Consider the following 461,373-nt stretch of genomic DNA (forward strand, 5'->3'; position numbering starts at 1 on the left):
TGTATCACCCAGACTGACGAGCATGACCCATTTCTCCTTCCCTTCGCCTGAAGGAAGCGGAAAGAGGTCAGGGCACTCCCAAAAGCCCGCGTGTGATCCTTCTGCAAATTCACTCGCAAACTGCCAGTCTATTAAGTTTTCCGACTTATAAATGGTCGCACTTTGTCCTGTGGCAAGAATCATAATCCAGCGCTGCGTATCCATATGCCAGAACACCTTCGGATCCCGGTAATCGGTCTTCGATTCATCCGTAAGAACGGGATTGCCGCTGTATTTTGTCCAAGTCCGCCCTTTATCGCTGCTGAATGCAAGGCATTGCCGCTGACGGGCTCTGTCTGTGCCCGGATAGGTGTCATGGCTCGTATAAACGGCAACAAGCCCCGGTTCATCATCGAAAAAACCGGTTGAGTTTTTCCAGTCAACAACTGCGCTTCCAGAGAAGATAGCTCCGTGTTCATCAGGATACAGGGCCAGGGGCAGATGCTCCCATTGAATCAGATCCCTGCTCACGGCATGCCCCCAGTGCATGGGACCCCAAACTGTGCTGTAAGGATGATACTGATAAAACAAATGATATTCGCCTTCAAAATACACCATTCCGTTAGGATCATTCATCCACTTCTCCTTCGGTGAAAAGTGAAACTGCGGGCGGTATTTTTCTGATAGAATCGTCTTCACTTAAAAAACTCCCTTTTCATAGAATAAGAGGCTGCTGATGATTAAGCAGCCCCTGCAGTCCGGTTATTGCTGGTTGCGGTCATAGCCTGTCTGCTTAATTTCAAGCCACTCCTGCAGTCCCAGACGGTCAAGCTCGGCCAGATATTCCTTCCATTCTGACTCTGCTTTTCCATTTGTCATCCATTCTGCTCGTTTTCTATTGATATAAGCAAACAGATCGGCTTCAATAGATGATAGTTTATCAAGCTCTTCAAGCGAGAAGAAAACCTTCGGATACGTGTTTTCAGCTTTCATATGCGGGACCATGACCTCTTTCATTAAGTCCAGTCTCCATGCGGCATCATCCGGCTTCGTTGTCACAGAGCCATAGTATTCATCCAAAATGGCAAGCGGCCCGTTAATGCTGGTTTTCTGACGGACTTCAACCGGAGCAGCTCCCTCAAGAGGCAGATGCTTCAGCATATTCGCAGCTTCGTCATATTCAAAGATGTTTTGCTGCTTATCATCCCCGTATGTTCCCCAGTTGTTCTGGACAGACTGCAGCGGGTCGTAGAGCTGGTCGATCCACTTCGCAGTCAGTTCAAGGTTTTTATTTGAACTTGTGATGACCATTCTTCCTCTGTCAAAGCCCATCCCGTTTGTTCTCGCAACGTTCACATTTCCATCAGGTCCTGCCACCGGAGGCATAAGATCATATTTCTCGTTCATGCCTGTGATATTTGCTTTATCCCATGTAAAATACATGCCGTAGCGCTCATCTTTTCCTTTCGCTAGATACGTATTCCAGTCATGCTCAAACGCTTCAACATCGATCAGCCCTTCTTTATAGAGGTCACTGAAATACATAATGGCATCTTTATATCCTTCTTCTGCAGCTGTCAGTATCACTTTACCTTCGTTGCTTACAACCGTGTGATCCCAGTTGTCTCCAAGTCCGAATGCCCCGAACAAGAAGGCCGGATCCTCCCCGCCGTGATTGATGATAAAGGACATAGGAATTTCATCCGCTTTGCCGTTGCCGTTTGGATCCTGCGTTTTAAAGGCAATCAATACCTTTTTCAGCTCTTCTGTCGTCTTCGGCATCTCCAGTCCAAGCTTGTTCAGCCATTCTTTATTGATCCACGGGAAATCATCGACCGAGTGAATGTTTTCTTTCCCGGTGCCAAGCTCTTCAATCCAAGGAAATGCATAAATGTGGCCGTCAGGAGCGGTCATCATCGCTTTGTATTCAGGCGATGAATCAAGCACTTTCTTCAGATTCGGCATATGCTTTTCAATTAACTCTTCAACAGGAATAATGGCCCCGTCTTTGGCTAGCTTCAGCAGGTCATAATCGCCGTAGCCCGCATCCATGATCGCATCCGGCAAATCGCCGCTTGCCATGGCAAGGTTTCTTTTTTCTGCAAAAACATCGTTCGTATAGTTCTTCCACTGAATCTGAACACCCGTTTTTTCTTCCAGACGCTTATAAATCAGTTTTTCATTTGGATCCTTCGGCGCAAGGGGAGAGCTTTGCGTGATAAACTTCAGCTTCACCTCTTCCTTCAGCGGGAAAGAAATATCCTTTAATTCATAGTCCTCAGAGGATGCGACATTTTTGCTTGTGCACCCGGATAATAATAGAGCGGCAATTGCCGCTGCCCCTGCAGCTTTTTTAACGTGTTTCATGACCATTTCCCCCTGTGTTTTTTATTTTAACGAACCAACCATAACCCCTTTTTCAAAATACTTCTGGAAGAACGGATACATAATAATCAGCGGAAGGCTTGAAATGACAATCGCTGAATATTTGATCATCTCAGAAACCTTGGCAAGCTCGGCCATTGCCAGCTGATCGCTTATCATGCCGGGTTCAGCCTGGTTCTGAATTAAAATAGACCTTAAAACAAGCTGCAAAGGATGCATGTTCGGATCTTCCAGGTAGATCATTGCGTCAAAGTATGAGTTCCACTGTCCCACAAAGGCATACAGCGCAAGAACAAAGATGATCGGTTTTGAAAGCGGTATGACAATTTTGAAGAAAATCAGCAAATCTGACGCCCCGTCCACTTTTGCCGCTTCGTGCAGTTCGTGGGGAATTCCCTTAAAGTACGTTCTTGCAAGGATGATGTTCCACACATTCACAGCGGAAGGCAGCAAAATCGCCCAGACTGTATTCAGCATGCCGAGTTCCTTCACAACCAGATAGGTCGGAATCAAACCGCCGCTGAAAAACATCGTAATCAGGAAAAACGTCATAAACGCGTTCTTCCCGACAAACCCTCTTGTCGCAAGAGGAAACGCAGCAAATATGGAAACGACGACAGTTATTATGGCAAACCCCGCGGAGTAAAGCATCGCATTCACAAATCCCCGCACCATGGAATCATCCGACAGAATCCGTTTGTAGCCTTCAAGGCTCCAGTCAGAGACGTTAAAGGAAAGTCCTTGATTTAGAAGAACCGTCGGATCCATGAAGGAAGCGATAACGACATAAACCAGCGGCACAAGAACAACAAGCACTGCCAGGCAGAGAAAAACGGCATTCAGAGACAGGATGATCCGGTCAACGCGTGTATGTTTAATCATGAAAATCCTCCTCTCGAATCAATAGAGTCCTTCTCCCTCGTTCAGTTTTTTGACCACAAAATTCACAACCACAAGCAAAATGACGTTGATGACTGAGTTAAACAGGCCGACTGCAGTAGAATAGGCGTAATCTCCAGCCTGAAGGCCGATTTTGTACACGTAGGTCGGAAGGATTTCCGACGTTGGAAGATTCATGGCTGTCTGCATCAGAAATGCTTTTTCAAAGCCGATTGCCATGATGCCACCTGCACCTAAAATAAAGATAATAGCCATAAGCGGTTTTAAAGCTGGCAAATCAATATGAATCATCCGCTGCAGAATATTGGCCCCGTCAATCGTTGCGGCCTGATGCAGCTCCGGGTCCACATTCGCAAGTGCCGCCACATAGACGATGGACGACCAGCCCGCAGCCTGCCAGATGCCTGAAAGAATATAAATCGATCTGAAGTATTCCGGATCGGACATAAACATGACCGGCTTTCCTGTAAGAAACGTAATGAAGTGATTCACCGGGCCTGTCGGAGCTAAAAAGATGAACAGCATCCCTACAATGACAACGACCGAAATAAAATTTGGCGCATATAAGAACAGCTGAATATTTTTCTTAATAGCTGCTCTTCTGACCTGATTCAGCATCAGAGCAAGGACAATCGGAATCGGAAATCCAAGCAAAAGCCCGTACAGGCTGAGCTTAAGCGTGCTCATGAAGATGGTTTCAAAATTTGGGGAGGTCAAAAACTCCTGAAAATGCTTAAGCCCAACCCATTCGCTTCCCCAGATTCCCTTTATCGTGCTGAAATCTTTAAAGGCAATGATTGCTCCGTACATCGGAACATACTTAAATACAATTGTGAGAATAACAGCAGGCGCAATCAGCAAATACAGAAAGTAATTCTTTTTCACATACTCCCATTTGTATTTGGGTTTTGCCTCCGGCTTTACGATGATAACGCTCTCATCTTTTGCCTTCACTGCCTCCTGCATACAGCTCCCCCCTTTACAGAAAACACATATAAGCGCTTTCATTATGTTTCAGAGACCTTTATCTGTTCTCTGTACATTCACTTTATCAAATGCCCCATTCAAAAAAGTTTGATATCTTTGGAAGAAGAAGTTTAATATTTTTGGTTCATCATAGAAGAGGATACGCACAATCTTGTTCGAAAAACATAAGAAGCCGATCCTCAGCGGAATCGGCTCTGCATTTTGCAAGTTTAATTTGGGCTGCATAATGATAAAAAATGTTTCAGCTATCTACAACCAGCATATCTCCTCATTATTTCTTATCTATATCATCGAGACTTCCGTTTATTTTAGCGACAGCTTTATCGGCGGATTCTTTTACGTCCTTTCTTCCTATGCCGATGTCTTCGAATAATTCTTTCAAAGAATCGCTTATGACTGGATAAGCCGGTGAAACAGGACGGTTTTTTGAGTAGTTTAAAGCCTGATGAACAAATATATTTTTCGGATAAGATGAGAGTTCCGGAAATGACTTGGATACTGAAAATCGGGCAGGCATGTCACCCGTTATTTCCACATATTTTTTGGAACCTTCAAAGCCCGTCATGTATTGAATAAATTCCCAGGCTTCTTCCGGATGCTCTGAATTTGATGATATTCCAAGAGCCCAGCCTCCGTTTGGCGTCACCTGGCGGGTCCCTTTCGGCAATGGGGCCACTCCAAAATCCTCTCCAAGCTTAAAATCAGGAAAATTCCGTTCAATTTCTTCAAGCATCCATGACCCCATGACCGACATGCCAAGATGGCCTGTTACAAACGGATCGGGAGGCATTTCAACAGAAGCGACACCATGGCGGTGATAGAGATCCTGATAGAATTGCAGGGCTTTAATTGCGTTGTCTGAATTCAGATATCCGGATGCCGTTTTCCCGTCAGGACTGAGAACATCAGCGCCAAATTGCCACAGCAGCGCTGTTTTAAAGTAGGCTGGGGATTCTCCGCTGCTGAATCCCTGTGCAGGATCTATTCCATAAACCCCTTTTGAGGGATCATTGATTTCCTTCGCAAGCTCGACTGCTTCGTCCCATGACATTGGGTCAGCAGGATCCTGTGATGGAAGCGGCAGTCCCGCTTTCTTAAAGAGGTGAATGTTATAAAATAACGCCACACCGGATTCCGCGATAGGAGACAAGTAGATTTCATCTTTAAATTTCATTCCTTCAAGTGTTGAAAAGGGGATATCGTCAATCTGTCCCTCTGCTTTCATTTCTTTATCAATGGATAGCAGCGCACCCGAATTTGCATAAAGCCCAAGATTGGGACTGTCGATCGACATAATGTCAGGGGGACTTCCTGCGGCAATTTCCGTCCTCAGCCTTAATTCATAATCTCCATAAGGAATGGCGTTCATGTTAATCTTTATACCGGGATGAGCTGATTCAAAAACTGAAATCAGCTCTTTATAAGCTTCATTTTCAAGCTTTGTTCCATAATTCCGCCAGAATGTCAGTTCAATTGCTGCGGGTTTCCCCGATGACGATCCCTGATCGTTCCTTTCATCATTTGGAAACAGGGTGAAGGATGAAAAGGCATAATACCCGCCTGCAAGCAACAGCAGAAGGACGGGGATAATGACAACTGCACCTTTTTTCATCTGCTTTCTCCTCCTGCCATGTTGAAAGCATTTTTCCTGTATTCTGCCGGTGTCTGGCCGATGTGTTTTTTAAAGACGGTACTGAAGTAACTGGAATTAGAGTAGCCTGTTAAATATGCAATATCAATCACTTTCAGCTGTCTGTCTTTTAAGAATCCGCATGCATGCTTCATCCGTACCTCTGCCAGATAATCACTGAACGTATGTCCGACATGAAGCTTAAACAGTTCTGACAAATAAGCACTGTTGATATGAAATTGATCAGCAAGCGTGCCCAATGAAATTTCATTTGCAAAATTCAGGTCGATGTATCGGCGCACGTTTTCCACAACGGATAAGCCGTTTGGCGAAGAGCGGACCGTGTTTACCCTCTGAATAATACTGTGAGCAAAATCTGATAGCTGCTCAATAACTTTTTCATGGGAGGTCAATTCTCCGATGCTCTGCTGGCATGTCCACATCGTCTGGTTCATCTGTTCCCTTTCCAAATCATATTTCACAGCAAGCGATTCAAGCAGCAAAAGGAACCTGCCGGCTGCAAATGAAAAGGACATCATTGACTTGGTCTTTGCTTCATTTAAAAGATCGGCGATCATCATGCTGCTCTCCCGCATTCGGCCATTTTCAATCAGATTGACTGCTTTTTTCTCGAGATCAGGCGAGAACTCGTATAACTCTTTATGAAGTGTTCCGTCAATCACTTGTGATTTTTCATCCGGATCACTCTGGCTCCAGGCAAGCAGGGCAGAAATGTAGCCTGTTTTTAACTCTGATGCTGATACCTGCTTGCCTATTCCGATGACGGTTTCAGCTCCAAGATATTTTTTTGCATACGTTTGAACCTTTTTGATCATGCTGGATGTTTCAAAAGCGTTCCTGTCTGATGAACACTGAAGAAAATGGATCATGCTTGCATACCCGGCATCATAAAAAGCGCACGCCCCATCATACGTTCCGGCTATTTCTTTGCAGAGCATTCTGAAAGGAAGCCATAGCTCTTTTACTGAATATCTGGCTGACCTGAGTTCCACGGTGAAAAATTGAACGGAATTTTCTTTATTGGCAAGAATGTCCATCTCAAAATGATGCAGTCTTTCGGCAGCTGACTCAGTCCAGTCCTGTTTTACGAGCTGAAGGATGTATTGTTCCTTCATTTCTTCCAGCTGTGTGTGAACAAGCCTTGTCATTTTTTCTGCTTCAAGCTGCTTCTTTTTTTCAGCAGCTATTTCTTCCTTCACCCTTCTTAAAGCTCCTGCAAGCTCGTCTGGAGCAACAGGCTTGAGCAAATAATCCTTTACTCCTTCAACCAGGGACGACCTGACATAGTCAAAATCGGAATATCCCGATAACACAATCACTTTTACACCGGGAAACTCACGGTGACATCTTCCAGCGAATTCAATTCCGTCCATCACAGGCATCCGGACGTCCGTGATGACGACATCTGCCTTCATTTCTTTCACAAGCTGAAGTGCTTCTTTTCCATTTGATGCTTCTCCGGCAATCAGGAATCCTTCTTCTTCCCAGTTTGCTTTCATTTTCAGCCCTCTGCGCACTTGAATTTCATCGTCCGCCAATATAACCTTCATCATGTATATCCCCCTCATTTCCCTTTATACATAATGCAATGCTTGTCCCTGCTCCTTCTTCTGAATGAATCCTGATTGAAAACCGGCTCCCGCAGAACAGCTTCAGCCTTCCAATGACATTTCTCAGCCCAATGCTGCTTCCTCCACTGTCCAAAACGGTTTCGTATTCTTTCTCTTCGGCTAAGAGCTTTGATGCCATCTCCTTTGACATGCCTATACCATCGTCCTCTATCAATATCGTTAACTCATTATCTTTCCATTCGGTCCTAATCAGAATTTCCGCCTCAGTTTTTTGTATTAAACTATATTTAACCGCATTTTCTACAAGCGGCTGAATGATAAATTTGCAGATAGGAAAGGAAGCTGCTGCCGGATCTTCTTCTATGATAAAGCTGACTGCCCCATCATATCTGAGCTTTACAATTTCGATGAAGTCACGAATATAGGCAAGCTCTTCTCCTAATCTGACAATATCCGTTTTTGTATTTAATGAATATCTCATCATTCTTCCGAGAAATATGCTTACATCCAGTACTTCCTTCTGTTTATTCTGCAGGGCAAGACTCCCAATGACTTCTAGCGTATTGTTTAAAAAATGCGGATTAATCTGCAGAAGCAGAGCTTTATACTCAGCATCCTTTCTTCGGAGATTTGCCTCATATTCTGTTTTGATTAGTTCATTCAGCTTTTCCACGGTATGATCAAACACCTTAATGGCATATCCGACCTCATGATTATAGGATTTAATGGTCGGCATAAACGACCTGGCTCCTTCAAGATCTCCATTTTCTACAAATTTCATGGCATTGGTAAGCTTACCGAGAGGACGGACAATATTGGAAGAAAGGACATACGAAGCAAGGATTGTCAGCAGAAAGATCACTCCGCTGAAAAAGAATAATTTTTTCTGCAGCCTGTCAATTTCAGCGAAAAGCTCTGATGTTGTGATTTCACTGAAAAGCGTCCAATTGCCTATCTTTAATTTTTGAAAAAAAACAAGATAATCTTTACCCCTGTATGCCGTTTCAATCAGCCCATTTGACTGATTCATCCGTTCAATGTTTAAAAGACTGTCCTTTAAGACAGAAGCAGGGGTTTCCACCTTGCCGGACAACACGTTCTTTCCGTCTTCATCCAGAAGATAAACGCGTCCGTTATCCCCCAGTTTAATTTTCCCAAGCGCAGTTTCAAGAAGCGAAGCTGGAAAACTGACTTTAATGATTCCCGATAAATCAAGCATCTGCATATCAAAAAGAGGAATTAAATAGCTGTTAACCTCCATTTCTCTCATTGCCTGATGAAGCTGGTACGGGTCCTGGTGATGACTTATCCAGCGCTTTTCATCTTTTGAAAACGCCTTGTACCAATCCGTTTCAGAAAGGTTGGGGCTATCTCCCCATGTCCCTGTGCCATCGTTTAGAAAAACGGAAATGTCCATGCCATTTGTATTATTGATCATCATCGAAGAAAGCTGCATTTTCAGCTGGTTTTTGATCAGCATCCTCTCATCGGACGAAACAGCAGAATCACTTTCTGCATGCAGCCAGTCCTGAGTTGCCTGATTAACAAGTACCTGTTTCCCCAAATCTTCTGCCTGTGAGGTGACGGAGTTAATATAAATCGAGAACTGCTCCATCATTTCAACAGTTGAATCCTTTGTCTGATCTTCAATAACAGAAGTAAACCATGCCGGGATAAGAATGGACAAAACAAGAAACGGAACGGTCAGAAGAATCGTAAAAATGATAAACAGCCGGTTTCTAAGTGAATAAAACATGGAGACCCCCGATAACTTTTCAAAAATTTCTGTTTGTTTTACAGTATAATACAAACCTGCCTTTTCCGGGGGAATATTGTAGAGGAAGGACTTTTACCCGTTAGAATTCGCCCATGCCATGCAAAGGGAAAAAGCCCTCCTCACAAAGAGAAGGGCTTTCACAAGAGGTATTCTGCTATTCAAACAGGGGTATAGGAGTCAATTTACACGGGCTCTTCTCCTGCGAGACAGCATCGTTCCTGCTCCAATCATAATCATGACTGCTCCGGCAGCCGTATAATTATAAGCGGCTGTAGCTGTATCAGGCAGTTCATTTTTCTTAACAGTTACAACCGGAGTCGTACTTTCTTCTTTTACCGGAGTTCTTTCTTCTTTTTCTGTTTCGTTAACAGGCGTTTCTTCCTGAGGTTTTTCTGTCACAGGAAGTTCCTCAGCCGGCTCTTCTTCTTTAGGCGGTTCTTCTTCTGCCGGAGGCTCTTTAACTGGCGGTTCTTCTTCTGCCGGAGGCTCCTCTTCCTCTTTAGAAACGATGTTTTCGATCTTAAACGTTTTTACAGCTTCAAGCTGCTCCGTCGTTTTAACATACACTGTATAAGTGCCGTTTTCAGGTACATCGAATGTGTTTCCGTTAATTACATTTCCTGCTGCTGAAAATTTATCAGCTGTCTGCTCGCCTGGAAGCCACTTCATCTCTAGTACGTCCTGGTCTGCCGTTACTGTTACCTTGACAGGACCCTCTGTTTTTTCTGTTGTCGAGAAAACTATTTCTACAGTTGGAGCTGCAGGAACCAATGATGCCAGGGCTTGATCAGCAAGTGCTCCAAGAACCTGATGTCCTGCTGCATTAGGGTGGATGTCACCCGGAATGATAAAGGCAGCTTGATTACCGGAAAAAGCGCTGTATGTATCCACAAGCAATGACCCTGATGCTGCTGCGATCGGATTTAATACTTGCTGATTAACAGTTAGAGTAATTTGCTCCCCTGCTTGATGCAGCGAAAGTAAAAAGGGATCTTCACTTGCTCCAAAGGGATTGTACATGTTGTAAAAAACGACAGGTGCGGTTTGATTGTTCTGTCTGATTGTTTGCAGGATGTTTTGAAGGTTCTGAGATAGCTGTGCAGATGCTGCAGCAATCTTCTGCTGAAGTTCTGGTGTGAATTCGATAGGAGTTTGGTTTTCGATCAATTCCTGCAGGCCTATTGCCTGAAGGTAATCGTTGCTTCCAATATTCAATGTAATGACATCAGCCTGCTGCAGAGCGAGTAGGGTTTCCTGGTTAGAGAGTGCTCCAAGAAGCTGTGATGATGTCCAGCCCGGAAAGCTGATATTGGCGACTTCTGCATTGCCTTCGTTAATCAAGTAAGGAAATGCCTGGCTTGAAGGCTTTGTTTTATCTTCCTGAAGGTTGTAGCCAAAGGTGATTGAATCTCCTAAAGCTGCGACAAATAGCTTGTCCTTCCCGCTTTCCTGCGCAAAGCCGATAGATGCTGCAAAACTGCTCAGCAACAAGATGAAAACGAAAAGCAATGATCCTTTTTTCATTCTTTCTTTATCCCCCCATATTCACATTTTTAGCAAAGCCTCTTTCATTATAGAGTTAGATTTCAGAATATTCAATACTAATTGCGCATACTGCATTCAATTTCTTCCATTCTTTTTTCCCATAAAAAAAATTTTATACAAACAGAAAAGCAGCGCCCAAAGAACGCTGCCCCTCAATGTTTTATTTGCGAATCCAAACCGCACCGGCGGAGTTGTCTTTCGCTTCTCCTACTACCTGGAATTTCAGGCCGTAGTTTGGAACTTTGCGCCCAGCATCCGGAATGACATCATTGATGTAGGATCTTGAATCATCAAAGAATGTTACTCCCTTTAGTCCGTTGTAGCTGTATTCGCCGCGTGTCGGGCTGTCTACGTACCAGGATGGCGATTTGTCATATGAAAATGCTGCATCTGCAATCTGGTAGCGTGTGGATTGAGTAGTTGTCAGTTTGCCGTCAAGCTGGCCGTACAGAGGAAGCGGATGAGAATCTACCACTCCAAGGAACCCTTCACCTGGATGTTCACCGACCCAGTTGTCTGTGAAGCTGTCATCTGCATACCACACGACCATGCCTGTGTTGTATTTTGGTCCGCGTGAGAACGCAAGAGCTTTATCAGAACCTGCATAGTTTCTCCACTCAAGATAGTAGTGATGTTTAGCAAGATACGTCCCGTCAAATGCCTGGAAACCGTTTAATGTAAACTTCGCTGCTCCTTCTGCATCATCGCTGAAAAGCTGTTCGCCATCAGCCGTCAAGACCGCGTTGTCAAGGGCAAAACCTTCAGGCGCAAGTCCTCCGTCTGTCGAGTAATCAAAGACAAGCTTCACTTTTTTGCCTGCGAATTCGCTCAAGTCGTATGACTTGTCGATCCATTTGCCGGCAGTTGTTCCTTTAGTAGCGTCTCCGTCTGTTACATCTCCGCCGAGGATTTCAAGAACTTTGCTTCCGTCAGCTGTTTCTGCTTTTACAGTTAAAGCATCACATGCACAACCATATTCAATTTCATAGTTTGCTTTGAAAGTGAATGCTGCACTTGTTTTGCCTGTAAGATCAAATTGGGGTGTTTCCATTACTGTGTGTACGTTATCACCTTTCGTACTGTGATAGTACTTTTCCCCAAACTGCGGCTGAATTGTACTTTTCACTTCTTTTTCAGGAAGGTTTACTTTCACAATACCAGGATTGTTTGACTTCGTTACACTTTGGTCGATGAATGATGCCGTTCCTTCAGCCGTTACGTCCTTGTAATTAATTTCGTGAATGTTGGCCCAGTTTCCGCCCATCATAGTCTGGAAGAATTCTTTATTCTGGGGAGAAAAACTTGTCGGTTCTGTTCCGGCAATCTCACCGTTCCAGCTTCCGCCGCTCATGATAGACCATGAAGCAACCGGTTCACCCTGGCCTGAATACTGCGTATCATACTCATCTGGAAGGCCTAAATCGTGTCCGAATTCATGGGCAAAAACGCCGACTGCCCCGTCTTCAGGCTGGATTGTGTAATCAAATGCAGCCATATTTCCGCCCCAGTAATCCACATCAGCCTCGGTGCCAGGTACAGGGAATACACCGTCTAATGTCCAGCGGTGTGACCAGATTGCGTTGCTCTCAAGCTTTCCGCCGCCTGCTTCCTGTCCTGTTCCCGCATGGACAATCATCAAGTGGTCGACAAGACCGTCCGGCTCATTTTGATTGCCGTCACCGTCAAGGTCATACAAATCAAATTCATCATAGTCTGCGAGATTCATGCCTGATGAGGCTGCAGCTTTTAGAGATTCTTTTACAAGATCACGAGGTCCAAGCGGGGCAAGGTTATCGTGTCCCCCTGCCGGATTATCATCTCCGTAGTCAGCAGCTTTTCCCGGAACCGTCAGCCACTCAGAAACCGTACCGTCTACTGTGTAGCTGCCGCCGGATTGCTCTTCATAGAATTGCTTAAAGGTAGGAACTTTCTTTCCGTCCAGAAGCTGAAACGGCTTGTCCCCAAACAGCATGTTTTCATAATGCTCCTTGCTGAAATCATTTGAATACATGTAGCCTTCTTCTTTAATGATATTGTTGTGTTTAAAATCTTCAAATTCAACAAGCAAAATCAAGACTTTATCTTCTCTGACTGCACCGTTATAACCTGCTTGTTTTGCAGGTTTCACATTAACAAAGCCGTCTTTTTTGCCTTTTTTCAGCTTTTCATGCCCTTTAGCAAGCTGCTTTGTCAGCTGCTTTTTTTGTTTCGTTAAGAAGTCTTTTGATTTTTCATCCAGGTCATATTCTCCATGTGAATGACCGTCTTCTTCTGAATGCAGATCAGCAGCAGGCTTTTCACCTTGCTTTTTTTCAATATAGTTTTTCACAGCTGCGGCAGTCTCTTTGTCACTTGCCTTTTTCGGGATGATTCCCTGTTTCTTCAAAGCGTCAGCCAGACGCTCTTCATTAATAATATTCATATCAATCGGCGCAGACAAAGCCGTTTGTGTGTTTTCCTGCACGGGCTGCTTGGCGAAAGCTGCCGGTGCAAACAGGCCTGCCGTCAAGCTTGCAGCCAGAATCGACGTTCCAAGTTTCTTGCTCCAGTTATTCAAGTGCGGTCCCCTCCCAATTTGTAAGAACATGTAGAATTTTCTGTTTTTTTCTACACGTATAAAGATACCATACTATGAAAAACTTGGAATTGGCCTATTATCCTATAATCGGAAATATTTTACTAGTATAATAGATCATCCGCATGGAAAAAGAACTGAAACAATGGACCTACTATAACCTTAAGGCATGAGGGAAAAAGGAAGCATAATCCATCTGCCACCCCCAGAAAATCCGCCTTTTCCTTCAATAGTGTATTGAAATAGACGATGCTTGGAGGGAAACGATGGAGTCCTACGTAAAAGATTCTCTGCAAAAATGGAAAGAAGACATGCTGCAGCAAAAAAATGAAATTGATGCTGAGTACGAGAAAGTAAAAAGCGAGCTTCAGCTGTATTCCTATAAGTTCGGCATTACGAAACAAGTGATTCAATCCACGATCAATGACGAGATCATCAGTACAATCAAAACCACTTACCAGAAGCCATTTGAAGAAAAGTTCAATGAACTGAAACTGTACATAAAAGAATTGGATGAAAAGCGAAGAGTCTATCAGATGTTTGTAGAGAAGATTGAAAAGGTAAGTGAGACAGACGAAAATTAAGCAGAAATCCCTGAGGCGGATTTCTGCTTTTCATTTACGACAAAAGCCGGATTCCCGGCTTTAATGAAGATATTTTCCATGACCTGGAATGGCCAGCTTTTCAAAGTCCCTGCTCAAAAGGGCAAGGCCGTCACGCAGTTCTTCTCCTGAAACAGGCACGCCATGTCCTGTTATTGCTGTGGAAGGCTTTAAGGATTCCAATGTTTTGACAGATTCCCATGCCGCCTGCCAATCTGTCGTGAAGTATCTTGGCGGCCCTGAGATTTCCTGTTTTTGTGTAAACACTTTGTAGAGGGAGTCCTGCCTCACGGTTACAAATGCATCCCCTGCGATCAGCGTTCGGTCGGATTCCCTGAAAAATGAGACATGTCCTGGTGTATGGCCTGGAGTATGAATCCATTTCCAATCTGAAAGCCCAGGAATCATCCCGTCTGGTTCAAACGGCTTGATCCGGTCCTTAAGATTGATGGATTCGTTTGGAAACATTTTTGACAGTTTCGCGACCATTCCGCCTTCTGCACTTGGGTCCGGTTCTGGATAATCTTTCTGGCCTGTTAAAAAAGGTATTTCCAGTTCATGAGCATACACCGGCACCTGCCATTGTTCAACAAGTTCCACAATTCCACCTACATGGTCAAAATGCCCGTGTGTCAGCAGAATCGCTTTTGGAGCAGCATCAATTCCGCCATGTGCTTCAAACGCTTTTTTTATGGCGTCTGCAGAGTGGGGCATCCCTGCATCAACGGCATACCAGTCGTCCCCGCTTCTCATAAATACTACGTTTACCACCTGGTTTGTATAGCAGTAAATCCCGGGAAGCACATCCATTTCAAGTCCGCTCATGACAGATGTTACCGGGATGAACTTATGCTCAAAAGGGCTCTCCATGTTATCGTCCATCGCTGATACCTCCTGATTTTCATTCAAGAAGATAGTATCCTCACGACCCTGACAATCTATTCACAGACAAGAACCTGTCTTGAGAACATTTGTTTTCGGACAGTGCATCTGTCGATGATGGCAAAGCCTGCTTCGATAATCATGTGATCCATCGTTTCACTCGTGACAATGACTGCGCGATCTGCAATGCGTCTTGCGTGCCTGATGATATCAAGCTGCTCTTCAGGGGTAGCATGTGTATAAAGATTGTAAGGCATATCGATGATGGCCGCGTCATACTTTCCATTTACCTCTGCAATCGGAGATACTTTCACATCACACTCATAGCCGAAATGGGCAATATTTTCTCTGGAGCCATCCACGACAAGAGGGTTGATGTCACGGCCGGCAATATTAATTCCCATTGAAAGAGCTTCAACGAGCACTGTCCCTATTCCACAGCATGGATCGATTGCCTTTACTCCTGCCGGATGCGGGACCGCAATGTTAGCCGCTGCTCTGGCAACCCTTGTACTGAGAGCGGTTGAATATTCCCTGGGCTTTTTCACATGGTGCAGATATACAGGTTCGGCTTTAGTATAGTTTCCAAAATACCAGCGTCCTTCGTGTACTGTAATCCCAAAAACCTGATCAGGATTCCGGACATCTGCTTCTGCTTTAAACGGCCAGCCTACTCTGCGTTCAATCTTCCGCCGTTCGTCATAACTGATTTGTTCTGAGTCATCGAGGTCATTGATTTTAAGAAAAATAATCTTAAACGTATCCGGCCCAATATCAATCTCGCCAACCTGCTGAACGATATCTTCTACTTCATTTCCTTCAAATAAAATCTCTATGCGCTCTTTCATAAAAGGGCTTCTGCTTGGATCAATGCAGGTGCTGCTTTTCAGGCAGTGTCCTTCCGGCTGAACACCAAAAAAAGACCGCATTTCCAGCTTGCATAGTTCAAGCTCTTCTTGTGTGCTTGCAAACGTATAAATATAGGCCGGTTTCCGGCTTTGATTCTGCAATCATTTCCCATCCTTTAGCGTTAAAAATATGCATCTATAAAACCATAGCTGTATTCTAAAAGAAAAGCAATTCTTCCGGTGCGTAAAAATGACTTTCCAGGAGAATCCTACGGATAAAAGGAGAGTGATTGTTCAATGAAAGATAAACACGCTCAAACGTCCGAAGGATTAAATCAAATCGTTGAAATCATTAATGCAAAAGGCGATCAGGGAGAACTGACAGACATCGTGAATCAGGCTGAAGAACATCTTCTCTGCAGCGACGACCTTTTCGACCGGCAGCTTTTTGCAATCGTGGACGATACTGTCAGCGAAAAGGAAGAATAAAGAGACTGGGCAGAGAACCAAAAAATCCGAACTGTGAAAATAGTTCGGATTTTTTGTAATGGATTAGCTTTCTCGGATCTTTATAACCCTTCAGCTCTCACACATGCGCATGAAGGGTTATTTCTCAGATTCTAATGCCATTATCCAAAATCATTCAATTTCTTGCTTCATGTACCTTCAGAAGTTTTCCTTTAACAGTGGTCGTTTTCATGGCTTTTAAGACGGCGGGCCCTTTTCCGTTCAGTATATCTACGTATGAAACATTTTCCTGTATGGAAATGATCCCAATGTCATCCGCCGTGATGCCGGGAAGGTTTGAAATCGTCCCGACAAAATCAACGGCTCTGATTTTCTTTTTCTTTCCGCCGTTAAAATAAAGTTTCATGATGCCTTTATTCAACTGCGCACTTTTATCTTTTTTCATTACAGGCTTTGACGTTCGTTTTTCTTCAAACGCCGGCTTGGCAGCTGCCGTTTCTTCATGAGTTGGAGCATCTGTTCTGCGGATGGTGAATCCGATATAGTCCTCAATCTCCGCTGTCATTCTTTCTTCATTTGGCACGGCAAACGTTATGGCCTTTCCTTTTTTCCCTGCTCTTCCGGTCCTGCCTGTTCTGTGAACATAGCTTTCTTTTTCAAGGGGAAGATCGTAATTGATGACAAGGGATACGTTGTCAACGTCGATTCCCCTTGCAGCGACATCTGTTGCAATTAAGTAGCGGAAGGCCCCTTTTTTGAAATCATCCATGACAGAAAAACGATCTTCCTGAACGAGTCCGCCATGAATTTTTCCGCATGGATAGCCAGCACGGCTGAGCTTTCTCTCGAGTAAATCCACTCTCTCCTGCGTTCTGCAAAAAAGAATGCAGCTGTCAGGATTTTCGATCACCGTTACTGCTTTTGCAAGTGAAAACTTATCATCCTCTGAAACGGTGATCAGCGAATGGTCAATGTCAGACGTCGTTAATCCTGATGCCTTTATTTCAATTTGGAGCGGATCGTTCATATATTTGTCGCACAGCTTTTCAACATCATCAGGAAGCGTAGCTGAAAAGAGCATTGATATCCGCTCTTTCGGCAGTTCTTCCATAATGGCCGCCACTTGATCGATAAACCCCATATTCAGCATCTCATCAGCTTCATCTATAATTAAAAAGCGCAATTTCTCGAGAGGAAAAGTGCCTTTTTCAATGTGATCAAGAACTCTTCCGGGTGTTCCCGCAACGATGTGCGTCTTCTGCTTCAATTCTGTTTTTTGACGTTCAAATGGCTGTTTCCCATAAATAGCCGCTGCTTTAATTCGTTTGAATCTCCCAATATTTGTGAGATCTTCTTTTATCTGTGCCGCAAGTTCCCTTGTCGGAGTCAAAACCAGCGCCTGCGGCTTATTCTCCTCCCATTCAACAAGCTCGCACAGAGGAATGCCGAACGCTGCTGTTTTTCCGCTGCCTGTCTGGGATTTAACCACCAGATCTTTTTGCTGCAGGGCAGCAGGGATCACTTGTTTCTGTACTTCAGTCGGCTGGGTATAGCTTAATTTATCTAAAGCTTTAAGCAGATCAGAGCTTAACTTGTAATCTGAAAATCCGTTTTTCATTTGTCCTGAACCTCAATTTCATTTGTTTTATCACGTGTGCTTCGCGTAAATATTCATTATACCCTTTATTAGACGGAATTAGATTTATGACCGCAAAAAAAATACCGTAAATCTCCTGGGAGATTCACGGTATCTATCAATCTATCAGTTTAAAACTTTCACATTTACTTCGCGCTTGCCAAATGCAACTGCTGCATCTTGTGTAGGAATGAACACATCAATGCGGTCGCCTTTAATCGCTCCGCCAGTATCCTCTGCTGTTGCATAGCCGTAGCCCTCAACATATACTTTCGAGCCAAGCGGAATCACATTTGGATCAACTGCAATTACTTTCTTGTCAGGATTTGCTCTTAAATCAACGCCTGTAGCCGTTGTTCCTGAGCAGCCGTCACAAAAAGCGGTATAAGCTGTTGCTGTAACTGTCATTTCTTTTGCAACGCTCTCTTCTTTTACATCATTTTCAGAAACCGCGCTTGCAGAAGCCTCATTTACAGACGGATTTGTGTCCTTAGGCTTTTCGCTAGGTTTTGCAGGGGCAGGGGCAGGCTTGCCATTATCTGCATCACTGTAAACCACCAATTCCTGTCCAGGGTGGATCAGGTCGCTTTGAAGATCGTTTTTACCTTTAATATGTTCAACACTTGCTCCGAATTTTTCTCCGATGCTCCATAAAGTGTCTCCGGCAACGACTGTGTAAACTTCCTCATCTGATACTTTTAATGTATTGTCTGCCATGATTATGTCTGATGATAATCCGTTCCAGCTTTTAATATCTTCTACTGAAACGTTATGTTCTTTGGATAGGCTGTAAAGAGTGTCACCCTTCTCCACTACGACCTCTTCTGCCTGTGCGCTAAATCCTGCTGTCGTTGTTAGTGCAGCTGCTGCTGCTAATGAAAAGATTGTTTTTTTCATTATTTTTCCTCCTCCTTCAGCAATCGATGTTTCCCATCTTAGCATAAAAAAGAGGCTTGTAAAAAACAGCGAGATAATAAATCCATTACAAATGTAACAGCACGATAACAATTACCTTACCAAATAACTGAAAATTCCCACTATATTCCTTAGTTTCCTTCAAAAAATAAGGGAAATTAGTTCGTTTTTCACCATATTCAAATACTAAATTTCTTTTTATCAGGACATATGGTATGGCCCTATATAAGGGATACTTGCTAAAATTTCTTCTATTTTTTGAAACAAACCGCCAGGGAAATCCGTCTTATATGTAAGAAGAAAAAACAAAGGGGAAATGAAAATGGGGAAATTACTTAAAAAGCTGGATATGACAAAACAAGACCTTCTGTTTGGCATTGCAGGGTCATTGCTGATAGCTTCATTCGTGCAGTTTATCGCTTAAAAACGTCAAAAACCCCTTGAACAAAAGGGGTTTTTTCTTTTTATGAGACCACTGCCGCTTCCTCGGATCTTCCTCTGTTGCGTTTCACGGCATATGCTACCGCCGCAGCCCAGCCGATAATGATAAATCCATAAACAAATGGTGTAATCGATGCGTCCGTGTCCCACGTTGTCAGGAGCGTTCTTGCGTTAGTCAGCACGATAAATCCTCCTACAAGGACGCCAAGGAGGTGGCCGGGAAGCTTCCTTACAAGCCAGGCCGCAATCGGGGCTGCGAAGATTCCTCCGATCATTAATGCTCCAACCCACAGCCAGTTCACCTGCTCCCATCCAAGAGAAAGCAAAAATCCAAGTGTTGCAGATACGGCTATGGCAAATTCACTCGTATCGACCGTCCCTACCACCTTGCGTGCTGAAGCTCCCTTTTGTGAAAGCAGCACTGGTGTTGCAATCGGCCCCCATCCGCCCCCGCCGGTTGCATCAGCGAACCCTGCAATCAGCCCAAGGGGAATTGATTTTTTTCTTGTCAGTGCAAGGGATTGATTTTTTTCCCTTTCTTCAAAATGAAATAAGAAACGGACAAGGACATACAACCCTAAAGCAAGCAGGAAAACAGCGATAAACGGTTTTGCCAGATCTCCGGGCAAATTACTTAGAAAGCACGCTCCCGCAAATGCTCCGATTGAGCCTGGGATGATCAGTTTATAGACGGCCTGCTTATCCACGTTTCCAAACTTAATGTGCGAAGCGCCGGATGCTGCTGTAGTGACCACTTCTGCCAAATGCACAGATGCCGAGGCAACGGCAGGGGCAATCCCGAAAGTCAAAAGCAGTGTAGTAGATGTGACCCCGTATGCCATCCCCAGTGAACCATCAATTAACTGTGCCAAAAAACCAATAAATGCAAAAATAATAAGCTTTCTCAACGTTATCTCCCCTTTCTGAATACAAAAAGGTCCCTAACAATGTGTTAAGGACCTTTGGTTTTCCAATCAGTCTGATTTTTTTAAATTTTTAATTTGTATTTTTATTATACATAATTCCTATGAGTTTACAAGGAATTATATGAAAAATTTTTCAAACCGATTTTTTCATTTTTAGGAATCAGCCTTTCTGATAAACTAAAGCTACTTCATCCTGAGAATAGAGGAGTGAAAGAATCAGTTGATTTTTGGACCCCGCGTTTTGAAAACAGGCATATCCGTCACACTTGCGCTTTTTATCTGCTCCCTTGCAAATCTTGAGTATTCTGTATTTGCCGGGGTAGCCGCCATCTTTACCATCCAGCCTTCCATCTATAGGACATGGAAACAGGTTCGTGAACAAATTCAGGCCAATACACTCGGTGCGATGCTCGCCCTGTTTGCTCTTTACTTTTTCGGCAGCAGTCCGCTCGTTATTGGAGTCGTTGTCATCTCTGTCATCGTGATTTGCCTGAAACTGAAAATGGAAGCGTCCATTTCATTGACGCTTGTAACCGTTCTGGCCATCATGAGTGCACCGGGACAAGAGGATTTTCTATATGTGCTGAACCGGTTTGCCGTCATTATGATTGGAATTGCATCAGCGTTTATTGTCAATCTCCTGATTCTTCCGCCGAAATATAAAGAGAACTTTTTTTCAAAGGTGCAGACCGTTTTTGAAACGATGTCTCTTTTACTGAGAACTGCCGTATCGGATGAACTAACCGAATCGTATTATCAGGAAAAAAGGAAAGAGTTCAGAACTGACCTTCAGCAGCTTGAAGACTTATATGAACTTTTTGATGAAGAACGGGAAAAGATGGCAAAGATCAATCCGCTGAATGTAAGAGAAATTGTCGTGTTTAAACAGATGCTCAAAACCATTCAGCAGGCTGCCGATGTGCTGAAAGTTATTGAAGAGCATTACTTTCAGAGCAGAACCACAATGGCTGAGGATCAGTTGTTTGATGATCAAATTGAACAGCTGACGAAATGGCATGAGTATTTGCTGCTTAAATATGAAGGGAAAATCAAACTCAATGACCGGTTTGAAGATGACCGGGTGACAAGAGGAACAAGAGTTTTTCTCATTCAGATGATGGAAAGAGACTCTGAAAAAATTGAAAATCAGAGGCTGAATGTTGTAGCATCCGCTGTCTATGAATATGCCTTCCAATTGCAGCGGCTGGATCAGCTGGTTGGAAGTTATGTTAAGAAAGCAGAAGGTTTATAAAAAAAGTCCAGCCAAACGGCTGGACTTTTATGCTGAGCGCAGCCGCCCTTCTGCAGATGCATCTTGAGCAGGTCTTGCTTTTTTGATTTTCGGTACGGGAATGACATAGCCGCTCAATGGAATAAACTGCAGCAGCCTGATAAATACTACCCCAATGACCATTACAGCAAGGAATAGCAGCGGAATGTTTCCGACTGTCCAAACGCTGTTTGGCAGGTATTCAACCATAAGATATAACGTCATCGGATGAACGAGATAAATGCCCATTGAATACTGGCCAATGACCATCAGCGGCTTTTTAATGACTGTCAGTTTTGTAAGAAGCGGGTACATGCCAATCGTCGCAATGCAAAGCAGCGGCAGGTTAATCAGATTGGTAAGTCTTCTGTTGGAAACCTGTCCAGTAATACGGTACTCCACAACGGCTCCGGCAGAAACAACCAGTGCAAGAACAAGCATCTGCCATGGACGCTTAGTCGCAAAGCCTACAATTTCTTCCCAGAAATAAGCAAGGACTCCGCCAAACGCAAAGTAGAATAGCCAGATCGGCATAAAGGTCTTGCTTGCGAAAAATGCTCCAAGCGCACCTTCTACACCTGGATTAAAACCAAATAATTTGTAGCTGATCACTAATGAAATAAGAGCAAAAACAATCATAAGAATTTTAGATCTCACGATTTTTTGAAGAAGCGGAAAAACAAAATAAAACTGAACCACGATAGCTATAAAGTAAAGATGGTAAAACGATTCTCCCAATAACAGCCTCTGCAGTTCTGCGCCTAATCCCTGAAATTCCAGACCATCATAATGAAAAACCATATAACGGTAAGCGAAGCTCCAGATAAGGAACGGGAGCAAAATTTTTGAAAAGCGGGAAGTAATGAATTTCTTTGTATCAAAACCCCTTTTTCTCACTTGGTAAAAAAGGAGAAAGCCGCTGAGTACAGCGAAAATGGTTGTTCCAAATCTTCCAACCTGATTAATAAAATACGTAAACCAATGCCATGTTTGAGCATTTGCGTAATAATGAGTGGCCGTGACGTGAACGCCGACTACAGCCATACAGGCAAAAGCTCTTAAGAATGAAATTTCAAATAGGTAATTTCTGTTTTTTTGTTTATTGGCACCAGATGACTGAACAGACATAACCTGACCTCCTTGTACTTAAAGTATAAGTTTAGTGTAGATGGAATGAACAAACAAGTGTCGATTTATGTCAAAATAAGTACTTATGTATGAAATTGAAAAACGTGACATTTCCTGCATGAATTTTGTAAATCCTTGCAAAGCATATATGACGGGGACTGAGCTTATATCCCTGTAAAAGATGAATTCTGAAAAAATGAATAGCAGGACCCTCTTTTTTGGTAAAAGTTTCTTCCCTGCTTCCGCAAATTTTATTCCTGCTGAGAGAAAAGTCTTACGTGTGAATGAGGTTTTTTGATTGAAGCATCCTATAGACTATACATAACCGAAGGCGTGTTGCTGATGAACGAGATTTACGAGTGTTTGATTATTGGGGCAGGGATTGCCGGGCTTCAGGCAGCCATTCAGCTTGGACGCTACAAAAGAAATGTACTTGTCATTGATTCCGGTGAAGGACGTTCTTCCCTTTGCAGAAGCTACCGCAATATTCTGGGCTGGCCTGACGGAATCAGCGGAGAGGAACTGAGAGCGCTTGGAAAAACACAAGCTGAAGAAACAGGTGTGCACTTTTTAAGAGGCCGCGTAGTCGGGCTGAAAAAAGGTGGAAATGCTTTTGAGGCTAAAACGGCGTCAGGAGCCGTCTATTACGCAAAGAGAATTCTGCTTTCGACTGGCCTATCTGACAGAATGCCCGAGCTTCCCGGTCTAAAAGCATGCCTTGGCCTCAGTGTTTATGTGTGTCCAGATTGCGACGGCTATGAGGTCAGGGATAAAAAAACCATTGTGCTCGGTGCGGGAGCTGCCGGTGCACACATGGCGCTGACCCTTTCTTATTGGACCGATTCTATTGTGTATGTCAATCATGAACAGCAATCCATTCCTGAAGACCTGATTTTGAAGCTTACACACAAAGGAATTATGACCGTTGATAAGAAAGCTGATGAAGTTTTGACAGAAAACGAATCTGTGTTTAAAGGAATTCGTTTTGCAGACGGGACGCTGCTTGAGGGTGAACGCGGCTTTCTTGCTTTCGGAGGGAACACTGTCCACACCGGGCTTGCAGCAATGCTCGGGGCTGAACGGCTTGAAAATAAGCATGTCCTGACAAATCCCCGGACGAAGGAAACAAGTGTAAAATATGTATGGGCTGCAGGCGATGCAGGCGTGCATTCTGAGCAGGTGACCATTGCTATGGGAGAAGGATGTCAGGCTGCGGTCTGGATCCATAAAAGCCTGATGGACGGAGAATAGCAGCGGGCTGCTGTTCTCTTTTGTTTTGCCGGTGTCATTACGGGGTCTTGGAATCGCACCTTATCATTGAAAAAATAGTTTAAAAGACTTAGTATTTAAAGAGAGTGATTTTTTACTAATTTTACATAATTTAAGCAACTTTACAGAAACCTATTTAACTTAAGGAGTGGATGGACGTATGGGTGTGACGCTCAGTAAAGGTCAAAAAGTGGATCTAACAAAATCAAATCCCGGCCTTCAGAACGTAATTGTCGGACTTGGATGGGATGTAAGCAGGCACGGGGCTTCCTACGATCTTGATGCATCAGCATTCCTGGTCGGTCAATCCGGCAAGGTGGGCAGCGATCAGGATTTTGTTTTTTACAACAATCCCTCAGGCGGAAACGGTTCGATTCTGTACACGGGAGATAACAGGACAGGTGCAGGGCATCAGGATGATGAGCAGATTCAGATTAATTTAAGCGCTGTCCCTCAGCACATTCACCGCATTGCATTTACAATTACAATCCATGATGCACAAGCAAAGCAGCAGAATTTCGGACAGGTTGAAAATGCCTATGTCCGCATTTTCAATCCGCTAAACAATGATGAGCTGATCAGGTTTAATCTTGGCAGAGATTTTACTGTCGAAACCGCGATTGTTGCAGCTGAGCTCTACCGCCACAACGGCGAATGGAAATTTAATGCAATCGCAAGCGGATTTCAGGGCGGCCTTGCAGCCTTGTGCCGCAACTTCGGGGTAACGGTTGATGACGAACCGGCACCGGCAGCGGGAATTCATTCAAGCGGATTTCAGCCGCAGCAGCCAAGCTATTCCCAGCAGAATACGTATCAGCCGCCGCAGCCAGCCTATTCTCAGCAGTCCGCGCCATCGTACACTCAGTCTACTCCGGCCTATTCTCAGCAAAGCTACAGCCAGCCGCAGCAGACATATGGTCAAGGTTCGCAGACATACGGCGGGGAAACAATCAGCTGCACCCGCTGCAGTTCAACGAACGTACGCACAGGCGAAAAGGGCTTCGGTCTTGGAAAAGCTGCTGTAGGCGGTTTGATTCTTGGTCCTGTAGGACTGCTTGGAGGATTTATCGGAAAAAACAAGCTGAAGTTCACGTGCAACAGCTGCGGTAATTCCTGGTCTCCAAATCAGACGGATTACGCCGAGTGGGCTAATCAGCAAAAGAACAAGGCTATGGAGCTTTTCCAGAAATATAAGAGTCAGGACGTGCTTGAAGCCGTTGTTGCCGCCTGTGCACTCGTAGGCACGGCAGATGGCCGCCTTGATCAGACTGAACGCCAAAAAATGATTGAGTTTGTGAATCAAAGTGAAGAGCTCCGTGTTTTTGACACAAATAAAGTCATTCAGCAATTTAACGTATATGTTCAAAAAATGGAAAGAGATCCGATCATCGGGCGTGCTGAAGCCTTTAAAGCACTTGGAAGAGTGCGCACGAAACCGGAAATTGCGAGGCTTGTTGCCCGCTACTGCATCGCCATCGGCTATGCGGACGGGCACTTCGATCAGAATGAACAAAAAGCTGTTGCAGATATCTGCTATGAGCTTGGACTGAATCCGAACGAGTTTTTGGCTTGATTAAAAAAATGCCTGCGGGACTTTGTCTCACGGGCATTTTTTTCACGCTGAAAACTTCGTCATATAATCTCACAAACTAGAAGTCTTTCTGATTTTTCTATTGTAGAATAAAAGAAAAACAAAAATTTTTTTTATCCTTCCCTTACCATATATACTCCTCTTCTCGGTTTTACGACTGAAGGATACCGTTCAATTACCTTTACCATGAATGCGGATGGAGACGATACCCGTTTTCCGGTCTGCGCTTCCAGATCGTCTGCAATTTGTTTGGGTGTGGCCACTTTCCTGGCCCTGAGCAGATGAAAAGCAGCCGCAATCAATTCATTAGACTCTTTTTTCGTATATCTCACAGTTCTCCATTCCCTTCTGATAATTGTGCTATTTCATTTATTTTACTTTGAATGGCGCCTTAAATCTACAACGTTTTAAACCACTAAAGCGTCAAATGGATTATTTACTATACTCCTATATTTTCTAAGGGCAGCCCTTTATGGAAAAATTTAATAGGCCAATGCTATGAACAGATTTGACAGAATCAGGTATAATAGGTTCATCACAAACAGAAATGGGTGACAGATTCTGAAAGAATTTATTCTTCTCATGGCAGAAGCTGTGAATAATATACACGACCTCATCAATTCAATGGCCTATCAGACCTTTGGGTTAAATGTGACGGACAAAGACCTTCACTTCTGGATCATGGGCTTCATTGGAATGGCTGTGTTTCTCTTTGTCTATCTTCTTTCGAAATGGCTGTCAAAGCTTCCTTTTGGAATAACAGCTCTTTCCTTTCTATACACAATGACGTTTATGTTCGTTCTTGTTTTCGGCATTGAAATTCAGCAGGCTCTTACAAGGCGCGGGAACATGGAGTTTATTGATGCCATTGTCGGACTGTGGGGCTTTGTCGCACTATTTTTAGTTTATATAGCGCTTATCATCGTTGTTTTGGTGATTAGAAGTCTTTTCAGAAAAATAACCAATAAAGACGATATAGATGCATAATCGGAAGCCCTCAAATAGAGGGCTTTTTTTGTATGGAGATTTTTCCGATTGCTCACGGAGTGTTGCAAACTGAGTGAAAAAGCCGCATCTATGCCGGCTCTGCCTGAGCAGAGCACTACTTCCTTATCAGACCCTTCCGGAACCAGACATAGAATATGCGGATTACGATGATGATGGAAAGGTTAATGAAGAATGTCAGAAACCAATGATACTTCCTGTACTCCATTAAATCTGTATACTCTGCAAGAAGCCAGGCAATAAGCTGGATGCCAAATGCACTTCCAATGAAATAAGCTGCTTTCAGCGACAGCCTTTTTTGTTCCGGATAATTCAGGTTAAACCAAACGGCAATGGCAGGATAAAATAAGTAGTACAGGGTCAAGCTCATCTTTGTCGCATCCGGAAACTCCCTGAATGGAAAAACCATTCTGCCTGACAGGGTTTGGATGTACACATACAGCCAGCCCACAGACTGTGAAAACAGGAAGATCATTTGAGCTTCTCTTCGTTTTCCTTTTGGAACTTTCAGCAGTAGATACAGAATGGCAGCTCCCCAAAGAGCAGCAAGGACAATGATTTCACGCATGACTATCACCGCCCGAAACCATTCCCTTTCTGAACCATTTTACGTACTGGTGGTTTATCATCAGCACAAGCAAGACGGAGAAAAAAGTCCAGTGCCATTTCCATTCGTCATATTTGACTAAGTTTGTATAGGCCTCCAATATGACTTCTGCAACGGTGAATACCCCGGAAAAGACAATAGCGTAAACCCATTTTACAATCAGGCTTTTCCGTGATGGATAATGGATGCTGAAAAGAATGGCCAGCACGGGAAATAAGAAAAACTCAAACGTAAAGCTTGATTCGTTCACTTTGTTTTCGATGCTTAAAAGCTGCACCGGGTAATGGATCCAGCCCATTTCGACAACAAAAAGGCCTGCAATCCACGTAATGGAGCCCAGGGAAAGAAACGGAACCCATGCTTCCCTTGCCCTCTCTTTCGGTACAAACTTTCCTATTAATAGGATGCTGAGCACAATGGCTCCGGCAATAATCCATCTCTCATGTATCATAGCGGCCCTGTCCATTTCTGTTTTTGTTCATTCCTCTTTAACCATCTGTCATTAGAGGAGGATCCTGGTTTTCCTCTGTTTTATTACTATTGGTTCATCTTTTGACAATTATGTGAGAATAAAATAGGATGTTGGAATTTTTTATGATAAAGTGAGGGTACAAAGGGCTTTTACTTTTTGATACGGGAGAGAAGTTGATGAAGACTAAGGCTTTGTGCCAGTTTTTAAGAGAGCAGTCTGGATCTATGTCAGACAAATGGCTCAGTGCAAGAACCGTTGAACCAGTATCTGTTTATTCCATTAATGTACCTGATAAAGTCACAGCAGATCTTCGCGAACAGAATCAGCATTTCATTCATACCCTTATCAATCTCCTTGAGAACCCCGCAGCTGACCGTATGAGCAGCTGGGCTCAGGAAATCGCTGTAAAACGCGCCGCTTCAGAAACTCCTCTGTACCGTACCATTCAGCAATTCAGGCGCTTCAGGCTGATTTTTCTGGAAACGGCCGAAGCCTATATCTTAAGCCATGAAGACGAATTTTCCATCCATGACCTTCTATCTTTCAGCAAACAAGTTCACTCAGCGTTTGATCACGCCATTGAACTCTTTACCCGCTATTATCATCAAGTATCAGACGCAAGAATGGAAGCCCATAAAACCATGATTTACAAGCAGACAACGCCCGTTATTCCAATCTCGGATGAAATCGGGGTTTTGCCCATTGTCGGTGATCTTGATATGCACCGCGCGGCAATGATTACAGAAAGTGCCATTTCAAAAGCAGAACAGCTTAACCTGAGCCGCATTGTGATTGACCTCTCCGGCGTTTTGGTCATTGACACGATGGTTGCAGGGCAGCTTTTTAAAATGATGCAGATGCTGAAGTTGCTAGGAATTCAGGTAACCATTACGGGCATCCGTCCCGAAATCGCTCAAACTTCTATCCAGCTTGGAATTGATTTTGGAGATCTCGCTACATTTGGACAGCTTAAGCATGCACTGAAGTATTTATATAAGGAATGATCCCTTTCTAAACTGCAGCCCCATAACTCCTTCTGCGAAAGCAGATTCTTCACGCTGTTCCCTTCTCCCGAAAAGTGATAGATTAATAGGAAAGGAGGAGAACCGAATGATTCTTACTGGAATGATCCTTGATACTGAAACGACAGGCCTGTCCCCTGTTAATGATGAAATAATCGAGATTGGCTATGTCCTTTTCACTTATGATGATGAGCGGGACCTTTACTTAGATACACTGGAAGAAGGCACTTATCTAAGAGAACCGCTCTCTGCCTCTGCCAGAAAAAATTATCCATTCGCTTTCCGCATTCATTCCATTCCGTTTGAAGACGTGAAAGGCAAGTCATTTGATGATGACAAGGTAAAAGCGGCCATTAGAAAAGCAGATTTTATCATTGCCCACAATGCTTCGTTCGACAAAAGCTTTACGGTCAAAATGTACCCTGAGCTATTTTCAAAAAAGTGGTACTGCTCCGCCCGCAACATCCCTTGGAAAACATACGGATACTATAGCGCGAAGCTTATCAGCCTGCTGCACAGCCATAAGCTTGCATCTTCGCAGACTCACCGTGCCCTTGATGATGTCAGGCAGCTGAAGCAGCTGCTCATGAGTTCCAATTATGAGGGGAAATCCTATTTGAAGGTTGCCCTTTCCTCTGCATCGCCTGTGAACAAGACGGTCAAGTGCCCGCTCTCAGGCGTCAAGCAAAAACAGGCAGACGGGACGAGCCCTCAGACTTATATTCCTTCTCTTTCCGCAAAAGACATCCTTTCTCTGCTTAAAGAGGAAGGAAAAGACCGGTATCTTGTCTATACGGAAACTGGCCGCTATATCGGCTTTATCGGCGCAGCAAAAAGCAGACAAATAGAAGCCTCACTTCGTGAAGGTTTGGGGATGAAGGCAGAAGTATCAGAGCTCTCGGTGAATGAAAAAGGAGAGCATCACTGCTTGATTTCGGTTACCATTGAGCCTGTTAAGAAAAAAGAGGCTGCGCGGTAATTGGACGAAAGTCTTTTTACAGACAGGCCGAATGCCTGTAGATACAAAAAGATCGGTGCATCGGCACCGATCTTTTTTACTGCTCGTTCAGGATGTTTTCTTCAAGCACAGCCGACTTGTCACCATACACTCTTTCAATATGCTGCAGACCCCATGCAGACAGCGATTCTAGAATGCCTGTTACTGACCAGCCGTATTCTGTAAGCTCATATTCGACTTTTGGCGGCACCTGATTGTAGATGATCCGGTTTATGATCCCGTCCTCTTCAAGCTCCCTGAGCTGCTGTGTCAGCATCTTCTGGGTAATGCCGGACATCAGCTTTTTCAGCTCGCCTGTCCGCTTTTTTCCCCGCATTAAATGGCAGAGAATCACACATTTCCATTTACCGCCAATCACTTCAAGAGCAGCTTCTACGGGAATGTTGTACCGCTTTGCTTTCACCTGATCCTGCCTCCGCATTCATTTATTTTTTATCAGCCGGATAAACGACGCCGATTTGTTTTCTTGCTTCATCCATTACGTTCATTACGGAAATTGAATGTTTATAAGTGTTGATCGTCGATTCATAAAGGTCATTTTGAATCAAATCAATAAATTCCTTCATTTCATAATACATCGTTTCTTCTTTCTGCGGACGCGTAATGTCTTCGATTCTGCCGTCGCGGTAGTGGATCTCCACTTTCCCGATTGTGCTGATTCTGTCAATGACGATCGTCCCGTCCTCTCCCTGTATTTCTGAAGGAAGGGCGGAATCAGATATTTTCGAGTACATCATGACAGCGTCCATGTCCTTGTATTGAAGAAGGATGCTTCCTTCTCCGTCAACGCCGGATTCGAGCATCATCCCGCTTGCTTTAATCGTCTCCGGTTCACCGAACAGCACAAGGGAAGGATACAGCGCATAAATACCAATATCCATAAGAGAACCATTCGAGAATTCGGGTCTGAATGCATTCAGAACTGTTCCCGAGCGGTATGCGTCATACCTTGAAGAATACTGGCAGTAGCTTGCCGTGTATCTTCTTACCGTCCCGATTTTATGAAGGTTTTCCTGGATGGCTTTAAAGTTTGGCAGGAAGGTTGATTTCATGGCTTCCATGAGCAGGACACGGTTTTCTTTTGCTGCCTCAATCATCTTTGTCACTTCTGCCGTGTTGGAAGCGAGCGGCTTTTCACAGAGAACATGCTTTTTATGGTTCATAAATAAGATCGCCTGCTCTGCATGCAGCGAATTTGGACTTGCTATGTAAACGGCATCGATTTCATCGCTTTTTGCCATACTTTCTAAATCTGTGAATGTTGTTTTCACGTTATATTTTGCCGCAAATTCTTCCGCTTTTTCACTTGACCGTGAGTAAACGGCTGTCAGCGAAAAATCTTCAACCTGCATAGCGGCCTGAAGCAGGCGGTCTGTAATCCAGTTGGTTCCGATAATTCCAAAGCGTATCAACGTTAGTTCCTCCCAAAAATCGATTTCTGTAATACCTTACCATATGTATGGGCAAACGTCTCCGCTGACGCCTGCTTAAATTAATTCCACCTCTACAGATTCAATGCCCTCAACTCTTTTTATATCTTCATACACATCAGACGTATAGCGGTCATTTTTTATCAGCAGGATCAAGTCAACGGTTCTCAATTCGCGGTCAACAACATCCTTGATTTTGACATATTTGATTTTCATATCATAATCACGGAGAATTTTCAGCACGTCAGATATACTTACGTTCACTGGCACGGTCAGTTTTACTTTCAGTTCTTTAAGGCGCAGTGTGCGGGGGCCGAGCTTCTTCACCAGCGGAGCAATGATTTCAATTGAACCAATCATAAAAACAAGCGCAATCAAGGCTTCCTGATAAAAACCTGCACCAATGGCAATGCCAAGCCCAGCAGCTCCCCAGATCATCGCTGCAGTCGTCAGGCCGCTGATGACATCATTGCTTCTCCGGAGGATCGCACCTGCACCAAGAAAACCTACTCCTGATACAATTTGAGCGGCAAGTCTCAGCGGGTCCATCGGCCGGTTGTAATCACTTGAAAAGGTATAGGCTGCCTCTATTGAAATAACGGTCAACAGACACGAGCTTACTGCGATAATAATGGTCGTTTTAAGTCCGAGAGGCTTTTTCTTAATCTCACGCTCAAGCCCGATGATAATTCCGACAAGCAAAGATAAAAACAATTTAAGAATGGTATGCTGATGAACGATGATATCCTCCAACTCTTTTCCCCCTCTCTCTTTTTTATAGTGTACTCATTTAATGTTTGAAACATTATACCATTCGCAGGCATGTGAATATATGTGATTTTACAAATAAGGCCGCATATTCTCATGACAGACAGCAAAAAGACACCCTGCATCGCAGGGTGCCTTGCGTACCGCTTAATCTTCTTCAGCGATTGCTGGTTTTTTACGCTTGAATTTGCTCATGATTTCATAAACGATCGGTACGATGATGAGAGTAAGAAGCGTTGAACTTGTCAGTCCGCCGATAACCGTTACTCCAAGTCCTTTTGAAATAATGCCGCTTCCGCCTTCAATGCCGATGGCAAGAGGGATCAGCGCTCCGATCGTAGCGATGGCGGTCATCAGAATCGGGCGCAGACGTGTTGTTCCTGCTTCAAGCAGTGCTTCTCTTGTTGAAAGTCCCTCACGTTCTTTGTGAATAACGCGGTCAATCAGCACGATTGCATTCGTTACAACAATCCCTATCAGCATTAGAGCTCCGATCATGGAGTTGATGCTGATCGTTTCTCCTGCAATCCAAAGTCCAACTAGAGCTCCGATTACTGTAAACGGAAGAGAGAACAGGATCGCGAACGGCGCAAGTCCTCCCCCAAACGTAATGACAAGCACAAGATATACGATGGCAACAGCTGCAAGCATCGCCAGGCCAAGCTGAGTAAAGGATTCCTGAATATCTTCTGTTACCCCGCCTGTGTCGATATCAGCGCCTGTTGGCAAGGAGAGTTTATCCACTTCCTTCTGTACTTCACCCGATGCTTTTGCCACATCATCAGTTGTCAGTTCTCCGGAAACCTGAACGTAAATTCGTCCGTCGCGGCGTGTCACTGTATCAGAGGTTTTCCCCTCTTCAACTGAGACAACATCTCCAATTTTCACTTCTTGACCCAGTGGGGACATAATGGTTTTTTCCGTCATGTCGTCTACATCTTCGAATGTTTCTTTTTCTGTCTGCAGATAGACGTTGATGTCTTCCCCGTCTTTTTCAACCTGAGTAAGAACCGGACGGTCGCGCTGAGGCATTAGTTCCATGCCGATTTGACCGGCAGTCAGCCCAAACTTGCCGAGTTCCTCCTGGTTTGCGACAAGAGTGAACTCATCGTATGTTTCAGCAAGACTTGAACTTACGTTTTTAAAGCTGCCATTGTCCTTCATGATCTTTTCAATCTCTCCGACAGTCGGTTCAATGTCTTTCAGTTCGTTGCCATACACGAAGAACTGAACTTCATTGCTTCCGGCGCTTTGAGTGAAATCCTGTGCAGCCCACTCGCCTTGTTCTGCGTCTGCCTGAAGATCTTCAATGACTTTCTCTTTTTCTTTTTCGAAGTTTTCTGTGTCGTCTTCATATTCAATGAAGAATATCGCACTGTTCGTGTCACCCGGATTCATCGGGTTTTCGCTTCCAAGCGAGTATTGGACCAGCGAAACGTTTTTACGGTCAAGCAGCATGCTTTCTGCGTTTGTGACCACTTCTTCAACCTGTTCTTCTGTTTCGCCAGGTGCAGGTTTATACGTCGCATAAACAAGCTTCTGTTCTTCAGATGGCAGGAAGCTGACACCGATGACAGGCACCAGGAACAAACTTCCGACAAGCAGCAGGACGGCAAGAATGGATGTGATCCACTTATGATTCAATGTCCAGTTCAAAATACTTCTATAGACAGCCGTCATTTTGCCCGGCTTGTGTTCATCATGCTTTTTAGCAGTCTCTCCGTACAGTCCTTTCTTAAAGAAACTGTGTGCAAGCATCGGCACGATTGTGACTGCTACAACAAGAGAGGCAAGCAGTGCAAAGACAATCGTTAGTGCAAATGGAAGGAATAATTCTCCGATGACTCCATTTACAAGTGCAAGCGGAAGGAACACCGCGATTGTTACGATTGTTGAAGACATAATCGGAACAAACATTTCTTTCGTTGCTTCTCTTACAAGGGCCATGCCTTTTAGTTTTTCACCCTGCAGAGACATTCTGCGGTAGATATTCTCAATAACGACGATCGAGTCATCGACTACACGCCCGATGGCAACCGTCATCGCTCCAAGTGTCATAATGTTTAACGTTATGTCCATTTGTTTCAGTAAGAGAACGGCGATCAATAACGAAAGAGGAATTGATACAACCGAGATTAGCGTTGATTTTATATCCCTCAGGAACAAAAGGATAATAATGACGGCAAATATTGCTCCAAATGCCGCTTTGCTCAGCATCGTGCTTACGGATTCCTCGATCGGCTCTGCCTGGTCAAGAGTCGTCTGCACATCAAGGTTTTTATATTCCTTTTCATATGTTTTAAGTTCTTTTTTAACAGCATTTGCTACATCAACTGTGTTTGCGTCAGCAGATTTAACAACCTGAATACCGATTGCTTCTTTGCCGTTTGTGCGGGAAATCGATTCGGCCTTCCCGACTGATTGAATGTCTGCAATCTCTGAAAGTTTTACTGTCGGCAGCTCGGCAGCCTGAGGAGCCTGTGCTCCAGGTGCTGTCTGAGTCTGTCCTGCAGGAGGCGCTCCTTCAGCAGGTGCCTGTGCACCAGGGTTCTGTCCTGCACCAGGGTTCTGTCCTGCACCAGGTGCTGCCTGCTGCATGCCGGCATCTGCTCCTTTAGGCGTGACAGGAATTTCAAGGTTTTTAAGATCATCTATTGTTACGATATTTCCATCAACGACAACGGACTGCTCTTTCTCGCCAAACGTATAAAGCCCAAGCGGGAAGTTTACATCTGCGCCTTTAATGATATTCTGGACCGTTTCCTGATCCAAATTGTATTCTTCAAGTTTATCTTCTTTAAAGGTGAACTGAACTTCTTCTACCTGCTGGCCGGATACTTGAACAGAAGAAACGCCGTCAAGACCCTTCAAAGAAGGGACGATGTCATCCTCCACGAGTGTGGTTAACTCGCTGAGTGACTCCCCGTCCTCTGAAATGCTTAATGCAAGAATAGGAAATGCGTTAATGCTGAGTCTTGAAATATCCGATTCATTGACTCCTTCAGGAAAAGACAAGTCTGCTACAGTGCTTTTCACTTCTTCTTCAGCTTTATCCATATCCTTTTCAAACTCATATTCAATTTGAATGGATGAGGCGTTCTGGAAGGATGTGGAGCTTACTACGTTTACTCCGCCAAGATTCTGGACTGCCTGTTCAATCGGTTCTGTTACTTTTTCAGCAACTTCTTCAGGAGTAGCTCCAGGATAAACCGTTGTCACGGTTACAATGGGAGTTGTAATGTTCGGGATTGTCTCAAGCTTCATGTTTATGCCTGAGTAGAGTCCTGCCACTGTCACAATAATGGTCAGCAGCCATACAGCAAATTTGTTCTTCAGGACAAAATTAATGATGGAATTCATGTGATCCTCCGGAGATGATTTTTTTAAAGTTTATTGACTGACTGGTCATAATAATTAATAATATAAATGACCAGTCGTTTGCAGTCAATTATAATAAGCTTGTTCCAGTATGAATTTTATGTAAATGTGAACATTCAGTCATAAATCAGCTGTACTTCAGGAACATTATGGTGAGAACAGAAGACGGCCAATGCACGTGTAAGGAGAATCAGCGAATGAAGGAAAAAGAAAAACGGATCATTGAAGCGGCGATGAGCCTTTTTGCCAAAAAGGGTGTAACCTCAACTTCCATTCAGGATATCGTCAATGAATGCGGTATTTCAAAAGGGGCTTTCTACCTTTACTTTAAATCCAAGGACGCTCTTTTGCTTGAGACGTTCAAGTATCATTTTGAGCTCATCCATTCAAAAATGCAGTCTGTCCGAGAAGAAAATCTTGAACCCCGCGCACTCTTGATTAAGCAATTATCCTGCCAGTTCAGTGAAATTAATAAACATAAAGATTTCATCATTATGCAGATGCGTGAAAATGCCGTGCCGAACAATCCGTCTGTCGCAGCATTTATTCAGAAAATGAATGCTGAAGCAAGTCTCCTTGTTAAAAATGGACTGGCTTCTATTTACGGAGACTCCATAAATCCATTCATCTGGGATATGACGGCAATCCTGCAGGGGATGATCCATTCCTATTTGAAGTACATTATTTTCGATAAAGCGGAGCTAGATTTTGAAGCACTCTCTGTTTTTCTTGTAAACCGGATCGATGATATGGTTTCAGGACTGATCCGTTCAGACGAAAAGCCTATTCTTTCGGGAGATGAACTGACTCTTTTTTCCCCATGCTCGGGTATCAGCAAAGATGATCTGCTCCAGGCTATTTCCCACTACAAACTAAAAGTTTCAGGAGATTTGCTTGTGACACTGGAAGTTCTTGAGGCGGAAATACAGGAACCGGAACCGAGAACTGCCGTTATTCAGGGGATGCTTGCAAACTTCAGCCAGGATTCTGCTTTATCAGATTTAAAAGAGAGCATTTCTTATTATTTCCAAATAAAATAACAAAAAAACAAGAGAGGCCTCTATTTCCTGAGATCTCTCTTTTTTTATGGAGCTAATGGAATCAGCTTCTTTTTATAAAGTGCAGCAATGACATTCATTAAAGCTGCAGGAATTCTTTTAGGGAAATATGCTTTTCTGTAATATTTGTGAAAAGCGGTTTTCAGGTCATTCCACTGTGTACAGTCTTTCTTTTGGCGAAACCTGGCAACATCAATCATCATGATGCTGCCGTCTGACGTAATGAAAATGTTGCGGAGGTGAATATCGGAAGGATTTAATCCTCTCATTTTTGCAGATAAAAGGGCACTGTCCACTTCTGCAATGTGTTCGTCTGTAATGGAAATTCCGCTGCTGACACATTCAAACAGGGTGCTCCCTTCAATGTAGTCGATGACCAGAAAGTTTTCACCTGCTTCATACAAAGAAGGATAGTATTTTATTCCTTGAAGAGTCTTGTAAATTTCAGCTTCCTCCTGTGCGACATGAGTAAAATCAGGAAAGAACACTTTTAACGCTTTTTCTTCGCCGCTGAGCTTAAAGACGAATGCACTCCTGCCTGCTCCAATGAACGTCAGGGACGGATCGTGGTCCAAAAGCCTTGCTCTCGTTCCTCTGCCGCCGATTTTCACGCTGTCAGCGAGCTTGCTCCAGACTGTCATAGGAAAACCTCCAATCGTTTTAAACGTCTTTTACAAAGTGCGATCATTGCGGGATACAATTCTATTACGATCCAAGCTGCTCGATCTGATCCAGAATCTGCTTCATTTCATTAATATTCCTCATCATTTCTGAATCTTCCAGCATCTGAAGTTTGTATTCTCCGTTCTCCAGCTGCTGCAGAGCTGAATCAATGCCGCTTTCGAGTGATTCACTGTACGTTATGAGCTGACTATGAGCATCCTGAGCTGCACCAGGTGCCTCAATCTCTTTAAAGGTTTGAATTTCTTCTTTCATATCAAGCAGGCTTTGCTGCAAATCCTCTCTTGCCTGAGCGTTTCCGGCGGCTTTTTCAGCAAGCGCAGGCGCCTCTTCAGCAAATGCTGCTGCCTCGTTCATGTAATCTTTTGCCTCATTGGCGTACTCAAGCGTTGAATTAACCTCCTGGAGAAAAGAACATCCGCTTAGTAATACGACGGTTAACAGAGCCATAAGTTTCATCATCCATTTCATTTAAACCGCTCCCTTCTTTTATACACCAGGTATTCCATCCATCTGTAAATGCAAAAAAGACGCTGCGGCCGATAAATTGGCCGAGCGTCTTTTTTTAAAAGAGACTTCACCAATAAATCGGCAAAGGTCTCGCTAACAGCGGATGCTGCCAGCAAAGCCGGGGAAACGGTCCCGTAATGACGACTTTGCTGTTAAAGCTACTCCCCTTTAAGGAATAGATATGATGTTGCCTTTATTATATCGCGAATGACCAGACTCAGTCAATTCCAGCCTCTCTGAATTACACCGTTACTTTTTCGCCCATGACAAAATAAAAACCTGAAGATCTGATATCACTTGCCACGCTGTGAAGGCCTTCTTCTTCAAGTTTTGAACACAGCTTTTCAGCATTCTGAAGATCAAAAGCAAGCATCTCTTCTTTACCGAGACCGGAGATTCGGACATCATCCAGAAGATGAGTAAAGTCTTCATCTGCAAATACATTGATGCCCACTTCATAAGCAATGGCCCCGGTATCAGAGCCGTCAAGATTGATTTCTTCTGATTTTAAATACCAGAAATCGTAATAGATAATGTCAGACATAATCGCATTCCTCCATGAATTGTTGGTGAATGCATTGTACCAGAAAAAGGGCCGGTGTGTAAAAAAACGGGCGCCGATTCGTTCAGCGTCCGTTTCAGGATTATTCTTTTGCGTCTTTCTTGAGGATCCCTACCATAACCGCCGTGATGACGGATCCTGTTAAAATAGCTGCGATGTAAAGCAATGGATTTCCGTCTACAATCGGTATGACAAATGCTCCTCCGTGCGGGGCACGAAGTCCGATGCCGAAGATCATTGTCAGTGCTCCTGCAGCAGCCGAACCAATGACAGCTGCCGGAATGACTCTGGCAGGATCTGAGGCTGCAAACGGGATCGCTCCTTCTGTAATAAAAGTTGCTCCCATTACATAATTTGTTTTCCCGGCTTCTCTTTCAGCTTTTGTAAACTTCTTTTTAAAGAAAGTCGTAGAAAGGGCAAGACCAAGCGGGGGCACCATTCCACCTGCCATTATAGCAGCATGGGGAGCAAAGTTGCCGGCATCGATCATGGCGATTCCAAAGGTGAAGGCCGCTTTGTTGATCGGACCTCCCATATCAACTGCCATCATGCCGCCGAGTATCAGTCCAAGCAATACGAGGTTGCCTGTTCCCATGCCTTTCAACCAGACAGTCAGCCCGTCATTAATGGCCTTGACCGGCTCAACAACAACAAACATCATAATTAGTCCGGTCAAAAGGATGCCAAACAGCGGATACAGCAGGACCGGTTTTATTCCTTCAAGTGAAGCAGGCAAGCCGTTGAACGCCTTTTTTAATCCGACAACAAGATAACCTGCAAGAAATCCGGCAATGAGGCCTCCAAGGAACCCTGCCCCGCCAGTTGCCGCCATCAGGCCGCCGACCATACCAGGTGCAAATCCCGGCCTGTCGGCAATACTCATCGCGATGAATCCTGCAAGAACAGGAATCATGAGATAAAAGGCATTGCCTCCGCCAATCGTGCTGAGCGCCTCTGCAATCGGATGATAGGAAGGATCTTTCGGGTCAGCCGCATTGATGCCAAAAACGAACGAAAGGGCTATTAAAATCCCGCCTCCGACTACAAACGGCAGCATGTTGGAAACACCGCTCATCAAATGCTTGTAAAAACCGGATCTGCCGGACTTGCCTTCTGCAGATTTTTTTTGTGGTTCTCCGCTTGCTTTGAAAATTGGAGCATCCTGGTCAAGAGCTTTTTGAATGAGCTCCTGCGGCTTGCGGATACCCTGTGCGACAGGAACCTGTATTACATGCTTGCCTGCAAACCGGTCCATCTCCACCTGTTTGTCGGCAGCGACAATAATAGCGGCAGCTTCTGCGATTTCTTCCTCTGTCAGAGCATTTTTTATTCCGCCTGAACCGTTTGTTTCTACTTTGATAGGAACATTCATTTCTTTTGCTTTCGCTTTGAGAGCATCTGCTGCCATGTACGTGTGGGCAATTCCTGTCGGGCAGGCAGTTACGGCAAGAATCATTTTTCCTGAAGCAGCCGGTTCTGAAGCTTCCTCCTCTTCCATTTCCTTTTCTTTTTCATTGATTGCGCTCAAGATTTCATCTTCTGTCCCTGCATCCTCAAGCTTCTTTTTAAAAGCAGGATCCATCAGAAAGCCGGACAGTCTGGAAAGCGTTTGCAAATGCTCGTTATTTGCGCCCTCAGAAGCAGCAATCATAAAGAACAAATGGGCAGGCTGACCGTCGAGAGATTCATAGTCTGCTCCCTGCCTGGAACGGCCAAAGGCGATAGCCGGTTCTGCCACTGCATTCGTCTTGGCGTGAGGAATGGCAATTCCTTCGCCGATTCCTGTTGTACTTTGTTCCTCTCTGGCGAGAATTGCTTTTTTATACCCTTCTTTATCTTTAAGCTTTCCAGAGTTGTGAAGAATCTCAATTAATTCATCTATCACTGCCGATTTTGTGCCGGCGCGCAAATCCAGAATGATTGTATCCCGTGTCAATAAATCTGTAATTTTCATTGTTTCTTCCCCTTTCCCTCTTTATATCTCTCTGACTGTTATCTTTTCAATTAATTGCCGGACAAGTTCCCTTTCTGCCAGATCCTCTGAAAAGGCAGTAGCACTGCCGGCTGCAACTCCCTGACGGAATGCTTTTTTCACATCGCCGTGCATCGTATATCCTGCAAGGAATCCAGCTACCACAGAATCTCCGGCTCCTACAGAGTTTTTGATCTCTCCAGCTGGAACGTTTGCAATGAACGCCGATTCCTGATTGATAAATACAGCACCGTCTCCCGCCATGGAAACAATGACATTCTGAACACCCTCATCAAGAAGCATGCGACCGTATTTTACAGCCTCATCTGCACTGTGTATGTCAGTCCCGAACAATTCTCCAAGCTCATGATGATTCGGCTTGATCAGAAACGGTTTCATGCTGAACGTGTTCTTTAATGCATTTCCAAAGGCATCTATCACCGTTTTTGCACCGGCATCCCGGGCAATTCGGGCTGCCTCTCTGTAAAAATCTTCTCCAAGACTTTTTGGTATGCTTCCTGCAAGGACAAGAATATCGCCCTCCTGCAAGGCAGATATTTTCTTCAGCAGCTGCAGCTTTTGGGTTTCTGCGATTTCCGGCCCCTGCCCGTTTATTTCCGTTTCAGCACTGGATTTGAGTTTAATATTTATTCTTGAATATCCATCTGCACGGATAAAATCACTTGTGATTTTTTCTTCAGCCAGGAAGTTCTCGATAAAATCGCCGGTAAATCCTGCGGTAAAACCGATGGCCGTGCTGTCTGCACCCTGGCGCTTTAGCATCCTTGATACGTTGATGCCTTTTCCGCCCGGAAACATATTCTCGTTTTTCGTGCGGTTAATTTGATCTTCCTTAAAATCATCGACCCCTATCACGTAATCGATGGAGGGATTCAGCGTACATGTATATATCATGGTGTCACAACCTTTATCACTGTTTTTTCCATATATTCATAAGCTGCATCTTCTTCAAGTTCATTTGTGAGAATAACAGCCTCACTGAGGTCTGCAATTTTTGCAAAAGACCATTCATTGAACTTCGACTCATCTGCAAGTACATATGCCTCCTGAGACAGAGAAACAGCAAGCCTCTTCATTGCAGCTTCTTCCGGGTCTGGAGTCGTAAATCCCGCTTCGGGGTGAATGCCGTTCACACCCATGAAACACTTATCAAAACGGTACGAACTTAACCCTTTCTGAGCTTCACTGCCAATTAATGCCCTTGTCTTAGGCTTAACCATTCCTCCTGTCAGGAAAGTCGGAATGCCCTGTTCAAGGAGCGGTTCGAGATGGGAAACGCCATTTGTCACAACCGTTATCTCTTTATCCTTCAAGTAGGGAATCATCTGCATTGTCGTCGTTCCCGCGTCTATATAAATACTGTCGCCGTTCTTCACAATCGCCGCGGCTGCTTTGGCAATCCGCTCTTTTTCTTCCGAATGTCTAAGGGCTTTTTCGCTTACACTGAGTTCTTCGCCCTTTTGATGGAGAAGAGATGCTCCCCCATGAACACGCTTAAGCTTTTTTTCTTTCTGAAGCTGGCTTAAATCTCGTCTGATGGTTGATTCTGAAGAATCTGTTGCATCTACCAGCTCCTGTATAGTCGCTACTTGCTTTTCCTGCAAAACCGACAGGATCAAGCGGTGCCGTTCTTGTGTAATCATAGCGCCCCTCCATCTGTTTCAACTTTATGACCTAATAGTAACGTAAGCCCTTTCAAAAATCAATCAAAAACATTCAAAAACAACCAGAAATGTTCATTATATTTTTAAATGCGGTCAAAACCAATCAAAAAAACTGTCCGATCTCTCAGACAGTTCCATTTAATCCTATATTCTGAAGCTTCAGCTGCTGAACGGCAAACTCTCTGTACATCGCATGCGATTCGAGCAATTGTTCATGTGTTCCCGAACCGGTCACTTTTCCTTTGTCCAAAAAGATGATTTTATCAGCATCAATAACCGTTGACAGTCTGTGGGCAATAACAAGCGTTGTTCTGCCCATCATCAAATTGCCCAGTGCTTTTTGAACGATGATTTCTGAGTGGCTGTCAAGGCTTGATGTTGCTTCGTCAAGGAGCAGGAGCTTCGGATCGCGCAGCAGTGCTCTTGCAATTCCGATCCGCTGCCGCTGTCCGCCGGAGAGCTTGACGCCTCTCTCTCCGACCTGTGTATGATAACCTTCGGGAAATTCTTCAATAAACTGGTGGGCATACGCCATTTCAGCAGCCCGGATGATTTCCTCGTCTTTCGGCTCACGGGTTAATCCGTAGCAAATGTTTTCTTTGACCGTCCCTGATGTAATGGGACTTTCCTGCGGAACATACCCGATTTGCTCTCTCCATGACTGAAGGGAAAACTCTTCAATTCGATTTTCTCCAAGGATGATTGCTCCGCCGGTTGGCTTGTAGTAGCGTTCCATCAATGAAAATAACGTTGTTTTGCCGCTTCCGCTCGGACCTACAATAGCCGTCGTTTTTCCCGGTTCAATTTCCAGCGACACTTTGGTCAAGATCGCGTCATTCTTATAGGCAAAATCAACCTCCTGAAAGATGATCGGTTTTGCAATGCTCTTTACTTCTTTTCCCGCAGACAAGCTTTCTTCTTCTTCCCCAAGGATCTCAATCATGCGCTCTGAAGCTCCCATTGCTTTTTGAAGCTGAGTAAAAAACGCCGTAAACTGAGTCATCGGGATGACAATCTGAAACAAGTAGAGAATAAACGCGACGAGATCTCCGGATGAGATGGCGCCGGACTGCACTCTGAGTCCGCCGTATCCAAGGATAATGACTAACAGCGACATAATGACAAAAGAAATCAGCGGTCCGATCAGTGCATGAATTTTTGCTTCTGAGAGGCCGAAGGTAAACAGGCGGAAAGCTCCCTCTTTACCTGATTCATATTCTTTCGTTTCAGCGTTCGATGATTTCACGAGGCGCACATGGGACAGCACTTCACTTAACAGAGAAGTAAACCGTGCTGTTTCATCCTGAAGCCCTTTTGAAACCTTGTACATTTTTCTTCCAAGCGGAAGCAGAATCAAGATTGAGAGAGGAATCAGGGCAAGCATAATCAGCGTCATCTGCCAGTCAAGGTAAAGCAAAATGCCGAACGAGCCGATTATGGCGATGATGCCTGTAAAAAAATTGGTGATGTGATCTGTAATCAGCCCTTTTAAAATGGCTGTATCATTTGTCATCCGGCTGATCATTTCACCTGTCTTATGCTGATCGTAAAATGAAACCGGAAGATGAATATGCTTCTTCCATAAACGTTCTCTAAGCTTTGCAACCACATGCTGTCCGACATAATTCAAAAGATATATGGAAATGCCGCTCGTAATCGCCTGTGCGACAAAGGCTGATAACAAGAGCAAAATATGGAAGGCTCCAATGCTCTCAAAACTGAAATCGTCAATCAGATTTTTTGTAAAAAGCGGAATAACAAGACCGGCAAGCGTGGAAATAACACTTAGAATGCCTGCAGCAGCCATTCTCGCTTTCGACGGTTTTGTGTCGCGTATCAGTTCATAAAAAAGCCGCAGTCTGTCTCCGTATCCTTGTTCTTTCATTGTTTTTTCCCCCATCATGCATACTCATCATCTATTATACAGATATCTCCAGAAAAGAATAAATATAAGCCCTCTGCCTTCCTGCATGTATTCCATAAATAAGGAGATGATAGTACTCAAGTATAACTAACCAAGAAAGCAGCGTAGAAGATGGAAAATTTCACTGGATCCAATCAGCACAGGCGGTATAAAGCTCATTTGAGCATGTTTGGGACAACTCAATTCCACTTAAGAAACCCATACATTATTGCATGGTGGTCCGCGGCTTTTCCCGGATTCGGCCATCTCCTTCTGTCCAAATACTTCAGGGGGCTGCTCCTTTTCGTATGGGAAGTCTTTATTAATATGCAGTCTCATTTGAACATCGCGATGGTTTATTCGTTCTGCGGAGAAATTGATAAAGCGCGCGAAGCCCTTGATTACCGGTGGACCCTCTTATATATTCCCGTCTACATATTTGCCATCTGGGACAGCTACCGCACAACAGTCGATTCCAACCGGGTCTATCTGCTTGCCGAACGTGAAAACGCACCCTTTAACACCTTTACAATCGGAGCCATGGAAATCAACTATTTAGACAAGCGCAATCCCCGAATGGCTGTCGTCTGGTCCTTTCTCATGCCTGGGACCGGGCAGCTGTATATACACCGCCTTATTACCGGATTTTTCGCCCTGATCTGGACGGTTGTTTTCGTTTATTATTCCAAGTGTCTTCTCGCTGTTCATTTTCTGTTTTTGGGAGAAATTGAGCAGGCAACAAACATTCTGAATCCATCATGGCTGATGTTTGTTCCCTCCGTATACGGATTCGCTGTTTATGACTCATACATCAATACAGTCGAGAACAACAAGCTGTTTATAGATGAACAAAGAAATTTTTTGATGACTAATTATCAGAAATACCGGGTCAGCTTTCCTGACAGAGTTTGAGGGGTGATTTCCATTGCAAGTATTTGCTGCGTTTGATCACTGCACATATCTGGAGCTTGCGATTTCCAAAATCGAGCAAGAAGGTATACATAAAGACAGAATCCTTGCTGTGCCTTTAAAATCGAATGACGATTCCGTCAAATTGATGGATTCTATCCATCATTCGGATGGCATCAGTCTTTTTGATACAGGTGCAGCCCTTGCTACTGCATTTGCCGTCATTGGCGTCAGCATCGGGTTTAAGCTTGAATGGGGACCTGTTTACTGGGGACTGATCGGGGCAGGCAGCGGGCTGCTGTTGGGGTTTGCCATCAATTTGTTCTACTATACGGTCATAAAAAAAAGAAAACTTAAAATTGGCGGGAGCGCAAAAAAAACCGAAGTCGTCCTGGTTATTGAATGCCGTGAGGAAGTGTTTTCACGCGTGGAAAAAATATTGAAGGAACACTATGCACTGGGAATTGGCTATATAAAATAAAACAGGCAGCCGCAATAAATCCGGCTGCCTTTCTGTGTGTTCTAATTGGTTAATACGGCTTTTGCATCAGGCTTCAAGTTCAACTTGAGAAGAATCGCCGTTATATACATCCGTATCAAGTTCATTTGTCGCTTTTCCGGTAAGCACCCCGGCTGTCATGCTTCCGCTGACATTCAGCGCTGTACGGCCCATGTCAATCAACGGTTCAACTGAAATTAAAAGCCCTGCTAAAGCAATCGGCATATTCATGGTTGAAAGAACGAGAATGGCCGCAAATGTAGCCCCTCCCCCAACGCCTGCAACACCGAATGAACTGATGGCAACAACTGCAATCAGGGTGAAAATAAATGACGGGCTGAGCGGATCAATCCCCACTGTCGGCGCAATCATAACCGCCAGCATGGCCGGATAAATGCCGGCACATCCATTTTGCCCGATTGTAAGACCAAATGAACCTGCAAAGTTTGCAATACCTTCAGGCACACCAAGCTTTTTCGTCTGCGTGCTGATATTAAGCGGCAGAGTACCTGCACTTGTACGTGAAGTAAACGCAAATGTAAGGACAGGAAATACTTTTCTGACATACGTAACCGGGTTTAACCCTGCAAGTGTAAGCAGAAGCAAGTGGATAATAAACATAACGAGAAGTGCGACATATGAAGCGATAACAAATTTTCCAAGCTTCAAGATGGAATCAAGGTCACTTGAAGCAACTGTTTTCGTCATAATAGCAAGCACGCCATATGGAGTCAGACGCAGAATCAATGTAACGACGCGCATAATGACGGCATAAAAAGCATCCACAATTTTAGCAAACAGCTCTGCATGCTGAGGCTCTTTGCGTTTTACTCCAAGAAATGCAAGTCCAAGAATAGCTGCAAAGATCACAACTGCAATGGTTGAAGTCGGACGGGCACCTGTGAAATCAAGGAACGGATTGCCCGGAAGAAGTTCAAGAACCTTCTGCGGGAAGGTCTGATCCTGAATTTCCGTATATGTAGCGTCAAGGGCTTCCCCTCTGGCTGTTTCAGCTTCTCCCTGCTCAATTTGAACCGCTTCTAAATTAAATCCAAGTGACGTTCCAATGCCGATTGCGGCGGAAATGGCTGTTGTTCCAACGAGAATCCCCAAAATCAGGATGCTGATTTTTCCGATATTTCCCGAAAGCTTCAGTTTCGTAAACGCACTGAGAATTGAGATGAAGACAAGAGGCATCACGATCATTTGAAGCAGCTTGACATAACCGCTCCCCACGATGCTGTACCAGCCGATTGATTCAAGAAGAACCTCGTTTTCCGGCCCATAAATAAATTGAAGGGCAAAGCCCAGCACAATCCCGAGACCAAGAGCTGCAAACACCCTTTTAGAAAACGAAACGTGTTTCTTTTGCATATAAAAAAGCAAGAATATGAGTCCAAGAAGAACGGCAATATTCACAATTAACAAAAATGCTGACATAGCATTTCCCCCCTAACTTTTTCCTTAAGTATTAGAAAAATATAAAGCAATTAAACCAATCAGTCAAGTAGGAATTACCGGTGGCCAACACTCAAAGGTTATGTCCGCTTTTAAGGAATTATGCCTTAATGGTTCCGCTTCAGCCCGCAATCTCATAATTTATGAGAGCAGCTTTAAAAGGAGGCGCGTGTCTGACGTGATAAAAATTAAAAACGCCTATCAAAATGACAATATCTTAAATACGAGTGTATTAACCGCCGAGCAGAAAGAGATTCTAGATCTGATGGTAAAATATGAAGAGGTTTATTCATATGAGCATTTCAGCCAGTTTAAATTCGAAATGGATCTGCGGACCGAAATTGTAAAAGCATCCTCTGCCCTCTATCAGAGCGGGGTCAAGTTTACGACGTTTGAGTATTCCAAATGCAATCCGGCTTTTTGGGACCTGACGAGCCAGGGAGCCATAGTCATCAAACCCGGCGTTCCTCCTTCAGCCGCCTTGATGGACGTCTACAATAATGGGACCATGTATGCATTTGAATGTGCGACTGCCATGGTAGCCGTTTTTTACAGAGCCGTACTGGAAATGATTGAAGAGCCCTACTTCAACCGCCTGTTTGACGGGATGATTCTATACGACTGGCACTATGATGACGATCTTGGAGTTTTTACGAGAAGAGGAAATGACTATCTTCCAGGTGATTGCCTGTACTTTAAAAATCCTGATTTTGACCCTGAAAAGCCGCAGTGGCGCGGGGAAAATACAATCGACCTCGGCTATGATCTTTACTACGGACATGGCATCGGCATTAAAGATTCTGAGGGCATCATAACCTCCCTCAACAAATACAGAAAACAGGGAGCTACGAGATCAGCCTACCTTCTTTCCCAGGTAACGCGCCTCGATTATAGATACTTGTATCCGTATAAACGGAGTGACAGAGAAGAAACAGGCGCCTATCCGCTTGCAGATGGAACCATTACGGCAACGAGACTTGGGGACGTATACTATTTAAGAGCGTAATTTACCACCAAAAAAAAGCCGCCATTATTTCGGCAGCTTCAGCTGATCATTATGAAAATATTTGCGCTGCAAGTAGTACTGTTCACGCCCAAGATATTTATTTACCATCAGCTCCATTTCGCCAAGGTCAATTCTTGTCACGAGCGGATCGAGCTGATTCCACTTTACAACTCTAATAAAGTAATAGTCTTTAATGGGGGTGAACACAACAGGGGAATTCGGCCATTGATCAAACCAGAATTCAATTCTTCCCCTTTTCTTGTACGAATAATGAATAATCTTCATTTTCATCACCTGTTATAAGAATACATGTTCTGATTTGAAAAAGAAAGCTTTAATCGGCTGACCCGCTTCTTAGGATCGCTCTGACCGGACTTCCGTCACCGTCCGTAAGTTTCAGCGGCAAAGCAATCAGCTCATAGCTTCCTTCTTCAGCCGAAGTCAGGTCCAGCCCCTCTAGAATAAAGATGGACTGCTGAAAAAACGAGTGATGGGCAGGCAATTCTTTGCTTTTCATAAAATCGACCGATGGGACATCCACTCCGATCAGCTTAATGCCAAGACTTCCAAGGTACTCTGCAGCATCGGGGTGAAAATAAGTGAACTCTTCGGGAAACCTGTTTGAATCCTCCCAGGAATCAGTCCGGATGAGCAGACGTTCTGTTCCCGCAAGATCCATTTTCTTTAGAATATGAGCAGTAATGACCTCCTGGCCTCGAATGTGAATGACTTTTGCTGTGCCGCAGTAAATGGAGAGATCAAGTTCATGGATCCTCTTCCCTTCCGAGTCAAAATGATAGGGGGCATCTACATGAGTTCCTGTATGGGTGCTCATCTCCACCTTTCCGACATTAACGGACCCGCTCGCTTCTTTCGTCCACATAAGTTCAAAATCAAATGGAGTATCCCCCGGCCAGACAGGCGTGCTGTTTTGCAGCGGTCTTGAAATATCAATGATTTTCATGCAATCACCTCCCGAATATTTTCAAACTGCTCATATCGTTTTTCCCTCATTATCGTTTTTAGAAACTGCACAGTCTTCCAAATCTCTCCATAAGAAGTGTAAAAAGGTGCAGGGGCCAGCCTGATAATATTCGGAGACCTGTAGTCTGGAATCACTCCATCCTGTTTCAGCGCTTTGCAGATTCTTGCAGCCTCAGGATGCATGAGAGCAACATGTCCTCCGCGCCGTGCATCTTCTTTCGGGTTGACAATCTCAAAAGAAAAACCTGAAAGCTCTTCTTCGATTAAATCCATCATCACCCTGGTCATACTCAGCGATTTCCTGCGGATGGCAGCCATCGTTGCTTCCCTGAACATGTCAAGAGAAGCAGATAAGGGCGCCGAACTGAAAATATGCGGAGTTCCAATCTGATAGGCGCCTGCAGTGTCTGCCGGCGTAAAAGTATGCTCCATATCAAACTGCTGCTCTTTATTTGAGCCAAACCAGCCGCCAAGCCCCGGTCTCTTTTTGCCAAGATGCTTTTCATGGACAAACAGTCCTGCTGCGGCACCGGGTCCTCCATTGACATATTTATAGTTGCACCAGTAAGCAAAATCAGTCCCCCATTTGTGCATCTCATGTGGAATTGCCCCCACTGAATGGCAGCCGTCAAAGCCGATGATAATCCCCCGTTCGTGAGCGGCTTTCGTAAGCCTTTCAATATCAAGCAGCTGGCCGCTTCTGTACAGAACAGTCGGCAGAACAGCCATCGCCACATCTTCTGTCATGCAGGCAATAATATCGTCTTCATCAAGAGTCTGACCGTCTTTGCTTTTCACCTTGACTAACTGTGTATCAGGATCAAACCCTTTCAGAGACAGCTGACTTTGAAGAGCGTATATGTCAGAAGGAAAATTCAGTTCATCGGCAAGAATCTTTGTCCTTTTTCCTTCCGGCTTAAAAAAACTGGCTGCAAGCTGATGGAGGTTTACCGTAGTAGAACCTGTCACAATGACCTCATGCGGCTTTGCCCCCACTAAAAAAGCCGATTGCCCGCCAAGTGTTTCAGACAGGTAGTACCAAGGTTTATCGCCTTTCGTCCAGCCGTCAATTCCGTGCTCCTTCCAGGCCTCAAGCATTTCAAGCAACGCAGCTTCAGTCCGCTTTGAAGGGAGGCCAAGAGAATTGCCATCCATATAGATAACGCCTTCTTTTAAATAAAACTCCTGTCTGTAGCAGGCAAGTTCATCCTGCTTATCAAGTGCTGCCGCTTTATCTGGATCCATAGCGGGAAGCCTCCTTCATCCTGATTTCAGTTTGACTGATTAACTGATTTAAAAAAACGTCTGCCGGCACTTTTTCATGAATCATCCTTAAACCCTGGCCAGCCCAGACAGACATATTTTCAGTGTTTCCCGCTTCAGCAGCCTCGCTCCTAAGCCGCTTTGTCAGATTGTTTTGCAGAGGATAAGGGAGGACATCTGATTCATGCGGCTCCATTTTCCGGATAAAATCATTTGTAATTCCCCGCGCATATTTTCCTGAGAATGCTTTCGTCAGTACCGTCTGATCTTCTGTGCTTGAGACTATTTTGTCTTTATAAGCTTCCGCTGCACCGCTTTCAGTACATGGAATAAACGCGCTCCCCATCTGCACTCCTTCTGCACCGAGCATAAATGCCGCTGCCATTCCTCTTCCATCAGCTATGCCGCCGGCAGCAATCACCGGCACCCGAAGCGCATCTGCTGCCTGCGGAATAAGTGACATGGTTCCGACCCCTGCATCCTGAGAGTGATGGAAGGTTCCGCGGTGACCTCCTGCTTCGCTGCCCTGCATGACAATCAAATCTGCTCCAAGTTCTTCAAACATAAGCGCCTCGTCAACGGATGTCGCCGTACCCATTACTGTCCTGCCTGCTTTTTTCAATTCTGCTGCAGCTTCTTTTGAAGGCAGCCCGAAAGTAAATGAACAGACAGGCACCCCCTGCTGGAGAATGACTTCAAGCTGCTGTTCATAATTATGGCGGTTTTCTTCATTTGAATAAGAAAGGTACTCCACAGGAAGTCCCCATTGCTTAAATCGATCCGTCATCCTTTTTATCTCTGCCTCACTGGCATAGACCTCTTTTTCAGGCACAAAAAGATTGACGCTGAACGGTTTCCTCGTCAAACCCTTTATTTTCACAACATGCTCCTTAAGCTGTTCCGCCGTTAAATAACCTGCTCCGACAGACCCCATCGCCCCGAAGCCGCTGACAGCAGCCGCCAGTTGGGGTGAACTAATTCCTCCCGCCATCGGTGCCTGAATAACCGGATAGGTGACGCAAAGCTTGCGGCTTACAGCTGTTTCATTCCATCCCACGCATACTCCTCCTCATCCAGAAGTGAACTGCCTACCTTCTTCTACAAGCATGCAGCCGTTCCCTGCCGGATTCAGGAGGAATGATCCGGAGCAAAATCCGTTCTCCTTTTACCCGGTTGTGCTAAAATGGTAAAAAATAGACACTCAAAGATAGGAGCTGTTGAAGTTGGATGAGCTGTGTCCCCTTTGTAATCCTCAAATGATAGAAGATCAGAAAATTGTCCTGTCCAACGACCATTGTCTCTTTCTTCAGATGCCCCAAAACATCCTTATTGGATCAGGCCTGATCGTACCAAGAGAGCACCGCCCTACCATGTTTGATTTAACGCAGGATGAATGGAATGCTACATACAGTCTGCTTCAGGAAGTGAAGGAACTGCTCGATCAAGAGCACGAGCCTGATGGCTATACAATCGGCTGGAATACAAACGAGGCCGGAGGGCAGCATATTTTTCACACTCACCTTCATATCATCCCCCGCTTCAAAGACGAACCGTATGCCGGAAAAGGCATCAGATCCTGGCTGAAGGGCAAAGAGAATTTGCGGCCTTCCCTCTCGGACGAAGATTAAAATGGACCGAACTTGGGTAAAAAAAGAGAAAGACCGCTGACAAAGGAGTGTTACCGATGATCATTGTATACATAAGCATTGCGCTTGTTGTCCTTGCCCTTATCTATCTAGGTGTCTCATCCATCCGCACCTTCAAAAAATCACAGCCTGTGCTGCAGGACCTTCAGGAAACGGCAAACCGCCTCCAAAAACAAACCGAAAGCATTCAAAATGAAACAACCAGACTCTCCGCCACCCAGGAAAAAATCATGTCTGACGTAGAGTACAAAAAGAAAACCGTTCAGGAAACAATCGAAATTGCGAAAGAAACACCGGAAACTCTAAAGAGCTTTAAAGAGTTTATTCCTTCCAAAAAAGAAGAACGCGCCGCACACAGAGTTCGGGGCTGAGAGGAGCAGATCACTTTGGTGGTCTGTTTTTTTGTGTGGAGGAGGAGCTGGCGGGGATGTTATTAAATCACTTACTCAGTTTTAGTTCTATCAAACTCTGGGTTTTTCCTGTTGGTGGTTCTTATCAAGCTCTTAAGTACCATCAAGCACAAAATCTTCTCTGTTGGTGGTTCTTATCAGGCTGTTGAGTGACATCAAGCACGAGATTTTTTCTGTTGATGGTTCTTATCACGCTTATTAGTGCCTTCAAGCACGAGATTTTTCTTGTTGATGGTTCTTATCAGGCTCTTAAGTACCATCAAGCACAAGATCTTCTCTGTTGGTGGTTCTTATCAGGCTGTTGAGTGCCATCAAGCACAAGATCTTCTCTGTTGATGGTTCTTATCAAGCTCTTAAGTACCATCAAGCACGAGATTTTTTCTGTTGGTGGTTCCTATCACGCTGTTGAGCGCCATCAAGCACTAGATCTTCTCTGTTGATGGTTCTTATCACGCAGTTGAGTGCCATCAAGCACAAGATTTCTCCGGTTGATGATTCTTATCACGCTGTTGAGTGCCATCAAGCACAAGATTTCTCCTGTTGATGGTTCTTATCAGACTTATTAGTTCCATCAAACTCGAAATCTTTCCGGTTGATGGTTCTTGTCCTGCTGTTTTGTGCCAACTACCTCAGGCTCCTTCCCAGCTGATGGTTTTATTTTTCCACAACAAAAAGAGCACTGATTCTCATCAATGCTCATACCCACCATGTTTCGCCGATTTTCATTACGTTTAGCTTATCCGGGTCAAGTGCACGCTTCTCCCATTCTGCAAGCAGCCTCTCCAAAGCTTCAGGTCCTGTATCGTCGGCCAGCCTGAATGCACCGTAATGCATGGGAACAAACGGCCCCTTCGCGTTCAAATCAAGGTACGCTGTGACCGCATCCTCGGGATTAATGTGCGATACCTTCATAAACCACTCAGGCTCATAAGCTCCGATGGGCATCAGAACGGCATCAACAGACATTTTTTCACCGATTTCTTTAAAGCCGCGGAAGTATCCGGAGTCACCGGCAAAATAAATGGAGTGGCTCTTGCGTTCAATGACCCATCCTCCCCAGTGGGAAGTATTTGTATCCCACAAGGTTCTGCGCGTCCAGTGCTGAGCAGGAACGAATGTAAATCTGACTTCTTCTTTATCAAACACATCCCACCACGCAGCTTCTTTCACATTCTTATACCCTCTTCTTCTGAAGGAAGCACCAAGGCCTTCGGGCACGTAAAAAACCGGGTCTCCCTTAAGCTTTCTGATTGATGCAAAATCCAGGTGATCATAATGTCCGTGAGAGATCAGGACAGCATCGATTTCCGGAAGTACCCGGATTGGCATGCCCGGTTTCGTCAATCTCCTCTGCATGCCCATCCGCTCTGCCCAGACCGGGTCAGTAAGGATATTGATGCCGCCAGTCTGAATCAAGAACGTAGAATGGCCAATCCAGGTCACACTGTTTTTTGAACGGTTAGCCGACACTTCTTCCGACTGAGGATTATCCAGCCTTTCAATGGAGACCGACAAATCCTTCTTTTTCGCTTTTCGCTCTTTCATCCATTTTCTGAAATCGGAGAAGCTTTTCGTATTTTCCACTCCGTCTAAGTTACGATATCTTTTCCCCATCCGCCTGCACCTTTACATAAAATGTCCGGGTTCTCGGCCCGTCGAATTCACAGAAGTAGACTCCCTGCCAAGTTCCGAGCAGCAGGCGCCCTTCTGTAATAATCACATGCTGCGAGGAGCCGACTGTGCTCGCTTTCATATGAGCAGCGGTGTTCCCTTCCGCATGCCTGTCCTTTTCTTCAAACCACGGATAGACTTCGTCAAAGCGTCTGATCATGTCTGTTTTCACATCAGGATCCGCATTTTCATTGATTGTGATTCCTGCAGTTGTGTGCGGACAATAGATGACAGCAGTTCCTTCCTTGGTGCCGTATTCCTGGATCAAGTTCTCAACTTGTACAGTGATATCAATCATTTGATCTCTGCTTTTCGTTTCCAGTTTAAATGATTTAAGCACGTTCATCCTCCCTTTCTTTTTAAGGCTTCCTTTTCTAAAGGATAGCTTATTTCCAAAGGATGATACAAGAAAAGAACCCTGTACTCAGGGTTCCATCTCTGAAAGACTGCTCTTTCGGTCCAGAATCGTTTTTATGACAAGCTTTATTAGTTCACCGGGCTGATACGGTTTAATCAAACAGCCTGCTGCGCCAAGGTCTGCTGCTTTATCCTTTTCATTAAGAGCTGTTGATATAAAAACTGGGATTTCTGCAAGATGCGGGACCTGTTTTAATCGGTCCAGAACATCCCAACCGTTTAAATCATCATCAGAAAGCAAAATATCAAGAACGACAGCATCCGGCCTCAGTGAAACCGCCTCTGCCAGAGCCCGGTCGCCCCTCAGCATCACGGCTGTGCTTAGTCCCATTTCCTCAAATTCTGCTTTAAGCAGACTTGCGAAGTTTTCGTCATTTTCAATTATCAGGATATTGGCAGATGACAATCCATCAGTTTCAGGGGCAGGTGAATGACCTGAGTCATCATGCAATGGCAATGAAACCGTAAAGGTGCTTCCTTCCCCAATCTTTGAATGAACGGAAATCTCGCCGCTGTGTGCTTTTATGATTTCTTTCACGATCGAAAGCCCAAGGCCTGTTCCGCCAATTTTTCTGCGGTCGGAATTGTCTGCGCGGTAAAATTTCGTAAACAGTTTGTCCTTTGCATCTTCAGGAATTCCAAGCCCTTCATCTTTCATCTCCACTTTCAGCCAACCATTCTCTTCAAACAGAATAACCGAGATATTTCCGCCGTCCGGAGAATATTTTACGGCGTTTCCGGCAAGATTCTGAAAGGCCTGCTTTAACATATCTCTGTCTCCGAGAACCATGGCGTTTTTGGCGCTTGTATGAAAATAAAACCGGTGATCAGATGTCAGGATCTGCTGTTCTTCAACGACTTCCCCGAGAATGACGGAAAGATCGCCAAGCCTCTTTTCATAGGTCTGTTTCCCTGATTCCAGCCTCTGGACATCAAGAAAATTGTTAATCAGATTGGTCAGGCGCTTACCTTCCTGATAAATGGTCGATAAGTATTTTTTCCTTCTTTCCGGTTTCAGGTCTTTATACAGCAGCAATTCCGTAAAACCAAGGACGCTTGCAAGCGGGGTCCTGAGCTCATGGCTGACCGTGCTGACAAATTCAGACTTCATTTGATCCACTTCGTACTCCTTCGTAATATCTCGGTGGACCATTACCGTTCCAAGGCGCCGTCCATTCCTGTATAACGGTTCTGCATAAAGGTTTACTACAGTCCCATTATTCATTCTATAGGTAAAGCTGTCCTGCACAGGTTCACGCGAAAAAATGACCCTTTCCAAAAATCTCCCAAGCTCCACAGGATCTGACACGACAGAAGAGAAATGGCTGAACCATTTATCAAATGAGGCAAAAGCCAAATCCTCGCCTCTGCATAAAAGCATGCTGCTCATGGTTGTGTTAACTTGCAGACTTACTCCGTTCAAATCAACCAGCTGAATGCCCTCATGGATGGTATTCAGAATGTGTCTGACCATTTCCCTGTCCTGTTCAGCCTGCTCGTAAAGCTTCAGCTTGTCCAGTGAAAGAGCAATGTTTTTGGTCATTGATGTGTATTCAGCTATCTCTTTTTCACCGAACTCCTCATTAAACTTCGTGAAGATCATGATCGCTTCCGTACGTTCACCGGATGAGAGAACCGGCAGATAAAGATCATAGGAATACTGCGGTGATTCGTGGTATCCGGTTTCCTCAGGATCTGCAAGACGCTTATAGACTTTTGCCTGCTTTGTCTTTTTCACTCCATCTATGAGCCCTGAATTCATATTGCCAAGAATGGTTCTGACCGCCGTTTCTGACAGTGATACCGCTGCATAGTGTTCAGGCTGATCAGCCATGACGACAATGCCCTTATCTGCTTTTGAAATACGGCACATGGCAGTGATTATGCTTGTCAAAAGCTTTTGCTTATCAAGTGTATTTGCTATGCTGTTGCTTAGTTCATTCCGGAGTGTGAGCTGCGACTCTCTTTCCCACATTTTTTCAAGAGCTGAACGCAGTTCATCCTGCTGAACCTGAAGTTCGTCCTGCTGGGCAATCAGTTCTTCATTCTGGGCTGTTAAATCCTGTTCTTTTTCAGCAATGCTTTTGCTCATTTTTGAAAAAGCAACGTGCAAAAGCCCCAGCTCATCCTGCCGGTTTGAGCTGCTGTCAAAAATGACATCCTTGCCTGCTGCAATTTCACCCGCTGCAGCTGTAAGGATCTGAAGAGGCTCCTGCATTTTTCTCAAATACCTTCTGATCATCGCAATCAGCGTGCCAATCATGAAAACAAGCACGATAAGAAACAAAATCTGACTGGTAAACAGGCTGCCGGTAAACTGCTCCCTGTTTTCATTGATTTCCCGCTCAATTTTGGCACTGTAATCTTCAAGTCCTGTCTGAAAAACTCTTACTCTTTCAGATCCTCCTTCAACAGCTGTTCTGGTTACTTCGGATGTATTTCCCCGTTCATATGCTGCTACCGTTTTCGGAAGAAGATCCAGAAAATAGAGTTGATAAAAGGTGCTTGCCTGCTGAAGAAAGGCAAGATCATAGTCATTTTCAGCAAGTGCTTCCAGATCTTCGTATGCCTTCAGGACGGTCTCTTTTTGTTCCATTCCCCTGTTGTAATATAGTTTGTTTTTGCCGTTCTGACCATAGGCGAAGTAGGCCCTGAATTCGGAAATCGCCTTATTGTAGGAATCGTTCAGGAGAATCGTTGCATTTTCTTTTAAATCAAGCTGACGGTTGCGTTCTTTAAATTCTTCAGTTATGGCATTTTGCCAGAAGACATAAACGCCAATTACTATGGAAAACAGAATAATTGCCGCTGCCGCCATCAGTCCAAATTGCCTCGTAACACTTTTCTTTACCAATCTATTAATCACTGCTTAAAATCTCCTCCACTTTGTCCATAAGCATGAGTGGACTGAATGGTTTGGAAACAAATTCATCCGCTCCTGCCTTGAGGACGCTCTGCTGATCGGCAGCCTGGCTTTTGGCGCTCAGCATTATCACTTTCGCTCCGGACTGTTTTGGATGTTTCTTTATTTTCTTAATGAGCTCCATACCCGTGTATACCGGCATCATATAATCGAGGATGATCAGCTCATATTCATGCTGCTGAATAAGCCTGTATGCTTCTTCCCCGTCTGATGCTTCATCTATCTGGTGACCGAGGTCTTCAAGTGTGTCTGTTATAAGCATGCGAAGAACTTCCTCATCTTCTGCCAAAAGAATTCTGGCCATTGTCTGTGCCTCCTAATCCCGGTTCAGAATGCTTTTAATGTTCATCTAATTTATCGTCAGTTTTTTATCGAATGTTAAGTATGTCCGCTATTTTTCCAGGATGGTTTTCATCATAGGTACATACGCTTTCCAGAAAAATCCGTCCGTTCTCCCCTTTTTATCGGAAGAGGTTAGTTTTTTCCAGTCTGTTATTTTCGATGCCTGATAAAAGTCAGGTATATCATTCGCATCTGCGTAGTCCCCTGCAAAATAATAAGCATGATAGCCATGGTCTGAATGATGAAGCACTGCCGGCATGGAGAGGGGAACTCCTTTTTCCGAGAGCTTCGCCTCGGTTTGAGCATTCACATGAAGATGATAGGATGCCAGAACTTTTGCTCCTGCAGGCTCCATGATGTCAAACCAGTAGTTGTACTTCAGTTCAGCATCAAGCCCCAGTTCCTTTTTCCCCTGCTTTGTAAAAGAAAAGCTCAAAGGATGCTTTCCTCCAAAGTCTTCCTCCGGAACGATCATGAGCTCTTCTTTTTCACTGACGAGTATCAGCCCCTGCCCGCTGAAGCGATACGTTTTGCTGTGCTGCGTTTCATAGGATCTTTTAACCCATTCAGGCACCTCATCGCTTCCAAGGTCCAAAAAATACCGCCCCGTCCACCCGGTCCACTCCAATCCAAATAAGTCTTCAAGTTTCCTTCTCGCTTCTGGCTCAGTGGGCTCTGCAAACGTATTAAATTCCGCAAAAATGGTCTGGGCGTTTGTTTTGACCGACTGCTGGATTCTGTCTGCTTCCTCAAGGGTCATCCCTCCATAGATCAGCTCTCCGGACTTATTTGAACGCACCCCGTATGAGTCTGCAATGTAAAGATGCGAATAATGGCTGAGGTCACCTGGCAGTTCGCGGATCTTTTTTGAAGCAGGCAAATAGCCTGAATAATCATCCGCCAGGCTGTAGCTTGTTCCGTCTTCCTTTGTTTTTTTCATATGATTTAACAGCCAGGTAATTCCTTTATGCTCTCTGAGGGTATCATCCTCCGCTGTTTTGTTGAGAATCAGCATTGGAAGTTTTTCCGTATCCTTCAGGAAAATCCAGTGCCAGAGGGGTGCCGAGAGCAGGACAGCGGCAGCAAGACACGCACAAACAAGTACTCCGATTTTTTTATTCACTTGAAACTCCTTTTCTGACCATGTCTCCCCAGCCCTTTCTTCCGGTTATGACATCAATTATTCCTTCTATTCTCCAGAACACCGTCAGCGGCCTGTACCAGAAAGATTCTGTTATGGCGTAGACAAACAGCACGAAAAGCTGGCTGACATGGGGGTATTTTTCCATGCTCCATTCTTCCAGCAGAACAGCCGCAACAGAGAAGAGAGAACCGTAAATCACAGACAAGAGGAAGAACATTAGAGCAACGTCCACATAAACTTCGCCTCTGAACCAGGCAACAATCAAGAGGAGATAACCCGCCAGTTCCACAATCGGCCCTAAAAATTCAACGAAAAAATAATAGGGCATCGAAATCAGTCCAATTGATTTATACTTTGGGTTCAATAGAAGCTTCCTGTGTATCCAGATGCTTTCAAACAGGCCTCTGTGCCACCGCTTTCGCTGTCTTCTTAAAAATCTTGCCGATTCAGGCGCTTCTGTCCAACAAACGGGATCAGGGACATAGACAATTTTTTTATTAAGCTTTCTTTCCTTGATCATTCTGTGAAGCCTGACGACAAGCTCCATATCTTCTCCGACAGTATGGGAATATCCTCCGGCTTCAATGACCCACCGTTTTGAAAAAACGCCAAAAGCACCGGATACAATCAGCAGCAGATTTGTCCTGCTTAAGCCGATTCTTCCAGCCAGAAACGCCCGTAAATATTCGATGACCTGCATGACAACCAGAGGTTTGTCAGACAGGCCGACCGCAGTCAGCTCACCGTTTCGGATCGTACATCCATTTGCAATCCGGATGCTTCCTCCTGTCGCAATGACGTCATCCCCAGATTCAATTATCGGCTTTAACACCTTCAGAAATGCATTTCTTTCAATGACGGAGTCACCATCAAGGGAACAGAAGTAAGGGAAACGGGAAAAGTTAATCCCTGCATTCAGAGCGTCTGCTTTTCCGCCGTTCTCCTTATCAATTACATACAGATTAGGATAAAGATCTGATTGATATACTGCTTTGATTTCCTTTGTACTCAGCTGTTTTCTCACAACCCGGCTTATTTTCTTTAACTGAAAACGCACAATTAATTTCTCGAGTGTGTCATCTGTTGATCCGTCGTTAATGACAAGCATTTCATATTCAGGATATTCAATACTGATAAGAGACCGGATCGTTCCGTAGATTCCCGCTGACTCATTATAGGCAGGGACAAGAATGGAAACGGGCTTTGTATAAACGGAATGCAGAAGCTCCTCATATGGTTCGGTTTTATTCAGGTTGAACTGTTTTCTCACCGTTAAAAGCGAGACGATGAGCATTCCGCCATATACAGCAACGACAAAGCACATATAGCCGAGCAGAACCCAGGCTGACGTCTCAAGAATTGTATCGAACAGACTCATTTCTGCCGCCTCCTTTTGAAATCCACTCAAGGGCCATGTCTCTTGCAAAAAGATCATCCGAATGATGAATGACTTCCTCAAGCAGCTGTTTTCCGTTTTTAAATGTAAAGATGGTTTTGGCTGCTTCCAGCCTTACCATATATTCTTTGTCAGAAAGAAGATCCTTCGCTGCTTCTAAAAAGACTTCCGCTCTCAATGAGCCAATCACTTTCAGCGCCATCATTCTTTCAAGCCAGTCAGGCGAATAGATAAAAGGTTCAATGATGTCCGGTTTTACTGGAAGGACCATATCAGCAGCTGCTTTTAAAGACCTCAATTTTTCTTCCTCGTCACCTTTCATAAGCAGCTGTTCAATCAGGCTTTTCTGTTCAAACAGCTGCATATCCCCTATTAGAGTAATCAGATTGTACCTTAAGCCTTCAGGAAGGTCCCCGTATGTTTGATAAAAGGTGCGGAGATGATCAGGCCCGCAGTTCTGCAGGATGCTCACGATGGTAAAATCCGATAAATGCCTGCTGCTGTTTATCATTTGTTCAAGAAAGCCCTCGTCCCCGGACGAGGCAAGAATTCTTGAAATCACGGCTTCTTCCTCAGTCGTCAAATGACGTTTTACGGCAAGCTGCTTTACTTCTTCAACCAAATGATAGAGTCTTATATTTTCAATGATATAGAGTGCATTCATTCTTGAGCTCCAGCTAAAAGACTTCAATTCTTTTTTCAGCCATCCTGACAAATGTTTTTTTGCGAGTGCTGTCATTCTTATTTGCATGGTTTCATCCTGAAGAACATTGCTGTACTCAAGCAGCAGTTCACTCAGCGCATGCCTGCCCGGATACTGAAATTCGGCTGAATCATCTCTTAGATAATTGAAAAGGGCAAGTCTGCACGCTTCTTTAGATTCAATCAGGCGTTTTTGTTTTCTTTTTCTGATGGTTTTCGCTGCAGATAAATAGACAAGCAGAACTGTCAGCAGAAGAAACGACCAGACCAGAAGCAAAAAAAGCTGACGGGGCGTCAGTACATCCATTATTTCGTCATCCTTTTTGCAAGATGATAAAGACGAGTTTCAAGCTCTTCAAGTCTGAACGGTTTTGTCATATAATCATCCGCGCCAAGCTGCAGGGCTCTCGCTGCGTCTCTTCCGCTCTTGCGGGATGTCAGCATCATGACCGTAAATAGATGCTGGTTGGGCAGAGCTCTGATTTTCTGCAGCACTTCTGTTCCATCCATTTTGGGCATCATTCCATCCAGAACAATAAAGTGATTTTCCCTTTTACTTAAAGGATGCGCTTCAAGAAATTCCATGCCGTCTGGATACAACCCGATATTCAAACAGTACTGATCCAGCAGCGGACTCTTTCGGAACACATCTTCAAGAATGGTTCTTATAATCGGATCATCATCGACGACAGCAACATTCATCACTTTTTCAACTGGCTCTGTCACAGTTGACCGGTAAACCGCGATTGCGTTTCTTCCATTTTCTTTTGCCTGATAGAGCGCGGCATCCGCACATTCAATCGCATGTTCGACACTCATAGCCTGTTCAGACGGGACGGCCATTAATCCTGCCGAAAACGTGCAGGAATATGAGGTATGATCCGGACGCTTAAAAACGTGGGCTGAAAACGATTCCTTAATTCTCCCGATGACTTCCATTGCTTCTTTTTGACCGGCATTGGGAAGCAGGATAATAAATTCCTCCCCGCCGTACCGGATGACCGTATCACTGTTTCTCAAGTTGTCTCTCAGGCACTGGGAGAATTCTCTTAATACTTCGTCGCCTTCAAGGTGACCGTATGTATCATTGATTTTTTTAAAATAATCAAGATCAAGCATAGCAAGCGTGAAGAAGCTCCCCTCCCGCTTCATGCGCGCTGCAAGCCTTGTATAGGCTGGATTCAGAAATTTTCTGTTATACACCTTTGTCAGTTCATCAACGACAATCAATTCTTCCAGCTGCTTTTTCCGTTCGATCTGGCGTCTGATCCTGACCAAAAATTCTTCCATATCAAACGGCTTCAGGATGAAATCGTCAGCGCCGTATCTATAGCTGTCAAGTCTCGTTTCCCTTGATGCATCTGCGCTGATCATAATGGCAGGTACATACTTTTTCTGCATCAGTTCTTTCAGCTGCACAACAACCTCAAACCCATTTTCCTGTTTCATATGTCTGTCAATCACCACACAGTCAGGCGCGAGATCGTAATAGGCTTTCATGGCACGGTCTGAGTCTGTAAATATAGCCGCCGTAAATCCATGCAGCTCCAGTTCTTCCTTTAAATACATTAAGAGGGTAATGTCATCATCTATGAGCAGAATAAGTTCGTCTCCTGAAGAAATGCGTTTTTCCCTGTTTGGCACAGTCTCTTCCTCAATGTCCATTTCTGCTTCATAGCATGCTGATATCAGCGGAAAAAGAAGGTTTTGCAGTTCTGGCAGCCTCCATGTGTCTCTCTTCCGTTTTTCCGCCAGAAGCAGCTGTGCCGCTGCAGCCTTTCCCACCTGCTCCATTCCAATCGTCGGAGCTGTTCCTGCAAGCGAGTGCAGAAAACGTATGACCTCATCCTGTTCAACTGCGTGCTGGTATCCATACCATCTGTCAATCTGCTCTCTTATTTTTTTCAGCAGGCGCTGTTTGTACTTCTTCAATTAGACCTCTCCTGACACTTATAAGTTCAACTTCATCATTTTACTATTGCAAGAAACATTTGGAAACATCCAGAAGTCCCCGTTAAGAAAAGCGCAGGCACAACAGATCAGTAAGCACCCGAAAAGCCCTTATTCCTCGTTTTTCATCCTAAAAAAAACTGCCTAAAGGAATCATCCTTATAGGCAGTTTTTAACATTAAAAGATATATACACGTGTCTCAAACGGTTTTAATGTAAATGAAGTTGTGTGGTTGTGCTTATCTGTTTCATAGTTTTGAAGCACTAGGTTATCGCTTGAAAGCGGCAGACCGCTGTACTGATAAAATGCGTTTTTGTTGCTGATGTTCGAAATAATCAACGCTGTTTTACCTTCAAACGTACGGGTATAAGCGTAAATTTGTTTATCCTTTGGAAGGATTAAGTCATATGTTCCATAAACAAGGACATCATTTTCTTTTCGCAGATCAATCATCTTTTTGTAGAAATGGTAGACAGAGTTTTCATCTTTCAGCTGCTTTTCAACGTTTGTTTCCTTGTAGTTTTCATTGGCGCCGAACCAAGGAGTTCCTGTTGAGAAGCCGCCGTTTTTCTCATCATTCCATTGCATTGGCGTACGTGAATTGTCACGGCCTTTATGCCAGATGATTTCCATGATTTCTTCGTGTGAGCGTCCTTTTGCCGTTTCAATGCGGTAAAGGTTTTTCATGGCTACATCGTCGTAATCATCGATGGATGGAAGGTGAACATTTTTCATGCCGAGCTCCTGTCCCTGGTAAATGAACGGTGTACCCTGCATCATAAAGTACATAGCGCCAAGTGCTTTTGCGCTTTCTACAAGATACTCTTTGTCATCGCCCCATGTTGAAACAGAACGCGGCTGATCATGATTTTCAAGGAAAAGAGCATTCCAGCCGTTTCCATCAAGGCCCTTCTGCCATTTAGTAAGAGTTTCTTTCAGTTTGACAAGATCAACTGATCCTTCAAGTCCATTGTCCCAAAGGCCAAGGTGCTCAAACTGAAAGATCATGTTGAAGATTCCGTTTGTATCTCCGACCCAGTCCTCTGCCTGTTCAAGCTTAACGCCGTTCGCTTCGCCGACTGTCATAATGTCATAACGTGCAAACGTTTGCGCTTTGAGCTCGCTCAAATGCTCCATTATGCCCTCAACATTCATGTGGTAATCAAATGATGAGACAAAATCAAGACCGTTTGGATTTGGAAGATCCGGGAACCCTTCTTTTTTGTTGATGTGGGAAATCGCATCTACACGGAAGCCGTCGATTCCTTTATCAAGCCACCAGTTGATCATTTCATAAACAGCTTGTCTCATGTCCTGGTTTTTCCAGTTTAAATCCGGCTGCTTTGTTGCAAAAACGTGCATGTAGTACTGATCTGTTTTTTCATCATATTCCCAGGCAGAACCGCTGAAAATACTTTCCCAGTTGTTTGGCTCTTTGCCGTTTTTACCGTCACGCCAGATGTACCAGTCGCGCTTTTCATTGTCTTTTGACTCGCGTGATTCAATGAACCATGGATGCTCATCACTTGTATGATTAACAACAAGATCCAAAATCAGCTTCATGTCTCTTTTATGGACCTCTGCTAAAAGCTCATCAAAGTCTTCCATTGTTCCGAAATCAGCCATGATGTCCTGATAATCGCTGATATCATATCCGTTATCTGCATTTGGAGAAGAGAAAATCGGACAAATCCAGATGACATCGATTCCAAAGTCCTTCAAATAATCCAGTTTAGAAATAATTCCGCGGATATCACCGATACCGTCCCCATTCGAATCCATAAAGCTTCTTGGGTAGATCTGGTAGGCAACCGCTTCTTTCCACCACATTTTTTTCATATACAGCACTCCTTTATTTCAACCTTAACGTCCAGTAAGACGAACGGGTAAGTGTTTCAAGTAAAAAGTATTCGCTTACATTTATGCTAAGTTTTCATTTCTAAAAAGTATTATACTCTAATTGTGTTAAAGATTGAACAATTTCCTTTGAATTCCTCAAAAAACGCTGAGTGCAGAGGAGAAACTGCCTGTATAGCCACAACATTTTGCATAAAAAAGAAAAAAGCTATCCGCTCCGGATAGCTTTCTCCTCTAGTCACGCAATTTTAGAGCTGACTTCAGCTGTTTTCTTCTTCAGCCAGTTCTTGCCTTCGACCATGCGGGAGACCATTATGCTGCTGACGTTATCGCCTGTCGCATTCAGCATGGTTGCAGGAGGATCAATGATCGTTGAGATCGCCGCAATAATCGGCAGCGCTTCAGGCGGGAACCCGTAAAGCGTAAGAATAAGCATTTCGCCGATCATTCCCCCGCTCGGGATCGCTCCCATGACCGTTCCGACAAGGATGGCTACTAGTATCACGCTTGTGATCGTGCCGAATCCTGAAAAGCTCATGTCAAAAATACCGAATAAGAACACAATTTTCAGGACGCCGCCAAGAACGGAACCATCTTTATGAAGAGCGGCACCAAGTGGCACTGTCGTTTCCCTGATATCTGCACTGACACCCATCTTTTTCGTCGCCTCAAGGTTAACCGGGATGGATGCTGCACTGCTGCATGTTGCAAGTGAAGTAATCGTCGGAGACAGCATGTTTTTCCAGAAAACGTTCACTCCCTGTTTCTTGCCGGCGATAAATGCGTAAACCGTAAACGCAATGATAAAGTAAATAAAGGCTGCTGCATAATACATCACACCTGCTCTGAAATAGGTGCCGAGAAGCATTGGCCCGTATTCACCAACAAGAGTTGCAAAGTAGGCGCCAAGCCCGATCGGTGCATAGTACATAATGATGGAAACAAGTTTCATCAGCACTTCAGAACCGGACGCGAGAAAGCTTGCAAACGGCTTTCCTTTTTCCCCGATCATGGAAACAGACAGCCCGACCAGTACGGAGAAAACAATCATCGCAAGCATGTTGTTTCTTGAGAACAGTTCGACAAAATCAGGAACCGTAAACGTGCTGACGATCTGATCAGCAAGTGTTACATCCTCCATCGCCTCAGGCTTTTCAAGCTGAAGCGTCACACCCTGTGCTGGAGGAACGATTTTAACGACAGCCGTCATATATATGGCTGCAATCAATCCTGTAAACAGGAACACAGCCAGCATGCTGCCCATAATCTTTCCTAAACGCTTTGTTCCTCCCATATTCGCAATGGATGAAGCAATCGTGAAAAACACAAGCGGTACAACAACCGTAAACATGGCATTTAAAAACAAATCGCCGAACGGCTTTAAGAACACAGCTTTTTCTCCAAACATCAGTCCGATTATGCCGCCAATCACAACTGATGAAAGCAGAATAAGCGGAAAACGGTAAGCTTTCATTTAAAATCCCTCTTTCATATCAATAAGAACCAACTAATGCTATCAGAGGAATGGACTTTTTTCAAGAATGGTTTACTGGAATTTTCAAGCGGCACAAAAAACAGGCAATCACTCAGGATCGCCTGCTTCTTCTTCGATTTTCTTTTTGGCTTCAAGGGTTATTATGTGATGCCCTTCCATGTCCGTTACAGTAAATTCATAGCCGTCTTCAGTGATTTTATCTCCTTTTTGAACATCAATCATTTCCGTGAGCACCCATCCCCCGATTGTATCCACATCTTCGGAATCAATGTTTGTCTGAAGGAGATCGTTTACTTCCTCAATGAGCGCTTTTCCGTCAAAAATGTAGTGCGTCTCGCTTTTCTTCTGTACGTTTGGAAGTTCATCTATGTCGAATTCATCGCGGATCTCGCCTACAATTTCTTCGAGAATATCCTCAACTGTCACAAGTCCGGCTGTTCCGCCGTATTCGTCGACAAGAATGGCCATATGGATCCGGTCCTTTTGCATTCTCAGGAGCAGATCCTGAATAGGAATGGTTTCAATCACTTTGATCACCGGCCGGATGTAATTTTTAAGAAGCACGCCGTCTTTTGACATGTAAAGGGCATCAAGCACTTCCTTAATGTTCACAAGACCGATGATGTTGTCTTTATCTTCGTGTTCAAGCGGATACCTGGTGTATCTTTCGCTTCTCATAATTTCAAGGTTTTCCTCAAATGAATCTTCCAGTGCAACAGTAACCATTTCTGTTCTCGGGACCATGATTTCTTTTGCAATCCGGTTATCAAATTCAAATATTTTGTTCACATACTTATACTCGGACTGATTGATCTCCCCGCTTTTCAAGCTCTCTGACAAGATGATGCGGAGCTCTTCCTCCGTGTGGGCCATCTCGTGTTCAGATGCCGGATGGAGGCCAAACATTCTGACAATCGTCTGGGCAGATCCATTCAGCGTTTTGATAAAGGGATACATGATTTTATAAAAAAGAATAAGCGGCCTCGAAAGATTCATGGTCACCCATTCCGCTTTCTGAATGGCCAGGGTCTTTGGAGCAAGCTCCCCAATGACCACGTGAAGATACGTGATCGCCACAAAAGCGAGGACGAACGATAGAATTCCTGACAGCGACGGATTGACTCCCCATGAATCAAATAATGGATGAAGGAGGCGTTCTATGGTCGGCTCCCCGAGCCACCCCAGACCGAGAGCTGTGATCGTAATGCCAAGCTGGCAGGCTGAAAGATATTCATCAAGACTTCCCGTTACTTTTTTGGCAGCAATCGCTTTTTTATTTCCCTCTCCTACGAGCTGATCAATTCTTGAGCTTCTTACCTTTACAATGGCAAACTCTGCAGCGACAAAAAAACCTGTAGCTGCAATTAAAAGGGCGACTAGAATTAGATTTGTAGCAATCAAAGAGTTCCCTCATCCTTCAAAGGACAAGGGTCACCTCCTTTCATAAGGTGAAACCCGGATTCCGTTTTATTTGCTTCTATTCTTTGCTTTTTCGCGTTACTTTAGCATTTTATTTATTTCCAGGTTCTTTTCAGCCTGAAAACCTCCTGAATGTATCCCCAGACGGAAACAGGAGCCATGATCAGCTGATAGCTTAAAACGAAGAAAAAGAAACCTGAGATATTTTTTCTCACTTTTAAATCAAGTTCTCTGAACACTTTTTTCTGATAGGAATAGATGCTCAAATAGCTGATCAGCGTAAGAGGCAGAACAAAAAGGGTCATCGGCCCGACAATCCAGTAATGACCGAAAAAAGCGAGAATCAGGCCGGGAATCCAGAAAACGGTATACGTAAAATCAAGATACGGCATGATGAAATTAATGCCCGTCAGGAATTTCGCGAAAATGGCCGGCTGATGCCACGGCTTCATTTCCTTCAGCGCCTCAATCATCCCCCGCGCCCACCTCGACCGCTGCCTGGCAAAGTGCCGGAAGGAAACCGGAACTTCTGTAAACGCAACAGACAAAGGCTCAAAGTACACTCTGTACCCGTGATGGAGAAATCGCCAGGTAAGAACAATGTCCTCCCCTATCGCTTCCGGCCATCCGCCGGTTTCCCTTACAGCAGACGTTTTGTACAAACTGAATGCCCCCTGTGCAACGAGCGTTCCCTGATATAAACCCTGAAGCCTTTTGATCGCTGCAATGCCGAGAAAGTAGTCCCACTCCTGCATTTTCGTCAGAAGATTTTCCCTGCTGTTTCTGACGAGAATGGTTCCTGCAACAGCACAGACATCCACCGGGGAACTGATCATCCTTGAAACAATGCGCCTGACAGCACTTTTGTGCAGAAGCGTATCTGCATCCAGAGTAAGGACGAATTCTGTCATTGTTTCATTTATGCCTTTGTTGAGCGCATGATATTTCCCCGGATTTTCTTCATGGAGGAGACGCACAGGAATGCCATAGGCAGTCCCTGCTTCAAGGGCAACTGACGGAGTTGAGTCCTCGGATCCGTTATCTACTACAATCACTTCAAGACTGCCCTTGTAATCCTGATCGGCCAGATACCTGATGGTCGTCCCGATATTTTTTTCTTCATTCTTTGCTGCAATCAGAATAGTGACCGGAAATTCAGGACTGCTGATTTTATATGGGGGCTGCCTGTCAATCAGCAGGCTGGTGATCAAAAAGGCATTCAAAAATCCCGGTATGTAGGCAATGCCTCCAATAATGAAAATGGCAAGCGGCAGCGAGGTCAGCTCTGCAAGCTCCCTTAACCAAGGAAGAGAAAGGAAGACAGAGAAGAGCATCCATATAAAGGCCGCGGTCTGGCTGATCCAAAATTTCTTTTTCACGCTCACGTATCGCTTTAGCACCATGTCTCAACCTTTTCATTCAAGTTTTCTTTTATCTTCCGCAATCCCTGACTATGCATACATAAACGAAACAAGTAGAAAAATTGGGAGAAACTTGCACATACTACATAAAAGCATGTTTGAAATCAAGGAAGTGATGAGATGAAACTGTCTGATGAGGAAAAGACCGCGCTAAGCGAGGCAATTGACAAAATGAATGAGGGGCTTGATGTATTCATTCAATTCTACAACGATGCTGAAGAAGAAAAGCCGGTGATCGAATTCAAAGAAGATACGATTGCTGCTATTGAAAAAGCAATCGAAGCCTATGGAACAGAAACGGTTTCGGAGAAAATAAATGCCATTATCCGTGAGGTTCTATCGTTTTTACCAAACAAAAAATAAGGCGGGTGTGAACGTTGAGATCAAATAAACTGCTTGTAGACTGGCTGAGATGGCCCCTCTATGTCCGCATCATTTTAATCGTGATGCTGATTGTCCTTCTCTTTGGACAAGTGATATCGCTAATTGAACCAGAGGTGTTCCCGACCGTTTTTGACGGAATCTGGTGGGCGCTTGTCACTGTTTCCACTGTCGGATTTGGCGATTATGTGCCTGAAACAGTTGCCGGAAGGTCAGTGGGCATTGTCCTTATCCTTATTGGTGCCGGATTTGTCACGACCTACTTTGCCACATTGTCCGCAGCAGCTTTTCAAAAGCAGCATTCTTACCTAAAAGGAGAAACGGCCTACAAATATGGGAATCATGTCGTGATTGTCGGGTGGAATGAAAAATCCAACGAGCTGATCGAAACCTTCCAAAAGGTCAAGCCCTATAAAAACATCGTGCTCATTGATGATACTCTCGAAGAGTCACCTTTAATTGAAAATCTGCATTTCATCAAAGGCAATCCAACAATTGACCGGACACTGATCAAAGCAAACATCGAAAAAGCAGATGCTGCCATCATCACGGCCGATCAGTATAAAAGCGAAACAGACGCTGACATGCAGTCAATTCTAATCCTGCTTGCCCTAAAAGGCATGAACCCTGATCTTTACACCGTAGTTGAGCTTGTCACCGGCCTGCATCTAAACAATGCCAAAAGAGCAGGAGCCGATGAAATTATCAAGTCCTATCAGCTTTCAAGCCACCTGATGATGAACAGCTACCTGGCGAAATACGGGCTTTCGAGCGTCTATTCAGAACTGAATCCGGCAAACGGAAACTACTTTAAAATTATTCCGATTCCCCCTGAGTTAGTCGGAAAAACCTTTCACGATGCCAGCCACAGTCTGATTGAAAAAGAAAACTTGCTTATTGGCATCAAAAAAGGAGATCAGACGCAACTGAATCCGCCAATCTCCCAAATTCTTAATGAAGAGGATCTTCTAATTATGATTACTCATTAATCAAGCAGCAGATCCTCAAGTTCTTTTACCAAATCCCTGCCTGTATCAATGTATTTCTCCGGAAAATCGGCATCTTTGTCCTGCGGCTCCTGAAACTGGTCAAAAGATGCCTTTACATTTCCAATATGAACATTGTCATCAAGACCTATCTGGTATTTGTGCGAAAGCAAGTAAGGATTCGAGAGCGTGACAGTCGTATTCTGCGAATCCAGCTGGCCGTCAGCTGCCGTAAACGGAACACGCAAAAACTGATAGCCCACCTCATCATCAATCTTATAATCAAACGAACCGTGATCATAGTCCCAGCCCCCGCCGATGGCATAGCCAAGCGGCTTTAATTGTGTTTCAAGATGATACAGCTTGAACGATTTCCCTTCCAGTTTCGATGGAATTTCAATCATGAGATTCGACCTCCTTTTTAAGGTAGGTTCTCCTGATAACTGTTTTTTATGAAGAAAGGAAGGGGAATCGGAGGGAATGACATATTTCGGATGGTTTGCTTACCCTGCCCATCCCATTTTTCGCTCTTGCTGGGTACGATTCATCCCTTTGCTTACCCTGCCCATGCCGTTTTTCACTCTTGCTGGGTACGATTCATCTCTTTGCTTACCCTGCCCATGCCATTTTTCGCTCTTGCTGGGTACGATTCATCTCTTTGCTTACCCTGTCCATGCCGTTTTTCGCTCTTGCTGGGTATGATTCCACGCTTTGTTTACCCTGCCCATGCCGTTTTTCACTTTTGCTGGGTACGATTCATCCCTTTGCTTACCCAGCCCATGCCGTTTTTCACTCTTGCTGGGTATGATTCCACGCTTTGTTTACCCTGCCCATGCCGTTTTTCGCTCTTGCTGGGTACGATTCTTCCCTTTGCTTACCCACCGAAATCAATTTTAGGCTTCACAGGCCCTGCTTCTATTTCCCCACAAAAAAAGCAGCCCGGTTCAACTGTACCGGACTGCCATTTCCTACTTATTTCAAACGCTTTTCAAGCTCAGCTTTAACCTCTTCAAATCCTGGTTTGCCAAGCAAAGCAAACATGTTTACTTTGTAAGCTTCAACACCCGGCTGGTCGAATGGATTCACACCAAGGAGGTATCCGCTCATCGCACAGGCTTTTTCGAAGAAATACACAAGATATCCGAATGTGTACTCGTTCATTTCAGGAAGGTTCACGATCAGGTTTGGAACGCCTCCGTCGGTGTGAGCAAGCATCGTACCCTGGAATGCTTTTTTGTTGACGAAGTCAACTGTTTCGCCTGCAAGGTAGTTCAGGCCGTCAAGGTCGTTTTCTTCTGATTCGATGGTAATTTCGTGACGCGGTTTTTCAACGTTAAGGACGGTTTCAAACAGATCACGGCGTCCTTCCTGCACGTATTGGCCCATTGAATGCAGGTCTGTTGAGAAGTTTGCTGAAGCAGGGAAAATTCCTTTTTGGTCTTTTCCTTCACTTTCGCCAAACAGCTGTTTCCACCACTCTGAGAAATATTGAAGGCCCGGCTCATAGTTAATGAGCATTTCAATCGTTTTTCCGCGGTTATAAAGCGCGTTGCGAACGGCTGCATACTGGTAAGCAGCATTTTCTTCAAGCTCGGATGTTGAGAAATCGTTCATGGCAGCAGCTGCGCCTTTCATCATTTCTTCAATATCCGCTCCTGCAGCAGCAATTGGAAGCAAGCCGACAGCAGTAAGAACAGAGTAGCGTCCGCCAACATCATCAGGGATGATGAATGACTCATACCCTTCTTCTGAAGCAAGTGTCTTTAAAGCACCGCGGGCTTTATCAGTTGTCGCATAGATGCGTGTTTTCGCTTCTTCTTTTCCGTATTTTTCTTCAAGCAGCTTGCGGAAAATACGGAAGGCAAGAGCAGGCTCAGTTGTTGTGCCTGATTTTGAAATGACGTTGATTGAGAAGTCGCGTCCTTCAATCAGGTCCATCAGATCTTTCATATAAGTAGAGCTGATGTTGTTGCCGACAAAGATAATTTGCGGCGTTTTGCGCTGTTCTTTAGACAATGCATTGTAGAAAGAATGGTTCAGCATTTCAAGGGCAGCGCGTGCGCCAAGATATGATCCGCCGATTCCAACGACTAAAAGAACATCCGAATCAGATTTAATCTTTTCTGCACTTTTTTGAATGCGTGCAAATTCTTCTTTATCGTATGCCTCAGGAAGGTCAACCCAACCTAGGAAGTCGCTTCCCGCTCCTGTTTTCTCATGAATTGAGTGATGCGCAACTTTAACGAAATCGCGCAGGTATGTAAGCTCATGCTCACCAAAAAATGACAGCGCTTTTGAGTAATCAAAACGAACATGTGTCATTGCAGTTCCTCCATCGTTCCTAAAATTTTAATCCTCTTTCACTTTAACGAAACTGTGTTTGTAAATCAAGCGGACCAAAAAATGAAAACGCGATCATTTAAAAATAAATGAAAACACCCTGCAGATGCAGGGTGCCGGTGCCATTAAAGCGAAGCTCTCAAGATGGCAAGAACATCTTCTTTGTTCAGCTTTTTAAAGTTGCCGAACTCTCCGTTTGCCATTGCTTTATCTGCAATCAGATCAAGCTTCTCATCTGTAATGTCATAGTCAGCCAGGCGGCTTGGTGCACCAAGGCTGCTCCAGAACGCGCTGAGCTTGTCGATTCCTTCAAGCGCGACATCACGGTCTGATTTGCCTTCTGTATCCACTTCAAATACGCGGACAGCAAGCTGTTTGAAACGGTCAAGGTTCTCATCAAGCGTATGTCTCATCCAGTTAGGGAACAGGATGGCCAGGCCGCCGGCATGAGGGATATCATATACAGCTGAGACAGCATGCTCGATATTGTGAGTCGCCCAGTCTCCGCGGTAGCCCATCTGAAGGGATCCGTTCAGAGCAATTGTTCCTGAATAAAGGATCGTTTCGCGAAGCTCATAATTTTCAAGGTCCTTCATCAGTTTTGGCGCTGTTTCCATAACTGTTTTCAGAGTCGATTCACAGAACCGGTCCTGAAGCGGCGTGTTTTTTGTATGATGGAAATATTGCTCAAATACGTGCGACATCATGTCGACCATGCCGTACACGGTTTGATCCTGAGGAACTGTGTACGTGTTGACAGGATCAAGAATGGAGAATTTCGGGAATGTCAGCGGACTTCCCCAGCCGTATTTCTCCTGTGTTTCCCAGTTCGTAATAACCGAACCTGCGTTCATTTCTGAACCTGTCGCAGCAAGCGTCAGCACGGTTCCAAACGGGAGAGCTTCTGACGGAGTGTGCTTTTTGGTTACGATGTCCCATGCATCTCCGTCATATTTAGCTCCTGCAGCGACCGCTTTTGTGCAGTCAATGACACTTCCGCCGCCTACAGCAAGCAGGAAGTCAATGTTTTCACTTTTACAGATATTTACACCGCGGTGAACGGTTGAAAGTCTTGGATTGGGTTCTACACCGGAAAGTTCAAAGACGTTTGACCCGGTTTTCTCAAGCTCAGCAAGTACTTTATCGTAGAGGCCGTTTCGTTTAATGCTGCCCCCTCCGTAAACAAGGAGAACATTTTTGCCGTACTTGGGCACCTCTGTCTGAAGCTGCTGAAGCTGGTCTTTGCCAAAAATTAATTTCGTAGGATTATGGTATGTAAAGTTTTCCACAATCAATCGCCTCCTTACGTTTTATAAAATAAGTATGACCTGTTTCGAATGTTTTTTGCAAGAAATGCGCTTGTGGAACTTTTTTTTGTGCCGTGAATAATTTTCATGACATTTCCGCATTCTATTAGTGAATTCTTACATCCAAGGAGGTTATCAGCATGAGCGCATTACAGCGTATTGCACTTGTACTTACAATTATTGGAGCAATCAACTGGGGGCTAATCGGCTTCTTTCAATTTGATTTAGTGGCTGCTATTTTCGGCGGCCAGGGTGCTGCCCTTTCAAGAATTATTTATGGACTTGTCGGAATTGCAGGTTTAATCAACCTTGCCATTCTCTTCAAGCCGGCAGCTGAGCTCGGCCGTACGGAACCAAAACCTGAAGCACGTTAAAGAAAAAGCACCGGATTCGCTCCGGTGCTTTTTTTATGCAAAAAAAAGAATCCATCCATCCGGATGCATTCTTTTCACGAACTTATTTGTTCGTTTGTTTTGATTGCTCGATCCACTCTTCAAGCTTCTCTTTAAGTGTGTTGAAACCTTGTGGAGTTTCGTTAGAGTAAGCTGGAGTAGCTTTCACTGTAGCCTGGCGCTTTTTAGGCTTCTTTGGAGCTTCTGTTTGTGCAGGAGCTTCTTGAGTTGCACGGATAGAAAGGCTGATTTTGCCTGCTGCTTCGTCAACAGAAAGTACTTTTACTTGTACTTCGTCTCCTACTTTCAGCTGTTCGTTAATGTCTTTAACAAAACCGTGTGCGATCTCAGAAATGTGGACTAGTCCTTGTGTAGACTCATCTAATGCAACAAACGCACCGTAGCGCTGGATTCCTGTTACTTTGCCTGTGTAAACAGAACCTGTTTCGAATTTTGTACTCATGGTAACACTCCTATATAAGTTGATTTTTCTCGTTTAATATACGCAATTTAAAACTATATCATATCCCGTCTGTTTTTACAATAACAATTTAGTTACTGTCAAGTAATAAGCTGTTGGCTTTTATGATATTAACAAAATCATCGTTTTCTTGAGAACGGCAAAAACCCATAAAAAACCGGGCAGAATGCCGCCCGGTTTTTCATTAGTTATATACAACTTTAGATGTATAGTCCCTAGCATTAACCTTTACCGTCATCTCCATGGATGAACCATCCTTGAGAATCAGTTCAAATACGGCTGTACTGCCATCATCGCTGTAAGTTTCATGTAATTTAACCGTATTCGCAGAAAGAACGCGGTACTGTTCAGCTTTTTCTTTTAGACCTGCTCTGAATTCTTCTTCTGAAGGAGCTGATTCGTCCTTTGCAATAAGATCATAAGCCGTATCTGCATCTCCGGTAACAACTGTGTACAGATAGAGGCGGAGCACATCAGCCGGCTGCAGCTCGTTCAATGCCGCGCTGTCCCCGCCAGTATAAGCCTGATAGGCAGTTTGAACGCTGCTTGATACAGGTAGGAGCTGGATCTCTCTTCCCCTGAAGAAAGATACGTCAGGCTTCAGGCTTTGGGGCACGTTCACCTTATACTGCCAGTATTCCTCCTGTGATTTGAAGGTGAAATTCTGTGCTTTCAAAAACTCATAGTATGCCGATACAGCTGATGTCGTCTCGCGATTCGGATAGTCTTTCATGAGCTGCTCGAAGGCGGATTTCCATTCCTCTTTCAGTCTGAGCTGCTCATCAACAGCCATAGTATTATTGAGGCCTTTAAGCAAAACGGTGAGCCAGAACTCATAGCGCTCTTTTAATTTTTCCCGGTATTTAAAGTTTGGGTTCTGCAGAATGAAATCTTCAAGAGCAACAGTCCGCTCTGCCAGTTCATTGATTGGGACAGCGAGAGCTGCATCCATGGCAACCTGTGCCTGGTTTTCCGTTTCAAAATATTTCTTCATTTGCGGGCTTGGGTCAAGCTCGTTTTCAAGAAGTTCTAAATCCGGCTGGAAATTGATCATGCCTTCCCCTTCGTGATAAAAACGATAGCCGCTGTTTCTGATCTCTTCAATAACCGGCCCTGCTTCAGGATGATCAGAACCTTCCTGGTTCAATTGTTCAGCGTATGCAACGACATCCGTATATGGAAGATGTATTGAAACAGTCACCCACTTTTCAAAGAAATACTCCTCCATCATCCTCTGTTTTTCAAGAAGGCTGATGATTTCTGCATCCCTTACCTCTTCTCCTTCTTCTGCCTTTGCTCTTAAGGCAGCGAGCTGAGCCGCTGGAGAGGAGACGTTTTGTTCAACTGTCAGCTTGACTGTCTTAAAATAGTTGTCTAGTTCCTGTATGGACTGAAAGGAATTTCTGCTCTTAAATTCCCGGACTGCATCTTCTGCTTCCTGGATAAAAGGATAAAGTTCCGCGTCAGGCATCTGAATCTCTTCCTTGAAAGCAGCAAGTCTTTCCTTAAACAGGAGGTCCAGTTCACTTCGTTTAGCTTCAATCTCTTCAGCAGAAGGCGGCACCTGCACAGCAGGAGGCTGTTCACCTGTTCCGCCATTTCCCTCATTATTCTGCATAAGCAGCTGTGCACCAAGCAGCCCCGCAATCAGCACGACACCCGCAAAGCTTGCCGCATATAGCGTTTTTGCTTTGAAGAAAGGATTATTCTTCTGTTTTTCAAGCTTGATGCGGTCCATTATATGATCAGCCGATGTTTGCACTGGAAGCTTTTCATAGGATTGCTTTAAATTCGATAGACGTTTCTCAAAAAGCTGATCATCCATGTGTTTCACCTTCTTTCTTTTCGTGCTCCTCCACTAGTTTTTTCAGCATCGTTTTCCCCCTGAGGATGCGTGTTTTAACAGTAGAAAGCGTTATTGACATAATTTCAGCAATTTCTTCATATTTCATTTCGTGGAAAAAATACAGAACAATTGGAATCCGGTATTTTTCATCCAGTTTCTGAATGCACATGTGAAGGGCCCTGTCTTCTTCATTTTGAATAACACTCGATTCAACCTCAGGATAATCCATCGCAGGTTCATTTTGAATTTTGAATACTTTCTGCATGTTTGACATGCGTTTTCTGGCCGCATCTCTTGTCACATTGAGAGTAATTTTATAAAGCCATGTAGAAAATTTCGCCTTTGAAAATTGGTCCAAAAACCGGTATACCCGGATAAATACTTCCTGGGTAATGTCATCTATATCATCACGCCGGTTTCCAAGCTGATACGCAAACCGCTCAACTGTAGGCGTATATTTTTCAACCAGTTCCCGGAATGCACTCATATTTCCCTTCTTTGCCCGCCGCACTAATTCATCTTCGTTCATAATCTGCCCTCCTTCTTACACCTGTGAAACGGGAGATGCATGCAGTTTGTTTCACGCTGATGGACGCAAGATGCAAATTTTTTCAAAAAAACAGGTTTAACTCAAATTTAAGGGGGGAATACTATCAGCGTATAAGCTTTCTAGTATTCCCCCCTTTTGTTTTTAGGACAAGGCCTTTAAGGTTTTGTCCATTTTTTATTTTCTGCCCTTTTCCATAAATACAGCCATTCTTCTAAGCGCTTCCTGAAGCTGCTCAAGGGATGAGGCATACGAACAGCGTACAAATCCCTCACCGCTTTCACCGAATACGTTCCCTGGAACAACAGCTACTTTTTGCTCAATCAGCAGCTTTTCAGCAAACTCTTCTGAACTGAGCCCTGTTTCTTTTATTGAAGGGAAGGCGTAAAATGCCCCTCCAGGCAGATGGCAGGACAAACCGATTTCATTCAGCGTCTCTACAAAAAAGTTTCGCCTGCGGCGATAGCTTTTTTTCATTTGCTCAACATCCTGCATGCCGTTTTTCAGGGCTTCAATGGCCCCGTACTGAGCCATCGTCGGTGCGCACATCATAGCGTACTGATGAATTTTCAGCATGGCTCCTGAAAGCTCAGCCGGCGCAGCGATAAAGCCGAGCCTCCATCCTGTCATGGCGAACCCTTTTGAAAAGCCGGAAATCAAAAGGGTGCGTTCGCGCATTCCGCTCAAGCTCGGAAAACTCGTATAAGCTTCATCATATGTAAGTTCCGCATAAATCTCATCAGCCAGCACCACCAGGTCGTGCAATTCAGCCTGCTCTGCGATCAACTGGAGTTCATGCTTTGATAAGACAGCGCCTGTCGGATTGCTTGGCGAGCATAACAGCAGTGCTTTTGTCCGCTCCGTCAATGCTTCTTCAATTAACTGGGGCCGAAGTTTGAACTGATCATCTGCCCGCGTATGCAAAGGCACCGGCACTCCTCCCGCGAGTGATACAAGCGGCGCATAGGAAACAAAGCAAGGCTCAGGAATGAGCACCTCATCAAGCGGGTTCACAATGGCTCTTAATGCGATATCCAGCGCCTGGCTTGCCCCCACCGTTACAATGATTTCATCTTCATGCCGGTAAGACACATCAAATTTCTCGTGAAGATACCGGGAAATTTCCTGGCGCAATTCCAAAAGACCGGCATTGGCGGTGTATGATGTAAACCCCTGTTCCAGCGACAGGATGCATGCTTCTCTTACATTCCAGGATGTAACAAAATCCGGTTCCCCGACTCCAAGCGAAATAACACCTTCCATGCTTGCCGCAAGATCAAAGAACTTGCGGATGCCGGAAGGCTTCAGGGCTGAAACCGTATGTGATAAATACTTCGATTGCGTCATGGAGACACCACAATCCGTTTGTCTTCATCATCCTGTTCGTAAATCTTCCCGTCATGTTTATATTTTTTTAAGATGAAGTGCGTCGTTGTTGAAAGGACAGAGTCAAGAGTTGACAGCTTGTCCGAAACAAAGTGTGCAACCTCTGACATTGATCGTCCTTCTATTACGACGGACAGATCGTATGCCCCTGACATGAGATAAACCGATTTCACCTCATTGAATCTGTAGATTCTTTCTGCAATCGCATCAAATCCTGTCCCTCTTTTTGGCGCGACCTTTACGTCAATCATCGCCGTGACTCCCTCATGCCCATCTACTTTCCGCCAGTTGACAGTCGTTGAGTAGTCGATAATGACCTTCTGCTCTTCCAGGCGTTTAATTGTTTGGAGTGTTTCTTCTTCGCTCAGCTGAACCATTTTTGAGATGTCCTGCGGCGTTAGTCTGCTGTTTTCTTCAAGGAGCTCAAGAATTTCTGTTTCTTTTTGGGTAAGCTTCATTTTCTTTTCCTCCCTTTCCGATAAGAATGTTCTGATAATTATAGCATGAACATCTGAAAACAAACACGCATTCTTCCGTTTTTTTTCGGGAAAAACCGGGTAGATTTTACAAGAGTTATTTTCGGCCGGCAGGTTAAAATAGTAAAAACTTTCGCTGCCGGCACTTCATTGCCGCCAGCTTTTGAAAATCATGTCTTTTTCAAGGATTTAAGAATAAATGCTGGAGTGAATGATTATGGTGATAATGGATAACAAGCAGGAGTTTAAGATGCATGTTCAGGGGATAGGGGTTCACTATGAGGTATATGAAAATCCCGGCAAACCTGTGATGGTTTTAATACACGGCTTTCTTTCTTCCACGTTCAGCTACCGCCGGCTGATTCCATTTCTCAGGCATGAGTATCATCTCATTGCTGTTGATCTTCCGCCGTTTGGCCAGTCGGAAAAATCGATCGCTTTCGTTTACTCATACCGGAACATGGCTAAAGTTGTGATTGAGCTTTTGAAAAACCTGCAAGTGGAACAAGCTATCCTGGTTGGACATTCAATGGGAGGGCAAATTTCCCTGTACGCATCGAAAGAAATGCCTGAGATGATTAAAAAAGTCGTGCTTCTATGCAGCTCAGGCTATATGAAAAGGTCCCATCCTTCGCTTATATTCGGCTCTTATTTTCCTTACTTTTACCTCTGCATCAAGCACATCATGAGCAGACAGGGAGTCTGGAAAAACTTATGCAACGTCGTACATGACCGCTCGATGATTGATCAGGAAATGATGGATGGCTATATTCAGCCATTTTACGACGACCGCATCTTCATGGCGCTCTCACGGATGATCAGGGACAGAGAAGGTGATCTGCCTGCAGAAGATCTGCGGAAAATCGAAACACCTAGCCTTCTTATTTGGGGACAGGAAGACCGCGTTGTACCGGTCCATATCGGAGAGAGAATGAACAGGGATCTTCCAAATTCTCATTTCTTCTCATTAAAAAACACAGGTCATTTAGTTCCGGAAGAACGCCCTGATTTTGTATCAGAACGCATTTTTGAATTTTGCGTGTAAGTGAAGAAACATAAAAAAATGCAGCTTAGAACGGCGCATCATCGTTCACAAGCTGCATTGTTTTTGATCAGCAGAAGCTGTACAGCCATTTTTTCACACTCCATCAAAGGAATAATCTCTTCAAAAGAGAACTCATAAACAGCCTGTATTTTCCGGGAAAGCTGTGCAGGTGTTTCAGAGACGTGCACCGCCTGAAGGACATCAAATACTTCCGTTTCATATGCTTCCGCGCCGTACTTCAGCGGGTCCCATTTAGATAACAGCGCGAGCATTTGCTCGTTCGCTTCTCTCATTTCCACTGCGCATCACCCAAACCTTTTTCTTTTGCATAACGTTCCATACATATTTTATCATAAGGTTTTAAAGGAGCAACATCCGGAGAAATCAAACTGGAGAGTGATAATCATGAGCATGTTTGATCAGGAAATCAACAGATACAGGACTCACTCAGTAAAATGGGATTATTCCGAGGAGATTTTCGGTGTAAAAGATGTCCTCCCCATGTGGGTGGCAGATATGGATTTCCGTGCACCTGATGAAGTGATTTCCGCCCTGCAGGAAAGAGCATCGCACGGTATTTTCGGCTATACTTCAGCAGGTCCAGAAGCGAAAAAATCCGTACAGTCATGGATGAAAGCGAGGCACGGCTGGGATGTAACCCAGGAATCCATCGTATTCAGCTCAGGAGTGGTTACTGCCCTGAGTATGGCCATTCAGTCCCTCACAGACCCTGGAGACGCAGTGCTGATTCAGTCTCCTGTATATCACCCTTTTTTTGACATGACAGAAAAAAACGGCCGCACCCTTGTAAACAATCAATTGAAACTTGAAAACGGCACCTATCAAATTGATTTTGAAGATCTTGAAGAGAAAGCTGCACACCAAAATGTGAAGCTCATGCTGCTTTGCAACCCGCAGAACCCGGGAGGCAGAGTGTGGACAAAGGAAGAACTCGAGAGGATCGGAGAAATATGCGCAAAGCATCATGTCATTGTTGTTTCGGACGAAATCCATTCGGACTTGATGCTGTTCGGCCATAAGCATGTCCCTTTTGCTTCCCTTTCCAAAGAGCATGCCCGGAACTCTATTACATGCATGGCACCGAGCAAGACATTCAATCTTGCAGGGCTCCAGTCTTCAGCCATTATCATTCCGAATAAAGAAATCCGGACAAAATACGAGGAATTTCAAAAGCGCCAGGGGTTCTTTACACTTAATACCTTTGGCATAGCCGGCTTGACTTCAGCCTACACACATGGTGAACAATGGCTTGATGAGTTAAACAGCTACCTTGAAGAGAACGTGAACACAGTGATTTCATATATTGAAGAGCATTTGCCCATGCTTACCGTGATCCGGCCTGACTCGACATACTTAATCTGGATTGACTGCACGCAACTGCAGAAAACAGATACTGAACTAAAGGAATTGCTGCTTCAAAAAGGAAAGCTTGCGCTTGAGGATGGGACCAAATACGGCCCCGGCGGAGAGAGCTTTGTCCGCATGAATATCGGATGCCCCCGCTCTCTTGTCCATGAAGGACTGGAACGTTTGAGAAAGGCGTTTTCATAATCCTGAAAATCCGCGGTTCACAGCTTCGGATTTTTTTATTGCGTACAAACAAAAATTGTCATTTTAGGAGTTTTTTGAATGTTCAGATGGTATAATGGACTCAGAATATAGCAAAGGTGAGAATCCGTTGATCATTCCAATAGAGTCTGTAAAAGAACTGATACTTCATATAACCTTTCTTTTGTTTCCTGTTTTTCTCTATCAGACCGTTTGGCTCAGCAGGCCGTTCAAGTCCCCTCCAAGCAGGAACAAATTTCTTATTTCCCTTCTATGCATCCCTTCAGCCCTGCTCTGCCTGACTTATCCGCTTCACACAATTGAAGGTGTAAGCTTTGACCTGCATGCGATACCTGTTATTGTCAGCATCCTTTATGGCGGACCCTTCTCAGGTGCTGCGGTCATTGCCTCCGTTCTCGCCTACCGGTTTTATGCCGGAGGACACTGGCTTCTTCTCAGTCTCGTGACAATTCCTTTTTATACCCTTTTATCCTTCTACTTTCAGCGTTCCTGGTTTTCCTTTAATAAACGGCGAAAAATGTTGGTTATTCTTTTTATCGGCAATGCCAAAACAGCTATCACCTATTCTTCCCTGTATCTTTTTCATTCCTTTGGATGGGTGCCGGATGTTTTCTCGGGGGAAGGCCGGATGTATTTAATTATCGGCTGGATCTTTTTGAACTTCGCTTTGTTTCTAACACACTATGCCATTGAATACATTCGTGAAAATGCCATAATGAGATATCAGATTATCAGAAATGAAAAGCTGTCCATACTGAGCGAACTTGCTGCGAGTGTTGCCCACGAAGTCAGAAATCCGCTGACTGTTGTAAGGGGATTCATCCAGCTGATGGGGCAGGAAATACGGGACAATGAACAAAAAAACAAGGATTATCACGAATTAGTATTATCAGAGCTTGACCGGGCTCAGGATATTATTACCGATTATTTAAGTCTTGCAAAACAGCATTATATCGAAAAAGAGAATGTGTCCCTGACTTCACTGCTTTATGAAGTGGATCAGCTGATGCGCTCCTATGCCAATTATAAAACAGTTGCGATTGAAACCAGCATTGAGGACGGGCTGATGATTGTTGGAGACCGCTCAAGACTGAAACAGGTGTTTATTAATCTGCTTAAAAATGCAATTGAAGCCGTTCCTGATTTAGAGGGACAAGTGGAAATCAGAGCTTATTCATCCCATGAATTTGTGAGAATCAAACTGACGGATAATGGCTGCGGAATGAGTGCGGATCAGCTTCAGAGACTTGGTGAACCCTATTTCACTTTAAAAGAGAAAGGAACAGGTCTCGGACTTACGGTGACGTTTTCGATCATTCAGCATCATGGCGGGACGATCCGCTATCAGAGTACATTAGGCGGAGGAACATCTGTGACCGTCTCTCTCCCTATTGACGCTCTCAAATGAATAAAATCGAATGTTTCTCTTATTTGTTAATAAACTGTTTATAGGACATGGACGAAATGAACGTAAGGAGGGGGTACTCCTGAAAAACCGATTTATGCTGATTTTTCTGCTGACCCTGTGCCTGTTGACTGCAGCTTTTTCCATCCCAAAACAGATGGGCAATGGCGCAAGCGCCATTCCAAACGAAACCATGCAGCAGGAAGCTTCCCTTGCAATTGATACGGTTTTGACCATTCATTTCAACTCTTTTCAGAGGGCGCTCACGCTGAATGAGGAAGTCCTGAGCATTAAGCCTGTTAAAGACAGCGGGCAGAAATGCTATGAAACGACCATTCAGTTCTACACTTTTTTTGGACTGCCCCTGTCAAAAGTGAAGGCGGACTGCAATGAAATTGAGGAAGTAAATTAGCACGCACGACCAAAAACGGCCAGCTCGGCCGTTTTTTCATTTCCAGGAAATGTGCCGCATCCTGTTAATAAAAAATCCAATCCCGAAGCAGCGGAATTGGATTCTGACATTATTTGTTCTTATCAGCTGCTTTTAGGCTTCTTTCAAACTCCTCTGCTTTCAGTTCCTCTTTTCTGGATACCTTTTTAATCAGCATAAAGGCTGCAATGGCCAGAAGTAAAAAGATAAACATTGTGATGCCGGCGGGAAGGTACTCAGACTTGTCTTCCGGAAAATATAAAAACAGCCCCATAATGAAAGCGTTTAACAATTTAATCACTCCTTGTCCCTTTTACTATAGCAAGAATTCATTGCTTCCTCTACTTTAGATAAAAATTTTTCTCCCGGACTTTGCTATAATGGACGTAAGAACGTTAGAAAAGAAAAAATGGGGATTTGCACCATTTTGTATGGGAGGCATAAACTTGAAAGAAGAACTGAGTACCGGAGAAATCGTGACAGGCATCTATAAAACAGGCAAATATATTGGCGTCATTACAAACGTGCGCCCTGAGCATTACTTAGTGAAAGTAAAAGCCGTTCTGCGTCACCCCGCTCAAGGCGATCTGCATATGCCTAAAGAAGCGGACGTTCCTCTTTTTCATGAACGCAGAGCTCTTGCAGAAAACGAACAAACGAATATCCCGAAAAATATGGTGCGCAAATATGAAGAACCCCTGCCTGCATACAAGGATTCCCTTGTTGCCGCAGTAGCAGCAATCGAAAACGAACTAAAAGAAGATGCCCGTCCTTGGGCAGTCAAATCTCTTGAGAAAATACAGCTTCTTAAAGCGGATTATTTTAAAATCAAATGAGCCAAATCACTTGCTAGTGATTTGGCTCTAAGTTGCAAACTTGTTCATAACTTTTGAAAAATCGATCCTGTCTCCAATGGTTGGCGGAGCAGGTTTCTGCAAATAACGTTTGTCGTTTTCTACCAGGTTGTAAATATTATAGGTCGTAAGAGCATCATCCAGTGCGCAATGATGTCTTCCTGTTCCCTTCTTGCCGTATTCTTCAACAGCCTTCCAAAGTCCTGTCTGGTTTCTGTCACCAAAAAACTTTTTGTATTCCATGGATAAATCTCTGAACTTCGCATGAAACGGGAATTCAACATTGTTCTTAAGGCAGTTTTGGCGCAGTACCTTCATGTCCATATTTCCCCATGTAATGACTGTGGTGTTGGGATAATTTCCAAAATCTTTTAAAATGGCGATCAGGTCCAGAAACGAAATGCCTGAGTTGACTTGAGACTGGGATATGTTTAAAAAGGATTTGCAGCGGTTTGTTAAAAAGGGAAACTGTACGGGTCTTACATAAGAGGAAAATTGTCTGTGAGCAGTTTGATTGATGACGGAAACGATTCCTACTTCGATAATTTCAGGATAAAATCCGCGTGGGTTGGCTTTTCCTTCAGGCATAGTAAACTCAAAATCAACGAAAATTAATTGCTGAGGAGCTTCCATTTCTCCCCCCTCCTTTCTCCAAAAATTCATCATTTCCTTTTTATTACTATTATATCACCTTACTCGAAAATATAGCTTCATTTTTCGAAAAATAATGAATATGCCCCCATAATATTTCAAAAAACGAAAGGATTGATTTATAATATTAAGGGACACGAAATAAATAGTGGGTATTCTACCAGAGAAGGTGTTTTTATTTCTATTCAGAAACGCAATTTTCTCATCATGTGGACGGCTAATTTCTTTGTTGCAGCAAGCGCGACAATGATTATGCCATTTTTGTCTTTGTTTTTGAGTACATTCGGTGATTTTTCAGATGACTATGTTCGCAGATGGTCAGGATATGTGTTTGGTATTTCCTTTTTAATGGCCTTCCTTGTTTCTGCGCTGTGGGGAAGATTCGGCGATAAATACGGCTATAAAAAAATCCTGATCATGACCGGAGCAGGAATTGCCACAAGCATTTTTCTGATGGGCTTTGTTCAATCCGTGCATCAGCTGTTTGTTCTGCGCCTGCTGATGGGGGCAGTGACCGGATTTATTCCTACATCTCTTGCACTCATCTCCGCTCAAACGAAAAAGGAAGAAGCCGGCCGCACCCTAGGCACTCTGCAGATGGGAACCGTGTCAGGCGGACTGTTCGGACCGCTGATCGGAGGCCTTCTTGCTGATCAATTTGGCTTTACCTATACATTCTTCATTACATCCGCCGTCATTTACATATCTGTTTTGCTTGTAGCATTCGGCATCAAAGAAAAACCGCTCAGAACAAAAGAAGATGGAAAGAAATCCTACTCGCGCAAACAGGTTCTGCAGCATATCTTCAAATCTCCGCTGCTTTTGACCATTATGTTTCTGACGCTGCTGATCCAAATTGGAAACTTCAGCATTCAGCCCCTTCTTGCTCTTTATGTAAGCGAGCTTCACGGCCCTGTCAATCTTGCGTTTTTCTCAGGCCTTGCTTTCTCCGCAACAGGAGCAGGCAATTTGCTGGCTTCCCGAAAATGGGGCGCTCTCGGTGACCGCATCGGCCATGAAAAAGTATTGATCGGCCTGATGATTGCATCTGTTTTTTGCTTCATTCCCCAGGCCCTTGTAACTACACTATGGCAGCTGATGATTTTCCGCTTCCTTTTCGGCCTGGTGATGGGCGGCATCATCCCCTGCATCACAGCCTTTATCAGGCAGACCGCGCCCGTTTCAATGCAGGGAGAAGTGCTCGGCTACAACACAAGCTTCAAATTCCTCGGGAATGTCGCTGGTCCTGTATTAGGAGGAACCATTGCAGGCGGGTTCGGCATTTCAGCCGTTTTTTACGTAACAGCAGGACTCTTTTTATCCGGAGCGATCCTCTTATGGAAAAGTGTCCGCACAGAGCAAAAGCAGCTGGCAGAAGCCAGCTGACAGCACGCTGACCATGACAGCGTGTTTTTTTGCGCAGGAAATATATTCTAATATATGAAGGAAAATGGTAGTATGAAAAGAAAAGCGGAGCCGACCGTTTAGCCCTGACAAGCAGAAAGAGCCGTACTATTCATCATTCCAATAAACTTTAAAGGCGTGTGACATCATTGCGTTCAATTACAGGCTGGATTTGCCTTCTGGCAATGTCCCCTCTCCTCATTTTCTTATTTATGCTATCGGGGGAAGAAGTAAAACAAGTAAAAGCCGTTTCGACTGTTTTGGAAGAACAGATTCCTTTAACAGACATTCCCATGATTCAAAACAGCTACATTCTAGACCAAAATGGAAGCATCGCTTCAGAAATTGTCAACTCAAGGGAAAACAGAAGATTTGTTCCTTTGGAAGAGATGCCGGAAGCAGTAAAAACGATTTTCATTGTTTCAGAGGATCAGCGTTTTTATGACCATATCGGATTTGATCCGGCCGGCATGACCAGGGCAGTACTTGTGAATGCTAAAAACCAGTCGACCGACCAGGGCGGAAGCACCATTACACAGCAGCTTGCCAGGAATGTCTTTTTGACTCATGAAAAATCATATAACCGTAAACTGAGTGAACTCTTATACTCGTACCACCTTGAGCGGACCTTTTCAAAAGAAGATATCCTTGAAGGGTATTTGAATGCTGTTTATTTTCACAACGGGGTTTACGGCGTAGAGATGGCAAGTCAGTACTATTTCAGCAAGCCGATAGGAAAACTCACTCTTGCCCAGACAGCCTTTATCAGCGCGATCCCGAACAATCCTGCCCTGTATGACCCTATTACCCGTTTTGAGAATACGAAAAAGCGGCAGGAACGGCTCCTTAACGAGCTTCTTGAAGGAAAGTACATAACCGGGGAACAATACCGCGCTGCTGCTGCTGAAAAAATCCGGATAAACACCCAGACGAGAACAGACCGCTATCCGGATTACATCACGTATGTTCATGATGAATTGAAGCAGCTGATTGCTGAAGAAGAAGGGTACACCATCAAGCTTTCAAAAGCGGACAGTGCAGAAAAAGAGCGTTTGAACGAGCAGCTTAAAATCCGCGTGCAGGATGTGCTGAAGAGTGGAGTGCGCATCCATACTGCTCTCGATCCAACCCTTCAGACACGTGTTTCGGATGCTTTTAAAAATCATCTGACAGATCCCTCTGTACAGGGTGCAAGTGTTGTCATTGACCATAGGTCTCATGAAATTAAAGCGATGTACGGAGGAAAGGACTATAAAAAGTTCGACTTCAACCGCGCATATCAAGCATACCGCCAGCCCGGCTCGGCAATAAAGCCTCTGCTTGACTATGTGCCGTATCTCGAAACCACGGGGGCGGGACCGAATTCCATGATCAGCGCAGAACCATTTTGCGATAAAGAGTATTGTCCAAAGAATTACGATGAAAAAACGTACGGGAGGGTAACGCTGGAAACAGCCTTTAAGCGTTCCTATAATACACCGGCCGTAAGAATGATGAATGAAGTCGGGGTTGAAAAGGCCTTTTCATACTTAGAGCCTTTCAAATTCAGCCGGATTGTCAAAGAGGATTACAGACTTCCTGTATCAATCGGGGGTTTCACATACGGCTTCTCCCCACTCGAACTCACACAGGCCTATTCTGCTTTTGGAAATGACGGCGTTTTTTCTAAAAGCCGTGCTATTAAAAGTGTGACGGACCTTGAAGGGAACCCCTTATATAAGTGGAAGGACGAGCCGGTGCGAGTATGGCAAAGCGCAACAAATACGAAAATGCGAGCGCTTTTGACTTCAGTGACTGAAAGCGGTACTGGAACGAAGGCAAATCATCCCGCTGCCTATACAGGAGGCAAAACCGGCACAACAAATGATTACAATGATTTATGGTTTGCCGGATTAACAGACGCCTATACAGCCGCTGTCTGGATTGGAAAAGATAAAGCAGAAAGCATTGAGAGCCTTTCATCAGCAGCACCGCATCAGCTGATTTGGAGAGATATCACTAAGAACCGCTAGTTTTTTCGTTTTAAGATTGGGGAACAGAAAAAGAAACAGCCAAAAGCAGGTGAGTGACATGACACACAATAAAATTCTATTATTTGACGGTGTCTGCAATTTCTGTGACGGAACCGTTCAATTCGTTTTAAAACACGACAAGAAAGAAGTCTTCTCTTTTGCCTCCCTTCAATCGGAAGCCGGCCAGAGCCTGCTCAGGAAACACGGACTTCCCCTTGAAGATTACGACAGCTTTGTCTATCTCGATGAAGGGAAGGTTCATACAAAATCCACTGCCGCTCTGCGCGTTCTCAAGGAACTCGGCGGAATATACAGAGCGCTTTATCTTTTGATTGCCATTCCAAAACCGATAAGAGATGCCGTCTACATGATGATCGCAAAAAACAGATACAAATGGTTCGGAAAAAAAGACGCCTGCACATTGCCGTCTAAAGATGTCAGAAAAAGATTCCTGTGAAAACGTGCCCGAAGTAAACGAAAGCCCCTCAAAACCTGAGGGGCTTTGGCTTTAAATTGGCAGACTCGCTAAAAGGCTGTTATACAGCTTCATGCAAATATAAAGAATACCGAACAAAAAAACGGACCAGAACAATACGTGAAACAGAACAAGGCCAATCAGCGAAAAGGATGTCAGGAAAAAACTGAACTGATACACGGCAAAAATGAAGTAGCAGACCGTTGCAAGCAGGAAAACCGCAATAATCGCTGCGCCAAATTGAACAAGCAGCAGAGATACTCCGCCTCCTGCCAGGTAAAAGGCAGAACCGAGCCTGATTTTTTTCAGGCTCTCCCCCTCAGCATCCTTTGAGAAAAACAGAAGGGACAGCTCTGTCACGGTATCAGAGATCAGCTTAAGGGCAGAAAAAACCATAAAATAGATAAGGGCAAAGACCGTGAAAAGAGCAAGCTTAATGCCGCTCTCTGAAAAGAACTCCAGCATCCCGCCGTATACGCCAAGCCTCTTCAGCAGCCCTACAATTTCAGAAACAGTCGAAATCGAAAGCGATGTGCTGAAAAGAAGAATAGCGATCAGGGGGAAGTAGCTGGTGAAATACGTATTTTTCATTCCATAATCTCCTAATCCGTCAGAATACTCATTTAGTATGAACGAATGAGGTCCGGGTGACAAGAAGGAAATGGAAAAATGACAGCTGACGGCGTTTTGCTGTCTGATTGATGCCCTTATCTTAGTCAGCAGCAGAATACGGGGCTGACAGTTGAATTTCGGTTACTGGCAGTAAAATTATGAAGTTGGTTATAAAACCAGGATTGTTGGCTGTAATCTCAAAATAGTTGGTAGTAATACTTCTATTGTTGGTTGTAATACCACAATTCTTGGTTGTAAAGCTTCAGTTTTTGCCGGCTGTCCAATTATAGCTTGAAGTTAAACCGCAATTACTGATCCGAGCTAATGTATTGATTCATTTCAAACCAAATCAGAATAGAACACGCAAACGAAACCGCCTGATCCAGACGGTTTCGTTTACTTATTGACGATTCTGATATATTCTCTTGGTTTGAATTTTTCAAGCATCCGTTTTTCTTCGTTGGATAAATAGAACGGCTCCTGTTTTTCAGACCATTCAGAATCGCTCTCGGATTGGTATCCGGGATTGTAAAAAGGCTGTTCTGCTGATTCGTTTGCAGCCCATGCGGCGGCAAAAAGAACGGAAAACAATGCGGATGCCGTGATGATCTTCTTTTTTAGCATATGGATCACCTCAGCAATAGGTTTCTCATTCTCTCCCTGTGCTATACAAAAAAATCCCGTTATTTTTTGCCTGATTTTAGCTTTCTCTTCTTATTTAATAGAACATGAAAAGCTGGTTAATACTAGATGTGTGAGAAATGCACGATCGATATTTTTACGTTATAATTGCATTTAGGGTCTTATGACCGTGAAATTTTATTGTAAGGAGGTTCAAAAATGACGTTATTGCATGCGGCTATCATCTCACCATTTCTTCTGGCCATTCTGATACCCTTCCTTTATAAAAATTTCAGAAACATACATACAGGCTGGTTCGTCCTGATTCTGCCTGTTGTTTTATTTGGCTATTTTCTGAGCTTTATCGGTGAGACCGTGACATCCACTGTGAAATGGATTCCTTCTCTTGGAATTAATTTTACGGCGTATGTGGACGGACTTGGATTGCTTTTTGCTTTGCTGATTACAGGAATCGGAGCGCTCGTTGTCCTGTACTCCATTTATTATTTATCCAAAGAGAAAGAAAAATTAAATCATTTTTACGTATATTTGCTGATGTTTATGGGGGCCATGCTCGGTGTGGTTCTATCTGACAACGTCATCGTTCTTTATACGTTCTGGGAATTTACGAGCCTTTCTTCTTTCCTTTTGATCGGCTATTGGTACCACAGAGAAAAATCAAGGTATGGCGCGCTGAAGTCGATGCTGATTACTGTATTCGGCGGTCTTGCCATGCTTGGAGGCTTTGTGCTGCTTTATTTAATGTCCGGCACATTCAGTATTCGCGGAATGATTGATGCTGTTCCTCAAATGATGGACAATCCGCTTTTCATTCTGGCACTTGTACTTGTGCTTCTCGGGGCATTTACAAAATCGGCACAATTTCCATTTTACATCTGGCTTCCTGATGCGATGGAAGCGCCGACTCCGGTCAGCGCTTACCTGCACTCAGCCACGATGGTAAAAGCAGGTATTTATCTTGTCGCAAGGTTCAGTCCTGTTTTTGCGCTTACACCAGAATGGTTCTGGCTTGTTTCCCTGTTTGGAATCGTGACTCTTTTCTGGGGATCGCTGAACGCGGTCAAGCAGACTGATTTAAAGGCCATTCTTGCGTTTTCAACGGTCAGTCAGCTCGGATTAATTATGTCCCTGCTTGGAGTCGGTGCGGCAGCGCTGCATTATGATTCGCTTGATGATAATTACTTTACCATTGCAACGGTTGCGGCCATTTTCCACTTAATCAACCATGCCACGTTTAAAGGCAGTTTGTTCATGGTCGCAGGTATTGTTGACCATGAAACAGGCACGCGTGACATCCGGAAACTCGGCGGCTTAATGAGCTTTATGCCGATTACATTTACCATTGCGGTTATTGGTGCCTTCTCGATGGCCGGCCTGCCGCCGTTTAATGGTTTCTTAAGTAAAGAGATGTTCTTTACAGGCATGATTCATGTCACGAAGATGGATATTTTCAACGCTGATACGTGGGGACTTCTTTTCCCTGTTCTTGCCTGGATTGCAAGCGTCTTTACATTCCTGTACAGCATGGTGCTTGTTTTCAAGACGTTTACCGGCCCTGCCCAGCTTGAAAAACTTGAGCGAAAACCGCATGAAGCGCCAATCGGCATGCTGATCCCGCCGATTATTTTAGCTTCACTCGTTGTTATATTCGGTTTTTTCCCGAACCTGCTTTCCTACACGTTAATTGAGCCGGCAGTGGAATCTATTCTGACTTCGCTTCTCCCGGAAGGAAAACAGTTTAAAGTGCATATTTACTTCTGGCACGGTCCTACGCCCGAGCTGTTCATGACAATCGGCGTGATCTTGATTGGAACCCTTCTCTACTTAACTCTTGGAAAATGGAGAAAAGTGTATGATCTGTTCCCGAAGAAGCTTGCACTCAACAAATTGTATGACGCATCAATAAACGGCATGGAACGTTTTTCAAACAGTTTTACCCGCTTTTATATGACCGGATTTATCCGCGACTATCTTGCCTACATCTTTGTGTTCCTGATTGTGATTACGCTCGGAACGATGGCTGTTAAAGGCGGATTTGCGTTTACTCTTGACGGTACGGCTGAAATCGGGATCTATGAAGTTGTTCTAGCGCTTGCTATGGTGCTCGGAACCGTGACCATCCTATTTTCCAAATCAAGACTTACAGCGATTATTGCACTCGGTTCTGTCGGATACAGTTTAGCGTTATTCTTTGTGCTGTTCCGCGCACCGGATCTCGCACTGACCCAGCTTGTTATTGAAACCGTGTCTGTTGCACTCTTCCTGCTTTGTTTCTATTTCCTTCCGAAATTCAAAAAGCGGGAGAAAAAGCTCAGCTTCAGGCTGGTTAATTTCCTTATTTCACTGGGTGTGGGACTTACTGTCACACTGGTGGCTATCTCTGCAAACAGCAGCAGAGCAGGAGAAACGATTTCTTCCTACTTTATTGAAAACAGCTACAAGCTTGCCGGCGGAAAAAACATGGTCAACGTAATTCTTGTAGATTTCCGCGGATTTGATACGCTGTTTGAAATAGCTGTTCTCTGCATTGCTGCACTTGGAATCTATGGAATGGTAAAACTTCGCATGGCAAAGGGGGAGGAAGGATGAATTCAAAAATAAAGACAAATGATGTGATCCTTCAGACCATAACGAAAGTCGTGTTTTTCATCATTGTCATCTTTTCGATTTACCTCTTTTTCGCAGGTCACTATACGCCCGGAGGAGGTTTCGTCGGAGGACTCATGACGTCTTCCGCCATTGTCCTTCTTCTGCTTGCGTACGATGTAAAAACAGTAGTGGGCATACTCCCTGTAAACTATATTCACATGGCGGCGGCGGGACTTTTGATCGCTGTTCTCACAGGTGTCGGCTCTTTCTTTTTCGGCGTGCCGTTTTTGTCCCATACGTTCGGGCATGTTCACCTCCCGCTGCTCGGTGATACAGAGCTTGCCACTGCCGTTCTGTTTGACCTCGGGGTGTACCTCGTCGTTATCGGGGTGACTCTGACCATTATTCAGACGATTGGAGAGACGGAATAATGGAAATTTTAATGTCGATCGTCGTTGGTATTTTGTTTATGGCTGCAACGTATTTAATGCTTTCAAAAAGTCTGCTGCGGATTATTATCGGCACAGGGCTGTTAAGCCACGGCGCCCACCTTCTGATCCTGACGATGGGCGGGCTGAAAAAAGGAGCAGCTCCTTTGCTTGGCGAAGAGGCATCCTCCTATGTCGATCCGCTGCCGCAGGCATTGATTTTGACTGCAATTGTCATCAGTTTCGGTGTTACTTCCTTTTCCCTTGTTATGGCATACAGAGCCTATCAGGAGCTTGGAAGCGATAATATGGATCAGTTAAGGGGAAATGATCATAATGAATAATATCGTGATGCTGCCTCTTATTGTTCCTTTATTGGCAGGCATACTTTTAATTTTTTTCAACAAATATATCACTATACAAAAATGGCTGAGCGTGATTGCTTCCGTTTTGGCAGTAGTCATGTCTGCCATGCTTGTCCAGGAAGTCAGAACGAACGGTATCCTGACAGTTGAAATCGGCAGCTGGGCTCCGCCTTACGGAATTGTTTTTGTTGCGGACATGTTCGCAAGCCTCCTGGTTCTTGCGACAAGCATTATTGGACTCACTTCCATTCTGTTCGCCTTCCGCACAATTGGGCCTGAGAGAGAACGCTTCTATTTTTACTCAGCGGTGCAATTTCTTTTAACCGGAGTTACAGGCGCCTTTTTGACTGGCGACATTTTCAATCTGTTCGTTTTCTTTGAAGTGATGCTGATGAGTTCTTATGTTCTGATTGTGCTCGGAGGAACAAAGCCGCAGCTTAGAGAATCCATTAAATATATTCTGGTTAACATTGTTTCATCTGCTTTGTTTGTCATTACGGTGGCTTACCTTTATGCGGTAACAGGAACGCTTAACATGGCGGACCTCGGGCAGAAAATTGCAGAGAACGGGCAGACAGGGCTGCTGACAGTCATTGCGATTCTGTTTTTAGTCGTTTTCGGAATGAAAGGCGCGATCTTCCCTCTCTACTTCTGGATGCCTGGTTCCTACAAGGCACCGCCAGCCGCCGTTACCGCGCTGTTTGGAGCGCTTTTGACGAAGGTCGGGGTTTATGCGATTACAAGAGTTTATACACTCATATTCATTCACGATACAGGCTACACGCACCAAATCCTGGCCTGGCTTTCCGTCCTTACGATTCTGTTTGGGGTCATTGGAGCCATTGCCTATTGGGACGTAGATAAAATTGTCATTTACAATATTATCGTTGCCGTCGGCGTTATCTTGTTTGGTGTAGCCGTCTTCAATTCTCCTGGAATCGAAGGGGCCATCTATTATCTTATTCACGACATGATTATCAAAGGCGCACTCTTTATGCTTGCAGGTGTGATGATTGTCATTACCGGCACGAGCGATCTGAGGCAAATGGGCGGACTGCTGAAACATCACCCTCTCCTTGGATGGCTGTTCTTCATCGGGGCTATTTCCCTGGCAGGCATTCCTCCGCTGAGCGGATTTATCGGAAAGCTGAAAATTGTCCAGGGCGGATTTGAGGCCGGAGAATATGTCTTCGCTTTATTTGTTCTTTTGTCCAGTCTGCTTGTTCTCTACTCCATCATGAAGATTTTCATTCATGGATTCTGGGGCGAAGTAAAGCTTTCCAAGGAAGAAGAGAAAGGTTCCACAAAAGGACTGCTCTATCCAATTGCCATCCTGATCGCTCTGTCCGCTGCATTCGGACTCGGTACAGAAGCTGCTGCACCTTATATCACTCAAGCTGCAGAAACGCTGCTTGATCCGTCAATCTATATTCAAGCCGTGCTGAAGGAGTAGATGATATGGCCTTTCAAATTTTGCTGAATTTTTTCGTTGCGTTTCTCTGGATGTTTTTAAAAGGGCAATATGCAGCACAGGACTTTTTCAACGGCTATTTCTTCGGTCTGCTTATGATTTTTGCGCTGCGGCGCTTTTTTGCCCGCCGTTTCTACTTATGGAACGTCGGTGCCGTTTTAAAGCTGATCTACATTTTCAACCGTGAACTGATTATGTCCAACCTTGCTGTTTTAAAAGTGGTGCTTGCACCGAAAATAAATGCCCGTCCCGGCATTTTCAAGCTTGAAACAGAGCTGAAAAAGGACTGGGAAATTACCATTCTTGCAAATTTAATTACGCTGACTCCCGGAACACTCGTTGTAGAGATTTCAGAGGATAACCGCTTCCTTTATATCCATGCGATGGATCTTGGGGATGCGGAAGAAGCAAGAAACGATATTAAAAATACGTTTGAAAAAGCGATACAGGAGGTGAGCCGCTGATGCTTGATTTGGTGCTCAGAATATCCCTGCTCATCATTGCCGTTTCAACCATCCTGTATTTGTACAGGCTGATTAAAGGGCCGTCTGTGCCTGACAGGGTCATTGCCCTTGATGCAATCGGCATCAACTTGATCGGCATTACGGCCATCATCTCTGTCATGCTGCGTACAAATGCCTTCCTGGAAGTCATTCTGCTGCTCGGCATTTTGACCTTCATAGGCACTGTGGCTTTTGCCAAGTTCCTTGAGAAGGGAGAGATCATCGAAAATGACCGCAATCGTCATCGCTAAGTTCATTACAGGCTATTTTGTGCTTCAGGGTGCTCTTTTAAGCCTGGTAGCGGCATACGGTGTTGTGCGCCTGCCTGATGCCTATACACGCAATCATGCCGCATCAAAAAGCGCCACACTTGGAGTAATCAGCATATTGCTCGGCGTGTTTTTCTACTTCTGGCTGATTGAAGGCCATATGAATGCCCGGATCATTCTCGGGATTATCTTTGTCTTTATGACAGCTCCTGTTGCTGGCCACCTCATTATGCGGGCAGCCTACAATACGAAGGTGCCGCTTTGGGAAAAAAGCGTTCAGGATGATTTAGAAGCAGACAGAAAAAAAGAAGGGGTTAAAGGATGAGACGCTCTCATCCTTTTTCTACAGGACTGCACGATGGATTATGCTGAAGACCTGCGAAAACTCTTTCGGGAGCATGCCGACGCGGAAAAGGCTCACCTAATGTCAGCTTATATGCGCGGCCAGTTTCAATTCTTTGGAATCAGGTCTCCCGAGAGAAAAGAACTGACAAAACAATTTCTTAAAAAACACGGAAATCCAGCCTCTCTTGAAGGTGCCATTTTAAAGCTTTGGGCATTTGAAGAGAGAGAACTCCAATATGCAGCCGTGGATATGCTGGAGCGCAATAAAAAGCAGCTCTGCGGAAAAGATATGGTGTGGCTTAAAACGGCAATCACGACTGAATCATGGTGGGATACCGTGGACCTGATTGCCTCAAACATCATTGGTCCACTTGTAAAGAAAGAGCCTTCCTTACGTGAAAGATACTTAGATGAATGGGCCGAATCGGAAAACATCTGGCTGGTCAGAACCGCAATTCTGCATCAGCTGAAATATAAAGCAAATACAGACGAAGCCTGGCTCTACCGTGTGATTTCACAAAACTCATCTTCGAAAGAATTTTTTATTCAAAAAGCAATCGGATGGGCGCTCAGAGAATATTCAAAAACAGCTCCCGCATCCGTCAAAGCGTTTGCGGAGAACCATCCTCTTGCCCCGCTCAGCAGGCGCGAAGGACTGAAATATGTTCAGTAATATGATCATTATCCAGCAGCATAACACCCCCAAAAAAACAGAGCCCTTCTATAAAAGGCTCTGTTTTTTCATATATTCATCCCGCAGCATGGAGCACACTGCTGCATCACAGAATACGCCCTTTTCATAGGCGGCCTGTCTCAAAACTCCTTCAAACATGAAGCCGGCTTTTTCAAGGCAGGATTTGGATGCGAAATTGTAAGGATCATAAAATGCTTCAATGCGGTTTACATTCATTTCGTTGTATCCAAAGGCAATGACAGGTTTAAGCACTTCACTCATCACGCCTTTTCTCCAGTAGTCCGGATGCAGCTCAAAACCGATTTCAGCTTTATAATGTTCTTTATCCCAATTGTGATAGCCGCAGCTTCCTATAATTTTATCGGTTGCTGTTTCTGCAATGCCCCATCTATACCCCTCATTTTTACCGAATCTTTCAGCCCAGCGGCTGATGATTTCCAGCGCCTGATCTAGGTCTGTAAAGCTTTCCAAATCATAATACCTTGTGACTTCGTCCTTTGAAAAATACGAAAATACAGCTTCTGCATCCCGTTCTTCAAGTTTTCTTAATGTAAAACGGTCCGTGTGCAAAACCGGAAAGTCTGCCGGTGTTTTCATCTCTTCTTCCCCTTTGCCTGCCGCTTATGCTTTCTTTTTTAACACAGCCATCGTGCATCTTGAAATACAGATCAGGCTTTCTCTTTCATCGACTATTTTGATTTCCCAGACCATCGTTGTTTTCCCTCTGTGAACAGGAACAGCGTGAGCAGTCACTGTGCCGTCCTGCTTGCCTCTGATGTGGTTTGCATTAATCTCAAGTCCCACACACATTTCCGTTTCCTGATCGATCAAGTGATATGCTCCAATGCTCGCAACGGTTTCTGCAAGCGCGACAGAAGCCCCGCCATGCAGGATGCCAAATGGCTGTCTTGTCCGATCATCCACCGGCATTGTCGCCACAACTCCGTCATTTGTAATGCTTTTAATGTCGATTCCAAGCGAGTTAAGCAGTGTATTTTCAACGTTGTATTCCATCCTGATTCCTCCTCTATTTTTTCACCAGAAGCTGATCATCGCCAGGGCGCGGATTGCCTCTTCCGTCGCGGTTGTTTGTTATGGCATAGATTTCGCCGCCTGCTACCAGCACATCCCGCATCCTTCCGAAACCATCCATTTCATTTGCTGCTTTGCGGGAATTTATATTCACTCTTTTTACAGCATTTCCGGACAATGCAGCAACGTACAGACGGCCATCCTTATAGGCGATGCCGGATGGCGCCCATGTCTCGCTGCCGGTATGGAAAAACGGTGTTTCCATCCCCTCCTGCTGCTCGTCCCCTTCAATCACAGGCCACCCATAATTCCTGCCTGGCATAATACGGTTGATCTCATCGTGAGCAGACTGGCCGTGCTCCGTACTGTACATCTCCCCGTTATCACTCCATGCGAGCCCCTGCGGATTTCTGTGTCCATATGAGTACACATATGATTCCGGGAACGGATTGTCATCAGGCAGTGCGCCGTCAAGTTCGAGTCTCAAAATCTTCCCTGCAAGTGATTCCCTGTCCTGTGCAAGCTCCGGGGTTAAAGCATCTCCAGCTGTCGCGTACAGCTTGTCGTCAGGGCCGATCTTCAGCCGGCCGCCATTGTGAAAACGGGCACCGGGAATATCTTCGAGCAGCACACGCACCTCTTTCCATCCACCGTTCCGCTCCTCAATGACAACAATCCTGTTCTTAATGCTTCCGCCATCCTTATATGTATGGTAAGCATAGGCCTGTCTGCTTTTGTCAAAGTCCAGGGCAAGCTGCAGCCCGAGAAATCCGCCTTCCCCTTCCAGGTGAACTTTTTTGTCAAAGGAAACATCCTGAACGTCTTTTTTGCCGGATGTGCTGTCCCACTTGACAATCTTTCCTTTTCGTTCGCTCAGATAAAAAGTTCCGCTGTGTTCATTAATTGACCATGGAACATCCATCTCTTTCAAGACACTTTCAGCCCCCTGACCCTCTTGCTGAACAACAGCTTCTGATTCTGGACTTTCCTGACCCGACTGACATCCGGCAAGAAAAATCAGTGCACCAACTGCAACCCATTTCCTCAGAACGATCACCTCTGATTTCCATTTACATCTAGTTTAACTGAAAAGAAACAATCATTCACGCGTCACCCTTCTGCTATTTGCGAAGAGCTGCCAAAGCAAAGCAAAAATAAATCGCCATTAAACCAAGAATCGGTAAAACCGCCGTCACATCCATGCTGCCATCCCCCTAATAGAAAGCGCTTACTTACGCTCATAATCTTAATTAAGGTCAATCATAGCGGATGGATGTGATGGAAATATTGAGAAAAAGTATAAAGTTTGTAAACTTGCTACTGATAGGAGAAAACAACCTCGAGTTCAGCAGTTACCTCGATTTGTCTTGCAAAAATGGGTGTCTGCCCGGAAGATTGCGCTCCAAGACTTAATTCTTTGGAAAGAGGTGAAAACCCTCTTGATTCTTCTGTTATTTTTACCGGGGTGCGGTTTAAATTCAGCCGATACGACAGTGCGATGGCTTCTGCCTTTTCTAGTGCCTGCTTTGCCGCAAGATCAAGAGCCTGATTGATCCATTTCTGCTGATCAGAAAGAAAAAACTGCAGCGAGTCAGACCGGTTGGCTCCGTTTGCGAAGGCTGCATCATAAATGCTGCCGATTGTGTCTAAGTCCCGTGTTCTGACAGAGAGTGTGTTAACCGCTTCATAGCCCTTCAGGACCGGCTCAGAGCCTCCAGTGTAGTCGTATTGCGGGAACACGGTATAGGAAATCGTTTCAATTTGTTTTTCATCAATTCCCTCGTCCTGAAGTGTCCTGATAAGCTGATTGACCCGCCGCTTGTTTTCTTCTTGTGCGGCCGTTACATCCTTATCCATTGTGACAACGGCAAGCTGCAGCACGGCTGTATCAGGCGCAGCCTCCACCTTCCCCATCCCTCTTACAGACAGGGTGCTTCCGCCTTTTGCTTTTCGTTCATCCGCCTTTAAGGCATGACGGTATGCAGGATTGTAAGGCTGTCCGTACATTGGATACATACATTCATTCTCCCCTCAGCATGCTAGCGTTCTATTTAACTGTATGCAGAGAAAAAAACGTATAATCACAAAAGCGCAAGCGCCTTGAACAGATCCGATAGGCAGATAAGAATCCGACAAAAAAGTCCGGTTTTGACTTTTATGTCGGATTTGTTCTGACAGAGGATCTAGGCGCTGGAGCTGGACGATGATAACTCACTACTAATTTCACACTTTAAGCATTTAAATATCTATAAACCTGCAAAAAAGTGTGCAGATCTGCTCTGCACACTAATCAATAATGCCTTCGGATTTGGAAATCAGAACGGCTTCTGTTCTTGACCCGACATTTAATTTATTAAAGATGGAAGTAAGGCTATATTCGATCGAGCGCTTGCTCAAGTGCAGCTTATCGGCAATTTCCTGGTTGGTTAAACCGCGTTCAACCTCCTGGAGAATGGCTTTTTCTCTTTCATTCAGCGTCTCAGTCTCTGAATGAGCAGAACTGCTTTTATTTTTTTGCTGAAGAATGAGGGATTTCAAATAGGAATAAGGAACAACAATATCCCCTGAAAGAGCATGCCGGATGGAAGAAAGAATTTTTTCTTTCGTTTCTGTTTTGCTTATTGCTCCATGAATGCCAAGCCGGATGGCTTCTTCAAAATAATCCTCTACATCATAGCCTGTATATAAAATAATTTTGCAATCCTCTGAGTGCTTAATAATCTCTGTGGAAAGCTCCATGCCGTTTATGTCTCCCAGGTTCATATCCATAAGAATCACATCATACTCCTGAAAATTCAGGTGCTGAATCACATCTTTGGAGTAAGGGGGATTCAGGTACGAAACCTTCACTTGTGAATCGGTTTCAAGAATGGCCTTTGTTCCTTCACGCACTGCCGGATGATCGTCCACAACTAAAATATGCAACATTGTATCAACCTCTCTGTCCACTGCCTCTGCTTACTATTCTATAAAAAAGACCTGGCCTGTGCCAAGTCTGAAGGTGCAACTTAAATCTCTACGACAACTTTAAACCCGTTGCCCTTTGACGTCTCAATAGAGTGGGTCCCATTCAGCGCTTTAACCCGTTCAGCAATTCCAGAGAGCCCCATACTCTGATGATTGGTGTACAATTCGTTCTGGTCAAAGCCAATTCCATCGTCCTCATAATGCAGAACGATTTTATCCTTGATACAGACAAGCATAATCAGCACATGCATGGCATTCGAATGCTTGCCGGCATTGGTAAGAAGCTCCTGGACAATGCGGTACAAGTTCAGCTGGGTGTCAATATCAATCGATTTTGTGAAGTTGCCGGCATTGAGCCTGACATCAAACGGTGCCGTTTCATTGTACTGGGCAGCAAGCTTCTGAAGCGCCTTAACGAGGCCCAGATCATACAGCAGCTGCGGCCGAAGCTCCTGGCAGGTTTCACGGGTCGTTTTAATAATATTCGTCATCGAACTGTTCATATCCTGAAGCTGGTCCGTAAAAACAGCCGGGGCAGCCTGGAGCTCAGCCAGTGCCAGCTCACACTGGCGCTTCAGTGAAATCAAATCCTGAAGAACAGAATCGTGCAGATCCTTAGCGAGATTAGAGCGCTGTTTTTCCTCGATGGAAAAGAGCACCTTAGTCAGCCAGGCCGGATTGCTGCCTTCGCTTTTGATCTTCTGGAGATGGCTCATCAGTTCTTCAATCTTAAGGAAGTTTTCAAGGGAAATATTCGTATAGAAAGAAAGGGTCTTCAGCCATGAAATCTCATCCCTGTTGAGCTTTGGCGTATTGAGCATGGACAGGCAGACCATCACAAAACTGCGCTCGTCTGTCTCCCCCACATTAATCACAAAACCCCTGTCCACTTCAACGATCTTCCCGATCTCATGCGATGCTTTCCTTATCTCTTTTTCATACAGGAGATAATCAGACCCTTTCATCTGAATATCAACCGAAACAATAGCCCCATCTTTATTTACTTCCACATAGCTTGCCCTGCTGACAAGCAGGACATCTGTAATAACCTCTTTCAGCTCGCTGATGACCTGATCCAGCTTGCTCGCTTTACGGATGCTCTGCGTATATTTAAAGATACTGTCCTGATAGTTGTACTTCTCCGAAAAACGCTTAAACCGGAAGCGGAAATCGAGAATTTCTTTGATGTAGAAGACAACCAGCATTGTTATATAGATGAAGATTGAGAGTTTAACGGGGTAGAAAGTAGGATTATCCTCTTTAATTAACGTCGTAATTGCCACTAATACAATTGTCGGCAGAACGGCCAATAATGAATAATACCTTACCCTTCCCAAAATAAACTCAATATCATAAATTTTAGTAGCCATAAATTGATAAACTAACGAGAATGGTACTAATAATAAGAAAGAAGATAGGATGGTGGGAGGAAATATATACTTATTCAAGAAAATAAAAGGAAGTATATACAAAAATACAAAAGGTGAAAAAGCAATAATATTTGTTATTATTAATACTTTCACTAGATATTTTTGATCTGAATAACGTACTTTTCTTAAACCATAAAGTTTCAATACAAAAGTAAGGATTATTAGTACAAAGAACGTAATAAGGTTTAAACTTTTAGTTATGTGATAAGCAAAAAGCAGCGTGTCTAATATATATTCCATTAATATATTTACAAACACGGCAACGTAGCCTGCAATAATAAAATTCCTTGAAAATAGTTTTTTCCCAAGCTCTTGAAAATATTTATAAATAAAGTTCAAATATAAAACCGGTACCAGTAGAAAAAGGGAAAGATTTATATACCTGCTTAATAAATCTCCCCTTGATGAACCACTTGCACTAAAGTAAGCCATAGCAATAGTAAGCAAAAACAAATTCAATAAATAGGCAGATTTTAAATTTAAATCTTTATTACTTTTGAAAACAAAATAGCTGCAAAAAAGGCAAAGTACATATAAAGTCAGAGGAATGATCAGCATAAATAGACTTTGACTATTAATGATAGTATCTGATACCTTGAAAGAAATTATTTCACCATCACGATCAATAGTAATCTCATCCACTTGTTCCAGTACACCATAATTGGTGGCCGGGAAGTGATCCAGAGCGTCATAACCATTCACTTCAGTTACAATATCTCCCGGAATTAAATGTGATTGACTTGACCAAGTATTCGGTTCTACAGCTGTTACTACGAGCTGATTGTCAATATCGCGGACAGTAGCCCCTGTGTATGGAAATTTAACATTAATGTATGCAAAATAAATCGTGAGAATGAAGCTAAAGATTACAATTAGCAAGTATGCTCGGTTTAAGTTCAATTTCATCTTTTTCACCTATTTATTGAAATAGAGCTTTTTACCACCAGTACATGTTAGTAATTCTGTCTGTTCCTAAAAGCCCCTCAACTAATCCTAACACTTCATCTACATTTTTCACACCCAGTAAGCTTGCTTCTCCGTTTACTACTTTTTCAACGATTTCAGGGTTTTCTACTAAAAAATTGACGATTTCCTGCATGAATTAATCTCTCCTTTTATTTTCTGATTGATTTATGATCAAATGAGACTTAAGAAGCTCAATTTGATGCTGCGGCAAGGGCAGTTCGGCAAGTAAAGTTGAAGCTTTTTGAAGAGCAATTTGTTTGATGACATTGAGGTAGTGGACGACGCCAGATTGAAACAATTTCGATTTGAATGCTGCTGCATCCCCGTATTGCTCCTCATATGACTTGCCTTCTGCGATAAAACGGCTCAGTTCTTTTGAATGTTCATTAAACTCCCTGTTTATGTAGAGGAGAGCCAAAGATTTTTTCTGTGATGACAAATCATTTTTATGCAGATGAAATAAGTCACGGTAATCGTTCTCAATTTGGGCAGCCAGTCCTATTTGATAGGAATATTTTTCGACAATTGCCTGCTCTTCTCCAGTTGCGAGCATAGCTCCGCTTACAGATGCGAGAGCTACGAGGGAACCTGACTTTTTTTCGATCATGGAGGTGCATTCTTCTTCGGTTTCAATCCTATTCTCCAAATCGGCGTGCTGTCCTTCCATTGCCTGAAGGGCTAAACGGTGAAATACGCTGATGATCATTCCTTTATAAGGGCTGTGAAGTTCATCAGCCATTTTCAGACTGACCGTATAGAGGGCTGTAGCAGCGTTAAGGGCGACCGAAGAGTCAATCTTCATCCATGGCTCTTCAAAATTGTCTAGGTCTTCGAGATCATCCAGAATGTCGAATGAAAGAGCTAAAAGCTCAACTGCACCCGACAGGTGAACAACTTCGTCCTCTTTCCCTCCAAAAGCTGTATAGTGCAGGTTTGTCAATTGGGCAAAAGGGAAGGTCTTTTTCGCTTCTATGAACGAAAGAAGAAGGTGCAGCAATTTTTCGTTCTCAATATGAGATGTTACTGCAGTGTTTAAACGGTGAATCAGAGATTTATAGTCCAAATGTAATCACCCCTTCGAAATTATATTACAATATTCGCGACAAATTGAGTAGCTTAAAAACAATCTTTTTACATAAATATAAAACATTTAACAGTTAATCCCATTATATGGGTAAAAAAAAAGACCCGGCTGCATTCAGCCAAGTCTTATGACACGTTTATAAAGGAGTATTTATCATACTTATCAATGCTTTTATTGATCATTCTCAGCGACTGCTTCGTTTCTTGAATTTCTTTTTCAAGACGTTTCAATAATTGAGTAATCTCTTCAATGTTGTGCTTTTTCATCGTTTCCACACTCCTCTGTAAAAGATCAAATTCTGCATGGTGAACGAAACACGTGTTTTGATCTTTCCTTACTTTAAATTTTAAAGGATGTGAAAAGGAATTTCACCGAAAATAATGCGAAAGAATCAGTGCGTGATACCGCAACTTGCGCTGGTAGTCTTTTTTGTTCACTGTCCAATCTCATTTATAAAAAAAGGCAGAAAAAAGCCCCATGTGAATGGGGTGATTTATTTTACAGTATTAATTGACTGCAGATGATAGGACTCTGCTTCCTGAAGGGCCATTTTTGTCAGTTCTTCTCTCTTTTCGATTGGTCCGCTAAATTCCAAGGTGTAATCAAGAATTCCCTGTTCTGAGAGCAAACACTCCATTTTAACCTTACTGTCACCGATAACCACCGAAAACACCGCAACCGTTTTATCATCCAGCACATATACGGATGGCTGCACACGCATGAGAGAGTTGAACCTCCTTTAAAAATAGAATGAACATTACCTTATTTCGACATCAAATTGGTCATTCCTTTATTTTCCTGGAAGCAGCTCATATTTTTCTGCAAAAAAGTCGCTCAGTCCAAACAGCGAATCATTTTTCTGACTGCATCTGCTAATTTCTCCTGAGGCATCCCCGGTACATGACCAAGTTCCAGGGCAAGCTCTTCTGATGCAGGAATATGGATAAATCCTGCCGGAACCTTTTGATCAGCCGATTCAAAGTGATGGCACACGCGGTACATAAGGTAGTTGCATAGATATGTTCCTGCTGTATTGGAGATTCCTGCAGGTATACCGTCTCTTTCAAGTGCATTCACAAATTTTCTGATTGGGAGTGTGCTGAAGAACGCAGCAGGGCCCTCATTCTCTATCAATTCGTCCTGCTTTACAATTCCGTCGTTGTCTTTATCTCCATCCGCACAGTTGATGGCCACTCTTTCAGGCGTAATTTTATCTCTTCCGGCAGCTAAACCGAGCAGCATGACGGCATCCGGCTTTTCCTTTTCGATCTGCAGGAGGCATTGTTCCCACGTGTTTGAAAATGCTACAGGCAATACAGCACCTGCCACTTTCCAGCTGCCTATGATCTCGCCGTCAAGCTGCTTTGCAATTTCAGCTGTCGGGTTAAGCGGGTAATCCAAGAATGGTTCAAATCCTGTCAGCAATAGTTTTTTCAAATGGATCATCTCCTCACGGCCTTATTATATCAGAAGATTCTGTCACATCATTCATTCATAAAAAAAACCCCCGCCTGTCAGGCAGAGGTTTTCGGATTAAATTACGCTACTTCATGTCCCATTGACACCTGAAGAATGTCAAACCATTGCTCGCGCGTCAATTTGAGATCAAGAGCGCGGATTGCGGATTGAATTCTGTTCATTTTACCTGAGCCTACAATCGGCATAATCCCTGCAGGATGGCTGATCAGCCACGCATAAAGGACTTCATCGATTCCGTCTGCGCCAATTTCTCCGGCAATTCGTTCAAGGGTGCTGCGGAGGTTTTCAGCTCTTTCATTTTCTGCAGAAAAAATGCTGCCGCCTGCAAGAGGCGACCACGCCATTGGCGCCATTCTCTCTTCCTGGCAAAGATCAAGAGTTCCATCTTCGAAGTTCTCAAGCTGATAAGCAGAAAGCTCGATCTGATTTGTCACAAGCGGAAAATCGAGATGGGATTGAAGCATCTTAAGCTGAGAGCGCTTAAAATTAGACACGCCAAAATGACGGACTTTGCCCTCTTCTTTCAATTGTTTAAACGCTTCTGCCACTTCGGCAGGATTCATGTATGGATCAGGACGGTGGATCAGCAGTACATCTATGTAGTCTGTCCGGAAGTTTTCCAGGGATTTGTCCACTGATGCCAGGATATGCTCTTTACTTGTGTCGTATGATTTAATCCCATGATCCGGGCGGTTGTCAGAAACAAGTTTAATTCCGCACTTCGTGACAATCTCCATTTTTTCCCGCAGCTCCGGTTTAAGAGCAAGCGCGTCGCCAAAGAGCTTTTCACATGTGTAATTCCCGTAAATATCCGCATGGTCGAATGTTGTAATTCCCGCTTCAAGACAATCTTCGATCAGCTGAAGCACTTCCTCATTTGACATGTTCCAGTCAGAGAGTCTCCAAAGTCCATGAACAATTCTTGAAAATGATAAGTTTTCTGTCAGTTGTATACGCTGCATCATCATTCTCCTTTCTATCGTATTGTATCTCTCATTTACATAAATTCAAAGCGATTGGCTTTCAGCCGCTTTTCGCCGTTTCTTTGTCTGCATCAAGCAGATGGGCTGACCAGGCAATTGCCTCTCTGTAGCATTCATCAATTTCATCAAGGGACAGCGGCAAATCCTCCCATTTAAATGTTTCAATTTTAACAGCCGCGTCCAAAACAATCCGGATTTCATTCTGTTTTCCCCGAATGGCATCCCGTATGTCGTCTGATAAAGGAAGTTCATCAAGCACTTTATCAAGACTGCGGTGCAAGAGCGCGTCTACAAGTGAAAACATGCCCGTGAGCATATAAAGAGATGGTTCTGTTTTGCCCATTTTAACAGAAAGCTTTTCGCATAATTTTGCTCTCTGCAGAGAAAGACGGATCACTTCTTCCTGAATGGGATCTTGATTTCCTTTCAGGTTTTTGATGGATAAAATGTAAATCCATTTCTTTATTTCATTTAATCCGAGAAGAACGATCGCCTGCTTTATGGACTTTATTTTATTTCTTGGCCTGAATGCAGGAGAGTTAATGAGTTTGAGCAGTTTTGTATGACAAAGACAGATCCTGCTCAATTTGTTCTGTGATGGTGTCGATGTCAGGCTCTGTTTTTGACAGCTCATGAAGAATCTGCAAATAGGCCTGTATATAAATCGGAATATCATAGCTTGACAAAACAACAGGCTTGCTGAAGAAGTATCCTTGAAAATAGTCATATCCGTCGCGTACGGCCTGCTCATATTCATCATGTGTTTCCACTTTTTCAGCCAGAAAGGAAACGCCGAATGGCTTATATCTCTCTATAATTTCTTTCCTGGCTGCAGGACTTGTCTGCAGCAGGTCAACTTTAATGATGTCGATATACGCAAGCAGTCTGTTCAGCAGAAGGTTATTCTGCACAACATTAAAATCATCCAGGGCAATTGTATACCCCTGCTTTTTCAAGTCTCTGCAGATGCTGACAAGTTCTTCTGTCACGGGAACATCTTCCAGGATCTCCACTACAATCGAACTAGGATTGAAGTAACTTGGGAGCTTCATTTGAAGCAGGCTCTCTGTAAAGTTAATAAAACATTTTTTCCCCTGTGACAGTTCTTCAAGACCGATATTTATAAAGCTGTTTACAATCACATCTGTTGTTGCCTCGTCCCCGTCTATATTAGGGAATGTGTTACTTTTATCTCCATTGCGGTAAAGTAATTCGTAGGCAACATTTTGACCCTTTTTGTCAAAAATCGGCTGCCTGGCTACGAATACCTTCATATGTTCAACCCCTTTGCCCTTTTACCAATCAGTACAATTGACCTATATCGATTGTACACAAAAGCTGCAGTCAGGGCTGTCGAATTATGTAGATAGTTTTTTAAAGTGCCAAGTATTTTTCTGTGACGTAAAACAGCGTTTTCTCATCGCGCCTGCCGCATGCAATCGCAGCCACTTTTTTCAGTGCATCCTTAATGACTGAGCGGTCCTTAACAGCTTCCGATTCATCAAGGATTTCATGATAACATCTTAAAGCATCCGTCAGTTCCCCGCGTGATTGATGCATATCGCCAAGCAGATGAAGAAATTTAAATTTATAATCGGTAAAAGGCTCTGAATACGCTTCGTTGAATGATTTGTACAGGCTGAGAACGTGCTCCTCTTTTCCGGACTCCTGATAAGTAACAGCAAGTTCAAATAATGTATTTAAGATCCCTTTGCTGTCTTCCAGCTGATTGTACAGGTCATGAGCTGATTTTAGATACGAGACAGCACTTTCTGCATCTGATGTATATCTGCTTAAAATACCCAGGTTTGTATATGTTCCTGCCAGGTTCAGCTGATCGTCTGTTCCCTCAAAAAACAAAAGTGCCTTTGAATAGGCGCCTTTTGCATCTTCATACTGGCTCATCCTTCTGTAGCATAAGCCAAGAACCATGTAGACGATGCCTGTCTGATAATAGATGGCTGTTTTGCTGCTGACTGAAAGAGCCTGCTTAATAAAGCGGATGGCGGAGTAGTACTCCCCCTTTTTAGCATGGGCAAGGCCAAGGTTGTTCAGCAGGGATATTTTTTCTACTCCCGATGCCTTGAAGGCAATGGAATCATCATACGCTTCATTCAAATAGGTAAATGCTTTTGAAAAGCGGTCTTCATTAATAAGCATAGAGGAGAGTTCATTGCTCGTTCTCAGCCGTTCCTCGCAATACGGCAGATTACAGTACAGCTCATAGCTTTTTTCAAAAGCCGTGACGGCTCCATCCGTATCCTGCCTGACACTCTGCAGAATGCGCCCCTGACAGAAATAATAAAGAGCAAGATCCCGCTGATTAAGAGCTGACAGATTCTTTTCGATATCATTCAGATGCTCCTCAGCATCCGCAAAATCATCGTTTATAACAGCAAACTCCAAATTTGACAGCGCTTTTTTAATATCAAATGAAAGAAGTGCTTTATTTTCCTCTTCAAAGAAATCATGAATATCACACTGAAGCCGTTCACTGAACTTTAATAGCAGTTTATACGATGGCTGCACCATGCCTTTTTCAAGCTGGCTGATATAGCTTCTGTTCACAATGCCTGCTGCAAGCTCACTTTGGGTCAGTTTTTGTTTCTTTCTCAAATGCCTGAGTTTTAAGCCAACGGTATTCATTCATACCCTCCTGAAAAAAGTCGATTATGTCTTGACAAGAAATTGAATAGTTGTATATATTTGAATTGTCAGTTAATTATAACAAAATGTTAGTTTTTTTAAAATGTTAAATAAATAAATCATTGGAGGTCATAACATGAAAAAAGGGAAAAAATATTTATTGTATCTTGCACTTGGTGCAGCCATCCTTACAGCAGGCTTTTCTGCAGTAGATAATAAAGTCCATACGGCTGACGAAGAATGGCCGAGAATCATCAAGTCTGAAAAATACAGCTGAGCAGATTGTTTTATATTTATCTATTAAACCATATTTTTCAGAACGTGAACCAATCAATTTTGGAAAATTCTTTATAAGAGAAAGCTTTATAGAAACTGCAAAACCGCTGAAATAGGCCTTCAAGCGTCCTGTTTCAGCGGTTTTTTCTGTATAAAAAGAGCTTCACGGATCTAAAATCCGGAAGCTCTTTTTATAGTATTATTGAACTCTTGCAAATCCGAAGCCTGATGCATGGTCGTCACCAGTTGCCGCTCCGTATCCGCCTTTGATGTCATACAGTTTTGCACGTCGCTGAAGTTCCGCACGGACTTGTGCATTGCTTTGGCCTTTATTTGAAGACCAGATTTTCGCAGCAAGACCTGAAACGTGAGGAGTAGCCATAGAAGTTCCGCTGATTGTGTTGTAGCCGCTGTTAATCCAAGTAGATTCGATAGCAGCACCAGGAGCAGAGATCTCAACATCTCTTTCCTGAATCACAAAGTCTCCGTCAGTCGCTGAATTTCCACGGGATGAGAAGTTTGCAACACGGTATGTCCCGTTTTGCTGTACATTTTCAAGAGCTGCGACCGCCACTGCGTTTGTCAAAGCACCCGGGTAGCCGATTGTGTTATTTGCATAACCTGAGTTTCCTGCAGCAGCAATCACTAAAGCGCCTTTGCTGTATGCGTAATCAACTGCACTTGTGATAAGGCTGTCTTTTCCGCTTGAACCAAGTGACATTGAAATAACAACTTTTGATCCAGTTCTTGTTCCTTCATCAGCAGCATGTCTGATCGCCGCTGCAATATCATCAGAGTAGCCTGATCCGCTGTCAGTCAGCACTTTGTATGCCCAAAGCTCAGCCTGAGGTGCTACACCGTAAATGCCTTGTCCGTCTGAACCGCCGTTAGCAAGAGCTGAACCTGCCACGTGAGTTCCATGTCCATTGCGGTCTGTACAAGAGTTGTTCGTATACGTTGTGCCTACAGTGAAATCTTTGCACTGCTCGGCGTTTTGAGACAGGTCAATATGGCTTGTCTGTACTCCAGTGTCCAAAACAGCAATTTTAATGCCGTCACCGCCTGAAGTCTGAGTCAGCGAGCTGTTGTTGTAAATGGCCTTAATTCCCCACGGAGTCCGTGTGCTCGGCACTGCCATCGTTTTAATAGGCTTGCCTGCAGCCACTTTAAATGTTGCAACCTTTTCAACCTTCAGCCTGCTGTTTTTCTGAAGTTTCTCAAGCTGCTCCTGAGTGACCGTCGCAGTATAGCCGGCAGCACCGAAATCTCTGCGGACTTTATGATTCTTCTTTACTTTTTGTGCATCTGTTCCTTTAATGACAACACGGAATTGCTCCTGCTGCGCCTCCTGCTTAACTGGAGCCTCGGCAAAAGCGGCAGCTCCAAAAGATGAAAGACTTAAAGACAGACTAAGTGCAGCGGCTCCAAGCGTTTTTGAAAACTTCATCATATTTCCCCTCTCAAAATGTTAGTTTTTCATAACTTTGTACTTCGAAGTAAATTAAATATATAATACGTTAACAATTTTCACAATAATCTTAATTTACTAATAAGTACAAGTTTTAATATGTGAGAATAGTCTGTCTTTTATGTTGGAAGGAGTATTCTTTTCCTGATTTTCATAATAATGGAATTTTTTATCTGGAAGTTTAACTAATCTTTAGTTGGAAAAGGAGATTAAAGAGTTTAATCGACAAAATAAGACATTTTTTGTTGAATTTTTTTCCCTTCCAAAGATATAGTAGGGGTATGACGTATCATCAAGGAGTAATTTATGAAGAATGATCAATCTTTTGCAAAAGGATGTTTTTACGGGATTATTCTTTCCATTCCTATATGGCTGTTTGTTTTTTATGTTTTTTATAAAGTATTTTAAAAACCACTGGGGATCCCAGTGGTTTTCATTCTTTATCAAAAAGATTTCTTGTAAATAGAGTCTTCAACAAAAATGGATTCTTTGTCGATGGCATGTTCTGCAGCGACAATCAGGCCTATTTTTGTCTCCTTCTGATCACTTACAATGGTAAATGGCTGTTCTGCTTCATTTGCAAGCTTAATATATTTTGAAAGGTCTGAATAAGCAATGGTTCCATTTAAAAGCAGCTGATGCCCTTTTCCGAGCCTGATGGCGGCTGCGGCTTCGCTGTATACTTTTTTCTGTCTAACCTGGCCATTTGTAAGAGCTATTTCAATTCTTTCTCTCAGAGTGCCCAGAAATTTGTTTCTTTCTTCCGGTTTCGTCTCAGGGGTACCGTAGATCCCCTGCTTTAAGTAGAGGTCAATCTGTTCGTCTGACATGATGAAGGTCTCCTTTTATGCTGGGTTATACATTTTACTTTAGCAGAGTTGCGTGTAAACGTGAAATCATGCGACCCGTTTACCATGAATAGGCCAGAAGAATTTTCATCCATCCGAAGAAAGACAGCCACAGCGGTACACTCAAAACACCAGCCCAGATCATCCCTTTAAAAAAATCTGCTTCTTGCATGAGTAGTTCCCCCTTTAATTCAATCTGGTATTCATCTTTTCCTTACTCTTGCCTTTTTAAAACGCCCGCATAAAAGTAAACGCTTTCAGATTAATATTCTTCTTTTTTTCTTCGTTTCCTCTGGGTCAAATTCTTCATTTCATCACACACCCTGCCTGCAGCCTCTTTCCATTTTTCCAAAACACCCGCAGCATGAGGCCGGCATATAGTATCTGTATCAGTGATTCATTTATTTGGGTATATTTTACAATCACACACGCTACTTCAAACCGCTGGGAGGAATAGGATGTCTGCGATATCAGGGAAAGATTATTTGCAGCGTATGGCGGCATTAAAACCAAATGTATGGCTAAAAGGACAGCCGATTGAGAAGCCTCTATTTATGCACCCTGTATATAAAGGTGCCATGCAGACAAAGGCTTCTCTATATGATTTGCAGGTTCAGAAGGAAAACCTCGGCTTTATGACATTTCCTTCTCCGTTTACTGGAAAGCCGGCAGGGATGTCCTACCTGGAGCCGAAAACGGCTGAAGACTTAAAAAAAAGACGGCGGATGATTGAGACTTGGGCAAAAGCTACCTGCGGCATGATGGGAAGAAGTCCCGACTATATGAATACCGCCTTAATGTCGCTTTCCGCTGCTGCTTCCATTGCCGGCTCCCAGGATGAGGAGTTTGCTGAGAATTTAAGGAACATGTACCGCAGGGCGCTTGAGCAGGACTTATCTTTTACCCACAGCTTTATTAATCCGCAAGTGAACCGCTCTTTGTATTATACAGAAGAAACACGACAGCCGATTGCAGCTAAAATCGTCAAAAAAACGGCTGACGGCCTTGTCATAAAAGGGGCAAGACTGCTTGCAACTGAAGGCGGAATGACGGATGAGGTGCTGATATTCCCTTCAGGCGGAAACAATTTAAGCGATGATTATGCGTTTGCCTTCAGTATTCCTGCCAATACACCCGGACTGAAGTTTATTTGCCGCGAGCCATTTCACTTAGGAGAATCCGCCTTTAATTATCCTCTTTCATCCCGGTTTGATGAAATGGATACCCTGCTTGTGTTTGAGGACGTTCTAGTGCCGTGGGAACGGGTCTTTTTCTATCATAGACAGGACATTGCTTTTAAACTTTTCACTCAGAGCGGTTTTGCACCGCACGCTCTTCATCAAGTCGTCACAAGACAGATCGTGAAGCTGCAGTTTCTTATTGGTCTTGCCCAGGTGATGATCAATTCTCTTGAAGTAACTGCCTATGAACATATTCAGCTTAAAATGTCTGAAATGATTCTTGGTCTTGAAAGCATGGAGGCACTCCTTCTCCGTTCTGAATCTGAAGCAAAAGTGGACGCTTTCGGAACGATGACGCCAAGTTCTCATGCACTCTACGCTGCCGTTACTCTTTTCTCAAAGCTCTATCCGCACTATATCAGTCTCCTTCAGCAGATTGGCGCCGGCGGACTGATGGTGCTGCCTTCAGAAGAAGATTTTGCATCTCCTATCGGAAAGGATATTGAGCAGTACCTTCAGGGGGCAGCAGTTGATGCAAAAACGAAAACAAAGCTGTTCCGCCTCGCATGGGAGCTGACGATGAGTTCATTCGGAACGCGGCAAACCCATTATGAACGGTATTTCTTCGGAGATCCTATAAGGCTTGCTAAAAATATCTACAGCAGCTATTCGAGAGAACAGTATATGGACAGAGTAAAAGACTTTTTGGAAAAAGCGGAAGAACGCCCTCAGGACTAAGGACGTTCTTTCTTTTTTATGCCGACTCTTCCCGAGAAGAAGACAGCTCCTTTTCCCATATCGGACAGCCTGTCTGGCGTCAGTACATTCACAAGCTGTTTTTTTGCCGGGTCCTCTGCCCACAGCCCTTGTGTGACTAAAACGCCAGGCAGGACATTCTCTCCGGCAGCAACCGTCAGCTCGCACTCTCCCCTCCCGTTCCAGATAATGGCCGTATCTCCATCAGAAAGCCCCGCCTCTTCTGCATCCTTTTTATTTATATGGACAAGTGGCGTTTTCTCAAGCGAAACGTGTTTTTGATTATTGGAGAATGTGGAATTCAGAAAGTTATGATTGGGTCCCGGCACAAAAAGAAAGGGAAGCTCACTCTCTTTTACAAGCGGAGTATACACAGGAAGCGGCTGGTAGCCGGCTTTTTCCATTGCGCCTGAATAGAGCTCGATTTTCCCGCTTGGCGTATTCAGCTTCCCCGGAAATAAAGGTTTTACGCTGGCCTTTATCCATTTCTTCTCAGCCAGTTCATCAAATGTCACGTTGTCCAAATAGGGATTATGAGTATTATTCAGCGCCTGATTGATCATCTCTGCATCTGTATCTTTAAACGCCTGTTCAGTGAATCCCATCTTTTCAGCCAGAAGACGGAACACTTCGGCATTTGACTTTGACTCTCCGAATTTCTCAATTACCGGTTCCTGCAAATGAATATAGTGATGCCAGTAGGAAGTATAGAAATCCGTATTTTCAAAAGCGGATGAAGCCGGCAGCACAATGTCTGCATAAGCAGCGGTCTCTGTGAGAAAAAGATCGTGGACGACAAGGAAAAGGTGCTCCCGCATCAATCCCTTTTTCACTTTTCCCGATTCCGGCGCCACAACGGCAGGATTGCTTCCGTAGACAAACATCGAATGAATGGGCGGATCTGCGCTCAAAAGCTCTTCTCCGATAAGGTTCATATTAATGGTTCTTGTCTGTTTATTTCTAAGAAGATCCGGTCTTTGCAGGGCATTTGTGTTAAATGCCAGAAAGCCGGAATTGCCCTTTATGGCGCCCCCGCCCTTATGCATCCACTGGCCGGTCAGCGCCGGCAAACAGGCGATGGTCCGAATACACATCCCTCCATTATCGTGATGCTGGAGGCCGTTTCCGATGCGGATACAGGACGGGGAGGTTTCCCCGTACATTTTTGCAAGCTTAACGATATCCTCGGCAGGAACGCCTGTCAGTTCAGATACCGTGTGCGGATCGTATTGCTTCACATGCTCCCGAAGCTCCTTGAAGCCCGAAGTATGCTCTTTCAAAAAGCCTTCATCTGTCAGTTCCTTTTTAAAGAGAATATGCATTATCCCCAGTGCCAGCGCGCTGTCTGTTCCCGGCAAAATGGGAATAAACCAGTCTGCCATTCTTCCTGTCTGGTTTTTATGCACATCGATGACAACAATTTTTGCGCCCTGTTTCCTTGCTTTCTGAGCAATAGTCATCTGGTGCATGTTCGTGCTCACCGCATTGATCCCCCAGAAAATAAACAGCTTCGTATGAATCGTGTCTTCCGGGTCAATGCCGAAGCTTCCTCCCATGGTGTATTTATACCCTTCAGAACCCGCCGCCTGGCAGATCGTGCGGTCAAGCCTGCTCGCCCCCAGCCGGTTAAAAAAGCGCCGGTCCATCCCCTCAGCGCTTAAATTCCCCATATTGCCGTAGAAGCTGTATGGGAGGATGCTTTCAGGGCCATCCTTTTCGATCAGACTTTTCCATTTAGATGAAATGGTGTTCAATGCTTCTTCCCATGAAATGCGCTCAAATTGGTTTTCCCCTTTTTTTCCTGTTCGTTTAAGGGGATACTCCAGACGTTTTACATCATAAATTCGTTCAGCCATGTGCCGTACTTTATTGCAGATGCTGCCCTTGGTGACAGGGTGATTTGGATCACCGTCTATTTTCGTAATTTTGCCGTTCTTTTTGTGCACCAGGAGACCGCACTGATCAGGGCAGTCAAGGGAACACACACTTGGAAAAACGCCATCCTTTTTTTCGACATAGGGATGCATGCGTACACCTCTTTTTTGGAAAATGATTGCATTAAGAATAAAATAGATTTGGATATACATCAAGAAAAAAGAAGGCCGGGATTTTCCTCCGCGGCCTTCCTGATGTTTATTTTGAAGCAGTAGATTCTCTCATTTTCATCGTTGCCGGTACAAGCATTTTTAAAGGGGTATCCCTGTGATTTGTCATCTTATCCGTGAGAAGTGACAAGGCAGCTTTCGCCATTTCCTCAGCAGAAACATGAAGCGTTGTCAGGGACGGGGCAAAATAATGGGCTTCCGGCACATCATAAAAGCTGACAATCGACACCTCATCCGGTATCCTTTTTCCCTCTTCTCTCAGAGCCGTGATGGCGGCAAGCGACATGACGCTGCTCTGAACAATATACGCATCTGCCAGACTGCCGCTCTGAGATGCCTCTTTCATTATCCGGTAACCTTCTGTTCCGTGCGGATCTGTCAAATACAAATGCGCCTCAGAGAGCAGGCCTGCTTTCATAAGCTCATCCTTTAAGGTCTCTCCCCAGTTCGGCGCACCGATGTAGCCGATTTTTTCATGCCCCATCTCCTTCAGATGAGAAATAACCAGTTCAGTCATTTGATGCAGGTCAATGCTGACAACATCACCTTCAGCCCCTCCGTCCCAGTCAGTTAAAACAACTGACTGGCGGGACACTTTCTCAATAGCCTCACTGTCGCCATCTTGTACCCTGCCAATCACAAGAACTCCGTCTACATCTGCCATTCTCTTACTGTCAGATATATTTTCTCTGCGGATAATCTCACGAATATGTATGCCTTGCTTTAGACAATAAACTTCCGCATACTTTCGCAGCGCTGCAAAGAAAGGATTTTCAAGTTCATCAGATGAATCATCTAAAACAGCCAGGGCAATGGAGTACTCTTTTTCAGCAGGTTTTGAGGAAAGCTTGGGAACTCTATACTGAAGAGATTCAGCAGCCTGCATAATTTTCGTTCTGCTGATCTCAGATACATTTGATTCATACTCATGCAGCACGTCTTCTGCTTCCTGCCGGGAAACGCCGGCAAGCTTTGCGATCTCATTTAACCGATTCATGTAAGCACCTCTTCCACTGTTCATACGGATTAATACCCAATTCCATCAAATATGAAAACCCTCTTTCTGCATGAAAGAGGGTGCTTACTTATCCGTTAAATGCTTTTGTCTGATCGATTAAATCAAAATCAAAAAGATTTGTTGCATTTTTATCACTCGTAATCACATTGAAGTCTCCAGTATTCAAACCGCCCGCTCCGAAAAAGACTTTGTCCGTGTGCTTTGGCGATAAAGCAAAAACATCTCCCACGCTGACAGCCCCGCTGCTTCTTACCCCGTGAATTAAAATCGGCCCCACAAATGCCGGCATGACATCTCCACCTTTACTGTATATAACTCTTATCTGCCTATGCCAATGTATGCAGGGATAATTTGTATTGACACCCGGGGGCTAAATGAGCGATTCCGCTTTTCGTTATTCAGGAGGTCTCGTTTCATCCTCTTTAGGCACGGTGCTCGCCGTCTCCCGTTTGTACCGGTTTCTAAGCTTGATCAGCCTGATGACATTTAAGAGAACGGCTTTCAAAACAGCATAGGTCGGAACCGCAAGAATCATTCCCAGTATGCCGCCAAAGCTTCCTGCGCCAATCAGCAGAAGAATGATCGTAAGCGGATGTGTATTCAGTCTCTTTCCAATGATCAGCGGAGAAAGAACGTTGCCGTCGATTTGCTGAACCACTGTCACAACGACAGCAGCAAGCAGCGCTTTTGTCGGAGAATCAAGCAGCGCAATGATCACTGCAGGGGCAGCGCCAATAAACGGCCCGAGATATGGAATAATGTTGGCAATCGCTACAACGATTCCAAGAATGAGCGCATAGTCAAGTCCAATCAGCGTATAGCCGATAAAACATCCCGTTCCGACAAACAGAGAAACAAGCACCTGTCCTTGTATGTATGCAGCAAGCGTGTCATAGAGATCTTCAAAAATCTTCATTCCTTCGCGTCTGTATGCAGCCGGAAGGACTTTAACAGCAGTCACCGGAAACTTATGTCCGTCCTTCAGCATATAAAACAAAATAAACGGGACGGTAATCACAGTAAGTGTGATATTTGTGACAACCCCAAGCACCTTCGAAACGGATGAAGTAATACTCTCAGGGAGCGATGTTGTTAAATTGCCGAGCGATTTCTCTACTTTAGAAATGGTCTCTTCAATAGAGACATACTCCTGAGTCATGATCCACGTGAACCACCTGGATTCAGAAAGATTCATGATAAACTGCCGGAATTCAATCATATACCAGGGGAAATTTTTAAATAAATCCGTGATCTGCTGAGAGACAACCGGTCCTGCAGTCGACATGACCAGCATGATGAGCCCGATAAACATGAGGTACAGGATCAGAATCGCAAGGCCCCGGGGCACTTTGTTTTTCTCAAGCAGCCTGACAACCGGACTGAAAATAAAAAAGAGAAAGCCCGCAATCAAAATGGGGAAAAACAGCGTAGATGCAAAAATAATCAGCGGCTGAAACAAAAAGGAAACCTTTGTACTTACATAAATGATCAGCAGCAGCAATAATATTTCGATGGTCCAGAAATGAACCTTTGACCTGTTCAGTTTGCATCCTCCTTTTACTCATAAAAAGACCCTATTTGATTCAAACGTACTACGTGATGTACTGGGTGTCAAATTAAGATTTATGAAGATTATGCGTCAGAATTAGTTTAATTAAATAGGCTGTGTTTGTTTAGGAGCTGGAAGATTGGAAAGATTGACAGCAGCTGGGGAATGACGCCATAAATGAGCGTTCATCACAGTCAAAAATGTCGCCACTATCGCGAATGACGCCACAAATGAGCGTTCATCACAGGTAAAAGTGGCGCCACTACCATGAATGACGCCACAAATGAGGATTCATCAATGGCAAAAGTGGCGGCACTCTCACGAATGTCGCCACTTTTGAGTGTTCATCACATCCAAAAGGTATAACAATGCCACCCAAAAGCCCTTTAAACAGGAAAAATCCGAACTAATTGAATCTTAGTTCGGATTTTCAATGGCTGTATTAGCTCTCTTTTGCGATTAGTTCTTCTTCTTCTGCTTCTTCAAGCTTAAAAATTTCAATAACACGGATCAAGTGGCCATCCATTTCTTTTGTGAAGAATTCATAGCCATCAAGGATGATGCTTTCACCCTGTTTAATATCGATATTCTCAGTGAGCATCCACCCGCCGATTGTATCAACATCTGCATCATCAATTTCAAGGCCTAGAAGATTATTAACTTCATAAATGAGAACTTTGCCGTCAAGAAGGTAATGTCCCTCGCCTTTTTTCTGCACTTCAGGCACTTCATCCTGGTCAAATTCATCACGAATTTCACCAACGATTTCTTCAATGATGTCCTCAACTGTTACAAGGCCTGCCGTTCCGCCGTATTCATCGACAAGGATTGCCATATGAACACGTTCTTTCTGCATCTTTATAAGCAAATCATGAATCGGAATCGACTCAATGACCTGAATGACAGGACGGATATATTTCTCAATTGTGCTTTTCTTCCGTTCCTCTTCAGAAAGTGAAAAAATATCGGTAAAGATCTCCTTAAGGTTAATCATGCCAAGGACGTGATCTTTGTCTCCGTTAACGACCGGATAACGAGTGTACTTTTCCATACTCATCGTCTCCAGGTTTTCTTGGAACGATTTTTCTACTGAAGCAGCTACAATTTCTGTACGCGGCACCATAATTTCTTTTGCGACACGATCGTCAAATTCGAAAATTTTATTCATATACTTCAGTTCAGATTGATTAATTTCCCCGCTCTCATAACTTTCGGAAAGAATAATGCGCAGTTCTTCCTCAGTATGGGCAAGCTCATGCTCAGAAGCAGGCTTTAATCCAAAGAGTCCCGTAATGACACGCGCTGATCCGTTCAATACCCAGATAAACGGGAACATAATACGGTAAAACCAGATTAAAGGAGTTGCAAACAGCAATGTAACAGCTTCAGCTTTCTGAATAGCTACTGTTTTAGGAGCAAGTTCTCCGATTACAACGTGAAGAAACGTAACAGAAGCAAAAGCAATACCAAATGTCAGAACGTGCGAGAGTGACTCGTTAATGCTGAAATTATCAAAAACAGGTCTCAAAAGACGTTCTACCGTAGGTTCACCAAGCCACCCAAGTCCTAAAGCAGTAACCGTAATACCAAGCTGACAGGCTGAAAGGTACTCATCGAGATGTGTCGTTACCTTTTTGGCAGCAACTGCCCCTTTTTTGCCTTCTGCAATCAATTGATCCAATCGTGAACTGCGAATTTTAACAATCGCAAATTCTGATGCAACGAAAAAAGCTGTTAAAGCAATTAAAATCGCCACGAATATCAAGTTAACTATGTCCAAAACACCCTTATCCCCCCGGTGGAGAATAAGGAGTCACCTCCTAAAATAGTAAGTTCATGCATGTTCAGCCGAATTCTATAAATGTTAATGAAGCAAAACCATTAAAGACTGTATGAGTGCCATTCTCTGCGGAGATATACGGCTCGCGATCATCTCCTGGTTTTCACCGTTTAATTTATCAAATATCGGCTTTAATTCTTTTATTTCATGGTCCAGCTGCTTCATGTGAGAAGCAAGAATTTCAGCTTGTTTCAAAAGCTTATCTTCTTCATTTGTCTGGCTTCGTTTCAGCTCCAGTCTATCTTTAATATCCTGAAGGCACATATTGAAGAGCTTGCATTCTTCAATGAAGTGAATATCATCCAGCGCCTGTTCCGAATAGAGGCGATAATTAGACCCAGACGTACGGTCCGCATGGAGCAGTCCAATTTGAGTGTAGTAATCTATCGTTCTCTTAGAAACATTTGCAAGCTTTGCTACCTCGCCTATTCGATACAATGCCCCATCTTATCACCCCAATCTAAATAGTTACATCTATTATACTTTTAATCTAAGTGTACAGTCAAACGTTCTGGTTTACCCGAAAAGCGGAATCTCCCGTTTAGCTCCGGGAGTCAGATGAGGAAACGCCGGTAAAGGCGCTTTTTGCCTTTGCCGGCGGTTCCGTTCTGACAGAGGAGTTGGGCGATGGAGCTGGACACCGCGAAAAGCGGAATCGCCCGTTTAGCCCTGACAGGCAGAAAAGAAATCACCGGAAAAGTCCGGGTTTGACTTTTTCGGGGATTTTGTTCTGACGGAAGGACTGGAAGGCGGAGCTGGACACCGCGAAATGAGTAATCACCCGCAATCCCTTTAAAAATTCACTCATTTCCATTACACTTATTCTTTATAACCTCAAAAGACAGCGGTGAACTCATGAAAGATACTTTACTCGCATGGCTTGAGGAAAGCGGTCCTTTCGCTTTTCTTATCAGCCTTCTTGCCAATACAGCAATCAGCCTCCTGGCATTTGTTCCAAGTGTATTTGTTACGGCGGCAAACCTTTCTTTCTTCGGGCTGATCAATGGACTGATGCTTTCCTTCTCGGGTGAGGTCATTGGTGTCATGGTAAGCTTTTATGTCTACAGGAAAGGTTTCCGCTTCTTAAGTAAGAAAACGTCTGTTCACAGCAGCTCTGTATTAAAAAAGCTATCCGGCATAACAGAGAAAGACGCTTTTTTTGTCATTCTTTCCCTGCGGATTTTTCCTTTTGTTCCTTCAGGGGCAATCACACTCGCAGCTGCCTACAGCAGCGTCAGCGCAGGAACGTTTCTGGCAGCAAGTTTTCTCGGAAAAATACCGGCAATCCTGATAGAGGGCTTTGCTGTGCATCAGGTTTTGAATGCAGGATGGCGCGTTCAGCTCTTTCTTGTAACTTGCGCTCTGCTGATCCTCGCCGGAATATGGATGAAGAAAAGAATAAACGACTAGAGAAAAGCTGCGGATGACCCCTGCAGCTTTTGTTATTTATGGAAAATAAAAAAGGCCCTAGAAGGACCAAATCTTAATCAGGCATAATCGTAACGATTTGCTGGATGCGGATAAAGAACGTCGAATCTCCCGCCTGAAGCACGATATGATCAGGCTTTACATCTTTCAGCACGCCGCGGGTGCTGTCTCTGACCGTTTGGATGACAAGGGTTTTTCCGATCACGCTTTGAAGGGTCTGGAAAACATAAGGATCCACTATTGTAATCATTTGCGGTACTTGTGATTGGTTTTGCATCGTGTCACATCCTCTTCTGAAGTTCACTGACACTATATGAAGGCATTTACCTATTTAATACAAAAAGCTGCCCGCGAGTAAAAATCCGGACTAGCATGAAAATAGGCTGAATGGCCTTCTTCTTTTTTGAAAACAGCATCCATATATTTGTAAAGGTTTTCATAAAGAAGGAGGAGATGGAACTTGAAAAAGTGGATTTTGCTGTTTGCTGTTTTTCTGCTCATCTTGCCGGGAAGTACATATGCGGGCTCTTTTGGCGGCGATTATACAGGCACGCCTGGCCAATGGTATGTTGGCGATGCACCGTCATCACAAAACACTTCTAAATCACCGGTCGTTTTTGTGCACGGACTAAACAGCTCGTCAAACACGTGGTGGAACGGAAATGATATGTACAGCACTGCGCTCGCAAATGGCTATCAGACAGCCTTTGTTGATTTATATCCCACTAAGAACATGTGGGACAACGGCGCACTTCTTTCACAGAAGCTGAGCGAAATCTACCAGTATTTCGGGGGTAAAAAGCTCGTCCTTGTCACACACAGCAAAGGGGGAATTGATGCGCAATCAGCTCTGGTTCATTACGGCGCCCATCAATATGTGAGCAATTTAATCACTCTGTCCACCCCGCACTCAGGTTCACAGCTCGCAGATCTTGCCTACAGCAGCTGGGCGGGATGGCTCTCAGGCATACTCGGCAGCAAAAACGATGCTGTCTATTCGCTTCAGACAGGATATATGAGTCAGTTCAGAACACAGACAGATGCACATGCGAACTCAAGGGAAAATCCGATTTACACATTCGGAGGAACGAAATGGGGAAGCTTCGGATCTTCGCTTTACTGGGGAGGACTGTATTTAAGTTCCTATGGAAGCAATGATGGAGCTGTGACGGTACAGTCTTCACGCCTCGGATACGGCAGGGAGATTAAAACCGGCAGCTGGGACCACTATTCTGTAAATAAAGGAAGCTCCACGTTTCTTCTATTTGAACCGTATTTAAGAACGGCAGGAACAGCATCCTTCGCAACCAGCAATAGCGAAGATGTATCTGTTTCAAATGCCTCTTCTGCCTTCTACATTAGAGGCGGCGAGTTCTCTGGAGTCAAGCAGGAGTCATTCTATGCAGAAGACGGTGTAAGGAAAGTAACCGTTGACTGGCTGAGCAGCTCAAAACAAACAAAGCTCTCTCTTCACTCACCTGACGGGAAGAAGGTCATCACATCATTTAAAACAGCGGCAGCTGATGGAATTTTCAGTGGAGCGTATCATCATCAGGCTGTCCTGACGCTGCCTGAAAGCGGAAAATGGCAGCTCACTGCACAGAATCAAGATAAAGAAGCCTATTTATTGCACGTCTCTTACAGCTCAGATAATCATGACGCCATTTCCATGCAGCCGCTCTCAAAGCAAAACCAGAAAATTTCTTTTAAAATAAATTCGGCAAAGGCTCTAAAAGAAACGGAAGCAACTATTACCATTGATCAATATAAAAATAAAACGAAAATCCGTTCACAAAAACTAACGAAAACAAAACAGCAAACTTCAGCAGGAATTCATTTAGCGCAGGAAGGTCTCTATAACATTACAGTAGAAGCTCGAGGGAAAACACAAAAAGGAGAAATCATTGAACGGACTTTTATTAAATCGGTGTATGTTGACGCTGACGGGAAATGGTTTGTTCAGTAACCAGCTGAAATCCACCAGTTTCATTGGTGGATTTTTTTCTGCTGCAGAAGACAGCAGGATCAATACACATTAAACGGATTCTTTTAATGAAGAATTCGGCAGCCGGTCTATTTTTTCATCCAGCTTTTGAATGGTCTTCAAAGCTGTCATTTCATTTATTTTACGGTAGTGATGCCCACCGCCTGGCTCTTCATCCATTTCATCCGCTAATCTGACAACTTTCTGAAGGGTGCTTTGGTTCAATGAACCTTCAGGAAGATAGGAGTCTGTATGCAGCAGGATCGCAAGGGCAATCTCTTTTGCAGACTGGGGATTTTCTCCCAGGCGAATCAACAATTTATGGGCGCGCTCTGCCCCTTTAATGGCATGAATATCGTTTTCTTTATACTTTTCATAATCCCATTCTCCGTCGGTATACCATTCATAATGTCCAATATCATGGAGAAGGGCTGCTTTCGTCGCTAAATCAGGATTCACCCCGTATTTCACCGCTAATTTATATGCATGACAGGTTACTGCAATTGCATGCGCTAAGCCTGAACGCTGCAGATATTTTTGAGCAATCGGATGGGAATAAACCTCTGTCAATGTGACATTTCGCATGTAATCTCCTCCCTGAAAAATAATGAAAATAACGGAACCGTTAAAAATATTTCTATATACATTATCATATTACTCATGCAGCCGCAACAATCCTGTTACATTGCATAACATAATCTTCCTGTTCCTGATAGATTTAGGCAAACTCTTCGTGTAGAATTACACTAAAAGATGAGCTGAGGAGGATCTATGAAAAAACATGAACTGATTTCCGCACTATCAGGCAAAATTCTTTCCATCCGAACAGAAAGCGGCTATACACAAGAAGAAATGGCTGAAGTGCTCGGCCTATCTAAAAAAACACTTGTGCAAATTGAAAAAGGACGGCAGGAGGCATCCTGGGCGACAATCGTCGTTCTCTGCACCCTTTTCAGAGACAATGCCGCACTTCATTCCGCAATTGGCGGGGATCCTCTCGATGTTGTTCAGCTGGTTGCCCACCAGAAAATTCATTCCCGCAAAGAAAAGACGATGGGAGGAAAAGTATGGTGGAGAGATATTGCAAGCAGCAGCAAGTATAAACTGCAGCAAAATGTCATCAGTTTTCACTATAGAATCATTGACCATGATGATTACCGCTGGTTTTCTTCTTTTGATAAAGATGAATTGGACAAAAAATGGACCGAATTGACGGGAGATTCTCCCGTGAAAACAAGCCAATAAGTACAAGGCCAGCGTTTTATTAAGTATATGCGGCTGAAAACATTTTGGCATAGAAATAATCACTATTTTTGAAGAAAAAAAGAGGGTTGCCAAAAAGCAGCCCTCTTTCCATTTAACGGGCAGGCCCGCTGTCCAGCACCTGCTTCATTTCTTCATTATGCTTTTTCATGTACTGAAGTCTGGCATCGAGCAGCTCTTTTATTTTTGCCCCATCATTGCTTCTGACGGCAGCCTCCCATTGTTTTCGTGCTTGAGCTCTTTTCAGCTGGAATTGCTCTCTTTTCGCTTTGAACGAATTTATTTTTTCCTTCATTTGCGCTTCTGTCATTTCACCGTTCTTTACTTTCTCTTTCATCTCAGCGATTTCTTTTTGCCTTTGAGCTTTGAAGTGATGATGTCTTTTGTGTAATCCCTGCTTCCTCATCCTATCGATTAATTGCTTTCTTTCGATGAGCACAGCCTCCCACTCTTTCTTTGTTTCGGGTGAGTATTTATCCGCAAGCTTCAGCAGCTGCTGATCCCTTTTTTCTCTTTCCGCAATCCACTCTTCCTTTTCGTGATGACGGCTCTCTGCTTTCTCTGCCTGAACATTTGGCGCTGCTGACAAGAGCAGTCCGGCGGCCGAAAGGATTAACAGCCACTTTCTTTTTCCCATGGTTTATCACTCCTTTTTGCTGATTAGTCTTATCTTGTCCGGCAGAAGGAAAACCATTAGAAATAAATTGTGTGAAATCATGTGAAAATATGATGGCCTGCAAGAAGACGATATAAAAAAGCACTCAATGAATGAGTGCTGAAGCTTCTTATAGAAATTCTTTAATATCATAAATCCTGCCGTTTTCAGGCTCTTCTAAAAGAAGATTCAGGAGGACGCCTGCAACAAAATCCGCTGACCTGAGCTTTCCTGTTTCGTGATACTCCTGAAACCTTGCCACATCCGCAAAATCCTCAGGCTTTGTGCTTCGAATATTCCCCTGCATCTCTGTATCCATGATGCCCGGCGAGAAAGAAAGAACGGTAATAGGATGCTTCTCCTGCTTCTGTTCAAGACCGAATGATTTTGTAAACATGTCAAGGCCCGCTTTTGAGCTGGAATAGGCATTCCATCCGAACAATGAATAATTTGCTGCACCGGAAGATATGTTTACAACTGTTTTTTTCACGGGAAGATCTTTTGTTTTCGCTGCGAAAGCATGGCTTAGAACCATCGGAGCTGTTAAATTAAGCTGAATGTGGGCTTCAATTTCAGATGCTTCCGCTTTTCCTACAGGCTTCATTGGATGAACCGTTCCCGCATTGTTAATGAGCGTCAGCTGTTCGGCATCATTCCAATTGATTTTTTCAAATACTTCCGTGATCGCCGCTTCTGTTTGATGAGCATTTGACAGATCGCATGGAACGAATTGAAGAACAGCGTCTTTTTCAAATGCAAGCTGTCTCAGGGAATGGTTCTCTGAACGCGAAAGATAAATAATGTGATGGCCCGGTGCAAGAAGCTGTTTGACAATTGCTTCCCCGAGTCCTCTTGAAGCTCCTGTAATAATCGTAGTGTTCATTTTACCGCTCCTTTCTTTCTCCTTACATTCTATCAAAAAACTGCCGGGAACACCTCCCGGCAGCATGGGTCTCATTTCTTCAGTTCGTTTACAACTTCTTCTCCTACAGCTTCTTTTCCGCCAAGGATCGTGAAGTCATTTGCTTTCAATGCTTCAATTGCATTTTTGGTTGCAGATGGAACAGCTGTTTTCTTCACTAACAGCATAGAAGCTTCATGTTTTGAAGCAAGTACAGAGCCTGTAAGAGCATCTGCAAAAGTTGTGCCGGTTGCAATGAACACTTTGTTTGAAGGGTTCAGTTTCTTGGCAATTTCAGCTGCTGTCGCGTAGCGGTCTTTCCCTGCAACACGCTCAGCATTTTTCAGCTTCTTGAATACTTTTTCAGAAACTGCATTCTCTCCGCCGGCAACAATGACACTGTCGATTCCTTTTAATGCTTTAGTAGATGCTGCTGGAAGATTTTCAGCATCTGTCAAAAGAATTGGATACTTCATTTTCGCTGCGTAAGACGAAACAGCCAGTGCATCTGGGAAGTTTCTTCCGTTAACAACTACCGCTTTTTCTGGGTCTCCGCCAAGATTCGCTGCAATGTTGGCAGCTGTGTCAAAGCGGTTTTTACCGCCAATGCGCTGTACTTTTTCAACGTTTTCAATACCTTGCAGCTGGTTTTTAACGTAATTGCTGATTGCTTCTTTACCGCCGAGAATGATGACTTTTTCAGCTCCTAGACGCTTAATTTCAGCTTTTGCTGCAGCATTCAGTCCATCTTTTTGCGTTAATAGAATTGGTGCATCAAACTTTTTGGCAAGCGGTGCTCCAGCTAGTGCATCAGGGAAAGAATCTCCGCGTGCAATTACAACTGTTTTCGCTGTTTCCCAGCCCTTTTTCGAGATTTCAACAGCCGTTTTGTAACGGTCTTTGCCTTCAATGCGCGTTACCGGAGTTTCTTTTACTTCTTCTGCCTGAACAATTCTTCCTTCTACTTTAGGAGATACAGGATTGTTCTTAGCAAGGTAAGAAGTGAATACTTCATAATCCACTACAAACAGCTCAGTCATGCGGCCGTCATCTTTTGCTTTTTTGAACATTGTGTAGCCGTCTCCGCCGTCAGCTGTAAATGCATTTGTAGCCACGCGGTATGTCTTGGCCGGATCAATTGCTTCAAAACCATTATCTGTTTTTGCTTCTGCAAACCAGACTCTGTCTCCTACTGGCTTGTTTATGTCGTACTTGAAGTTCAGGCCTGAAACTTGAAGGAAGCGTCCTTCTCCTGTTTCTACTCCGCTGACGCTGTGCTCAAGTGCATCAAGCAGTTCCTGTCCTGTCAAATCAAGCGTTACAAGGTTATTTCCGAAAGGAAGAACCGTAAGAACTTCACCAAGGGTAATTTCACCTTCATTGATTGAATCACGGACACCGCCACCGTTTTGAAGGGCGATATGCGTCTTAATAGATTCATTGGCTTTAGCAGCCATGCCGTCAGCAATCAGGTTTCCAAGGTTTGTTTCTTTCGTGCGGACATCAGCGCGAAGTCCGTTAAGGGCAACTGATGTATTTCCAACCACTTCATTCTTAATTTCTTCAAGAGGTGCTTTGTATTCCTGCACTTTTGCCTCAGCTTGTGCATCTTTTTCATAGTTTGCAAGTGTTTCTAAATATCCGTTATGACCTGTCACTACACCTTCATTGTTGAAGGTTACATCAAGCATTCCAAGGAAGTTCAGGTATTCACCAGCCTGTACGATAACTGTCGGCTCTTCTTTTTCGATTAAAACAGGAGCTTCAAGCTTCGTGTGGGAGTGACCGCCGACAATTACGTCAATTCCGTCCACTTCCTCAGCAAGTTTAAGGTCTGGTGCATATCCCAAGTGAGAAAGAACAACAATTTTATTTACGCCTTTTTCTTTCAGTCTGCTGATTGTTTCATTGGATTTTTGAACAACGTCTTCAAATACAACATTTTCTCCAGGACTTGCAAGGAAAGCTGTATCCGGAGTTGTTAATCCGTAAATCCCTACTTTTTCTCCGCCGATTTCTTTGATGATGGCAGGATAGATGTTTCCGCCTTCACCAGGTGACGCCACTTCATCTTTGAAAAGAGGTCCAAGATCTGCATCATCTTTAACGTTGACGTTAGATGAAACCATTGGGAATTCCATTTCTTTAATAAAGTTTGCGAGCGTTTTTGAGTCTTTGTCAAATTCATGGTTTCCAAGTGTCATCGCATCAAAGTTCAGCTGATTCATAAAGTGAAGATCCGCTAAACCAAGGTATTGACGGAAATACAATGTACCTGAGAAAACATCTCCCGCATCAACAAGAAGGCTGTTGTCCTTTTCTCCGCGGAACTTGTTCACAGCTGTGAACAGCTGAGGATATTTCTCTACATGAGCATGTGTATCGTTCGTGTGCATGATGGAAAGATTGTATTCATCTTTCGTTTCTGCTTTTAAATCAAATTGTCCTACATATGCATCATGGTCGCTTGCACGGCCGTGCTCTTCCATATATGGAGAATTGAAGTTCACAATGTCAAATTCAGCTTTTGAAGCTAAGCGGTTTGACACGAGCATGTGATCAAGAACCTGTGCATTTCCTTGATAAGAGTACGTATAGCGCTCAGATAAAGGAAGTGTTTCTACAAGGTTTGTAAGCTCAGTACCCTTTAATGTATGAAGAGGAGCTGAGAATTCAAAGTCGTTCAAGTCACCTGTTACGATGACATTTGCTTTTTCGTTTTCAGCATGAATATCAGCTACAAACTCGTTGACAATTTTGGCAATTTCCATGCGCTGTGCTTCACTGCCAAGAACCGGTGGCTGCTTTTTGCCGAATAACGGCTCGTCTCCGCCTTTAGAGTTGAAGTGATTATTGATGACAACAACATCTTCGCCTTTAAAAGTAAATTCTGCAGCAAGCGGCTTGCGGCTGTCTGCAAACGCAGGATCCTGCGGGGCAATGCGGCCTGGGTTAAGAGTCAGAGAACCGTTTTCATATGCAGCTGCTTCTGTTGCCGTGCCTTTTGTTCCTTCTTTCAGTGTTACTCTCTCAGGGTTGTAAAGGAATCCTACACGGATGTTTCCGCCAGGAACTCCGCCGTCTTTTTTATCTTCAGGAGCGATTTCCGTCCATGCATAAGCAGGACCGCCGAAGCCTTTTACAGCATCGCTTAATGCTTTATAGTTTGCATCTGCTTTAACCGTGCCGTCATCTGCCGTTCCGCTTTCATCAAGTACTTCTACAAGCCCGATGATGTCCGGAGATTTCAGGTTTTCAACAATTGATTTAGAAAGCTTGTCACGCTTTTCAGCATCTGAAGCTGCAAAGTTTTCAATGTTGTAGCCTGCAACCGTCAACTTGTCTTCAGCCTTTTCAATTGTTGTTACTTCAGGTGTAAATTCACGCTCATTTAAAGCTGGAAGATTTGCTTCTTTTACTAGGATTTTAAAGTTGCTGAACCCGTAGCTGACAACGCCTGTTACCGTGCCGTCGAACTTATCTCCCGCTTTTGCAACATAATTGCGGTTATCAAGAAGCAGAAACATTCTTTCAGGGTTTTGGTTTTCTTTTGTAAGAAGAGGTGCTCCCTCTTTCGTATATGCTTTTCCTTCTGTTTTGCCTGTGACAACTGTAACTTCACCATATTTTTGAGGGCCTGTCACTGTTGGGCTTTCAAGAGAAACGCGCATGCCTTCAAGGCTTTCGTAAAAATCGATTCCGTCTTCTTGAGGATCAAATGTACCAAACTGGTCGTTATCGATGACTTCAGTAGGAGGGATGGCATCTTTGCCGATCACAACTGCAGCAGGGAGAGCCTGTCCGTTTGATTTCACTGTTACATTGCCGTTTTGGGCATTGATTTCTGTCATCGCAAGGTCAGTCTGGAGTTTCTCGGCGTAGCCGTCAAGCACCCATTCCTTCACTTGGCCGTCTACAGAAACCAGGTCGCCTTCTTTAACACCGTGGGACGGCTTGTAAACAAGAACTGCCTCTGATGTATTGGCATTGTCATCCGGAGATGCATCCTGCATGAAGAAGTTGCTTGCATCCTGAACGTGAGTGACAATTCCTTCAACTGCTTTTACATTTTGAGTGTCATAAGGAGATTTATGGCCTGCGCCCTGAATATCATGAATGCGGAGTCCTTCAACGCCTTCAAATGGCTTTGGCTCTTCAGGAGTTTCACCGTCAAATTCCATGGCTGTAGGGTTTTTGAGGCCTGGTTTTGAAAAATAGGCTTCAAGTGTGCCTGTGACAATCACTTTTTTTCCTGCATTTGCAGGGTTTGTCATTAATCCAAATTTGCTTCGGAAAGTTGATGGAAGCTGGACAGGAAGAATTTTCGATAGATCTGTTTCGCTTGCACTGTCAGCAATCGCAAAGTTTGTATCAGCAGAAAACGGTGCTTCAAAATCAACATTTGTACCGCTGACTGTATATCCTACAATGTATCCTTCGACTGTTCCGCTGCCGGAATTATTCGCGATGGCTTCTGCAACAGTCATATTGCCTTCTGCCTGCGCCGGTGCGCCAAACGGCACCATCAGCGAAACAAGCAAAGCAAAAATCGTCGTCAGAGCGATCAGCTGTTTTTTCATGATCTTCAAACTGGTTCCCCCTCAAAATGAATAAAATAATGAAATAAGCGTATGTAACCTCGGCCGGCTTATTTTAACCACAATAATGTAAGCGTTTACTTACATAGACATGTTTAATAAGCAACTAAATGTTAACCCATTGGAATTTTTGCCTTCACGCACACCTCCGGTCGAATCATGTAATTTAGCACCCTTATAATATATCACTTTTTTGTCAAATATTAAGGAATTTACAGATGATTTGCAAAAAAACTACAATTCATTTACACAATGTAAATAATTTTTACCTGTTTTTTTCAAATGAATGAACAAATTGACCTAAAAAAACGCGGACATCAGGGTCCGCGTTTCTCTTCTTAACTGGCTTTCTTGTATTCTGCCATTTTATAGTGATTTTCAAAATAATCATTTGTTTCATTTACGATTACTTTCCATAGTAAGATTAAGGCAATTAAGTTTGGAATCATCATAAGCGCATTCGCCATGTCAGCAAATGCCCATACAACAGTAAGCTGTGCGACAGCACCGTACCCGCAGGCAAAAATGTAGATCAGCCTGTAGCCAAGAATTCCCTTTGTGCCCACCAGGTACTCAAAGCATTTTTCACCGTAGACATACCAGCCAACGATCGTTGAGAATCCAAAGAATATAACGGAGAATGCCACGATATATTCACCGATTGCCCCAAGAGCAGATGCAAAAGCCGCTGATGTCAGCGCTCCCCCGTCAAGCGCAGCATTGTGTTCCACGCCTGAAATCAAACCGCCTGTAGGATCCCAGAAACCTGTAATGACAAGTACCAGACCAGTCATTGTACAAACAATGATTGTTACGATAAATGTACCGGTCATTGCCACAAGCGCCTGTTTAACCGGATGATCTGCTTTAGCATTTCCGGCAATCAATGCGGCAGTCCCAAGACCTGCTTCGTTTGAGAAAATTCCTCTTGAAACTCCGCTTCGAATCGCTTCAACCACTGCAACCCCGACAAATCCGCCGGCAGCGGCAACAGGATTAAACGCATAGTGGAAAATGGTTCCGAAAGCAGGAAGGATCTGATCGTAATTCACGGCAAGAATCATCAGTGCTCCTCCAATGTACAGAAAAGCCATGATTGGAACAAAGAAACTAGCAACTGTACTGATTCTTTGAATACCGCCGAAAATAATCAGGCTTGTCAGAACGGCAAGAACAATACCTGTTGTCAGCCCGCCAATTCCAAAGCTGTCATCCATGACCTGTGCAATCGTATTGGATTGCACGCTGTTTCCGATACCAAGTGCAGCGAATGCTCCGAAAAGGGCAAACGCAAGCGCAAGAAATTTCCACTTTTTCCCCAGACCTTTTTCTACATAATACATCGGTCCGCCGGAATATTCTCCGTTCTCATTTTTAACCCGGTATTTCATGGCCAGCAGGGCCTCTGAATATTTCGTTGCCATGCCAAGCAGTCCGACAATCCACATCCAGAAAATCGCACCAGGTCCTCCAAGCGTAATCGCTGTTGCAACCCCCGCTATGTTTCCGTTTCCGATTGTGGCAGCAAGTGCCGTCATGAGTGCTTTAAAGTTGCTCACGTCACCTTCAGCACTGTCATCTTCCTGGTGTTTTTTTGAAAAGCCCAGCTGAAACGCATAAATCAGTCTTCTAAACTGCAAACCTTTTAAAACAAATGTTAGAAATAAGCCTGTCCCAAATAATAGAATCAAACTTGGAGTTCCCCAAAGGATCCCGTTAATCTTTGAAAGTATATCCATCATGTGCTGTCACCCCTGTGCTGTGTCATTTTGTTAACGCTTTCACATCATATCACTATAATAAATTTTAAGATACTACTATGTAATTGTTGAATTCCATAAAACAAGTACATCCTTTTTGTTGATTTTTACAAAGGCTAGTTACATAATATCCATAAGGGTCCCCGTTGTCAAAATTAAAAAAGTACCAATTTTTTTCGCTTAAAATAAACCCTTCAGAAAGATAAGATAGAATAATATTTCATTGTAATATTTATAAACGTAAAAAGCAGGTGATTTTCAGATGAACCGTTCAATAGATCCTTTTCACCACCATTCAGACAGACTTGAAGATGTAGCAGACCGCATCAGTGAAGTTCTGCAGTGTCCTATTACTATAGAAGATGTGAACCACAGGCTTTTAGCCTACAGTACACATGATGACTGCACAGACCAGGCCCGGATTTCCACCATTATCGGCAGACGGGTTCCGGAGAAGGTCATCAACAGCCTCTGGAAGGACGGCACGATCCCTATGCTCCTCCAGACAGATGACCCAATCCGTGTTAAAAACATTGATGAAGTAGGACTCGGGAACCGGATTGCCATTTCCATCTGGAAAAACGAAGAAGTGCTTGGCTTTATTTGGGCCCTTGAAATTGATAAAAAGCTTACGGACGAAGAACTCGGACTCTTAAAAAAGGCAGCCCAGGTTGTAAAAGGGAAGCTGCTGAATTTCCATAACCGCACATCCAAAAAAGAAGAAAGAAACCAGGAATTTTTCTGGAAGCTGCTGACTGGGCATATTCAGCAAAAAGAGGAGATCCTTAATGGCTTTTATGAAATTGGCGTCACGCCTCCTTCCCAGCATTCTGTCGTTCTTTTCCGCTTCAGCGAGGAGATCAAAGAGCCGACTGAAAAACAGATCAACTATCTGCTGCAGACGACACAGCAAGTACACGTGCTGCTTTCTACTCTTGATCAGAACGAGCTGATTGTCTTGCTTTCGCCAAAAAGCGATCAGCCCCTCTATGACATCAAGCAGTTTGTCGACTGGACCATTCTTCAGCTGAAAGAACGGTTTAAAATTGACCGTGTGAAAGCAGCAATCGGAAGCATTTACCGCGAAATTGATCAAATTGAACTCAGCTACAAAGAGGCTCTTTCTGTCCAAAACATAAAAAAGCGGTTTACTGAAGAAACAGACGGCTTGAACAGTTTTTCAGAGCTTGGCATCTATCAGTATTTAGATCTGCTTCATGAAAAACAGCAAAAAGAAGGGTTTGTTCACTATTCACTGAGAAGGCTGAAGGAATATGATCAGGTTCATCACACGGATCTGGTTGAGACGCTTGAAACTTATTTAGATAAAGACAGCAATGTGAATGAAGCTGCAAAAGCCTTGAATGTTCATGTCAATACACTTGGCTACAGAATGAAGCGGATCTCTCAAATCGCAGAGCTTGATCTGCGGAATCCAAATCAGAAAATCACGATTTATCTCAGCCTGAAGCTCGATAAAATGAATTTGTGAAATTTCACAAATGATCCGAAATCCTTTCTCTTTTTTAAACAAACAAATGTGTGAGAAAACGCTTTATACTGATGTCAGGAAATCAACACATTTGAGAGAAAAGCCAGTTTAAGGCTTCTTCAAAAGGAGGAAGGATTTCAATGATTATTGGAGTTCCCGGAGAAATTAAAAACAACGAAAACCGAGTAGCGTTAACTCCTGGCGGGGTTACACAATTTGCAGCTGCTGGACATAAAGTGATTGTACAAAAGGACGCTGGAATTGGAAGCGGTTTCACTAATGAAGATTATGCTGCTGCCGGTGCAGTCATTGCAGAAGACGTGAAAGACGTCTGGGCTGCTGAAATGGTGATGAAAGTAAAAGAGCCTCTGCCATCTGAATACGGCTTCTTCCGCGAAGGACTAATTCTTTTCACATACTTGCATTTAGCTGCTGAGCCTGCTCTTGCAGAAGCGCTTAAAAACAAAGGGGTTACTGCTATTGCGTACGAAACGGTGTCTGCCGGACGCACATTGCCTCTGCTTACACCAATGAGTGAAGTGGCTGGCCGCATGGCTGCACAAATCGGTGCACAGTTCCTTGAAAAACCTAAAGGCGGAAAAGGCATTCTGCTTGCGGGCGTCCCTGGCGTAAGCCGCGGAAAAGTAACAATCATCGGCGGCGGTGTTGTAGGAACAAACGCTGCGAAAATGGCAATCGGCCTTGGAGCAGACGTAACAATCATCGACCTTAGCGCAGACAGACTGCGTGAACTTGACGACATCTTCGGTAACCAGATCAAAACCTTGATGTCAAACCCTGTGAACATCGCAAACGCAGTTGCAGAAGCTGATCTATTAATCTGCGCGGTGCTGATTCCGGGTGCAAAAGCTCCTACTCTAGTATCTGAAGCGATGGTTCAATCCATGAAACCAGGCTCAGTCATCGTTGACGTTGCCATCGACCAGGGCGGTATCGTAGAAACTGTTGACCACATTACAACTCATGACAATCCAACATACGTTAAACACGGTGTTGTGCACTATGCAGTTGCCAACATGCCAGGAGCTGTTCCAAGAACATCTACGCTCGCTCTTACAAACGTAACCGTGCCTTACGCCCTGCAAATTGCAAACAAAGGCGTCAACAAAGCGATTGCCGAAAACGCAGCTTTGAAAGCCGGCGTAAACGCAGCAAAAGGCGACATCACGTATGAAGCCGTAGCACGCGACCTTGGCTACACTTATGTACCAGTTGATGTAGCTCTTGATAAAGAGATTGCGGTTAATTGATAAAGATGAAACCGGCCTTTTAGGCCGGTTTTTTTGGGTTCTATGAATTCGGCCATGCATTAGTATCCTGTATTTTTGGTGTCTGTTTTTATAGGGATGCATTTTCTCTTTGATACCCGATATTTCCGCACCCCTTTTATATAGGGCAGCATTTTCGGGTTTTGATAACCCATATTTCTCGCATCCATTTTTATAGGGATTCATTCTCCCATTTTAGTACCCCATATTTCCGCATCCCATTTTTATAAGGATGCATCTTCTCTTTTTGATACCCCATATTTCCGCATCCCGTTTTTATAGGGCAGCATTTTCGGGTTTTGATACCCCATATTTCCAGCATCCATTTTTACAAGGATTCATTCTTCCATTTTAGTACCCATATTTCCGCATCCCATTTTTATAAGGATGCATTCTCTCTTTTTGATACCCCATGTTTCCGCATCCCGTTTTTATAGGGTAGCATTTTCGAGTTTTGATACCCTATATTTCCGCATCCCGTTTTTATAAGGATGCATTTTCTTTTTTGCATTAAAAAACGACCCGCTTCTAACACGAGTCGTCCACCGCTTATTTTTCTCCTGCAATATCACAGCCGTCATCGCCGCATACATCGCCTTCTCCGCCCGAAAGGTCCTGCAGCTTTGAAGCAGCCTGTTCTTCTGCCCACACCTTTGCAAGGGCGCCTGAGAAGGTTTCTGTTCGCTGAGCACCTGAAATCGCATACTTATTGTTGATGATAAAATACGGGACCCCGCTGATGCCGTACTGGCGCGCAGCCGCTTCATCTCCGCGGACTTCACCGCTAAAAGCTTCTTTATCGCCCAGGATTTCAAGAGCTTTCTCCCGCTCCATTCCTGATGCTTCGGCGAGATCTGCGAGCACTCCGTGGTCCGAAATGTCTTTTGAGTCCGTGAAGTAAGCTTGGAGCAGCTTCTCTGATATCATTTTCTCTTTGCCTTCTGAAGCAGCGTACTTTGCCAGGCGATGGGCATCGAACGTATTCGCCGGCTTCATATTCTCAAACCGGAAATTAAGGCCTGCGCTTTTCGCCTGACCGGCGACATTGGCGCTTGCCTCTTTTGCCTGTTCAACCGTCATGCCGTACTTGGCAGCAAGCTGTTCATGAATCGTCTGATCCGTTTTCAGGGGAGTATTCGGATCAAGTTCGAATGCTTTAAACTCGACATCCACGTGTTCTTTATGCGGAAAAGACTCAAGTGCCTCTTCCAGCCTTCTTTTCCCTATATAGCAGAATGGGCAGACGTAGTCAGACCAAATCTCAATTTTCATCACAGCACCTCATTTCAAAGATAGTTCTATCGTAGCATAATCATCATAAAAGAGCAGAACTGAAGCATTGACTTTAATCTCCCATTGGATATCTTACCCAAACTGCCCGAAAACATGGTATGGTGAAGAATGAAAGGGGTGCAAAAGATGAATAAAAAAATGCTCCTGCCTTATTTGGCGGCAATCCTGAATGCCTCCATTGTGGGTCTGACCTTCCTGTTTACAAAGCTTGCGCTCGAGGATGCCTCCCCGTCCGATACGCTGTCCTACCGTTTCACCCTTGGTTTTATTGTTCTTATCCTGATCAAGATTATTTTTAAAGTGAAGCTTCCGGCAATCAAAAGCAAAAAAGCCCTTGGCTATTTACTGCTTCTTGCCCTGTTTTACCCAACTATGTTTTTTAGTTTTCAGGCTTTTGGCCTTCTTTATACCACATCTGCTGAAGGCGGTATTCTGATGGCGTTTGCTCCAATTTTGACTGCTCTTCTTGCTGCTTTATTTTTAAAAGAACGAACAAACCTCGTACAGGTGCTGTTTATTTTCATGTCCATTGCCGGGGTTGTCTCCATTTTTTATATGAAAGGCGCGAGCATTCAAACGGGCAGCTATCTCGGCTATCTGCTGCTTTTTATAGCCTGTCTTTCCATTGCAGGCTATACGGTGCTGGCAAGGTTTCTTTCAGTCTCTTATTCTCCCCTGCAGCTGAGCTTTATTATGGTTACGTTCGGCTTTGTCTTTTTTAATGCCTATGCCATTATTCAGCATGCCGCAGCGGGTGATTTGATGACTTATACATCCCTATGGACAAATGTTCCGTTCTTGCTCTATACATGCTTTTTAGGGGTTTTTGCTACTCTTTTGACCTCTTTTCTGTCTAACTATATTCTTTCAAAGCTGCCTGCTTCTCAAATGAGTGTATTTGCAAATCTGTCTACTGTTATTTCCATTGCAGCCGGGGCAATTGTGCTGAACGAAACGATTTATCTTTACCATTGGATTGGCGCTTTTCTCATTATTGCAGGAGTAATCGGCACGAATGCCACTAAAAAAACAGGATCAAAAAGCCGCAGCCTTTAATCCTGTTTTTCCGGAAGGGTAACATGAACCACGGTTCCCTGCCCTTCCTCACTTTCAAACTGAATGTCTCCCTGATGCTCTTCCCTGATAATCTTATAGCAGACTGTCAGCCCGAGCCCTGTGCCCTTCTCCTTGGTTGTATAAAAAGGTTCCCCAAGCTTTTCGAGCCGTGCTCTGCTTAAACCGGTTCCATCGTCTGCTATTGAAATTTGAATCCGTCCGTCAGGAAGTCTTTTAACAGATGCGGCGACTGTGCCTCCGTCCGGCATGGATTCGATTGCATTTTTAATCAGATTAATAAACACTTGTTTTAAATGATTTTTGTAGCCTTGTATCCAGAAAGGTTCAGAAGCCGCAAGCTTAAAGCGGATATCCCTTGTTTCCGCACTGCCTGTCATGAGCGTCATGACATCTTCAATCACCGTTTTCATTTCAACAGAACTCATCGTCTGCATTTGCGGCTTTGCAATCAGCAGCAGCTCTCCGACTACTTCGTTGATTCTGTCGATCTCTTCTGACATGACCCTCAAGTGATCCCGCCTCGCACGAAGACTCTCATCCTCCTGAAGAATCTGGACGAACCCTTTAATAGAAGTCAGGGGATTGCGGATTTCATGGGCAATGCTTGCTGCAAGTTCTCCTACAACACTCATCTTTTCTGACTTTAAAATCAGTTCAGCTTCCCGCTTCTTTTGCGTAACATCGTTCCCTATGCAGAGTATGTACGTTTCGCCTTCCAGCCTGACCGGTATTTTCGTGACTTCGATCCATCTTGTGCCTCCGGTCGAATCAATGGCAAGCTCAGGCTCTGCCCATTTTTCGGTTTCCCATGACAGGATGCGAAGCTCCTCATCCCGGATTTTTTTTATTTGATCCGGCTGGTCATTTAAATCGGAATCTTCTTTTCCAATCAAATCACTTACTTCCCTGCCGTAAAGCTCAGACATCGCTTTATTTGCCAAAACAAACTTCAATTGCTGATTTTTCACATAAATATAGCTTGGATTCAAATCCATCACTTTTATTAGAAAGTCTTTCTGATCGTTCAGATTCCGGTTCATCCTCTGAATCCGCCTAGAATGCATGACAAAATACGCCATAAAAATGATCAGCGTCGAGAGAACTGAACCAAAACTTGATAAAAATAAGGGAAGAACATGATAGCCCGCAAGCACCCCATTTATGAAAACGAACAAGATCGACGTGCAGAAAAAGATGCTGAAGAAACGCACGTCTCTGTCAGCAAGCTGCATCGAAACTCTGATCAGCAGGAGAATGGTGAAAAAAACGGCCGCAATGTTCAGGTAATACGTCCAGTTCAATCCTCCGAACACAGGATAGTAGTGGTCAGGGAAAAAATCATCCTGAATCATTCTCATGCCTGAGATTCCATAAGACGTAAGATTAACAGTAAAAACAAGGGTGCTCCAAAGCATAAAAATACGGAACGTTTTTATGTTAACGATCCTGAACCAGTTTTTTTCAGAAACAAAGTTCTCGTCTTTTAAAAGCAGGTACATGTAATAAAAAACCACCGGCAGGATAAAAATGGAGCCAAAGCGCCCTATTTTAAATAACCATTCGGCTGTTCCGGCTGAAAACAAATCCGTTCCGTACAGGACCGCAACATCTATCTGCCAGATAAACAGCATCATTAAAAAGGATACAATCGCCTTTGAGAGAATGGTTTTTTCATTTATATAAATAATCATCCCAAGAAGCATCGGGATGAGGGACACGAGTCCAAGAATTGTGAAATACATACTGGCGTTCACTCCGGTTTAATTGTGTAAGCATCCTCATTATAGACGATAATCTGCCGGTGCGCGCATTCAATTTATTTTAAGAAAACAAAAAGCACCTGCAGCAGGTGCTTTTTCAGTCCCATGTAAACCTTTCCTCTTTCCATGGATCTCCGTACATGTGATACCCGTTCTTCTCCCAAAATCCAGGGTGATTGTGCTCTGTAAACTGAATAGCGCGCAGCCACTTGGCGCTTTTCCAAAAATACAGGTGAGGAAAAACGGCCCTGAACGGATAGCCGTGCTCAGGTGTAAGCGGTTCTCCGTTATGGGAGTGGGCAAGCAGACTCGTTTCTTTCAGGAAGTCTTCAATTGGAAGGTTTGTGGTCCATCCTTCTTCGGCATGGAGGATACAGTATTTCGCGTTCTCAAGCAGGCCACAGGCTTTAACAAGTTCACCCATCCGAATTCCTTTCCAGACATTATCAAGCTTTGACCAGCCCGTTACGCAGTGAATATCGTTTCCCTGTTCTGACTGAGGCAAGCTCATGAGCTCTTCATATGTAAACTGCTTTGGCTGTTTGACCAGTCCGAAAATCTGAAGATCCCATTTGCTGATGTCCTCGTAATACGGTACATTCCCCGCATGCAGGACTGGAAACGTTGTTGTAACATGCTGATTTGGCGGCACTCTGTCCGGGTCGCCTTTCGATCTTGCCTTGCCAAAATACACCGGGAGACCTCCTTTGTTAACCTTTTAAAAATGAAGTTGACATATTTATGCGTTTTCAGTTACTCTTTAATGGAACATACATAGCATCTATGGGGGATGAGAACATGAAAACAAAATTAAAAGCTTATGATCTGGCGCTTGTCGGGATGTTTGCAGCGCTGATGGCAATCGGCGCAAACCTTACTTCCTTTTTGACTGTGGGAACCGTGCCATTATCGATGCAGCCCTTTTTCTGTATTTTAGCAGGTTTGCTCCTCGGCAGCAGGCTTGGCGCATTATCTATGATTGTCTATGCGCTTATCGGCATTGCAGGTGCACCTGTATTTGCCCAGTTCAGCGGCGGCATCGGCGTGATTTTCGGCAGCACAGGCGGATTTATTCTCTCCTATATTGCGGCGGCATATGCAGCGGGGAAAATTGTTGAAGCAAGCAAAAAAACTGGATTGGGTGTATTCTTTTTATCATCGTTTGCAGGCATCGTACTTATTTATCTAATCGGAACAACCTATATGTATGCAGCTCTTAACTACTGGCTTAATGTGGATATGAGCTACGCAGGAGCATGGGCGGTCATGACATGGTTCATGGTCAAAGACGTCATTTTCACGGCAATCGGAGCGCTCATTGCACCAAGAATTTATCATGCTGTTCATAGAGGCGCAAGAGCAGGGAGACACCGTGCTGCGTGATATATGAAAAGTCATTGTAATAAGCCTGGAGAACTAATCTCCAGGTTTGATATTGTATAAATCTCTGCTCTCAATGGCTGCAATATGAACGAAAAAAGAACGCCAAGGCGTTCTTTTTCTTTCGTATTCTAGTGTCCGCGCCTTTTCATTTCTTATCTTCCTTATTCTCCTCCAAATACTGAGCCTCTTCAGCCTCCGACAGCACACCGGTCGCTTTTCCGATTGTCCCTCCCTGAAGATTCCACACTGCATTATGGTCCCGGTCCGCTTTTGAGTAATCTCCTTCCAGCCATCTGCTTAAAATGTCAAGATACAGATCGGCATGTCCGAACGCAGATCTGTTGCTTTCAATCTGCTTCATTAAATAGAGAATCCGTTCTTCGGTTATTTCAAAATGGATCCATTTATCTTTTGCCTCAACCTTCTGGTGGGACATTCCGTGCAGGTACTTCTGAATTTGATCTTCTGTTACCGTTTCGCTGCCGACCGGAAACGGATTGCTGCTCAAGTCCACTTTTGCAAGCTTGTCTGCATGTTTATCGATCTTGCTGTCTACCTGTTCAGCACTCTGCACAGGTGTTGGATTCATATCGGTAAAAACATAAGCCGCCGCTCCTCCGCACACAAGAACAATGAAAAGAACGCCCGCAAAAATCCGCTTCTGCTTCGTCCACTTCATGACAGCACCCCTCTCATTTTTTCTTGTCTAGTTCGATTTCTCTTCTTCTATCTCCTGCTTCAGATTCAATCCTTGCACAACTAGACAAAATTCGATAAAATCTTACAGTATCATAGATTTCATGTATAAAAGATTCCTGTTTTGGAAAATCCTAAATATGAAATCTCATGAAAGAGGTGAACGTCATGACCGTAATTCAAATGAAGCGCTACTTTTTAAGCGAGCTTGAGCGCGAAACATATGAAAACAAACTGGCTGCCGAAAAGCCTGAGCTCGAAGAAGTCATTCTTGAAATGGATGACGAAGAGCTTGTTCAGCGGATAAACAACTTACCTGTAAAATAGCCAAAAGCCTCCTGCAAGAGCAGGAGGCTTTTTCATGTTATAAAACCATTGCGGCAATCCAGCCGAAGATGATCAGCGGGATATTATAGTGAAGGAATGTAGGTACGACCGTATCCCAAATATGGTTATGCTCACCGTCAGCATTCAAACCTGATGTTGGTCCAAGCGTACTGTCAGATGCAGGAGAACCTGCATCCCCTAATGCACCGGCGGTTCCAACTAAGGCGATTGTCGCCATCGGGCTGAAACCAAGTTCGAGACATAGCGGGACAAAAATGGTAGCGATAATCGGAACAGTTGAGAACGAAGATCCGATCCCCATAGTTACAAGCAAACCGACGAGAAGCATCAGCAATGCAGCAAGTGCCTGGTTTCCGTTAATCAGATCAGCTGACGTTTTTACAAGAGATTCAATATGTCCCGTTTCCTGCATAACAGCTGCAAATCCTCCAGCAGAAAGCATGACAAATCCGATAAATGCCATCATTCTCATGCCCGTTGTCAGCAGTTCATCCGCTTCATTCCACTTCATCGAGCCTGTGGCATAAAGGACGATGATTCCGGCAAGCGCGCCGAAGATCATTCCCTCTACCTCAAGTTTTTGAGACAGGATCAATTGGACGGATAACGAAACGGCAATTGCAAGCACTGCAAATCCAACGCTTTTTTTCGTGTAAAAGGCCGTTTGCTGTCCGGCAACATTCTTCGTTTGATAGATCCGTTTTTTTCTGTATGTGAAAAAAGCAGCGGCTAAACCAATGACCATACCTGCAGATGGAATCAGCATAGCCTGAGGGATATCTTTCAGACTTACCTCAAGTCCGCCTGATGCCATATTCTTTTGAAGAATATCATGGAAAATGGCGCCGAATCCCACTGGAAGCAGCATATAAGGTGTAATCAGTCCAAAAGCAATGACTACTGCAATTAAGCGGCGGTCTACTTCAAGCTGATTAAGAACCTTAAGAAGCGGCGGAATTAAAACAGGGATAAACGCGATATGAACCGGAACCACGTTTTGTGAAAAGATTGAAATAGTCAGGATCACGAAAAGGATAAGTACTTTAGATAGAGATTTCTTTCTCTCTTCTCCTTCTTTGCCGACCAGCTTAATCGCCGCGTCTACCATTGCATCAGGCAATCCTGTTTTTGAAAGAGCTACGGCAAACGCACCGAGCAATGCGTAGCTCAGGGCAACTGTGGCATTGCTGCCAAGACCGCCCGTAAATGTTTCAATTGTTGCTTTCAAATCAAGACCGCCTGTCAATCCGCCGACAAGAGCTCCAGTCACAAGGGCAAAAACAACATTCACCCGCAGCAGGCTCAAAATCAGCATCACAACGACAGCCAAAATCACTGCATTCATCTATAAAACCTCCGAAATCTTTCGCTTTAGTTTGGTAATGTATTAGAGAAATAAATTCAATAGAGATAAAATAACACATTTTCTTTTTTCATGTCAATGTTAAAATTTTATTATATTAGCAGACTAAAGGATTTAGAGGTGTGGAGGGATTTTTGGAAAAAAAAGAGCCGGCAGTATATAACTGCCGGACACTTGAAATTTTATGCTTCAAACCGTTCAACTAAAGCTGCCAGGGTACGCGCCATAACACCTGTGGCGCCCGCAGGACCAAATTCATCCCCTTTGGATGATGTGGCTGTTCCTGCGATATCAAGGTGAACCCAAGGCGTGCCTTCTGCAAATTCACCAATGAATGTGCCTGCCATAATCGCGTGCCCTTCACGTCCTGGAGAATTGTTCAAGTCCGCCATTTTGCTTCCGCGCACTTTTTCAATGTCCTTCTTTGTAATCGGCAGTCTCCAGATTGGCTCGCCGCATTCATGCGAAGCCTCAAGAACCTGCTCAAACAGGGCCTCATCGTTTGTCATGGCTCCAGTGGTGTGAGTGCCAAGGGCGATGATCACTCCTCCTGTAAGAGTCGCCACGTCCACTAAATAGTCTGCTCCGTGGTGCTTGGCATACGTAATGCCATCAGCAAGTACCAGCCTGCCCTCTGCATCTGTATTCAGCACCTCGATTGTTTTTCCGCTTAGTGATACGATGACATCGTCAGGCTTAAACGCATTGCCGCTGATCATGTTGTCTGTTGATGGAATCACGGCCAGTACATTTTGCTCCGGCTTCAGCTTCCCGATGATTTCCATCGCTCCAAGAACGGCAGCCGCTCCGCCCATATCTGTTTTCATGCCGACAATGCCGTCCTTCGGCTTAATCGAGTAGCCTCCGGTATCAAATGTGATGCCCTTGCCGACCAGGCCAATGACATCTTTCCATTCTTCTTTTCCCTGATATTTCAGGACGATCATCTTCGGCGGTTCCTCAGAGCCTTTGTTTACGGCAAGCAGCGCTCCCATTCCAAGCTTCTCCATGTCTTCCTTTTCAAGCACTTCATACTGGAATCCGTATTTCCCCGCAAGATCTACTGAATACTTGGCAAGCTCTGTTGCTGTTAAGATGTTCCCTGGCATGTTGACCAGCGTTCTTGCAGCATTTGTTCCTTCTCCAAAAGCGGAGCCTACTGTCAGACTTGAGCGTATTTCATCTTCATCTGCCTGTGAAATGACTGTGACCTGATGAATGTTCCGCTCGGGTTCGTTTGAACGCTGTTTATAATCCTGAACTTTATATGTAGACAGCGGCAGCACCTCAGCAAGCGCATGTGCGGCCTCATTCCCGTCGACGTTTTCGTTTGTAAACGTATCAAGCCATACAGTGACAGACTGGATTTTAGCCTCCTGAACCGTTCTGAAAACCTTGGCGAAAGCTTCTCTTGATGCATCAAAATCATATTCTTTTTCCTTGCCGAGTCCGACAAAGTAGATTCGCTTTACTGCAAGTTTTCCAAGTGTATGTACTTTGGTAATGGCTTTCTTTTTCGCAGACAGATCTCCTTCTTTGCTGAGCTCTGAAAGCTGCCCGTCAAGCTTCCGGTCAAGTTCGTCAAGAACGCCCGAAAACGGACCGTTTTTATGGAAAAGACCGATTACGATTGTTTCTTCTTCCCAGGATGCATGTGATTTAATATGAAACATCCAAGCACACCTCCATCATATAGTATGTTTTCATTCCTGCTCTTTCAGGTAAAGAAAAAGAGCAGGCAGTTTTGGGAGCCGTCCCGCTTCTTCAAAAGGCACCGACTGCACGTCAGATGGAATGATCTCAAGCGAACGTTCCATAAACTCATTTATTTCCTCAAGGTCGACGCCCCAGTGAAAAGGACGGTAAGGCTGTATGTAGGAATGCCCTGCTTGCATCATCAGCCGTGCTCCTTTAATATTGCCATATTCGTAATGATAAATAGCGACCGTCATCTGAAGAAGCCCTTTTAAAAAAAGGTTATCTTTTTCAGTCAGCCAGATCCATTCAAGCAGATCATGGCACGTATAATAATCGCCTTCATTAAATGAGATAAAAAACTGATAATATTCCATCGGATAAAGAGTCATGAAGCAGGCACACTCCCCTCTGTCCCCATTGTATCAAAGCACAAAAAGTTTTTATACTATTTGAACAAATGACAAAGGATAAGGGCACGAATACATGGAACTATAAATTAGAGCGATACCAGCATACCATCACGAAAACCGAAAGGATGTAAGACTTCATGGAGACATTTCTTAACTTCCCTTTACTGGCTTCTCTTGCAGCCATCTTTTTTGCACAATTTGTAAAAGTGCCCATCACCTACATAGCCACCCGCAAGATTGACTGGTCGCTTATCACAAGCACAGGCGGAATGCCGAGCTCTCACTCTGCAGCAGTAACGGCCCTTGCAACAGGGGTAGCGCTTGACAACGGCCTTGCTTCCTCCCTTTTCGCTATTTCAGCCGTATTTGCAATCATTACGATGTTTGATGCAACTGGAGTACGAAGGCATGCCGGTGAACAGGCAACCGTCCTCAATAAGCTTGTCACCGACTTTAATACATTTGTAGGCGAAGCCAAAAACTGGCCAAAACAAGAAGAACAAAAAAAGCAGGAAAAATTAAAAGAGCTCCTCGGTCATCAGCCGATCGAGGTGTTCTTCGGGGGACTGACAGGCATTCTTCTGACTCTGTTCCTTCATTACCTGATTATCTTATAAAGGAGAGATCGTGTGCGCCTGATTTCAATCTGCCCAAGCAACACAGAACTTGCTGCCTATCTGGGGCTTGCAGATTCCCTTGTAGCCATAGACGACTTTTCAGACTGGCCAGAACGGGTAAATGAACTCCCAAAGCTTGGCCCTGACCTGTCCATAAATATGGACCTTGTTGAACAGCATCAGCCAGATCTGGTTCTTGCATCACTGAGTGTGCCGGGCATGGAAAAAAACATTGAAGAGCTAAAAAAGCGAAACATCCCGCATCTTGTTCTTAATCCGCAGTCATTTAAAGACATTGGCGATGATTTACTTGCAGTCGGAAGAGCAGCGGGAACGGAAAAAAGAGCGGAAGACATTGTTTCCCGGTATCATCAATTCCTGGATGAGTACCGGGAGATCTCAGAAAAAATAAAAGACCGCCCCTCCGTCTATTTTGAGTGGTGGCCGAATCCTATTTTCACACCGGGCAGAGTCAACTGGCTCACAGAAATGTGTGAGCTTGCAGGCGGTACAAACCTATTTAAAGACGTCGATTTAGCAAGCGTCCAAACGGACTGGAGCGATGTAGCGGAGAGAGACCCGGATCATATCTGCCTTGCCTGGGTCGGAGTCAAACAAAGCCGGATGAAAATCTCGCATGTTTTAAAGAGACAGCATGCAGAGAGCGTTGAAGCTGTAAGAGAGAATCGAATTCATCTGCTCGAAGAACAGCTTTATTGCCGGCCTTCCCCCCGCCTGCTGCAAGGGCTTGCGAAGCTTGCCGACATATTGCATCCTGGTGTTTACCCAAAACCGGCAGCACTGGATGATTTGCAATTGCGCATATAACTTTAAGTCCCTGGCCGCGGCCAGGGGTTTTTTAGTGTTGCTGAGTTTCAATCTGTGGAAGAACCTTTAATTGAAGATGGACTAGTGTGAAAGGTCATTACACAACCATATATGATCCTTTAGTGAGAAGAAAACTGTGCTAAGGTTCATTAGTTCGTTTGATATGACCCTTTAGCGCGAGGGAAACTTTGTGAAGGGTCATAAGAGCACAGGATTTAACCCTTCAGCATAAAAAAATCTCTGTGAAGAGTCGTAAGAGCACATGATTTAACCCTTCAGCATAAAAAAACTGTCTGAAGGGTCATAAGTCTCTAACTCTTTGTTTTAGGCTTCATGTATTTTTGACGGAACGCCTGCATGGATCTGTTTTCATTAAGCTCCGTCAGCTGTTTTTCAGTTAACCGTCCGTTTCCTTTTTGGACGATGTATATGTCTAATGTTTTTTTGCCCCAGAGCTCATAGACTTCATCTACCGTGTCGTAGTAGAGGTCAAGCTCATTTCCCTTGATGGCGCCGCCTTTGTCCGCTACGACTCCGAAGCCGTAGTCTGGTATAAAAAGAATGGTGCCAATCGGAAAGACGTTAAGGTCAGCTGCAATTGTAGAATATAAATCTCTTTTCACTTTTACGCCGGAATAAGTGATGCCGTATTCCGGATGTTCGGGATGTTTGCCTGTTGATTCGAAGCCTGCGGTGTATCCGGTAGCTGTGACTTCTTTTTTGGGATAGTGCACCATTTGATCTTCAAGCGATTCTGATGTTTCAACGGCTGCTGAAATGGCTAGTGCCGTTTCTTTGCTTTTTAATGACTTGAATGTAAGTCCTGATTTTTTATAGGGGTGATTTTCAGCCTTTAATCTACCTTCTGCTAATCCGGTCCAGCCCGTTATATCTTTCGCTTCTGCACCTGAAAAAGCCTTGAACGTCGTGCCAAGCGCAAGCAGCAGCATAATAGCCATCAGCAGGCGCCTTATCACTTTTTTCATTTAGTGTTTCACTCCTCTCACTCTCATAATCGTTTCCAATCAGGAAGCGAAATATTCAGAATGAAGAGGAATCCAATTTCTTCTAGTTCCTATATATCAGCGAATAAACATACTAAAAAGACCTGCACGCATCGCACAGATCAGGACTAAAACATTTGATATCCTCTTTTTCGGAGCATGTTAATGACGATTCCGGACACGATGGCTCCGGCAAGACCGCTGGCTAATATCAGGATATCTGCAAGGGCCAATGACGCAAAACGCTGTCCAAGCGAAGATATAGATGAACCGGGAGCTGTGAAGTAGGCCGTGAATTTAACTGAATCTACGATAAAGATGCAGACAATCGGATAAATAATAGCCATGATCCATGACATTCTGAGAAGCATGTTCAGCAAGAAACCGATTCCAAAAAACAAAACAAAAAATAAAAGCATTGAAATAATTAATACAGGCAAAAACAAGTTATCCCCTCCAGTACACCTCTTTTAGTGTACTGAACAAGGGATAACCCGTCAATCTTAAAATCTATGCTGATTTCTTCCCTGTTCCGTTGCAGCAGTCACACGTTTCGGAACCTCCAAGAAGCAGCTGGAAATATCCTTTACCCGAACAATAAGGACACTCTTTCTTTTCGATAACAGATCCATTGATCATCTATATTTCCCTCCCGGTAAAAATCTCTTTTTAGATATTGAAGATACTATATCAGGTTCTTTGTAAAGGATAAAGGAAGAAAATCTGACGAGATTCCCGATGTAAGCGAATACATCAACTTCTTTCTCTCGTTTTCTTAATTTTTCTTATTATTTTGAAAATTATAAAAATAAACGGTAAGCTGTGTATCCAAACTGATTTCCGGGATTCGCCCCGTCCACTTTGTTCAGCATTTTATCAAACGTTTCATCTGCGAATGATTTAAGGAGCAAAGAAGAATCAATATGCTCCCTTAATAGAGCGGGGTGCATAAAGGCTGCTTCATACAGTTCATTTTCCTGAACGGTGATGTCAGAAGAAATGGCCTTCAGTCTGAAAATAATCATGTTGTCGCTGATTTTATCATGGATGACACCAGACCTGATCCCAATCACGCCAAGAACGGCCGTTTCTATCCCTGTCTCTTCTAGGATTTCCCTTGAAACAGCTTCATCCACTGTTTCTCCCTCGTTTACAAAGCCGGCAGGAAAAGACCATTTGCCCTTTAAACCTCCATAACGCTTTTTTACGACAAGCCATTCACCATTCTCATTTTCAACAAGGCCTGAAACGGCAATCCAGACATTTCCCCGTTTGGTTGACATGTAAAAACTCCCCTTCCTTTTGAAAATTCTTTATGTAAAAATCAATTTTCGCGCATAAAAAAAGACAAAAGCATATAGCTCTTGTCTTTAGTTTAATCGATTTCTTAGAAAAACTTAAATTTTCCTTTTTTCACTACAAGACCTGCTCCGCCAACCATTAGAAGAGCACGATTATCAATCATTTTCTTCATGAATGAAGCTTTTGTACCCATTACTTTTTTGCCGAATACCATGCCTACTGCATCGTCTTCGCCAAGAGAAGCTACTGTACCTTTGATATCAGGCTTGAATTCTTCCATCTCGCCCTGGTCGCGGACTGCAACTGAAATGTTCTTAGCCGCTGTGATACCTTGCTGCATAGCAATTTGAGCTGTCGGAGGGTATGGACGGTTGATTTCTTCGTTGATCACAAGAGAGCAGTCCCCGATGATATAGACATCATCATGGCCTGGTGCTCTAAGGTAAGAGTCAACTTTTACGCGGCCGCGCATGTTTTCAAATCCAGCTTCTTCTACGATGCTGTTTCCGCGTACGCCTGCTGCCCAAACAACTGTGTCAGCTTTGATTTCTTCCATTACATCGTCTTTTGCAACGATAATGCCGTCTTCAACACATTCTTTAATCGCAGTGCCGATTTTAAATTCAACACCTTTGCGCTCAAGATGGTTTACAGCATACTCGACAAGCTCTGGATCAAATCCAGGAAGAGCTGTTGGAGCAGCCTCTACGCAGATGATGCGCACTTTCTTATGATCAACATCGTACTCGCGGCAAAGCTCAGGAACACGGTTTGCAAGCTCTCCAAGGAACTCGATGCCAGTGAAGCCTGCTCCGCCGACAACAATCGCAAGACGCTGGTCGCGTTTTACTTCTTCTGTGTTGTAAGTAGCAAATTGATATTCGATGTGCTCGCGCAATTGACGTGCAGCATTAATATTTGTGATGCCGAATGCATATTCTTTAAGACCTTTGATTCCAAATGTTTCAGGGTGTGAACCAAGAGAAATAACAAGATAGTCATACTCAAGCTCACCATTTGAAAGGACAATTTTCTTCTCATCTTTGTTGATTGATACAACTGTATCTTTCACAAATTTCACGCGGCTGTTATCGATGACATCTTTTACTTGGTATCTTGCTTTGTCATGATGCAGCGTACCAGCTGATGCCTCGTGAAGCCATGTTGTTTCATAATGATAATCGTTTTTGTTCACCAGTGTAAGATCTGCTTCATTCACACCGATCATTTTTTGAAGACGCGTAACTGCCATTAATCCGCCGTAACCTGCACCTAGTACTACTATTTTGGGCTTTCTCAACCGAATCACATCCACCTTTTTTGATTTTTTTGCTGTGAAGGATAGAATAATGTCTATATTCCTTATCTTCCTCCGCTTTACAGCTTTTTATTTTGTTTTCCGCAAAAAAGTTTGTGAAAATGTTCACTTAACTTTTCAGAAAGAAGCAAATAATTAAATATGATAGAAATAATGCCTATATTCCATAATAGCACCTGTACTGATTTTTTCAAGACCAAATTAAAGGATTAAAAACGTTAAGAATTTTACAAAAATAAAAACATTCTCTATAATAATCATAATCAATCTGTGAATGACTCTTTCGCTCATCCGGCTGCAGGCTAAAATGACGAACGAGTGACAATATGTTAACATTAAGAATCATTATCAATTACAAATGGGGGTTATCTTTGTGAAGGAAGACACAAAAGTATACGACATCACGATTATCGGAGGCGGACCGGTAGGATTGTTCACTGCATTCTACGGCGGCATGCGCCAGGCATCAGTTAAAATTATTGAGAGCTTACCGCAGCTTGGAGGACAGCTTTCTGCCCTTTATCCTGAAAAATACATATATGATGTAGCGGGATTCCCAAAAGTCCGCGCTCAGGAACTTGTCAACAATCTAAAAGAACAAATGGCTCAATTTGAACCAACGATTTGTCTTGAACAGGCAGTTGCCGATGTTGAAAAACAGGCAGACGGTGTTTTCAAACTGACAACCGATCAAGAAGTTCATTATTCTAAAACCATCATCATCACTGCCGGAAACGGTGCTTTCCAGCCGCGTAAAATCGAGCTTGAAGAAGCGGCTTCGTTTGAAAAATCAAACCTTCACTATTTCATCGATGACCTGAATCAGTTTGCAGGACAGCGCGTACTCGTATGCGGAGGCGGAGACTCAGCAGTTGACTGGTCACTGATGCTTGAACCGATTGCAGAAAAAGTGACCCTTGTCCACAGACGAGATAAATTCCGCGCCCACGAGCACAGTGTAGAAAATCTAAACAACTCGAAAGTTCAAATCCTGACTCCTTTCATTCCAACTGAACTGACAGGAACAGACAAGATTGAACAGGTTGTTTTAGAAGAAGTAAAAGGCGACCACAAAGAAGTCTTGGACGTTGATGCTGTCATCGTAAACTTCGGATTTGTTTCCTCTCTTGGACCAATTAAAAACTGGGGACTTGAAATCGAAAAGAACTCCATCCTCGTAAACAGCAAAATGGAGACAAATGTTGAAGGCATTTATGCTGCAGGAGATATCTGCACATACGAAGGAAAAGTCAAGCTGATTGCAAGCGGATTTGGAGAAGCTCCAACTGCCGTCAACAATGCAAAAGCCTATATGGATCCAAAAGCAAGAGTGCAGCCGCTTCACAGCACAAGCTTGTTTGAAAAATAAGTGAAACAATGAAGAATGCAGAGAAATTGTTTATGTCTCTGCATTCTTTTTTTATTTGCGTTAATTTTTTTGATTTCATCCAGAAAAAACGATCAATTCTGCTGCCTGGAAAGTTCGTTTTTCTGCTAATCCTTCTTTTCACTTCCAAGATTGCCCTTTTTACAACCAACTTTTCCCGCTTTACTGCCAACTCTTTCTGAATTACTGCCAACTCTTCCTTTTTAACAACCAACCACTTCATTTTTCTCTATATAAATCACTGCCAGTATTGGCTGTAGGGGTTATAAAAATACGGCTGCGGCTGCTGATAACGCTGGCCGTCAAACTGCATCATGCCCTGATCTGATCCGGGCATCTGGCCAAACGGACTTCCCTGGCCTCCCTGCATGCCTCCGCCCTGGCCCATTCCAGGCATTTGGCCGAACGGACTCTGCTGACCTCCCTGCATGCCTCCGCCCTGACCCATTCCAGGCATCTGACCAGGCGATCCACCTTGACCTCCCTGCATGCCTCCGCCCTGACCCATTCCAGGCATTTGGCCGAACGGACTCTGTTGGCCTCCTTGGCCTCCTCCGCCCTGACCCATTCCAGGCATCTGACCAGGCGATCCACCTTGACCGCCTTGTGAGCCACCGTTCTGACCCATTCCAGGCATCTCGCCAAATGGGCTCTGTCCGCCTCCGGAACCGCCATTTTGGCCTCCTGTTCCGCCGTTCTGGCCTCCTCCAGTTCCCCCTTGGCCGCCTGAACCGCCGTTTTGTCCGCCTCCGGATCCGCCATTTTGGCCTTCCGTTCCGCCGTTCTGACCGCCAGATCCTTCTTGACCGCCGTTCTGGCCGCCTTCTGAAGAGCCTTCCTGCTGCTCCTGCTCTTCCTGGGCGCCTCCATTTTGCCCTTCGCCTTCAGCCTTTGGAGGTTTCTCCATCACTTTAAACGATTTTATATCGCTGACGTTTACTCTGCTTGTCGTTAAAGCCGGAAAAGACAGGATATACGCATCTCCTGACTCTTTGTCTAAGTAAAATATAAAGGCCTCTTTTTCAGCATCATTTGAAAATGTGAACTTTCCCCATTTATACAGACCTTCATTTAATTCGTCTGTCGAATTCAGACGGTAAGAATAATAGCCGTGATACGGCGTATATGGATGATAATACATACTTTGCTCTGCCCCCTTATCGTTTTCACACCCATACTATATGCCGGGTTTTTGTCCAGTGTCAGAGAAAAGAAACAGGGGTTATTATGTAAAACAAGCAAAAAAAAGACATTCCCCTGTCGTTACAGGGAAATGTCCTTTTATCAGCACTCCTCAGGAGTACCAGTATTCGTTGCTGTTCTGAAAGAAGAACCGCAGCCGCATGAAGCAATGGCATTCGGATTGTCGATCGTAAAGCCGCCGCCCATCAGCGACTCTTTAAAATCGATAATCGTGCCTTTCAGGATTGCCGTGCTCTCCTTGTCTACGACAACTTTGATGCCGTGAAGCTCAAATTGCGTGTCATCTTCGCCCGGCTCCTGTTCAAAGCCCATTCCGTAAGAAAGCCCGCTGCATCCGCCGCCTTTAACGCCTACGCGCAGATAAGCCTGCTCCTCACCGTTTTCTTTCATCATGTCTTTTATTTGAAAAGCTGCTGCTTCCGTAATAGTTACTAAATCACTCATCTTTATTCCTCCTTTGCCGATTATCCAAAGGCTATGCTACCAGTATACCGAATCCGAAAGGAAGTCTCAAATGATTCAGCCTGTCAGCTGTTATAGTAATAAACTCCTGTGCAGATCACTTCAGCTGGCCCTGTCATAAAAACATTTCCTTCTTCAGACCAATTAATAAGCAAATCTCCGCCTGCTAAATGAACCGTCGTATCTTCTCCTCTTTTTGTGAAGCCATTTAAAACAGAAGAAACAACGGCGGCACATGCCCCTGTTCCGCAGGCCATCGTTACACCTGAACCGCGCTCCCACACTCTGAAATGAAGCTCGTTTTCAGATACGACTTCAACAAACTCGACATTCACACTTTCTGGGAATAAAGGATCTTTTTCAACAACCGGACCAAGGGTCAAAACAGGTGCCGTTTCAATGTCATCGACATAGAACACAAGATGGGGATTCCCCATTGAAACGGCAGTGCCCATGTACTGTTTCCCGCCAAATTCAAGAGGTGTGTTTACCGCTTTTCCCTCCGGATTGCCCTGCATCGGAATCTCGCTGCGGGTAAGCAGAGGTTCTCCCATGTCAATTGTCACTTTGCTGATAACTGATCCTTCGCCTTCAAGTTTCGCATAAACAAGGCCTGAGAGGGTTTCAATAGAAAACTCTCTTTCTTCTGTCAGTTTATTCTCGTACGCGTATTTCGCCACGCAGCGAAGTCCGTTTCCGCAGTTTTTTCCTTCAGAGCCGTCACTGTTGAAAATCCTCATCTTTACGGCTGCTTTATCTGAAGGGCAGATCAGGATCATGCCGTCAGATCCTATACCTGTATAAACATTCGATACCTTTACGGCAATCTCGGCTAAACTCGATTCTTCCAGCTTTTCCTCGAACATATTTACATATATATAGTTATTTCCAAGTGCGTGCATTTTGGTGAAGGTAAATTGGTTCATAAGAGTCTCCCGTTTTTTTTCTTTTTATAAGTATAAAATGCTGGAAACCGGAGCACAATAGAAATATCCCCCGTTTGTTATAGATAATAAAAGCTCCCTGCTTCATGCAGGGAGCTTTTATTCGTTACAGCCGTCTTAAAACATAAACATTCCTGCAATGGCAGCACTCAGCAGGTTTGCAAGAGTCCCTGCAGCAATCGCTTTGAATCCGAGTCTTGCGATATCCTGACGTCGGTTAGGCGCCATGCCCCCAAGCCCGCCGAGCAAAATCGCAATGGATGACAGGTTTGCAAAGCCGCAAAGGGCAAAGCTGACGATCGCAATGGTTTTATCGGACAGATTTTCAAGCTGAGGTGCAAAATTACTGTAGGCAACAAACTCGTTTAATACTAGCTTTTGCCCAATAAAACTTCCCGCTTTTACAGCTTCCTCCCATGGAACACCAATCACGAATGCAAGCGGTGCAAATACAAATCCGAGGATATATTCAAGCGTAAGATTTGAAGCTCCGAAAAGCCCGCCGATAAATCCGAGAATTCCGTTTAATAGAGCGATTAAAGCAATAAACGCAAGAAGCATCGCTCCAACATTCAATGCAAGCTGAAGTCCGGTAGATGCCCCCTTGGCTGCTGCATCAATGACATTCGCTGCATCTTCATCGCTTTCCATTTTCACATCGTCCATTGTCACCGGTTTTTCCGTTTCAGGAATCAGCATTTTAGCCATGATCAATCCGGCCGGCGCTGCCATAAAACTCGCAGCAAGCAAGTATTCAAGCGGAACTCCAAGAGCCGCATATCCAAATAATACAGAACCTGCAACAGATGCAAGGCCGCCTGTCATAACCGCAAACAGCTCTGATCTCGTCATTTTGGCTATGTATGGTTTTACAACTAGAGGCGCTTCTGTCTGGCCGACAAAAATGTTCGCCGCCGCTGAAAGAGATTCTGCTTTGCTCGTTCCGAGAAGCTTCGACAATCCGCCTCCCAAAATTCGAATGATCCACTGCATCACGCCTATATGGTACAGGACCGAGATAAGCGATGAAAAGAAGATAATAATTGTAAGGACGTTAAAGGCAAAAATAAAACCTGTCGGCTGAGAGGGATCTCCTAAAGATCCAAACAAAAAGCCAATACCTTCACTTGCGTATCCCACAAGATTCTGAACAGCTTCCGTCAGCGCTTTAAATGCCCGTGTTCCGGGCTCCCATTTCAAAACTAAAAATGCAAATAAAAGCTGAATGGCAAGGCCGCCGAGAATGGTGCGGATTTTTATTTTCTTTTTCCCTTCAGAAAGGAGAAAAGCAATCGCAAACAGGACGGCAACCCCCATTATTCCCCATAAAAAATTCGTCATTTCTTCACCTCAGGCAATAGTTTTTGATGAGTCTAAAATAACAGCCGATTGCAGCCGTGTCCATATATTTTTGACAAAACACGATATTTTCCGACAAATTCACTAGCTGCTACATTTTATAGTGCTACTGATCAAATATCATTATGCAAGAAAGGATATTTAAAAAAGAGTCATCAGTTGTACTACTCCGTTTGAAGGTTCCGAACTGAGGGATAAGTGCCACCAAAAAGGATATTCCTCCGCTTGATGGATCCGAACTCAGAGATAAGTGCCATCAAAAATGATATTCCTCCATTTGATGGTTCCGAACTCAGAGATAAGTGCCATCAAAAATGATATTCCTCCGTTTGATGGTTCTGAACTCAGAAATAAGTTCCATCAAAAAGGATATTCCTCCGCTTGATGGTTCCGAACCTGGAGATAAGTGCCATCAAAAATGAAAATCCTCTGTTTGATGGTTCCGAACCCTGCGATAAGTGCCACCAAAAAGGATATTCCTCCGTTTGATGGTTCCGAACTCAGAGATAAGTGCCACCAAAAAGGATATTCCTCCGCTTGATGGTTCCGAACTCAGAGATAAGTGTCACCAAAAAGGATATTCCTCCGTTTGATGGTTCCGAACCCTGCGATAAGTGCCTTCAAACATAAAAAAACACGCACCCGAGTACGTGTTCCTGCCTAACAAAAGGCATCTATTAAAACATAGGATTCTCTTCAAGGTAATCATAAACGTTCTTGACCAGCTCGTCTGGTGTCTCGCCGGCTACGATCTCTCCGTTGACAAGGGCATAGAGTGACGAATAGCATTTGCCGCAGTACCCCAAACATCCGTATTCAATAATATCCAGATTCGGATCCTTTTCGAGCTGTTCTAAAGCAGCCTGGGAGCCGTTCGCCAGATTGCTTATGCAAAATTCAATTATTGGTTTCAACCTTATCACCTCACACCTGTAATCAATGCTACCTCTTTTTATGCCCCATCGTCAATATTTAACGTTTTGTGATATACTTTTCAGTAAATAACAACACATATTTACAAAAGTGATTTACTATTGACGGTCTTTGCAGATTATTAGATGACTTTTTCATAACATATTGTGGTTTATCTGCAAATTCGTTATACTTTTATATGGCATATTGCAAAGGTTTTCTTATGAATCATCCATAAAATAGATTAGAATATACTCGCTTAATGAGGAGAAAAAGGGGAATCTGCAATGAAGAACTTAGTTATTCTTGGCGGCGGATACGGCGGAATGCGCATCCTGCACAGGCTGCTTCCTGGACAGCTGCCTGATGATGTGCAAATAACACTCATAGATAAAAATCCCTATCACTGCTTAAAAACGGAATATTACGCGCTTGCTGCGGGAACGATTTCAGACCACCACATCCGCGTCGATTTTCCTGAGCATGAGCGTCTGAACACAGCCTACGGGGAGATTACTTCTATTGACCTTCAGGAAAAAAAGGTTTATTTGGCCAATCAGGAACCGATTTCATACGATGATCTGATTATCGGCCTTGGCTGTGAGGACAAGTATCACAATGTTCCGGGAGCAAAGGAATACACACACAGCATCCAGACCATTGACCAGTCACGAGAAACGTATCAGCTGCTTAACAACCTGAGCGGCGGAGCATCTGTTGCAATCGTTGGCGCAGGCCTAAGCGGAGTTGAGCTTGCCAGTGAGCTCAGAGAAAGCCGCAAAGATCTGAAAATCACATTATATGACCGCGGCAAGAATATTCTCTCAAGCTTCCCTGAACGGTTGAGCAAATATGTACAAGGCTGGTTTGAAGACCATGGCGTGACAATCGTGAACAGCGCGAATGTGACAAAAGTAGAGCAAAACGTTCTCTACAATCATGATGAGCCGCTTACATATGATGCCATCGTATGGACAGCCGGCATTCAGCCAAACAAAGTAGTCAGAGACCTTCCGGTTGAAAAAGATCCGCAGGGAAGGGTCATCCTGACGAAGCAGCATTTTCTTCCTGATTATGAGGATGCTTTCGTTGTCGGCGACTGCGCGAGTCTCCCTCATGCTCCAAGTGCCCAGCTTGCTGAAGCACAGGCCGAGCAAATTGTTCAGGTACTGCTGAAAAAATGGAATGGGGAAGAACTTCCGCAAAACTTCCCTGCCTTCAAATTAAAAGGCGTGCTCGGATCACTTGGAAAAAAACATGGCTTTGGCCTTGTAAATGACCGTCCGCTGATTGGACGTGTCCCTAGACTTTTGAAATCCGGGATTCTTTGGATGTACAAGTATCATAACGGGTAAAGGACAGGATGCATCTCCTGACTGTGCTCACATAATAAAAACGCAGGGCTGTCTGCAGCCTTGCGTTTTCTTTGTCTTTTTTCACGATGCTGAAACGTAGCCGTGCTTTTCCATTTCCGCATAAATCACTTTTAATTTCGGACTGCCTTCTCCCACCACTTCTCCATTAATAACGACAAGCGGATAGAAGTATTCATCATTCGCAATCTTTTCTGCAAATTCCTTTTTCTCTTCATCTTCGTGCTCCTGGTAGATATCCACATATTCAATATGAAAGGGCTGCTGCGGGAATTTGCGTGTGAGAGCTGCTTCTAGCCATTCGCATGTATCTTTTGTTGAAGGGAGGTTCACACAGCTCGGACAGAGCACTTCAGCACCGTACACAAAAACCTTTAATCGTTTATCCATCGTTCTCCCCCTTTTCTTTCCTTTCATTGTAAGGGACAGTGTGCATTTTTGCCATGAAAAATACAGGGTTCTATCCATTTTTATTCCCTGCAGAGTGTGTTAAAATAGAACTGATTACAGAATTTGCACCAGTCAAAACAATAGATTTTCAGAAGCATTTTGAATATAATAGCAAGATAAGGAAGGAGTCGATTTAAAATGGCAACAGAAACTCATATGATCGAACAAGTTCAGGAAGTACTTGATAAATTGCGTCCGTTCCTTCTTCGCGACGGCGGGGACTGTGAACTGGTTGATGTGGAGGACGGCATTGTAAAGCTTCGTCTTCTTGGTGCATGCGGAAGCTGCCCAAGTTCAACGATCACACTTAAAGCCGGTATCGAACGCGCTCTTTTAGAGGAAGTTCCTGGCGTTGTTGAAGTAGAGCAGGTTTTTTAATGAAATAGAAAAAAGATGGTGAGCCACGCTCACCATCTTTTTTTATTTACAGGTATTGATCAAACCATTCCTTAATATGATTCAGGCGGTCAATTCTGAGCTTTGGATGCCCGCTTCTTGACAGTTCATGGTTGGCTTCAGGGAAACGGACCAGCTTAGTCTCTTTTTTCAGCTGCTTCAGAGCAATGTAAAGCTGTTCTGCCTGCTCAACAGGGCAGCGGTAGTCCTTTTCGCCGTGAAGGATAAGAAGCGGTGTTTCGACGTTCTTTACGTACTTCAAAGGCGAATGGTGCCACAGCTTCTCGAAGTCATCAATCAGATTCCCGCCAAGCTCCCATTCAGTAAAGTAGTACCCGATGTCGCTTACTCCGTAAAAGCTGATCCAGTTGGAAATTGAACGCTGTGTCACTGCTGCTTTAAACCGGTTTGTATGGCCGACAATCCAGTTTGTCATAAAGCCGCCATAGCTTCCTCCCGTTACACCAAGCCGCTCCTCATCAATAAAATCATATGTTTTCAGCGCATAGTCAACTGCACTCATCAAGTCGGTATAATCGCTTCCGCCATAATCTCCCCGGACCCCGTCAACGAAATGCTGGCCGTATCCGTGGCTTCCGCGCGGATTTGTGTAAAGAACCGCTTTTCCGCTCGCAGCAAGCATTTGGAACTCATGGAAATAGGTGTTGGCATACATGGCATGCGGACCGCCGTGGATTTCAAGGACAAGCGGGTACTTCTCGCCTTCCTGATAGCCTGCCGGTTTCATGATCCACCCGTGAATCTCAAGTCCGTCCTCCGCCTTATACGCAATTGCTTCCGGAACAGAGAGCTCCACTTCGTTTAAAAAAGCTTCATTAATGCTTGTCAGCTGCCTGTTTTCACCTGTGCTGAAATCGAAGAAGTGAAGGTCACTCGGGTGATCCGGACGGCTGATGCCAAGGACCGCCGTATGGCTTTGAACATGAACGGACAACCCATAGACGTGCTCGTTTTCAAAGCGGACAGGAACTGTCTGGCCTTCAAGCGAACCGTAGTAAACGCCTGTATTTCCCTGATCCGTCAGAATGAAATAAAAGCCCTGGCTGTCTTCCGTCCATATAAGTCCAGGATAGACACTTCCCGAAATAAAATCTGCCACCGCCGCATCACTGATATGGACATCCCAATCTGCAGAATAGCAGGAAAGCTCTCCAGTTTCACGATCAGACAGCCAGATTTTAGAGAAAGTAGCCCCAAGATATTCTTTTTCGTGTCCTAAAAAGGATACGTACTTGCCGTCAGGCGACCAGGATGGATGGCCGTAAAATCCATTGCTGTTTGTCAGTTTTGTCAGATCATGCCCGTCAAGGGACAGAATATAGACATCTGAAATCAGGTTTTGGTCAGGATCATCCGTCATATTGGATGTGAAAGCTACAGCCTTTCCATCAGGCGACCAGGCAGCGTCGCTGCAGTCATATTCTCTGAACCCAAGCAGGTTGAGTTTTCCGGTTTCTGCATCTGCAATTGCCAGCTGTCTTTTTTTGTTTCTGACAAAGCCCGAAGCATCCGACTTATATCTCATATCTTCCACAACGAGCGGTTGGGGCTGCTTGTCCTCTTCTTTCGCTTTTTCGAGTGTATCTTCAGGAGCAAGCGCAAGTGAAACGAGGATGCTCGCACTGTCCGGGCTCCATACAGGCTGTGAAACGGCAAGGTGCTCTTCTGTCAGTGCCTTTGCTTCTCCCCCTCCTGCTGACATGACGTAAAGCTGATTTTTCCCGCTTCTGCTGGACAAAAAGGCAAGCCTGCTGCCATCCGGAGACCATCTTGGCGATGTATTTCTGTGTTCGCCAAATGTCCATTGAACCTTCTCGCCTGTTTTTAAATCAATCAAAAACAGGTTCGATATGTAGTGATGTTTTTCTTCCTGAATGGATGTCTCAACGTATACAGCCTTCGTTCCGCAGGGAGACATTTGCGGATCGTTGACGGACTTCAGTTTGTATAAATCTTCTGCAGCAATGACCCTTTTTTCCATTTTACTAACACCATTCTTTCTCTTAAATTTGCTCTTATTCTATTTATTTCGACAAGCTAAATAGTTTTCCTTCTCTGCCTTTGATTTTAAACTAAAAAAAAGCATCCTCATCCTGAGAATGCTTTCAGCCGATCGAGTCATGAACTTGTCCCGCACCTTTTTCATAGTAAACATTTGATCCTTCAAGAACGGGTTCCAGCACGTCAACTTCACATTTAGGAAACTTCACTTTTAGCACTTCTGCAAGTGCCTTCCCTTTGCCTTTTGCAGCAAACGCAAGTACGGTCGGGCCTGCGCCGCTTAGGGCAGCGCCGTAAGCACTTGCTTCGAGAACAGCTTCCTGCACCCGGGAAAGTTCTTTAATGAGCGTTCCTCTGTATGGCTGATGAAACAAATCCTTCTGCATCATTTTTCCTGCAAGCGTCCAGTTGTTTGAAAGCACGGCGGCAACAAGGACGTTGCTTACTGCACTTGCTTCAACTGCCCCGCTGTACTCAAGGTATCCTGGAAGGACATCTCTCGCATCCTTTGTATAAAGTTTATAAGGGGGGACAACCGCAACCAGCTCAACATCCACCTGCTGGACGGACACGAGCTCTGTTTCTTGCTCCTGGTGAATGCCTACAACCAGACCTCCGTACAGCGAAGCACCTGCATTATCCGGATGTCCTTCTATAAGGCTTGCAAAATGAAGCTTTTCTTTCATCGTAAGCTCCAGTCTGCACAGCTCATTTGCAAGCTCTACGCCTGCAACGATGGCGGCGGCGCTGCTTCCGAGCCCCCTTGCCATTGGAATATCGCTCCATACTTCAACTCTGCAGGGTGGAAGCTTTGCATGACAGGTGGCGGCAACCTGCTCAGCCACCTGATAAATCAAATTCTCTTTGCCTTCCGGAATATCCGCCATTTCATCATTCAGGGGAACAAATATCCAGCTGTGGTCCATTGTGACGTTCAGTTCAAGATACCTGCTGACTGCAAGACCGACAGAATCAAAGCCGGGGCCGAGGTTCGCCGTGCTGCCCGGCACCCTTATTTTAAGCATGTCACCTTCATTCACCATGCACCGACTCCTTTTAGCTGCTCCATGACAGCACGCTCGTCATTCGGCAGAACAGCAGGCTTTATGGAAGAAACATCAATGGCCGTATTCGGATCCTTCAAGCCGTTTCCAGTCAGTACCGCTACTGCTTTGGACCCTTTTTGATACACGCCTTTCTTGGCGTTTTTAATCAGCCCTGCAATGGAAGCGCAGGATGCAGGCTCGGCAAAAATGCCTTCTGTTCTGGCAAGAAGCTGGTAGGCTTCCACAATTTCTGCATCTGTTACTTCATCAATGAAACCGCCGGACTGCTCAGCTGCCTGTACGGCTTTATCCCAGCTTGCAGGATTTCCAATCCGGATAGCCGTTGCAATCGTTTCAGGATCTTCAATAATCTGATTTCGAACGATCGCCGCAGCACCTTCCGCCTCAAAGCCGTGCATCTGGGGAAGCCCTGTCTGATGATGCTCGTGATATTCTTTGAATCCTTTCCAGTAGGCTGAAATGTTGCCTGCGTTGCCGACTGGAATCGCCAGCACGTCCGGAGCTGCACCCAATGCGTCACAAAGCTCGAATGCCGCTGTTTTCTGGCCTTCAAGTCTATATGGGTTGACAGAGTTTACAAGAGTAATAGGAAGCTTTTCTGACATGCTGCGGACCATTGTAAGGGCCTGATCAAAGTTTCCCTTGATGGCGATAATTTCAGCACCGTACATTACCGCCTGGGCAAGTTTGCCGAACGCAATTTTGCCGTCAGGGATAACGATGATGCAGCGCATCTTCGCGCGCGCCGCATAAGCTGCCGCAGCCGCTGATGTATTCCCCGTTGAAGCGCATATGACCGTATCGCTGCCCTCTTCTTTTGCTTTAGCAACAGCCATGACCATTCCGCGGTCCTTGAATGAACCGGTCGGGTTGGCTCCTTCTGTTTTTGCATAAAGTTCAAGACCAAGCTTTTCTGAAAGCACCGGCAGAAACACCAGAGGCGTATTACCCTCGTTCAACGTAAGCAAAGGAGTCTGGTCGTTCACAGGCAAATAATTGCGGTATTGATTCAAAAGGCCTTTCCACATCATGAATATCCGTTCCCTTCTACGCGGTATGAACTCTTAATGCCCTGCACAACTTCAAGGTCCAGCAGGTTTCCGAGAATTTCATCAAAATCTTTATTTGAAGCCTGGTGCGTGACAATGACAATTTCAGCAAGGCTGCTGTTTTTAAGCGGCAGCTGAAGAATTTTTTCAAAGCTGACCCCGCGTTCTGAAAACAGGGAGGTAATCGTCGAAAAAGCTCCGACCTGGTCTTTTACATGAATGCGCAGGAAATGCTGGGCATAAATTTCATCACTCTGCTTGAGCGCCTTTTCATATTGAGGAAGGACGGCACTGCGGCCGTTAACCCCAAGTCTCATGTTTTTCATCACACCGACAAGATCTGAAACAACGGCTGTTGCCGTCGGCAGGCTGCCCGCCCCCGGTCCGTAAAACATCGTTTCGCCGACTGCCTCACCGTACACATAAACAGCGTTGTACTCATTGTTTACAGATGCAAGCGGATGAAAGTCAGGAAGCAGGGTCGGCTGAACGCTGACCTCGACCTTGTCGCGCGTTCTGTTTGCAATCCCGATCAGCTTCATTGTGTAGCCGAGGCGCTTGCTGTAGCTGATGTCCTCATCCGTCACTTCGCTGATCCCTTTAACACTGACATCCTCTAAATCTACATGCATGGAAAAACCAAGCCGTGCCAGAATGGCCATTTTTCTCGCAGCATCAAGTCCTTCCACATCCGCAGTCGGATCTGATTCAGCATATCCAAGCTCCTGCGCTTCTTTCAGCACTTCTCCGTACGGACTTCCGTGCTTGCTCATTTTTGTTAAAATAAAGTTTGTTGTTCCGTTAACAATCCCCATCATTTTTGTAATCCGGTCTGATGCAAGTCCGTCTACCAAACTTCTTAAAATAGGAATGCCTCCCGCGACACTGGCTTCATAGAATAAGTCGCATCCATTTTCAGTTGCAGCATCCAGCAGCTCCGTGCCGTAAACCGCCATCAGATCTTTGTTGGCTGTGACTACGTGCTTTTTCGCCTGCAGAGCCTGAAGGATATATTCTTTCGTAAGCTCAACGCCGCCCATCACTTCTATTACAACATCAATCTCAGGGTCATGGATGACCTCATCTGCATTTTTCGTCAAAAGATCTTTCCCAAACTCAATTTGCCGTTTCTTATCTATGTCCTGAACAAGAACTTTTTTCACTTTAACAGGGCAGCCTACCTGATGCATCAGCTTATCCTGGTGATCTTCAATAATTTTCACAACGCCGCTTCCGACTGTTCCGAGTCCTAATAATCCAACGTGAATCGCATTCATGATTTCTTCCACTCCCTTGATGTCTTTCTTAGAAATACATTTGTTTATGTATGATAGACATTTTCTATTATTGTCATTATAAACAGTGTGCCATTGCTTATCAATAGAGAATTTTCAGTAATTTTATTGTAATCGCTTTCTTTCCTGCTGGACCGCTGTTTATATTTTTTGTAAAACTGGTTGGATTGTCCTCCATTAAAAAAAGCGTGCAGGAAATCTCCCGCACGCCGGTTTTATTCGCGGTCAAGCTGAATGTCGTTCTCGCTTTCGACAACTACATCCATGTGACCCTTCATTTCGAGTTTTTCTTTTTCCCTCATTGCTTCTTCCTCTGTAGGAAAAACAGGGCCGTCAAAAACCCGTTCCATCGTTTCTTTATCCGTATACTGCACTAAAAAACTGTTCAAGTCAGATCCCTCCCGTTTTGGAGGTTTTATACCCCATTTTCCAAACGGCTAATCTAACGGACAGGTGTGAGCGGCTTTTTTCCCTCAAGGACTTGTTTAATATTCTCTATGCAGCATGCCATCATGGCAAATCTCGTTTCCCGTGTAGCACTTCCTATATGGGGAAGCGCCACAGCGTTTTCCAATTGCAAAATGGGGTGATCTGCACGGATCGGTTCGTTTTCGAATACATCCAGCCCCGCTCCTGCAATCACACCGTTCCGAAGTGCCGCAATCAGGTCTTCCTCGACAACGGTGCCTCCGCGAGATGTGTTGACGAAAATGGCCTCCCGCTTCATTTTCTTGAAAGCGCCGGCATCAAACATCCCTTTTGTTTCGCTTGTTAATGGCGTCATGCAGACAACAAAATCAGACGTTTGCAGCAAGTCCTCAAATGACCTGTATTCGGCTCCGAGACTTTCTTCCGCCTCCGTATCTCTTGAACGGTTATGATAAAGAATGTTCATATCAAACCCTTTTGCCCTCTTGGCAACAGCCCGTCCTATATTCCCCATCCCGATAATGCCGATTGTTTTATGATGGACATCTGCCCCAGCAAGCAGCATCGGGCTCCAGCTTGTCCATTTTCCTTCTTTTATGTAAGCAGCCGCTTCCGTCACTCTTCTTGCAGCAGACATGAGCAGCAAAAAGGTTAAATCTGCTGTTGTTTCCGTCAGAACATCCGGCGTATTGGTTATGATGATGCCTTTTTCCTTCGCATATTCCACATCCACATTGTCATAGCCGACAGCAAGATTGGCGATTACTTTTACCCCTTCACACGCATCAAGCAGTTCCTTGTCGACCTGGTCAGAAAGCATGGTAAGCAGAGCATCAGAGGTTTTTGCTTTTTCAAGCAGCAGATCCCTCGGGCACACTTCATCTTCCTTATCCCACATCTCGACATCAGCGAACGTTCTAAGCGCTTTCAAAACTTCTTCCGGAAGCTTTCTCGCAACAAATACAGAAGGCATTTCCATCCTCTCACCCTTTACTCATTTTCTTTTATCTTATCATATCAGGCATGAGAGGGAGGAAATAAGCCTACAACCAGTGAATGGATGGCAAATAAATTTTTTTCGTTCTCATCGACAGAAGCTGTTCATAGGATTTCAGGAACCCTTCGTATCTTGAAGAGTTTTTCAGCATATCTGCAAGCTTCGCCTCATAATAAGGCTTATCGGTTTCAGCGGATAAGTAATAATCTTCAATGCATTCGAAATAGTGAATCGGAAGCAGCATCCTGCTGTAGATCAGCCTCCAGGAAAAAGCCGACAGCGGCGTTGTCCTGTCATAGTCCTCTAAAAACTGAAAACCTTCCTGGCGGAGCGACTCCGGCTCCTCAAAAAACTGGTTTCTCAAGTATTCCGCAATATCCCTGCTGCAATGATCAAACACCCAGTCTGTCGGAACCTTAACCAGACCTGAAGACCTCCACGTATGGGAATAAAAGCGATTGTGGCATACTGTCGCAGAATCGATCGGCTGAGGCTCATCATCAAGCTCTGTGTCGACCAAATACTGAATGGCATTCTCCGCAATCCCCATATAATATGGAAACGATTCAGCAAACATCTTCTCAAATGAATCAAGCGGCTGGGAATTCACCTTTCCCCTCCAGAAGCCTTCCAGCTGATCTGTCCGCTTTTCCCATAGATTTTTCCACTGCCCGATCCGGCTGATTTTAGACACCTGATACGGATAGCTTCTTGCCTTCTGATGAAAACGGGCAAGCTCTCTGCCCACCTGAAACACCCGCTCTCCCTGCACGTACGATGTTTTCAGAATGCCGTATTTCCGCTTTTCCCATTCTATATACAAATTCCCCTGTTTTGTCAGCAAAAAAACGGCCACGAACGGATCTCCCCGCTCAAGCAGGTACTGGCTCATATGGTAAAGCTCATAAAGCTCTTCATCTTCATAGTGGGAAACCGGCACAATTAAATACACATGCTGATGATGCGAAAACGCATCGTAGTGACCTACCCGGAATGTCTCTCCAATTCTAAGCCCGTACTGTTCCCGAATCAATTTTTCCACCAGATTCTCCCCCATGTATAAAAAGTCCTTATCCTATCGTAATCGCAACTTAGCCGATTTATGTATAATTTGGCCCTGCAGTTAAACACTTTTTAATGATTGTCATTTTCGTTACACACTAAGAGAGCCATTTGCGTAAAATGGTAAAAAAGATTGGGTGAAATGGATGAAAGATAAAGAACAGATGGACATTGTCGAAAAAACAGCACGCCAATGGTTAACAGACCGCGGAGTCACACTCAATGACATCGCAGAACTCGTATACTTCCTGCAAGTCAAATATCATCCTTCATTAACAATCGATCAATGTTTAGAAAATATAGATCGAGTCCTTGCAAAACGCGAAGTTCAAAATGCCATCCTTACCGGCATTCAATTAGATATCCTGGCTGAAAAGAAAATGCTTGAAGAACCCCTGCAAGCCATCATTGAAAGTGACGAAAGCCTTTACGGGGTTGATGAGATCATCGCTCTCTCCATCGTCAACATTTACGGGTCAATTGGATTCACCAACTACGGATACATTGATAAAGAAAAACCGGGCATCCTTAAATTCCTGAACGATAAATCATCCGGAATGGTCCATACCTACCTTGATGACATCGTTGGAGCCATCGCTGCCGCCGCCTCAAGCAGACTGGCGCATAGAGCTAAGAATACCGAGTGAGCACACAAAAAGCTGCATCCAGAAAATAGGATGCAGCTTTTTGGTTGTCTTTATATTTTTTCAAACCACTCAGAAAGAGAATCAACCGTATAGGTCGGCTTTTCATCGTAGTTCACAAGGTGCTCCCGCAGAGTTACGCCAGTATGGACAAGCAGGGTATCAAGACCTGTATTCATCCCCGCTTTAATATCTGTGTCATAGTTGTCCCCTACCATCAGCGTTTCTTCAGGTTTTGTGCCGAGCACTTTCAACGCCTGTTCCATAATAATGCTTTCAGGCTTGCCGATGAAGATTGGATCTACAGTTGTGCTGACAGCGATGACAGATGTGAGAGAACCGTTTCCCGGCAAAAGGCCGCGTTCTGTTGGAATGGCAATGTCCCCGTTTGTAGAGATAAACGTCGCACCATTGCGGACGGCAATGCAGCCGAGAGCCAGTTTCTCATAGGTGATGTCCCTGTCGATTCCGGATACGACGAAATCAGGGTTTTCATCTACAAGCTGCAGACCGCGTTCGATGAGAGCTTTTTGAATCCCTTCTTCCCCGATGACATAAACGGATGCATCCGGCTTTTTCTCCCAGATAAAATTGGCTGTTGCCTGGCTTGTTGTAAACACTTTATCTTCACTTGCAGGGATGTCAAACGTGTTAAGCTTTTCTGCTACTTGCTGGGGTGTTCTTGATGAATTGTTGGTCACAAATAGATAGGGGATCTTTTTCTCGATCAGCAATTTGACAAAGTCGCTTGCTTCTTCAATCCGCTCTTTGCCGCGGTACATCGTTCCGTCGAGGTCAATTAAGTAGCCGTTGTATGTTTTCAAAGTGAGTGCACTCCCTGTATTTGATATTTTACCCGTTCCCTTTCGCTCCAGCCACTTGCTTTCCGCGGGGAGCGCCGGGAGCCTCCTCACTTCGTTTGCGGGGTCTCCCGTGCCCTCTTTATCCCTTAGAAATGCGGAAGCGCCCGTTTTGCTCCGGCAGTCAGATAAGAAATCACCCGAAAAGTCCGGGTTTGACTTTTTGGGGGATTTTGTTCTGACAGAGGAGTTGGGCGCTGCAGCTGGACAAGGAGTCAAGTGCCTTCCGCTGCAGTCCACTGGAGCTTAAAAATTTTATCTAAATCAAGTTTTTTATGAAGAAAGCAAAATAAGACGCAATATTATCATTGCGCCTCTTCATTATAATCCGTTCATTTGTTAATGTCTAAAAGCAGAGACGGGCCCCAGTTCATTTTCGAGATAGGTTCTTACACGTGCCGGAAATGAAGCAAGTATGGCTGCTTGCTCCTGAAGGCAATGTGTTAAATCACCGTGGTTAATGCCCAGGTATTCCTGCACCAGCGGCTTGCGGAAGCCAATTACTGCTTTCAGTCCGTCTGCTTCATCACCGCCAATTACTTTTTCATCAAGCATGATGTCGATGATGTCTTCATAGCTCCCGGGGTCACGCATGATAAATCCGTCGATGATGGCATTGCCTGTATCTAAAACGGCTTCAATCAGCATGTGGGCAAGCCGTTCAAGCGCTTTCGATTCAAGGTCAGTGTCCCAGTTCTTCTGCTCAGAAAAAAGAGTCAGGTTCTTCTCATAATAAACAAGCGTTTCTTCTATTTTTTCACGATCGACAAAATACATCCCATTACACTCCCAGCACAGTTGAATGCTTTTATTTTACCACATTCAAAGCACTTTGTTTCAGGATTGGATGACGTCTGCTATTATTAAGAGACAATGATGCATGAGAGGGGAATTATGGATGTCTGAACGATTTTTTTTATATGATGATACGGTTGAAACAAAGACACGATTTGTAAGCTTTATGGGAGAGAACAGCCGGTTTGACCTGGCGATTGTCAGATCCGACCGCTATTACGGAAAGCACCTTGTTCTGAACCTGCTCAGCAGCCGCTTTGCCATTATCGGGGAAGATGATTTAAATGAGCCCGGTTATATTGAACATGCTTACGGCCTTGATGAAAATGAGGCAAATGAACTTAGAGAATTTTTGTATGAAATTGTCTGATTAAGAAGTGTCCTGCTACTGCACAATAAGTAAAAAAGCAGGTGATCTTGAATGGATGACAAAGAAAAACGGGAGTATACAGATTTTTCGAATGTGGAAAGCATGCGGAATTTCATCCTGCCGGAAATAACACCGGAAGGCCCTTACGGCGCTCCAAGAGGAAAGAATACGCCCGTAGAGAATAAAAGCTCGGAGTGGAAAGAAGGCCAGCGCTATTACAGTGCGTTTAATTATGAGTTCAAATCTCTTCATCAGAACCTGCCAAGACAGTACCCGGGAGCGCATCCGACACATGATGACCCGGAGAAAAATGAAGAGCCTCCATATACAGCCAAATAGAAAAATACAAGCCGCTGTTTTACGCAGCGGCTTATTTCTTTATTCGTTTTAAAACGAAATGCGCACAGCCGAAGTTACAGTACTCAAATATGTACTCGTCAAGCGTGCTGATTTTCGTGTCATAGGATGCTTTTTGGTTCTGATCATCAAAAAAGCCTTTCAGCCTGAGCTGATTATAGCCCCAATCCCCCACGATGTAATCGTACTTGTTCAGGATCTCAGAGTAGCGCGCTTTGAATGCTTCTTCATTAAAGCCGTTCCGCTCGTCCTTAATCAATTCAAAAGTATGATTTTGAACAGTTATCACAACTATCACCTCTCAACCGCATTATTTACTATCATAATCGATTTCCCCATCAATTGCTAAGAAAGTTTGGATATGTTTTGGCAAACCTAAGGTTACGGAGGTGTTTGCGATGAAGAAAATCGCGTTCACGGCGTCCATAATCGGGATGGCCATCATCACGGGATGCCAGAATACAGCTAGTGAAAACGACCTTTTTGAAGAAAGCGGTAATACGGTCAATGTCAACGACCGCAACGAATTGTACAACGAAGATGGGATGAAAAAAGGTGAAAAGAACACAACGTCAAACTTTGGGTATGTCCGCCACGAAAAAAGCGGCCTCGCCAGAGATATTGACTACAACAAAGTTCCCGGCATCGACCATGAACAGCTGGCAAATGTGATATCAGATCTTGTAATCCAGCTGCCTGGCATAGAGGATGCTGCTACCCTTGTAACAGATGAAGAAGTATTGATTGCCTATGAAGCGGAGAAAAACAGAGACCGTTTTGAAACCGCTGATATGGTCAAGAAAGCAGCGATCTCCGCCATTCCAAGATATTATCATGTCTATGTCTCAGACCAGCCGGGGATGATCAAGCAAATTGAAGGCTATTCGGGCCTTGACGCCAACAGCCGTGACATTGACGAAATCATCAACAGCACAATCAAAGAAATGCTCAAATCCCCTCAGGGACGCAAGCTCAACACAGGCGAAAACCCTAACGGAGAAGGCTACGGCGAAACAAACGAAGAACTGGATCAGGATATGAAGGATAAATATCAGGAAACTAGATATAAATAAAACGCAAAAACCCGCAGCTATGCGGGTTTTTCTTATGAAAAGCTATTAAGCCTGAGCCTGTCTCGCTTTTGTTGCAGCGTTGACCTGCTCATCTGCATGATAGGAAGACCTTACAAGCGGTCCTGCCTCACAGTGGCTGAAGCCTTTGCTCATAGCGATTTCGCGTAGTTCTGCGAATTCTTCCGGCGTGTAGTATTTGATGACTTTAAGATGTTTTTTGGACGGCTGGAGATACTGGCCGATTGTCATAATATCAACATTGTTAGCGCGAAGATCATCCATTGTTTCGATAATCTCTTCTTTTGTTTCTCCAAGCCCGATCATCAGACTTGATTTAGTCGGAATATCAGGCTGCATTTCTTTCGCACGGCGGAGAAATTCAAGGGAGCGGTCGTATTTGGCGCGGGCTCTGACTCTTGGTGTAAGGCGTTTAACCGTCTCAATATTATGGTTAAGAATGTCCGGTCTTGCGTCCATGAGAATTTTCAGGTTTTCTTCCACTCCGCCCATATCTGATGGAAGAACTTCAATTGAAGTAAACGGATTTTTGCGGCGGACAGCGCGAACCGTCTCAGCAAATACATTGGCACCGCCATCGCGGAGGTCATCGCGGGCAACCGCTGTAATAACCGCATGCTTCAGGTTCATCAGGGCAACTGAATCCGCAACGCGTTCCGGCTCTTTGAGATCAAGCTCGTTTGGGAGGCCCGTTTTGACAGCGCAGAATCGGCATGCACGGGTACAAACGTCCCCGAGGATCATGAACGTCGCCGTTCTACGCACAGCCCAGCATTCGTGAATGTTCGGGCATTTTGCCTCTTCACAAACGGTGTGAAGATTATTTTCGCGCATCATTTTTTTAAGGCCTGTGTAATTTTCATTGGTGTTCAGTTTTATTTTTAGCCAGTCAGGCTTTCTCAGGTATTCTTCTTTCTTAGCCATCTGAATCATCTCCAGTATGTATAGTCAGGTTTCTTTAGGCAAAATAATCAGGAAAAAAGGAAAATTCGCTTAAAACGTACACTTGTCACTTTAACATAACAGAGTGCGGTTCTACAAGGATGGAGATTGGATCAATTACTAACATTTTCTACATATGAATTCTTCCTGAAGCACCAAACTAAGGTTATGAAATTGGGTAAAGGAGACCGGTAATGTGAGAAAAATGTTGACCCTGTTTAGTGTATGTTTTCTTTGCTTTATTCAACCGCACTCTGTCCTTGGATCAGAGAAAAGCACAGAAGAAATCAATCAGGAGAGAATGATTCTGTTTAAAAATGCAGAGACCATTACTCAGATTCCCTGGTATGTGCTGGCATCTGTTGATCAATATGAGCGCAATGTGAGAAGAACACGCAATGATATTCCGAAAGCGAAGGGCGTAATTGGCATTTATATTCGTCCAGAATTATGGGCCGGCATCCAAAATCCAAATCAGTCTGACACAAACCCTGCAAGCATCGCGCTGTTTGGCGGGCTTGGCATCGACGGAAATGGAGACGGGAGAGCAGACCCCACGAATGATGAAGATGTTCTTTTATCCTTTGCCGATTATCTCCTTTCGTATGGAACTGATTTTGAAAACATTAAAATCGGGCTTTGGGATTATTACCAGCGCGATAAATCCATCGGTTTAATTACAGGACATATGAAGCTTTTCAAAAAATACGGCAGGCTGGATCTTGATCAGCATGCGTTCCCGGTTCCAATCAGATTTAACTACAGCTACAAAAACACATGGGGAGATGCCCGCGGATGGGGCGGCAGAAGGATCCATGAAGGAACCGACATTTTTGCTAATTACGGTGTTCCCGTTCGTTCCACCTGCTATGGCATCATTGAAATGAAAGGGTGGAACATGTTTGGCGGCTGGAGACTCGGCATTCGCGACAGCACCAACACGTATCACTATTTTGCTCATTTAAATGGGTTTGCAGACGGTCTTGAAGTGGGACAGATTGTTGAACCCGGGCAGCTCATCGGCTCTGTGGGAAGCTCAGGCTACGGCCCACCGGGCACATCCGGCAAGTTTCCCCCTCACCTGCACTACGGAATGTATAAGGACAATGGACGAACAGAATGGTCCTATGACCCTTTTCCGCAGCTTAAGGTTTGGGAACGTGCCGAGTACAGAAAGCGTAAATAAGAAACGGGCCAGCCCTTTTAAGGACTGGCCCGAACATTTTATGACTTTTTGGCCTTCACAACTGCATTTGCAATGCTTGCTGCAAGACCTCCCCAAATCACAACAATACCGACTACCATCATTGTAATAGCTCCACCACTCATCAGCGTGATACCTCCTTATCAGCCGGCAATTCAATTGTATCCTTCTTCCATGAAATAAAGGAGAACAGAATGCCGACGATTAATGCGCCCGCTGCAACGAGCCAGCCTGAGTAAAGCAGGAATTCTCCTGAGTAAGATCCTCCGCCGTAAGGCTCAGCTCTAAGTTTATCAATCATCATGTAGCCAAGGATGATTGGAGTGATGACACCCAGACAGATCTTCCACCAAGAACCTAATTGAATGTCGGAAATCTGATTTGCATGAGTTTGAAGATTTGTTGCCTGTTTAAGGATCCAGATGACAACAACTACTTCTACAAGTCCTGCAAGAGCCACACCAAAGCTGTTGATAAACTCATCTGCTACATCAAGGAAGTTGATGCCGCCTCTTGTTGCGAACAGAAGAGAGATAATAGCTGAAACTCCGCCTCCGAACAGCACGGCTTTCGTACGGGAAACATTGAATTTATCCTGTACACCCGCAACAAATGTCTCAACAATCGAAATGAGAGATGTAAGTCCGGCAAGCGTCAGGGATGCGAAGAATAAGAATCCGAAAAGCTGGTTAAATGCCGGGAATTCATTAATAATCTGCGGGAATACGATAAATGCAAGACCGATTCCTTTAGAAACGACTTCACTTACCGGAACGCCCTGCTGCATAGCCATAAAACCAAGTGCACTGAAAACCCCGATTCCTGCAAGAAGCTCAAATGCAGAGTTTCCGAAACCCGTAATGAACGCATTGTTTGTAATATCCGATTTTTTAGGCAGATAGCTTGAGTACGTAACCATAATGGCAAATGCAATCGATAAACTGAAGAAGATCTGCCCGTAAGCAGCAACCCACACCTTGCCGTTTGCAATCATGCTCCAGTCAGGTTTGAAAAATGCCTCAAGACCTAGTGCAGCACCTTCAAGTGTTAATGCCCGGATAACAATAATTAAGAATAAGACCACTAAAGTCGGAATGAAAATTTTGTTTGCAAGCTCAATCCCTTTTTTAACTCCGGCAAATAAAACACCAAGTGTAACCACCCATACAATCAGGAGCGGAATGAGAACTCCAGGTGCAAATCCGCCAAGTTCGCCAGGCGCTGCAGCTTGAAGGTAATCATTGAAGAGGAACGTTTGAGTGTCTTTTCCCCAGCTTAAATTTAATGAAAAACCGCTGTATGATATTGCCCATGCGATAATGACAGAATAATAAGTAGAAATGACAAATGCTATTCCAACCTGCCACCATCCGAGCCATTCAAACTTCTTGCTTAACCGTGCATACGTTAAAGGTGCAGAACCGCGGTACTTGTGACCTAGAGTAAATTCCATTACAAGCAGGGGAATACCTGCTGTCAGCAATGCGAAAAGGTACGGGATGAAAAACGATCCTCCGCCGTTTTCGTACGCCACTCCAGGAAAACGCCAGATGTTTCCAAGTCCGATTGCCGATCCGACAGCCGCTAAAATAAAGCCTGCCCTTGTTCCCCACTGTGGACGATTATCCATTTGTGTAAAGCCCCCTTTAGCCTTTTCTTCCGAATTTGGAAGAATTATAATTTTTAATATTTTCTGATATTTCAATATAACTATACATAGTATAATCGGACATTATGCCTAAGTCAAAATGATTTTTGAAATTTATTATAGTAAAATGATAAATCTGTCATATTTTCTCGCAAAAAAAAGACAGAGTCCGCGTGAACTCTGCTTTTTTCTTATTTGTTAAACAGCTGTTGCCTTTTTCTTGAAAATAAGGATAAAGACAATTAAAAGCACAATTACTGTCAAAAGTCCCAGAATCATACTTCCGGAAAGTCCAAGAACTAAATATCCAAGAGCTGCCATGATTCCTCCTGACACTGCATATGGAAGCTGCGTCACCACATGGTCGATGTGATGGCTTCCCGCTCCAGTAGAGGATAGAATCGTCGTATCTGAAATAGGAGAACAGTGATCTCCGAGTACAGCTCCTGCAAGGACAGCCGCCATTGCCGGAAGAAGCATCGAAATATCAGTTGCAGCCGTTATTTCGCCTGCTATTGGAAGCATGATGCCGAATGTTCCCCATGACGTTCCTGTAGCAAACGCCATAAAACCTGCAAGAACGAACAGAATGACAGGCAGGAAGGCTGTATTCATGTTTGACTGCTCTACTAGCCCTGCAAGGTATTCTCCTGTTTTCAGCTGGCCGATCAAATCAACGATCATCCAGGCAAGCGTCAGAATATAAATGGCCGGAAGCATTGATTTAATGCCCTCAAGGAAAGCTTTTGGCAAGTAGGCAGAAGAGATGCCTTTGCCTAAATATAAACCAAGTGTAACCACGAGACCGATAAGTCCTCCAATGACAAGCGACTTCGCCACATCCGTGTATTCAAACATTGTAAGAAGCGTCACTTTAACGCCATCTTCTGCTAGAACGCCTTCATACCCGGTCCAGAGCATGGCGCCTACTGTTCCAATAATCAGGGCAATAATCGGCCAGACAAGATTTCCGATCGAGCCTTTATCACTGACCGGCAGATCTTCCTTAATATCTCCGAGCGGCTCTTTTTCAGGATCAAACAATACGCCTTCTTTCATAGCCCGCTCTTCATGAAACTTCATGCTGCCGAGATTGATGTTGAAGTAGGCCGTTGCAAAAACTAGAGCCAGTGCAGCGAACACATAGTAATTCATAGGAACCATCGTCATAAAAGCAGACAACGGGGTATATTCAGAAACACTGTGGGTTGCAAGAATGGTCCCGATCATGGCAATGATATACGCTCCCCAGCTTGAAACCGGAGAAACAACACACACTGGCGCAGAGGTTGAATCAATAATATAGGCAAGCTTGGCTCTTGAAACTTTCTGCCGGTCTGTAATCGGACGGCTGACCTGACCTACAGCCAGTGCGTTGAAATAATCGTCGATAAAAATCATAATGCCCAGAAGTGCAGCGGTAAACTGAGCACCAGCCCGTGTTTTAACACGCTTTTGAGCCCATTCGCCAAACGCCCTGCTTCCGCCTGAAATGGAAATCAGCGCAGTCACAACGCCAAGGATAAGCAGGAAAAGAAGAATGAACACATTCCACGTATTGAGCTCTCCGTCTGCAATAAAGATGGCTTTAAAAGCTCCCCAGATTTTCGAAAGGGTTTCTCCAATGGAAAAGTTTGTGAGAATAAGTGCGGCGGAAAGGATTCCGACTCCTAGTGAAAGAAGGACTTTCCTTGTAAGTATGACCATCAGAATGGCGATGATCGGGGGAAGAATTGAATAAATAGTGCCTGACATGGTAAAACCTCCTGGAATTAGTAATGGGGCTACCGGCACGATGCAAGGATAAAAAAGTGCAAATAAAAAAGAGTACGATAGAAAATAACTATCATTACTCTTTTTAGGTAATGTTATGTTATCCTCCACGATCAGTAGCCCACCATTGCAGATATCCCTGCAATGACAGTGTTACCCTTATTCAAGGTAACCCCAGCTGTGCAGATGTTGACGCATGCTGCATAACTTCGGCAAAAAAGCCTTTTGTATAGTGATCTCAGTTGTCATCCTCACACTATCTACTCTTCTTTTTCGCGCCTCTACCTCATCATGAGACAAGGTGAAGTATTCAATTTGTATGCTGATTTAACGGACATATTTCTTTAGCCCCAAAAAGCAGCTCATTAACTAGTTGGATTATATCAATAATCTCCTAATCTATCAACAGCAACTTACCTTCCAGTTGATTCCACGGGAACTTCAAGCGCAGGAGGTGAGCTTCCTCCGCCCCCGTTGTAATAGCTTGGCACTTGCCCCTGAACAGCTTTAATCGCAATCGGGATGTTGTTTCTTACTGTAGCAGTTCGTGTGGAGAACGGAATGACCACCTCGACATTCACTTCAATTTCAACTGCTATTTCAATCAGCGCATTGTTAATTCCATACTGCTGAATCGTTTCCTTCACATCAGTCTGCACCTCACCGACAACGTAAAAACGGACGGGCACTTTCGGACCGAGGTTTCCAATCAGTGCATTATTCGTTGCCTGGCCAAGCGGAATCGAGTAGATGATTCCCTCGCCCTGTTTATCTTTCGTAAGATGCTCGCCCTCCGGCAGTTCAAGCGCGTCAATATTACCTTTGGAAGCTTCTCTTAAATTCGCCTGAATCTTGTCGGTTGTCTTGGCAAGCACGCTTCTGACAAATTTGGCGTTAAAATCGATTGTCGTCACATTCCCTTTTTCATCCGTATCAACGACAAACATTTCATCCACATCTACATCTTCTTTAATGTCCTTGTTAATCGCATTCTGGATAACAAGTGTCGCAATCCGTTTTGTTTCGGTTTCAGCCACCGTCATTAATGTCGGTTCAATTCCCTTATTAACAATCCACAGCCCCGCAGCTGTAGATAAGATAAAAAAGACGAGTGAAAGCAGGAATACATATCTGAAAGGAAGCGGCCCTTTTTTATGAGGACGGCTGCGGAATCTGGCCAAAAATAAATCCCCCCTTTACAAGCTATATTTATGCATGTAAGGAGGGATGTACGCTATTTTTTTGAAGTTATCTATTAAAACGATGCTGTTATAAAGTTCGTCTCAGAGCATTCTAAGCAGGGCATCTCTTCCGCTCATTCCTACGTGAATTCCGCGGTTTTCGGCTTCAAAGGTGATGGATTCAAGCGGAGCATCAAGAAGCTGTTCGATCGTCCGGACGCCGACTGCTCTGCCTGCAATAATTCCCCGCTCTTTCAATTTTTCATTCAGCAGCGCTACATCGAGTGCTCCGCACATAATGTACCCTTTGTCGCTTGTAACAGCCATGAAATTTGTTTTAGGCAAAGCAACCGTTATAGCTGTAAATTGATGACTTCCAATCATAATAGGTGTCATGGATACCATCGTTCTTTCACACTCCCTTCCTTCTGTAATTTATGAAGGCAGGAGGCATTGAGTGTGAAAACTAGGCATTCTTGTACGAATGTCCCTGTTTCAGCTTCCAGGCAAGGACATCACGCAGCATTTCAGGCATATAATAGGTTTTCTTTTCAGCATGGTAAATGGAAGGGTACAGCACGCCCAAAGTGAACATATCGACTGTCGCAACGTCATAGGTGCGGTCAGGATCAAGCGGCTCTCCTTGTATAAGAATGCCCGTAATGTGATTTAAACCATCTGATTTCTGCTCACTGCGAACCTCTATTCCGTCAAAAATCATCCGGCCCATTACTTTCCCCCTGAATCCAAGCCCCTTTAATCTTAACTGCTCGATTTTTTCTGTCCGTGACTCTGCAATCACTTCTTTCAGGACATCTCCCTTTAACTGCACTTTACAGGGGTTTATTGGATGCGGGCAAATCCTGTGAAGGTCTTTTCTCGTCACTGAGCCTGCTTGTAAAGGTTCCAGCAGCAGCCCGGCATTGACCATGCTCACATCGCCTTTGCACCACTCCTTGACGGCTGATGCCAGAAGGGCTGTAAAGTCAGAAGGGCCAAACCAGTTCAGTGTGAGATCCCTGTCAAGCACTGTCACTTCCTCTGACAGAATCTCATCGCTTTTCTTCCTCTCCGCATCGAGGAACTCTTTCACTTCCTCACATTCCGGCTCAGCCCCAACTGAAATTACATTTGCTGTTTTTGAAAAAAGATTGCCGCCGTCAACTGAAAATGCCACGTGGCCGATTAAGCTGCAGTTTTTCCCCGCACCTGTAAGAAGCACATCATTCACCAGCTTCCCTTTTTCCAGGACGTGGTGGGTGTGGGCACCTAAAATGACGTCAATTTCAGGGAATTCCGCAGCCAGGAGTTCATCGTCATTAATCCCTAAATGAGAAAGCAGAATGATGATATCCGTCTGGTCTTTCATCAATTCCAGTGTTTCGCGAAGACTTTGAAACGGATCCGTTACTTTCCATCCGAGAAGCTGATAAAACTTTTCATAGAAGACGCTGACACCAAGAACGGCAGCTCTAGTTCCGTTTGCAAAAGAGAAGATTTTATAAGGCTCCACCCAGCGGGGACGCTCCCCTGACTCTGTATAAAGATTTGAAAGAATGACCGGAAATGCTGCCCGGTCATATAAAGTATCCAGCGCATCATGCGGAAGCGTAATCCCCTCATTATTGCCGATGGTCACAGCGTCATACTCTAAGCCGTTCAAAAGCTCTACATTCGTCTTCCCATTCGTAGCTTCCGTGATTGGATGCACACGGTCAAGATGGTCTCCGACATCAACAAGCAGCATCTCTTCTCCATCTTCTGCATGCTCTTTTTTCATCCGCTTCAAGTAGTGAGCTACCTTAGGCCAGTTCTCAAAATAACTGTGCAAATCGTTTGTATGATATAAATGAATGGTCTCAGCCATTAATAGTCCCCTTTTCAAAAAGGTGTTCAGGTTTTAGAAAACACCTTCATAAATCAGTTTAAGTCCCGCAAGGATCAAGACAATCCTGAGCAGACTGATGAGCGCTTTTCCAGAAAGCTTTGAGGCAATCAGCGCACCTGCTTTTCCTCCTGCCCAGGCTCCTGGTATTAAAGCAAGAGCAAACAGCCAGTTTATATTTCCAAGAGCCGCATGCATAACCGAGCTTGTCAGACCAGAGAGAAAAATAATAAACATAGACGTTGCGACAGCTATATGTGCCGGGAAGAAAAAGAGGAGAATCATCGCAGGCACCATCAGAGCACCGCCGCCAATGCCAAAAAGACCGGACAAAAAACCAACGCCAAATGAAATGATGATGGCCGGTACGAGTTTATAAAAATAGACTCCCTCCGCACCTTGCTCACCTTGATATGTACGGACAATCTCTTTTTCTCCAGGCTGTCTCGCACTCGGTTTGAGTCTGTCCCTGAACATCAGCAAAACAGAAATGAAAATCATAAATAAACCAAAATACAGGGAAAAAGAATCCGTGTTTAAATATTGATTCACATATGCTCCAATGATTCCTCCAGGCCCGCTCCCGATAAAGAAGATCAGTCCGCTCCTGTAATCCACTTTTTTCTTTTTCATATAGGCGAGTGTAGAGGAAAGGCCTGTGAAAATGACAACAAGGAGCGAAGTCCCGACCGCTGTCTGAGGGGAAACTCCTTCAAAAATCGTAAAAAAACCTGATGAAAACAGCATGGCCGGAACGACAATAATGCCTCCCCCAAGGCCAACAAGGCTGCCGATTGTTCCTGCTATAAAGCCTATGAAAATAAGGAAAATCCATTCCATTTAAACAACCCGCCTCTTTCTATTCTCCGCTGAACAAGTCCAGCTGCCTCGGCGCAAGACCCTCATATTCAATCTTCATCAGCTTTTGCATTTGTTTCGCATTGTCAGCAGCATCTCCGCCGGAATTATTATTAAAGAGGAGAAAAATATCCTCTGTTACCTCTTTCAGTTCTTCAATAAATTCTGCCCATTGATTCAGCTCGTTCTCATTGTACCTGTATAAATATCTCACTTCGCGCCATTCTTCTCCTTTAGCAGGCTTCGTCCAGCCATGAACATTTCTTCCGTGCATCCGGATCAGCGTTTTACCTGAGTCTGTGGCCTTCACAACTGCCGGAACCGACCCGCTGCCTGCCTGAGGCTCATCGCATATACTGTGAATCCACTTTTCATTCCGCATAAAGGAGAGCGTTTTTTCGCGTGTTTCCGGAGTAAACCACGACTGATGCCTGAACTCAAGAGCAACCGGAACGTCTCCCATTTGCTCGCGGCACCATCTTAAATAGGTCACATTCTCCTTTTTGCAGTCAAACCACGGCGGAAACTGAAAAAGCACCATGGCAAGCTTTCCTGCCCGTATGTAGGGTTCAATGGACCTGAGAAAAGCCGCGAACATCTCTTCTTTCGAATCGAAGGGGATATCGCCGCGCTGATGGCCTGTCATACCCTGATAAGCCTTCACAATGAATTTGAATGACTCAGGAGTTTCACTCACCCATTTTTCTGCATTTCTTACAGGCTGAACCGCATAAAAGCTCGCATCCACTTCAACAGCCGGAAAATGGGCCGAGTACTCCTTCAGTTTCTCCCCTGCTGCAATTCCGTTAGGATACAGAGCATCATGGTCTCCCCAGCCTGTCAGTCCAATATAGATCAATCTGCGTCCAGCCTCCTTTTCGTACGTATCGGTTCTTTTATGATACTACATGGATGAAAAATTTTCATTCTGGATGGTTTGTGCAGTTGATTGGAAGAGGTGATTAAGGGATTGAATACTGTGAAATATGCGTGAGCTGTTTTTAGAACATTTTGCGGGAGGCTGCGCTTTGGCTAAGTGCGCTTATCTCGGCTTAAGAACACTTTCACAGATATTGCACTTTGGCTAAGTGCGCTTATCCCGGTTTTAGAACACTTTCACAGATACTGCGCTTTGGCTAAGTGCGCTTATCTCAGTTTTAGAACACTTCCACCTATGCTTTGATTCGCGTAAGTGCGCTTATCCCTGTACCTTCAGTTACATACAAAAAAGCCCGCCTCTAAAGGCGAGCTTTTTTCGTTTCTATTATCCGATTGATCCTTCCATCTCGAACTTAATCAGACGGTTCATTTCAACGGCATATTCCATTGGAAGTTCTTTTGTGAATGGCTCGATGAAGCCCATTACGATCATTTCAGTTGCTTCTTCTTCTGAAATTCCGCGGCTCATCAAGTAGAATAATTGTTCTTCTGATACTTTTGAAACCTTCGCTTCATGCTCAAGCGAGATGTTGTCGTTGAAGATTTCGTTGTAAGGGATCGTATCAGATGTTGACTGGTTATCCATGATCAGTGTATCGCACTCAATGTTAGAACGGGCGCCTTCAGCTTTGCGGCCGAAGTGGACGATTCCGCGGTACGTTACTTTACCGCCTTGTTTTGAGATTGATTTTGACACGATCGTAGATGATGTGTTTGGTGCAAGGTGAATCATTTTTGCACCGGCATCCTGATGCTGGCCTTTTCCTGCAAGAGCGATTGACAGTGTCATACCGCGTGCACCTTCGCCTTTTAGGATAACCGCAGGGTATTTCATAGTCAGTTTAGAACCGATGTTTCCGTCGATCCATTCCATCGTTGCGTTCTTTTCGCAGACTGCACGCTTTGTAACAAGGTTGAAGACGTTGTTTGCCCAGTTCTGAATCGTTGTATAACGGCAGTAGCCGCCGTCTTTTACGATGATTTCAACAACTGCACTGTGAAGTGAGTTTGTTGTGTAAACTGGAGCTGTACAGCCCTCAACGTAGTGAACGTGTGCACCCTCATCAACAACGATCAGAGTACGCTCAAACTGACCCATGTTTTCAGAGTTGATGCGGAAGTACGCTTGAAGCGGCGTATCCACTTTCACGCCTTTAGGAACGTAGATGAACGATCCGCCCGACCAGACAGCCGAGTTCAAAGCTGAGAACTTGTTGTCTGTTGGAGGAATGACTTTTCCAAAGTGTTCTCTGAAAATGTCTTCGTTTTCTTTAAGTGCTGTATCTGTATCTTTAAAGACGATGCCAAGATCTTCAAGGTCTTCTTTCATGTTGTGGTAAACAACCTCAGATTCGTACTGGGCTGATACACCTGCAAGGTATTTTTGCTCAGCTTCAGGGATTCCAAGTTTGTCAAACGTACGCTTGATTTCTTCAGGAACCTCATCCCATGAGCGCTCTGACTTCTCAGACGGCTTTACGTAATACGTAATTTCATCAAAGTTAAGAGCAGCCATGTCTCCGCCCCACTGCGGCATTGGCATGCTGTAGAAATGCTCAAGAGATTTCAGGCGGAAATCAAGCATCCATTGAGGCTCGCTTTTCATACGTGAAATTTCTTCAACGATTTCTTTTGTCAATCCGCGTTTTGAACGGAAAATCGAGACGTCTTTGTCTGCAAATCCATATTTATAATCGCCGATATCCGGCATTTTTTTAGCCATCCGTATTCAACTCCAATCATAGTTGATGGAAGGTTCTCCATCATTGTAAGCAGGAGAGGGACAGCTTAAAGCTGCCCTTTTTCCTGTTCAGCTGTTTTGAACTCCTTTTTCCATGGCCTTCCACGCAAGAGTTGCACATTTAATGCGGGCAGGGAATTTTGCAACACCCTGAAGGGCCTCGATGTCCTCAAGTTCAATGTCGTCATCGTACTCTTTTCCCTGCATCATATCAGAGAAGATTTTTGACAGTTTAAGCGCGGCTTCAACAGACTGGCCTTTAATGGCCTGGGTCATCATTGAAGCAGAGGACATGGAAATGGAACAGCCTTCCCCGTCGAATTTGGCATCTTTTATCTCGCCGTCTTCAATTTGAAGGGTAAGGCGGATACGGTCGCCGCATGTAGGGTTGTTCATATCGATTGTTAAGCTATCTTCGAGTACACCTTTGTTCCGCGGGTTTTTGTAATGATCCATGATGACCTGACGGTACAAGGTGTCCAGGTTGTTAAAAGACATTTGTAAAGTACTCCTTTGTTTTAACAATTCCTGCAACAAGCTTATCGATTTCTTCTTCTGTATTGTACAGGTAAAAACTTGCACGTGCAGTGGAAGAAACATTCAGCCATTTCATAAGGGGCTGTGCGCAATGATGGCCGGCACGCACGGCGATGCCTTCTGCATCAAGCACTGTAGCCACATCGTGAGGATGAACATCCTCTATATTGAACGTTACAAGTCCTGCGCGGTGCTCTGGACCGTAAATTGTAATCCCTTCAACTTCTGAAAGGCGCTCTAGGGCATAGCCTGCAAGCTTGTGCTCGTATGCTTCGATGTTATCAAGACCAATATCCTGAAGGAAATCAATCGCTGCACCTAGCCCGATTGCTCCGGCGATAATCGGTGTTCCGGCTTCGAACTTCCACGGAAGCTCTTTCCACGTTGATTCGTACAGGCCGACAAAATCAATCATCTCGCCGCCGAATTCGACCGGCTCCATTTTTTCAAGAAGCGCTTTTTTCCCGTAAAGAACGCCGATGCCGGTAGGACCGCACATTTTATGGGCAGAAAAAGCAAAGAAATCACAATCCAGATCCTGCACGTCAATTTTCATATGAGGAGCACTCTGTGCACCGTCAACGACCATGACTGCACCTTTGCCGTGTGCAATTTCTGCAAGTTCTTTGATAGGGTTAATCGTTCCAAGCACGTTTGAAACCTGCATCACAGATACAATTTTAGCGGCATCTGTAATGGTCGCTTTTGCATCCTCTAAAGAAATCGTTCCGTCTTCTTGAAGAGGGATGTATTTAAGGACAGCTCCCGTTTCTTTGGCAAGCTGCTGCCATGGAATCACATTCGCATGATGCTCCATGTGGGTGATGACAATTTCATCCCCGGCCTTAAGATTCGCACGCCCATAGCTCGCTGCAACTGTATTTAAAGCTGTCGTAGCTCCGCGCGTGAAAATAATTTCTTCCATTGATGAAGCGCCAATGAACTTCCGGACCTTTTCACGGGCTCCTTCATATCCATCTGTCGCTTTCGTTCCAAGCGTGTGAACGCCGCGGTGCACATTTGAATTGTACTCCCGGTAATAGCGGTCCAGCGCTTCAATGACGGGCAGCGGCTTCTGGGAAGTCGCTGCACTGTCAAGATATACAAGATCCTGTCCATTTACCTGCTGATCCAAAATCGGAAAAAGTGAACGGATATCTTGAATATTCATTACTTAACTTTCCTTTCAATAACCTCTACAAGCTGTTTCTTAACACCTTCAATTGGAAGGACGTTGACTACCGGTGCTAAGAATCCATGAATGACAAGGCGCTCTGCCTCAACCTTTGGAATTCCGCGGCTCATCAGGTAGTAAAGCTGAAGAGGATCTACACGGCCAACAGAAGCCGCGTGTCCTGCCGTAACATCATCTTCATCAATTAGAAGAATCGGGTTAGCGTCACCGCGCGCTTTTTCACTCAGCATAAGCACTCTTGATTCCTGCTCAGCATTTGATTTTGAAGCACCGTGCTCGATTTTTCCGATGCCGTTGAAGACAGATGAAGCACTGTCTTTCATTACACCGTGTTTTAAGATATATCCTTCAGAGTTTCTTCCGAAGTGAATCACTTTAGTCGTAAAGTTCTGAGTTTGCGATCCGCGGCCGACTACAACTGATTTTGTGTCGCCGTAAGATCCGTCACCCATAAGGTTTGTCGTATTCTCAGAAATTGTGTTTCCGTCGTTCATCAAGCCGAGAGCCCACTCGATACGGCCATCGCGACCTGCAGTTCCGCGGCGGTTTACATATGTTGTAACACCTTTATTCAAGTGATCAACAGCACCGTACGTTACTTTTGCGTTTGAGTTTGCGAAAACTTCTGTCACGATGTTGAAAATTGCTCCTTCAGTCTCCGTTACAGAAATATAGTTCTCAACATACGTTACTGAGCTGTTGTTATCTGCTACTACGATTACATGGTTGAAAAGAGTCGTAGCCGGATTCTCGTGAACATAAACAGCTTGAAGAGGTGCAGCAACTTCGACATTTTCAGGCACATATACGAACACTCCGCCGTTCATCAAAGCAGCGTTCAATGCTGTCAGGCGGTGCTCATCTACTTTAACGCCATCTGTCATGAAGTATTTTTGCACAAGCTCTGAATGCTCGCGTGCAGCTGTATGAATATCTGTAAAGATAACGCCCTGGTCTTTCAGCTCCTGTGACAGAGATGAATAGGCAGGTGTTGTATCAAGCTGGATGTACAGATTTTTGTTCTCTTCTTCAAGGTCGATAAGAGATTTTACTTCTTCATGCAGACTGTCAAGTGACGTAAGCTTTTCGCTTTTCACTGCATGAGTTTTAAACTCAGTGAAGTTCCATTTGTCAATCTTTGTTTTATCCGGCTTTGGCATAGAAAGGTCTTCAGCTTTTGCAAGAGCCTGTAAGCGCAGTTCTGTTAGCCATTCCGGTTCGCCAAGTTCTTTTGAAAAGCCGGCGACATAGTCATGGTTGAATGTTGTCTCTACTGTCATCTTAATCCCCCTAACGCTTACGCTTCTTGACCAACAGTTTCGTCTTCGATGCCAAGCTCTTGTTTAATCCAGTCATATCCTTCTGCTTCAAGGCGCTGAGAAAGCTCAGGACCGCCTGATTTTACAATTCGTCCCTGCATCATAACGTGCACATGATCAGGTGTGATGTAGTTAAGCAGGCGCTGATAGTGAGTGATGATCAGGCAGCCGAACTCTTCAGAACGCATTTGGTTGATACCTTTTGAAACGACTTTAAGAGCGTCGATATCAAGTCCTGAGTCAATTTCATCAAGAATGGCAATCTTAGGCTCGATCATCATTAATTGAAGAATTTCGTTGCGTTTTTTCTCACCGCCAGAAAAACCTTCGTTCAGGTAGCGCTGTGCCATATCAGGATCCATTTCAAGGAATTCCATGTTTGAATCCATTTTGCGGATGAATTTCATTAATGAAATTTCTTCGCCTTCTTCTTTGCGTGCATTAATAGAAGAACGAAGGAAGTCCGCATTTGTTACACCGCTGATTTCGCTTGGATACTGCATTGCAAGGAACAGACCTGCGCGTGCGCGCTCATCAACTTCCATCTCAAGCACGTCTTCACCGTCAAGAGTGATGCTGCCTTTTGTTACTTCGTACTTAGGGTGCCCCATAATTGCTGATGAAAGCGTAGATTTACCAGTACCATTCGGTCCCATGATTGCGTGGAACTCTCCGCCTTTTATTTCAAGGTTTACACCTTTCAAAATCTCTTTTCCGTCGATTTCCACATGTAAATCTTTAATCACTAATGTTGATCCTGCCATAACTGCTTATACCTCCAATAATCTATAAGATCTGAATTTAATCATTCTCAATTTATTCTCATTCTAATTTTATAACAAATGAAAAGTGAATACAACTTTTTCGGAGGCTGATCCAATTTGCCGCAACCTAAAAGGAACCAGCCTGCGGCTGATTCCTTTTATCCATAGTCTATCCATTCATTTTCCGGTCAAGTTCCGCAAACAGCTGTTTGCTTTTCTGATAGTCCTCTTCACGATTCTTTTCTACTTCCATACGCTTCTCATGGTTTCTGCTGTACACTGCGTACCCCATTTTGTGGGACTGCATAAGAGCCTTTTCCATTTCAGTCGTGTAATTCAAATCAAGCTTCTGCTGACTTGCGTAGATAATGAATCATCCTCTCAGGTTTTGTAAAAACGATACTACTATCGTAATACCCCTTGTAAAAAAGTTCAAACCTGCTGAGAAGGGATAAGAATGAGTGACATACATACAGAGCTCTTCACTGCTCGAAGCAGGCAGAATTTAAAAAGATGCTCTCGTTTCCTTCTGTTTGCTACTGTTTCAGCTGGTTGAGTTCTGTGATGCACTCCTCCTGAACAAGCGTAACAGACTGGCTCATGGCGGCTCCTCCGCCGAATGCAGCCGTCACCCCTACGGTTTCGAGAATTTCCTGTTCGCTCGCTCCCTGATCAAGGCAGCCCTTCGTATGATAAATGATACAGTATTCATCCTGGGAGTAAATACTGATTCCAAGGGCAATCAGCTGCTTTTCTTTTTGGGAGAGAGTCCCTTCTTTAAAGCATTCCTGTGTAAATTCATTATAAAGGTGAGCAAGTTCAGGCATTTTTTCTGTAAAAATGCCAAGGCCTTCTTTGTAGTCGTGCAAAGCTGCTTCGCTTGAGTTTCTCGGTTCAAAATGCTGCATACTGTTCAGCTCCATTCCTAAGATTCAACACCGTTAGTATGCAGAAAAGGGGTCCAGAGTATGCGGAAAAATAAAGGATGCAGCAGCAGCTTATTTGGTTTGGAGTGACTGTTTTCTTCTATATAATATTGATTGTTGTTTGAGGAGGAATTTTCTTTCTAATTTATTTTGCAGTGGTACCCGTTCCCTTTCGCTCCGGGAACTTGCTTTCCGCGGGGAGTGCCTGAAGCTTCCTCGCTGCGCTTGCGAGATCTTCAGTGCCCTCTTCATCCCGCAGGAGTCAAGTTCCCTCCGCTGCAGTGCACTGGAGTTTAGCGACGCCACAAACAGGAAGCATTCTCCGCTCGTCTTGACCCTTTAGCTCTCGTGAATCGTGACCCCGCCGAAAGTGTTCCAAACATGGGTTAGCAGCACTAACTCGGTGCGGGGACACGACGAAAGTGTTCTAATCATGAGTTAGCAGCACTAACTCGGTGCAGGGACACGACGAAAATGTTCTAATCATGAGTTAGCAGCACTAACTTGGTGCAGGGACACGACGAAAATGTTCTAATCATGAGTTAGCAGCACTAACTCGGTGCGGGGACACGACGAAAGTGTTCTAATCACCGCTTTTGATGGTTCTAAATTCTGCAATAAGTGCCATCAAATTATAATCTGCCTTAAGGGTCATATCTGTATGATCCTTTACCTCCCCCACCTAAGATGTGCCTTCACAAGAAAAAAACCCGAACTGATTCCAGTTCGGATTTTCCAAAGGCCGTGCAAATTATTTACCGTCTACAGGCACAACTGCACCTTCGTATTTTTCTTCGATGAACTTTTGAATTTCTTCTGAGTGAAGAACTTCTACAAGCGCTTTGATCTCTTCTTTGTTTTCGTCGCCTTTGCGGACAGTGATGATATTTACGTACGGTGAATCTGATCCTTCAAGGGCAATTGCATCTTTTTGAGGGTTTAGTCCTGCGCCGATTGCATAGTTCGTGTTGATCAGAACAGCATCGCCTTCGTCGTTGTTGTAAGCCTGAGGAAGGATGCTTGCTTCTACATCAGCTTTGAACTTCAGGTTCTTTTTGTTTTCATCGATGTCGTCGACAGTCGCAGTTGTTTTGTCGACTCCTTCTTTAATTGTGATCAGGCCTTCTTTTTCAAGGAGGGAAAGCATGCGTCCGTGATCAGCAACAGAGTTGCTCATAATGATTGTTCCGCCTTCAGGAATATCTTCAAGCGATTTATGTTTTTTAGAATATACACCGATCGGCTCGATGTGGATTCCGCCTGCATTCACAAAATCATAGTCCTTGTTTTCAGCCATTTGTGACTCAAGGTACGGGATATGCTGGAAGTAGTTTGCATCAATTTCTTCACTTGCAAGTGATTTGTTCGGCAGAATGTAATCCTGGAAAGGAACGATATCAAGCTCGATTCCCTTTTCTTCAAGTAAAGGCTGTGCTTCTTCTAAAATTTCAGCGTGAGGAACATTTGATGCTCCGATTTTCAGAGTCTTTGTTTCCTCTCCGCCACCGTCACCGCCGCCGCAGGCAGCAAGAGCGAAAGCAGATGTAGCAAAAACAGCACTTAATAGTAATTTTTTCATGGTGAATATCCTCCCTAACGTTTATCTAATTTTGATGTTATTAAATCTCCAATAAATTGGATTATGAAGACAATGACTAATATTAAAATAGTTGCAATCATCGTTACAGCATTATTGTTCCTCTGGAAGCCTTCCAAAAAGGCAAGATTTCCAAGGCCTCCTGCACCAACTACCCCAGCCATGGCTGTGTAGCCCACAAGAGCGATAGCCGTTACTGTAATGCCGGAGATTAAAGCAGGTGATGATTCAGGAATCAGGACCTTCCAGATAATCGTAGATGTTTTAGCACCCATTGATCTGGCCGCTTCAATGACTCCTTTATCAATTTCACGGAGTGCAATTTCAACCATTCGGGCATAAAACGGAGCAGCTCCGATGATTAATGCCGGCAGTGCCGCCTTTGCACCAAGGAACGTGTCAAGAATGGCCTTGGTAAAAGGAATCAGCAAAATGATCAGCAGGATAAACGGAATCGATCTAAAAATGTTTACAAATGCAGATATGATGACATTAACCGGCTTGTTTTCCCAAATACCGCCTCTGGATGTAAGGAAGAGCAGCAATCCGAGGATGATGCCCAGCACGAATGTCGCTGCCACGGAAAAGGCAGTCATGAACAAGGTTTCACTGGTTGCTTCCCAAACGTTTTCCCATCTCACGTTTTCAAACATTTGAAATCACCTCCGCCTCGACCTCTTGGCTGCGGATGTAGGCCATCGCTCTTTCAAGCTCAGCCTGTTCGCCGTCCATGTGGATAAACAGTGTACCGTAAGATCCGCTTTGAGTCTGCGAAATTTTCCCCTGAAGAATGTTCACCTGAATCGGATGGTTCCGGATCAGGTTCGTAATAAGGGGATTTTCAGTTGAGTCACCTACAAATGTCAGCTGAATAACCATGCCCTGCTTATATTTCTCAAGGATCAGCTCCATTGTTTCCTGCGTGTCGTCCGGCTCTGTAATTTGTTTCACAAAGCGCTTTGTGATGGCCTGCTGAGGCCTTCTGAATACGTCTAGCACTTCACCCTGCTCGACAATTTTTCCGCTTTCCATCACTGCCACACGGTGGCAGATTTTTCGGATAACATGCATTTCGTGGGTAATCAGAACAATCGTCAGTCCTAACCGTTCGTTAATGTCAACAAGCAGGTCAAGAATGGAATCGGTTGTCTGCGGGTCAAGTGCTGATGTTGCCTCGTCACATAGCAGGACTTTTGGATTGTTGGCAAGGGCTCTCGCAATTCCGACCCTCTGCTTTTGCCCTCCGCTCAGCTGGGAAGGATAGGAGTCTTCCCGGCCTTCGAGCCCGACAAGCTTGATCAGCTCTTCTACCCGTTTAGCCCGCTGCTCGCTTTTTATCCCGGCAATCTCAAGCGGAAACGCAATATTTTCACGGACAGTTCTTGACCAAAGCAAATTGAAATGCTGGAAAATCATGCTGATTTCCTGCCGCGCTTTTCTAAGATCGCTGCCGCTGATTTTATCGATGCCCTGGCCTGCCACCTGAATGGAGCCTTCCGTTGGTTTTTCAAGTCCGTTCAGCAGGCGGATAAGTGAACTTTTCCCGGCGCCGCTATAACCGATAATTCCGAAAATTTCACCTTTGTTTATGTCCAGATTGACGGAATCAACAGCCGTGACACGGCCATTCTTCGTCTGAAAGACTTTTCGCACGTCCTTTAGCGTAATCATGAATTCACCTTCTTCCAAAATTCCACTCACTAACATTTTGCTCTATATGGCATTGCTTCATGTTTTTTCTGAAAACAAAAATGCCTTTCTGCAGAAATGAGCAGAAAGGCATATGTGAAAAAACCTTTCTCTCATCTTTCAAAGCTGCAAGCTTTGAGTGAATTGGCACCTTTTCAACAATGTTGACGGTTGCCGGGCTTCATAGGGCACTTCCCTCCACCTCTCTGGATAAGAGACTAACATTTATTAAATTGACTGTATATTTAGTGAGTTTATAGTACGAGAGTGATTCTATCATGCAACAAAAGTACGTGTCAAGAACAAAAGCGCAAGCGCCTTGGTCAGATCCGATAGGCAGATAAGAATCCGGCGAAAAAGTCCGGGTTTGACTTTTTTGACGGATTTGTTCTGACAGAGGATTTAGGCGCTGGAGCTGGACGAGGATAACCTTGTCTTATCGTGCCGTCGATTCTGTCAGTGACCTTACGCCGACAGCCTTCTCAATTGCCTGCTCCAAGTCTTCGAGAAGGTCGTCTATATGTTCAATTCCAACAGAGAGCCTGATTAAATCCTCCGTTACGCCTGATTTTCTTAAGCCCTCAGCGTCAAGCTGCTGGTGTGTCGTGCTGGCAGGATGGATGATGAGGCTCTTTGCATCCCCTACATTCGCAACGTGTGACCACAGCTCTGCAGAGTTGATCACTTTAGCCCCTGCTTCGCGTCCGCCTTCAATGCCGAATACGACAACTGCGCCTGCTCCCTCAGGCAAGTATTTCTCAGCAAGAGCCTGGTCCGGATGCTTTGAATCTTCAGGATAAAGAACCCATTTCACTGCAGGATGTCCGTTCAGATAGTCTACAACCTTCCTCGTATTCGAGATATGCTCTTTCATTCTGACGTGCAGCGTTTCAAGACCGAGGTTAAATTGAAAAGCATTAAACGGGCTTAGAGCAGGCCCAAGATCCCTCAGCAGCTGCACCCTCGCTTTTACAATATAAGCTGCTTCCGGAAGGGCTTCCGCATAAACCAGGTTATGATAGCTTGGATCAGGTGTGGTGAAACCTGGGAATTTTCTGCTGTTCCAGTCGAATTTCCCTCCATCTACAATGATGCCGCCAAGCGTTGTGCCATTTCCAAGCAGCCACTTTGTCGCAGAATGAACAACGATATCAGCACCGTGTTCAAGGGGACGGCACAAATACGGCGTGGCGAATGTGTTATCTACAATCAGCGGAATGCCGGCCTCATGAGCAATTTTTGCAACAGCTTCGATATCAAGCACTTGAAGACTCGGGTTGCCGATTGTCTCGGCAAAAATGGCTTTCGTTTTTTCTGTGATCGCGCTTCTGAAATTTTCTGGGTTCTCCGGATTAACAAATGTGGTTTCAATGCCGTATTTTGGCAAAGTTGTCTGGAAAAGATTATAGGTCCCCCCGTAGAGACTGGACGCAGACACGATTTCATCGCCGGCACCGGCAATGTTCAGAATCGAAAGGGTGATGGCAGCCATACCGCTTGCTACTGCAAGACTTCCGACACCGCCTTCTAGTTCAGCAATGCGCTCCTCAAGGACGGAGGAAGTCGGATTATGTATACGAGTGTAAATGTACCCCTGTTCTTTTAATGCAAATAAGTTTGAAGCGTGCTCAGTGTCATTGAAAACGTATGCATTAGACTGGTAAATCGGAACAGATCTGGCACCTGTTCCAGGATCAGGCTTAAGCCCTCCATGAATGTTGACGGTCTCCAAACGGTACTTTTTTTGAGTCATGATCCATTTCTCCTCCCAAGTTTCAAAAAATAAAAAGCCCCTTCAAAGAAGAGGCGCGCATCCCGGTCTTCTTATCTTTCAGAGCATATGCACTCTGCTGGAATTGGCACCGTGATTCACTCTCTATAACCGGTTGCCGGGCTTCACAGGGCCAGGCCCCTCCACCGCTCTTGATAAGATATCTTATTATTTCTGTTGGAATTGTATCATTTTAGTTTGTCTCAAGTCAATTATTTGTTTGAATTTTTAGAATATTATTTGCAGAGTTGAATGAGTGACTCTATCCGAAGTATATTTCTGAATGATCCTTTTGCCTCCATAGCACCAAGTTTTACAAGCTGCAAAAGCCTGATCGGCGAATGAAAGCAATCTTGAAAATGCTTTTCTTCCCCTATAATCTGCACATGAAAGAATTCATCAACACTGGTTATATGGCAGTTGCCTTTTTGCAAAACCAGGGTTGATTTTTTGTTGATATTTTTAACAAAAAACTCAATTCTCAAGTTTTCATTTGGAAGCAGCGGCTGAATAAAGTGGGCGTTATTCATTTTTTCGGCAAAAAAGTCCAGATCCATCGTTTCTCCCCATTTCCGTGCAAGTGGTTAAGGGAGAAATTCTAGTTTTCCGTACTTTTCCCTTTAAGAAAGCTTCGACATATTCCTTCCCGCAGATAGACAAGATTCTATTTCCCAAGAAATATGTCAAATGCCGCCCTCATCAGGCGGCATGTTTTTTTAATATGTGATAGAGATGTTCGACAGAATGAAAGGCATACGTTTTGCTGATTACTCTTCCATTTTCAAAAATAAGCAGGCAAGGGACACTTTCAATTTCCCAGACTGACGCCTGTTTCGGAAGATAATTCAGGTTGGCCATATTTATTTCAAGGGCAGGCAGCATCGCCTCAACGACTGTCATCATTTTTTTAGCAAGCTGACATGTGCCGCAAAAAGGTGTATAGAGATAAAGAATGGCTTTTTCCTTGTCTGCGAGTCTGCTTACCTGCTCTTCATTGCATTCGATCATCGGCTTTTCAGCAGCTCCCTTTATAAAAATTTAGCATGTACATCAATGTTTGCACTCAGCAGCACAGCTGCGACGTGCTGATCCGGCGCGGTGGCAACTTCCCTGTACATTTTGTCGATAAACAAATGCGCAGCCTCGGGAAATTCGCGTTTAAACTGTTTTCTCAGGCGATCCCCGGAATCGTCAGAATCCACAAGCACATATACATCGCGGCTGAACAGTTCATCCACCATTTCATCAAGCCGTGTCAGACTGATCGTGCCGTTTGTACAAATGATTTCTACCGGTTCATTGACAACATTCAATACTTTACGCTTATCAGATGTTCCTTCAACTATTATGACTTTTTCAACCTCAATTGCAGACATCGCCATCACCTATTCAGTTAGAGTATATGTTATCTATAACCTATTCGAAATGCATGAGGTTGTTTCCTTCTGACCTTTAAAACAGGCCGTCACAACAGGAAAAGGCAGTGGAACATTCCACTGCCAAGTCATCAGCACCAGCCGTTTTCTTCGTCACAATCGACATACTTCTCATCTTGTTTAGATAGAACGTCTGCATACTGAAAAAAGGAATGATTTTCTTCTTCATATCCATTTTTCAACGACACCCGGCCGTCCGGTCCAAGTGACATCGAACCGATTTGCTCTTTTTCAAAAAACAGATTCATCTGTCCGCCTTCAAACCTGCCGGTAACGCGATCCGTAATATCCAGCCGCTTCTTTTCAAATGACATGCTGAAACACCCTCCTTTTTACTGTTTAGGGTGTCCAGAAGGCAGATTGATTATCAGTCTTCGTTTGTCATTTCTTCGTATTGCTCAGCAGTCATCAGGCTGTCAACATCACCTGCATTGCTTGGCTCGATGACAATCATCCAGGCTTTTTCATATGGAGACTCGTTGACAAATTCAGGGCTGTCATCAAGGTCTTCATTAATTTCAACAACCGTACCACTGATTGGAGCATACAGCTCAGATACTGTTTTTACAGACTCAACGCTGCCGAATGGCTCGTCTGCTTTAATTTCGTCGCCTACTTCAGGAAGTTCAACAAACACAATATCTCCAAGCTCTGATTGTGCAAAGTCCGTAATCCCGATGCGTACTTTATCGCCTTCAACTTTTACCCACTCGTGTTCTTCAGAGTAGCGAAGTTCTTTTGGTGTGTTCATGTTTTCTACCTCCAACTGATTATCGTGTTTTATTTGTAAAAAGACTAAAAGTGTAAGTCTTCTACTTCCCTAGCCAGGTTTCTTTAAATTGATCTTCTTTAAATCCGGCAGTTGTCTTGTTTCCGTCTGTTGTCAGCGGACGTTTAATAAGCATGCCGTCTGATGCCAAAAGCGTAAGAAGCTCATCTTCTGACATGGAGGATATTTTATCCTTCAGGCCAAGTTCACGGTATTTTTGACCGCTTGTGTTAAAGAATTTTTTGATTTCCAGACCGCTTGAATCAAGCATGGTTTTCAGCTCTTCTTTTGACGGCGAATTTTCGACAATATGTATTTCTTCTGCCTGCAAATGGTGATCTTCTAACCACTTTTTTGCTTTCCGGCATGTCCCGCATTTCGGATACCAGTAAAATTTAAGCGCCACTCTTTTCACCACCTGCAACCGTAATTGAACATCATTATTTTACCACATTCTTTTTGACAAGCATAATGACAAGCATCGTCATTCTGCCATCTATTATCTTAGCCTTTTTTCAGCAAAAAACATCAAAAAGGCCTTTTCTTTTGAAAAAGGCCTTTTTGAAAGGTGTTTATTACGCGCGGTATCCGTTCTCTTCGATCAGTGCAGCTGCGATTTCACGCTTTTTGGCAATCACATTGATTGGCGTGTGGCGAGTGAATTTTCTTAATGCAGAGATCATCATGCGGAGAGTGTCTCCCTGTTCAATCGCAACAAGAGATTCCTTTGCATGTGCTTCAATTTCGTTGAATGCTTCCTGGCAATACACTTGTGTGTAAAGAAGTTTTTGAGCACTCTTAGCTTCACCATACTTGTTAATTGCCTTTTCCGTGCGGAGGATGGCAGATTCCATAGCGTATACATTGCTCACGATATCAGCAATGTTCACTAAAACTTCCTGTTCCTTCTGCAGGGACTTGCCGTATTTCTGAGCAGCAAGTCCGGCAATCATTAGACCGATTTTCTTTGCATTTTTCAAAAGGTGCTTTTCCTGCTCAAGAACGCCGTCTCCCGGTTCTTCAGGCATAAGCATCATTAGCTCTTCCTGAAGAGCCTGTGCTTTTTGAAGTAGCGGCAGTTCACCCTTCATTGCTTTTCTTAAAAATGTGCCAGGAACGAGAAGACGGTTGATTTCATTCGTTCCTTCAAAAATACGGTTAATACGTGAGTCGCGGTATGCTCTTTCTACTTCGTACTCAGCCATGAAGCCGTATCCGCCGTGAATCTGAACGCCTTCATCAACGACATAGTCAAGTGTTTCAGAACCGAGGACTTTGTTCAGTGAACACTCGATTGCGTATTCTGCAATAGATGCCGCAACTTCTTTTCCGTCCTTGACTTCTTCAGGAGTCAGGCGGCTCATGCGGTCTTCAAATAATCCAACTGTACGGTAAACTGAGCTTTCCATTGCATATGTTTTTGAAGCCATGTTTGCCAGTTTTTCCTGGATGAGCGAGAAGCTGCTGATTGGCGTTTTGAACTGCTGGCGCTGATTGGCATATTCAACAGATACGTCGATAATGCGTTTTGATCCGCCGATCGTTCCGACAGCAAGCTTATAGCGTCCGATATTTAGAATGTTAAAGGCAATAACGTGGCCTTTTCCAAGATCTCCAAGAAGATTTTCTTTAGGAACAAGCGCATCTTCTAAAATAAGTGTTCTTGTAGATGAACCTTTGATTCCCATTTTCTTTTCTTCCGGACCGGTTGAAACCCCAGGATATTCTTTTTCTACGATAAACGCTGAGAAATGCTCTCCGTCAACCTTTGCATAGACAACGAACACGTCTGCAAAGCCGGAGTTTGTGATCCACTGTTTTTCGCCGTTCAATACATAATGCGTGCCTTCTGCATTAAGCTTTGCCGTCGTTCTGGCACCAAGGGCATCTGAGCCTGATCCTGGTTCAGTCAGTGCATAGGCTGCAATGCGCTGTCCTGATGCAAGGTCTGGAAGGTACTGCTGCTTTTGCTCTTCGCTTCCGAAAAGAACGATTGGCAGAGACCCGATACCGACATGCGCACCGTATGAAAGAGAGAAGCTTCCTGCACGGGCAAATTTTTCAGTAATCAGCGCAGAGCTGATTTTATCAAGGCCAAGGCCGCCGTATTCTTCAGGTACGTCAGCACCGAGAAGGCCAAGGTCGCCTGCCTGCTTCAATAGTTTGACAGACTTGTCAAACTGGTGATTTTCAATATCTTCAAGCTGAGGAAGTACATCATTTACGACGAAATCCTCTGTCGTTTTGGCAATCATTTTATGCTCATCTGTGAAATCCTCTGGCGTAAAAACACTTTCAAATGTTACATCATCAAGTAAAAAGCTTCCGCCCTTGATTAGATTTTCAGTTGTTTTTGACATTGCTTGTTCCCCCATTTTCCTGATTTTTTAAGCCTTACACTAATTCAAATACTCCCGCTGCACCCATTCCGCCGCCGATGCACATTGTGACAACTCCGAATTGCTCGCCGCGGCGCTTCATTTCGTGAATAAGGGAAAGGGTTAATTTTGCTCCTGTACAGCCAAGCGGATGACCGAGCGCAATTGCTCCTCCATTGACATTCACTTTCTCTTCATCGATTCCAAGAGCTCTCATGACTTGTATAGACTGTGAAGCAAATGCTTCATTCAGTTCAAAGAGTCCAATATCAGACAGGCTTAAACCTGCAGCTTTCAGTGCACGCGGAATCGCTTCGATCGGGCCGATTCCCATTACTTCAGGAGGTACTCCTCCTACTGCGAAGGATCTGAATTTCACGAGTGACTCCAGTCCAAGCGCATCCGCTTTTTCGCGGTCCATGACCATTACGGCAGCAGCACCGTCGCTCGTCTGCGAGGAATTTCCTGCTGTAACTGATCCTTTCACGTTGAATGCAGGTCTTAATGTTGATAGAATCTGCATAGTCGTTCCAGGACGGACACCCTCGTCTTTTGAGAACTGGAACGTTTTTTCGCGGAGCTTATGATCTGCTCCAACACTTCTATGTGTAACCTCTACAGGCACGATTTCATCGTCAAACTTGCCCTCTGCAATGGCTCTTGCCGCTTTTTCATGGCTTCTTACTGCAAAGGCATCCTGCTCCTCGCGGCTGACTCCGTATTTGACAGCTACCTGCTCTGCCGTGTGGCCCATTCCCATGTAATATTCAGGCGCACTTTCAGCAAGCAATGCATTCGGACGGACAACATGGCCCATCATCGGCACCATGCTCATTGATTCGGCTCCGCCTGCAATGGCTGTATCCGAGTGGCCAAGCATAATCTTCTCCGCTGCGTAAGCAATACTTTGAAGACCTGATGAACAATAGCGGTTGACAGTGATCGCCGGTACTGTATACGGCAAACCGGCAAGCGCGCCGATGTTACGTGCAAGGTTCAGCCCCTGCTCTGCTTCAGGCATCGCACATCCAATGATCAGATCATCAATATTTCCTTCATATCCGCCAGCACGCTTAAGTGTCTCTTTTACGACAAGCGCTCCAAGATCATCTGGTCTAACGGCTGCTAGTGACCCTTTTTTTGCTCTTCCGACAGGTGTTCTGGCACCTGCTACAATGACCGCTTCTCTCATGACAGTGAACCCTCCTAGTTACGTAATGGTTTTCCTTTTACAAGCATGTGCTGCATTCTTTGCTGAGATTTGCCTTCCTTCACGAGACTCAGGAACGCCTCTCTTTCAAGGTCAAGTAAGTACTGTTCATCTACTTCCGTGCCAAACGGCACTTTGCCTCCTGCAATGACATATGCGAGCTTTTGGGCAATTTTCAGATCATGCTCTGAAATATATCCTGACTGAAGCATGGATTGTGCTCCAAGAAGAAGGGCAGCATATCCCGTCTCGCCTACGACCGGTACCTTTTTGCGCACAGGTGCCTTATAGCCGTTATCAGACAGCTGAAGAACTTTCTGCTTTGCATCATAAATGAGGTGATCCCCATTGAAGCTTACAGAATCTTTTTCATTCATAAAGAAATTTTCTTTTGCTTCAGCAGCAGAAGAAGAAACCTTAGCTGTTGCAATCGTTTCAAATACTTTATTGGCTACGTTCTGCAGATCGAAATCGACGCCTTTTGGAACGCTGTTAAGAAGTTTAATGTAAAGCTCTTTATTGCCTCCGCCGCCCGGAATCAGGCCTACACCGGCTTCAACAAGTCCCATGTACGTTTCGCTTGAGGCCTGAATGCTTGCAGACGGCAGACAGATTTCTGCTCCTCCGCCAAGTGACATGCCAAATGGAGCAGCAACGACCGGCTTTGGACTGTATTTGATTTTCATCATGGCCTGCTGGAAGTGGCGGACAACCATGTCAACTTCAAAATAGTTGTCATCCTGAGCTTCCATCAGGATCATGGCAAGGTTCGCACCGACACAGAAGTTTTTGCCCTGATTGCCGATGACAAGTCCTTTAAAGTTCTTTTCGACTTCATCCACTGCAAAATTGATCATCTGGATAATATCAAGCCCGATCGCGTTATTCGGTGAATGGAACTCAAGTAGCGCTACTCCGTCCCCAAGATCCACTAAACTTGCTCCGCTGTTTTTCTTGATGACGCCTTTTTTCTCTTTTAAGTCTTTAAGATTGATGACTTTTTCGTTCGTCTCAATGCGTCTGTAATCCCCGTCATGGTAATAGTAAGAAACGCCGTCTTCTTTTTTATAGAAGGAAGTGAAGCCTCTCTCAAGCATGTCTTTGATCCAGGCTGGAACTGTTTTTCCTTCTGCCTCCATCTTTTCGACGGATTTTGAAAGGCCGATGCTGTCCCATGTTTCAAATGGGCCATACTGCCATCCGAATCCCCATTTCATTGCTTCATCTATTGCAAGGATGTCATCTGCTATATCGCCGAGAAGTTCAGCAGAATAGAGAAGAGTAGGGCTTGTAATATTCCAAAGAAGCGTTCCTGCTCTGTCGCCTGAATAGATAAGCGCTTTCATTTTTGCTGCTGAACCCTTGATCTGTTTTGCAGCCTCGATGCTCTGAGCTTTCAGCTTCTTCCGTTCTTGATACTCCAGGGTCTCTGGATTCAGCTCGAGAATCTCTTTTCCTTCTTTTTTGAAGAATCCCTGGCCAGATTTGCTTCCGAGCCAGCCGTTCTCAAGCATCTTTTTCATAAATTCAGGAATGTCGAATACATCTTTCTCTTCGCCTTCCACCTGGTCATAAACGTTCTTTGCAACATGTGCAAAAGTATCAAGTCCTACAACATCAAGCGTTCTGAAAGTTGCGCTTTTTGGACGGCCGATAAGAGGACCTGTCACAGAATCCACTTCACCTACACTGTATCCGCCCTTTTGCAGTTCCTTAACCGTAACAAGGAGGCCGTAGGTTCCAATTCTGTTGGCAATGAAATTTGGAGTGTCCTTTGCTTCGACTACTCCTTTTCCAAGAACATCTTCCCCGAATGTTTTCATGAACGAGAGAATCTCCGGCGATGTTGCTTTTGTCGGGATGATTTCGAGCAATTTCAGATAGCGCGGCGGGTTGAAAAAGTGAGTTCCGAGGAAATGCTTACGGAAGTCATCAGAACGCCCCTCTGACATCGCTTCAACTGATATGCCTGATGTATTTGAGCTGACAATGCTGCCTTGTTTTCTATATTGATCTACTTGAGTAAAGACTTTTTGCTTCACTTCAAGATTTTCAACGACTACTTCAATAATCCAATCCGCTTCAGCGAGTCTGTGCATGTCATCTTCGAAGTTACCCGCTTCGATTAAAGCCAGATTTCCTTTTGCAGTAAGCGGTGCCGGCTTTTGCTTAAGAAGCTTTTGCACAGCTCCGGATGAGATGCGGTTTCTCACAGCTGCATCCTGCAGAGTCAGTCCCTTTTTCTCTTCGCCGTCTGTCAGCGTGCGCGGTACGATATCAAGCAATAGAACAGGGATTCCGATATTTGCCAAGTGTGCAGCAATGCCTGAACCCATGACTCCGGATCCGAGAACTGCGGCTTTTCTAATACGCTGGTTCATGAATGCTCCCCCTTTAGTCGCTTTGAATGAATGCTCATTCATTTTTTGGTGAAAAAAAATCCGGGAAATCTTCCCTCTATCTATTAATATAAAAGATTTAGAAAATTTGTTCAACACATTTACGAAAAATTCACATATTAATTTTTAAAAAGAACCATTTGTCCAACTCATTTGCCAAAAATACGGGCAGCTCCGATTACATGAAAAATGAACCCCCGGGAAAAATAAAACCGGGGAGGTGATCACTCATGGCAAGACTGAAGAAAGATCCATCCAATGCAGGGATTAGCGCTGCAAGTGTAAAGGGAAGCTCCGGGCCGACAAACGAAATGGCCGGCGGAGGGAAACGCTCAAGCACAAACCAGCAATATAAGAAAAAGAATATGGGACAGGAATAGGTGCTGGGGTCAGTCACGCCGTGCTTTAAAGCACAGCGGGACTGACCCCTATTTTTTAAACAGGCTTTTCAGGATAAACGCAGCGTTTGCAGGCCTTTCTGCCAGCCTCCTCATGAAATAACCGTACCAGTCTTTGCCGTACGGGACATAGATCCTCATTTTGTAGCCCTCTTCTGCGAGTTCAGCCTGGCGCTCGGGGCGGATCCCGTACAGCATCTGAAACTCAAATCGGTCACTCGGAATGCTGTTTTCTTTTACAAATTGCTTTGTGAATTCAATGATGGCGTCATCATGGGTGGCAACAGCCGTATAATGGCCGTTTTGCATATGCATTTTTATAAGCTTTTTAAAGTTTTCATCTGTGTCTTTCTTGTTTGGAAAAGCGACATGCGGAGATTCCCTGTACGCTCCTTTTACTAATCGCAGGTTCGGATGATAAGCGCTCAGATCCTCCAGGTCTTTGGATGATCTGTATAAATAAGCCTGAATCACGGTGCCCAGATCATATTCCTTCTTGAGCTCTTTGAATAATTGGAGTGTCTTCCCGCACCTTGCATAGTCTTCCATATCGATTGTGACAAAGACTCCATGCTGTTTGGCGGCTTCCATAATCTTTTTCATGTTGGTGCAGACAATCTCATCAGAAAGATCAAGTCCCATTGACGTTAACTTCAGTGACAGTTGGGACTGAAGCTGTTCCCCCGCGATTGTTTCAATAGCCTTTATAGACTGCTCAGCCATTTCATTTGCCTCAATTTCGTTATCAACAAACTCCCCGAGATAATCAATTGTCACATCCAGATTTTTTTGATTGAGCTCTTTTATGACCTGTGCAGCCTGCCCAATCGTTTCTCCTGCCACAAAACGCGATGCGCCGAATCTCAGGCCGTAGCGCTTTGCGGCATTCGTCAGCCATTTGTTTTTTGATAAAAACAGGAAAAAATGACGGAATAAAAACTCCAACCGGCATACCCCTTCCGATATAAAATCTTACATAGGTGAACCTGTATAAAATCAGCAGCCTGAGGAACGATAAGGAAGAAAATGTCCAAGGAGGTTTTTCCATGCAACAACAGCAGAACACAGGCCAACAGCAAGGTATGATGCAGCAGCCGCCTGCCATGATCACAACAAAGGATCACCTTTACTTAACCGATATGCTTTCATGGAATTTGCTCGCCATGAAAAAAGCTCATTTTTTCGCTTCTCACTGCAGCGATCAGCAAATTAAAGCAGAGCTTGAAAAGACCGGAAAAATGCATGAAAAGCACTATACGGCCATTCTTAATCACTTAAATCCAAATCAGGAAGCAAGCTCAACACAGCTTCAATAGGAGGGGTGCAGCATGAACAACAGTCAAAATCAGAATAAGATCGGAAATCCTGAAACACAAGTTCCCAAAACCCCGCAGATGAACGACAGGGACTTCATTAACGAACTGCTTGCAACTGAAAAGTACATGACGGATTCCTACTCCACTGCGCTGAATGAAATGAGCAACGATGCTCTCTATCAGGATATTCAGGGGATCTTTAATGAAACACAAAATTGTCAGCGCGAGCTTTACAACATGATGTATAAGTACGGATGGTACAAACTCGAAGCTGCCGACACAACTAAAATTCAGCAGTCTCATCAGCAGTTTGCCGGCTATTTGCAGCAGCAGTCTCCTTATATTCAGTAAAAAAAGCAGCTGCCGGCTGCTTTTTCTTTTACTGATATGGCAAAACCTGAACTTAAACCTGTCTTTTTCCAGAAAGAGCTTCCCATTCTTCTCTTAAAATGCCAACTCTTACTGAATCGTAGTGTTTACCGTCCACTACCCTGCATTTTCTCATCCTTCCCTCAACGGTCATTCCGAGCTTTTCTCCAACCTTCATCATTCTGGCATTGCCTGACCAGGTTGTATATCCCGCTCTGACAATCGGCAGGGATTCAAACAGATGATCAATCCACATTCGAAAAGCTTCCGTACCGTAACCTCCGTTCCAATAAGCGGGGTCGTAGATGCCGATGCCCATTTCAAGCCACATGGACGGCTCATGTTCCCAGTAATAGCTGACGGTTCCAATTACCTTTTCATCTACGGTAATAGCCCAGTAGTCATCCAGTCCGACAATGCTTTCTTTCTGAGAGAGAAAATCAGCCAGAGTCAAGCTTTTATGTTCAAAATAAGGGGCGTCCCATTTTTTCCATTCAGGGTGTTCGTCACTGTATTTTATTTCCCAAAGGTGAATAAGATCTCTGCTTTCAATAGGGCGAATAATGGTTTTTTGCTGCTTCATTTCGTTTATCCTCCGTTTTGGGATGTGATTTCCATAAAATTCTTTTACTCTTTTAAACTATATCTTATAATGACAGAAACAGGGAAAATATGGAGGTTGTTAGGTTGATGAGAAGTATTCCTTCCGCTTTAATCATCTATTTTTCTTTAGTCGGCATTCTGTATGCATGCGGCTATGTATTCGACATTACCTGGCTTCAGTGGCAAAAAACGGTGTACGATCAGGCAGGAGGAGTGAAAACGGTTACAGGTTCAGTCATTCCTTTTTTTCTTTGTGTACCAGTTCTATATGTCTTTTCAAAAAAAGAATCGGGACAGCCTTAAAAATAAAAAATCCCAGAGTTCCTGGAGTATCTCTGAGATTACGTGCGTTTTTTATTCGTCTGGGACATGCGGTGCTGTTCATTCAGCTGTTTAATTTCAGAAATCAGTTCTTTCACCATTTCCTTCTCTTCCGGATATGTTTCGTTCCAATGCTTGACCAGCGGCGGCATTGATTTTGCAATGTGTGAATAGAGCACCCACATTTTCACTTTTTCCTTCAGCTCAGGAGTTGCTTCACCAAGGAGCAGCTCTGTATACTTTTCAAGTAATCCGTCAAGCGGAGCATTCAACTCGTTCTGCACAAAAAATCCCTCCATTATGTAAGGCAATGTTTCGGGCATGTGCTGCACCGGTCTCTCTTTTCAGATGTTAAATAATACAGGCAGCAGGTCTGTCTGATTCTCGCTCCATCTGAATGCTGTTCTCTAAATAACGATTGAAATGGATTTTTCAATCCTTCGCCGAACAGAGAGCCACCCGCCTTCCTTACCACATACTCATAATCTTCCTGTATTTGTTCTATCGTAACACACTCAGTCTTGTTTGCAAGGAGGGTTTCATACATCCAGACAATATAAAGGCCGACGTTTTCCCACAGAATCATTTTAGAGATTCTTGCTTCTTTAGAAACCGTCAGGACAAGCCTGCTCAAATGGTTTTTGAAAAGGCTGAGGAGAACCTCGTCCCTCCACTCATCCCTATTCTCTCCCGGCACAGAGCACTCAAGCTTCCGGAAATAAAAAGACGGCAGCCATAGCGGGTCTTCATCATCCGATTCCAGGCTCATATTTTCGGGATCTGTATTCAGACCTTTCTCAAAGACGGTCATTGAGTAAAGCGTAAGTGCTGCAAGAAAGGCATATCTTTTCACAAACAGGGACCCTGTCACATTTAATCTGTCAGAATGGATTTTATGCTTAACTGCATCTAAATAAGCAAGGAGAGCTGCAGGTTCAAATAAACCGGCTGATTCAACAGACAGATCCGATCCGCTTCTATCTGACCCGAGCCGAAACCTGGACAGGTCCTGAAGCTCCTCTTCACTCAGATAAACGGTCATGAAATGGCAGCCTCTTTTATGATGCATCGTCCTCTACCGTGTGGAATGCACAGCGGTGTGCCAAAAAGCGGATCCATTGTTACTTCGCAGTTCATCTGGAAAACATCCTTTACAAGATTGCAGTTAATCACATGCTCCGGACGGCCTTCTGCATAGATTTTCTTATCTTTGATCGCCACGATATGATGGGCGTAGCGGCAGGCAAGGTTGAGATCATGAAGCACCATGACAATCGTTCTTTTTTCTTTTTCATTCAGCTCAAACAGCAGATCAAGGATCTCAATCTGATGGGTCATATCAAGATAGGTCGTTGGCTCATCGAGCAGAATAATGTCTGTGTCCTGAGCAAGCGTCATCGCAATCCAGGCGCGCTGACGCTGGCCGCCTGAAAGAGAATCAACCGGACGTTCGGCAAATTCCAGCATTCCCGTAGATGCAAGTGCATCCATCACGGCTTTCTCATCCTTCTCTGTCCACTGTTTCAGCCAGTTCTGATAAGGATAGCGTCCCTGCTTCACAAGCTGAAGAACCGTCAGACCTTCAGGAGCAGCCGGACCCTGAGGCAAAATGGCAAGCTTTTTGGCCACTTCTTTTGTAGGAAGCTTTGCAATCGCCTCTCCCTCAAGAAGAACAGCCCCTTTTTCAGGTTTGAGCAGTCTCGCAATGGAACGGAGAAGAGTCGATTTTCCGCAGCCATTGCTGCCGATAAAGACGGAGATTTCTCCTTTTGGAATCGTGAGGTCAAGTTCATTGATGATCGTTGTATCCCCGTATGATAATGTGAGCGACTTCGTTTGAATAGCTGTCATAGTAGCCTCAGCTCCCTTTCGCATAAGAATGGGTTTAATTGTTTCTGCTTCTGTAAAGCAGATAAATAAAGTACGGAGCCCCGATTGCTGCGGTAAAAACGCCTGCAGGAATTTCAAGAGGGGCGAACAGTGTTCTTCCGATGAGATCTGCTGCCATTACAAGAACAGCACCTATCAGAGCTGATACAGGAAGGAGTGCTCCAAAGGAAGATCCGACAAGCCTTCTTGCAATATGCGGCGCGATCAGCCCCACAAAACCAATGCCTCCGGCAAATGCCACTGCGCTTCCTGTAAGTGCTGTTGCAATCAGCAGAAGAATGAACCGGTTTTTCTGCACTGAGCTGCCGACACCGGCTGCAAGCTCATCCCCAAGCTCCTGAATGTTGACGTTCCGGACAAAAATAAAGCTGATGATCACAAGCACTATGGTAACAGGCACCATCACTTTCACCTGTTCCCATGTTGCAGAGTACACCGTCCCGGTAATCCATATATTAGCCTGCGCTGCCCTGTATATCGGACCTTTGATCAGCAGCAGGGTTGTAAGTGACTGAGCAAGCATTGAAAGGCCAATTCCGACCAGAACCAGTCTAATCGAGGATGAACCGCCTCTCCAGGATAAAAGATAAACAAGCAAAGCAATAACGGTTGCCCCGATAAAAGCAGCGACAGGCATCCACTGAATTGGAACTGTCAGTGAATTGTTTTTATCACTGAAAAGCACCAGGAAAAGGACTATCGCGACAGATGCTCCGCCTGTAATCCCGATAATATCAGGGGATGCGAGCGGATTGCGGATAATGCCCTGCAGAATTCCCCCTGCTATGGCGAGAGATATGCCGACCATCAGCGCAATTAGAATCCGCGGCAGCCTGAACGAGTTTATGATGAGCTCATCCATTTCCGTGCCGTAGCCCGCTAGCGTCTTCAGCACCTGCAGCGGTCCAATCCGCATATCCCCCATACCCGTACTGAACAAAAACGTAAAAGACGTAACGGCAAGAAGGATTAAAAAAACAGCTAGTGCCTTCTTATCAATAAGAAACGAGATAAATCCTTTGCCGATTCTGAAAGATTGGTAGCTTTTCATTTTTGGAACCCCCTGCGTGCGATGTAGATGAAAAACGGCGTTCCGACAAGAGCCGTCATCACTCCAACCGGAACCTCTTCAGGCATCGCTGCAAATCTGGCTCCTATATCCGCTATCAGCAGCAGGACTGCACCAAGTACAGCGCAATACGGCAAGATCCAGCGGTGATCATTTCCAACCAAATAACGCGCTATATGAGGGATAACGATTCCGACAAATCCGACAGGTCCTGCAATGGCCACTGCACCACCTGCAAGCAGTATAATAACGGCAGCTGTGACCAGTTTAACCGTCCCTGTCTTCTGTCCGAGACCTTTCGCCACATCTTCCCCCATCATGAGAAGGTTGATTTTAGACGCAAGAAAAACACAGATGAAAAAAGCGGCGGCTGTATAAGGCAGCACACTGTAGAGCAGCTCGAGCTTCCTTCCCTGAACAGAACCCGCAAGCCAGAACAGCACCTGATCAAGGGCAGCCTCATTGCTGACAAGAAATCCTTGAGTTAAAGAAGAAAACAAGGCGGCCATTGCAGCACCCGCAAGTGTGAGCTTCATCGGAGTAAGACCTTCACGCCCGAAGGAGCCTGCAAAGTAGACTGTAAACGCTGCAGCTGCAGCTCCGGCAAACGAAATCCATGTGAATGCCTGGAGAGACGTCACGCCGAATACTGACACGGCAATGACTACAAAAAAGCCGGCTCCTGCATTGATCCCGAAAACGCCTGGAGATGCGAGCGGATTTTTTGTAAGGGCCTGCATAAGTGCCCCTGCAACAGCAAGACTTGCTCCAACAACCGCAGCAACCAAGGCTCTCGGAAGGCGCACATTCTGAATAATAATATGTTCATTTGATCCATCAAAGCCTGTAAAAGCAGCAATCGCGGTCTGCCAGGAAGTTTGTGTATAACCGAGCACAACACTGGCACATGCACTTGCAATAAGAAGGATGACTCCAAGAACAAGTCCTCCCGATTTCATTAAATTAGATTGTAATAACATATTTATACCTCTTGATGTTAAACCATCCCAGGATTATTTTTTTCTACCGTTATTGTAACAAAATCAAATGATTTTGAAAATCATTTTCAATTAAATGTTGACAACGGAAATCAGAAAAATTAATATTTAACTTGTAAATGAAAATCATTATCAAATACAATACGGGGGTACGAAACATATGCAAGCTACATATCAAAAAGCATGGCTGGCACTGATTGCAATCGTTTTATCTGCAGTAATGCTTACAGCATGCGGCAATGGCGAAAAAGAAGAGGCAGCCGATACCGGCAGCAAAGATAAAGAAGGCGAATCTTATACAGTTGAACACGCAATGGGCACGACAGAAGTAAAGGGCAAGCCTGAAAAAGTGGTCATCCTTACAAATGAAGGAACTGAAGCATTGCTTGCACTTGGAGTAACTCCAGTGGGAGCCGTTAAATCATGGATTGGCGACCCTTGGTACGATCATATTGCCGGTGACATGAAAGACGTTGAAGTAGTAGGAGACGAAAGTGCTCTTAATGTAGAAGCAATCGCAGCGCTTAAGCCTGATTTAATTATCGGAAACAAGCTGCGCCAGGAAGATCAGTATGAAAAACTAAGCAAAATCGCACCGACTGTTTTTTCAGAAACGCTGAAAGGACAATGGCAGGAAAACTTCAAATTCTACGCAAAAGCTCTTGACCGCGAGGAAGAAGGCAAAAAAGTTCTTGCCGACTACGATGCACGCATTGCTGAACTGAAAGAAAAAGGCGGAGAAAAGCTGAATCAGGACGTATCTGTCGTCCGTTTCATGGCTGGCGCTACCCGCATTTACAATAAAGACTCATTCTCAGGTGTCATTCTTGAGCAGCTTGGATTCACTAAGCCTGCGAACCTGGAAAAAGTATTCTCTGATAACCCTGAGGACCTGTTCGCACGTGAGGTAACAAAAGAATTAATTCCAGAAATGGACGGAGATCTACTCTTCTACTTCACTTATGACCCGGCTGAATCAAAAGCTGATGCAGATAAACAAGTAGAAGAATGGACAAATGACCCGCTTTGGAAAAACCTGAATGCTGTTAAGGAAGGAAAAGCTTACCAGGTGAGCGATGCAATCTGGAATACATCAGGCGGAGTAAAATCAGCGAATCTTGTTCTTGATGATATTGAAAAGCTGGTTCTTGAAAACTAATCATTGTCTCCCACTTATCTTTAAATAGACCCTTTTAAACGAAAAAACGTCCTCCCATTCGGTGGACGTTTTTTCGTTTCTTCTATTGAATGACAGATTCTCTCGTTTCAGTAATCAACTCATAATATTTCAGTGCAAGCATCTTTTCATCTTTAACTGAGCGGTTCCAGCAAAGGTCATTCCAGATTTCTGCAACAGCACTTTTCCTCGCGTCTCCGGACTCTGCATCCTTCTTGGCAATGACCGTAAGCAAAAGATCACACATGAGTGAGGACAGTTTTTTTGCATGCAGCTGCCAGGCGTCATCATCCTGATTTTTCAAATAAGAAAGGAGCTCCCCGAGTTCCTTCACTCCCTTCATGACTTCAGGACTGTTTGCAGAATGGGAAAGAATCCATCCGGTAAACGATTCATGAACGGAAAACTTTCTGATCAGCCGAAGAACCTCAAGCCCCAATATATTGGCTGTCCCCTCCCATACCGTCAGCACCTGCGAATCTCTCAGCAGCCTTGGTGTGACAAAATCCTCTATATACCCGTTTCCGCCGTGCATTTCTATGGCTTCATGCGAAAAGTGAATCGCTTCTTCAGCCGTTCTTGCCTTTAACAAGGCGATAAACAGCCTTGTCAGGGCTTTCTCCTCTTCTGTTGCAGTTTTTTCTCTTGCCGATTTTTCAAACAGCTCGATCATTTCAAAGCAGGCACTTGTCTGAACCTCCTGCTTGACGGCCATTTTGACAAGTGTTTCTTTAATCATCGGGGACTCTGTTAGCTTCTTGCCGAATGCTTCACGTTTATCGGCGTAGGACTTTGCTTCTACATAAGCTCTTCTCATAATGCCTGCGGATGCAATCGCGTTGCAGATTCTCGATAAATTAAGCGCTTCCATCATATAGTAAAACCCTTTAGAAGGATCTCCAATCAAGTAAGCTTGTGCGCCCGTCAGTTCAACTTCAGCAGAAGGGACAGCACGGACACCGAGCTTGTCCTTTAAACGCCTGACTGACAGGTGATTCAGCGTTCCGTCGTCTGTTCTCCAAGGTACAAGAAAGAGAGACAGCCCTTTCGTTCCCTGAGGGGCACCCTCCATTCTTGCCAATACAGCGGCAGCCCCGCAGGCACCGGCATTGCTTGCAAAATACTTTTCCCCATAAAGCCTGTAACCGTCATTTGTTTTCACTGCCTTAGTCTCATTAGCGCCTACATCTGAGCCTCCCTGCCGTTCTGTTAAAAAAGTCGCTCCTTCATACAGCTCTGTGTCGCCTGTTGAAATAAGATGTGGCAAAAACTTTGCTTTTACTTCATCATCTGCGTATTCATCGACAAGGTAAGCCGTCGCCATCGTCAGTGTGACCGGACAGTAAAAACCTGATTCCACTTGTGACAGCACATATCCGAGAGCATACGAGTAATGATAGGTTGCTTTTCTGCCAAGCTCAGGCACCGGCTTATGCAGGTACCCGACAATTCCGGTCCCGTACGTTTCTTCAATCGTCTTTTTATAGCCCTCATTCAGCCATATTTCAGACGCATCGTTTCCGTATTTATCATAGCGGATCAGCTTCGGCTGTCCCTCCCTGTCTGTGTGTGCGGCACGCCTGTCAAATTCCCCGTAGCAGCGTTTATAAAAAGAAGAAAGACGGGTAACTGTATATTCATACAGTTCATGATCCATATACTTTTTCAAGTTAAACAGCAGATTTGCTTCCAATGATTGTGCACCCCGTTTCAGTAAATACGTTCACTTCTTATTTTACTGAAAATTCAAATCTTTTACATATGTTTCTTCGTATTCTTTTAACAATCTTTGGAAAGCTATAGATAGAAAATTCGGGGCAGGAGGGAGTCAGACAAATGCTTCAGGCAGCACTTTGGGGAGCTTTTGCTGGTTCCTCTATTTTGCTGGGCGCATTGCTTGGCATTTATAAGGAAATCCCAAGGAGAATTCTTGGGTGGATAATGTCGTTTGGTACAGGTGTTTTAATAGGGGCAGCTTCCTTTGAACTTTTGAGGGAATCTGTAGATGATGGCGGCCTGATGACCGCATCAGCGGGATTTATCATTGGTTCGCTGACCTTTACCATCAGTGAACTGCTGATTACGAAAAAAGGGGGCAGCGACCGAAAACGCTCAGACAAAAATCCCGAGAATCATTCGGGAGTCTCGATTTTTATCGGCACGGTCATCGATGCCATACCCGAGTCCGTCATCATCGGAGTCAGCCTGCTTCAGGAAAATGCCGTCAGTTTCCTGATGGTCACAGCTGTTTTTATCAGCAATTTCCCGGAGGGACTTTCAAGCTCTGTGGGACTGCGCAAGGACGGGTATTCAAAAAAGAAAATCCTTCTCATGTGGCTCATCGTACTTGTGCTGTCCTCTTTAAGTTCGTTTCTTGGATATACGCTCCTTCAGCAGGCAGGCCCTGCCGTCATAGCAGGAATAGGCGCCTTTGCCGCAGGGGGAATTATCGCTATGGTTGCTTCGACCATGATGCCTGAAGCGTTTGAAGAGGGCGGCCCGGTAGTAGGCTTTATTGCTTCCATTGGTGTACTGGCTTCATTAATCTTATCTAACTTGTAAAAGGGCCCCGCTTTTGCGGAGCCCTTTTCTCATCCTGTTAAAATGTCTTCATTTGGATATTTGATTTTTTCTTTCTTTGGTTTCGCCAATGAGAACAGAAGTGTAAGAGGCCCAACTTTTCCAATAAACATAATGATGATGATTACTTCTTTCCCAAGATCCGACAGGCTGCCGGTGATCCCCATCGATAACCCAACCGTTCCAAAGGCGGAAACGACTTCAAAGAGGATTTCTATAAATGAGGCTTTTTCTGACAGGGTCATAATAAAGATTGCTGTCAGTACAAACATCAAGCTTACCATCGCAATAGCCAGCGCCTTAAGAATAAACCTCGGATGGATGCTTCTTCTCCCGATTGTCAAATCTTCTTTTCCGCGCAGGAAGGTAATGGTCGCAAAGACAATAATGATCGCTGTCGTCAATTTAATCCCGCCCGCAGTCGATGCACTGCCGCCCCCGATAAACATGAGAATGATCATCAGAAAAAGAGTCGCTTCATCAAGGCTCGCCATATCGAGTGTGTTAAAACCTGCTGTTCTCGGAGAAACCGCCTGGAAATAGGAGGCAAGCAGCTTGCTTCCTGAAGACAGATTCCCGAGTGTTTCCGGATTGCTGTACTCCACGAAGAAGATAAAAAACATGGCAAACACATTTAAAACGAGCGTGCCGATCAGCATGATTCTTGTATGAAGAGAAAATTTGCTGAACTTCCGTTTTTTCCATATATCCAGGAGTACGGTAAACCCAATCCCCCCGATGATAAACAGGGAGGAAATAACGATATTGACCAAAGGATCATTTACATAGCGGATAATATTATCCGGCCACAGGGCAAATCCGGCATTATTAAAAGCTGATATGGAGTGAAAAAAGCTGTAGAAAAGACCTTTGGACCAGCCAAATTCTGGAACCCAGCGGATTGATAAAAAGACCATGGCAACAAATTCAATCAAGATGGAAAACAAAAACAAGTGTTTAACAAGATTGACCACTCCGCCAAGAGATGTTTGGTTAAGCGCATGCTGCATCACAAGACGTTCTTTTATCCCAATCTTCCTGCCAAGGACCATATAAATCAGGATGGCAAAAGACATAATACCAAGTCCGCCAAGCTGAATAAGGAGAGCGATAATGGTCTGCCCGAATGTAGTAAATGTGCTTCCCGGATCAACCGTAGCAAGACCTGTAACCGTCATGGCAGATGCTGCAATAAATAGGGCGTCAAGCCATCTGACAGACTCATGCGTAGCGAATGGCAATTTCAGAAGAACCGTTCCAAGCACAATGCCGGCTGCAAAAACGACGACAAGCAGCTGAGAAGGATTTAATCGTGTTAACCTCTGCATTCTTTTTCTGCTGAACACCTACATCCCCTCCTCCTCAAACCTTGAAATGTCTTTATTGCGTCCGATGACAAGCAGAATATCACCGCTTTTAATGAATTCTTCTGCAGGCGGGGAAACAATGATTTCTTCCTCCCGCTGAATCCCTACAATGTTGCAGCCGTATCTTGATCTGATATCCAGATCAATAAGCGTTTTCCTGTGGATTTTGGAGGTCGCCACAAGCTCCGCCATACTGTAATCCTTTGAAAGTTCAATGTAATCAACCATTTTTTCAGAAAAGATATAATGCGCGATCCGCTTTGCCATATCGCGCTCGGGATGAATCACTTTGTCTGCTCCTATTTTGTCTAAAACTTTATGATGATAGTCATTTTGGGCTTTTGCCCAGACCTGCGGAATCTTCATTTCTTTCAAAAGCAGAGTAGTCAGGATGCTCCCTTCAATATCATCTCCGAAAGAAACAAAGGCATGATCCACATTCCGGACCCCCAGCTGCTTTAGTGTTGCTTCATCAATCGCATTTGCCTGCACAGCAAGAGTGGCATATTGAGAATAGTACTGCACCTTTTCATCATCTTTATCAACTGCCAGCACTTCAATTCCCATTTCATGAAATTCCTTTACAAGACTTCCTCCGAAACGTCCAAGCCCAAAAACCGCAAACTGCTTTCTCACCTGATTTTCCTTCTTTCAATCCATTAATTTTGCACACAAAAAAGACACAGAGGTTCCATGAACCACTGCGCCTGTTTTTTCAGACTGCAATATGTTTCATTTATCCTCTCTCAAGAACGCTTGCGAAGTTAGCTGTCGGATTCGGGCCATGAGAGTAGCCCTACCTGTAAAGGATTCACCCCGAGCTGCAGTCTGCAGCAAATTTGGGTCCCCCGCTCCTAATGGATTCAGCGATTTAAGAACATATGAATGTGAGTTATGAGAGTATCTTACTCCTGTTGGAATGGACAGTAAAGAGGCATATTCGGGCAAAAAGCTTTAATTTTACGTGTAAATCGTTTAGTTAAGCGCTTACATGTATGTTTTGCTGACTCTGGCTGTAAATTTTAGGGTTTCTCAGATATTGTACTAGCGGATTTCTGAACCGCAGCCGGATACCCACCATTTACAGAAAAAAAACCAGGCCGCTGCAGCAGACCTGGTTCACACACTTTATAATTTTGCACGCTGCAACCTCAAGGCATTCAGTACAACTGATACGGAACTGAAGGCCATGGCTGCTCCGGCAAGCCATGGTGCAAGCAGCCCTGCCGCTGCCACTGGAATGCCAAGCGTATTATACCCAAAAGCCCAAAAGAGGTTCTGCTTAATGTTGCGGATGGTCAGCTTGCTCATGTAGATGGCATCCGCAATGCTGTTTAAATCGCCTCTCATCAGCGTAATATCTGCCGCTTCCATGGCGATGTCCGTTCCTGTGCCGATTGCCATGCCTGTGTCTGCAGCAGCAAGGGCGGGAGCATCGTTAATGCCGTCCCCAACCATCGCCACTTTTTTCCCGGCCTTCTGAAGGTTTATCACTTCTTCTGCTTTTCCTTCAGGAAGCACTTCAGCAATGACATGCTCAATGCCCGCAGCTTTTGCGATTGCCTGCGCTGTCCGTTCGTTGTCGCCGGTCATCATGATGACGTCGAGTCCCATCTGCTTTAAGCGTTCAACCGCTGCTTTAGATGTCTCTTTAATCGTATCCGCTACAGCGATCAAGCCCGCCAGTTCTCCGTCAATTGCTGCAAGCATAGCCGTTTTCCCGTCAGCTTCCAGGCGTTCTTTTTCTGAAAGAGCTGCTTGCGCGTCAACTCCGTTTTTTTCCATTAGGCGGAAGGTGCCAATCAGCACTTCATGGCCTGCTGCCTCAGCTTTAATACCAAAGCCGGGTACAGCTTCAAACTGGCTTGCTTCTGCGAGCTCCACGCCTTTCTTCCTAGCTCCGGCGACAATGGCCTGAGCGAGAGGATGTTCAGACTGATTTTCTGCTGCAGCAATCAGCTTAAGAACAGTCCCTTCATCACGGTCACCATATAAAATCACATCAGTTAATTCCGGTTCCCCTTTTGTCACAGTACCGGTTTTATCTAAAACAATCGTATCAACAAGGTGCGCCGTCTCCAGGTGTTCTCCGCCTTTAAAAAGAATACCCGCTTCAGCAGCACGCCCGGAACCTGCCATGATGGAGGTAGGTGTAGCAAGGCCCAGTGCACATGGACATGCAATGACAAGCACCGCAATCATTTTTTCAAGAGCTCCTGCAAAGTTTCCCTGGTCAACCCACAAGATCCAGATCAGGAACGTAAGAACGGCAATCCCGACAACGATTGGAACGAATATGCCTGAAATTTGATCGGCGAGACGCTGAATCGGCGCTTTTGACGTTTGCGCCTGCTCAACCACTTTAATGATTTGTGCAAGCGCTGAATCCTTGCCGACTTTCGTTGCTTTCACCTTAACGAAGCCATTTTTATTAATTGTTGCTCCATAAACTTGATCACCGGGTGATTTATCGGCAGGAATGCTTTCACCTGTCAGCATGGATTCATCAAATGCTGAATTCCCCTCTATGATTTCACCATCAACCGGCACTTTTTCTCCCGGTTTAATTAACACGGTGTCTCCTGCTGCAACTTCTTCAAGAGGCACCTCAAGTTCGGTGCCGTTCCTGATCACCCTTGCTGTTTTTGCCTGAAGTCCCATCAGTTTTTTTATGGCTTCTGACGATCTTCCTTTTGCTTTAACCTCAAACAGCTTTCCGAGCAGAATCAAGGTAATCAGCACAGCACTCGTTTCAAAATACAGCTCCGGCATATGACCGGCATGCCCGATGGACACTATTGTCAAATAGAGACTGTAGAAATAGGCAGCTGATGTTCCAAGTGCAACAAGAACGTCCATGTTGGCACTCTTATTTTTAAGTGCTTTGTAGGCGCCAATGTAAAACTGGCCTCCAATTATAAATTGAACCGGAGTTGCGAGAATCAGCTGAAACCAGGGATTCATAAACAGTTCCGGCACATACATCCATGAGGTGAAGGAGAAATGACCGACCATTGACCAGAGCAGGGGAATTGAAAGGATGGCCGATAATATAAATTTTCTCTGCTGCTTCCCAATCTCTTTTTGCTTGCGGTCTGCTGTATCTTCATGGCCCTTCTCTGCTTTGATACTTGCTCCATACCCCAGTTTTTCAATCCGCTTGATCATATCCTGAGGTGTAATAACAGAAGGGCTGTATTCAACCGAACCTGTTTCAAGAGCTAAGTTAACGGTTGCTTTTGATACGCCTTCGAGCTTGTTCAGTCCTTTTTCAATTCTTGCCGAACAAGCTGCACACGTCATTCCGCTAATACTGAATTCAGCTTTTTCAAGACTGACTCCGTATCCCAGATCCTCTACCTTTTGATGAATGGCTGCGCTGTTCGTTTTTCCCTGATCGAATGTGACGGAAGCTTTCTCGAGAGCGAGGTTCACTGTTGCCTGCTCAACTCCCTCAATCTTATTCAGGCCTCTTTCAATTCTGTTTGAACAGGCTGCACACGTCATTCCGGTTATTTGAAAATTGGTTTCTTTGAGATTGCTCATTTAGAGTCCCTCCATATACCACATAGGGGTATATATTTCTAAAAAAGAAAACGTGCGGTTTAGCACGGTTTCTTTGGTTAAAATAAAGCGATTGCGCTTTTCTCATTGTCCAGCTCCATCGCCTAACTCCTCGGCCAGAACGGCTCCGCCAAAAAAAGCAAACCCGGCTTTTTCCGGCGGATCCTTTTCTGCCCTTCGGAGCTGACCAAGGCGATTCCGCTTTTCGTTTTATTCCACCTCATACCCCTGATCATCAATAGCTTCTTTGATGGCAGCCAGGTTCACTTTTTCCGGGTTGTACTCGACAGCTACTGTGCCTTCGTTAAGATTGACTTTTACTGATGTGACACCGTTCAGTTCACCCACGCCGCCTTCTACTGCTTTCACACAATGGTTGCATGACATTCCCTGTACATTCAATGTTGCGTTTTCCATATTGTATCTCCCCTTTTGTTTTATTTCATTAGACGTTTAACAGTTACAAGTACTTCATCGATGACTTCAAGATCACCATCCTGGATGCGTTCGACCAGACAGCTTTTCATGTGGCCTTCAAGAAGAATTTTGCTGACGGAATTCAGGGCAGATTGTACAGCAGCTATTTGAGTCAGAACATCATCACAATAGGTATCCTTATCAATCAGCCCTTTTACTCCCCGAATCTGGCCTTCTATTCTGTTCAGCCGTGTCACTAAATTCTTTTTAGTTGTTTCCGAATGATGGCTCTTTCGGTCTGTTCCTGGAACATGACAGCTTTCAGGTTCATTTACGTGATCAACCATGTCATGCACCTCCTTGATTTAAATTTACCATACCCCCCTACCCTATGTAAAGGAAAAAACCGCCTATTTTTTTTCGTCTGTCCACTTGTAGCCTGCACCCCATACCGTTTGAAGGTGTTCTTCAACCGGAAAGCCTGTTTTTCTAAGTTTGTCCCGGATATGTCTCACGTGAGAATCGACCGTTCTGCCGTCTGTATCTGCCTCATATCCCCATACTGCCGTAATCAGGTGGTCCCGGTCAAACACCCTGTTCCGGTTTTGCAGAAAAAGACCGGCCAGTCGAAATTCTTTTGGGGTAAAAGGAATTGTTTTCTCTCGGTAAACAGCTTCCTGCTTATTTTCATCCCACTTTAATCCCCTGAATTCAATTGCAGGGTTGTTTCGCGTTCTTCTTAGAATGGCTTCAATTCTTGCAAGCAATTCGGATTCATCAAACGGTTTCGTCAGATAGTCATCCGCACCGGCCCTGAGTCCTTTTACAATATCCGCCTTATGATCCCGGGCGGTGACCATAATAATCGGAATATCTGAAAACAGCCTGATCTCCCTGCAGATCTCAAAACCGCTTTTATCCGGCATCATGATATCTAAAATCACCAGAGCAGGGTTTTCACTTGCGATCAAGTCTGCCGCTTCATTGCCGTCGGTGCTTTTCACGCAGGAATAGCCTGCAGGCACAAGATAAAGCTCCAGCAGATTAAGCATCAGCTGTTCATCATCTATCAAAAGTATTTTTTTCATGCTTTTGACTCCTTTTGAAACTCAATGATAATAGAAGTTCCTTTTCCAAGACTGCTCTCTGCACGGACTGTGCCTCCCGCAGCCTCCACAATTTCTTTTACGATGGCCAAACCAAGACCTGTCCCTCCGCTGTGGCGCGACCTCGACTTGTCTACTCTGTAGAGCCTGTCAAAGACATGCGGCAGGTCTTTCTCAGGTATCCCGATCCCCTCATCAGAAAAGGCAATCTTCACGGAATGCTGCTCTTCCCGGACTTTGACTGTAATGGCTGAATTCTCCTCCGAATAGCGGATGGCATTGTCTAAAATATTCAAAGTAACTTGCTCAAACCTTGCCAGGTCAATAAAAAGATAGACCTCATCTTCCGGAAAGTCCTCTACAACCTCCATTTTTTTGTCTGCCAGAACGGCCTGAACCTGTTCAACTGTTTTTCGGAGGAATGACCGTATCTCCGTTTTCTCTTTCTCAATGTGAAAGGACAGCTGATCCATTCTTGCCAGTTCGAACAGATCCTCCACTAATCTTGACAGGCTGGATGTTTGCTCGCTTAATATTGTCAAATAGTTCGATCGCTCAGCAGGGTGAAGCTCCGGTCTTTTTGCCACATCAGCATATCCCTTAATATACGTGAGGGGGGTACGCAATTCATGAGCAATGCTTGCCAAAAATTCGTTTCTTTCCTGTTTCAGGTGCTCAAGATCACTTGCCAGCTTTTGAATGGAGGCACCAAGCTCGCCAAGCTCATCGTTTCTGTGCATTTGCAGCTTAACCGTAAAATCCCCTGCACTTAACCGCTCCGTTGCCTCTTTCATCTTGAGCAGGGGCTTTGTCACAATTCTTGATAAAAAGAAAACGGCTATAATCGTCAGCAGCACAGAAACAGTGCCGATAAAAAGGAAATGGTCGTTCAGCCTTGAGATCATGGATTGGATGGAATCTGTCCCTTTAAACATATAGACATATCCTTTTACCTTTTCCCCGTCGCGGACGGGGCTTGCCGTCCATATATAAGGACTGTTTTTCCAGTCTTCCCCCGATGCCGAAGGTTCCATTAATGCCTTTTCCATATCAGAATTGAGATCAGCAGATCCATAGAGAACGGTTTTATCCGCTGCTGTCAGCAAAACGTCCGTATCAGCCTCAGATTCCATGAGAACCACATGCTCCATTGTTGTTTCATCCCCGTGTTTCTCAAGGACATCACGATGGCTGTCCCCCCTGATTTGCAGGGCAGTCAGCTCTTCTTCTACACGTGTATTTACAAGATTTCTGTATAAAAAGAGAAAAAGACAGGTCTCTACTATTAAGATAATGATAAAAAACAATAATCCAATTTTAATGGCAAGCTTGTTCACGGTGAATCCCCTTATTATTCTTATTTCTTTTACCATACCAGAAAAATATGCATAATTTGTGCAAGCGGGCTAAAAAAGCATACACAAAAAGCGGCCCCAAAGGCCGCTTTCTGTATTAAACCATTTTCTCATCAATTTCAGGAATCTTATATTCTCCATGTTTCTTTTCCGTTTCAGCAACAATAACAGCACATGCTGCATCTCCAGTGATGTTAACGGCTGTACGCGCCATATCAAGAAGACGGTCAATACCGATGATCAAGGCGATACCCGCTACTGGAAGACCGACAGAGTTCAGTACCATGGCAAGCAGGATTAGTCCTACTCCCGGCACACCGGCAGTACCGATTGATGCAAGAACAGCTGTCAGAACGACCGTAATCATTTGAGTGATTGTAAGGTCGATACCGTAAACCTGCGCAATAAAGATTGTCGCTACACCTTGCATGATTGCTGTTCCATCCATGTTGATTGTTGCGCCAAGCGGTTGAACGAAGCTTGAGATCGGCTCAGGAACTTTCAGGCGTTTTTGGGCTGTTTCCATAGATACAGGAAGTGTTGCATTACTGCTTGACGTACTGAAGGCAACTGCCATTGCCGGCGAGAAGTTTTTGAAAAATGCCACCGGACTTTGTTTTGCAAGGAAGAAGATGGCCGATCCATATGTGACAACGGCATGAATCACAAGGGCAAGAATAACGACTCCCATGTAGAGACCCATTGCCTTCAGAGCATCGAGTCCCTGGCTGCCGACTGCTGCTGCGATTAAACCAAATGTGCCGTATGGAGCGAATTTCATTACAAGATTGACAAGGTACATCATTAAGTCATTGCCCTGCTCAACAAATCTCAGCAAAGCACTTGCCTTTTTACCAAGGAATGTAATACCAAGACCTACAAAGATTGAGAAAACGATAATCTGAAGCATATTGCCGTCAGCAAAAGCCTTAACAGGGTTTGTTGGAATCATGTTCAGCAGTGTTTCCGCTACAGAAGGGGCTTCCTTCGCTTCGTACTCTGCAGAAGATGTATCAAATTCCCCGAAGTTCCCCGGCTGAATCGTAAGGGCAAGAACCAGTCCGATGACAATGGCGAGTGCGGTTGTTCCAAGAAAGAATGTTACAGTTTTAACACCGATTCTCCCAAGCTTCTTCGGATCACCGAGCCCGGCTACCCCAAGAGTAATAGAGAAGAAGACAATCGGCACAACAAGCATGTTAATTAAGTTCAAGAAGATTTTTCCAAGCGGCGTAAACAGGAATGTATCCAGCTGCTTAAATAAATCCGGGGCGGTAATATTGAGGATTAATCCTACAATTGCACCCAGAATGAGACCAATGATGATTTTCGTTGCTAGTTTCATAGACAACCTCCGTAAAATAGAATAATAAAAAGCTAGTTATTTATTCCCAGTTTAACGGGATGGAGAAACATGATTGTGAGAGTTTTTTGAAAAATACAAAAAAACCACAGGAGGAACCCATGGTTTGCATTCGTCAATTTGAATAATTATGACTTTTCACAGTTGAGTCTCTCCAGCGCAAGCGAGGTTAGCTGTCGGATTCGGACGAAGAGCTGTCCTACCTCAAAACTACAAGGATTCACCCCCAGTGCATGCGCACTTACTCGGGTCCCCCGCTCCTGTTAAGGATTAAGCGTATATTTATTAAGTTATACTACTATTCTAAATAATAGTTTGTCTTTTGGCAAACATCAAAATTTGCCTTTAGTTGGATTTAAGCATAAAATTTAGCAGAAATCGCGATAAATTAAGGAGTTTTCCCATGAAAAGATGGATCAAAAATTTTTTTCTGATAGCCGTGGCAGTACTTGTACTTGCGTTTGCAGGCTTTTTCATATGGTCACAGCAGACATATAAAGCAACTGAAGACCTTTACAACTCGACCAATATTCAAAAGGAAAACACAGCAGACGGCTATTTGCTTTTTGAACCGGTGAATCAGAAGACAAATACGGGCATTATTTTTTATCCCGGAGCAAAGGTCGAGCCTGAAGCTTACGCCTATCTTGCCGAGCAGCTTGCTCAGCGGGGATATACAGCGGCGATTGTCAAAATGCCTTTTAACCTGGCGATTGCCGGCATCAATAAAGCCGGGAATGTAATTAAAGACAATCCGGAAATCACAAAATGGTATCTGGGAGGGCACTCACTTGGGGGAGCTTCAGCATCGATCTATGCCTATGACCACCAGGATACAATAAAAGGACTGTTCCTTATGGCTGCCTATCCCACAGATTCCAGTGATTTTTCCGGGACTGATTTTCCGATTTTGACAATTTACGGAGAGAAAGACGGTTTGGCCACTCTTGATGATATCCGGGAGAAAAAACACCTGCTTTCAGAGGATACATTTTTCTATCAAATTAAAGGCGGAAATCATGCGCAGTTCGGCATTTACGGCAATCAAAAAGGCGATAATGAAGCGGACATCAACGTTTATATTCAGCAGGACCTTATTGTTAATACAATCGACAGATGGATCATCATGAATCAATAAGTTTTAAACAAAAAAACTGCACCCCTTCAAATAGCTTAAGGGTGCAGTATCTTATAATTATTTTACTGCCTCAAGAAACTCCTCTGCATCCTGAACTATAAGAGCCACTGCGTCTTTCCAGAAATCCTCTTTTGTCAGATCAGCGCCAAGATGCTTCATGGCAAGATCTTCAACCTGCATCGAGCCTGTATCTTTAAGCAAGGCAATGTATTTCTGCTCAAAAGCAGCTCCTTCCTCAAGCGCTTTTGCATAGATTCCAAGCGAGAACAAGTAACCGAATGTATACGGGAAGTTATAGAATGGAACGCCCGTAATATGAAAGTGGAGCTTTGATGCCCAGAAGTGCGGGTGATACTCGCCTAATGAATCACAATAGGCTTCTTTCTGAGCGTCTTCCATCAGCTCGCTGATTCTCTCGGCACTCACCATTCCTTTTTTGCGCTCTTCATAAAACGCATTTTCGAAAATAAAACGGCCATGTATGTTCATCAGAAGCGCCACACTGCGCTGTACTTTATCTTCAAGCAGGGCAAGGCGCTCTTCTTCCGTTTTTGCTTTTTTCACTGAAGCATCCGCCACAATCATCTCGGCAAATGTCGAAGCCGTTTCCGCCACATTCATCGCATAGCTGCGGTTCAGCGGATGAACGCCTGCCATTGCATGCTGGTGAAACGCATGGCCAAGCTCATGGGCAAGAGTCGCAATGTTTGAAGGCGTGCCTGAGAACGTCATAAAGATGCGGGACTGGTCGCTCTCAGGAAAGCTTGTGCAAAATCCGCCCGGCGCCTTTCCCTGTCTGTCTTCCGCTTCGATCCAGCGGTCCTCAAAGGCTTTTTTCGTAAAAGAGGTAAGCTCCTCTCCGAAGTTTGAGAACTGATCTAGAATAAACTCAGCTCCCTCCTGGTAGGAAACCTTCGACTCTTTGCCGCCGATCGGCGCATCAAGATCATACCAGCTGAGTTTCTCCACCCCGAGAAGCTCTGCTTTTCTTTTTAAATACTTCACTAGAGACTGCTTGTTTTCAGAGATAACTTTCCACATGACATCAAGCGTCTCCCGCTTCATCCGGTTGATTTCAAGGGGCTCGCTGAGCACGTCGTTCCAGCCGCGCTTTTCGTAGACATTCAGCCTGAAGCCCGCAAGATGATTCAGCGTTTGTGCAAATAAATCAGCTTTGCTTCCCCATGCTTTTTCCCACTCTTCAAAAACAGCCTTGCGTACTTCACGGTCCCCGCTTGAGAATTTATTGGCCGCCTGGCCAACGGAAAGTTCTTTTACTTCTCCATTTTCTCTGAATGGAATTTTCACCGTTGAGACGAGAGTGTCATAAAACTGTCCCCACGCATGATATCCATCAACAGAAAGAGCATTGATCAGCGTTTCCTGCTCCATCGGCAGTTTATTCTTCGCTTTGTTTCTGCGTTCAGTTAGCACATAGCTGAGGTCAGCCAGACTTTCCGTCAGAATAAGCTCTTCCCAGATTCTATCCTCCACTTTTACAAGCTTTTGATCAAGGCTTGCGAGTGCATTCTGAAAGTGAGAGCTGAGCTGCGTTACTTTCCCTCTCAGAACAGCAGCGTTTTTGTCCTCTGTATCCTGGGCCTGCAGGCAGCCGACAAATGCACCCGCCTGTCTAATTCTTTTTGCAATCCCCTGAAATGAATCAAGGATTTCATTAAGGTAAACGTGATCCTCTTTTGAGCTTGGCACATCCAGCTGATCTGCCTCGGCCTTAAATAATGGAACGTCCTTTTCAAGCTCTTCTAAGTGGCGCTTAAAACTTTCAGACTTGCTGCCTCCTCCGAAAAACACATTCAAATCCCATGTTTCTGCATATGTAGCGGCTTTCATAATTCTACCCCCTATTAAGTATTTCGCTGCACTAAATAAACTGACAGGTCTATTATATAACATCCGTTTGAATTTTTGTATAATTCTTACTCTTTTTAAAATCAAAAAAAAAACAACCCGCAGGCTGTTCTTATTTACTTTACAGATTTATCTGATTTTACCTCATCGTCATCCATTAAGCCTTTTGTTGCATTCTTGAATTCTCTCAGTGTTTTGCCTGCAGCTTTGCCCAGCTCCGGAAGTTTTTTCGGTCCGAAAAGCAGGAGTGCCACAAACACAATCAACATGATTTCGCCGAATCCCAAGTTCATCATGTACCCTTCTTCCATGTCATATTTTCATAAAAATAGAAAGAAAACGTTATCTTTGTAAATTATAGTAGATTCCTGTGTACATTGCAAAGTGAAGTTTTGGTGACAATTATTTCAAGATATCATGCAAATATTGCTAAATGGGATATCTCGTTGACAAATTTATATCCCCCTGCTAAATTAATGCTATTAAAATAACATTAAAAATCCTCACGACATCTCAGTGAGGTAGAGGTTGCGCGATTGGAAGAGTAGCATGCATGAGGCCGGTGGGGCTGATGAACGCATGACGAAAGGCCTTCGCGCCGAAGTGTATAACAGCCACACTGTTATACGCTGGGACGGCATCGAACAGGTGCCGGACTGCCGCAGATTTTTCTGCGGAGTGCTATCTGGAGATGATGGTGAGTTTTTGCGTATTCTGGCGCACGGACTTTTCCGTGCGTCTTTTTGTTTGTTTCTATCAAGAATGACACAGACTGAAAATAAGGTATGTGTTCCATAGGAGGTTTCACATTTTGAAACAGAAAAAATGGGGTTTTTGGCTGTTAACAGCCTTTGTTGTAGGAAATATGGTCGGATCGGGTATTTTCATGCTTCCGAGTACACTTGCACAAACGGCAAGTCCTCTCGGTGTAACGAGCGCCTGGCTTGTCACTGGATTCGGCGTACTGATGATTGCTCTTGTTTTCGGCAATCTTTCTATCCGCAGACCGGATTTGACGGCCGGTCCTCAAAGCTATGCGAAAGCACTTTTTGATTCGCCTAAAAAAGGAAATGTCGCAGGCTTCAGTATGGTCTGGGGATACTGGGTCGCGAACTGGATCAGCAATGTCGCCATTATCACCAGCTTTGCCGGCTATTTATCTTCCTTTTTTCCGATTATGTCTGACAAATCGGTTCTTTTTACGATAGGTTCACAGGACGTTCAGCTTGGGAGAGCAGTAACGTTTGCTGTGTGTACCATCCTGCTTTGGGGTACTCATTCCATTCTTGTCACAAACATGACGGGTGCAGGGAAGCTTAATTTTGCTGCTACCGCTTCTAAAGTCATTGGATTTATGCTGTTTATCATTGCCGGATTATTTGCACTCGAATCTGCCTCTTTCGGCGAATTCTATTTCCCGGTTGAAACAGACAGCGGCAGTACACTCGGACTGACAAGTCAAATTCAGTTCGCCGCGATCTCAACTTTATGGGCGTTTGTCGGCATTGAATCGGCCGTTATTCTTTCAGGTCGTGCATCTTCACAAAAAGATGTGAAAAAAGCGACTATTACCGGCTTAATCATTGCTGTTTTCATCTATATGATTATCACACTTATAACCATGGCCGTTCTTCCGCATGAACAGCTGCAGACCTCCGACAAACCATTCGTCGATGTGCTCTCCGTTATTTTAGGAGATGCAGGAGCGAATGCGATGGCTCTGCTCGCCGTTGTGTCTCTGTTCGGTTCCACCATCGGCTGGATTCTGCTTTCTTCTGAAGTGCCGTATCAGGCCGCGAAATCAGGCATCTTCCCGGCATTCTTTGCAAAGACCAATAAAAAAGGCAGTCCCTTAAATGCCCTGCTGATAACAAATTTGATGTCGCAGATTTTCATTTTCTCAACGATTTCAGGAACCATCAGCGAAGCTTATACGTTCCTGACAACGTCAGCTACACTTGCTTATCTTTTCCCGTACCTAGTATCCTCCATCTTCTTCCTGAAGCTGATTGCTAAAGGAGAAACGTATGATCTGGTAAAGGGTTCGCGTGTAAAAGACGGGATCATCGCGTCCATAGCCTGTATTTATTCTGTCTGGGTTATCGTCACCGGAACAGCAGACCTTAAAACATTTGCTTTAGGTGTCGGCCTTTTCCTTGCAGGCTTTGTGATCTATCCATTCCTTGTAAAGTACATGAAAAAAGAAGAATCTGCCTCTGCTTAACCAAAAAGGGCTGCATCCATTATGCAGCCCTTTTAATTTGCTGCCGGAGCAAACATCTGGCTTGCACAATACTCAATGATTTCTCTCCTTCTTATGATTCCAATGAAGATTCCTTTGTCATCAGTCACTGGCACAAAATTCTGTTCCATGGCCCTTGTAATAATATGTTCCATCTCAGCCTGAATGGAAATGGGCTCGTTTTTGCGGTGATAAGGAATTTCCGTCAGCCGGATGTTTTCTGTGTTATGAAAATTCAGGTTTGGGGTATTTTTCAGCTTCCAGAGCAGATCTCCCTCTGTCAGCGTCGTGACATATTTCCCTTCTTGATCAAGCAGAGGGACCGCTGAATAGCGGTGGTATTCCATCTTTTCAAGCGCCTGACGCATCGTCGACTGGATAGGCAAATAGACAACTTCCTTTTTTGGAATCAGGAAAAAAGCAATATTCATTTCTTAAAAGTCCTCTCTATATTTTTCCATCTGACACAATATGAATATCAATGTTTTCTGTTTTTCTCATAATTGTATTTACGATAGACCCTTTTCGGATTTCCTCCCATCTTGTTCTTGCTGACTGCCCAAGGAGAATTTGGGTCACATGGTATTTCGTTGCTGTTTCTATGATGATGTCTGCAGGTTTCCGGTTTCTCTCATGCTCAAGCAAAAAGACGGCATTGAATTGAGAGGACAGCAGCTTCCACCTTTCCATTTTTTCTCTCATCTCCTGGGTAAATGATTCTTCCGGTAATTTTGCTGCATGGAGGATAAAAAGCTGTGCTCGGAGCCGGTTCGCCATCCTCCAGCCTCTTCTGATGAGTTTTTCTGCTGTGGGGCCGTAGCCCACGCAGACAAGTATTTTTTCATGTACGCCTATGGGACCATATGAAAGGTTTCCGCTGATCTGCTCCATTTTTTCATCTACATCGTCCGCCACTTCTCTAAGGGAGAGCTCCCTTAAAGCAGAAAGATTGGGAACAGTAAAGAAATGGGAGAGACTTTGCTCAATCTTGTCAGAGCCGTAAATTTTACCTTCTGACATTCTTTTTCTCAGCGTTTCAGGCGTCACATCAATCAGCTGGATTTCGCTTGCTCTTTGAACAAACAAATCAGGCACGCGTTCGCGCACCGCTACTCTCGTAATTTGCTGAACAATATCATGGACACTTTCCAGATGCTGAATATTGACGGCGGACATGACATGGATGCCTGCTTCCAGTATTTCTTCTACATCCATATACCTTTTAAGATTTTTAGAGCCTGGTATATTGGTGTGGGCAAGCTCGTCAATAATAACAACCGCCGGCTTTCTTTCAATAATGGCCTCCACATGCAGTTCTCTGAATATACTTCCTTTATACGTCATCTCTTTTAGCGGGATAACTTCAAGGTCTTTTACCAGATCCTCTGTTTCTCTTCTTCCATGACACTCTATCAGTCCAATAACTGCATCAATTCCTTCAAGCTTTAAATCATGGGCATCCTGAAGCATTTTATACGATTTTCCAACCCCTGGGGCAGCTCCGACATAAAGCTTCAGTTTGCCCCGGTTCATTTCTGCAATTTCATCAAGCAGCTCCTGTGGGGTTTTCCTCCTGAAATATGGATGGTTTTCGGTCATATTTTCACCGCCTCTAAAATAAGCGTGTCAGCTGTTTGCAAATATTCAGCCTCAGCGCAATCGGCAGCTGAGGCGAATCTATTATTATGGCTGTTTTCGCATAAATATTATATTACAGTGGCATCCGTTCCCTTTCGCTCCACTATTTTTAAAAATCTATGCTAAAACAACATAGACTTTTTATTGTTTCGTTATTGTTCTCAAATCCAGATTCAATTTAAGAACATTCAATCTTTCTTCCCCAAACAGTCCAAGTTCCCTTCCCTGCACATGTTTTTCAATCAGTTTTTCAAGTTCAGCTTTGTTAATTCCTGTTGCTTCTGAAACGCGATCGAGCTGCACGTAGGCTGCTTTTGGACTAATGTGCGGATCAAGACCTGAGCCTGAATTTGTCAGCAGGTCATTCGGTACATCGCTGATTTTCGTTTCAGGATTGTTTTTTTTCCACTCTATTATAGATTCCTTCGTGCGGTTCAGCATATCCTCATTGGATGGTGCATAGTTGTTGGAGCCTGATCCTGCACCGTTGTATTCAATGCTTGAGACTCTTCCGTGGAAATAGCCTTCTTCTGTAAAAGTCTGTCCGATCAGCTCAGAACCTATCACCTTATCATTCTCATCATAAATTAAACTTCCATCTGCCTTATGAGGAGCAGCCGCCTGGGCAATTCCTGTTACCGCAACCGGATATACCAGGCCGCAGAAGGCCATTAACACAAGGGTCATTCTGATAATCGGCCCTATCATTGATTGTTTTTCTTCCATTGTATAAACCTCTTTTCTTCTTATATAAATAGAGCAAGGCAGAGATCGATCATTTTAATGCCGATAAAAGGAACCAGCACTCCTCCGAAACCGTATACCAGCAGATTTTTTCTGAGCAGGGCATTTGAACTCATCGGTTTATAGCTGACACCTTTCATTGCGAGAGGAATCAGAATCGGGATAATAACTGCGTTAAAAATCAAGGCTGACAGGATCGCAGAGATTGGCGAATCAAGTCTCATGACATTCAGCATATTCATTTCCGGAATGGCGAGCATAAACACGGCTGGTATGATGGCAAAATATTTGGCAATATCGTTTGCGATACTGAAGGTTGTCAGTGCCCCGCGTGTCATCAGCAGCTGCTTTCCGATTGAGACAACTTCAATGATTTTCGTCGGGTTCGAATCCAGATCCACCATATTCGCAGCTTCCTTGGCAGCGGCCGTTCCGCTGTTCATGGCAAGACCTACATCTGCCTGTGCAAGTGCAGGGGCATCATTTGTACCGTCACCCGTCATGGCAACAAGCTTGCCCTGTGATTGTTCATATTTAATGACTTCGATTTTGTCCTCAGGCTTGCACTCTGCAATAAATTCGTCAACTCCTGCTTCTTTTGCGATTGTGGCAGCTGTGAGAGGATTATCTCCCGTACACATAACGGTCTTGATCCCCATGCTGCGAAGCATGTCAAACCGCTCTTTCATTCCGGGCTTCACCGTATCTTTCAAATAAATTAATCCGAAGATCTGATTATTCATGGCTACAGCAAGCGGCGTACCGCCGGCCTTGGAAATGTCATCCGTTTTTTTATCAAGATCAGCAGGGATGACTCCTCCATGTGACAGAACCCATTTCTTCACGGCATCAACCGCGCCTTTTCTTACAACCGTCCCATCAGGCAAATCCATGCCGCTCATGCGGGTTTCGGCTTTGAACTCAATGAACGTTCCTCCAGCTGCAAGATCCGTTCTATATGAAAGCTGCTTGTTCTTTAACAGCTCAAGAACCGATCTTCCCTCAGGTGTTTCATCATCCAGTGAACTGATGGCTGTCCATTGGGCAAGGTCCTGCATCGGGGCATTGCCGACAGGAATGAACTCACTTGCCATCCGGTTTCCGAATGTAATCGTACCTGTTTTGTCCAGAATGATGGTGTTTATATCACCTGCAGCTTCAACGGCTTTACCAGACATGGCAATGACGTTGAACTGGGTTACCCGGTCCATCCCGGCGATTCCAATCGCGGATAGCAATCCCCCGATTGTCGTGGGAATCAGGCAAACCAGCAGTGCAATCAGAACAGGTATTTCTAGTTGAAAACCGAGATAATCCGCATAAAAAGGAAGTGTTACAACGACAATCATGAAAATGAGTGTCAAGCTAGTTAAAACCGTATTCAGAGCAATTTCATTCGGTGTCTTCTGACGCTGTGCACCCTCAACAAGAGCAATCATTTTATCAAGGAAGGATTCTCCCGGATCACTTGTGATTCTCACTTTAATCTCGTCGCTGACCACCTTAGTTCCTCCTGTTACGGAGTTGAAGTCCCCTCCTGCTTCCTTAATAACAGGAGCAGATTCTCCTGTAATGGCTGATTCATCAACAGATGCAAGACCGGAGATAACCTCACCGTCCCCTGGAATAAACTCTCCCTGTGATACAATAACCACATCTCCTTTGCGGAGCGAAGCGGAGTCAATTTTTTCAATCTCTCCATTAGGTTTCAGGCGATTGGCCGTCATTTCTTTCTTGGAATTTTTCAGCGAGTTTGCCTGAGCCATTCCCCGTCCTTCTGCCAAAGCTTCAGCAAAGTTAGCAAATAACACGGTGAACAAAAGAATCAGTGAGACCGTTAAATTAAACGTCACGTTTACTTCTGCAGATCCAAAAGCAGAAGGTGCAAAAGTGAGCAGCAATGTCAGGAAGAAACCAATTTCTACAATAAACATGATTGGATTTTTCACCATGATTCGCGGATCAAGCTTAATAAAAGATGCCTTTATTGCGTTTCCAATCAGCCCTTTATCCACTTTCGTTCTGCATTCCGGCTTCTGATCTTCCGGCTCTGTCTGTCTTGCATCTTCCATCTGATCATACCTTTCAGCAGCCTTCACTGCGGTTGCTAATGATGTCTTACTCATTTCGGATCCTCCAATTAGGTTTATAAAGTTAAAAACTCTGCGACCGGTCCTAAAACCAGTACCGGGAAGAATGTCAATGCCCCTACAATAAATACCGCTCCGACAAATATGGTGCCAAACAAACTAGTATCTGTACGGAATGTTCCGATTGTTTCCGGCACAAGCTTTTTAGAAGCTAATGATGCTCCAACAGCAAGCATGGCAATGATGCCAAAGTATCTGCCGATAAACATGACTATTCCTGTTGAGATGTTCCAGAACGGAGTGGCATCTCCAAGACCTTCAAAGCCTGAGCCGTTATTGGCTGCAGAAGATGTGTATTCATAAAGAACTTGGGAAAGCCCATGGAATCCCGGATTTGAAATACCGTCAGATCCTAGCGGCGTATAAAGCGCAAGGGCTGTTGATCCCAGAATCAGAAACGGATGAATCAGCAAGGTAACAGCGATCAGTTTCATTTCTTTTCCTTCTATTTTCTTGCCAAGGAATTCTGGCGTGCGCCCTACCATCAGGCCAGATAAGAAAACGGCGATGACAGCGTACATGATGATATTCATAAAGCCAGCTCCAATCCCGCCGAAAACCGTATTCAAAAGCATATTCGACAAGGCCAGCATCCCTGTGATGGGAGAAAGCGTATCATGCATGGTATTAACCGCTCCTGTTTCAGAAGCTGTTGTCACGATTGCATAAAGAGCAGATTGTGCCGCACCAAAGCGGACCTCTTTGCCTTCCATGCTTCCTGATGCCTGCTCAAGGCCTGCTTCAGCCAATCTTGGGTTACCCTGATATTCAGATAAAAGAGCTGTTCCAAGAAAGACCACGAAAATCATGGCCATTGCAGCAAATAGGATTCTGCCCTGCTTTGCGTTTCCGACCATTTTTCCATACGTGAAAGGAAGGGCTGTCGGAATCAGCAGCATCAAAAGAATTTGCAGCAGGTTGCTAATCCCGTTAGGATTTTCAAAAGGATGGGCTGAGTTGACACCGAAGAATCCTCCTCCGTTGTTGCCCACTTCCTTAATGGATAAAAGAGAAGCAACAGGGCCCATTGCGATCGTCTGATCCGCGCCTTCTACGGTTTTTGCCGTCACACTTGAATCCAGCGTCTGAGGAACACCAAGAAAAACAAATACCAGACCCGTTACAAAGGCTATCGGCAAAAGAACACGAGTAATGGAACGAATTAAATCTACAAAGAAATTTCCAAGAGGGTTGCCTGAAAGTCCTCTTATTAATGCAATGGCTGCAGCAAATGCTGTAGCAGGAGCGACAAACATCATAAACGTAATGCCGATCATCTGAGAAAGATAAGATAATCCGCTCTCTCCGCTGTAATGCTGAAGATTTGTATTGGTCATAAAGCTGATGGCCGTATTAAATGCAAGTGTCGGATCCATTCCGGCAATGCCGCTCGGATTCAGCGGAAGCGAACCCTGAAAACGAAACACTAGGTAAACGATAAAAATCATGAAAATATTTGAAATCAGTAGAGCAGAAGCATATTGCCTGAAACTTTGATTCGTTTGTTTGATTCCGCTTAGTTTATAAACCGCATGTTCAAAAGGGCCAAAAAAAGCATCAAGTTTCGTTGTTTCATAAGAAAACGCACGCGCAATGTAGTTGCCTGCAGGCTTTGCCAGCAGGACGACAAGCGCCAATGTCAGGATAATGGAAAGTATGGATAGTACACTCAATGTCTCTTCCTCCGCAAGTTAAAATTTTTCAGGGTTTACCAATGCATAAAGCAAATAGAGCGTGATGGCGGCGATTCCGCCGAGCAAAACAATCGTCACTTTTCTTCCCTTCCTTCAGTCACAATCTTTTCAGACCATTTTACAAGTCCTGACATAAGCAGCGTTAAAGCTGCAAATGAGAGAATCATGATACTGTCAAGCATTTAAATCCCCCGTTCTTATTGAATCAGAAATTTTACGTTATCCAATCTTGAATACATGACATGCTGAGCGCCGAGCAATTCATAAAGCTTAGCCGGATAATTCGCTCTTTTTGTAATCACCGTAATCGGCGCCCTGACACTCGCTTTGAGTATTTCCATCAGCCGGCAGGTCTCAGCTATTTTGTCTTCGAGCAAAAGCACTCGTGAAATGGGCTCGTTTATAATCAGGTACTGTGCATGTTGCTTAATAAAATAAATGGTTTTAAACCCTTTGGTTCTCAAATGACTTTCTACACTGTAATCTCCGGTAATAAATGACAGAGATGAATTCTCCGGGAGAATCTCATCCAGGCAGCCAAGCCTCGTATAGCTCGGAATGCAAATCAGCATCGTTTCCATGACGTTCCCTTCCTTTTCAAATCAATAAAAACCGCGGAAGAGGGTCTCTTCCGCGGTTTTTAGGCATCACTTAAAAAAGCATGCAGCACCTGCGATTTTGATTTCCCTCACTGCGCTTTCGGGGTTAGCTGTCGGATTCGGGCTATGAGAGCTGCCCTGCCACCTTTTCAGATGGATTCACCCCAAGCGGCTGTATGCCGCAGAAGATTGGTTCCCCCGATTTCATTGTGAAATTAAGCGTCCAGGTATTCAGTTCTGATTTGACATCTCTTTTAGAGATCCACCTCCTTAAATCATTCTCGTATTTTAACCTTGCTTCATTTCGCCAAGCCAGTACGAGCACGTTCCAGGCTTGCTGAAAATCACGTATCGTGCTCCCAGTTTTTTATATAGGTCATAGTGTCTGCTGTCATCTGTCATCACGATAATCCGCATCGTGCCCAGATCTGAGAAAAAGGTTGTTAATTCAAATCCTTCATTGATCGAATCCGATATAACATAAACAGAACGATAATTTGAAAACTTCTTTTCCAATTCGATCAGGTTATCCATTCGTGTGTTTCCATCTTTAGAGTTCGACAGTTCACACGCATACTGCTCATAGTTCATGACGTCTGCAAATCTTCTATTCACGCTTATACTCTCTACGACAGAACCGAATAAATCTCCCTTGCCTATAACCAGTGTGTGATTCATCGTCATCCCCCGCACATTCATATATAACGGTATTTTTTCCTCCTGCCGGCTCCACCCCTATTGGATGAAGCAGCCCAAGTGTAAAAAAAAAGAGACCAATGCTTACCCTTCCCCCAAATAGATCCATATCCAATCAAATCAGCAGAATGTCCATAAGACAGCTGATTGATCTACATATGGCTGTTTTGGAGAAAAAGTACTCATTGGTCTACTTAACGCCTAGCAAGCCGAAGCCCTCTTTGCGTTCCGTCTTCCGTTTTTTCCTTTTTCGAATGAATTGCATGCATCAAAAAGACCTTTTACAGTCCCCAGGCCTCTTCTCTGCCTTAAAAAAGGGCAGTAAAAAAAAGACTCCTGTTAAGGCGGTCTTTTGACCTCCTTCGCTTTAGCCGACGAAGTTAGCTGACGGGTAGGATGGCGAAAGATCTCATCCTTCCTGCAAATGCAGAATTAACCCCAAAAAATTGGTTCCTCCGCTCCCGAATCTCGGGACTAGGCCGTTATGCAATTCGTGATTACGTGATTATCTTACTCCCGCGGTGAGATCGTGTAAACAATTAAATACACCGAAAATCAGGTGAATTATACTGCTTTCGCCTTTCATTCTCTCTATTACTCTTATTTGCTCATGTTATTACAAAATTTAAGTCTTTTTTTTAACGATTGCTGCAGCATATTACCAGCATACTATTCCCTATCATTTACAGTTTGCTATTGACAGGGTCTGGGTGTGTAAGTAAGATAAACTCGTCAATGTATGCAAAGCGCACTCACCAGCAAGATAAGATTTTGTCATTGTATGACGGTGGATCTGCGCAACTGCAGCAGCAATGTTAATCAAAAGCATGTTTGCCGGGGGTATATTCATATGGCTGTGTCGCCAAAAAAAAAATTAGAAATGGAACTTAGTGAAGCCTTTATTAAGCTTCAAAGAGACTTAATTGGACGCGGTCCTCAGGAGACCAGAACATACATTGTCCATGATATGGTGATCGCGAGGTTCAAAGGTGTTCTCACAGTTGAAGAAAAACACCTTGTTGAAAACGAGAATGGCAGAAAGCTTGTGAAACAAATGAGACAAGTCCTGCGTGAAATGTACAGTAAAGAGTTTGAGGAAATCGTAGAAAGATGCACCGGCTGCAAAGTGCTGTCCAGCCACAGCGACATCAGCACCAAAATGGGGGAACGGATTGAGGTTTTTGTGGTAGATAAGGATTTAGAGCGTTCTCTCGAATCAAAAGGCTAAAAACTGTATTTCAAAAGGAGTATGCATAGCTCGCATACTCTTTTTTTCTTTGTATTTAACTGGTTTCTACCCCATTTCAACCCCCTTCTCAGGAATAATAAATAATAATCTAAAGATATACAATAAATTAAAAAAGAGAGAATGAGAGAGAAAACGAAAGAAAAACAGAGTCTGGATAGATTTATTTCTAAATTATTCCTCTTTTTCAGAGCTTTACAAGTAAAATTACCCGGGCGTATGATAGGCTCAATTTATTTCCTAATTCGCAGAATCCGCTAAAGGAACGGGGGACCCAATCTTCCGGGGTGAAGCCGCAGCATCAAGCGGCCGGGCGACTCTTACCGTCCGAATCCGTCAGCTAACTCCGTATGCGTTGTTTGAGAGAGGAAGGTGTGAACATTCAGAGCCGGCTAAAACCCGCTTGCTGAAACAAAAATATAATCCTTCGATTTTTCAAAAACCGTTCGTACTATCAGACAAAAATTAAAAAATCGGGGTGTTTTTTATGTTGACCATTTTAGATACGTTAAGTGAAATCAAGGCAGAAATAGCAGAAAAGCATGTAGAATTGCTGCACCTTCAGTTTGTTGATCTTGAAGGGAATTTAAAGCATGTCACCATTACAGCTGATCAGATTGATGAGGCGGTGGAAGGTAAAATGATGTTTGACGGGTCGTCAATCACGGGCTTCTGTCCAATTAATCAGTCCGACCTATATTTAAAGCCTGATTTGAACACATTTGCCATCATTCCCTGGTCAGTTGAGGAAAAGTATGCGGAAGCAAGGTTTCTATGCAGCATTCACAATCCGGATATGACTCCTTATGAAGGTGATCCGAGATTTGTGCTGCAGCAGGCAATGAAAAGAGCAAAATCACTCAGTTATTCCATCAGCATCGGGCCTGAATTGGAATTCTTCCTTTTCAAAACCGACGAGAATGGAAATCCGACAACAAATCCGCATGATCTGGGAGGCTATTTCGAACCCGCTCATGATTTAGGTGAAAAAGTGAGGCTTGAGATCTACCGGACGTTAAAAGCAATGGGCTTCAAAATTGAAGCCTCACACCATGAAGTAGCAAACGGCCAGCATGAAATCAACTTCCGTTTTAACGATGCCCTGACTTCTGCCGATAATGCAACGACTTATAAATGGGTTGTTAAAAATGTCGCAAAGCAATTTAATCTGCATGCTTCTTTTATGCCTAAACCGGTTCAAGGAATAAACGGATCAGGCATGCACGTGAACATCTCGCTGCTTAAGGATAGGGAAAATACGTTTTACGACGAAAACGATGATATGCAGCTTTCAAATGAAGCCTACTACTTTATCAATGGCATACTGACCTATATTGAAGAAGTGACCGCCATCACTAACCCGATTGTTAATTCGTACAAGCGGCTTGTTCCTGGCTTTGAAGCTCCTTGCTATATTGCCTGGTCAACCTCAAACCGTTCAACCTTAATTCGCATACCGGCAAAAAGAGGGGCTGCAACACGCATTGAAGTGAGGCATCCTGATCCAAGCGCTAATCCATACCTTGCTTATGCCGCGATTGCTGAAGCCGGAATGGCAGGCATTGCCTTATCAGAATTCCCGAAGGCTGCTGTGCATGATGACATATTCAGCATGACAGAATCAGAGCGGCTTGAAAAAGGCATCAAGCATCTTCCAGATAACCTTGAGACAGCACTGGATTTGCTGGAAAACGGCCCACTTGCGAAAATGGTTCTAGGGCCTCACGTTTTCCGTCAATTTCTTCTTCATAAAAGGGCTGAATGGCACGAATACAGAAATACCGTACATTTATGGGAAATTGAACGTTATCAGATGAAATTTTAATAGAAAATCAAAAACCCCGGTTCATTGTTGAATCGGGATTTTTTGTGTCTCATTCCGTGAAGGAATTCATAATTTCCGGCCAGTTGGTTAACGTAAGAAAATAAGCTGATTCGCAAGGTGAGCGGACTTGTTATTATATCAATATACTTTTGTGAGAGTGTTATTCTCAACTGTTGGAGGATACTGTATGAATTCCCTTTTCCGAAAAAAATCAATTACCGACCTGCTTGCCCAAAGTCAGCAAAAGTCACTTGAACGCACGATGGGTGCAATGGATTTGACCCTGCTCGGCATCGGAGCCATCGTGGGTACGGGCATTTTTGTTCTGACAGGAGTGGTTGCTGCAGAAGCTGCGGGCCCTGCACTCATTCTGTCTTTTATCCTGTCCGGTATTGCATGTGCGCTTGCTGCCTTTTGTTATGCCGAGTTCGCTTCCTCCGTGCCGATTTCAGGGAGCGTGTATACCTATACATATGCAACACTTGGAGAGTTTTTTGCTTTTTTAATCGGGTGGGACCTGATGCTTGAATATCTGCTTGCCACTTCTGCTGTTGCAACCGGCTGGTCTGCTTACTTTCAATCACTGCTCGCAGGTTTCGGACTGGACCTGCCCAAGGCCATCACCTCCGCTCCCGGAGCTGGAAAGGGCGGATTGATCGATTTGCCTGCTGTGTGCATCATCTTCTTAATCACCGCACTTCTGTCAAAAGGAATCAAAGAAAGCACCCGCGTCAACAACATCATGGTGTTCGTCAAACTTGCCGTGATCATCGCTTTTATCGTAGCTGGTGTGTGGTATGTTAAGCCTGCAAACTGGACGCCGTTTGTACCTTTTGGTTTTGACGGGATTGTTACAGGTGCTGCGACTGTGTTTTTTGCCTATATCGGGTTTGATGCTGTTGCCACTGCAGCTGAAGAAGTGAAGAGACCACAGCGGGATGTCCCAATCGGCATTATTGCTTCTTTGACTGTTTGTACAGCTCTGTATATCATCGTTTCGCTTATTTTGACAGGAATGGTTCCTTATACAAAACTGAATGTAGCCGATCCGGTTTCTTTCGCCCTTCACTTTGTCGGTCAGAACACACTGGCAGGCTTCGTTTCTGTCGGAGCAATTGCAGGTATTACGACTGTGCTTCTCGTGATGATGTATGCGCAGGTCCGGATTTCATTTGCGATGAGCCGTGACGGACTGCTTCCAAGCGTTTTATCAAGTGTGCATCCATCATTTAAAACACCGTTTAAAAATACGTGGCTGACAGGTCTCGTTGCTGCAGCCATTGCGGGCTTCGTCGATTTGACTACACTGGCCCATTTAGTGAATCTGGGTACCCTTGCAGCCTTTACCCTGATATCAATCGCTGTGATTGTTCTGAGAAAAACACACCCAACCCTTGAGAGGGCATTCAAAGTGCCGTTCGTCCCTGTATTTCCGGCAATCAGCGCCTTGTTCTGCATCTATCTCATGACGAGCCTTCCCGCCATCACATGGACTTCCTTTATCATTTGGATTGTAATCGGGGCCGTCATCTATTTTGTATACGCAAGGAAAAACAGCAAACTAGTTTAGATCGCAAAAAAAACCTTTCTCCGCTGCAGGAGAAAGGTTTTTACTCTTTATGATCGTCTGACCTGTCTGAAAAAGTACCCGACTAGCAGCAGTGCGACAGCAAATGAAATCATGACAATAAACTTCAGATGATCATGCAGAACGCTTTTCCCAAAAACGGGTTCTACATCTGCTACTGCGCTTTTCACAAGCTTATTTTTTTCAGCTTTCACAGGATCAAGCGGATGTTTGGCGAGTTCCCGGCCATCTTCACCGTCAATCGTCAAATTTCCGTTGGTATCCACATCAGCAGAAATGGTCTCATGTGTTTTTCTGGCATAATAAAGCGGCTCATCCAATGTGAACTCCTGTCCTTCTTGATCCTTATAATATGTTCCAGAAGCGACAAATTCGGATGTGAAATTTGCAAAGCCGTAATCAAGCAGCTTGACCGTATCTTTGTAAGACATACGGTCTGTCTTTGCATTCAGCGTGACAGCGATCAGCCTGATATTTTCTCTTTCAGCGAGAGTCGACAGCGTAAAACCGGACTGGCTGACATATCCGTTCTTTCCCCCCACCATTCCTTCATATGGGGTCGCCTGCAGAAGTTTGTGATGATTGTGGAGAGTTGTGTCCCAGGTTTCCCCGTCCCATTTCAGCTCGGCTGTTGAAAAGATCTCGCGGAAGATTTCGTTTTGTGATGCATACTGAGTCAAAGCAGCCAAATCTTCCGCTGTAGTGACATGATTCGGGTCAAAAAGACCGTGCGGGTTCGTAAAATGAGTATCCTCAAGCCCTACTTTCTTCTCCAAAAACTCATTCATTTCCTTTGAAAATGTTTCTACATTTCCGCTGATATGTTCAGCAATGGCAATTCCTGCATCATTCCCGGAATTGATCATGAGTCCCTGAATCAGCTTTTTCAGTGGCACCTGTTCGCCTGCCTCAAGATACACTCTTGTCCCGTCGGCATTTCTGGCATTTTCGCTGACAGTTACGATATCATCCAAATTCCCATTTTCAATCGCATAGATGGCTGTGGCCATTTTTGTCACACTAGCAGGGTACATCTCGGCATCGCTTTTTTTCGAATAGAGAATCTGGCCGGAATCAGCATCGATCAGGACGGCTGATTCACTTTCGATTGCCGGTTCATTTGCCGACAGTTCCTCTGCTGATGGTTCTGAAGAAAAAATCATACCTAAAAAGAAGCTCGCTGCAAGAATCAAAGGGGTTTTTTTCATCTATATAAATCTCCTGATTGTAGTAGTCTATATTCATTCCGTATACAAGCATAACAGGTAATAAAACGGCATGACAATGTAAAGTTATAGAAACGGATGCATAAACGTTCATTTTACCTGAATTTATAGAAAAATCTGTATTTTTATTGATTTGACTTCCAATTCTGCCTGTCATATACTTTACCTGACGAACGTCAGGAAGGCGGTTTTCAATGTGACCTCAGAACAGCTTAAACAGGCGGCCATCCGCCTATTTGCCGATTATGGCTATGAAGGTACTTCACTGGCTGACATTGCTGCTGAAGTTGGAATAAAGAAACAGTCGATTTACACCCATTTTAAAAATAAGGATGAACTCTTTCTTAAAGCGATGGCTGATGTTCTTGAAAAGGAAATTGAATATGCAAAAGCTTCATTTTCTTCTTCAGAACAGCCTCATCTAAAAGAAATTCTCTTCTCCTATTTGACGGATTATGTGCACCGTTTCGAAGTGGAGGCGGAAACAAAATTCATGCTGAGAATTAGCTTTTTGCCCCCCTCACATTTATATCGGGAGGTCATGGAAAAAGTTTATGTGTACCTCGATACGTTTGAAGAACTGCTCATCAGCGTTTTTGAAAATCAGCCTGCTCTTGCTGTAAAACCGTCTGAAGCGGCCACGGCGTATATGGGTGTCGCAGATGCTGTTTTCGCCGAAATGCTTTATGGCGGACCTTCGCGCGTGCAAAAACGGCTGGATAGCTGTTTTTGCGTTTATTGGAATGGAATTAAAAGAAAAGCGGAGCCGACCGTTTAGCCCTGACAGGCATCCAAAATATCATTCGGTAAAGAAGGTGCTTTTCTGCCTCTCATCCGTTTTCATCGATGATATGGAAACATAAGGAAAGGACGATTATCATGAACAAAGACTGGACGAAAGTATTTATGGCCGGTTTTATTGAAGTCATTTGGGTTGCCGGTCTGAAGTATTCAGACAGCTGGCTTGAATGGCTGGGAACCATCATCACAATCTGCATCAGCTTTTACCTGCTGATCAGTGCATCGAAAAGACTGCCTGTCAGTACGGTTTACGCTGTTTTTACGGGACTTGGGGCAGCCGGAACCGTTATAGCAGAAATTCTGTTTTTTAATGAGCCTTTTCAGCTGGTTAAAATCCTTTTAATCACCGTTTTAGTATGCGGGGTTATCGGGTTAAAAACACTGTCTGATGACAAAAAAGAGGAGGCTTCCATATAATGGACTGGGCGTTTCTAATTGGGGCCGGCCTGTTTGAAGTAGCCGGTGTTATCGGGATTAATAAAATGAAGGAATCTAAGGGAATCGTTCCACTGCTGATTATGATTGCAGGTTTTTCGCTAAGCTTTCTGCTGCTGAATCAGTCCCTCCAGACGATTTCACTCGGGACTGCCTATTCCGTCTGGACAGGAATCGGATCTGCCGGGAGTGCGCTGATCGGCATCTTGTTCTACGGGGATTCAAAGAGCTGGAAACGGATATTATTCATCAGCATGATTATTTCCGCAACGGTAGGGCTCAAACTGGTTTCGTAAGGAGTTTTTACTTTTGATTAAATATTCGTTTCTCGTGTTTATTGGCGCATGCAGCTACGGTATCATTTCAACAATTATCAAGCTTGCCTACAAACAGGGCTATTCAGTGGAAGAAGTGATCGGCAGCCAGTATGTGACTGGCTTTCTTCTGTTTTTAGTCTGCTCCCTTCTCTTTTCAAGAAAAAAAGCGACATGGAAACAGGCGCTCTTCTTGATGCTGACAGGGACGACGACAAGTTTTACAGGGATTTTTTACGGCAAATCACTTGAAACCGTTCCGGCGTCCATTGCGATTATTCTGCTGTTTCAATTTACATGGATCGGCATTTTAATTGAGGCAGTTTATCTTAAAAAGAGACCTGACAGAGCGAAGCTTTTCGCTGTCCTTCTTTTGCTTATAGGCACTTTCATGGCAGGCAACCTGTTCGGGAAAGAAGCAGTCAGCTTAACGGACCCGGGAATCATCTGGGGCCTTTTCTCGGCTGTCTCTTTTTCCCTCTTTATCTTTGCAAGCGGAAAAGTGGCAGCTGAGCTTCCATCGCTGAACAGAAGCTTGTTCATGTCGTTTGGGGCGGCGATCTTTCTCACCGTCCTTTTCACTCCCGATTTTATGACAAATGGTTCTCTTCAGGAAGGACTATGGAAATTCGCCTTGCCGCTCGGCTTTTTCGGCGTGTTTATCCCGGTTGTGCTGTTTTCCATCGGCACTCCTAAAATAGGCTCAGGACTCGCCACGATTGTCGGTGCTGCCGAACTGCCAGCAGCCGTTCTATGCTCGGTCTTTTTTCTGAAAGAATCGGTGAACCTGGTGCAGACGGCCGGTATTATGCTTATCCTTTTGGGAATTTCCGTCCCGCAGCTTTTTTATTATTTTCGGCAGAAAAAGAAGGTAAGTCATACGCTGGATATGTAAGGTGATATGCACAGCAAAAAGAGGAAAAAACGTGAATCGTATGCTATACGTACACTGGATGGAGATTATAACGTAAGGAAACCCTCAAATCGTATGCTATTCGTACACCAGATGAAGATTATAACGTAAGAAAACACTCGAATCGTACGCTATATGTACACCAGATGAAAATTATAACGTAAGGAAACACTCGAATCGTACGCTATACGTACACCGAATGAAAATTATAACGTAAGGAAACACTCGAATCGTACGCTATTTTTACACAGGATGGAGATTATAACGTAAGAAAGAAAATAGATTGTACGCCACGTATGCCTTATATAGAAAAAAAGAGGGTGAATTTGATGTGTTTATACTCAAATTCACCCTCTTTTCTATATGCTGTGTCTTAATAATCCGCTTTAATGTGGCGAATCAATGCCTCTGCACTTTCGTTTACCTGTTCCTGATTCAGCGTTCTTACCCCATGCTCGACAAACGCTGGAAGAAAGCGCATGCCGGTCAGATTAGCCATTGCCTGAAACGGCTTGAACAGCTCGCTCATGCTGTAATGGTTATAGCCGCCTGACTGATACGCAGCTTCCGGTCCTCCCGTTGAAACAGCCAGCATAAACTCTTTTCCGTGAAGCTTTGTCCCCTGTGAGCCATATGCCCAGCCGTAGGCAAGAACTTCATCCTGCCATTCTTTCAAAAGTGACGGACTGCTGTACCAGTAGAATGGAAACTGAAAAACGATCCGGTCGTGTTCAAGCAAGAGCTTTTGTTCGCGTTCCATGTCAATTTTAAAATCAGGATACTCACTGTAAAGGTCATGAACCGTGACGTCCTGCTCTTCGTGTAATCTGAGACTCCACGCTTTGTTGACTGTTGAATCCGATAGATGAGGGTGTGCAAGTATAACAAGTGTTTTCATTTCATGTATCTCTCCTTTTATTTAGTTTCCGCCGGTCGTTTCTTCGTAAATAACCTCTGCTTCTGTTCGGTTTTGATACATACTGTAAAAAGCATCGGCAATTTTTTCTGAATCATAGTAGGTGCCGGATTCTACAAAGCCTTTTATCGTCAAAGTACCTGCATAAATTCCTTCCGGCTTCAGTTCATCATGAAGGCTTTTGGCCAGACTGCGGATCCCTGCTTTTCCTATGGATAAAGACGCGAGATCTGCGTAAGGATGGAGAGCAAGCCCACCGCCAGTCAGAAGAATAGCCCCTTTGTTCATATATGGAAGAACTTCTTTCGTGCTTGCAAGAGCTCCAGACACGCTGACTTTGAAATCGGCAATCAAATCTCCGCTGTCAAGGGCCGTCGGTTTTCCCGGCTTTCCTGCAGCCGCATTGTACAAGAGAACATCCACCTTGCCAAAAGCATGGATAACATCTGAAATGGCGGACTTAAGTTGAGATTCGGATGCGATATCTGCCTTGAATCCTCTAGCCTCTATTCCATGAGCTTCCAGTTCTCTTTGATAATCCGCCAAAGCTTCTTTTCGGCGTGCGATCATCGCCACCCTAAATCCTTTTCTCCCAAATGCAAGAGCCGTGCTCAAACTGATTCCTTTGCCGGCTCCAACCACAAGCAGGACATTTTCATTCATATTTCTATCTCCTTTGCACTTTATATTTGTATATGCAAATGAATAAGCAAAAAAATATAGTTGTACATGCAAATGAATACCAAAAAAAAATTTACGTTCTTTTCTCTAGTTTATTGCTCGCCTCATGCAGTGACTTGCTTAATTCCAGGCTGAATTCTTTTCCTAGAACAGCCGAGTATTCCTGAAACAGATCCTTCAGAGATGCCCGGAACTGTGTATAAATTTTATCTCCCTCACTCGTAAGTGAAATGAAAGACTGCTTGCCGCTTACTTTCCGGTTTACAAGCCCCTGCTTCTCAAGCTTATCAATAAATCTGGTGCTTGTGGAAGGCGCAATGGAAAGCTTTTTGCACAGCTCTTTTTGAGTAATTCCGGGATGGAATTTAACGGTCATGATTAAGTACAAGTATGATGGCGCCAGGTCACCTGCATCAAAAACCTCTTCAGCAAGCTTTGTCATGTTTCGAGCAAACCTGCTCGCTGTAAAATACAAGCAGTGCATGAGTACTTGTTCTTCTTCGTTCATCTGCATCATTCCTTTTTTCATTTGCATATACAAATTAACATTTTTCTAAATGCAATGTCAAGTAAGTCATTCAGAGCAGGGAGAGCGTCAATCAGTCCCCTGCCCGAAACGTCTTCATTGCTTCCTCTGCCTGCTCTTCTGTTACATAAGGAGTATGGAAGTAAACACGCACAAGCGCCCCGTCTTCAAGTTCAAGAAAATAATGATAGGTCTGCACGGCGGTCATCGTCTTTACGTGCTGAAGCAATCGTTCAGCAGGATAGGCCAGGTTCGTGATCTCCTTTATCTCAAAAATTCCAGGACTGGATTCAAGACTTAGTTTTTCCTTAGTCGAACTAGGAACAGCACCTCCGACTGTGCGCTCGCCCAGCTTGAATTCAAGACCCTTCTCCCTTTTTAAAATGTCCATTCCCTGCGGCAGATCAATTGCGTACGTTTGCTCGCCGCTCCTGCCGGATTCATTTGCAAGATAGACAGAGAAAACACCAATGCCAAGGAGCAGAACAGCGGCAGCAGCTATCTGAAAAAATCGGTGCATGAGTGTAATAGGAGCCTGCCTTCTCTGCATGCGTTCACGAATGAATTGTTTTTGTGAAGGGGACATATTTTTTCTAGGGAATTTCATGTTCTCATAATTCAAGCTCAGCACCTCTTTCCAACCGTGGGTTTTGCTTTAATTTCTGCAGGGCCCGGTAATACGTCCGGCTTACTTTGTCCCTTGACCATCCGAGAACATGTGCTGTTTCTTCTACCGAAAGCTCAGAAACAATTCTGAGCAAAATCACATCGCGGTATTCTGCCTTCAGCTCTGAAATCGCTTTGTACGCTTCACTCAGCTCCTCATGTTCAAGCAGGATCTCATCCGGCGTTTTCACATTCCGCACTCCGGGCATCCAGCCAAGAAATTTTTTTCTCCTCCACTGGTCGATCACAAGTCTTCTTGCGATGCTGATCAGCCAGGTTTTCGGATGGCTCTCGTCCCGGAACCTGCTTTTGAATGCTTTTAAAAACACTTCCTGAACCTCATCTTCGACATCATGCGTACCTTTATAATAGACAAGAAAGTGATGCACATCGTCACCGTATTCGCTGAACATCCTCTCCAGTTCCTGTCCGTCCATCCCATTCACCTCATTTTGCCCTCTTTGCCCCATTAGACGTTTTCTTTCTCCCATTCTCTCACTGAAACGAAAAAAATTCAGTCCCTTTTCAGACTGAATTTTCCTCCCTCTTATACTTGTCCGGCCCATTCCTTTTTGGCAGCACGGTTATATAGGTCTCTTATTTGATTATATTCTTTTTCTGAAAGATTGCCTTTAGCCGCAAGCTTCGCATTCTGTATCCACCTGTCCGGTTTCGCCGTTCCGACAATGGCTGTATGAACACCCGGAACTGTAAGTGTAAAACGGAGTGCTTTTTCTACTGCCTCAGGCAATTCCCCTTTTAGAAACGGATAATCAAGCTCGTGGAATCTTTCCCAATACTCCTGGTAATAGCCGTTTTCAGGCTTCTCGCTGTAGTTCCAGGCAACGTTTGCAATTGGGCGTTTTGCAATGATGCCCATTCCTCTTTTTACTGCCTCCGGGATGGTGAGATCAACAGCCTCCTGATCGGCGATGCTGACGGATGTTTCAAAGGTATCGAAAGCGCCGGTTTTTATCGCATACAAGGCGTCCGTGTGATCTCCGCTGTAGCCGATATAGCGGGTTTTCCCCTTCTCCTTCGCCCGCTTTAGAACATCAATGACATCTCCCTGTCTGAGGATATCCTCAGAGCAGCTGTGCAGATGGATGGTATCAACATAGTCTGTTTTGAGCCTTTTTAAGCTTCGGTCGATGGATTCTTCAAGCATGGACGGATTCCAGTCTTCCCCGTCAAGGCCTGAGGTGTGGCCGCACTTTGTGAAAAGATAAAAATCATCTCTTCTAGATGACATCGTTTTGCCGATCAGTTCTTCACTTGTGTTGTAGCATTCTGCCGTATCGATGACGTTCAATCCGGCATCAAGCGCCGTTCCGAGCAGGCGGTCCACCGTTTCTTCAGAAGCATTTGAAAACCCGATTTCCGCTGCTCCAAAACCAAGTACACTGACCATCATATCTGTTTTTCCAAACGCGCGTCTTTCCATTTTCCTCATCCTCCCTAAAATGGATCTCCCGTAAATTTTATAACAATTCGGACAATAATACGAAAGATAACCCTTCGTTGCTGCCGCCATATATAATGGAGAAAAGACATGCCTACACGGAGGAAATGCCATATGAATGAAAAAACGGTGCTCATTACAGGTGCATCAAGCGGCTTTGGGATGCTCGCTTCCCTCAGACTTGCTGCGGAAGGATACCGCGTCATCGCTTCTATGAGAAATACGGAGAAACAAACGGAACTTTTCAGGATGCTTGGAGAACACAAAGAAAGAGTGACGGTCCTCGAGCTTGACGTCACGTCCCCGGAATCGATTGATGGCTTAAAGGAGTATTTGAAAGAGACCGGCAGAATCGACATTCTGATCAACAACGCCGGATTTGCCTTTGGCGGATTTGGAGAGGAAGTAACGGTGATCGACTATAAAAGCCAGTTCGAAACAAATTTCTTCGGTGTCATCGCTGTTACCCAGGCGGTCCTGCCGCATATGCGCAAACAGCGGAGCGGAAAAATCATCAACATGAGCAGCATCAGCGGATTGATCGGCTTTCCGGGCATCTCGCCGTATGCAGCATCAAAGCATGCGCTTGAAGGGTACAGCGAAAGCCTAAGACTCGAAGTCAAGCCGTTCGGCATCGATGTCGCCCTGATTGAACCGGGTTCCTTTTCTACGAACATTTGGACAACTGGAAGAAAAGTATCTTCTATAGAAGATTCACCGTATCTTGTGTATATGAATGCCATTGAAAACGAACTTGAGCAGGGGAAAGAGAAGCTTGGGAATCCAGCTGATGTCGCTGAACTGATTGTTAAGCTATGTTCAAAAGATTCATTGACCAAGCTCAGATATCCGGCTGGAAAAGGCGTCCGGATATCTCTGTTCTTAAAACGGATTCTTCCTTGGCGCATGTGGGAATCCATACTTATTGGCAAGCTGCTTGGAAAAAAGACCGAATTGTAACCTTACTTTTTCAGAAACTCTGTCGTATACTCGCTTATTTCCGCTGACTTTGTCCAGTGGAGATAATGATGACCTGTAAGTGAAACAAGTTTATGTTCCTCCGCAGGACTCATTTGATCTCCATAAAATGCTTTGATCTTTTCGTCCTTCTCTTTTTGGTCCTTGTCCATCGCTTGAAAAATCATGACGGGAACATGCGGCGGGAACGTCATAACTTCTGTTTTTTCCGCATTCCTGTTCAGTTCATTCGCTTCATCTATGACGTTTTTATTGGAACTTTTCCATGCGGCAATTCGTTTGGTCATATTCAGATTCTCCTCTGAATACGTTCCTTCCCCTGCAATGGGCAGAAAGTCTTCAGGTGTGAATACAGCCGCCCACCTGGCAGCACCAAGTACAGATGCAGCACGAACGAACGAAGGAACCGACGGAGCCTTTTCATTAAAGTAGTCAAAAGCCTTTGGCAGGGTTGGATCAATTCCGATAATGGCTTCTATTTCATCTGGATAGGCATTGGCATAATACATGCTGTAGACCCCGGAGACTGAATGCGGCATCAAAACATACGGTCCTTGGATGCCGGCTTTCTTAAGCGCCGTCCGCACCTCTTCCACCATGTTTTCCACTGTGCGCGCCTTATTTGTCCCATCACTCCATCCATAGCCGAATGGTTCTGCGACCACGACCTTGTGCTTCTTTGCCAGTTCATTTACCAGCGGTTCAAAATCAAGGACTGGCGCAGCCGTTCCGAGGCCGCTTAACAGCAAAATCGTGTGTTCCCCTTCCCCCTTTGTGTAAACGTGCATGCTCCTGCCGTCTACCTCGACAAGCTGCCCCGGAGCCTGGTATTTCTTCTGCTCATAGAGTGTGATCCCTTGATGAAGGATGAAGCTCAGCAAAATGACAGCTCCAATCAGCAGAAAAAGAGTTCGAATGATTTTTTTCCATTTCATTTTCATGGTTTGTCCCGCTTTCTTTAGTAAAAGTATTCACCTAGTTTAGCGGACAAAAGTTAAAAAAAAGGTGTGATTATAGGAATATTTTGTTTAAGTTTGACATCGCGGGGAGTTGCGACAAAATGGGGAACCATCAATTGAAAGGTGGCAGCATTTTCGGGAATTGCGCCACTTTTGAGAGTCTCATCACTCGAGAAGTGGCAGTACTGCGCATAATGGCCCCACATTTGAGAGTAACATCACTCGAAAAGTGGCACCACTACGCAGAATTACACCACATTTGAGAGTAACATCACTCGAAAAGTTGCACCACTACGCAGAATGGCACCACATTTGAGACTCTCATCACTCGGAAAGTGGCACCACTACGCAGAATGGCGCCACTTTTGAGAATCTCATCAATCGAAAAGTGGCACCACTGTGCAGAATGGCGCCACATATTAGAATCTCATCAATCGAAAAGTGGCACCACTATGCAGAATGTCGCCACATTTGAGAATCTCATCACTCGAAAAGTGGCAGCACTGTACAGAATGGCACTACATTTGAGAGTCTCATCACTCGAAAAGTGGCAGCATTCTGGGTGAACTGTTGAACCCTTTATATACATTAAAAAATCCGAACTAATTACAGTCCGGATTTTTCTTTGGCTGAATGATTTTCTTTAAGTCTCTTCCTATCCCTCAAGTTCCTTCCGCTGTCTAAATTCTTCCTTAATCTCATCCAGAAGCACAGGGTCTGTCAGCAGCTCAAGCGCTGTCAGGGCAAGGCCTTTTGCACCGAGCAAAAGCGCTGTGTCCCCCTGCTCTGACTTGGCTGCCTCCCTGAATTCGTCTGTGTGGCCGACGAGGGTATCAGGTCCAATTTTGATGTACGGATGGATCGTCGGAACAACGTGGCTGATATTGCCGGCGTCCGTTGAGCCGAGGCCTTCGCGCTCAGACGTTTCCACTGATTCTCCGAGACTTTCAAGCTGCTTTTTAAAGACGGAATCAAACGTCCGGTTGAGCACCAGGTTATCGACTTCATTTTGAAATGCAATCACATTCAGCTTAGCGCCTGTCGCCAAGCCTGCTCCCTGTGCTGCAGCTTTGATGCGTTCTGTTGTTTCTGAGCACTTTTTTCTTGTTGCCGCGCGGATGTAGAATCGTGCTTTCGCATAGTGCGGGACGATATTCGGGGCATCGCCTCCGTGCGTGATGATTCCGTGAATTTTCACATCGTCCGTTACATGCTGGCGAAGGGCATTGATGCTGTTGAAAAGCTGAATGACTGCATCCAGGGCATTGATTCCCTGATGAGGAGCAACTGCAGCATGCGCCGGCTTTCCAATGAATTCAAAATCGAGCGGATCCACCGCAAGGGAGTTTCCCGTTATTCTCGTTGCGTTCGATGGGTGCACCATCAAGGCCGCATCAATGCCTTCAAGCAGCCCGTGCTTGACAAAGCTTCCTTTCGCACTGCCGTTCGGGCCGCCTTCTTCCGCGGGTGTTCCCAAAACGACTACTTCTCCGCCAATTACGTCAATCTGTCTGCCTAGGGAAATCGCTGCTGCAGTGCTTGCGGTGCCGATGATGTTGTGGCCGCAGGCATGGCCAAGTCCCGGAAGCGCATCGTATTCCGCCAGAAAAGCAACAGATGCCCCGTTTTTTAGCGGCGATTTCTTCCTGGCCAGAAACGCCGTCTCATGTCCTGCGACTCCGCGTTCAACTGTAAACCCTTCTGACTCAAGCAAGTCGGAAAGGAGCTTTGAAGCAAAGTATTCCTCATTGCCGATTTCAGGATTTTCATGAATCGAATGGCTAATTTTCAGGTACTCTGCCTTTCTTGATTCGATTTCATCAATGATTTGCTCTTTAAGCGTAACAACTGCTGTGCTCATGCTCTTTCCTCCTCAATGATTATTCTCCAATTTCACTTAGAGGGACAAACGTCGGAATCGTGGCTCCATCGTATTCTTTTTCAATAAATTCAGCCGTGTCTTCCTCCTGGTAAAGCTCAACGATGCGTTTCAGTTCTTTGCGGTCCTTGTCTTCTGTGCGTGTTGCGATGATGTTGATATAAGGTGTGGCTGTGTCATCTTCATGGAAAATAGAATCCTTGATTGGGTTAAATCCTGCATCAACAGCAATTCCGTTGTTGATGATAGAACCTGCTACATCGGGAAGAACACGCGGTGTCTGGCCGGCGACAACAGGCACGATTTCAAGCTTTTTCGGATTTTTGACGATTTTATCAAGTGATCCGTTTCCGTCAAAATCTTCAGGAAGTTCAATTAAACCGGCTGCCTGAAGAAGAAGGAACGCTCTTCCCATGTTTGTCGCTTCATTCGGAACTGCAATTTTTCCGCCTTCCGGAATGTCTTCAACAGATTTGTATTTATCCGAGTAGAGGCCAAGAGGTGCGATGACCGTTGTTCCAATAGGAGTCAGGTCAAGATTGTGTTCTTTTTTGAAGGCATTAAAGTAAGAAATCGTTTGAAACGCATTGGCATCCAGCTCGCCTTCTGAAAGCGCAAGATTCGGCTGTACATAATCTGAAAATCTGACAATCTCAATGTTGATGCCTTCTTTTTCTGCCTTCTTGGCAACAAAATCCCAGATGCGGTTATCAGATCCGCTGACGCCGATTTTCACATCCACCTCTTCTTTTCCGCTAGCTGTTTTATTTCCGCATCCCGCAGCAAAAGCGGCGAGTGCTGCAATCAGTGTTAAAATGATCCATTTTTTCATCATTGTTCTCTCCTATCGTCTTCTGATTTTTTTCGATAAAATGTTTCCTGAAGTCTGAAGTCCCTGAACAAGGACAACAAGAATGGCCACTGTAATGATCATGACAACCGTGTCAAAGCGCTGGTAGCCGTATGTAATCGCGAGATCTCCAAGTCCGCCTCCGCCGACAGCCCCTGCCATCGCAGATGCACCGACAAGTCCCACTGTTGCAATCGTCAGACTCAAAACAAGTGAGCTTAATGCTTCAGGAACAATAAACTTAAAGATGATCTGGGTTGGCGTTGCACCCATTGCTTCTGCCGCTTCAATGACTCCCGGGTCCACTTCAAGCAGCGAGTTCTCTATTAATCTGGCAATATAGGGTCCTGCGTAAAAGACAAGCGGCACAACAGCTGCAGCTGTTCCGATTGAGGTTCCGACAATCAATCTCGTCAGCGGAACAATCGCCACCATCAAAATGATGAACGGCACAGAGCGGAAAAGATTCACGATCCCGTTCAGGATGTTAAAAATAATGGCATTTTCCCATAGATGTCCCTTTCGGGTGATGACCAGCAGCACGCCGAGCGGAAGGCCGATCAACGTGGAGAAAAGCAGGGAAAAACCGGTCATTGCGAGTGTTTCGACTAAAGCATCGATTATTTGCTGAGAATCAACTAGCATGTGCATTCACCTCTTTCACTGATACGTTCTCCTGGTTCATCACCAGAAGCGCTCTTTTTATTTCACTTTCCGTTCCCTGAAGTTCAACGATTAAATGTCCAAATGGAATCCCCTGAAGCTCCGTGATGTTGCCGAACAGCACGTTGATATGGAGGTCAAATCGTTTCGCAATCTGCGACAGCAGCGGCTGTCCTGAGGATTTGCCGACAAAATTAATTTTGAAAATCTGTGCCTGGCTGTTTTCCTCCTGAACAAGCTTCAGGACCGATTCAGGAATCGAATCATTCAGAACAGAGCTGACAAAGTTTGATGCAGTCTTCGTTTTCGGATTTGAGAAAACTTCAAACACAGAACCTGATTCAATGATTTTTCCGCCTTCAATCACGGCTACTGTATCGCAAACCTCTCTTATGACTGACATTTCATGCGTGATCATGAGAATCGTAATGTTGTATTCCTCGTTGATTTTTTTCAATAGCTTTAGAATCGAAGCTGTCGTCTGAGGATCAAGTGCCGAGGTAGCTTCATCGCACAGAAGAATAGATGGCTGGGTAGCAAGAGCCCTCGCAATTCCGACGCGCTGTTTCTGGCCGCCTGATAACTGATCAGGGTACTGGTTCGCTTTGTCCTCAAGTCCTACAAACGAGAGCAGCTCAGCAACCCGCTCCTTAATAACTTTCGGCGAGGCCTTTGAGAGAAGCAGCGGCATCGCCACATTTGCATAGACTGTCTTTGAATTAAGCAGATTAAAGTGCTGAAACACCATGCCGATTTTCCGTTTGACTCCGCGCACATCCTTTTTGGAAAGCGCCGTTAAGTCGAGACCATCCACGATGATCTGCCCTGCTGTTGGACGCTCGAGCAGATTCACTGTGCGGATCAGGGTGCTTTTTCCGGCTCCGCTAAAACCGATGACTCCGCATATTTCCCCTTTTTTCACTTCCAGATCAATGCCGTCAAGAGCTTTCACTTCATTGCCGCCGCTCCCGTATACCTTTGTGACGCCTTTAAATTCAATCATTTATGTAACCTCCCTGTATTTTTGCAATAAAAAAACCCTCTTCTATCCGACAAGAAGAGGGCATGGCATAAGAAATCACCGGTTCTCTTCTCATCTCCCAGGCTATCGCCTGCTGGAATTGGCACAGTACTTTTTCAAAAGTCCGCTGCCGAAGCATCATGGGGCCAGTCCCTCCGCTTCTCTGGATAAGAAAATCATGATTTAGTTTTAAAGAAAAATAAAAACCTCTCCCTGAAAGACAGGAAGAGGCTGGATCTGCAAAAAAAGACCGTTCGCTCTTCTCATCTCTCAGGCTGCACGCCTGCTGGAGTTGGCACAGTTCTCATAAAGAGTCCGCTGCCGAGGTTTCAAAGGGCCATATCCCTCCACCTCTCGTGATAAGAAGCAATATTTTCGATGTGTCTAACTTTACTCCGGTATTTTCTGAAAGTCAACACTTTTTTAAAAAATCAGTTGGACTGCTTAGAAAGTCTGCGGTATTTATACTGCTGCCACTGAAAACGGATAAAGCAGCCGATGCAAAACCCGAGAATCGCGGCAAATGCAGCAATGGCAACCATGATAGTCGCCGCATAGGCAAGCACCGTCCAGTCAAGCATGTATCCGGCAAATCCAAGGCTCAGGCAGATCACTGCTATTACCTGATTAAACTGCTGCTGATCAAAATCTTCCTGTATATAGGCTGAAGGCTCTTTTTTCAAAAAGGTGCCGGCAGCTTTCATAATCGGGTTTACTTTAAACAGCAGTCCCATAATCCCGGCCGTAAGAGGCACCAGTAAAAAAGCGCCCATGCCGCTGATCAAGAATACTGCAGCGGATAGCACAATCACCCATTGATTAACTAATACTAAAGGTTTTGGAATGGTTTTCACACTAAAACCCACCTGTCTGATTGGAATATAAGTATTTTACTCCAGGCAGCCAATTTTGTGAAGAGGATTGCTTCAGGAAGTGATTGACAGTTATCTCTCCATCATGATAAAATCGTTAAAACCAACTAAACCAATAAGAATTAAATATAATCTATCAAGAGTGAACGAGAGATCTGGCTCCATGACTTCACAGCAGCCGCCGCACGCCGGAAAGGTGCTCCAACCAGCAAAGCACGATGCTTTGGCCGATAAAGACAAACCCTCTCTTGTCAGCTGTAAGCAGGAGAGGGTTTTTTAGTTCAGAATTGATTGGGAGGAAATGATGATGACGACGAAACATGTGCCTGTCCTTGCAGGAGCTGAAAGCTTTTTTCATAAAGGAAATGAGATCGGCATTCTTCTGTGCCACGGATTTGCCGGTACTCCCCAAAGTGTTGGCGAGCTCGGAAAACTGTTGGCCGCAAAGGGATATACCGTTTATGCCCCGCGCCTGAAAGGCCACGGAACCACTCCCCTAGACTTTGAAGACTGCTGCTTTACAGACTGGATTCAAAATATCGAAGAAGCTTATAAAAAGCTTAAAAAAGTGTGCCGCAGAATCTTTGTTGCAGGACAGTCCATGGGCGGAATTTTAGCGGCTCACCTTGCCTGCAGACACCAGGATATTGACGGCCTGATCACCATCAATGCTGCACTCAGTGTTCCGGGCTATGAGGTTTTTCAGCACGAGATCGAACCCCGTTTTATTCCAGAAGGAAAACCGGATATCAAAGCGGACGATATAGAAGAAATTACGTATGAAGCCGTTCCGATTAAAGCCGTCCACAACCTGCTGACGCTCATTAAAACAACGAAGCCCGTGCTGTCTGAAGTAACCTGTCCGACCCTGATTTTCAAATCAGAAGAAGACCATGTTGTTCCGGCCTCAAGCTCAGATGTTCTTTTCCATGCCATCTCATCTCCTTTCAAACAGATGGTCAGCCTCACGAATTCCTATCATGTGGCCTCAATGGATTTTGATAAGGACGTCATTGCAGAAAAAACAGCCGCCTATATTGAACTTTGCTGCAGCCGGGAGTATAAATTGTCTGTCTGAATCTGCTAAACTGTAGGCAGGTGATGTACATGTTCTTAAAATCAATCAAACTGCTGAAAGAGAATATCCCCTCTTCTAAAAAATATCCCTTTTCCATCCCTGCCATTTCCGGTATGGATGAACTGAGACTGACCAGCCCTGTTACTTTTTTTGTCGGTGAGAACGGCTCGGGCAAATCGACTCTGATGGAGGCCATTGCCTATCAGTGCGGCTTTAACACTGCAGGCGGAAGCCACCATCTCTACAATCCGAGGAGCTCGCAGTCTGACCTTGGCGATTATATTCGGCTCGGGTGGATGCCTAAAGTAAAGAATGGATTCTTTCTCAGAGCAGAATCCTTTTACCAATTTGCCTCCCATCTTGAAGAACTCAGTGAAGACCCTTTATCAGGAGATGTCTTCGGTGCATACGGAGGAAAATCACTGCACGAACAGTCCCACGGCGAGTCGTTTTTGTCCCTTTTCCTGAACCGCTTCGGCAGCAAAGCCATTTATCTGCTTGATGAGCCGGAGGCAGCCCTGTCCCCGTCAAGGCAGCTGACCCTCCTCCGCGTCCTTCACGATTTGACGAAAAACGGAGACACTCAGTTCATTATTGCCACTCATTCCCCTATCCTGCTTGGCTTTCCGGATGCTGACATTCTGAGCTTTGACGATGAACAAATTACAAAAAGGACGTACGAAGATACGGATCACTATCAAATTACGAAATACTTTCTGGAAAACCGGGAGCGGTTTTTGGAGGAGCTATTTAAGGAGGAATAAAGAAAGGGAGCTCCACGGAAATTGGAGTTCCCTTTCTCTTAATCGTTTGGAGTTCCAGCTGTGGGAGCTCCATTCTGTTCACCAGTTACACGTTATCAAGGCAGCTCATTTTTCATTCTTAAAGAAATGAACAGGACGGACTTCTATCCGCCAGCCGAATTCTTCCCCTTTGCTGATTTGCGTCGTTGGATGAAGAGAGGCCATTTTAATTGCTTCATCCATACTTTCTGCTTCAAAAACAAATACACTGCCGATCAGATCTTCCGTTTCTTTAAAAGGACCATCTGTTACAAGAACCTGTCCGTTTACGCGGCGCAGGCTCTTAACTTCAGATTCAAGGCCTGCATCAAGAAGCACCTTGCCGCTTTCATAAAAATTTTCAATAACAGGCTGGCATTCACTCATAACCGCCTCGATTTCTTCTCTTGGCCGTGCATTCATTTTTTCAGGGCTGAAATAGCCCATACATAAAAATATCATGATTTTCTCTCCTTTAGCACCCGAATTTCCAACTAAAACTACAACTGTTGACCACAAATGGACTTGGACTGAAAGTGTAAGGAAACCTCCTAAAGCTATCAAAACATCAAACTTTTTATAACCTTCTCTACCATTTCAATATTCAACTTCCATTCTCCTCTAATGAAAAAAAACAGCTTCTCCTTCACAGACAAAGAAAGAGTTAGAACCGTTGCTGCTTAAGCATGCACAAATCTCTGGATGTTACAAATAATCCTAGGTCATACTTCCCTCTTTTCACCCTTCCATAAAACAAAGAACATCTGAATCTTCTCAGAATCTCTTAAATCACGTTATGTTTCAAGCCGAAAACAAAATATCTGCACTCTATACAAAATTTCCTTCCTAACAAATGACTGCAATTAAAGATAGAATGGTCAAATCAAATGAAAGCGTTACCAAACTGCGGGGTGAAGGCTATAGTTCTATAAGACTAGATGACATTCAACGATTCAAAACGTTTCACGCGAAGAAAAAATGAAATAAGGAGATGAATTCATGACAAGAAAGCCTAAAGCAAAGAGGATCCTGATTCTTTTACTGGCCATTCAAATGCTCATATTCAATGCAGGTTTATTAACAGGCCAAGCAGAAGGACCAAGCAAAAATGAGGCCGGAACTGCCGCTGTGCAGACTATTACATCCATGACTCCTGCCGGTGATACTTCTATTAAAGTGGGATTTGACGGCGGTGCGGGATTTCAATTTCCAACCTTCAACAATGGGGCGGCGTTCAATGACGTAAAAGATGATATTGCCCTTTTTGTGAAACAGAATAATGAGTGGGTTTCAATTGATAACAATCCGGACAGCGGATGGATCTACGACTCTAATTTCGGAAACTGGTGGGAAGGTCCGGGCGGCTACTGGTTTAATCTGGTAGAAGAAACTACGCAGGTGAAAGTGGCTTCCAAAACAAATCCAGGCGTTTTTGTTGAGTATACATTAAACGTCACTCCGGCCGTGCCTCAGCCAATTACAGCCATGTCGCCGGCTGGAGCTACTTCACTTGATGTATCACCTTCAGGCGGGGTCGGGTTTGAATTTCCGAGGTTTAACAACGGGGCTACCTTTAAAGATGTAAAGGATGATATTGCCCTCTTTGTAAAGCAGGATGGTGACTGGATTTCAATCGATAACAATGCAGCAAGCGGATGGATCTACGATACGAATTTCGGAAACTGGTGGGAAGGTCCGGGCGGCTATTGGTTTAATCCGGTAGAAGAAACCACGCAGGTGAAAGTGGCTTCCAAAACAAATCCTGATGTGTTTGTTGAATACACGCTGAAGGTTACGGTGCCGGTTAGAAATTCCTTTAAGATCACAAATTTTGACGGCAGATCAACTTTTGAAGCGGATCAAAACGGGGCAATCGGCCTGCCTATACCTAAAATAGACGGCGGCTCCGCGATCAAAAGTGAAGTCGATAAATTTGTCTATGAAGTGAAGGTTGATGATGAGTGGGTCAATATCCTTGAATCCAATTTGACTAAATTCAGCTATTCTTCCAATGGATACAACCGGATGTCTTCTGCCAATCAGTGGGGATACTGGGTGGATTACATCTTTGGACTTTGGTTCCAGCCTATTCAGGAGGACATGGATTTCCGTATTGGCTATCCGCTGAATGGAGAAAAAGGCGGAGAAATCGGAGACAACTATGTTCAGTATAAGTTCATCGGGAATCCGGATGCCTATCGTCCGGACGAAACAAAGTTAGATGATATCCAAATCGGCACGTCTGAGAACTCAGAAATTGCAGGCTGGAATCTAACTTGGGGTGATGAATTTAACGGCACGGAGTTAGATGAATCCAAATGGAATTATTCCACAGGATACTACCTGAATGATGATCCTGGCACTTGGGGCTGGGGCAACAATGAACTTCAGCATTATACGGACAGTGAGGATAATGTTTTTGTAGAAGACGGGAAATTAAACATAAAGGCGCTCGCTGATCCGAAGACATTTCCGCAGGATCCGGACCGTGTAGCCCCCTACTCTTCAGGAAAAATCACGACACAGGATAAATTCACGTTTAAATACGGCAGAATTGATTTCAGCGCGAAGCTTCCCGCCGTTACTGGAGCTTGGCCGGCACTTTGGATGCTGCCGAATGATGATGTATACGGAGGCTGGGCTTCTTCTGGTGAAATAGATGTCATGGAAGCAAAAGGACGTGTTCCCGGATCGACAAGCGGTGCGATCCACTTTGGCGATGAATGGCCATTAAATAAGTATCTTTCCGGTGAACAGACCTTTGCTGACGGAGGAAGAATTGATACAGACTACCATGTTTACAGTTTAATATGGGAGGAAGATATCCTTAGCTGGTATGTTGACGGCAAGTTTTTTTACAGCGTGACAAAGGAACAATGGTATTCAGCAGCGGCAAGGGAAAATCCGCGCGCTCCTTTTGATCAGGACTTTTATATCATCATGAACCTTGCCTTAGGAGGCTGGTTTGATGGAGGAAGAGAACCATCACCGGATGATTTCCCTCTTTCCATGCAAGTAGACTATGTTCGCGTGTATAACCAGGAAGTGAAGGAAGAAGAACCAGTTCCTGTTACAGGCGTAAAAATCAATAAAACGGAAGCTGCATTAACGGCTGCAGGACAGAAAACAACTCTATCGGCTGCCGTTGAACCGTCAAATGCAACGAATAAGAAAGTAACATGGTCCTCAAGCGACGAAACTGTGGCTACAGTTAGCGCCAGCGGTGTTGTAACGGCCGTAAAAAATGGAACAGCGACGATTACGGCAACAACCGAAGATGGACAAAAAACAGCATCATGCACGGTGACTGTCGCCATTGAACCGCAAATACCGGCAGAACAGCTCTTCCCGTTAAAGAACGGTTCGTTCAGCCAGGAGCTTGCTTCATGGTCAGCATGGAGCTGGAAAAGCAATGATAGTTTTATCAATGAGATAAGCGCAAAGGACGGTAAAGCTGAAATTACGATTCCAAAGTTTGATGCCAGCGGTTCTGGAGCTGAAAAATGGGCTGTCCAATTCAAGCAAACCGGACTTCAGCTTCTCAAAGACAAGGAGTATGTAGTCTCATTTGATGCCAGTTCGACAATTCCGCGGGATATGGAATTGGTTGTTCAAAACGCGGCATTTAATAGAGTCTTTGAGAAAAATATATCTTTAACACAGGAAAGTAAAAGATATACCTATTCATTCAAAGCAACAGCAGAAGAAATCGTCGAATTAAACTTCTTATTAGGCAAATATGCTGACTACGACCAGCATGGCATCACGATTGATCATGTCGTCCTTGAAATGAAAAATCCTGCTTCAAACAAGATTAAAAACCCTTCATTTAAAGATGGAAATGCTTCATGGGAAGTATGGTCGAATGTTGGAGCAACTTCCAGCAATGAAGGCGAGAAGAAGCAAGTAACGATCCCATCATTGGGCAGTGATTTCTGGAGCATTCAATTCAGCCAGCTTGGCCTTTCATTAGAAAAGTCAAAGTCCTATCGATTGGTTTTTGATATGTCCTCTACCATTGGAAGAAAAATAGATGCGATTCTTGAAAGCACCGGCTATGACAAATATGTATGGGAAACGATTGAAGTAAATGAAGAGTCAAATACCTATGCGATCGAATTTACTCATGAAAAGAATACCGACCCTGCTGCAAAGCTTATTTTTGCATTAGGGAAAGTGGATGGACAAGACGCACTGGGAGAGCATACCGTAACGATTGATAACGTGCATCTCTATGAAATCCCAGAGCTGCCGGCAGATCCGGCTGATCCCCCAGCACCAGAAAAAGAAGGCTATGGTGTTGGAAAAATTAAAGAAAATTCTGTAGAGTTTTATGTGAATGATGCTCCTTGGGCCATTATTCATTACATTAAAAATGGCACTACGCAGCAAAACATCATGATGAATAAAGCCGGTGATAAGTACTCTGTTTACACATTAAATGATGTAAAAGAGGGGGATGTCATTAAATACTGGTTTACCTATGGCTTAGATGCCGGAGGACAAGCAGAATACAGCGAGCAGATTTATACGCATAAGTTTGCCGTCGCTGCCCCGACAGCAGATGAAGTATCCGATCAGTCTACAGAAGTGACTGGAAAAGCAGAAGCCGGTTCGACGGTGACTGTGACGATCGGGACAGAGAAATATTCGGCAGCTGCGGACTCTGCAGGCGCCTTTAAAGTAACGATTCCTAAACAAACGGCAGGCACCGTGCTTAAGATCACAGCAGCAAATGCGGCCGGAAATGTGAGCGAGGAACTGAGCATTACAGTAAAGGATAAAACAGCTCCAGGCAAACCTGCTGCGAGTGAAGTATCGGATCAATCGACAGAAGTGACAGGAACAGCAGAAGCAAGCTCGACTGTTACCGTTATAATTGGACAAGATAAATATACAGCAGCCGCGGATTCCGATGGTTCTTACAAGGTAACCATACCTAAGCAAAAAGCAGGAACCATTCTGAAAATGACAGCAGCAGATGCCGCTGGAAATGTGAGCGAAGAACTGAGCATTACGGTAAAAGAAACGGTAGATTCAACGATTCCAACTGCGAACGAAGTATCAGACCATTCTAAAGAAGTAACCGGAAAAGCAGAAGCCGGCTCGGTTGTAACTGTGACAATCGGGACAAAAAAGAAAAAGTACACGGCAACTGCGAATGCTGCAGGCGACTTCAAAGTGAAAATTCCTAAACAAAAAGCAGGAACAATCATTTACCTTACAGCAACTGATGCAGACGGCAATATCAGCGGCACCAGAACGGTCATTGTCACAGATAAAACGGCGCCTCAAGCTCCAAAAGCAGACAAAGTAGACAGCCATTCTACATCTGTCACAGGCAAATCAGAGCCTCATGCCACCATTACAATCAAAGTCGGCAGCAAGGTCATCGGAAGCGCCCAGGCAGACCATACAGGGAAGTTTAACGCTGCAATTACCAAACAAAAGAAAGATACCATCCTCAGCATCACCGCTACTGATGAAGCAGGGAATGTCAGCAAAGCTGAGAGTGTGAAAGTGAAATAATAAGCAGGGAAGCAGAACGTGAGATTAAAAGATGAAGGTGAAAAAGCATGCAGGGTTTTATATCTGCATGCTTTTATATTTCTACTATTCATTTAAAAAGAGCCCTGACAATTCATCAGGGCTCTCACTCATTATTATTGAAACAATTTCGCAACCGTACTGTCAGGCAGTGCCTTCACTCCGCCGACAATCTCATATTCTTCAGCCAGATCAGAATAATACTGAACAGTCTCTTTTGTCGTTGTTTTTGGCTCATTTGGATCAGTTAGAATGATACCATTCGCCCAGCCTGCTGCAAGTGCTGAAGCAGACAGTGCATCAGGGAAATTCGCGCCAGTAGCGATGAACGGATAGTCCATGTCATAGATTCCTGCTTCAACAGCAAAATCTACAATCTGAGTGTTTGTGGAGTAACGGTTGCTTCCCCCAAGTCTGAGCATATCCGGAAGGGTCTCAGTCGCTTTAGCAGAAACGACTGCTGATCCGCCCGCAACTATGGAGAAGTCGGCACCGGCTGTTTTCACATATGTTTTAACAACGCCTGGAAGGTCAGCGCTGCGGGTAAGAAGAATTGGAGCTCCAATGATTCCTGCAACAGGGGCAATGGAAAGAGCATCAGGATAATTTTCTCCAGAAGCTACAACGATTCCTTCAATGACTCCTACTTCTTTTGCCACTTTTACAGAAGTTTCGTATCTGTCATTTCCAGCGATCCGGACAATTGTTTTTATTCCGTTGTTTTTCAGTTGAGTTTCAACATCAGTTGAGATCACGCCAGTTCCGCCAATTAGATAAACCTTTGTAACGCCAAGGTCTTTTAATTTTGCCAGCACTTTGGACGGTACAGCCTTTGTGTCTGTAAGAAGAAGCGGTGCGTCATGCTTCACAGCAAGCGGAGTCGCGCTAAGTGCATCGGGATAATTTCTTCCAGTGGCAAGAACAGCCACATCTGATTCTACCCACTCATCTGCAAGTGCCACAGATGTGTCAAAGCGGTTTTCTCCCGCATAGCGATAAGTAGGAGCATTTTCAGCTGCACTTACTTGAGCAAATGGAAGGCTTAAAGCAAACAACGCAGATAGTACAATCGTTTTTTTCATGTAAAGATCCCCTTTTTATAATCTATCAAACTTCTTTATTATACTTTTTGGAAGAATAAAACGGAATACAATAAATGACAATATTTCACATAAAAAGTCTTAAATTTTTCGACAAAATCATTCTCTTTACATCCTTCCTTCTTTTTGAAAAAATGAGAACAAATAATAAGAGAACTGCTTCCCCCCAATTTAAAGAATTTTTCCTGTTTATGGCCTCATAAAACGTAGGTTATGGCATGTTATTTGTGCAGACTAAAGGGTCCTCCACAAATGAAGAAACCACTAGCCAGCACTCCAGAAAGCATGAAAACCGTCCCAGCGCTTCCTAACGCTGCAATTCCCAAACAAAAGAAAGGTACCATCCTCAGAATCAACGCTACTGATGAAGCAGGGAATGTCAGCAAAGCTGCGAGTGTGAAAGTGAAATAATAAGCAGGAATGCAGAAGTGAAAATAAAAGATGATGGTGGAAAAGCATGCAGAATCTGCATGCTTTTTCGTGATACTCCGTTTTAAGAATCTGTTTCATACGCAGGTGTTCTTAAAAGTAATGATAAGTAAAAAGGCCTAAGAAACATGCGTTTTATAATCCCTCACAGTGACAATGCGGTTAAATATCAAAGTACTCATCTAGCGTTTTCATCACTTTAAAGGGTCCTGAACTTTCATTTGAGGGGATTGCTATCTTAATTCCATATTGAGGATAAAAAGCTGAGTGAAAGCTTACTCCAGGGTCATATCCCATTACATGATATTTAAAAGTGGCATTCCTCTTTTTGTTTATCCAAATCCCATACCCGTAATCGACTCCCTTATCTACATGAATATGTGGAGTCATAAGTAGCTTCGTATATTCCTTGCTTAGCAAACGATGATTCGATAATGCTTCCCAAAATTTGATCATATCCGGCGCTGTGATATAGGCTCCACCATCAGCACCACCTTTAACTGGGAGAGAGTATGCATTTGTTTTCCATGTTCCGTCTTCGTTATCGATGTATCCGAAGGCTGTGTTTTTAGGAAGCTGGTCAAAAGAAAAGTATCCTGAATCGGACATTCCGCACTTTTCAAAAAGATTCATTTCAATGTAGTCTGTAAATGAAGTCCCAGTATGCTGCTCAATGATCAGTCCTAAAATGATGAATGCAGCATTGTTGTAATGAAATCTTTCACCAGGTTTGAACATCATTTTTTCATTTTTAAACAATGGCAAAAAATCATTGGTATTTCTCATTTGATACATAGGTGTACTCATCCATAGATCTTCATAGCTATCCATGATCTCTTCGTCAAAATAGTCTGGTATGCCAGAGCTGTGGGTTAATAAGTGATGGATTGTTACATCCTCATCAAAATATGGAAATACTGTTTTCAAACAATCTTTAAGACGAGTATCAAACTTTATAATTCCGTTCTCTACGAGTTGGCAAATAGCAACTGCAGTGAACACTTTACAGCCTGAAGCAATTCCAAAGCGTGTATGTACGGTGTTCAGCCGTTCGTCGGCCCGATTGGAAAAGCCGGATGCCGTTTCTAATAGGACATTATTGTCATCTTTCACATAAACAACTCCTGAAAATCCCTCATTGTCTATGACCTTGTTTATAGCTTCACTTGCTTTTAAATCTTCAATAATCAAGTTACACACCATCCTCTATGAGATCACGTTTTCAAAATCCCTTTAAAAATAAAAGTTTCTCTTGCTTTTCCATGTAAAACATCTTTCGTATTTTTACGGTTAAACGTACTGCTCTTTGTGAGCTCTGTCACTGACTGGTTTTCGCAACTCATTTAAAAGACTGCAAATGGTCTGGTGCTACTTCTTTTAATTCTCTCTGACAGACTCTTATGCCTGTTATTGTCTTAAAAAACGGTCGTTTTTCAACCATACCTCTACCTGCACAATTCTCCGAAGCGGCTCTCTGCCCCGTCAAATTGTGCACACTTAGCATGAAGCAGGTAATGAGCGTATTCATGTATCAGTGTTTTCAGCTGCTGTAGCGTGCTCCTGTTTTCATGAATGGCAATGAACTGACCGGTTATGTGATAATACCCGTTTGCCTCGCCTGTGTCTTAAAACTCAACGGGCACCTCTATTCTATCTATCCATCGCTTCAGTAACGCCTTCCCTTGTCCCCGTCCCCTTCTAGAACGCTGACCGGAAGCTCAGCGTCGCCTTTTGTGTGCGTAACATCAAAGACATTCACGTACCTGAACCTGTAAAGAAATTTTTATTCTTCACTGCCCTCTTCCTCTTTTTCTTTCTTTTTTCGATCAACGGCGCTAGGACCCTGATCGCTTTTACCCCTTTCACTACAAACCGGACATTCTTTTTACATTCCTGAAATCCCTTCACAAGGGTCTCATTCTGCCTCTGTATTTAGATGAGAATGGTGTTGTTGAAGCTGTAGCTGTGACAAATTTAATTAGCTCAAACATATATTACCGTTTGTCAATACGCTCCATAAAACTTAACAAAAAATACAAAAATTAGTTAATTGATTATGACAAAAGTAAATTATCATATACATTATGCAAAGGATACATTACATTTATGCTATAAGAAGAAAGGAGATAAATGGTAATGTTGTCTAATTCTGTACGTGAGTTAAGAGCAAGGTTTCGTCTCACTCAGCAAGAATTGGCAGATCGTGTAGGTGTTACTAGACAAACGATTGGCCTTATTGAAAAAGGGGATTATGCACCTTCTATCACACTCACACTAAAAATTTCAAAAGTATTCGGGGTTCCAGTAGAGGAAATATTTCGCTTAGAAGGAGAGAGATAGATTTGTTAAAGAAGATGTATCAGTCACCATTGTTTAATTCTTTTCTTATATTATGTTTTGGTCTCATCATGATGGGAGAACATTATTCTGATTACGTTCCATCCTGGATAATCATCGATCCTATGGTATTGGGTATCCCAATTCTTATCATTATAGCTATAATCCCATTCTATAATAAAAGATATCCTCACGACGCTGTAAAAGCTAGCATTATCCCTATGGAGCTGCGTGAAGAAGATGAGGGTGTGCAGTGGATAACCTTCAAAGCAACACGTAAAGTTTATATCTTTTATACTTTTGCAATTCCAATAGGAATAGCTTTAACGGCTTATTTAAATCATATCATCTACTTCCCTATTATTCTTTTAGCTGTTATGGGTACCTTGCAATACATAATATATTGGACTTCTATGAATAAATACAAATAGAGGAGTGGTTATATGGATACACAATTTATCATTTCGATAATTATCTTGATTACGCTGATAGAAGTGTTTGCAGTAATACTCTTTATAAAGTATAAACAGGGAAAAATAGATGAGAATCCATTTACTGCGCTTTTTAAAAAAGAATGGCTGATCCTCTTTTATACATTCTTCAGATGGAAAAGCAGACCGGGAAACAGTCATGGTAAACTCTTTTATTATCATAAAGGGTCTTTATATTTTTGGTTATTGATAGCACTTCTTCATGAGCAAGTTATTGAAGCAATTGTATTCCATATATACCTGAAAGATACAGATCCCTTGAGAGCTGATATTCTGCTTATACTCCATATTTACAGTATTCTTTATATGCTCGGTGATTATAACTTGGTGAGAAATTCTCCAATAAAGATTATTCAGAGAAAAGTACATATGAAAATTGGTGCCAGAAGGTCGTTAACATTTCATGTTAAGGATATAAAGATTGTGCAGCCAGCTAAAATCAAGCACACTAAAAACGGCATGTTGATTCATGAAAAGAATGTCTTTCATGTAACGGCTCTCCCGAGAGTACTTAGCAGAATCTTTGGTGTCAGTGATGAGTTAAAATATGAAATAATATTTAAAGAACCGATACAGGCAAGAGGGTACTTTGGTCAAAAAAAAGCAGTCAATAAGGCTTTAATCTACATGGATGAGCCTCAAAACTTTATCAAGGCATTGGAAGATGAAATAGAAGACTATACATATCAAGAAGGACCCGAAGCCGATCCGGTTATAAGTGATCAAAAAGAGACAAAAGGACCCTTAATTGAATGGAGAGCCTACTTTTTCTTGCTTTTCTTGAATGTCCTTGGAGCAATAGCGATATCTCCATATGCTATGGCCAGGGAACAGCTGCATGATGTAATGGGTTTAACGAAATGGGCATTTACTATGCTTTATATAGCACAGATTCTTATAGAAGCTGGAATAATTTTATTTATAACCCTTTTGATCGGGAAAAAAGTCGGCATAAAGATTCCGATTATTGAATCGCTTTTGAACAAAGGAAGAGTGATTAATGATCTTGGTAGAAAAATATATCAGTCGGCCCTTTATGGAGTAATGACGGGCATAGTCATAATTGTCTTCAGTTTGATAGTCTCTGGGCCATTGGGGGTTGATAATTCTTCCATCAAGGAACCTGCGTGGTGGCTTGGCGTAATTGGATCATTTGGAGCAGCCGTTAATGAAGAATCGATCTTTCGGCTTTTTCTTGTAACGTTCATTCTATGGGTATTTATGAAAATTAAAAAAGGTAAAATAACGCGGATGCATACGTTTCTTGCCATAAGCTGCTCTGCTCTTATTTTCGGGGTCATGCATTATAGTATGCTTCCATCTGACTATGAAATGACCATAGGGATTTTTGTGAGTATGTTAGTCATTAATGGAATAGGCGGTCTCGTGTTTGGCGCTTTATTCCTTTATGTTGGTCTTGAATTTGCTATCATAGCCCACTTCACTGCTGACATCACACTCCATGTTATCGGTCCATTATTATTAAAGGTATTTTGATATTGGTGTCTGTTCTCTCTGCACCTTATGTATAAATCTATTTGGGGGTTAATATGTATATTACTGTCTCACATCTATATGTCGAGGTCGGAACTTATTTCCCGATTTCTTATAAGGTAGATAATTTAATTATTTATGAGATAAATGAAAAGATTACAGGTCCGTACAAATTGGACTTAGTAAATAAGGATCAGTTAATTAACTTAATGGTCACTACTAACAGAGCAACTACAGAGCTTGAAGTGAGAGGTCCAGATTACTATAGAAAAGATGATATTAAAGTTTGGGCTCTATACTTGCCTTATTACAGAATTACGGAAGCACCAGATGTAATAGAAGCTTATCTTGACTACTTTTTCCTGGGAGCATTTGAGGTTTTAAAGAAATATAACGTTAAGCTGAAGGATATTGAACATGTAAGAGACGCTATAAAAAAACAATTCAAACGTCCCCGGAAGATTTTTTCTATGATGAAGAAAAAGAAAGTACACCAGAAATAGACTTATCTGATTTAGATTAAAAAACAAAAAAGAGAAACTTATAAATTCTGAACGGCTATTAAAACAAGAACGTATCAACTCATGCAAAATTTCACCCAAAAAATCCTCCCCTTTACAATCTTCCTTCTTTTGGATAAAATGAGAACAAATGAAAAGCGATGAGAAGGAAAAGTACATGCAGGGACACCTCCAAAGAGAGCTTCGGCAGCTGAAAAGAAGCGTGGCAGACCGCACGGAAAATGACCTTTGAGCTTCACACCGAACGTGCACATGCACAAGTAGACTGTGACGTGGTTGCTGACGTTACAACAGCATACGTATCAGGCTTTCATGCCCCGTACGGACAAAGGCAGGTCAATTGACCTGTAAACTAAGGTGGTACCGCGACTTCAACCCTCGTCCTTAGACTGTTTCAGTCTATGGACGGGGGTTTTTTGCGTGGAAAAGGAGGAAAAATAATGAGTATTTTTATTGGAGGAGCTTGGCCGTATGCAAATGGATCTCTGCATATCGGACATATTGCCAGTCTTTTGCCTGGAGATCTTTTGGCCCGCTACTACAGGCTTAAAGGAGAAAAGGTGCTGTACGTTTCAGGCAGTGATTGCAACGGAACACCTATTTCAATCAGAGCAAGGCAGGAGAACGTGGACGCAGCTGTGATTGCAGACCGCTACCACCGGGAATTTTCGGATTGTTTTAAAAAACTTGGATTCACGTATGACTGTTATACACGAACGGATTCGCTTCATCACCACAGGACTGTCCAGGAAATTTTCCTGTCCCTGCTTGAGAACGGGGCTCTTTACGAAAAAGAAACCTGGCAGGTATACTGCGGACATTGTGAACAATTTCTGCCCGACAGGTACGTGGAAGGCGTTTGTCCCTCCTGTTCATCCCGGGCAAGAGGAGATCAGTGTGACGTGTGCTCTGCCATTCTCGATCCGCTTGATCTGATTGACAAAGAATGCAAGCTTTGCGGGCATGAGCCTGAAGCAAGGGAGACAGCACACTATTATTTCAGTCTTTCTTCCCTCCAGAGTGCGCTGGAAGAGTATGCTCTCGATAATGGCTCAAACTGGCGGGAAAATGCCGTGAACCTCACAAAACGATACCTGGCAGAAGGCCTTCAGGACAGGTGTGCCACGCGTGATCTGCCGATAGGCGTACCAGTTCCGGTCAAAGGCTATGAAAAGAAAAAAATCTATGTCTGGATCGAGGCGGTATCAGGCTATCTATCTGCAAGCAGGCTCTGGGCGGAAGAAACCGGGCAGGACTGGGAAGAATTCTGGACGGATGATACTACCTCCTACTACGTTCACGGCAAGGACAATATTCCGTTTCACACCATCATCTGGCCTGGTATCCTTACAGCCCTTGGCGGACTGAAACGGCCGGAGCATATCATCTCCAGTGAATATGTAACCCTTGAAAAAAGAAAGCTGTCAACCAGCCAGAACTGGGCTGTCTGGGCACCTGATCTTCTTGAACACTATCATCCTGATTCCATCCGCTATTTCCTGACGATTAACGGCCCGGAAAAAAGAGACACCGATTTTTCGTGGAGAGAATTTATCCATTCTCATAACGGAGAGCTGCTTGGAGCTTTTGGAAATCTGGTAAACCGAACGTTAAAGTTTATTGAAAAGTCATTTGATGGAACTATTGCAGGCTGCAGTGATTCTTTGATTGATGACGAGATCAAGGCTCTCTTCGATCAGGCTGGAGCACTGATTGAAAGCGGTCAGTTTAAAGCCGCACTTGAAACCATTTTTGCTTTCATCCGGCATCTTAATAAATACTTTGACGAAAGGAAACCATGGATCTCGGTCAAACAAGATAAAGAAGACTGCCAACAAGTACTTTACACCTGTACACTGGCCATTGCCAACTTGTCGGTTATCCTGCAGCCTTTTCTGCCTTTTTCCTGCCTCAAATTACAGGAGACATTGAACCTGTCAGCGGAAGCATGGACATTTTTAGAGCAGCAGTCATTTACCGTTCAGGATGTAAAGCCCCTGTTTGAACGGATTGATCCGGAGAGAATTGAAGAGGAAACGAAAAAGCTTAAAAAGTAACATTCTCCGCAGCATAAAGAGAATGGCGCCACTATCGTGTACGCTATCCTTTGAAAATTTGCGGCGCTGGAGTGGCGCCACTAATATGGACGTTACCCCATGAAAAGTGGCACCACTACGGGGAATGACGCCATAAACGAAGGAGCCTTCACCCGGAAAATGGCGTCATTCTGCGTCTTTTGATTACTTCTTCTGATTCTTCCTGCACAAAAAAAACCAACCCTCATGGATTGGTTTTGTCTGTTAGTTACTGCTGCTAAATTTGTTATTAATCGGGGTGAAGAAATTGAGAGAGTCTAGACAGAAACTTCCCCTCTTAGCTTCTCAACCCCGTACCGTTTTAAAAACTTTGCAAAGTACTCCCTTTTCTTCCCGTTCGCCGCGTAAATATTAATGACTCTCTCAACAGCATGATAAAGCTGCGCGGGTGTGAGTCCTTCAAACAGCAGCGTTCCGGTCTGGGCATTCATGCCTTTAGCCCTGCCGCCGATGTACAGGTCATAGGAATCTTTCATTTTTATCACACCGATGTCGTTGACGAGAGGCTCACCGCAGGCATTTGGGCATCCGGTGTAGGCTGCTTTGAGCGGAAACGGAACCGGTTTTCCCTGTATTCTTTCGTTCAGTTCGATTGCGGTGGGCATCCCTTCTTCTTCAGCGCCTTTGCAGAAGTTGCAGGTGCGCAGGCTTTTGACAAAGCTTCCGACGGGATACCACTGCAGGCCGCAGAGCTGAAAGGCTGTTTTGGCTTCTTCCAGCTTGCTTTCAGGAATGTCGAGATAGAGCTGCTGAAAGGTTGTGAGCTCAAGTTCCTGGTCCTCTTCCATGTAGGCGGCAAGCGTCAAAAGCTGCCTGGCGGTCAACTTGGCACCGAATCCGATTCCTGCATTCACCGCCAATTTAACGGTTTTTTCTTCTGTGATCAACAGGTGCACACTCCCCGTTTTTCTTTTAAGTATACCAATCTGTCAGAAAAGTGTGAACAGCTATTTCCGGTTTTGATACCCTGACAGAAACGTTAAGATGGCATGGGCAGCAAGTCTGCTCGTCATATCCCTGAAGTCTACGGCCGGATCAATCTCTACGATATCAAGGGCTTTAACCTGCGGCGTTTCTCCAAGAAAACGCATGGCTTCAATCAGCATCCGCGCATCCATTCCTCCGGGGCCAATAGCCGGACACCCGGGGGCAAACGCCTGATCCATGATATCCATATCTAGAGAAACGTAAATTTGGTCTGTTTCTTTGAGCAGCTCGTGAACGGCTGTTTCCAAGATTGGCAGAATACCTTTTCCATAGACATCCTGCATCGTATAGATGCGGACGCCGTGCTGTTTTCCGTAATCCGTGTAGACTTTTCCATTGGAAAAATTACGGATACCAATCTGATGAAGATGACGACCTTCAAGGACGTCCTTTTCAATCAGCTGCCTGAAGGGCGTTCCGTTTGACGGTCCTCCATCTTCAAGGTTCCGGAGATCGTGGTGGGCGTCAAACTGGATGATCCCCGCTTTTCCCCTGGCCTCTTTAAAGCTTTTAAAAAGTGGGGCGGTGACAGAATGATCGCCGCCAAGGAAGATTGGAAGAATGTCAGAGTGTCTGTTCAGGATGCCTGCTGCTGTTTCTTCAATTCGTCTGATTGAATCTGACAGGTCGGTCACATGCATGGTGATATCCCCAAAATCTGTGATAGGCTTTATATCCATGTCATCCTGGACTGAATATGTGGTAAATGCGTTCATCATTTTTCGGATTGTCTGCGGGGCAAAAGATGCCCCGGAGTGGCTGATTGACGGTTTTGACAGGGGGACTCCGATCAGGCCGATGCCTGAAGCGTCTCCCTCTTTCCAATTTCCAAGCAGCTTTCCGGCCTTTGTTATGCCTCTGTCTGTAAAACCAGCCTCATGTGAAAGATAGGGAAGCCCGCTCATGACAGTCCCCCTTTTCATACACGACAGCGCCTTTTTTAATAACGGTCCCAACATGGTTCACACCAAAATGGTACGGAATGTATTCATAGTTGTCTGCGTTCCAGATGACAAGGTCCGCCTGCTGCATCGGGGCAATCACGCCTCTCTGTCCGCCGAGACCAATGGCATGGGCGGCATTTACCGTGACCGCATTCCAGATCTCCTTCACTGTCATTTTGTACATAACGGCAGCAAATGACATGATCAGCTGCAGGTTTTCAGTCGGACAGCTGCCGGGATTAAAGTCCGTTGCAAGGGTCACAGCGACGCCCTCATCAAGCATCTTCCTTGCCTTGGCATGATCCGGTTTGTTCAGGTAAAAAGAGGTTCCCGGAAGAAGACAGGCGATGACGCCGGTCTCTGCAAGACGCTTAATGCCTGCTTCTGATGCGCCTACCAGATGCTCTGCACTGACAGCGCCGAGCTCTGCGGCGAGTTCTGCCCCGCCCAGCGGGTCAATCTCATCAGCATGAATCTTAAGCCCAAATCCCCTCTGTTTAGCTTTTGTCAAAAAGGCACGCGACTGTTCGATTGTGAACACGCCTGTTTCGCAAAAAATATCAACAAACCGGGCCAGTTCTTCTTTTTCAATGACATCAAGCAGCTGAAGCATTTCGTCTAAGAACACTTCGGGCTGACCCTTGAGCTCTGCAGGAATGGCATGGGCGCCGAGAAAGGTGGAAACGACGTCGACAGGATGTTCCGCGTTTAATTTTTTGGCCGTTCTCAGCTGTTTAAGCTCAGCATCGGTTTCAAGTCCGTACCCGCTTTTTGCTTCAACCGTTGTCGTTCCGTATGACAGCATTTCATTCAGGTGCCCGGCTGCTTTTTTATAGAGATCCGCTTCGGTTGCGGCTCTTGTTTTTTCCACGGTCGAAAGAATCCCCCCGCCCCGCTTCAGGATTTCAAGGTATGGCACCCCCTGCTGCTTGAGGCCCATCTCATGTTCCCTTGATCCCGCAAAGACAAGATGGGTATGCGGGTCGATGAGACCGGGAGTGACAAGGCGGCCGCCGCAGTCAATCTGTTTGTCCGCCTCCCAGTCCGCAGCCGAGGATGTTGCTGCAATCTCTGCAACCTTGCCGTCCTTTATGGCTATGGACATGTTTTCAAGAACAATGAGCTGATCCATTTCTTTTCCGCAGAGCGGTCCTTCTTTTCCATAATCCATCGTCAGGAGCTGGCCAATATTCTCAAGTATTAAGTCGTATTGCATAATACCTCCTCCTATTCCTGCATCGGGATGCGGACATTGTGTTCTTTTGCAAAATCCTGGGCTTCCGCGTAGCCGGCATCTGCATGGCGGATGATGCCCATGCCCGGATCTGAAACGAGCACGCGTTCAAGCTTTTTCTTTGCAGTTTCCGTCCCGTCCGCCACCACGACCATGCCTGAGTGGAGGGAATATCCCATGCCGACTCCTCCGCCGTGATGGAAGGAAACCCAGCTCGCCCCTGCAGATGTGTTTACGAGCGCGTTCAATACGGCCCAGTCTCCGATGGCGTCGCTGCCGTCCTTCATCGCTTCTGTCTCCCGGTTCGGCGAGGCGACAGAGCCGCAGTCAAGGTGATCACGGCCGATGACAACCGGAGCCTTCAGCTCTCCTGTTCGGACCAGTTCGTTGATGGCGAGGCCCATCTTCACACGCTCTCCGTAGCCAAGCCAGCAAATCCGGGCAGGCAGCCCCTGAAAAGCAACGTGTTCATGAGCCATGTCAATCCAGCGAAGCAGGGCTTCGTTTTCCGGGAACAGCTCTTTAATGAGCTCATCCGTGCGGTGGATGTCAGCCGGATCTCCTGATAGAGCCGCCCATCTGAACGGACCCTTCCCCTCGCAGAAAAGCGGCCGGATATAGGCAGGAACAAATCCCGGGAAGGCAAAAGCATCTTCCACTCCCTCATCTTTCGCCACTTGGCGGATGTTGTTGCCGTAGTCGAAAACGATCGTTCCCCGCTTTTGCAGTTCAATCATGCAGCGGACATGCTCCGCCATCGATGCTTTTGATTTTTGAACATAAAGGTTTGGATGGTCCTGCTTCAGCTGCAGCGCCTCATCTACCGTCATTCCATGCGGGAAATAGCCGTTCAGCGGATCATGGGCAGAGGTCTGGTCGGTCAGAACGTCAATGTTGATCTTTCTTGCGAGCACTTCCTGTAGCACATCCACAGCATTTGCCACAAGGCCGATTGAAAGCGCGCGGCCTTCTGCCTTCGCTTCCTCCGCCCACTGCACCGCTTCATCAAATGAGTGCGTGAGCCTGTCGCAGTACTTGGTTTCAAGTCTTTTTTCAATTCTGCTTTGATCTGAATCTGCCGCAATGACTACGCCGCCGTTCATTGTCACAGCGAGCGGCTGCGCTCCTCCCATGCCCCCAAGTCCAGCCGTCAGCGTGATCGTCCCCTTCAGGCTTCCCCCGAAATGCTCGTTGGCTACAGCCGAGAAGGTCTCATATGTTCCCTGGAGGATGCCCTGCGTGCCGATATAAATCCAGCTGCCCGCGGTCATCTGCCCGTACATCGTCAGCCCTTTTTGATCAAGCTCATGGAAGTTCTCCCAGTCTGCCCATTTCGGGACAAGAACGGAGTTTGAAAGCAGAACGCGCGGAGCATGATCATGTGTTTTAAAAATCCCGACAGGCTTTCCTGACTGAATAAGCAGTGTCTCATCCCCTTCGAGTGATTTCAGCGAGCGGATAATGCCGTCAAGCGCCTCCTTGTTTCTTGCCGCTTTTCCAATCCCGCCGTACACAATTAAGTCTTCCGGCTTTTCCGCTACCTCAGGATCAAGGTTATTCATCAGCATCCGAAGTGCCGCTTCCTGCTCCCACCCTTTGCATTCAAGCTCTGTTCCCCGTTTTGCCCCCGTAAATTTCAATGTCATGATACAATTTCCCCCTTTGTGTCGTTATGATTTTTTTCAAACCGCTTCATATTTGTTTTTTTCAGAAGGGCTGCCGCCGCCTCGATATCTTTTGAGAACACCCGGTCCTTCGTGATGGCAGGGACAGCATTCCGGCCGTGAAAATAAAAGCGTCTCGTTGTATCCGCCATTTTTTCAATTCCCCTGTAAGCCGCCGCTTCCATGGCGCAAATGAGTTCGATCGCTAGCACTCTTCGCACATTCTGGATAATCTGATGGGCATGCCTTGAGGCGATCGTCCCCATGCTGACGTGGTCCTCCTGATTCGCCGATGACGGAATAGAATCAACGCTTGCCGGGTGGGCGAGTGTTTTATTTTCAGAAACAAGAGACGCCGCACAGTACTGCATGATCATGGCACCGGACTGAAGACCCGGCATCGGACTTAAGAAAGGCGGGAGGTCATTCAGCTGCGGATTGACGAGGCGCTCGATTCTCCGCTCTGAAATATTAGCAAGCTCAGCCATTCCCACTTTTAAAAAGTCCATCGCAAAGGCAATCGGCTGTCCATGAAAATTGCCGCCTGAAAGCACTTTTCTGCCTTCATCAAAAATGAGCGGATTATCTGTCGCTGCATTCATTTCGATTTCCAGCTTTTCTTTTACATATGACAGCACCTGAAGACTTGCTCCGTGTACCTGGGGAATGCACCTGAGCGAGTAGGCATCCTGCACCCTGAGCTCGCCCTGATGCGTCACGAGATAGCTGCCGTTTAAGATGCCTCTAATACGCTCAGCCACTTCTGTCTGCTCTTTATAGCCCCTGGCAAGGTGAATGTCTTCATCGAATGCATCAATGATTCCTCTTAATCCTTCCAGTGTCATGGACGCAATGTAATCCGCCTGAAGCGCAACCGATTCTGCTTCGATGTAATTGACAAGCCCCATCGCCGTCATGGCCTGTGTGCCGTTAATGAGAGCGAGGCCCTCTTTTGCCTGAAGAGTGACAGGTTCCAAGCCTGCTGTATGAAAAGCTTCAGCAGTCTCCATTTGCTTCCCCTGATAAAGGACCTCCCCTTCTCCCGCAAGGACAAGAGCCATGTGGGAAAGCGGAGCAAGATCCCCGCTTGCACCGAGTGATCCCTGCTGCGGCACAACAGGGTGAATCCTCTTATTCAGCAGCTCGGCAAGCAGCTCCAGCACTTCTTTGCGTACACCTGAAAAACCCTTCAGAAGTGCATTGAGCCTGAGCAGCAGCATGCTTCTTGATACTTCTTCGGGAAATGGATCCCCGACACCGCACGCATGGCTTCTGATCAGGTTGATCTGCAATTCTTCCACATGCTCGGCATCAATCAGTACATCACTGAATTTTCCGAATCCCGTGTTTATGCCGTACACAACTTTTTTCTGCGCCACAATGGCGTCGACCGCTTTCCTGCTTTTCTCGACTTTTCCCCATACATGCTGGGGGATATGCACTGCTTCTTTGTCATAGATAATCTTTCTGGCCGCTTCAATTGTTAAGGAATGTCCCGTTAATTCAATCATCCCGCTTCTCCTTTTTATAGAAAAATGACAAACAAAAAGGAGGCCATACCAATAGAAACACTCAAAACGTGTTTTCTACTGATACAGCCCCCTGCTATCTCATAACTATGGGCGCATCTTATATGTGGTTAATCCCAAGCCCCATTGCCTCATGCTCGGAGCCTTTCACCGGCGCACCGATGGTTCCGTACAATGCAATCGCAATCCATTCGCCTTCTGTTTCTGCCTCGTACGGTTTGCCTCTGACAACCGCAAACCTGAGACCGACTGTCCTGAGCACGCTTCCAAGCTGAACCTGGCCGCGCGTCACACCATGAAGCGCTTCCATAATCGCATGGTACAAAGCATGCGTTTCCCGGTATCCGTCGGGCGAAATCACGCCAGAACGCTTCGCTGCCGTTTCAATGGCCGCCACTACTTTCTGCGTCTCCATTGATCCTGTCTTGCCCAGGCAAAATTGAAATCCCTGTTCTTTCAGCTTTTCGCCGTACAGATGCTCCTCTTCTTCAAGCAGAACAAGCTGCATGGCATTTTTTCCGATACGGTGATCTGGCTGTATGCTCATAAGTCATTTCTCACTTCGTACTGAATTTTCTGATAAACTAGTGTCTATCGTTAGTTTATGATTGAATGAGAAAAGTGTCAAGGGGTTAATTGATGTCTGATCCAGTGCTGCTGAAACGGACCGAAAGAATGACTTTTGTGATCGCCCAGCTGCCCAGATGAACAAATAGGAGCAAAGACAGCATCATCGCAGGACTCAAATCCACTCCGAAAAGCAGAAGGGTAAAGAAAAAATAGATGGCAACCATCGTAAAGATCCATGCGATCGACCGTGATTTCTGTTCGATGAAATGAAACACTTCATCTACACCTCTTTTTTTCTTCGCAAAATAAAGACCAAGCCACCAGGCAACCAGACCCGCTGCCATTCCCCCGTATACCCCGATAAAAGCCCCAGCTGATTCCATCAAACCTCTCCCCCATCCTCAAAAATAAAAATCTCTTCAATTCTGCACGTAAACGAGTTTGCAATCTTAAACGCAAGTTCCAAAGACGGATTGTACTTGCCGGATTCAATCGCAATAATCGATTGTCTTGAAACACCAACCTGAACCGAAAGCTGTTCCTGAGTCATTCCTTTTTCTGAGCGCATTTCCCTGATTCTGTTCTTCATGTTCATCCACCTTGTAAAGCTTCCTTTACGTTAAGTTTACTTTACATGGAATAAAAAGTAAATCTTTTTTCCAGCTCAACAGAAAAAAAGAAGAGAAGCATACGCCCCTCTTCTTGCTTTCCATTCTTGCGGTTATCTCAATCCGTATGCCTTAATGACATCCTGCGTGATTTTATTGCCCGCATCATCCCATGCAGATGCTCTTAGTGACACATGTTTGCTGTTTTTTGGATTGTTGATTTTAGCGGTCCATTTATTTTCTGCTGTTTGCTCAAGCTTTACTGTTTTCCATGACTTTCCTTCATTGAAAGACACTTCGAGCGAAGCACCTTCCAATTTTCCGTACCCTTCAACTCCGTCCAGTTTTGCTGCAGAGAGTTCCAGATTCGTTGATGGTGCGGCCAATGCATCGCCGTACATATCCGTTTCAACCTTGTAGTCAAGAGAATAAAGCGGAAGCGGTTTACGGGAGTAATCTTCTATTCCAGACCAGAAGGTCCACTCCGTGTGTGTGCTGACTGAGGTATCCCAACGTTCCGGATCTCGCTTGGCACCCGTTACTAAACGGTATTGCTTTCTTTCTTCTGAAATGCCGCTGAATACATTTAAAGCCTGACTTGTTCCTTGTTTAATCAGGGTATCTCCCTGATAAAGCTTGTGTGTTTGATTTTTAACCGATTCATCATATTCCGTACCGCCTGTGTGTCCTTTGCCAGAATCTGCCCAGGCAGGAATGTTAAACTGGAACGAGTTCCCGCTGCGGAATGGTGTCCAATATCCGTCACCCAGGCGAGGACGGACGACTGGCGAGAACCATTCTTCCTGCAGTCTTTCTCCTTTTTTATAAGTCACAGCAGGCTGGCGTACAGACCAAGGACTGTCTAAAACTTCAGCCTGGTGATACCAACGTGTTCCTTCAACAGCTGAGACCCACTCGGTCCGAACAGAAGGAAATTGCATTTTGTACATGAAGCCCACTGCTCTGACCGTATGAGGGCGCAAATCAAAGCGGAATTCCCCGCCAGAAGTTTCCTGATCAGACTTATAGCGTGCATCAATCTTTACAAGTTCGCTATTCGAAGGAGCATAGGTCAGATCTTTTGGAATATTTTCACCATGAACGTCCATTAAATCATAGACATATGGCGTGTTTGTTTCACCTTCAACAAACAGCTTCAGATTGCCTGAACGTGCAGCCTTAATTACTTTGTCTCCTTCGCTCTTGCTTATGCCTGCAACAGCAAGGGGAATGTCTGTGTAATCCGGATTGCCTGCATATACGCTGAACTCCGTATCTTCATAATTGACGATGATTAATAGCTTAGCTCCTGCTGCATGTGCGGCAGCAGCCTGCTCTGAAGGAGTGACATCCGCATTGCGGTCAACAACGACAGCTTTGCCTTTTGCATTCAATCGCTCAAAATCAGCCTGGGATCCGCTGCCTGCATAAACCGTTGATAAGTTATATTTTCCATCGAGCAGCGTGCTGCCTGCTAAAGGAATATCATCAAGCACTTTATCTTTAAAGTGAATTTGAAGATAAGGCTTGATTAAACGCCAACGGGTCAGCATTTCAAATTCTCCGTTTTTCACTTTCTTTGTTGGAGCAGCATACAGTTTATCAATCCATACCGGCGCCAAGTACACGTGGTTCATCGTTTTGCCGTCAAGAGAGCGGTAATATTCCAGGCGCTGATAGCTTGGCTCTGTCTCTTTTGGCACATTCACTTTTATTTCGTTTGCTTTCCTTGCGTCAAATTCTACGGTTTTAGGTCCATCCAGTACAAATTCAGGGTTTCCGACTAATGCAACCCCGTGGTGGTCTGTAGTTGCATCTACTTCCATCATGGACATAGCGGAGTAAGTTCCAGGGCGCAGACGGAATTCTGCTTCTCCATTTACAGCGACGAACTCTGGAATCATGTCCTTGTTAACGAGACCAACGTATGCAAGGGCAGGCTTGCCGCTGCGGTCTTTAGCTGTCATTTTTAACGTGTATTTTTCCTCTTCTTTCACCGTGCCGAGTGAAGTATGAGCCACTTGTTTGCCGTTTTCAAGTGCCGTCAAATGACCTTCATACCGGGCTCCGGCTTCACCAAGCTGCGGATTAAGCGTGAGGGAAACGGTTTTAGTGCCTCCAGCCGGAACCACAATCTCGCTTTCAGATATCGTCAGCATGCCATCTGGTGCAGCGTTGCCGTTTGTATTTTTAAAATCAGCCTGAAGAGTTAATGTAACCGCTGTGTCCGAATCATTTGTATACGTGACCGTTTTTTGTACAGGCTGTGCATCCGCGTTCGGCCATTTAAAGAAACCGAATGACAGAGAACCCGTTGCCCTTACTTTGCCTGCTGCTGCAGCCGGCAGATCCAGACGGCCTGTGCCAATGTGATACGGAGAGTATGGCAATTTTTTCGATGTGCTCATCAGTGCTTCTTTTAACTGAGTGCCGCTCCAGCCAGGATTCTTCTGCAAAAGAAGCGCGGCAGCACCTGCAACGTGCGGTGTAGCCATTGACGTTCCATTTAAACTTTTATAATAGCCTGTTCCGGCAGAAAGTCCTGAGCGCGCGGCAACGATGCCGACTCCCGGAGCTGATAAGTCAGGTTTTAGCGCCTTATCCCCATAGCGCGGTCCTTTAGATGAAAAACCTGCAATCTTATCAGACTTATCAACCGCTCCAATTGTTAGCGCAGCATCTGCAGCTCCAGGTGATCCAATCGCCCCTTCCGCTGAATAATTCCCTGCTGCGATGACAAACAGAGTTCCTTTTTCTTCACTGATCCGGTTGACTGCCTGTGCCATCGGGTCCGTTCCATCAGAAGGTTCAGAGCTTCCGAGACTCATATTCACGATCTTCGCGTTTTCAGCTGCCCATTCCATGCCGTCGATGATCCATGAATCAAGACCGCTCCCTGAGTCATCCAGTACTTTTCCGACTACTAGACGAGCTTCAGGGGCAACCCCTTTATTCTTTCCTTCAGAAGCAGCGCCAGTTCCAAGGACGGTCGAGGCAACATGTGTGCCATGGCCGTGTTTGTCGTCAACCTGCTGGCCTGGAACAAAGCTTTTTGACGTTTCAATCTGGCCCGAAAAATCTGGGTGAGCCGGATCAATACCCGTATCAAGCACAGCTACTTTTACGCCTTCCCCTGTATAGCCGGATTCCCATACTTGCGGAGCACCGATCTGCGGCACGCTTTGTGCAAGAGATGCTTCTACTTTTCCATCCAGCCAGATTTTTTCAATTCCCTGTTCAAAAACAGCTGTTTCCGGTTTTGCTTTTGCTGAAGCTGCTGTCTCAGGGGTGATATCCTCCCAGAATGTTTCTGCCTCTTTTTTCGAAGCAGACAGTGCAGCTCCGTTTATACTTTCAAGAGTACGAACTTTTTTAGCCCCTTTTGGGTCTGATTTTACTTGAGCTGCCCGTGCTTTCGTCTCTTCATATTCCACGATTACGGGAAGAGAAGTGAGGCTTTTGTCGTCATAGCCATTTTCAATTAGTTCCGTTACGTTAAATAAATCCTTGTCCAATTTGTCAGCTGCCAAGTAAGGCATGGCCGAATTTGGAATCACGTACGTATCTTCACCAATGGTCAGAACTTGCGCTCCTGCACCGCTTCGATCGGCAGGCTCAACATTAATGGCGCTTTTGCCGTTTCCAATCTCTTGAACGGTCACCACGTCTCCTGTAATGAGAGTGATCTTGCGCTCGCCTTTCCCCGTTGTCTCATGAACGATGGCAGATTGATCCTTTTTTTCAGCACTTGGCTGATCAACAGCTTTGACGCTGCTGAACGTTGAGGACAGCATAACGGCAGATACAGATGTTGCGATTAGCGACTTTAAAACAGATTTTTTCACCAAACATCCCCCTAAAAAATTTAAATTGGTCCACTGCGCTCATCTGGATGCAATACACTTGAAAGAATGCGATCTCATAAGATGATTTGAATATGTTACTAGAATTGTATATTGCCGGAATGGAAGGTACAATCGGGGTTATTAAGCAGATATAGAGACCTATCTCGTATAAAAAATGAGAGGGATTTGAATAAAAACAGGAGGTATCTGATTCTAAATATCTAGTAAACGGGGTTTAAAATTGGGGTTTTTGTTTAATCGACCTTTTTTTACACATGAAAAAAGGAATCTCCTCTGACTGGAGATTCCTTACGTTTCGTATTTTAAAGAGTATTTTAAAGAGGAGATGATGCTGCCGCTTCTTTTTCTTTTAATAAAAGGCGGAACGTCTCCTGGTCTGAACCTGCAGGAAGCTCGTATGAATCTTTATACGTTTCACTTCCCTTGCCGGTCACAAGAATCCAGTCACCCGCTTCAGCCATTTCCCATACTTTTTGTATGGCAAGTGTCCGGTCAGGAATGATCACGTCTTCTTTTTTGCCGCATTCGACAAGATATGTTTTTAATTCCTCTGTCATTTCGGCCGGATTGACGCCGTTTAAATCATCAAATGTCAAAACAGAACGGTCGCTCATTCGTGATGAGATTTCCATCATTTCCGCCCGTTTGCTTTCATCGCGTCCGCCTCTGAATCCAAACACATGATAGATCCGCTTTGCTCCGCAGTCTCTTGCAGTTTTCAAAATGTATTCAAACGCATCTGCCGTATGGGCATAATCAATAACAGCTGTGGCGCCTTCCGGATGATTGTACATTTCAAAACGCCCTGGTACATCTTTAAACGTTCTGAAGCCTTCAATCAGCTTCGGCCCGTCTACGCCGATTTTACGCCCGGCCAAATACGCCATAGAAGCGTTATAGATATTATGAAGACCAGGAATGCTCATAGAAAAATGAAGTTTTTTACCCTTCTCTGTCACTTCAAAATCAGAGCAGTGAACATCATGTTCAGATGTGAACTGAAGGTCATCACTTTTAGAAGAACCAAAAGTGGACACCTCAATATTCCGCTCCCGCAGAATGCCGGTGAGCTTTTGTCCCCATTCATCATGCGTGCTGACAATGGCCTGTCCGCCCTGCTTCAGTTTTGAAAACAGCTGCTGCTTTACTTCAAAATATTCCTCTATCGTATTGTGATAATCGAGATGTTCATGAGCAAGGTTCGTAAAAAGACCAAGATCAAATTCGATGCCCTCGAGCCTTTTTTGCGAAAGCCCGTGAGAGGAAACCTCCATGATGACAACCTCGTCTTTGCTTTCAGCCAGTAACCGCTGCAGTTCGAGCGCATCCGGGGTCGTGTTCTTAGAGCTGTATGCCTGTCCATTGATGACATTGTGAACCGTGCCGAAAAGAGCGCATGAATACCCTGCGTGCTGCAAAATATGTCTCAGCATGAAAGAAGTGGTCGTCTTTCCGTTTGTGCCTGTAATGCCGATCATGATGTGTTTCCTTGAGGGATAGTCATAAAAGTGCGCCGCCAGATTGGCAAGTGAGTCTCTGCTGTTTTCCACCCTTATATACGGCACAGGCAAACCTGTCAGGTCTTTTTCTCCAACAACAGCCGCAGCCCCTCTTCTGATTGCATCCTCTATATAATCATGGCCATCCCGTGCATAGCCTGAGATCGCTGTAAATAAGCAGCCTTCCTTGACTTTGGCTGAGTTTGCTTCAATTCCCGTAATTTCACAAGCTCCCAGATCATCCTGATGAAAAATGGAATGACCGGTCTGCTCAAGCAAAGTTAGTAAATTCATCGTTGATCTCCTTATTTCATGGCATCCGTTCTGTTATGTTGCATCAAAAAGAGCATTGTTATCAATTATGCGTTTTGTGATACCATATTTGTTCGAAACCATTCCGTTTTTTTGAGGGAAGCGGAGGATGAAAATGTTGGATATTGTCGAAACAGGTCGTAAGGCGCGGACTTCAGGGTCAATTTTAGGCTGAAGGGTTCATGTATGATTGGCACTAACGGACAAAATGGAGCTAACTGTCCAAATCAGAGTTCTAACAAGCGGAAACTACTGTCTAACAATCCAAACTACTGCTCTAACAAGCGAATTTGCCATTCTAACAGTCCAACCTCGCATCCTTACAATCCAAACAGAAAAAACGGCTCCATCCAAGGAGCCGCCAACAAAAGGGGGATCTATATTAACTATTCACAACCTCTTTTTGAGAAAGCTTCACCTTTTCAGTGACCTTCTCTCCCTGCCGGTAGAATTCTACGTCTATTTCATCCCCGATCGCCGTTTGTGAATAGAGGAATTTGCGCAGTTCACCTGAGCTTTTGATCTTCGTGCCGTTCATGGCAACAATCACGTCTCCTTCTTTCATGCCTGCTTCAGATGCAGGAGAACCCGGGCTGACACCCTGTACAAACACGCCCTCTGTCACATCATTTGGAAGCTTCAGCGTATTTGTGCGGTACTGCTCCGGCACCTGGCTCAGATCAATCAGGCCGACCCCAAGAAACGGACGGTCAACTTTTCCCTTTTCAAGCAGTTCATCCACAATCGGCTGCAGATCATTGCTTGGGATCGCAAAGCCGATGCCTTCAACACCGTCCTGGGTAATCTTCAGGCTGTTGATGCCGATTACCTGACCGTTCATATTCAGCAGGGGACCTCCGCTGTTTCCCGGATTAATCGCAGCATCCGTCTGGATGACGCTCAAATCCCAATTTCCTTCAGACGTTTCAATCGGCACCGTCCGGTCTGTTCCGCTGATGATTCCTTCTGTCACTGTGCGGGAGAAATCAAGGCCGAGCGGATTACCGATCGCTACAACCCGTTCACCTGCGCGAAGCTTGCCTGAATCCCCGAACTGCGCGACAGCTTTTGCATATTTGCTGTCAATTTTCAACACAGCCGTATCTGTCAGCGGATCAGCACCCACCAGTTCAGCTTCTGATTTCTCGCCGTCCGAGTACGTTATTTCAATGCTGCTTGCGCCTTCAATGACGTGATTATTTGTAATGATGTAAGCCGTGTTCCCGTCTTTTTTGAAAATAACCCCGGAGCCGGTACCTGCTTCAGCGCTCTGCGTGCCGCCTCCAAAGCTGCGCTGCTGCTGTTTATTGGAAATACCGACAATCGCAGGGGACAGGTTTTCAACCATATCAGCAATATTATTCGTTGAACTGAGCGGCTGCGTATTTACCTCATTCGTGCTGTTTTCCTGAGCGGTGTTGGAATCAACAGAATAAGAAGGCTGATTGCTGCCGGTCTCTTCTTCAAAATACGGCTGAACACCAAGAACAAGCGCCCCGCCCACTACACCGCTGATAACCGATGAAAGAATGCCTCGCATTCTGGACGGCTTCTTCTGCGGCTGTACGTATCTGTTGGTCTCCCGTGATTCCTGCTCCATTGCCTCTTTCCGTTCCGTATCATCGTAATATCCCATCTTCATTCCTCCCGGTGAATTTCTTTGTTGACTCTACTATAAGAAATCTTTTTGGGAGAAAGATGAGAGAAATGTGGGAAATTGTAAGAAAAGCGGAATCGCTCGTTTAGCTCCGGGAGCCAGATAAGAATCCGGCGGAAAAGTCCGGGTTTGACTTTTTTGACGGATTTGTTCTGGCAGAGGAGTTGAGCGATGGAGCTGGACACCACGAAAAGCGGAATCAGCCGTTTAGCTCCGATAGGCAGATAAGAAATCCCCCAAAAAGTCCGGGCCCCGCCTTTTTGGGGGATTTTGTCTGACAGAGGAGTTGGCTGATTGAGCTAGACACCACGAAAAGCGGAGCCGACCGTTTAGCCCTGACAGGCAGAAAAGCAATCACCCGAAAAGTCCGGGTTTGACTTTTTGGGGGATTTTGTTCTGACGGAAGGGCTGGGAGGCGAAGCTAGACATCAAAAAAATGATTTCCCCTGCTCCCCCATAGTATAATGACCAATAAGAGGAGGGTGAATCAGAATGACATATTCGATTTTCCTTGTTGAAGATGAACAGAATCTCAATGATTTACTGACAAAATACCTTGAAAAAGAAGGATACAGCGTGACTGCTTTTACAGACGGAGAAAGCGCGCGTGCGGCAATAGACAGAACGCCTCACTTGTGGGTGCTCGATATTATGGTTCCCGGTGTAGACGGATATCAGCTTATCAAAGAGATCAAAGCGGCTTCACCGGATACCCCGGTTATTTTCATATCCGCACGGGATACGGATATTGACAGGGTGCTCGGCCTTGAGCTCGGAAGCGATGATTACATATCAAAGCCGTTTCTCCCGAGGGAGCTCGTCATCCGGGTTCAGAAACTCTTGACCCGTTTGTATAAATCCGCCCCGGCGAAAAATACGGTGACGCTGCCGCCATACACAATTGACGAAAGCATCCGTTCTGTTTCGCTTGACGGGCAAAATCTGAACTTAACATCAAAGGAATTTGACCTGCTTTTACTGTTCCTGCATAACAAAGGACAGGCCTTTTCACGCGAGCAGATGATTGAGCACATTTGGGGAAGTGATTATTTCGGGACGGACCGGGTCGTGGATGACCTTGTCCGGAGACTAAGAAAGAAAATGCCGGACTTGAAAATTGAAACCATTTACGGGTACGGATACAGGATGCTGACTGCCTGATGAAAAACAAATCCCTCGCCTTTCAGATCTGGATTGTTATTTCAGGCATCCTTTTATTAATTTCGCTTGTTTTAATGATCATTTTTCCGACAACCCTGAGAAACTTTTTTACAAATGAAATCTACAATACGATTGAAAACGAACAGCACATCCTGACCGAATACCGCCTGCAGGGGGATATGGATATGGACCCGCTGAATCCAAACGGCGAGAAGCTGTCTCCGGACCGCTCGGTTCAGCACATTATCCTTCCTGAAAATGCTCCTTTCTTTTATAACGAAAAAAAGCTTCCGCTCCGCTTTTTGCAGGAGACACAGTCTCTTGCAGCGAGACAGGAAGCCATTACGGAGGAATATTCACGCGTCATAGGCGATGAACGGCTCTTTTTTGTCATCAAAAAAGTCTCGCTCGACGGGCAGCCCGCCTTTTTGCTTTCCTATGCATGGGACTCCTACAGAAACGACCTTGTGCTGACCCTGTTCAAACAGCTTGTCCTTGTCATGATCATCGTCTTTCTGTTCAGCTGGCTTCCATCTATATGGCTTGCAAAATACCTGTCGCGCCCGCTTGTTTCACTCGAGAAGGATGTCAAACGGATATCCAATGAAGACTGGCATGAGCCTGTCATTCTTGAGCGCAGCGATGAAATCGGAAAGCTTGGTTCTTCCATTGAACAAATGCGTCAGAGGCTTGTGAAAAAAGATGAAGCCCAGCGCACGCTTCTTCAAAACATTTCCCATGATTTGAAGACTCCTGTCATGGTCATCAGAGGCTATGCAAAATCCGTCAATGACGGCATCTATCCGAAGGGCGACCTGACAAGCACGATGGACGTCATTGAAGAAGAATCAGAACGGCTTGAGAAAAAAATCAAAGACCTCCTTTACATCACAAAACTTGATTACCTCTCATCCCGGAATGCTTCAAAGGAAAAACTGTACTTGAACCGGATTGTCCAGGAGGTCATCGAACGCATCAGATGGAGCAGGCAGGAACTCGATTACAGCATCCAGCTTGAAGAAGCCGTCATACACGGAGACCAGGAGCTGTGGATGAAACTTCTTGAAAACCTGTTTGAAAATCAGCTGAGATATGCAGATACAATCATAGGTGCCAAGCTTACCCGGGAAGGCTCTGACTACCTGCTGAAAATCTGGAACGACGGCCCTCCGATTGAGGAGGATATTCTTGTGCACCTGTTCGAACCGTTCCACAAAGGAAGCAACGGAGAATTCGGCCTCGGTCTGAACATCGTCAAGCGCATTGCAGAGCTGCACGGAGGAAAAGTCTGGGCAGTCAATGAACATGGTTTGAGTACGTTTTATGTGAAGATTCCGGTGTGATAATCTGCAATTTATAAAAGCCCATGAGAAACGAAGCAAACCATTTCACACATGATATGGTTTGCTTTTTCATTACAAAATGAACGATTTGCACAGAGCTCCTATGTTAAAATGGAAATATAAGTTAATTAATTGGAGGGATGACAGATGGCTGAAATCATTTACCATGTTGCAGTTTCACTGGACAACTTTATTGCAGATCAAGGGATGATAGATGGAAATATTGATAAATCTCTCTTTTTATTCGAAGGGGATCATGTCCCGGATTTTTTATCAGATATTCAGCAATACGATGCAGTGTTAATGGGCGGAAAAACATATGAGTTTGGGTTTCAATTCGGCGCTAAACCGGGAGAACCCGGCTATAAAGGCATAAAACACTATATCTTCTCGAACTCCATGCAATTTGAGTCGAACGAGGAAGTCGAACTGGTCAAAGAAGATGCTATAGAATTTATTGAAAATCTTAAACAAAAAGAAAACGGAAAGATATGGCTATGCGGCGGCGGAGCGTTGGCTGGTTCCTTGCTTAAACATAAACTCATAAATCGATTAGTACTTAAGGTTAATCCAATTATGGTCGGTAAAGGCATTTCTCTGTTTGGCAGTGAGAAGCCAGTTTACAAATTAGAATTAGTGGACATAAAACAATATTCCAGCGGAGTCTTTAAAGCTGCTTACGATATTATTTATCCTTGATAGTCATAAAAGAGCAGACCTCAGCTAAGCTAATTGGTCTGCTCTTTTATTTGACCTTTATATTGCTGCTCAATATGATAGCGATCCGCAACTGAACCCAATACTCATTCACTGCCGATTCAGCAGTACCCGATCATTTTATTCTTTTGGCAGTATTGGCGGGCTAATTAACATCCCCTAAATATACCTTCTCAGGCTTTTCCCCCGCATGCAGCTTCATAATCTCATCTCTCACAGTGATAGGATATACCCTGTAATCCTTCAATGTTTCAACAGGAAGCCATTCCACTCCAACCTGCCCGTCATCCGGCACCGTTCCCGCTGATGGTTCAGGCTGCCCTTCTTTGATCGTGCAAAGAAACATCATGTCCAGTTGATGGAATCCATTGTCATCAAATCCGTGATTTCCGCCGACGTAATCTCTGACAAACACCAGCTCGTGAATGTCTACTTCCACCCCTATTTCTTCAAGACATTCCCTGCGCAGGTTTTCGTGCAGATTCTCTCCCTGTTCCTGTCCGCCGCCCGGCAGAATGTAATAGTAGCCCTGTTCATCCTCTTTCTTGATGGCAACAAGGTTTCCGTCCTTTAAAATGATGGCTTTTGATGCTGTCCGAACCATAGTGAAAATCCCCCTTGGAAAATAATAGCTTTTTTATTATAGAGGACTTTCCGGATTTCGAACAGGTATTTTAATAGCCGGTCGGCCAGTTGGCAAGCCTGCGCTCGCTTTTCGTTCCGTTTTTGTATGAAGCGTATTCCAGCGCCTTGCACAAATATTTCCTTGTATCTCTTGGATCAATGACATCATCGAGGTAGTGTTTGGAAGCTGCTTTATAGGGAGAACTGTCAAAAGCCCACTGCTCGAGCAGCTTTTTCCGTGCCTCTGTCTGATTGGTTTCTTCCTGCAGCTGTCTTCCAAACACAACATTAACCCCAACTTCAGGACCAGTGAAATTAATCTCGGCTGTCGGCCAGGCAAAAACGAAATCCGCTCCCATTGAAGGACCGCACATGTTTCCGTATGCTGCCCCGACACTTTTTCTGATGACAACTGAAATCTTAGGTACAGTGGACTGTGCAAGAGCCTGGTTCCAGATCATTATTTTAGTCGGCATTTTTTCGCGCTCAGCATCCTGGCTTATTCTAAATCCGGGAGTATCGTGCAGGAAAATCAGCGGAATATGGTAAGAATCACATAAACATATAAAATCAATGGCTTTATCGCACTCTTTCGGGCCAGCTGCACCCGCAAATTTCTTTGGCTGGTTGGCCACAATGCCCGCCGTTCTCCCTCCCATTCTCACAAAAGCCGTGATCAGGCCTTCCCCGTACGCCGCTTTATACTCAAACATCTCCCCTTCATCAGCGATGTCTTTAATCATCTCTTTCATATCATAGACTCTGTTTTTCTGTTTCGGAAGAATGTCAAGAACCCTTTCAAGCTTTCTGTACGGATCGTCATCTGTTTCTTTAAACATGGGTTCCTCCCCGCTATTCAGCGGCATATAGCTGAAGAATTTTTTCATCTGCAGGATGCATTCTTCTTCTGTATCGCCAAAAGAGTCTGACTGGCCTGTGTGATCCGCATGAACCCTCCATCCTCCAAGCTCTTCCGTTTCTACCTTTTGCCCGGTAGCCATAGAAAGCATTCTCGGACCTGCAATCGCCATGCAGGTCCCTTTCAGCATCGTGACGAAGTCAGATGAAACGGCCATCCATGTTGGGCCGCCGAAGCTGTCGCCTAGAATTGCCGTCATCAATGGAACCTGCCTCGAATGAGTCAGCATTTCCTGCGGGAAAAGCTTGTCGCTGATTCCGTCAGACCCCATTCCGTCAGGCATTCTGAGTCCTCCGCCTTCATTCAGGTTAAAAAGAGGAAGGCCCCTTTTCAAAGCATATTCATGAACTTTTTTTGATTTGCGGATATGGACGGCCCCCTCTGTGCCGGCAAAAACCGTTTTATCACCAGCCATTACAACGGCAGGCCTTCCGTCGACTTTTGCAAGACCTGTAATCAGACCGTCTCCGTAGCTTTTTTCAGCTGCGCCTTCCTTGTCTGAATGATTCAGCATTCCGAGCTCAAGAAAACTGTCATCATCTGCAAGCAAGGCAATTCTTTCTCTCGCCGTGTAAAACCCGCTGCTGTGCTGGCGGTCTATTTTGTCCTGTCCTCCTCCAAGGAGCGCTTTTTGTTTTCTTTTGTGCAAGTCAAGTACTGCATCATCCACCTCGTTTGCATATGTTTTCATTTCGCTGCCTCCCTCGTTGTTTTTAATTCCCTTCTCAATACTTTGCCTGAGCTTGTGGCAGGCAGGGCATCCAGAAATTCAACTTCTCCTGGTGATTTAAAGATGGCCATATGCGCTTTTGCCCATGTTAAAATTTCCTTCTCGGTTACCTTGCCCTTATATTCAGGAGCAAGCACAATAAAAGCTTTGACGCGTTCTCCCTTTTCTTCATCGGGCATTCCGATTGCCGCACTTTGCATAACTGCGGGATGCTCGTTCAGCAGCGCCTCGACATCTTCAGGAAACACACTGTAGCCTGACGTTTTTATCATCTCTTTCAATCGACCGTAAAAGTAAAGATAGCCATCCGGATCCAGCATTCCGATATCCCCTGTCCTCACGTAGCCGTTAACAATTGTTTTCAGTGTTTCATCCGGTCTGTTCAAATATCCTTTAAAAATTCCCGGATTGCGGACCGCGATTTCTCCGCGCTGTCCCTGTTCGCACGGCTGACCGGTTTCAGGATCCACGATCAGAATGTGATTTTGATAGACCGGTATTCCGCAGCTTCCAAACTTAATCTTATCCTTCGGCATGAAGGTATCACATGTATGGGTTTCGCTGAGTCCGTAAGATGCCTCATGCATCAGGCATCCTTTTGTAAACTCTCTCCATTTGTCAGCAAGGTTCTCTGTTACGGCCGTTCCAAAACTTGTCGCCGGATTATGCTTTAAGGAAGATAAATCTCTGTCTTTTGCTCCAGGTGTCTTCAAAATCGCCGCATTCATGGGGGCAATGCTGTACCAGACAGTCACTTTATAGGTTTCAATTGCTTCAGCGGCCGTTTCTGGGTCGAACCTTGTCAGGAGGATGCACGTGTTTCCTGTATAAACAGGAATGTTTACTCCCATGACCATCCCTGCGATATGGCAGAGAGGGGCTGCGGCAAGAGAAACATCCTGTTCCCCCATCTCATTTGCCTGAGCTGTTGCCGCCGTTTTATAAAGGGAACTTCCGCATGTGAGCAGGGCTCCTTTTGGTCTTCCTGTTGTTCCCGAAGTAAAAACCATCAGACCTTCGCCTTCCCATAAATCAATAGGAGCACTCTCTTCCAGCGGGTCCTCATACTGAAAAATATCCTGAATATCCTTGGCGGACGAGTCTTTTTGTTTTTGTCTTTCCAAATCGGAAGGGAGCTTAAAGATTGGAGCATTAGGCAGAAAATCCCCGTAGTGAGCCGTTACAGCCAATAGGTCGGTCTTATTTGATTCTGCGGCTGCTTTTACTCTTTGAAACAGCTCATCTCCTGCAATAACTGCTTTCATGCCTGACTCTTTCAGAAAATAAGACAGTTCGGATTCTTTGTACATCGGATTAAGAGGAACTGCCACACCGCCAATTTTTTGAATGGCGTAGTGGGCGATGATATACTGCGGACAATTTTGCATATACAGCCCAACAGCATCCCCCTGCCCAATTCCATTGCGGCTCAGATATGCTGATAATTGGCAGGTTTTTTTGTAGAGCTCTCTCCACGTAATCTTATTTCCATAGTAAGTATAGGCTGCCGAGTCAGGCTTTTCTTCAGCGTGTCTCTTCATGTACTCATGAAGCGGCTTTTCTCCCTGTTGATAGATAAGCGTTTCAGAAAGATAATCTGGCCAATAAGCTGTCATCTTCATTCCCCATTTCATTGAGATCTTCAGACTGACCGGTTAGTATGTTATTCTCTTATTATACAAATAGATCGTTGTCAGAGAAATGATTATGTTAAATTTTTCTATAATCATGCTAAAATAAAAAGAAAACAACAGGAGGCTCCACCACTTGAAACTTCCAGTCTGCACATCCTGCCGCTATTCCTTCTCATGGAAGGAAACGCTTATGACATCACTGAAATTCACCCGAATCCTAACCTGCCCTAAATGCGGCACAAAGCTGTATCCGACACCGAAATCACGGACAAAAGGAACGCTTCTTATTGCCGGTCCGATTATTGCTGCAAGCGTGATCTGCACAATGTTTGGTGCAGCAACAAGTGTGAGAATAGGCGCCATCGTTGCTGCCGGTCTTTTATCTGTTCTTTTATCGCCTTATTACTATGAATATATTGAAGAGGACAAGCCGCTTTGGTAGAGGCAGAGTTTTGCTTTGCATTGATGAATGATGCATTAAAAGAGGTTATTTTTAACGGAGACCCGAAGAGGGCACCTGACACAAGTGCTGAAGTAACGCCAGCCAGCAAGTCAGGGAGCGGCCCCTTTCACTTTATTCAATAGCGAAATACCCAAAGGATTTACTTTGGGTATTTGTTTTTTAACGAGGAAGAAGAAAAAAATACTCTCTTTAAAATCCTTTAAAAAATGCATTGAGAACAAAAATCAAATCAAAAAAGAGAATAATAAAGAACGCCTCTGCCGTGTGTTTCTTTTCCGCTTTCTTTTGATTGATAATCTCTTTATATTTCTTATCTATGAGCCTTTTTTTATCGTTCCTTTGCATAAATTTCTCCTTCATTCCCGTGGGAGGAAACTGGTCTGAAAGTTTTTTCTTAGATAACGGCCTAACCTTCTTCTATAAATTCTTTCTTTCCTGATACCTCGGAATCAGCAAAAATCCCGCTATGAAACTGACAAACGAAGCGATTCTCACAGTATCGTACAGTTCGTGGTTTTGAAACCACAGAACATTGATTGCCATAACAATAGCACCAAGTAAAATAAGGACAGCTCCGATAAATCTCCTGGACATCATTTTCCATCTCCCTTCAGAAGTGATTATACACCAAGAGTAATATTTTTCCATAAAAAAATACCGCTCTATTAGCGAGCGGCACACCTGTCTATTCTCCTCTAGGTCCAATCATATCAAGCGGATTCACATATTCATCAAATTCGGATGCGGTCAGAAGATTCAGCTTTACGGCTGCTTCTTTAAGCGTTATTCCCTCTTTATGGGCTTCCTTGGCAATTTTCGCTGCATTTGCATATCCGATATGAGGGTTCAAGGCCGTGACAAGCATCAGAGATTCATTCAGATTCTTCTCAATGACTGCTAAATTTGGCTTTATGCCGATGGCACAGTGGTCGTTAAATGAGTGGATTGAATCTGATAAAAGCCTGACAGACTGCAGAAAATTATAAATGATCACCGGTTTGAACACGTTGAGTTCAAAGTTTCCCTGACTTGCAGCAAAGCCGATTGCTGCATCGTTTCCCATCACTTGAGCGGCGACCATGGTAATGGCTTCGCTTTGAGTCGGATTGACCTTTCCGGGCATGATGGAGCTTCCTGGTTCATTTTCAGGAATGGTAATTTCGCCGATTCCGCACCGTGGTCCGCTTGAAAGCCACCTGACGTCGTTTGCAATCTTCATTAAATCGGCTGCGAGCCCCTTAAGCGCACCATGCACAAACACGATTTCATCATGGCTTGTGAGGGCGTGGAACTTATTTTCCGACGTCTGGAATTTCGTCGCAGTATAGAGGCTTATTTCCTCAGCCACAAGCCTTCCGAAATCCGGATGCGCATTAATACCCGTCCCTACCGCCGTTCCTCCGATGGCGAGGTCGCGCATCTTTTCAACAGAAAGCCTGATCATGTCCTTGGACTTGTGAAGCATGTGAACCCAGCCGCTGATTTCCTGGCCAAGAGTAAGCGGTGTAGCATCCTGCAGATGGGTTCTACCAATCTTCACGACATCTTCATTTTCCTTTGATTTATTCAGGAGTGTCAGATAGAGTTTATCAATGGCGGGAATAAGAGAATCAAAAACAGCAAGCACTCCTGCCACGTGCATCGCGGTAGGGAATGTGTCATTGGAGCTCTGCCCCATATTCACATCATCATTTGGATGAACGGTCTCATCCGTTTCTCTCAGCAATTCGTTTGCCCTGTTCGCGATGACTTCATTGACGTTCATGTTGCTCTGGGTACCGCTGCCGGTCTGCCAGACAACAAGCGGAAAATGTCCGTCCAGCCTGCGGGCCAGAATATCGTCACACACCTGTACAATTGCCTGCTCTTTCGCGTCGCTCAGCATGCCAAGGCTGCTGTTCACCTTAGCAGCACTTCTCTTTAGAATCGCAAACGCATCAATCATCTCGATCGGCATGCGCTCTGTCCCAATCTTAAAGTTTTCTTTGCTCCGCTGCGTTTGGGCACCCCAAAACTTATCAGCAGGAACCTTGATCTCACCCATTGTGTCTTTTTCAATACGAAAATCCATGCTTCCACCTCCGTCTCTTTTTCTTTACCCTTTTTATTCAAGAAATGTTCATATAAACCTTTCATTCTCCCCATTTTCCTGCTGGATTTTTTGATAAAATAAAGAAGCAGAGGAAAATCTGCTCATATTAAAAGACCCGTATATCAAGCTTAAACCGGTTAATCAAACGTTTGTTTAAAAATAAATGAGGTGAAAAAATGGGAGATATCGCTGTTATTGCTGCTGCTTTGCTTCTGTTGGTTTTTTCATTGGACTCTCTTGCAAAAATAAAACAATCCGAGAAAAAAGAAGAAGGTATTCTTAAAATCTATCTCGGATTTCTTATTCTCGCTTCAATCTCTGTTATCCCTTATAAACTATGGCAGCTAGCCGGAAGCCACCATACTCCGGACGGAATGCTGCTAACAGCGGGTTCGGCTCTTGCAGTCGTCGTTTTCATCGGACGCTTTTACTCCCGCAGAGTGAAGAGTCATAGTCATGCCTGAACATTCAATACAATAGAAAGCGGGGCACTACGCCCCGCTTTTTTTAATATTCGCAAACAAATTCCCCTGGCTGTCCGCTTCCGCATAAAGCACATCCTTGCTCGCTGTTTTATACTGGGCCATCAGCTCATTGATCAGCCATTCTTTGGTTTGCTGTACAGACGCCAGGGCATGCTCCTTGATGTCGCCGTCAATGATGACCGCATAGGAGAGAGCATCCTGCTCCGGCTTGAGATTCAGGTCTTCAGGCGTAACCGGCCTTGCGTCAACTTTCGGAAGCACAGACAAATCCCCGCTCGGCTCCAAGATGGCGTACTCGACATCCTCCACCTTGAAATACCCCTGCACTCTCAGCATGGATAACAGAGAATAAATGCTCATTCGGTTCTTTTTCAGCTGCTGACGGTCAATCTGCCCGTTTGAGATGACAATGGCCGGTTCTGCATTCATTCCGTAAAACATCTTTGATAGGGATACTTTAGAAATCAGGATAATACTGATGCCAAGGATCACCATTCCAAACGCTGTTTTGAACGTATCAATGGATACGAGCGGCTGTGCCCCCACATTTGAAAGAATAAATAGAATCGCTATTTCATAAGGTGTCAGCTGTGCAATTGATTTTTTTCCGATAAAATTGGTTACGAGCCACGTCCCGGCAATGACAATCACAGAGCGGATAATATAAATTGATAAATCTGTTAAGAAATCGCCCATAACATCCTCCTAGAACCTTGGCGTAACAGAGGTCAGATTTTCAAACAGCATCATAGAAGTTTCACCCTCCCGAATGGCTGATTTTAAGTCTTTTTCCTTGATCGCACCCTTCAGCTGTTTCAGTGATATATTGAGGAGAGCCTGATTTGTCCCTCCGCTTTTAATTGAAATAATCACCTTTCCGCGCTCCCACATGCTTTCCACGTTCTCTGCTTTTTCCGCAGCCCTTGCCCAGTCGCCTTCTCTTGATGATGTCATCACAGCGTGAAGCTCATCATAAAACGACTCTTGCTTCTGAAAAAAAACAGCCTGCTGCCAGGCAAACAGCCCGATATAAGAAACAAACAAAAGGGCAAACAGGCTGATTGAAATCCGTCTTTGCGACATACTTGCCCCACCTTCTTTTCTTTACATTTTGGACATGTTTGGGCCCGTGTAATCAGAGAGCACATTAAAACTGTTCCTGCTGAAAAAAATTAGGTACTTTTTATATAGAAAAGTGATCTTTTTTTAATCAAATGACGTTTTACCTTTTATAAAGGTAAAGGATGGGATGATATGAAAAAACGAAATGTGAAAATCATCATGTCGATTGTGCTGATACCTAGCCTTGTCTTTGTCATGGTCAAGGGAGGCGAAGCCCTTTTTACAAGATCGACTGGAAGCACGCCGGTAAAAGCCAGTTATGAGGAAGAAGACCTTGAAGTGGCGACATTCGCAGGAGGATGCTTCTGGTGCATGGAACCGCCGTTTGAAAAGCTTGACGGGGTAGAGGACGTCATCTCCGGATATACGGGCGGTGAAGAGGAGAATCCTTCGTACAACGACGTTTCATCAGGTCAGACAGGACATGTTGAATCCGTCCAGGTTGTGTATGACCCGAAAACCATTTCCTATAAGGAGCTTCTGGACGTTTACTGGAGACAGGTAGACCCGACTGATGCGGACGGTCAGTTTGTGGACCGCGGAAAGCAGTATTCGACCGCCATCTTCTTCCACAGCGAAGAGCAGAAAAAAGAAGCGGAGTCATCCAAAACCGCGCTTGGCGAGTCGGGACGGTTTGATAAAGAAATTGTCACACCAATACTCCCTGCCAAAACCTTTTATATGGCAGAAGAGTATCATCAGGATTATTACAAAAAGAATGAAATCAGATATAAATACTACCGGGACAATTCAGGTAGGGATCAGTTTCTTGAAAAGGTCTGGGGGAAAAATGACGCCCAGGCTCCTGCTGATTCCGCCTACTCCAGGCCAACGGATAAGGAGCTGAAAGAAAGCCTTACAGATATCCAGTATGAAGTAACGCAAAAAGACGGCACCGAAGAAGCCTATAACAACGAATACTGGGACTTGAAGGACGACGGCATCTATGTGGACATCGTCTCAGGAGAACCTCTTTTCAGCTCAAAAGACAAGTATGATTCTAAAACCGGCTGGCCGAGCTTTACGAAGCCGCTTGTGAAAGGGAACATCATTGAGAAAGAAGACCGCAGCTTCTTCACGGTGCGGACAGAGGTCCGGAGCAAATACGGCGATTCGCATCTCGGCCATGTTTTTGACGACGGTCCGGAACCGACAGGCCTGAGATACTGCATCAATTCCGCCGCTCTAAGGTTTGTTCCCGCAGAGGATCTTGAGCAGGAAGGGTACAGTGAATTTGCAGATTTGTTTAAGTGAAAAAACTCAAAAAAACTTCAGCCCGCGGGCTGAAGTTTTATTTTTTTAAAAGGACGGTCACTTTCGTTCCTTTTCCGACTTCACTTTCCATTTTAAATTCGCCATTGTGCTCTGTAATGATTTTATTGCTGATTGTAAGCCCGAGGCCTATTCCCTTTTCTTTGGTCGTAAAGAACGGCGTCCCCAGCTTTTTCAGTCTTTTTTCATCGATGCCTGCCCCGTTATCTTCGAACGTAAGCTTATAAAGAGCGCCGTCTATGCTGCACCCGCGGATCTTCAAAGTGCCTCCATCAGACATGGCTTCAATGGCATTCTTCATGACATTGATAAACACTTGTTTCATTTGGTTTCGTTCACATTCAATGAGCGATTCCTCCGCATCAAATGCCGTTTCAATACGAACATCTCTCAAAGCTGCTTCCGGATTAAGCAGAATAACGGTATCCTTCACAAGCTGCACGAGATTTGTCCGCTCTTTCAGATGAATGGCCTGCGGTCTTGCAAGGGCCATAAACTCATTCACAATCTGTTCAATCCGGCTTAATTCATCGATAATGACATTCTGGTACGTCTGATCTTCTTCATCTCTGTTCTTTTCAGTCAAAAGTTTAAAGAAGCCTTTTATCGAGGTCAGGGGATTCCGGATTTCGTGGGCGACTCCTGCTGCAAGCTCCCCGAGGACCGTCAGCTTTTCATAATTTTTAATGTATTCTTCTACTTTCCGTTTTTCCGTAATGTCCCTTGAAATAAACACAATGCTTTCCGGTTCGCCTTTTTGGTTCATGACAGCCATCCCTCTGCCTTCAAAGAGCATGGCTTGTCCGGATCGGCTGATTTTATGATAAGGAAGAGTGACGGGCTCCTTTGTCGTAAAGACGGTGGACATAATGTCCTGCGTCTGCTCATGATCACTCTCCATAATATACTTAAAGACATTTTCACCAATCATGGCCTCAGGTTCATAGCCAAGGATTTTCCTGTAGGAAGGCGAAGCATACTTATATTTCCCCTCCAGGTCAACCACACAAATCAAATCATTGCTGTGTTCGAGAATAATCCTGTATTTGCTCTCGCTTTTTCTCAGCCGCTCTTCTGTCATCTTTCTCTGTGTAATATTTCTTGAAACGACTATGGCGTGTTTAAGCTCGTCTTGCTCCTGTACTGGAATTCCGTGTGATTCAAGCCAGATATAGGTTTGATCCTTGCAAAGATAGCGGTACTCAACCGTCATCTGCCTGTTTTCTGTCACCATCGTATAAAATTGCCCGGCAATCTGTTCCCTGTCCTCAGGATGGACGAATTTAAACGGACTGGATCCGATGACCTCTTCTGCCCCGTAGCCGAGCACTTCTTTAAAGGACGGCGAAACATATGTGAAAAGCCCCTCTTCATCAAGCAGTCCGACAATATCTCGCATGTTCTCCGTAATCAGACGAAATCGCTTAATTGTTTCTTCATGCTCTTTTTCAAGCAGTTTCTTCTCCGTTATATCCCGGATAATGACCTGGGTTGCCTGAGTATCCCCCCATACATTCGGGAGCGACGTTACTTCAACATATATAGGATGACCTGTCTTCGTATACCACAGCTGCTCCATCGCAGGCGGTGTATACCCGCACTTTGTATCCAGAATTCTCTGCTCGATGTTCTCTCTGTATTGGGGATCTATCGAATCCCATATGGGCTTTCCTATAAGCTCTTCCCTGCTGCCGTAATGAAGCATCGAAGCAGCAGAAGGATTAACGTACGTCCAATTCCGGTCTTCATGTATCAAAAAAGCAGTTGGAGAATTCTCAAGCTGATTTGTATATGCTTCCCTCAGCGCATCAAGCTTCTCCTGAGATAGGACCTTCCCGCCGCAGTCTTGCTCAAGGTTCTTCATCTGTGTCCATCCCCTCCACTTCTCTCTTTCATTACCTTTAATATATCAAAAATTCTAAAAATAAGGAAAGAAAAGCGGAGCTGATGGGCAGCTTCGGGAGTGACGCCACTTTTTCACTATTCCCTCTGGACTTGTGGCACCACTAGACGGCGTGATACCACTTTTCACTCTTCCACCATCGGACATGTGGCACCACTAGCCCGAGTGATACCACTTTTCACTTCTCCACCATCGGACTTGTGGCACCACTAGACGGAGTGATACCACTTTTCACTCTTCCACCATCGGACATGTGGCACCACTAGGCAGAGTAATGCCACTTTTCACCTTCCCCCCCCCCGACTTGTGGCACCACTAGACGGAGTGATACCACTTTTCACTCTTCCACCATCGGACTTGTGGCACCACTAGGCAGAGTAATGCCACTTTTCACCTTTCCCCCCCAGACTTGTGGCACCACTAAGCGGAGTCACGCCACTTTCCTCACTTCCACCCCTGGACTTGTGGCACCATTCGGCGAAGTGTCGCCACTTTTCACTCTTCCATCCCTGGACTTGTGGCACCATTCGGCGAAGTGTCGCCACTTTTCACTCTTCCATCCCTGGACTTGTGGCACCATTCGGCGAAGTGTCGCCACTTTTCACCTTTCACCGCCCCGGACTTGTCGCATCACTTAGCAGGAGTAACACCACCATCAAAAAAACAGGGCCCGAAAGGCGAGGTATCCCGCCTGTCAGTCCCCTGCTAATTAATAATCCCATGATGCACAATCTCAACCGACACGTCCGGTTCGATCGAAATTTCAGGATAGTCTTTGTCCCAGTCAAGTTCCTTCCACAATTCCGGATGATAGGCAATGAGTTCCCTGCCGATTCCGAGATAATCGCAGTTTGCTTCCTGGATGATGGAAATGGCTTCTTCCACATTTTGCTGAAGCTTTTTCTCGATCCCTTTTTGAAGATTTTCAAGGACATTTTTTTCATATAAGCGGTCATGCGGGAATTCCATAATATCGAGCTCTGCTTTGAAAGGAAGCTTGACCTTAACTTTATTCAAGCCATCCTTCTCTATTTTCAGCTTGCCTTTTGAATGAGAGATTTCGTAGGATACCGTCAGCTGCTCATCTTTAAACGGAATCGTATCATTAATCATCATCGCTTTGTTTCGTTTATTGCTCAATGCAAGCAGCAGTTTCGTCTGATCTGTATTTACTGTAACTCCGGTAAATTTATCTTTATGGAAAAGGGCGGCACCTGCAACTTCTGCTGCCTGGTTGCTTTCATTAAGCTTCATATAAGGAAGCATCAAGCCTTTTCCTTCATCAAATAGAATGGTGCAGATGGATTGGATGGTTTCAGTCGGAACAGTTGATTCGATTTCCATTGTTTTGATTAATCCGGAAAGGTTTTCGCCAATCAGCTCATCTCCCACCTTCTGAAGTTCCAATATGGCCTTCGGGTCCTTCTCCACAACAATAAACTTTCCATTAAGCGGACTTTCAGGCGTACGGTAGAGAACATCTGCGAATTGAAGCAGTCCCTTTTTGGCCAGGTCATCCTGCAGGAGGAAGATCTTGTTTTTTGCCGTCATTAAAAAGCCTGAAGCCTCTTGATTCAGTTTGATTTTTGCATCGCGGGATGATTTTGCAACTACCGAATATGTTTTATTGACCGGTCTTTGCTCCTTAGTTGTATACGTATGGATGGACGTGGTGACCAATACCTCATCTTCCGACTTTACCTGAAAAGCGGTCGCGGACATAAAAACTGTATTTTTTAAAAGTTTTTGGTCCCAGCACCCGCTTAGCAGCGTCACCGACAGCCCGGCTAAAAACAGCGGTTTAAGCTTGTTCATTTTCATTTTTCGCTTTCCCCTTTCTGACAAATGATAGTAGGAAGAGGATGAGAGGAATTGTAAACACAAAAACCAGCGATGACATGTTCACAATGTCCGCAAGCTTTTCTGTGAGCTGATCACTTTTAGCGGGAGTTAACGCAAGCAAAGTGACAGCAATAACGACGACAGGCACAAACGGACGGTGGTTCTTTTTCCCGGAAACGTTCTGCATGCCCTTGCTTGCAATGTAAATATACATTAGTCCTGATGTGATGACCGAAACAACCCAAATAGCGAGAAACACCAAATCTACTCGTTCAATGACAGAGTATGTAATAGCCTTCAGCAGATAAAGCGTTGGCTCAGGTACGATTGGCATCTCTTTTGGACTGAAAAAGATAAGGCTTGTAAACGTAATGTACGAATAGAACAGAGTGACAATCAGGTTGCTCAGGGACACCATTTTCAGGCTCTGAGCAGGCTTCCCTTCTACATATGGATAGAGGAACAGAAGGATTTCAAACCCCATGTAGGACATGATCGCCTCTTTGCTGCCAAGCAGAATATTGACAATTCCGCTTTCTCCAACGGGAAATACATAGCGGATATCCACCGTTTTATAGGCATTGAGGGTCAAAAGAAACAAGAAAATAAGCAAAGTAGAGACAAGCACATAAAACCTGGCTAATTTTCGTATATTCTCCTTTGCAAAATAGAGGGCCACTGCAGATAGCAGCAAAATCAGCACCCAGGCAGGCGTAAAGTGATAAATCCATCTTTTTAGAACGTTGACATACAACACAGCAATCAAACTAGACAGGAATATATAGAAAATGATGTAGCCGTAATTTAAGAAGGTTCCCAAGTGTTTGCCGAGGAGCCGTTTATTGATGTCAAATAGACTGTGTGAGGGAAATTTCTTCACAAGCAGCCAAAAGAACAGAATAACAATCTGTGCGGCTGCACCGGCTATTAATGCAGATATCCACCCATCCTTGCCTGCAGTCTTATAAAGGTTATAAGGCAGGGAAAGAACACCGATTCCAATCTGGGTCTGAAGGACAAGGAACAGAAGCTGCTTGTGCGTAATAGTATGCTTCATTTCTTTTGTCCCGCCCATTTCCTCATTGACTTTTGGCGCCTGATTCTTTGCGGCAGCGTGTCCCTCGGCCGATCATTCATATACCAGTGGTGCATGCGCAGAACGGAATCTTTCATGTTATCAAACTGCATAGGTACAAGAGGGTAAAAATAGGGTGTTCCAAATGATTCAAGAAGACTTAAATGCATAATGATCAGGACAAAAATAAAGACAATCCCCAAATACCCAAAAATCGCCGCCCCGAACATCATCGGAAAGCTCAAAAGCCGGAGCGCTGTGCTCATATCATTCGAAGGAACAACAAAAGCTGCTATAGCTGTGAGGGCGATGACAATAATCATCATATTGGATACAAGATTTGCTTCAACGATGGCTGTTCCGATAACCAAACCGCCTACAACACCAATTGTCTGGGAGATGGAGGTAGGCAGACGCAAAGCTGCTTCTCTCAGCAGTTCCAGAATGATAACCATGAGCAAAGCTTCAGCGAGAGGCGGAAGCGGAACATTCTCAAGGGAGCTTTTAACCGTCAGAATCAAATCATTTGGAATCAGCTCATAGTGAAATGAAATCGTTGCGATATACAATGCCGGCAGACTTATCGCAATGAAAAAGCCCAATATGCGGATCAGCCGGTAAAAAGACCCGTACAGCGAGCGGCTGTTATAGTCTTCGGGAGATTGGAAAAATGAAAAGAAATTAACAGGTGTTATAAGGGCTGAAGCACTTCCTGTAGGCAAAATCGCCACTCTTCCTTCCAGTAAATTTGACACAATTTTATCCGGCCGTTCTGTATTTAAAAGCTGCGGAAAAAAAGAGAACGGATTTTCTTCAAGTGACTCTTCAATGATTCCTGGAGAGTCCAGGGCATCTGTTTCAATTGTCTTAAGGCGTGTAATCACATCTTTAACTAATTTCTGATTTGTCAGGTGATTCATGTACACAACCGCTACTCTTGTTCTTGAAACACTTCCAATTTGCACATATTTCACAACTACACTTCCATCTAAAATCCGCTGCCTGACCAGATTCAGATTAATATCCAGATTTTCTGTCAGCCCTTCATGAGACCCTCTGATGACCTTTTCATTTTGAGGCTGCTGCACAGATCGTGCCTGACTGATGCCGGCATCTATGCAATAAATGATGTCTGTTTCTTCAATTAACAGCAGGCACGCACCTTTACATAAATAGTGAATCGCTTCGTGAATATCTTTGGTTTTTGTAATAGAGGCAATTGCAACTGCGTCTTCTACTTCACCGGATTTCGCCTGCTGCAGCGGACCAATGACATCCTGGTTGATTTTCTCAGATTGCATCATCGGAACAAAATAAAGGAGCAGTGCCTGCTTTCCCTGAAACTGTATTCTCCTTTGTCCAAGATCATCAGTGTGGTCGAGATGGGTAAGAATCTTAGCGATATTAACGTTAAAATGAGGAGAAACGGGAATGTTGACATCAGCCGGCGACACAACATTCTGCGGCTGCGGCTTCTTTTTTTCCGATTCCTTCTTCTTCTTTTTTAAAAACGAAAACATTCTCTTCTCCCCTTTCTCCTAGATGTATGAGATTAGTTTCTATGTCAGCTGGCAAAAGTATGCATTTTATATCTTCACTTGTGAACCTGTTGCTTTAAGAATAGAAAAAAGGCGTCCGAATGTTTTCGGAGCGCCTTTATAAATTATGAGTGGATCGCCTGCAAACCAGCCTGATTCAGGAAGTTCCAAGGCTTGTTATAGTGAGGCTGGAAGAAGAAGTCGACAAAGCCAAGCTCATCAATAGTCATGCTGTTTTGTATGCAGACAGACAGTGTGTTGATCGATTGTGTCAGGTCTGCTTTGGACATCACCTGTGCACCGACAATTCTCCGTGTCTCTTCTTCATAGACAACTTTCAGCGTAACAGGTTCGTAGGTTGGCATGAATTCCGGACGATCGTTTTCTAAGATTGTGATACTTTTCACATTCATGTCTGCAAGAGAAGCAGCCGTTTCCGTCATCCCGGTTGATGCAATGTTCTGATCATAGATTTTAATGCCTGAGGTACCCTGTGTTCCCATATATTTAATCGTCTTTTTAACGAGGTTTCTTGCAGCAAGAGTTCCCATTCGAACAGCGTTGGTTGCAAGCGGGATATAGGCGTGCTTTCCAGTCGGGTTGTAGCGGATCGCACAGCTGTCACCGGCTGCAAAGATATCTTCATTGCTTGACTGCATATATTCATTCACGATAATGGCCCCGTTATCAAGCATTTCGACCTGTCCTTTGAGCAATTCTGTATTAGGCTTGAAACCGATGCAGAGAACAACCAGATCCGATTCATACTCACCATGGGTTGTCACAACCTTTGTCACTTTCCCGTTTTCGCCTTTAAATTGTTTGACGGTTTCCCCAAGAGCAAGTGTAACTCCGCGGTTTTCAAACTCCGTTTCAACAACTTCTGTGTATTCCGCGTCGAGGTATTTGCTCAAGACTCTGTCTTCGCTGTCAATCAGCGTTACTTCTTTTCCGTAGGATTCGAACGCTTCTACAAGTTCAATGCCGATATAGCCTGCGCCGACAACGGTAATTTTTTTCGATTCTTTTGCTTTATCAATAATGGTATTGGCATGCTGATAATTTTTTGAAAGGACGATGTTTTCCAGATTGATGCCCTCAATCGGCGGAATAATCGGCCAGGATCCTGTCGTCATAATTAATTTGTCATACGTGTCGACAACTTCTTCGCCCGTTTCCAGGTTTTGTGCCGTCAGTGTTTTTGCTTTAGAATCAATGGCCGTGACAGCATGTCTCATTTTCATCGCTGCCCCCATTTTTTCAAGTTCTCCGGGTGATGAATAGAAAAGCCCCTGTGCATCTTCAACGGCTCCGCCTACATATAGGGCAATGCCGCAAGAGAGAAATGATACATTATCGTTTTTCTCATAAACCGTTATTTCTGCATCCGGATAAAGCTTTGCCATATTTGAAACAGCTGCCGTTCCAGCATGTGTACATCCGATAACTGCGATTTTCATAAAGCAATTCCTCCCTGAGAGTAACTTGTTAGTTTGTGAAGTTTTTCACATGATATTGTGAAGGAATTCACATATCCTTTATGACCCTATTATATCTCCGCTCCTTTCGAAATGCAAGAGATATTGTGAAGTTTTTCACAAATACTTTTGGAAATATTTTCTTATATTCTATGCACAAATCAAAAGTCATGGTAAAATTTTTACAATACTCAGAAAATGGATGTGTTTATATGCAAGCAGCTTTGGCCATCAGCAGGCATATCCTGCTGTTTTTCGTTATTGTCATCATCCTTATTTTAACCGTTCTACTGCCGAGGGATGTTGAGATCGGTGCAGAAGGGAAGCCTCAGACTGTCGTCTTCGAATACGAATTTACATGGGCTTTATATTCTGAAAATCTCACCGGTTTTTTCTTAGATATAATCCGTGAAAAATCGTTCGGCTTAACAAAGTATGAACGCTCAGCTGAGGATGAAGCCGTTCTTTATTTTTCAAGAAGTCTGAAAGTGATTGTTTTCGCTTTTTTTCTCAGTCTCTCGCTTGGCATCTTAAAAGGCATATATGATGCAAAACGCGGAGGGCCTCTTCGGCTTGTTTTCGGTAAAGGGTTTACGTGGCTGCTGCAGTCTGTGCCTGATTTCTTTCTGTTTCTTTCCCTGCAGTGGATTCTGCTGATTTATTTCAGGGACTATGTGGATCTTTTCGGGTACGAAAGCTGGTACAGTTTTATCTACCCCGCTTTGCTCGTGTCTATATATCCGGCACTGTACATAAGCAGAATTACAGCGGCTTCGATTCTTGATCAGGAAGGAATGCCGTATATTGCGGTTGCCCGCTCAAAAGGACTGCCTTCCGCCATGATTACCTTCAAGCATATGCTAAAAAACAGTCTCGTCCCGATTTTAACAAACATGGGCTCCCTGATGATTTATCTTCTGTCCAATCTGCTGATCGTGGAGTACCTTACGGATTATAAAGGAGCGGCCTACCGGCTTTTCGAAGCTTTTCATGTCACGCCTGTTTTAAGCGCAGGACTGAATACAGCGATTGAACCAAATGTCATTATTTTATTTGGCATCTGCTTTATGTTCATGGTTCTCACTGTTCAGATTCTGAGCGAAACAGCAAAAAGATGGATTGATCCAAGGGAGGGAAGCGCATGAGGAATATCCCTCTATTATCCGGCCTCTTCATGCTCGCAGTCCTTGTTGCTGTCGCATGGCTGGGTCCGGTGATTCCGTCTGTGAAGGAGGGGATCATTGAACAGAGAATGGTTTTTAAAGAGAGCGGAGCGTTTGAAAGGGCGCCCTTTCCTCCATCGCTGCAGCATTTGTTTGGGACAGATGAAGACGGACGGGATCTGTTAAGCCTTGTCATCATGGGTGCAAAGGAGACGCTGATGCTCGTTCTTGTCATCAGCATCATCAGGTATGGAGCGGCTATTTTGCTTGCGCTGCTCAGTTTGCCTGAAAAAAGTCCCGCCCGGGCACTTATCTACAGTCTGAACGGATTTGCAGCAAGCCTTCCGATCGTGTTCGCTGCCATTCTCTTTATCACGATGCCTGTCTTTACCTTCAGCCCCCACCGTGTTTATTGGATTGTCCTGATTCTCTCCCTTTCAGACGTCGGCCGGGTCGCCTATGTGTTTCAGCAGGCCATGAAGTCCATCTCGCATACGCAATATGTAGAAGCCGGAGTAACAATCGGAAACAGTCCGTTTGGCCTGTTTTCCCGCCACTATTTTCCGAATTTGCTGCCTGATGCTGTTACCCACTTTTTTATGGATTTGGGAAAGGTAACTCTTCTCCTCGGCCAGCTCGGCATCCTGTCCATTTTCGTTACGCAGGCATTTGTGCAGCTGAACTACGGGTACGGAGAATTGCAGAATACAAGTCTGAATTGGCCGATTCTGCTTGGCATGGCGAAGTCTGATATTATCAGTGGATTTTGGATTCCTTTTTTCCCTGCGCTTGCTCTGACCTATTTAATTTTAACGTTTAATCTTATTGGGGAAGGCTTGAGAAAGCATTTCAGCAGGATCTAATACTAAAAAAGGTGAGATCATGAGAGATCTCACCCTTTTTGCAGTCTTACCGGTTTTTTTTGGATAGTAGGTGAAACCGGGAAATTTTACGACCGGCCATTTTTCTTTGCGGAGCGATTTCATTAATTCCCGTGAGGCATTCACATTCTGCTGCACGACCTCTTTAGGCGTCAGGGCCATCCATTGATTAAGTGACACGTCTTCAAACTTGCTGCTTTTAAACATCTCCAGAAATTTGATCGTTAAATAAACGAATGGCTTTCCTTCTTTTATAAAAAAGAAATGCCGGACACGCTATGTCCGGCAGAAACTTAAGCTCTTATTCATCTGTTTAAATCGACACATCCCGCTTCGTAAAAGCTGCCCACGACGCCAAAAGGAAAACGAGCAAATAGACAAACAGAACGGTCATTGAAAAACTAAGTGTCATTCCTTCAAACAGCGGCCGGTTTCCTTCCAGGTGCTGCTTAAGGTTCGTGTTTGCAAACAAGATATATTTTCCCCAGTTCATTCCGTAGTGAGCCATCAGCTGCACCATGATTTTGCCTGAAAACGTCAGGACGATGGAAAGCCCGATGGCAAGAGAGCTGTTTCTGAATACAGAGGAAATCATAAAGGCAAAACCCGATATCAGAACGATTTCAATAAAAGCTGTCAAATAGTGCAGACCAATGCTTTCTGCCATCAGTTTGTCATCAGGCGCAACGGATGCACCAAAGAAAACAACCCCAAGAATGACAGAGAAAAGAAAGTAAGCCAGCAGGAAATAGACGCCGAAAAGCAGGGCCGTCAAAAATTTTGCCGCAAGGATCTTCGAACGGTTTTTCGGACGGATTAAAAGAAACTTGATGGTGCCCCAATTAAATTCGTTTGCCACAATGGCACCTGCAATCACCAGCGCGAAAAATGGCAGGACAAACAAAGTGCCGGTTGAAAACGAGAGATAGCCAACGACGTTTTCGCCCACTCCCGCTCCTGTGAACATCTGCTTTGAAACGGCGGCAAGGAGGAAACTGATCACAGCAAGCGCTATAAAAAGCGCAGCTGTGCTTTTCTGATAGAGCAGTTTTTGGTGTTCCATTTTCAACAGATTAAACATCCGGCATGCCTCCAGTAAGTTCAATAAATGTTTCCTCCAGTGATTTGGAGAGAGGCAGGATGGCAAACACATCAATTTGTTCTTTTATCAGCATTTTATTTATGATTGGGATCTCTTCTTTTTTAGCAAGAAGAACGATCTCGCTGTTTTCAGCAGCAGCTGAGTATTCCGGAAGAAGTTCCGCCGCACGGGTTGCATCGGACACTTCAAACTTTACCGTCAGAAGCTCTCCCTCCCTGCGGCCGATTTCCTGAACAGCAAGAATTTCACCATCTTGTATGATGGCGGCACGCGAGCACATCTCCTCAACTTCTTTCAGCAGATGTGAAGCAATCACGACGGCCGTTCCCTCTTTTGTGCAGAGTTCTTTCAAATACGTCCTTAGCTCTCTGATTCCCGCAGGATCGAGCCCGTTTGTCGGCTCATCCAGAATCAGCAATTTCGGTTTATGTAAAATAGCCTGCGCGATCCCGAGGCGCTGCCTCATTCCGAGGGAATAGGTCTCAACTCTATCGTGAATGGCAGGACCAAGCTTCACGAGCGATACTGCTTCTTTTATTCTGTCTTCATCTATGTTTTCATACATACAGGCAAAGTGTGTCAGGTTTTGAAATCCTGTCATGAATGGATAAAATTCAGGATTTTCGACGATTGCCCCGGCATGCTTCATCGCTTCTTCAAAATGTGTCTTAATGGAATAGCCGCTGACAGATATTTCTCCTTCGTCCTTTTTCACGAGACCAAGAACAGATCGGATCAGTGTTGTCTTCCCGGAGCCATTCGGGCCCAGCAGACCAAATAATTCTCCTTCGTATACAGTCAGGTTTACATTATAAAGCAGCTGTTTATCCCCGATTGCCTTGTTCAGGCCCTTCACGCTTAGTACGGCTTTTCTCACGGAGCATTCCTCCTCTCCCACCAAGTATATACTTGTTTTTCTAATTACGAAATGCAAAAAATGAAACGAAAAAGAGCTGCCGATTTGAAAGAGCAGCCCGACTTGATTCTATGTATTTTTCGGCAGACCAGGCGGCTGGAAATAAGGCGGAACCTTCAGCCAGCTTCTTTGAATCATTAAGCTTTTCAGCCTTATACTGTACTGGATTATGGCCGTCATAAAAGTAAGGAAAAGGGTAGAAACATCATTTCTGACAGACTCCGATAAGGAAGTACCGCAAAACGTGATATAGGTAGCTGTCTTCACGCTCAGAAAATTTGCGATTTCATTGTCTGTAAATCTGACACCGAACGGTACATCAAGCGGCTCGGACTTCGGTTTTTCTTCTGACGTCAACGGAAGAGGCACTCCTTCTCCGGCCAAAAATTCTTTCAGCTTCAAAACCGTATCTTCTGTCGATGTCTTGGCTTCTTCAATCATTTTAATCAGCTCTTCGTCTGTTGTTGTATTCAGAAATACACCATAAAAAACGACGGCTTCCTCCATCAATGTAAGAAGCGTCCAGAGCGCCATCACTTCTCCCACATGCAGAGGAGCTTTCGGCTCACCATCAGCAGAGAGCTTTATCATACTTTTAATGGTTTCGATTACCTTTATCATAAAACACCTCCATATCTATAATTGCCCTTTTTTATTTGAAATATAAGGGGCGCAGGGACTGGACAATGCGCAAAGAAAGATATATAAAAAGGACCGTGCCCCGTCAAAAAAATTGACAGCTGCACGGCCCTGCTCGGTCTCTGCTAAGCTCTGCTCTATTTCGCTTTTAAGCGTCTATGCTTTTAAGTGATAAAGTAACTGTTTCTATCTTATCCTGCTTCTTGATCAACGTCAAGGGTTTATTTTACCAGCTGCTTTTTAATAGAAAAAAACTCCGCACTCGGCGAAGTCACATTTGATCATTTGTTTTTTCTGATTCAGCCGTCAATGCATTCCTGTTTTCCTGAACCTTGGAGCTGTAAGTAAAGTCCCCGTAGCAGTATGGATACCTGAAGTTGGACTTGTCCCCTCCGCAATTGTACAGATCCGGCTGTTTTTTCACCTGAATCATTGAAAATTGCTTCGCGAGCTCTTCCGTGTGCATTCCGCCGTTTTTCACCACAAAGTCAATATAGCCGAGGCCCATATTATAAGCCTGCACGATGGTCATTTCATCTACCTTGCGCTCCTGGCCGTACTTCAGGCTTCTTTGAAAATACTCCACACCCTGCCTGATGCTTTCTTCCGGATCGGTTATGGCATTTCGCGGCAGACCGGCTGACTCTGAAGCCTGCATGGGGTCTCCCCCTCTGCCTTTGCTTTCCTGCTGCATAAGTGCCAGAACGAGAGGCGTATACTCTTCAAGCTGATAAGCTGCAAGCTCCTGTTCAATGAGGGGCTCGTACTTTATAACTTCTTCAAACGCATTCTGCTGCATCACCGCCGGCTGTCTTTCTGCGGTATAAAACACGGTCAGCGCAAAAAAACCGGCAAATACAAGCAGCAGAAAGCCTATACTGGTTTTTATGAATTTCATCTCATCCTGCTCCGTTCTCTTATGCCCTTTGCCTACTATTATAATAAATCTGGCAATCTCTTCAACTTAGAACATTCGCCAGCTTCTCATCTTTTTAAGAATAAGGTAGAATGTACGAAAGCGAAACAGGCTGAAGACTATCAGCTTGTCAGGCTCTGGCCCTAGATGAAACTTTTGCCGGCATGTTTTCGTCTATTCTATGAAACTTCTATTCCAAGTGAGGGATTACCATGTTTGAAATAAAACCAATACAAGCTGAACATACATATGCCTTGAGGCAAAAAGTACTGATGCCCGACTTTTCCATAGAAGAGTGCGGCTATCAAAAGGATTTTGATCAAGATACGCTTCACATCGGTGCATTTAAAGAGGAAGAACTGATTGGAACAGCATCCTTTTTTAAAGAAACACATGAAAAAATAAAAGGGAAACACGCATACAGACTGCGCGGCCTTGCCATTGATCCGGAGCACCGGAACCAGCTCCGTGGTCAGACATTGCTGTTGCTTGCTGAAAACAAATTATCACAGCTCGAAGCAGACACGCTGTGGTGCACAACTCTTGTCAACAACGTTGAATACTACCAGCATCTCGGCTTTAAAGAAACCGTCTTCCGTTTCCATGTTCCTTCGAAGGGATTGAATGTGCTGATGGTGAAGGGGCTTTAAAGCGTAGGCGATACATGGAACAGCAGGCCACAGTGGGCCTGCTGTTTTTTTTGAACTTTTTGGAACGCTGATTCAGGACTTTGTGCTGTTAATCTGTTCTGGAGCACTTTCCTTTGTTCTCGGGCTGCACTTTCTGTTGCTAACTTCTCTTTAGCGCATTTTCCTTTGTCATCGGGCTGCACTATCTGCTGTTAACTCCGTTTTAGTGCATTTTCTTCCAGTCACGCGCTCCTCTTTCTGTTGTTAACTCCGTTTTAGCGCACTTTCCTTTGTGCTCGGGCGGCGCTTTCTGTTGCTAACTCCGTTTTAGCGCATTTCCCTCTAGTCACGCGCTCCTCTTTCTGCTGCTAACTCCGTTTCAACAAAAAAACACCCGCAGCTGCACCAGCCGCGGGCCTTCCTTTACTTCACTTCTTTATTCACAAGGACAAGCTGCTTTGTTCCGGCTCCTGATTCAAGCCACTCGGCTGCAGCACGGGCAAGGTTCTTTTCAATGATCCTGTCAGCAGCCGTCGGGCGGGAACTCATGCATTGGGATTCGTCGTAGATAAGCTCTTTGAAATCAAGCTCCATCTTTTCTCCCAAGTAAGCACCCAGCTTCTGCGGCGCAACCGACTCATTGATGATTAAAAAGGAATATGTGATCCCTTTTTCATCTTTTTGCTTTAAGTAATCAGCGGCATGCTGCCAGGATGATTCATCTGCGGCAACCACAAATCCGTCAACAGCTGCAGCTGCCTCCTTCATCAGGTCAGATACTTCATGCCCGGGCAGCTGCACGCAGCAGACTCTCTGTTTCATGTAAAGCAGCGAGCTGATTGTATCTTTTACTTTGAGTACATTCGTCACGACTTCATTCAGTGCCGTATCATATCCAAGAGCATGATCCCCGAGGTATGAGACCGGCAAAAAGAGTACGTTCGTTTTTGCCTGTGAAAGCAGCTGCACTGCTTGTTCTGATCCTCCTAGGACGAGAACAGCATCATAGGTTTCCATTACAGGCAAGAAGTCATGTTTATTCTCTGCAACCGTTTTTTCCGGGATGGAGCGGATCCATTCGCCAAGCGGCTCTGCCTGCAGCTTTCCAGTGTGCCATTCAAGTACGGATGCTTCCGTGTTTTTTTCCGCAGCAAATGCTTTAATGGCAGTTAAAATCATTCGTGTTTCATTAATGGTATCAATTCCGAAAACAGCGATGCGCATGTGATCCCTCTTTCATCTTGGAAGTTAAATGTGCTTTTGCTGAAAGGCGGCGATGCTTGCATATTCTTCCTTCAGCAGTCTGGAAAGACGTATATAAATCGGTGCCAGTTCCTGATAAACGGCAGCGTTTTCGGGAATTGGCTTATGATGATGAGCAGCCCCCACCATGTCAGAGACAACATCAAGGGAAGATACATGCCCAAGGCCGTACAAGCCCAGAATAGCAGCTCCAAGACATGAGCTTTCAAAGCTCTCCGGTACAGAAACCTCCTGGTTGAAAATATCGGCCATCATCTGGCGCCAAAGTTCAGACCTGGCGAATCCGCCTGTCGCCTGAATGCTTGCCGGCTCTCCGATCAATTCTTCGAGCGCGAGAAGAACAGTATACAGGTTGAAAATAATTCCTTCAAGTACAGAGCGTATCATGTGTTCTTTTTTATGGTGAAGAGAGAGGCCGAAGAATGATCCTCTTGCGTTTGCATCCCAAAGTGGCGCACGCTCGCCTGCCAGATACGGATGAAAAAGAAGGCCGTCTGATCCCGGTTTTACGCTTGCGGCAATTTCAGTCAGGACTTCGTATGGATCTCTGCCAAGCTTCTTTGCCAATTCTGTTTCTTCATGTCCGAGCTGATCTCTAAGCCACCTGAAAATCATTCCTCCGTTATTGACCGGCCCCCCGATGACCCATTTGTCTTCCGTCAATGCGTAGCAGAACGTTCTGCCCTTAGGATCTGTAACGGGCTTATCCGTCACGGTGCGGATAGCGCCGCTTGTTCCGATCGTCACAGCTGCAGCTCCCGGCTGAACGGCGTTTACGCCAAGGTTGGAAAGCACGCCGTCACTTGCTCCGACGACAAAAGGCGTATCACCATGAAGCCCCATAAGAGACGCATACTGAGCATCGAGTCCAGTCAGGGAAACCGTCGTGCCGACCGGCTCAGACAAGTGCTCTGCAGTAATGCCGGCAACTTCAAGAGCCTCCCTGTCCCAATTAAGCTCACGAAGATTGAAAAGCCCAGTAGCTGAAGCAATGGAATAGTCAACCACGTACCGCTTAAACAGCTTGTAGAAAACATATTCTTTTATTGAAATAAACTTAAAAGTCTTCATAAACAGCTCAGAACGGTCGTGCCTGATCCAGGTGATTTTTGAGAGCGGAGACATTGGATGCACAGGGGTTCCCGTCCGAAGGTATATCTCATGGCCGTTCATTTCAGTTTTAATTTTCTCCGTCCAATTTGCACTTCTGTTATCTGCCCACGTTATGCAGTTTGTAAGAGGAGTCCCGTTTCTGTCAACGGCAATAACACTGTGCATAGCAGAGCTGAATGAGACAAACAGGATATCTGACGGATGAACATTTCCTCCTGAAATCACTTCGCGGATGGTTGTCACCACAGCCTGAAAAATTTCTTCCGGATCCTGCTCTGCCGTCTCTGGGTCCGGGGAGTGCAGCGGGTATTCAATTCCATGCGTAAAAACAATCGTTCCATCTGTTTTGAATAGAACAGACTTTGTACTTGTCGTGCCTATATCGGTGCCGATCATATATTTTTCTCTCACATTCATTCCTCCCCAGCATACGTATAGCGTTTTCATTTACAAAAGCGGAAGCGCCTTGGTCAGATCCGATAGGCAGATAAGAATCCGGCGGAAAAGTCCGGGTTTGACTTTTTTGACGGATTTGTTCTGACAGAGGATTTAGGCGCTGGAGCTGGCCGAGGATAACTTTGTTTTGTTATCCAAAGCCTTTTCTCTTTCTATTTCCTTAACAATGAAAAAGAAGATGCTTCTAAATAAGCCTCTTCCCTTCCCAATTATGCACGTAAACGCATTAATCTTTATTTACTACAGCGTGTCCGCCAAATTCATTGCGCAAAGCTGCTACTACTTTTCCAGAGAACGTATCTTCATCAAGAGAACGGTATCTCATCATTAGAGAAAGTGCGATGATCGGCGTTGCTGTTTGAAGGTCAAGCGCTTCTTCAACTGTCCATTTCCCTTCGCCTGATGAGTGCATAACTCCTTTAATACCGTCAAGTTTTGAATCCTTGGAGAACGCATTCTGAGTAAGCTCCATCAGCCATGAGCGGATGACAGATCCGTTGTTCCAGACTCTTGCCACCTGTTCATAGTCAAAATCAAACGGGCTTTTCTCAAGCACTTCAAAGCCTTCTGCAATTGCCTGCATCATGCCGTATTCTACGCCGTTATGAACCATTTTCAAGTAGTGGCCGCTTCCGGTTTCGCCGGCATACAAGTAGCCATCTTCAACACAGATATCTTTAAAAAGCTGCTCAATTGATGCGAAAACCTCTTTGTCTCCGCCAATCATTGTGCATGCGCCGCTGCGTGCGCCTTCCATGCCGCCGCTTGTGCCGACATCAAAGAAATGAACACCTTGTTCTTTCATCTCTTTTCCGCGCTTAACGGATTCTTTATAGTTTGAATTTCCGCCGTCAATGACAAGATCGCCAGGCTCAAGCAGGCCCTTTAGTTCAGACAGTACATTCTCTGTAATCACACCTGCCGGAACCATCATCCAGATTTTTCTTGGCGCCTCAAGCTTTGACACTAATTCCTCAATGGAAGAAGCACCTTCTGCACCCATATTTGAAAGTTTGGCTACTGCTTCTGAATCGATATCAAAAGCAACAACCTCATGTTTATGATCCATTAAATTAAGTGAAAGATTATAACCCATCTTTCCAAGTCCGATTAAACCTACCTGCATCTTTGAAAACTCCTTTTTATCACATGTTTTGTCCTATCCCTATTATACGAATTTTTTTTCGTTTAGCAATCGCTTCCAAGAAATTTTTTTTCGCAATTCCTTTGTGCTATACTTTTTTTAGTACATGTAAGCGAGGTCATTCTTTATGGGGCAAAATTGTTTAGGTAGCATCCGTTCTCATTATGCAAGGTTGAGTGAAAAAGAAAAAAAGATTGCTGATTTTATTTTGGAAAACCCCAAGGAAATTATTCATAGTACGATAAATGAAACAGCTGACCGGCTCGGTGTTGCAGAAGCGACCGTTTTCCGCTTTTGCAAGCGCATTGATTTTAAAGGCTACCAGGCGATGAAAATTGCGCTGGCTTCAGAGATCATGAGTCCGATCCAGCAGATACATGAAGAAATTACAGAAAACGATAATGAAAAGGCAGTTGCGGAAAAAGTGTTTCAATCCAACATCCGCACCCTGGAAAACACCCTGCAGATTTTAGATTTTTCATCTATCGAGAAAGCTGCCCGCATTCTTGCAGGTGCGAACCGCGTGGATTTTTACGGAACAGGAGGTTCTGCCATCATTGCGATGGATGCTTATCATAAATTTATCCGCACCGGCATTTCCGCCTATGCGTTTATTGATTCGCATTTTCAGCTGATGTCAGCCTCGCAGCTGACGAATAATGATGCAGCAGTCATCATATCCCATTCAGGGACCAATAAAGACACGATTAAAATCATGAATACGGCGAAAAAGAACGGAGCAAAAACCATAGGGATCACCAGCTTCCCAAAATCACCTGTCGGCCAGAATCCAGATGTTGCGCTGTTTACAAGTTCTGAAGAAACGGAATACAGATCTGAAGCTCTGGCATCAAGAATCGGCCAGCTCAGTTTGATTGATGCGCTCTATGTGAATATGATGATTCAAAATAAAGAAAAGGCGAATCTGTCTCTTGAAAAAATCAGGAGTGCGATTTCTGAAACGAGAGTTTAGCGGAAGGCAGAATACTCTGCCTCGCGAAAATACACTGCAAAAAGCACTAAAATAAGCAAACTATTCAGCACCGTTTCTGCGGTGTTTTTTTCATAGGAAAATCCTGATGAACTATACGCTGGAATCGAAGGCGCATAGTAGTCTAAATTGATAGATTTACAGAATTCTCTCTTCGCAGGAAAAATTTTACATTTTGAGTTTGATATTTTACATTGTGAATAATTGTGAGAATAAAAGGGAGGCGAAAGAGATGGGATTTTTTCAGCGAATGTTTAAAAAAATAGAGGAAGTTAATCGCGGAGAGGCAGCAGCCGCTGAGCTGGAGTCGGAAATGGTGCTGATCACAAAAGAGGATGCCTACGATTTTTGGATTCAAATGGCCCAAAATATTCTCGTGAATGCTGTCAACGCAACCGGTTCGACAGTAGATCGCGCCTTTGTCATTATCGATTTTCGCAATGAGCCGTCTTTTGAGATATTTTATCAGCAAAACGGTTCGCTATTAATGTGGGATCAGCTCGAGGATATGACGATTATAGAAAAAATCCGGACACAGCTTCTGCCGCAGGCGCCTGACGCAGCGAATGCGATAAATGAAAACTTCCTCGCAGCAGGACACGTCCCCATTGCACATGCAGAGCTCCAGTTTGAATGGGCTACGAAGGCTTGGTTTTCACATGTTATATGGGCGGACGGAGAGCACGCAGATATCCCCGGGGATGAGCTTCTCCGCAACTGGTTTGCCCTCATGGAAAAAGAAACGGCAAATGTGCCGCTCGACAGTGACCAAAGGCTTTCTTGGTATCCGGAATAAAAAAGTGAACTCCTCCTCAGGCATCTTCCTGGGGTTTTTTCATTTTCAAAAAATCCATAACCGTCAGACTGATTGTTTCTTTGCCCCTGGCATAGCTCACAGCAAAAAGAGCGGATGCAAGCAGGATTGATGTCACTAAATAGATCATCCAGTAGATTGACGTGCCGGCATACGAGATTCCGAGCACAGACGCCAGTGCAAACCAGAGCATAAGATGAAGAAGATGCTGCAGCTTATACCTTTTTTTCTCTAATACAGCCGTGAAAAAGGACGCGCAGTATAACGCAGCAATTGCGGCATAAATCCCTGACAGGATGATAACTGCAAACAGCATAACCGATCATTCCTTTCCTTACTGACTATTTTCGCACAGGCTGCAGGATCAATAAAGAAAGAACTGTCGTTACCCAGGTAACTAAAAGCTGTGATATAATTACCCAGGTAACTATTTAAAAGGAGAACGAACACATGACTGCCGAACAAAATCTTTTTCACGCCATTCAGCAGCTGTCGAGAAAGCTGACAAACCGTTTAAATGAAACGCTGCAGCCTTTTGGCCTTTACAGCGCGCAATGGACCGTTCTTTTCACCTTAAAAAAATCAGGAACTCTCACACAGACTGAGCTCTGCGAGTACTTGTCGATCGAAGCTCCTCCTATGACACGAACCATCCAGCGCCTCGTTAAACAGGGATATGTTATGCAGCTTCAGGGAGCTGATAAACGGACGAAGCACATCAAACTGACTGACAAAGCCATTCAGGATTATGAAAAATGGGAATCAGCAGTAGCTGAAATGGAGAAGGACCTTCTTTCAGGCATGCCGGAAAGCACTCAGGAGCCTCTCAGGACGTATATTCAGCATTGGCTCCTCCACATAAGAAAGACAGAAAGGAAATGAACCAATGAAGGAACAAAAACTATGGACCCGAAACTTTTTGTCCATTTCTATAAGCAGCTTTTTTCTCTTTTTGACGTTTTACTATCTGCTCGTCACTCTGCCCATTTATGCTATTCATGATTTAAACGGCGTACCTGCGCAGGCAGGACTGATTGTGACCATATTTCTGGTTGCAGCCATTGTGGTCAGGCCTTTTGCGGGAAAATGGATGGAACAGCACGGAAAACGGAAAGTGCTCCTATCCTCTCTTTTGATCTTTTTAATAGGATCCCTGCTTTATTCTTCGATAAACTCAATGAACGGGCTGTTTGCGCTCAGGTTCCTGCACGGAATCGGCTTTGGGATGGCGACGACGGCTGCAGGAGCGATCGTGGCTGATATCATTCCTGAGTCCAGGCGCGGCGAAGGGATGGGCTATTACGCCATGTCGATGAACCTTGCGATGGTCATAGGACCGTTTCTAGGCCTGACAGCTATGGATCAATGGGGCACAGGCATTATGTTCAGCATCTGCATCTTTACAGCTGTTTTCTCTTTAGTATCAGGATTGCTTATGACGCTTCCAAATGATTCTGCGGATGGAAGCAAAGTCGTGTCTGCTGCCGGACGCACAGGAATAAAAGGATTGTTTGAACCCTCAGCCATTTCCATTGCACTGGTAGCCGGGCTATTCGCTCTTGTGTATGCATCCATCCTCTCCTTCGTTTCTGTATACGCAAGGGAGATCGGCCTGATGCAGGCAGCAAGCTACTTTTTTGTTGTCTATGCAGTGGTCATGCTCCTCGCACGGCCCTTTACAGGAAAATGGTTTGACCGCTATGGAGCAAATGTCATTATTTACCCTGCCATCCTGATTTTCGCGGCCGGAATGGTGCTTTTGAGCATAGCCGGCACATCTGTGAGCTTTCTCATCGCTGCAGGCTTAATCGGCCTCGGATGGGGCACTCTGTTTCCAAGCTTCCAGACGATCGCCATCCAGTCCGCCGAGCCGAAAAAAAGAGGCCTTGCCACGGCGACTTTCTTATCCATTTTTGATATCGGGATTGGTGCAGGTTCATTTATTGTCGGTGTTCTGACAGCGAAGATTTCGTTTAGCACCTTGTATTTTGCCAGTTCGTTCTTCATTTTGGGATGCCTTGCTGTTTATTACTTGCTGCATGGGAGAAAGGAAGCTGCTTTGCATGCGGCAGCAATGGTAGAGACGGAAAAGCAAAGTGCATAAGTAGTCATTTTGATATAGACCATTAAAAGAGCCGGCTCACATAGAGCCGGTTCTTCAGTTTTCCAGCAAGTAGTTTATTCTCTTCTCCAAAAGCCCTTCTCCGCCATATCCCATCAGCACATTCACAATCTCTCCGTCCCGGTTAATGAAAAAGGTTGTCGGCACAGCCGCTACCCTGAATAGTGATGCTGCTTCTCCCGTTTTATCCAGCAGGACAGGAAACGTGAAGCCATAATCTTTCGCAAACATATACGCTCCTTCTTCTGAATCCTGGGCTGTTAGATTCACGGCGTATATCTTTACTATCCCTTCATACTTCTTTGAAAGCATGACTAGCTCCGGAGCTTCCTGTTTGCACGGACCGCACCAGGAAGCCCAGAAATTGAGAACAATGGGCTGATCGTAAGGCGGTTTTAATAGATGCTCCTGCCCTTTCATATCTTTGAGTTTGATTTCAGGAGCAAGAGGATCTTTTGCAAGTGCAGGATGGTGGAATGCTAAGCAAAAACACAAAGAAAGCAGTAATACGATTATTTTTTCCAACGTATTTCCTCCCTTTTTAAAGCTAGCATTCTCCTTATCAAAAGGGCATATTCCTAAAAAGACAAGCGTACACATGAGATAGGATGGTTTTCTGAAAGGAGCGGCTCGTTTTGCTTTCTAAAACAAGTTCAGCAGTGGTGACTTTTCTTTTTTTAACTCTGTTTATCGCGATGATGGCCTATTTGGATACACCCCAGGCAAAAAGTGATGAAACTGTAACGTTTCCAATAGCTGCTGAAGAAGAGGATCAGGAGACAGCAGCTTGGGAATCGCAGCTTGTCACTGTTTATGAGGACAAAAAGATCGGGACGAAATGGGAAGACGGCTACCGTGTAGAAACGTATCAGGAATTTGAGGTAGATAAAGATGCAGATGGAAAAACAGTAGATGTCAGGCCGACGGGGAATTACAGTTATTTGAAGTATAAAGGTGATGAGTAAAAAAGGGTGTCTTCGGGACACCCTTTTTCATTTTGAAAGCAAAATATACCCTTTGTTGTAGAGCTTCCCGCTCATCTGAAACTTAGCCGGATATGTTTCCACAAGATACACTCCGTTTAATTGGCCGAAACGCAATTCCATTCTTTCTTCTAGCGGATTATTTTGATAAAACGATTCAGCAAGGCGCTCTTCTTTTCCCAGTGAAAGCCCCTTCGGAACAAATCCCTCCCATTCAGTAAGAAGGATAACACCTGAAACAGCTAAGTCTTTGCGGCTGTTCAAATGAAAATCGGTCACAAATAAAATAGCCCGGTTTTGATAGGCCGCACAGAGTGAAAATTTTACAGCCACTGCTTCCAATGAGGCATGAAAATACTTTGCGAGGTGTTTAAAGGAAGCAAGTTTTTCTCCATGCATCTTCAGCTGACGGGAGAATTCGTCTGCCGGGAGCAAAAGATCCGATGCTACTTCATCGCACAGCTTTTCCATTTCGCTGTTCTTGTTTTCCAGTTTTCTGAATTGGATATGTTCAAACTCATCCATCAGCGTGTGGGCAATCTCATGGGCGATCGTAAAGTTCTGCCTCTCTGCCGAGTCAAAAATGTTGATGAGGGCTTCAAGCTTCTTATCCTGAATGACAAGCTTGCCTGATTGGCCATCTTCCATATATTTTTCCCTGACCGTTATGCCGGCTAAGGATGCAAGCATCTTCATATTTACCGGAAACGTGCCGCCTAAGCTGAAGTAGGTCTGCAAAAGCTGATGAGCGCGGGCCTGCGCCAGCTCCCTGTCAAACATCCCCATTATTCCTCTGAATAGAAGATTTGATGGCCATATAGATGGTTTCCCATTCCTTTTCTGAAGAAGGCTGCTGTCCCCGGTATTTAATGTTTGCAAGCATCTGAATCTGTTCCTCCTGAAGCCCGTTTTTTTCTGCAAATGCAAGCAGGCTTGAAGGAACTTCAGCATGCTGTTTCAACACTACTTCTGTCCCCATCAGCTGCCCCATAGTTACTTCAAGAGCCTGTGCAATCTGATAGAGCTTTTCTGCAGAAATTTGTTTGTCTGGGGTATTCTCTATTTGTGAAAGATAAGGTTTAGAGACTCCGGATGCACTTGACAGCTTTGCGAGGGTCCAGCCTTTTTTCAATCTGTATTCCTTTATATTTTTTCCGATATTCAAGCAGACTCCCCCTTTTGCTCTACTATAATAAAAGTTGTTTGCAATAGCAAACTCCAACTGGTATAGTAAAAGAAAGTTTGCTATTGCAAACAATCCTTGGAGGTGCCTAAATATGGGGTTTCACTCAGATACCAGTGCAATTCTGAATCTATTAAAGCATCATACAAAAACATCTGTACCGGACATCCTCACAGAAGAGATGCTGCTTGGCATCGGGGGCGGCACTGGGTACGGGTACTTTACATTTTTCTATGAAAAAGAGGACTTTTCAAGCCTCTATCTAGGAACACGTGCTTTATGGGAGAGCAGCGAATCCTTTATTTCAGGTACTTTAAAATCACTCGGTTTCACCCCTGCTGTCCGGCAGACAAAGGACCGTAAAGCTGCATTTGAAAAGCTTGATAAACAGGTTTCTTCAGGTAATCCGGTCATTGTGGCCATAAATGAAGATGTTTTCCGCAAAAAGAACATCTCGCAAAGCGGCTATCAGATCTATGGCACTGTCCTGGATCTTGATAAAACAGCCGGTACTGTTCAAATTGCCATACACCAAGAAAGGCCAGTTGAAATCTCGATTGAGGAGCTTATTCTTGGGCGCGATCATCTCGCTACACGAAAAATCATCAATCAATCAATCTTCCTGCCTGAAACAGACGCACCTGGGCTATCCTTGCAGAAAATTGCATCTGCTGCTAAGGCCGGCATTGAAACAGGTATTAAGAGTGCTCACAATCCGCGAATGAGCAACTTTGGCATAACAGCTCTCGATCGATGGAAAACGGCTCTGACTTCCTCTAATAAGGCTAGCTTCAGCAAGATTTTTTACAATACGAGTCATTTAGTCAACGCCCTGTACTATACTTATTACTGGATTACACAAAATTCGGACGGCTATGCACTCAGACACGCTTATTCCGCATTTTTGCGGACAGCCGGCGACATGGTGGATGAGCCGCTGCTGAAGGAAGCTTCTGCCCTTTACCGGGAATCCGGCCGCATTTGGAAAACCATTGCCGAGGATTCATTAAGTCATAAGGAATTTGTTTTATTGAAGGAAAAATTTCAGGAACTAAAAAAATTTGAACAGCGTGAGGATTTTGATTTAGGCACATACAGAGAGCTAAACTCAGATCTCATTGAGCTGAAGGCAGCTGCAAGTGAACAGCTTCGGATGACTGATTCAGATCGCAGGGATTTGTTTGGTCATTTGGCGGATTTAGTTTCCGAGGTAAAAGCGATGGAAACATCTGCCCTCGCGAACCTTCAGGAAGCCCTTCTGTCAAAAAGATGGGAAGAATATAAATCCTGAAACACACCATTTCTCTCTTCGCCATCAGGCTTCGTTTTTGACCAGATTTTCAGGCAGAGCGTGCACACTGTACAAATCCAAAAGACTCGCCTTGTCTAAAGACGAGTCTTTTATTTGTAGCCAATGCAGACACTGGGACTTGTGATTATCTGTGCTGATCAATAAGAATTTGATTACCATCAGGATCTTCAATCATTAAATGTGCAGGCCCTTCGCCCGCTTCATCTGCTTCAGACAGGATTTTCATTCCTTTTTCCTTCAGCTTTTTTTGAATATCCCTTATGTCCGTAAATGATTCGAGGTCTTCGGCGTTTTCATTCCATCCAGGATTAAACGTCAGGATATTTTTTTCAAACATTCCCTGAAACAAACCTATAATGCAGCTTTCATTCTTCATAATGAGCCAATTCTGAGCAAGTTCTCCCCCAAAGACTTGAAACCCAAGATCTTCATAAAACGCCTTCGATTTGTCAATATCCTTTACATTTAAACTCACAGAAAATGCGCCAAGTTTCATTGTGTCCCCCTATAAAAAGTTATTGTTCATTCTATTTTAGTATATATCATTCCAATGAAGAACACCTTGCAATGTCATCAAGAACCCCAAAAAAAAGAGACCAATCATTGCGACTGGTCTCCGCTAAAAACATGTCTAATTCCATTCACTTTCACTTGCTCCTTATTTCCCTCCGGTAAACGATATCCCCTTAATAAAGTACCGGTTAAAGAACGCATAAATCAGCAGAACCGGAAGCGTGAACACCATCGAGGCAGCCATAATGTAGTTCCAATAGCTGACGTACTGCCCCTTAAAGGTGTTAAGCCCAAGCGGCAATGTGAACATTTCAATGTCGGTCATGACAATCAGCGGTCTCATAAAGTCATTCCATGAACCCATGAACACGAAGATGGCCTGTGCTGCAAGGGCTGGTCTTGCGAGCGGAAGCACAATTTTAAAGAACGTACCGAGTCTGCTGAGTCCGTCCATTTCTGCGGCTTCTTCAAGTTCTTTCGGAAAGTTGATGAAAAATTGTCGCATCATGAAAATGAATGTGGCATTGATCATCGCAGGGACAATCATGCCCTGATAGGAATTGAGCCAGCCAAGCTCTTTCAAAATCAGGTAGTTCGGGATCATTGTGACCTGAGCCGGAATCATCAGGACAGCCAGAATCATGATGAACAGAGCTTTTTTCCCTGGGAAACTGAGCCTTGCAAGCGCATAGCCTGCCATGGAGTTGAACAGGAGGTTGAGTGCCGTTCCAACTACTGCAATCAGCACGCTGTTAAACATCCATCTCGGAAAGAGCTCCTGCTCGATGAAGATTTGTTTGTAGTTATCGAGTGTAAAGTTTTTTGGAATAAAACTTAAGGTGCCGCTTACGATTTCCTGGAGTGTTTTAAAGGATGAAGACAGCGCCCACAGGAAAGGCACAAGGGTTGTGATGGCATAGAGAATCAAGATCGCATAGACAATGATCCGTCCGGCTCCAAGCTTTTTCTTCATGTTTCTCCCTCCTTAATATAGCGACTCTTCTTTTGAAAATTTTCTCTGAATCAGTGTAGCCACGAGGATGACGATGGCAAGCATGAGCACAAGCGCTGCTGCGTAGCCCATCGTTCCAAGATTTTTGAACGCATATTGATAGACTAATAGAACGACCGTCAGTGTGGAGTTGTCAGGTCCCCCTGATCCTCCTGAAAAAATATACGACTGGTCGAACAGCTGAAACGTTCCGATCAGACCCATGATGGCGACGAATGATGTAACAGGACGCAGCTGCGGGACAGTGATCTTCAAGAATTTCTGAATGGTATTTGCCCCGTCCAGTTCAGCGGCTTCATATAAGGAGTCCGGTATATCCTGCAGGGCTGCCAGGTAAATGACCATGAAAAACGGTGCTGTTGACCAGATATTCATGATCATAATCGCATTAAGCGCAATGTTCGGATCCCCGAGAAAGTTATATGTCGGAAGTCCGATAGCATCTAGCACGTTATTGATCAGCCCGTTTTTGTTGTACATCCACATAAAGATCAGCGTCAGTACGGCTGATGAAGTCAATGTCGGCAGGAAGTACACAATCCGGAAAAAAGTCTGTCCTTTCATGCCGGCATTTAGAGTAGCAGCCAAAATCAGAGCGAGGATCGTCTGGCAAGGCACCACAATGACAACGTACTTGAACGTATTCCAAAGGGCAATTTGCGCCCTCGTATCATCCAGAATGCGCGCGAAGTTTTCAAAGGCTACAAAATCATAGCTTGTTGTTCCAAGCAGCTGAACCTTATGGAACGACATGAATATGACGTAAAAAATCGGACCGATTATAAACAGCAGCAGGACAAAAAGTGCAGGCGACATGAAGAAGTAGCCCTGCCCCGCTTCTCTTACTGTTCGTTTTGAAAGGTATTTCATTTGCTGGCCACGCTCCCTGTGCAACGGATTGCTGCACAGCCTCTTTCCATTGAAGCCTTAACTTCAGCAGAAAGAAGCCGTGCAGATTTTTTAAAGGGAGAAAGGAAGATCACGCTTCCCATTCTCCCGATTCAGCAGTTTATTTTGAGTCAATCTCGCTGTTTGCCTGTTTTTCCGCTTCTTTTAAAGCCTCTTCAAGCGGCCGGTCTCCAAGGAAAGCACTCAAAAACTGGTTGTTGAAGTTGTTCATGATGATTGGCAGATTAGAACCCTCTGACCAGACAGTCGCATAGGATGCCCCGGCAACAAGAGGTCCTCTTAGTTCGTCTTGATCATAGCCAAGCTTTTCAGCCACTGATTTACGTGTAGGCAGTGCATAGCCTTTACTTGTCCACGTTTCCATTCCTTCTTTTCCTGTCAGATAAGAAAGCAGTTCCCATGAAGCTTCTTTCTTTTCAGAAGCAGCATTCATGACATAAGCAACACTGTAAGCCATAGTTGATTTTTCACCATTGATTGAAGGCAGCTCTGCTGTTCCGTATTCTACATCCGGGAATGTATCAGCAAGAAACGGAATCGCCCAGTTTCCTTCAATGACCATAGCAGCTTTCTGCTGGCCGAATACTTCTCCGCCCCAAGTTGCGCCGACCTCTTTAGGTTCAACGGCCGACTTGTCGACATTGTGCATATCAATGACAGGTTTTAATGCTTCTGCCACTTCATCTGATGCAAAGTTTGCCTGGCCGTCTTTTACCACATCTCCGCCGAGGGACTCAGCCACCCAGAACTGGCGTGCAAGCTCAGGTGCAACCCCGAAACCGTACTGTCCGTCTTTTGTAAGCTTTTTAGCTGCCTCGCGGAATTCATCCCACGTCTGCGGTACTTCTACACCCGCATCAGCAAGCATTTTTTTGTTGTAAAATAACGCTAGAGTCGAGTAATCTTTTGGAAAACCGTACGTTTTGTCATCCGCAATAAACGCTTCAAGCAACGGCTTTTCAAAATCCTCTACATCGAAATCTTCTGTTACATACTCATCAAGAGGCTCAATTACGCCCGTTTCGATTAACGCAGGAGCTTCAAAAGCATCCAGGTAAAACACGTCCGGACCCTCTCCGCCAATTAGACGGGTTTTAATGACATCCATGTATTGCTCCGTAATAACCTCAAGTTTCACGTCAATGTTTGGATGCTTGTCTTCAAAGTCTGCAATGGTCTGCTTTAATAGCTTTTCTTCCGTCGGATTTCCTCCCCATCCGGCAAGTGTCACTTCTGTCTTTTCTCCGTCTGCCCCTTCTTTAGAAGCTCCGTCTGAACTGCACCCTGAGAGAACACCTGCCATCAGCATTGAAGCAATTCCAAGTCCCGCCATCCATTTTCTTGATTTCATGTCCTTTTACCCCTTCCAATTTTTTTATGATCTAAAGGGGGTTCCCCCCCAGAAGATAATGGGTTATTTCTGTGCGAGCTGCTTAGATGTGTTAAGTTGAAATCCTGTCGTATTGTTAAGCACTTCGATTTTGTAATCTGTTCCGCTGCGTTTGATCGAAAGAGACAGTTTTCCCTTTCCGATTGCGAGATCATGTACTTCAAGTGAATTCATTGTTGGGAGCAGAACAGGTGAAAGCGTGATTTCTTCCTTTATGCTGTCCGGAAATAACCCGAGCAGAGATTGAATAAACACAAGCGGTGTTCCGGCTGCCCAGGCCTGAGGCGAGCAGGCAACAGGATATTTTACCGCCTTGCCTCCCTCGCTGCTGTAACCGCAGAACAGTTCAGGCAGACGGTCATATTCAAAGTGTGATGCCGCTTCAATCAAACCGTTTATGACTTTGGCTGTTTCCTGATGGAAGCCCGTTTTGCTCATTCCAAGCAGTGACATGCTGTTGTCATGAGGCCAGATGCTGCCGTCATGATAGCTCATCGGATTGTAGCCGGCTTCGCCTTCCGCCATTGTCCTAATGCCGTAGCCTGAGAACATTCTCGGCGACACAAGCATGTCTGTTACTGATTTTGCCCGGGTGTCGCTGAGCATGCCTGAAAACAGAACGTGACCGGGATTTGACGTAATCGTTCCTACCTGGTCTTTCTTTTCATCAAGAGCGATGGCATAGAACTGAACATCCTCCATCCAGAACGCTTCTTCAAATCTCTCTTTTAAAGCTGATGCCTGTCTGCGGAGAAGTTTTGCTTTTTCAGAAAGATTCATTTTTTCATAGATATCAGCAAGCCCTGTTTTCGCCTGATAGACGTAGCCCTGTACTTCTGAGAGAGCAATCGGCGTTTTCGCATACTCCCCGTCACGGTGAACAACTGAATCACCTGAATCCTTCCAGCCTTGATTGGCTATGCCCTTGCTTGACTCCTGATGATATTCAACAAACAGATCATCATCGCGGTCTCCGTATTCATTGATCCACATTAAAGCGTTCTCAATTGTCGTCTCAAGCGATTCAGCAAGTTCGAAATCTCCCGTCCATTTCACATATTCCGATAAGAGGATTAAAAACAGCGGTGTAGCGTCAACCGTTCCGTAATATGGGGTAAACGGGATTTGCCCTGTCGCTGCAAGCTCTCCAAACCGGATTTCATGCATGATTTTACCCGGCTGCTCATCTCTCCAAGGATCCAGATTCTTCCCTTGGTAGTGCGCCATTGTAAGAAGGGTGCCTTTTGCAATCTCTGCCTGGAAAGGAAGGATCTGAAGTGCGGCAATCAGGCTGTCACGTCCAAATGGAACGCCAAACCAAGGAAGTCCTGCTACCGGGAAAGGTCCAAACCCAACGTCTGTCAAAAGCACTCTCATATCATTCAGCCCGCGGTCAACCAGACGCTGCAGCGGTGCAAAATCAGTTTTCACTGTCGCTGTGCCGTCATTCCATTTTTCATATGAAGCTTCAAGCTTTTGAAGAGCGTCTTCTTTTTTCACCATCTTATTTCCGCTGATGTCGCCAATTTTCGGCTGTACGGCAAGTGTCACCGAATCTGATTCCCCGTGTGCCAGTTCAAATTCGAAAACAATGGTTCCGTCCTCTTCAGCGCGTTTCGCTTGTTTATCCCAGGTAATGACCGTGCTGCGGTTTACATGGTCTGCGCCTTCATAGTGAAACGAAAGGGTGTTTTCCTCAACCTTTTGTCCGGTTCTTTTGCCAAGATCGCCGTTTTGGAATCCGCGGACAACAAACATGTCGAGAAAATCAACATCTGCATGCACACTGATTTCAAATTTTACCGGTTTCGGAAAGTAATTTTTCACTTTCACTTCCTCGTACAGCACATCATCGTAGATAAAACGGGAGCGCTCCATTTCAACGGATTCTCTCCACAGAATCAGCTCGCCGTCTTTTTCCATATGGGGATTCGTTAATAGAATGCTTGATTTGTAGTTTTTATCCGCTTCAGATGAGAGAAGGATAGGATCTTCGCCGTTGATTTTCAAGTCCAGTTTGCTCAGGAAGCGTGTGTCCTTTGTGTAAAGCCCTAAGCCGTACGGATGGTTTTCAGGTATATTCCCGCTTGTGTCTGTCAGCAGAAACAGGTCGTTTTCTTTAATCACTCTGTAATCCATGAATGTCCTCCTCGATGGTTCCGAAACGTTTTGGATTTCATGCAGCACTTCCCGAAACGTTTCGGTTTTTAGCAGTACCACGTAAGTGGCTTTTATTTTGCAGACTCTCTTATGATTAATTCTGTTTCAAGTGTAATAACTTGTGCATCGCTTTTTTCTTCAAGCATATCTATGAGTGCATTCGCTGCTTTGTAGCCGAGGTCAAACTTGTTCTGGGCAATGGTCGTCAGAGGAGGTGATGAATAGGCTGCAAGCAGAATGTTGTCGTACCCGATGACAGAAAGCTGTTCGGGCACGGAAAGTCCCACTGCTTTTGCACTTTTTATCACGCCGAGCGCCATAAGATCGCTTGCGCAAAAAATGGCTGTCAGTTCAGGGTGTTCTTTTAAAAGCATCGTTCCTGCTTCCTCTGCTTTTTCCTCCGTAAAGTCACCGCTCGCGATATACTGCCCGTTTACTTGAAGTCCAGCTTCCTGCAGGGCTTCCATATAGCCTTTAAGCCTTTGTTTACTGACATAAGCCTGATCATGGCCATTCACCAAGCCGATGTTTTTATGGCCGGATTGAATGAGATGCCGGACTGCCCGTTTTGCCCCGAGAACGTTGTCAGTTGTGACATAGCCCACGCTCTTTGATGAAATCGGGATATCAATCAGCATACACGGGATGTCGCTTTCTACAACTTCCTTTAAATAAGGGTCATCGATTTTCATCCCTTGAAGAATGACTCCGTCAACTCTTCGTTCCCTGCACAGCTGCGAGTACGTTTTCTCCCGCTGCTTTGTCGTTGTTGTACTGAAAAGCACCAGATCATAATCACGTTCTGAAATGCATTCATTTACGCCCGAGAGAACCTCAAAAGTGAAATTGTCTTTGGAGCTGACACGGTTCATGCCGGATACAAGCATCCCGATGGTTCTGGACTTTTTCATGACAAGTCCCCTAGCCAGTGTGTTCGGGCTGTAATTGAGCTGTTTGGCAATATCCATTATCTTTCGTCTTGTCTTTTCATTCACATCGGAATAGCCGTTCAGTGCCCGTGATACAGTCGTTACCGACACGCCTGCCGCTTTCGCAATGTCTTTTATCGTAGTCAAAATACTTTCCTCCAAAACGTTTCGGATGCCTTTGATAGTCATCTTACCCGATTATGATAACGTTTGCAAATGTTTTTTATCTGGAATTTTTTTTCAGGTTCGCCAATTGATTATCAGGTTTATAGTTACTAGCACTGTCAATTGATTAGGCACGTACATATAGTAGGAAGACTACTCTAAAGGAGAATATGAACCTATGAACAATCGGATGATAAATGGTCATTTTGATGGGGGATCCCTGTTGCCGTGGACCTGCACAAATGCATCACCTGCAGCACCGTCTGCTGCTAAACTTCATGGCGGAACCGTCAACAGCAGCATCTCACAGTATGTAAAAGTTAATCCCGGAGAGACGCTCGAACTTCTTGTTGCCTTATCAGATGTTAGAGCTCCGCTTACAATTTCTGTTGTTTATTACAGCGCTTCGTACGCTTTCCTTGGTTACGGCCTTATCAAAAACATTCCCTTTAATGCCGGCAATAAAGGAACGATGAACGTTCGTGAAACCGTCTCTGCAGCACCAGCAGGTACAGCCCAGGCACTGATCTTAATCAACAAGCTGCCTCAGGCGGGCTCTTCAGATGTCATTGTAACTGGCGTTGAACTGTTTTCAGGCGCAGAGGAAGAACCGATGGTTGTGGATATTTTCAAACTGATTCAGGGCAATCAGTCATTAATAAAGAGCTGAAGGGATGCTTTCAGAATGAAAGAAAGGGATGAACCATCCCTTTCTTTTTATACATATCTTAGGCCAATCCTATTATTGAACGTCTGATTCTTATTTTTAAAAACAAAAAAGTTGTTTGCGAAGTCTATGGTCAGCTCGTGATCATAGGCTTCTTCAAAATCATGATCAACCAGGATGCTGAGTTTTTCCACTTCCAGTATTTTTTCATAGTCTGCCGGATCGCGTTTAGGGACAACTTTCATTTCATAAAGGGTATTGACGATGTCACAGCTGCCGCGGTCAAACGAGAGCTGAAGCATTTTGTCATCCGGTATGCTTTTAAGCTGCTCCTTCGCCCGGTCGGTTACAGTCATTAACATTACTCTTCCTCCTTCGGAACCAGGATTTCAATGTGCCGTTTTAAGTTGCCCACTTTCACAGGCAGCTTATCCCCTTCATCCCCGTCAACATTTGCAATCATTTCGTATGTAGAGGAAACATCTACCTCGGGAACTTTTAAATAAACAACCTGCTCGCTCTCTGCCAGATCCCCTGTCATCACTTTTGGGAGCAGCAGAAGAAATTGAGGCAAGGCCATATCTTTTATGATCAAGACGTGCAGTTTGCCGTCGTTGACCTTTGCTTCTGGCGCAATGGTTTCAAACCCGCCCACAGAATTCGTCAGGGCGATCAGCATGAGCAGCGCCTCTCCCTCCCACACGCCCTCTTCATGCTTGACGCGGAGTTCAAATGGCTGCTTTTCTTTCATTTTTTTTACCCCTTCGACAATGTAGGCGAGCGGACCAAGCTTTGTTTTTTGCTCAACAGGCGTGGAAAAGGACGCTTCAGCGAGAGCGCCGACAGCTACAATGTTGATAAAATAGCGGTCGTTTATTTTGCCTACATCTGTCCATCTAGAATGCTGCTGCTTCATCAAGCTGATTGCAGCTTCCGGATCTAGCGGGATATTCAGCGCCCTCGCAAAATCATTGACCGTACCAAGAGGGATAAGGCCGAACAGCGGTCTGTGCTCCTGTTCAGCTATTCCGTTGATCGCTTCATTAATTGTTCCGTCGCCGCCCATTGCCGCAATAAAATCAAGCCTCCGTTCGCAGGCTTCGCGTGCAAAGTCTTTGGCGTCCCCTTCCCCCTCTGTTTCACGCAATTCCGTTTCATAGCCCATCTTTTTCATTGTTTCCAGGGCATATTCCGTGTATTCGGCCCCTTTTTCCTTGCCTGAAGATGGATTAACAATCAGCATCGCCTGCTTCAAACCCGATTCCCCCTTGAATGTGTTCTTTTCTTTGGCTTTACCCTTATTCTGTATTAGTTGAACCTGTTAGATTGATAGATTGATGTTTTTTTCTATAAAAAGAAAAAGCACTGCCAAGTCACATGGCAATGCTTTTAACCCGCAGCGATCCGTTCATAAATATCCCGGAGGTTTCTGCAGCCCTCTTTTTTCACATCTTCAATGTACCCGCACCAGAGTTTGGCTGTCATGACGGCATCTCCAAGGGCATGGTGCCGGTCAGTGACAGGAATAGACCGGTGTTCGCACAAGTCTTCGAGTCTGACAAAATCCGTGTGGGGTTCAGCAATCCGCTGAAGAAAGGAAGTATCGACGATCCGGTGCTTGAAGGGTGCCCGGAAATGCTTCCAGCTTGCGTGCTGCATGAACTTTTTTTCATGAGCTGAGTGATGCGCTACAAGCGTATCCCCTTTCACAAATTTAAAAAATTGAATGAGCGCTTCCTCAAGGGCCGGTGCCCGTTCCAATTCCGCTTCTGTAATTCCCGTCAGCGTGCTGATTTCATCAGGAAGGCCGTTTTCATGCCGGACAAGTGTATAAAACCGCTCGTCTTCGAGCATCTCGCCTCCCTTCACTTTCACCGCACCAATTGAAATGATTTCATTTCCCTGTTCAGGAAAAAAGCCTGTCGTTTCAATATCAAACACGACAGCGGAAAATTCTTCTAAAGGAACAGACATCACTTCCTCCGCCTTCATTTCCCGCTGGAGCTGCCTCAAAAAGGCAATCTGCTGGGAATTTTGCCCGCCCTGTGCCGTTCCAAAAACACTCGTCTGAAACTTGCCGTGCACTTCCCTGATAAAATGAATAAACGGATTGGATTTCATGAATGAACACCCTTTTCAATGATCACTTGAACGTAGTGATGCAGTTTCTTCCCGTTCTTCAGAATCGTTTTCAGCTCTTTCTTTTCCGCACGGGTAAGGTCCTGTACAGGCAGATAATGCACATCATCATACTCTTTAATTCTCTTTAAATTCGACATCCTGAACTGAAGCAATCTCAGAAAACTGTCTTTATAGATTTCAAGTTCATTTTTATATTCACCCTGCCGGGAAAGGCTGTTTATCCGCTCAAGGGTGGAGGATTCCATAATCCCTTCTTTAATGGCAAGAATTCTGACCGCATTGACATATGGAAGAAATGCCGCCTGTTTAATGTTCAAGCACCCCTGATAATGGCCGCTGCTTTCTGTAAAAATCTGTCCGAGCGGTCCGACAGACGGTTTGATGTGCATGATGGTATCCAAAAACCTTTGCAGAAGCTTTGGCGTTTTCTTTTGATGATTGTCCACCCTCCGCTTTAAACGGACAAGCAGCTTATCATCCCCCGCCATGGTTCTTGCATCAATGAAGATCTGCAGGTATCTCATCGATTCAAAGCTGACATCCTCCATCCATTTGTCGAGCTGTCCTTCATATCCTTCTGCTGACTTGCACCATAAAGGATTTGAGCTCATCACTTTCCCTTCGCAATAAGGGTAGCCTGCAGCATGAAGTCCGTCCGATAGTTCTTTTCCGAGAGCCAGAAAGTATTCCTCTTCAGCTGCACCGCTTTTTTCATACACCATTCCATGATCCTGATCGCTTACGGCCCCCTGCTCAAATCTCCCTGCACTCCCCATGACAAACCATGCATAGGGCGAAGGAGGATCCCCTTTCTCCTCCTTCACAATCTGCAGAGACCGTTCGAAAACCGTCCGCATGACCCGGTCATGAAACACATTCAGCGAATGCGCATCAGACATATGATTCTGAATCTCTTTCTCTCTCCACTCCCTGATTGACCCGTAGCTATCTCCCATGAACCGCACGTCCCTTTCGCTCCATTACGAGCTGATCTTATCCTCTTTTGATAAGAATACTTCAGGATAGCCGTAACTTCCATGCTCACTCATATCAAGACCCATAATTTCTTCTTCCTCTGTCACACGCAGACCGCCCATCAGCTTTTTTGCTGCGTAAAGAATGACAAATGAAACGATGAAGGCATAGGCACCTGATACTCCGACGCCCATGACCTGAACGCCAAGCTGTTCAAAACCGCCGCCGTAAAAAAGTCCCGGCTTTCCGACTGTTGCAAGTTCAGGCGCTGCAAAAAATCCGGTTGAAATGGTTCCCCAAACACCCGCTGCCCCGTGAACGGATAAAGCATAGATCGGATCGTCTATTCTCTTCTTTTCAAAAAATCTCACACTATAGAAAACTAGGATTCCGGCAACAAATCCGATTAGAACAGCTGCCCACGTTTCAACAAATGCACATGATGCGGTAATCGCGACAAGGCCGGCAAGTGCCCCGTTCAGCATCGTCGGGACATCTGATTTCCCGAGAACCGCCCATGAAACAAGCAGAGCAGCAACCGCGCCGGCAGCAGCCGCAAGGTTCGTATTCAGGGCTACATAGCCGAAAAAGCCATCTTCCACTCCGAGCGTACTAGCGGCATTAAAGCCGAACCAGCCAATCCACAGTACGAGCACACCAAGAGCCGTAAAGACCTGGTTGTGGCCGAAAATATTGTTGGCAGAGCCGTCCTGATTAAATTTTCCGATGCGGGGTTTTAAAAGAATTGTAGCAGCTAAAGCAGCCATAGCCCCTGTTAAATGAACAACTGTCGAACCTGCAAAGTCCTGCTTGCCGTGCTCTGCAAGCCATCCGCCTCCCCAAATCCAGTGCGCAACTACTGGATACACCAGCGCCGAAAACAAAACCGTGAACACAAGATAAACCGAGAGCTTCGCGCGCTCAGCAAATCCGCCAAGAGCAATGGTAATCGCAATCCCTGCGAATGCAAGCTGAAAAAGGAAGAAAACAGATGATGATAAATTCATCCCCTCAAGTTCATATCCTGAATAGAAAAAGTGTGATAAACCTACAAAGAAATTGCCGTTGTCACCGAAAATAAAACCGAATCCAACCGACCAGAAAATGAGGGATGCAAGACCAAACGTAAAGATCGTTTTCCCTGCAATATGTCCTGCATTTTTCATTCTGGTCGAGCCCGCTTCAAGCAGAATGAAGCCGCCCTGCATAAGTATGACAAGAATGGCACCAAGCACCACCCATAAACTGTTTAATAAATACACCGAATCCAATTGAATGTCCTCCTTGATGATTATTACCTTACATTACATGTTATAAAACATAACATCAAACTATTATTCTATATTCTATCTGAATATTGAATGTTGTCAACCAGTTTTCTGTAAATCATGTCATAAATCCTAACATTGATGAATCTGCCTATTTTTCATAACAGGAATTGTCCGGCTCCGCTTTTCTCATGGACATTTTTACCTTTTTAAGGTAAAATTATATTGTGAAGTTTTTCACATAATAATGGGAGGGTGTTGCACTGTGGCACAGGAAAAAATAAACCGTGTAGTGCTTGTAGGAACCGGATTTGTAGGATCAAGCTATGCGTTTGCTCTTATGAATCAGGGAATAGCAGATGAACTGATTCTTATTGACGCGAATGCCGAAAAAGCCCTTGGAGATGTCATGGACCTGAATCATGGAAAAGTCTTTGCACCGAATCCGACTGCCATCAGGCTCGGAGACTATGAAGATTGCAAACACGCAGACCTTGTTGTTATTTGTGCAGGCGCCAACCAGAAGAAAGGCGAAACACGCCTTGATCTTGTTTCAAAAAACCTGAAGATTTTTAAAGAAATTACCGAGAGTGTTATGAAATCAGGTTTTGACGGCATCTTTCTCGTTGCAACAAATCCCGTCGATATTCTCACATATGCCACATGGAAATACAGCGGACTGCCACAGGAGAAAGTGATTGGATCAGGAACCATTCTGGACACATCCCGCTTCCGCTACCTGCTTGGAGACTATTTTAAAATTGCGCCGAACAACGTCCACGCATACATCATCGGCGAGCACGGAGACAGCGAGCTGCCGGTTTACAGCACTGCGGACGTCGGAGGCATACCTGTTATGAAAATGATTGAACGGAACAGCACCTATAAAAAAGAAGACCTGGATGAAATCTTTAAAAATGTGCGCGACGCAGCCTATCAGATTATCGAGAGAAAAGGCGCAACCTATTACGGCATCGCCATGGGCCTTGTCCGCATCACAAGAGCCATCTTTCATAACGAAAATTGCGTGCTCACCGTATCTGCGCGTCTTGACGGACAATACGGCGAATCTGATGTGTACATCGGCGTACCCGCCGTTATTAACCGAGACGGCATCAGGGAAATCGTTGAGCTTGACTTAAGCGCAGACGAACAAAGCAAGTTCCGCCGCAGCGCAGGGGTGCTGAAAGAGATCCTGGCACCGTTTTGGCCGGGAGATGCACCGGCTTAAGGAAAAAGAGAGTAAAACTGCAGCACTCCGGTTTATGGGAAGCCGGAGTGTTTTGAGTTGGAAAATGTGCTTTTTAGCAGATGGATGGAAGAGAGTTTGATTGAGTATGATTAGAGACTGGATAGTTGCCTTTAGCTGCGGCAGAAAAGCCTGAGTGGTCATAAGTGACATGGATTGTTACCTTCAGCTGCGGCGGAAAGGTATGAAGGGTCATAAGGGGCTTGGATTGTTACCTTCAGTTGCGGCGGAATTGTCTGAAAGGTCATAAGAGGCTTGGATTGTCCCCTTCAGCTGCGGCGGAAACGGCTGAAGGGTCATAAGAGGCTTGGATTGTGACTTTCAGCTACGGCAAAAATATCTTAAGCGTCATATAGGTAACAGATTGTGACCTTCATACATGATAAAGACCTCTGAAAGGTCATAAATTCCCCAAAAGCACTTATTCCATTCAAAAAAACACGAACCCCCGCAAGGTCCGTGTTCTCACAATCTATCTGTCTCTTTTTTCTTTTACTCTTAATAAACGCAATCCGTTGGCTGTCACAAGCAGGGTTGCTCCCATGTCTGCGAAAATGGCGATCCAGAGGGTCAGCCAGCCTGGAATGACAAGAAGCAGCGCAAGGAGCTTAAGTCCGAGTGCGAACGCGATGTTCTGCTTGATGATGACGAGGGTTCTGCGGCTTAAGTCAATGGCAAACGGCAGCTTCTTCAAGTCATCTCCCATCAGCGCTACGTCCGCTGTTTCAAGCGCCGTATCGGTTCCGGCTCCGCCCATGGCTATTCCAACCGAGGCTGCTGCAAGAGCAGGAGCATCGTTTACCCCGTCACCGACCATAGCCGTCTTTCCATAGGTCTGCTGGACATCTTTTACGGCTGTTAATTTATCTTCCGGAAGAAGGTCCGCTTTTATATCCGAAACACCGAGCTGCCTGCCCACCGCTTCAGCAGTTGCAGCATGGTCTCCCGTCACCATCACAGTCTTGCTGATTCCAAGCTCCTTCAGCTGATCGATCACCCTGATGCTGCTGTCCCTCACCTCATCTGCTGCAGCTAAAAGAGCAAGCGGCCCTTTATCTGTACCCGCAAGCATAACGGTTTTTCCTTCTCTCTGCAGGGACTCCATTCTTACGGTCCATTTGGAATCAAGCCTGCCCGACTCTTCAAATAATGAGGCATTCCCTACATACACCCATTCACCGTCAACTTTTCCTTTCAGTCCTTTTCCAGTGACAGACGTAAAGTCTTCGACCACCGGGGATTCAAACGGAAGATTGTAATCTCTGGCCTTCTTTAAAACGGCAGATGCAAGCGGATGCTGTGATTTGTTTTCAAGAGCGGCAATCTTTGTGAAAAATTCATTTTCAGAACGTCCTCCGGAAAGAACTTCAAAGTCCGTAACAGCCGGTGTTCCTTTAGTTAATGTTCCTGTTTTATCAAAAGCCACAGCCTTAATGCTGCCAAGCTCTTCAAGGTAAATGCCGCCTTTTATCAGCACTCCGTTCCGGGCCGCATTGCCGATGGCCGTTACAATGGATACAGGTGTAGAAATAACGAGGGCGCACGGGCATCCTACCACTAAAACGGCAAGCCCCTGATAAATCCACGTTTCCCATGTACCGCCAAGAAATAATGGCGGAAGAACAGCAACCAACAACGCGACAGCCATAATGGCAGGCGTGTAATATTTCGCAAACTTATCAACAAATGCCTGTGAAGGGGCACGCTCAGCCTGAGCCTCTTCTACCAGATGAATGATTTTTGAAATAGCCGTATCTTCTGCAAGCTTCGTGACCTCAACCTCAAGAAATCCTTCTTCGTTCAGTGTCCCGGCAAACACATCTGCACCGGGGCTTTTTTCAGCTGGCATGGATTCACCGGTAATCGGAGCCTGGTTAACAGATGAAAAACCTTTTATAACCCTTCCGTCCATAGCAATCTTCTGTCCCGGTTTGACAATCATTAAATCTCCGACCTCAATATCATCAACCGATATCAGCGATTCCAGGCCATTTCTCCTGATCAGGGCTGTTTTCGGGGCTATTTCCATTAAAGAACGTATCGACCGGCGCGCCCTGTCCATTGAATAGGATTCAAGCGCTTCGCTGATGGCAAACAAGATGACAACAACCGCACCCTCACTCCACTCTCCAATGATTGCAGCACCAATAACAGCGATTGTCATCAGTGTTCTCATATCGAATTCAAGGCGCATCAGATTTTTAAATCCCGTGAGGAAAAGCGAATATCCCCCAATGATTATGGCAACCAGAAATGCCAGAATAGACGGCAGGCTTTCTTCTCCATATGCAAAAAGAGAATAGTACCCGAAAGCAATGAAGCCTATTGATGCGAGCAATGCCCCATGCTTTTTGATAAAAGGTTCTGCCGGTGTTTCCACAGCCCCTTTTTCAGGAAGTATTTTCAGGTGCTCAAACGCACCGGCTTTCTCGATTTCTTTTATACTGGCTGTTCCCATCACGGTCAGCTTGGCGGCACCGAAGTTCACTTTCGCATCCGTCACGCCGTCCAGCTCCTTGACGTTCCGCTCAAACTTCCCGGCGCAGCCCGCACATGTAAAACCTTGTACCCGGTACACATTCTTCTCGGCTGATTGTTCAGCTTCCATGGATGCTCATCTCCTCTTGATGAACAAAAGCAATCCGGATCTGCTGCAATACATGCTCATCATCCAATGAATAATAGACAAGTTTTCCTTCTTTCCGGAACTTTGCGAGACCGGAATTTTTCAAAAGCCGCAAATGGTGCGATGCGGTTGCTGTTGTTGTGCCGGTGATGGCGGCTGCATCACAGACACAAAGCTCCCCCTCTTCAAAAAGGGCACAGACAATTTTGAGTCTCGTTTCATCAGCCAGTGCTTTATAAATTCTCACAGCCCTTCCTGTATCCAGCTGTGCTGCTTTTCTTTTTGCCCGCTCCACCTTCTCAGAGTGAACACAGGTGATTTCACAAACATCCTGCAGATTCATTTTCATCACACCCCACATTCAAATCATTGTTTGAATAAAGTATATGCATGAATACATGAACAGTCAAACAATTATTTGAATGTTTGTATAAACAGAACATTTTTCCTATAATAAAGGAACAATCGCCCGGAGAAGGAGAATATCAATGTCTAATGAAAAACACGGGTCCTATCAGGACTTGGACGAAGAAACGCTGTTTATCGCATCGCAGACATTCAAAGCATTGTCCGATCCTACCAGACTCCGTATCTTAAATCTCCTGACACAGGGAGAACGCTCGGTCAATGAAATAGCTGAAACCTTATCTCTTCTGCAGTCAACCGTTTCCCACCAGCTCAGATTTTTAAAAAACCTGCGCCTGGTCAAATTCCGCAGAGAAGGCACCACCTTATTTTATTCACACGATGATGAACATGTTATCGGGCTTCTAAAACAGATGATTGAGCATGCGCAGCATTAAAAAGACAGCAGAAAAGCCCCATAATTCGGGGCTTTATTTTAATTGTCTTTTAATTGCAGTGCTCATCCCCGCAGCAGCCTGATCCTTTCCAGTCGACCTGAATGGTTGTATGATGAAGTCCGAATTTGTCATGCAGCAGTTTGTTCGCTTCTCTTAGGACAGCCTGCTGTTCCATTCCTTCCTCCAATTCAAGATGACAGCTCAGTGCAGGAAAATCTGATGTAATCGACCAGACATGCAGATCGTGCACCCCGTGTACACGGTCCATGTTCAGCAGAGCGCCTTTAATTTCATCCAGATTCAAGTTGCCCGGAACACCCTCCATCAAAATATGAAACGAATCCTTTGTGACCCTGAATCCGCTGATGATGATTAAGATGGCCACAATGATACTTGCTACCGGATCTGCTGCTCCCCAGCCGAAAAACATGATCAGCAGGGCGGCGATAATGGCCCCGACAGAACCAAGCATATCCCCGATCACATGGAGAAAAGCACTCCTGACATTCAGATTGTCATCCTTGTCACCCTTCATCAGAATAAATGCAGCTGCAATATTAACCAGCAGGCCGATGCTTGAAATAATCAGCATTCCTGAGCTTACTACTTCCGGTGGATCCACAAACCGCTGATAGGCTTCTATAAAAATAAAAATCGAAATGACGATCAGCGTCAGGCCGTTTATGAATGCAGCAAGTATCTCAAACCGTTTGTACCCGAATGTTTTAGAAGAAGATGCCCCTTTTGCCCCGAATACCAGAGCCAGATAACTCAAGCCAAGCGCAGCCGCATCACTCAGCATATGACCTGCATCAGAAAGCAGAGCCAGACTGTTTGTCAGAAGCCCCCCTATCACTTCAGCAACCATAAAGAGAGCAATAAGAGCAAACGCCCAAAGCAGTGCTTTTTTATTGTTCGTATGGTGGTGGTGATGCCCGTCATGACCATGGCTGTGAGAATGTCCCATCCAAATCCCTCCGTTCTTCTTATATATGAATATATGCTCATATATATTATTTCAAAACGTGTTGTTTTGTGCAAGTTGTACTTAGTTTTTACATTTCTATTTTAATTATCAGGTTTGTACGCCCTTAACGGAATGCAAGTATGAAAAAAACAGCCGCATCCCCTGCGGCTGTTTCTTAGTAAATATCTCTTCTCGAAAAGACAAAAAACGATACGATGAGGCCGCACACGGCCCATACGCCGAGGACACTCATTGAAAATCCGAGCGACATCCCGCTGATTGGCGGAGCCATTCCGGCTACGTAGTCTGTGAGCCTCAAGTTGACCATGAACAAGTATTTCGCTGATTCCCACGAGGAAACCATATTGGCAAGAATCGCTCCCGCAATCAGTGCTGCGAGCATGACGCCCATGACGGATGCCGTACTCTTCATGAGCACGGACAGGGTAAAGGTAAGCGTGCCGATGACGACAGCGACGAACCATACGAGCCCAAGCTCCATCAGGATATACTGCCACTGGTCAATGAGCTGAACATTTTCCGTGTTCAGTTCTTCTCCGGTCACGGTAAATCCGGTCAGCACAGGCATTGTCCACCCGCCATATCCGAAGACGACTCCAGATATCAGGTAAGACAGAACCCCAAGCGAAAGAACAATAAACGATATGGACAAAAGCAGGGTGATGTATTTACTCAGAAGGATCTTCCACCTTTTCACAGGTCTTGTCAACAGCAGTTTAATGGTGCCTCTGTTCGCTTCGGACGAGACAAGGTCTGCTGCAATGACCATGACCATGAGCGGCAGCAGGAGATCGATGGAATTTTCGGCGAACATCCTCATGAACGTCGGTGCTCCCGGCGCACTTGGATTGATGTCATTGTCCAGGTAGTATTGCTGCTGTTCCATTCGGATCTGCAAATATTTTTTCCATTCAGCTGAAATTCCGCTTGAACTCAGCCGGTTCTGGGCATTGATAATTTCCTGCTGCAGCTGAGTGCGCCAGTCTGTGGTCCCAAGTTCTTCTTGAAGCTGTTGTGCTTCTTTCATTTGTGCATAGGTGAAAAGGCCAACCAGGACGGCAAGAATTCCTGCGATAATAAAGAGCCGCTTTTTGCGAATGATTTTGATCATTTCGTTGTAGACAAGATTAATCAATGGTTTCACCTTCAGTCAGTTCAATGAACAGGTCTTCAAGAGTAGGAAGCTTAACCTGGATTTCTTTCACTTTAACACCAGCTGAAACGAGCTTCCCGTTCCAGTCCGGGATATGTTCTTCTTCATGATACGTGACAATCTGCTGATCAAAGTCTGACAGGATGGCTGTTTCCGCTGCCAGCACTTCTTTCCCTTTTTCAGGAGGGTCAAGCTTCCAGATGACTCTCTCTTTCTCTGACAGGAGGTGCTCTACTGTGTCTACTTTAAGTACAGATCCTTTAGATATAATCGCCACTCTGTCGCACATCAGCTGAATTTCACTGAGCAAATGAGAGGATACCAGAACACTCAGTCCTTCTTCTTCTGCTAGGAACCGGATGAATTCCCGCATTTCCCGGATGCCCACCGGATCAAGGCCGTTTGTCGGCTCATCAAGAATGAGTACATCCGGCTTGCCAAGAAGAGCCTGGGCAATACCAAGGCGCTGGCGCATACCTAGGGAGTACGTGCTTACGCGGTCGTCAATTCTGTTCTGCAGTCCGACAAGGTCCACCACTTCCTGTATCCTTTCCTTCGGAAGCCCGGGAACCATGCGCCAGAAATACTGAAGGTTTTCCCGGCCTGTCAGGTAAGGATATAGTTCAGGGTTTTCCACAATGCACCCGATATGACTGATGGCTTTTGAAAAATCCGTCTTTAAATCATGGCCGCAAATTGTAATCTTTCCTGACGTTGCTTTAATGAGCCCGACAAGCATGCGGATCGTCGTTGTCTTTCCTGCTCCGTTTGGTCCGAGAAAGCCGAATACTTCTCCCTTTTGCAGCTGAAATGAAATGCCTTTAATGATCTCTTTCCGTCCAATTTTCTTTTTAAGATCTGTCACTGCGAGCGTTGTCTGCTTACTGCTCATCCTGCTTCTCCTCCCCGCTGAACACAATCAATGATGAAAGCCTCTCTCCGATCAGCTTATAGCCTTCTGAGTTAGGATGAAATTTATCGCTGTACAAGTAGTCATTCACGTTCTGCTCAAATAAATCGAACGTCGGAACCATGATGACGTTTGGGTATTTCGCTGCCGTCTCTGCGGATTCAAAATTCCACTGTCTGACAACAGCTGACGTCGTTTTTGCATCTTCAAGATCATTAAACGGGTTGTAGAGACCGACATAATAAAGCACGGCTTCCTTATTTATTTCGCGAATTTCGCTGAAAATGGCATCCAGATTCTTTACATACGCTTCTCTTGCCGCTTCATTTGCAGAAGCGTTCAGATTTTCCAACGCCTGGCCGCCCTGGAACAAATCATTTCCGCCAATCGTCATGACAATCGTATCCGCTGAGCGGAGCTGCCTCTTGATTTCAGGCTTTTGGAGCTGACCTATGACGTCTTTTGAGACTTGTCCTTTTACAGCCAGATTAGACAGGTTAATCTCTCTGTCTGTCTTTTCTCCGAGCTCATCCATCATGTAGCCGATGTATCCTTTACCGGACTGATCCCCGGTTCCCCGCGTTAGAGAATCTCCAAGCGCGACAATCTGATACTCCCCGTCGCTCGAAGCGCTTACTTCTTCCTTTTCACTCTGACCGGGCGAAAGATTAGCAGCCGGCCCGCTGAAAAAATAATGCTGAATCGTCCATCCAAGTCCAAATATCCATAAAGCGGTTGCCAGCACGGATAAAATGCCGATAAACTTTGCTGCAGTTGGTTTCAAACGATCACCTTTTCCTTACGTGTTATCCATCAATTTACATGAAAACAGAAGCTCAGTGCAACTTTGAGTACGTTCCATTTTGGACAAATTTGACCATTGTTCAAGCTTTCGCCATATTTTCTCCCTGTTTGTGTATAGTAAAAAAACGGGTATGGCTCAGTAATAGGAGGAGACGCCAATGAATAATGAAATAAAGGCTTGTGTATTTGACGTATACGGCACACTTTTTGATGTGCATTCCGTAAAGAAAAAAGCAGATGAACTTTATGATGGACGAGGAGAAGAGATCAGCAGGATATGGCGGCAAAAGCAGCTGGAATATTCCTTCCTGCGGCAGATTATGGGCAACTATGAAACGTTTTTGACCGTCACAAGAAACGCACTGTCATACACCCTTCGTTCGCTTCATCTGGAGAATTCACCTGAAAAAGAAGAGCTACTTATTAATGAATATAAAAAGCTGGAATGCTACCCGGAAACGGAAGAGGTTCTGCGGAGCCTATCGGATAAAAAATTGGCTGTCTTTTCAAATGGATCCCATGATATGCTGGATCCCCTCATTGAACAGTCAGGACTTGCGCCTCTTTTTGACGCCATTATCAGTGTTGATCATGCGAAGCAATTCAAACCTTCCCCTGCTTCCTACACCCTTGTATTAAAAGAACTCGGGGTCGAGCGGGAAAACGTGCTTTTCATGTCATCAAACGGATGGGATATTTCCGGTGCCAGAAATTTCGGATTCCAGACAGCTTGGATCAACCGGGGAGGCATGCCCACAGAAGAGCTTGGGGTAAAGCCGCATAGTATTTACGAAGATTTGAAAGGGATTTTGGAGTGGAGATGAGTTGCAAGACAATTTATCTTACCCTCCCAAACCGTTATTCGATCTGCCAGGGTAAGCAAACCAACCTATCTTACCCTCCCAAACCGTTATTCAATCTGCCAGGGTAAGCAAACCAACCTATCTTACCCTCCCAAACCGTTATTCGAACTGCCAGGGTAAGCAAATCTACTTTGCTTACCCTCGCAAACTGTAATTCGATCTGCGAGGGTAAGAAAACCTCATCAGCTGCACTCACCCCACCCATCATTCCTTCAATTTATAAAGTTCAATCTCCCCGTATACAGGATCAAAAAGCAAGTTCGAATGAAATTCTTTTACTTTTTCAAGCCGGGGATATAAGTCCACTCCCTGTTCCTTAAATCCGTCGACAAGCTCGCCTGTCAGATAGATCTCTTTGTCTTTCTGGTAGGAGATGTCTTTTTTGAAGTATGGATATGTGTAAAAGCGTTTATGGTCATAGGGAACGGAAAGATACTGCAGCACCCGGGTTTCTTCCCACGTATACACAATCAGCGGCTGTTGCTGCTGTTCAAGGTATTCCGCCATCTGATAGACGGCGGGTTTTTTTTCGACCTGTTCTTTTAGAATGGGAACACTTACCGCTAACTGAAGGATGGCAAACAGAATAAGGGCATACTGAGCTTTTGCAGATTTTGCGGCAGCCATTGTAAAAAGGCTGAAAAGCAGCAGCATGGCAATCGGAAACGAGTGTCTCGGTTTATCAATATTTTGCGCGAAGAGATTCCAGATAAAATAGGCGCCGGCAAGGATGAGCAGCAGCTTGTTGATCGACCAATACTCCCTGAATGCACTTTTTCGGATTCTGATCAGCAGCAAGCCCCCAGCTAGTGCACCCGCCACAAGCAGGAGAAGCGATCCGGCAAACATGCCTGTAAACACAACGTTGTGGACAGTCAGCCGGTAAAGTCTGGACGGGAGCGGTTCTCCTGACTCCGTGACAGCGCCTCCCCAAGAAGTGAAGTGACCTGCAACAAATCCCATGGAAAGCTTTAGAAAACCGCTTATGCTCCCTTCACTGAGTATAAGCGCAGCAAGCCACACTCCCTGAAACAGAATGGCCGCCGCAGCAAGGCCCGCAAGCTCCCTAAAACCTTTTCCTTTTCGGTACTGATGAATCCACAGGAGCACGATGGCAAGTCCGAACGGAGCATACGAGAGCCTGATCCCCATTAACAGACTGAAAAAAAGAAGCGGCAGGAGCTGTGCCGTCAGATTGTTTTTATGATAGGCACGGTGAACCGCCCATAGATACCACCACAGCGCCCCGATTGCCGCTCCTTCTGACATCGGCTGAGCTGAAAGGATAGAGAGGTACGTGTTCGTCTGCAAGGCCGCCACAACCAGAAGTGATGGAAGACGTCCGGCATACTGCCTTGCAAGCAGATAAACCGGCAGGCTCGCAGCAAGTGTCATGATTCCGTTAAAAACAGACAGCGCCTGTGCAGGGTTTTCTATCCAGCTGTTAGCAAGCATGCCTCCGAAGATAAAAAAAGGATAGCCGGGAAAATGCGGCTGCATGGCAAGAAGATCATATCTCTCAAGTGCAAGGGCAAAGTCAACCTGATCCCAGGTTGCTGCATAGGTGCTGCTGTATAAAAACCGTAAGCTGAAGACTGCAGCCAGAAGAAAAAAGGCGGCGGCTGTCGTGATGTTTTTGCTCATTATTGCATTCTCCTCTGCTGGATACTGAACGATAAAAAACGCAAGGCATATGCCTTGCGCTTTTTAGCCTAAACGTGCCTCAGGCTTCAATACTTCTTTGGATGCTTCTTTTTCTTTCTTTACAGGCTTCTTAGTTGTCAGCAGCATATAAATGACAGCAAAATAGCCAAGGTATCCGATGACTTCCTCGAGAGAAGGCATGGATGAATAGCCAAGAAATGCTTTCAGGAAGATGCCGATATCTCCTGATAAAAGCGGTGCTGTGCCGTGATCGCGCAGATAGTGCGCATAATCAATTGGATGCTCCGGCAGCAGCCAAGTAATGTTGTACACATGAGGCATGACGCTTCCAATGATCTTTAAATCCTGAAGGATAGAAATACCTTGGACAAACAAACCCGCAGCGATCAGGACAATGAAAGCCCCCGTAATTCTAAAGAATGCTTTAAGTGAAATCTTCATTGTTCCTTTAAAGAATAAATAGCTGACAACAGATGCTGTGAGCAGCCCCGATATAGCACCCCAGCCCTGCATAGCCGCTCCAATGTTTCCGCCCGTGATGGCTGCGAAAAAGAAGACCGTTTCTACACCTTCGCGGAGGACAACAAGGAAGGAATGCATGACCATGCCGATGATGCTACCGGCAGAAATATAATGACTGATTTTCCCCTCAATGGAGGACTTGATGTTTTTGCTGTGTTCAGCCATCCAGAAAACCATTTGCGTTAAAAGAATGGAGGATATAAAGATGATGGATATCTTCAGGTACATTTCGCTTCCCATCGCCGAAAAGCCGGTAAAGACGACCTGGAAAAGCAATGCCACAAGGTAGCTTGCGAAAATGGCAAGACCTGCACCAAGCCAGACAAATTTCACAAGCTTTGCATTGTCTATTCTCTTTAAATAAGTGGTGATAATCCCTACAATCAGCAGGGCTTCAAGTACTTCGCGGAATGTGATTAAAAAAGCCTGAAGCTGCATACTATACCCTCCCCTTTATAATGCGGCTACTTTCTTCTTCTCCGGATGGTGAATACTGTAACGGCCGCAATCACTGCTGCGAGCAGCAGAATTGGAATCCAGTTTTTTAAATTCGCAAGATCTGTCCAGTCCGTTGTCTCTGAAGCGGTCGATTCTTCCTCTCCGCTTGTAAAGTGTCCCTGTTCAAAATCTTCTATATCAAATTCTTTTTTCAGGTTCGTTAAAATAACATCTTTGCTTTCATTAAACGAATCCTGGCTTGCATCTGCTTTTCCGACACCGAAAAGGCCCGGATTTCCAAGAGATTTTAGAGCTTTATTGAATTCATCTTTGTTCTGCTGATCCATTTCAGGGTCACTCTCTGCGATGCGCGGCGACAAAGCTTCGTAAGTAGCAAAGCCTTTTGCAAGCAGGCGTTTGCTTGTATCGTAATCTTTAAAATTCGCGTCTACGTTCTCAAGGCGGCGGCTGATGTTCATGGCAAGAAGCTTCTCCATGTTCTGAACCAGCTGTTCTTTGTCTTTATCTTCTATATTCTGAAGGATTGCTTCTGAAGGCTCAGCGCCCATGTGCATATCCACTTCTTCCTGAACTGTTTCATAAATCTTCTTTGCCTCAGCAAAATCAGGAGGAGATTCGTCGAGCTGAACCTGCATGTTTTTATAAGCTTCTGCGATCTTTTCCTCATTCGGATCACCGTAGGAATAAGCAGAAACACTGTTATGTACAGGCAAACTGAGTAGTATTAGTGCTAAAAGCAGGATAAAAGTCTTTTTCATTATGTTCCCTCCCTAAACAATGATAATGATTCTCATTTTTATTGTCAATAAAAAATGAGAAAATAAAAAATACTCTAGGAGCATTTTTTATTTTCTCTAAAAAGCGGCAAAACATGTGCATCTCTTTTTATGGCCGGTTTTCTGACCGGGCGCGTCATTTCTTTGAAGATGGCAGGCAGAACAGACGACATGTATTTTCTGAATTTAATAAATGACTGACCTTCTGTCCGCACTTGATAGGTGATCGGCACCTCTTTTACCCTGAAGCCTTTGCGGACAAGGTTAAGTGTGATGACCTGGGCATAATTGTAGTCATGGATGATTTCAGCGTGTTCCATTGCCTGGCGGGAGAACGCCCTCATGCCTGATTGCCCGTCGTAGATCCACCTTCTTAATAGAAGCGACTGAAGGAGGGTGAAGCAGTAATTGCCAAGCCTTCTATGAAGCTTCATCCCTTTTATCGTTCCTAAAAATCTCGAACCCATTGTGTAGTCTGCTTCTCCTGCAAATATCGGTTCCAAGAGGTTTGGAATTTCATCCGCTGGATATTCGTTGTCGGCATCAATCATGACAGAGATATCAGCCCCTAATCGAAAGCTTTGCGCAAGGCCTTCTCTGACCGCAGCCCCGAGGCCGCCGTTACGGGGCATTGATACAATATGATCAGCGCCTGCCGCTTTTGCGACACGGACAGTTCCGTCTGTTGAACCATCGTCAATAACCAGAATTTCAACGTCCACATTCTCATGAATGTTCCGGGGAACACATTCGATGACAGGTGCGATGGATTTTTCTTCGTTGTATGCGGGCAGAAATACGATTACTTTCTGTTTTCTCATTGATCTGATCCTTTCTTAACGGCATCCATGAGCACCGGTCCCCTGCTGTGCGATGGAAATGGTGCGCCTAGCAGATAGGAAAGGGTAGGCGCAATCGATACGAGACTGTGTTTTTCCTCCACCACTTTGCCTTTGGCAATGGATGGGCCGTACATGAAGAACGGCACAATCCGCTCTCCCTCATCAAGATGGCCGTGACCGCCGATGCCATCGGCCTGGCCGTGGTCCGCACAGATGATAAACGTCGTATTTTCGGCTTTTCCTGATTTTTCAAGGTGTCCGATAAAATCCTTTACGAGATGATCGGCTTCTTTTATTTTCTGAAGATACTCGTCATATAATACACCTCTGCTGTGGCCTGTCTGATCTGTTGAAATCAACTGGACGATGAACAGCTCAGGATCCTGCTCATCCATAATCTGCTTTGCTTTTTCCATGATTTTATAATCAACCACATCATTTTTCATGACGGCGGTAAAGGTTTCAACGTCTTTTCCAAATGCGTCCACAAGGTGGGCAACGGCAAGCATTTTCCCCTTTTTCCCCACTTTGCGCAAGGAATCAAAAATACTTTCTGTCCGCACTCCGAATCTCCACACCATGTTGGATTTTATGCCATGCTCAAACGGGTATGTGCCGGTGAACATGGATGAGAAACACACGACCGTTCGTGCAGGATACACCGTTTCCATCTTCGCATACTCTGTTCCGTTCTTGCGGAGGTAATCGAGATAAGGGGTATCAGCTTCTTCAAACCGTTCCTTTCTCATTCCGTCGATGACAATGACAACTACTTTATCATTCAAGCCTTTTTCAGGTACTTCGGCATTATCTGTATATGTGGAAATCGGCTTCGGCTTCCAGTCGAACAGATTCCGATGAAGAATAAAGGTATAAATGAGCAGACCCCCATACAAAATGATGAGCTGCCCGGCAGCAATATCTGCATACGTTCCGCCATTGTATAAAACGCTGAACGCATAGCTCCAGACGGAAAGAACAAGTGCCAGCTTCGGCAGCTGCTCCTGTGCATTTCCGCTTGTGGAGTCACTGTTTTTTAACACAAGCTTCCAGAAACGCGTAAAGTTAGTCCAGGACGTCCCAATCCGAAGATGATAATAAAACGTGCCCCAGAAAAAGACCGTAAAAAAGAAATAAAGACCGGCAGCAAATAAGAGCAGGCCAAGATTCACTGCATCAAACATAAGCAAATACGCAATGAACGGAATCCACAAATAATTCCTTAAAAATAGAGGGAAATCATAGAGATAATAAATAATAAGCAATGGAATGACAACGAGCAGCGAACCTGCGAACGATTGCCAAAAACGGACATCTTCAAAAAGACCAAGATGAAACAGCAAAAAAGAACCTGCTGCAAAAATAGGCGTGAACGGCTTGCCTTCATTCAGCAAATTCCAGCACCATGCAGCGATTTTCTCAAAAGATGAAGCCTGTTTAGCTTTTTCCAATCCGATCCCTCTCCTTTCTTTTCATGAATGTTGTCAGTTCTCTCACCGGAAGCGGCAGCAAAAGAAATGCCGCCAGACCGCCTGCATATGAAAAGACAAATTTAAACACGTGGCTGATGACTGCGTATCCGTAGGCTTCCTGGACGGCTTCACCTGTCTGAACGAGGGCCGCTGTCATCACCGATTCATAAGTGCCCACCCCGCCCGGCGTCACCTGAAATACCTGTCCTGCAACCGTCACGCTGTTCACCCAAATCGATTCAAGGAAGGATAAGCTTCCAGGTGCAGCAACACCAAATATAACGAACGCTTCAAGCACCCAGCTCACAATAATTAAACATATGACTGCCATGCCCCTCACACCGTGAAGCCCTTCTTTCAGCTGAAGAGTCTGCTTTCGGAGGAACTCAGGAAATTTCAGCCCCAGCAGCAAAAGCCCGACTCCTGCAACAACGCCCAGCAAAATGACAAGCGGAACATTCAGGCCAAATCCGCCAAGAAGCACAGTAAAGCCAGCCCCTGCAAACACACTCAGCACAAGCATGTCAAGAAGCCTCAGCACAACCACAGAGTGGGCTGCCTGCCCAAGAGATACATTCCGGTCGCCTTTAAAAACAGCTGCTCTCACTGCGTCCCCTGCTTTTACCGGAGATAAATGGTTGACAAACAGGCTGTAAAGCAGGCCTGCGAGACACTTTCTGAATGAAGCGCGATTTTTGAGATACAGCTTCCAAGCAGCTGCCCGTAAAATAAAGGCAGTCCCGTACAAAAGGGTGATCGCAATCAGGACGTTCGGACGCTGCAGGAGAGACTGGAACTGGCCTATCATTAACTCCGGATGGAACACACGGAGGCTGATAAAGATAAAAAAGCCTACAAGAATGAGGCCTGTCAGATTAAATAAGGTCCGAATGCTCTTTTGCCCAGGCAACAGTTTCCTCAAATCCTTTCTTAAAAGACACAGCTGGTTCATATCCCAGTTTCGCCCGTGCTTTTGAGACATCCGCCCAGGTCGACGTCACATCACCTGTCCTTGCCTCTTTTTGCAGCAGCGTCACATTCGGAAAGTGATGCTTGATCTCATCCACTACCTCACTCATTAAAACGGGCCGGCCTGATCCAAGATTGTACACGTCACTCTCTTTTGATTTCAGTGTCAGCAGAATGCCGCTCACAATGTCATCAATATACGTATAATCACGGCCTGTACCCTGTCCGTAAATAGTAATCGGCTCATTATGGAAAAGCTTGCGGATGAAAGTGGCAAACGCCATATCCGGCCTTCCCCACGGTCCATATACGGTAAAGAATCTGAGGATATTCATCTGAAAGCCATACATGTGGCGATAAGAGTGGCAGAGTGCCTCTGCACCTGCTTTGGAGGCAGCATACGGGGAAAGAACCCTTCCTGTCGCCATATCCTCTGACAGCGGAAGCCCTGCCTGTTCTCCGTAAACGGATGAAGAAGAAGCAAAGATCACATGCTTCACATTCTGTTCAGCGGCACAGGCAAGCACATTGTTTGTGCCGTCGATATTCGTCTTAATATAAGCAGAAGGATCTTTAAGGGAAGGTATGACCCCTGCCAGTCCTCCCAGGTGAACGACAGCATGGGGCTTTTCCTTCTCCATGATGACAGAAACCTTTTCGCGTTCCAGGAAACTGCAATTATAATAAACGGCAGGCCCGGTTTTGAATACCTGCTTCAGCTGATATTCTTTTCTCGCATGGGGCAGTTCCTCGGAAAGATGATCTATCAAAACCGGGTGCATGCCCTCTTTTAAAAGGCGGATGGCAAGATGGCTTCCAATGAAACCTGCCCCTCCTGTTATAAGTACTTTCATATTTGCATTAATCTCCTCATCATCCATTCTCATCGTAAAAAGAAGAAACCTTGTCTGCAAACAAGGCTTCTTCTTTTATACCATATTATTGAGCTTTCTGAATGAGATTATTTAAGCTCTCTTCAAGTAAAGGCATATATTTGTCTGCTTCTTCTTTGTTGCCTGCTTTTGCAGCTTCAAGATAGCTATTAGCATTTTCAGTCAGCTTCGCTGTTTCTTCTTCGCCAAGAATTTCTTTGATGTCATTTTCAATCATGTTGATGAAAAGAGCACCCTCGATGGCTGTAACTGTTCCTTTTTCTTCACCGAACGCTTCTTTGCTTTCTTCATATTCATGAAGGGCAATCTTGCCGAATCCGCGTACGAACGCTCTGTTGATTTTGTAAGCATCAATATTTTTCGCATCTGTCTGAAGATCAAGCTGGCCTAGGATGTAGTCTGCTTCTTCAGGCGCATTCTTTTGCAGATAAGGATACACTGACTGATAGAAAGCCCATCCTTCTGACTGCTGAATCATCGCTTCTGTTTCATCCGTTTTCGCTGATTCTGACGCTTTTGTTGCATAGCCGTTCGGCACAGCGCCTACTGCATAATAGAATGTTTTCATCAAGGTTTTATCAACTACTTGTTTTCCAAGTGAAAAAGCAAGTTTGTCGTCATTTTCAATGGCTGACTGAATTTCGCTGAACCCGCCTGAAATAACCTCCTGCATGTTTGACTCATAGGCGGCATCGCGCTTTTCAACGGTTCCTTCAAGAACACTGTAGAATGTCATTGCTTCTTCATATTCTTCCGTTACTTCTTCTTTATTTCCCCAGTTTTCATCGATTTCAGCAAATTCGTGTCTGACCGTCTGGAAAAATTCTTTCTGCATGAGCTTATCAAAAAGCTGTCTTACAACAACCGGATTCATTTCTTCGTTCTTGCCGGCTGCAAGTGCAGCTGTCAGCGTCTGGTCAACCTGTTCTCCGAATTCCTCATCGCGCTTTTTAACAAGCGGCTGAAGGTCGGATATGTAGATTTCTTCTACTTTTGCAAAGTCCACTTCTTTGTCTTCTTTTGCTTTATCCAGTTCTGCAACTGCTTCTTTATAAGAGGCCACAAGAGCTTCAGGCTCCATTTCAGCCTGCTTATCTGTATCTGATTTCACTTGTTCTTCTTTGCCTGCTTTCTCTTCTGCAGCCGGTTTCTCTTCATTTGATGACGCGGAATCTTTTGAACATCCGCTGATGATAAGAGCTGATGCAAGAGCCGCTGATAAAATCGTCCACTTAAGTGACATGTTATTTCCCCCTGTTTATCGCTGTTGATAATGATTTTCAATAAGTACTTCGTCATTATAATGGAGAACGATTCTCATTGTCAACACACTTCAGACTATTTGCACAGGTTTTAAAGCATCAGTCTGGTCGATTTGATTAAACAAAATTCCGAAAAAAATGATGCCACTCCTTATGAAACATACGGCATTACGTGGAATTACGCCACTAACCATCATCCATCTCTGGTAAAAACGGCAGCACTACGACGAATGACGCCACAAACGTGCATCCATCTCTGGTAAAAACGGCAGCACTACAACGAATGACGCCACTAACCATCATCCATCTCTGGTAAAAGTGGCGGCACTACAACGAATGACGCCACTAACCATCGTACATCTCTGGTAAAAGTGGCGGCACTACAACGAATGACGCCACAAACGTGCATCCATCTCTGGTAAAAGTGGCAGCACTACGACGAATGACGCCACAAACGTGCATCCATCTCTGGTAAAAGTGGCAGCACTACGACGAATGACGCCACAAACGTGCATCCATCTCTGGTAAAAACGGCAGCACTACAACGAATGACGCCACTAACCATCGTCCATCTCTGGTAAAAGTGGCAGCACTACAACGAATGACGCCACTAACCATCATCCATCCCTGGTAAAAGTGGCGGCACTACAACGAATGACGCCACTAACCATCATCCATCCCTGGTAAAAGTGGCGGCACTACAACGAATGACGCCACTAACCATCATCCATCCCTGGTAAAAGTGGCGGCACTACAACGAATGACGCCACTAACCATCATCCATCCCTGGTAAAAGTGGCGGCACTACAACGAATGACGCCACTAACCATCATCCATCCCTGGTAAAAGTGGCGGCACTACAACGAATGACGCCACTAACCATCATCCATCCCTGGTAAAAGTGGCGGCACTACAACGAATGACGCCACTAACCATCATCCATCCCTGGTAAAAGTGGCGGCACTACAACGAATGACGCCACTAACCATCGTACATCTTTGGTAAAAGTGGCAGCACTACGGCTTATGACACCATAAAATCGGGAACATTCTTAGTCGTTTTAACATAAAAAACCGGACTAGCTATAATTCCAGTCCGGTTCTTTCTTGGCTGAAACAGTTACTTCCCAGCCTTTTATTACAATCAATTATTAATATACTTTTCAAACACGCTGCCAAAATCTTTAATATGGTACTGCTCGCGTACAGATGTCATCCATGTGAACCCGAAGTCCGTCAGATCTCTGTATGTATCAGCAAGCTTTGTATCATCCGTTCTTGAGTTTTGCAGTACATTCACCGCTTTATCAAGACTTTGAGACGCCATATCAATGTAGATGGCATTCTCATGCGTAGTTTCAGCGATGCGAAGAAGTGATTTGTACAGGTCCTTCAGCTGTTCAATTTGATCTTTGCGCACGTCAATGTCAAAACGCTGGCTGCCCAGTGTAAACTTGATTTCAACGTCCATATCAATTTTGCCTGCTGTTTCAAGCATGACATCTGAAAACTTATGCTGTGCGTAAGGATAGCGTTTCAATGTTCGCTTTGAAGAGACAGCATTTGCACCATCTACATGGATAAAGGCAAGATTCGTAAAGCAGTACTCGTCTGCTTTTGTTTTAATTAAGAAGTAGATTTTTTCGTTGTCTTCATGCATTACATAATCGTCTGCATCTGTTTTATCAAAGTCTTGAGGGCTGATGATCGTGCCGATATCTGACAGGCCAAGTGCTTCTGAAGCGATCTTTTTAAACATGGTTTTCATCCTTCCTTGTTTAGCATCTCCCTAATTTTAACAAGAGGCAGAAGGATTGGGAACCGTTTTTTATGAAAAGATTTCAGACAGGATACCCTTTATCAGCTTTCTTTTGAGTACGGCAGGTCCGCTTCCTTCCAGGCAGAAAAACCGCCGATAACATTGATGGAATCTTTGTACCCTTCTGCCTGAAGAACACTCATGGCGATGGCGGAGCGCACCCCTGATTGACAGTGGACAAGCAGCTTTTTGTCATCCGGGAGCTCATCCGTTCTCTTTTGGATGGTTCCAAGCATCATGTGCTTTGCTTCCAGAATATGCCCCTGCTCCCACTCTGCAGCGTTTCTTACATCGATCACTGCATAGTCTTCAGGGTTTGATTTAAGCAGATCAGCTGCCTCGGCTGCGGTGACTTCTTCATACGTTTCCATGTCTGAAATCTCACTGATGCCTTTTGGTTCTATATATGCTGCCGTTTTATCATACCCTACCGACTCGAGCATTTTTTTTGCCTGTTCAACAGATGCTGACTCACACACGAGCACCGCTTCCCTGCTGTAATCAAGAAGCCATCCGGCCCAGTTTGCAAACGTTTTGCCAAACGGAATATTAAGACTTCCAGGCAAGTGCCCCTCTTTAAAAAGATCAGATGGCCTTGTGTCAATCACTTGTACCTCTGAATTCTTTTTCAGTTCCTCAGCAGACATCTCCTGTATATCAGCTTCACGCAAGTAATCCGGCCCCTCTTTGTTCACTTTTTTCATAAGGGCAAAATATTTCGGAGGCTCAGGCTGGCCTTTAAGCAGTTCTTCTATAAAGTCATCCTTGTTATCAAGTTTAAAAGCCCAATTGTTTTTCTTTTCATATCCGGCCGTTGTAACCGGCACAGCCCCCAATGCTTTTCCGCAGGAACTCCCTGCTCCATGAGCCGGCCATACCTGCATAAAGTCAGGCAGTTCCCTGAACTTCTGTACGGACTGATACATGGCAGCTGCCCCTGCTTCAGCAGTTCCGGTTACCCCTGCCGCCTTCTCCAAAAGATCCGGACGACCAATATCTCCGACAAAAACGAAATCTCCTGTGAAAATCCCCATCGGCACATCAGAGCCGCCTCCTCTGTCAGTAAGAACAAAAGAGATGCTCTCCGGTGTATGCCCAGGAGTATGAAGCACCTTCAGTTCGATTTTCCCGATTGTGAAAACAGAGCCATCCTTCAGAAACTCGTGGTCAAACTCTTCAGCAAATCCGTATTTCCAGTTTTCATCGCCCTCGTCAGATAAAAAGAGCTTGGCCCCTGTCTTTTTCGCAAGCTCTCGTGATCCAGATACATAATCGGCATGAATATGGGTTTCTGTTACGGCTGAAATATGAAAACCCTCTTTAGCTGCCGTTTCCAAATAGGGAGATATGTGGCGTGCAGGATCTACAATCAGTGCCTCGCCTGTCTTCTGGCATCCAACAAAATAGGACATTTGAGCAAGATTTTCATCAAAGAATGAACGGAAAAACATAGAATTGCCTCCTTGTTATTTTACATATACCCGTATATGTATATTACCTCGTCAACATTCTTCTAAACCTGTTTGTATCTAAACTGATTTCCGCTTTTTATTTATAAATATGGACATACTCTTACAGAATTCAAAAGTTGAATATATACCCCATATAGTATTTAATGAAGGTAAGATAAATGAATGAGGTGAACCCATTGAATAAAACAGTGAGCTCTAATTACATTCAGCAGCATCTCGCAAATGAAAGAACCTATTTAGCCTGGATCCGGACATCCATCGCCATTATCGGAATCGGGTTTCTTATGACTAATATTCATTTTACTTTTTTGTCAAAACTGTCTGATATGGCTGATGCCATAACTACTATTACCGGTATTGTCTCCATTTTTTCAGGAATTGGGATTGTCCTGTTTTCGACGTATGACTATATCAAAAAAACGAAGCAGATCGATACTCAGACGTTTAAGCCCTCTAAACATATTGTCATCTTTTTATCCATCATTATTCTTGTGCTGATTCTTGGGTTTACTTTCTACTTTTTCCTTATAATTTAATCGAGCAAGATAAAAGAGCAGCAAATCAACCGATGATCTGCTGCTCTTTCTATTAAAGAATATCCAGCCAAATCTTCACGGCTGTTAATAATATCAAGACAGCGAGAATGATCTGAAGGATTTTCGTATTCATTTTTTTACCTGCTATTGCACCAAGCGGAGAAGCAATCAAACTTGCAACAACCATAATCAGAGCAGGATAGTAGTCAACCTGGCCTGTCGCTATTTTCCCTACAGTTGCTCCAATGGATGAAATCAAGGTAATTGCAAGGGACGAAGCAATCGTCATTCTTGTAGGAATTTTAAGAACCACGAGCATAATCGGCACAAGTAAAAATGCCCCGGCTGCACCGACAATTCCTGATCCAACACCAACAATAATTGCTAGAACAGCAGCAAGCCACTTGTTAAACGTTACTTGATCAAGAGGAATATCATCAATGCCCTTTTTAGGAATGAACATCATAATAGCTGCAATCAAAGCAAGTACTCCGTAAATCACGTTAATGCCTTCTTCAGACATTGCTTTAGAGCCAAATCCGCCGATAAAGCTTCCGATTAAGATACTTGCACCCATATAAAGTATGAGCTGCTTATTTAAGTATCCGCCTTTTCTGTAGGCCCACACACCGCCGATTGTCGCAAAGAAGACCTGAACAGCACTGATCCCCGAAACTTCATGGGCGCTGAAGGCTGCAAGTCCGAAAAGGGGCGGAATGTATAGAAGCATCGGATATTTTATGATTGAACCGCCGATTCCAAGCATTCCGGAAATGTATGAACCGATAAAACCGATTAAGAAAATAGTGATAATAAATGCAAAGTCCATGGGTAAGTCACTCTCCTTTATTAAAAAAGGGAACCTGAACCGGTTCCCTTTCTATTATCCTTTTTTGATCCAGAACTTGAAGACACTGTTTTCTTCTTCGTGTTTCACAAGCTCGTGGCCGCCCGATTTTGCCCAGGCTGTAAGGTCCGCCTTTGCCCCTTTGTCTGTTGCATGTACTTCAAGCACCTGTCCAGATTCAAGTTCAGCCATCGCTTTTTTTGTTCTGACGATTGGCATTGGACAAGCTAAACCTTTTGCGTCTAATACTTTTGCTGTTTCCATTTTAAAATTCCTCCTAGAGTTAATTTAAAGTCTGATTATCTTACTGCACAGCGGTTTGGACCGATTTCCATTTCACGCTGCTGCTCTTCATCCGGGGTGATTTTCCCCATGTTTGTTTCGCGAATTTCCTGGTACGCATTTGGCTGCGGAGGAAGATTCTCGGTTACAAGCTTTCTGAACTCATTTTCATCTTCAATGTTTAAACCATGGTTCTTTTCAAAAAGTACGCCTAGCTTCTCAGAAACACTGCCATCGTCATTTAACTCATCAATAATCATGAAATGAGCCGGAAGGACAAGCAGATCCTCAGACAATTCTTTATAGCGCTTATAAAGACTCTCGCGCAAGTCGCCTACCCAGTCTTCAGCCATACCTGCAAGATCCGGTCTCCCAATGGAATCGATGAAAAGAATATCACCTGAAAGCAGGAATTTCTCATCAACGACGAAGGAAGTTGATCCAATCGTGTGGCCCGGTGAATAAAGGGCATGGATATTGATTGTCGTACTGCCGATTGTGACATCTGTTCCGCTTTCTAATGCGTTATAGTCAAAGGTTACTTCACCAGCATCCTTTGGAGGCAGCCAGTAGGCTGCGCCTGTTTTCTCGGCGATGATTCTTCCGCCGGAAATATGATCCGCATGCAGATGCGTATCAAACACATGCTCAATTGCTGCACCCTTCTCTTTTGCAAACTCGAGATATAAATCTGTCATACGGGTTGAGTCAATAATCGCTGCTTCACCGTCTGAAATGACCATGTAGGAAAGACAGCCTTTCCCGATGCGGACGAATTGATAAACCTCGCCGCCGTTCTTTAAGTCTCCGACTTTTACAGGCTCGAGATGCTCACTCCAGGCTTTCATGCCGCCTTTTAAATAGGACACAGACAGACCTTCATCAGCAAGCATTTCACCAACCATAATGCTTGATCCTTCTTTTGCACAAACGACTAATACGTCACAGTCTGCCGGAATCTGATCTAGTATCTCTTCAACCCCATCAAGCAAATCAAAATACGGGATATTTAAATAGCTGAAGTTTTCGCCTTCGATTTTCCAATCCTGAAAATCACTTTCGTTGCGGACATCCAAGATGAATAAAGGCTGTTTATCAAATACCTTTTTTGTTACGTCTTTTGCTGTCATCACATTTAATGCCATGTTCAATTACCCCCTAAGGTATATTATATGGTAAAAAAATTTGTTAGATGCGTGCCGTATTGCCAGACCATGCAGACATGCCTGGAACAACGTTTTTCACGTTCGCAAATCCATTGCCTGCAAGTTTTTGAGCGGCAAGATCACTTCTGCTTCCTGTACGGCATACAACATAAATCTCGTCTTCTTTGTTCAGCTCATTCATCCGGTCATCAAGCTCGCCAAGCGGAATAGATACTGCATTTGGAATATGTTCAAAAGCATATTCTGCTGCTTCCCGTACATCGAGAATCACAATGCTGCTGTCTTCAAGCTTTGTTTCAAGCTCTTCATTGCTGCTTACGTGAGGGTACGTTTTCTCTTTTGTTTCTTCACCTGAAGATTTGCGCACATAATGCTTAAGAATGCCGTCTTCTTCGATTGTGCCGAGATAATGATGTCCTGCGCTTCCTGCCCAGGCTTTCAGATCAGCCTTCGAGCCTTTGTCTGTAGCGAGCACCTCGAGTACCTGCCCAGGTTCAAGATCTTTCATCGCTTTTTTCGTCTTTACGATTGGCATTGGACATGCAAGGCCTTTTGCATCAAGTGTCAAATTCGTTTTCAGCGTATTCATTTTCATTCCTCCTAATTGTCTAAGTGCTTTTTCCTGTGAAAATTATTCCGTTTTCCCTTCCCACTCAAGCATTCCGCCAGTCATATTAATAACCTTGAATCCCTGGCTTTCTAGAAACTGGGCTGCGCGGCCGCTTCTTCCGCCTGAACGGCAGACCATTGTGTATTCTTTGGTCTTATCAAGTTCATGCATGCGGAACTCAAGAAGCCCTAAAGGAATGGTCATTGCACCGGGAATTTTGCCGGCTGCCGTTTCATCCGGTTCTCTGACATCAATCACAGTTAAGTCGTTAAGTGTTGCTTCAACTTCTTTTGCCGTCATTTGCTTCATCATTTGGCCTCCTTAATTCCAGGCGTTCATTCCGCCCTTAACGTTTGTCACATCTTTAAAACCAAGCTTCTTTAATGTTTTGCAGGCACTCTGGCTCCGCATTCCGCTCTGGCAGATCACAACAACCTCACGATCCTTTGAAAGAAGCTGTGCCTTTTGAGCAAGTTGATGCAGCGGCATATTTTTAAACCCCTTAAGGTGTCTTCCTTTATACTCTGCAGGAGTCCTGACATCAATAAACTGCTTGCTGCGGTCATCCAGCTGCTCTTTAAGCTGAGCAGTCGAAATGGCCCGGATACCCTTTGCAGGCATAAGCCTTTTTATAAGAAAAAGTAAAAGCAAGCCAATTAAAACGTATTGTACAATCTCCAACTGCACTCACACCTTTCCAGTTAGATAAACAGATTCACATTGCCGTCTTCTGCGTCTGCCAAATAAGCGGCAACCCCGGCATATTCAATGTTATCAAGAAGTTCTTTCTCCTGAAGACCAAGCAGATCCATTGTCATTGTGCAGGCTACAAGCTTAATATCCTGTTCTTGAGCCATTTCGATCAGCTGCGGAAGCGGGATAGCGTTGTGCTTTTTCATGACATCTTTGATCATCTTAGGACCCATTCCAGCAAAATTCATTTTAGAAAGTCCCATTTTATCTGCGCCGCGCGGCATCATTTTGCCGAACATTTTTTCCATGAAGCCTTTTTTAACAGCAATCGGTTCATCTTTGCGAAGAGCATTCAAGCCCCAGAATGTGTGGAAAATCGTTACTTCATGATCGTACGCCGCTGCACCATTTGCAATAATGTAAGCTGCCATTGCTTTATCGTAATCACCGCTGAAAAGAACGATGGTTGTTTTTTTAGTTTCTGACATGTGTTGTTCCTCCTGTTTTTACCCCTTAGGGTATATAGTTTTATAAAAAAAATTTACCTTTACCCCTATGGGTATCATACTAATAAAAAATAAAGAGGGCGTCAACCCTTTTATTTTATCTGCTTCTTACCAGCAGATTAACAGCTTCCTTAACCAGATCTTCCGTGTTATGGCCTTCCTCATTTGCAGCCCGTACACATTCCACCAGGTTAGAGCTCACAACGACACCAATTGTCCGGTCAATCGCCGTTCTCGTGGCAGACAGCTGTGTAATCACATCTTTACATTCTTTCTCTTCTTCCATCATCCGAAGAATGCCTCTAAGCTGACCTTCAATCCGCTTAACCCGGTTTTTCATTTGATCATTGTACTCCATTTTCTTCTCTCCTTTCTTTAAGCATTTATATTGGCAATCGTACACCCTTTGATCTGAAATCCTTTTTGCTTCAGAATACGGATGCCGAAATTTCTCTGCACCTTATCGGATGCAATGATATGAATGTTATTGTGCTGAATTTCCTTATAATATCTGTGCAAATAGGCAACAGGTATATTTCTTGCACCCGGCACAGGATTCTTATAAGACTCATTGTAAGCTCTCAGATCCAGTACCATAATACCTTCTGCCGGCTGATCCGGCATGCTGCTGCAAGCGATTCCCCGCACAGGAAAGTAGCGGTTATATAGTAAAATACATGATAACACGATTATACTCAAAAACAAACCAATCAACGATAGCATCTCCCCGTTAAACGATTTGATGTGAACAAGACTAATAATATACCCCTTTGGGTATTTTGTCAACAACCCGGTTCGAAATTTTTTCATATGCCTAAATGACTTTTTTCAGAAAAAAATTGAACTTTATGACCAGTCTGTCACTCTTATAAAAGAGAGAGGTGAAGAAATGGAGGCAGCACGACTGATCAAAAAAGCGAAGCGGGGCGATAAGGACGCTCTGCTCCACTTAATCATGGCAGAAAAAAACGCCTATTACAGGCTTGCCCTTACTTATATGAAAAACCCGCATGACGCAATGGATGCGATGGATGAAATGATTGTAAGAGTATACGAAAAGCTCGACCAGCTGAAAAAGCCCGAATCCTTTTACAGCTGGAGCAAAACCATTTTAGTGAATTGCTGCAAATCATTGCTCGCTGAACAAAAGAGGACCCTGCCTATAAATGACTGGACATTAACCGAAGAGAAATCAGTACATCCTATTACCCAAAGTGATCATCAGATGGAAATACAGGGCCTTCTTGCCCGCCTAAGTGACGAGCAGAGGGAAGCTTTAAGTTTAAAGTACTTGCATGACCTCGAACTTCAAACGATTTCAGAGATGACCAATACCCCGCTTGGTACTGTAAAGTCACGCATTTTTCAGGGACTAAAAAAACTGAGAACCCTTACTGGAGGTGAATAAGTTGAGAACCGGCGATGAACTATTTGATGAAGCAAAAAAGCAAATAGAAGAGATTCAAGCACCAGGTGAGCTCGAACCCAGATTAAGAATGGCACTCGAATCAGTCCCTGTCAGAAAAAAGAAACGCCCCCCTTTCCTTTTGACAGCTGCAGCAGCTATCTTTCTTCTCGGAATCGTCACCTTTCAATATGACGCTTTAGCCTATTACGGAAAAAAACTGTTAGGCTTTGACGAATTAAGTTCAGGCACATTGAACGAACTGAATGAAAGAGGATACGGACAGATTATTGAAAAAGACACCGTCCTGTCCGACGGAACGAAGCTCACAATCAATGGCGCTATGGCTGATGAGAATCAGTTTGTCCTGTATTATACGATGTCAAATGACAACGGACTTCGCTCAGATGCCAATCTTTCCCCTGCGAGGATTACCGGTCTTTTTACTAACTCCACGGCGGAAAGCGGCACTTCTCAAGTAAACGATCATGGCACTGAGTTAAAAGGCATACTGTCCTTTGAGCCCGTCAGCCCTTTTTCAAACGACCTGACGCTGCATTTCTCTGAGCAAATGAAGAAAGGCTCTATAAAAGAATCTGCTCTGACGTTTCCTTATCACCCAAACAAAGCCCTGCAGACCTCCTTAAAAAAGCCGATCAGGAAAACATTGCGCGTAGATAAAGGGCACATAACCTTCCGCTCAATCAAAGCATCACCAACAATGACTATTATAGAAGGAAAACTTGATGTAGAGAATTTTGACCGTGCTGATTTTGCCCTTGGAGGAATTGAACTGAAAGCAGACGGGAAAAACGTTCCGCTCACTGGTGGAGGAAGCGGCACATCACTGTTCGGCACATCCTTTGATATCCGGTACGACGCCTTGCCAGAAACAGTTGAAACACTCACCCTTGTCATGAAGACATTTACCGGCTACGAACCACTGAATAGGAAAATCCCGCTCAGCGAGGCTGATAAGCCGCAGACTCTGGCGGGAGAAAAAGAACTTTCCCTTAAAAACTTGGCCAAAACATCGCGCGGCATTGAACTTACTGTGGCAACAGATGAAGATGTCATGCTGGAGGGGGTATCCCTGACAGATCACCAGGGCCGCAGCGTTCCGCTTGAGACAACAGTGAATATGCACAAAAACGGAAAGGGCATGAAAGAGAGGACGCTAATTTTCAATACCACCGCAAAAGCCGAATCTTTATTTATTGAGGGAATGCATTATTTGAAGACTTATGATGAGAGGATTGAAATTGATGTAAAGTGATTAAACACTGTGCCGCATTGGTGCTGCCACTTTTCAGGTGGTGGACTCTCTTTTGTGGCGTCACTCACTAGAGTGCTGCCACTTTTTTAGGCGATGACTCCTCTTTTCTGGCGCCGCTCGCTCGAGTGCTGCCACTTTTCCAGGTGATGGATCCGCTTTTCTGGCGCCACTCGCTCAAGTGCTGCCACTTTTCCAGGTGATGGATCCGCTTTTCTGGCGCCACTCACCGGAGTGCTGCCACTTTTTCAGGTGATGGATTCTCTCTTCTGGCGCCACTCACTCGAGTGCTACCACTTTTTCCGGTGATGGATCCGCTTTTCTGGCGCCACTCGCTCGAGTGCTGCCACTTTTTCAGGTGATGGATCCTCTTTTCTGGCGCCACTCACCGGAGTGCTGCCACTTTTCCAGGTGATGGATCCTCTTTTCTGGCGCCACTCGGTCGAGTGCTGCCACTTTTCAAGTAATGGATTGTCATTTCTGGCGCCACTCACTCGAGTGCTGCCACTTTTTTCACTGGGGTTCCTAAAAAGTGGCGTCCCCGAACGTTGCGGCTGATTTAGTCAGCTGCAGAATGAATCGTCAACGGCATACCGTCTGGAGCAGTCAAAGCGTAGATTTTTTCACCTTGCTCGAACATCGGCCCATCAAGCTTGATTCCTCTGGCTGATGCAAACTCAGCAAACTCGTCGGCATCGTCAACGATGAGCTGAAGCATGACGGATTCTGGCATGCAGTCACTTTTTCTCCAAAACTCCAGCTGGCTGTCCCCCGCAGTAAAAACTCCGCCCTGATTGTCAGCTGTCTCTTCTCGTCCATTTGGTATGCCCAGCTTATTCTGAAAAAAATCCGCCATTTCCATACTATGCTCAGATACCGTTACGTAGCGGTAGCCTAATACGTTCATGATTCTTTGACCTCCTGCTCAATTTAAGTTCACTATTGCATTGTCTGTTTTTTGTTCATGAAATATACCCTGATAACAGCTTCATTACTTCTGCCAAAACCAAAAACAGACCAGCCTCAAAGGCTGATCTGTTGTCATTTACTATGTATGGTGGAGACGGTGGGAGTCGAACCCACGTCCAGAAACATCGGCACCATAGCGTCTACGAGTGTAGTTGATATATTTGCGATTCGCTGACTCGTATGCCTATCAACGGGCGTCGGAGCAACTAGTCTGATTGATCTCTTCCCTTATCCCCAGACGGAGGCATCAGGCGTAGCCCACTTAGAGTGAGTCCCTTACCCTACCACATGGGCGATGGAGGGAGGAACCGCTATAGACTGTTATTAAGCAGCTAAAGCGAAGTTGTTGTTTTGTTTGCCAGTTATTATTGGCTTTGACGTTTTGACGAGGACGATCCCCTCGACTCGCAGCTACAGCTCGAACTATCCCTGTCGAATCCGTAACGTCCCCATGATATAAGGTTCAGCAAGGAAATGAATCCAAGCCTCACATGGGTGTTCGGAGACGCTCGATAATCAAGCTTGAGCGTATATGAAATTGTGTGTTTGTCTTACAAGTTCTATTATAGCAGAATGACGCGGAATATCAATTGTAAGTTATTGTCAATCAATAATCCTTCTGACGTTCGCGGAAAGCACGCTCGACTTCTCGTTTTGCTTCTTTTTTCTTCAGGTCTTCACGCTTGTCGTATTTCTTTTTACCCTTTCCGAGTCCGATCAAAACTTTGGCAAAGCCGTTTTTGAGATACACTTTTAAAGGCACAAGTGCGTAGCCTTCTTCTTTTGTGAGTCCGATCAGCTTGCTGATTTCTTTTTTATGAAGCAGCAGCTTGCGCGTTCTCAAAGGTTCGTGGTTGTAGCGGTTGCCCTGTTCATAAGGTGAAATATGCATGTTGTGAAGAAAAACTTCACCCTGCTGCACTCTCGCAAAAGAGTCTTTCAAATTCACGCGTCCGGCACGGATCGCTTTTATTTCTGTTCCCTGAAGGACAATGCCTGTTTCATACGTTTCTTCAATGGCATAATCGTGGTTTGCTTTTTTATTCTGCGCAACGACTTTTCCGGTTCCTTTTGGCATGCTGCATCCCCTTTCTCTCTCTATGGCGATAGCCTCTATTTTAGCAAAAGATGAAAGGAAAAGGAAGCCTGAGGCTCCCTGTCCATTAAATCCTTTATTGCTTTTTCTTCTTTTTCGTCTTCCGTTTTGCAACAGGGGTATTCTGAAACGACTTCTTTTTCTTTTTCTTCTTATTAGGATTCTGGTTGCTCCAGCCGTCTTCCACACTGCCATTGCGTTCAGCAGGCTTCCTTCTGTCATCAGAAGCAGATTTTCTTCTGTTTCTGCCTTCTTTTGCCCCGCTGCGCTTGCCGCGGTCGCCCTTGATGACTTTAGGAGCATCTTTGGCTGAACGGCGTCTTGTGCCTTTCATGCCGACAATTTCAAAATCAACGGCCCGTTCGTCTTTGTTGACATTTACGACACGAACGGTGATTTCATCCCCTATGCGGTACACAGTTCCCGTGCGCTCGCCGATCATCGCATAGTTGCGCTCATCGTAGCGGTAGTAATCGTCTGTCAGATAGCTGACGTGGACTAGTCCTTCAATCGTATTCGGCAGCTCGACGAACATGCCGAAATTTGTGACAGAACTGATGATGCCGTCGTATTCCTCACCGACTTTATCAAGCATGTACTCTGCTTTTTTCAGATCATCTGTCTCGCGCTCAGCATCAACTGCGCGGCGCTCCATGTTTGAAGACTGATCTGCAATCATCTCCATCTTTTCAGCCCACTTAGCCTTTGTCGCTTCATCCACCTTGCCTTCAATTAAGTAAGTCCGGATCAAACGGTGAACAATCAAGTCAGGATAACGGCGGATCGGAGATGTGAAATGCGTATAGAACTCTGTTGACAACCCAAAGTGTCCAAGGCTTTCCGGATCATATTTCGCCTGTTTCATGGAGCGGAGCATGACGGTTGAAATGACCATCTCTTCAGGCTGGCCGGCTACATCATCCAGAATATCCTGAAGTGCACGCGGATGAATCGTATTGGCTGTCCCTTTTACGGCGTATCCGAAGTTTGTGACAAACTCAAGGAACCTCTGCAGCTTTTCCGTATTCGGCTCCTCATGAATCCGGTAGATAAACGGAACGTTCATCCAGTGGAAATGCTCGGCAACCGTTTCATTTGCAAGCAGCATGAACTCTTCAATTAAACGTTCAGCCACTGTCCGCTCTCTAAGAACGACCTCTGTCGGCTTCCCGTCTTTATCAACAAGCACTTTTGCTTCTTTAAAGTCAAAATCGATCGCACCGCGGCTCATCCGCTTGTTTCTTAAAATTTGCGCAAGCTTCTCCATGCGTTTAAACATCGGAATCAGCGGCTCATATTTTTCAAGCAGCTCGGGCTTCTCATCCACAAGGATTTCCTTCACATCGGAATAGGTCATCCGCTCAGTCGTTTTAATGACGCTCTGGAAAATTTCATGTTTGACGACTTCACCAAGGCTGTTGATCTCCATTTCACAGGAAAGCGTGAAGCGGTCAACCTTCGGATTAAGGGAACAGATTCCGTTTGAAAGACGGTGGGGAATCATCGGAATAACACGGTCTACTAAATAAACACTCGTAGCACGCTCCAGCGCTTCTTTATCAATCGGCGAACCTTCCGTCACATAATGGCTGACATCGGCAATATGAACGCCAAGCTTATAGTTTCCATTATCGAGCTCAGTCACCGTGACTGCATCATCAAGATCCTTTGCATCCGCTCCGTCGATCGTCACAATCATTTCATTGCGGAGGTCGCGGCGGTCTTTAATATCTTCTTCCCGGATTGTCTCAGGAACTTCGTTTGCCTGCTCAAGTACTTCTACAGGGAACGCCTGAGGGAGGCCATGTTTATGGATAACCGAAAGAATATCCACACCAGGATCATTTTTGTGCCCGAGAATCGCTATTACTTCCCCTTCAGCGCTCATTCTGCCTTCAGGGTAGGTTGTCAGCTTCACAACGACCTTATGCCCTTCAATCGCACCATTAGAGGCTTTTTTCGGGATGAAAATATCATTTGGAATCTTTTTATCATCCGGAATCACAAATCCGAAGTTTTTGCTTTCCGTATACGTTCCAACAACCTCTTTCAAGCCGCGTTCAACGATGCGGATGACGGTTCCTTCCTGCCTGCTCCCGCTTGATTCCGTGCTGACTCTGACAAGCACCGTATCACCGTGCATGGCATTGTTCAGCTCACCCGGAGGAATAAAGATATCATCCTGGCCCGGCTCCTCTGTGACTAAAAAGGCAAATCCCTTAGCATGCCCGCTGAGCTTTCCGCGGAAAAGATTCATCCTTTCCGGAATACCGTAGCGGTTGCTGCGGGTTCTGACAACTAGGCCTCTTTCCTCCATGACAACAAGAGCCTTTACAAACTCTTTAAAATCAGAGGATTCCTTAATGCCAAACGCCTCTTCAAGCTCCTGAACGGTCAGTGGCTTGTACGCTTCCTCTTTCATAAAAGAAAGCAGTTTTTCTATATGTAATTCAATTTGCTGATCCATTTGCGTCCCTCCTTTAAATTACTGCCAGTCAAGACCTTCAAGGAACTCGTAAACGTCTGCATGAAGCTGCTCCCGCTCTTTATCGAGTGTAATAACATGTCCTGACTCTTCGTACCATTTAATCTTTTTATTGTCTGTTTCCACTTCGTTATAAATAATATTTGCACTGTCTGTATTAATCATGTGGTCATGCCTTGCCTGTGCAACAAATGCAGGCGAGTAAACCATATCTACATTATTTCTCACATCAGCAATCAGCTCTTGTAGTGCTTTCAGGGTATTCATCGGCGTTTTCTCAAATTGCTTCATTTCCTCTTCGATTTGCGCCTCTGTTTTCCCTTCGAATTTTTTAAAATTGCGGGCATATTCAAGGATTCCTTTATACATCACTTCTTCGCTCTTGATGTACATCGGCGCACACATCGGCACAATACCCTTTACAGGTACAGTGTAACCCAATTTGACCGAAAACACACCGCCCAGCGACAATCCGGCAACCGCAATCGATTCATGCCCCCGGTCCTTAAGGAGCTGATAGCCCTCCATAACGTCTTTCCACCAGTCTTCAGGACCCGTATGAACAAGCTCTTCAGGCGGCACTCCGTGACCCTTGTACTGCGGGGCATGACACGTGTAGCCTCTCTCGTTCAAATAGCGTCCAAGCATCCTCACATCCGCTGTGTTCCCGGTAAAACCGTGCAGCAGCAGAACAGCGCGGTCTCCCCCTTCAAAAGTAAACGGCTTCGGCAAAACTCTTTTCATTTTAAAAACTCCTTTATGTAAACTAGTCATATAAACAAAGGCTTCTATTGTTAAGATTCCTTCTTCCGTTTCTATTTAAACAAACGTTTAATTAAAGGGCAAAAATGCTGTCTTAAAAATAACAAAAGGGAGTCTGATGGCAATCAGACCCCCGAATGATTAGAAAGATGTATTAAAATCCTGCGTATGAAACCAAGATTGTAAGTACAAAGAATAAAACAGACAGCACGATAGTCGCGCGGTGAAGCACCAAATCAAGTCCGCGTGCTTTTTGCTTTCCAAAAAGCTGCTCAGCTCCGCCTGAAATGGCTCCTGATAAACCTGCACTCTTCCCAGATTGAAGAAGTACGACTGCGATAAGGGCAAGACTGACGATAACAAGCAAAGTAATCAATAAAACGTGCATGGACGACACCTCCTAAAACCCGGTTAGCATTATTTTCAATTTACCATATTGCCGTCCAAATGTCACTATCATTCAAAGTTGATTTTTTATTAGCCTCACGAAACATTCCCTTTGAGGGAAAAGCTTCCTCTGTGATATGCTGTTTAAATAGTTCGCAGAAAGAAGGGAAAATCTTGAACAACACCCGCATCTATCTGATTCTGGTCGGTGTTATGCTCATATGGGGCCTGAATGTGCCCCTGCTTAAAATCATTGTTGACAGCTTTATGCCTGTTACTGTCACCTCAGTGAGAATTTTTACTGCAAGCATTTGCGTCCTGATCATACTGGCTTTTTTAAAACTGCTCCGCAAGCCTACATTAAAAGAAACTTTTTACATTGCAGCCGGCGGCCTGCTGAACGTTGTATGCCATCACTACTTTCTTTCTGTCGGCCTGACAATGACTTCCTCTACAAATGGAGGACTCATTCTCGGCCTTGGCCCAATGCTTACAGCCATCTTGTCCATTATTTTTCTTAACCAGCGTCTGACGGTTATCCGCTTAACAGGATTTATCCTTGGGCTAACCGGTGTCGGGTTCACCATTTTAGCCGGAAGCAAAGGCGTCAGCAGCATGAACACAGGCGATATTTACATTTTCATCTCAATATTCACTCAGGCATGCAGCTTTATCATAATCAAAAAAGCATGCCGCACACTGGATCCGCGTCTTATGACAGGATACATGCTGTTCTTTGGATCCTTTGTTTTATTCCTTATCAGCCTGGTCACAGAACCCGGCGGACTTGCAAGCCTGACTCAGGGAACGCCTGAAGTATGGGGAGTCTTCTTCACATCCGCCATCCTCGCAACGGCGATTGGACACATGACCTATAACTACGCCATCGGCATGGTCGGACCGGCAGAAACGTCCATCTTCATGAATCTAAGCACCTTTTTTGCACTCGCAGGATCTGCTCTGATTTTGCATGAAGCCGTATATGCATCACATTTATTTGGACTTCTGTTCATTGTGTCCGGGGTCATTTTAGGATCTGGGGCATATGAAGAATTCAGGCATCGCCATCATAAACATGAAGCATCTTCTTCGGGATGAAGAAGGTGTTTTTTTGTTGCACAAAAAAGATTTTTCAATAAGCAAAATTAGATTTTGATGGTTTGCCGGATCCTCTGTTCTCGCCTTATCATGAGCAGAGGAGGTGATTATGCTGATTTTAAAAGAAAGATCAGAATCGGCGGAACTGAGAACGTACAGAAGCTTAAATGCACGAATGGACTTAGCGCGTGCAGACCAGAAACAGTGCGACTACCTTGAAAGCGGATATGAGGGAGAGAAAATCTTTGATGGATGGGTAGAGCACGCTGGAGAGGGACTGATTTTAAACGACCTTCTCTTTGTCACCGGCGGAAGCCACTATCAGATGGATTCTCTTTACATCGCTCCGCAAAAAATCTATCTATTCGAAGTGAAAAACATGTATGGAGACCACTACATTGAAAAAGAAGAATGGATCTCATGTGGGGCAAAAACCGAAGTCAAAAACCCCATTTTACAGCTGAAAAGATGCGAATCTCTTCTTAGAAGACAGCTGCAGATTTTAAGATGCCCACTTCCGGTTGAAGCCTATGTCGTATTTGTAAACCCGCACTTTCACCTCTACCATGCTCCCCTCCATTCCCCTATGATCTTCCCTTCCCAATGGGACCGTTTTTCCCAAAGACTGAAAAGTATCCGTATGCCGCAAGGCCTTCACTCGGAGCTTGCGGAGAAGCTTTTATCACTCCATGTGGAAAAATCCCCTTATGAACGGCGGCCCGATTTTAGATATGAGGAACTTCGGAAGGGGATTGTGTGTGGGGGGTGTGGAAGGTTGGGGATGGATGCACTTAGCAGGGATCAGCTGGTCTGTGTAAACTGCGGGCAAAAAGAAAGATTTAAAAACAGCGTTTTGAGAAGCGTGGAGGAATTTCGTCTGCTGTTTCCGGATAAAAAGATTACGTCTGAACAAATACACGAATGGTGCGGAAACATAAAAAACAGCAGGTCTATTCAAAAAATACTAAAAGAGAATTTTGTGAGAGTGGGTCGTTCGAGAGGCACTAATTATGAAGAGAAAAAGTAGTTTTCATTTGGAGCACTTTCTTATTAGTTTAAATCTGGCTTAGAACACTTTCGGGCCTGAGCTCTACCTAGTTTGTGCTGCTAACTCTGGGTTAGAACACTTTCGGGACCGGGCTCTACTCACTTTATGTTGCTAACTCTGGGTTAGAACACTTTCGGGCCTAGGCCCTACTCACTTTGTGATGCTAACTCTGGCTTAGAACACTTTCGGGACCGGGCTCTACTCACTTTGTGATGCTAACTCTGGGTTAGAACACTTTCAGACCCGTGCTCTACTCACTTTGTGCTGCTAACTCTGGCATAGAACACTTTCGGGACCGGGCTCTACTCACTTTGTGCTGCTAACTCTGGCTTAGAACACTTTCGGGACCGGGCTCTACTCACTTTGTGCTGCTAACTCTGGGTTACAACACTTTCAAGCTCGTGCTCTACTCACTTTATGCTGCTAACTCTGACTTGGCGCACTTTCAGGACGGAGCTTCCCCAAGTTCCTGCTGCTATCCCCGTCTTAACTCAATTCAAAAGCCACAGCAGCACCAACTTGTAATCTCAGCTCACACGATCTTCACTCTAAAAACTTATCCACCAACAATGAATTACAAAAAAAAACGCCCCAAGACCAAAGTCTCCGGGGCGGTTTTCAGCTTATAGCTATCCTTATTTTTTAAGGTTGTAGAAAGTGTGGATGCCATCGTAACGAGCTGTGTCGCCAAGCTGGTCTTCGATGCGAAGAAGCTGGTTGTATTTCGCAACACGGTCTGTACGTGATGGTGCACCTGTTTTGATTTGGCCAGCGTTTGTTGCTACAGCGATGTCAGCGATTGTGCTGTCTTCTGTTTCACCAGAGCGGTGAGAGATAACTGCTGTGTAGCCAGCGCGTTTAGCCATTTCGATTGCGTCGAATGTTTCTGTAAGGGTACCGATTTGGTTAACTTTGATAAGGATTGAGTTGCTGATTCCTTTTTCGATTCCTTCAGAAAGTTTTTTCGTGTTTGTTACGAACAGGTCGTCACCAACTAGCTGAACTTTTTCGCCAAGGCGCTCAGTCAGAAGTTTGTGTCCTTCCCAGTCGTTTTCATCTAAACCGTCTTCGATTGAGATGATTGGGTATTTAGAAACTAGGTCTTCGTAGAAGTCTACCATTTCAGCAGATGTTTTTACGACGCCTTCACCTGTAAGGTGGTATTTGCCGTCTTCTTTGTTGAAGATCTCAGAAGCTGCAACGTCCATTGCAAGCATAACTTGCTCGCCTGGTTTGTAGCCTGCTTTTTCGATTGCTTCGATGATTGTTTGAAGAGCTTCCTCGTTAGATCCAAGGTTTGGAGCGAAGCCGCCTTCGTCACCTACAGCTGTGTTAAGGCCTTTGCCTTGAAGAACTGATTTCAGGCTGTGGAAGATTTCAGCGCCCATGCGTAGAGCTTCGTGGAAATCTTCAGCGCCAACAGGCATTACCATGAATTCCTGAATGTCAACGTTGTTGTCAGCATGCTCGCCGCCGTTGATGATGTTCATCATTGGTACTGGCAATGTTTTAGCGTTAAATCCGCCAAGGTACTGGTAAAGTGGAAGTCCAAGGAATTCAGCTGCTGCACGAGCTGCTGCCATAGATACGCCAAGGATTGCGTTCGCACCTAATTTACCTTTGTTTTCCATGCCGTCAAGCTCGATTAGAAGGTGGTCGATTGCAACTTGCTCAGTTACGTCGAAACCTAGTAGTTCTGGAGCGATTACTTCGTTTACGTTTTTAACTGCGTTAAGAACGCCTTTTCCAAGGTAGCGTGATTTGTCGCCGTCACGAAGTTCTACTGCTTCGTATTCACCTGTAGATGCGCCTGATGGAACCAATGCGCGTCCCATTGCACCTGTTTCTGTGTGTACTTCTACTTCTACTGTCGGGTTACCGCGTGAGTCTAATACTTCGCGTGCAAATACATCAACAATGTATGGCATATTAAATTTCTCTCCTTTTAAATGGTTATTTTTTGATTAACGTTTTGCCTGTCATTTCTTTCGGAAGGTCTACTCCAAGCAGGTCGAGCACGGTTGGCGCCAAATCGCCGAGAATGCCGTCTTCTCTCAGGCCTGAAACTTCCTTGGTGATAATTACAGGAACCGGGTTTGTCGTGTGTGCAGTCATTGGTTTTCCTTCAAGTGTAAGCACTTCGTCAGAGTTCCCGTGATCTGCTGTAATAATGGCTGTTCCGCCTTTTGCAATGATTGCATCGACAACCTTGCCGAGGCATTCATCAACCGTTTCAATGGCTTTTACAGTTGGCTCAAGCATACCTGAGTGTCCAACCATATCAGGGTTTGCAAAGTTCAGGATGATTGCATCATGCTTGTCCGCTTCGATTTCGCCAAGCAACGCGTCCGTTACTTCGTAGGCGCTCATCTCAGGTTTCAAGTCATAGGTTGCAACCTTCGGTGAATCAATAAGAATGCGTGTTTCACCCGGGAATTCCGCTTCACGTCCGCCGCTCATGAAGAACGTTACGTGAGGGTATTTTTCCGTTTCGGCAATCCGAAGCTGGGTTAACCCGTTTTGCGAGAGAACTTCACCGAGTGTGTTGTCAAGGTTTGTTGCTTTAAAAGCAACATAGCCATCAACTGTTTCACTGAAGTGAGTCAGGCAGACAAAATGAAGGTTTTTCGGATGCTTTGGTCCACGGTCAAATGAACGGAAATCTTCGTTTGTGAACGTATTTGAAATTTGAATCGCGCGGTCCGGGCGGAAATTATAGAAAATGACCGCATCGTTGTCGCTGATTGTTGCTACTGGTGAGCCGTCTTCTTTTGTAATCACAGAAGGAAGAACGAACTCATCATGAATACCATTTTTATATGAATCCTCAACTAAGTCAAGAGGATCTGTGTAGGTCGGGCCTTCGCCGTAGACCATGGCTTTGTAAGCTTTTTCCACACGATCCCATCTCTTGTCGCGGTCCATGGAATAGTAGCGTCCTGAAAGGGTTGCGATTGCACCCACACCATATTCTTCAATTTTCTCATTCAGCTCTTTAATGTAGCCTTCAGCTGTTTGAGGACCAACGTCACGGCCGTCAAGGAAACCATGAATATACACGTTTTTCACGCCTTCTTCTTTAGCTAGTCTCAGCAGCGCATAAAGATGATCAATATGGCTGTGAACGCCGCCGTCTGATAAAAGACCGAAAACGTGAAGGTTTGTTCCGTTTTCTTTCACATGGTTCATGGCAGAAAGGAAGGTTTCGTTTTTCTCAAACTGGCCTTCGCGAATAGCCACGTTTACACGTGTTAAGCTCTGATACACAACGCGGCCGGCACCGATGTTCAAGTGACCTACCTCTGAATTGCCCATTTGGCCTTCAGGAAGTCCGACTGCTTCGCCGCTTGCTGTCAGCGTTGCATGAGGGTACTGATCCCAGTAACGGTCAAAGTTTGGCTTTTTCGCGTGTGCAACCGCATTACCCTTTTCCTCATTGCGCAGGGCAAAACCGTCAAGGATAATGAGGGCGACCGGTTTTTTACTCATGCTTTCCTGCCTCCAGAAGCTGAAGGAAAGATTGTGCCTCAAGGCTCGCTCCACCGACTAATGCTCCGTCGATATCTGATTCAGCCATGTATTCTTTGATGTTGCCCGGCTTTACGCTGCCGCCGTATTGAATGCGGATTGCTTCTGCCGCTTCGCTTCCGAATTTGTCAGCGAGTACTGAGCGGATGTGAGAGCATACGTCATTTGCATCTTTAGCAGATGAAGATTTGCCTGTTCCGATTGCCCAGATTGGCTCATAAGCGATGACAACTTGTTTTAATTGCTCGTCAGTTAGTCCTGCAAGAGCTTTTGTTACTTGATCAGCAACAAGGTCGTTTGTTTTTCCAGCTTCACGCTCTTCAAGCGTTTCGCCGCAGCAGACAATCGGAGTCAGACCGTGCTTGAAAGCAGCGGCCGTTTTCTTGTTGACAGATTCGTCCGTCTCAGCAAACATTTCGCGTCGCTCAGAGTGGCCGAGGATGACGTAGGATACGCCAAGATCTTTAAGAGCTTCAGGGCTTGTTTCGCCTGTGAATGCTCCGCTTTCCTCAAAATGCATGTTTTGAGCACCGATTTTTACATCTGTGCCTTTTACTGCTTCTACAAGGCGGTCTAAGAAAAGAGCAGGAGCACATACAACTGCATCCACTTTCTCAGCAGAAGGCACAAGACCTTTTACCTCTTCAATGAAAGCTGCTGCTTCGCCCATGACTTTGTTCATTTTCCAGTTGCCTGCGATAATTGGCTTTCTCATTGTGTACACCATCCTAACTTAACAAGAATTATTTATCGTTTAGCGCGACGACTCCAGGAAGTTCTTTGCCTTCCATGAATTCAAGTGAAGCTCCGCCGCCTGTTGAGATGTGATCCATTTTGTCAGCTAAGTTGAACTTTGCTGCTGCCGCTGCAGAATCTCCGCCTCCGATGACTGAGTATGTATTCTCAGCTTCTGACAGCGCTACTGCCACCGCTTTTGTACCTTCAGCAAATGCATCAAGTTCAAATACGCCAAGAGGACCGTTCCAGATAACAAGCTTAGAGTTTTTAATGACATCAGCGTAGATTTCGCGTGATTTTGGTCCGGCATCAAGGCCTTCCCAGTCGCTTGGAATGCTGTCGATTGGAACGATTTTGATGTTTGCATCGTTAGAGAAATCATCTGCAACCACAACATCAACCGGCATGTAGAAGTTTACGCCGTTCTTTTTCGCTTTTTCCATGAACGTTTTAGCAAGGTCAATCTTGTCTTCTTCAAGAAGAGATTTTCCTACTTCATGTCCAAGTGCTTTGATGAACGTGTAAGCAAGTCCGCCGCCAATGATCAGGTTGTCTACTTTATCTAAAAGGTGGTCAATGACACCAATTTTATCTTTTACTTTTGCTCCGCCAATGATAGCTGTGAACGGGCGCTCAGGGTTGGAAAGTGCTTTTCCAAGTACTTCGAGTTCTTTTTCCATAAGGAATCCTGCAACTGCCGGAATGTGCTCAGCAATGCCTGCAGTAGATGCATGTGCACGGTGTGCTGCTCCGAATGCGTCATTTACATAAACATCGGCAAGCTCTGCAAATGCTTTTGCAAGCTCAGGGTCGTTTTTCTCTTCGCCAGCGTAGAAACGGACGTTTTCAAGAAGAAGCACGTCGCCTTCCTGCATGTCTGAGATTTTCGCTTTTACAGCGTCGCCGTAAGCTTCGTCAGCTTTTGCAACATTTTTACCAAGCAATTCTTGAAGACGCTCTGCAACTGCATTTAAACGAAGCTCCTCAACAACCTGGCCTTTTGGACGGCCCAGATGGCTTGCTAAAAGAACTTTTGCACCTTGCTCTGTTAAGTGCTGAATGGTTGGTAAAGCTGCGTTAATGCGTGTGTCATCTGTTACTTTGCCGTCTTTCATCGGCACGTTGAAGTCTACACGGCAGAAAACCACTTTGCCTTTTACATCGATGTCTCTTACTGACTTTTTGTTCATCTTCAGGAATTCCTCCTTTTATTGGAAATACAAAACAAAAGGGAGGGGGCTGTATTCCCCTTCCCCTTTGCACTCATTATATCGTTAGTTTTAGGTTAAAACCAAACTTCGTGCGACTTAAGAATTAAAGTCCTTTAGAAGCGATGTAGTCTACAAGGTCAACTACGCGGTTAGAGTAGCCTGACTCGTTGTCATACCAAGAGATAACTTTAACCATGCTGTCTTCCATAACCATTGTAGAAAGAGCATCGATTGTTGAAGAAGCAGGGTCACCATTGTAGTCGCCTGATACAAGAGGCTCTTCGCTGTAGTTAAGGATTCCTTTAAGGTCGCCTTCTGCAGCTTCTTTGAATGCAGCATTTACTTCTTCAGCTGTTACGTTTGTGTTAAGTTCAGCAACAAGGTCAACTAGAGAAACGTTTGGAGTTGGAACACGCATAGCTCCGCCGTTCAATTTGCCTTTTAGCTCAGGCAATACTAGAGATACTGCTTTAGCTGCACCAGTTGAAGTTGGGATGATGTTTTCAGCTGCAGCACGCGCACGACGGTAGTCTTTGTGCGGAAGATCAAGAATTTGCTGATCGTTTGTGTATGAGTGAACAGTTGTCATCATACCGCGCTTGATGCCGAATTTGTCGTTAAGAACTTTAGCGAATGGCGCTAGGCAGTTCGTAGTACAAGATGCATTTGAGATAACATCGTGGCTTGCAGCGTCATATTTGTCATGGTTAACACCCATAACAATTGTGATGTCTTCATCTGTTGCAGGAGCAGAGATGATTACTTTTTTAGCGCCAGCTTCCAAGTGCTTAGCAGCGTCTGCACGCTTAGTGAAGAAACCAGTTGATTCAACAACAACTTCTACTCCGCGCTCGCCCCAAGAAAGTTTAGCAGGGTCGCGCTCTGCTGATACTTGGATTGTTTTGCCGTCAACAACAAGGTTGTTTCCGTCTACTTTCACGTCAGCATCTAGTCTGCCATGAATTGAGTCATATTTTAAAAGGTGAGCAAGCATGTTAGCGTCTGTAAGGTCGTTAACTGCTACAACGTCCACGTTAGGATTTTTAAGTGCTGCACGGAATACGTTACGTCCGATACGTCCAAAACCGTTAATACCAATTTTTACTGCCATGTTGAAATTTCCTCCTTTAAATAAGTGAGAGATTTTTTTGTGTAACTATATAATTAGGGATGAATATCCCTTATTAACTCTTTTGCGGCACCTTCATCCGTAATCAGGATGGAACCCTGTGCCTGCTTCAGATAAGCCTGGATGGCTCCGGCTTTTGAAGCGCCGCCCGCTACTGCGATGACGTTTTGAATCTTCTCGAGGTCACTCAGCTGCATGCCGACAGTCTGCACTTTGTGGACAACTTCCCCCTCCTGGTTGAAGTAGTATCCAAATGCTTCTGCGACCGCTTCGCCCTGCTCAATCTTTATGTAATCTTCAGGCAGTGTTTTCCGGCGTTCCGCCATTGTCTTAGCGTCTCCTATTCCATGAACGACCATACTTGAAGATTTAATGAGAGCAAGCAGTTCTTTGATGGAAGGCTCTTCTGTAATCGAAAGATATGCTTCCTTGCTGAGCTGGTCCGGAACGTGGAGCAGACGGTAGTTGCCCATTGCCCGTTCGGCCATTTTTGCACAGATTGTGTTTGCCTGGTTCTCTACATTCTCACCAAGGCCTCCCCGCGCCGGCACATATAGCTGCTCGCGGTTTTTGCTGTCAGGCGTCATCATTTCTGCAACGGCTGCAATCGTGGTTCCTCCAGTGACAGCGACGATATTTTTCCCGGTCAAACGTTCCTTTATACATGAGACGCAAGCTCTTCCCATTTCTTTTTTCACCCATGAGAATTGATCGCTGTCTCCAGAGACGACAATAACCTTTTTCAGGTTTAAACGTTCCTTTAATGTATTTTCCAAAAACGTTAAACCTAAAACATCTTTCATCGCTTCTTCCAAAACGGTAAGCAGGTGCGATCCTTCTTTTGTCAGCGTCATTCCGGCCGGGAAAATCTCAATCAGGTTCTGATCTTTCAGAAACTGAACTTCTCCCCTGAGAATCCTCTCGCTTATGCCGAGGCTCGATGAAAGGCTTCTTCTGCCGATCGGCTGCATCAGTCTTATGTACTGAAGGATCTGATATCGTTTTTGCATAACGAGAAGCAGATCAGGCAATAATTTTTTTTGGACTTCAATCAGTGATCTCATCGTATAAATTCCTTTCAAATAAGAAATGTGCCTTGATGCACGAATCTGCGCATCTAATTCCGGCTGACCTTTTTAACGAAATTTCTTATTTACTAAGAATCGCGGGACTTCATTTGTCCCTATATGACGTATTGTGTCCCACTGTCCGCAAAAAAAATCATCCCTGCTTCAATTCATATTCTAGCAGGGTGAATTCGCTTATTCAACTATTGTTTCTTGCTTTTTTTCAAGTAACCGCTTTCTTATTAATTCTTTTCTGATACGGCCGTATCCGATGATTTTTCCGTCACATTCTGCCACCGGTATCATCAGCTGATACTTCTCGAGCAGACCATCGTCTGAGTGAATATCGATGACCTGTATGTCCAGGTCTAAATCCGCTTTCAGCCCGTTTAATTCCACGATGGCCTCCTCACAAAGAGGGCAGCCTTCTCTTGAGTACACGTTTAAAATCATTCCAACACATCCTAATATCGTTTTCTTGCAGATGAAGATGCAATGCCAAGCTGATCTCTGTACTTGGCTACAGTCCGTCTTGAAACTTCGATTCCGTGTTCTTGTGAGAGGGTGTCTGCAATTCGCTGGTCAGATAGCGGAGACAGTTTATTTTCGCTCTCGATCATCTTTTGGATGAGTGATTTTACAGCCGATGACGTTATGTCCTGAGAAGTCTGCTCAAGGCCATTTGAAAAGAAAAACTTCAGTTCATACAGACCATGCGGTGTCTGTACGTATTTCTCCCTGACCGTTCGGCTTACCGTTGACTCATGCACGTCAATCACATCCGCGACGGCTTTTAGTGTCAGCGGTTTCAAAAAATGCCCGCCTTTTTCAAAGAAGTCCGTCTGTCTTCTGAGAATTTCATGCATCACTTTCAGCATGGTCGCTTTCCGCTGATTCAGTGTTTTCATCAGCCATTTGCACTGATTGAGTTTAGAAGAAAGATACTGCTTCACATCTGCATCATCAGTGGATGAAAAGGCAGCTTCATACGAAGAATTCACCCCGATTTTAGGTGAACTCTCTTCATTATACATCACTTGCCACTCTCCGCCGATTTTCTTTACGATCAGCTCCGGCACAATGTAGCTGTCATGGGCATGATGAAAAGCAAGGCCTGGACGGGGATGCAGCTTTTGGATAAAGTCCTGCACACTTTGTATCTCTTTCAGTTCCAGTTTCGTTTTTTTCGCAAGCTCTTTCCATGACTTTTCGGCAAAAAGATAAAAATAATCGCGGATAATCAGCTCTGCTGTCTGGTTGCGCTCAGGCAGCCGCAGCAGCTGAAGGTAGATGCACTCCTGCAGATTTCTGGCTCCCACACCTGCAGGATCAAGCTTTTGAAGATTTTCCAGCTGAAGCTGCAGTTCATCTTCGCTGATGCTGAATCGTTCTGCCAGCACCTGCAGATCTTCTTCTATATACCCGTTTGGATCCAGGGCCTGGATCAGAATGTGCAGCGCTTTTTTCTCCTGAGGCTGCATCTTCATGCCAAGCAGCTGAGATTCCAGATGCTGCTGCAGAGTCGCCGTCCTGCTCGCTGCATTTTCAAGCAAGTCTCCTTTTTTTGAGGCATTTGCCGTTTTGAGGGCCGAGGTATGATACAATACGCCTGAATCAGGCTTGTCTTTCACATCAATGAGGGGATTTTCAAGGGTAAGGTCCTCTATGTAGGACGCGAGTTCCATAGAAGAGTACTGAAGGAGAGTAATCGCTTGCTTTAGTTCCTGTGTCATATTCAGTTTTAAGGACTGCTCTTGAAATAAACCTGCTTTCATATCCATAGATCGTTCCCCCTGCTGTTCATTTTACACGAAAATGGTCCATCATTGAATGGAAGAAACTTCAAAGGAGAGATCAATATGAGCGAATTATTTTCAGTTCCCTATTTCGTACAGAATTTTAAAGAACATCTTAAACACAACGAGAACCAGATTCCTGAGCTTGATGCGATGAACCGGTATTACCGTTCGGTTGTTTCAACTCTTGTACAAGATCAGCTGACCAAAAATTCGGTTGTGCTGAAACGGATTCAAAATCTTGATGAAGCTTACAATAAGGTGAAATCCACCTTGAAATAATTACCTGTTCACAAAATGCGGATGATGATTTATCATTGGTTATGTTGAGTCGCCAAGCGCGGCAACATACACTTCTTGTCCAGTGCGGCTTACTGGACTGCTTACATACTATTCACATTCCATAAAAACATGCCCCGCCGAAAAACTCGGCGGGGCTTTTTTTGTTTTTTCAGCGGAACAGCCTTGCCCATGTTACAGGACCGACGATCCCGTCGACCTTAATTCCTTCTTTTCTCTGAAAATTTCTTACTGCCTGGGCTGTGACAGGGCCATAGATTGAATCGGCAGGAACACCCAGTTTCCTTTGAATTTCTCCAATATTGGAGCCTCTCATATAGGGACTCTTCAGTCTGTAAAGCGTTCCCGGGAACGGTTTCGGACGCCTCGGTTTCGCTCTGTTCAGCCTTCCAAATGTTTCAGGACCGACTATCCCGTCAACACGTATGCGCTGCTCCTGCTGAAATTGCCTTACCGCCGCCTCCGTTTCAGCTCCAAACGTTCCGTCTGCCCCGAATCTTGGAAGCGGGTACCCAAGGGAAATCAATTTTCTCTGCAAAAAAGTCACATCTGCTCCAGAATCCCCTCTTCTGAGTATCGTCGTGTCAACTTCACTGCCCGTCTCGCGTTCAGGCGGCTGGACTCTGATTGGCGGAGACGTGCTTTTGTCCCACGCATTATAATAGGCACGGACGTCTCTTAAAAACTGCGCGAACGTTACTCCGTTCGGTACAAGCCAGCTTTCAGGATCCGTGCGCCTTCGCGGGTCAAGCGTACTGTGTGCGACAATTTTAGTCGAAGGATCGAGATTAAATCTGCGGCAAAGGTACGCATGGTACCAGACATACCTGTCATATGCCTCACGGAAAACCCCCGTGCGGCAGAGCTCCACTCCAATGGCCGCATCATTTGCATCAGCCCCGAACAGACGGTTGTCCTCAGGATTTGTATACAAATTATGATAGGCTTTTTCATTCAGGGGAATAATCTCGAGAATTTTTCCATCATCTATAAATGTGTGGGCCGACGCACTCGGCTGTGAATTATTAAAATAGGCAAAATGATCATCTGCATCTGCAGAATTATTGGCGGTCTCGTGTGCAACAATAAAGAGCGGCCCGGACAGACCTGTTCCCGGTCTCGAGTTTCCAATTCGTATATAGCGCTGCTCAATCTGATATTTATCAGAAACACTCACTTTTATCACTCCTTTATATAGTAGATGATAGAGTGAGAGCTTTGGGAAAGGCTGTTATCCTGAGGCATGTGCCTGTTTTGGGGAAAATCTAGCTCCGGACCGCGAGACAGACAAGTTTGTGCTAGTTTTGAATGTCTGGTGTAAAAAACCCAATAAAAAAAGAGCTGCTCCCCTATGGGAACAGCTCTCTTGCAATTTGACGCGCTCGAGAGGATTCGAACCTCCGACAGACGTGGTACCGGAAACCACCGCTCTATCCAACTGAGCTACGAGCGCACGTATTAGCCAGTAGCGCTATTATACGACAAAACCGCTTCCTGTTTCAAGCGTTATTTTTCTTCGTGTCACGAAAGCCGCCTATTTCATGTACTCTCAAAATATACAGGTGTGCATCTTCTGTTGTATGATTAGAAAAACAGGCTTCATCACAGCGGTATAAAGGGTAAAGGGCTTATAGACAGAAGCAGCTGAATAAAGGAGATTAAACACTATGACTGACCGCTATTCAATAAATGTTAACGGTTCCTCTTTCGATTGGGATTTAAAGCAGGCAGCCTATCACTTCGAAGGAGATGAAGTCGTTTTATTCTGGATCAACACGGCCTTCAAAACATTCCTTGATTCAATTGAAGAGATCTCTGGAGAAAATGCCGCAAGACTGGTTCTTGAAACAGCCGGCTATCGCACAGGTGAAATTGTCAGCGACTTTTACAAGCGTTCAATCGGAAAAACAGAGGATATTTTGAAGAGCCTGCCGAATACATATGTTACAGCCGGTTGGGGTAAGACCACGATCGATGTCCTGTCCTATGACGAGTGCAGAGCTGTAGTGAGAATTGAAAACGGCTGGGAGTATAAGGTGAACAAAGCTCAGGGCAAAACGGTGGAAGGCTCGTTTCTGGCCGGTCACTGGGCCGGTGTTTTAAGCGGTCTGTTTGGGAAAACGGTCTGGTACAGAGTGCTGAAAAGCCAGACAAGCGGAGATCCTTATTCAGAATTTGAATTTTCGCCTTCCGGAATCACTCCTCAGCGGAATATCCGTTCCCTGATCCAGGAGCAGGAAAGGGCTGACATGCTTGCACTCGAACAAAGTGTTGCTAAGCGGACTGCAGATCTTGTTGATCTTGTGAAAGAGATTTCCTCTCCAATTATCCCGGTTCTGGACAACATCATCGTCCTTGCGATGATTGGAAGATACGACGAAGCGAGGGCTGAGGAACTTTTAACAAAAACTCTCTCAAACCTGCCAGAGTATAAAGCGACGTTCCTCATTCTGGATCTGACAGCCATCTCTCAAGTGGACGAGTTTACAATAGACTTGCTTCAAAAGCTTGTCCAGGCTTCCGCTCTTCTTGGAACATCGTGCATCTTAGTCGGCATTTCTCCTGAGCTAAGCATGAAAATTGTCAGCTCCCGGTATCAGATGCAGAACATTCCCTGCCTCTCTACGCTGAAACACGGCATTCACTACGCCTTGGCGCAGGAAGGACTGCATATTTCAAGAAAATAGTACCCTCTTCTTCTCAATCGTTTGAAAAAAAGAAAAATTGGGTAACATGGTTACAGTCACTAGCTCTGACATATACATAAGAGGGGCCTTAAACATGCTCAGGCGGCAGCGTTTCGTTTGACCTTTATTGACCTTAGTTGTATGATGAGAGTACATAAATTTACCTTTACTTTAAAGGAGGAAATACGATGAATTTAATTCCTACAGTTATTGAACAGACAAACCGCGGTGAACGTGCATATGACATTTACTCACGTCTTCTAAAAGACCGCATCATCATGCTTGGAAGCGGAATTGATGATAACGTTGCAAACTCAATCGTTTCTCAGCTTTTATTCTTAGAAGCAGAAGATCCGGAGAAAGACATTTCCATCTACATTAACAGTCCTGGCGGATCTATCACTGCCGGTATGGCCATTTACGATACAATGCAGTTCATTAAGCCGCAAGTATCAACAATCTGCATCGGTATGGCAGCTTCTATGGGAGCATTCCTTCTTGCAGCAGGCGCCAAAGGCAAGCGTTATGCCCTTCCAAACTCTGAAGTCATGATCCATCAGCCTCTTGGAGGAGCGCAAGGCCAGGCTACGGAAATTGAGATTGCTGCAAAACGCATCCTTTTCCTTCGCGACAAGCTTAATCAGATTCTTGCAGACCGTACAGGCCAGCCAATTGAAGTCATTGCGCGCGACACAGACCGCGACAACTTCATGACAGCAGAGCGTGCACTTGAGTACGGCCTGATTGACAAAGTCATGGACCGCAATACGTTAGCAGACAAAAAATAAGAAGTGTAAAAAGAACGGCATCGTGCCGTTCTTTTTTTATTTGGATTTTACATAAGAACGCAAACTACCTCTTTTACTAGTAAGATCTTGGGCATATGGCAATTGATTTGCTGTACTGGACTTGTTCAGCAGCTAAATCAGGCACCTGCGCAGTCCGGATTAACAGAGATCAGTGCGTTACATCCAACAATCAGTGCAATACTTCCAACTTCGAGCATTTTACAACCAACTTTGATTGAGTATCTACCAGCTTTCCCCGATTTACTACCAGCTCTCCGCACAAGCTCTAACTACCTCTTTTTCTAGCAAGATCTTGGGCATTTGGCAGTTGATTTACTGTCTGGATCTGTTCAGGCAGCTAAATCAGGCACCTGCGCAGTCCGGATTAACAGAGGTCAGTGCGTTACATCCAACAATCAGCGCAATACGACCAACTCCGCCTATTTTACAACCAACTTAGATTGCGTATCTACCAACTTTCCCTGATTTACAACCAACTCTCCATACGAACGCAAACTACCTCTTTTTCTAGCAAGATCTTGGCCATTCGGCAGTTGGTTTGGTGCACTGGACTTGTTCAGCAGCTAAATCAGGCACCTGCGCAGTCCTGATTTACAAAGATTAGTGCGTTACATCCAACAATGAGTGTAATACATCCAACTTCAAGCATTTTACAACCAACTTTAATTGCGTATCTACCAACTATCCCCGATTTACTACCAAATCCCCATACAGGCGCAAACTACCTCTTTTCCTAGCAAGATCTTGGCCATTCGGCAGTTAGTTTGCTCCACTGGACCAGGTCAGGCACCCGCAGCTAAACTTGCACCATAAAAAAAACGGCCCAAAGGCCGTTTTTATGCTTCCTGCTTTACGTATTCTGTTAAAACTTCGAGTGCTTCGTTTTCGTCGTGGCCTTCTGCAATCAGTGTGACGGTTGATCCTGAGCTGATGGCAAGGCTCATGAGCCCCATGATGCTTTTTGCGTTAACCTTTTTTCCATCCTTCTCAAGGAAGATATCTGATGCGTACCTGTTGGCCTCTTGTACAAATAATGCTGCGGGACGTGCTTGTAAGCCTGTTTTCAAACGAACTTCGACCTGTTTTTGAGCCATGTAAATCCCCTCTGCTTTCCCCTTTTATTTGATTGTTACCGGCTGGCCGTTTCTAAGCTGTTCTGCAATTTCGTCCAATTTTCTCAGGCGGTGGTTTATGCCTGATTTGCTGATTTTGCCGCTCGAAACCATTTCTCCGAGCTCTTTCAGCGTGACATCCTGGTACTCTACCCGCAGCCTTGCAATTTCGCTTAATTTATCAGGCAGAGCTTCAAGACCCATTTTTTCATCAATGTATTTAATATTTTCAACCTGGCGGATTGCAGCACCAATTGTTTTGTTTAAGTTAGCGGTTTCACAATTGACGAGCCTGTTTACGGAGTTTCTCATATCCCTCACAATGCGTACATCCTCAAAACGCAGCAGCGCCTGATGGCCTCCAATGATACTCAAAAACTCGGAGATTTTCTCCGCTTCCTTGAGATAGGTGATATACCCCTTTTTCCGCTCAAGTGTTTTGCTGTTCAGGTTAAAAACATTCATCAGCTCGCACAGTGCATCATTATGCTCTTTGTACAGAGAGAAAATTTCCAGATGATACGAGGATGTCTCAGGATTATTCACTGAACCTCCAGCAAGGAACGCCCCTCTGATATACGATCTTCTGCAGCACTTCTTTTTAACGAGATCTTCTGAAATACTTCTAATAAAGGTGAAATTCTCCCCAAGGATGCTTAAATCCTCCAAAATTTCACGGGCTTTTTCTATCAGCCGAACGATATAGACATTATTCTTTTTCAAACGCATTTTTTTCCGGACAAGCAGTTCAACAGAAACGTCATACTGCTTTTTTAAGAGAGTATAAATTCTTCTGGCTATTGCTGCATTTTCAGTCTGAATATCTAGAATCAATTTTCGATTCGAAAAAGAAAGAGAGCCATTCATCCGGATGAGTGCAGACAGTTCTGCTTTTAAACAACATGGTTTAAGTTCTATGTTAGTCAGTTCTTTTTTTGTTTCAGAAGCAAAAGACATCGTTCTGCACCCTCCAATCAGTATGAATGCATTCGTTTGCACTCTTTATTTTTTTGCCGTTTTCCGCGGATTGTCAGGAAAGGCTCCGCGGAAAGCCTGGGTCTTATCAAGTAATCATCTCATACAGGAGCTTTGCTACCTTTACGGTGTCATGCCGGATGACGTTATTTTCATAGGAGACAATCTTATCGTGGACAATTTCAAGCCCCAGTTCACGGAGTGCCTCGAGATCATAGTTTACCGGTTTTGCCAGTTCTTCTGCATATAATGCTTTCATCATATCAGGAATCACTTCATCATTCACTAATATTGTATCGATGAACTTGCATTTCATATGGTCATTGAGTGCTCTTACATGATCAGATGCTGTGTAATCAAGGGTTTCACCGGCCTGTGTCATCACATTGCAGATATACACTTTTTTGGCTTTCGCCTTGCACACTTCATCACCGAGTTTTGGCACGAGCAGATTCGGCAGGATACTTGTATAAAGACTTCCCGGTCCTATAAGAATCAGGTCTGCCTTCCGGATGACGTCAATTGCTTCCTCAAGGGGCTCAATCGTTTCGGGTGAAAGAAAGACCCGTTTGATTTTTTTCCCTGAGTAAGGAATTTTTGATTCACCGGAGACGATGGTGCCGTCTTCCATCTCTGCATGAAGCACAACGCTTTTGTTTGCAGCCGGAAGGACTTTTCCCCGGACATTCAGCACTTTGCTCATCTCGGTGACCGCGTGGAAGAAATCTCCCGTGATGTTCGTCATGGCGGCAAGGATCAGGTTCCCAAGAGAGTGCCCAGTCAGGCTGTTGCCTTTATTGAAGCGGTGCTGAAACAAATTTTCAACAAGGGGTTCCACATCTGAGAGCGCAGCTAACACATTGCGTATGTCACCTGGCGGCGGAATACTCAGTTCATCGCGGAGCCGGCCAGAGCTTCCGCCGTCATCTGCTACAGTCACAATCGCTGTAATATCCACAGGGTATACCTTTAAGCCCCGCAGAAGGACAGATAAACCGGTTCCCCCGCCGATGATGACTACATTTGGCCGTTTAGAAGGTGCTGTCATTAATGACGGCTTCTGCGCTCAATATCACGGTGTGATACGTGCGTCTGGTAATCGTTTTTGTAATGCTTCGCAATGTGTTCCGCCAATGTGACCGAACGGTGCTGTCCGCCTGTGCACCCGATCGCAATAACAAGCTGGCTCTTGCCTTCCCGCTTGTAGTAAGGCAGCATGAACGTCAGCAGATCAAGCACTTTTTCAAGGAACTTCTGCGTTTCCGTCCACTTTAGGACATAAGAGGACACTTCTTCTTCAAGTCCTGTTTTTGGCCTCATATGGTCGATATAGTGGGGATTTGGGAGGAATCTGACATCAAAAACCAGATCCGCATCAATCGGCACCCCGTATTTAAAACCAAATGAAAGCACATTGACCGAGAAGGTATGCTCGGCATCTTCCGCAAACTGCTTCAGAATTTTTTCTCTGAGTTCGCGCGGCTTCAGTTGTGATGTATCAAAAATAAGCTGTGCACGGCCTTTCAGTTCCTCAAGCAGCTCCCGCTCATTTTTGATGCCTTCAAGCGGCAGACCTGTCGTTGCAAGCGGATGGGATCTCCGTGTCTCCTTGTAGCGTGTCACAAGAGTTGCATCCTTTGCATCGAGGAACAGGATCTGCGGGCTGATCCACGTTGTCTCAGCTATATCATCAAGCGCCTGGAACAGACTTTCAAAGAACTCTCTTCCCCTGAGGTCCATTACCAGGGCAACCTTGTTCATCTTTGAACCCGATTCTTTCATCAGTTCAAGGAATTTAGGCAGCAGCGTCGGCGGAAGATTATCCACACAGAAATAGCCAAGATCTTCAAAGCTCTGAATCGCTACTGTTTTTCCAGCTCCGGACATGCCTGTAATAATGACCATTTTAATGTCCTGAACACTGCCTGTACTCATTTTGATTGCCTCCTCTCACATTCTCGTTACGTGTATATATTTGTATGTCTAAGCAGACTACTGCGGATCAAGGCGGTAGGCAAGCAGTTCAAAATCAGGAGTATATGTGAACGTGCCGTAGATCAAGCCTGCCCCCTTCATCATGAATTCAAGAATATGATGATCTCCCGGAGCCATCGGAAGCTCTGCGACTTCTTCAAGTGAATGCCACTTCAGCTTTCCTTCTTCGGACTGGTCCACATTTTCGCCCGTGAATTCAGTAGCGAAAAACGTAAACATCATCCATTCGGAAACAATTTCATTTCCTTCTTTAATAATAAAGGTAAAAATGCCTTTGATTTTTGGGTTTTTTAAATATATGCCTGTTTCTTCGCGATATTCCCGTATGACAGTGTCTTTAATTGATTCACCCTGCTCCATCTTTCCGCCGGGTGCCACCCACCATCCTCTTCTCGGTTTTTGCAGGAGAAGAATTTTATCGTCCTGTACTAATACGCAATTCGTCACTCTTTGCAAAACTCTTCACCTCTGGATTTAATCGGCAGGCCGTCATTGTTTTTCTTCCTTTTTATTATACTATTTTGCGCACAGCCCCACAATGAACGGGGGCTCCAGGCACCATTTTATTTTCTTGTTTTCTGCTGGAAATAGCACTTATGTATATATACGGCTTGTACGAAGGAATGTTTCAGTTTTTTGGACAAAAAAAAGGAGCACGGGAAAGGGCGCCCGTACTCAAAAAATATTTATAAAAGGGGGTCAATTACTATTTATATAGTACCCCATAATTATTTCAGTGGTGTTACAGGAGAGTTAAAACAGAGTTACGTTTTTATGAACTTGTTTAAAGCTTTAACGTCATTTAGTTTCCGGCTTTGATTTTTTCCATCAGTTCTTCTACGTAATGCTGTGCACTCTGGGCTGCAATAGATCCATCGCCTGTTGCTGTAACAATTTGACGAAGGGATTTTTCACGGATATCGCCTGCTGCAAAAATACCCGGCACCTTTGTTTCCATGCGGTCGTTTGTTTCAATATAGCCCTCTTCGTTTGTAATGCCGATCGCCTGGAATGGTTTAGAAAGCGGCAGCATGCCGATATAGATGAACACGCCGTCTGTTTTCATTTCTGTTTCTTCACCGGTTTCCGTATTAACAAGGGTGGCACTTCCTACCTTGCCGTCTTTTTCATTGATTTCTTTCACCGTATGATTCCAGATGAAATCAACCTTTTCGTTATCAAACGCGCGCTGCTGCAGAATTTTTTGAGCGCGCAGCTCATCGCGTCTGTGAACGATTGTTACTTTAGATGCGAAGCGTGTCAAGTACACACCTTCCTCAACCGCAGAGTCACCTCCGCCGATAACGATCAGCTCTTTGTTTTTGAAGAATGCGCCGTCGCATACCGCACAGTAGGAAACGCCGCGTCCGCCAAGCTCTTTTTCGCCCGGAACGCCGATTTTTTTGTATTCGGCACCTGTTGAGATAATGACGGCACGCGTTTTGTACTGCTTGCTTCCGGCAACAACGGTTTTGTATTCTTCGCCGTCGATAATTTCTTTAATGTCTCCGTAAGCATATTCAGCACCGAACTTCTTCGCATGATCAAACATCTTTGTTGAAAGGTCCGGTCCGAGAATATGGTCAAAACCCGGATAGTTTTCAACATCTTCCGTATTGGCCATCTGGCCGCCCGGCACGCCGCGCTCAATCATCAATGTTGAAAGATTTGCCCTTGACGTATATACAGCTGCTGTCATTCCGGCAGGTCCTGCACCGGCAATAATGACATCATAGATTTTTTCTTCAGACATCGTTCAATCACTCCTTGGATTCGCACAAATCATTCGTATACGGGACGTTGCTCCCATACTTCTATCCTATAAAAGATAAGGATTTCATGCCATTTATTTGCTCACGACCAGAGGTTCCGGATGTAAGCTGAATATTTGGACAGGGTTTTGCCGGATATGGAGTATTGCTTAGCCGTTTCCGTCTGTGTCACTTTATAGCCGTTTTCCTTCTTCCATACATACTCAAGTGCTCCTGCCCATGCAAGATGGTTGGTTAAAGGCAGCTCTTCTCGTTTTGCTTTCAGAGCCGTCTTAAAGAAAAACAAGTAAAGTCCTTCATTCAGACCCTCGTTGTTTTTGAAGAGAACCTGTGCTGCCTGGTAGGTGAATCTGGATTTCTCAGACACGCTTTTTTTAATCTCCCCATTAACATGCGCAATTGCAAGATCCATAAACTCTCTTTCGAATGCAGACTGGGGAATTTTTGATGTTTTAAAAACCTGAATTTGATCTGGCTGATTCGTTTCAGCTGCTAAAAAGATGGCCAGCAGACGCTCTTCAATCGGCATAGTCATCGGCCGCTCCACTGACACTGTATCTTTAGTCCACGGCTCTGATCCCTCTTTTTCGGGATTCATCTCAAGAACGCGGTCAAAGCAGCTTCTGGCAAACTGTTCTTTTCCGGTAAAATAAGCGGAATAAGAAAGCCAGTAGTAAAACGTTTCATCACCGTCAAACCCCTGTCTGTAGATCGCCTTCAGCCATTTATAAGCAAGCTCGTACTGTCCGACAAGAGCAAATGTCGCACCAAGCTTATATCTGTGTTCAAACAGAATCGGGTGGATTCTCCCCATGCGCTGCGCGAGCTCCTCCACTTTGTCATCTTGGCGCTCATAATAATAAAACACCATTAAGTTGCACAATGCATGAAGGTTGCCGGGATTTTTGTCCAGCACCATATCCAGGTGCTCTTTCGCCCGCTCGACATCTCCCATGTAAAAATAGGCCAGGGATAAATTGTTGTAAGCCGACCAGAACTCAGGAAAGTCTGCCGTAATTTCCTTCAGCAGGACAATCGCTTCTTCAAGCTTTCCGTTCTCAAGCAGGGATTTTGCTGCATCCTGCTTCACGATCAGTTCGTCTGAATCAGAAAACAGATCCTCCTCATCCGCGCTTTCAATTGTCAAAAGCTCAAGAAGATCCTCCGTTTCTTCGATAAACTCGCCGTTCGGCTCCTTAGTCTGGTATTCTGTCGCACATTTATAGGCTTCATGAAAAAGACCCAGATGCGCGTAATTATTGGCCATAAAGTAATGGCACTCTGATAACTCGCTATCAAGGTTTTTTAGAATATATGTTAAAAGCTCGTTTGATTGCTGATATTTTCCAAGTTCGGTATAGATGGCTGCAAGCTGGCTGAGCATCACGATATGATCCGGCTCAAGCTTTATGGCACGCTCAATCCACTTGCCCGCTCTTAATAGGTCTCGCTCCCGATAGGCTTTCATGCCCTTACGGTAAAAGTACTGTCCGTCTTGGAAGAAAGGGACAATCTGCGCTTTCTGTTCACTGTTGGTTGATTGTTTACCCACTGAAATCCTCCATTTCTTTACTTCTGCCGTAGGTTAGTATACCACACTGGGGAAGTACAACATAGCAGGTGGCAAAAATTAAAAGCTCTTGTCCTATCATGGTCAAAATAACAGCGCGGCAAACAATTTACAGGCAGAACAGGATGGTCCGCTTATACCTTTTTCCGCCGGGTTGGAGGGAACTTAACCTGTCTCACAACAAAAAAAGCCCCAAAATATAGGGCTTTACTTTGATGCATGACGCTCTTTCAATACACTCAGAACTTCATCGAGAGGCAGCTTCTGTTCTCTGAGGAGCACCATGAGATGAAACAGCAGATCGGCTGCTTCCCATTTCAGTTCCTCCGCGTCGCGGTTTTTGGCAGCAATAATGACTTCAGATGCTTCCTCGCCGACTTTTTTAAGGATCTTATCTACTCCCTCTGTGAAAAGGTAGGTTGTATAGGAGCCTTCAGGCATTTCAGCTTCGCGCTCTGCAATCAGCTTCTCTAAAGTGCTCAGGATGTTGAAGCGGTCAGGAACAGATTCCTGCGCCTTGCCGAACAGCGTTTCAGAAAAGCAGGAATAGGCGCCGGTATGACAGGCAGGACCTGCAGGCTTCACTAATACAAGAAGGGCATCCTGATCACAGTCATACTTCAGCCCCTCAACCTCCTGGGTGTTTCCTGAAGTTGCCCCTTTGTTCCAGAGCTCCTGTCTTGAACGGCTGTAAAACCACGTTTGCTTCGTATCGATTGTTTTTTGAAGGGATTCCTTGTTCATATAAGCAAGCGTAAGAACTTCTTTGCTTGCTGCATCCTGTACGATGGCAGGGACTAAGCCATTTTGATCGAATTTTACGGATTCCAGGTTCATCTGACTAACACTCCCTGCGTTTTTAAGTAGTCTTTTACTTCTTTTACGGACGTTTCTTTATAGTGAAAAATAGAAGCTGCAAGTGCGGCATCTGCTTTTCCCTCTTTAAATGCATCAGCAAAGTGTGCCGCATTGCCCGCACCTCCGGACGCAATCACGGGAACTGTTACAGCTTCGCTTACGATCCGGTTCAGCTTGAGATCAAACCCGCTCTTTTCTCCGTCGCTGTTCATGCTCGTAAGCAGGATTTCACCGGCTCCGCGCTTCACTGCTTCTCTTGCCCATTCGGTTACTTCCCAGGCTGTTTTCTCTCTTCCGCCATGTGTGTACACCAAATAAGTACCTGATTCCGCATCAAACCTTGCATCAATTGCAACGACGATGCACTGGGAGCCAAAAAAGCTGGCGCCTTCTGTAATCAGCTCCGGACGCAGAACCGCCGAAGTATTGACAGACACCTTATCGGCCCCTGCACGAAGGATTCGCTTCATATCCTCAAGGGAGTTGATGCCACCTCCAACCGTAAAGGGAATCGCAAGCTGCGCGGCTACGCTCTCCACGACGTCGGTCATCGTTTTTCTTCCTTCATGGGATGCAGAAATATCGAGGAACACTAGCTCATCTGCTCCCTCTTTGTCGTAGAACTTCGCCAGTTCAACAGGATCTCCAGCATCACGGAGCCCCAAAAATTGAATGCCCTTCACGACCCTGCCGTCTTTGACATCAAGGCACGGAATAATGCGTTTTGTGATCATGCCCGCTCCACCTCTTCCAGCGCTTCCGCCAGGTCAAACTGATTTGTATAGAGCGCTTTTCCGACGATTGCTCCTTTAACGCCATTTGCCGCGAAAGCTGCTAAAATAACAAGGTCATTCAGCGAACTGACTCCTCCGGATGCGATCACTTCTTTGCCTGTCGCTTTTGCCATTTCACACACAGCATCCACATTCGGTCCGGAAAGCATGCCGTCTGTTGCAATATCTGTGAAAATAAACGTTTCTGCACCGGCTGCAGCAAGTTCCACTCCAAGCTCAGTCGCTTTAACGGTCGAGGTTTCCACCCATCCTTCCGTTGAAACAAAACCGTCTTTCGCATCAATGCCGATGGCGATTTTCTCTCCGTACTTGGAGAGCATTTTTTTCACAAATTCAGGATTTGAGATAGCGGAACTGCCCAGAATGACGCGGGAGACACCATTTGAAAGGTAATAGTCCACATCTTCTTCAGAGCGGATGCCACCGCCTATCTGCACCTTCACATCAAGCTTTCGTGCAACTTCAATCACATGATTGTCATTCACGCGCCTGCCTGCTTTTGCACCGTCAAGGTCCACCATGTGAATCCACTCGGCTCCTTTTTCAGCAAATACTTTCGCCATTTCAAAAGGAGAATCGCCGTACACCGTTTCTTTTGCGTAATCTCCCTGTATGAGACGGACACATTTGCCGCCCCTCATATCAATGGCGGGATAGATGATAAATTCACTCATGGTTTCACCTTCTCTTCCACAATAGTAACAAAGTTTCTCAGAATGCCGATTCCTGTATGACTGCTCTTTTCAGGGTGGAACTGTGTTCCATAGACATTTCCTTCACCTACAACTGCCGGTACTTCCACACCGTAATCTGCTGCTGCGATCACTGTGGCATCAGCTTCTGCTTTTACGTAGTAGGAGTGGACAAAATAGGAATACCCTTCCTCAATCCCGTCAAGCAGTTCACTCTCTCTGTTCAGACGAAGCCTGTTCCAGCCCATGTGAGGTACCTTCAGCTGCTCTCTTTTCATGACATCTTCCGGAAAATGAACGACCGTTCCTTTCAAAAGGGAAAGTCCTCCTGTGAGGCCGTTTTCCTCGCTTGAATCAAACAGCAGCTGCATGCCAAGGCAAATGCCGAGCAGCGGTTTCTCTGCACGGGCAGCCTTTTGTATGTATGCTGCCAATCCTGTTTCATTTAAAATGGCCATTGCGTCTTTAAATGACCCTACTCCAGGAAGAATAATTCCGGACGCCCGGTCAAGCTCTTCAGGGCTGTCAGAAATGAAATAGGAAACATTCAGGCGTTCAAGCGCCTTGCTGACGCTGTAGAGGTTCCCCATGCCATAATCTATAATTCCGATCATTTACAACATTCCCTTCGTCGACGGCACTCCTTTGATCCGCGGATCAATCGTTGATGCTTCATCAAGCGCTCTTCCCAGTGCCTTAAACACAGCTTCAATCATGTGGTGGGTGTTGCGGCCGTAATGAACGATGACGTGAAGATTGATCCGTGCTTCAAGAGCGAACTTCCATAGGAATTCATGAACAAGCTCTGTATCAAAATTGCCGACTGTCGGACTCGGGAACTCTCCCTTCAGCTCGAAGTGAGGACGGTTGCTGAGGTCCACTACAACTTGTGCAAGTGCTTCATCCATCGGCACCATTGCCTGACCGTAGCGTTTAATGCCTCTTTTGTCGCCAAGAGCTTCTCTGAAGGCCTGTCCAAGACAGATGCCGATGTCTTCTGTTGTGTGGTGGCCGTCAATTTCCGTGTCGCCGTTTGCTGCAACGGTCAAATTAAACTGGCCGTGCTTTGTAAAAAGATCCAGCATGTGCGTCATAAACGGCACGCCTGTATTGAGTTCTGAGATTCCTTCTCCATCTATCGCAAGAGAAAGGGAAATATCGGTTTCATTCGTCGTTCTTTGCAGACTTGCTGTTCGTTCCATTTTGACTTCCTCCTATTTTAAGCGCTCCTCAATGGCGCGTGCATGTGCTTCAAGACCTTCAAGACGGGCAAAGGCCGCTATCTTTTCCGCTGACTGCGCAAAAGCTTTTTCACTATATGAAATGATGCTCGTTTTCTTGATAAAATCATCGACAGAAAGCGGACTTGAGAACCGTGCCGTACCGTTAGTGGGCAGAACATGATTCGGGCCCGCGAAATAATCACCGACTGGCTCAGAGCTGTACCTTCCAAGGAAAATCGCACCCGCATGACGGATGCTGCCAAGGAGCTCCATCGGATTTTCTGTCAGAATCTCAAGATGCTCAGGGGCCAGTTCGTTCACAGCCGCAACTGCTTCATCAAGTGAATCCGCGACATAGATACAACCGTAATTTTCAATTGAAGCAGACGCGATTTCTCTGCGCGGCAGCGTCTCAAGCTGTTTCTCAACTTCTGAAGAAACGGCCTCGGCAAGCTCCATTGAATCTGTTACAAGCACGCTTGACGCAAGGGCATCGTGCTCTGCCTGTGATAAAAGATCTGCCGCGACTTCAGCCGGAACAGCGGTATTGTCGGCAAGAACCACAATTTCGCTAGGACCTGCGATCATATCAATCGCGACATCTCCAAACACTTCTCTTTTCGCAAGAGCCACATAGATGTTTCCGGGCCCTGTTATTTTATCGACCGGTCTGATGGTTTCTGTGCCGTAGGCAAGGGCTGCAATCGCCTGCCCTCCGCCGGCCTTGTAGATTTCCTCCACGCCAAGCTCTTTTGCGGCGACGAGGACGCCTGCAGGCAATGTGCCTTCTTTATTTGGCGGGGATACTAGAACAATCCGCTTCACACCTGCTGCCTGAGCCGGAATGACGTTCATCAGAACAGAAGAAGGATAGGCAGCCGTGCCTCCCGGTACATAAACACCCGCCGCATCAAGAGGCGTTACTTTCTGCCCTAGCATCGTCCCGTCCTCTTTATACGTCATCCACGACTCGCGCTTTTGCTTTTCGTGAAATGAACGGATATTTGCAGCCGCTTCGCGGATAATGTCTGCCGTTTCCTGATCTAATTCCTGATAGGCAGCCTGAGTTTCAGCTTCCGTTACCTTTAGATCAGATAGCGCAACGCCGTCAAATTTTTCCGTAAAAGCAAACAGGGCTGCATCCCCCTTTTGCTTCACTTCTTCAATGATTGATTTTACAGCGGCCCGCTGAGTTTCTGTCCCTGAATCAATGGATCGTTTTAATGATGCGGACGCGCCTGACAATCGCTCGATTCTCATAGTGCCTCCCCCTCTACAACAGCTGAAAGACGGCTGACAAGCTCGTCAATCTGTTCATCCTTCATTCTGTAGCTTACAGGGTTTACAATCAGCCGCGAGGTAATGCTGCAAATTTTCTCAAACTCCACTAGACCGTTTTCCTTCAGCGTGCGTCCTGTTGAAACAATATCGACAATTCTGTCAGCAAGCCCGATTAAAGGCGCAAGCTCGATTGATCCGTTCAGCTTAATAATTTCAACCTGTTCTCCCTGTTCCCTGAAATAAGAGGAAGCTACTCCCGGATACTTCGTGGCCACTTTAGGAGCCACTGCACCTGTGCCGCTGCCCCCCGGCAGACCGGCTACAGCCAGGTAGCATTCGCTGATTTTCAGATCAAGCACTTCGTACACATCGCGCTCTTCCTCAAGCATCACGTCTTTACCGGCAATCCCGATATCCGCAACCCCGTGCTCCACATATGTGGCAACATCCATAGGCTTAGCGAGGATAAACCTCATCTTTTCCGCCGGCACCTCAAGAATAAGTTTACGCGATTCATCAAATTCAGGCGGCAGCTTGTACCCTGCTTTTCTGAGCAGGTCAGCCGCTTCGTCAAAAATTCTTCCCTTCGGCATGGCAATTGTCAGCATGTTACTCATCCTGCTCTCCCTTTCTTGATCCGATAAAATAACTCACGTTCGTAAACTGTTTCGTATAGGAGTCAACGTCATTGACACCTGTAATATCCTGCATCGTCACCCGTTTTCCCTGTCCGCGGAGATTTGCAGCCTGTGTAATGGCTTCTGCTCTTCTCTCCCCGCTGTAAAGGATACAGTGAATGTCAGGCTGTTTATCTTCTTCACCAAGCGATTCAATGAGCCTGTCGAGCCTGATGCCGAATCCTGTTGCAGGAGCCGGAGTGTTAAAGCGTTCAAGCAGCTTGTTGTACCGTCCGCCGCTGCCGACAGGAAACCCGATGTTTCCTGCGTACACTTCAAACAGAATGCCTGTGTAATAGCTCATGTGGCTTACAATATTCAAGTCTAGCTTCACATATTCGGCTGCTCCAAAATCCTTGAGGTGCAGCCACAGCTTTTCAAGCTCCGCAGCCGCTTCTTTTGTCTCTTTGCTTGAAGCAAGCTCAGACGCAAGTGCGAGTTTATCCTCGCCGCCTCTAAGCTGCAGGAGCTGAAGCAATCTGCCTTTATCAATGGAAGACAGAGGCAATCCTTTCACATGTTCTCTATATCCCACGTAGTTCTTTTCGTAAAGAAAACGCCGAAGCACATCTGCACGCTCCTGATTTCCGAGTATCTCCTTGAAAAGGGCGTCCGCAAAGCCGATGTGGCCGATGGCAACCTTGAAATCACGCAGGCCTGCCTCTTTCAGAACGGCAATCATAAGGGCAATTACTTCCGCATCACCGCTTGTCGTTGCATCTCCAATGAGTTCCGTTCCGATTTGCTCAAACTCTGCCGGACGCCCTCCCTCTCGCTGCTGTGCGCGGAAGACGTTCGCATCATACGCGAGGCGCAGCGGGTAATTATCCTGATAAAAACGGGATGCTGCCACACGCGCAATCGGCGCAGTCATATCCGGCCTGAGGACGAGCGTGTGTCCCTGCTGATCGAGAAGTTTAAATAGCTTGCCTTCTGAAATGGCGGATTGAACACCGACAGTATCGTAAAATTCAAGTGTAGGCGTTTCAATAAACTGAAATCCCCATTTGCCGATAGCATCGGTCATCCGTTCCCTGACCTGTTTTTTTGTATAGTATAACGATGGCAGTGTATCCCTCATGCCAAGCGGTTTTTCAAACATAAACATCTTCTGTTGCACCTCTTTCACGAAAAGTTCCGAATCCTTTAGTTCGCTAATATAGTAACATGCTACCAAAATAAAGCTGGGTTCGCAAGTCATAATGTTTCTTTCTTATTCTTTCTGTTTGGTTGATTTTCCTTTTTAAAAAAGTTTTTAAACAAACGTTTGATTAGGTTTGAGTGTTTGAAATGCGGGTATATAGAAAGTAATATTTCCCCCAATGATCATAGAAAACTGGCCTGGATGTTTCGGGCCGGTCCTTTTTTTGTCTTTTTTAACAGCAGGCTGTAATTAATCTGACTTAACATCGTACCCGTTCCCTTGCGCTCCAGAAACTTGCTTTCCGCGGGGAGTGCCTGAAGCTTCCTCGCTGCGCTTGCGGGATCTTCAGAGCCCTCTTCATCCCGCAGGAGTCGAGTTTCTTCCGCTTCAGTGCACTGGAGTTTCGCTTGAATAAATAAACTCTGTTAATAAAAAAAGAAACTAACAAAAAAACACCGGCCGCAGCCAGTGTCATTGTTTTTCGCGGAGTGGATCTTTTTGATTCCGTTCTGCCATTTGTTCTTTTGTGTAGATGATTTTCATCGGGTTGCCTCCGGCGAATGCTCCGGCGGGTACGTCCTTGTGGACAAGGGTGCCGGCAGAGACGATGGCGCCGTCGCCGATTTCTACTCCGGGGAGAACGGTGGAGTTAGCGCCGATCATGACTTCGTCTCCGATCACGATGTCCCCGAGCCTGTACTCACGGATTAAGTATTCGTGGGCAAGCAGCGTGGTATTGTAGCCGATGACCGTATTTCTGCCGACTTTGATTTTTTCAGGAAACATCACATCAAGCATCACCATCAGGGCAAAGGAGGTCTGCTCGCCGACCTTCATGCCGAGGAGCCTGCGGTACATCCAGTTTTTCATGGATAGAAACGGCGTGTAGCGCGCAAGCTGGATGACGGTGAAATTGCGGACAACCTTCCAAAATGGAACGGTTTTATAAACGTGCCAAAGTGAATTCGGGCCTTTAACAGGGTATCTCGTCGTTCTTCTCAAGAGTTATTCCTCTCCAAGCACGCTTAACAGATCGCTCATCTTGTTAAGCATGTAGTCCGGCTGAAAGCCTTCCAGATACGCTGCTCCCTTGATTGTCCATGCTACACCGGCTGTCTTGGTGCCTGCTGCTTTTCCAGCATCAATATCATGGTAGTTATCCCCGACCATAATCGCCTCAACTGGTGAAGCATTCAGTTTTTCAAGAGCGAGCAGGACTGGTTCTGGATGAGGCTTTGCATTTTTCACATCATCAAGCGTGACGACCGTTTCAAAGAACTTGCCGAGTCCGGTCAGCTCAAGGCCCATATTGACGGTATTCCGGATTTTCGTTGTCACGATGCCGAGCTTGAAGCCTTTTTCATGCAGCGCCTGAACCGTTTCGTACACCGTTTCAAACTGAGTGACAAGCTTGTCATGATTATCATGGTTAAACGTGCGGTACGTGCTGATCATTTCATCAACTCGCATCGGATCCATTTTCACAAATGTCTCATGAAGAGTCGGCCCGAGAAACGGCAGCACATCGTCTCTTCCGTACTGATTTGGATAATAGAGGTTGAGCGTATGAAGAAATGATTCAATAATTAAGTCATTTGTGTTGATCAATGTTCCGTCCAGATCAAACAATACGGTGTTAATTTTCATAAGTTGCTTCCTTTCTGCTTGTATGTTCAAATCTGTCCCAGATCGCCCCGACTGCCATTGTCAGCAGAACGGCTGTAACAATCCTGATAATCAAAAGCGGCAGCACAGGAATGCCGAGCGGAACAAAGATCAGCGTATCCTCAACAACGGCATGGCAGGCCACGAGAAAAATAAAGGCAAGCGTCAAGTCCCTGTAGCTGACCCCGTCCTCCTCAACCGCCTTGATCATAACCCCGGCACCGTATGCGAGGCCAATCGTTAAACCCGCAACCATCGTCATAGAGGTATTTTCCTTCATGCCGAGCATTCTTGTTACAGGAGCCATCCATCTTGAAAAGACCGTCAGGAAACCTTTGTCCTTCAGATACTGAATAATGATCATAAGCGGAATGACGATAAGCGCCAGCTGAACAATGCCAAGACCGGCTTTTTGAACAGCGCTTAAGCCAATCTCCAAATAGCCTTCCGGAGCAGCCTCCTGCTTGGGAATAAACCCGTACTGAGCCGTCTCCGCTCCGCCCTTCCAAAGAAGATTGATCATAATCGCCGAGCTGACAGCAAGACCGATTCTGACAAGGAGAATCACCCAGATTTTGATGCCGACTTTGGCAGCCACCGTGGATTCAATAATCAAATTATGTGAAAAAGAAAGCATAACCGCTAAAATAAATACTTCTTTAACTGATAAATCAAGCGTTAAAATCGCAGCAATTCCCGCATACAGATTCAGCATATTGCCAAGCACAAGCGGAATGGCCGCTTCCCCTGAAAGCCCGAAGATTCCCATGACCGGCTGAATCAGCTTAATCAGCCATGGCAGAACCGGTGTGTGCTGAAGCAGGCTGACAATCAGCGTAACGGGAAAAATCACTTTTCCAAGTGTCCAAGTTGTCTGAAGCCCTGCCTGAAATCCCTTTTTTAAGCTAGTAATCAGAAACATCCCCTTATTCAGCTGATTCTAAATAGCGTTCCTTTGAATAGCCTTTGACTCTTCTGAAAATCAAAACGGCAACCGCAACGGCAATCAGACCGAGTGAAATGACCTGGGCGATGCGGAGTGACTCCGTCAGCATCAGGCTGTCCGTCCGCATGCCTTCGATAAAATAACGTCCGATTGAATACCAGATGATATAGGTGAGAAACAGCTCGCCGCGGCGCAGATTCGCTTTTCTGAGAAGCATCAAAACGGCGAATCCGGCAAAGTTCCACAGTGATTCATACAGGAACGTCGGGTGATAGTAAGTCCCGTCAATATACATCTGATTAATAATAAACTCCGGCAAATATAACCCTTCAAGGAACTGGCGGGTAACCTCGCCTCCGTGTGCTTCCTGGTTGATGAAATTACCCCATCTGCCGATTGCCTGACCTAAGATGATGCTCGGCGCGCCAATATCGGCAAGCTTCCAGAAGGAGATTTTTTTCACTTTGGCAAAAATAAAGCCCGTCACAAATGCTCCGATCAGACCGCCGTGGATCGCAAGGCCGCCGTTCCAGATCTTCACGATGTCTCCCGGATTCTGAGAGTAATAGTCCCATTGAAAAATCACGTAGTAAATCCGCGCGCAAATAATCGCAATCGGAATGGCAAATAAGACAAGATCAACAAATGTATCCTTATGAAGCCCTCTTCTCTCGCTCTCGCGCACCGCAAGCCACAAGCCGAGCAGCGCCCCGACTCCAATGATCAGGCCGTACCAATGCACCTGAATAGGTCCAAGCTCCAGAAACACCGGATCAATCGGCGTAAAATTCTCCTCCATGCTTTCTTCCCCCTATAGATGATTATGCGTCATCGTGCTCTGTATCCGTTATGACATCCGTTAATTTATTTGTAAACTGTTCGGCAGCATTCAAACCCATGCGCTTCAGCCTGAAGTTCATCGCGGCCACTTCAATGATAACGGCAAGGTTTCTTCCGGGACGGACAGGAACTGTCAGCTTTGGAACATCCGTATCAATGATTTTCATTTTTTCTTCATCAAGACCAAGTCGGTCGTATTGCTTTTTCGGATCCCAGATTTCAAGATCGATGATGAGGGTAATCCGTTTATAGCTGCGGACTGCGCCTGCTCCGAAAAGCGTCATGACGTTAATGATGCCAAGACCGCGGATCTCAAGCAGATGCTCAATCAAGTCAGGTGCATTCCCGATCAGCGTATCCTGATCCTCCTGGCGTATTTCTACACAGTCATCTGCAACCAGGCGATGGCCGCGCTTCACAAGTTCAAGAGCGGTTTCACTTTTCCCCACGCCGCTTTTTCCGACAATCAGGACACCGACTCCGTACACGTCAACCAAAACACCGTGCACAGCCGTTGTCGGCGCAAGCTTCCCTTCAAGGAAATTCGTCAAATGACTTGATAGGCGTGTTGTTTTTAACGGGGAACGGAGAACGGGCACCGATTTCTCCTCAGATGCATCTGTCAGTTCTTTTGGAATCTCCATCTCCCGTGAGACAATAATAGCCGGAGTAGAGTCCGTGCAGAGCTGATCCATGCGTTTCACTTTTTCCTCGTCTGTCAGCTTCTGAAAAAATGTCAATTCTGTTTTTCCGAGTATTTGGACGCGCTCTTTCGGATAGTATGTAAAAAATCCTGCCATTTCCAGACCCGGGCGGGACAGGTCACTCGTCGTAATCGGCCGGTTAACACCTTCTTCACCGCTGATGAGCTCTAAATGGAACTTTTCTATTAAATCTTTCGTGCGAACTTTCGCCATGCAAGTTCCTCCTTTTTTTCTGAAAATAGAACGTATTTTATGCGCACAAATCCATTGCCTGACTGGCGCGGAATCAAGATCCCGACTCTTGCATTCATGCATTTTTACTGATTAAGTAAGAGAACTAAAATCCCTTCTTATTTTAGCACTTTTGCCTTTTAAACGGAAACCGGGATTCCCCGGACTCCAACTTTTTATAAGAGGGCGGGGACAAACACCGCTACTCTAGCAGACCGAACGCCATATATTACTAGAGAAAAGAATTTTACTAGGAGGACTGCACGTGAAAATAGCCATTGATGCCGGACACGGCTACACTACTCCCGGAAAACGGACTGTAGACGGGATGAGAGAATACGAATTCAACCGTGCTGTGGCAAATGAAATGAGAACTCTCCTTGCGGGCTATGAAAATGTCACGATATTGTTTACCCATTCAGACGCACGTGACGTCCCGCTGCAGGAAAGAACGGACAAAGCCAATACAGAACTTGCGGATGTATTTGTTTCGATCCATGCGAATGCATTCGGAAGCGGCACCGCTTGGAACGACGTAAAAGGAATTGAGACATATGTACATGATTCAAGGCCGCAGCAGGCACTCGCACTTGCAAATGCCGTTCAAAAAGAGCTGATTGAAAAAACGAAGCGGACAGACCGCGGGGTAAAAGCAGCAAACTTCCATGTTCTGCGCGAAACAAAGATGACGGCGATCCTGATTGAATGCGGATTCATGACCAATCAGGAGGAAGCTCAGGCACTGAAGTCTGCGGCATACCGGAAACTCTGCGCGGAAGCCATCACAGAAGCTCTTGCCGCCTTTTACAAGCTGAAGAAAAAAGCGCCTCCTGCCCCTCCTCCCGCACCTGGCAAGCTTTACAAAGTTCAGGTTGGGGCTTTTGCAAATAAAGCTAACGCAGATGCTCTGGCAAATGAACTTAGAAGCAAGGGGTACAGCGTCATCGTAATTGCTGAATAGCCAAACTTACAGAGACAGCCGCACAGGCTGTCTTTATTCTTTTAATTCAAGCAGGAAGCGCTCTTTTGGAAGCTTCTTTTTGGACCGGAATTTATTCAAATAAGGAGAATACGTATCAACTTGAATCTGATTTTGATCCGGCTTAAAAAAGAGCAGTCTCATAAATCCGTTGCCGCCGTGCTTTTCCGCCTGATAATTGGCAAGCATCTGAAAGACCCTCTGCTCAGGCGATAACCGGCTTTCAAGGAACCCGGTGCCGTAGTAGTGTCCTGATAAAACAAGCTGGACATTTTTGTTCTTTAAAACCACTTTCTGATAGAGTTCCTCCCCGGCCGGACTGCGTTCACTTTTAAAGTTCAAGTAATCATGAAAGGCAAGGATCGCTTTGTGGCCGCGGTATTCCCTGAGTACTTTGTTGAGCCATTTAATCGCTCCGCGGTTTAATTCAAAGCCCATATAAATCATAATATAAGGCTGATTCTGGATCGTCAGCAGATCGTAATGTCCTCGGTTATTTTCAAACGAGCCCCCGTAAAAAGGCTGCCTGATAAACCGGTGATAGCCAAAATTGTCTGTAAACACCAGGTACGGATCGTCTCCGTGAACCAGGTCATGGTTTCCTGCCAGTACACCATAGGGAATACGGGTCATATCAAGCATCTTCATGATCTGATCCGTCCGTTCCCACTGCACCTCATCGTTAGGTTCGTTCACAAGGTCGCCTGTATGGAAAACATACTTAATATTGTATTGATCCCTGTTTTCAATAATCCACTGAATTTGCTTGATCATGATTTCAGGGTAGGTTTTTGCATAATACTGTGTATCCGTAAGCCAGACAACCGTCTCATCTCCTTCTTCAAAAGAAATGGCTGCATACGCCGGCCCGGCTGATAGAGAACTAAATAGAAGCATAACGGCAAAACAGATTTTTTTCATGACATTCACCCATTAATAGCGTGCCCACAAGCGTTCTCCTTATGTTGACGGATTTACATTTGCCCCCATTGGTCTATACTAGAGATGGAAAAACAGGAGAAGGAGACAGATCTATGCTAAAAGATTTTAAAAAGTTCGCCATAAAAGGCAACGTCATTGATCTTGCTGTCGGGGTCATCATCGGTACAGCTTTCGGCAAAATTGTCACATCCCTTGTCAATGACATCGTAATGCCGCTGATCGGAATCCTTATTGGAGGAGTAAACTTTTCCGGACTCGACTATGCCTTTGGAAAAGCAATCGTAAAATACGGTGCCTTTATTCAAACCATCATCGATTTCTTCATCATTGCGTTTTCTGTGTTCTTATTTGTCCGCTTTTTTGAGCGATTTAAAACAAAGGATGAGCAAAAGCCTGTCCCGACTCTTACGAATGAGGAAAAGCTCCTGACAGAAATTCGCGACCTACTTAAAACTCAGCAGGAAAGAGAGCATTAAAAAAGGCGGACAAATGTCCGCCTTTTCTATTTCTTCTTACTTTCCTTAAGTGGTTCTACAACCCCTTTTTGAATCAGCAGGTGAAGCAGGGAAATCACGATTGAAGCAAGCACCGCAGTGCCGAAGCCGTCAATGTTAAACGAGTCCCCCATAATCCCCTGCGCAATCATCAGTGTAATGGCATTGATGACAAACAGGAAAAGACCGAGAGTAAGAACCGTAACAGGAAGTGTAAGCAGGATTAAAAAGGGCTTCACTAAAATGTTTAAGACGGAAATGAGCAAGCTTGCTATAATCGCAGCGCCCACGCCGCTGATATGAAAAGATTCAAAATATCCCGATACAACAATTAATATTAATGCATTGACCAGGATACTGACTGCCCATCTAATCATGGCTATCTGACATCTCCTTCATTCGGCACAAGGAAGACCATCGCTACATAGATAAGGCCAAACGGGAAGAAAGCTGTTGTAAGCAGCAGAATCACAAATAAAATCCGCAATAGATTCGCATCAATGCCGACATAATCTGAAAGTCCGCCAAGCACCCCGCTGATCATTTTCTTCGATTGCGATCTGTACAATTTCTTCTTCATAATGGATTACCTCTCTTTCAGCGTAATGGAACCTGTTTTTGAATCTGCAATCAGATTCATACCCGGTCCTGCCTGTGCAGCTGATTTAACACGCAGTTCTTTCTGCATGGATTCATTCTTTTCATAGAGCACTTCAAGATCCGCAAGATCAGCAGAAACGGATCCAAGATTTGATTTTAGCTCGCCGTTAATGGCTGTCTGAACGGGAAGAAGAACTTCCACATTCCCAGTTGCTGTTTTGGCATAAAGCGTGCGGCATATTTGATCTTCAAGCTTCAGCACCATGTTGCCGTTAAAGCTCTGAACATCAAGCCTCTCTGATTTCCCTTCAAATTGAATCATGCCGTGGATCGTTTCAGCTTCTGTATGAGCAGCTTCAATTCCGGCAAGTCTGATCTGGCCGTTTGCGGTTTCAGCTTCAAGCTTTTCTCCCTTGAATGAATAAAGGGAGATGAGACCGTTGGCTGTTTTTGTGCGAAAATCTTTTATCTTTAAATTTTCCCCTCGTATCGGACCGCTAAACAGTTTAATTTTTACAAGCTCATATTGCTTTTCCGGTAAATAAAGCGTCATGCTGACTTTAACGGTTTTCTTTTCTGTATAAAAACGGAATGCGCCATCATCAAGGCTGCAGTTCGTGTTTTGGACAAATATTTCCTTCGCCTGTTCGGCATTTTCAGCTCTGTATACTTTGATATCACATTCTGCACGGACGTCCTGCTGCGGCCATGACTGCAGTGTGACACTTCCGTTTAAAATCTGAATGTCCAAATCGCGGATGTCCGCATTTTCGTAGTGATAAACATGCTGAACACTGACCGAATGGCCAAAATTCAAATCAAGATCCATCTCTTTCACCTTTTTAACGGCGGAATCGATATCGAGTTCTTTGACTTTTTTCACAGCTGTATCAATAAACAAGGCAAGTTTTGACGACAGGGCAGAGGATGGCGCAGCCTTTTCTTTTTCAACAAACGGCCCGTTAAACCCTTCATGATCGGCCATAGATGCCGTCTCTTTTTGGGCATATTCTGATTCAAGACCTTCAATGAGAGTTAACGCTTCGCTTGCTGAAAGCTTACCCTGCTCAACCAATTCCAAGATGCGTTTCTTCTGATCCTTCACAATTCCTTCCCCCTAATTATGTAATGGCAAAGCCTTGAGTCTTCTCAAAGCTTATACGGTTTTCAATATTTTAATTCCCTGCACAATGTTGTAAACAAACACCGCAATGTTGACAACCCCAATCAGAATGAACCCGAAAATCACAATCCCGACCGCCAGTGCCTCAGGAGAACCGGCAAGACCTGCAAACAGCATCATGAAAAACGGCAGAATCAGCGTCAAGAGCGGAACTAAATGAGAGAACAGCGACTTTTTGGCATGCTGCTTCACATCGCGCTCATCTGCAATAAAGTACACGATGATCGGAAATAAAAATGGGGCAAAAAAGATACTGAAATAACAAAGTGAGGATAAGAGTTTATTTGTGTTCAATTCATGTCAGCTCCTTATAACAAGTATACGACTGAGTGAAAGATAAGTTTCATTCTTTTTTTGGGCTGAAGGCAGAAAAGCATATACCGCAGGTCATTTCAGGGGCGAGTTGAGTGGGTTTGGATGGGGAAAATGGTTGCAAACTCGGAGATGAGTGCTGTCAAAACGGAAAAACTGTGGTTTGATGGTTCTTATCCAGGGGATAAGTGCCACCAAAGCGGAAGATCTATGGCTTGATGGTTCCTATCCCGGAGATAAGTGCAACCAAGATGAAAAATCCACCCCTTGATTGTTCCTATCTCCGAGATAAGTGCCACCAAGACGGAAATTCCACCCCTTGATGGTTCCTATCTCCGAGATAAGTGCCACCAAGATAGAAAATCCACTGCTTGATGGTTCCTATCTCCGAGATAAGTGCCACCAAGATGGAAAATCCACCGCTTGATGGTTCCTATCCCGGAGATAAGTGCCACCAAAGTGGAAAATCTATGGCTTGATGGTTCCTATCCCGGAGATAAGTGCCATCAAAAACGAAAATCCATAGCTTGATGGTTCCTATCCCGGAGATAAGTGCCACGAAAGTGGAAAATCTATGGCTTGATGGTTCCTATCTCCGAGATAAGTGCCTCCAAGATAAAAAATCCACCGCTTGATGGTTCCTATCTCCGAGATAAGTGCCTCCAAGACGGAAATTCCACCGCTTGATGGTTCCATCCTATAGTGTTTTGTGTCATCAAGCCGACTGCAAAAAGAAACAATCCCCAAATAAAAAAAACAGCCCCCGCCTTATTAGGCTAGGGGCTGGGTCTGTTATGCTTTCGCAACCGCTTCTTTTTCTTTTAATGCTTTTTTCATCCGTTCGCGGTCACGTTCGAGGATTGGTTTTAAGTATTTGCCTGTATATGAGCCTTTTACTTTTACTACTTCTTCCGGTGTACCTGAAGCGACGATCTGGCCTCCGTGGTCTCCGCCTTCAGGGCCGAGGTCGATGAGATAATCCGCTGCCTTGATGACATCCAGATTATGTTCAATGACAAGCACGGTATCTCCATTTTCAACGAGACGCTGAAGGACTTTCAAAAGTCTTGAAATGTCGTCTACATGAAGACCTGTTGTCGGCTCATCAAGAATATAAAGAGAGCGTCCTGTTGAGCGGCGGTGCAGCTCAGAAGCAAGCTTCACGCGCTGCGCTTCTCCTCCGGACAGAGTGGTTGCCGGCTGTCCGAGTGTGATGTAGCCAAGTCCAACATCGTAAATGGTTTGTAGCTTCCGCTTGATTTTCGGGATATTTTCGAAGAAGGATACTGCGTCCTCAACCGTCATTTCAAGAATATCCGCAATGTTTTTGTCTTTGTACTTCACTTCAAGTGTTTCGCGGTTGTAGCGTTTTCCGTGGCACACTTCGCACGGTACATACACATCAGGAAGGAAGTGCATCTCGATTTTAATTATTCCGTCACCGCGGCACGCTTCGCAGCGTCCGCCTTTAACGTTAAAGCTGAAACGCCCTTTTTTGTAGCCGCGCACTTTTGCTTCATTTGTTGTAGCAAACACATCACGGATGTCGTCAAACACTCCCGTATATGTGGCAGGATTTGACCTCGGCGTGCGTCCAATTGGAGACTGGTCGATGTCAATGACCTTATCAAGCTCTTCAATTCCTTTGATTTCCTTATGCTCACCGGGCTTCGTTTTGGCGCCGTTCAGTTTTTGGGCAAGGGACTTGTTGAGAATTTCATTCACAAGTGTACTCTTTCCCGAACCGGAAACGCCTGTTACGGCCACAAATGTTCCAAGAGGAAATTTTGTTGAGACGTTCTTCAGGTTGTTTTCGCTTGCTCCTTTAATCTCAATAAATCTTCCGTCAGGTTTGCGGCGCTCGACCGGCAGAGGAATGAATTTTTTGCCCGACAGATATTGTCCGGTCAAAGAATTCTTGTCATTCATGACGTACTCAGGCGTGCCTTCGGAAATGATCTGCCCGCCGTGTACTCCTGCGCCCGGTCCTATATCAATCAAGTAATCCGCTGCAATCATCGTATCTTCATCATGCTCGACGACAATGAGCGTATTTCCAATATCCCTCATGCTTTGAAGTGTCTGAATCAGCCTGTCATTATCCCGCTGATGAAGACCGATTGACGGCTCATCCAGAATGTACAGGACTCCTGTCAGCCTGGAGCCGATTTGCGTGGCAAGTCTGATCCGCTGGGCTTCACCGCCGGAAAGAGTACCGGCAGCGCGGCTGAGCGACAGATAGTCCAGTCCGACATTGTTCAGGAATCCAAGCCGCTCCTCGAGTTCCCTGAGGATCAGTCTTGCAATCTGCATTTCTTTTTCCGTTAAATTCAGGCTTTCAAAGAAAGCGATGGCTTCATGGACAGAAAGAGCTGTGACCTTTCCGATATGATTCCCGTCAACAAGCACGGCAAGACTCTCTTTTTTAAGCCTATGTCCTTTACATTTAGGACATGCCTGCTGAGCCATGTATTTCTCCATCTGCTCGCGGATATAATCAGAGCTTGTCTCTTTGTAGCGGCGTTCCACATTTCGGATAACTCCTTCGAACTGAATGTAGTTTTCCCGCACCTGACCAAAGTCATTTTCATAGCGGAAGTAGATTTCATCACTGCCGCTTCCGTAAAGAACTTTATCTAAAAGATGTGCAGGTATATCCCTGACTGGAATATCCATCGGAACACCATAGTGATTGCACACTGCTTCAAGCAGCTGCGGGTAGTACTGCGAACTTGTCGGTTCCCACGGTGCGAGCGCATGCTTCTTTAAAGACAGGTCTTTATTCGGCATGACAAGATCAACGTCCACCTCAAGCTTTGTGCCAAGTCCGTCGCATTCATTGCAGGCGCCAAAAGGACTGTTGAAACTGAACATCCTCGGCTCAAGCTCGCCGATTGAGAAACCGCAGATCGGACAGGCGTGATGTTCGCTGAACAACAGCTCTTCCTCACCGATGACATCAATAACAACTCTGCCTTCCCCGAGTCCGAGAGCCGATTCAAGAGAGTCGGCTAAACGGGCAGAAATCCCCTCTTTTATCACAATCCGGTCAATCACAACTTCGATCGTGTGCTTTTTGTTTTTCTCAAGTGTGAACTCATCGCCGACTTCCATCATTTCCCCGTTGACCCGGACGCGCACGTACCCCTGCTTTTTAATGTCTTCAAACACTTTTGCATGTGTTCCTTTTCTTCCAGAAACAATTGGTGCAAGCACCTGAAGCTTTGTCCGCTCGGGATATTCAAGGATCCGGTCAACCATCTGTTCGATTGTCTGGGACGAGATTTCAATATCGTGGTTTGGGCACGTTGGTCTTCCAATGCGTGCAAACAGAAGTCTCAGATAATCATAAATTTCCGTAACTGTTCCTACTGTGGAACGGGGATTCCGGCTTGTTGTTTTCTGGTCGATTGAAATGGCAGGTGACAGCCCTTCGATGGAATCAACGTCCGGTTTATCCATTTGCCCGAGAAACTGGCGGGCATAGGCAGAGAGAGACTCAACATATCTCCGCTGCCCTTCTGCATAAATCGTATCAAACGCAAGCGACGATTTTCCGGAGCCCGATAAGCCTGTCAGAACAACGAGCTTATCACGCGGAATCGTCACATCTATGTTTTTTAAATTGTGAGCGCGCGCACCTTTCACACTAATTTTATCGAGTGCCATCTAGTTTCATCCTTCCGCTTTAAGCTCTAGTATCAGATCACGAAGCTCGGCAGCACGCTCGAAGTTGAGCCCTTTAGCCGCTTCTTTCATCTCTGATTCCATTTGCTGTATGACTTTTTCGCGCTCTTTTTTAGACAGCTTGCCGAGTTTTGGAAGAGCTGATTCCAGTTCTTCCGCATCTTCCGGGGCAATAACAGCGCGAATCGTCTCGGCAATTTTTTTCTGGATTGTCTTCGGTTCAATGCCGTGTTTTTCATTGAATGCCTTCTGTGTTTCTCGGCGGCGTTTTGTTTCATTTATGGCAATTTCCATGGAATTCGTCATTTTGTCGGCATACATAATAACGTGGCCGTTTGAGTTCCGGGCAGCGCGTCCAATCGTCTGAATCAGCGAGCGTTCCGATCTCAGGAAGCCCTCTTTATCCGCATCAAGGATGGCGACAAGAGACACCTCAGGGATGTCGAGTCCTTCCCTTAGAAGATTGATTCCGATAAGAACATCAAATTTCCCTAGGCGCAGTTCCCTGATAATTTCGATCCGCTCGAGCGTTTTGATTTCAGAATGCAGGTAGTTAACCTTGATTCCGATGTCTTTCAGGTAATCGGTCAGATCCTCGGACATTTTCTTCGTGAGGGTCGTAACGAGGACTCGCTCGTTGCGCTCAATCCTGGCATGAATCTCCCCGATCAGGTCATCAATCTGACCCTGAATCGGCCTGACATCGATGGTCGGATCAAGAAGCCCTGTCGGACGGATGATCTGCTGCACCATTTCAGGTGTATGATCAAGCTCGTACGGTCCTGGAGTTGCAGATACAAACAGGATGTTGTTGATATGCTCTTCAAACTCGCCAAACTGAAGGGGACGGTTGTCCTTGGCTGAAGGCAGGCGGAATCCGTGATCGACAAGCACCTGCTTTCTCGCCTGGTCCCCGTTGAACATGCCTCTGATTTGAGGAATCGTCACATGTGACTCATCGACAACAATCATAAAATCCTTCGGGAAGAAGTCGAGAAGCGTGTATGGCGTTGAACCTGCCGGGCGGAGCGTCAAGTGCCTTGAGTAGTTCTCAATCCCTGAGCAAAAGCCCATTTCCCGCATCATTTCAAGGTCGTACCTCGTACGCTGCTCAAGACGCTGCGCTTCAAGCAGCTTTCCGTTCTCATGAAGCTCTTTCAGCCGCTCTTCAAGCTCTTTTTCAATATTACCGATCGCGACTCTCATTTTTTCTTCGCGGGTAACGAAGTGGGATGCCGGGAAGATCGAGACATGCTCGCGGTCGCCGCGGATTTCGCCGGTCAGCGCATCGACCTCGCGGATGCGGTCAATTTCATCCCCGAAAAATTCAACCCGGATGCACTGTTCATCTCTTGAAGCAGGGAAAATCTCCACAACATCCCCGCGCACCCTGAACGTTCCGCGCTTAAAATCAATGTCATTGCGCTCATATTGTACATCCACAAGCTTCCGGAGAAGCTGATTGCGTTCAATATCCATACCCGTGCGCAAAGAAACGACCAGGTCACGGTATTCTTCAGGAGAACCGAGGCCGTAGATGCATGATACACTGGCAATGATAATGACATCTTTCCGTTCAAATAACGAGGCGGTAGCGGAGTGCCTCAGTTTATCGATTTCATCATTGATGCTTGCGTCCTTTTCAATGAATGTGTCCGTCTGCGGGACATAGGCCTCCGGCTGGTAATAGTCATAGTAGCTGACAAAGTATTCGACTGCATTGTTCGGAAAGAACTCTTTAAACTCGCTGTACAGCTGTCCGGCGAGTGTTTTATTGTGGGCGATGATCAGCGTCGGCTTGTTCACTTCCTGAATGACGTTTGAAACGGTAAACGTCTTCCCGGTGCCTGTTGCTCCAAGAAGCGTCTGATGCTTCTTCCCCTCTTTAATGCCCTGGACGAGCTGCTTGATCGCCGCTGGCTGATCGCCTTCCGGCTTATAATTTGATACTAACTCAAAACGATCGCTCAACAGGAGGACCTCCATTCGTATGTAATCAGTATTCATATTTTACCATAATCACAGAGAAAAACACTAAAAATACGAACGATAGTTCGTATTTTTCTTTCGACATTTTGGTTTGATTTTATCATTATCGCCTGAAAAAGCTATTTAAATGCTTGTGTTTCTTATTTCAATACCTTTTTAGAGAGGGCGGTAAACCGGAAGGGTGTTTTATAGAAAACAAAAAAACCTCCTCCCACCGGGAACAGGTTCTAATTGGTCTTTTCATTTCTCGTCCTTTTGGCCATTTTTGCTGCGTACAGGAAGCCCGCGATAACCGACACCGCGCCAAGAGCGATGAGCAGCCAGGAATCCATGTAGCCCTTTGAATAGGCTGCAGCAAGCAGGGCGATTGTCAGCACCGCTGCCACGTAGTGATTATACGTCACGCGCGCAAACAGCGTGAGAATGACAAAAGGCAGGACGAGAGCCAGAGCTGCTTTCAATAGCATTCAATCAGCCCCCGCTTATTTATCTGTAGCCGAATAGCTTTGATAGTCATTTTCCTGCAGAAGATCGATCAGCTGAATCTCTTTATGGTTTTCACTGAAATGCCTGAAGGTAAATTCGTTTTCAAACAGAACGGCATACTGGTCATTGCGGTCGCGGACAAGAAGGCTTCTTGAATCGAAGAAGCGCTTTTCGAACTTGTCGTTGCCGATCCACCTTGGAATGCGGTCGCCCATTGGCACAAATTCAATTTCAACATTGTATTCCGCTCTCATGCGGTATTCGAACACTTCATATTGAAGCTGTCCGACTGCACCGAGGATAATATCATCGGTAGAATCCTGGCGGAAGTACTGAATGGCGCCTTCCTGAACAAGCTGTTCAATTCCTTTGCGGAACTGCTTTGCTTTCATGACGTTTTTCACGCGAACTTTTTTAAACATCTCAGGCGGGAACTGAGGAAGCTCATCATACTGATAGCCTTCCTTGCCTGCTGTCAGTGTGTCCCCGATCTGATAGACGTTCGGATCATAAATTCCGATGATATCGCCCGCGAACGCCTCATCAACGGTTTCTCTGTCTTTGGCCATGAAAACTTGAGTCTGATTCAGCTTCAGCGTTTTGTTCGTTCTGCTCAGCTGAACACTCATTCCACGCTCAAATCGGCCGGAGCACACACGAAGGAATGCGATTCTGTCGCGGTGAGCCGGGTTCATGTTGGCCTGAATTTTAAAGATGTAGCCTGAAAATTCTTCTGTTTCAGGAGATATAAAGCCCTGATTTGTTCTTCTTGGCTGCGGCGGAACGGCATACTGAAGGAACACATCAAAGAACGATTTCACCCCGAAGTTTGCCAGTGCGCTTCCAAAGAATACAGGCGTCAGTTCTCCGCGTTTCACACGGTCAGCGTCGAACTGGTTTCCGGCTTCTTCAAGCAGCTCAAGCTCATCAAGCGTTTCAAGGTATGTCGGATGGCTGCCGATTTCGCTGCCTTCCACTTCAGCTGCAGGAATGGTTTCCTCCTGCTCGTTTCCTTTAAACTGAACGACTGTGTGCTGCTCGCGGTCAATGATTCCAAGGAACCGCTTGCCCATTCCAACCGGCCAGTTCATTGGATAGGATTCGATGCCGAGCACTTCTTCAATTTCAGACAGAAGCTCAAGCGGATCTTTTCCTTCACGGTCAAGTTTATTAATAAAGGTGAAAATAGGAATGCCTCTCATGCGGCAGACTTTAAACAGCTTGATCGTCTGCGGCTCAACCCCTTTAGTGGAGTCAATGATCATCACAACGCTGTCAACTGCCGTCAGTGTGCGGTAGGTGTCCTCACTGAAATCTTCGTGTCCAGGAGTATCAAGGATATTAACGTGGAAGTCATGATAAGGAAAACTCATGACACTTGATGTAACGGAAATGCCGCGTTTTTTCTCGATTTCCATCCAGTCGGAAGCGGCAAACTTGCCGGTCTTCTTCCCTTTTACTGTTCCTGCTTCGCGAATCACTTTCCCGAAATACAGGAGCTTTTCTGTTAACGTTGTTTTACCGGCATCAGGATGGGAGATGATGGCAAACGTCCGTCTCTTTGAAATTTCATTATCTATGCTCATATATGATTACCCTCACAAAGTTTACTTCGTTTGAAATATATCACATTTAGAGCAATAGAACAATTTCAGCCCGGACTTTCTTTAAACAGGAGCTGTGAAAAAAAGAACATTGACCGCAGCCATAATGACAGCGCCTACAAGAATGAAGACCGTATCCTTCTTTTTCATAAATTTCTTCCCCTTTCCTATTTTTCAGTCATATTTGTAATCAGTTTACCAGAGAAGTATGAACAAAGTATGAACAGCGCTCTCTACTTCTCTGGAAATTTGAGGATGAATGTTGTTCCCTGATTCTTTTTGCTGACAATATCAATTTCTCCGTTATGCATGAGGACAAGCTGCTTTACAATCGAGAGGCCAAGGCCGAATTCCCCGAACTGATGACCTGTGCGTGACATGTCCGCCTTGTAAAACCGCTGCCAGATGGTTTTCACTTCCTCTGGATCCATGCCAATTCCCGTGTCCTCTATTGTAATAATGGTTTCTTTATACCCCCTTTTGCCCCGAAGGCAAACGGTCCCGCTCTCTGTAAACTGAATACTGTTTTTCGTAATGTTAATAAGAATCTGGATGAGCCGGTCATAATCGGCGTAAACCTCTGCATCAGCATCTGAAGCGATATCAAGCCGGACATTTTTATCTTCTGCCTGCAGCTCTAAATGTTCTTTTATAATTTCAAAAACCTCAATCAGCTGAATCTTTTCTTTAAAAAGCTTCACCTGGTTTGAACGGATTTTTTCATAATCCAGATTTTCATTTACGAGCCTGATCAGCCGTTTTGTCTCCTGACTCACAAGCTGCAGTCCCCGGTCTTTTTCCGTTTCCGGAATCATGTTGTTTTTCAGCCCTTCTATGACACCGCTGATGGTCGTGAGCGGCGTCCTCAGCTCATGTGAGACATCCGCCATGAATTTTCTCCGGCGGTTCTCTAAACTCTCGATTTCTTCATTTGATTTTTTCAGCTGACCGGCCATGATGTTGAAATCGTTGGCCAGTTCGCCAATCTCGTCGATTGTGGAAGACGGGACGGAGATGTCATATTTCCCTTCAGCAATCATAGACGTCGCGTTTCGGATCCGCTGAATTCTCTTCACGTGGAGACTGGATAGAATCCAGCTGAGCAGCAGGGAGACAGAAAGGGAAATAAGGATTGTGTAAAGGAGGTACCTGTTGATTTCACTGATTGTCTCCCGTGAGCCTTTAATCGGAGACACAAGCAGGATCCCTCCCGACAGCGAGCCGTTCTCTATATACGGCAGGGCAACGAGCGATACCTCCTGGTCAAACCGCTTGATTTCATGTTTGACGACAATCCGCTTGCCAGATTTCAGATTCTCCCATTCCTCGTCTGTCGGCTGAAATCTCGGGGCGTTACCTGAGTAGGGATAAAAGATCATTCCTTTGTCGTCAAACAGGCTGAAGCGGATTCCGCGTGCACTTAAAACATGATCATATTCTTTGAGCGCCCGCTCTCCTCTGTTGTTTTTCACATCTGCGAGGATTCTGTCTCCGTACTGCTCAAGCTCCTCTACCTTGTTTTCATAAACAAAGGATTCCGCATATTGCGCAACAACCAGACTTAAAATCATAAATGCGATGATTAGAATGCTGATATGGCTTAGAAACAGCTGGTAAAGATATTTAATTCTCATTCGGATCCGGCCGTTTCATCAAATTTATAGCCAACTCCCCAAACTGTATGGAAAAAAGGACGCGCTTTCGTGCCGAGTTTTGCGCGGAGCCGCTTAATATGGACATCAACGGTCCGCTCATCTCCGTAAAACTGATAGCCCCAAACCCTTTCAAGCAGCTGCTCGCGCGTGAAAACCTGGCGCGGATGCTCTGCAAAATAGCAGAGAAGCTCAAATTCTTTTGGCGTAAGGTTTTCTATTTTCCCGTTATCAAGAAGAACCTCGCGTGTCTGCTTATTAATTTTAAAGTTAACTGTTTCTAAGGAATCTGTTTCTTCTTTAGGCGTCCTCGCGGCTGCGTGTCTCCTGGATACCGCTTTGATCCGTGCCATCAGCGCAAGCGGACTGAACGGCTTCGTCACATAATCGTCCGCCCCCATTTCAAGGCCGAGTACCTGATCTGATTCACTGTCTTTGGCCGTCAGCATAATAATGGGAACCGTTCCCTTTTCTTCTCGGATTTTGCGGCAGAGCGAAACCCCGTCCATCCCCGGCAGCATCCAGTCGATGATCAGCACATCCCAGTCCTCCTGCTTATACGCTTTGTAGCCTTCAAGGCCATCTTTAATAAAAGCACCGGTAATGCCTTCTTTTGAAAAAAACATCTCAAGCATCTCGCTGACGCTCTGATTGTCTTCTATTACTAAAACCTTCATCTCTTCACCTTCCAAATGAATCACTTTCTATTCAAAGTAAAGTGAATTTCATTGTTTCGCAACTATTTTCTAAATTGTTCCCTGTTTTTTAAAACTTAGGAAACAGTTTGGACACAGATTGTTCATGTTTCCTCATTAATCTGTAAAAGCCGGAGCTTATGGCCCCAATTACAGGAAAAGGAGAAAACATATGAATTTTATCAAACGCGGTTTTTTAAGTGTGAAAGCACGGGCCGGAAAAAGCCTGCTGCAGGTATTCATTTTTACTGTTATTTGCGTGTTTGTTTTATCAGGCCTGTCCATTCAGTCAGCTGCTGAAAAATCAAGCGTCCTTGCAAGAGAATCTCTCGGCGGTGAAGTGACCTTGAATGTGGACATGGAAAAAATGATGGAACAGCAGCGAAGCGAAAGTACGGAGCAAGGAGGGCGGGTAAGGTTTCAGCCTGTGCCGATTCCTGAAGAAGCAGCTGAAGAGCTTGCTTCTTATTCTCAAGTAAAAGGATATAACCTCTTATCGTCAACATTCGCTGCAGCAAGCAGCTTTGAACCAATCGAAAATGAATCTTCTGACTCATCAGAAGAAAATCAGGGTCCTGGCGGAATGGGCGGAGGCGGCATGATTTCAGCGGATGTTACCTTGCATGGAGTGATGTTTACTGACTCTGTTCAGGCCTTTTTAAACAGCGAATCTGTTTTGACTGAAGGCCGGCATCTCACAGATGCGGATGTCGATAAAAATGTAGCCGTTATTGAAAAGACGCTTGCTGAGGAGAACGAGCTTGCTGTCGGAGATAAACTGACGGTTAAAGGAGCAGCGAGCGAAGAAGAAACAGCATTGGAACTGGAGATTGTCGGCATTTACGAAACAACTGCCGCAACCACAGACCTTGGCGGAAGAAATATCTCTGCCATGAATCCTTATAATCAGCTTTATGTGCCTTATACGAAAGCTGCCGGGCTTAAAGGCTCCGATTATGAAGGGACGATTGACCAAGCCATCTATTACATGAATGATCCTGAGCAAATAGATTCTTTTATTTCTGAAGCCAAAGAAAACAGCAGCATAGATTTTGACACGTTTAAACTGGATGCCAATGACCAGACGTACCAGCAGATGATCGGGCCAATCAACAATGTCGCCTCTTTTTCAAAAAATGTCGTTTATTTAGTGACGATTGCAGGTGCAGTCATTTTGGCGCTTATTATCATGATGTCAATACGCGAACGGAAATATGAAATGGGCGTTCTGCTTGCAATCGGCGAAAAGCGATGGAAGCTCGTCGGCCAGTTTCTGTTTGAGATCCTGATTGTTGCCATTATTGCCCTTGGCGTTTCCTCCATTTCAGGCCAGGCTGTGGCGAAGCAGTTTGGAGACCAGCTGCTGTCGCAGGAGCTTTCGCAAGCTGAAGAAACTGCATCAAATCCTGCTTCGTTTGGCGGAGGGAGAGGCGGAATGGGTATGGGCGGACCACTCAGCAGTCCTGATGCTGCAGCAAGTGCTGAACCGATTGAGAAAATGGAGATCGAAGTCACAGGCAGCGACCTTGGCATGTTGTTTGGAATTGGACTTCTGATTGCAGTCATATCTGCCATAATACCGGCACTGTCAGTCTTGAGACTTCAGCCTAAAACAATCTTAACAAAACAAGATTAGGAGGAACACACTATGACAAACCTGCTGCAATTTGAAAACGTCAGCTACTGGTATCATCATGAAAATAAAAAGCATGTCATTTTAAACGATATTTCAATCGGCTTTAACAAAGGAAGCTTTTACACAATTGTCGGCCCTTCAGGTTCAGGTAAAACCACCTTCCTTGCACTGGCCAGTGCCCTCGATCTCCCAAAGGAAGGATCAGTGCTGTATGAAGGAAAAACGATAAAGAAAATTGGACTTGCCAACTTTCGGAATAAACATGTATCCATTGTTTTTCAGTCCTACAATCTCCTTCCCTATATGACGGCTCTGCAAAATGTGACAACAGCCATGGAAATTACAGGATCAAAACAAAAAGACAAAAAAACTTTTGCCTTAGAGATGCTTACGAAAGTGGGCATCACCGAAAAGCAGGCCCGCCAGAAAGTTCTCACACTCAGCGGCGGTCAGCAGCAGCGCGTTTCCATTGCCAGAGCCCTTTCCTGCGAATCCGATCTGATTATCGCCGATGAGCCGACAGGCAATCTTGATGAGGACACCGCAAAAGACATTGTCCGCCTGTTTCAGTCTCTTGCCCATGATGAAAATAAATGCATCATCGTTGTTACACATGATCCAAGCATTGCCGAGATCTCCGATGTTACGGTAAAGCTTTCTAAAAGGAGCTTTACTGTAAAGGAAAACGGGATTTTAATGAACCGTTAATGGCCGTCTTCAAATTGGCTGGTTTAAAATGTTCGCGCCTGCAGCCTTGACTTTAAATACAGGCACTTCATTTGAAAACAGTTCACTCTTTCTCCTATAATGTCAAAGAAACTTGTTTATAAAACTCAGAGGAGTGTTCTACATATGAAAGCATTATTGCTTCAAGGAAAAGGCGAATGGAAAGACATGCAGATTGGGGAAACCGAAAAGCCGTCGCCCGGCAGAGGCGAAATCCTTATCAAAGTGAAAGCAGTCGGACTGAATCCGGTTGATTATAAAACAGCAACAGGCGGCAATCCGCTTTGGAGCTATCCCCACATTCTCGGCCTTGATGCTGCAGGCATCGTGGAGGAAACAGGTGAAGGCGTGGAGCACCTGAAAATCGGAGACCGCGTCGTATATCACGGCGACCTGACGAAAAAGGGCGGATTTGCCGAGTACGCTGTGACAACTGCCCACACAGTATCCATCATTCCAGAGTCTGTCTCATTTGAAGATGCAGCAGCCCTTCCGACCGCGGGCTACACAGCCTATCAGGCTCTTTACAGAAAGCTCCGCGTCACAGAAGGCGAATCGATTCTGATCCATGGAGGCGCAGGAGGAGTAGGCGGATTTGCCATCCAGATGGCGAAACGTTCAGGTCTGACTGTCTATACAACGGCATCTGCCTCCAATCATGAGTTTGTGAAATCTCTCGGAGCAGACCATGCAATTGATTATAATGAAACAGACGTTACGGCTGAAATCATGAAGCTGACCGGCGGAAACGGGGTCGATGCTGTCCTTGATACAGTAAGCCGCCAAAACGCAACCGACTCTCTTGACTGCCTCGCCTTCAACGGACGGATTGCCTATATCGCAGGCGCACCTGATTTTACAAAAGTTAAACCATTTACCAAAGCCGTTTCGTATCATGAAATCGCTCTTGGCGCTGTTCATCAGTCCGACAACCTTGAGCAGCAAAAAGATTTAGCGGTAATGGGCGATGACATGCTGCTTCTGCTTGCAGAAAGACAGCTGAACTCCCTGCTTGAGCAGGTCATCCCGCTTGAAGAAGTGCCCCATGCACTTGTACAATTATCGGAGCGCCATGTAAAAGGAAAAATGGTTGCGAAAATTTGATAATCGGAAAGACCGGGTTTTTGAGCCCGGTCTTTCTTTTTTCTCCGGACAGGCAATATGCTCATTCCGGGTTTTGAGGATTGACCCGGGATTGCATCAGACACCATAATGGAGAGAGTGCCTATTTACAGGGTTATTATCTGAAAAGTTCAATAACGTATAGAAAATGTTCACAAAGATACGACATCTTTTTGTCAAATCTATCCGTCTATTACTTTCCAGTTCAAATACCTGTTAAGATAGTAGATAATTAGTTAAGTTAGATAAGAGTTTTGTACGTAAAATGAGCGCATGTGTCTGGTCAGATTCTGCAGGCAGCATACAGGTGCGCTTGCATGTATATTTTTTAACACTTGAAAAGGAGAATTGTGATGAAAAGTTCAGAGGTTATCGTAGAAGATTCTCTTTCTATAAAAAGCATCTTTTCCTGGAGCAATCTTAAAGCCATCGTCAAAGACGGCATCGTAAAATCAAACCTTCTCGGCATGTTCGCAGGTCTTTCTGTGGCCCTGTCCGTATATAATGCAAATTTTGTAGACAACATTTTAGTGGTGATTCTCGCCCTGCTTGGTACAGCAGCCGTTGTCGGCGGAGCAGGCGCAATCAATAACTACTATGACAGAGACATTGACTCTCTTATGCAGCGCACGATGGAAAGACCGACCGTCACAGGGTCCATTCATCCGAAGTTTGCGCTCTGGCTCGGAATTGCCCTTTCCATCAGCGGGGCAGTGTTCCTGTATCTTATTTCTCCGCTGACAGCCTTTATCGGTGTACTTGGTCTTTTTCTTTATTTAGTACCCTACACAATGTGGACGAAACGCAAAACGATTTACAACACGGAAGTGGGAAGCTTATCAGGTGCCATCGCTCCGCTGATCGGCTGGGCAGCCATCTCGCCTGACCTGTTTCATCCGGCAGCTTTCGGCCTGTTTGTTCTTATGTTTTTATGGCAGCCTCCGCATTTTTACGCGATTGCCATCAGACGCTTTGATGACTATAAAAACGCAGGCGTTCCAATGCTTCCGGTCGTGAAAGGAACACCGCGCGCCAAAGTTCAAACAATCGTTTATTTAATCGCCCTGCTAGCAGCTTCATTCCTGTTCCTGTCCTTCAGCAAAGTCGTTGCGTTCTCAATGTTCGCCCTGACTCTTGCATGGATGATCGCAGGCCTTGCAGGCTATAAGAAAATGGACGACTACAAATGGGCAACAATGATGTTCATCTTCTCGCTGAACCATCTGACGATTATTTTCACTTTGCTTATTATTGTTTCTTTCCTATAAGAAAAGCCAGCCGCTAAGGCTGGCTTTTTACTATTCCGTCATAACGCCCCAGCCGTCCGCGTATCCGCCAAGCGGCTTTACAATCGCATCGAGCTTTTTCTGCACGGCTGTAATTTCATTGTGCTTCAAATGCATTTTAACGGAACCGAAGCATGTCCACTCTTCCACATCATCATCATACTCCATCATGAACTTATAACCGTTATCAGCAAGCGCCTTAATCATCGCTTCCCCGTTCTTCTCATCTGGTACAGCTACATAAAAATCAACATTGTGAGGCTTTTTAAAATTCAGCCCTTCCCTGTAAAGCATGCTCAGGATCTTGCCGTCCTCATCCTTTGGAAACTTCATTCTTACTCCTCCTGCTACTCAAGTCTCTATCCATTATAAAGCATTCCCATCCTAAAGACCGAGAAAAGTTCAGTCCGATGCCGAATCTGTTTTTCACGCCGGCTCCCATATAATAAAAGTAACTTAAGGAGGCGGTAAACAATGAATAACCACGATTTTTATGTCATAGAGGAACTTAACAAGCTGGAAAAGGAAGCACAGCTTAAAAAGATGAGAACTGACGATGCCCTTCAATCCTATTCTAGGGTTCAGCGGAAAAAAGTATGCGCGGACTTTGGGCTATTTAAAATTTGTTTTTAAGGTAAAACAGCGGCGGCTCTTTAAGAACCGCCGCTCCATATTACTTTTTATTAGAATCTGCGTAGGCGGCCATTGCATCCCGCATGAACACGGCAAGACCTTCACCGAACTTGTCGATGTTCTTAGTAAACCGCTCATCGTCAATATACAGCTGGCCAAGCCCTTTGAACGCATCAAGTGAATAGCTGCCAAATTCATTGAGAAGGGTATACCATTCGCCGATTGCTTCCTGTGCCTCCTTAGAATCAGGTGCTGTATGGCGCACATCTGCGAGCCTTCTGTAGAGGTCGTTAAATCTTTCCTGCATATCTTGGGTCATCCCTGCAGCTTTTTTATTCGCCTCATCAACCACTTTGTCCCCGTAAAGCTTGCGTGCCTCCTCCTCATAAGGATTATGGCTGAAGTCAAAGCCTTCGAATTTTTCTTTTTGTGACATCTCAATTTCTCCTTTCGTATGCTGTATCGTCTTTTCAACCGTCTCAATCATCTGATCCAGCCGCTTCCGCTTCTCGAGCAGCATTCGGCGGTGAAGCTCCAGAGCTTCTTTTCTGTCAAATGTCGGACTGCTGATGATTTCATTGATATTCTTCAAAGGGAAACCGAGCTCTTTAAAAAACAGGATCTGCTGCAGCGTCTCAAGATTTTCACTGGAATAGATCCGGTACCCGGACTCTGTCACCTCGTCAGGCACTAAGAGTCCGATCTCATCGTAATGATGCAGTGTGCGCACACTGATTCCGGTTAAATCCGCCACTTCTTTTACTTTCATGCTGTGAGCCTCCCTTCACTTGTTACTTTAAAGTATGACGCAGCGTGAGGGTCAATAGTCTTTTTTCAAAAAGAAAAGACTTTAGCATTTCGCTAAAGTCTTAAACCGCTTCTATTCCCCACTTCTTATCGTCCTGAACGAACAGGATCCCAAGTTCGTGGTGTTCGCCTTTGTAAATGGCACCCTGAACAAAGCGGATTTCTCCGTTGTGGCCGATGACTTCCATCTTGCAGAAAGCCCCGTTGATCTGAAGGGCCTGATAAAACTCATCGACCGTTTTAACAGGCGTGCCGTTCGTTTTCATAATAATCTCGCCGACCTCAAGCTGGAGCTTGACCGCGGGTGAATTGGGAAGAATGCCAAGCACCATCAATCCCTGGTCGCGCTTTGAGAAATAAAAGGCCGCTGAGTTGTCGTTCATGCGCTGGCGGACAGTCAGGAACTCTCTGCCGGCAATCGCAATGATCGCAGCTGCAAACGCAAGCGGAGTGATCCAAATACTCGCTGCAGCGATGGCAGTAATCCCTATGCCAAGCCAGATTATGCGTTTTGATGTGACCATAATGCTTTCTTTTGGAAGAGAGCCCTGAACACGCTGATGAAATCCGATAATATAAGGAATAAATAAAAGCATGAACGGCTCATTTCCGATTGTGACAACAGGCCACCATGGCAGGCTTTCTGTCAGTGTACCGCCAGGAACAAGCAGAAGCAGCGGTACAAGCCATGTACGGTTGGCAACATGATTGCCGATCGGAAGACCCCTGCTGCTCTTCAGCAGAAACGGAGAAGTCTTCACGTGTCCTGTCTTATATGCCAGAGATCCCTCAACGATGAGGAAAAATCCCATAAGCAGAGCAAGAACCGCAAAGCTTGTCCCCTCAAGCGCAAGCCTTCCTGATAATATCCCAGTGTTCATTAGAATGAGCACCGCGAACATCGTAAGTCCAAGCGTATAGGCAGGAGAAAGAAATCTGAGCTGCATCGTTAATGCCAAGAGTACAGTTACTGCTCCAAGTACGATGACTGCACCGGACGGCATGCCAAAACCAAACGCCAACGCTGCCGCTGAAAGGACCAAACCTGTAAGCAGTCCTTTTGAATATGTAAACCGAACTTCTTCGTAAAGATCTTGAATCCTTGTGTGAAAGGATTTGCGCTCACGCTTTACGCGGATGTATCCAAACACAAGACTGTAAATAAGGAAAAAATAAACGAGAGGATGAATAAAAAACCTTCCCATTGCAAATAGAAATTCAAGCAGCCAGTTTTCAAGCAAATCCTGTCACCACCTTATATCCTTTCGTCTGACTCTACTGCTATTTTATCAGATAAAAATAGCATTGAGTATCCTGCATGAGCAAAGTTTACTTTAATTTGCTCCACAAATGCAGATTCGAAAGGGAAAAATCAAGGAGGGAATCGTCCACTTTTATTTCCAGCACTTCTTCAATCAGCTGCATTGAACGTTTTATATCCGTGAGGTTTAACGAAAGACGCCTGTAGTTTTCCGTCAAATAGTGAAAGTAGTCTTCGACGCAAGTCTTGTTCACTTCCTGAAGATGCTTGACGTCAGTGTAATTAGCAAGGTACATGCAGAACAGCTGTACCCATTTGCTGACCTTTGCATGAGAGGAGTTTGCCGTTTGCAGTCTCATCTTAAATTCCTCTGTTAACTGCTTATACGTTTGTTCTCTCATCACACTTGCCCTTTTTTTCAATTGATCTCCCCATCTTTCCATAGGCTGTTTTCGCTCTTTGTTTACGTTTTACAGGAAGCATTAATGCTCTTTTCCTTTATAATCAAAACGTTTTGATTATCATGCAACAAAGGGGCACGAAAAGAGCCGTTCTTATTTAGTGTGTTGTAGAACAGTACTTCCATCGTAAAACGAAATATCGAACTATTCAACTAGCTAAAGATTCATTTTTATGTGCCCGAAAAGTCTGTACTAATTATAAAAATACGGAAATTCCCGCTTTTTTCCGTCGCTTTTTCACTAAAAAGTTAGTAAATCGTCCTAAATGTAGATAATATGTTATTTTTATCCATAAAAAAGCCAGCTCGCATTCTTGCGGCTGACTCACTCGAACATACTATTGGTTTGATATCGTTTCTAACGCTTTATTCAGCTGGTTATCGTGTTTCCCGTCTGTGCGCTGTTTGGAGATTTGCTCATTGATTTCATTTGCTGTTGCGATATCAATGGTTCCTGATTGTTTAAGGCTGTGTTTTTTCTGGAACGTCTTTACGGCATCGGCCATTTTCTTGCCGTAGTAGCCGTCTTCTCGTCCAGTGTCATACCCAAGGCCTTTCAGCAGCACTTGTGCCACCTTGATCTGTTCGTCATTCATATCAAGGGCAAGCGGCTTTTCAAGCTGAATCGGTGGAGATGTCAGGTGCTTAGGCTGTGCCACTTTGACTGTCGGCGCAACTCCTTTTTTATGGATCCAGTTTCCTTCAGGAGTTAGCCACTTATAAAGAGTCAGCTTGATGTTGCTGCCGTCTCCCATAGGTACTGCCTGCTGGACGGTTCCCTTTCCGAACGAGGTTTCGCCGATAATGTCATAGTTGCCCGCCTCTTTAAGCGCTCCAGCCAGAATTTCCGATGCAGAAGCACTTCCTTTATCAATCAGAACAGAAACAGGATAGTCTTTTTTCTCTCGAAGATTCGAGAAATACCGTTTCTTTTCTCCGTTGCGCTCTTCAATTTGAATGTAAGGCTGGTCCTTTGTGACAAATTGCTTCAAGATCTCTTCAACACTTTGCAGATACCCTCCCGGATTGCCGCGTACGTCAAGAACAAGACCTTTTATATTCTGATCTTCAAGCTTGGCCAGTTCTTCCGTAAAGTCCTCTGCTGTATCTTCAGAAAAAGAGGTGATTTCAAGATAGCCGATTTTTTTCTTGCCCTGCTGTTTAATGGAACTGAACACTGTCTCAATCGGAATTTCATCACGCGTGACATCAAAGCTCAGCTTTTCCTTTGAGCCAGCGCGCATAACTTCAATTTTTACCGTAGTTCCTTTTTTCCCGCGGATCTTTAACACCGTATCATTTAAATCACTGCCGACTGTTGATTCACCGTCAATGGAAACAATCTCATCATTCGGCTGGAGACCTGCCTTTTCAGCCGGTGAATTCTTAAACGGGGAAACAATGATGATTTTCCCGCCATCCATTCCAACTTCAGCGCCGATTCCTTCAAAAGAAGAATCAAGGCTGTCCGAAAATTGCTTCGCTGTTTCTTTATCCATATAAACCGAATAAGGATCATTCAGCGTAGAAAGCATTCCCTGAATGGCGCCTTCCAGCAACTGCTCCTCATCTACTTCCTCAACATACTTGCTTGAAATCAGCTCATACGCTTGTTTTACCTTCTCAAGACCTTCTGTTTCCTGTCCGCGCTCTTCCTTTAAAACATCCGTAACGGCAGGAACGGAAAGCTCTTTTGCGGCTGCATCCTGCTGCTTGTCATGCTCGTAAAACTGGATGCCGGTGTACATGCCCCCTGCACCCAGGACCATGGAAAGAGCCATCAGTAGGGCTGTCATTTTCTGCTTCATCTTGTTCCTCCTTTGGTAGGCTTGACGATTGGTTATGTAGATACCAGTACAGCTAGTATATGTAAATTATGGATCATTCATGTAGGACAAGGCAATCTCTATGAAAAAAAGTCAAAAAAAAAACTCCTAAAACGCATCGTTTTAGGAGTTTTCATTCTTATTGAAGGTAGTTCATCGGGTTTACAGGGTTTTTCCAAGCACCGTCATGAATTTCAAAGTGTAGATGCTTTCCTGTTGAACGCCCAGTGTTACCCATGTAACCAAGCTGCTGTCCTTTGCTTACAGACTGACCAGCACTTACGTGACGTGCATCTAAGTGAGCGTATACCGTTGTGTACGTCTTGCCGTCGATGTTATGCGTGATAAAGACTGCATTTCCGTAGCTGCTTGAGTAGTAAGAACGGATAACCGTACCTGCTGCTGATGCAACTACAGGAACGTTCGCCGAACGGTTGGCAATGTCAATACCTGCATGGAGTTTGCCCCATCTATGGCCGTATCCTGAAGTAAATGTACCTTGTGCAGGCCACATGAACTTACCGCCTGTAACAGCTGGTGCTGGTGCCGGCTCAGCAGGTGCTGGTGCCGGAGCTTGCGACGAACTTCCAGAAGAGCTGCCTGATGATGATGACTTCTTTGGTGAAGATGCTTTGGCCGCTGCTGCTTGAGCTGCAGCTTCCTGCTTCGCTCTTTCTTCTGCTGCTGCCGCTTCTGCTGCTTCACGGCGCTTGCGCTCAGCTTCTTGTTTTTGACGCTCAATTTCTTTAGCGATAGCTGCTTCCTGCTCTTTCAGGAACGCTGCTTCGTCTTCTAGTTCGTAGATTGCTGCTTCTGTAGACTTATGCTGTGCTTTCACTTGCTCAATTAGTTTATTCTTTTCTGCTGCCTGTTTCTTAAGCTGCTGCTTTAAAGATTCAAGCTCAATTAATGCTGTTTCTAAATTCTGCAGTTCGCTGCTTAGTTCTGCTTCACTTTGCTCAAGAAGTTTCTTATCTTCTTCATGCGCTTTAATGATTTCTTTATCAGCATCGACGATTTGTGTGACAGCACTTACGCGTGTAACAAGATCACCGAAATCCTGAGCACCGAGCAGCACATCCAAATAGCTCACTACTCCGCCTGTTTCCTGCAGGGAACGGACGCGTTTTTCCAATAGCTCATTGCGTTCTGCAATGCGTTTTTTCACTTCCTGAATTTGAACCTTCAGTTCCTGAATCTTTTTCTTTGCTTCTTCAATTTCAGCCTGGCGCTCGCGGATTTTTTCGTTCGTCTCCGCTGTTTGCTTATCAAGCTTTTCAATGTCTGCGTTCAGCTTTTCTTCTTTGCTTTTAAGCTCAGAAAGCTCGCCCTGTTTTTCTTTAATATTTGAATCTACTCCAGAACGCTCCGTTTGGAGTTCTGATTTTTTCTTTTCTAATTCTGTGTTTGCGTAAGCTTTTTCTTGGGTAACTGGTATTATAACGGAGCTTGTCCCAACCAAAGCCGCAAGGCCAAGTGCCAGTAATTTCTTTCTCACTCTCTAGTTCCTCCCTTTATCTTATCTCTCTATCATTCTCTGAATTTCACATCATCCAGAGAAAACAAGCAATCCTTAAAGACTGCTTGTTTATACTCTCAAGAACTTGCGGACAGACATTAAGCTTCCCCATACACCGATCAGTGCACCGATCAGGATCAGAATAGCTGATACCTGGAAGGCAAACGGACTGAATGGCAGGAATTGAACAAATGAACCTGCGACCTTTGGTTCGACCCATGTATATAAATAGTTGTAAGTGGCCAGTACCAGGATTACCGGGATAATAGCTCCCATTACTCCAAGCATCAGGCCTTCTAAGAAGAACGGCCAGCGGATAAACCAGTTGGTAGCGCCTACGAGTTTCATAATTTCAATCTCGTGCCTTCTGGCAAAGATTGTGATTTTAATAGTATTCGAGATAAGGAACATCGCCGTGAAGACAAGTCCGATAATCAGCGCAATACCGATGTTTCTTGAAATTTCAACAAAATCAAATAGCTTCTTGACTTCATCTTGACCATAGAGAACTTTATACGCTCCGTCAAAACGCTCAATTTGCTTGGCGATTTGAGGTGTATCGCGCGGATTCTCTGTTTTAACAACAATAACGTCATTCAGCGGATTGTTCTGTTCAAACAGCTGATACGATTTTCCTTGTTCGCCCATGCTGCTGATCAGGTTATCCAGTTCTTTTTCTTTCGGTGAAAGTTCTACGGATGCAATCCCGCTCAGATTATCCACCCTGTTTCTGAGCTCTTTCTGCTGTTCAGGTGTGCTTGTCACATCAACCAGCACCCTGATCTCTACATCCTCTTCAACCTTTGTAGCAAAGTTGTTTAAGTTCATCATAATGACCAAGAACGTTCCTACAAGGATTAAAGTGACCGTAACGGCACTGACCGACGCAAAGGTCATCCAGGCGTTGCGGGTTAAGCTTTTCATACTTTCTCTGAAGTGACGCCCAAGGGTTCTAATCATAAATACCATACTCCCCTCTAGCCTCGTCACGCACAATCTTTCCGCCTTCGATCGCGATGACTCGTTTTTTCATGGTGTTAACAATTTCCCGGTTGTGAGTAGCCATCACAACAGTAGTGCCTCTGTTGTTGATTTCCTCAAAAATGTTCATAATCTCCCACGACGTATCAGGGTCAAGGTTTCCTGTCGGCTCATCAGCGATGACTACGCCTGGATTGTTGATAATCGACCTTGCAATCGATACCCGTTGCTGCTCTCCTCCTGAAAGTTCGTTAGGAAAAGACCGGGCTTTATGCTTGAGCTGAACAAGATCAAGTACATCCAGCACTTTCTTTTTGATGACTCTCGGCTGCTCCCCGATTACCTCAAGAGCAAATGCGATATTTTCATAGACTGTCAGTTTAGGCAAAAGCTTGAAGTCTTGGAAAACAACGCCGATGCTTCTTCTTAATTGAGGAACTTTTTTCTCTCTTAATTTTGCAAGATTGACTCCGTTGATCAGGATTTTGCCGTCTGTCGGCTTTTCCTCACGGTACATCATTTTTATAAATGTCGACTTGCCTGCACCGCTCGGACCAACAACATAAACAAATTCGCCCTGATCTATTTTTACATTTATTCCATTAATGGCGAGAACGCCGTTAGAATACGTTTTGTAAACGTCTGTCATTTCGATCATATTTTCATCACCCAAAGCTGTTTATTTTGTAGATAACGTGGTGTAATGGCCTGATTTAAGCTAAATTTAAGTATGTAACCATAATTTTCATATATTAATAAGATTTACCCACAAAAGTCATTATACCATCAAAGTTCGGCAAAAATAGACTTAAAAATATTACAGTTTCATTTCAGTGTCGTAAATTGTCAAAGGAAATGTAATCCAGGTCTAAAGAATTGTCGACTGATAGCGCTTTAATGTAAATATTAGAACTTTCTGACTAAAAAGACAATCTTTTTTTAGGAATATATAGGTGGAAATTCTTTCTGCCTTTCGGAGGAGGAACGGATATTGGAAGGCGGCAAGTTATATCGTGCCTTTAAAACAGCAAAACCAGCCGATGCTGCCGGCTGGCTTCTCTTTAAGATTATTTCTTCTGCGCAAGCCATTCAGCTACGACAGCTGCATCCGTTTCGTTAATAAGACCTCCAGGCATTCCGCCCTGGCCATTATTAATGATGCTTTCAATTTTTTCTTTGTCATATTTTGAGCCGACCTTTGCAAGACTTGGTGCGGCCCCGCCGCCTTCAAGATTTTGACCGTGGCAGCTGATGCAGTTCTGCTGAACAATTTCTTCAGCATTCGCTGTATCTTTTGAGCCCGAATCTTTTGGCTCTTCTCCTGCGTTATCTCCTCCGCCGCATGCAGCAAGGACTAAAGATGTTCCGAAAAGAAGGGCAAGTACTTTTGATTTCATCGCCGAAATCCTCCCCAAATAAGGATGTAAAACACACATTTATTATATCCTAACTAGGCCCGCTTGAAACCTTCCCCGAGCACATCAGAAGCATCCATAACGACCACAAACGCAGACGTATCAATGCTTTTAACGAGTTGTTTCAATTTCGTGAATTCTGTCTGATCCACCACGCACATCAGGATCGGCCGCTCGCTGTCTGTGTAGCCTCCGAAGGCCGACAGCTTTGTCACTCCCCGGTCGATCTCGCTCAAAATCGCTTTTCTGACCTCTTCTTCCTGATTTGTAATGATCATCGTCATCTTCGATCGGCCCAGCCCCACCTGAACGACATCGATCGTTTTACTTGTAACATAAAGGGCGACAAGAGCGTAAAGCCCAAGTTCAATATCAAAGACCACCGTAGCGGTCAGAACAATCAGCCCGTCAATTAAAGCCACGCACGTTCCGAGAGAAAGCCCCGTAAACTTGTGAATGATCTGAGCAGCCAGATCCGTACCCCCTGTTGAGGCTTTTCCTCTAAAAACAAGCCCAAGACCGAGACCTACTCCGATTCCCCCGAAAATTGCACCGAGCAGCGGATCTGTCGTCGCGGGCGCAACGTCCTTTGTCAAAAAAACAACAAATGGCAGAAAGATCGTTCCAACCAGCGTTTTTAAGCCGAACTGTTTCCCAAACAGCAGCACACCTGCAACAAACAGGGGAATATTAAAAGCCCACTGCACATAGGCAGGCTCAAAACCGAATAAAGCATCTGTAATCGTACTGATCCCGCTCACTCCGCCTGAAGCAATGCGGTTCGGCAGAAGGAACAGATTAAATGCAATGGCAACGATTCCAGAACCGAGCAGAATAAATAAATACGACGTCACTTTTTCAAGCATTGGATTATATGTACGAGTGCGTTTACGCTGAAACATCCTGCATCCTCCATCTGAATCACACAAATTTTTGACATAACCTTACAGAGTATAGCACCCGTCTGATTCAGCTGTAAATGACAGCGGGATAACGTGCTAAAGAGATAAAGCGGTTTTGTTAGTTTTAGCATTGCAGGTGGAATTTAGTCTGCGGTGCAAGGATTTGTGTGGAGGATGCCGGTGCTTTCGGTTAACAGGTCATTTCTTTTCCAGTACCGCTTTTCTTTTTCTCACGCCGACTGCGCTGCGCTTTCAATCCCGCATATCCGACAGTAATGATTACAAAGCCTGTAAGGAGCAGCGTTTGATAATCTGTAATTGTTTTGATGATCGTTTCTGTATCGCCATTATAAAAATGACCTATACTCAAAAACAGAAAAGTTGTCGGGGCAATCCCAGTCATGGTCAGCAATGAATACTGGCGAAGATTCATATTTGAAGCGCCAGCTAAGAAAGGAACGACATTTCCTAAGTGAAGCGGACTTGAAATAACGACACTCCAGATACCGTATTTGTTGAAATTGGCTTTTGCTTTTTCCAGCCCGATTCTGTTCCGAGGACGTAATCTGTTCTCGAATGAGTGTCCCAGTTTGTATCCGATGAAAAAAGGAATGTAGCTCCCTGCTGTATAAAGGAAGCTTCCGATGAGCGAAATTCCTGCAATTTCGAGCCAGGACAATTCTAAAATGAAGCCTATTGTTACCATAAAAAAGGTTCCGATAAAAGGAAAAGCACTACCTTCTATAAATAAGGAAAGAAGCACACCCCATATACCCCAGTCTTCTGCGTGACTCACGATTGTTTGCGTCATACCTTCTGCTCCTGCCGTTTTAGTATGCTTTAAGCATAGAGGTATTTTTAATGATCAAACAACGGCTGGAGAAGCAATTTCGGCTGCGTCTTGGGACTTAGAAGGAGCGCACCTTTTTTGGCTACCCTTATTCCACTCGCTCTATTTTATAAGACAGCGTTTCTTCCTTTTGCTACCCCATATTCTGCTCACTCCGATTTATAAGGCTGCATTCCTTGCTTTTGCTACCCCATATTCTGCTCACTCCAATTTATAAGGCAGCATTTCTTCCTTTTGCTATCCCATATTCCGCTCGCTCTGATTTACAGGGCAGCGTTTCGTCCTTTTGCTACCCCATATTCCGCTCAATCTGATTTATAAGGAAGCATTTCGCCCGTTTGCTACCCCATATTCAACTCACTCCAATTTACAAGGCAGCATTTCTTCCTTTTGCTACCCTATATTCCGCTCAACCCAATTTATAAGGCACCAAAGTCCACAAAAAACAGCCGCCCCCACAGGGACAGCTGCCTCATTTTTCTTATGAAAGTTTCGAACGCAGATACGCATCGATAAACGGATCAAGGTCTCCGTCCATGACTCCCTGTACGTTTCCGCTCTCGGTGCTTGTGCGGTGGTCTTTGACAAGAGAGTACGGGTGGAACACGTAGGAGCGGATCTGGGAGCCCCAGCCGATTTCCTTTTGTTCGCCGCGGATTTCGTCAAGCTCGGCCTGCTGCTCGTCAAGCTTGAGCTGGTAGAGCTTCGCTTGGAGCATTTTCATCGCGCGTTCTCGGTTTTTGATCTGGGAGCGCTCTGTTTGGCACGATACAACCGTGTTAGTCGGCAAATGCGTGATACGGACGGCGGAATCCGTCGTATTGATGTGCTGACCGCCGGCGCCGCTTGCACGGTACGTGTCAATTTTCAGGTCCTCTGTACGGATATCGATTTCGATTTCATCATTGAATTCCGGCATGACTTCGCATGATACGAATGACGTATGACGGCGGCCAGATGAATCGAACGGCGAAATGCGGACAAGACGGTGAACGCCTTTTTCCGCTTTCAAGTAGCCGTAGGCGTTGTGGCCTTTGAAAAGAAGCGTGACGCTTTTAATTCCCGCTTCATCACCCGGAAGGTAGTCAAGAGTTTCCACTTTGAAGCCTTTCTTTTCACCCCAGCGCGTGTACATGCGGAGAAGCATTGAACCCCAGTCCTGGGATTCTGTTCCGCCTGCTCCCGGGTGAAGCTCAAGGATGGCGTTGTTCTTGTCATGAGGTTCACTTAATAGAAGCTGAAGCTCATAATTGCTCATCGCTTCAGTCAGCTCGGCAATTTCACTTTCAAGCTCTGCATGAAGATCGGCATCAGGCTCTTCTTTTAAAAGTTCGTGCGTAATTTCGAGGTTTTCATGCGTTTCGCTCATTTCTGTGAACTGAACAACTGCCTCTTTCAGCATGTTGCTTTCGTTAATGACGGTTTGTGCTTCGTTTTGGCTGTCCCAGAAGTTCGGGTGGGACATCATTTCATCTAGCTCCTGAATGCGAGCCTGTTTACGGTCGAGGTCAAAGAGACCCCCTGAAAGCCGCTAATTTCTTAGCCATTTTTTCAAGTTCGTTTCGAATTTCTGCAAGTTCCATATTCATTCTCCTCTAAAATGGGGTAAAGAGAGGCAAAGTGCCCCTCTTTGAAAAATTATTTTCCGCTGCCGCAGCAGTTTTTGTATTTCTTTCCGCTTCCGCATACACATGCTTCGTTGCGGCCGATCTCCATCTGCTTTTTAACCGGCTTTTTCTTAGGCGCCTCGTCTCCCTCTTTCGGGTGAACCGCCTGCTGGCCTTTTGCGACTTCCTCGCGCTGAAGATTGTTTCTGATCTCTGCTTTCATGATGTATTTTGCAGCATCCTCTTCAATCGATGCAATCATGCTTTCAAACATCGCAAAGCCTTCCATCTGATACTCGCGGAGAGGATCTGTCTGGCCGTATGCACGAAGGTGAATACCCTGGCGGAGCTGATCCATGGCATCAATGTGATCCATCCATTTCGTATCAACCGCACGAAGAAGGATGACCTTTTCAAACTCGCGCATCTGCTCTTCTCCGAATGCCTCTTCTTTTTCATTGTAGCGGGCTTTCGTTTTCTCAAGCACAAGCTCTGAAATCTCTTCGGATTCTTTTCCTTTAAAGTCGTTAACCGTGAATGTGCCTTCTTCAAGAAGATTGGCATTCAGGTAGTCAATCAGCCCTTCAAGGTTCCAGTCCTCCGGAAGCTCTTCTCTTGGCGTGTACATCGCAACCACACGTTCAACTGTTGATGTAACCATGCTTTCAACAATCGTACGCAGGTTTTCAGAGTCAATCACGTCAAAGCGCTGCTTGTAAATAACTTCACGCTGCTGGCGAAGAACGTCATCGTATTGAAGAAGCTGTTTACGAGCGTCAAAGTTGTTGCCCTCAACGCGTTTTTGCGCAGATTCAACAGCTTTCGTAACAATTTTGCTTTGAATCGGCTGTGAATCATCCATGCCGAGACGGTCCATCATCGCCATCATGTTATCAGAGCCGAAGCGTCTCATCAGTTCATCTTCCATTGAAAGATAGAACTGAGTCACACCAGGATCTCCCTGACGTCCTGAACGTCCGCGAAGCTGGTTATCGATGCGTCGTGATTCGTGGCGTTCTGTACCAATAACAGCCAAACCGCCAAGCTCCCTTACACCAGGTCCAAGCTTGATGTCTGTACCGCGTCCCGCCATGTTTGTCGCGATAGTCACGGAACCCTGATGGCCGGCATTCTCGATGATTTCTGCTTCTCTTTCATGGTTTTTCGCATTCAGCACGTTATGCGGAACGCCTTTTTTCTTCAGGAGTCTTGAAATAAGCTCAGACGTTTCTACCGCAACCGTACCTACAAGAACCGGCTGGCCGGCAAAATAACGCGTCGTTACATCATCAACAACGGCTTTGAACTTGCCTTCCATAGAACGGTACACAAGATCTGCACGGTCATCACGCACAACGTCGCGGTTTGTCGGAATTGCCACAACCTGCATGTTGTAAATGTTGCGGAACTCCTCTTCCTCCGTCTTCGCTGTACCTGTCATACCTGAAAGCTTCTCGTACATGCGGAAGTAGTTCTGGAACGTAATCGTTGCAAGCGTCATGCTCTCGTTCTGAATCTCAAGGCCCTCTTTCGCCTCAATTGCCTGGTGAAGACCATCGCTGTAGCGGCGGCCTTTCATTAAGCGGCCTGTGAACTGGTCAACGATGACAACATTGCCGTCTTCAACAACGTAATCAACGTCATTGTGCATCACAACGTGGGCTCTTAATGCCATATTAATATGATGGTTGAGAGACACATGTGTTAAATCGAACAGGTTTTCAATATTAAAGGCTTTCTCTGCTTTAGACATTCCGTCTTCAGTCAGCTGCACGCCTTTTGTTTTTTCATCGAACGTATAGTCCTCATCGCGCTTCAATGAACGGACAAAGCCGTTAGCCTGTACATAAAGCATCGTGGATTTTGCAGCAGACCCCGAAATGATCAAAGGCGTACGCGCCTCGTCAATCAGGATGGAGTCAACTTCATCAATAACCGCATAATGAAGCGGACGCTGAACCATCTGCTCTTTGTAAAGAACCATGTTGTCGCGCAGGTAGTCAAAGCCAAGCTCATTGTTCGTCGAATACGTAATATCGCACGCATAGGCAGCACGCTTTTCCTCTTTGGAAAGACCGTTTGAATTGAGTCCTACAGTTAGTCCCAGAAACTCATACAGCTTGCCCATCTCAACAGCATCACGGCTTGCAAGATATTCATTGACCGTCACAACATGAACGCCTTTTCCGGAAAGAGCATTCAAATATACAGGCATCGTGGAAGTCAGTGTTTTACCTTCCCCTGTTTTCATCTCAGAGATATTCCCTTCGTGAAGAGCGATACCCCCCATAAGCTGAACCGGGTACGGATAAAGTCCGAGCACTCGTTTTGAAGCCTCGCGCACAACGGCAAAAGCCTCTGTCAAAAGCTCATCCGTGCTTTCGCCTTTGGCAACGCGCTCTTTAAATTCCTGCGTCTTCGCCTTCAGATCTTCATCAGAAAGCCTCTCCATGTCGCCTGCTAAAGATTCTATTTGATTCGCCATTTTTTCGTATCTATTCAATGCACGTTTATTAAAATCAAACACCTTATTTAAGATTCCAAGCATTATATACGCTCCTCTGTTAGTGAAGTGCCATACGTGAAGCTACCCATAGGCAGGATAATCATCCGTCCTGCAAAACTACCTTCTATTTTACCATATATTAAATAATATCAACAGTTTATCCTGTTTCAAAGCGAAAAACCGTTCTGCATCAACTTTTTTAAAACGTTCTCTTCAGGCTTGATGAAGAAGCTTATGTATTTTTCAGATAATAAAACAAAAAAATCCGGCATGGCCGGAATTCCCTTCTATGTATACCTTTATAGAAGATCAGTGGAGGAACTGCTTTTCTGTTCTGCAGAAACATGCCTGGTTATCACTTGAAGATTTTCATGCATTTTGAACATGACAATTAACAGCTCACAGTAGATCCTGATGACAAACGGACCAAACAGCAGTGTCAAAAGCCCGGCAAACACTTGAGCTCCACCCCCGAAATCAGCGCTTGCTCCTGTTGCAATCGAGATAAATCCTGCGATGATGCTGAGGGCCGATCCCACATAAAAGATAACGGTAATAATAGTGGGGGTAATCATTTTATTGAATTTTAAAAAGTCCTGCATGCTCATCTCCTCCTTCTCTAGAGCATATGACTTTAGAATCATTGAATATGTCTTATAAAAGTAAAAATATGTAAATTAAAACAAATGAAAAGCAGCCTCTGCATAGAGAGACTGCTTGATATTGTTGTTATTCAGTCGGTTCAATAATCGCGTACTTGCCATCTTTACGCTGGTACACAACGTTTGTTGTGTTTGTTTCAGCATTTGTAAAGACGAAGAAATTATGACCGAGCATATTCATTTGCAGGATGGCTTCCTCGCTGTCCATCGGCTTTAAGTTAAAGCGCTTTGTGCGGACAACCTGGATCTGGTCTTCTTCTTCCTGAACCGCTGTCTGGGTCTGTGCCCCTTCAGCTTCTTCAGTGCCTGCTGCAAACATGAATTTAGGTGATCCCTGCTCTCGCAGCTTGCGGTTTACTTTTGTTTTATGTTTACGGATCTGACGCTCGAGCTTGTTAGTCACAAGATCGATGGCAGCGTACATATCCTCATTATATTCCTCAGCACGCAACACTAGATTGGTCATGGGAATGGTTACTTCAATTTTTGATTCCTGATCGCTGTAGAATTTTAAATTTACGTTTACGTTTGCTTCAACTGAATCCTCAAAATAGCGTTCCAGTTTGCCGATTTTCTTCTCGACATACTCTCTTAATGCTGGAGTTACCTCAATGTTTTCGCCTCTGACGTTATAATTCAAAATGAACTCCTCCTTTGTTAAGGATATGTAAACTTATTTCTTCCTTTCCCTTTAGAATTCCTGCTGAAACGTAAAAATAATGTTAAACCATTGTGAAATTTGTTGAAGTTTGCGGTTCAGAAGGAAAGGATGTGAATAGAGTATGCGGGTGGCGTTTGATTTATTCTGAGAAGAAGAGGACTGTCTCTATAGAAGATATTGTTGCTTCGGGGGACTGATTAGATTTCTTGAGCTGTTTTTATGCTGAATATAAATCTCACATCGTACCCGTTCCCTTGCGCTCCAGTCACTTGCTTTCCGCGGGGAGTGCCTGAAGCTTCCTCGCTGCGCTTGCGGGATCTTCAGTGCCCTCTTCATCCCGCAGGAGTCAAGTGCCTTCCGCTTCAGTCCACTGGTGTTTTAACTAAAATTTACGCTTGTGGTCCGTCTTCTGCAATCGAGATCCCAATTTGTTCTTTTGATACGTTTAAACTTAAGCATTTCATGACATCCTTCATAATAACTAGCTCCTTCCGTAATGTAGCTCTGATTTGGTTTGCCAAATTAACCTACGATGTTACGAGAAAGGAGCTCTTTTCGTTCATGATAACCCGCCGCAATCCGCTTAAACATCCCCCATTGCATCGAATCCAAATAAAAAAATCCCGTCCTTATTCCGGCGGGATCAGTGGAGCAGGTAGGGAAGCAGACATGTTTGTATGTCTCGCTTCCAGGCTGTATACAGATGGGATAATCTTTTTAAATAGGCATGGAAAAGATGGGACCCGCCTTCTGGTGCCGGTCTTAGTTCTTCGAGCATGTCATCAAATAGAAGAATGGCCTTTTGGAGATCTGGATTGCTGCGGGCCGCATGCATCATGGAGCTGTGAACGGCATCCACCTGGATAAAAGCGTCCATCAGATCGTCCATAATCTGCTCACGATTTGTATATTCCATGCTTTCATAGCTTTTGATCAGGTAATAAAAACACTCTTCGATCGTATTCAGCAGTTCGTTATAGGAAAGAAAAAGCTCGTAATCGCTTTGAGTAATTGCGTCACTTGCGCTTATCATAGTACATTCCGTCAATCGCCGTGCTCTGGTAGGGGTTTGCATATTTCTGGCCGGAGGCTTTTTGCAGCTTCAATTTTGTCATATCTTCTTTGATCTCTTGCTGCACGGCTTTCAGCTTTTCATGGATGACCGCGTTCCATTCTGTTATTTCTTTTCCCAGCTGTTTTTCCTGCTGAGTGTATGGCGGCTTCAGGTTTGAGATCAGCACTTCACGCTGTTCGATCCACTGCTGGATGTTCAGGATATAGCTGTCCCTCATATCTTTTTGCTGCGAGCCGTTCACTTCACTCAGCAGCTGATGTGTAAGCTGGTGCAGTTTTTCAACAGTGCTCATCAGATCGGGCCGCCTTGTCCGAACTGCTGCCTGCGGGCGGATTGGATAACCTGTTTCCACGCATCGCGGAATTCAGTTACATATCCCTCTGCTTCAGAGAGAATCTCCGGATCATTTGAGATATTCGCTTCTACGAGCCTGCGGTTAATATATTCATACATCTGCATCATCGACCCGGAAACTTCAGCTTCAGGGTTCAAAGTAATGATCAATTCCTGAATAATGCGCTGCGCCTTTTGAAGGTTGATGTTTTTTTCCTGAACCTGTTTCTGTTCCATCGCTGTTCGTGCCTGTTTAATAAATTTGAGGCAGCCGTTATAAAGCATCAGTGTCAGCTCGCCTGGAGACGCCGTGCTTACTGAATTCTGCTGGTACGCCTGATAAGGATTTGTCAATGCCATCGTGTTAACTCCTTTTTTAGCCGAATTGCTGCATTAAATAACTCATTTGTTCATTGGATCGCTGAATCGCTTTTTCCATCGCCGTAAACTGTGCCCAGTAGCGGTCCTCTACTTGCGTCAGCCTGTCTTCAAAACGCGTGATCTGGCTATCTATGGATGAGAGGTTTCTTCCAATCGTAAACTGCTGGCTTGTGGAACTGGACGTGCCTGCTCTCGAATTCAGCTTGTCCATCGTTGTTTTTAAGTTGTCGTACAGATTGGTAATGATCCCTTTTTCACCCCTCGTTGGACCATTGCTTGTGAACAGCTTCTCTACGCCGTCCGGATTTTCTTCAATCGCTTTTTTCAATTTCGCCTCATCAATGATCAGCTTTCCGCCCTCGCGGTAGTTAGTAGAGGTCGTGATTCCGATATTAGATAGATGAGTAAAAGATGTGCCTGATGCTGAAGACAGCGTTGAGTAAAAATCTGTCCGCATTTGGCTGAGAGCTCCAGTCAGAATCGAGTCTTTTCTGAGCATTCCGCTTTTCGCCTTTTCATCCCACTGCTCCTGCTGCTTGTCTGATAGAGCTTCGCGTTCTTCGTCAGATAGCGGCTGATAGTCGCGGTATCGGGTCTCATCCGTTTTCGTCTGGATTTTCGCGATGGTTTCGTTGTACAGAGTGACGAATTTCTTTATGTTGTCAAAAACGGCATTCGTATCGTTTGTCACGTTAATAGAGACCGGCGGTTCTGCTGCCGTGAACGTGTTTTTCAGGGTAAAGGTAACCCCGCTCATTTCAAACGTGTTCGAAGTGCGCTCTGTTTCAAGTCCGTTAATGGTGAACTTTGCGTTCTGCCCGCCTGTTTCTGTACCTGAGCCGAATCTCAGCACGTTATTCAGGAAGCCTGCGGACGTAATGATTTCATTGCCGCCTTTGTTAAAATCGCCGGTTTCTTTTCTCGTCAGCGTAATCTTGTCTGAAAACGAGTCATACAACGCTGTCACGCCAAGTGATGATGAATTGATTTTTGTAAAAACGTTATTTAATGATTCCGTGCCCTGAATCAGGAAATTCTCTTTTTTGAGACCTGTTGAAGTATGGGTCTGCATGTCAAAAGAGAAGTAATGGTCTGTACTCTCAATCACGTAATCCGCTTTGATGACGCTTCCTTTTTTGATCGTTTCGCCGAACGTCAGGTTGCCGTCTGTATCAAGTGCAGCTTCTCCCGCTTGAGGAGTACCAGTCACAAGCTTAAAGGATTTTCCGTCCACTTTGATAATCGCGTCTTTATCAACATTTTTCAGCACTTGCCCGGTTTCAAGTGTCAGTTTAAATGACGCCCCGTCAGCCGCGGCAGTGACTGTCTGATTTTTAACGGTTCCTGTCTGCCAGTTGAAGTTCGTGTTGGCAAACGAATCTTTTATATCCTGGAGAGCTTTAGACGGGTCGACCTTTTGGCCGGATGCAGAGATAGCTCCGGCATTCACCTTTGTCGCTGCCGTTGCAAGCTGATCTACTTTCGAGATGCTGTAGGACGCCTGGCTCGCCGCGCTCGTTGCAGTGGCCGTCACTCTATCAGCATTGGAGCTGTTCGTCGTCCGTGCCCGGTAGTTGCTCGAGAGCTTCATATCAAACGCAGCATTCCGGAATGAAAACAGCAGGCTGTTCATCTCGCGGTAGCCGTCGCGCTGCCACTCAAGCACCTGCTTGTTCTGCTTCAGCTTATCAAGCGGCATTCTCTCCGCCTTCATCAAATCTGCCACGATAGTATCAATGTCCATTCCGCTCGCCAAACCGCCGATTCTGACCATGTACCTTCACCTCTCTAGATTTTCTTATCTACTACAAATCCCAGAAATTCTGTTAGTGCTGCGTACAAATCCAGCATCTTCTTGGACGGAATCTCCCGGACAATTTCCTTCGTCTGACTGTCTACCACCGTCACATAATACTCATTCAGCTTCTCATGCAACTGAAACTGTATCGACGTATTCGCCGGCTGCAGAAACTCATTGATGCTGTTCACCGCTTTTTCAATCTCTTCTTTCGGAAAAGCAGGTGTGTATTCTTCTTTACTTCCTTCTTTTATGGTTACGGGCTTCGTGTCATTTTCTGAGATGCGCGGACCAGGCTGGGATGACATTTTCTCAATCATCATGATGGGTCGCTCCTTGGTTATATGTTCTACTGGTTATATCGGAGAGATTGGGGAGATTTGAAGGTTTGGGGAGTTTAAATTGGGCTTAAATGTTTTCGTAAATTAAAATATGATTCTTGTTATTTTCTATTATTTGAAGGATTTTAGAAAGATCTGCGGAATTAATAAACAGAACAAACGTTCCTATAAGGAGGTCTAATTAAGCAAATGAAACATTTTATGCAACTTTCTAGTATTCAAAAAAGTGTATTAGTAGCGAGCATAATAGCAGATGGTGAGATTACAAAAATTTATAAGAATTCACGCAGAAAAAATCATAGTTACCGGGAACATTATGGCAGCCAGCAAGAAGAATATCGGGTATGGAAAAGTTCATTTTTCAATGGATTGCTGTACTTAACCCGCAAAAGTAACACGCTTCGTTCGAAATCATCCCCCTTATTCACTGAATTATATCCCTATTTTTATAGCGTCAATGGCACAAAAAAGATTCCTTTTGAATTGATTGATCAATGCACTCATTTTTACTTCTTAGCAATTCTCTATTTAGATGACGGCTCTCTTTGTATTACGAAAAGGATTAATCATAATACGAAGAAAATATACTTATTGCCTACGATAGCATTCTACCTTCAATGCTACACTAAAGAGGAGCTCATACTTCTTAAGCAATTCCTTTCAGAACATCACGATCTCGATTTGTATCTTAATAAAAGAAAAGACGGAAACGGCTATATATTAAAGCTCTCAAAAGAAATAGAAGTAACTAGTTTTTTGTCACGGGTTCATTCACACACAGTTGATTGTAAGAGCATGCAATACAAAACGAACTGGGAACATAGAGTGAAACTTGAATCAATTAAACTAAAAAAAGAATATCCTGGATATGAAACATTATCTAGTAATTCAAAGCGGCATCGAAATTACTCTGACAGTGAAATTAACGCCATGCTTGAGATGAAAAGAAATCAGTTTACTGATAAAGATATAGCAGCAGCCTTAAACAGGACGTATTGGTCGATTGTATATAAATTTCAAGAATTAAGAAAAAACGGCTCTCTCTAAAAAAGAAAGTGCCGTTTTTGTATTTATTAACGAAGTAATTGAAGAACACCTTGTGGTTGTTGGTTGGCTTGCTTTGCCGCTACGCCTTTCGGTCATAGAATAGACTATATCTTCACCCTGATCTGTCAGGGGCTGGGCACTTCGAACAGTATGCACTGCCCTACGAGATTCATAGTCATAGCTTATGCCTTAGACCGTCTTCTCTAGTCGTTGAACCTTCTCCAGAGTTTCCTCACAGGAGCTTGGCTGCTGATTATCCATTGTGTCATCTTCATCATTTTCACACCTTCACGCTGACCGTTTCCAGTTGCGTTGTGGTTGATGAAGCTTTAGGAAGTTCCAGCAATTCACCCAGTAATGCTCTTACCCGTTACCGGATAAGACGCCCTTCATCAATTATCTCAAGAGTTGTAGAACTCCTTGAGGCATTTGATTGGATTGAGCCAACATTGCTTGTGCTGCTTGAGAAAGAATAGAATTCTTTGTTTGGTTCATCATTTCTTTCGCCATCGTGCGAACATTTACTTTCATAAATGACCAGACTATATCTTCACCCTCTGATCTTTCCAGTAGGGGTTGGGCACTTCGGATTCTCAATGCTGAACCACATTGATCCACCTACGGATTTCATCACCATAGCTTACGCCTTAGATGGTTTATCCTAGTCGTTGAACCTTCTCCAGAGTTTCCTCACAGGAGCTTGGCTGCTGATTGCCCAATCTTTTCTTTTTTCGGACCGTCACGTCTGTCGTTTCCAACTGCGTTGTGGCAAGAAAAGCTCTAAGGGGTTTCCAGCAATTCACCCAATTATGATCTCTGGCCGTTACCAGCCAGGACGACTGTGCTTGTCGCTGCTTAGGCAGCTAAAGCATAATCTACGTCACGAACACGTGATTCTGCAGCAGTTAGGTTTTCAGAAGATGTGTTTAAATTATTTATAGCATAATCTAAACGGTTCTGATAAGAACCTAGATTAGACCTTTCAGCAGAAACAGTTTTAATTGCGTCATTAATTGTGGTGATAGCTGCTGTTGCAATTGCAGCTGTTGAAGAAATATCAATAGCAGTTGCTGCTTCATCGTCTCCAGTAGCAATCGCTAAACCAGTTCCACCAGTCATATCAGCAATAGTGAGTGTAATTTGCTGGCTTTCATTTGCGCCAACTTGGAAAGTAAATTGACCATTTGTACTTGGTCCACCAGCACCAGTTAATAAATCTTGACCGTTAAATTGAGTATCTTTTGCAATTCTATTAATATCTTTTGCTAACTGATTAGCTTCATCTTGGATGGCAGTACGATCTTCAGTAGTGTTTGTATCATTTGAACCTTGTACTGCTAATTCACGCATACGTTGTAACATAGAATGAGTTTCATTTAATGCACCTTCAGCTGTCTGAATCATAGATATACCATCTTGAGCATTTCTAGACGCTTGGTCCAAGCCACGTACTTGTGCACGCATTTTTTCTGAAATAGAAAGTCCAGCTGCATCGTCACCAGCACGGTTGATACGCTGACCAGAAGCTAATTTCTCCATTGATTTAGATTGAGCGCCAGAAGCACTGCTCAATTTGTTGTAAGTATTAAGAGCCGTGATATTATGATTGATTCTCATTAGTAAATTTCCTCCTTGAAATATAAGTTTGCCTCCACATCCTTGTGGAAGATGTCAGACTGGGCCGAGCCGGCCGTCTGCAGTCCTGCCTGACACTTTTTATATCGACAGGCAGAGGTATTGTTTAATAGAATTAGAAAAAAATTCATAAAAAAACCTCAAGCCGATGTGCTTAAGGTTATCTGTTTCTTAGCTGCGACAGGAGGCTGAGTGAAACGTCTGCCGCTTTGTTATTTTCTTCCTGAATGGAAAGATAGACTTCTTTCCGGTGGATGTCGATGTGTTTAGGGGCTTCGATGCCGATTTTGACCTGGTCGCCTGAGATGGAGATGACGGAGATCTCGATATCGTCGCCGATTTTGATGGCTTCCCCTGTTTTTCTTGTGAGTACGAGCATCAGGCTTCCTCCCACAGGCGGTGTTTGGTTGTGTAGTCTGTTCCGCTCAGGATGAGCTGCTTACCTGTTTTTTGTTTTCGGTTGATGATGACCGGTCCCTGGAGATTGGCGGTTGAAGCATTGAATGGGTCTGTTACAGTCAGGATGACGTAGACTTGAACGTCTTTTTCACTTTCAATGGACAGTGCTTCTTTTGAGGCTTCATCAATCTCAAATTCATAGTCTTTGAAAAAGAAAAACGGACTTGTGACGACGAAGGCAGTGGACGGGCTCTGAACAGACTGAAGAATGAAAAAGGATGAATCCTCTTCAAGCGGCAGGAGGATAAACGAGCTTTCATCCAAAAAGCCGGGTATGCCATGCTCGAACTTCAGTTTTTCGGTTTCATTGACATCGACCGTTCCGTGGTACTTCGTTTCAATAACCATGCTTCACGTTCCTTTCTGTTAAATGACAAAATCAATATTCAGCTGATTGCGCTCAGCCAGATGGATATTTACGCCTCCGGCTTCATAGTTCATGTCCGGCTTATTTGGCGTGCTCTCAATAATGGGTTCTTTCGTTTGTACATCAATTTTTACCTCTGCAGGCTGATAAGCAAGCTTCACACTGAAATGCGACGGGATGAAGCCAATGTTAAATTGCTTCTCCGGGCGTTCGCTGTTCGCTTTTGCCTGGGCAGTCAGAGGCCGGCCGCCGTTTTCAATCCGCATCTGCTCATCACCCTGCCTGATGCGCCTTGCAATGCCGGACAGGACATCTTGCCGCCCCATATCCGCAGCTTCTTCAATGCGCTTTGAAATATGCTTTAAATCGACATCTTCCCGAGCTTTCGACTGATCAATAGTGAGCTTCCCAGGTGTGGTCCTGATCGTCAGCTCTGCTTTCGGCTGCTGAATGGAGAGGTCGGCGGGCTTCTGTTCGATGGAGAGCTTCGCGTTCACGGTCTCGATTCCTATTTTAGCAAACCTGCTTTCAAGTCTGATTTGAGGAATATTCATTCGTTCTCCTCCCTAGTAAAAAAGCTATCTCGCAAAAGATAGCTTTATCGTAAAAAGTCCATCAGCGTCGGCTGCATGATTCTCGCACCTACTGAAAGTGCAGCTCTATGCAGACTTTCCTGTGCTGTGAGACTCATGATGACTTTCTCAAGATCTGCGTCTTCGTTTTCTGAAAGAATACGAGTAGACACAACCTCCTGTTTCATCACCCTGTCTTCAATCAGTTCAAGGCGGTTATACCTTGCGCCAAGCTCCGCACGTTCAGCGGTCATGGCGTCCATTTTCCCGTCAAGGTCTGAAAGCAGCCCGTCCATGCCGGTAGCGTTACCTGAAGTGAGAGCTTTTTCAATTGATCCAACAACGGCGAATAAGTCTTCGCTGAATACGTTATCTGAGTTGATATTCGCTTTAAGTGAAACACCTTTTGATACTTCTACTTCAAAAGGAGATTTATCAACCAGGACGGTTACCGTACCGTCAGCATTCAGTGTCACCGGAGCCTTTTTCGTTTCCGTTCCGTTGAAAATGTAATTCCCCGCTACCTGGGTATTGGCAGACCCTACCAGGTCCTCTTTCAGCTGCTTGATTTCAGCGCCGATTGCTTTAAGATCCTCGGGGCTGTTGGTGCCGTTGCTTGCCTGTACGACAAGTTCACGGACACGCTGCAGAACCTGTGTGCCCTGCTCGATGCCCGCTTCTGAGTTTTCCATCCACTGATAGGCTTCTGAAATGTTGCGCTGGTATTGTTCAACCTCGGTCAGGTTTGTGCGGTAGTGCATGCCTTTCATGGCAACGACCGGATCGTCAGAGGGACGGCTGATCTTCTTGCCGGTTGCTAGCTGGTCTTGATACGTCCCCATTTTCTCATAGCTTTTGCTTAAATTCCGGAGAGAATTGGCTGCGAGCATACTTTGTGTGACGCGCATGGTTTTTCACCTACCTTCTTAATCCGTTGATGATGGTGTCAAGCATCTCATCCTGCAGCGAAATCATTTTCGCCGAGGCATTATAGGCGTGCTGAAACTGAATCATATTGGTCATCTCTTCATCGAGTGACACAGCACTTACCGACTGGCGGCGCTGGTCAACAGCCGAACGGAGGACATCCGTGTTGCTTGAGAGGCGGTTTGCTTCCTGGGCATCAACGGCCATTCCGCCAATTAAGCTCTCGTAGAAGTCCTGGATGGTCGTCGTTTTTCCGCCAATGGAAAACGTCTGATTTTTCACTTCTGCAAGCGCCAAAGCATTTTTCCCGTCTCCGATGTTGCCATTGGAAGACGCTGCGATGTTGTCAGTTGAATCAAGAATGTCCTGGTGCAGCTGAATTAGGGCTGCGGCACCTTCAGGAGGATTTGTCAGGCTGCCGAGATCGAAGAATGGTGAGCTGACTGCTCCGCCTTCTTCTATTCTCTTAATGCTATAGCCAGCTTCCTGAACTTCGTTGACTTTTTCAGCAAAGCTGTAGGCAAGCTGGTCAAGCTGCTGAAGCATTTCCGGGTAAACTCCCTTAGCAGTACCGCCGTCATTGTATCCGTACGAATCAATTAAACTGCGGATCTTGCCCGCGCTGCCAAAATCCTTCAAAGCCATAGCTGTTCCACCGATTGAGACGGTATCAGCAAGACCGTTATCAGAAGAATATCCAACGCTTATTTCGTTCACGGTTTTCGTTTTGCCGTCCACAAGTGTTCCGAGAGACTTGCCGCCAGCGTCCACAATTTCAATAGAAACAGAGCCTTCTGCGATTGGAAGCGCATTTCCCCCGCTTTTTTCATAGGAGATTTTAACGTTGGAAAGACCCGACAGCTGATCAAGCAAACGATCCCGTTCATCGTACAAATCGTTGGCAAGGTAGCCGTGCGGCTCTATTTCCGAGATTTGCTTGTTGATGCTGTTAATCTGGTTTGCAAGCGAGTTGATCTCTTTGACTGAAACTTCAAGCTCACTCTTCAGCTCACCCTGAACTGCTTTTAGAGAAGTAGAAAGATAGTGGAACGTTTCCGCTACCGCTTTCCCCCTCTCGCGGACAACTGAACGTGCGCCTGCATTCGTCGGGTTCAGGGCCAGGTCCTGCATCGACTGCCAGAAGCGGTCAAAGCTTTTGGAGAGACCGGTCTCAGACGGCTCATTCATGATTTCTTCCATCTTCAGAAGAGCATCGGCGCGGGAATCCCAATACCCGCTTTTGTTATTTTCATAGCGGAACTGCGTGTCCAGAAAGCTGTCGCGCACACGTTCAATTGTCCCTGCCTGAACGCCGGTTCCGGTTTGCCCCGGGATATGCGGACGGTTGATGGACGCGTTCGGATAGGGCTCCGTTTGTTCAAAATTCACACGCTGCCTTGTGTAGCCCGGCGTGTTGGCATTGGCAATATTGTGGCCTGTTGTATTAAGGGCGCTTTGCTGTGTAAACATTCCTCTTTTGGCAATTTCAAGACCTGAAAAAGTCGAGCGCATGGTTCATTCCTCCGAGCTTTATGCTTTTGAATCAAATAATGATTTTCGTTTCGGCTGAGCTGCCGCAGATAAGCCCGGAGGCTTGTAGGCCGGGGACTCTTCCTTAGGCATGAGCATATCAAGAGACAGGGAGACAAACTGAAGGGCCTGAACGGTCAGCTGCTGATTCAGCTTGTTTGCATGTTTCAGCTTGTCCATGACATCTGTCAGGGAGGATAAAAGCTGCGCAAATTGCACTTTATCTTCTCCCTCTGCTTTTTCAATGCATGCCGACAGTGTAAGATCATGATCTCTGCCCAGATAAGCAAAGGTGAGCTGGATCCGTTCCTTCTCTGCAAGCTTAATAGCGCTTACGCAGATGTGCTCCTGCTTCAGGGTTTGCTGAAGCACAGCCAAATCTTCTGTTTTCAGAGCTTCCGTTTTGGCTTCGGCAAGCTTCAGAAGCTGCTGATTGAGCCTGAGAAGCTTCTCGAGTTTAAAAATTAATGGCTGTGCTGACACGGCAAATCCCCCTGGTTCTATTTCTTATAGTGATTAAAAAGGCTTTCGGCAACAGCTTTTGGGTCCGGCTGGTAAGTGCCGCTTTCAATCTGTTTTTTCAGAGCTGCCACTTTTTCCTGTCTTGCGGCATCGATGCTGTTTTGCTGCTGAAGTTCTTTCGCTTTGGATGAGATCTCTACCTTATCCTGTTTCTGTGCAGTCTGCGGAAGCTGCTGCTTTTCCGCACTTCTTTGGTAGGGATTGATTGAAGCTGAATTCAGATGATTGATTTTCATCTCTTATCCTCCTCCATTCCTGTGATGATATCTTTATCGGCCCTTTTTGCCGGCCATTAACAGTCTTACTTGTTTTTGGGCTGAAAGGTATAGAAAGTCGCTTTCTCTTCTGTGACTTTCTGACGGCGCTCTTCCTCCCGCTCTAAGTCGAACAGCTGATTTTTCAAGTCTTTTGAACATGTGAGGCACAGCTTGTTCTCCCTGATCAGCGTTCCGCATTTCTGGCACGGGTAGCCAAGATTCGGGAAATTGGCGAGCTGGATTCTTCCCTGTCTGATAAATTTCAGAATCGTGTCTTCAGAGACTTCTGTTTCCTCTGCAGTAGTCACCAGTGTTGCGCTGCGGTTTTTGCTTTGCTTCAAATAGCTGTAAACAGCTTCAAACTGACGCTCTTCTTCTTTGCTGCATGTATCGCATACTGCTTTAAACGGTGTTTTTACAAATAACGAGTAGCATTCCGGACAATTTGATAGTTCCACAATTATTTCTCCTATCATTGTACTATATATCAATATTATCGGTTCGTTTTTGAAAACGTTTAGCCTCTGACGAGAGTTAAAGAGGAGACCTTTTTAGCCCCGTTTTGGATCAGCACGTTTGCTGCATGCCTGATTGTCGTGCCTGTTGTGTAAATATCATCTATTAATAGGATGTGTTTTGAGAGAATGTCTGAAGGGTTTTCGATAAAGAAGACATTCTCGCTTTGAAGGCGTTCTTCGCGGGTTTTTTTGGATTGTTTTTCAAGATGTTTGCGGTTTAAGGGTGAAAGGACCGGGCGGCCGAGAAGTTCAGCGAGGAGGAGTGCCTGATTAAATCCGCGTTCATAAAGTCTTTCGCTGCTGAGAGGGACCGGGACAATGAGGCCGGCCTCTTTAAAGTGCTGATTGTAAGCTTGACGGAAGGAGTCTTTAAAAACGCGGACTAGTGCTGCGTCACCTCTGTATTTGTATCTGGCGATCACATCTTTCATCGAGTCATTGTAGTGGTAAACCGAGCGGTTACTTGTAAGAACGTGGCCTAGTTCATCGTACTGCCACCTTTCACAGTCATAACAGATCTGTTCATCTGCCTGAGGCCGGCCGCAGGTTCGACAGACCGGTCCTTCGATCAGAGTGAATTTCCCGAGGCATTCTGAGCAGCATGCTTCTTCTTTTTCTAAGAAAAATACGCTTCTCCACGTAACCGTTTGCTCAAGCTCTGCTGCGCAAATCAGACAAAGGCTCATTCTTTACCTCTCCGGCAGCGCGGCATGTCAGAAACCATTTTCGCCGACTCCGCGAGCTTGACGATCAGCGTTGTCATCTGCTGCTTGTCTATGAATTCCGCTTTGACATAGGCGATTTTTCCGGCATCTGTCACATATCTCGGCTGGACTCTGTTTAGGACAAGCGCGAGCACGTCATTCAGGCATTCATCGCACGTGCAGCTCATCTGAAGAGCCTGTTTATATTCAAATAACAGATCTGACATAATTTGTTCCATTGCATTAACAGCCAACGTTCTGTCCCCTTTCCTGCTGCTATTAACCGATTATGCCACAACGTGAAAATGTTGGATATATTTAACATGCTAAACAGTCAGAAAGTCACTTTCTCCGCTTCCTCGTTCATCATTTCGATATGCTTTTTGGCACGAATCATGGCTTCTGTTTTCCCATAATGAAAAAAACGGACATCCCCATCAGGGTGTGCAGCGCTTCTGCCGACGCGTCCTGCAATTTGGACAAGGGCACTTTCAGTAAATATACCGGCTTCTGCCCCGAGCACTGCCGCATCCGAATCAGGAATGGTGACTCCCCTTTCCAGAATGGTCGTTGTGACAATGATCGGAATGGCGCCGTCTCTGAATTTCTGCACCTTTTCTTTCCGGTTAGGATCTTCTGCATAGACCCCTTCTATCGCTGCGTTCTGCTCTTTGAGGATCGCGACAGTGTCTTTTAGAATGGAGATTGAAGGGACAAATAGAAATGCCTGTTTGTTTAAGCTAAGACGGTCAGTGACCCATTGCTGAAGCGGTTCAGGGAGTCTCTTTTTCTGAAGCGCCCTTTTGTAATGCCCGCACCAGGTGAAGGAAGGAACAGGAAGTGGATGGCCGTGGTATCTTTGCGGGATTTGCACATGAAGACTGATGGCTTCTTTAATTTTCTCTGAAGGGGTGGCGGTTAAGTAAATTAGGGAACTGTCCGGCTTTCGGGCTCTGGCTGCCGCAAACTGGAGTTTTTCGTCTGCTGAAAATGGAAAGGCGTCCACTTCGTCAATGATCAAGACATCAAATGCAGCGGTGAATCGCATGAGCTGATGGGTCGTTGCAATCACGAGATCCGCTTCCTGGAAGCGTTCTTCACTTCCTCCGTAGAGAGAGGCAATCTTCACTTCTGGAAAGGCAGCACGCAGTCTCGGAGTCAGCTCAAGGATGACATCGGTTCTCGGGGCTGCAAGACAAACTTGTTTATTCTCTGACAGCGCTGCCTCAATTCCATGAAATAGCATCTCGGTTTTGCCCGCTCCGCATACGGCCCAGAGCAGTAAATCCTGCTGATTTCTTACAGCATACACCATTCGGTCTGACCCTTTTTGCTGGGCGTTTGAAAGCTTGCCTTCCCACTTCAGGCCAGTAAACGCTGCCTCGCTCTTTGGCCGGCACGGGCCTGTCCATTTGATGAGGGGCGTACATTCGCTTACTCGTCCCATCTGAATGCAAGCCCTGCAATAGGAGCAGTTTTCACTGCATCTGGCACACGCAAAGGAATCAATGAGCCTGGGATCTTTATTTCCGCAGCGGAAGCATGCTCCATCTTTCACGCCGTATTCATAACTGACATAGCCATTTTCAACATGCGATTGGATAAGGGCAAAGGGGAAAGGCAGCTCATCAGGGAGCAGCAATCTGCCTTGAAGGTATGTTTGGAGGTCTTTGGAGTATAAAAATGATGGATTGGTTCGGCTAACACGGAGGCTGTGTTTGGCGACCTGAAGTCCTTCACTCACAATCTCTGCGGGTTTCAGCAATCCATTTCGGACCGAAAACCTCACACCTGATCGAACTTCGTTTTTTCAATTTTTCTGAAGCGCTTTTCAACACTGATCGGCGTCCGGTTCAGCTGCTTTGCAATATCACGGAATTTGATGTTCTGTTTTCTGAGCTCAACAAGCTTGCGATCCTCAAGTGTTGTCCAGTGACGATATGACCGTTTTTGAATTTCAATCTCCTGCATATGATCTCTCCTCTAAATGGATAATGAAGTATACATATCCAAGTATGGTAAAAAAACTAAGTAATGTCTAGACTTGTCATAGGAAAAAATTTGACATTATTGAAATTTTCGGTGGGAATTTCGTCTTTTTTTCGTTGTTTTTCGCTTTCCCTTCGGGTACCGAAAAGAATTTGCAGGAAGAGAGCCCTATGTTGACAAGAGCTATACATAGGAAAAAGGGGTCAGTCCCCACATGCTTTAAAGCAGTGAGGGACTGACCCCTTTTCATTTATCTCGTATACCAGCCAAGGCCCATAGCCCCTTCACCCAAATGGGTTCCGATGACGGGTCCGAAATAGCTGATGGAATATTCGACGTGTGGATATTTCGCTTCGAGTTCCGCTTTCATGCTCTCTGCCTCATCAGGACGGTTGGCATGAATGATGACAGCGCGCATCGGTTTGCCTTTGTTTGCTTCTTCATCAAACAGGTCATAGATGCGGTTGAGCGCTTTTTTGCGTGTGCGGATTTTTTCAAATGGCACGATGAGTTTGTCTACAAAGTGCAGAATAGGTTTGACTTGCAGCAGGCTTCCAATCAAAGCCTGTGCACCGCTCAAACGTCCTCCCCGCTGAAGGTGGGAAAGATCATCCACCATAAAATAAGCGCTGATTGATTGCTTCACTTCGTTTAAGCGTTCCATAATTTCCTCAGGTGTTTTGCCCAGAGCTGCCATTTCTGCCGCTTCAATCGCGTAAAAGCCCTGCACCATGCAGCTGACTTCTGAATCAAACGCATAGACTTTTATGCTTTCCGCCATTTGTCCGGCAGTGACGGCTCCATTATAGGTTCCGCTGATGCCGCTTGATAAGTGGACGCTGATGACAGCGTCATATTCTTTTGACAGCTCCTGAAACAGCTCGACAAATTTCCCGACGGGCGGCTGTGAAGTTGTCGGAAGCTCGCCTTTGCTTTTGACTTCCTCGTAAAATTCGGCAGCCGTAATTTCGACTTCCTCCTGATACACTTCCCCGCCAAAAATAACGCTGAGCGGGATCATATGGATGTTCAGCCGCTCGCGGGTTTCTTTCGGTATATAAGCTGTACTGTCCGTAACAATTGCCGTTTTCATAAAATGTACCTTCCTTGTCATCGACTTCTCAACTTGTTCTTTCATTCTATAAGATAATGCTATAAATTTCATTAATTTTTCATGTAAATAAATGGTGAACAGCAAAAACCCCTGTTACCTATCATAACAGGGATTCACGTTATAGAAAAACTTCAAAACGAAAAAAACCCGCCGAAGCAGGTTCTATCGCACTTCCACCCAGCCGTTTTTAATGGCAACGACTACAGCTTGTGTACGGTCATTAACGTTCATTTTCTGAAGAATGTTGCTTACGTGGTTTTTAACGGTCTTTTCACTGATGAAAAGAGCTTCGCCGATGCCGCGGTTGCTTTTTCCGTCAGCAAGCATCTGCAGCACTTCACATTCGCGGCGCGTCAGGATATGTAACGGACGACGAATTTCCGTTGCGATTGTGGCTGTGCCTCCGCCTGAACCGCTTGTCGCGAGGCGTCTGAATTCATTCACAAGGTTGTGAGTGACTTTAGGGTGCAGGTAAGAACCGCCGTCAGAAACAACTTTAACAGCTTCAATCAGTGTATCTGCATCCATTTCCTTCAGCAGGTAGCCTCGTGCTCCCGTTTTCAGCGCATGAGTGACATAGTTTTCGTCATCATGAATGGAAAGAATAATGACTTTCGTTTCAGGATTTGCTTCTACAAGCTGCTTTGTCGCTTCCACGCCGTTTACTTTCGGCATGTTGATGTCCATGATGACGACATCAGGCTTGCTGTCCTCAACGATTGAAAGAGCATCCTCTCCGTCATCGCCTTCTGATACAACTTCAAAGCTTGGTTCAAAATCCAGGATCCGCTTAACGCCTTCCCGGAATAATTGGTGATCGTCTATAATTGCAATTCTTGTCTTCATGCATACGCCTCCCATTTTTTATTCTAGTCTAAAACAAGGTCATGCCGTCAATATGCCTTTTGTCTCCTTTTTCAGACGTTAAGAGGCACCTGTATCATAATGAATGTCCCAAGACCTATTTTCGAATCAATGGTCATTCTTCCGTTCAGGAGCTCAACCCACTCCCTCATGCCGAGCAATCCGAATGACTTTTTCTGATTTTGAATGGTATCCCTCGTATCAAAGCCTTTTCCATTATCTTTGATCATGAGGACAATATTATTCTGGTTCACTTCGACTTTTACCTGTATTTCGCGGGCCTCAGCATGCTTGAGGGCATTTGTCACTGCCTCCTGGGCAAGGCGGAAAAGCGCAACCTCAAACCGCGGCGGCAGCCGGTTCTCCTCAAATTCCCCAAGGCTTGAGAACAGGATTCGTGTTTTCCCGTTATACTCCTCAATCGTATACAGATACTTCCTGAGCGTCGGAATCAGGCCAAGGTCATCCAGGGCCATTGGTCTCAGGTCATAGATGATGCGGCGCACCTCATAAAGGGCATTCCGGACATTCTGCCTCAAAGAGCGGATTTCCTTGAATCCCTCTTCAGAACCGCGCTCTCTGAAAATCCGCTCAATTAACTCAGAGCGCATCATCACATTTGCAAGCATCTGTGCAGGCCCGTCGTGAATCTCACGCGAAACGCGCTTACGCTCTTCTTCCTGGGCTTCAATAATTCTGAGGCCGAAATCCTGCCTCTGCTGGGCATCTTCAATGAGCAGGCCAACCTGCCGCAGATCCTGATGCAGATAGTTCAGGACGACGGTAATCTGGCTGACAAGCACCTCCGCGCGTTCAATCGTCTCCTGAAGACCGAGCAGCCTTCTCTCAAGGTCATCCCGGCGGTCTCTGAGCTGCTTTTCCTTCTGCTGCAGCATCGTCAGCTCCACCTGAAGCTTGTGGGCCTTCTCATACGCCTCCCGGATTTCCTCTTCGCTGAACTGCTTGAAGTGCTTGCTGACCTCTGAGAGGCGCTTTCTGGCGAATCTCGCATGCACCTCAAGCTTGTCGCCCTGCTCAATGACATCATTCACCTGTATTTTGATTTGCTTTAACTCTTCGACGAGTGATTCGTATTGATGGCGGGACTGTTCGCCGATCTTAAAAATCTCGCCTTTGCTGCCGTCCACCGTTTTTACCATTTTATCCAGAATCTGATCGAGCACTTTGCAGTCGAGCTTCTTGGAGTCCACTATATCTCCTCCGCTAATGGGTTAAAATAAACTTCACACAATATCACACAATATAATGATTGAAGTGAAAATTTTGTCGCTTTATAATAGAAGAATGGCTTTAGAAAAGCGCAAGCACAATTTACTTATAAATAAGCTGCCTTCTGCAACCCTTTAAGGAGGTGTACAAGCATGCTTTCACACTATTATACCGTAAAAGGATACGGAGAGCATGAAATATCCATACAGAAATCCCGTTTTATTTGTTATCTTACCCGTGCTGAAACAGAAGAAGAGGCACAGGCCTTCATTCAGGAAATCAAAAAGAAGCACTGGGACGCAGCGCACAACTGTTCCGCCTATCTGATCGGGGAACAGGATCACATCCAAAAGGCAAACGATGACGGAGAACCAAGCGGGACAGCAGGAGTGCCCATCCTTGAAGTTCTGAAAAAAAGGCAGCTGAAAGATACAGTCGCAGTCGTGACGCGTTATTTCGGCGGCATCAAGCTCGGCGCAGGCGGTCTGATCCGCGCATACGGAAGCTCGGTATCAGAAGCATTAAATGAAATCGGCATTGTGGAGCGTAAGTTGACCCGTGTGATGCATACTAAGATTGACTATACATGGCTCGGAAAAGTGGAGAACGAACTGAGGAACTCCCGCTTTCAGCTCAAAGAGATCCACTACCTTGATACCGTTGAGGTTGAGACCTTTGCAGAAGAGGGCCAGAAAGAAGCATTTACAGAATGGATGACTGAGCTGACAAACGGCCAGGGAGAAATCACAGAAGGCCGGCAGCTTTACTTAGAACAGCCAAAAATTTAAGAAAAATGAGGAGTATCTTATGAATAGGCAAGAAGTAAAGAAAATAAAGAAAAAGAAGAAGAAAAGCATTTTTAAACGCATCTTATTTTTGTTCTTCATCCTCTTTTTAGCTGTAGGAGGATATGCCGGCTACGTGTTCTACCAAACCTATCAGGCAGCAAACAATTCCTACGATGATCTCGGCAGGGATAAATCAAAGCTCCGGGATGAAGCCGTTACCATTTCAAATGATCCGGTTTCGATCCTTCTTCTCGGCGTTGAGGATTATTCCAGCGGCGGAAAAGGCGGCCGTGCGGATACGTTGATGGTCGCAACCTTTAACCCAAAAGATCAGACAATGAAGCTATTGAGTCTTCCCCGCGACACACGCGTAAACATTCCGGGAAAAGAATCAAAGCGCAAAATTAACTCCGCCTACTCTTCCGGCGGAAAAGAGCTGACGATTGAAACAGTAGAGGATTTCCTCGATATCCCGATTGATTATTATGCAACCGTAAATTTTGAAGGTTTTAAAAACATCATTGATATCGTTGGCGGCATCACCGTTGATGTTCCGTTTGATTTTGAACAGAACAGTGATGATCCTAAAGCTGAAAAGCTCGAATTCAAAGAAGGCCCTATGGAGATGGACGGACGGTACGCACTTGCTTATGCCCGGATGAGAAAGGCGGATCCAAACAATGACATCGGCCGAAATGAAAGACAGCAGCAGGTCGTTAAAGAAGTCATAAATGAAATTGTTTCAGCAGGCACCTTGCTGAAGGTGGACCAGCTGACAAACGAAGTTGGGGAAAATGTCGAAACGAACATGAGAATGTCGGAACTTCTTGGCTTTTACAAGAAATACAACAACTTCAACACCAATAAGATTGAAACGGTTAAACTTGAAGGCGTTGGCGAATACATCGGAAATGTTGCCTACTGGATACCGGATGATACTAGTCTTGCCAATACTCAGATCGAGCTCAAAAAACACCTGGAGCTTGAAACAGACAGCGATACACTCAGCAGTAAAAGTGAATAAAGAAAAAGTACGAACAGAAATTTAAAAGGGTGAATTTGACTATAAGCAGTCAAATTCACCCTTTTTTCTTCTTACTCTAATGATATAAGGTGTTTGGTGATTGTTACAAGGCATCGGCATGTTCAAGTTTATCTAATTTGTCCTGTATAATCCCTGGCAGATACCCAATAACATACGATTTACATGCACTCGTACGGTATAATCTGTTGTCGGTGTTCATATAACATACGATTTACATGCTTTCGTACGCTATACTCTGCCGACTGTCTTCAGATAACGTACGATTCTCACGTTTTCTTACGCTATACTCTGCCGAAGGTGGTCAGATAACGTACGATTCTCTCGCTTTCGTACGCTATACTTTGCCGACGGTCTTCAGATAACGTACGATTCTCTCGCTTTCGCACGCTATACTCTGCGGACAATCTTCAGATAGCATAGGATTCACACGTTTTCGTACGCTATACTCTGCCGACTATCTTCAGATAACGTACGATTCTCATGCTTTCGTACGCTACACTCTGCCGACGGTCTTCAGATAACGTACGATTCTCTCGCTTTCGTGCGCTACTCTCTGCCGCCGATGGCCATATAGCATAAGATCCATCCGTTTTTTTGTTCGGCATTATCAGCTTTTAATCAACTCAGCCAAAGAATTAGCCATGTTCCAAATAGCACGATTCAACCGCTTTTATATTTCGTCCCAATTCCTATTTAACGCACAAAAAAAACCGCACAGCGCGTTGCTGTACGGATTCATTAATTGTCTTTTTGAGGCTGCGTCAGTTTTCTGAATGCATTGATCAGCGGCTTATGGCCTTCGCCAATCAGGCCGACAAGCTCTGCTGCAATCTGAATGAACAGAAGCAGAATCATCATGATGAAGAGTGCCATCCACATCGTTGCGTTTGAGAAGATGATCGCAGAAAGACCAAAGCATGCGCTGAAGAAGTAAATAAGCAGAACCGATTTTCTGTGGCTGAAGCCAAGGTCCACCAGGCAGTAATGCAGGTGAAGCTTGTCAGGCGCAGCAATATTCTGCTTGTTCACAAGCCTTCTGACAATCGCGAAAAGCGTGTCGAAAATAGGTATAGCCAAAACGATGATCGGGATAATAAAACCGAACAATGTGATGTTTTTGAATAATCCCATCGTGGAGAGTATGGCAATCGAATAGCCTAAAAACAGCGCCCCGGTATCTCCCATGAAAATTTTGGCCGGATAGAAATTGTGCACCAGAAAGCCAAGTGAGCTTCCGATTAAAATGACGCACAGTGACACGACCGCAAATTGAAAGTTTGTAAAGGCCATAATCAGGATGCTTGTCATCGCGATGGATGAAACACCTGCAGCAAGCCCGTCCAGTCCGTCAATCAGGTTGATCGCATTGGTCACCCCTACAATCCAGAGAATCGTCACGGGATAGCTCCAGTAATCGAGGTAAATGAGCCCGAAAAACGGAAGCGTGATTTTGTTGATCAGCAACCCTGATGATACGACAACTCCGGCAGCGGCCAGCTGTCCAATGAGCTTATATTTCGCTTTGAGCGTAAAACGGTCATCTAAAATACCGACAAGAACAATGATGAACGCGCCGATGATGACTTCATTCATATACATGGATTCGGGCTTAAGATAAAGGAAGCCTGCAGCGGTTCCGATAAAGATCGCAAGGCCGCCCATCCTCGGCATCAGGCCCTGATGGATTTTTCTGCTGTCGGGCTTATCAACTGCCCCCATTTTTATTGCAAGTTTTTTAATAAGTGGTGTGATCGATACAGCCACTATAAAAGAAACTATAAAAGCTATAATATAATTAGAATAATCTAACATGTCTGCACCAACTTATGTGTGATATTTTCACTTCCTCCATCATAGCAAAAATATTTGAACTTGCAATTATTATTTTGTTAAGAATCTGTTGCGGCTATTCTAAGTTTGAACGCTTTTTGAACAAATTCCTGCTACTTCAGGAGCTTACGGTAAAACGCTGTCAGTTTCTTCTCTTCTGATTCCCAATTATAGACGGTTTCGAAACTTTTTCGGCCGTTCAAACCAAAATTTTCTGCCTGTCCGGGATTCTCAAGCAGGCCGGAAAGCGCACCGGCAATTGCTGACGGGCTCTCAGGGTCAACAAGCCGTCCGCTGTTTGAGTTCTCCACTACTTTTCTGTAATGCGGAAAATCAGAAGCCACTACTGCCGTGCCGGCTGCCATATATTCAAACAGTTTATTTGGAAGACAGACTAAATGATTGGGCTCAGGCAGATAAGGAATCACCCCGATGGATGCTCTGGACAAATACGATTCAATCTCAGAGTAAGGCACGCTTCCGGCAAATGTGATCCTGTCAGAATGCCCGCTTTTCTCGACCATTTCCTTAATCTCTCTTTCAAACGCTTCTGATTCAAATCTCCCTACAAATTGAAAGGCTGCATCAGGATGCTTGTCCGCCGTCATGATGAACGCCTCCGTCATCTGCCTGATCCCCCTGATCGGCGTTATTCCCCCAAGGTATAGAACAAGTCTTCGGTCCTTCTTGCCGTCATGGACGGTGAACATATCTGTCAGTGGATAATTTTCAATTTTGCATGACCGGTATTTTTGATACCTCTCCCCTACCTCATCCGTTGTATAAATCACGCCTGATAAAATAGGAAGGCATATTTTTTCGATCATCTCATAAGCAAACCGCACCGGCTTCTTCAGCCAGCTTTTTAAATATTTTTTGCTCATGATGGCATTCGGATAATGCTCATGGGCATCAAAAATGACAGGTTTGCCTGTCATGATGCGCAGCAGTGTCCCCGCAGGGATTAGCTCAGGGTCATGAAAATGGTAGAGATCCGCCCCTGTTTTTCTGGCCGTTTTCATAACCGTCAGTGTATGTAAAAAACGTTTAAGCTCTGATTTCGGCTTTTCAACCGGCACTATTTTGATGGAATCATCCAGAACAGCATCAGGTTTTGGCGCGACAAGCGTCACATCATAACCCGCCTTCTGCAGCGACTTGCATTGTTTATGGTAAATGCGTCCGTCATACGCCTGGTGAACAGAGGTGATGACACATATTTTCTTCATGGGCTATCCATTCCTTTTCAGATCAAAGTTGTAACTTTCCCATTAATACTTTACACTAATATATTGACATATCCTAATATTTTATGGAAAGGGATTACTATGCGAATTATTTACATTACACAGCACTTTCCGCCTGAAATAGGTGCAGCTCAGGGACGTGCATTTGATATGAGCACAAACCTTTCAAATTTGGGCCATGACCTGCATGTGCTGACGGCCTTTCCAAAGCCATCCTCAACATTATTCAGCAAAGAGAAGGTAAATAAACTGTCTGTTTACCGATCTTTTCAAATACGTGATACGAAAAAGAGCTCCATCCGCCGGCTCGCCAACTACTTATCCTTTATGGTATCGAGTATTTTCAGCGGTTTCAGAGTCAGAAAACCGGATGTTGTATACGCGACCTCCCCTCAGCTTTTCCAGGGGGTAACGGGATATATCCTGAGCAGGATCCACAGAACA

The 461,373-nt window shown here is 44.9% G+C and carries 456 protein-coding genes, 1 tRNA gene, 1 other RNA gene, 6 pseudogenes, 12 riboswitches and 1 other annotated feature (2 of these 477 running past the window's edge); of the genes and pseudogenes, 116 read left to right on the top strand and 348 right to left on the bottom strand.

The window, feature by feature from the left end; genetic code table 11:
• The 9 genes from JOJ89_RS17045 to JOJ89_RS17085 all read right to left on the bottom strand — a co-directional run.
• A protein-coding gene (locus JOJ89_RS17045; RefSeq protein WP_203288577.1) for a glycoside hydrolase family 32 protein crosses the window boundary here: on the bottom strand, window positions 1–678 show its 5' portion. Its footprint begins 786 nt before the window's first position; only the first 678 of its 1,464 coding nucleotides appear in the window; it begins with the start codon at window positions 676–678; the stop codon falls past the left edge of the window.
• 63 nt (window positions 679–741) lie between these two features.
• Window positions 742–2,346, bottom strand: a complete 1,605-nt coding sequence (locus JOJ89_RS17050) for an ABC transporter substrate-binding protein (RefSeq protein WP_203288579.1) — start codon at window positions 2,344–2,346, stop codon at window positions 742–744.
• A 21-nt stretch (window positions 2,347–2,367) separates the two neighbouring features.
• The gene (locus JOJ89_RS17055; RefSeq protein WP_029566123.1) at window positions 2,368–3,246 is read right to left on the bottom strand and encodes a carbohydrate ABC transporter permease; all 879 of its coding nucleotides are present in this window, start codon (window positions 3,244–3,246) and stop codon (window positions 2,368–2,370) included.
• 18 nt (window positions 3,247–3,264) lie between these two features.
• Window positions 3,265–4,230, bottom strand: a complete 966-nt coding sequence (locus tag JOJ89_RS17060) for an ABC transporter permease (RefSeq protein ID WP_203288581.1) — start codon at window positions 4,228–4,230, stop codon at window positions 3,265–3,267.
• A gap of 292 nt (window positions 4,231–4,522) precedes the next feature.
• Window positions 4,523–5,863, bottom strand: coding sequence for an ABC transporter substrate-binding protein (locus tag JOJ89_RS17065; RefSeq protein ID WP_203288583.1), 1,341 nt, complete (start codon window positions 5,861–5,863; stop codon window positions 4,523–4,525).
• Entirely contained in the window at window positions 5,860–7,455 is a 1,596-nt protein-coding gene (locus JOJ89_RS17070; protein WP_242524623.1) for a response regulator transcription factor, read from the bottom strand. The genes JOJ89_RS17065 and JOJ89_RS17070 overlap by 4 nt, the downstream gene beginning before the upstream one ends.
• Entirely contained in the window at window positions 7,427–9,229 is a 1,803-nt protein-coding gene (locus tag JOJ89_RS17075; RefSeq protein ID WP_203288585.1) for a cache domain-containing sensor histidine kinase, read from the bottom strand. Before JOJ89_RS17075 ends, JOJ89_RS17070 begins: the two co-directional genes overlap by 29 nt.
• 198 nt (window positions 9,230–9,427) lie before the next feature.
• Window positions 9,428–10,774, bottom strand: coding sequence for an SGNH/GDSL hydrolase family protein (locus tag JOJ89_RS17080; RefSeq protein ID WP_203288587.1), 1,347 nt, complete (start codon window positions 10,772–10,774; stop codon window positions 9,428–9,430).
• A 181-nt stretch (window positions 10,775–10,955) separates the two neighbouring features.
• Window positions 10,956–13,352 carry an immune inhibitor A domain-containing protein gene (locus tag JOJ89_RS17085; protein WP_481825262.1) on the bottom strand — a complete coding sequence of 799 codons (2,397 nt, stop codon included), beginning with the start codon at window positions 13,350–13,352 and terminating at the stop codon, window positions 10,956–10,958.
• 284 nt (window positions 13,353–13,636) lie between these two features.
• Here JOJ89_RS17085 and JOJ89_RS17090 point away from each other — a divergent pair, with 284 nt between their 5' ends.
• Window positions 13,637–13,954, top strand: coding sequence for a hypothetical protein (locus tag JOJ89_RS17090; RefSeq protein ID WP_029283903.1), 318 nt, complete (start codon window positions 13,637–13,639; stop codon window positions 13,952–13,954).
• 60 nt (window positions 13,955–14,014) lie between these two features.
• Here the strand turns inward: JOJ89_RS17090 and JOJ89_RS17095 are convergent, their stop codons facing one another.
• Together JOJ89_RS17095 and JOJ89_RS17100 are read right to left on the bottom strand one after the other, a co-directional pair.
• Complete coding sequence (locus tag JOJ89_RS17095) at window positions 14,015–14,854, bottom strand: MBL fold metallo-hydrolase (RefSeq protein ID WP_203288599.1); 840 nt, start codon at window positions 14,852–14,854, stop codon at window positions 14,015–14,017.
• Between the two features lie 56 nt (window positions 14,855–14,910).
• Complete coding sequence (locus JOJ89_RS17100) at window positions 14,911–15,864, bottom strand: TRM11 family SAM-dependent methyltransferase (protein ID WP_203288602.1); 954 nt, start codon at window positions 15,862–15,864, stop codon at window positions 14,911–14,913.
• Window positions 15,865–15,999: 135 nt separating this feature from the next.
• Here JOJ89_RS17100 and JOJ89_RS17105 point away from each other — a divergent pair, with 135 nt between their 5' ends.
• On the top strand, window positions 16,000–16,191 hold the full coding sequence (locus JOJ89_RS17105) for a hypothetical protein (protein ID WP_203288604.1): 192 nt from the start codon (window positions 16,000–16,002) through the stop codon (window positions 16,189–16,191).
• Window positions 16,192–16,345: 154 nt separating this feature from the next.
• Here JOJ89_RS17105 and JOJ89_RS17110 read toward each other — a convergent pair whose 3' ends face one another.
• From JOJ89_RS17110 to JOJ89_RS17120, 3 genes are all read right to left on the bottom strand, one after another.
• A complete protein-coding gene (locus tag JOJ89_RS17110; RefSeq protein WP_203288606.1) occupies window positions 16,346–17,788 on the bottom strand; it encodes a DEAD/DEAH box helicase in 1,443 nt (480 codons plus the stop codon).
• 144 nt (window positions 17,789–17,932) lie between these two features.
• Window positions 17,933–18,703, bottom strand: coding sequence for a LysM peptidoglycan-binding and 3D domain-containing protein (locus JOJ89_RS17115; RefSeq protein ID WP_029566134.1), 771 nt, complete (start codon window positions 18,701–18,703; stop codon window positions 17,933–17,935).
• Between the two features lie 482 nt (window positions 18,704–19,185).
• On the bottom strand, window positions 19,186–20,070 hold the full coding sequence (locus JOJ89_RS17120) for a sulfite exporter TauE/SafE family protein (RefSeq protein ID WP_029283909.1): 885 nt from the start codon (window positions 20,068–20,070) through the stop codon (window positions 19,186–19,188).
• A 238-nt stretch (window positions 20,071–20,308) separates the two neighbouring features.
• Here JOJ89_RS17120 and JOJ89_RS17125 point away from each other — a divergent pair, with 238 nt between their 5' ends.
• Complete coding sequence (locus JOJ89_RS17125) at window positions 20,309–21,340, top strand: FUSC family protein (RefSeq protein WP_203288608.1); 1,032 nt, start codon at window positions 20,309–20,311, stop codon at window positions 21,338–21,340.
• 27 nt (window positions 21,341–21,367) lie between these two features.
• Here the strand turns inward: JOJ89_RS17125 and JOJ89_RS17130 are convergent, their stop codons facing one another.
• Complete coding sequence (locus JOJ89_RS17130; RefSeq protein ID WP_203288610.1) at window positions 21,368–22,486, bottom strand: acyltransferase; 1,119 nt, start codon at window positions 22,484–22,486, stop codon at window positions 21,368–21,370.
• Window positions 22,487–22,828: 342 nt separating this feature from the next.
• Between JOJ89_RS17130 and JOJ89_RS17135 the strand changes: the two genes are divergently transcribed.
• Both JOJ89_RS17135 and JOJ89_RS21310 read left to right on the top strand, forming a co-directional pair.
• Window positions 22,829–23,737: an NAD(P)/FAD-dependent oxidoreductase gene (locus tag JOJ89_RS17135; RefSeq protein WP_203288612.1), complete on the top strand. Its 909-nt coding sequence runs from the start codon at window positions 22,829–22,831 to the stop codon at window positions 23,735–23,737.
• A 178-nt stretch (window positions 23,738–23,915) separates the two neighbouring features.
• Window positions 23,916–25,328 (top strand): TerD family protein, encoded by a 1,413-nt coding sequence (locus JOJ89_RS21310; protein WP_029566139.1) that lies wholly within the window; start codon window positions 23,916–23,918, stop codon window positions 25,326–25,328.
• A 131-nt stretch (window positions 25,329–25,459) separates the two neighbouring features.
• On the opposite strand, the gene JOJ89_RS17145 is transcribed toward JOJ89_RS21310, so the two are convergent.
• A complete protein-coding gene (locus JOJ89_RS17145) occupies window positions 25,460–25,678 on the bottom strand; it encodes a Rok-like winged helix domain-containing protein (RefSeq protein WP_029283913.1) in 219 nt (72 codons plus the stop codon).
• A gap of 250 nt (window positions 25,679–25,928) precedes the next feature.
• Here JOJ89_RS17145 and JOJ89_RS17150 point away from each other — a divergent pair, with 250 nt between their 5' ends.
• Entirely contained in the window at window positions 25,929–26,333 is a 405-nt protein-coding gene (locus JOJ89_RS17150; protein ID WP_234703439.1) for a hypothetical protein, read from the top strand.
• 115 nt (window positions 26,334–26,448) lie between these two features.
• Here the strand turns inward: JOJ89_RS17150 and JOJ89_RS17155 are convergent, their stop codons facing one another.
• Window positions 26,449–26,919, bottom strand: coding sequence for a CBO0543 family protein (locus tag JOJ89_RS17155; RefSeq protein ID WP_029566141.1), 471 nt, complete (start codon window positions 26,917–26,919; stop codon window positions 26,449–26,451).
• Entirely contained in the window at window positions 26,912–27,409 is a 498-nt protein-coding gene (locus JOJ89_RS17160; protein ID WP_029566142.1) for a CBO0543 family protein, read from the bottom strand. Before JOJ89_RS17160 ends, JOJ89_RS17155 begins: the two co-directional genes overlap by 8 nt.
• A gap of 197 nt (window positions 27,410–27,606) precedes the next feature.
• Between JOJ89_RS17160 and JOJ89_RS17165 the strand changes: the two genes are divergently transcribed.
• Both JOJ89_RS17165 and JOJ89_RS17170 read left to right on the top strand, forming a co-directional pair.
• Entirely contained in the window at window positions 27,607–28,434 is an 828-nt protein-coding gene (locus JOJ89_RS17165; protein ID WP_029566143.1) for an STAS domain-containing protein, read from the top strand.
• 106 nt (window positions 28,435–28,540) lie between these two features.
• Entirely contained in the window at window positions 28,541–29,431 is an 891-nt protein-coding gene (locus tag JOJ89_RS17170; RefSeq protein WP_051827366.1) for an exonuclease domain-containing protein, read from the top strand.
• 76 nt (window positions 29,432–29,507) lie between these two features.
• Here the strand turns inward: JOJ89_RS17170 and JOJ89_RS17175 are convergent, their stop codons facing one another.
• The 4 genes from JOJ89_RS17175 to JOJ89_RS17190 form a co-directional block, all read right to left on the bottom strand.
• On the bottom strand, window positions 29,508–29,873 hold the full coding sequence (locus JOJ89_RS17175) for a winged helix-turn-helix transcriptional regulator (RefSeq protein WP_029566145.1): 366 nt from the start codon (window positions 29,871–29,873) through the stop codon (window positions 29,508–29,510).
• 22 nt (window positions 29,874–29,895) lie between these two features.
• Window positions 29,896–30,882, bottom strand: a complete 987-nt coding sequence (locus JOJ89_RS17180; protein ID WP_029566146.1) for a Gfo/Idh/MocA family protein — start codon at window positions 30,880–30,882, stop codon at window positions 29,896–29,898.
• Between the two features lie 75 nt (window positions 30,883–30,957).
• A complete protein-coding gene (locus JOJ89_RS17185) occupies window positions 30,958–31,644 on the bottom strand; it encodes an MgtC/SapB family protein (protein WP_029566147.1) in 687 nt (228 codons plus the stop codon).
• Window positions 31,645–31,815: 171 nt separating this feature from the next.
• Entirely contained in the window at window positions 31,816–35,028 is a 3,213-nt protein-coding gene (locus tag JOJ89_RS17190; RefSeq protein ID WP_029566148.1) for an efflux RND transporter permease subunit, read from the bottom strand.
• A gap of 215 nt (window positions 35,029–35,243) precedes the next feature.
• Here JOJ89_RS17190 and JOJ89_RS17195 point away from each other — a divergent pair, with 215 nt between their 5' ends.
• Window positions 35,244–36,086 (top strand): TetR/AcrR family transcriptional regulator, encoded by an 843-nt coding sequence (locus tag JOJ89_RS17195; protein WP_029566149.1) that lies wholly within the window; start codon window positions 35,244–35,246, stop codon window positions 36,084–36,086.
• Between the two features lie 44 nt (window positions 36,087–36,130).
• On the opposite strand, the gene JOJ89_RS17200 is transcribed toward JOJ89_RS17195, so the two are convergent.
• The 7 genes from JOJ89_RS17200 to JOJ89_RS17230 form a co-directional block, all read right to left on the bottom strand.
• A complete protein-coding gene (locus JOJ89_RS17200) occupies window positions 36,131–36,745 on the bottom strand; it encodes a serine/threonine protein kinase (RefSeq protein ID WP_029566150.1) in 615 nt (204 codons plus the stop codon).
• Between the two features lie 64 nt (window positions 36,746–36,809).
• Window positions 36,810–37,256, bottom strand: a complete 447-nt coding sequence (locus JOJ89_RS17205; protein ID WP_051827367.1) for a DUF6376 family protein — start codon at window positions 37,254–37,256, stop codon at window positions 36,810–36,812.
• 280 nt (window positions 37,257–37,536) lie between these two features.
• Window positions 37,537–37,839, bottom strand: coding sequence for a hypothetical protein (locus JOJ89_RS17210; RefSeq protein WP_029566152.1), 303 nt, complete (start codon window positions 37,837–37,839; stop codon window positions 37,537–37,539).
• A 100-nt stretch (window positions 37,840–37,939) separates the two neighbouring features.
• A complete protein-coding gene (locus JOJ89_RS17215; RefSeq protein WP_203288614.1) occupies window positions 37,940–39,811 on the bottom strand; it encodes a PTS fructose transporter subunit IIABC in 1,872 nt (623 codons plus the stop codon).
• Window positions 39,812–39,832: 21 nt separating this feature from the next.
• Window positions 39,833–40,744: a 1-phosphofructokinase gene (gene pfkB / locus JOJ89_RS17220; RefSeq protein ID WP_203288616.1), complete on the bottom strand. Its 912-nt coding sequence runs from the start codon at window positions 40,742–40,744 to the stop codon at window positions 39,833–39,835.
• Complete coding sequence (locus JOJ89_RS17225; RefSeq protein WP_029566155.1) at window positions 40,741–41,493, bottom strand: DeoR/GlpR family DNA-binding transcription regulator; 753 nt, start codon at window positions 41,491–41,493, stop codon at window positions 40,741–40,743. Before JOJ89_RS17225 ends, pfkB begins: the two co-directional genes overlap by 4 nt.
• 145 nt (window positions 41,494–41,638) lie before the next feature.
• Window positions 41,639–43,399: an ABC transporter ATP-binding protein gene (locus JOJ89_RS17230; RefSeq protein WP_203288618.1), complete on the bottom strand. Its 1,761-nt coding sequence runs from the start codon at window positions 43,397–43,399 to the stop codon at window positions 41,639–41,641.
• Between the two features lie 150 nt (window positions 43,400–43,549).
• Between JOJ89_RS17230 and JOJ89_RS17235 the strand changes: the two genes are divergently transcribed.
• Window positions 43,550–44,329, top strand: a complete 780-nt coding sequence (locus JOJ89_RS17235) for a hypothetical protein (RefSeq protein ID WP_029283936.1) — start codon at window positions 43,550–43,552, stop codon at window positions 44,327–44,329.
• Window positions 44,330–44,342: 13 nt separating this feature from the next.
• Window positions 44,343–44,807: a hypothetical protein gene (locus JOJ89_RS17240; RefSeq protein WP_029566157.1), complete on the top strand. Its 465-nt coding sequence runs from the start codon at window positions 44,343–44,345 to the stop codon at window positions 44,805–44,807.
• A gap of 66 nt (window positions 44,808–44,873) precedes the next feature.
• On the opposite strand, the gene JOJ89_RS17245 is transcribed toward JOJ89_RS17240, so the two are convergent.
• On the bottom strand, window positions 44,874–46,265 hold the full coding sequence (locus tag JOJ89_RS17245) for an L-cystine transporter (RefSeq protein WP_029283940.1): 1,392 nt from the start codon (window positions 46,263–46,265) through the stop codon (window positions 44,874–44,876).
• A gap of 196 nt (window positions 46,266–46,461) precedes the next feature.
• Here JOJ89_RS17245 and JOJ89_RS17250 point away from each other — a divergent pair, with 196 nt between their 5' ends.
• On the top strand, window positions 46,462–47,289 hold the full coding sequence (locus tag JOJ89_RS17250; protein ID WP_029283942.1) for a protein-glutamine gamma-glutamyltransferase: 828 nt from the start codon (window positions 46,462–46,464) through the stop codon (window positions 47,287–47,289).
• Between the two features lie 24 nt (window positions 47,290–47,313).
• On the opposite strand, the gene JOJ89_RS17255 is transcribed toward JOJ89_RS17250, so the two are convergent.
• Genes JOJ89_RS17255 through JOJ89_RS17270 form a run of 4 tightly spaced genes read right to left on the bottom strand, consistent with a single transcriptional unit; the run spans window position 47,314 to window position 50,593 of the window.
• Window positions 47,314–47,574: a hypothetical protein gene (locus JOJ89_RS17255; protein ID WP_029283944.1), complete on the bottom strand. Its 261-nt coding sequence runs from the start codon at window positions 47,572–47,574 to the stop codon at window positions 47,314–47,316.
• Window positions 47,575–47,623: 49 nt separating this feature from the next.
• The gene (gene kynB, locus JOJ89_RS17260) at window positions 47,624–48,253 is read right to left on the bottom strand and encodes an arylformamidase (protein ID WP_029283954.1); all 630 of its coding nucleotides are present in this window, start codon (window positions 48,251–48,253) and stop codon (window positions 47,624–47,626) included.
• Window positions 48,250–49,518, bottom strand: coding sequence for a kynureninase (kynU, locus tag JOJ89_RS17265; RefSeq protein WP_203288628.1), 1,269 nt, complete (start codon window positions 49,516–49,518; stop codon window positions 48,250–48,252). Before kynU ends, kynB begins: the two co-directional genes overlap by 4 nt.
• Entirely contained in the window at window positions 49,505–50,593 is a 1,089-nt protein-coding gene (locus JOJ89_RS17270; protein ID WP_203288630.1) for an NAD(P)H-dependent flavin oxidoreductase, read from the bottom strand. The genes kynU and JOJ89_RS17270 overlap by 14 nt, the downstream gene beginning before the upstream one ends.
• 199 nt (window positions 50,594–50,792) lie before the next feature.
• Between JOJ89_RS17270 and JOJ89_RS17275 the strand changes: the two genes are divergently transcribed.
• Both JOJ89_RS17275 and JOJ89_RS17280 read left to right on the top strand, forming a co-directional pair.
• Window positions 50,793–51,164 carry an HIT family protein gene (locus tag JOJ89_RS17275; RefSeq protein ID WP_203290372.1) on the top strand — a complete coding sequence of 124 codons (372 nt, stop codon included), beginning with the start codon at window positions 50,793–50,795 and terminating at the stop codon, window positions 51,162–51,164.
• 56 nt (window positions 51,165–51,220) lie between these two features.
• Window positions 51,221–51,553 carry a DUF948 domain-containing protein gene (locus JOJ89_RS17280; RefSeq protein WP_051865584.1) on the top strand — a complete coding sequence of 111 codons (333 nt, stop codon included), beginning with the start codon at window positions 51,221–51,223 and terminating at the stop codon, window positions 51,551–51,553.
• 735 nt (window positions 51,554–52,288) lie between these two features.
• Here the strand turns inward: JOJ89_RS17280 and JOJ89_RS17285 are convergent.
• The 12 genes from JOJ89_RS17285 to JOJ89_RS17340 all read right to left on the bottom strand — a co-directional run bounded on the left by JOJ89_RS17285 (window position 52,289) and on the right by JOJ89_RS17340 (window position 68,312).
• Window positions 52,289–53,206: an MBL fold metallo-hydrolase gene (locus tag JOJ89_RS17285; RefSeq protein ID WP_203288632.1), complete on the bottom strand. Its 918-nt coding sequence runs from the start codon at window positions 53,204–53,206 to the stop codon at window positions 52,289–52,291.
• Window positions 53,187–53,609, bottom strand: coding sequence for a secondary thiamine-phosphate synthase enzyme YjbQ (locus tag JOJ89_RS17290; RefSeq protein WP_407656386.1), 423 nt, complete (start codon window positions 53,607–53,609; stop codon window positions 53,187–53,189). The genes JOJ89_RS17285 and JOJ89_RS17290 overlap by 20 nt, the downstream gene beginning before the upstream one ends.
• 78 nt (window positions 53,610–53,687) lie before the next feature.
• Window positions 53,688–56,546 (bottom strand): ATP-binding protein, encoded by a 2,859-nt coding sequence (locus JOJ89_RS17295; protein ID WP_203288634.1) that lies wholly within the window; start codon window positions 56,544–56,546, stop codon window positions 53,688–53,690.
• The gene (locus JOJ89_RS17300) at window positions 56,539–56,907 is read right to left on the bottom strand and encodes a response regulator transcription factor (protein ID WP_203288635.1); all 369 of its coding nucleotides are present in this window, start codon (window positions 56,905–56,907) and stop codon (window positions 56,539–56,541) included. Before JOJ89_RS17300 ends, JOJ89_RS17295 begins: the two co-directional genes overlap by 8 nt.
• An 87-nt stretch (window positions 56,908–56,994) precedes the next feature.
• Window positions 56,995–58,068, bottom strand: coding sequence for a hypothetical protein (locus JOJ89_RS17305; protein ID WP_203288637.1), 1,074 nt, complete (start codon window positions 58,066–58,068; stop codon window positions 56,995–56,997).
• Complete coding sequence (locus tag JOJ89_RS17310; protein ID WP_203288639.1) at window positions 58,061–59,467, bottom strand: glycosyltransferase family 2 protein; 1,407 nt, start codon at window positions 59,465–59,467, stop codon at window positions 58,061–58,063. The genes JOJ89_RS17305 and JOJ89_RS17310 overlap by 8 nt, the downstream gene beginning before the upstream one ends.
• Window positions 59,442–60,494: a HEAT repeat domain-containing protein gene (locus tag JOJ89_RS17315; RefSeq protein ID WP_203288641.1), complete on the bottom strand. Its 1,053-nt coding sequence runs from the start codon at window positions 60,492–60,494 to the stop codon at window positions 59,442–59,444. The genes JOJ89_RS17310 and JOJ89_RS17315 overlap by 26 nt, the downstream gene beginning before the upstream one ends.
• On the bottom strand, window positions 60,494–62,119 hold the full coding sequence (locus JOJ89_RS17320) for a GGDEF domain-containing response regulator (RefSeq protein WP_203288653.1): 1,626 nt from the start codon (window positions 62,117–62,119) through the stop codon (window positions 60,494–60,496). The genes JOJ89_RS17315 and JOJ89_RS17320 overlap by 1 nt, the downstream gene beginning before the upstream one ends.
• 196 nt (window positions 62,120–62,315) lie before the next feature.
• Window positions 62,316–63,977, bottom strand: a complete 1,662-nt coding sequence (locus JOJ89_RS17325) for a glycoside hydrolase family 13 protein (protein WP_203288655.1) — start codon at window positions 63,975–63,977, stop codon at window positions 62,316–62,318.
• 256 nt (window positions 63,978–64,233) lie between these two features.
• Window positions 64,234–65,469, bottom strand: coding sequence for a dicarboxylate/amino acid:cation symporter (locus JOJ89_RS17330; RefSeq protein WP_203288657.1), 1,236 nt, complete (start codon window positions 65,467–65,469; stop codon window positions 64,234–64,236).
• A gap of 108 nt (window positions 65,470–65,577) precedes the next feature.
• Window positions 65,578–66,891, bottom strand: coding sequence for a hemolysin family protein (locus JOJ89_RS17335; protein ID WP_203288658.1), 1,314 nt, complete (start codon window positions 66,889–66,891; stop codon window positions 65,578–65,580).
• A 113-nt stretch (window positions 66,892–67,004) separates the two neighbouring features.
• Window positions 67,005–68,312 (bottom strand): glycosyltransferase family 2 protein, encoded by a 1,308-nt coding sequence (locus tag JOJ89_RS17340; protein WP_203288660.1) that lies wholly within the window; start codon window positions 68,310–68,312, stop codon window positions 67,005–67,007.
• 138 nt (window positions 68,313–68,450) lie between these two features.
• Between JOJ89_RS17340 and JOJ89_RS17345 the strand changes: the two genes are divergently transcribed.
• Together JOJ89_RS17345 and JOJ89_RS17350 are read left to right on the top strand one after the other, a co-directional pair.
• A complete protein-coding gene (locus tag JOJ89_RS17345; protein WP_029566178.1) occupies window positions 68,451–68,693 on the top strand; it encodes a hypothetical protein in 243 nt (80 codons plus the stop codon).
• Between the two features lie 14 nt (window positions 68,694–68,707).
• The gene (locus JOJ89_RS17350; protein WP_203288671.1) at window positions 68,708–69,700 is read left to right on the top strand and encodes a potassium channel family protein; all 993 of its coding nucleotides are present in this window, start codon (window positions 68,708–68,710) and stop codon (window positions 69,698–69,700) included.
• Here the strand turns inward: JOJ89_RS17350 and JOJ89_RS17355 are convergent.
• From JOJ89_RS17355 to JOJ89_RS17365, 3 genes are all read right to left on the bottom strand, one after another.
• Complete coding sequence (locus JOJ89_RS17355; protein WP_029283979.1) at window positions 69,697–70,101, bottom strand: YugN-like family protein; 405 nt, start codon at window positions 70,099–70,101, stop codon at window positions 69,697–69,699. The genes JOJ89_RS17350 and JOJ89_RS17355 overlap by 4 nt on opposite strands.
• 568 nt (window positions 70,102–70,669) lie before the next feature.
• Window positions 70,670–72,019, bottom strand: coding sequence for a glucose-6-phosphate isomerase (locus tag JOJ89_RS17360; RefSeq protein WP_029566092.1), 1,350 nt, complete (start codon window positions 72,017–72,019; stop codon window positions 70,670–70,672).
• A gap of 143 nt (window positions 72,020–72,162) precedes the next feature.
• Window positions 72,163–73,326 (bottom strand): iron-containing alcohol dehydrogenase, encoded by a 1,164-nt coding sequence (locus tag JOJ89_RS17365; protein ID WP_029283983.1) that lies wholly within the window; start codon window positions 73,324–73,326, stop codon window positions 72,163–72,165.
• Window positions 73,327–73,484: 158 nt separating this feature from the next.
• Here JOJ89_RS17365 and JOJ89_RS17370 point away from each other — a divergent pair, with 158 nt between their 5' ends.
• Complete coding sequence (locus JOJ89_RS17370; RefSeq protein WP_029283985.1) at window positions 73,485–73,718, top strand: DUF378 domain-containing protein; 234 nt, start codon at window positions 73,485–73,487, stop codon at window positions 73,716–73,718.
• 82 nt (window positions 73,719–73,800) lie between these two features.
• Here JOJ89_RS17370 and yugI read toward each other — a convergent pair whose 3' ends face one another.
• The 5 genes from yugI to JOJ89_RS17395 all read right to left on the bottom strand — a co-directional run bounded on the left by yugI (window position 73,801) and on the right by JOJ89_RS17395 (window position 78,454).
• Window positions 73,801–74,199, bottom strand: a complete 399-nt coding sequence (yugI, locus tag JOJ89_RS17375) for a S1 domain-containing post-transcriptional regulator GSP13 (protein WP_029283986.1) — start codon at window positions 74,197–74,199, stop codon at window positions 73,801–73,803.
• Window positions 74,200–74,401: 202 nt separating this feature from the next.
• Complete coding sequence (locus tag JOJ89_RS17380) at window positions 74,402–76,042, bottom strand: hypothetical protein (protein ID WP_203288673.1); 1,641 nt, start codon at window positions 76,040–76,042, stop codon at window positions 74,402–74,404.
• Complete coding sequence (locus JOJ89_RS17385) at window positions 76,035–76,592, bottom strand: RNA polymerase sigma factor (RefSeq protein ID WP_203288675.1); 558 nt, start codon at window positions 76,590–76,592, stop codon at window positions 76,035–76,037. The genes JOJ89_RS17380 and JOJ89_RS17385 overlap by 8 nt, the downstream gene beginning before the upstream one ends.
• A 195-nt stretch (window positions 76,593–76,787) precedes the next feature.
• On the bottom strand, window positions 76,788–77,957 hold the full coding sequence (locus JOJ89_RS17390) for an aminotransferase (RefSeq protein WP_203288676.1): 1,170 nt from the start codon (window positions 77,955–77,957) through the stop codon (window positions 76,788–76,790).
• Complete coding sequence (locus JOJ89_RS17395; RefSeq protein WP_029283996.1) at window positions 77,954–78,454, bottom strand: Lrp/AsnC family transcriptional regulator; 501 nt, start codon at window positions 78,452–78,454, stop codon at window positions 77,954–77,956. Before JOJ89_RS17395 ends, JOJ89_RS17390 begins: the two co-directional genes overlap by 4 nt.
• A gap of 244 nt (window positions 78,455–78,698) precedes the next feature.
• On the opposite strand from JOJ89_RS17395, the gene JOJ89_RS17400 reads away from it, so the two are divergent.
• A complete protein-coding gene (locus JOJ89_RS17400; protein WP_203290373.1) occupies window positions 78,699–79,517 on the top strand; it encodes an alpha/beta fold hydrolase in 819 nt (272 codons plus the stop codon).
• 38 nt (window positions 79,518–79,555) lie between these two features.
• Here JOJ89_RS17400 and JOJ89_RS17405 read toward each other — a convergent pair whose 3' ends face one another.
• A complete protein-coding gene (locus JOJ89_RS17405) occupies window positions 79,556–79,810 on the bottom strand; it encodes a DUF1871 family protein (protein ID WP_203290374.1) in 255 nt (84 codons plus the stop codon).
• Window positions 79,811–79,922: 112 nt separating this feature from the next.
• Here JOJ89_RS17405 and JOJ89_RS17410 point away from each other — a divergent pair, with 112 nt between their 5' ends.
• The 3 genes from JOJ89_RS17410 to JOJ89_RS17420 all read left to right on the top strand — a co-directional run bounded on the left by JOJ89_RS17410 (window position 79,923) and on the right by JOJ89_RS17420 (window position 82,924).
• The gene (locus JOJ89_RS17410) at window positions 79,923–81,089 is read left to right on the top strand and encodes a MalY/PatB family protein (protein ID WP_203288677.1); all 1,167 of its coding nucleotides are present in this window, start codon (window positions 79,923–79,925) and stop codon (window positions 81,087–81,089) included.
• A gap of 127 nt (window positions 81,090–81,216) precedes the next feature.
• On the top strand, window positions 81,217–82,515 hold the full coding sequence (locus JOJ89_RS17415; RefSeq protein ID WP_203288678.1) for an ATP-binding protein: 1,299 nt from the start codon (window positions 81,217–81,219) through the stop codon (window positions 82,513–82,515).
• 94 nt (window positions 82,516–82,609) lie between these two features.
• Window positions 82,610–82,924, top strand: a complete 315-nt coding sequence (locus JOJ89_RS17420; protein ID WP_029284009.1) for a hypothetical protein — start codon at window positions 82,610–82,612, stop codon at window positions 82,922–82,924.
• 109 nt (window positions 82,925–83,033) lie between these two features.
• Here JOJ89_RS17420 and JOJ89_RS17425 read toward each other — a convergent pair whose 3' ends face one another.
• Window positions 83,034–83,243, bottom strand: a complete 210-nt coding sequence (locus JOJ89_RS17425) for a hypothetical protein (RefSeq protein WP_347401506.1) — start codon at window positions 83,241–83,243, stop codon at window positions 83,034–83,036.
• A gap of 145 nt (window positions 83,244–83,388) precedes the next feature.
• On the opposite strand from JOJ89_RS17425, the gene kapB reads away from it, so the two are divergent.
• Window positions 83,389–83,778: a kinase-associated lipoprotein KapB gene (kapB, locus tag JOJ89_RS17430; protein WP_029566858.1), complete on the top strand. Its 390-nt coding sequence runs from the start codon at window positions 83,389–83,391 to the stop codon at window positions 83,776–83,778.
• 27 nt (window positions 83,779–83,805) lie between these two features.
• Here the strand turns inward: kapB and kapD are convergent, their stop codons facing one another.
• Window positions 83,806–84,429 carry a 3'-5' exonuclease KapD gene (kapD, locus tag JOJ89_RS17435; RefSeq protein ID WP_029284013.1) on the bottom strand — a complete coding sequence of 208 codons (624 nt, stop codon included), beginning with the start codon at window positions 84,427–84,429 and terminating at the stop codon, window positions 83,806–83,808.
• 225 nt (window positions 84,430–84,654) lie between these two features.
• Here kapD and JOJ89_RS17440 point away from each other — a divergent pair, with 225 nt between their 5' ends.
• From JOJ89_RS17440 to JOJ89_RS17450, 3 genes are all read left to right on the top strand, one after another.
• Complete coding sequence (locus JOJ89_RS17440; protein ID WP_203288679.1) at window positions 84,655–85,833, top strand: MFS transporter; 1,179 nt, start codon at window positions 84,655–84,657, stop codon at window positions 85,831–85,833.
• Between the two features lie 158 nt (window positions 85,834–85,991).
• Window positions 85,992–87,863 carry a transglycosylase domain-containing protein gene (locus JOJ89_RS17445; RefSeq protein WP_029566626.1) on the top strand — a complete coding sequence of 624 codons (1,872 nt, stop codon included), beginning with the start codon at window positions 85,992–85,994 and terminating at the stop codon, window positions 87,861–87,863.
• A 58-nt stretch (window positions 87,864–87,921) separates the two neighbouring features.
• Window positions 87,922–88,320 (top strand): thiol-disulfide oxidoreductase DCC family protein, encoded by a 399-nt coding sequence (locus JOJ89_RS17450; protein ID WP_029566627.1) that lies wholly within the window; start codon window positions 87,922–87,924, stop codon window positions 88,318–88,320.
• A 51-nt stretch (window positions 88,321–88,371) separates the two neighbouring features.
• On the opposite strand, the gene JOJ89_RS17455 is transcribed toward JOJ89_RS17450, so the two are convergent.
• Together JOJ89_RS17455 and JOJ89_RS17460 are read right to left on the bottom strand one after the other, a co-directional pair.
• Window positions 88,372–88,929, bottom strand: coding sequence for a DUF5366 family protein (locus JOJ89_RS17455; protein WP_029284022.1), 558 nt, complete (start codon window positions 88,927–88,929; stop codon window positions 88,372–88,374).
• A 417-nt stretch (window positions 88,930–89,346) separates the two neighbouring features.
• A complete protein-coding gene (locus tag JOJ89_RS17460) occupies window positions 89,347–89,574 on the bottom strand; it encodes a hypothetical protein (protein ID WP_029566628.1) in 228 nt (75 codons plus the stop codon).
• Window positions 89,575–89,790: 216 nt separating this feature from the next.
• Between JOJ89_RS17460 and JOJ89_RS17465 the strand changes: the two genes are divergently transcribed.
• From JOJ89_RS17465 to JOJ89_RS17500, 8 genes are read left to right on the top strand one after another with little or no spacing between them, the layout of a single operon-like run.
• Window positions 89,791–92,181 (top strand): Na+/H+ antiporter subunit A, encoded by a 2,391-nt coding sequence (locus tag JOJ89_RS17465; protein ID WP_203288680.1) that lies wholly within the window; start codon window positions 89,791–89,793, stop codon window positions 92,179–92,181.
• Window positions 92,178–92,612, top strand: coding sequence for a Na(+)/H(+) antiporter subunit B (locus JOJ89_RS17470; protein WP_029284028.1), 435 nt, complete (start codon window positions 92,178–92,180; stop codon window positions 92,610–92,612). The genes JOJ89_RS17465 and JOJ89_RS17470 overlap by 4 nt, the downstream gene beginning before the upstream one ends.
• Window positions 92,612–92,953 (top strand): Na(+)/H(+) antiporter subunit C, encoded by a 342-nt coding sequence (locus tag JOJ89_RS17475; protein WP_203288681.1) that lies wholly within the window; start codon window positions 92,612–92,614, stop codon window positions 92,951–92,953. The genes JOJ89_RS17470 and JOJ89_RS17475 overlap by 1 nt, the downstream gene beginning before the upstream one ends.
• Window positions 92,946–94,427: a Na+/H+ antiporter subunit D gene (locus JOJ89_RS17480; RefSeq protein WP_029284031.1), complete on the top strand. Its 1,482-nt coding sequence runs from the start codon at window positions 92,946–92,948 to the stop codon at window positions 94,425–94,427. The genes JOJ89_RS17475 and JOJ89_RS17480 overlap by 8 nt, the downstream gene beginning before the upstream one ends.
• A gap of 5 nt (window positions 94,428–94,432) precedes the next feature.
• Window positions 94,433–94,909: a Na+/H+ antiporter subunit E gene (locus tag JOJ89_RS17485; RefSeq protein WP_029284032.1), complete on the top strand. Its 477-nt coding sequence runs from the start codon at window positions 94,433–94,435 to the stop codon at window positions 94,907–94,909.
• On the top strand, window positions 94,909–95,199 hold the full coding sequence (locus JOJ89_RS17490) for a Na(+)/H(+) antiporter subunit F1 (RefSeq protein WP_029284033.1): 291 nt from the start codon (window positions 94,909–94,911) through the stop codon (window positions 95,197–95,199). Before JOJ89_RS17485 ends, JOJ89_RS17490 begins: the two co-directional genes overlap by 1 nt.
• Complete coding sequence (mnhG, locus tag JOJ89_RS17495) at window positions 95,177–95,542, top strand: monovalent cation/H(+) antiporter subunit G (protein WP_029284035.1); 366 nt, start codon at window positions 95,177–95,179, stop codon at window positions 95,540–95,542. The genes JOJ89_RS17490 and mnhG overlap by 23 nt, the downstream gene beginning before the upstream one ends.
• A gap of 33 nt (window positions 95,543–95,575) precedes the next feature.
• The gene (locus JOJ89_RS17500) at window positions 95,576–96,235 is read left to right on the top strand and encodes a DNA alkylation repair protein (protein ID WP_029566630.1); all 660 of its coding nucleotides are present in this window, start codon (window positions 95,576–95,578) and stop codon (window positions 96,233–96,235) included.
• Between the two features lie 48 nt (window positions 96,236–96,283).
• On the opposite strand, the gene JOJ89_RS17505 is transcribed toward JOJ89_RS17500, so the two are convergent.
• The 14 genes and pseudogenes from JOJ89_RS17505 to JOJ89_RS17570 form a co-directional block, all read right to left on the bottom strand.
• Window positions 96,284–96,853, bottom strand: coding sequence for a GNAT family N-acetyltransferase (locus JOJ89_RS17505; protein WP_029566631.1), 570 nt, complete (start codon window positions 96,851–96,853; stop codon window positions 96,284–96,286).
• 24 nt (window positions 96,854–96,877) lie between these two features.
• Entirely contained in the window at window positions 96,878–97,270 is a 393-nt protein-coding gene (locus JOJ89_RS17510) for a hotdog fold thioesterase (protein ID WP_029284041.1), read from the bottom strand.
• Between the two features lie 13 nt (window positions 97,271–97,283).
• Window positions 97,284–98,345: a PQQ-dependent sugar dehydrogenase gene (locus JOJ89_RS17515; RefSeq protein ID WP_242524627.1), complete on the bottom strand. Its 1,062-nt coding sequence runs from the start codon at window positions 98,343–98,345 to the stop codon at window positions 97,284–97,286.
• A gap of 260 nt (window positions 98,346–98,605) precedes the next feature.
• Window positions 98,606–99,304, bottom strand: coding sequence for an SIMPL domain-containing protein (locus JOJ89_RS17520; protein ID WP_029566633.1), 699 nt, complete (start codon window positions 99,302–99,304; stop codon window positions 98,606–98,608).
• Window positions 99,305–99,574: 270 nt separating this feature from the next.
• Window positions 99,575–100,216 carry a response regulator transcription factor gene (locus JOJ89_RS17525; protein WP_029284047.1) on the bottom strand — a complete coding sequence of 214 codons (642 nt, stop codon included), beginning with the start codon at window positions 100,214–100,216 and terminating at the stop codon, window positions 99,575–99,577.
• An 80-nt stretch (window positions 100,217–100,296) separates the two neighbouring features.
• Window positions 100,297–101,625 (bottom strand): sensor histidine kinase, encoded by a 1,329-nt coding sequence (locus JOJ89_RS21175; RefSeq protein WP_234703445.1) that lies wholly within the window; start codon window positions 101,623–101,625, stop codon window positions 100,297–100,299.
• 997 nt (window positions 101,626–102,622) lie between these two features.
• Window positions 102,623–102,784: a competence pheromone ComX gene (gene comX, locus JOJ89_RS17535; RefSeq protein ID WP_081414235.1), complete on the bottom strand. Its 162-nt coding sequence runs from the start codon at window positions 102,782–102,784 to the stop codon at window positions 102,623–102,625.
• 3 nt (window positions 102,785–102,787) lie between these two features.
• Window positions 102,788–103,714, bottom strand: coding sequence for a polyprenyl synthetase family protein (locus tag JOJ89_RS17540; RefSeq protein WP_203288682.1), 927 nt, complete (start codon window positions 103,712–103,714; stop codon window positions 102,788–102,790).
• Window positions 103,715–103,860: 146 nt separating this feature from the next.
• Entirely contained in the window at window positions 103,861–104,001 is a 141-nt protein-coding gene (gene degQ / locus JOJ89_RS17545; RefSeq protein WP_029284053.1) for a degradation enzyme regulation protein DegQ, read from the bottom strand.
• Between the two features lie 227 nt (window positions 104,002–104,228).
• Entirely contained in the window at window positions 104,229–104,456 is a 228-nt protein-coding gene (locus JOJ89_RS17550; protein WP_203288683.1) for a hypothetical protein, read from the bottom strand.
• 113 nt (window positions 104,457–104,569) lie between these two features.
• Window positions 104,570–105,172 (bottom strand): pyroglutamyl-peptidase I, encoded by a 603-nt coding sequence (locus JOJ89_RS17555; protein ID WP_203288684.1) that lies wholly within the window; start codon window positions 105,170–105,172, stop codon window positions 104,570–104,572.
• 101 nt (window positions 105,173–105,273) lie between these two features.
• Window positions 105,274–106,176 (bottom strand): aldo/keto reductase, encoded by a 903-nt coding sequence (locus tag JOJ89_RS17560; RefSeq protein WP_203290377.1) that lies wholly within the window; start codon window positions 106,174–106,176, stop codon window positions 105,274–105,276.
• 61 nt (window positions 106,177–106,237) lie between these two features.
• Window positions 106,238–107,471 (bottom strand): annotated as a pseudogene (locus JOJ89_RS21400) (EAL and HDOD domain-containing protein).
• Between the two features lie 100 nt (window positions 107,472–107,571).
• Window positions 107,572–108,843: a helix-turn-helix transcriptional regulator gene (locus JOJ89_RS17570; RefSeq protein WP_203288685.1), complete on the bottom strand. Its 1,272-nt coding sequence runs from the start codon at window positions 108,841–108,843 to the stop codon at window positions 107,572–107,574.
• A 136-nt stretch (window positions 108,844–108,979) separates the two neighbouring features.
• Here JOJ89_RS17570 and JOJ89_RS17575 point away from each other — a divergent pair, with 136 nt between their 5' ends.
• On the top strand, window positions 108,980–109,120 hold the full coding sequence (locus JOJ89_RS17575) for a hypothetical protein (RefSeq protein ID WP_158001664.1): 141 nt from the start codon (window positions 108,980–108,982) through the stop codon (window positions 109,118–109,120).
• 198 nt (window positions 109,121–109,318) lie between these two features.
• Here JOJ89_RS17575 and JOJ89_RS17580 read toward each other — a convergent pair whose 3' ends face one another.
• Both JOJ89_RS17580 and JOJ89_RS17585 read right to left on the bottom strand, forming a co-directional pair.
• Window positions 109,319–110,569 (bottom strand): S8 family peptidase, encoded by a 1,251-nt coding sequence (locus JOJ89_RS17580; protein ID WP_029284065.1) that lies wholly within the window; start codon window positions 110,567–110,569, stop codon window positions 109,319–109,321.
• Window positions 110,570–111,030: 461 nt separating this feature from the next.
• A complete protein-coding gene (locus tag JOJ89_RS17585; protein ID WP_203288686.1) occupies window positions 111,031–111,417 on the bottom strand; it encodes a YueI family protein in 387 nt (128 codons plus the stop codon).
• Between the two features lie 476 nt (window positions 111,418–111,893).
• On the opposite strand from JOJ89_RS17585, the gene hpaB reads away from it, so the two are divergent.
• A complete protein-coding gene (gene hpaB, locus JOJ89_RS17590) occupies window positions 111,894–113,354 on the top strand; it encodes a 4-hydroxyphenylacetate 3-monooxygenase, oxygenase component (protein ID WP_203288687.1) in 1,461 nt (486 codons plus the stop codon).
• On the opposite strand, the gene JOJ89_RS17595 is transcribed toward hpaB, so the two are convergent.
• The 6 genes from JOJ89_RS17595 to JOJ89_RS17620 all read right to left on the bottom strand — a co-directional run bounded on the left by JOJ89_RS17595 (window position 113,351) and on the right by JOJ89_RS17620 (window position 120,322).
• Window positions 113,351–115,399: a molybdopterin-dependent oxidoreductase gene (locus JOJ89_RS17595; RefSeq protein ID WP_203288688.1), complete on the bottom strand. Its 2,049-nt coding sequence runs from the start codon at window positions 115,397–115,399 to the stop codon at window positions 113,351–113,353. The genes hpaB and JOJ89_RS17595 overlap by 4 nt on opposite strands.
• 106 nt (window positions 115,400–115,505) lie before the next feature.
• Window positions 115,506–116,474, bottom strand: a complete 969-nt coding sequence (locus tag JOJ89_RS17600) for a LacI family DNA-binding transcriptional regulator (protein ID WP_203288689.1) — start codon at window positions 116,472–116,474, stop codon at window positions 115,506–115,508.
• A gap of 88 nt (window positions 116,475–116,562) precedes the next feature.
• Window positions 116,563–116,784, bottom strand: coding sequence for a spore germination protein (locus tag JOJ89_RS17605; RefSeq protein WP_029284075.1), 222 nt, complete (start codon window positions 116,782–116,784; stop codon window positions 116,563–116,565).
• A 105-nt stretch (window positions 116,785–116,889) separates the two neighbouring features.
• Entirely contained in the window at window positions 116,890–118,038 is a 1,149-nt protein-coding gene (locus tag JOJ89_RS17610; RefSeq protein WP_203290378.1) for an AI-2E family transporter, read from the bottom strand.
• A 448-nt stretch (window positions 118,039–118,486) separates the two neighbouring features.
• Window positions 118,487–119,824 (bottom strand): hemolysin family protein, encoded by a 1,338-nt coding sequence (locus JOJ89_RS17615; protein ID WP_029284079.1) that lies wholly within the window; start codon window positions 119,822–119,824, stop codon window positions 118,487–118,489.
• 84 nt (window positions 119,825–119,908) lie between these two features.
• The gene (locus tag JOJ89_RS17620) at window positions 119,909–120,322 is read right to left on the bottom strand and encodes a MerR family transcriptional regulator (RefSeq protein ID WP_029284081.1); all 414 of its coding nucleotides are present in this window, start codon (window positions 120,320–120,322) and stop codon (window positions 119,909–119,911) included.
• A gap of 417 nt (window positions 120,323–120,739) precedes the next feature.
• Between JOJ89_RS17620 and JOJ89_RS17625 the strand changes: the two genes are divergently transcribed.
• Window positions 120,740–121,294: a TVP38/TMEM64 family protein gene (locus JOJ89_RS17625; protein ID WP_203288690.1), complete on the top strand. Its 555-nt coding sequence runs from the start codon at window positions 120,740–120,742 to the stop codon at window positions 121,292–121,294.
• A 73-nt stretch (window positions 121,295–121,367) separates the two neighbouring features.
• Here JOJ89_RS17625 and JOJ89_RS17630 read toward each other — a convergent pair whose 3' ends face one another.
• Complete coding sequence (locus JOJ89_RS17630; RefSeq protein ID WP_029284087.1) at window positions 121,368–121,589, bottom strand: YuzF family protein; 222 nt, start codon at window positions 121,587–121,589, stop codon at window positions 121,368–121,370.
• Between the two features lie 183 nt (window positions 121,590–121,772).
• Here JOJ89_RS17630 and JOJ89_RS17635 point away from each other — a divergent pair, with 183 nt between their 5' ends.
• Entirely contained in the window at window positions 121,773–123,278 is a 1,506-nt protein-coding gene (locus JOJ89_RS17635) for an esterase/lipase family protein (protein ID WP_203288691.1), read from the top strand.
• Between the two features lie 69 nt (window positions 123,279–123,347).
• Here JOJ89_RS17635 and JOJ89_RS17640 read toward each other — a convergent pair whose 3' ends face one another.
• Window positions 123,348–123,881, bottom strand: a complete 534-nt coding sequence (locus tag JOJ89_RS17640; RefSeq protein ID WP_203288693.1) for an HD domain-containing protein — start codon at window positions 123,879–123,881, stop codon at window positions 123,348–123,350.
• Window positions 123,882–124,067: 186 nt separating this feature from the next.
• On the opposite strand from JOJ89_RS17640, the gene JOJ89_RS17645 reads away from it, so the two are divergent.
• A complete protein-coding gene (locus tag JOJ89_RS17645; RefSeq protein ID WP_203288695.1) occupies window positions 124,068–124,541 on the top strand; it encodes a helix-turn-helix domain-containing protein in 474 nt (157 codons plus the stop codon).
• Between the two features lie 112 nt (window positions 124,542–124,653).
• Here JOJ89_RS17645 and JOJ89_RS17650 read toward each other — a convergent pair whose 3' ends face one another.
• The 4 genes from JOJ89_RS17650 to JOJ89_RS17665 all read right to left on the bottom strand — a co-directional run bounded on the left by JOJ89_RS17650 (window position 124,654) and on the right by JOJ89_RS17665 (window position 132,455).
• The gene (locus tag JOJ89_RS17650; RefSeq protein WP_203288697.1) at window positions 124,654–125,196 is read right to left on the bottom strand and encodes a hypothetical protein; all 543 of its coding nucleotides are present in this window, start codon (window positions 125,194–125,196) and stop codon (window positions 124,654–124,656) included.
• Between the two features lie 148 nt (window positions 125,197–125,344).
• A complete protein-coding gene (locus JOJ89_RS17655; protein WP_203288699.1) occupies window positions 125,345–126,097 on the bottom strand; it encodes a (S)-benzoin forming benzil reductase in 753 nt (250 codons plus the stop codon).
• Between the two features lie 71 nt (window positions 126,098–126,168).
• On the bottom strand, window positions 126,169–130,695 hold the full coding sequence (locus tag JOJ89_RS17660; RefSeq protein ID WP_242524717.1) for a cell wall-binding repeat-containing protein: 4,527 nt from the start codon (window positions 130,693–130,695) through the stop codon (window positions 126,169–126,171).
• A gap of 356 nt (window positions 130,696–131,051) precedes the next feature.
• On the bottom strand, window positions 131,052–132,455 hold the full coding sequence (locus tag JOJ89_RS17665; RefSeq protein ID WP_035319416.1) for an alanine/glycine:cation symporter family protein: 1,404 nt from the start codon (window positions 132,453–132,455) through the stop codon (window positions 131,052–131,054).
• A 280-nt stretch (window positions 132,456–132,735) separates the two neighbouring features.
• On the opposite strand from JOJ89_RS17665, the gene JOJ89_RS17670 reads away from it, so the two are divergent.
• Together JOJ89_RS17670 and ald are read left to right on the top strand one after the other, a co-directional pair.
• A complete protein-coding gene (locus JOJ89_RS17670; RefSeq protein WP_203288711.1) occupies window positions 132,736–133,965 on the top strand; it encodes a sporulation transcriptional activator AdeR in 1,230 nt (409 codons plus the stop codon).
• Window positions 133,966–134,105: 140 nt separating this feature from the next.
• Window positions 134,106–135,236 (top strand): alanine dehydrogenase, encoded by a 1,131-nt coding sequence (gene ald / locus JOJ89_RS17675; protein ID WP_029284106.1) that lies wholly within the window; start codon window positions 134,106–134,108, stop codon window positions 135,234–135,236.
• A 567-nt stretch (window positions 135,237–135,803) separates the two neighbouring features.
• Here the strand turns inward: ald and JOJ89_RS17680 are convergent.
• Complete coding sequence (locus JOJ89_RS17680; protein ID WP_029566646.1) at window positions 135,804–136,526, bottom strand: DsbA family oxidoreductase; 723 nt, start codon at window positions 136,524–136,526, stop codon at window positions 135,804–135,806.
• 147 nt (window positions 136,527–136,673) lie between these two features.
• Here JOJ89_RS17680 and JOJ89_RS17685 point away from each other — a divergent pair, with 147 nt between their 5' ends.
• On the top strand, window positions 136,674–137,603 hold the full coding sequence (locus JOJ89_RS17685) for a DMT family transporter (protein ID WP_029566647.1): 930 nt from the start codon (window positions 136,674–136,676) through the stop codon (window positions 137,601–137,603).
• Here the strand turns inward: JOJ89_RS17685 and JOJ89_RS17690 are convergent.
• Window positions 137,600–139,366 carry an ATP-binding protein gene (locus JOJ89_RS17690; protein WP_029284113.1) on the bottom strand — a complete coding sequence of 589 codons (1,767 nt, stop codon included), beginning with the start codon at window positions 139,364–139,366 and terminating at the stop codon, window positions 137,600–137,602. The genes JOJ89_RS17685 and JOJ89_RS17690 overlap by 4 nt on opposite strands.
• A 115-nt stretch (window positions 139,367–139,481) precedes the next feature.
• Window positions 139,482–140,078 carry a sulfite oxidase-like oxidoreductase gene (locus tag JOJ89_RS17695; RefSeq protein WP_203288712.1) on the bottom strand — a complete coding sequence of 199 codons (597 nt, stop codon included), beginning with the start codon at window positions 140,076–140,078 and terminating at the stop codon, window positions 139,482–139,484.
• 104 nt (window positions 140,079–140,182) lie between these two features.
• Between JOJ89_RS17695 and JOJ89_RS17700 the strand changes: the two genes are divergently transcribed.
• Window positions 140,183–140,767 carry a biotin transporter BioY gene (locus JOJ89_RS17700; RefSeq protein ID WP_203288714.1) on the top strand — a complete coding sequence of 195 codons (585 nt, stop codon included), beginning with the start codon at window positions 140,183–140,185 and terminating at the stop codon, window positions 140,765–140,767.
• Window positions 140,768–140,912: 145 nt separating this feature from the next.
• Here JOJ89_RS17700 and JOJ89_RS17705 read toward each other — a convergent pair whose 3' ends face one another.
• Window positions 140,913–141,446: a DUF6241 domain-containing protein gene (locus JOJ89_RS17705; protein ID WP_203288716.1), complete on the bottom strand. Its 534-nt coding sequence runs from the start codon at window positions 141,444–141,446 to the stop codon at window positions 140,913–140,915.
• A gap of 185 nt (window positions 141,447–141,631) precedes the next feature.
• On the opposite strand from JOJ89_RS17705, the gene JOJ89_RS17710 reads away from it, so the two are divergent.
• The gene (locus tag JOJ89_RS17710) at window positions 141,632–141,790 is read left to right on the top strand and encodes a hypothetical protein (RefSeq protein ID WP_158001665.1); all 159 of its coding nucleotides are present in this window, start codon (window positions 141,632–141,634) and stop codon (window positions 141,788–141,790) included.
• A gap of 37 nt (window positions 141,791–141,827) precedes the next feature.
• Here the strand turns inward: JOJ89_RS17710 and JOJ89_RS17715 are convergent, their stop codons facing one another.
• From JOJ89_RS17715 to JOJ89_RS17725, 3 genes are all read right to left on the bottom strand, one after another.
• Complete coding sequence (locus JOJ89_RS17715; RefSeq protein ID WP_203288718.1) at window positions 141,828–143,156, bottom strand: Na+/H+ antiporter family protein; 1,329 nt, start codon at window positions 143,154–143,156, stop codon at window positions 141,828–141,830.
• A 200-nt stretch (window positions 143,157–143,356) separates the two neighbouring features.
• The gene (locus JOJ89_RS17720; protein ID WP_203288720.1) at window positions 143,357–144,847 is read right to left on the bottom strand and encodes a leucyl aminopeptidase; all 1,491 of its coding nucleotides are present in this window, start codon (window positions 144,845–144,847) and stop codon (window positions 143,357–143,359) included.
• 30 nt (window positions 144,848–144,877) lie between these two features.
• Window positions 144,878–145,261 carry a DUF309 domain-containing protein gene (locus JOJ89_RS17725; RefSeq protein WP_203288722.1) on the bottom strand — a complete coding sequence of 128 codons (384 nt, stop codon included), beginning with the start codon at window positions 145,259–145,261 and terminating at the stop codon, window positions 144,878–144,880.
• Window positions 145,262–145,419: 158 nt separating this feature from the next.
• Here JOJ89_RS17725 and JOJ89_RS17730 point away from each other — a divergent pair, with 158 nt between their 5' ends.
• Both JOJ89_RS17730 and JOJ89_RS17735 read left to right on the top strand, forming a co-directional pair.
• The gene (locus JOJ89_RS17730) at window positions 145,420–145,899 is read left to right on the top strand and encodes a divergent PAP2 family protein (RefSeq protein ID WP_029284126.1); all 480 of its coding nucleotides are present in this window, start codon (window positions 145,420–145,422) and stop codon (window positions 145,897–145,899) included.
• 12 nt (window positions 145,900–145,911) lie between these two features.
• On the top strand, window positions 145,912–146,727 hold the full coding sequence (locus tag JOJ89_RS17735) for a cobalamin-binding protein (RefSeq protein ID WP_203288724.1): 816 nt from the start codon (window positions 145,912–145,914) through the stop codon (window positions 146,725–146,727).
• A 311-nt stretch (window positions 146,728–147,038) separates the two neighbouring features.
• Here JOJ89_RS17735 and JOJ89_RS17740 read toward each other — a convergent pair whose 3' ends face one another.
• The 5 genes and pseudogenes from JOJ89_RS17740 to JOJ89_RS17760 all read right to left on the bottom strand — a co-directional run bounded on the left by JOJ89_RS17740 (window position 147,039) and on the right by JOJ89_RS17760 (window position 150,342).
• Window positions 147,039–147,713, bottom strand: coding sequence for a 3D domain-containing protein (locus JOJ89_RS17740; RefSeq protein WP_203288726.1), 675 nt, complete (start codon window positions 147,711–147,713; stop codon window positions 147,039–147,041).
• A 146-nt stretch (window positions 147,714–147,859) separates the two neighbouring features.
• The gene (locus tag JOJ89_RS17745) at window positions 147,860–148,150 is read right to left on the bottom strand and encodes a YuiB family protein (protein ID WP_029566651.1); all 291 of its coding nucleotides are present in this window, start codon (window positions 148,148–148,150) and stop codon (window positions 147,860–147,862) included.
• Between the two features lie 91 nt (window positions 148,151–148,241).
• Window positions 148,242–148,370 (bottom strand): YuiA family protein, encoded by a 129-nt coding sequence (locus tag JOJ89_RS17750; RefSeq protein WP_158001666.1) that lies wholly within the window; start codon window positions 148,368–148,370, stop codon window positions 148,242–148,244.
• Between the two features lie 301 nt (window positions 148,371–148,671).
• Window positions 148,672–149,014 (bottom strand): annotated as a pseudogene (locus JOJ89_RS17755) (NUDIX domain-containing protein); the annotation flags it as partial.
• A 104-nt stretch (window positions 149,015–149,118) separates the two neighbouring features.
• A complete protein-coding gene (locus tag JOJ89_RS17760) occupies window positions 149,119–150,342 on the bottom strand; it encodes an NAD(P)/FAD-dependent oxidoreductase (protein WP_029284136.1) in 1,224 nt (407 codons plus the stop codon).
• Window positions 150,343–150,724: 382 nt separating this feature from the next.
• Between JOJ89_RS17760 and yumC the strand changes: the two genes are divergently transcribed.
• Window positions 150,725–151,720 (top strand): ferredoxin--NADP reductase 2, encoded by a 996-nt coding sequence (yumC, locus tag JOJ89_RS17765; RefSeq protein ID WP_203288730.1) that lies wholly within the window; start codon window positions 150,725–150,727, stop codon window positions 151,718–151,720.
• A gap of 256 nt (window positions 151,721–151,976) precedes the next feature.
• On the opposite strand, the gene JOJ89_RS17770 is transcribed toward yumC, so the two are convergent.
• The 5 genes from JOJ89_RS17770 to JOJ89_RS17790 form a co-directional block, all read right to left on the bottom strand.
• On the bottom strand, window positions 151,977–152,879 hold the full coding sequence (locus tag JOJ89_RS17770) for a hypothetical protein (protein ID WP_203288732.1): 903 nt from the start codon (window positions 152,877–152,879) through the stop codon (window positions 151,977–151,979).
• 143 nt (window positions 152,880–153,022) lie between these two features.
• On the bottom strand, window positions 153,023–153,385 hold the full coding sequence (locus tag JOJ89_RS17775) for a HesB/IscA family protein (protein WP_029284144.1): 363 nt from the start codon (window positions 153,383–153,385) through the stop codon (window positions 153,023–153,025).
• A gap of 83 nt (window positions 153,386–153,468) precedes the next feature.
• A complete protein-coding gene (dapF, locus tag JOJ89_RS17780; RefSeq protein ID WP_203288734.1) occupies window positions 153,469–154,329 on the bottom strand; it encodes a diaminopimelate epimerase in 861 nt (286 codons plus the stop codon).
• Window positions 154,330–154,464: 135 nt separating this feature from the next.
• Window positions 154,465–155,688, bottom strand: coding sequence for a NupC/NupG family nucleoside CNT transporter (locus tag JOJ89_RS17785; protein WP_203288736.1), 1,224 nt, complete (start codon window positions 155,686–155,688; stop codon window positions 154,465–154,467).
• Window positions 155,689–156,383: 695 nt separating this feature from the next.
• Complete coding sequence (locus tag JOJ89_RS17790; RefSeq protein ID WP_029284153.1) at window positions 156,384–156,620, bottom strand: YuzB family protein; 237 nt, start codon at window positions 156,618–156,620, stop codon at window positions 156,384–156,386.
• A gap of 285 nt (window positions 156,621–156,905) precedes the next feature.
• Here JOJ89_RS17790 and JOJ89_RS17795 point away from each other — a divergent pair, with 285 nt between their 5' ends.
• Window positions 156,906–157,973: an NAD(P)/FAD-dependent oxidoreductase gene (locus JOJ89_RS17795; protein ID WP_029284155.1), complete on the top strand. Its 1,068-nt coding sequence runs from the start codon at window positions 156,906–156,908 to the stop codon at window positions 157,971–157,973.
• An 81-nt stretch (window positions 157,974–158,054) separates the two neighbouring features.
• Here the strand turns inward: JOJ89_RS17795 and JOJ89_RS17800 are convergent, their stop codons facing one another.
• Complete coding sequence (locus JOJ89_RS17800; RefSeq protein WP_029284157.1) at window positions 158,055–158,381, bottom strand: YuzD family protein; 327 nt, start codon at window positions 158,379–158,381, stop codon at window positions 158,055–158,057.
• A 104-nt stretch (window positions 158,382–158,485) separates the two neighbouring features.
• Here JOJ89_RS17800 and JOJ89_RS17805 point away from each other — a divergent pair.
• Window positions 158,486–158,819 (top strand): annotated as a pseudogene (locus JOJ89_RS17805) (NifU family protein).
• A gap of 46 nt (window positions 158,820–158,865) precedes the next feature.
• On the opposite strand, the gene JOJ89_RS17810 reads toward JOJ89_RS17805, so the two are convergent.
• The 7 genes from JOJ89_RS17810 to yutH form a co-directional block, all read right to left on the bottom strand.
• Window positions 158,866–160,839, bottom strand: coding sequence for a S9 family peptidase (locus JOJ89_RS17810; protein ID WP_203288738.1), 1,974 nt, complete (start codon window positions 160,837–160,839; stop codon window positions 158,866–158,868).
• 124 nt (window positions 160,840–160,963) lie between these two features.
• Window positions 160,964–161,899, bottom strand: a complete 936-nt coding sequence (thrB, locus tag JOJ89_RS17815; RefSeq protein ID WP_203290379.1) for a homoserine kinase — start codon at window positions 161,897–161,899, stop codon at window positions 160,964–160,966.
• Window positions 161,896–162,954, bottom strand: coding sequence for a threonine synthase (gene thrC, locus JOJ89_RS17820; RefSeq protein ID WP_203290380.1), 1,059 nt, complete (start codon window positions 162,952–162,954; stop codon window positions 161,896–161,898). Before thrC ends, thrB begins: the two co-directional genes overlap by 4 nt.
• Window positions 162,954–164,252: a homoserine dehydrogenase gene (locus JOJ89_RS17825; RefSeq protein WP_029284167.1), complete on the bottom strand. Its 1,299-nt coding sequence runs from the start codon at window positions 164,250–164,252 to the stop codon at window positions 162,954–162,956. The genes thrC and JOJ89_RS17825 overlap by 1 nt, the downstream gene beginning before the upstream one ends.
• 233 nt (window positions 164,253–164,485) lie before the next feature.
• A complete protein-coding gene (locus tag JOJ89_RS17830) occupies window positions 164,486–164,659 on the bottom strand; it encodes a hypothetical protein (RefSeq protein ID WP_158001668.1) in 174 nt (57 codons plus the stop codon).
• Between the two features lie 53 nt (window positions 164,660–164,712).
• Window positions 164,713–165,678 (bottom strand): 2-hydroxyacid dehydrogenase, encoded by a 966-nt coding sequence (locus tag JOJ89_RS17835; RefSeq protein ID WP_203288740.1) that lies wholly within the window; start codon window positions 165,676–165,678, stop codon window positions 164,713–164,715.
• A gap of 64 nt (window positions 165,679–165,742) precedes the next feature.
• Window positions 165,743–166,741, bottom strand: a complete 999-nt coding sequence (gene yutH, locus JOJ89_RS17840; protein WP_203290381.1) for a spore coat putative kinase YutH — start codon at window positions 166,739–166,741, stop codon at window positions 165,743–165,745.
• 163 nt (window positions 166,742–166,904) lie between these two features.
• Between yutH and JOJ89_RS17845 the strand changes: the two genes are divergently transcribed.
• A complete protein-coding gene (locus tag JOJ89_RS17845; RefSeq protein WP_029284173.1) occupies window positions 166,905–167,405 on the top strand; it encodes a phosphatidylglycerophosphatase A family protein in 501 nt (166 codons plus the stop codon).
• Between the two features lie 50 nt (window positions 167,406–167,455).
• On the opposite strand, the gene JOJ89_RS17850 is transcribed toward JOJ89_RS17845, so the two are convergent.
• Both JOJ89_RS17850 and JOJ89_RS17855 read right to left on the bottom strand, forming a co-directional pair.
• Window positions 167,456–168,226: a TIGR01457 family HAD-type hydrolase gene (locus JOJ89_RS17850; protein ID WP_203288742.1), complete on the bottom strand. Its 771-nt coding sequence runs from the start codon at window positions 168,224–168,226 to the stop codon at window positions 167,456–167,458.
• 375 nt (window positions 168,227–168,601) lie between these two features.
• The gene (locus tag JOJ89_RS17855; RefSeq protein ID WP_203288744.1) at window positions 168,602–169,039 is read right to left on the bottom strand and encodes a DUF86 domain-containing protein; all 438 of its coding nucleotides are present in this window, start codon (window positions 169,037–169,039) and stop codon (window positions 168,602–168,604) included.
• Window positions 169,040–169,160: 121 nt separating this feature from the next.
• On the opposite strand from JOJ89_RS17855, the gene JOJ89_RS17860 reads away from it, so the two are divergent.
• Window positions 169,161–169,427 (top strand): DUF3055 domain-containing protein, encoded by a 267-nt coding sequence (locus JOJ89_RS17860; protein ID WP_029284179.1) that lies wholly within the window; start codon window positions 169,161–169,163, stop codon window positions 169,425–169,427.
• Between the two features lie 51 nt (window positions 169,428–169,478).
• Window positions 169,479–169,766: a hypothetical protein gene (locus JOJ89_RS17865; RefSeq protein ID WP_029284181.1), complete on the top strand. Its 288-nt coding sequence runs from the start codon at window positions 169,479–169,481 to the stop codon at window positions 169,764–169,766.
• A gap of 31 nt (window positions 169,767–169,797) precedes the next feature.
• Here the strand turns inward: JOJ89_RS17865 and JOJ89_RS17870 are convergent, their stop codons facing one another.
• Window positions 169,798–170,073: a YutD family protein gene (locus JOJ89_RS17870; protein WP_029284183.1), complete on the bottom strand. Its 276-nt coding sequence runs from the start codon at window positions 170,071–170,073 to the stop codon at window positions 169,798–169,800.
• A gap of 109 nt (window positions 170,074–170,182) precedes the next feature.
• On the opposite strand from JOJ89_RS17870, the gene JOJ89_RS17875 reads away from it, so the two are divergent.
• The gene (locus tag JOJ89_RS17875; RefSeq protein WP_029566662.1) at window positions 170,183–170,857 is read left to right on the top strand and encodes a YhcN/YlaJ family sporulation lipoprotein; all 675 of its coding nucleotides are present in this window, start codon (window positions 170,183–170,185) and stop codon (window positions 170,855–170,857) included.
• A 45-nt stretch (window positions 170,858–170,902) separates the two neighbouring features.
• Here the strand turns inward: JOJ89_RS17875 and lipA are convergent, their stop codons facing one another.
• Window positions 170,903–171,799, bottom strand: a complete 897-nt coding sequence (lipA, locus tag JOJ89_RS17880; protein WP_029284187.1) for a lipoyl synthase — start codon at window positions 171,797–171,799, stop codon at window positions 170,903–170,905.
• A gap of 223 nt (window positions 171,800–172,022) precedes the next feature.
• Between lipA and JOJ89_RS17885 the strand changes: the two genes are divergently transcribed.
• A complete protein-coding gene (locus tag JOJ89_RS17885) occupies window positions 172,023–173,003 on the top strand; it encodes a M23 family metallopeptidase (RefSeq protein WP_051827386.1) in 981 nt (326 codons plus the stop codon).
• Between the two features lie 38 nt (window positions 173,004–173,041).
• Here JOJ89_RS17885 and JOJ89_RS17890 read toward each other — a convergent pair whose 3' ends face one another.
• From JOJ89_RS17890 to JOJ89_RS18025, 28 genes are all read right to left on the bottom strand, one after another.
• Window positions 173,042–173,146: a methionine/alanine import family NSS transporter small subunit gene (locus JOJ89_RS17890; protein WP_139015515.1), complete on the bottom strand. Its 105-nt coding sequence runs from the start codon at window positions 173,144–173,146 to the stop codon at window positions 173,042–173,044.
• Entirely contained in the window at window positions 173,146–174,651 is a 1,506-nt protein-coding gene (locus JOJ89_RS17895) for a sodium-dependent transporter (RefSeq protein ID WP_029284191.1), read from the bottom strand. The genes JOJ89_RS17890 and JOJ89_RS17895 overlap by 1 nt, the downstream gene beginning before the upstream one ends.
• 216 nt (window positions 174,652–174,867) lie before the next feature.
• Window positions 174,868–176,424 carry a Na+/H+ antiporter NhaC family protein gene (locus JOJ89_RS17900; protein ID WP_203288746.1) on the bottom strand — a complete coding sequence of 519 codons (1,557 nt, stop codon included), beginning with the start codon at window positions 176,422–176,424 and terminating at the stop codon, window positions 174,868–174,870.
• A gap of 127 nt (window positions 176,425–176,551) precedes the next feature.
• Window positions 176,552–176,734, bottom strand: a riboswitch (Lysine riboswitch).
• A gap of 121 nt (window positions 176,735–176,855) precedes the next feature.
• Window positions 176,856–177,623, bottom strand: a complete 768-nt coding sequence (gene yunB, locus JOJ89_RS17905) for a sporulation protein YunB (RefSeq protein WP_029284195.1) — start codon at window positions 177,621–177,623, stop codon at window positions 176,856–176,858.
• Between the two features lie 102 nt (window positions 177,624–177,725).
• Window positions 177,726–178,028: a YunC family protein gene (locus JOJ89_RS17910; protein ID WP_203288748.1), complete on the bottom strand. Its 303-nt coding sequence runs from the start codon at window positions 178,026–178,028 to the stop codon at window positions 177,726–177,728.
• A 61-nt stretch (window positions 178,029–178,089) separates the two neighbouring features.
• Window positions 178,090–179,490 carry a bifunctional metallophosphatase/5'-nucleotidase gene (locus JOJ89_RS17915; protein WP_203288750.1) on the bottom strand — a complete coding sequence of 467 codons (1,401 nt, stop codon included), beginning with the start codon at window positions 179,488–179,490 and terminating at the stop codon, window positions 178,090–178,092.
• Window positions 179,491–179,523: 33 nt separating this feature from the next.
• On the bottom strand, window positions 179,524–180,348 hold the full coding sequence (locus JOJ89_RS17920) for a sulfite exporter TauE/SafE family protein (RefSeq protein WP_203288752.1): 825 nt from the start codon (window positions 180,346–180,348) through the stop codon (window positions 179,524–179,526).
• 19 nt (window positions 180,349–180,367) lie between these two features.
• Window positions 180,368–181,225 carry a DUF72 domain-containing protein gene (locus JOJ89_RS17925; protein ID WP_203288754.1) on the bottom strand — a complete coding sequence of 286 codons (858 nt, stop codon included), beginning with the start codon at window positions 181,223–181,225 and terminating at the stop codon, window positions 180,368–180,370.
• Window positions 181,226–181,630: 405 nt separating this feature from the next.
• The gene (sufB, locus tag JOJ89_RS17930) at window positions 181,631–183,028 is read right to left on the bottom strand and encodes a Fe-S cluster assembly protein SufB (RefSeq protein WP_029284205.1); all 1,398 of its coding nucleotides are present in this window, start codon (window positions 183,026–183,028) and stop codon (window positions 181,631–181,633) included.
• 87 nt (window positions 183,029–183,115) lie between these two features.
• Complete coding sequence (gene sufU, locus JOJ89_RS17935; RefSeq protein ID WP_203288756.1) at window positions 183,116–183,544, bottom strand: Fe-S cluster assembly sulfur transfer protein SufU; 429 nt, start codon at window positions 183,542–183,544, stop codon at window positions 183,116–183,118.
• The gene (locus JOJ89_RS17940; protein ID WP_203288758.1) at window positions 183,534–184,754 is read right to left on the bottom strand and encodes a cysteine desulfurase; all 1,221 of its coding nucleotides are present in this window, start codon (window positions 184,752–184,754) and stop codon (window positions 183,534–183,536) included. Before JOJ89_RS17940 ends, sufU begins: the two co-directional genes overlap by 11 nt.
• Window positions 184,754–186,058: a Fe-S cluster assembly protein SufD gene (gene sufD, locus JOJ89_RS17945; protein ID WP_029284211.1), complete on the bottom strand. Its 1,305-nt coding sequence runs from the start codon at window positions 186,056–186,058 to the stop codon at window positions 184,754–184,756. The genes JOJ89_RS17940 and sufD overlap by 1 nt, the downstream gene beginning before the upstream one ends.
• Window positions 186,059–186,075: 17 nt before the next feature.
• Window positions 186,076–186,861, bottom strand: coding sequence for a Fe-S cluster assembly ATPase SufC (gene sufC / locus JOJ89_RS17950; RefSeq protein WP_029284213.1), 786 nt, complete (start codon window positions 186,859–186,861; stop codon window positions 186,076–186,078).
• 169 nt (window positions 186,862–187,030) lie between these two features.
• On the bottom strand, window positions 187,031–187,201 hold the full coding sequence (locus JOJ89_RS17955) for a YuzK family famiily protein (RefSeq protein ID WP_158001669.1): 171 nt from the start codon (window positions 187,199–187,201) through the stop codon (window positions 187,031–187,033).
• Between the two features lie 196 nt (window positions 187,202–187,397).
• The gene (locus tag JOJ89_RS17960) at window positions 187,398–187,769 is read right to left on the bottom strand and encodes a carboxymuconolactone decarboxylase family protein (protein ID WP_203288760.1); all 372 of its coding nucleotides are present in this window, start codon (window positions 187,767–187,769) and stop codon (window positions 187,398–187,400) included.
• Window positions 187,770–188,538: 769 nt separating this feature from the next.
• Window positions 188,539–189,366, bottom strand: a complete 828-nt coding sequence (locus tag JOJ89_RS17965) for a MetQ/NlpA family ABC transporter substrate-binding protein (protein WP_029284217.1) — start codon at window positions 189,364–189,366, stop codon at window positions 188,539–188,541.
• A 14-nt stretch (window positions 189,367–189,380) separates the two neighbouring features.
• Entirely contained in the window at window positions 189,381–190,037 is a 657-nt protein-coding gene (locus JOJ89_RS17970) for a methionine ABC transporter permease (protein WP_029284219.1), read from the bottom strand.
• On the bottom strand, window positions 190,030–191,055 hold the full coding sequence (locus tag JOJ89_RS17975) for a methionine ABC transporter ATP-binding protein (protein WP_203288762.1): 1,026 nt from the start codon (window positions 191,053–191,055) through the stop codon (window positions 190,030–190,032). The genes JOJ89_RS17970 and JOJ89_RS17975 overlap by 8 nt, the downstream gene beginning before the upstream one ends.
• A gap of 128 nt (window positions 191,056–191,183) precedes the next feature.
• Window positions 191,184–191,290, bottom strand: a riboswitch (SAM riboswitch).
• A 219-nt stretch (window positions 191,291–191,509) separates the two neighbouring features.
• On the bottom strand, window positions 191,510–192,826 hold the full coding sequence (locus JOJ89_RS17980; protein ID WP_203288764.1) for an O-acetylhomoserine aminocarboxypropyltransferase/cysteine synthase family protein: 1,317 nt from the start codon (window positions 192,824–192,826) through the stop codon (window positions 191,510–191,512).
• 68 nt (window positions 192,827–192,894) lie between these two features.
• Window positions 192,895–193,006, bottom strand: a riboswitch (SAM riboswitch).
• Window positions 193,007–193,080: 74 nt separating this feature from the next.
• Complete coding sequence (locus JOJ89_RS17985; RefSeq protein ID WP_203288766.1) at window positions 193,081–193,401, bottom strand: hypothetical protein; 321 nt, start codon at window positions 193,399–193,401, stop codon at window positions 193,081–193,083.
• 142 nt (window positions 193,402–193,543) lie between these two features.
• Complete coding sequence (locus JOJ89_RS17990; RefSeq protein ID WP_029566669.1) at window positions 193,544–193,852, bottom strand: thioredoxin family protein; 309 nt, start codon at window positions 193,850–193,852, stop codon at window positions 193,544–193,546.
• A 20-nt stretch (window positions 193,853–193,872) separates the two neighbouring features.
• Window positions 193,873–194,220: a toprim domain-containing protein gene (locus tag JOJ89_RS17995; protein ID WP_029284229.1), complete on the bottom strand. Its 348-nt coding sequence runs from the start codon at window positions 194,218–194,220 to the stop codon at window positions 193,873–193,875.
• 131 nt (window positions 194,221–194,351) lie between these two features.
• Window positions 194,352–194,594: a YusG family protein gene (locus JOJ89_RS18000; RefSeq protein ID WP_029284232.1), complete on the bottom strand. Its 243-nt coding sequence runs from the start codon at window positions 194,592–194,594 to the stop codon at window positions 194,352–194,354.
• A gap of 53 nt (window positions 194,595–194,647) precedes the next feature.
• Complete coding sequence (gene gcvH, locus JOJ89_RS18005; RefSeq protein WP_029284234.1) at window positions 194,648–195,031, bottom strand: glycine cleavage system protein GcvH; 384 nt, start codon at window positions 195,029–195,031, stop codon at window positions 194,648–194,650.
• Window positions 195,032–195,092: 61 nt separating this feature from the next.
• Window positions 195,093–195,455 carry an arsenate reductase family protein gene (locus JOJ89_RS18010; protein WP_203288768.1) on the bottom strand — a complete coding sequence of 121 codons (363 nt, stop codon included), beginning with the start codon at window positions 195,453–195,455 and terminating at the stop codon, window positions 195,093–195,095.
• A gap of 169 nt (window positions 195,456–195,624) precedes the next feature.
• Window positions 195,625–197,409 carry an acyl-CoA dehydrogenase family protein gene (locus JOJ89_RS18015; protein ID WP_029284237.1) on the bottom strand — a complete coding sequence of 595 codons (1,785 nt, stop codon included), beginning with the start codon at window positions 197,407–197,409 and terminating at the stop codon, window positions 195,625–195,627.
• 34 nt (window positions 197,410–197,443) lie between these two features.
• Window positions 197,444–198,619 carry an acetyl-CoA C-acetyltransferase gene (locus JOJ89_RS18020; RefSeq protein WP_029284240.1) on the bottom strand — a complete coding sequence of 392 codons (1,176 nt, stop codon included), beginning with the start codon at window positions 198,617–198,619 and terminating at the stop codon, window positions 197,444–197,446.
• Window positions 198,620–198,633: 14 nt separating this feature from the next.
• Window positions 198,634–201,018 (bottom strand): 3-hydroxyacyl-CoA dehydrogenase/enoyl-CoA hydratase family protein, encoded by a 2,385-nt coding sequence (locus tag JOJ89_RS18025; protein ID WP_203288770.1) that lies wholly within the window; start codon window positions 201,016–201,018, stop codon window positions 198,634–198,636.
• Between the two features lie 248 nt (window positions 201,019–201,266).
• Between JOJ89_RS18025 and JOJ89_RS18030 the strand changes: the two genes are divergently transcribed.
• Window positions 201,267–201,416 carry a YuzL family protein gene (locus tag JOJ89_RS18030; RefSeq protein WP_081414238.1) on the top strand — a complete coding sequence of 50 codons (150 nt, stop codon included), beginning with the start codon at window positions 201,267–201,269 and terminating at the stop codon, window positions 201,414–201,416.
• Between the two features lie 48 nt (window positions 201,417–201,464).
• Here JOJ89_RS18030 and JOJ89_RS18035 read toward each other — a convergent pair whose 3' ends face one another.
• Window positions 201,465–202,379: a proline dehydrogenase family protein gene (locus tag JOJ89_RS18035; RefSeq protein ID WP_203288773.1), complete on the bottom strand. Its 915-nt coding sequence runs from the start codon at window positions 202,377–202,379 to the stop codon at window positions 201,465–201,467.
• 101 nt (window positions 202,380–202,480) lie between these two features.
• Here JOJ89_RS18035 and JOJ89_RS18040 point away from each other — a divergent pair, with 101 nt between their 5' ends.
• Window positions 202,481–202,750, top strand: a complete 270-nt coding sequence (locus JOJ89_RS18040) for a hypothetical protein (protein WP_029284245.1) — start codon at window positions 202,481–202,483, stop codon at window positions 202,748–202,750.
• A gap of 12 nt (window positions 202,751–202,762) precedes the next feature.
• On the top strand, window positions 202,763–203,101 hold the full coding sequence (locus tag JOJ89_RS18045; protein WP_029566673.1) for a spore coat protein: 339 nt from the start codon (window positions 202,763–202,765) through the stop codon (window positions 203,099–203,101).
• Between the two features lie 52 nt (window positions 203,102–203,153).
• Here JOJ89_RS18045 and JOJ89_RS18050 read toward each other — a convergent pair whose 3' ends face one another.
• Window positions 203,154–203,702 carry a GNAT family N-acetyltransferase gene (locus JOJ89_RS18050; RefSeq protein ID WP_029284249.1) on the bottom strand — a complete coding sequence of 183 codons (549 nt, stop codon included), beginning with the start codon at window positions 203,700–203,702 and terminating at the stop codon, window positions 203,154–203,156.
• A gap of 104 nt (window positions 203,703–203,806) precedes the next feature.
• On the opposite strand from JOJ89_RS18050, the gene JOJ89_RS18055 reads away from it, so the two are divergent.
• Window positions 203,807–204,025, top strand: coding sequence for a hypothetical protein (locus tag JOJ89_RS18055; protein WP_152554761.1), 219 nt, complete (start codon window positions 203,807–203,809; stop codon window positions 204,023–204,025).
• A gap of 38 nt (window positions 204,026–204,063) precedes the next feature.
• Here the strand turns inward: JOJ89_RS18055 and JOJ89_RS18060 are convergent, their stop codons facing one another.
• The 5 genes from JOJ89_RS18060 to JOJ89_RS18080 are packed head-to-tail and all read right to left on the bottom strand — an operon-like array spanning window position 204,064 to window position 207,982.
• Entirely contained in the window at window positions 204,064–204,327 is a 264-nt protein-coding gene (locus JOJ89_RS18060; RefSeq protein ID WP_029284253.1) for a YusU family protein, read from the bottom strand.
• A 14-nt stretch (window positions 204,328–204,341) separates the two neighbouring features.
• The gene (locus JOJ89_RS18065) at window positions 204,342–205,085 is read right to left on the bottom strand and encodes an IucA/IucC family C-terminal-domain containing protein (protein WP_203288775.1); all 744 of its coding nucleotides are present in this window, start codon (window positions 205,083–205,085) and stop codon (window positions 204,342–204,344) included.
• The gene (locus tag JOJ89_RS18070) at window positions 205,082–205,894 is read right to left on the bottom strand and encodes an ABC transporter ATP-binding protein (RefSeq protein WP_029284257.1); all 813 of its coding nucleotides are present in this window, start codon (window positions 205,892–205,894) and stop codon (window positions 205,082–205,084) included. The genes JOJ89_RS18065 and JOJ89_RS18070 overlap by 4 nt, the downstream gene beginning before the upstream one ends.
• Before the next feature lie 34 nt (window positions 205,895–205,928).
• Window positions 205,929–206,984 carry a FecCD family ABC transporter permease gene (locus JOJ89_RS18075; protein WP_029566677.1) on the bottom strand — a complete coding sequence of 352 codons (1,056 nt, stop codon included), beginning with the start codon at window positions 206,982–206,984 and terminating at the stop codon, window positions 205,929–205,931.
• Window positions 206,981–207,982 (bottom strand): FecCD family ABC transporter permease, encoded by a 1,002-nt coding sequence (locus JOJ89_RS18080; RefSeq protein WP_029284260.1) that lies wholly within the window; start codon window positions 207,980–207,982, stop codon window positions 206,981–206,983. Before JOJ89_RS18080 ends, JOJ89_RS18075 begins: the two co-directional genes overlap by 4 nt.
• Before the next feature lie 178 nt (window positions 207,983–208,160).
• On the opposite strand from JOJ89_RS18080, the gene JOJ89_RS18085 reads away from it, so the two are divergent.
• Window positions 208,161–209,159, top strand: coding sequence for an ABC transporter substrate-binding protein (locus JOJ89_RS18085; protein ID WP_203288777.1), 999 nt, complete (start codon window positions 208,161–208,163; stop codon window positions 209,157–209,159).
• 82 nt (window positions 209,160–209,241) lie between these two features.
• On the opposite strand, the gene JOJ89_RS18090 is transcribed toward JOJ89_RS18085, so the two are convergent.
• Window positions 209,242–210,834: an acyl-CoA dehydrogenase family protein gene (locus tag JOJ89_RS18090; protein WP_203290382.1), complete on the bottom strand. Its 1,593-nt coding sequence runs from the start codon at window positions 210,832–210,834 to the stop codon at window positions 209,242–209,244.
• A gap of 179 nt (window positions 210,835–211,013) precedes the next feature.
• Here JOJ89_RS18090 and JOJ89_RS18095 point away from each other — a divergent pair, with 179 nt between their 5' ends.
• A complete protein-coding gene (locus JOJ89_RS18095; RefSeq protein ID WP_029284266.1) occupies window positions 211,014–211,739 on the top strand; it encodes a ZIP family metal transporter in 726 nt (241 codons plus the stop codon).
• 29 nt (window positions 211,740–211,768) lie between these two features.
• Here JOJ89_RS18095 and JOJ89_RS18100 read toward each other — a convergent pair whose 3' ends face one another.
• The 8 genes from JOJ89_RS18100 to JOJ89_RS18135 form a co-directional block, all read right to left on the bottom strand.
• Window positions 211,769–213,085, bottom strand: a complete 1,317-nt coding sequence (locus JOJ89_RS18100) for a TrkH family potassium uptake protein (RefSeq protein ID WP_029284268.1) — start codon at window positions 213,083–213,085, stop codon at window positions 211,769–211,771.
• A gap of 18 nt (window positions 213,086–213,103) precedes the next feature.
• Complete coding sequence (locus JOJ89_RS18105) at window positions 213,104–213,760, bottom strand: potassium channel family protein (protein ID WP_203288779.1); 657 nt, start codon at window positions 213,758–213,760, stop codon at window positions 213,104–213,106.
• A gap of 102 nt (window positions 213,761–213,862) precedes the next feature.
• A riboswitch (cyclic di-AMP (ydaO/yuaA leader) is annotated at window positions 213,863–214,003 on the bottom strand.
• Window positions 214,004–214,252: 249 nt separating this feature from the next.
• A complete protein-coding gene (locus JOJ89_RS18110; RefSeq protein ID WP_203288781.1) occupies window positions 214,253–216,670 on the bottom strand; it encodes a heavy metal translocating P-type ATPase in 2,418 nt (805 codons plus the stop codon).
• Window positions 216,671–216,898: 228 nt separating this feature from the next.
• Window positions 216,899–217,105 (bottom strand): copper chaperone CopZ, encoded by a 207-nt coding sequence (copZ, locus tag JOJ89_RS18115; RefSeq protein ID WP_029284277.1) that lies wholly within the window; start codon window positions 217,103–217,105, stop codon window positions 216,899–216,901.
• 20 nt (window positions 217,106–217,125) lie between these two features.
• On the bottom strand, window positions 217,126–217,452 hold the full coding sequence (locus tag JOJ89_RS18120) for a metal-sensitive transcriptional regulator (protein WP_029284279.1): 327 nt from the start codon (window positions 217,450–217,452) through the stop codon (window positions 217,126–217,128).
• 63 nt (window positions 217,453–217,515) lie between these two features.
• The gene (locus JOJ89_RS18125) at window positions 217,516–218,193 is read right to left on the bottom strand and encodes a response regulator transcription factor (RefSeq protein WP_203288784.1); all 678 of its coding nucleotides are present in this window, start codon (window positions 218,191–218,193) and stop codon (window positions 217,516–217,518) included.
• Window positions 218,190–219,548: a sensor histidine kinase gene (locus JOJ89_RS18130; RefSeq protein WP_029284283.1), complete on the bottom strand. Its 1,359-nt coding sequence runs from the start codon at window positions 219,546–219,548 to the stop codon at window positions 218,190–218,192. Before JOJ89_RS18130 ends, JOJ89_RS18125 begins: the two co-directional genes overlap by 4 nt.
• A gap of 115 nt (window positions 219,549–219,663) precedes the next feature.
• On the bottom strand, window positions 219,664–220,911 hold the full coding sequence (locus tag JOJ89_RS18135) for a dicarboxylate/amino acid:cation symporter (protein ID WP_029284285.1): 1,248 nt from the start codon (window positions 220,909–220,911) through the stop codon (window positions 219,664–219,666).
• A 161-nt stretch (window positions 220,912–221,072) separates the two neighbouring features.
• Window positions 221,073–221,216: riboswitch (cyclic di-AMP (ydaO/yuaA leader) on the bottom strand.
• Window positions 221,217–221,332: 116 nt separating this feature from the next.
• Here JOJ89_RS18135 and JOJ89_RS18140 point away from each other — a divergent pair.
• Window positions 221,333–222,067: an alpha/beta fold hydrolase gene (locus tag JOJ89_RS18140; protein WP_029284287.1), complete on the top strand. Its 735-nt coding sequence runs from the start codon at window positions 221,333–221,335 to the stop codon at window positions 222,065–222,067.
• Between the two features lie 57 nt (window positions 222,068–222,124).
• Here the strand turns inward: JOJ89_RS18140 and JOJ89_RS18145 are convergent, their stop codons facing one another.
• Window positions 222,125–223,918, bottom strand: coding sequence for a M3 family oligoendopeptidase (locus JOJ89_RS18145; protein WP_203288785.1), 1,794 nt, complete (start codon window positions 223,916–223,918; stop codon window positions 222,125–222,127).
• 134 nt (window positions 223,919–224,052) lie between these two features.
• A complete protein-coding gene (locus tag JOJ89_RS18150; RefSeq protein WP_029284291.1) occupies window positions 224,053–224,229 on the bottom strand; it encodes a twin-arginine translocase TatA/TatE family subunit in 177 nt (58 codons plus the stop codon).
• A 221-nt stretch (window positions 224,230–224,450) separates the two neighbouring features.
• A riboswitch (Lysine riboswitch) is annotated at window positions 224,451–224,628 on the top strand.
• A gap of 116 nt (window positions 224,629–224,744) precedes the next feature.
• On the opposite strand from JOJ89_RS18150, the gene JOJ89_RS18155 reads away from it, so the two are divergent.
• On the top strand, window positions 224,745–226,160 hold the full coding sequence (locus JOJ89_RS18155) for an amino acid permease (protein WP_203290383.1): 1,416 nt from the start codon (window positions 224,745–224,747) through the stop codon (window positions 226,158–226,160).
• A 32-nt stretch (window positions 226,161–226,192) separates the two neighbouring features.
• Here the strand turns inward: JOJ89_RS18155 and JOJ89_RS18160 are convergent, their stop codons facing one another.
• The 8 genes from JOJ89_RS18160 to JOJ89_RS18200 all read right to left on the bottom strand — a co-directional run bounded on the left by JOJ89_RS18160 (window position 226,193) and on the right by JOJ89_RS18200 (window position 233,681).
• A complete protein-coding gene (locus JOJ89_RS18160) occupies window positions 226,193–226,609 on the bottom strand; it encodes a CBS domain-containing protein (protein ID WP_203288787.1) in 417 nt (138 codons plus the stop codon).
• A gap of 16 nt (window positions 226,610–226,625) precedes the next feature.
• A complete protein-coding gene (kdpDN, locus tag JOJ89_RS18165; protein ID WP_203288789.1) occupies window positions 226,626–227,777 on the bottom strand; it encodes a KdpD-like non-kinase potassium sensor in 1,152 nt (383 codons plus the stop codon).
• A gap of 180 nt (window positions 227,778–227,957) precedes the next feature.
• Window positions 227,958–228,542, bottom strand: a complete 585-nt coding sequence (gene kdpC / locus JOJ89_RS18170) for a potassium-transporting ATPase subunit KdpC (RefSeq protein WP_203288791.1) — start codon at window positions 228,540–228,542, stop codon at window positions 227,958–227,960.
• Between the two features lie 20 nt (window positions 228,543–228,562).
• Complete coding sequence (kdpB, locus tag JOJ89_RS18175; protein WP_481825279.1) at window positions 228,563–230,632, bottom strand: potassium-transporting ATPase subunit KdpB; 2,070 nt, start codon at window positions 230,630–230,632, stop codon at window positions 228,563–228,565.
• Window positions 230,633–230,706: 74 nt separating this feature from the next.
• Window positions 230,707–232,383: a potassium-transporting ATPase subunit KdpA gene (gene kdpA, locus JOJ89_RS18180; RefSeq protein WP_051827374.1), complete on the bottom strand. Its 1,677-nt coding sequence runs from the start codon at window positions 232,381–232,383 to the stop codon at window positions 230,707–230,709.
• A gap of 18 nt (window positions 232,384–232,401) precedes the next feature.
• Window positions 232,402–232,482: a potassium-transporting ATPase subunit F gene (locus JOJ89_RS21405; protein WP_081414239.1), complete on the bottom strand. Its 81-nt coding sequence runs from the start codon at window positions 232,480–232,482 to the stop codon at window positions 232,402–232,404.
• Between the two features lie 119 nt (window positions 232,483–232,601).
• Complete coding sequence (locus JOJ89_RS18195; protein ID WP_051827375.1) at window positions 232,602–232,985, bottom strand: hypothetical protein; 384 nt, start codon at window positions 232,983–232,985, stop codon at window positions 232,602–232,604.
• 99 nt (window positions 232,986–233,084) lie between these two features.
• Window positions 233,085–233,235, bottom strand: a riboswitch (cyclic di-AMP (ydaO/yuaA leader).
• A gap of 56 nt (window positions 233,236–233,291) precedes the next feature.
• Complete coding sequence (locus JOJ89_RS18200) at window positions 233,292–233,681, bottom strand: hypothetical protein (protein ID WP_203288795.1); 390 nt, start codon at window positions 233,679–233,681, stop codon at window positions 233,292–233,294.
• 372 nt (window positions 233,682–234,053) lie between these two features.
• Window positions 234,054–234,190, bottom strand: a riboswitch (cyclic di-AMP (ydaO/yuaA leader).
• A gap of 359 nt (window positions 234,191–234,549) precedes the next feature.
• Between JOJ89_RS18200 and JOJ89_RS18205 the strand changes: the two genes are divergently transcribed.
• The 3 genes from JOJ89_RS18205 to bcaP all read left to right on the top strand — a co-directional run bounded on the left by JOJ89_RS18205 (window position 234,550) and on the right by bcaP (window position 238,340).
• On the top strand, window positions 234,550–234,927 hold the full coding sequence (locus tag JOJ89_RS18205) for a Na-translocating system protein MpsC family protein (protein WP_029284313.1): 378 nt from the start codon (window positions 234,550–234,552) through the stop codon (window positions 234,925–234,927).
• Window positions 234,928–235,181: 254 nt separating this feature from the next.
• A riboswitch (cyclic di-AMP (ydaO/yuaA leader) is annotated at window positions 235,182–235,316 on the top strand.
• 116 nt (window positions 235,317–235,432) lie between these two features.
• A complete protein-coding gene (gene glnA, locus JOJ89_RS18210) occupies window positions 235,433–236,770 on the top strand; it encodes a type I glutamate--ammonia ligase (RefSeq protein ID WP_203288804.1) in 1,338 nt (445 codons plus the stop codon).
• 187 nt (window positions 236,771–236,957) lie between these two features.
• Window positions 236,958–238,340 (top strand): branched-chain amino acid transporter BcaP, encoded by a 1,383-nt coding sequence (bcaP, locus tag JOJ89_RS18215; RefSeq protein WP_203288806.1) that lies wholly within the window; start codon window positions 236,958–236,960, stop codon window positions 238,338–238,340.
• A gap of 47 nt (window positions 238,341–238,387) precedes the next feature.
• Here the strand turns inward: bcaP and JOJ89_RS18220 are convergent, their stop codons facing one another.
• Complete coding sequence (locus JOJ89_RS18220; RefSeq protein WP_203288808.1) at window positions 238,388–239,566, bottom strand: D-alanyl-D-alanine carboxypeptidase family protein; 1,179 nt, start codon at window positions 239,564–239,566, stop codon at window positions 238,388–238,390.
• A gap of 214 nt (window positions 239,567–239,780) precedes the next feature.
• On the opposite strand from JOJ89_RS18220, the gene JOJ89_RS18225 reads away from it, so the two are divergent.
• The 4 genes from JOJ89_RS18225 to JOJ89_RS18240 all read left to right on the top strand — a co-directional run bounded on the left by JOJ89_RS18225 (window position 239,781) and on the right by JOJ89_RS18240 (window position 242,029).
• The gene (locus tag JOJ89_RS18225) at window positions 239,781–240,362 is read left to right on the top strand and encodes a TetR/AcrR family transcriptional regulator (RefSeq protein ID WP_203288810.1); all 582 of its coding nucleotides are present in this window, start codon (window positions 239,781–239,783) and stop codon (window positions 240,360–240,362) included.
• Window positions 240,363–240,463: 101 nt separating this feature from the next.
• Entirely contained in the window at window positions 240,464–240,802 is a 339-nt protein-coding gene (locus JOJ89_RS18230) for a DMT family transporter (RefSeq protein WP_029566692.1), read from the top strand.
• Entirely contained in the window at window positions 240,802–241,116 is a 315-nt protein-coding gene (locus JOJ89_RS18235) for a DMT family transporter (RefSeq protein WP_029284326.1), read from the top strand. The genes JOJ89_RS18230 and JOJ89_RS18235 overlap by 1 nt, the downstream gene beginning before the upstream one ends.
• Before the next feature lie 13 nt (window positions 241,117–241,129).
• On the top strand, window positions 241,130–242,029 hold the full coding sequence (locus JOJ89_RS18240) for an EamA family transporter (protein ID WP_203288812.1): 900 nt from the start codon (window positions 241,130–241,132) through the stop codon (window positions 242,027–242,029).
• Window positions 242,030–242,420: 391 nt separating this feature from the next.
• Here the strand turns inward: JOJ89_RS18240 and JOJ89_RS18245 are convergent, their stop codons facing one another.
• The 6 genes from JOJ89_RS18245 to JOJ89_RS18270 all read right to left on the bottom strand — a co-directional run bounded on the left by JOJ89_RS18245 (window position 242,421) and on the right by JOJ89_RS18270 (window position 246,280).
• Window positions 242,421–242,945: an NAD(P)H-dependent oxidoreductase gene (locus tag JOJ89_RS18245; protein ID WP_029284330.1), complete on the bottom strand. Its 525-nt coding sequence runs from the start codon at window positions 242,943–242,945 to the stop codon at window positions 242,421–242,423.
• Window positions 242,946–242,966: 21 nt separating this feature from the next.
• Window positions 242,967–243,626 carry an SDR family NAD(P)-dependent oxidoreductase gene (locus JOJ89_RS18250; RefSeq protein WP_029566696.1) on the bottom strand — a complete coding sequence of 220 codons (660 nt, stop codon included), beginning with the start codon at window positions 243,624–243,626 and terminating at the stop codon, window positions 242,967–242,969.
• Window positions 243,627–243,717: 91 nt separating this feature from the next.
• The gene (locus tag JOJ89_RS18255) at window positions 243,718–244,152 is read right to left on the bottom strand and encodes a MarR family winged helix-turn-helix transcriptional regulator (protein ID WP_203288823.1); all 435 of its coding nucleotides are present in this window, start codon (window positions 244,150–244,152) and stop codon (window positions 243,718–243,720) included.
• 91 nt (window positions 244,153–244,243) lie between these two features.
• Window positions 244,244–244,792 (bottom strand): hypothetical protein, encoded by a 549-nt coding sequence (locus JOJ89_RS18260; RefSeq protein WP_203288826.1) that lies wholly within the window; start codon window positions 244,790–244,792, stop codon window positions 244,244–244,246.
• Window positions 244,782–245,273, bottom strand: coding sequence for an RNA polymerase sigma factor (locus JOJ89_RS18265; protein WP_029284337.1), 492 nt, complete (start codon window positions 245,271–245,273; stop codon window positions 244,782–244,784). Before JOJ89_RS18265 ends, JOJ89_RS18260 begins: the two co-directional genes overlap by 11 nt.
• A 110-nt stretch (window positions 245,274–245,383) precedes the next feature.
• Window positions 245,384–246,280, bottom strand: coding sequence for an aldo/keto reductase (locus JOJ89_RS18270; protein ID WP_203288830.1), 897 nt, complete (start codon window positions 246,278–246,280; stop codon window positions 245,384–245,386).
• 132 nt (window positions 246,281–246,412) lie between these two features.
• Here JOJ89_RS18270 and JOJ89_RS18275 point away from each other — a divergent pair, with 132 nt between their 5' ends.
• Entirely contained in the window at window positions 246,413–247,258 is an 846-nt protein-coding gene (locus JOJ89_RS18275) for an SDR family oxidoreductase (protein WP_029284341.1), read from the top strand.
• 2 nt (window positions 247,259–247,260) lie between these two features.
• On the opposite strand, the gene JOJ89_RS18280 is transcribed toward JOJ89_RS18275, so the two are convergent.
• The 6 genes from JOJ89_RS18280 to JOJ89_RS18305 all read right to left on the bottom strand — a co-directional run bounded on the left by JOJ89_RS18280 (window position 247,261) and on the right by JOJ89_RS18305 (window position 253,502).
• The gene (locus JOJ89_RS18280; RefSeq protein ID WP_029284343.1) at window positions 247,261–248,217 is read right to left on the bottom strand and encodes an alpha/beta fold hydrolase; all 957 of its coding nucleotides are present in this window, start codon (window positions 248,215–248,217) and stop codon (window positions 247,261–247,263) included.
• Window positions 248,218–248,890: 673 nt separating this feature from the next.
• Entirely contained in the window at window positions 248,891–250,096 is a 1,206-nt protein-coding gene (locus tag JOJ89_RS18285) for a M20 family metallopeptidase (protein WP_203288832.1), read from the bottom strand.
• Between the two features lie 19 nt (window positions 250,097–250,115).
• The gene (locus JOJ89_RS18290) at window positions 250,116–250,946 is read right to left on the bottom strand and encodes a MetQ/NlpA family ABC transporter substrate-binding protein (protein ID WP_029284348.1); all 831 of its coding nucleotides are present in this window, start codon (window positions 250,944–250,946) and stop codon (window positions 250,116–250,118) included.
• A 12-nt stretch (window positions 250,947–250,958) separates the two neighbouring features.
• Window positions 250,959–251,609 carry a methionine ABC transporter permease gene (locus tag JOJ89_RS18295; protein ID WP_029566704.1) on the bottom strand — a complete coding sequence of 217 codons (651 nt, stop codon included), beginning with the start codon at window positions 251,607–251,609 and terminating at the stop codon, window positions 250,959–250,961.
• Window positions 251,599–252,630 (bottom strand): methionine ABC transporter ATP-binding protein, encoded by a 1,032-nt coding sequence (locus JOJ89_RS18300; RefSeq protein ID WP_203288834.1) that lies wholly within the window; start codon window positions 252,628–252,630, stop codon window positions 251,599–251,601. Before JOJ89_RS18300 ends, JOJ89_RS18295 begins: the two co-directional genes overlap by 11 nt.
• 87 nt (window positions 252,631–252,717) lie before the next feature.
• Window positions 252,718–252,822: riboswitch (SAM riboswitch) on the bottom strand.
• Between the two features lie 86 nt (window positions 252,823–252,908).
• A riboswitch (SAM riboswitch) is annotated at window positions 252,909–253,014 on the bottom strand.
• A 65-nt stretch (window positions 253,015–253,079) separates the two neighbouring features.
• Window positions 253,080–253,502: a DUF4395 domain-containing protein gene (locus JOJ89_RS18305; RefSeq protein ID WP_242524629.1), complete on the bottom strand. Its 423-nt coding sequence runs from the start codon at window positions 253,500–253,502 to the stop codon at window positions 253,080–253,082.
• Window positions 253,503–253,650: 148 nt separating this feature from the next.
• Window positions 253,651–253,757, top strand: a riboswitch (SAM riboswitch).
• Window positions 253,758–253,821: 64 nt separating this feature from the next.
• Between JOJ89_RS18305 and JOJ89_RS18310 the strand changes: the two genes are divergently transcribed.
• On the top strand, window positions 253,822–254,598 hold the full coding sequence (locus JOJ89_RS18310; protein WP_242524630.1) for an alpha/beta hydrolase: 777 nt from the start codon (window positions 253,822–253,824) through the stop codon (window positions 254,596–254,598).
• Between the two features lie 29 nt (window positions 254,599–254,627).
• On the top strand, window positions 254,628–255,362 hold the full coding sequence (locus JOJ89_RS18315; RefSeq protein ID WP_203288838.1) for an AAA family ATPase: 735 nt from the start codon (window positions 254,628–254,630) through the stop codon (window positions 255,360–255,362).
• 105 nt (window positions 255,363–255,467) lie between these two features.
• On the opposite strand, the gene JOJ89_RS18320 is transcribed toward JOJ89_RS18315, so the two are convergent.
• Window positions 255,468–255,842 carry a YciI family protein gene (locus tag JOJ89_RS18320; protein ID WP_029284360.1) on the bottom strand — a complete coding sequence of 125 codons (375 nt, stop codon included), beginning with the start codon at window positions 255,840–255,842 and terminating at the stop codon, window positions 255,468–255,470.
• 537 nt (window positions 255,843–256,379) lie between these two features.
• Here JOJ89_RS18320 and JOJ89_RS18325 point away from each other — a divergent pair.
• Entirely contained in the window at window positions 256,380–260,909 is a 4,530-nt protein-coding gene (locus JOJ89_RS18325) for an Ig-like domain-containing protein (RefSeq protein WP_203288840.1), read from the top strand.
• A 134-nt stretch (window positions 260,910–261,043) separates the two neighbouring features.
• On the opposite strand, the gene JOJ89_RS18330 is transcribed toward JOJ89_RS18325, so the two are convergent.
• Window positions 261,044–262,009, bottom strand: coding sequence for a cell wall-binding repeat-containing protein (locus JOJ89_RS18330; RefSeq protein WP_203288849.1), 966 nt, complete (start codon window positions 262,007–262,009; stop codon window positions 261,044–261,046).
• 270 nt (window positions 262,010–262,279) lie between these two features.
• Here JOJ89_RS18330 and JOJ89_RS18335 point away from each other — a divergent pair, with 270 nt between their 5' ends.
• Window positions 262,280–262,438, top strand: a complete 159-nt coding sequence (locus JOJ89_RS18335) for an Ig-like domain-containing protein (protein WP_203288850.1) — start codon at window positions 262,280–262,282, stop codon at window positions 262,436–262,438.
• Between the two features lie 180 nt (window positions 262,439–262,618).
• Here JOJ89_RS18335 and JOJ89_RS18340 read toward each other — a convergent pair whose 3' ends face one another.
• Window positions 262,619–263,644 (bottom strand): serine hydrolase domain-containing protein, encoded by a 1,026-nt coding sequence (locus JOJ89_RS18340; protein ID WP_481825280.1) that lies wholly within the window; start codon window positions 263,642–263,644, stop codon window positions 262,619–262,621.
• 257 nt (window positions 263,645–263,901) lie between these two features.
• Window positions 263,902–264,051 carry an ImmA/IrrE family metallo-endopeptidase gene (locus JOJ89_RS21410; RefSeq protein WP_203290385.1) on the bottom strand — a complete coding sequence of 50 codons (150 nt, stop codon included), beginning with the start codon at window positions 264,049–264,051 and terminating at the stop codon, window positions 263,902–263,904.
• Window positions 264,052–264,592: 541 nt separating this feature from the next.
• On the opposite strand from JOJ89_RS21410, the gene JOJ89_RS18350 reads away from it, so the two are divergent.
• From JOJ89_RS18350 to metG, 5 genes are all read left to right on the top strand, one after another.
• The gene (locus JOJ89_RS18350) at window positions 264,593–264,796 is read left to right on the top strand and encodes a helix-turn-helix transcriptional regulator (RefSeq protein WP_203288853.1); all 204 of its coding nucleotides are present in this window, start codon (window positions 264,593–264,595) and stop codon (window positions 264,794–264,796) included.
• Window positions 264,797–264,798: 2 nt separating this feature from the next.
• A complete protein-coding gene (locus tag JOJ89_RS18355; RefSeq protein WP_203288855.1) occupies window positions 264,799–265,224 on the top strand; it encodes a hypothetical protein in 426 nt (141 codons plus the stop codon).
• 12 nt (window positions 265,225–265,236) lie between these two features.
• Window positions 265,237–266,781: a CPBP family intramembrane glutamic endopeptidase gene (locus JOJ89_RS18360; RefSeq protein ID WP_203288857.1), complete on the top strand. Its 1,545-nt coding sequence runs from the start codon at window positions 265,237–265,239 to the stop codon at window positions 266,779–266,781.
• A gap of 53 nt (window positions 266,782–266,834) precedes the next feature.
• Entirely contained in the window at window positions 266,835–267,281 is a 447-nt protein-coding gene (locus tag JOJ89_RS18365; RefSeq protein WP_203288859.1) for a hypothetical protein, read from the top strand.
• Between the two features lie 149 nt (window positions 267,282–267,430).
• Window positions 267,431–267,688, top strand: a binding site (T-box leader).
• A 51-nt stretch (window positions 267,689–267,739) separates the two neighbouring features.
• A complete protein-coding gene (metG, locus tag JOJ89_RS18370) occupies window positions 267,740–269,356 on the top strand; it encodes a methionine--tRNA ligase (protein ID WP_203288861.1) in 1,617 nt (538 codons plus the stop codon).
• A 296-nt stretch (window positions 269,357–269,652) separates the two neighbouring features.
• On the opposite strand, the gene JOJ89_RS18375 is transcribed toward metG, so the two are convergent.
• The 11 genes from JOJ89_RS18375 to JOJ89_RS18425 form a co-directional block, all read right to left on the bottom strand.
• Complete coding sequence (locus tag JOJ89_RS18375) at window positions 269,653–270,282, bottom strand: nitrite reductase (protein ID WP_203288863.1); 630 nt, start codon at window positions 270,280–270,282, stop codon at window positions 269,653–269,655.
• Window positions 270,283–270,342: 60 nt separating this feature from the next.
• Window positions 270,343–271,287 (bottom strand): formimidoylglutamase, encoded by a 945-nt coding sequence (hutG, locus tag JOJ89_RS18380; protein WP_203288865.1) that lies wholly within the window; start codon window positions 271,285–271,287, stop codon window positions 270,343–270,345.
• Window positions 271,259–272,542: an imidazolonepropionase gene (gene hutI, locus JOJ89_RS18385; RefSeq protein WP_203288867.1), complete on the bottom strand. Its 1,284-nt coding sequence runs from the start codon at window positions 272,540–272,542 to the stop codon at window positions 271,259–271,261. Before hutI ends, hutG begins: the two co-directional genes overlap by 29 nt.
• Before the next feature lie 11 nt (window positions 272,543–272,553).
• The gene (hutU, locus tag JOJ89_RS18390; protein WP_203288869.1) at window positions 272,554–274,206 is read right to left on the bottom strand and encodes a urocanate hydratase; all 1,653 of its coding nucleotides are present in this window, start codon (window positions 274,204–274,206) and stop codon (window positions 272,554–272,556) included.
• On the bottom strand, window positions 274,203–275,735 hold the full coding sequence (hutH, locus tag JOJ89_RS18395) for a histidine ammonia-lyase (protein WP_203288871.1): 1,533 nt from the start codon (window positions 275,733–275,735) through the stop codon (window positions 274,203–274,205). Before hutH ends, hutU begins: the two co-directional genes overlap by 4 nt.
• Window positions 275,736–275,853: 118 nt before the next feature.
• Window positions 275,854–276,300, bottom strand: a complete 447-nt coding sequence (gene hutP, locus JOJ89_RS18400) for a histidine utilization transcription antiterminator HutP (protein WP_029284403.1) — start codon at window positions 276,298–276,300, stop codon at window positions 275,854–275,856.
• A gap of 85 nt (window positions 276,301–276,385) precedes the next feature.
• Window positions 276,386–276,706: a hypothetical protein gene (locus tag JOJ89_RS18405; protein WP_051827382.1), complete on the bottom strand. Its 321-nt coding sequence runs from the start codon at window positions 276,704–276,706 to the stop codon at window positions 276,386–276,388.
• Window positions 276,706–276,912 (bottom strand): helix-turn-helix transcriptional regulator, encoded by a 207-nt coding sequence (locus tag JOJ89_RS18410; RefSeq protein ID WP_029566726.1) that lies wholly within the window; start codon window positions 276,910–276,912, stop codon window positions 276,706–276,708. The genes JOJ89_RS18405 and JOJ89_RS18410 overlap by 1 nt, the downstream gene beginning before the upstream one ends.
• Before the next feature lie 132 nt (window positions 276,913–277,044).
• On the bottom strand, window positions 277,045–280,776 hold the full coding sequence (locus tag JOJ89_RS18415; RefSeq protein ID WP_242524631.1) for a S8 family peptidase: 3,732 nt from the start codon (window positions 280,774–280,776) through the stop codon (window positions 277,045–277,047).
• Window positions 280,777–281,111: 335 nt separating this feature from the next.
• Window positions 281,112–282,590 carry a UDP-N-acetylmuramoyl-L-alanyl-D-glutamate--2,6-diaminopimelate ligase gene (locus tag JOJ89_RS18420; protein WP_203288873.1) on the bottom strand — a complete coding sequence of 493 codons (1,479 nt, stop codon included), beginning with the start codon at window positions 282,588–282,590 and terminating at the stop codon, window positions 281,112–281,114.
• A gap of 400 nt (window positions 282,591–282,990) precedes the next feature.
• Entirely contained in the window at window positions 282,991–284,244 is a 1,254-nt protein-coding gene (locus JOJ89_RS18425; RefSeq protein ID WP_051865598.1) for a S1C family serine protease, read from the bottom strand.
• Window positions 284,245–284,757: 513 nt separating this feature from the next.
• On the opposite strand from JOJ89_RS18425, the gene JOJ89_RS18430 reads away from it, so the two are divergent.
• The 3 genes from JOJ89_RS18430 to JOJ89_RS18440 all read left to right on the top strand — a co-directional run bounded on the left by JOJ89_RS18430 (window position 284,758) and on the right by JOJ89_RS18440 (window position 287,468).
• On the top strand, window positions 284,758–285,426 hold the full coding sequence (locus JOJ89_RS18430; RefSeq protein ID WP_203288875.1) for a response regulator transcription factor: 669 nt from the start codon (window positions 284,758–284,760) through the stop codon (window positions 285,424–285,426).
• Window positions 285,426–286,769: a sensor histidine kinase gene (locus JOJ89_RS18435; protein WP_203288877.1), complete on the top strand. Its 1,344-nt coding sequence runs from the start codon at window positions 285,426–285,428 to the stop codon at window positions 286,767–286,769. The genes JOJ89_RS18430 and JOJ89_RS18435 overlap by 1 nt, the downstream gene beginning before the upstream one ends.
• Before the next feature lie 147 nt (window positions 286,770–286,916).
• Window positions 286,917–287,468: a dihydrofolate reductase family protein gene (locus JOJ89_RS18440; protein ID WP_203288879.1), complete on the top strand. Its 552-nt coding sequence runs from the start codon at window positions 286,917–286,919 to the stop codon at window positions 287,466–287,468.
• A gap of 163 nt (window positions 287,469–287,631) precedes the next feature.
• Here the strand turns inward: JOJ89_RS18440 and JOJ89_RS18445 are convergent, their stop codons facing one another.
• From JOJ89_RS18445 to JOJ89_RS18455, 3 genes are all read right to left on the bottom strand, one after another.
• Complete coding sequence (locus JOJ89_RS18445; protein ID WP_203288881.1) at window positions 287,632–288,090, bottom strand: NUDIX domain-containing protein; 459 nt, start codon at window positions 288,088–288,090, stop codon at window positions 287,632–287,634.
• 70 nt (window positions 288,091–288,160) lie between these two features.
• The gene (locus JOJ89_RS18450; RefSeq protein ID WP_029566865.1) at window positions 288,161–289,720 is read right to left on the bottom strand and encodes an acyl-CoA carboxylase subunit beta; all 1,560 of its coding nucleotides are present in this window, start codon (window positions 289,718–289,720) and stop codon (window positions 288,161–288,163) included.
• Window positions 289,717–291,381 (bottom strand): AMP-binding protein, encoded by a 1,665-nt coding sequence (locus JOJ89_RS18455; protein WP_203290387.1) that lies wholly within the window; start codon window positions 291,379–291,381, stop codon window positions 289,717–289,719. Before JOJ89_RS18455 ends, JOJ89_RS18450 begins: the two co-directional genes overlap by 4 nt.
• Before the next feature lie 145 nt (window positions 291,382–291,526).
• Here JOJ89_RS18455 and JOJ89_RS18460 point away from each other — a divergent pair, with 145 nt between their 5' ends.
• Window positions 291,527–291,835: a TIGR04104 family putative zinc finger protein gene (locus JOJ89_RS18460; RefSeq protein WP_203288883.1), complete on the top strand. Its 309-nt coding sequence runs from the start codon at window positions 291,527–291,529 to the stop codon at window positions 291,833–291,835.
• Window positions 291,836–292,045: 210 nt separating this feature from the next.
• On the opposite strand, the gene JOJ89_RS18465 is transcribed toward JOJ89_RS18460, so the two are convergent.
• From JOJ89_RS18465 to fumC, 3 genes are all read right to left on the bottom strand, one after another.
• Window positions 292,046–292,201 (bottom strand): hypothetical protein, encoded by a 156-nt coding sequence (locus JOJ89_RS18465; RefSeq protein WP_203288885.1) that lies wholly within the window; start codon window positions 292,199–292,201, stop codon window positions 292,046–292,048.
• A gap of 72 nt (window positions 292,202–292,273) precedes the next feature.
• Window positions 292,274–292,453 carry a hypothetical protein gene (locus JOJ89_RS18470; protein WP_203288887.1) on the bottom strand — a complete coding sequence of 60 codons (180 nt, stop codon included), beginning with the start codon at window positions 292,451–292,453 and terminating at the stop codon, window positions 292,274–292,276.
• Between the two features lie 88 nt (window positions 292,454–292,541).
• Entirely contained in the window at window positions 292,542–293,927 is a 1,386-nt protein-coding gene (gene fumC / locus JOJ89_RS18475; RefSeq protein ID WP_029284433.1) for a class II fumarate hydratase, read from the bottom strand.
• Between the two features lie 197 nt (window positions 293,928–294,124).
• Here fumC and JOJ89_RS18480 point away from each other — a divergent pair, with 197 nt between their 5' ends.
• Window positions 294,125–294,412: a hypothetical protein gene (locus JOJ89_RS18480; protein ID WP_029284435.1), complete on the top strand. Its 288-nt coding sequence runs from the start codon at window positions 294,125–294,127 to the stop codon at window positions 294,410–294,412.
• Window positions 294,413–294,439: 27 nt separating this feature from the next.
• On the opposite strand, the gene JOJ89_RS18485 is transcribed toward JOJ89_RS18480, so the two are convergent.
• Window positions 294,440–295,129: a DUF421 domain-containing protein gene (locus JOJ89_RS18485; RefSeq protein WP_029284436.1), complete on the bottom strand. Its 690-nt coding sequence runs from the start codon at window positions 295,127–295,129 to the stop codon at window positions 294,440–294,442.
• A 9-nt stretch (window positions 295,130–295,138) separates the two neighbouring features.
• Window positions 295,139–295,516: a DUF4363 family protein gene (locus JOJ89_RS18490; protein WP_029566870.1), complete on the bottom strand. Its 378-nt coding sequence runs from the start codon at window positions 295,514–295,516 to the stop codon at window positions 295,139–295,141.
• Window positions 295,517–295,687: 171 nt separating this feature from the next.
• On the opposite strand from JOJ89_RS18490, the gene msrB reads away from it, so the two are divergent.
• Window positions 295,688–296,809: a peptide-methionine (R)-S-oxide reductase MsrB gene (gene msrB, locus JOJ89_RS18495; RefSeq protein WP_203288898.1), complete on the top strand. Its 1,122-nt coding sequence runs from the start codon at window positions 295,688–295,690 to the stop codon at window positions 296,807–296,809.
• A 37-nt stretch (window positions 296,810–296,846) separates the two neighbouring features.
• On the opposite strand, the gene JOJ89_RS18500 is transcribed toward msrB, so the two are convergent.
• The 5 genes from JOJ89_RS18500 to JOJ89_RS18520 all read right to left on the bottom strand — a co-directional run bounded on the left by JOJ89_RS18500 (window position 296,847) and on the right by JOJ89_RS18520 (window position 304,645).
• Window positions 296,847–298,691 (bottom strand): PAS domain S-box protein, encoded by a 1,845-nt coding sequence (locus JOJ89_RS18500; RefSeq protein ID WP_203288900.1) that lies wholly within the window; start codon window positions 298,689–298,691, stop codon window positions 296,847–296,849.
• Between the two features lie 744 nt (window positions 298,692–299,435).
• The gene (locus tag JOJ89_RS18505; protein WP_029284444.1) at window positions 299,436–300,551 is read right to left on the bottom strand and encodes a Ger(x)C family spore germination protein; all 1,116 of its coding nucleotides are present in this window, start codon (window positions 300,549–300,551) and stop codon (window positions 299,436–299,438) included.
• On the bottom strand, window positions 300,532–301,629 hold the full coding sequence (locus JOJ89_RS18510; protein WP_158001645.1) for a GerAB/ArcD/ProY family transporter: 1,098 nt from the start codon (window positions 301,627–301,629) through the stop codon (window positions 300,532–300,534). The genes JOJ89_RS18505 and JOJ89_RS18510 overlap by 20 nt, the downstream gene beginning before the upstream one ends.
• The gene (locus tag JOJ89_RS18515) at window positions 301,626–303,167 is read right to left on the bottom strand and encodes a spore germination protein (RefSeq protein ID WP_029566874.1); all 1,542 of its coding nucleotides are present in this window, start codon (window positions 303,165–303,167) and stop codon (window positions 301,626–301,628) included. Before JOJ89_RS18515 ends, JOJ89_RS18510 begins: the two co-directional genes overlap by 4 nt.
• Window positions 303,168–303,310: 143 nt before the next feature.
• Window positions 303,311–304,645, bottom strand: coding sequence for an FAD-dependent oxidoreductase (locus tag JOJ89_RS18520; RefSeq protein WP_203288901.1), 1,335 nt, complete (start codon window positions 304,643–304,645; stop codon window positions 303,311–303,313).
• Window positions 304,646–304,875: 230 nt separating this feature from the next.
• Between JOJ89_RS18520 and JOJ89_RS18525 the strand changes: the two genes are divergently transcribed.
• Both JOJ89_RS18525 and JOJ89_RS18530 read left to right on the top strand, forming a co-directional pair.
• Complete coding sequence (locus tag JOJ89_RS18525; protein ID WP_029284452.1) at window positions 304,876–305,808, top strand: ABC transporter permease subunit; 933 nt, start codon at window positions 304,876–304,878, stop codon at window positions 305,806–305,808.
• Entirely contained in the window at window positions 305,805–306,689 is an 885-nt protein-coding gene (locus tag JOJ89_RS18530; RefSeq protein WP_029284454.1) for an ABC transporter permease subunit, read from the top strand. Before JOJ89_RS18525 ends, JOJ89_RS18530 begins: the two co-directional genes overlap by 4 nt.
• A gap of 57 nt (window positions 306,690–306,746) precedes the next feature.
• Here the strand turns inward: JOJ89_RS18530 and JOJ89_RS21180 are convergent.
• From JOJ89_RS21180 to JOJ89_RS18550, 5 genes and pseudogenes are all read right to left on the bottom strand, one after another.
• Window positions 306,747–306,932, bottom strand: a pseudogene (locus JOJ89_RS21180) (oxalate decarboxylase); the annotation flags it as partial.
• 88 nt (window positions 306,933–307,020) lie between these two features.
• The gene (locus tag JOJ89_RS18535) at window positions 307,021–307,788 is read right to left on the bottom strand and encodes an ABC transporter permease (protein ID WP_029284458.1); all 768 of its coding nucleotides are present in this window, start codon (window positions 307,786–307,788) and stop codon (window positions 307,021–307,023) included.
• The gene (locus JOJ89_RS18540) at window positions 307,781–308,686 is read right to left on the bottom strand and encodes an ABC transporter ATP-binding protein (protein WP_203288903.1); all 906 of its coding nucleotides are present in this window, start codon (window positions 308,684–308,686) and stop codon (window positions 307,781–307,783) included. The genes JOJ89_RS18535 and JOJ89_RS18540 overlap by 8 nt, the downstream gene beginning before the upstream one ends.
• Window positions 308,687–308,794: 108 nt before the next feature.
• Window positions 308,795–309,346, bottom strand: a complete 552-nt coding sequence (locus JOJ89_RS18545) for a DUF3231 family protein (RefSeq protein WP_203288905.1) — start codon at window positions 309,344–309,346, stop codon at window positions 308,795–308,797.
• A 289-nt stretch (window positions 309,347–309,635) separates the two neighbouring features.
• On the bottom strand, window positions 309,636–310,262 hold the full coding sequence (locus JOJ89_RS18550) for a lysozyme family protein (protein WP_203288907.1): 627 nt from the start codon (window positions 310,260–310,262) through the stop codon (window positions 309,636–309,638).
• A 230-nt stretch (window positions 310,263–310,492) separates the two neighbouring features.
• On the opposite strand from JOJ89_RS18550, the gene JOJ89_RS18555 reads away from it, so the two are divergent.
• A complete protein-coding gene (locus JOJ89_RS18555) occupies window positions 310,493–310,930 on the top strand; it encodes a GNAT family N-acetyltransferase (protein ID WP_203288909.1) in 438 nt (145 codons plus the stop codon).
• A gap of 402 nt (window positions 310,931–311,332) precedes the next feature.
• Here the strand turns inward: JOJ89_RS18555 and JOJ89_RS18560 are convergent, their stop codons facing one another.
• From JOJ89_RS18560 to gnd, 3 genes are all read right to left on the bottom strand, one after another.
• Entirely contained in the window at window positions 311,333–312,133 is an 801-nt protein-coding gene (locus JOJ89_RS18560) for a 6-phosphofructokinase (RefSeq protein WP_203288911.1), read from the bottom strand.
• A gap of 24 nt (window positions 312,134–312,157) precedes the next feature.
• Window positions 312,158–313,681, bottom strand: a complete 1,524-nt coding sequence (gene gntK, locus JOJ89_RS18565; protein ID WP_203290388.1) for a gluconokinase — start codon at window positions 313,679–313,681, stop codon at window positions 312,158–312,160.
• A gap of 286 nt (window positions 313,682–313,967) precedes the next feature.
• A complete protein-coding gene (gene gnd, locus JOJ89_RS18570) occupies window positions 313,968–314,867 on the bottom strand; it encodes a phosphogluconate dehydrogenase (NAD(+)-dependent, decarboxylating) (RefSeq protein WP_203288913.1) in 900 nt (299 codons plus the stop codon).
• Window positions 314,868–315,012: 145 nt separating this feature from the next.
• Between gnd and JOJ89_RS18575 the strand changes: the two genes are divergently transcribed.
• Together JOJ89_RS18575 and JOJ89_RS18580 are read left to right on the top strand one after the other, a co-directional pair.
• A complete protein-coding gene (locus tag JOJ89_RS18575) occupies window positions 315,013–315,858 on the top strand; it encodes a MurR/RpiR family transcriptional regulator (RefSeq protein ID WP_203288915.1) in 846 nt (281 codons plus the stop codon).
• 250 nt (window positions 315,859–316,108) lie between these two features.
• Complete coding sequence (locus tag JOJ89_RS18580; RefSeq protein WP_203288916.1) at window positions 316,109–316,672, top strand: hypothetical protein; 564 nt, start codon at window positions 316,109–316,111, stop codon at window positions 316,670–316,672.
• Window positions 316,673–316,688: 16 nt separating this feature from the next.
• Here JOJ89_RS18580 and JOJ89_RS18585 read toward each other — a convergent pair whose 3' ends face one another.
• Entirely contained in the window at window positions 316,689–317,006 is a 318-nt protein-coding gene (locus tag JOJ89_RS18585; RefSeq protein WP_203288918.1) for a hypothetical protein, read from the bottom strand.
• Between the two features lie 134 nt (window positions 317,007–317,140).
• Here JOJ89_RS18585 and JOJ89_RS18590 point away from each other — a divergent pair, with 134 nt between their 5' ends.
• Both JOJ89_RS18590 and JOJ89_RS18595 read left to right on the top strand, forming a co-directional pair.
• On the top strand, window positions 317,141–317,572 hold the full coding sequence (locus JOJ89_RS18590) for a MarR family winged helix-turn-helix transcriptional regulator (RefSeq protein WP_203288920.1): 432 nt from the start codon (window positions 317,141–317,143) through the stop codon (window positions 317,570–317,572).
• A gap of 4 nt (window positions 317,573–317,576) precedes the next feature.
• Window positions 317,577–318,794 carry an MFS transporter gene (locus JOJ89_RS18595; RefSeq protein ID WP_203288922.1) on the top strand — a complete coding sequence of 406 codons (1,218 nt, stop codon included), beginning with the start codon at window positions 317,577–317,579 and terminating at the stop codon, window positions 318,792–318,794.
• Window positions 318,795–318,848: 54 nt separating this feature from the next.
• Here the strand turns inward: JOJ89_RS18595 and JOJ89_RS18600 are convergent, their stop codons facing one another.
• On the bottom strand, window positions 318,849–319,337 hold the full coding sequence (locus JOJ89_RS18600; protein ID WP_203288924.1) for a TlpA family protein disulfide reductase: 489 nt from the start codon (window positions 319,335–319,337) through the stop codon (window positions 318,849–318,851).
• A 110-nt stretch (window positions 319,338–319,447) separates the two neighbouring features.
• Between JOJ89_RS18600 and JOJ89_RS18605 the strand changes: the two genes are divergently transcribed.
• On the top strand, window positions 319,448–319,777 hold the full coding sequence (locus JOJ89_RS18605; RefSeq protein ID WP_203288926.1) for a hypothetical protein: 330 nt from the start codon (window positions 319,448–319,450) through the stop codon (window positions 319,775–319,777).
• A 27-nt stretch (window positions 319,778–319,804) separates the two neighbouring features.
• Here JOJ89_RS18605 and JOJ89_RS18610 read toward each other — a convergent pair whose 3' ends face one another.
• Together JOJ89_RS18610 and JOJ89_RS18615 are read right to left on the bottom strand one after the other, a co-directional pair.
• Window positions 319,805–320,575 carry an ImmA/IrrE family metallo-endopeptidase gene (locus JOJ89_RS18610; RefSeq protein ID WP_203288935.1) on the bottom strand — a complete coding sequence of 257 codons (771 nt, stop codon included), beginning with the start codon at window positions 320,573–320,575 and terminating at the stop codon, window positions 319,805–319,807.
• Window positions 320,568–320,960 (bottom strand): helix-turn-helix domain-containing protein, encoded by a 393-nt coding sequence (locus JOJ89_RS18615; RefSeq protein WP_203288937.1) that lies wholly within the window; start codon window positions 320,958–320,960, stop codon window positions 320,568–320,570. Before JOJ89_RS18615 ends, JOJ89_RS18610 begins: the two co-directional genes overlap by 8 nt.
• A 112-nt stretch (window positions 320,961–321,072) precedes the next feature.
• Between JOJ89_RS18615 and JOJ89_RS18620 the strand changes: the two genes are divergently transcribed.
• A complete protein-coding gene (locus JOJ89_RS18620; protein WP_203288939.1) occupies window positions 321,073–322,269 on the top strand; it encodes a BtrH N-terminal domain-containing protein in 1,197 nt (398 codons plus the stop codon).
• A gap of 145 nt (window positions 322,270–322,414) precedes the next feature.
• Here the strand turns inward: JOJ89_RS18620 and JOJ89_RS18625 are convergent, their stop codons facing one another.
• From JOJ89_RS18625 to JOJ89_RS18650, 6 genes are all read right to left on the bottom strand, one after another.
• A complete protein-coding gene (locus JOJ89_RS18625; protein WP_203288941.1) occupies window positions 322,415–322,786 on the bottom strand; it encodes a VOC family protein in 372 nt (123 codons plus the stop codon).
• Window positions 322,787–322,948: 162 nt separating this feature from the next.
• On the bottom strand, window positions 322,949–323,776 hold the full coding sequence (locus JOJ89_RS18630; RefSeq protein ID WP_029284490.1) for a carbohydrate ABC transporter permease: 828 nt from the start codon (window positions 323,774–323,776) through the stop codon (window positions 322,949–322,951).
• A 12-nt stretch (window positions 323,777–323,788) separates the two neighbouring features.
• Window positions 323,789–324,685: a carbohydrate ABC transporter permease gene (locus tag JOJ89_RS18635; protein WP_029284492.1), complete on the bottom strand. Its 897-nt coding sequence runs from the start codon at window positions 324,683–324,685 to the stop codon at window positions 323,789–323,791.
• Window positions 324,686–324,824: 139 nt separating this feature from the next.
• Window positions 324,825–326,075: an ABC transporter substrate-binding protein gene (locus JOJ89_RS18640; protein WP_203288943.1), complete on the bottom strand. Its 1,251-nt coding sequence runs from the start codon at window positions 326,073–326,075 to the stop codon at window positions 324,825–324,827.
• Window positions 326,076–326,138: 63 nt separating this feature from the next.
• On the bottom strand, window positions 326,139–328,253 hold the full coding sequence (locus JOJ89_RS18645; RefSeq protein WP_203288945.1) for an amylo-alpha-1,6-glucosidase: 2,115 nt from the start codon (window positions 328,251–328,253) through the stop codon (window positions 326,139–326,141).
• Between the two features lie 92 nt (window positions 328,254–328,345).
• Complete coding sequence (locus JOJ89_RS18650; protein ID WP_029284498.1) at window positions 328,346–329,350, bottom strand: LacI family DNA-binding transcriptional regulator; 1,005 nt, start codon at window positions 329,348–329,350, stop codon at window positions 328,346–328,348.
• 196 nt (window positions 329,351–329,546) lie between these two features.
• Between JOJ89_RS18650 and JOJ89_RS18655 the strand changes: the two genes are divergently transcribed.
• On the top strand, window positions 329,547–330,038 hold the full coding sequence (locus JOJ89_RS18655; RefSeq protein WP_029566891.1) for an NTTRR-F1 domain: 492 nt from the start codon (window positions 329,547–329,549) through the stop codon (window positions 330,036–330,038).
• Window positions 330,039–330,085: 47 nt separating this feature from the next.
• Here the strand turns inward: JOJ89_RS18655 and JOJ89_RS18660 are convergent, their stop codons facing one another.
• From JOJ89_RS18660 to JOJ89_RS18680, 5 genes are all read right to left on the bottom strand, one after another.
• Window positions 330,086–330,397 (bottom strand): iron-sulfur cluster biosynthesis family protein, encoded by a 312-nt coding sequence (locus JOJ89_RS18660; RefSeq protein WP_029284502.1) that lies wholly within the window; start codon window positions 330,395–330,397, stop codon window positions 330,086–330,088.
• Complete coding sequence (locus JOJ89_RS18665; RefSeq protein ID WP_029566892.1) at window positions 330,397–331,290, bottom strand: diacylglycerol/lipid kinase family protein; 894 nt, start codon at window positions 331,288–331,290, stop codon at window positions 330,397–330,399. The genes JOJ89_RS18660 and JOJ89_RS18665 overlap by 1 nt, the downstream gene beginning before the upstream one ends.
• A gap of 134 nt (window positions 331,291–331,424) precedes the next feature.
• Entirely contained in the window at window positions 331,425–332,156 is a 732-nt protein-coding gene (locus tag JOJ89_RS18670; RefSeq protein ID WP_029566893.1) for an exonuclease domain-containing protein, read from the bottom strand.
• A complete protein-coding gene (locus JOJ89_RS18675) occupies window positions 332,153–333,133 on the bottom strand; it encodes a DUF294 nucleotidyltransferase-like domain-containing protein (protein WP_029566894.1) in 981 nt (326 codons plus the stop codon). Before JOJ89_RS18675 ends, JOJ89_RS18670 begins: the two co-directional genes overlap by 4 nt.
• Before the next feature lie 24 nt (window positions 333,134–333,157).
• On the bottom strand, window positions 333,158–334,423 hold the full coding sequence (locus tag JOJ89_RS18680; RefSeq protein WP_029566895.1) for an ammonium transporter: 1,266 nt from the start codon (window positions 334,421–334,423) through the stop codon (window positions 333,158–333,160).
• Between the two features lie 262 nt (window positions 334,424–334,685).
• Here JOJ89_RS18680 and JOJ89_RS18685 point away from each other — a divergent pair, with 262 nt between their 5' ends.
• Complete coding sequence (locus tag JOJ89_RS18685) at window positions 334,686–335,651, top strand: L-lactate dehydrogenase (protein WP_029566896.1); 966 nt, start codon at window positions 334,686–334,688, stop codon at window positions 335,649–335,651.
• A gap of 490 nt (window positions 335,652–336,141) precedes the next feature.
• Here the strand turns inward: JOJ89_RS18685 and JOJ89_RS18690 are convergent, their stop codons facing one another.
• Both JOJ89_RS18690 and JOJ89_RS18695 read right to left on the bottom strand, forming a co-directional pair.
• Complete coding sequence (locus JOJ89_RS18690; protein WP_203288947.1) at window positions 336,142–338,277, bottom strand: heavy metal translocating P-type ATPase; 2,136 nt, start codon at window positions 338,275–338,277, stop codon at window positions 336,142–336,144.
• Window positions 338,267–338,638, bottom strand: a complete 372-nt coding sequence (locus tag JOJ89_RS18695) for an ArsR/SmtB family transcription factor (RefSeq protein ID WP_029284516.1) — start codon at window positions 338,636–338,638, stop codon at window positions 338,267–338,269. The genes JOJ89_RS18690 and JOJ89_RS18695 overlap by 11 nt, the downstream gene beginning before the upstream one ends.
• A 145-nt stretch (window positions 338,639–338,783) precedes the next feature.
• Between JOJ89_RS18695 and JOJ89_RS18700 the strand changes: the two genes are divergently transcribed.
• Window positions 338,784–339,098 carry an ArsR/SmtB family transcription factor gene (locus tag JOJ89_RS18700; RefSeq protein WP_029284518.1) on the top strand — a complete coding sequence of 105 codons (315 nt, stop codon included), beginning with the start codon at window positions 338,784–338,786 and terminating at the stop codon, window positions 339,096–339,098.
• Between the two features lie 49 nt (window positions 339,099–339,147).
• Here JOJ89_RS18700 and JOJ89_RS18705 read toward each other — a convergent pair whose 3' ends face one another.
• From JOJ89_RS18705 to JOJ89_RS18720, 4 genes are all read right to left on the bottom strand, one after another.
• Entirely contained in the window at window positions 339,148–340,065 is a 918-nt protein-coding gene (locus tag JOJ89_RS18705) for a cation diffusion facilitator family transporter (protein ID WP_203288949.1), read from the bottom strand.
• Between the two features lie 175 nt (window positions 340,066–340,240).
• Window positions 340,241–341,221, bottom strand: coding sequence for an ABC transporter permease (locus JOJ89_RS18710; RefSeq protein WP_029566898.1), 981 nt, complete (start codon window positions 341,219–341,221; stop codon window positions 340,241–340,243).
• Window positions 341,214–342,131 carry an ABC transporter ATP-binding protein gene (locus JOJ89_RS18715; RefSeq protein ID WP_029284524.1) on the bottom strand — a complete coding sequence of 306 codons (918 nt, stop codon included), beginning with the start codon at window positions 342,129–342,131 and terminating at the stop codon, window positions 341,214–341,216. Before JOJ89_RS18715 ends, JOJ89_RS18710 begins: the two co-directional genes overlap by 8 nt.
• Window positions 342,121–342,933: an SGNH/GDSL hydrolase family protein gene (locus tag JOJ89_RS18720; protein ID WP_029284526.1), complete on the bottom strand. Its 813-nt coding sequence runs from the start codon at window positions 342,931–342,933 to the stop codon at window positions 342,121–342,123. Before JOJ89_RS18720 ends, JOJ89_RS18715 begins: the two co-directional genes overlap by 11 nt.
• 178 nt (window positions 342,934–343,111) lie before the next feature.
• On the opposite strand from JOJ89_RS18720, the gene JOJ89_RS18725 reads away from it, so the two are divergent.
• Entirely contained in the window at window positions 343,112–343,777 is a 666-nt protein-coding gene (locus JOJ89_RS18725; RefSeq protein WP_029566900.1) for a haloacid dehalogenase type II, read from the top strand.
• Between the two features lie 243 nt (window positions 343,778–344,020).
• Here JOJ89_RS18725 and JOJ89_RS18730 read toward each other — a convergent pair whose 3' ends face one another.
• The 10 genes from JOJ89_RS18730 to JOJ89_RS18775 all read right to left on the bottom strand — a co-directional run bounded on the left by JOJ89_RS18730 (window position 344,021) and on the right by JOJ89_RS18775 (window position 355,945).
• Window positions 344,021–345,460, bottom strand: coding sequence for a hypothetical protein (locus JOJ89_RS18730; RefSeq protein ID WP_203288951.1), 1,440 nt, complete (start codon window positions 345,458–345,460; stop codon window positions 344,021–344,023).
• Between the two features lie 63 nt (window positions 345,461–345,523).
• On the bottom strand, window positions 345,524–346,441 hold the full coding sequence (locus JOJ89_RS18735; RefSeq protein ID WP_203288953.1) for an FTR1 family iron permease: 918 nt from the start codon (window positions 346,439–346,441) through the stop codon (window positions 345,524–345,526).
• Window positions 346,442–346,467: 26 nt separating this feature from the next.
• The gene (locus tag JOJ89_RS18740) at window positions 346,468–347,220 is read right to left on the bottom strand and encodes a hypothetical protein (RefSeq protein WP_029284534.1); all 753 of its coding nucleotides are present in this window, start codon (window positions 347,218–347,220) and stop codon (window positions 346,468–346,470) included.
• Window positions 347,221–347,294: 74 nt separating this feature from the next.
• On the bottom strand, window positions 347,295–348,059 hold the full coding sequence (locus JOJ89_RS18745) for a glycosyltransferase family 2 protein (protein WP_029284536.1): 765 nt from the start codon (window positions 348,057–348,059) through the stop codon (window positions 347,295–347,297).
• Entirely contained in the window at window positions 348,056–349,531 is a 1,476-nt protein-coding gene (locus tag JOJ89_RS18750; RefSeq protein WP_203288963.1) for an alkaline phosphatase family protein, read from the bottom strand. Before JOJ89_RS18750 ends, JOJ89_RS18745 begins: the two co-directional genes overlap by 4 nt.
• A complete protein-coding gene (locus JOJ89_RS18755) occupies window positions 349,518–350,462 on the bottom strand; it encodes a lysylphosphatidylglycerol synthase transmembrane domain-containing protein (protein ID WP_242524632.1) in 945 nt (314 codons plus the stop codon). The genes JOJ89_RS18750 and JOJ89_RS18755 overlap by 14 nt, the downstream gene beginning before the upstream one ends.
• The gene (locus JOJ89_RS18760; RefSeq protein WP_203288975.1) at window positions 350,428–351,375 is read right to left on the bottom strand and encodes an SDR family NAD(P)-dependent oxidoreductase; all 948 of its coding nucleotides are present in this window, start codon (window positions 351,373–351,375) and stop codon (window positions 350,428–350,430) included. Before JOJ89_RS18760 ends, JOJ89_RS18755 begins: the two co-directional genes overlap by 35 nt.
• Before the next feature lie 85 nt (window positions 351,376–351,460).
• A complete protein-coding gene (locus JOJ89_RS18765) occupies window positions 351,461–352,657 on the bottom strand; it encodes a hypothetical protein (RefSeq protein WP_203288977.1) in 1,197 nt (398 codons plus the stop codon).
• Window positions 352,658–353,819: 1,162 nt separating this feature from the next.
• Window positions 353,820–354,434 (bottom strand): PH domain-containing protein, encoded by a 615-nt coding sequence (locus JOJ89_RS18770; protein WP_029566908.1) that lies wholly within the window; start codon window positions 354,432–354,434, stop codon window positions 353,820–353,822.
• A gap of 101 nt (window positions 354,435–354,535) precedes the next feature.
• Complete coding sequence (locus JOJ89_RS18775) at window positions 354,536–355,945, bottom strand: MBL fold metallo-hydrolase (protein WP_203288979.1); 1,410 nt, start codon at window positions 355,943–355,945, stop codon at window positions 354,536–354,538.
• Window positions 355,946–356,142: 197 nt separating this feature from the next.
• Here JOJ89_RS18775 and JOJ89_RS18780 point away from each other — a divergent pair, with 197 nt between their 5' ends.
• On the top strand, window positions 356,143–356,502 hold the full coding sequence (locus JOJ89_RS18780) for a YidH family protein (protein WP_320154642.1): 360 nt from the start codon (window positions 356,143–356,145) through the stop codon (window positions 356,500–356,502).
• Window positions 356,503–356,554: 52 nt separating this feature from the next.
• Here JOJ89_RS18780 and JOJ89_RS18785 read toward each other — a convergent pair whose 3' ends face one another.
• The 9 genes from JOJ89_RS18785 to JOJ89_RS18825 all read right to left on the bottom strand — a co-directional run bounded on the left by JOJ89_RS18785 (window position 356,555) and on the right by JOJ89_RS18825 (window position 361,320).
• A complete protein-coding gene (locus JOJ89_RS18785; RefSeq protein ID WP_203288981.1) occupies window positions 356,555–357,331 on the bottom strand; it encodes a sulfite exporter TauE/SafE family protein in 777 nt (258 codons plus the stop codon).
• A 54-nt stretch (window positions 357,332–357,385) separates the two neighbouring features.
• Entirely contained in the window at window positions 357,386–357,613 is a 228-nt protein-coding gene (locus tag JOJ89_RS18790; RefSeq protein WP_029566910.1) for a sulfurtransferase TusA family protein, read from the bottom strand.
• A gap of 35 nt (window positions 357,614–357,648) precedes the next feature.
• The gene (locus JOJ89_RS18795) at window positions 357,649–358,776 is read right to left on the bottom strand and encodes an MBL fold metallo-hydrolase (protein ID WP_029566911.1); all 1,128 of its coding nucleotides are present in this window, start codon (window positions 358,774–358,776) and stop codon (window positions 357,649–357,651) included.
• Between the two features lie 43 nt (window positions 358,777–358,819).
• Window positions 358,820–359,386, bottom strand: coding sequence for a sulfurtransferase TusA family protein (locus tag JOJ89_RS18800; protein WP_029284556.1), 567 nt, complete (start codon window positions 359,384–359,386; stop codon window positions 358,820–358,822).
• A 42-nt stretch (window positions 359,387–359,428) separates the two neighbouring features.
• Entirely contained in the window at window positions 359,429–359,716 is a 288-nt protein-coding gene (locus JOJ89_RS18805) for a rhodanese-like domain-containing protein (protein ID WP_029566912.1), read from the bottom strand.
• Between the two features lie 12 nt (window positions 359,717–359,728).
• Window positions 359,729–360,088 carry a rhodanese-like domain-containing protein gene (locus tag JOJ89_RS18810; RefSeq protein WP_029566913.1) on the bottom strand — a complete coding sequence of 120 codons (360 nt, stop codon included), beginning with the start codon at window positions 360,086–360,088 and terminating at the stop codon, window positions 359,729–359,731.
• 20 nt (window positions 360,089–360,108) lie between these two features.
• Window positions 360,109–360,588: a DsrE/DsrF/DrsH-like family protein gene (locus JOJ89_RS18815; RefSeq protein ID WP_029284562.1), complete on the bottom strand. Its 480-nt coding sequence runs from the start codon at window positions 360,586–360,588 to the stop codon at window positions 360,109–360,111.
• Between the two features lie 115 nt (window positions 360,589–360,703).
• On the bottom strand, window positions 360,704–360,964 hold the full coding sequence (locus JOJ89_RS18820; protein ID WP_203288983.1) for a metal-sensitive transcriptional regulator: 261 nt from the start codon (window positions 360,962–360,964) through the stop codon (window positions 360,704–360,706).
• A 17-nt stretch (window positions 360,965–360,981) separates the two neighbouring features.
• Window positions 360,982–361,320, bottom strand: coding sequence for a rhodanese-like domain-containing protein (locus tag JOJ89_RS18825; protein ID WP_051865613.1), 339 nt, complete (start codon window positions 361,318–361,320; stop codon window positions 360,982–360,984).
• Between the two features lie 175 nt (window positions 361,321–361,495).
• Between JOJ89_RS18825 and JOJ89_RS18830 the strand changes: the two genes are divergently transcribed.
• Window positions 361,496–362,014 carry a sigma-70 family RNA polymerase sigma factor gene (locus JOJ89_RS18830; protein WP_203288985.1) on the top strand — a complete coding sequence of 173 codons (519 nt, stop codon included), beginning with the start codon at window positions 361,496–361,498 and terminating at the stop codon, window positions 362,012–362,014.
• The gene (locus JOJ89_RS18835; RefSeq protein ID WP_242524633.1) at window positions 362,007–363,287 is read left to right on the top strand and encodes a DUF4179 domain-containing protein; all 1,281 of its coding nucleotides are present in this window, start codon (window positions 362,007–362,009) and stop codon (window positions 363,285–363,287) included. The genes JOJ89_RS18830 and JOJ89_RS18835 overlap by 8 nt, the downstream gene beginning before the upstream one ends.
• 86 nt (window positions 363,288–363,373) lie before the next feature.
• Here JOJ89_RS18835 and JOJ89_RS18840 read toward each other — a convergent pair whose 3' ends face one another.
• From JOJ89_RS18840 to secG, 8 genes are all read right to left on the bottom strand, one after another.
• Window positions 363,374–363,514, bottom strand: a complete 141-nt coding sequence (locus JOJ89_RS18840) for a hypothetical protein (RefSeq protein WP_203288987.1) — start codon at window positions 363,512–363,514, stop codon at window positions 363,374–363,376.
• Window positions 363,515–363,574: 60 nt separating this feature from the next.
• On the bottom strand, window positions 363,575–363,778 hold the full coding sequence (locus JOJ89_RS18845; protein WP_203288989.1) for a hypothetical protein: 204 nt from the start codon (window positions 363,776–363,778) through the stop codon (window positions 363,575–363,577).
• A gap of 65 nt (window positions 363,779–363,843) precedes the next feature.
• The gene (locus JOJ89_RS18850) at window positions 363,844–364,191 is read right to left on the bottom strand and encodes a VOC family protein (protein WP_029566917.1); all 348 of its coding nucleotides are present in this window, start codon (window positions 364,189–364,191) and stop codon (window positions 363,844–363,846) included.
• A gap of 148 nt (window positions 364,192–364,339) precedes the next feature.
• Window positions 364,340–364,704, bottom strand: a transfer-messenger RNA (tmRNA) gene (gene ssrA, locus JOJ89_RS18855).
• A 156-nt stretch (window positions 364,705–364,860) separates the two neighbouring features.
• Entirely contained in the window at window positions 364,861–365,331 is a 471-nt protein-coding gene (smpB, locus tag JOJ89_RS18860; protein WP_029284570.1) for an SsrA-binding protein SmpB, read from the bottom strand.
• Window positions 365,332–365,425: 94 nt separating this feature from the next.
• Complete coding sequence (rnr, locus tag JOJ89_RS18865) at window positions 365,426–367,816, bottom strand: ribonuclease R (protein ID WP_203288998.1); 2,391 nt, start codon at window positions 367,814–367,816, stop codon at window positions 365,426–365,428.
• Between the two features lie 18 nt (window positions 367,817–367,834).
• On the bottom strand, window positions 367,835–368,578 hold the full coding sequence (locus JOJ89_RS18870) for an alpha/beta hydrolase (RefSeq protein WP_029284573.1): 744 nt from the start codon (window positions 368,576–368,578) through the stop codon (window positions 367,835–367,837).
• Between the two features lie 172 nt (window positions 368,579–368,750).
• Complete coding sequence (gene secG, locus JOJ89_RS18875) at window positions 368,751–368,984, bottom strand: preprotein translocase subunit SecG (protein ID WP_029284575.1); 234 nt, start codon at window positions 368,982–368,984, stop codon at window positions 368,751–368,753.
• A 173-nt stretch (window positions 368,985–369,157) separates the two neighbouring features.
• Here secG and JOJ89_RS18880 point away from each other — a divergent pair, with 173 nt between their 5' ends.
• Complete coding sequence (locus JOJ89_RS18880; RefSeq protein ID WP_203289000.1) at window positions 369,158–370,081, top strand: DMT family transporter; 924 nt, start codon at window positions 369,158–369,160, stop codon at window positions 370,079–370,081.
• Window positions 370,082–370,190: 109 nt separating this feature from the next.
• Window positions 370,191–371,108 carry a nuclease-related domain-containing protein gene (locus JOJ89_RS18885; RefSeq protein ID WP_203289002.1) on the top strand — a complete coding sequence of 306 codons (918 nt, stop codon included), beginning with the start codon at window positions 370,191–370,193 and terminating at the stop codon, window positions 371,106–371,108.
• 656 nt (window positions 371,109–371,764) lie between these two features.
• Here the strand turns inward: JOJ89_RS18885 and eno are convergent.
• From eno to rpoN, 8 genes are all read right to left on the bottom strand, one after another.
• Window positions 371,765–373,057 (bottom strand): phosphopyruvate hydratase, encoded by a 1,293-nt coding sequence (gene eno / locus JOJ89_RS18890; protein WP_203289004.1) that lies wholly within the window; start codon window positions 373,055–373,057, stop codon window positions 371,765–371,767.
• Between the two features lie 25 nt (window positions 373,058–373,082).
• On the bottom strand, window positions 373,083–374,618 hold the full coding sequence (gene gpmI, locus JOJ89_RS18895) for a 2,3-bisphosphoglycerate-independent phosphoglycerate mutase (RefSeq protein ID WP_029284583.1): 1,536 nt from the start codon (window positions 374,616–374,618) through the stop codon (window positions 373,083–373,085).
• Entirely contained in the window at window positions 374,611–375,372 is a 762-nt protein-coding gene (gene tpiA, locus JOJ89_RS18900) for a triose-phosphate isomerase (RefSeq protein WP_029284585.1), read from the bottom strand. Before tpiA ends, gpmI begins: the two co-directional genes overlap by 8 nt.
• Before the next feature lie 28 nt (window positions 375,373–375,400).
• Window positions 375,401–376,585, bottom strand: coding sequence for a phosphoglycerate kinase (locus JOJ89_RS18905; protein ID WP_029284587.1), 1,185 nt, complete (start codon window positions 376,583–376,585; stop codon window positions 375,401–375,403).
• A gap of 124 nt (window positions 376,586–376,709) precedes the next feature.
• Entirely contained in the window at window positions 376,710–377,717 is a 1,008-nt protein-coding gene (gap, locus tag JOJ89_RS18910; protein ID WP_029284588.1) for a type I glyceraldehyde-3-phosphate dehydrogenase, read from the bottom strand.
• Window positions 377,718–377,770: 53 nt separating this feature from the next.
• Window positions 377,771–378,799 (bottom strand): sugar-binding transcriptional regulator, encoded by a 1,029-nt coding sequence (locus JOJ89_RS18915; RefSeq protein WP_029284589.1) that lies wholly within the window; start codon window positions 378,797–378,799, stop codon window positions 377,771–377,773.
• A 198-nt stretch (window positions 378,800–378,997) separates the two neighbouring features.
• The gene (locus tag JOJ89_RS18920; protein WP_203289005.1) at window positions 378,998–379,255 is read right to left on the bottom strand and encodes a glutaredoxin family protein; all 258 of its coding nucleotides are present in this window, start codon (window positions 379,253–379,255) and stop codon (window positions 378,998–379,000) included.
• Between the two features lie 11 nt (window positions 379,256–379,266).
• A complete protein-coding gene (rpoN, locus tag JOJ89_RS18925) occupies window positions 379,267–380,583 on the bottom strand; it encodes an RNA polymerase factor sigma-54 (protein WP_203289007.1) in 1,317 nt (438 codons plus the stop codon).
• A 78-nt stretch (window positions 380,584–380,661) separates the two neighbouring features.
• Between rpoN and yvfG the strand changes: the two genes are divergently transcribed.
• Window positions 380,662–380,880, top strand: coding sequence for a protein YvfG (yvfG, locus tag JOJ89_RS18930; RefSeq protein ID WP_029566923.1), 219 nt, complete (start codon window positions 380,662–380,664; stop codon window positions 380,878–380,880).
• Between the two features lie 169 nt (window positions 380,881–381,049).
• Here the strand turns inward: yvfG and JOJ89_RS21185 are convergent, their stop codons facing one another.
• The 3 genes and pseudogenes from JOJ89_RS21185 to JOJ89_RS18940 all read right to left on the bottom strand — a co-directional run bounded on the left by JOJ89_RS21185 (window position 381,050) and on the right by JOJ89_RS18940 (window position 382,351).
• The gene (locus JOJ89_RS21185) at window positions 381,050–381,445 is read right to left on the bottom strand and encodes a peptidoglycan-binding domain-containing protein (protein WP_242524719.1); all 396 of its coding nucleotides are present in this window, start codon (window positions 381,443–381,445) and stop codon (window positions 381,050–381,052) included.
• 111 nt (window positions 381,446–381,556) lie between these two features.
• Window positions 381,557–382,075, bottom strand: a pseudogene (locus JOJ89_RS21190) (peptidoglycan recognition protein family protein); the annotation flags it as partial.
• Between the two features lie 200 nt (window positions 382,076–382,275).
• Window positions 382,276–382,351: transfer RNA gene (locus tag JOJ89_RS18940), tRNA-Arg, on the bottom strand.
• Window positions 382,352–382,565: 214 nt separating this feature from the next.
• On the opposite strand from JOJ89_RS18940, the gene JOJ89_RS18945 reads away from it, so the two are divergent.
• Both JOJ89_RS18945 and clpP read left to right on the top strand, forming a co-directional pair.
• Entirely contained in the window at window positions 382,566–383,585 is a 1,020-nt protein-coding gene (locus JOJ89_RS18945) for an STAS domain-containing protein (RefSeq protein WP_029284599.1), read from the top strand.
• A 188-nt stretch (window positions 383,586–383,773) separates the two neighbouring features.
• The gene (gene clpP, locus JOJ89_RS18950; protein WP_029284600.1) at window positions 383,774–384,373 is read left to right on the top strand and encodes an ATP-dependent Clp endopeptidase proteolytic subunit ClpP; all 600 of its coding nucleotides are present in this window, start codon (window positions 383,774–383,776) and stop codon (window positions 384,371–384,373) included.
• 857 nt (window positions 384,374–385,230) lie between these two features.
• Here clpP and JOJ89_RS18955 read toward each other — a convergent pair.
• The 20 genes from JOJ89_RS18955 to hprK form a co-directional block, all read right to left on the bottom strand.
• Complete coding sequence (locus tag JOJ89_RS18955; RefSeq protein WP_029284602.1) at window positions 385,231–385,488, bottom strand: HPr family phosphocarrier protein; 258 nt, start codon at window positions 385,486–385,488, stop codon at window positions 385,231–385,233.
• A 24-nt stretch (window positions 385,489–385,512) separates the two neighbouring features.
• Window positions 385,513–386,463: a DNA-binding protein WhiA gene (whiA, locus tag JOJ89_RS18960; protein WP_203289010.1), complete on the bottom strand. Its 951-nt coding sequence runs from the start codon at window positions 386,461–386,463 to the stop codon at window positions 385,513–385,515.
• A 106-nt stretch (window positions 386,464–386,569) separates the two neighbouring features.
• Entirely contained in the window at window positions 386,570–387,529 is a 960-nt protein-coding gene (locus JOJ89_RS18965; RefSeq protein ID WP_203289011.1) for a gluconeogenesis factor YvcK family protein, read from the bottom strand.
• Window positions 387,529–388,416: an RNase adapter RapZ gene (gene rapZ, locus JOJ89_RS18970; protein ID WP_029284608.1), complete on the bottom strand. Its 888-nt coding sequence runs from the start codon at window positions 388,414–388,416 to the stop codon at window positions 387,529–387,531. Before rapZ ends, JOJ89_RS18965 begins: the two co-directional genes overlap by 1 nt.
• 57 nt (window positions 388,417–388,473) lie before the next feature.
• Window positions 388,474–388,932: an 8-oxo-dGTP diphosphatase gene (locus JOJ89_RS18975; RefSeq protein WP_029284610.1), complete on the bottom strand. Its 459-nt coding sequence runs from the start codon at window positions 388,930–388,932 to the stop codon at window positions 388,474–388,476.
• A gap of 346 nt (window positions 388,933–389,278) precedes the next feature.
• Window positions 389,279–390,229, bottom strand: coding sequence for a thioredoxin-disulfide reductase (gene trxB / locus JOJ89_RS18980; RefSeq protein ID WP_203289012.1), 951 nt, complete (start codon window positions 390,227–390,229; stop codon window positions 389,279–389,281).
• A 101-nt stretch (window positions 390,230–390,330) separates the two neighbouring features.
• Complete coding sequence (locus JOJ89_RS18985; RefSeq protein ID WP_203289013.1) at window positions 390,331–391,800, bottom strand: tetratricopeptide repeat protein; 1,470 nt, start codon at window positions 391,798–391,800, stop codon at window positions 390,331–390,333.
• Between the two features lie 225 nt (window positions 391,801–392,025).
• Window positions 392,026–392,655: a bifunctional phosphoribosyl-AMP cyclohydrolase/phosphoribosyl-ATP diphosphatase HisIE gene (gene hisIE, locus JOJ89_RS18990; RefSeq protein ID WP_029284616.1), complete on the bottom strand. Its 630-nt coding sequence runs from the start codon at window positions 392,653–392,655 to the stop codon at window positions 392,026–392,028.
• Window positions 392,652–393,410, bottom strand: a complete 759-nt coding sequence (gene hisF, locus JOJ89_RS18995) for an imidazole glycerol phosphate synthase subunit HisF (protein ID WP_029284618.1) — start codon at window positions 393,408–393,410, stop codon at window positions 392,652–392,654. Before hisF ends, hisIE begins: the two co-directional genes overlap by 4 nt.
• Entirely contained in the window at window positions 393,407–394,144 is a 738-nt protein-coding gene (gene hisA, locus JOJ89_RS19000) for a 1-(5-phosphoribosyl)-5-[(5-phosphoribosylamino)methylideneamino]imidazole-4-carboxamide isomerase (protein ID WP_029284620.1), read from the bottom strand. Before hisA ends, hisF begins: the two co-directional genes overlap by 4 nt.
• Window positions 394,141–394,776, bottom strand: coding sequence for an imidazole glycerol phosphate synthase subunit HisH (gene hisH, locus JOJ89_RS19005; protein WP_029284622.1), 636 nt, complete (start codon window positions 394,774–394,776; stop codon window positions 394,141–394,143). The genes hisA and hisH overlap by 4 nt, the downstream gene beginning before the upstream one ends.
• Window positions 394,777–395,364: an imidazoleglycerol-phosphate dehydratase HisB gene (gene hisB / locus JOJ89_RS19010; RefSeq protein WP_029284624.1), complete on the bottom strand. Its 588-nt coding sequence runs from the start codon at window positions 395,362–395,364 to the stop codon at window positions 394,777–394,779.
• 12 nt (window positions 395,365–395,376) lie between these two features.
• Complete coding sequence (gene hisD, locus JOJ89_RS19015; protein WP_203289014.1) at window positions 395,377–396,645, bottom strand: histidinol dehydrogenase; 1,269 nt, start codon at window positions 396,643–396,645, stop codon at window positions 395,377–395,379.
• Complete coding sequence (gene hisG / locus JOJ89_RS19020; protein WP_029284628.1) at window positions 396,642–397,283, bottom strand: ATP phosphoribosyltransferase; 642 nt, start codon at window positions 397,281–397,283, stop codon at window positions 396,642–396,644. The genes hisD and hisG overlap by 4 nt, the downstream gene beginning before the upstream one ends.
• Window positions 397,276–398,451: an ATP phosphoribosyltransferase regulatory subunit gene (locus tag JOJ89_RS19025; RefSeq protein WP_203289015.1), complete on the bottom strand. Its 1,176-nt coding sequence runs from the start codon at window positions 398,449–398,451 to the stop codon at window positions 397,276–397,278. Before JOJ89_RS19025 ends, hisG begins: the two co-directional genes overlap by 8 nt.
• Before the next feature lie 507 nt (window positions 398,452–398,958).
• Complete coding sequence (locus tag JOJ89_RS19030; RefSeq protein ID WP_203289016.1) at window positions 398,959–399,489, bottom strand: acyltransferase; 531 nt, start codon at window positions 399,487–399,489, stop codon at window positions 398,959–398,961.
• Between the two features lie 3 nt (window positions 399,490–399,492).
• Window positions 399,493–400,134: a pyrophosphatase PpaX gene (gene ppaX, locus JOJ89_RS19035; RefSeq protein WP_029284637.1), complete on the bottom strand. Its 642-nt coding sequence runs from the start codon at window positions 400,132–400,134 to the stop codon at window positions 399,493–399,495.
• Entirely contained in the window at window positions 400,124–401,074 is a 951-nt protein-coding gene (locus JOJ89_RS19040) for a nucleoside recognition domain-containing protein (protein WP_203289017.1), read from the bottom strand. Before JOJ89_RS19040 ends, ppaX begins: the two co-directional genes overlap by 11 nt.
• Window positions 401,075–401,078: 4 nt before the next feature.
• Entirely contained in the window at window positions 401,079–401,897 is an 819-nt protein-coding gene (gene lgt, locus JOJ89_RS19045) for a prolipoprotein diacylglyceryl transferase (RefSeq protein ID WP_029284641.1), read from the bottom strand.
• 22 nt (window positions 401,898–401,919) lie between these two features.
• Window positions 401,920–402,855, bottom strand: coding sequence for an HPr(Ser) kinase/phosphatase (hprK, locus tag JOJ89_RS19050; protein ID WP_029284643.1), 936 nt, complete (start codon window positions 402,853–402,855; stop codon window positions 401,920–401,922).
• 283 nt (window positions 402,856–403,138) lie between these two features.
• On the opposite strand from hprK, the gene JOJ89_RS19055 reads away from it, so the two are divergent.
• Window positions 403,139–403,834: an N-acetylmuramoyl-L-alanine amidase gene (locus JOJ89_RS19055; RefSeq protein WP_203289018.1), complete on the top strand. Its 696-nt coding sequence runs from the start codon at window positions 403,139–403,141 to the stop codon at window positions 403,832–403,834.
• A 33-nt stretch (window positions 403,835–403,867) separates the two neighbouring features.
• Here JOJ89_RS19055 and JOJ89_RS19060 read toward each other — a convergent pair whose 3' ends face one another.
• A complete protein-coding gene (locus tag JOJ89_RS19060) occupies window positions 403,868–404,773 on the bottom strand; it encodes a metallophosphoesterase (protein WP_203289019.1) in 906 nt (301 codons plus the stop codon).
• Window positions 404,774–404,886: 113 nt separating this feature from the next.
• On the opposite strand from JOJ89_RS19060, the gene mscL reads away from it, so the two are divergent.
• Window positions 404,887–405,270 (top strand): large conductance mechanosensitive channel protein MscL, encoded by a 384-nt coding sequence (mscL, locus tag JOJ89_RS19065; protein ID WP_029284649.1) that lies wholly within the window; start codon window positions 404,887–404,889, stop codon window positions 405,268–405,270.
• 26 nt (window positions 405,271–405,296) lie between these two features.
• Here mscL and JOJ89_RS19070 read toward each other — a convergent pair whose 3' ends face one another.
• From JOJ89_RS19070 to JOJ89_RS19115, 10 genes are all read right to left on the bottom strand, one after another.
• Window positions 405,297–405,665 (bottom strand): phage holin family protein, encoded by a 369-nt coding sequence (locus JOJ89_RS19070; RefSeq protein WP_203289020.1) that lies wholly within the window; start codon window positions 405,663–405,665, stop codon window positions 405,297–405,299.
• Between the two features lie 2 nt (window positions 405,666–405,667).
• Window positions 405,668–405,868: a PspC domain-containing protein gene (locus JOJ89_RS19075; protein ID WP_203289021.1), complete on the bottom strand. Its 201-nt coding sequence runs from the start codon at window positions 405,866–405,868 to the stop codon at window positions 405,668–405,670.
• Window positions 405,869–405,874: 6 nt separating this feature from the next.
• A complete protein-coding gene (locus tag JOJ89_RS19080) occupies window positions 405,875–406,993 on the bottom strand; it encodes a DUF4097 family beta strand repeat-containing protein (protein ID WP_203289022.1) in 1,119 nt (372 codons plus the stop codon).
• Between the two features lie 51 nt (window positions 406,994–407,044).
• Window positions 407,045–407,365: a magnetosome magnetite crystal formation protein family gene (locus JOJ89_RS19085; protein WP_029566943.1), complete on the bottom strand. Its 321-nt coding sequence runs from the start codon at window positions 407,363–407,365 to the stop codon at window positions 407,045–407,047.
• 810 nt (window positions 407,366–408,175) lie between these two features.
• Window positions 408,176–411,052 carry an excinuclease ABC subunit UvrA gene (gene uvrA, locus JOJ89_RS19090; protein ID WP_203289023.1) on the bottom strand — a complete coding sequence of 959 codons (2,877 nt, stop codon included), beginning with the start codon at window positions 411,050–411,052 and terminating at the stop codon, window positions 408,176–408,178.
• Window positions 411,053–411,058: 6 nt separating this feature from the next.
• On the bottom strand, window positions 411,059–413,041 hold the full coding sequence (uvrB, locus tag JOJ89_RS19095) for an excinuclease ABC subunit UvrB (RefSeq protein WP_029566944.1): 1,983 nt from the start codon (window positions 413,039–413,041) through the stop codon (window positions 411,059–411,061).
• 245 nt (window positions 413,042–413,286) lie between these two features.
• Window positions 413,287–413,526 carry a DUF2198 family protein gene (locus JOJ89_RS19100; protein ID WP_203289024.1) on the bottom strand — a complete coding sequence of 80 codons (240 nt, stop codon included), beginning with the start codon at window positions 413,524–413,526 and terminating at the stop codon, window positions 413,287–413,289.
• 15 nt (window positions 413,527–413,541) lie between these two features.
• On the bottom strand, window positions 413,542–415,131 hold the full coding sequence (locus JOJ89_RS19105) for a peptide chain release factor 3 (RefSeq protein ID WP_203289025.1): 1,590 nt from the start codon (window positions 415,129–415,131) through the stop codon (window positions 413,542–413,544).
• A 251-nt stretch (window positions 415,132–415,382) separates the two neighbouring features.
• On the bottom strand, window positions 415,383–416,783 hold the full coding sequence (locus tag JOJ89_RS19110) for a sensor histidine kinase (RefSeq protein ID WP_203289026.1): 1,401 nt from the start codon (window positions 416,781–416,783) through the stop codon (window positions 415,383–415,385).
• A complete protein-coding gene (locus JOJ89_RS19115) occupies window positions 416,780–417,478 on the bottom strand; it encodes a response regulator transcription factor (protein WP_203289027.1) in 699 nt (232 codons plus the stop codon). The genes JOJ89_RS19110 and JOJ89_RS19115 overlap by 4 nt, the downstream gene beginning before the upstream one ends.
• A 190-nt stretch (window positions 417,479–417,668) precedes the next feature.
• On the opposite strand from JOJ89_RS19115, the gene JOJ89_RS19120 reads away from it, so the two are divergent.
• From JOJ89_RS19120 to cyoE, 4 genes are all read left to right on the top strand, one after another.
• The gene (locus JOJ89_RS19120; protein ID WP_203289028.1) at window positions 417,669–419,132 is read left to right on the top strand and encodes an ABC transporter permease; all 1,464 of its coding nucleotides are present in this window, start codon (window positions 417,669–417,671) and stop codon (window positions 419,130–419,132) included.
• Between the two features lie 12 nt (window positions 419,133–419,144).
• Window positions 419,145–419,840: an ABC transporter ATP-binding protein gene (locus JOJ89_RS19125; protein ID WP_029284673.1), complete on the top strand. Its 696-nt coding sequence runs from the start codon at window positions 419,145–419,147 to the stop codon at window positions 419,838–419,840.
• Window positions 419,841–419,984: 144 nt separating this feature from the next.
• Complete coding sequence (locus JOJ89_RS19130; protein ID WP_203289029.1) at window positions 419,985–420,962, top strand: zinc-binding dehydrogenase; 978 nt, start codon at window positions 419,985–419,987, stop codon at window positions 420,960–420,962.
• A 371-nt stretch (window positions 420,963–421,333) separates the two neighbouring features.
• Window positions 421,334–422,248 (top strand): heme o synthase, encoded by a 915-nt coding sequence (gene cyoE, locus JOJ89_RS19135; RefSeq protein ID WP_203289030.1) that lies wholly within the window; start codon window positions 421,334–421,336, stop codon window positions 422,246–422,248.
• A 30-nt stretch (window positions 422,249–422,278) separates the two neighbouring features.
• Here cyoE and JOJ89_RS19140 read toward each other — a convergent pair whose 3' ends face one another.
• The gene (locus JOJ89_RS19140) at window positions 422,279–422,599 is read right to left on the bottom strand and encodes a ribonuclease E inhibitor RraB (protein ID WP_203289031.1); all 321 of its coding nucleotides are present in this window, start codon (window positions 422,597–422,599) and stop codon (window positions 422,279–422,281) included.
• Between the two features lie 141 nt (window positions 422,600–422,740).
• Here JOJ89_RS19140 and JOJ89_RS19145 point away from each other — a divergent pair, with 141 nt between their 5' ends.
• Window positions 422,741–422,899, top strand: a complete 159-nt coding sequence (locus JOJ89_RS19145; RefSeq protein ID WP_203289032.1) for a hypothetical protein — start codon at window positions 422,741–422,743, stop codon at window positions 422,897–422,899.
• 40 nt (window positions 422,900–422,939) lie between these two features.
• On the opposite strand, the gene JOJ89_RS19150 is transcribed toward JOJ89_RS19145, so the two are convergent.
• The 19 genes from JOJ89_RS19150 to flaG all read right to left on the bottom strand — a co-directional run bounded on the left by JOJ89_RS19150 (window position 422,940) and on the right by flaG (window position 442,287).
• The gene (locus JOJ89_RS19150; protein WP_203289033.1) at window positions 422,940–423,668 is read right to left on the bottom strand and encodes a MerR family transcriptional regulator; all 729 of its coding nucleotides are present in this window, start codon (window positions 423,666–423,668) and stop codon (window positions 422,940–422,942) included.
• Window positions 423,669–423,768: 100 nt separating this feature from the next.
• Window positions 423,769–424,947 (bottom strand): PDZ domain-containing protein, encoded by a 1,179-nt coding sequence (locus tag JOJ89_RS19155; protein WP_203289034.1) that lies wholly within the window; start codon window positions 424,945–424,947, stop codon window positions 423,769–423,771.
• Window positions 424,948–425,035: 88 nt separating this feature from the next.
• On the bottom strand, window positions 425,036–425,410 hold the full coding sequence (locus JOJ89_RS19160; RefSeq protein WP_051865622.1) for a swarming motility protein SwrAA: 375 nt from the start codon (window positions 425,408–425,410) through the stop codon (window positions 425,036–425,038).
• Between the two features lie 355 nt (window positions 425,411–425,765).
• Window positions 425,766–427,235: a S41 family peptidase gene (locus JOJ89_RS19165; RefSeq protein WP_029566956.1), complete on the bottom strand. Its 1,470-nt coding sequence runs from the start codon at window positions 427,233–427,235 to the stop codon at window positions 425,766–425,768.
• Window positions 427,236–427,392: 157 nt separating this feature from the next.
• A complete protein-coding gene (locus tag JOJ89_RS19170) occupies window positions 427,393–428,751 on the bottom strand; it encodes a murein hydrolase activator EnvC family protein (RefSeq protein WP_029566957.1) in 1,359 nt (452 codons plus the stop codon).
• A 90-nt stretch (window positions 428,752–428,841) separates the two neighbouring features.
• A complete protein-coding gene (gene ftsX / locus JOJ89_RS19175; RefSeq protein WP_203289035.1) occupies window positions 428,842–429,732 on the bottom strand; it encodes a permease-like cell division protein FtsX in 891 nt (296 codons plus the stop codon).
• Window positions 429,725–430,411: a cell division ATP-binding protein FtsE gene (gene ftsE, locus JOJ89_RS19180; RefSeq protein WP_029284696.1), complete on the bottom strand. Its 687-nt coding sequence runs from the start codon at window positions 430,409–430,411 to the stop codon at window positions 429,725–429,727. Before ftsE ends, ftsX begins: the two co-directional genes overlap by 8 nt.
• A gap of 409 nt (window positions 430,412–430,820) precedes the next feature.
• Entirely contained in the window at window positions 430,821–431,150 is a 330-nt protein-coding gene (gene cccB, locus JOJ89_RS19185; protein ID WP_029284698.1) for a cytochrome c551, read from the bottom strand.
• Between the two features lie 53 nt (window positions 431,151–431,203).
• Entirely contained in the window at window positions 431,204–432,070 is an 867-nt protein-coding gene (locus JOJ89_RS19190) for a YitT family protein (protein ID WP_203289036.1), read from the bottom strand.
• A 190-nt stretch (window positions 432,071–432,260) separates the two neighbouring features.
• Window positions 432,261–432,881: a DedA family protein gene (locus JOJ89_RS19195; protein ID WP_203289037.1), complete on the bottom strand. Its 621-nt coding sequence runs from the start codon at window positions 432,879–432,881 to the stop codon at window positions 432,261–432,263.
• A gap of 520 nt (window positions 432,882–433,401) precedes the next feature.
• Window positions 433,402–434,503 (bottom strand): peptide chain release factor 2 gene (gene prfB, locus JOJ89_RS19200; RefSeq protein WP_139015506.1). Its coding sequence is split into 2 segments (ribosomal slippage): window positions 433,402–434,430 and window positions 434,432–434,503, totalling 1,101 coding nucleotides; the frame shifts between segments, so codons are not numbered across the junction.
• Window positions 434,504–434,558: 55 nt separating this feature from the next.
• The gene (gene secA / locus JOJ89_RS19205) at window positions 434,559–437,075 is read right to left on the bottom strand and encodes a preprotein translocase subunit SecA (protein ID WP_203289038.1); all 2,517 of its coding nucleotides are present in this window, start codon (window positions 437,073–437,075) and stop codon (window positions 434,559–434,561) included.
• A gap of 257 nt (window positions 437,076–437,332) precedes the next feature.
• The gene (locus tag JOJ89_RS19210; protein ID WP_203289039.1) at window positions 437,333–437,635 is read right to left on the bottom strand and encodes a DUF4282 domain-containing protein; all 303 of its coding nucleotides are present in this window, start codon (window positions 437,633–437,635) and stop codon (window positions 437,333–437,335) included.
• Between the two features lie 127 nt (window positions 437,636–437,762).
• Window positions 437,763–438,335 carry a ribosome hibernation-promoting factor, HPF/YfiA family gene (hpf, locus tag JOJ89_RS19215; protein WP_029284709.1) on the bottom strand — a complete coding sequence of 191 codons (573 nt, stop codon included), beginning with the start codon at window positions 438,333–438,335 and terminating at the stop codon, window positions 437,763–437,765.
• 664 nt (window positions 438,336–438,999) lie between these two features.
• A complete protein-coding gene (locus JOJ89_RS19220; protein WP_029284711.1) occupies window positions 439,000–439,389 on the bottom strand; it encodes a DUF8042 domain-containing protein in 390 nt (129 codons plus the stop codon).
• Window positions 439,373–439,723, bottom strand: a complete 351-nt coding sequence (gene fliT, locus JOJ89_RS19225) for a flagellar protein FliT (RefSeq protein WP_203289040.1) — start codon at window positions 439,721–439,723, stop codon at window positions 439,373–439,375. The genes JOJ89_RS19220 and fliT overlap by 17 nt, the downstream gene beginning before the upstream one ends.
• Window positions 439,723–440,124: a flagellar export chaperone FliS gene (gene fliS, locus JOJ89_RS19230; RefSeq protein ID WP_203289041.1), complete on the bottom strand. Its 402-nt coding sequence runs from the start codon at window positions 440,122–440,124 to the stop codon at window positions 439,723–439,725. Before fliS ends, fliT begins: the two co-directional genes overlap by 1 nt.
• Window positions 440,125–440,140: 16 nt before the next feature.
• Window positions 440,141–441,919 carry a flagellar hook-associated protein 2 gene (locus JOJ89_RS19235; protein WP_203289042.1) on the bottom strand — a complete coding sequence of 593 codons (1,779 nt, stop codon included), beginning with the start codon at window positions 441,917–441,919 and terminating at the stop codon, window positions 440,141–440,143.
• 14 nt (window positions 441,920–441,933) lie between these two features.
• Window positions 441,934–442,287 carry a flagellar protein FlaG gene (flaG, locus tag JOJ89_RS19240; protein ID WP_347401533.1) on the bottom strand — a complete coding sequence of 118 codons (354 nt, stop codon included), beginning with the start codon at window positions 442,285–442,287 and terminating at the stop codon, window positions 441,934–441,936.
• A 186-nt stretch (window positions 442,288–442,473) separates the two neighbouring features.
• Here flaG and JOJ89_RS19245 point away from each other — a divergent pair, with 186 nt between their 5' ends.
• On the top strand, window positions 442,474–443,331 hold the full coding sequence (locus JOJ89_RS19245) for a DNA endonuclease (RefSeq protein ID WP_203289044.1): 858 nt from the start codon (window positions 442,474–442,476) through the stop codon (window positions 443,329–443,331).
• A 396-nt stretch (window positions 443,332–443,727) separates the two neighbouring features.
• Here JOJ89_RS19245 and JOJ89_RS19250 read toward each other — a convergent pair.
• The 17 genes and pseudogenes from JOJ89_RS19250 to degS form a co-directional block, all read right to left on the bottom strand.
• Window positions 443,728–443,844, bottom strand: a pseudogene (locus JOJ89_RS19250) (flagellin); the annotation flags it as partial.
• A gap of 342 nt (window positions 443,845–444,186) precedes the next feature.
• Entirely contained in the window at window positions 444,187–444,948 is a 762-nt protein-coding gene (locus JOJ89_RS19255) for a flagellin N-terminal helical domain-containing protein (protein ID WP_203289045.1), read from the bottom strand.
• Window positions 444,949–445,126: 178 nt separating this feature from the next.
• A complete protein-coding gene (gene csrA / locus JOJ89_RS19260) occupies window positions 445,127–445,345 on the bottom strand; it encodes a carbon storage regulator CsrA (protein ID WP_203289046.1) in 219 nt (72 codons plus the stop codon).
• Window positions 445,345–445,773 (bottom strand): flagellar assembly protein FliW, encoded by a 429-nt coding sequence (gene fliW / locus JOJ89_RS19265; RefSeq protein WP_203289047.1) that lies wholly within the window; start codon window positions 445,771–445,773, stop codon window positions 445,345–445,347. Before fliW ends, csrA begins: the two co-directional genes overlap by 1 nt.
• Before the next feature lie 18 nt (window positions 445,774–445,791).
• The gene (locus tag JOJ89_RS19270; RefSeq protein WP_203289048.1) at window positions 445,792–446,346 is read right to left on the bottom strand and encodes a DUF6470 family protein; all 555 of its coding nucleotides are present in this window, start codon (window positions 446,344–446,346) and stop codon (window positions 445,792–445,794) included.
• 44 nt (window positions 446,347–446,390) lie between these two features.
• Complete coding sequence (gene flgL / locus JOJ89_RS19275) at window positions 446,391–447,272, bottom strand: flagellar hook-associated protein FlgL (RefSeq protein WP_203289049.1); 882 nt, start codon at window positions 447,270–447,272, stop codon at window positions 446,391–446,393.
• Window positions 447,273–447,282: 10 nt separating this feature from the next.
• Entirely contained in the window at window positions 447,283–448,803 is a 1,521-nt protein-coding gene (gene flgK / locus JOJ89_RS19280; protein WP_203289050.1) for a flagellar hook-associated protein FlgK, read from the bottom strand.
• An 18-nt stretch (window positions 448,804–448,821) separates the two neighbouring features.
• Window positions 448,822–449,304 carry a flagellar protein FlgN gene (locus tag JOJ89_RS19285; RefSeq protein WP_203289051.1) on the bottom strand — a complete coding sequence of 161 codons (483 nt, stop codon included), beginning with the start codon at window positions 449,302–449,304 and terminating at the stop codon, window positions 448,822–448,824.
• 17 nt (window positions 449,305–449,321) lie between these two features.
• Entirely contained in the window at window positions 449,322–449,579 is a 258-nt protein-coding gene (flgM, locus tag JOJ89_RS19290) for a flagellar biosynthesis anti-sigma factor FlgM (RefSeq protein ID WP_203289052.1), read from the bottom strand.
• A 65-nt stretch (window positions 449,580–449,644) separates the two neighbouring features.
• Window positions 449,645–450,061: a TIGR03826 family flagellar region protein gene (locus tag JOJ89_RS19295; protein ID WP_203290390.1), complete on the bottom strand. Its 417-nt coding sequence runs from the start codon at window positions 450,059–450,061 to the stop codon at window positions 449,645–449,647.
• Between the two features lie 56 nt (window positions 450,062–450,117).
• Window positions 450,118–450,804 (bottom strand): ComFC family protein, encoded by a 687-nt coding sequence (locus JOJ89_RS19300; RefSeq protein WP_203289053.1) that lies wholly within the window; start codon window positions 450,802–450,804, stop codon window positions 450,118–450,120.
• The gene (gene comFB / locus JOJ89_RS19305) at window positions 450,801–451,076 is read right to left on the bottom strand and encodes a late competence protein ComFB (RefSeq protein WP_203289054.1); all 276 of its coding nucleotides are present in this window, start codon (window positions 451,074–451,076) and stop codon (window positions 450,801–450,803) included. The genes JOJ89_RS19300 and comFB overlap by 4 nt, the downstream gene beginning before the upstream one ends.
• A gap of 80 nt (window positions 451,077–451,156) precedes the next feature.
• Window positions 451,157–452,269, bottom strand: a complete 1,113-nt coding sequence (locus JOJ89_RS19310; protein WP_242524635.1) for an ATP-dependent helicase ComFA — start codon at window positions 452,267–452,269, stop codon at window positions 451,157–451,159.
• Window positions 452,270–452,607: 338 nt separating this feature from the next.
• Complete coding sequence (locus JOJ89_RS19315; protein WP_203289056.1) at window positions 452,608–452,793, bottom strand: hypothetical protein; 186 nt, start codon at window positions 452,791–452,793, stop codon at window positions 452,608–452,610.
• A 268-nt stretch (window positions 452,794–453,061) separates the two neighbouring features.
• Window positions 453,062–453,904: a DegV family protein gene (locus JOJ89_RS19320; RefSeq protein WP_242524636.1), complete on the bottom strand. Its 843-nt coding sequence runs from the start codon at window positions 453,902–453,904 to the stop codon at window positions 453,062–453,064.
• Window positions 453,905–454,087: 183 nt separating this feature from the next.
• Window positions 454,088–454,771: a two-component system response regulator DegU gene (gene degU, locus JOJ89_RS19325; RefSeq protein ID WP_029284755.1), complete on the bottom strand. Its 684-nt coding sequence runs from the start codon at window positions 454,769–454,771 to the stop codon at window positions 454,088–454,090.
• A 71-nt stretch (window positions 454,772–454,842) separates the two neighbouring features.
• A complete protein-coding gene (gene degS, locus JOJ89_RS19330; protein ID WP_203289058.1) occupies window positions 454,843–456,000 on the bottom strand; it encodes a two-component sensor histidine kinase DegS in 1,158 nt (385 codons plus the stop codon).
• A 171-nt stretch (window positions 456,001–456,171) separates the two neighbouring features.
• Here degS and JOJ89_RS19335 point away from each other — a divergent pair, with 171 nt between their 5' ends.
• Together JOJ89_RS19335 and JOJ89_RS19340 are read left to right on the top strand one after the other, a co-directional pair.
• Window positions 456,172–456,807, top strand: a complete 636-nt coding sequence (locus JOJ89_RS19335; protein WP_203289059.1) for a YigZ family protein — start codon at window positions 456,172–456,174, stop codon at window positions 456,805–456,807.
• A 19-nt stretch (window positions 456,808–456,826) separates the two neighbouring features.
• Window positions 456,827–457,831 carry an LCP family protein gene (locus tag JOJ89_RS19340; protein WP_203289060.1) on the top strand — a complete coding sequence of 335 codons (1,005 nt, stop codon included), beginning with the start codon at window positions 456,827–456,829 and terminating at the stop codon, window positions 457,829–457,831.
• Window positions 457,832–458,590: 759 nt separating this feature from the next.
• On the opposite strand, the gene JOJ89_RS19345 is transcribed toward JOJ89_RS19340, so the two are convergent.
• On the bottom strand, window positions 458,591–459,664 hold the full coding sequence (locus tag JOJ89_RS19345) for a glycosyltransferase family 4 protein (protein ID WP_203289061.1): 1,074 nt from the start codon (window positions 459,662–459,664) through the stop codon (window positions 458,591–458,593).
• Between the two features lie 131 nt (window positions 459,665–459,795).
• Window positions 459,796–460,911: a glycosyltransferase family 4 protein gene (locus JOJ89_RS19350; RefSeq protein WP_203289062.1), complete on the bottom strand. Its 1,116-nt coding sequence runs from the start codon at window positions 460,909–460,911 to the stop codon at window positions 459,796–459,798.
• Window positions 460,912–461,010: 99 nt separating this feature from the next.
• Here JOJ89_RS19350 and JOJ89_RS19355 point away from each other — a divergent pair, with 99 nt between their 5' ends.
• On the top strand, window positions 461,011–461,373 hold the 5' end (the start) of the coding sequence (locus JOJ89_RS19355; protein ID WP_203289063.1) for a glycosyltransferase family 4 protein. It continues 831 nt past the right edge of the window; only the first 363 of its 1,194 coding nucleotides appear in the window; the start codon lies at window positions 461,011–461,013; the stop codon falls past the right edge of the window.

Source organism: Metabacillus sp. cB07 (assembly GCF_016839225.1).
GTDB lineage: Bacteria > Bacillota > Bacilli > Bacillales > Bacillaceae > Bacillus_P > Bacillus_P indicus.

Excerpts from the sequence above, each read along its gene's own strand:
- JOJ89_RS17050 (WP_203288579.1), bottom strand. The coding sequence starts at position 2,346 with ATGAAACACGTTAAAAAAGCTGCAGGGGCAGCGGCAATTGCCGCTCTA.
- JOJ89_RS17055 (WP_029566123.1), bottom strand. The coding sequence starts at position 3,246 with ATGATTAAACATACACGCGTTGACCGGATCATCCTGTCTCTGAATGCC.
- JOJ89_RS17060 (WP_203288581.1), bottom strand. The coding sequence starts at position 4,230 with ATGCAGGAGGCAGTGAAGGCAAAAGATGAGAGCGTTATCATCGTAAAG.
- JOJ89_RS17065 (WP_203288583.1), bottom strand. The coding sequence starts at position 5,863 with ATGAAAAAAGGTGCAGTTGTCATTATCCCCGTCCTTCTGCTGTTGCTT.
- JOJ89_RS17070 (WP_242524623.1), bottom strand. The coding sequence starts at position 7,455 with ATGATGAAGGTTATATTGGCGGACGATGAAATTCAAGTGCGCAGAGGG.
- JOJ89_RS17075 (WP_203288585.1), bottom strand. The coding sequence starts at position 9,229 with ATGTTTTATTCACTTAGAAACCGGCTGTTTATCATTTTTACGATTCTT.
- JOJ89_RS17080 (WP_203288587.1), bottom strand. The coding sequence starts at position 10,774 with ATGAAAAAAGGATCATTGCTTTTCGTTTTCATCTTGTTGCTGAGCAGT.
- JOJ89_RS17090 (WP_029283903.1), top strand. The coding sequence starts at position 13,637 with ATGGAGTCCTACGTAAAAGATTCTCTGCAAAAATGGAAAGAAGACATG.
- JOJ89_RS17095 (WP_203288599.1), bottom strand. The coding sequence starts at position 14,854 with ATGGACGATAACATGGAGAGCCCTTTTGAGCATAAGTTCATCCCGGTA.
- JOJ89_RS17105 (WP_203288604.1), top strand. The coding sequence starts at position 16,000 with ATGAAAGATAAACACGCTCAAACGTCCGAAGGATTAAATCAAATCGTT.
- JOJ89_RS17110 (WP_203288606.1), bottom strand. The coding sequence starts at position 17,788 with ATGAAAAACGGATTTTCAGATTACAAGTTAAGCTCTGATCTGCTTAAA.
- JOJ89_RS17115 (WP_029566134.1), bottom strand. The coding sequence starts at position 18,703 with ATGAAAAAAACAATCTTTTCATTAGCAGCAGCAGCTGCACTAACAACG.
- JOJ89_RS17130 (WP_203288610.1), bottom strand. The coding sequence starts at position 22,486 with ATGTCTGTTCAGTCATCTGGTGCCAATAAACAAAAAAACAGAAATTAC.
- JOJ89_RS17135 (WP_203288612.1), top strand. The coding sequence starts at position 22,829 with ATGAACGAGATTTACGAGTGTTTGATTATTGGGGCAGGGATTGCCGGG.
- JOJ89_RS21310 (WP_029566139.1), top strand. The coding sequence starts at position 23,916 with ATGGGTGTGACGCTCAGTAAAGGTCAAAAAGTGGATCTAACAAAATCA.
- JOJ89_RS17150 (WP_234703439.1), top strand. The coding sequence starts at position 25,929 with ATGGCAGAAGCTGTGAATAATATACACGACCTCATCAATTCAATGGCC.
- JOJ89_RS17155 (WP_029566141.1), bottom strand. The coding sequence starts at position 26,919 with ATGCGTGAAATCATTGTCCTTGCTGCTCTTTGGGGAGCTGCCATTCTG.
- JOJ89_RS17160 (WP_029566142.1), bottom strand. The coding sequence starts at position 27,409 with ATGATACATGAGAGATGGATTATTGCCGGAGCCATTGTGCTCAGCATC.
- JOJ89_RS17165 (WP_029566143.1), top strand. The coding sequence starts at position 27,607 with ATGAAGACTAAGGCTTTGTGCCAGTTTTTAAGAGAGCAGTCTGGATCT.
- JOJ89_RS17170 (WP_051827366.1), top strand. The coding sequence starts at position 28,541 with ATGATTCTTACTGGAATGATCCTTGATACTGAAACGACAGGCCTGTCC.
- JOJ89_RS17190 (WP_029566148.1), bottom strand. The coding sequence starts at position 35,028 with ATGAATTCCATCATTAATTTTGTCCTGAAGAACAAATTTGCTGTATGG.
- JOJ89_RS17195 (WP_029566149.1), top strand. The coding sequence starts at position 35,244 with ATGAAGGAAAAAGAAAAACGGATCATTGAAGCGGCGATGAGCCTTTTT.
- JOJ89_RS17200 (WP_029566150.1), bottom strand. The coding sequence starts at position 36,745 with ATGACAGTCTGGAGCAAGCTCGCTGACAGCGTGAAAATCGGCGGCAGA.
- JOJ89_RS17205 (WP_051827367.1), bottom strand. The coding sequence starts at position 37,256 with ATGAAATGGATGATGAAACTTATGGCTCTGTTAACCGTCGTATTACTA.
- JOJ89_RS17210 (WP_029566152.1), bottom strand. The coding sequence starts at position 37,839 with ATGTCTGACATTATCTATTACGATTTCTGGTATTTAAAATCAGAAGAA.
- JOJ89_RS17215 (WP_203288614.1), bottom strand. The coding sequence starts at position 39,811 with ATGAAAATTACAGATTTATTGACACGGGATACAATCATTCTGGATTTG.
- pfkB (WP_203288616.1), bottom strand. The coding sequence starts at position 40,744 with ATGATATATACATGTACGCTGAATCCCTCCATCGATTACGTGATAGGG.
- JOJ89_RS17225 (WP_029566155.1), bottom strand. The coding sequence starts at position 41,493 with ATGATTACACAAGAACGGCACCGCTTGATCCTGTCGGTTTTGCAGGAA.
- JOJ89_RS17230 (WP_203288618.1), bottom strand. The coding sequence starts at position 43,399 with ATGAAAGAACAAGGATACGGAGACAGACTGCGGCTTTTTTATGAACTG.
- JOJ89_RS17235 (WP_029283936.1), top strand. The coding sequence starts at position 43,550 with ATGGAAAATTTCACTGGATCCAATCAGCACAGGCGGTATAAAGCTCAT.
- JOJ89_RS17245 (WP_029283940.1), bottom strand. The coding sequence starts at position 46,265 with ATGTCAGCATTTTTGTTAATTGTGAATATTGCCGTTCTTCTTGGACTC.
- JOJ89_RS17255 (WP_029283944.1), bottom strand. The coding sequence starts at position 47,574 with ATGAAGATTATTCATTATTCGTACAAGAAAAGGGGAAGAATTGAATTC.
- kynB (WP_029283954.1), bottom strand. The coding sequence starts at position 48,253 with ATGAAAATCATTGATATTTCAAGACCGCTGCAAAACAGCACGCCTGTC.
- kynU (WP_203288628.1), bottom strand. The coding sequence starts at position 49,518 with ATGGATCCAGATAAAGCGGCAGCACTTGATAAGCAGGATGAACTTGCC.
- JOJ89_RS17275 (WP_203290372.1), top strand. The coding sequence starts at position 50,793 with ATGATAGAAGATCAGAAAATTGTCCTGTCCAACGACCATTGTCTCTTT.
- JOJ89_RS17280 (WP_051865584.1), top strand. The coding sequence starts at position 51,221 with ATGATCATTGTATACATAAGCATTGCGCTTGTTGTCCTTGCCCTTATC.
- JOJ89_RS17285 (WP_203288632.1), bottom strand. The coding sequence starts at position 53,206 with ATGGGGAAAAGATATCGTAACTTAGACGGAGTGGAAAATACGAAAAGC.
- JOJ89_RS17290 (WP_407656386.1), bottom strand. The coding sequence starts at position 53,609 with ATGAACGTGCTTAAATCATTTAAACTGGAAACGAAAAGCAGAGATCAA.
- JOJ89_RS17300 (WP_203288635.1), bottom strand. The coding sequence starts at position 56,907 with ATGGCCAGAATTCTTTTGGCAGAAGATGAGGAAGTTCTTCGCATGCTT.
- JOJ89_RS17310 (WP_203288639.1), bottom strand. The coding sequence starts at position 59,467 with ATGAGTCTGTTCGATACAATTCTTGAGACGTCAGCCTGGGTTCTGCTC.
- JOJ89_RS17315 (WP_203288641.1), bottom strand. The coding sequence starts at position 60,494 with ATGGATGTACTGACGCCCCGTCAGCTTTTTTTGCTTCTGGTCTGGTCG.
- JOJ89_RS17325 (WP_203288655.1), bottom strand. The coding sequence starts at position 63,977 with ATGAAAAAAATGTGGTGGAAAGAAGCGGTTGCCTACCAGATCTACCCA.
- JOJ89_RS17330 (WP_203288657.1), bottom strand. The coding sequence starts at position 65,469 with ATGAAAGCTTACCGTTTTCCGCTTATTCTGCTTTCATCAGTTGTGATT.
- JOJ89_RS17340 (WP_203288660.1), bottom strand. The coding sequence starts at position 68,312 with ATGGTGCTAAAGCGATACGTGAGCGTGAAAAAGAAATTTTGGATCAGC.
- JOJ89_RS17345 (WP_029566178.1), top strand. The coding sequence starts at position 68,451 with ATGAAACTGTCTGATGAGGAAAAGACCGCGCTAAGCGAGGCAATTGAC.
- JOJ89_RS17355 (WP_029283979.1), bottom strand. The coding sequence starts at position 70,101 with ATGATTGAAATTCCATCGAAACTGGAAGGGAAATCGTTCAAGCTGTAT.
- JOJ89_RS17360 (WP_029566092.1), bottom strand. The coding sequence starts at position 72,019 with ATGACACATGTTCGTTTTGATTACTCAAAAGCGCTGTCATTTTTTGGT.
- JOJ89_RS17370 (WP_029283985.1), top strand. The coding sequence starts at position 73,485 with ATGAGCGCATTACAGCGTATTGCACTTGTACTTACAATTATTGGAGCA.
- yugI (WP_029283986.1), bottom strand. The coding sequence starts at position 74,199 with ATGAGTACAAAATTCGAAACAGGTTCTGTTTACACAGGCAAAGTAACA.
- JOJ89_RS17380 (WP_203288673.1), bottom strand. The coding sequence starts at position 76,042 with ATGGATGATCAGCTTTTTGAGAAACGTCTATCGAATTTAAAGCAATCC.
- JOJ89_RS17385 (WP_203288675.1), bottom strand. The coding sequence starts at position 76,592 with ATGAACGAAGATGAATTAGTGCGGCGGGCAAAGAAGGGAAATATGAGT.
- JOJ89_RS17390 (WP_203288676.1), bottom strand. The coding sequence starts at position 77,957 with ATGACGCAATCGAAGTATTTATCACATACGGTTTCAGCCCTGAAGCCT.
- JOJ89_RS17395 (WP_029283996.1), bottom strand. The coding sequence starts at position 78,454 with ATGAAGCTTACCCAAAAAGAAACAGAAATTCTTGAGCTCCTTGAAGAA.
- JOJ89_RS17400 (WP_203290373.1), top strand. The coding sequence starts at position 78,699 with ATGGATAACAAGCAGGAGTTTAAGATGCATGTTCAGGGGATAGGGGTT.
- JOJ89_RS17405 (WP_203290374.1), bottom strand. The coding sequence starts at position 79,810 with ATGAGAGAAGCGAACGAGCAAATGCTCGCGCTGTTATCTAAATGGGAC.
- JOJ89_RS17410 (WP_203288677.1), top strand. The coding sequence starts at position 79,923 with ATGAGCATGTTTGATCAGGAAATCAACAGATACAGGACTCACTCAGTA.
- JOJ89_RS17420 (WP_029284009.1), top strand. The coding sequence starts at position 82,610 with ATGCTGATTTTTCTGCTGACCCTGTGCCTGTTGACTGCAGCTTTTTCC.
- kapD (WP_029284013.1), bottom strand. The coding sequence starts at position 84,429 with ATGGAAGCTCCTCAGCAATTAATTTTCGTTGATTTTGAGTTTACTATG.
- JOJ89_RS17440 (WP_203288679.1), top strand. The coding sequence starts at position 84,655 with ATGTGGACGGCTAATTTCTTTGTTGCAGCAAGCGCGACAATGATTATG.
- JOJ89_RS17450 (WP_029566627.1), top strand. The coding sequence starts at position 87,922 with ATGACACACAATAAAATTCTATTATTTGACGGTGTCTGCAATTTCTGT.
- JOJ89_RS17455 (WP_029284022.1), bottom strand. The coding sequence starts at position 88,929 with ATGAAAAATACGTATTTCACCAGCTACTTCCCCCTGATCGCTATTCTT.
- JOJ89_RS17460 (WP_029566628.1), bottom strand. The coding sequence starts at position 89,574 with ATGCTAAAAAAGAAGATCATCACGGCATCCGCATTGTTTTCCGTTCTT.
- JOJ89_RS17465 (WP_203288680.1), top strand. The coding sequence starts at position 89,791 with ATGACGTTATTGCATGCGGCTATCATCTCACCATTTCTTCTGGCCATT.
- JOJ89_RS17470 (WP_029284028.1), top strand. The coding sequence starts at position 92,178 with ATGAATTCAAAAATAAAGACAAATGATGTGATCCTTCAGACCATAACG.
- JOJ89_RS17475 (WP_203288681.1), top strand. The coding sequence starts at position 92,612 with ATGGAAATTTTAATGTCGATCGTCGTTGGTATTTTGTTTATGGCTGCA.
- JOJ89_RS17480 (WP_029284031.1), top strand. The coding sequence starts at position 92,946 with ATGAATAATATCGTGATGCTGCCTCTTATTGTTCCTTTATTGGCAGGC.
- JOJ89_RS17485 (WP_029284032.1), top strand. The coding sequence starts at position 94,433 with ATGGCCTTTCAAATTTTGCTGAATTTTTTCGTTGCGTTTCTCTGGATG.
- JOJ89_RS17490 (WP_029284033.1), top strand. The coding sequence starts at position 94,909 with ATGCTTGATTTGGTGCTCAGAATATCCCTGCTCATCATTGCCGTTTCA.
- mnhG (WP_029284035.1), top strand. The coding sequence starts at position 95,177 with ATGACCGCAATCGTCATCGCTAAGTTCATTACAGGCTATTTTGTGCTT.
- JOJ89_RS17500 (WP_029566630.1), top strand. The coding sequence starts at position 95,576 with ATGGATTATGCTGAAGACCTGCGAAAACTCTTTCGGGAGCATGCCGAC.
- JOJ89_RS17505 (WP_029566631.1), bottom strand. The coding sequence starts at position 96,853 with ATGAAAACACCGGCAGACTTTCCGGTTTTGCACACGGACCGTTTTACA.
- JOJ89_RS17510 (WP_029284041.1), bottom strand. The coding sequence starts at position 97,270 with ATGGAATACAACGTTGAAAATACACTGCTTAACTCGCTTGGAATCGAC.
- JOJ89_RS17520 (WP_029566633.1), bottom strand. The coding sequence starts at position 99,304 with ATGTATCCAATGTACGGACAGCCTTACAATCCTGCATACCGTCATGCC.
- JOJ89_RS17525 (WP_029284047.1), bottom strand. The coding sequence starts at position 100,216 with ATGTTGCATATTTTAGTTGTGGACGATCATCCGGCAGTGCGTGAAGGA.
- JOJ89_RS21175 (WP_234703445.1), bottom strand. The coding sequence starts at position 101,625 with ATGGCTACTAAAATTTATGATATTGAGTTTATTTTGGGAAGGGTAAGG.
- comX (WP_081414235.1), bottom strand. The coding sequence starts at position 102,784 with ATGCAGGAAATCGTCAATTTTTTAGTAGAAAACCCTGAAATCGTTGAA.
- degQ (WP_029284053.1), bottom strand. The coding sequence starts at position 104,001 with ATGAAAAAGCACAACATTGAAGAGATTACTCAATTATTGAAACGTCTT.
- JOJ89_RS17550 (WP_203288683.1), bottom strand. The coding sequence starts at position 104,456 with ATGCGTGTGCAGCCATCCGTATATGTGCTGGATGATAAAACGGTTGCG.
- JOJ89_RS17560 (WP_203290377.1), bottom strand. The coding sequence starts at position 106,176 with ATGCAGCGTATACAACTGACAGAAAACTTATCATTTTCAAGAATTGTT.
- JOJ89_RS17570 (WP_203288685.1), bottom strand. The coding sequence starts at position 108,843 with ATGAATACCGTTGGCTTAAAACTCAGGCATTTGAGAAAGAAACAAAAA.
- JOJ89_RS17575 (WP_158001664.1), top strand. The coding sequence starts at position 108,980 with ATGAAAAAAGGGAAAAAATATTTATTGTATCTTGCACTTGGTGCAGCC.
- JOJ89_RS17580 (WP_029284065.1), bottom strand. The coding sequence starts at position 110,569 with ATGATGAAGTTTTCAAAAACGCTTGGAGCCGCTGCACTTAGTCTGTCT.
- JOJ89_RS17585 (WP_203288686.1), bottom strand. The coding sequence starts at position 111,417 with ATGTCAGACGAACAGATTGACCTCTACTTAAAGCAGGGGATCTACGGT.
- hpaB (WP_203288687.1), top strand. The coding sequence starts at position 111,894 with ATGTCTGCGATATCAGGGAAAGATTATTTGCAGCGTATGGCGGCATTA.
- JOJ89_RS17595 (WP_203288688.1), bottom strand. The coding sequence starts at position 115,399 with ATGCATCCCTATGTCGAAAAAAAGGATGGCGTTTTTCCAAGTGTGTGT.
- JOJ89_RS17600 (WP_203288689.1), bottom strand. The coding sequence starts at position 116,474 with ATGAATCGGTTAAATGAGATCGCAAAGCTTGCCGGCGTTTCCCGGCAG.
- JOJ89_RS17605 (WP_029284075.1), bottom strand. The coding sequence starts at position 116,784 with ATGCCGGCATTTGTGGGGCCGATTTTAATTCACGGGGTAAGAAGCAGC.
- JOJ89_RS17625 (WP_203288690.1), top strand. The coding sequence starts at position 120,740 with ATGAAAGATACTTTACTCGCATGGCTTGAGGAAAGCGGTCCTTTCGCT.
- JOJ89_RS17630 (WP_029284087.1), bottom strand. The coding sequence starts at position 121,589 with ATGCAAAACCAATCACAAGTACCGCAAATGATTACAATAGTGGATCCT.
- JOJ89_RS17640 (WP_203288693.1), bottom strand. The coding sequence starts at position 123,881 with ATGCGAAATGTCACATTGACAGAGGTTTATTCCCATCCGATTGCTCAA.
- JOJ89_RS17645 (WP_203288695.1), top strand. The coding sequence starts at position 124,068 with ATGAAAAAACATGAACTGATTTCCGCACTATCAGGCAAAATTCTTTCC.
- JOJ89_RS17650 (WP_203288697.1), bottom strand. The coding sequence starts at position 125,196 with ATGGGAAAAAGAAAGTGGCTGTTAATCCTTTCGGCCGCCGGACTGCTC.
- JOJ89_RS17655 (WP_203288699.1), bottom strand. The coding sequence starts at position 126,097 with ATGAACACTACGATTATTACAGGAGCTTCAAGAGGACTCGGGGAAGCA.
- JOJ89_RS17660 (WP_242524717.1), bottom strand. The coding sequence starts at position 130,695 with ATGAAAAAACAGCTGATCGCTCTGACGACGATTTTTGCTTTGCTTGTT.
- JOJ89_RS17665 (WP_035319416.1), bottom strand. The coding sequence starts at position 132,455 with ATGATGGATATACTTTCAAAGATTAACGGGATCCTTTGGGGAACTCCA.
- JOJ89_RS17670 (WP_203288711.1), top strand. The coding sequence starts at position 132,736 with ATGAACCGTTCAATAGATCCTTTTCACCACCATTCAGACAGACTTGAA.
- ald (WP_029284106.1), top strand. The coding sequence starts at position 134,106 with ATGATTATTGGAGTTCCCGGAGAAATTAAAAACAACGAAAACCGAGTA.
- JOJ89_RS17680 (WP_029566646.1), bottom strand. The coding sequence starts at position 136,526 with ATGAAAATTGAGATTTGGTCTGACTACGTCTGCCCATTCTGCTATATA.
- JOJ89_RS17685 (WP_029566647.1), top strand. The coding sequence starts at position 136,674 with ATGAATAAAAAAATGCTCCTGCCTTATTTGGCGGCAATCCTGAATGCC.
- JOJ89_RS17690 (WP_029284113.1), bottom strand. The coding sequence starts at position 139,366 with ATGTATTTCACAATTCTTGGACTCGTGTCCCTCATCCCGATGCTTCTT.
- JOJ89_RS17700 (WP_203288714.1), top strand. The coding sequence starts at position 140,183 with ATGAAAACAAAATTAAAAGCTTATGATCTGGCGCTTGTCGGGATGTTT.
- JOJ89_RS17705 (WP_203288716.1), bottom strand. The coding sequence starts at position 141,446 with ATGAAGTGGACGAAGCAGAAGCGGATTTTTGCGGGCGTTCTTTTCATT.
- JOJ89_RS17710 (WP_158001665.1), top strand. The coding sequence starts at position 141,632 with ATGACCGTAATTCAAATGAAGCGCTACTTTTTAAGCGAGCTTGAGCGC.
- JOJ89_RS17715 (WP_203288718.1), bottom strand. The coding sequence starts at position 143,156 with ATGAATGCAGTGATTTTGGCTGTCGTTGTGATGCTGATTTTGAGCCTG.
- JOJ89_RS17720 (WP_203288720.1), bottom strand. The coding sequence starts at position 144,847 with ATGTTTCATATTAAATCACATGCATCCTGGGAAGAAGAAACAATCGTA.
- JOJ89_RS17725 (WP_203288722.1), bottom strand. The coding sequence starts at position 145,261 with ATGACTCTTTATCCGATGGAATATTATCAGTTTTTTATCTCATTTAAT.
- JOJ89_RS17730 (WP_029284126.1), top strand. The coding sequence starts at position 145,420 with ATGGAGACATTTCTTAACTTCCCTTTACTGGCTTCTCTTGCAGCCATC.
- JOJ89_RS17740 (WP_203288726.1), bottom strand. The coding sequence starts at position 147,713 with ATGAAAAAAGTGATAAGGCGCCTGCTGATGGCTATTATGCTGCTGCTT.
- JOJ89_RS17745 (WP_029566651.1), bottom strand. The coding sequence starts at position 148,150 with ATGCTTTTATTTTTTGTTTTGTTTTTTGGAATCGGTTTCTTGCTGAAC.
- JOJ89_RS17750 (WP_158001666.1), bottom strand. The coding sequence starts at position 148,370 with ATGATCAATGGATCTGTTATCGAAAAGAAAGAGTGTCCTTATTGTTCG.
- JOJ89_RS17770 (WP_203288732.1), bottom strand. The coding sequence starts at position 152,879 with ATGTATTATCATCCATATACGCCGTATCACGGCTATTATTCTTACCGT.
- JOJ89_RS17775 (WP_029284144.1), bottom strand. The coding sequence starts at position 153,385 with ATGAGTGATTTAGTAACTATTACGGAAGCAGCAGCTTTTCAAATAAAA.
- dapF (WP_203288734.1), bottom strand. The coding sequence starts at position 154,329 with ATGAACCAATTTACCTTCACCAAAATGCACGCACTTGGAAATAACTAT.
- JOJ89_RS17785 (WP_203288736.1), bottom strand. The coding sequence starts at position 155,688 with ATGACGAATTTTTTATGGGGAATAATGGGGGTTGCCGTCCTGTTTGCG.
- JOJ89_RS17795 (WP_029284155.1), top strand. The coding sequence starts at position 156,906 with ATGAAGAACTTAGTTATTCTTGGCGGCGGATACGGCGGAATGCGCATC.
- JOJ89_RS17800 (WP_029284157.1), bottom strand. The coding sequence starts at position 158,381 with ATGGATAAACGATTAAAGGTTTTTGTGTACGGTGCTGAAGTGCTCTGT.
- JOJ89_RS17810 (WP_203288738.1), bottom strand. The coding sequence starts at position 160,839 with ATGGAAAAAAGGGTCATTGCTGCAGAAGATTTATACAAACTGAAGTCC.
- thrC (WP_203290380.1), bottom strand. The coding sequence starts at position 162,954 with ATGTGGAAAGGCCTTTTGAATCAATACCGCAATTATTTGCCTGTGAAC.
- JOJ89_RS17825 (WP_029284167.1), bottom strand. The coding sequence starts at position 164,252 with ATGAATGCGATTCACGTTGGATTATTAGGACTCGGAACAGTCGGAAGC.
- JOJ89_RS17835 (WP_203288740.1), bottom strand. The coding sequence starts at position 165,678 with ATGGAAATGCCTTCTGTATTTGTTGCGAGAAAGCTTCCGGAAGAAGTT.
- JOJ89_RS17845 (WP_029284173.1), top strand. The coding sequence starts at position 166,905 with ATGAAAGATAAAGAACAGATGGACATTGTCGAAAAAACAGCACGCCAA.
- JOJ89_RS17855 (WP_203288744.1), bottom strand. The coding sequence starts at position 169,039 with ATGTATTTTGTCGATCGTGAAAAAATAGAAGAAACGCTTGTTTATTAT.
- JOJ89_RS17860 (WP_029284179.1), top strand. The coding sequence starts at position 169,161 with ATGTCTGAACGATTTTTTTTATATGATGATACGGTTGAAACAAAGACA.
- JOJ89_RS17865 (WP_029284181.1), top strand. The coding sequence starts at position 169,479 with ATGGATGACAAAGAAAAACGGGAGTATACAGATTTTTCGAATGTGGAA.
- JOJ89_RS17875 (WP_029566662.1), top strand. The coding sequence starts at position 170,183 with ATGAAGAAAATCGCGTTCACGGCGTCCATAATCGGGATGGCCATCATC.
- lipA (WP_029284187.1), bottom strand. The coding sequence starts at position 171,799 with ATGGCTAAGAAAGAAGAATACCTGAGAAAGCCTGACTGGCTAAAAATA.
- JOJ89_RS17885 (WP_051827386.1), top strand. The coding sequence starts at position 172,023 with ATGTTGACCCTGTTTAGTGTATGTTTTCTTTGCTTTATTCAACCGCAC.
- JOJ89_RS17890 (WP_139015515.1), bottom strand. The coding sequence starts at position 173,146 with ATGAGTGGTGGAGCTATTACAATGATGGTAGTCGGTATTGTTGTGATT.
- JOJ89_RS17895 (WP_029284191.1), bottom strand. The coding sequence starts at position 174,651 with ATGGATAATCGTCCACAGTGGGGAACAAGGGCAGGCTTTATTTTAGCG.
- JOJ89_RS17900 (WP_203288746.1), bottom strand. The coding sequence starts at position 176,424 with ATGTCAGGCACTATTTATTCAATTCTTCCCCCGATCATCGCCATTCTG.
- JOJ89_RS17910 (WP_203288748.1), bottom strand. The coding sequence starts at position 178,028 with ATGGTATCCATGACACCTATTATGATTGGAAGTCATCAATTTACAGCT.
- JOJ89_RS17915 (WP_203288750.1), bottom strand. The coding sequence starts at position 179,490 with ATGGCTGAGACCATTCATTTATATCATACAAACGATTTGCACAGTTAT.
- JOJ89_RS17920 (WP_203288752.1), bottom strand. The coding sequence starts at position 180,348 with ATGGAATGGATTTTCCTTATTTTCATAGGCTTTATAGCAGGAACAATC.
- sufB (WP_029284205.1), bottom strand. The coding sequence starts at position 183,028 with ATGGCTAAAAAAATGCCGGATATCGGCGATTATAAATATGGATTTGCA.
- sufU (WP_203288756.1), bottom strand. The coding sequence starts at position 183,544 with ATGTCTTTTAACAACCTGGACACCTTGTACCGTCAGGTCATCATGGAT.
- JOJ89_RS17940 (WP_203288758.1), bottom strand. The coding sequence starts at position 184,754 with ATGAATATTCAAGATATCCGTTCACTTTTTCCGATTTTGGATCAGCAG.
- sufD (WP_029284211.1), bottom strand. The coding sequence starts at position 186,058 with ATGACAGTAGAGACAACATTCAACCATGACTATGTCGCCGGCTTTTCA.
- sufC (WP_029284213.1), bottom strand. The coding sequence starts at position 186,861 with ATGGCAGGATCAACATTAGTGATTAAAGATTTACATGTGGAAATCGAC.
- JOJ89_RS17960 (WP_203288760.1), bottom strand. The coding sequence starts at position 187,769 with ATGCAGCATTTTGAACCGAGAAACTCAAGCGAAGCAGCTTTGCACGAC.
- JOJ89_RS17965 (WP_029284217.1), bottom strand. The coding sequence starts at position 189,366 with ATGAAAAAATTACTATTAAGTGCTGTTTTTGCTACATCTGCTTTCGCT.
- JOJ89_RS17970 (WP_029284219.1), bottom strand. The coding sequence starts at position 190,037 with ATGTTTGAAAACGTGAGATGGGAAAACGTTTGGGAAGCAACCAGTGAA.
- JOJ89_RS17975 (WP_203288762.1), bottom strand. The coding sequence starts at position 191,055 with ATGATTACGCTAAAGGACGTGCGAAAAGTCTTTCAGACGAAGAATGGC.
- JOJ89_RS17980 (WP_203288764.1), bottom strand. The coding sequence starts at position 192,826 with ATGACTCAAAAAAAGTACCGTTTGGAGACCGTCAACATTCATGGAGGG.
- JOJ89_RS17985 (WP_203288766.1), bottom strand. The coding sequence starts at position 193,401 with ATGGATCTGGACTTTTTTGCCGAAAAAATGAATAACGCCCACTTTATT.
- JOJ89_RS17990 (WP_029566669.1), bottom strand. The coding sequence starts at position 193,852 with ATGATCGAATGCAATGAAGAGCAGGTAAGCAGACTCGCAGACAAGGAA.
- JOJ89_RS17995 (WP_029284229.1), bottom strand. The coding sequence starts at position 194,220 with ATGTCTGCAATTGAGGTTGAAAAAGTCATAATAGTTGAAGGAACATCT.
- JOJ89_RS18000 (WP_029284232.1), bottom strand. The coding sequence starts at position 194,594 with ATGTCATTTGAAAAGAAGCGGCTGGATATTACGGATCGCGTTACCGGC.
- gcvH (WP_029284234.1), bottom strand. The coding sequence starts at position 195,031 with ATGAACACACCAAAAGAACTTCGCTACTCTGAAGAACACGAGTGGGTA.
- JOJ89_RS18015 (WP_029284237.1), bottom strand. The coding sequence starts at position 197,409 with ATGTCAAAAACAACTGAAAATCTAATCAAGGGCGGAAGCTTTTTACTT.
- JOJ89_RS18020 (WP_029284240.1), bottom strand. The coding sequence starts at position 198,619 with ATGAGAGAAGCGGTCATTGTAGCAGGTGCCAGAACACCTGTCGGAAGA.
- JOJ89_RS18025 (WP_203288770.1), bottom strand. The coding sequence starts at position 201,018 with ATGAACCAGCGTATTAGAAAAGCCGCAGTTCTCGGATCCGGAGTCATG.
- JOJ89_RS18030 (WP_081414238.1), top strand. The coding sequence starts at position 201,267 with ATGGCAAGACTGAAGAAAGATCCATCCAATGCAGGGATTAGCGCTGCA.
- JOJ89_RS18040 (WP_029284245.1), top strand. The coding sequence starts at position 202,481 with ATGCAACAACAGCAGAACACAGGCCAACAGCAAGGTATGATGCAGCAG.
- JOJ89_RS18045 (WP_029566673.1), top strand. The coding sequence starts at position 202,763 with ATGAACAACAGTCAAAATCAGAATAAGATCGGAAATCCTGAAACACAA.
- JOJ89_RS18050 (WP_029284249.1), bottom strand. The coding sequence starts at position 203,702 with ATGAAGCAGCAAAAAACCATTATTCGCCCTATTGAAAGCAGAGATCTT.
- JOJ89_RS18065 (WP_203288775.1), bottom strand. The coding sequence starts at position 205,085 with ATGACCGTTTATCTGAGTGAAGAGGAGCTTCAGGACCTGTCCAGGTTT.
- JOJ89_RS18070 (WP_029284257.1), bottom strand. The coding sequence starts at position 205,894 with ATGACAGCTATTCAAACGAAGTCGCTCACATTATCATACGGGGATACA.
- JOJ89_RS18075 (WP_029566677.1), bottom strand. The coding sequence starts at position 206,984 with ATGAAAAGCTACCAATCTTTCAGAATCGGCAAAGGATTTATCTCGTTT.
- JOJ89_RS18080 (WP_029284260.1), bottom strand. The coding sequence starts at position 207,982 with ATGTTATTACAATCTAATTTAATGAAATCGGGAGGACTTGTTCTTGGA.
- JOJ89_RS18085 (WP_203288777.1), top strand. The coding sequence starts at position 208,161 with ATGCAAGCTACATATCAAAAAGCATGGCTGGCACTGATTGCAATCGTT.
- JOJ89_RS18090 (WP_203290382.1), bottom strand. The coding sequence starts at position 210,834 with ATGGATCATGAACTGTATGAATATACAGTTACCCGTCTTTCTTCTTTT.
- JOJ89_RS18095 (WP_029284266.1), top strand. The coding sequence starts at position 211,014 with ATGCTTCAGGCAGCACTTTGGGGAGCTTTTGCTGGTTCCTCTATTTTG.
- JOJ89_RS18100 (WP_029284268.1), bottom strand. The coding sequence starts at position 213,085 with ATGCAGAGGTTAACACGATTAAATCCTTCTCAGCTGCTTGTCGTCGTT.
- JOJ89_RS18110 (WP_203288781.1), bottom strand. The coding sequence starts at position 216,670 with ATGAGCAATCTCAAAGAAACCAATTTTCAAATAACCGGAATGACGTGT.
- copZ (WP_029284277.1), bottom strand. The coding sequence starts at position 217,105 with ATGGAAAACGCAACATTGAATGTACAGGGAATGTCATGCAACCATTGT.
- JOJ89_RS18120 (WP_029284279.1), bottom strand. The coding sequence starts at position 217,452 with ATGGTTGATCACGTAAATGAACCTGAAAGCTGTCATGTTCCAGGAACA.
- JOJ89_RS18125 (WP_203288784.1), bottom strand. The coding sequence starts at position 218,193 with ATGAAAAAAATACTTTTGATAGATGATGAACAGCTGATGCTTAATCTG.
- JOJ89_RS18135 (WP_029284285.1), bottom strand. The coding sequence starts at position 220,911 with ATGAAACTAGCAACGAAAATCATCATTGGTCTCATTCTGGGTGCAATT.
- JOJ89_RS18140 (WP_029284287.1), top strand. The coding sequence starts at position 221,333 with ATGAAAAGATGGATCAAAAATTTTTTTCTGATAGCCGTGGCAGTACTT.
- JOJ89_RS18145 (WP_203288785.1), bottom strand. The coding sequence starts at position 223,918 with ATGAAAGCCGCTACATATGCAGAAACATGGGATTTGAATGTGTTTTTC.
- JOJ89_RS18150 (WP_029284291.1), bottom strand. The coding sequence starts at position 224,229 with ATGAACTTGGGATTCGGCGAAATCATGTTGATTGTGTTTGTGGCACTC.
- JOJ89_RS18160 (WP_203288787.1), bottom strand. The coding sequence starts at position 226,609 with ATGAATATTGCTTTTTTCCTGATTCCAAAAAAGGAAGTTGTCTATTTG.
- kdpDN (WP_203288789.1), bottom strand. The coding sequence starts at position 227,777 with ATGACCGAAAACCATCCATATTTCAGGAGGAAAACCCCACAGGAGCTG.
- kdpC (WP_203288791.1), bottom strand. The coding sequence starts at position 228,542 with ATGGAAGAAAAACAATCAATGATAGGGCCGATTATCAGAATGACCCTT.
- kdpB (WP_481825279.1), bottom strand. The coding sequence starts at position 230,632 with ATGGAAGATGCAAGACAGACAGAGCCGGAAGATCAGAAGCCGGAATGC.
- JOJ89_RS18195 (WP_051827375.1), bottom strand. The coding sequence starts at position 232,985 with ATGGAAACGATGCTGATTTGCATTCCGAGCTATACGAGGCTTGGCTGC.
- JOJ89_RS18200 (WP_203288795.1), bottom strand. The coding sequence starts at position 233,681 with ATGAATCACACACTGGTTATAGGCAAGGGAGATTTATTCGGTTCTGTC.
- JOJ89_RS18205 (WP_029284313.1), top strand. The coding sequence starts at position 234,550 with ATGGCTGTGTCGCCAAAAAAAAAATTAGAAATGGAACTTAGTGAAGCC.
- glnA (WP_203288804.1), top strand. The coding sequence starts at position 235,433 with ATGTTGACCATTTTAGATACGTTAAGTGAAATCAAGGCAGAAATAGCA.
- bcaP (WP_203288806.1), top strand. The coding sequence starts at position 236,958 with ATGAATTCCCTTTTCCGAAAAAAATCAATTACCGACCTGCTTGCCCAA.
- JOJ89_RS18220 (WP_203288808.1), bottom strand. The coding sequence starts at position 239,566 with ATGAAAAAAACCCCTTTGATTCTTGCAGCGAGCTTCTTTTTAGGTATG.
- JOJ89_RS18230 (WP_029566692.1), top strand. The coding sequence starts at position 240,464 with ATGAACAAAGACTGGACGAAAGTATTTATGGCCGGTTTTATTGAAGTC.
- JOJ89_RS18235 (WP_029284326.1), top strand. The coding sequence starts at position 240,802 with ATGGACTGGGCGTTTCTAATTGGGGCCGGCCTGTTTGAAGTAGCCGGT.
- JOJ89_RS18245 (WP_029284330.1), bottom strand. The coding sequence starts at position 242,945 with ATGAAAACACTTGTTATACTTGCACACCCTCATCTATCGGATTCAACA.
- JOJ89_RS18250 (WP_029566696.1), bottom strand. The coding sequence starts at position 243,626 with ATGAATGAAAATGTCCTGCTTGTGGTTGGAGCCGGCAAAGGAATCAGT.
- JOJ89_RS18255 (WP_203288823.1), bottom strand. The coding sequence starts at position 244,152 with ATGAACGAAGAAGAACAAGTACTCATGCACTGCTTGTATTTTACAGCG.
- JOJ89_RS18265 (WP_029284337.1), bottom strand. The coding sequence starts at position 245,273 with ATGGACGGACAGGAACTGGAGAGGATGTTCAGCGAATACGGTGACGAT.
- JOJ89_RS18270 (WP_203288830.1), bottom strand. The coding sequence starts at position 246,280 with ATGGAAAGACGCGCGTTTGGAAAAACAGATATGATGGTCAGTGTACTT.
- JOJ89_RS18275 (WP_029284341.1), top strand. The coding sequence starts at position 246,413 with ATGAATGAAAAAACGGTGCTCATTACAGGTGCATCAAGCGGCTTTGGG.
- JOJ89_RS18280 (WP_029284343.1), bottom strand. The coding sequence starts at position 248,217 with ATGAAAATGAAATGGAAAAAAATCATTCGAACTCTTTTTCTGCTGATT.
- JOJ89_RS18285 (WP_203288832.1), bottom strand. The coding sequence starts at position 250,096 with ATGAGCACAGCAGTTGTTACGCTTAAAGAGCAAATCATTGATGAAATC.
- JOJ89_RS18290 (WP_029284348.1), bottom strand. The coding sequence starts at position 250,946 with ATGAAAAAATGGATCATTTTAACACTGATTGCAGCACTCGCCGCTTTT.
- JOJ89_RS18295 (WP_029566704.1), bottom strand. The coding sequence starts at position 251,609 with ATGCTAGTTGATTCTCAGCAAATAATCGATGCTTTAGTCGAAACACTC.
- JOJ89_RS18300 (WP_203288834.1), bottom strand. The coding sequence starts at position 252,630 with ATGATTGAATTTAAAGGCGTCACAAAGGTATACGGGAGCGGCGGCAAT.
- JOJ89_RS18310 (WP_242524630.1), top strand. The coding sequence starts at position 253,822 with ATGATGATGACGACGAAACATGTGCCTGTCCTTGCAGGAGCTGAAAGC.
- JOJ89_RS18315 (WP_203288838.1), top strand. The coding sequence starts at position 254,628 with ATGTTCTTAAAATCAATCAAACTGCTGAAAGAGAATATCCCCTCTTCT.
- JOJ89_RS18320 (WP_029284360.1), bottom strand. The coding sequence starts at position 255,842 with ATGATATTTTTATGTATGGGCTATTTCAGCCCTGAAAAAATGAATGCA.
- JOJ89_RS18325 (WP_203288840.1), top strand. The coding sequence starts at position 256,380 with ATGACAAGAAAGCCTAAAGCAAAGAGGATCCTGATTCTTTTACTGGCC.
- JOJ89_RS18330 (WP_203288849.1), bottom strand. The coding sequence starts at position 262,009 with ATGAAAAAAACGATTGTACTATCTGCGTTGTTTGCTTTAAGCCTTCCA.
- JOJ89_RS18335 (WP_203288850.1), top strand. The coding sequence starts at position 262,280 with ATGAAGAAACCACTAGCCAGCACTCCAGAAAGCATGAAAACCGTCCCA.
- JOJ89_RS18350 (WP_203288853.1), top strand. The coding sequence starts at position 264,593 with ATGTTGTCTAATTCTGTACGTGAGTTAAGAGCAAGGTTTCGTCTCACT.
- JOJ89_RS18360 (WP_203288857.1), top strand. The coding sequence starts at position 265,237 with ATGGATACACAATTTATCATTTCGATAATTATCTTGATTACGCTGATA.
- JOJ89_RS18365 (WP_203288859.1), top strand. The coding sequence starts at position 266,835 with ATGTATATTACTGTCTCACATCTATATGTCGAGGTCGGAACTTATTTC.
- metG (WP_203288861.1), top strand. The coding sequence starts at position 267,740 with ATGAGTATTTTTATTGGAGGAGCTTGGCCGTATGCAAATGGATCTCTG.
- hutG (WP_203288865.1), bottom strand. The coding sequence starts at position 271,287 with ATGAGCGGGCTTCCCTATCTTTCACATGAGGCTGGTTTTACAGACAGA.
- hutI (WP_203288867.1), bottom strand. The coding sequence starts at position 272,542 with ATGCAATACGACTTAATACTTGAGAATATTGGCCAGCTCCTGACGATG.
- hutU (WP_203288869.1), bottom strand. The coding sequence starts at position 274,206 with ATGACATTGAAATTTACGGGGGCAAAACGGGGAACAGAGCTTGAATGC.
- hutH (WP_203288871.1), bottom strand. The coding sequence starts at position 275,735 with ATGATTGAATTAACGGGACATTCCTTAACAATTGAAGCGGCCAGAAAG.
- hutP (WP_029284403.1), bottom strand. The coding sequence starts at position 276,300 with ATGAGCATACAGCCAGATCACCGTATCGGAAAAAATGCCATGCAGCTT.
- JOJ89_RS18405 (WP_051827382.1), bottom strand. The coding sequence starts at position 276,706 with ATGGAATCAGCTGGGGCTTTTATCGGGGTATACGGGGGAATGGCAGCG.
- JOJ89_RS18410 (WP_029566726.1), bottom strand. The coding sequence starts at position 276,912 with ATGAAGAACAGAATCAGGGAAATGCGCTCAGAAAAAGGAATGACTCAG.
- JOJ89_RS18420 (WP_203288873.1), bottom strand. The coding sequence starts at position 282,590 with ATGAATTTACTAACTTTGCTTGAGCAGACCGGTCATTCCATTTTTCAT.
- JOJ89_RS18425 (WP_051865598.1), bottom strand. The coding sequence starts at position 284,244 with ATGGGATATTACGATGATACGGAACGGAAAGAGGCAATGGAGCAGGAA.
- JOJ89_RS18430 (WP_203288875.1), top strand. The coding sequence starts at position 284,758 with ATGACATATTCGATTTTCCTTGTTGAAGATGAACAGAATCTCAATGAT.
- JOJ89_RS18435 (WP_203288877.1), top strand. The coding sequence starts at position 285,426 with ATGAAAAACAAATCCCTCGCCTTTCAGATCTGGATTGTTATTTCAGGC.
- JOJ89_RS18440 (WP_203288879.1), top strand. The coding sequence starts at position 286,917 with ATGGCTGAAATCATTTACCATGTTGCAGTTTCACTGGACAACTTTATT.
- JOJ89_RS18445 (WP_203288881.1), bottom strand. The coding sequence starts at position 288,090 with ATGGTTCGGACAGCATCAAAAGCCATCATTTTAAAGGACGGAAACCTT.
- JOJ89_RS18450 (WP_029566865.1), bottom strand. The coding sequence starts at position 289,720 with ATGAAAACATATGCAAACGAGGTGGATGATGCAGTACTTGACTTGCAC.
- JOJ89_RS18455 (WP_203290387.1), bottom strand. The coding sequence starts at position 291,381 with ATGAAGATGACAGCTTATTGGCCAGATTATCTTTCTGAAACGCTTATC.
- JOJ89_RS18465 (WP_203288885.1), bottom strand. The coding sequence starts at position 292,201 with ATGCAAAGGAACGATAAAAAAAGGCTCATAGATAAGAAATATAAAGAG.
- JOJ89_RS18470 (WP_203288887.1), bottom strand. The coding sequence starts at position 292,453 with ATGATGTCCAGGAGATTTATCGGAGCTGTCCTTATTTTACTTGGTGCT.
- fumC (WP_029284433.1), bottom strand. The coding sequence starts at position 293,927 with ATGGATTTTCGTATTGAAAAAGACACAATGGGTGAGATCAAGGTTCCT.
- JOJ89_RS18480 (WP_029284435.1), top strand. The coding sequence starts at position 294,125 with ATGGGAGATATCGCTGTTATTGCTGCTGCTTTGCTTCTGTTGGTTTTT.
- JOJ89_RS18485 (WP_029284436.1), bottom strand. The coding sequence starts at position 295,129 with ATGGGCGATTTCTTAACAGATTTATCAATTTATATTATCCGCTCTGTG.
- JOJ89_RS18490 (WP_029566870.1), bottom strand. The coding sequence starts at position 295,516 with ATGTCGCAAAGACGGATTTCAATCAGCCTGTTTGCCCTTTTGTTTGTT.
- msrB (WP_203288898.1), top strand. The coding sequence starts at position 295,688 with ATGAAAAAACGAAATGTGAAAATCATCATGTCGATTGTGCTGATACCT.
- JOJ89_RS18500 (WP_203288900.1), bottom strand. The coding sequence starts at position 298,691 with ATGAAGAACCTTGAGCAAGACTGCGGCGGGAAGGTCCTATCTCAGGAG.
- JOJ89_RS18505 (WP_029284444.1), bottom strand. The coding sequence starts at position 300,551 with ATGAAAATGAACAAGCTTAAACCGCTGTTTTTAGCCGGGCTGTCGGTG.
- JOJ89_RS18510 (WP_158001645.1), bottom strand. The coding sequence starts at position 301,629 with ATGAAGCATACTATTACGCACAAGCAGCTTCTGTTCCTTGTCCTTCAG.
- JOJ89_RS18515 (WP_029566874.1), bottom strand. The coding sequence starts at position 303,167 with ATGTTTTCGTTTTTAAAAAAGAAGAAGAAGGAATCGGAAAAAAAGAAG.
- JOJ89_RS18520 (WP_203288901.1), bottom strand. The coding sequence starts at position 304,645 with ATGAAAATCGCAGTTATCGGATGTACACATGCTGGAACGGCAGCTGTT.
- JOJ89_RS18525 (WP_029284452.1), top strand. The coding sequence starts at position 304,876 with ATGCAAGCAGCTTTGGCCATCAGCAGGCATATCCTGCTGTTTTTCGTT.
- JOJ89_RS18530 (WP_029284454.1), top strand. The coding sequence starts at position 305,805 with ATGAGGAATATCCCTCTATTATCCGGCCTCTTCATGCTCGCAGTCCTT.
- JOJ89_RS18535 (WP_029284458.1), bottom strand. The coding sequence starts at position 307,788 with ATGTTTAATCTGTTGAAAATGGAACACCAAAAACTGCTCTATCAGAAA.
- JOJ89_RS18545 (WP_203288905.1), bottom strand. The coding sequence starts at position 309,346 with ATGATAAAGGTAATCGAAACCATTAAAAGTATGATAAAGCTCTCTGCT.
- JOJ89_RS18550 (WP_203288907.1), bottom strand. The coding sequence starts at position 310,262 with ATGAAATTCATAAAAACCAGTATAGGCTTTCTGCTGCTTGTATTTGCC.
- JOJ89_RS18555 (WP_203288909.1), top strand. The coding sequence starts at position 310,493 with ATGTTTGAAATAAAACCAATACAAGCTGAACATACATATGCCTTGAGG.
- JOJ89_RS18560 (WP_203288911.1), bottom strand. The coding sequence starts at position 312,133 with ATGCGCATCGCTGTTTTCGGAATTGATACCATTAATGAAACACGAATG.
- gntK (WP_203290388.1), bottom strand. The coding sequence starts at position 313,681 with ATGATCGGCACCGATATAGGCACGACAAGTACAAAGTCTGTTCTATTC.
- gnd (WP_203288913.1), bottom strand. The coding sequence starts at position 314,867 with ATGCAGGTAGGTTTAATCGGACTTGGAAAGATGGGTTATAATCTTTCA.
- JOJ89_RS18575 (WP_203288915.1), top strand. The coding sequence starts at position 315,013 with ATGGGGCAAAATTGTTTAGGTAGCATCCGTTCTCATTATGCAAGGTTG.
- JOJ89_RS18580 (WP_203288916.1), top strand. The coding sequence starts at position 316,109 with ATGGGATTTTTTCAGCGAATGTTTAAAAAAATAGAGGAAGTTAATCGC.
- JOJ89_RS18585 (WP_203288918.1), bottom strand. The coding sequence starts at position 317,006 with ATGCTGTTTGCAGTTATCATCCTGTCAGGGATTTATGCCGCAATTGCT.
- JOJ89_RS18590 (WP_203288920.1), top strand. The coding sequence starts at position 317,141 with ATGACTGCCGAACAAAATCTTTTTCACGCCATTCAGCAGCTGTCGAGA.
- JOJ89_RS18595 (WP_203288922.1), top strand. The coding sequence starts at position 317,577 with ATGAAGGAACAAAAACTATGGACCCGAAACTTTTTGTCCATTTCTATA.
- JOJ89_RS18610 (WP_203288935.1), bottom strand. The coding sequence starts at position 320,575 with ATGTTTGACAGGGAGCTGGCGCAGGCCCGCGCTCATCAGCTTTTGCAG.
- JOJ89_RS18620 (WP_203288939.1), top strand. The coding sequence starts at position 321,073 with ATGGGGTTTCACTCAGATACCAGTGCAATTCTGAATCTATTAAAGCAT.
- JOJ89_RS18625 (WP_203288941.1), bottom strand. The coding sequence starts at position 322,786 with ATGAAACTTGGCGCATTTTCTGTGAGTTTAAATGTAAAGGATATTGAC.
- JOJ89_RS18630 (WP_029284490.1), bottom strand. The coding sequence starts at position 323,776 with ATGAAGAAAAAGCTTGGAGCCGGACGGATCATTGTCTATGCGATCTTG.
- JOJ89_RS18635 (WP_029284492.1), bottom strand. The coding sequence starts at position 324,685 with ATGAAATACCTTTCAAAACGAACAGTAAGAGAAGCGGGGCAGGGCTAC.
- JOJ89_RS18640 (WP_203288943.1), bottom strand. The coding sequence starts at position 326,075 with ATGAAATCAAGAAAATGGATGGCGGGACTTGGAATTGCTTCAATGCTG.
- JOJ89_RS18645 (WP_203288945.1), bottom strand. The coding sequence starts at position 328,253 with ATGGATTACAGAGTGATTAAAGAAAACGACCTGTTTCTGCTGACAGAC.
- JOJ89_RS18655 (WP_029566891.1), top strand. The coding sequence starts at position 329,547 with ATGAACAATCGGATGATAAATGGTCATTTTGATGGGGGATCCCTGTTG.
- JOJ89_RS18660 (WP_029284502.1), bottom strand. The coding sequence starts at position 330,397 with ATGTTAATGACTGTAACCGACCGGGCGAAGGAGCAGCTTAAAAGCATA.
- JOJ89_RS18670 (WP_029566893.1), bottom strand. The coding sequence starts at position 332,156 with ATGAAATCCAATCCGTTTATTCATTTTATCAGGGAAGTGCACGGCAAG.
- JOJ89_RS18675 (WP_029566894.1), bottom strand. The coding sequence starts at position 333,133 with ATGGGAGATAGCTACGGGTCAATCAGGGAGTGGAGAGAGAAAGAGATT.
- JOJ89_RS18690 (WP_203288947.1), bottom strand. The coding sequence starts at position 338,277 with ATGGAAGCTGAACAATCAGCCGAGAAGAATGTGTACCGGGTACAAGGT.
- JOJ89_RS18695 (WP_029284516.1), bottom strand. The coding sequence starts at position 338,638 with ATGAATCTGCAGGATGTTTGTGAAATCACCTGTGTTCACTCTGAGAAG.
- JOJ89_RS18700 (WP_029284518.1), top strand. The coding sequence starts at position 338,784 with ATGTCTAATGAAAAACACGGGTCCTATCAGGACTTGGACGAAGAAACG.
- JOJ89_RS18705 (WP_203288949.1), bottom strand. The coding sequence starts at position 340,065 with ATGGGACATTCTCACAGCCATGGTCATGACGGGCATCACCACCACCAT.
- JOJ89_RS18715 (WP_029284524.1), bottom strand. The coding sequence starts at position 342,131 with ATGAGCAGTAAGCAGACAACGCTCGCAGTGACAGATCTTAAAAAGAAA.
- JOJ89_RS18725 (WP_029566900.1), top strand. The coding sequence starts at position 343,112 with ATGAATAATGAAATAAAGGCTTGTGTATTTGACGTATACGGCACACTT.
- JOJ89_RS18730 (WP_203288951.1), bottom strand. The coding sequence starts at position 345,460 with ATGAGCAAAAACATCACGACAGCCGCCGCCTTTTTTCTTCTGGCTGCA.
- JOJ89_RS18735 (WP_203288953.1), bottom strand. The coding sequence starts at position 346,441 with ATGCAGCTTCAGGCTTTTTTAATCACATTCCGCGAAGTACTTGAAGCC.
- JOJ89_RS18740 (WP_029284534.1), bottom strand. The coding sequence starts at position 347,220 with ATGAAAAAGACTTTTATCCTGCTTTTAGCACTAATACTACTCAGTTTG.
- JOJ89_RS18745 (WP_029284536.1), bottom strand. The coding sequence starts at position 348,059 with ATGAGAAAACAGAAAGTAATCGTATTTCTGCCCGCATACAACGAAGAA.
- JOJ89_RS18760 (WP_203288975.1), bottom strand. The coding sequence starts at position 351,375 with ATGAAAGTACTTATAACAGGAGGGGCAGGTTTCATTGGAAGCCATCTT.
- JOJ89_RS18765 (WP_203288977.1), bottom strand. The coding sequence starts at position 352,657 with ATGTCACTTAAGTGGACGATTTTATCAGCGGCTCTTGCATCAGCTCTT.
- JOJ89_RS18770 (WP_029566908.1), bottom strand. The coding sequence starts at position 354,434 with ATGTTTAAAAAGATCGCTTCAGAAGCACTTGGCCTGTCAGATATCGGC.
- JOJ89_RS18775 (WP_203288979.1), bottom strand. The coding sequence starts at position 355,945 with ATGTTTTTCCGTTCATTCTTTGATGAAAATCTTGCTCAAATGTCCTAT.
- JOJ89_RS18785 (WP_203288981.1), bottom strand. The coding sequence starts at position 357,331 with ATGGACTTTGCATTTATTATCACTATTTTCTTAATCGGTTTTATCGGT.
- JOJ89_RS18790 (WP_029566910.1), bottom strand. The coding sequence starts at position 357,613 with ATGGAAACAGCAAAAGTATTAGACGCAAAAGGTTTAGCTTGTCCAATG.
- JOJ89_RS18795 (WP_029566911.1), bottom strand. The coding sequence starts at position 358,776 with ATGGCATTAAATGTGATGACAGCAAAAGACGTAACAAAAAAGGTATTT.
- JOJ89_RS18800 (WP_029284556.1), bottom strand. The coding sequence starts at position 359,386 with ATGAATACGCTGAAAACGAATTTGACACTTGATGCAAAAGGCCTTGCA.
- JOJ89_RS18805 (WP_029566912.1), bottom strand. The coding sequence starts at position 359,716 with ATGAAGCAAATGACGGCAAAAGAAGTTGAAGCAACACTTAACGACTTA.
- JOJ89_RS18815 (WP_029284562.1), bottom strand. The coding sequence starts at position 360,588 with ATGTCAGAAACTAAAAAAACAACCATCGTTCTTTTCAGCGGTGATTAC.
- JOJ89_RS18820 (WP_203288983.1), bottom strand. The coding sequence starts at position 360,964 with ATGGAGTACAATGATCAAATGAAAAACCGGGTTAAGCGGATTGAAGGT.
- JOJ89_RS18830 (WP_203288985.1), top strand. The coding sequence starts at position 361,496 with ATGGAGGCAGCACGACTGATCAAAAAAGCGAAGCGGGGCGATAAGGAC.
- JOJ89_RS18850 (WP_029566917.1), bottom strand. The coding sequence starts at position 364,191 with ATGAACGTATTAGGCTACCGCTACGTAACGGTATCTGAGCATAGTATG.
- smpB (WP_029284570.1), bottom strand. The coding sequence starts at position 365,331 with ATGCCAAAAGGAACCGGAAAAGTCGTTGCGCAGAATAAAAAAGCAAAC.
- rnr (WP_203288998.1), bottom strand. The coding sequence starts at position 367,816 with ATGGATCAGCAAATTGAATTACATATAGAAAAACTGCTTTCTTTTATG.
- JOJ89_RS18870 (WP_029284573.1), bottom strand. The coding sequence starts at position 368,578 with ATGAAAAGAGTTTTGCCGAAGCCGTTTACTTTTGAAGGGGGAGACCGC.
- secG (WP_029284575.1), bottom strand. The coding sequence starts at position 368,984 with ATGCACGTTTTATTGATTACTTTGCTTGTTATCGTCAGTCTTGCCCTT.
- JOJ89_RS18885 (WP_203289002.1), top strand. The coding sequence starts at position 370,191 with ATGCTGATTTTAAAAGAAAGATCAGAATCGGCGGAACTGAGAACGTAC.
- eno (WP_203289004.1), bottom strand. The coding sequence starts at position 373,057 with ATGCCATACATTGTTGATGTATTTGCACGCGAAGTATTAGACTCACGC.
- gpmI (WP_029284583.1), bottom strand. The coding sequence starts at position 374,618 with ATGAGTAAAAAACCGGTCGCCCTCATTATCCTTGACGGTTTTGCCCTG.
- tpiA (WP_029284585.1), bottom strand. The coding sequence starts at position 375,372 with ATGAGAAAGCCAATTATCGCAGGCAACTGGAAAATGAACAAAGTCATG.
- JOJ89_RS18905 (WP_029284587.1), bottom strand. The coding sequence starts at position 376,585 with ATGAACAAAAAGTCAGTAAGAGACATCGATGTAAAAGGCAAAGTGGTT.
- gap (WP_029284588.1), bottom strand. The coding sequence starts at position 377,717 with ATGGCAGTAAAAATTGGTATTAACGGTTTTGGACGTATCGGACGTAAC.
- JOJ89_RS18915 (WP_029284589.1), bottom strand. The coding sequence starts at position 378,799 with ATGAGATCACTGATTGAAGTCCAAAAAAAATTATTGCCTGATCTGCTT.
- JOJ89_RS18920 (WP_203289005.1), bottom strand. The coding sequence starts at position 379,255 with ATGATTTTAAACGTGTACTCAAGAGAAGGCTGCCCTCTTTGTGAGGAG.
- rpoN (WP_203289007.1), bottom strand. The coding sequence starts at position 380,583 with ATGGATATGAAAGCAGGTTTATTTCAAGAGCAGTCCTTAAAACTGAAT.
- yvfG (WP_029566923.1), top strand. The coding sequence starts at position 380,662 with ATGAGCGAATTATTTTCAGTTCCCTATTTCGTACAGAATTTTAAAGAA.
- JOJ89_RS18945 (WP_029284599.1), top strand. The coding sequence starts at position 382,566 with ATGACTGACCGCTATTCAATAAATGTTAACGGTTCCTCTTTCGATTGG.
- clpP (WP_029284600.1), top strand. The coding sequence starts at position 383,774 with ATGAATTTAATTCCTACAGTTATTGAACAGACAAACCGCGGTGAACGT.
- JOJ89_RS18955 (WP_029284602.1), bottom strand. The coding sequence starts at position 385,488 with ATGGCTCAAAAACAGGTCGAAGTTCGTTTGAAAACAGGCTTACAAGCA.
- whiA (WP_203289010.1), bottom strand. The coding sequence starts at position 386,463 with ATGTCTTTTGCTTCTGAAACAAAAAAAGAACTGACTAACATAGAACTT.
- JOJ89_RS18965 (WP_203289011.1), bottom strand. The coding sequence starts at position 387,529 with ATGACAGCACCTTCTAAACGGCCAAATGTAGTCATCATCGGCGGGGGA.
- rapZ (WP_029284608.1), bottom strand. The coding sequence starts at position 388,416 with ATGAGTACAGGCAGTGTTCAGGACATTAAAATGGTCATTATTACAGGC.
- trxB (WP_203289012.1), bottom strand. The coding sequence starts at position 390,229 with ATGTCTGAAGAAAAAATCTATGATGTCATTATTGCCGGTGCAGGACCT.
- hisIE (WP_029284616.1), bottom strand. The coding sequence starts at position 392,655 with ATGAACCTGGAATCCGTAAAATTCGATCAAAATGGCTTAGTCCCTGCC.
- hisF (WP_029284618.1), bottom strand. The coding sequence starts at position 393,410 with ATGATCACAAAACGCATTATTCCGTGCCTTGATGTCAAAGACGGCAGG.
- hisA (WP_029284620.1), bottom strand. The coding sequence starts at position 394,144 with ATGAGTGAATTTATCATCTATCCCGCCATTGATATGAGGGGCGGCAAA.
- hisH (WP_029284622.1), bottom strand. The coding sequence starts at position 394,776 with ATGATCGGAATTATAGATTATGGCATGGGGAACCTCTACAGCGTCAGC.
- hisB (WP_029284624.1), bottom strand. The coding sequence starts at position 395,364 with ATGGAACGAACAGCAAGTCTGCAAAGAACGACGAATGAAACCGATATT.
- hisD (WP_203289014.1), bottom strand. The coding sequence starts at position 396,645 with ATGAGAATCGAGCGATTGTCAGGCGCGTCCGCATCATTAAAACGATCC.
- hisG (WP_029284628.1), bottom strand. The coding sequence starts at position 397,283 with ATGAGTAACATGCTGACAATTGCCATGCCGAAGGGAAGAATTTTTGAC.
- JOJ89_RS19025 (WP_203289015.1), bottom strand. The coding sequence starts at position 398,451 with ATGTTTATGTTTGAAAAACCGCTTGGCATGAGGGATACACTGCCATCG.
- ppaX (WP_029284637.1), bottom strand. The coding sequence starts at position 400,134 with ATGAAAATTAACACCGTATTGTTTGATCTGGACGGAACATTGATCAAC.
- JOJ89_RS19040 (WP_203289017.1), bottom strand. The coding sequence starts at position 401,074 with ATGTTTCTGATTACTAGCTTAAAAAAGGGATTTCAGGCAGGGCTTCAG.
- lgt (WP_029284641.1), bottom strand. The coding sequence starts at position 401,897 with ATGGAGGAGAATTTTACGCCGATTGATCCGGTGTTTCTGGAGCTTGGA.
- hprK (WP_029284643.1), bottom strand. The coding sequence starts at position 402,855 with ATGGCGAAAGTTCGCACGAAAGATTTAATAGAAAAGTTCCATTTAGAG.
- JOJ89_RS19060 (WP_203289019.1), bottom strand. The coding sequence starts at position 404,773 with ATGAAAAAAATCTGTTTTGCCGTTATGCTTCTATTTAGTTCTCTATCA.
- mscL (WP_029284649.1), top strand. The coding sequence starts at position 404,887 with ATGCTAAAAGATTTTAAAAAGTTCGCCATAAAAGGCAACGTCATTGAT.
- JOJ89_RS19070 (WP_203289020.1), bottom strand. The coding sequence starts at position 405,665 with ATGATTAGATGGGCAGTCAGTATCCTGGTCAATGCATTAATATTAATT.
- JOJ89_RS19075 (WP_203289021.1), bottom strand. The coding sequence starts at position 405,868 with ATGAAGAAGAAATTGTACAGATCGCAATCGAAGAAAATGATCAGCGGG.
- uvrA (WP_203289023.1), bottom strand. The coding sequence starts at position 411,052 with ATGGCACTCGATAAAATTAGTGTGAAAGGTGCGCGCGCTCACAATTTA.
- JOJ89_RS19100 (WP_203289024.1), bottom strand. The coding sequence starts at position 413,526 with ATGCTATTGAAAGCAGCTCTGGCTCTCGTCCTGCCTTTTGTCATTCTC.
- JOJ89_RS19105 (WP_203289025.1), bottom strand. The coding sequence starts at position 415,131 with ATGAGCATAGATAATGAAATTTCAAAGAGACGGACGTTTGCCATCATC.
- JOJ89_RS19110 (WP_203289026.1), bottom strand. The coding sequence starts at position 416,783 with ATGAGAATTAAATATCTTTACCAGCTGTTTCTAAGCCATATCAGCATT.
- JOJ89_RS19115 (WP_203289027.1), bottom strand. The coding sequence starts at position 417,478 with ATGAAGGTTTTAGTAATAGAAGACAATCAGAGCGTCAGCGAGATGCTT.
- JOJ89_RS19120 (WP_203289028.1), top strand. The coding sequence starts at position 417,669 with ATGAATTTTATCAAACGCGGTTTTTTAAGTGTGAAAGCACGGGCCGGA.
- JOJ89_RS19125 (WP_029284673.1), top strand. The coding sequence starts at position 419,145 with ATGACAAACCTGCTGCAATTTGAAAACGTCAGCTACTGGTATCATCAT.
- JOJ89_RS19130 (WP_203289029.1), top strand. The coding sequence starts at position 419,985 with ATGAAAGCATTATTGCTTCAAGGAAAAGGCGAATGGAAAGACATGCAG.
- cyoE (WP_203289030.1), top strand. The coding sequence starts at position 421,334 with ATGAAAAGTTCAGAGGTTATCGTAGAAGATTCTCTTTCTATAAAAAGC.
- JOJ89_RS19140 (WP_203289031.1), bottom strand. The coding sequence starts at position 422,599 with ATGAAGTTTCCAAAGGATGAGGACGGCAAGATCCTGAGCATGCTTTAC.
- JOJ89_RS19145 (WP_203289032.1), top strand. The coding sequence starts at position 422,741 with ATGAATAACCACGATTTTTATGTCATAGAGGAACTTAACAAGCTGGAA.
- JOJ89_RS19150 (WP_203289033.1), bottom strand. The coding sequence starts at position 423,668 with ATGAAAGTAAAAGAAGTGGCGGATTTAACCGGAATCAGTGTGCGCACA.
- JOJ89_RS19160 (WP_051865622.1), bottom strand. The coding sequence starts at position 425,410 with ATGGAAAGATGGGGAGATCAATTGAAAAAAAGGGCAAGTGTGATGAGA.
- JOJ89_RS19165 (WP_029566956.1), bottom strand. The coding sequence starts at position 427,235 with ATGAAGCAGAAAATGACAGCCCTACTGATGGCTCTTTCCATGGTCCTG.
- ftsX (WP_203289035.1), bottom strand. The coding sequence starts at position 429,732 with ATGATTAGAACCCTTGGGCGTCACTTCAGAGAAAGTATGAAAAGCTTA.
- ftsE (WP_029284696.1), bottom strand. The coding sequence starts at position 430,411 with ATGATCGAAATGACAGACGTTTACAAAACGTATTCTAACGGCGTTCTC.
- cccB (WP_029284698.1), bottom strand. The coding sequence starts at position 431,150 with ATGAAATCAAAAGTACTTGCCCTTCTTTTCGGAACATCTTTAGTCCTT.
- JOJ89_RS19190 (WP_203289036.1), bottom strand. The coding sequence starts at position 432,070 with ATGTTTCAGCGTAAACGCACTCGTACATATAATCCAATGCTTGAAAAA.
- JOJ89_RS19195 (WP_203289037.1), bottom strand. The coding sequence starts at position 432,881 with ATGACGCAAACAATCGTGAGTCACGCAGAAGACTGGGGTATATGGGGT.
- secA (WP_203289038.1), bottom strand. The coding sequence starts at position 437,075 with ATGCTTGGAATCTTAAATAAGGTGTTTGATTTTAATAAACGTGCATTG.
- JOJ89_RS19210 (WP_203289039.1), bottom strand. The coding sequence starts at position 437,635 with ATGCAGGACTTTTTAAAATTCAATAAAATGATTACCCCCACTATTATT.
- JOJ89_RS19220 (WP_029284711.1), bottom strand. The coding sequence starts at position 439,389 with ATGATAAGCGCAAGTGACGCAATTACTCAAAGCGATTACGAGCTTTTT.
- fliT (WP_203289040.1), bottom strand. The coding sequence starts at position 439,723 with ATGAGCACTGTTGAAAAACTGCACCAGCTTACACATCAGCTGCTGAGT.
- fliS (WP_203289041.1), bottom strand. The coding sequence starts at position 440,124 with ATGGCATTGACAAATCCTTATCAGGCGTACCAGCAGAATTCAGTAAGC.
- JOJ89_RS19235 (WP_203289042.1), bottom strand. The coding sequence starts at position 441,919 with ATGGTCAGAATCGGCGGTTTGGCGAGCGGAATGGACATTGATACTATC.
- JOJ89_RS19245 (WP_203289044.1), top strand. The coding sequence starts at position 442,474 with ATGAAACATTTTATGCAACTTTCTAGTATTCAAAAAAGTGTATTAGTA.
- JOJ89_RS19255 (WP_203289045.1), bottom strand. The coding sequence starts at position 444,948 with ATGAGAATCAATCATAATATCACGGCTCTTAATACTTACAACAAATTG.
- csrA (WP_203289046.1), bottom strand. The coding sequence starts at position 445,345 with ATGCTCGTACTCACAAGAAAAACAGGGGAAGCCATCAAAATCGGCGAC.
- fliW (WP_203289047.1), bottom strand. The coding sequence starts at position 445,773 with ATGGTTATTGAAACGAAGTACCACGGAACGGTCGATGTCAATGAAACC.
- JOJ89_RS19270 (WP_203289048.1), bottom strand. The coding sequence starts at position 446,346 with ATGAATATTCCTCAAATCAGACTTGAAAGCAGGTTTGCTAAAATAGGA.
- flgL (WP_203289049.1), bottom strand. The coding sequence starts at position 447,272 with ATGCGCGTCACACAAAGTATGCTCGCAGCCAATTCTCTCCGGAATTTA.
- flgK (WP_203289050.1), bottom strand. The coding sequence starts at position 448,803 with ATGCGCTCGACTTTTTCAGGTCTTGAAATTGCCAAAAGAGGAATGTTT.
- flgM (WP_203289052.1), bottom strand. The coding sequence starts at position 449,579 with ATGAAAATCAATCATCTGAATTCAGCTTCAATCAATCCCTACCAAAGA.
- JOJ89_RS19300 (WP_203289053.1), bottom strand. The coding sequence starts at position 450,804 with ATGAGCCTTTGTCTGATTTGCGCAGCAGAGCTTGAGCAAACGGTTACG.
- JOJ89_RS19310 (WP_242524635.1), bottom strand. The coding sequence starts at position 452,269 with ATGGGACGAGTAAGCGAATGTACGCCCCTCATCAAATGGACAGGCCCG.
- JOJ89_RS19315 (WP_203289056.1), bottom strand. The coding sequence starts at position 452,793 with ATGCAGGAGATTGAAATTCAAAAACGGTCATATCGTCACTGGACAACA.
- JOJ89_RS19320 (WP_242524636.1), bottom strand. The coding sequence starts at position 453,904 with ATGAAAACGGCAATTGTTACGGACAGTACAGCTTATATACCGAAAGAA.
- degU (WP_029284755.1), bottom strand. The coding sequence starts at position 454,771 with ATGAAGACAAGAATTGCAATTATAGACGATCACCAATTATTCCGGGAA.
- JOJ89_RS19335 (WP_203289059.1), top strand. The coding sequence starts at position 456,172 with ATGCTTTCACACTATTATACCGTAAAAGGATACGGAGAGCATGAAATA.
- JOJ89_RS19340 (WP_203289060.1), top strand. The coding sequence starts at position 456,827 with ATGAATAGGCAAGAAGTAAAGAAAATAAAGAAAAAGAAGAAGAAAAGC.
- JOJ89_RS19345 (WP_203289061.1), bottom strand. The coding sequence starts at position 459,664 with ATGTTAGATTATTCTAATTATATTATAGCTTTTATAGTTTCTTTTATA.
- JOJ89_RS19350 (WP_203289062.1), bottom strand. The coding sequence starts at position 460,911 with ATGAAGAAAATATGTGTCATCACCTCTGTTCACCAGGCGTATGACGGA.